395 protein-coding genes, 5 tRNA genes, 3 rRNA genes, 3 pseudogenes and 2 riboswitches (2 of these 408 running past the window's edge) are annotated in these 461,373 nt (G+C 59.5%); of the genes and pseudogenes, 234 read left to right on the forward strand and 172 right to left on the reverse strand.

The window, feature by feature from the left end; translation table 11 throughout:
- The 4 genes from ARCT_RS0104890 to ARCT_RS25470 form a co-directional block, all read left to right on the forward strand.
- Positions 1-677, forward strand: partial view of a gamma-glutamyltransferase family protein gene (locus ARCT_RS0104890; protein ID WP_027239052.1) — the 3' portion only. Its footprint begins 1,114 nt before the window's first position; the window shows 677 of its 1,791 coding nt (coding positions 1,115-1,791); its start codon lies off the left edge, out of view; its stop codon occupies positions 675-677.
- Positions 678-733: 56 nt separating this feature from the next.
- Complete coding sequence (locus ARCT_RS0104895; RefSeq protein WP_027239053.1) at positions 734-1,558, forward strand: sulfite exporter TauE/SafE family protein; 825 nt, start codon at positions 734-736, stop codon at positions 1,556-1,558.
- A 6-nt stretch (positions 1,559-1,564) separates the two neighbouring features.
- The gene (locus tag ARCT_RS0104900; protein ID WP_027239054.1) at positions 1,565-2,302 is read left to right on the forward strand and encodes a FadR/GntR family transcriptional regulator; all 738 of its coding nucleotides are present in this window, start codon (positions 1,565-1,567) and stop codon (positions 2,300-2,302) included.
- 379 nt (positions 2,303-2,681) lie between these two features.
- On the forward strand, positions 2,682-4,481 hold the full coding sequence (locus ARCT_RS25470; protein ID WP_240476250.1) for a methyl-accepting chemotaxis protein: 1,800 nt from the start codon (positions 2,682-2,684) through the stop codon (positions 4,479-4,481).
- A 142-nt stretch (positions 4,482-4,623) separates the two neighbouring features.
- Here ARCT_RS25470 and ARCT_RS0104910 read toward each other — a convergent pair whose 3' ends face one another.
- Complete coding sequence (locus ARCT_RS0104910) at positions 4,624-4,851, reverse strand: DUF1127 domain-containing protein (protein WP_027239055.1); 228 nt, start codon at positions 4,849-4,851, stop codon at positions 4,624-4,626.
- Between the two features lie 313 nt (positions 4,852-5,164).
- On the opposite strand from ARCT_RS0104910, the gene ARCT_RS0104915 reads away from it, so the two are divergent.
- The 5 genes from ARCT_RS0104915 to ARCT_RS0104935 all read left to right on the forward strand — a co-directional run bounded on the left by ARCT_RS0104915 (position 5,165) and on the right by ARCT_RS0104935 (position 9,091).
- The gene (locus tag ARCT_RS0104915; protein ID WP_027239056.1) at positions 5,165-5,776 is read left to right on the forward strand and encodes a DUF4178 domain-containing protein; all 612 of its coding nucleotides are present in this window, start codon (positions 5,165-5,167) and stop codon (positions 5,774-5,776) included.
- On the forward strand, positions 5,773-7,083 hold the full coding sequence (locus ARCT_RS0104920; RefSeq protein WP_027239057.1) for a DUF4178 domain-containing protein: 1,311 nt from the start codon (positions 5,773-5,775) through the stop codon (positions 7,081-7,083). The genes ARCT_RS0104915 and ARCT_RS0104920 overlap by 4 nt, the downstream gene beginning before the upstream one ends.
- A 1-nt stretch (position 7,084) precedes the next feature.
- Positions 7,085-7,243, forward strand: a complete 159-nt coding sequence (locus ARCT_RS28335) for a hypothetical protein (protein WP_027239058.1) — start codon at positions 7,085-7,087, stop codon at positions 7,241-7,243.
- An 11-nt stretch (positions 7,244-7,254) separates the two neighbouring features.
- Positions 7,255-7,479 carry a DUF350 domain-containing protein gene (locus ARCT_RS0104930; RefSeq protein ID WP_027239059.1) on the forward strand — a complete coding sequence of 75 codons (225 nt, stop codon included), beginning with the start codon at positions 7,255-7,257 and terminating at the stop codon, positions 7,477-7,479.
- Positions 7,480-7,543: 64 nt separating this feature from the next.
- The gene (locus ARCT_RS0104935) at positions 7,544-9,091 is read left to right on the forward strand and encodes a polyamine aminopropyltransferase (protein WP_051361010.1); all 1,548 of its coding nucleotides are present in this window, start codon (positions 7,544-7,546) and stop codon (positions 9,089-9,091) included.
- Between the two features lie 138 nt (positions 9,092-9,229).
- On the opposite strand, the gene ARCT_RS0104940 is transcribed toward ARCT_RS0104935, so the two are convergent.
- The 4 genes from ARCT_RS0104940 to ARCT_RS0104955 are packed head-to-tail and all read right to left on the reverse strand — an operon-like array spanning position 9,230 to position 13,180.
- On the reverse strand, positions 9,230-10,054 hold the full coding sequence (locus tag ARCT_RS0104940; RefSeq protein WP_051361011.1) for a heme ABC transporter ATP-binding protein: 825 nt from the start codon (positions 10,052-10,054) through the stop codon (positions 9,230-9,232).
- A gap of 2 nt (positions 10,055-10,056) precedes the next feature.
- Positions 10,057-11,151: a FecCD family ABC transporter permease gene (locus tag ARCT_RS0104945; protein ID WP_027239062.1), complete on the reverse strand. Its 1,095-nt coding sequence runs from the start codon at positions 11,149-11,151 to the stop codon at positions 10,057-10,059.
- Positions 11,148-12,095: a heme/hemin ABC transporter substrate-binding protein gene (locus tag ARCT_RS0104950; protein ID WP_027239063.1), complete on the reverse strand. Its 948-nt coding sequence runs from the start codon at positions 12,093-12,095 to the stop codon at positions 11,148-11,150. The genes ARCT_RS0104945 and ARCT_RS0104950 overlap by 4 nt, the downstream gene beginning before the upstream one ends.
- Complete coding sequence (locus tag ARCT_RS0104955; RefSeq protein WP_036784432.1) at positions 12,092-13,180, reverse strand: hemin-degrading factor; 1,089 nt, start codon at positions 13,178-13,180, stop codon at positions 12,092-12,094. The genes ARCT_RS0104950 and ARCT_RS0104955 overlap by 4 nt, the downstream gene beginning before the upstream one ends.
- Before the next feature lie 249 nt (positions 13,181-13,429).
- Between ARCT_RS0104955 and ARCT_RS0104960 the strand changes: the two genes are divergently transcribed.
- From ARCT_RS0104960 to ARCT_RS0104990, 7 genes are all read left to right on the forward strand, one after another.
- Positions 13,430-15,442: a TonB-dependent receptor domain-containing protein gene (locus ARCT_RS0104960; protein WP_027239065.1), complete on the forward strand. Its 2,013-nt coding sequence runs from the start codon at positions 13,430-13,432 to the stop codon at positions 15,440-15,442.
- A 26-nt stretch (positions 15,443-15,468) separates the two neighbouring features.
- On the forward strand, positions 15,469-15,924 hold the full coding sequence (locus tag ARCT_RS0104965; RefSeq protein WP_027239066.1) for a hypothetical protein: 456 nt from the start codon (positions 15,469-15,471) through the stop codon (positions 15,922-15,924).
- Positions 15,921-16,622 (forward strand): MotA/TolQ/ExbB proton channel family protein, encoded by a 702-nt coding sequence (locus ARCT_RS0104970; protein ID WP_027239067.1) that lies wholly within the window; start codon positions 15,921-15,923, stop codon positions 16,620-16,622. The genes ARCT_RS0104965 and ARCT_RS0104970 overlap by 4 nt, the downstream gene beginning before the upstream one ends.
- Positions 16,612-16,995 carry an ExbD/TolR family protein gene (locus ARCT_RS0104975; RefSeq protein WP_240476252.1) on the forward strand — a complete coding sequence of 128 codons (384 nt, stop codon included), beginning with the start codon at positions 16,612-16,614 and terminating at the stop codon, positions 16,993-16,995. Before ARCT_RS0104970 ends, ARCT_RS0104975 begins: the two co-directional genes overlap by 11 nt.
- Positions 16,995-17,381, forward strand: coding sequence for an ExbD/TolR family protein (locus tag ARCT_RS0104980; RefSeq protein WP_027239069.1), 387 nt, complete (start codon positions 16,995-16,997; stop codon positions 17,379-17,381). Before ARCT_RS0104975 ends, ARCT_RS0104980 begins: the two co-directional genes overlap by 1 nt.
- Before the next feature lie 119 nt (positions 17,382-17,500).
- On the forward strand, positions 17,501-18,538 hold the full coding sequence (locus ARCT_RS27890; protein WP_240476254.1) for an energy transducer TonB family protein: 1,038 nt from the start codon (positions 17,501-17,503) through the stop codon (positions 18,536-18,538).
- A 117-nt stretch (positions 18,539-18,655) separates the two neighbouring features.
- The gene (locus ARCT_RS0104990) at positions 18,656-19,768 is read left to right on the forward strand and encodes a CaiB/BaiF CoA transferase family protein (RefSeq protein WP_027239070.1); all 1,113 of its coding nucleotides are present in this window, start codon (positions 18,656-18,658) and stop codon (positions 19,766-19,768) included.
- A gap of 16 nt (positions 19,769-19,784) precedes the next feature.
- Here the strand turns inward: ARCT_RS0104990 and ARCT_RS0104995 are convergent, their stop codons facing one another.
- Positions 19,785-20,585 carry a helix-turn-helix domain-containing protein gene (locus ARCT_RS0104995; RefSeq protein WP_027239071.1) on the reverse strand — a complete coding sequence of 267 codons (801 nt, stop codon included), beginning with the start codon at positions 20,583-20,585 and terminating at the stop codon, positions 19,785-19,787.
- Positions 20,586-20,717: 132 nt separating this feature from the next.
- On the opposite strand from ARCT_RS0104995, the gene ARCT_RS0105000 reads away from it, so the two are divergent.
- Complete coding sequence (locus tag ARCT_RS0105000) at positions 20,718-22,703, forward strand: CocE/NonD family hydrolase (RefSeq protein ID WP_027239072.1); 1,986 nt, start codon at positions 20,718-20,720, stop codon at positions 22,701-22,703.
- A gap of 61 nt (positions 22,704-22,764) precedes the next feature.
- Here ARCT_RS0105000 and nadC read toward each other — a convergent pair whose 3' ends face one another.
- From nadC to nadA, 3 genes are read right to left on the reverse strand one after another with little or no spacing between them, the layout of a single operon-like run.
- The gene (gene nadC / locus ARCT_RS0105005; protein WP_027239073.1) at positions 22,765-23,616 is read right to left on the reverse strand and encodes a carboxylating nicotinate-nucleotide diphosphorylase; all 852 of its coding nucleotides are present in this window, start codon (positions 23,614-23,616) and stop codon (positions 22,765-22,767) included.
- Positions 23,617-23,627: 11 nt separating this feature from the next.
- Positions 23,628-25,211 (reverse strand): L-aspartate oxidase, encoded by a 1,584-nt coding sequence (locus ARCT_RS0105010; protein ID WP_027239074.1) that lies wholly within the window; start codon positions 25,209-25,211, stop codon positions 23,628-23,630.
- A 47-nt stretch (positions 25,212-25,258) separates the two neighbouring features.
- Positions 25,259-26,311 carry a quinolinate synthase NadA gene (nadA, locus tag ARCT_RS0105015; protein ID WP_027239075.1) on the reverse strand — a complete coding sequence of 351 codons (1,053 nt, stop codon included), beginning with the start codon at positions 26,309-26,311 and terminating at the stop codon, positions 25,259-25,261.
- Positions 26,312-26,750: 439 nt separating this feature from the next.
- Here nadA and ARCT_RS0105025 point away from each other — a divergent pair, with 439 nt between their 5' ends.
- The 3 genes from ARCT_RS0105025 to ARCT_RS0105035 are packed head-to-tail and all read left to right on the forward strand — an operon-like array spanning position 26,751 to position 28,971.
- Positions 26,751-27,455 carry an ABC transporter permease gene (locus ARCT_RS0105025; RefSeq protein ID WP_027239077.1) on the forward strand — a complete coding sequence of 235 codons (705 nt, stop codon included), beginning with the start codon at positions 26,751-26,753 and terminating at the stop codon, positions 27,453-27,455.
- Positions 27,455-28,171 carry an ATP-binding cassette domain-containing protein gene (locus tag ARCT_RS0105030; RefSeq protein ID WP_036784440.1) on the forward strand — a complete coding sequence of 239 codons (717 nt, stop codon included), beginning with the start codon at positions 27,455-27,457 and terminating at the stop codon, positions 28,169-28,171. Before ARCT_RS0105025 ends, ARCT_RS0105030 begins: the two co-directional genes overlap by 1 nt.
- The gene (locus ARCT_RS0105035) at positions 28,168-28,971 is read left to right on the forward strand and encodes a substrate-binding domain-containing protein (protein WP_027239079.1); all 804 of its coding nucleotides are present in this window, start codon (positions 28,168-28,170) and stop codon (positions 28,969-28,971) included. Before ARCT_RS0105030 ends, ARCT_RS0105035 begins: the two co-directional genes overlap by 4 nt.
- A gap of 85 nt (positions 28,972-29,056) precedes the next feature.
- On the opposite strand, the gene phnF is transcribed toward ARCT_RS0105035, so the two are convergent.
- Positions 29,057-29,806, reverse strand: coding sequence for a phosphonate metabolism transcriptional regulator PhnF (gene phnF, locus ARCT_RS0105040; RefSeq protein WP_036784445.1), 750 nt, complete (start codon positions 29,804-29,806; stop codon positions 29,057-29,059).
- Between the two features lie 107 nt (positions 29,807-29,913).
- Between phnF and phnG the strand changes: the two genes are divergently transcribed.
- The 7 genes from phnG to phnN all read left to right on the forward strand — a co-directional run bounded on the left by phnG (position 29,914) and on the right by phnN (position 35,125).
- A complete protein-coding gene (phnG, locus tag ARCT_RS0105045) occupies positions 29,914-30,366 on the forward strand; it encodes a phosphonate C-P lyase system protein PhnG (protein WP_027239081.1) in 453 nt (150 codons plus the stop codon).
- Positions 30,366-30,950, forward strand: a complete 585-nt coding sequence (gene phnH / locus ARCT_RS0105050) for a phosphonate C-P lyase system protein PhnH (protein ID WP_027239082.1) — start codon at positions 30,366-30,368, stop codon at positions 30,948-30,950. Before phnG ends, phnH begins: the two co-directional genes overlap by 1 nt.
- Positions 30,951-30,954: 4 nt before the next feature.
- Positions 30,955-32,055 carry a carbon-phosphorus lyase complex subunit PhnI gene (locus tag ARCT_RS0105055; RefSeq protein WP_027239083.1) on the forward strand — a complete coding sequence of 367 codons (1,101 nt, stop codon included), beginning with the start codon at positions 30,955-30,957 and terminating at the stop codon, positions 32,053-32,055.
- Positions 32,056-32,196: 141 nt separating this feature from the next.
- A complete protein-coding gene (locus tag ARCT_RS0105065) occupies positions 32,197-33,063 on the forward strand; it encodes an alpha-D-ribose 1-methylphosphonate 5-phosphate C-P-lyase PhnJ (RefSeq protein WP_027239084.1) in 867 nt (288 codons plus the stop codon).
- A 26-nt stretch (positions 33,064-33,089) separates the two neighbouring features.
- Positions 33,090-33,860 carry a phosphonate C-P lyase system protein PhnK gene (gene phnK, locus ARCT_RS0105070; RefSeq protein WP_027239085.1) on the forward strand — a complete coding sequence of 257 codons (771 nt, stop codon included), beginning with the start codon at positions 33,090-33,092 and terminating at the stop codon, positions 33,858-33,860.
- A gap of 12 nt (positions 33,861-33,872) precedes the next feature.
- Positions 33,873-34,556: a phosphonate C-P lyase system protein PhnL gene (gene phnL, locus ARCT_RS0105075; protein WP_027239086.1), complete on the forward strand. Its 684-nt coding sequence runs from the start codon at positions 33,873-33,875 to the stop codon at positions 34,554-34,556.
- Positions 34,553-35,125, forward strand: coding sequence for a phosphonate metabolism protein/1,5-bisphosphokinase (PRPP-forming) PhnN (gene phnN, locus ARCT_RS0105080; protein ID WP_027239087.1), 573 nt, complete (start codon positions 34,553-34,555; stop codon positions 35,123-35,125). The genes phnL and phnN overlap by 4 nt, the downstream gene beginning before the upstream one ends.
- Here phnN and ARCT_RS0105085 read toward each other — a convergent pair.
- Complete coding sequence (locus ARCT_RS0105085; RefSeq protein WP_027239088.1) at positions 35,095-35,790, reverse strand: DUF1045 domain-containing protein; 696 nt, start codon at positions 35,788-35,790, stop codon at positions 35,095-35,097. The two genes, phnN and ARCT_RS0105085, sit on opposite strands and share 31 nt — an antisense overlap.
- A 52-nt stretch (positions 35,791-35,842) precedes the next feature.
- Between ARCT_RS0105085 and ARCT_RS0105090 the strand changes: the two genes are divergently transcribed.
- Positions 35,843-36,985: an alpha-D-ribose 1-methylphosphonate 5-triphosphate diphosphatase gene (locus tag ARCT_RS0105090; RefSeq protein WP_027239089.1), complete on the forward strand. Its 1,143-nt coding sequence runs from the start codon at positions 35,843-35,845 to the stop codon at positions 36,983-36,985.
- 37 nt (positions 36,986-37,022) lie between these two features.
- Positions 37,023-37,817 carry a metallophosphoesterase gene (locus ARCT_RS25480; protein WP_036784452.1) on the forward strand — a complete coding sequence of 265 codons (795 nt, stop codon included), beginning with the start codon at positions 37,023-37,025 and terminating at the stop codon, positions 37,815-37,817.
- 20 nt (positions 37,818-37,837) lie between these two features.
- Here ARCT_RS25480 and ARCT_RS0105100 read toward each other — a convergent pair whose 3' ends face one another.
- The 7 genes from ARCT_RS0105100 to ARCT_RS0105130 are packed head-to-tail and all read right to left on the reverse strand — an operon-like array spanning position 37,838 to position 44,365.
- The gene (locus tag ARCT_RS0105100) at positions 37,838-38,314 is read right to left on the reverse strand and encodes a class I SAM-dependent methyltransferase (protein ID WP_027239090.1); all 477 of its coding nucleotides are present in this window, start codon (positions 38,312-38,314) and stop codon (positions 37,838-37,840) included.
- Positions 38,311-39,087 (reverse strand): polysaccharide deacetylase family protein, encoded by a 777-nt coding sequence (locus ARCT_RS0105105; protein ID WP_027239091.1) that lies wholly within the window; start codon positions 39,085-39,087, stop codon positions 38,311-38,313. Before ARCT_RS0105105 ends, ARCT_RS0105100 begins: the two co-directional genes overlap by 4 nt.
- A gap of 8 nt (positions 39,088-39,095) precedes the next feature.
- Positions 39,096-40,232 (reverse strand): glycosyltransferase family protein, encoded by a 1,137-nt coding sequence (locus ARCT_RS0105110; protein WP_027239092.1) that lies wholly within the window; start codon positions 40,230-40,232, stop codon positions 39,096-39,098.
- Entirely contained in the window at positions 40,229-40,816 is a 588-nt protein-coding gene (locus tag ARCT_RS0105115) for a histidine phosphatase family protein (protein WP_027239093.1), read from the reverse strand. Before ARCT_RS0105115 ends, ARCT_RS0105110 begins: the two co-directional genes overlap by 4 nt.
- Positions 40,813-41,901, reverse strand: coding sequence for a glycosyltransferase family 4 protein (locus ARCT_RS0105120; RefSeq protein ID WP_027239094.1), 1,089 nt, complete (start codon positions 41,899-41,901; stop codon positions 40,813-40,815). Before ARCT_RS0105120 ends, ARCT_RS0105115 begins: the two co-directional genes overlap by 4 nt.
- Positions 41,898-43,142, reverse strand: coding sequence for a glycosyltransferase (locus tag ARCT_RS0105125; RefSeq protein ID WP_027239095.1), 1,245 nt, complete (start codon positions 43,140-43,142; stop codon positions 41,898-41,900). The genes ARCT_RS0105120 and ARCT_RS0105125 overlap by 4 nt, the downstream gene beginning before the upstream one ends.
- Positions 43,139-44,365, reverse strand: a complete 1,227-nt coding sequence (locus ARCT_RS0105130; protein ID WP_322786406.1) for a glycosyltransferase family protein — start codon at positions 44,363-44,365, stop codon at positions 43,139-43,141. Before ARCT_RS0105130 ends, ARCT_RS0105125 begins: the two co-directional genes overlap by 4 nt.
- A 345-nt stretch (positions 44,366-44,710) precedes the next feature.
- On the opposite strand from ARCT_RS0105130, the gene ARCT_RS0105135 reads away from it, so the two are divergent.
- Positions 44,711-47,068: a mechanosensitive ion channel family protein gene (locus tag ARCT_RS0105135; RefSeq protein ID WP_027239097.1), complete on the forward strand. Its 2,358-nt coding sequence runs from the start codon at positions 44,711-44,713 to the stop codon at positions 47,066-47,068.
- Positions 47,069-47,287: 219 nt separating this feature from the next.
- Here ARCT_RS0105135 and ARCT_RS0105140 read toward each other — a convergent pair whose 3' ends face one another.
- Genes ARCT_RS0105140 through ARCT_RS0105160 form a run of 5 tightly spaced genes read right to left on the reverse strand, consistent with a single transcriptional unit; the run spans position 47,288 to position 54,533 of the window.
- Positions 47,288-48,649, reverse strand: coding sequence for a CoA transferase (locus ARCT_RS0105140; RefSeq protein ID WP_036784456.1), 1,362 nt, complete (start codon positions 48,647-48,649; stop codon positions 47,288-47,290).
- A gap of 5 nt (positions 48,650-48,654) precedes the next feature.
- Complete coding sequence (locus ARCT_RS0105145) at positions 48,655-49,809, reverse strand: ABC transporter permease (protein ID WP_027239099.1); 1,155 nt, start codon at positions 49,807-49,809, stop codon at positions 48,655-48,657.
- Complete coding sequence (locus tag ARCT_RS0105150) at positions 49,806-50,834, reverse strand: ABC transporter permease (protein ID WP_027239100.1); 1,029 nt, start codon at positions 50,832-50,834, stop codon at positions 49,806-49,808. Before ARCT_RS0105150 ends, ARCT_RS0105145 begins: the two co-directional genes overlap by 4 nt.
- Positions 50,834-52,768, reverse strand: coding sequence for an ABC transporter substrate-binding protein (locus ARCT_RS0105155; RefSeq protein ID WP_027239101.1), 1,935 nt, complete (start codon positions 52,766-52,768; stop codon positions 50,834-50,836). The genes ARCT_RS0105150 and ARCT_RS0105155 overlap by 1 nt, the downstream gene beginning before the upstream one ends.
- The gene (locus ARCT_RS0105160; RefSeq protein ID WP_027239102.1) at positions 52,761-54,533 is read right to left on the reverse strand and encodes an ABC transporter ATP-binding protein; all 1,773 of its coding nucleotides are present in this window, start codon (positions 54,531-54,533) and stop codon (positions 52,761-52,763) included. Before ARCT_RS0105160 ends, ARCT_RS0105155 begins: the two co-directional genes overlap by 8 nt.
- A gap of 301 nt (positions 54,534-54,834) precedes the next feature.
- Here ARCT_RS0105160 and ARCT_RS0105165 point away from each other — a divergent pair, with 301 nt between their 5' ends.
- The 3 genes from ARCT_RS0105165 (at position 54,835) to ARCT_RS0105175 (ending at position 56,850) form a co-directional block, all read left to right on the forward strand.
- Positions 54,835-55,329, forward strand: a complete 495-nt coding sequence (locus ARCT_RS0105165; protein WP_084300743.1) for a class I SAM-dependent methyltransferase — start codon at positions 54,835-54,837, stop codon at positions 55,327-55,329.
- 100 nt (positions 55,330-55,429) lie between these two features.
- Entirely contained in the window at positions 55,430-56,059 is a 630-nt protein-coding gene (locus ARCT_RS0105170; RefSeq protein ID WP_027239104.1) for a glutathione S-transferase family protein, read from the forward strand.
- A 125-nt stretch (positions 56,060-56,184) separates the two neighbouring features.
- On the forward strand, positions 56,185-56,850 hold the full coding sequence (locus tag ARCT_RS0105175) for a TetR/AcrR family transcriptional regulator (protein ID WP_027239105.1): 666 nt from the start codon (positions 56,185-56,187) through the stop codon (positions 56,848-56,850).
- Between the two features lie 159 nt (positions 56,851-57,009).
- Here the strand turns inward: ARCT_RS0105175 and ARCT_RS0105180 are convergent, their stop codons facing one another.
- Positions 57,010-60,432, reverse strand: a complete 3,423-nt coding sequence (locus ARCT_RS0105180) for an indolepyruvate ferredoxin oxidoreductase family protein (RefSeq protein WP_027239106.1) — start codon at positions 60,430-60,432, stop codon at positions 57,010-57,012.
- A gap of 164 nt (positions 60,433-60,596) precedes the next feature.
- On the opposite strand from ARCT_RS0105180, the gene ARCT_RS0105185 reads away from it, so the two are divergent.
- Positions 60,597-61,064 carry an Lrp/AsnC family transcriptional regulator gene (locus tag ARCT_RS0105185; RefSeq protein ID WP_027239107.1) on the forward strand — a complete coding sequence of 156 codons (468 nt, stop codon included), beginning with the start codon at positions 60,597-60,599 and terminating at the stop codon, positions 61,062-61,064.
- Between the two features lie 61 nt (positions 61,065-61,125).
- On the opposite strand, the gene ARCT_RS0105190 is transcribed toward ARCT_RS0105185, so the two are convergent.
- The gene (locus ARCT_RS0105190; protein ID WP_084300745.1) at positions 61,126-61,551 is read right to left on the reverse strand and encodes a DUF3307 domain-containing protein; all 426 of its coding nucleotides are present in this window, start codon (positions 61,549-61,551) and stop codon (positions 61,126-61,128) included.
- A gap of 226 nt (positions 61,552-61,777) precedes the next feature.
- Here ARCT_RS0105190 and ARCT_RS0105195 point away from each other — a divergent pair, with 226 nt between their 5' ends.
- Positions 61,778-64,723, forward strand: coding sequence for an ABC transporter transmembrane domain-containing protein (locus ARCT_RS0105195; protein ID WP_205855552.1), 2,946 nt, complete (start codon positions 61,778-61,780; stop codon positions 64,721-64,723).
- Positions 64,724-64,919: 196 nt separating this feature from the next.
- On the opposite strand, the gene ARCT_RS0105200 is transcribed toward ARCT_RS0105195, so the two are convergent.
- From ARCT_RS0105200 to ARCT_RS0105255, 12 genes are all read right to left on the reverse strand, one after another.
- On the reverse strand, positions 64,920-65,204 hold the full coding sequence (locus ARCT_RS0105200) for an ArsR/SmtB family transcription factor (protein WP_051360554.1): 285 nt from the start codon (positions 65,202-65,204) through the stop codon (positions 64,920-64,922).
- 178 nt (positions 65,205-65,382) lie between these two features.
- A complete protein-coding gene (locus ARCT_RS0105205; protein ID WP_027239111.1) occupies positions 65,383-66,615 on the reverse strand; it encodes a mandelate racemase/muconate lactonizing enzyme family protein in 1,233 nt (410 codons plus the stop codon).
- Between the two features lie 4 nt (positions 66,616-66,619).
- Positions 66,620-66,988 (reverse strand): hypothetical protein, encoded by a 369-nt coding sequence (locus ARCT_RS0105210; RefSeq protein WP_027239112.1) that lies wholly within the window; start codon positions 66,986-66,988, stop codon positions 66,620-66,622.
- Positions 66,989-67,003: 15 nt separating this feature from the next.
- Positions 67,004-68,104, reverse strand: a complete 1,101-nt coding sequence (locus tag ARCT_RS0105215; RefSeq protein ID WP_027239113.1) for a Zn-dependent alcohol dehydrogenase — start codon at positions 68,102-68,104, stop codon at positions 67,004-67,006.
- Positions 68,105-68,184: 80 nt separating this feature from the next.
- Positions 68,185-69,384 carry a TCR/Tet family MFS transporter gene (locus ARCT_RS0105220; RefSeq protein ID WP_027239114.1) on the reverse strand — a complete coding sequence of 400 codons (1,200 nt, stop codon included), beginning with the start codon at positions 69,382-69,384 and terminating at the stop codon, positions 68,185-68,187.
- 80 nt (positions 69,385-69,464) lie between these two features.
- Positions 69,465-70,832 carry a class-II fumarase/aspartase family protein gene (locus tag ARCT_RS0105225; protein WP_027239115.1) on the reverse strand — a complete coding sequence of 456 codons (1,368 nt, stop codon included), beginning with the start codon at positions 70,830-70,832 and terminating at the stop codon, positions 69,465-69,467.
- A 1-nt stretch (position 70,833) separates the two neighbouring features.
- Positions 70,834-71,544: an alpha/beta fold hydrolase gene (locus ARCT_RS0105230; protein WP_027239116.1), complete on the reverse strand. Its 711-nt coding sequence runs from the start codon at positions 71,542-71,544 to the stop codon at positions 70,834-70,836.
- Complete coding sequence (pcaD, locus tag ARCT_RS0105235) at positions 71,537-72,328, reverse strand: 3-oxoadipate enol-lactonase (RefSeq protein ID WP_027239117.1); 792 nt, start codon at positions 72,326-72,328, stop codon at positions 71,537-71,539. The genes ARCT_RS0105230 and pcaD overlap by 8 nt, the downstream gene beginning before the upstream one ends.
- A gap of 137 nt (positions 72,329-72,465) precedes the next feature.
- Entirely contained in the window at positions 72,466-73,695 is a 1,230-nt protein-coding gene (locus ARCT_RS0105240) for an endonuclease/exonuclease/phosphatase family protein (RefSeq protein WP_027239118.1), read from the reverse strand.
- 36 nt (positions 73,696-73,731) lie between these two features.
- Complete coding sequence (locus ARCT_RS0105245; protein WP_027239119.1) at positions 73,732-74,709, reverse strand: threonine ammonia-lyase; 978 nt, start codon at positions 74,707-74,709, stop codon at positions 73,732-73,734.
- Positions 74,709-75,542 carry an alpha/beta fold hydrolase gene (locus ARCT_RS0105250; protein ID WP_027239120.1) on the reverse strand — a complete coding sequence of 278 codons (834 nt, stop codon included), beginning with the start codon at positions 75,540-75,542 and terminating at the stop codon, positions 74,709-74,711. The genes ARCT_RS0105245 and ARCT_RS0105250 overlap by 1 nt, the downstream gene beginning before the upstream one ends.
- A 15-nt stretch (positions 75,543-75,557) precedes the next feature.
- Complete coding sequence (locus ARCT_RS0105255; RefSeq protein WP_027239121.1) at positions 75,558-76,244, reverse strand: haloacid dehalogenase type II; 687 nt, start codon at positions 76,242-76,244, stop codon at positions 75,558-75,560.
- A gap of 218 nt (positions 76,245-76,462) precedes the next feature.
- On the opposite strand from ARCT_RS0105255, the gene ARCT_RS0105260 reads away from it, so the two are divergent.
- Positions 76,463-76,891 (forward strand): FKBP-type peptidyl-prolyl cis-trans isomerase, encoded by a 429-nt coding sequence (locus ARCT_RS0105260; RefSeq protein WP_027239122.1) that lies wholly within the window; start codon positions 76,463-76,465, stop codon positions 76,889-76,891.
- 82 nt (positions 76,892-76,973) lie between these two features.
- Here the strand turns inward: ARCT_RS0105260 and ARCT_RS0105265 are convergent, their stop codons facing one another.
- From ARCT_RS0105265 to fabA, 4 genes are all read right to left on the reverse strand, one after another.
- Positions 76,974-77,765, reverse strand: a complete 792-nt coding sequence (locus tag ARCT_RS0105265) for an enoyl-ACP reductase FabI (protein WP_027239123.1) — start codon at positions 77,763-77,765, stop codon at positions 76,974-76,976.
- 8 nt (positions 77,766-77,773) lie between these two features.
- A complete protein-coding gene (fabB, locus tag ARCT_RS0105270) occupies positions 77,774-79,003 on the reverse strand; it encodes a beta-ketoacyl-ACP synthase I (protein WP_027239124.1) in 1,230 nt (409 codons plus the stop codon).
- A 121-nt stretch (positions 79,004-79,124) separates the two neighbouring features.
- On the reverse strand, positions 79,125-79,919 hold the full coding sequence (locus tag ARCT_RS0105275) for a hypothetical protein (RefSeq protein ID WP_027239125.1): 795 nt from the start codon (positions 79,917-79,919) through the stop codon (positions 79,125-79,127).
- 207 nt (positions 79,920-80,126) lie between these two features.
- A complete protein-coding gene (fabA, locus tag ARCT_RS0105280) occupies positions 80,127-80,636 on the reverse strand; it encodes a bifunctional 3-hydroxydecanoyl-ACP dehydratase/trans-2-decenoyl-ACP isomerase (protein ID WP_027239126.1) in 510 nt (169 codons plus the stop codon).
- 211 nt (positions 80,637-80,847) lie between these two features.
- On the opposite strand from fabA, the gene irr reads away from it, so the two are divergent.
- On the forward strand, positions 80,848-81,264 hold the full coding sequence (gene irr, locus ARCT_RS0105285) for a Fur family transcriptional regulator Irr (protein WP_027239127.1): 417 nt from the start codon (positions 80,848-80,850) through the stop codon (positions 81,262-81,264).
- Here irr and ARCT_RS25485 read toward each other — a convergent pair.
- Positions 81,242-82,174, reverse strand: coding sequence for a LysR family transcriptional regulator (locus ARCT_RS25485; RefSeq protein ID WP_051360555.1), 933 nt, complete (start codon positions 82,172-82,174; stop codon positions 81,242-81,244). The two genes, irr and ARCT_RS25485, sit on opposite strands and share 23 nt — an antisense overlap.
- Positions 82,175-82,420: 246 nt before the next feature.
- Between ARCT_RS25485 and ARCT_RS0105295 the strand changes: the two genes are divergently transcribed.
- Complete coding sequence (locus ARCT_RS0105295; RefSeq protein ID WP_027239128.1) at positions 82,421-83,215, forward strand: phytanoyl-CoA dioxygenase family protein; 795 nt, start codon at positions 82,421-82,423, stop codon at positions 83,213-83,215.
- 209 nt (positions 83,216-83,424) lie between these two features.
- Here ARCT_RS0105295 and ARCT_RS0105305 read toward each other — a convergent pair whose 3' ends face one another.
- A complete protein-coding gene (locus ARCT_RS0105305) occupies positions 83,425-84,294 on the reverse strand; it encodes a glycosyltransferase family 2 protein (RefSeq protein WP_027239130.1) in 870 nt (289 codons plus the stop codon).
- A gap of 138 nt (positions 84,295-84,432) precedes the next feature.
- Between ARCT_RS0105305 and miaB the strand changes: the two genes are divergently transcribed.
- From miaB to trpB, 19 genes are all read left to right on the forward strand, one after another.
- Complete coding sequence (gene miaB, locus ARCT_RS0105310; protein WP_027239131.1) at positions 84,433-85,755, forward strand: tRNA (N6-isopentenyl adenosine(37)-C2)-methylthiotransferase MiaB; 1,323 nt, start codon at positions 84,433-84,435, stop codon at positions 85,753-85,755.
- 364 nt (positions 85,756-86,119) lie between these two features.
- Positions 86,120-86,686, forward strand: a complete 567-nt coding sequence (locus tag ARCT_RS0105315) for an OmpA family protein (protein WP_027239132.1) — start codon at positions 86,120-86,122, stop codon at positions 86,684-86,686.
- A gap of 15 nt (positions 86,687-86,701) precedes the next feature.
- On the forward strand, positions 86,702-87,007 hold the full coding sequence (locus ARCT_RS0105320; protein ID WP_027239133.1) for a hypothetical protein: 306 nt from the start codon (positions 86,702-86,704) through the stop codon (positions 87,005-87,007).
- Between the two features lie 162 nt (positions 87,008-87,169).
- Positions 87,170-88,177 (forward strand): PhoH family protein, encoded by a 1,008-nt coding sequence (locus tag ARCT_RS0105325; protein WP_051360556.1) that lies wholly within the window; start codon positions 87,170-87,172, stop codon positions 88,175-88,177.
- 108 nt (positions 88,178-88,285) lie between these two features.
- Positions 88,286-88,810 carry an rRNA maturation RNase YbeY gene (ybeY, locus tag ARCT_RS0105330; protein WP_027239135.1) on the forward strand — a complete coding sequence of 175 codons (525 nt, stop codon included), beginning with the start codon at positions 88,286-88,288 and terminating at the stop codon, positions 88,808-88,810.
- Positions 88,811-88,832: 22 nt separating this feature from the next.
- The gene (locus ARCT_RS0105335; RefSeq protein ID WP_027239136.1) at positions 88,833-89,735 is read left to right on the forward strand and encodes a hemolysin family protein; all 903 of its coding nucleotides are present in this window, start codon (positions 88,833-88,835) and stop codon (positions 89,733-89,735) included.
- Entirely contained in the window at positions 89,732-91,357 is a 1,626-nt protein-coding gene (gene lnt / locus ARCT_RS0105340; protein WP_027239137.1) for an apolipoprotein N-acyltransferase, read from the forward strand. The genes ARCT_RS0105335 and lnt overlap by 4 nt, the downstream gene beginning before the upstream one ends.
- 61 nt (positions 91,358-91,418) lie before the next feature.
- A riboswitch (SAM-SAH riboswitch) is annotated at positions 91,419-91,467 on the forward strand.
- A gap of 5 nt (positions 91,468-91,472) precedes the next feature.
- A complete protein-coding gene (metK, locus tag ARCT_RS0105345; protein ID WP_027239138.1) occupies positions 91,473-92,654 on the forward strand; it encodes a methionine adenosyltransferase in 1,182 nt (393 codons plus the stop codon).
- Between the two features lie 228 nt (positions 92,655-92,882).
- Positions 92,883-93,596, forward strand: a complete 714-nt coding sequence (locus ARCT_RS25490; RefSeq protein ID WP_036785509.1) for a COG3904 family protein — start codon at positions 92,883-92,885, stop codon at positions 93,594-93,596.
- Between the two features lie 141 nt (positions 93,597-93,737).
- Positions 93,738-94,514 carry a tRNA (guanine(46)-N(7))-methyltransferase TrmB gene (trmB, locus tag ARCT_RS0105355; RefSeq protein ID WP_027239139.1) on the forward strand — a complete coding sequence of 259 codons (777 nt, stop codon included), beginning with the start codon at positions 93,738-93,740 and terminating at the stop codon, positions 94,512-94,514.
- Between the two features lie 116 nt (positions 94,515-94,630).
- Positions 94,631-95,977 (forward strand): 3-phosphoshikimate 1-carboxyvinyltransferase, encoded by a 1,347-nt coding sequence (gene aroA, locus ARCT_RS0105360; RefSeq protein WP_027239140.1) that lies wholly within the window; start codon positions 94,631-94,633, stop codon positions 95,975-95,977.
- The gene (locus ARCT_RS0105365) at positions 95,977-96,489 is read left to right on the forward strand and encodes a hypothetical protein (RefSeq protein WP_027239141.1); all 513 of its coding nucleotides are present in this window, start codon (positions 95,977-95,979) and stop codon (positions 96,487-96,489) included. Before aroA ends, ARCT_RS0105365 begins: the two co-directional genes overlap by 1 nt.
- On the forward strand, positions 96,486-97,097 hold the full coding sequence (cmk, locus tag ARCT_RS0105370) for a (d)CMP kinase (protein ID WP_027239142.1): 612 nt from the start codon (positions 96,486-96,488) through the stop codon (positions 97,095-97,097). The genes ARCT_RS0105365 and cmk overlap by 4 nt, the downstream gene beginning before the upstream one ends.
- Before the next feature lie 1,150 nt (positions 97,098-98,247).
- Positions 98,248-98,880, forward strand: a complete 633-nt coding sequence (locus ARCT_RS0105380) for an NAD(P)H-dependent oxidoreductase (protein ID WP_027239144.1) — start codon at positions 98,248-98,250, stop codon at positions 98,878-98,880.
- Positions 98,881-99,222: 342 nt separating this feature from the next.
- Positions 99,223-100,899, forward strand: coding sequence for a 30S ribosomal protein S1 (rpsA, locus tag ARCT_RS0105385; protein WP_027239145.1), 1,677 nt, complete (start codon positions 99,223-99,225; stop codon positions 100,897-100,899).
- Between the two features lie 411 nt (positions 100,900-101,310).
- A complete protein-coding gene (gene ihfB / locus ARCT_RS0105390; protein WP_009811081.1) occupies positions 101,311-101,595 on the forward strand; it encodes an integration host factor subunit beta in 285 nt (94 codons plus the stop codon).
- Positions 101,596-101,946: a lipopolysaccharide assembly protein LapA domain-containing protein gene (locus ARCT_RS0105395; RefSeq protein ID WP_027239146.1), complete on the forward strand. Its 351-nt coding sequence runs from the start codon at positions 101,596-101,598 to the stop codon at positions 101,944-101,946. It begins immediately after the preceding gene.
- Between the two features lie 9 nt (positions 101,947-101,955).
- Positions 101,956-102,624, forward strand: a complete 669-nt coding sequence (locus tag ARCT_RS0105400) for a phosphoribosylanthranilate isomerase (protein ID WP_027239147.1) — start codon at positions 101,956-101,958, stop codon at positions 102,622-102,624.
- Between the two features lie 157 nt (positions 102,625-102,781).
- Positions 102,782-104,041, forward strand: coding sequence for a tryptophan synthase subunit beta (gene trpB / locus ARCT_RS0105410; protein ID WP_027239148.1), 1,260 nt, complete (start codon positions 102,782-102,784; stop codon positions 104,039-104,041).
- 389 nt (positions 104,042-104,430) lie between these two features.
- Here the strand turns inward: trpB and ARCT_RS25495 are convergent, their stop codons facing one another.
- The 7 genes and pseudogenes from ARCT_RS25495 to ARCT_RS0105450 all read right to left on the reverse strand — a co-directional run bounded on the left by ARCT_RS25495 (position 104,431) and on the right by ARCT_RS0105450 (position 111,106).
- Positions 104,431-105,960, reverse strand: coding sequence for an ATP-binding protein (locus ARCT_RS25495; protein WP_161631295.1), 1,530 nt, complete (start codon positions 105,958-105,960; stop codon positions 104,431-104,433).
- Between the two features lie 6 nt (positions 105,961-105,966).
- Positions 105,967-106,623 (reverse strand): histidine kinase N-terminal 7TM domain-containing protein, encoded by a 657-nt coding sequence (locus tag ARCT_RS0105420; protein ID WP_161631296.1) that lies wholly within the window; start codon positions 106,621-106,623, stop codon positions 105,967-105,969.
- Between the two features lie 263 nt (positions 106,624-106,886).
- Positions 106,887-107,210 carry an antibiotic biosynthesis monooxygenase family protein gene (locus tag ARCT_RS0105425; RefSeq protein ID WP_027239150.1) on the reverse strand — a complete coding sequence of 108 codons (324 nt, stop codon included), beginning with the start codon at positions 107,208-107,210 and terminating at the stop codon, positions 106,887-106,889.
- A gap of 144 nt (positions 107,211-107,354) precedes the next feature.
- Positions 107,355-107,745, reverse strand: a pseudogene (locus ARCT_RS25500) (DUF2237 family protein).
- 10 nt (positions 107,746-107,755) lie between these two features.
- Complete coding sequence (locus ARCT_RS0105435) at positions 107,756-108,919, reverse strand: serine hydrolase domain-containing protein (protein ID WP_027239151.1); 1,164 nt, start codon at positions 108,917-108,919, stop codon at positions 107,756-107,758.
- Between the two features lie 77 nt (positions 108,920-108,996).
- Positions 108,997-109,755 (reverse strand): aminoacyl-tRNA hydrolase, encoded by a 759-nt coding sequence (pth, locus tag ARCT_RS0105440; RefSeq protein WP_027239152.1) that lies wholly within the window; start codon positions 109,753-109,755, stop codon positions 108,997-108,999.
- Positions 109,756-110,479: 724 nt separating this feature from the next.
- Positions 110,480-111,106: a 50S ribosomal protein L25/general stress protein Ctc gene (locus ARCT_RS0105450; RefSeq protein ID WP_027239154.1), complete on the reverse strand. Its 627-nt coding sequence runs from the start codon at positions 111,104-111,106 to the stop codon at positions 110,480-110,482.
- Positions 111,107-111,549: 443 nt separating this feature from the next.
- Between ARCT_RS0105450 and ARCT_RS0105455 the strand changes: the two genes are divergently transcribed.
- Both ARCT_RS0105455 and ARCT_RS0105460 read left to right on the forward strand, forming a co-directional pair.
- Positions 111,550-111,912 carry a hypothetical protein gene (locus ARCT_RS0105455; protein ID WP_205855518.1) on the forward strand — a complete coding sequence of 121 codons (363 nt, stop codon included), beginning with the start codon at positions 111,550-111,552 and terminating at the stop codon, positions 111,910-111,912.
- A complete protein-coding gene (locus tag ARCT_RS0105460) occupies positions 111,909-112,628 on the forward strand; it encodes an HTTM domain-containing protein (RefSeq protein ID WP_240476255.1) in 720 nt (239 codons plus the stop codon). Before ARCT_RS0105455 ends, ARCT_RS0105460 begins: the two co-directional genes overlap by 4 nt.
- A 60-nt stretch (positions 112,629-112,688) precedes the next feature.
- Here ARCT_RS0105460 and ARCT_RS0105465 read toward each other — a convergent pair whose 3' ends face one another.
- The 3 genes from ARCT_RS0105465 to ARCT_RS0105475 form a co-directional block, all read right to left on the reverse strand.
- Positions 112,689-113,855: an alpha-hydroxy acid oxidase gene (locus ARCT_RS0105465; protein ID WP_027239157.1), complete on the reverse strand. Its 1,167-nt coding sequence runs from the start codon at positions 113,853-113,855 to the stop codon at positions 112,689-112,691.
- 142 nt (positions 113,856-113,997) lie between these two features.
- Entirely contained in the window at positions 113,998-114,789 is a 792-nt protein-coding gene (gene trpA, locus ARCT_RS0105470) for a tryptophan synthase subunit alpha (protein ID WP_027239158.1), read from the reverse strand.
- Positions 114,790-114,879: 90 nt separating this feature from the next.
- On the reverse strand, positions 114,880-115,374 hold the full coding sequence (locus ARCT_RS0105475) for an acyloxyacyl hydrolase (RefSeq protein ID WP_036784476.1): 495 nt from the start codon (positions 115,372-115,374) through the stop codon (positions 114,880-114,882).
- Between the two features lie 222 nt (positions 115,375-115,596).
- Between ARCT_RS0105475 and ychF the strand changes: the two genes are divergently transcribed.
- From ychF to ARCT_RS25505, 4 genes are all read left to right on the forward strand, one after another.
- A complete protein-coding gene (gene ychF, locus ARCT_RS0105480) occupies positions 115,597-116,694 on the forward strand; it encodes a redox-regulated ATPase YchF (RefSeq protein WP_027239160.1) in 1,098 nt (365 codons plus the stop codon).
- Positions 116,695-116,878: 184 nt separating this feature from the next.
- Positions 116,879-117,799, forward strand: coding sequence for a nucleoside hydrolase (locus ARCT_RS0105485; RefSeq protein WP_027239161.1), 921 nt, complete (start codon positions 116,879-116,881; stop codon positions 117,797-117,799).
- 158 nt (positions 117,800-117,957) lie between these two features.
- Positions 117,958-118,593, forward strand: coding sequence for a class I SAM-dependent methyltransferase (locus ARCT_RS0105490; RefSeq protein ID WP_027239162.1), 636 nt, complete (start codon positions 117,958-117,960; stop codon positions 118,591-118,593).
- Between the two features lie 688 nt (positions 118,594-119,281).
- On the forward strand, positions 119,282-119,995 hold the full coding sequence (locus tag ARCT_RS25505) for a trypsin-like serine peptidase (protein WP_027239163.1): 714 nt from the start codon (positions 119,282-119,284) through the stop codon (positions 119,993-119,995).
- A 194-nt stretch (positions 119,996-120,189) separates the two neighbouring features.
- Here the strand turns inward: ARCT_RS25505 and ARCT_RS0105505 are convergent, their stop codons facing one another.
- From ARCT_RS0105505 to ARCT_RS0105520, 4 genes are all read right to left on the reverse strand, one after another.
- Positions 120,190-121,362 carry an HlyD family type I secretion periplasmic adaptor subunit gene (locus ARCT_RS0105505; protein WP_027239164.1) on the reverse strand — a complete coding sequence of 391 codons (1,173 nt, stop codon included), beginning with the start codon at positions 121,360-121,362 and terminating at the stop codon, positions 120,190-120,192.
- Entirely contained in the window at positions 121,359-123,563 is a 2,205-nt protein-coding gene (locus ARCT_RS0105510; protein ID WP_240476257.1) for an ATP-binding cassette domain-containing protein, read from the reverse strand. The genes ARCT_RS0105505 and ARCT_RS0105510 overlap by 4 nt, the downstream gene beginning before the upstream one ends.
- Positions 123,564-123,778: 215 nt before the next feature.
- Complete coding sequence (locus tag ARCT_RS0105515) at positions 123,779-125,083, reverse strand: TolC family protein (RefSeq protein WP_027239166.1); 1,305 nt, start codon at positions 125,081-125,083, stop codon at positions 123,779-123,781.
- A 71-nt stretch (positions 125,084-125,154) separates the two neighbouring features.
- Positions 125,155-127,707, reverse strand: a complete 2,553-nt coding sequence (locus ARCT_RS0105520) for an Ig-like domain-containing protein (RefSeq protein ID WP_027239167.1) — start codon at positions 127,705-127,707, stop codon at positions 125,155-125,157.
- A gap of 791 nt (positions 127,708-128,498) precedes the next feature.
- Here ARCT_RS0105520 and ARCT_RS0105530 point away from each other — a divergent pair.
- From ARCT_RS0105530 to ARCT_RS0105540, 3 genes are read left to right on the forward strand one after another with little or no spacing between them, the layout of a single operon-like run.
- Positions 128,499-130,433, forward strand: coding sequence for a PrkA family serine protein kinase (locus tag ARCT_RS0105530; protein WP_027239168.1), 1,935 nt, complete (start codon positions 128,499-128,501; stop codon positions 130,431-130,433).
- 15 nt (positions 130,434-130,448) lie between these two features.
- Complete coding sequence (locus tag ARCT_RS0105535) at positions 130,449-131,780, forward strand: YeaH/YhbH family protein (RefSeq protein WP_027239169.1); 1,332 nt, start codon at positions 130,449-130,451, stop codon at positions 131,778-131,780.
- Positions 131,773-133,287, forward strand: coding sequence for a SpoVR family protein (locus tag ARCT_RS0105540; protein WP_027239170.1), 1,515 nt, complete (start codon positions 131,773-131,775; stop codon positions 133,285-133,287). Before ARCT_RS0105535 ends, ARCT_RS0105540 begins: the two co-directional genes overlap by 8 nt.
- 69 nt (positions 133,288-133,356) lie before the next feature.
- Here ARCT_RS0105540 and ARCT_RS0105545 read toward each other — a convergent pair whose 3' ends face one another.
- Positions 133,357-134,703 carry an MFS transporter gene (locus ARCT_RS0105545; RefSeq protein ID WP_027239171.1) on the reverse strand — a complete coding sequence of 449 codons (1,347 nt, stop codon included), beginning with the start codon at positions 134,701-134,703 and terminating at the stop codon, positions 133,357-133,359.
- A gap of 458 nt (positions 134,704-135,161) precedes the next feature.
- Here ARCT_RS0105545 and ARCT_RS0105555 point away from each other — a divergent pair, with 458 nt between their 5' ends.
- Positions 135,162-136,259, forward strand: a complete 1,098-nt coding sequence (locus ARCT_RS0105555) for a M24 family metallopeptidase (protein WP_027239173.1) — start codon at positions 135,162-135,164, stop codon at positions 136,257-136,259.
- 122 nt (positions 136,260-136,381) lie between these two features.
- On the opposite strand, the gene ARCT_RS0105560 is transcribed toward ARCT_RS0105555, so the two are convergent.
- Entirely contained in the window at positions 136,382-137,494 is a 1,113-nt protein-coding gene (locus ARCT_RS0105560; RefSeq protein ID WP_027239174.1) for an S-(hydroxymethyl)glutathione dehydrogenase/class III alcohol dehydrogenase, read from the reverse strand.
- Positions 137,495-137,956: 462 nt separating this feature from the next.
- Between ARCT_RS0105560 and ARCT_RS0105565 the strand changes: the two genes are divergently transcribed.
- Both ARCT_RS0105565 and cueR read left to right on the forward strand, forming a co-directional pair.
- Positions 137,957-140,458 (forward strand): heavy metal translocating P-type ATPase, encoded by a 2,502-nt coding sequence (locus ARCT_RS0105565; RefSeq protein ID WP_027239175.1) that lies wholly within the window; start codon positions 137,957-137,959, stop codon positions 140,456-140,458.
- Positions 140,459-140,478: 20 nt separating this feature from the next.
- Positions 140,479-140,868, forward strand: coding sequence for a Cu(I)-responsive transcriptional regulator (cueR, locus tag ARCT_RS0105570; protein ID WP_027239176.1), 390 nt, complete (start codon positions 140,479-140,481; stop codon positions 140,866-140,868).
- Between the two features lie 119 nt (positions 140,869-140,987).
- Here cueR and ARCT_RS0105575 read toward each other — a convergent pair whose 3' ends face one another.
- Genes ARCT_RS0105575 through pcaC form a run of 4 tightly spaced genes read right to left on the reverse strand, consistent with a single transcriptional unit; the run spans position 140,988 to position 143,623 of the window.
- A complete protein-coding gene (locus ARCT_RS0105575; protein WP_027239177.1) occupies positions 140,988-141,833 on the reverse strand; it encodes a BKACE family enzyme in 846 nt (281 codons plus the stop codon).
- 10 nt (positions 141,834-141,843) lie between these two features.
- Positions 141,844-142,470, reverse strand: a complete 627-nt coding sequence (pcaG, locus tag ARCT_RS0105580) for a protocatechuate 3,4-dioxygenase subunit alpha (RefSeq protein ID WP_027239178.1) — start codon at positions 142,468-142,470, stop codon at positions 141,844-141,846.
- Positions 142,470-143,210 carry a protocatechuate 3,4-dioxygenase subunit beta gene (pcaH, locus tag ARCT_RS0105585; RefSeq protein ID WP_027239179.1) on the reverse strand — a complete coding sequence of 247 codons (741 nt, stop codon included), beginning with the start codon at positions 143,208-143,210 and terminating at the stop codon, positions 142,470-142,472. The genes pcaG and pcaH overlap by 1 nt, the downstream gene beginning before the upstream one ends.
- A 14-nt stretch (positions 143,211-143,224) precedes the next feature.
- Positions 143,225-143,623: a 4-carboxymuconolactone decarboxylase gene (gene pcaC, locus ARCT_RS0105590; RefSeq protein ID WP_027239180.1), complete on the reverse strand. Its 399-nt coding sequence runs from the start codon at positions 143,621-143,623 to the stop codon at positions 143,225-143,227.
- 98 nt (positions 143,624-143,721) lie between these two features.
- On the opposite strand from pcaC, the gene pcaQ reads away from it, so the two are divergent.
- Positions 143,722-144,642 carry a pca operon transcription factor PcaQ gene (gene pcaQ / locus ARCT_RS0105595; protein ID WP_027239181.1) on the forward strand — a complete coding sequence of 307 codons (921 nt, stop codon included), beginning with the start codon at positions 143,722-143,724 and terminating at the stop codon, positions 144,640-144,642.
- A 24-nt stretch (positions 144,643-144,666) separates the two neighbouring features.
- On the opposite strand, the gene ARCT_RS0105600 is transcribed toward pcaQ, so the two are convergent.
- Positions 144,667-145,281 carry a TetR/AcrR family transcriptional regulator gene (locus ARCT_RS0105600; RefSeq protein WP_027239182.1) on the reverse strand — a complete coding sequence of 205 codons (615 nt, stop codon included), beginning with the start codon at positions 145,279-145,281 and terminating at the stop codon, positions 144,667-144,669.
- A 559-nt stretch (positions 145,282-145,840) separates the two neighbouring features.
- Between ARCT_RS0105600 and ARCT_RS0105605 the strand changes: the two genes are divergently transcribed.
- From ARCT_RS0105605 to ARCT_RS0105650, 10 genes are all read left to right on the forward strand, one after another.
- Positions 145,841-146,716 carry a branched-chain amino acid ABC transporter permease gene (locus tag ARCT_RS0105605; RefSeq protein ID WP_027239183.1) on the forward strand — a complete coding sequence of 292 codons (876 nt, stop codon included), beginning with the start codon at positions 145,841-145,843 and terminating at the stop codon, positions 146,714-146,716.
- 4 nt (positions 146,717-146,720) lie between these two features.
- Positions 146,721-147,806, forward strand: a complete 1,086-nt coding sequence (locus ARCT_RS0105610; protein ID WP_027239184.1) for a branched-chain amino acid ABC transporter permease — start codon at positions 146,721-146,723, stop codon at positions 147,804-147,806.
- A complete protein-coding gene (locus tag ARCT_RS0105615) occupies positions 147,803-148,570 on the forward strand; it encodes an ABC transporter ATP-binding protein (RefSeq protein ID WP_027239185.1) in 768 nt (255 codons plus the stop codon). Before ARCT_RS0105610 ends, ARCT_RS0105615 begins: the two co-directional genes overlap by 4 nt.
- Entirely contained in the window at positions 148,570-149,343 is a 774-nt protein-coding gene (locus ARCT_RS0105620; RefSeq protein ID WP_027239186.1) for an ABC transporter ATP-binding protein, read from the forward strand. The genes ARCT_RS0105615 and ARCT_RS0105620 overlap by 1 nt, the downstream gene beginning before the upstream one ends.
- A gap of 11 nt (positions 149,344-149,354) precedes the next feature.
- Entirely contained in the window at positions 149,355-151,250 is a 1,896-nt protein-coding gene (locus ARCT_RS0105625; RefSeq protein WP_051360558.1) for an AMP-dependent synthetase/ligase, read from the forward strand.
- 47 nt (positions 151,251-151,297) lie between these two features.
- The gene (locus tag ARCT_RS0105630) at positions 151,298-152,473 is read left to right on the forward strand and encodes an ABC transporter substrate-binding protein (RefSeq protein ID WP_027239188.1); all 1,176 of its coding nucleotides are present in this window, start codon (positions 151,298-151,300) and stop codon (positions 152,471-152,473) included.
- Between the two features lie 236 nt (positions 152,474-152,709).
- Positions 152,710-153,648 carry an MBL fold metallo-hydrolase gene (locus tag ARCT_RS0105635; RefSeq protein WP_027239189.1) on the forward strand — a complete coding sequence of 313 codons (939 nt, stop codon included), beginning with the start codon at positions 152,710-152,712 and terminating at the stop codon, positions 153,646-153,648.
- Between the two features lie 386 nt (positions 153,649-154,034).
- Complete coding sequence (locus ARCT_RS0105640) at positions 154,035-155,690, forward strand: transcriptional regulator (RefSeq protein ID WP_027239190.1); 1,656 nt, start codon at positions 154,035-154,037, stop codon at positions 155,688-155,690.
- A 219-nt stretch (positions 155,691-155,909) separates the two neighbouring features.
- Positions 155,910-156,920 carry an NADPH:quinone reductase gene (locus tag ARCT_RS0105645; protein WP_027239191.1) on the forward strand — a complete coding sequence of 337 codons (1,011 nt, stop codon included), beginning with the start codon at positions 155,910-155,912 and terminating at the stop codon, positions 156,918-156,920.
- 98 nt (positions 156,921-157,018) lie between these two features.
- Positions 157,019-157,093, forward strand: a tRNA-Gln gene (locus tag ARCT_RS0105650).
- A 1,196-nt stretch (positions 157,094-158,289) separates the two neighbouring features.
- On the opposite strand, the gene ARCT_RS0105660 is transcribed toward ARCT_RS0105650, so the two are convergent.
- Positions 158,290-159,461, reverse strand: a protein-coding gene (locus ARCT_RS0105660; protein ID WP_154665302.1) for an IS3 family transposase whose coding sequence is annotated in 2 segments (ribosomal slippage) — positions 158,290-159,230 and positions 159,230-159,461 — 1,173 coding nt in all. Because the reading frame shifts where the segments join, the coding sequence is not laid out codon by codon here.
- A gap of 104 nt (positions 159,462-159,565) precedes the next feature.
- Between ARCT_RS0105660 and ARCT_RS0105670 the strand changes: the two genes are divergently transcribed.
- Both ARCT_RS0105670 and ARCT_RS0105680 read left to right on the forward strand, forming a co-directional pair.
- Entirely contained in the window at positions 159,566-160,006 is a 441-nt protein-coding gene (locus ARCT_RS0105670; RefSeq protein ID WP_027239193.1) for a hypothetical protein, read from the forward strand.
- A gap of 575 nt (positions 160,007-160,581) precedes the next feature.
- Complete coding sequence (locus ARCT_RS0105680; protein WP_051360559.1) at positions 160,582-161,529, forward strand: GNAT family N-acetyltransferase; 948 nt, start codon at positions 160,582-160,584, stop codon at positions 161,527-161,529.
- Between the two features lie 15 nt (positions 161,530-161,544).
- Here ARCT_RS0105680 and ARCT_RS0105685 read toward each other — a convergent pair whose 3' ends face one another.
- Both ARCT_RS0105685 and ARCT_RS0105690 read right to left on the reverse strand, forming a co-directional pair.
- Positions 161,545-162,834 (reverse strand): NAD(P)/FAD-dependent oxidoreductase, encoded by a 1,290-nt coding sequence (locus ARCT_RS0105685; RefSeq protein ID WP_027239196.1) that lies wholly within the window; start codon positions 162,832-162,834, stop codon positions 161,545-161,547.
- Positions 162,834-163,499 carry a haloacid dehalogenase type II gene (locus tag ARCT_RS0105690; protein WP_027239197.1) on the reverse strand — a complete coding sequence of 222 codons (666 nt, stop codon included), beginning with the start codon at positions 163,497-163,499 and terminating at the stop codon, positions 162,834-162,836. The genes ARCT_RS0105685 and ARCT_RS0105690 overlap by 1 nt, the downstream gene beginning before the upstream one ends.
- Before the next feature lie 207 nt (positions 163,500-163,706).
- Between ARCT_RS0105690 and argE (ARCT_RS0105700) the strand changes: the two genes are divergently transcribed.
- The 8 genes from argE (ARCT_RS0105700) (at position 163,707) to ARCT_RS0105735 (ending at position 173,532) form a co-directional block, all read left to right on the forward strand.
- Positions 163,707-164,822, forward strand: coding sequence for an acetylornithine deacetylase (argE, locus tag ARCT_RS0105700; RefSeq protein ID WP_036785514.1), 1,116 nt, complete (start codon positions 163,707-163,709; stop codon positions 164,820-164,822).
- A 127-nt stretch (positions 164,823-164,949) separates the two neighbouring features.
- Complete coding sequence (locus tag ARCT_RS0105705) at positions 164,950-165,768, forward strand: GNAT family N-acetyltransferase (RefSeq protein WP_027239199.1); 819 nt, start codon at positions 164,950-164,952, stop codon at positions 165,766-165,768.
- A gap of 3 nt (positions 165,769-165,771) precedes the next feature.
- Positions 165,772-167,160, forward strand: coding sequence for an aspartate aminotransferase family protein (locus ARCT_RS0105710; protein WP_240476258.1), 1,389 nt, complete (start codon positions 165,772-165,774; stop codon positions 167,158-167,160).
- Positions 167,157-168,068, forward strand: a complete 912-nt coding sequence (locus ARCT_RS0105715) for a 2-hydroxyacid dehydrogenase (RefSeq protein WP_027239201.1) — start codon at positions 167,157-167,159, stop codon at positions 168,066-168,068. The genes ARCT_RS0105710 and ARCT_RS0105715 overlap by 4 nt, the downstream gene beginning before the upstream one ends.
- Before the next feature lie 290 nt (positions 168,069-168,358).
- A complete protein-coding gene (locus ARCT_RS0105720; protein WP_027239202.1) occupies positions 168,359-169,969 on the forward strand; it encodes an ABC transporter substrate-binding protein in 1,611 nt (536 codons plus the stop codon).
- A 109-nt stretch (positions 169,970-170,078) separates the two neighbouring features.
- The gene (locus ARCT_RS0105725) at positions 170,079-171,014 is read left to right on the forward strand and encodes an ABC transporter permease (RefSeq protein WP_036784490.1); all 936 of its coding nucleotides are present in this window, start codon (positions 170,079-170,081) and stop codon (positions 171,012-171,014) included.
- Positions 171,011-171,871, forward strand: coding sequence for an ABC transporter permease (locus tag ARCT_RS0105730; RefSeq protein ID WP_027239204.1), 861 nt, complete (start codon positions 171,011-171,013; stop codon positions 171,869-171,871). Before ARCT_RS0105725 ends, ARCT_RS0105730 begins: the two co-directional genes overlap by 4 nt.
- The gene (locus ARCT_RS0105735; RefSeq protein ID WP_027239205.1) at positions 171,871-173,532 is read left to right on the forward strand and encodes an ABC transporter ATP-binding protein; all 1,662 of its coding nucleotides are present in this window, start codon (positions 171,871-171,873) and stop codon (positions 173,530-173,532) included. The genes ARCT_RS0105730 and ARCT_RS0105735 overlap by 1 nt, the downstream gene beginning before the upstream one ends.
- Here ARCT_RS0105735 and ARCT_RS0105740 read toward each other — a convergent pair.
- Complete coding sequence (locus ARCT_RS0105740; RefSeq protein WP_027239206.1) at positions 173,529-174,035, reverse strand: Lrp/AsnC family transcriptional regulator; 507 nt, start codon at positions 174,033-174,035, stop codon at positions 173,529-173,531. The two genes, ARCT_RS0105735 and ARCT_RS0105740, sit on opposite strands and share 4 nt — an antisense overlap.
- Positions 174,036-174,207: 172 nt before the next feature.
- Here ARCT_RS0105740 and ARCT_RS0105750 point away from each other — a divergent pair, with 172 nt between their 5' ends.
- Positions 174,208-175,533 (forward strand): NAD(P)/FAD-dependent oxidoreductase, encoded by a 1,326-nt coding sequence (locus ARCT_RS0105750; RefSeq protein WP_027239207.1) that lies wholly within the window; start codon positions 174,208-174,210, stop codon positions 175,531-175,533.
- Positions 175,534-175,535: 2 nt separating this feature from the next.
- Here ARCT_RS0105750 and ARCT_RS0105755 read toward each other — a convergent pair whose 3' ends face one another.
- Entirely contained in the window at positions 175,536-176,630 is a 1,095-nt protein-coding gene (locus tag ARCT_RS0105755; RefSeq protein ID WP_240476262.1) for an NAD(P)/FAD-dependent oxidoreductase, read from the reverse strand.
- A gap of 104 nt (positions 176,631-176,734) precedes the next feature.
- Between ARCT_RS0105755 and ARCT_RS0105760 the strand changes: the two genes are divergently transcribed.
- From ARCT_RS0105760 to ARCT_RS0105790, 8 genes are all read left to right on the forward strand, one after another.
- On the forward strand, positions 176,735-177,631 hold the full coding sequence (locus ARCT_RS0105760) for a LysR family transcriptional regulator (protein ID WP_027239209.1): 897 nt from the start codon (positions 176,735-176,737) through the stop codon (positions 177,629-177,631).
- Between the two features lie 92 nt (positions 177,632-177,723).
- Positions 177,724-179,790 (forward strand): hydantoinase/oxoprolinase family protein, encoded by a 2,067-nt coding sequence (locus ARCT_RS0105765; RefSeq protein WP_027239210.1) that lies wholly within the window; start codon positions 177,724-177,726, stop codon positions 179,788-179,790.
- On the forward strand, positions 179,783-181,774 hold the full coding sequence (locus tag ARCT_RS25510; protein ID WP_036784493.1) for a hydantoinase B/oxoprolinase family protein: 1,992 nt from the start codon (positions 179,783-179,785) through the stop codon (positions 181,772-181,774). The genes ARCT_RS0105765 and ARCT_RS25510 overlap by 8 nt, the downstream gene beginning before the upstream one ends.
- A gap of 50 nt (positions 181,775-181,824) precedes the next feature.
- Positions 181,825-182,070: a (2Fe-2S)-binding protein gene (locus ARCT_RS27455; protein WP_240476383.1), complete on the forward strand. Its 246-nt coding sequence runs from the start codon at positions 181,825-181,827 to the stop codon at positions 182,068-182,070.
- Positions 182,067-183,500, forward strand: coding sequence for an FAD/NAD(P)-dependent oxidoreductase (locus tag ARCT_RS0105775; protein WP_084300753.1), 1,434 nt, complete (start codon positions 182,067-182,069; stop codon positions 183,498-183,500). Before ARCT_RS27455 ends, ARCT_RS0105775 begins: the two co-directional genes overlap by 4 nt.
- Before the next feature lie 93 nt (positions 183,501-183,593).
- Positions 183,594-185,057 (forward strand): aldehyde dehydrogenase family protein, encoded by a 1,464-nt coding sequence (locus tag ARCT_RS0105780; protein ID WP_027239212.1) that lies wholly within the window; start codon positions 183,594-183,596, stop codon positions 185,055-185,057.
- 21 nt (positions 185,058-185,078) lie between these two features.
- On the forward strand, positions 185,079-186,125 hold the full coding sequence (locus ARCT_RS0105785) for a tartrate dehydrogenase (RefSeq protein WP_027239213.1): 1,047 nt from the start codon (positions 185,079-185,081) through the stop codon (positions 186,123-186,125).
- 2 nt (positions 186,126-186,127) lie between these two features.
- Positions 186,128-187,558 (forward strand): NAD-dependent succinate-semialdehyde dehydrogenase, encoded by a 1,431-nt coding sequence (locus ARCT_RS0105790; protein ID WP_027239214.1) that lies wholly within the window; start codon positions 186,128-186,130, stop codon positions 187,556-187,558.
- Between the two features lie 64 nt (positions 187,559-187,622).
- On the opposite strand, the gene ARCT_RS0105795 is transcribed toward ARCT_RS0105790, so the two are convergent.
- Entirely contained in the window at positions 187,623-188,171 is a 549-nt protein-coding gene (locus ARCT_RS0105795; protein WP_027239215.1) for a TetR/AcrR family transcriptional regulator, read from the reverse strand.
- A 135-nt stretch (positions 188,172-188,306) separates the two neighbouring features.
- Between ARCT_RS0105795 and ARCT_RS0105800 the strand changes: the two genes are divergently transcribed.
- Positions 188,307-188,738: a GNAT family N-acetyltransferase gene (locus tag ARCT_RS0105800; protein WP_276202238.1), complete on the forward strand. Its 432-nt coding sequence runs from the start codon at positions 188,307-188,309 to the stop codon at positions 188,736-188,738.
- A 196-nt stretch (positions 188,739-188,934) separates the two neighbouring features.
- Here the strand turns inward: ARCT_RS0105800 and ARCT_RS0105805 are convergent, their stop codons facing one another.
- From ARCT_RS0105805 to ARCT_RS0105815, 3 genes are read right to left on the reverse strand one after another with little or no spacing between them, the layout of a single operon-like run.
- Positions 188,935-190,152 (reverse strand): CaiB/BaiF CoA transferase family protein, encoded by a 1,218-nt coding sequence (locus tag ARCT_RS0105805; protein WP_027239217.1) that lies wholly within the window; start codon positions 190,150-190,152, stop codon positions 188,935-188,937.
- Positions 190,149-190,577 carry a PaaI family thioesterase gene (locus ARCT_RS0105810; RefSeq protein WP_027239218.1) on the reverse strand — a complete coding sequence of 143 codons (429 nt, stop codon included), beginning with the start codon at positions 190,575-190,577 and terminating at the stop codon, positions 190,149-190,151. The genes ARCT_RS0105805 and ARCT_RS0105810 overlap by 4 nt, the downstream gene beginning before the upstream one ends.
- Positions 190,578-190,580: 3 nt before the next feature.
- Complete coding sequence (locus tag ARCT_RS0105815; protein WP_027239219.1) at positions 190,581-191,366, reverse strand: IclR family transcriptional regulator; 786 nt, start codon at positions 191,364-191,366, stop codon at positions 190,581-190,583.
- 147 nt (positions 191,367-191,513) lie between these two features.
- Between ARCT_RS0105815 and ARCT_RS0105820 the strand changes: the two genes are divergently transcribed.
- The 13 genes from ARCT_RS0105820 (at position 191,514) to argE (ARCT_RS0105880) (ending at position 208,580) form a co-directional block, all read left to right on the forward strand.
- Entirely contained in the window at positions 191,514-193,073 is a 1,560-nt protein-coding gene (locus ARCT_RS0105820) for an acyl-CoA synthetase (protein ID WP_027239220.1), read from the forward strand.
- A gap of 35 nt (positions 193,074-193,108) precedes the next feature.
- Positions 193,109-194,245 carry an FAS1-like dehydratase domain-containing protein gene (locus ARCT_RS0105825; protein ID WP_027239221.1) on the forward strand — a complete coding sequence of 379 codons (1,137 nt, stop codon included), beginning with the start codon at positions 193,109-193,111 and terminating at the stop codon, positions 194,243-194,245.
- 40 nt (positions 194,246-194,285) lie between these two features.
- Complete coding sequence (locus ARCT_RS0105830) at positions 194,286-194,771, forward strand: TRAP transporter small permease (protein WP_027239222.1); 486 nt, start codon at positions 194,286-194,288, stop codon at positions 194,769-194,771.
- A 23-nt stretch (positions 194,772-194,794) separates the two neighbouring features.
- Entirely contained in the window at positions 194,795-195,796 is a 1,002-nt protein-coding gene (locus tag ARCT_RS0105835) for a TRAP transporter substrate-binding protein (RefSeq protein ID WP_027239223.1), read from the forward strand.
- 75 nt (positions 195,797-195,871) lie between these two features.
- On the forward strand, positions 195,872-197,161 hold the full coding sequence (locus tag ARCT_RS0105840) for a TRAP transporter large permease (RefSeq protein WP_027239224.1): 1,290 nt from the start codon (positions 195,872-195,874) through the stop codon (positions 197,159-197,161).
- A 67-nt stretch (positions 197,162-197,228) separates the two neighbouring features.
- Positions 197,229-198,836 (forward strand): carboxyl transferase domain-containing protein, encoded by a 1,608-nt coding sequence (locus ARCT_RS0105845; RefSeq protein WP_027239225.1) that lies wholly within the window; start codon positions 197,229-197,231, stop codon positions 198,834-198,836.
- Between the two features lie 2 nt (positions 198,837-198,838).
- Complete coding sequence (locus ARCT_RS0105850) at positions 198,839-200,833, forward strand: acetyl/propionyl/methylcrotonyl-CoA carboxylase subunit alpha (protein WP_036784499.1); 1,995 nt, start codon at positions 198,839-198,841, stop codon at positions 200,831-200,833.
- A gap of 575 nt (positions 200,834-201,408) precedes the next feature.
- The gene (locus ARCT_RS0105855; RefSeq protein WP_027239227.1) at positions 201,409-202,686 is read left to right on the forward strand and encodes a flavin-containing monooxygenase; all 1,278 of its coding nucleotides are present in this window, start codon (positions 201,409-201,411) and stop codon (positions 202,684-202,686) included.
- Positions 202,687-202,705: 19 nt separating this feature from the next.
- Positions 202,706-203,122, forward strand: a complete 417-nt coding sequence (locus ARCT_RS0105860) for a RidA family protein (RefSeq protein WP_027239228.1) — start codon at positions 202,706-202,708, stop codon at positions 203,120-203,122.
- A 4-nt stretch (positions 203,123-203,126) separates the two neighbouring features.
- The gene (locus ARCT_RS0105865; RefSeq protein ID WP_027239229.1) at positions 203,127-203,801 is read left to right on the forward strand and encodes a DUF1028 domain-containing protein; all 675 of its coding nucleotides are present in this window, start codon (positions 203,127-203,129) and stop codon (positions 203,799-203,801) included.
- Between the two features lie 17 nt (positions 203,802-203,818).
- The gene (locus tag ARCT_RS0105870; RefSeq protein ID WP_027239230.1) at positions 203,819-205,315 is read left to right on the forward strand and encodes an aldehyde dehydrogenase; all 1,497 of its coding nucleotides are present in this window, start codon (positions 203,819-203,821) and stop codon (positions 205,313-205,315) included.
- 62 nt (positions 205,316-205,377) lie between these two features.
- Complete coding sequence (locus tag ARCT_RS0105875; RefSeq protein ID WP_027239231.1) at positions 205,378-207,447, forward strand: oxidoreductase; 2,070 nt, start codon at positions 205,378-205,380, stop codon at positions 207,445-207,447.
- The gene (gene argE, locus ARCT_RS0105880; protein WP_027239232.1) at positions 207,444-208,580 is read left to right on the forward strand and encodes an acetylornithine deacetylase; all 1,137 of its coding nucleotides are present in this window, start codon (positions 207,444-207,446) and stop codon (positions 208,578-208,580) included. The genes ARCT_RS0105875 and argE (ARCT_RS0105880) overlap by 4 nt, the downstream gene beginning before the upstream one ends.
- 6 nt (positions 208,581-208,586) lie before the next feature.
- Here the strand turns inward: argE (ARCT_RS0105880) and ARCT_RS0105885 are convergent, their stop codons facing one another.
- Entirely contained in the window at positions 208,587-209,516 is a 930-nt protein-coding gene (locus tag ARCT_RS0105885) for a LysR family transcriptional regulator (protein WP_027239233.1), read from the reverse strand.
- 493 nt (positions 209,517-210,009) lie between these two features.
- Between ARCT_RS0105885 and ARCT_RS25515 the strand changes: the two genes are divergently transcribed.
- The 6 genes from ARCT_RS25515 to ARCT_RS0105915 are packed head-to-tail and all read left to right on the forward strand — an operon-like array spanning position 210,010 to position 217,151.
- Positions 210,010-211,083 (forward strand): ABC transporter ATP-binding protein, encoded by a 1,074-nt coding sequence (locus ARCT_RS25515; protein WP_036784505.1) that lies wholly within the window; start codon positions 210,010-210,012, stop codon positions 211,081-211,083.
- Positions 211,080-211,997, forward strand: a complete 918-nt coding sequence (locus ARCT_RS0105895; protein ID WP_027239234.1) for an ABC transporter permease — start codon at positions 211,080-211,082, stop codon at positions 211,995-211,997. The genes ARCT_RS25515 and ARCT_RS0105895 overlap by 4 nt, the downstream gene beginning before the upstream one ends.
- Positions 211,994-212,797, forward strand: a complete 804-nt coding sequence (locus ARCT_RS0105900) for an ABC transporter permease (protein WP_027239235.1) — start codon at positions 211,994-211,996, stop codon at positions 212,795-212,797. The genes ARCT_RS0105895 and ARCT_RS0105900 overlap by 4 nt, the downstream gene beginning before the upstream one ends.
- A 45-nt stretch (positions 212,798-212,842) precedes the next feature.
- Positions 212,843-213,859: an extracellular solute-binding protein gene (locus tag ARCT_RS0105905; RefSeq protein WP_027239236.1), complete on the forward strand. Its 1,017-nt coding sequence runs from the start codon at positions 212,843-212,845 to the stop codon at positions 213,857-213,859.
- A gap of 48 nt (positions 213,860-213,907) precedes the next feature.
- Positions 213,908-215,560, forward strand: a complete 1,653-nt coding sequence (locus ARCT_RS0105910) for an amidohydrolase (protein ID WP_027239237.1) — start codon at positions 213,908-213,910, stop codon at positions 215,558-215,560.
- Positions 215,541-217,151, forward strand: coding sequence for a GMC family oxidoreductase (locus ARCT_RS0105915; protein ID WP_027239238.1), 1,611 nt, complete (start codon positions 215,541-215,543; stop codon positions 217,149-217,151). Before ARCT_RS0105910 ends, ARCT_RS0105915 begins: the two co-directional genes overlap by 20 nt.
- 96 nt (positions 217,152-217,247) lie before the next feature.
- Here the strand turns inward: ARCT_RS0105915 and ARCT_RS25520 are convergent, their stop codons facing one another.
- Positions 217,248-217,916 (reverse strand): CGNR zinc finger domain-containing protein, encoded by a 669-nt coding sequence (locus ARCT_RS25520; RefSeq protein WP_051360562.1) that lies wholly within the window; start codon positions 217,914-217,916, stop codon positions 217,248-217,250.
- A gap of 340 nt (positions 217,917-218,256) precedes the next feature.
- Here ARCT_RS25520 and ARCT_RS0105925 point away from each other — a divergent pair, with 340 nt between their 5' ends.
- Positions 218,257-218,880: an FMN-dependent NADH-azoreductase gene (locus ARCT_RS0105925; protein WP_027239239.1), complete on the forward strand. Its 624-nt coding sequence runs from the start codon at positions 218,257-218,259 to the stop codon at positions 218,878-218,880.
- Positions 218,881-219,039: 159 nt separating this feature from the next.
- Here the strand turns inward: ARCT_RS0105925 and ARCT_RS0105930 are convergent, their stop codons facing one another.
- From ARCT_RS0105930 to ARCT_RS0105945, 3 genes are all read right to left on the reverse strand, one after another.
- Positions 219,040-219,864, reverse strand: a complete 825-nt coding sequence (locus tag ARCT_RS0105930) for an RNA polymerase sigma factor (RefSeq protein ID WP_027239240.1) — start codon at positions 219,862-219,864, stop codon at positions 219,040-219,042.
- Complete coding sequence (locus tag ARCT_RS0105935; protein WP_027239241.1) at positions 219,861-220,262, reverse strand: hypothetical protein; 402 nt, start codon at positions 220,260-220,262, stop codon at positions 219,861-219,863. Before ARCT_RS0105935 ends, ARCT_RS0105930 begins: the two co-directional genes overlap by 4 nt.
- A 201-nt stretch (positions 220,263-220,463) precedes the next feature.
- Complete coding sequence (locus ARCT_RS0105945; protein ID WP_027239242.1) at positions 220,464-221,501, reverse strand: AraC family transcriptional regulator; 1,038 nt, start codon at positions 221,499-221,501, stop codon at positions 220,464-220,466.
- Between the two features lie 175 nt (positions 221,502-221,676).
- Between ARCT_RS0105945 and ARCT_RS0105950 the strand changes: the two genes are divergently transcribed.
- The 3 genes from ARCT_RS0105950 to ARCT_RS0105960 all read left to right on the forward strand — a co-directional run bounded on the left by ARCT_RS0105950 (position 221,677) and on the right by ARCT_RS0105960 (position 224,745).
- Entirely contained in the window at positions 221,677-223,419 is a 1,743-nt protein-coding gene (locus ARCT_RS0105950) for an acyl-CoA dehydrogenase (RefSeq protein ID WP_154665437.1), read from the forward strand.
- An 81-nt stretch (positions 223,420-223,500) separates the two neighbouring features.
- The gene (gene dmdD / locus ARCT_RS0105955; protein ID WP_027239244.1) at positions 223,501-224,307 is read left to right on the forward strand and encodes a methylthioacryloyl-CoA hydratase; all 807 of its coding nucleotides are present in this window, start codon (positions 223,501-223,503) and stop codon (positions 224,305-224,307) included.
- Between the two features lie 255 nt (positions 224,308-224,562).
- Complete coding sequence (locus ARCT_RS0105960; protein ID WP_027239245.1) at positions 224,563-224,745, forward strand: hypothetical protein; 183 nt, start codon at positions 224,563-224,565, stop codon at positions 224,743-224,745.
- Between the two features lie 162 nt (positions 224,746-224,907).
- On the opposite strand, the gene ARCT_RS0105965 is transcribed toward ARCT_RS0105960, so the two are convergent.
- Both ARCT_RS0105965 and ARCT_RS0105970 read right to left on the reverse strand, forming a co-directional pair.
- Positions 224,908-225,942: an NADP-dependent oxidoreductase gene (locus ARCT_RS0105965; protein ID WP_027239246.1), complete on the reverse strand. Its 1,035-nt coding sequence runs from the start codon at positions 225,940-225,942 to the stop codon at positions 224,908-224,910.
- Between the two features lie 8 nt (positions 225,943-225,950).
- A complete protein-coding gene (locus ARCT_RS0105970) occupies positions 225,951-226,568 on the reverse strand; it encodes a TetR/AcrR family transcriptional regulator (protein WP_027239247.1) in 618 nt (205 codons plus the stop codon).
- A gap of 263 nt (positions 226,569-226,831) precedes the next feature.
- Here ARCT_RS0105970 and ARCT_RS0105975 point away from each other — a divergent pair, with 263 nt between their 5' ends.
- From ARCT_RS0105975 to ARCT_RS28340, 8 genes are all read left to right on the forward strand, one after another.
- Positions 226,832-228,925, forward strand: coding sequence for a molybdopterin-dependent oxidoreductase (locus ARCT_RS0105975; RefSeq protein WP_027239248.1), 2,094 nt, complete (start codon positions 226,832-226,834; stop codon positions 228,923-228,925).
- 745 nt (positions 228,926-229,670) lie between these two features.
- Positions 229,671-231,134 (forward strand): 16S ribosomal RNA (locus ARCT_RS0105985).
- 313 nt (positions 231,135-231,447) lie between these two features.
- Positions 231,448-231,524, forward strand: a tRNA-Ile gene (locus ARCT_RS0105990).
- Positions 231,525-231,545: 21 nt separating this feature from the next.
- A tRNA-Ala gene (locus tag ARCT_RS0105995) sits at positions 231,546-231,621 on the forward strand.
- A gap of 559 nt (positions 231,622-232,180) precedes the next feature.
- Positions 232,181-235,045, forward strand: a 23S ribosomal RNA gene (locus ARCT_RS0106005).
- Between the two features lie 275 nt (positions 235,046-235,320).
- Positions 235,321-235,435 (forward strand): 5S ribosomal RNA (rrf, locus tag ARCT_RS0106010).
- The 16S, 23S and 5S rRNA genes sit together here with 3 tRNA genes alongside, the layout of an rRNA operon.
- Positions 235,436-235,645: 210 nt before the next feature.
- A tRNA-Met gene (locus ARCT_RS0106015) sits at positions 235,646-235,722 on the forward strand.
- 307 nt (positions 235,723-236,029) lie between these two features.
- Positions 236,030-236,188 (forward strand): hypothetical protein, encoded by a 159-nt coding sequence (locus ARCT_RS28340; protein WP_169731207.1) that lies wholly within the window; start codon positions 236,030-236,032, stop codon positions 236,186-236,188.
- 299 nt (positions 236,189-236,487) lie between these two features.
- Here the strand turns inward: ARCT_RS28340 and ARCT_RS0106020 are convergent, their stop codons facing one another.
- From ARCT_RS0106020 to ARCT_RS0106030, 3 genes are all read right to left on the reverse strand, one after another.
- Positions 236,488-236,817: an arsenate reductase family protein gene (locus ARCT_RS0106020; protein WP_027239249.1), complete on the reverse strand. Its 330-nt coding sequence runs from the start codon at positions 236,815-236,817 to the stop codon at positions 236,488-236,490.
- A gap of 70 nt (positions 236,818-236,887) precedes the next feature.
- Positions 236,888-237,463: an SRPBCC domain-containing protein gene (locus ARCT_RS26990; protein ID WP_154665318.1), complete on the reverse strand. Its 576-nt coding sequence runs from the start codon at positions 237,461-237,463 to the stop codon at positions 236,888-236,890.
- A 158-nt stretch (positions 237,464-237,621) separates the two neighbouring features.
- Positions 237,622-238,335: an SDR family NAD(P)-dependent oxidoreductase gene (locus ARCT_RS0106030; RefSeq protein WP_027239250.1), complete on the reverse strand. Its 714-nt coding sequence runs from the start codon at positions 238,333-238,335 to the stop codon at positions 237,622-237,624.
- Positions 238,336-238,476: 141 nt separating this feature from the next.
- On the opposite strand from ARCT_RS0106030, the gene ARCT_RS26995 reads away from it, so the two are divergent.
- Positions 238,477-239,445, forward strand: coding sequence for a helix-turn-helix transcriptional regulator (locus ARCT_RS26995; RefSeq protein WP_051360569.1), 969 nt, complete (start codon positions 238,477-238,479; stop codon positions 239,443-239,445).
- A gap of 366 nt (positions 239,446-239,811) precedes the next feature.
- Here ARCT_RS26995 and adh read toward each other — a convergent pair whose 3' ends face one another.
- Both adh and ARCT_RS0106045 read right to left on the reverse strand, forming a co-directional pair.
- The gene (adh, locus tag ARCT_RS0106040) at positions 239,812-241,335 is read right to left on the reverse strand and encodes an aldehyde dehydrogenase (RefSeq protein WP_027239251.1); all 1,524 of its coding nucleotides are present in this window, start codon (positions 241,333-241,335) and stop codon (positions 239,812-239,814) included.
- A gap of 135 nt (positions 241,336-241,470) precedes the next feature.
- Positions 241,471-242,424, reverse strand: a complete 954-nt coding sequence (locus tag ARCT_RS0106045) for a helix-turn-helix domain-containing protein (protein WP_027239252.1) — start codon at positions 242,422-242,424, stop codon at positions 241,471-241,473.
- A gap of 347 nt (positions 242,425-242,771) precedes the next feature.
- On the opposite strand from ARCT_RS0106045, the gene ARCT_RS0106050 reads away from it, so the two are divergent.
- Entirely contained in the window at positions 242,772-242,978 is a 207-nt protein-coding gene (locus ARCT_RS0106050; protein WP_027239253.1) for a cold-shock protein, read from the forward strand.
- Positions 242,979-243,073: 95 nt separating this feature from the next.
- Here ARCT_RS0106050 and ARCT_RS0106055 read toward each other — a convergent pair whose 3' ends face one another.
- Complete coding sequence (locus tag ARCT_RS0106055; RefSeq protein WP_027239254.1) at positions 243,074-243,736, reverse strand: GntR family transcriptional regulator; 663 nt, start codon at positions 243,734-243,736, stop codon at positions 243,074-243,076.
- A 235-nt stretch (positions 243,737-243,971) separates the two neighbouring features.
- Between ARCT_RS0106055 and ARCT_RS0106065 the strand changes: the two genes are divergently transcribed.
- The 4 genes from ARCT_RS0106065 (at position 243,972) to ARCT_RS0106080 (ending at position 248,663) form a co-directional block, all read left to right on the forward strand.
- Entirely contained in the window at positions 243,972-244,922 is a 951-nt protein-coding gene (locus tag ARCT_RS0106065; RefSeq protein WP_027239256.1) for a dihydrodipicolinate synthase family protein, read from the forward strand.
- A 2-nt stretch (positions 244,923-244,924) separates the two neighbouring features.
- A complete protein-coding gene (locus ARCT_RS0106070; protein ID WP_027239257.1) occupies positions 244,925-245,857 on the forward strand; it encodes a 4-hydroxyproline epimerase in 933 nt (310 codons plus the stop codon).
- A 32-nt stretch (positions 245,858-245,889) separates the two neighbouring features.
- Positions 245,890-247,320 carry an aldehyde dehydrogenase family protein gene (locus ARCT_RS0106075; RefSeq protein WP_027239258.1) on the forward strand — a complete coding sequence of 477 codons (1,431 nt, stop codon included), beginning with the start codon at positions 245,890-245,892 and terminating at the stop codon, positions 247,318-247,320.
- A 71-nt stretch (positions 247,321-247,391) separates the two neighbouring features.
- On the forward strand, positions 247,392-248,663 hold the full coding sequence (locus tag ARCT_RS0106080) for an NAD(P)/FAD-dependent oxidoreductase (protein ID WP_084300757.1): 1,272 nt from the start codon (positions 247,392-247,394) through the stop codon (positions 248,661-248,663).
- Between the two features lie 58 nt (positions 248,664-248,721).
- On the opposite strand, the gene ARCT_RS0106085 is transcribed toward ARCT_RS0106080, so the two are convergent.
- Entirely contained in the window at positions 248,722-249,933 is a 1,212-nt protein-coding gene (locus ARCT_RS0106085; RefSeq protein ID WP_027239260.1) for a methionine gamma-lyase, read from the reverse strand.
- Positions 249,934-250,066: 133 nt separating this feature from the next.
- Between ARCT_RS0106085 and ARCT_RS0106090 the strand changes: the two genes are divergently transcribed.
- A complete protein-coding gene (locus ARCT_RS0106090) occupies positions 250,067-250,525 on the forward strand; it encodes an Lrp/AsnC family transcriptional regulator (protein WP_027239261.1) in 459 nt (152 codons plus the stop codon).
- A 50-nt stretch (positions 250,526-250,575) separates the two neighbouring features.
- Here ARCT_RS0106090 and ARCT_RS0106095 read toward each other — a convergent pair whose 3' ends face one another.
- The 8 genes from ARCT_RS0106095 to ARCT_RS0106135 all read right to left on the reverse strand — a co-directional run bounded on the left by ARCT_RS0106095 (position 250,576) and on the right by ARCT_RS0106135 (position 258,574).
- Positions 250,576-251,727, reverse strand: a complete 1,152-nt coding sequence (locus tag ARCT_RS0106095) for a M56 family metallopeptidase (protein WP_027239262.1) — start codon at positions 251,725-251,727, stop codon at positions 250,576-250,578.
- Positions 251,717-252,133 carry a BlaI/MecI/CopY family transcriptional regulator gene (locus ARCT_RS0106100; protein WP_240476263.1) on the reverse strand — a complete coding sequence of 139 codons (417 nt, stop codon included), beginning with the start codon at positions 252,131-252,133 and terminating at the stop codon, positions 251,717-251,719. Before ARCT_RS0106100 ends, ARCT_RS0106095 begins: the two co-directional genes overlap by 11 nt.
- A gap of 389 nt (positions 252,134-252,522) precedes the next feature.
- Positions 252,523-252,801: a DUF2160 domain-containing protein gene (locus ARCT_RS0106110; RefSeq protein ID WP_027239265.1), complete on the reverse strand. Its 279-nt coding sequence runs from the start codon at positions 252,799-252,801 to the stop codon at positions 252,523-252,525.
- Positions 252,801-253,598, reverse strand: a complete 798-nt coding sequence (locus ARCT_RS0106115) for a carbohydrate ABC transporter permease (RefSeq protein WP_027239266.1) — start codon at positions 253,596-253,598, stop codon at positions 252,801-252,803. Before ARCT_RS0106115 ends, ARCT_RS0106110 begins: the two co-directional genes overlap by 1 nt.
- Positions 253,599-253,612: 14 nt before the next feature.
- Positions 253,613-254,476, reverse strand: a complete 864-nt coding sequence (locus tag ARCT_RS0106120) for a carbohydrate ABC transporter permease (RefSeq protein WP_027239267.1) — start codon at positions 254,474-254,476, stop codon at positions 253,613-253,615.
- On the reverse strand, positions 254,473-255,576 hold the full coding sequence (locus tag ARCT_RS0106125; protein WP_027239268.1) for an ABC transporter ATP-binding protein: 1,104 nt from the start codon (positions 255,574-255,576) through the stop codon (positions 254,473-254,475). The genes ARCT_RS0106120 and ARCT_RS0106125 overlap by 4 nt, the downstream gene beginning before the upstream one ends.
- 11 nt (positions 255,577-255,587) lie before the next feature.
- A complete protein-coding gene (locus ARCT_RS0106130; protein WP_027239269.1) occupies positions 255,588-256,679 on the reverse strand; it encodes an ABC transporter ATP-binding protein in 1,092 nt (363 codons plus the stop codon).
- Between the two features lie 161 nt (positions 256,680-256,840).
- Complete coding sequence (locus ARCT_RS0106135; RefSeq protein WP_027239270.1) at positions 256,841-258,574, reverse strand: ABC transporter substrate-binding protein; 1,734 nt, start codon at positions 258,572-258,574, stop codon at positions 256,841-256,843.
- Between the two features lie 299 nt (positions 258,575-258,873).
- On the opposite strand from ARCT_RS0106135, the gene ARCT_RS0106140 reads away from it, so the two are divergent.
- Together ARCT_RS0106140 and ARCT_RS0106145 are read left to right on the forward strand one after the other, a co-directional pair.
- Positions 258,874-260,001: a THUMP domain-containing class I SAM-dependent RNA methyltransferase gene (locus ARCT_RS0106140; RefSeq protein ID WP_027239271.1), complete on the forward strand. Its 1,128-nt coding sequence runs from the start codon at positions 258,874-258,876 to the stop codon at positions 259,999-260,001.
- A 176-nt stretch (positions 260,002-260,177) separates the two neighbouring features.
- The gene (locus ARCT_RS0106145; protein WP_027239272.1) at positions 260,178-260,687 is read left to right on the forward strand and encodes a thioesterase family protein; all 510 of its coding nucleotides are present in this window, start codon (positions 260,178-260,180) and stop codon (positions 260,685-260,687) included.
- Positions 260,688-260,802: 115 nt separating this feature from the next.
- Here the strand turns inward: ARCT_RS0106145 and ARCT_RS28495 are convergent, their stop codons facing one another.
- Positions 260,803-262,134 (reverse strand): hypothetical protein, encoded by a 1,332-nt coding sequence (locus ARCT_RS28495; RefSeq protein ID WP_154665319.1) that lies wholly within the window; start codon positions 262,132-262,134, stop codon positions 260,803-260,805.
- A gap of 368 nt (positions 262,135-262,502) precedes the next feature.
- Between ARCT_RS28495 and ARCT_RS0106160 the strand changes: the two genes are divergently transcribed.
- A complete protein-coding gene (locus ARCT_RS0106160) occupies positions 262,503-263,516 on the forward strand; it encodes a phosphotransferase family protein (RefSeq protein ID WP_027239275.1) in 1,014 nt (337 codons plus the stop codon).
- Positions 263,517-263,554: 38 nt separating this feature from the next.
- On the opposite strand, the gene ARCT_RS0106165 is transcribed toward ARCT_RS0106160, so the two are convergent.
- Both ARCT_RS0106165 and ARCT_RS0106170 read right to left on the reverse strand, forming a co-directional pair.
- Positions 263,555-264,697, reverse strand: coding sequence for an acyl-CoA dehydrogenase family protein (locus tag ARCT_RS0106165; protein ID WP_027239276.1), 1,143 nt, complete (start codon positions 264,695-264,697; stop codon positions 263,555-263,557).
- Positions 264,681-265,379, reverse strand: coding sequence for a TetR/AcrR family transcriptional regulator (locus ARCT_RS0106170; protein WP_240476265.1), 699 nt, complete (start codon positions 265,377-265,379; stop codon positions 264,681-264,683). The genes ARCT_RS0106165 and ARCT_RS0106170 overlap by 17 nt, the downstream gene beginning before the upstream one ends.
- Positions 265,380-265,482: 103 nt before the next feature.
- On the opposite strand from ARCT_RS0106170, the gene ARCT_RS28855 reads away from it, so the two are divergent.
- Together ARCT_RS28855 and ARCT_RS28860 are read left to right on the forward strand one after the other, a co-directional pair.
- Positions 265,483-265,836 (forward strand): maleylpyruvate isomerase N-terminal domain-containing protein, encoded by a 354-nt coding sequence (locus ARCT_RS28855; RefSeq protein ID WP_322786409.1) that lies wholly within the window; start codon positions 265,483-265,485, stop codon positions 265,834-265,836.
- The gene (locus tag ARCT_RS28860; protein ID WP_322786445.1) at positions 265,761-266,276 is read left to right on the forward strand and encodes a TIGR03084 family metal-binding protein; all 516 of its coding nucleotides are present in this window, start codon (positions 265,761-265,763) and stop codon (positions 266,274-266,276) included. The genes ARCT_RS28855 and ARCT_RS28860 overlap by 76 nt, the downstream gene beginning before the upstream one ends.
- Positions 266,277-266,588: 312 nt before the next feature.
- Here ARCT_RS28860 and ARCT_RS25540 read toward each other — a convergent pair whose 3' ends face one another.
- A complete protein-coding gene (locus ARCT_RS25540; RefSeq protein WP_084300761.1) occupies positions 266,589-267,515 on the reverse strand; it encodes a 2-dehydro-3-deoxygalactonokinase in 927 nt (308 codons plus the stop codon).
- A 563-nt stretch (positions 267,516-268,078) separates the two neighbouring features.
- Here ARCT_RS25540 and ARCT_RS0106185 point away from each other — a divergent pair.
- From ARCT_RS0106185 to ARCT_RS0106195, 3 genes are all read left to right on the forward strand, one after another.
- Positions 268,079-268,855: a sugar transferase gene (locus ARCT_RS0106185; RefSeq protein ID WP_027239278.1), complete on the forward strand. Its 777-nt coding sequence runs from the start codon at positions 268,079-268,081 to the stop codon at positions 268,853-268,855.
- Positions 268,856-269,068: 213 nt separating this feature from the next.
- Positions 269,069-270,301 (forward strand): CpsD/CapB family tyrosine-protein kinase, encoded by a 1,233-nt coding sequence (locus tag ARCT_RS0106190; protein ID WP_027239279.1) that lies wholly within the window; start codon positions 269,069-269,071, stop codon positions 270,299-270,301.
- A 153-nt stretch (positions 270,302-270,454) separates the two neighbouring features.
- Positions 270,455-271,735: a GumC domain-containing protein gene (locus tag ARCT_RS0106195; RefSeq protein WP_027239280.1), complete on the forward strand. Its 1,281-nt coding sequence runs from the start codon at positions 270,455-270,457 to the stop codon at positions 271,733-271,735.
- 31 nt (positions 271,736-271,766) lie between these two features.
- On the opposite strand, the gene ARCT_RS0106200 is transcribed toward ARCT_RS0106195, so the two are convergent.
- On the reverse strand, positions 271,767-273,134 hold the full coding sequence (locus ARCT_RS0106200) for an oligosaccharide flippase family protein (RefSeq protein WP_027239281.1): 1,368 nt from the start codon (positions 273,132-273,134) through the stop codon (positions 271,767-271,769).
- Between the two features lie 282 nt (positions 273,135-273,416).
- Here ARCT_RS0106200 and ARCT_RS0106210 point away from each other — a divergent pair, with 282 nt between their 5' ends.
- Positions 273,417-274,631: a glycosyltransferase gene (locus tag ARCT_RS0106210; RefSeq protein WP_027239283.1), complete on the forward strand. Its 1,215-nt coding sequence runs from the start codon at positions 273,417-273,419 to the stop codon at positions 274,629-274,631.
- Between the two features lie 335 nt (positions 274,632-274,966).
- Here the strand turns inward: ARCT_RS0106210 and ARCT_RS0106215 are convergent, their stop codons facing one another.
- From ARCT_RS0106215 to ARCT_RS0106250, 8 genes are all read right to left on the reverse strand, one after another.
- A complete protein-coding gene (locus tag ARCT_RS0106215) occupies positions 274,967-275,926 on the reverse strand; it encodes a glycosyltransferase (protein ID WP_084300763.1) in 960 nt (319 codons plus the stop codon).
- Positions 275,923-278,457 (reverse strand): hypothetical protein, encoded by a 2,535-nt coding sequence (locus tag ARCT_RS0106220; RefSeq protein WP_027239285.1) that lies wholly within the window; start codon positions 278,455-278,457, stop codon positions 275,923-275,925. Before ARCT_RS0106220 ends, ARCT_RS0106215 begins: the two co-directional genes overlap by 4 nt.
- On the reverse strand, positions 278,454-279,467 hold the full coding sequence (locus ARCT_RS25545) for a hypothetical protein (protein WP_051360573.1): 1,014 nt from the start codon (positions 279,465-279,467) through the stop codon (positions 278,454-278,456). The genes ARCT_RS0106220 and ARCT_RS25545 overlap by 4 nt, the downstream gene beginning before the upstream one ends.
- A gap of 3 nt (positions 279,468-279,470) precedes the next feature.
- Positions 279,471-280,157, reverse strand: a complete 687-nt coding sequence (locus tag ARCT_RS0106230) for a 4'-phosphopantetheinyl transferase family protein (protein WP_027239286.1) — start codon at positions 280,155-280,157, stop codon at positions 279,471-279,473.
- Positions 280,154-284,842 carry a MupA/Atu3671 family FMN-dependent luciferase-like monooxygenase gene (locus ARCT_RS0106235; RefSeq protein ID WP_027239287.1) on the reverse strand — a complete coding sequence of 1,563 codons (4,689 nt, stop codon included), beginning with the start codon at positions 284,840-284,842 and terminating at the stop codon, positions 280,154-280,156. Before ARCT_RS0106235 ends, ARCT_RS0106230 begins: the two co-directional genes overlap by 4 nt.
- Entirely contained in the window at positions 284,839-285,858 is a 1,020-nt protein-coding gene (locus ARCT_RS0106240; protein WP_027239288.1) for a glycosyltransferase family 2 protein, read from the reverse strand. The genes ARCT_RS0106235 and ARCT_RS0106240 overlap by 4 nt, the downstream gene beginning before the upstream one ends.
- 5 nt (positions 285,859-285,863) lie before the next feature.
- Positions 285,864-292,409, reverse strand: a complete 6,546-nt coding sequence (locus tag ARCT_RS0106245; RefSeq protein ID WP_027239289.1) for a type I polyketide synthase — start codon at positions 292,407-292,409, stop codon at positions 285,864-285,866.
- A 265-nt stretch (positions 292,410-292,674) separates the two neighbouring features.
- Positions 292,675-294,138 (reverse strand): membrane protein, encoded by a 1,464-nt coding sequence (locus tag ARCT_RS0106250; protein ID WP_027239290.1) that lies wholly within the window; start codon positions 294,136-294,138, stop codon positions 292,675-292,677.
- Between the two features lie 319 nt (positions 294,139-294,457).
- On the opposite strand from ARCT_RS0106250, the gene ARCT_RS0106255 reads away from it, so the two are divergent.
- Positions 294,458-295,213 (forward strand): WecB/TagA/CpsF family glycosyltransferase, encoded by a 756-nt coding sequence (locus tag ARCT_RS0106255; RefSeq protein ID WP_027239291.1) that lies wholly within the window; start codon positions 294,458-294,460, stop codon positions 295,211-295,213.
- 309 nt (positions 295,214-295,522) lie between these two features.
- Here the strand turns inward: ARCT_RS0106255 and ARCT_RS0106260 are convergent, their stop codons facing one another.
- The 5 genes from ARCT_RS0106260 to ARCT_RS0106280 all read right to left on the reverse strand — a co-directional run bounded on the left by ARCT_RS0106260 (position 295,523) and on the right by ARCT_RS0106280 (position 304,592).
- A complete protein-coding gene (locus ARCT_RS0106260; protein ID WP_027239292.1) occupies positions 295,523-296,494 on the reverse strand; it encodes a glycosyltransferase family 2 protein in 972 nt (323 codons plus the stop codon).
- Positions 296,491-297,573, reverse strand: coding sequence for a glycosyltransferase family 2 protein (locus ARCT_RS25550; RefSeq protein ID WP_051360575.1), 1,083 nt, complete (start codon positions 297,571-297,573; stop codon positions 296,491-296,493). Before ARCT_RS25550 ends, ARCT_RS0106260 begins: the two co-directional genes overlap by 4 nt.
- Before the next feature lie 148 nt (positions 297,574-297,721).
- The gene (locus ARCT_RS0106270; RefSeq protein ID WP_027239293.1) at positions 297,722-301,216 is read right to left on the reverse strand and encodes a translocation/assembly module TamB domain-containing protein; all 3,495 of its coding nucleotides are present in this window, start codon (positions 301,214-301,216) and stop codon (positions 297,722-297,724) included.
- Positions 301,216-303,039 (reverse strand): autotransporter assembly complex protein TamA, encoded by a 1,824-nt coding sequence (locus tag ARCT_RS0106275; RefSeq protein ID WP_027239294.1) that lies wholly within the window; start codon positions 303,037-303,039, stop codon positions 301,216-301,218. Before ARCT_RS0106275 ends, ARCT_RS0106270 begins: the two co-directional genes overlap by 1 nt.
- Before the next feature lie 320 nt (positions 303,040-303,359).
- Positions 303,360-304,592: a urate hydroxylase PuuD gene (locus ARCT_RS0106280; RefSeq protein ID WP_027239295.1), complete on the reverse strand. Its 1,233-nt coding sequence runs from the start codon at positions 304,590-304,592 to the stop codon at positions 303,360-303,362.
- Between the two features lie 169 nt (positions 304,593-304,761).
- On the opposite strand from ARCT_RS0106280, the gene ARCT_RS0106285 reads away from it, so the two are divergent.
- Entirely contained in the window at positions 304,762-305,706 is a 945-nt protein-coding gene (locus ARCT_RS0106285) for a LysR family transcriptional regulator (RefSeq protein WP_027239296.1), read from the forward strand.
- Between the two features lie 449 nt (positions 305,707-306,155).
- Here the strand turns inward: ARCT_RS0106285 and uraH are convergent, their stop codons facing one another.
- The gene (gene uraH / locus ARCT_RS0106290; protein WP_027239297.1) at positions 306,156-306,512 is read right to left on the reverse strand and encodes a hydroxyisourate hydrolase; all 357 of its coding nucleotides are present in this window, start codon (positions 306,510-306,512) and stop codon (positions 306,156-306,158) included.
- A gap of 198 nt (positions 306,513-306,710) precedes the next feature.
- Here uraH and puuE point away from each other — a divergent pair, with 198 nt between their 5' ends.
- The 3 genes from puuE to ARCT_RS0106305 all read left to right on the forward strand — a co-directional run bounded on the left by puuE (position 306,711) and on the right by ARCT_RS0106305 (position 310,119).
- On the forward strand, positions 306,711-308,129 hold the full coding sequence (gene puuE / locus ARCT_RS0106295; protein ID WP_027239298.1) for an allantoinase PuuE: 1,419 nt from the start codon (positions 306,711-306,713) through the stop codon (positions 308,127-308,129).
- The gene (locus ARCT_RS0106300; RefSeq protein WP_027239299.1) at positions 308,126-308,623 is read left to right on the forward strand and encodes an ureidoglycolate lyase; all 498 of its coding nucleotides are present in this window, start codon (positions 308,126-308,128) and stop codon (positions 308,621-308,623) included. The genes puuE and ARCT_RS0106300 overlap by 4 nt, the downstream gene beginning before the upstream one ends.
- A gap of 68 nt (positions 308,624-308,691) precedes the next feature.
- Positions 308,692-310,119: a uracil-xanthine permease family protein gene (locus tag ARCT_RS0106305; RefSeq protein ID WP_027239300.1), complete on the forward strand. Its 1,428-nt coding sequence runs from the start codon at positions 308,692-308,694 to the stop codon at positions 310,117-310,119.
- A gap of 358 nt (positions 310,120-310,477) precedes the next feature.
- Here the strand turns inward: ARCT_RS0106305 and ARCT_RS0106310 are convergent, their stop codons facing one another.
- The 4 genes from ARCT_RS0106310 to ARCT_RS0106330 form a co-directional block, all read right to left on the reverse strand.
- On the reverse strand, positions 310,478-311,464 hold the full coding sequence (locus tag ARCT_RS0106310) for a type I glyceraldehyde-3-phosphate dehydrogenase (protein ID WP_027239301.1): 987 nt from the start codon (positions 311,462-311,464) through the stop codon (positions 310,478-310,480).
- A 121-nt stretch (positions 311,465-311,585) separates the two neighbouring features.
- Positions 311,586-311,972 carry a hypothetical protein gene (locus tag ARCT_RS0106315; protein WP_027239302.1) on the reverse strand — a complete coding sequence of 129 codons (387 nt, stop codon included), beginning with the start codon at positions 311,970-311,972 and terminating at the stop codon, positions 311,586-311,588.
- A 195-nt stretch (positions 311,973-312,167) separates the two neighbouring features.
- Positions 312,168-313,004 (reverse strand): bifunctional allantoicase/(S)-ureidoglycine aminohydrolase, encoded by an 837-nt coding sequence (locus ARCT_RS0106325; RefSeq protein WP_027239303.1) that lies wholly within the window; start codon positions 313,002-313,004, stop codon positions 312,168-312,170.
- Positions 313,005-313,288: 284 nt separating this feature from the next.
- The gene (locus ARCT_RS0106330) at positions 313,289-314,065 is read right to left on the reverse strand and encodes an IclR family transcriptional regulator (RefSeq protein ID WP_027239304.1); all 777 of its coding nucleotides are present in this window, start codon (positions 314,063-314,065) and stop codon (positions 313,289-313,291) included.
- A gap of 164 nt (positions 314,066-314,229) precedes the next feature.
- On the opposite strand from ARCT_RS0106330, the gene ARCT_RS25555 reads away from it, so the two are divergent.
- The 6 genes from ARCT_RS25555 (at position 314,230) to ARCT_RS0106360 (ending at position 323,350) form a co-directional block, all read left to right on the forward strand.
- Positions 314,230-315,579: an aromatic ring-hydroxylating dioxygenase subunit alpha gene (locus ARCT_RS25555; RefSeq protein ID WP_036784517.1), complete on the forward strand. Its 1,350-nt coding sequence runs from the start codon at positions 314,230-314,232 to the stop codon at positions 315,577-315,579.
- A gap of 197 nt (positions 315,580-315,776) precedes the next feature.
- Positions 315,777-317,234: a glutamine synthetase family protein gene (locus ARCT_RS0106340; protein WP_027239305.1), complete on the forward strand. Its 1,458-nt coding sequence runs from the start codon at positions 315,777-315,779 to the stop codon at positions 317,232-317,234.
- 211 nt (positions 317,235-317,445) lie between these two features.
- Positions 317,446-317,528, forward strand: a riboswitch (glycine riboswitch).
- 159 nt (positions 317,529-317,687) lie between these two features.
- Entirely contained in the window at positions 317,688-318,047 is a 360-nt protein-coding gene (gene gcvH / locus ARCT_RS0106345) for a glycine cleavage system protein GcvH (RefSeq protein ID WP_027239306.1), read from the forward strand.
- A gap of 190 nt (positions 318,048-318,237) precedes the next feature.
- Positions 318,238-321,105: an aminomethyl-transferring glycine dehydrogenase gene (gene gcvP, locus ARCT_RS0106350; RefSeq protein ID WP_027239307.1), complete on the forward strand. Its 2,868-nt coding sequence runs from the start codon at positions 318,238-318,240 to the stop codon at positions 321,103-321,105.
- 194 nt (positions 321,106-321,299) lie between these two features.
- Positions 321,300-321,473: a hypothetical protein gene (locus tag ARCT_RS27905; protein WP_154665320.1), complete on the forward strand. Its 174-nt coding sequence runs from the start codon at positions 321,300-321,302 to the stop codon at positions 321,471-321,473.
- Between the two features lie 140 nt (positions 321,474-321,613).
- Positions 321,614-323,350: an amidohydrolase gene (locus tag ARCT_RS0106360; protein WP_027239308.1), complete on the forward strand. Its 1,737-nt coding sequence runs from the start codon at positions 321,614-321,616 to the stop codon at positions 323,348-323,350.
- Positions 323,351-323,369: 19 nt separating this feature from the next.
- Here the strand turns inward: ARCT_RS0106360 and ARCT_RS0106365 are convergent, their stop codons facing one another.
- Positions 323,370-324,305 carry a 2-hydroxyacid dehydrogenase gene (locus ARCT_RS0106365; protein ID WP_027239309.1) on the reverse strand — a complete coding sequence of 312 codons (936 nt, stop codon included), beginning with the start codon at positions 324,303-324,305 and terminating at the stop codon, positions 323,370-323,372.
- 123 nt (positions 324,306-324,428) lie between these two features.
- On the opposite strand from ARCT_RS0106365, the gene ARCT_RS0106370 reads away from it, so the two are divergent.
- Positions 324,429-325,664, forward strand: coding sequence for an acyl-CoA dehydrogenase family protein (locus ARCT_RS0106370; RefSeq protein WP_027239310.1), 1,236 nt, complete (start codon positions 324,429-324,431; stop codon positions 325,662-325,664).
- A 3-nt stretch (positions 325,665-325,667) separates the two neighbouring features.
- Complete coding sequence (locus tag ARCT_RS0106375) at positions 325,668-326,474, forward strand: thioesterase family protein (RefSeq protein WP_027239311.1); 807 nt, start codon at positions 325,668-325,670, stop codon at positions 326,472-326,474.
- 121 nt (positions 326,475-326,595) lie between these two features.
- Here the strand turns inward: ARCT_RS0106375 and truA are convergent, their stop codons facing one another.
- On the reverse strand, positions 326,596-327,372 hold the full coding sequence (gene truA, locus ARCT_RS0106380) for a tRNA pseudouridine(38-40) synthase TruA (RefSeq protein WP_027239312.1): 777 nt from the start codon (positions 327,370-327,372) through the stop codon (positions 326,596-326,598).
- A gap of 109 nt (positions 327,373-327,481) precedes the next feature.
- Between truA and ARCT_RS0106385 the strand changes: the two genes are divergently transcribed.
- The 3 genes from ARCT_RS0106385 to ARCT_RS0106395 are packed head-to-tail and all read left to right on the forward strand — an operon-like array spanning position 327,482 to position 330,407.
- Positions 327,482-328,897: a YcjX family GTP-binding protein gene (locus tag ARCT_RS0106385; protein ID WP_027239313.1), complete on the forward strand. Its 1,416-nt coding sequence runs from the start codon at positions 327,482-327,484 to the stop codon at positions 328,895-328,897.
- Positions 328,894-329,391 carry a GNAT family N-acetyltransferase gene (locus ARCT_RS25560; RefSeq protein ID WP_036784521.1) on the forward strand — a complete coding sequence of 166 codons (498 nt, stop codon included), beginning with the start codon at positions 328,894-328,896 and terminating at the stop codon, positions 329,389-329,391. The genes ARCT_RS0106385 and ARCT_RS25560 overlap by 4 nt, the downstream gene beginning before the upstream one ends.
- Positions 329,388-330,407, forward strand: a complete 1,020-nt coding sequence (locus ARCT_RS0106395; protein ID WP_027239314.1) for a YcjF family protein — start codon at positions 329,388-329,390, stop codon at positions 330,405-330,407. The genes ARCT_RS25560 and ARCT_RS0106395 overlap by 4 nt, the downstream gene beginning before the upstream one ends.
- A gap of 713 nt (positions 330,408-331,120) precedes the next feature.
- Here ARCT_RS0106395 and ARCT_RS0106400 read toward each other — a convergent pair.
- Positions 331,121-331,522, reverse strand: coding sequence for a group III truncated hemoglobin (locus ARCT_RS0106400; protein ID WP_027239315.1), 402 nt, complete (start codon positions 331,520-331,522; stop codon positions 331,121-331,123).
- A gap of 235 nt (positions 331,523-331,757) precedes the next feature.
- On the opposite strand from ARCT_RS0106400, the gene ARCT_RS0106405 reads away from it, so the two are divergent.
- Positions 331,758-332,000 carry a VIT1/CCC1 transporter family protein gene (locus ARCT_RS0106405; RefSeq protein WP_027239316.1) on the forward strand — a complete coding sequence of 81 codons (243 nt, stop codon included), beginning with the start codon at positions 331,758-331,760 and terminating at the stop codon, positions 331,998-332,000.
- A gap of 515 nt (positions 332,001-332,515) precedes the next feature.
- Complete coding sequence (ileS, locus tag ARCT_RS0106410; RefSeq protein ID WP_027239317.1) at positions 332,516-335,431, forward strand: isoleucine--tRNA ligase; 2,916 nt, start codon at positions 332,516-332,518, stop codon at positions 335,429-335,431.
- Between the two features lie 306 nt (positions 335,432-335,737).
- Here ileS and ARCT_RS0106415 read toward each other — a convergent pair whose 3' ends face one another.
- The gene (locus ARCT_RS0106415) at positions 335,738-336,127 is read right to left on the reverse strand and encodes a hypothetical protein (RefSeq protein ID WP_027239318.1); all 390 of its coding nucleotides are present in this window, start codon (positions 336,125-336,127) and stop codon (positions 335,738-335,740) included.
- Between the two features lie 191 nt (positions 336,128-336,318).
- Here ARCT_RS0106415 and ARCT_RS0106420 point away from each other — a divergent pair, with 191 nt between their 5' ends.
- Positions 336,319-336,771 carry a methylated-DNA--[protein]-cysteine S-methyltransferase gene (locus ARCT_RS0106420; protein ID WP_027239319.1) on the forward strand — a complete coding sequence of 151 codons (453 nt, stop codon included), beginning with the start codon at positions 336,319-336,321 and terminating at the stop codon, positions 336,769-336,771.
- A gap of 98 nt (positions 336,772-336,869) precedes the next feature.
- Here the strand turns inward: ARCT_RS0106420 and ARCT_RS0106425 are convergent, their stop codons facing one another.
- Both ARCT_RS0106425 and ARCT_RS27910 read right to left on the reverse strand, forming a co-directional pair.
- Complete coding sequence (locus tag ARCT_RS0106425) at positions 336,870-337,562, reverse strand: CDP-alcohol phosphatidyltransferase family protein (protein WP_027239320.1); 693 nt, start codon at positions 337,560-337,562, stop codon at positions 336,870-336,872.
- 39 nt (positions 337,563-337,601) lie between these two features.
- On the reverse strand, positions 337,602-337,823 hold the full coding sequence (locus tag ARCT_RS27910; RefSeq protein ID WP_154665321.1) for a hypothetical protein: 222 nt from the start codon (positions 337,821-337,823) through the stop codon (positions 337,602-337,604).
- A gap of 211 nt (positions 337,824-338,034) precedes the next feature.
- Here ARCT_RS27910 and ARCT_RS0106430 point away from each other — a divergent pair, with 211 nt between their 5' ends.
- A complete protein-coding gene (locus ARCT_RS0106430; RefSeq protein WP_027239321.1) occupies positions 338,035-338,646 on the forward strand; it encodes a class I SAM-dependent methyltransferase in 612 nt (203 codons plus the stop codon).
- Positions 338,647-338,763: 117 nt separating this feature from the next.
- Here ARCT_RS0106430 and ARCT_RS0106435 read toward each other — a convergent pair whose 3' ends face one another.
- The 3 genes from ARCT_RS0106435 to fsa form a co-directional block, all read right to left on the reverse strand.
- Positions 338,764-339,702 (reverse strand): tyrosine recombinase XerC, encoded by a 939-nt coding sequence (locus ARCT_RS0106435; protein WP_027239322.1) that lies wholly within the window; start codon positions 339,700-339,702, stop codon positions 338,764-338,766.
- A gap of 144 nt (positions 339,703-339,846) precedes the next feature.
- Complete coding sequence (locus ARCT_RS0106440; protein WP_027239323.1) at positions 339,847-340,557, reverse strand: DUF484 family protein; 711 nt, start codon at positions 340,555-340,557, stop codon at positions 339,847-339,849.
- A 911-nt stretch (positions 340,558-341,468) separates the two neighbouring features.
- Positions 341,469-342,122, reverse strand: a complete 654-nt coding sequence (gene fsa / locus ARCT_RS0106445; protein WP_027239324.1) for a fructose-6-phosphate aldolase — start codon at positions 342,120-342,122, stop codon at positions 341,469-341,471.
- A gap of 97 nt (positions 342,123-342,219) precedes the next feature.
- Here fsa and ARCT_RS0106450 point away from each other — a divergent pair, with 97 nt between their 5' ends.
- Both ARCT_RS0106450 and ARCT_RS0106455 read left to right on the forward strand, forming a co-directional pair.
- A complete protein-coding gene (locus ARCT_RS0106450; protein WP_027239325.1) occupies positions 342,220-344,415 on the forward strand; it encodes a primosomal protein N' in 2,196 nt (731 codons plus the stop codon).
- Between the two features lie 97 nt (positions 344,416-344,512).
- Positions 344,513-345,088 carry a hypothetical protein gene (locus tag ARCT_RS0106455; RefSeq protein WP_027239326.1) on the forward strand — a complete coding sequence of 192 codons (576 nt, stop codon included), beginning with the start codon at positions 344,513-344,515 and terminating at the stop codon, positions 345,086-345,088.
- Between the two features lie 4 nt (positions 345,089-345,092).
- Here the strand turns inward: ARCT_RS0106455 and ARCT_RS0106460 are convergent, their stop codons facing one another.
- Positions 345,093-346,166, reverse strand: coding sequence for a YeeE/YedE family protein (locus tag ARCT_RS0106460; RefSeq protein ID WP_027239327.1), 1,074 nt, complete (start codon positions 346,164-346,166; stop codon positions 345,093-345,095).
- A 372-nt stretch (positions 346,167-346,538) separates the two neighbouring features.
- Between ARCT_RS0106460 and ARCT_RS0106470 the strand changes: the two genes are divergently transcribed.
- The 3 genes from ARCT_RS0106470 (at position 346,539) to ARCT_RS0106480 (ending at position 349,203) form a co-directional block, all read left to right on the forward strand.
- Positions 346,539-347,774, forward strand: coding sequence for an MFS transporter (locus ARCT_RS0106470; RefSeq protein ID WP_027239328.1), 1,236 nt, complete (start codon positions 346,539-346,541; stop codon positions 347,772-347,774).
- A 107-nt stretch (positions 347,775-347,881) separates the two neighbouring features.
- Entirely contained in the window at positions 347,882-348,754 is an 873-nt protein-coding gene (locus tag ARCT_RS0106475; RefSeq protein ID WP_027239329.1) for a 50S ribosomal protein L11 methyltransferase, read from the forward strand.
- A gap of 104 nt (positions 348,755-348,858) precedes the next feature.
- Positions 348,859-349,203 (forward strand): hypothetical protein, encoded by a 345-nt coding sequence (locus tag ARCT_RS0106480; protein ID WP_027239330.1) that lies wholly within the window; start codon positions 348,859-348,861, stop codon positions 349,201-349,203.
- Positions 349,204-349,578: 375 nt separating this feature from the next.
- On the opposite strand, the gene ARCT_RS0106485 is transcribed toward ARCT_RS0106480, so the two are convergent.
- Positions 349,579-349,797: a DUF1127 domain-containing protein gene (locus tag ARCT_RS0106485; protein WP_027239331.1), complete on the reverse strand. Its 219-nt coding sequence runs from the start codon at positions 349,795-349,797 to the stop codon at positions 349,579-349,581.
- Positions 349,798-350,167: 370 nt separating this feature from the next.
- Between ARCT_RS0106485 and ruvC the strand changes: the two genes are divergently transcribed.
- From ruvC to ARCT_RS0106510, 4 genes are all read left to right on the forward strand, one after another.
- Positions 350,168-350,665: a crossover junction endodeoxyribonuclease RuvC gene (gene ruvC / locus ARCT_RS0106495; RefSeq protein ID WP_027239332.1), complete on the forward strand. Its 498-nt coding sequence runs from the start codon at positions 350,168-350,170 to the stop codon at positions 350,663-350,665.
- Positions 350,662-351,354, forward strand: coding sequence for a Holliday junction branch migration protein RuvA (gene ruvA / locus ARCT_RS0106500; RefSeq protein WP_027239333.1), 693 nt, complete (start codon positions 350,662-350,664; stop codon positions 351,352-351,354). The genes ruvC and ruvA overlap by 4 nt, the downstream gene beginning before the upstream one ends.
- A gap of 136 nt (positions 351,355-351,490) precedes the next feature.
- Positions 351,491-352,522, forward strand: coding sequence for a Holliday junction branch migration DNA helicase RuvB (gene ruvB, locus ARCT_RS0106505; protein ID WP_027239334.1), 1,032 nt, complete (start codon positions 351,491-351,493; stop codon positions 352,520-352,522).
- A gap of 472 nt (positions 352,523-352,994) precedes the next feature.
- Positions 352,995-353,630, forward strand: a complete 636-nt coding sequence (locus ARCT_RS0106510; protein ID WP_027239335.1) for a hypothetical protein — start codon at positions 352,995-352,997, stop codon at positions 353,628-353,630.
- A gap of 92 nt (positions 353,631-353,722) precedes the next feature.
- Here ARCT_RS0106510 and ARCT_RS0106515 read toward each other — a convergent pair whose 3' ends face one another.
- Positions 353,723-354,514, reverse strand: a complete 792-nt coding sequence (locus ARCT_RS0106515; RefSeq protein ID WP_027239336.1) for a hypothetical protein — start codon at positions 354,512-354,514, stop codon at positions 353,723-353,725.
- 198 nt (positions 354,515-354,712) lie between these two features.
- On the opposite strand from ARCT_RS0106515, the gene ybgC reads away from it, so the two are divergent.
- The 12 genes from ybgC to folD all read left to right on the forward strand — a co-directional run bounded on the left by ybgC (position 354,713) and on the right by folD (position 367,687).
- Entirely contained in the window at positions 354,713-355,099 is a 387-nt protein-coding gene (gene ybgC / locus ARCT_RS0106520; RefSeq protein ID WP_027239337.1) for a tol-pal system-associated acyl-CoA thioesterase, read from the forward strand.
- A 189-nt stretch (positions 355,100-355,288) separates the two neighbouring features.
- Entirely contained in the window at positions 355,289-355,984 is a 696-nt protein-coding gene (gene tolQ / locus ARCT_RS0106525; protein ID WP_027239338.1) for a protein TolQ, read from the forward strand.
- Between the two features lie 3 nt (positions 355,985-355,987).
- Positions 355,988-356,494 carry a protein TolR gene (gene tolR / locus ARCT_RS0106530; RefSeq protein WP_027239339.1) on the forward strand — a complete coding sequence of 169 codons (507 nt, stop codon included), beginning with the start codon at positions 355,988-355,990 and terminating at the stop codon, positions 356,492-356,494.
- Between the two features lie 26 nt (positions 356,495-356,520).
- Positions 356,521-357,690: a hypothetical protein gene (locus ARCT_RS0106535; protein WP_027239340.1), complete on the forward strand. Its 1,170-nt coding sequence runs from the start codon at positions 356,521-356,523 to the stop codon at positions 357,688-357,690.
- A gap of 143 nt (positions 357,691-357,833) precedes the next feature.
- The gene (gene tolB, locus ARCT_RS0106540; protein ID WP_027239341.1) at positions 357,834-359,174 is read left to right on the forward strand and encodes a Tol-Pal system beta propeller repeat protein TolB; all 1,341 of its coding nucleotides are present in this window, start codon (positions 357,834-357,836) and stop codon (positions 359,172-359,174) included.
- 113 nt (positions 359,175-359,287) lie between these two features.
- Entirely contained in the window at positions 359,288-359,788 is a 501-nt protein-coding gene (gene pal, locus ARCT_RS0106545) for a peptidoglycan-associated lipoprotein Pal (protein ID WP_027239342.1), read from the forward strand.
- A 13-nt stretch (positions 359,789-359,801) separates the two neighbouring features.
- A complete protein-coding gene (locus tag ARCT_RS0106550) occupies positions 359,802-360,635 on the forward strand; it encodes a tol-pal system YbgF family protein (RefSeq protein ID WP_036785542.1) in 834 nt (277 codons plus the stop codon).
- Positions 360,626-361,906, forward strand: coding sequence for a tRNA lysidine(34) synthetase TilS (gene tilS, locus ARCT_RS0106555; RefSeq protein ID WP_027239344.1), 1,281 nt, complete (start codon positions 360,626-360,628; stop codon positions 361,904-361,906). Before ARCT_RS0106550 ends, tilS begins: the two co-directional genes overlap by 10 nt.
- Before the next feature lie 75 nt (positions 361,907-361,981).
- On the forward strand, positions 361,982-363,904 hold the full coding sequence (gene ftsH / locus ARCT_RS0106560; RefSeq protein ID WP_027239345.1) for an ATP-dependent zinc metalloprotease FtsH: 1,923 nt from the start codon (positions 361,982-361,984) through the stop codon (positions 363,902-363,904).
- Positions 363,905-364,172: 268 nt separating this feature from the next.
- Positions 364,173-364,748: an MOSC domain-containing protein gene (locus tag ARCT_RS0106565; protein WP_027239346.1), complete on the forward strand. Its 576-nt coding sequence runs from the start codon at positions 364,173-364,175 to the stop codon at positions 364,746-364,748.
- A gap of 188 nt (positions 364,749-364,936) precedes the next feature.
- Positions 364,937-366,613 carry a formate--tetrahydrofolate ligase gene (locus ARCT_RS0106570; RefSeq protein ID WP_027239347.1) on the forward strand — a complete coding sequence of 559 codons (1,677 nt, stop codon included), beginning with the start codon at positions 364,937-364,939 and terminating at the stop codon, positions 366,611-366,613.
- Between the two features lie 171 nt (positions 366,614-366,784).
- The gene (gene folD, locus ARCT_RS0106575; RefSeq protein WP_027239348.1) at positions 366,785-367,687 is read left to right on the forward strand and encodes a bifunctional methylenetetrahydrofolate dehydrogenase/methenyltetrahydrofolate cyclohydrolase FolD; all 903 of its coding nucleotides are present in this window, start codon (positions 366,785-366,787) and stop codon (positions 367,685-367,687) included.
- Between the two features lie 62 nt (positions 367,688-367,749).
- Here folD and ARCT_RS0106580 read toward each other — a convergent pair whose 3' ends face one another.
- Both ARCT_RS0106580 and ARCT_RS0106585 read right to left on the reverse strand, forming a co-directional pair.
- The gene (locus tag ARCT_RS0106580; RefSeq protein WP_036785549.1) at positions 367,750-368,274 is read right to left on the reverse strand and encodes a hypothetical protein; all 525 of its coding nucleotides are present in this window, start codon (positions 368,272-368,274) and stop codon (positions 367,750-367,752) included.
- Between the two features lie 15 nt (positions 368,275-368,289).
- A complete protein-coding gene (locus tag ARCT_RS0106585) occupies positions 368,290-368,688 on the reverse strand; it encodes a DUF2306 domain-containing protein (RefSeq protein ID WP_027239350.1) in 399 nt (132 codons plus the stop codon).
- Between the two features lie 126 nt (positions 368,689-368,814).
- On the opposite strand from ARCT_RS0106585, the gene ARCT_RS0106590 reads away from it, so the two are divergent.
- Positions 368,815-369,579: a LytTR family DNA-binding domain-containing protein gene (locus tag ARCT_RS0106590; protein ID WP_240476268.1), complete on the forward strand. Its 765-nt coding sequence runs from the start codon at positions 368,815-368,817 to the stop codon at positions 369,577-369,579.
- Between the two features lie 19 nt (positions 369,580-369,598).
- Here ARCT_RS0106590 and ARCT_RS0106595 read toward each other — a convergent pair whose 3' ends face one another.
- Positions 369,599-370,006 (reverse strand): PaaI family thioesterase, encoded by a 408-nt coding sequence (locus ARCT_RS0106595; protein ID WP_027239352.1) that lies wholly within the window; start codon positions 370,004-370,006, stop codon positions 369,599-369,601.
- Between the two features lie 254 nt (positions 370,007-370,260).
- Here ARCT_RS0106595 and ARCT_RS0106600 point away from each other — a divergent pair, with 254 nt between their 5' ends.
- Positions 370,261-370,740 carry a DUF4405 domain-containing protein gene (locus ARCT_RS0106600; RefSeq protein WP_027239353.1) on the forward strand — a complete coding sequence of 160 codons (480 nt, stop codon included), beginning with the start codon at positions 370,261-370,263 and terminating at the stop codon, positions 370,738-370,740.
- A gap of 111 nt (positions 370,741-370,851) precedes the next feature.
- Here the strand turns inward: ARCT_RS0106600 and ARCT_RS0106605 are convergent, their stop codons facing one another.
- A complete protein-coding gene (locus ARCT_RS0106605) occupies positions 370,852-372,159 on the reverse strand; it encodes an ATP-binding protein (RefSeq protein ID WP_027239354.1) in 1,308 nt (435 codons plus the stop codon).
- A gap of 577 nt (positions 372,160-372,736) precedes the next feature.
- On the opposite strand from ARCT_RS0106605, the gene ARCT_RS25565 reads away from it, so the two are divergent.
- Positions 372,737-374,053, forward strand: coding sequence for a methyl-accepting chemotaxis protein (locus ARCT_RS25565; protein ID WP_240476270.1), 1,317 nt, complete (start codon positions 372,737-372,739; stop codon positions 374,051-374,053).
- Between the two features lie 103 nt (positions 374,054-374,156).
- On the opposite strand, the gene ARCT_RS0106615 is transcribed toward ARCT_RS25565, so the two are convergent.
- From ARCT_RS0106615 to ARCT_RS0106670, 12 genes are all read right to left on the reverse strand, one after another.
- Positions 374,157-374,663 carry a prepilin peptidase gene (locus ARCT_RS0106615; RefSeq protein WP_027239355.1) on the reverse strand — a complete coding sequence of 169 codons (507 nt, stop codon included), beginning with the start codon at positions 374,661-374,663 and terminating at the stop codon, positions 374,157-374,159.
- A gap of 2 nt (positions 374,664-374,665) precedes the next feature.
- Positions 374,666-375,517, reverse strand: coding sequence for a tetratricopeptide repeat protein (locus tag ARCT_RS0106620; protein ID WP_027239356.1), 852 nt, complete (start codon positions 375,515-375,517; stop codon positions 374,666-374,668).
- Positions 375,518-375,545: 28 nt separating this feature from the next.
- A complete protein-coding gene (locus ARCT_RS0106625) occupies positions 375,546-376,154 on the reverse strand; it encodes a tetratricopeptide repeat protein (RefSeq protein WP_027239357.1) in 609 nt (202 codons plus the stop codon).
- A 2-nt stretch (positions 376,155-376,156) separates the two neighbouring features.
- Positions 376,157-377,137, reverse strand: coding sequence for a type II secretion system F family protein (locus ARCT_RS0106630; protein WP_027239358.1), 981 nt, complete (start codon positions 377,135-377,137; stop codon positions 376,157-376,159).
- Between the two features lie 10 nt (positions 377,138-377,147).
- On the reverse strand, positions 377,148-378,116 hold the full coding sequence (locus ARCT_RS0106635) for a type II secretion system F family protein (RefSeq protein ID WP_027239359.1): 969 nt from the start codon (positions 378,114-378,116) through the stop codon (positions 377,148-377,150).
- 2 nt (positions 378,117-378,118) lie between these two features.
- Positions 378,119-379,558 carry a CpaF family protein gene (locus tag ARCT_RS0106640; RefSeq protein WP_027239360.1) on the reverse strand — a complete coding sequence of 480 codons (1,440 nt, stop codon included), beginning with the start codon at positions 379,556-379,558 and terminating at the stop codon, positions 378,119-378,121.
- A gap of 41 nt (positions 379,559-379,599) precedes the next feature.
- Complete coding sequence (locus tag ARCT_RS0106645) at positions 379,600-380,838, reverse strand: AAA family ATPase (RefSeq protein WP_027239361.1); 1,239 nt, start codon at positions 380,836-380,838, stop codon at positions 379,600-379,602.
- Between the two features lie 172 nt (positions 380,839-381,010).
- The gene (locus tag ARCT_RS0106650; RefSeq protein WP_027239362.1) at positions 381,011-381,640 is read right to left on the reverse strand and encodes an OmpA family protein; all 630 of its coding nucleotides are present in this window, start codon (positions 381,638-381,640) and stop codon (positions 381,011-381,013) included.
- A 20-nt stretch (positions 381,641-381,660) separates the two neighbouring features.
- Positions 381,661-383,052 (reverse strand): type II and III secretion system protein family protein, encoded by a 1,392-nt coding sequence (locus ARCT_RS0106655; RefSeq protein ID WP_027239363.1) that lies wholly within the window; start codon positions 383,050-383,052, stop codon positions 381,661-381,663.
- Between the two features lie 267 nt (positions 383,053-383,319).
- Positions 383,320-384,180 (reverse strand): Flp pilus assembly protein CpaB, encoded by an 861-nt coding sequence (gene cpaB / locus ARCT_RS0106660; RefSeq protein WP_027239364.1) that lies wholly within the window; start codon positions 384,178-384,180, stop codon positions 383,320-383,322.
- 111 nt (positions 384,181-384,291) lie between these two features.
- Positions 384,292-384,468 (reverse strand): hypothetical protein, encoded by a 177-nt coding sequence (locus ARCT_RS28350; protein WP_169731210.1) that lies wholly within the window; start codon positions 384,466-384,468, stop codon positions 384,292-384,294.
- A 102-nt stretch (positions 384,469-384,570) separates the two neighbouring features.
- A complete protein-coding gene (locus ARCT_RS0106670) occupies positions 384,571-384,768 on the reverse strand; it encodes a hypothetical protein (protein WP_027239365.1) in 198 nt (65 codons plus the stop codon).
- 197 nt (positions 384,769-384,965) lie between these two features.
- Between ARCT_RS0106670 and ARCT_RS27915 the strand changes: the two genes are divergently transcribed.
- Positions 384,966-385,112, forward strand: coding sequence for a hypothetical protein (locus ARCT_RS27915; protein ID WP_154665322.1), 147 nt, complete (start codon positions 384,966-384,968; stop codon positions 385,110-385,112).
- Between the two features lie 15 nt (positions 385,113-385,127).
- The gene (locus ARCT_RS25570; RefSeq protein WP_036784532.1) at positions 385,128-385,985 is read left to right on the forward strand and encodes a lytic transglycosylase domain-containing protein; all 858 of its coding nucleotides are present in this window, start codon (positions 385,128-385,130) and stop codon (positions 385,983-385,985) included.
- Positions 385,986-386,188: 203 nt separating this feature from the next.
- On the opposite strand, the gene ARCT_RS0106685 is transcribed toward ARCT_RS25570, so the two are convergent.
- The 6 genes from ARCT_RS0106685 to tldD all read right to left on the reverse strand — a co-directional run bounded on the left by ARCT_RS0106685 (position 386,189) and on the right by tldD (position 395,388).
- Positions 386,189-387,223 (reverse strand): fatty acid desaturase, encoded by a 1,035-nt coding sequence (locus ARCT_RS0106685; protein ID WP_027239366.1) that lies wholly within the window; start codon positions 387,221-387,223, stop codon positions 386,189-386,191.
- A gap of 307 nt (positions 387,224-387,530) precedes the next feature.
- On the reverse strand, positions 387,531-388,160 hold the full coding sequence (locus ARCT_RS0106690) for a 3-oxoacid CoA-transferase subunit B (protein ID WP_027239367.1): 630 nt from the start codon (positions 388,158-388,160) through the stop codon (positions 387,531-387,533).
- A gap of 3 nt (positions 388,161-388,163) precedes the next feature.
- The gene (locus tag ARCT_RS0106695; RefSeq protein WP_027239368.1) at positions 388,164-388,883 is read right to left on the reverse strand and encodes a CoA transferase subunit A; all 720 of its coding nucleotides are present in this window, start codon (positions 388,881-388,883) and stop codon (positions 388,164-388,166) included.
- 392 nt (positions 388,884-389,275) lie between these two features.
- Complete coding sequence (topA, locus tag ARCT_RS0106705) at positions 389,276-391,990, reverse strand: type I DNA topoisomerase (RefSeq protein ID WP_027239369.1); 2,715 nt, start codon at positions 391,988-391,990, stop codon at positions 389,276-389,278.
- A 362-nt stretch (positions 391,991-392,352) separates the two neighbouring features.
- Positions 392,353-393,609: a DNA-processing protein DprA gene (gene dprA, locus ARCT_RS0106715; RefSeq protein WP_027239370.1), complete on the reverse strand. Its 1,257-nt coding sequence runs from the start codon at positions 393,607-393,609 to the stop codon at positions 392,353-392,355.
- 357 nt (positions 393,610-393,966) lie between these two features.
- Complete coding sequence (gene tldD / locus ARCT_RS0106720) at positions 393,967-395,388, reverse strand: metalloprotease TldD (RefSeq protein ID WP_027239371.1); 1,422 nt, start codon at positions 395,386-395,388, stop codon at positions 393,967-393,969.
- 197 nt (positions 395,389-395,585) lie between these two features.
- On the opposite strand from tldD, the gene coxB reads away from it, so the two are divergent.
- The 10 genes from coxB to ARCT_RS0106770 all read left to right on the forward strand — a co-directional run bounded on the left by coxB (position 395,586) and on the right by ARCT_RS0106770 (position 404,947).
- The gene (gene coxB / locus ARCT_RS0106725) at positions 395,586-396,500 is read left to right on the forward strand and encodes a cytochrome c oxidase subunit II (protein ID WP_027239372.1); all 915 of its coding nucleotides are present in this window, start codon (positions 395,586-395,588) and stop codon (positions 396,498-396,500) included.
- 113 nt (positions 396,501-396,613) lie between these two features.
- On the forward strand, positions 396,614-397,555 hold the full coding sequence (gene cyoE, locus ARCT_RS0106730; protein WP_027239373.1) for a heme o synthase: 942 nt from the start codon (positions 396,614-396,616) through the stop codon (positions 397,553-397,555).
- A gap of 1 nt (position 397,556) precedes the next feature.
- On the forward strand, positions 397,557-397,721 hold the full coding sequence (locus tag ARCT_RS0106735) for a hypothetical protein (protein WP_027239374.1): 165 nt from the start codon (positions 397,557-397,559) through the stop codon (positions 397,719-397,721).
- Positions 397,721-398,320, forward strand: a complete 600-nt coding sequence (locus ARCT_RS0106740) for a cytochrome c oxidase assembly protein (protein WP_027239375.1) — start codon at positions 397,721-397,723, stop codon at positions 398,318-398,320. Before ARCT_RS0106735 ends, ARCT_RS0106740 begins: the two co-directional genes overlap by 1 nt.
- 11 nt (positions 398,321-398,331) lie before the next feature.
- The gene (locus tag ARCT_RS0106745) at positions 398,332-399,141 is read left to right on the forward strand and encodes a cytochrome c oxidase subunit 3 (protein ID WP_027239376.1); all 810 of its coding nucleotides are present in this window, start codon (positions 398,332-398,334) and stop codon (positions 399,139-399,141) included.
- A gap of 128 nt (positions 399,142-399,269) precedes the next feature.
- Positions 399,270-399,947: an SURF1 family protein gene (locus tag ARCT_RS0106750; protein ID WP_027239377.1), complete on the forward strand. Its 678-nt coding sequence runs from the start codon at positions 399,270-399,272 to the stop codon at positions 399,945-399,947.
- 4 nt (positions 399,948-399,951) lie between these two features.
- Positions 399,952-401,337: a threonine synthase gene (gene thrC / locus ARCT_RS0106755; RefSeq protein WP_027239378.1), complete on the forward strand. Its 1,386-nt coding sequence runs from the start codon at positions 399,952-399,954 to the stop codon at positions 401,335-401,337.
- A 13-nt stretch (positions 401,338-401,350) separates the two neighbouring features.
- Positions 401,351-402,613: a M16 family metallopeptidase gene (locus ARCT_RS0106760; protein WP_027239379.1), complete on the forward strand. Its 1,263-nt coding sequence runs from the start codon at positions 401,351-401,353 to the stop codon at positions 402,611-402,613.
- Entirely contained in the window at positions 402,613-403,197 is a 585-nt protein-coding gene (locus ARCT_RS0106765; RefSeq protein WP_027239380.1) for a GNAT family N-acetyltransferase, read from the forward strand. Before ARCT_RS0106760 ends, ARCT_RS0106765 begins: the two co-directional genes overlap by 1 nt.
- A 319-nt stretch (positions 403,198-403,516) precedes the next feature.
- The gene (locus ARCT_RS0106770) at positions 403,517-404,947 is read left to right on the forward strand and encodes an FAD-binding oxidoreductase (RefSeq protein WP_027239381.1); all 1,431 of its coding nucleotides are present in this window, start codon (positions 403,517-403,519) and stop codon (positions 404,945-404,947) included.
- A gap of 298 nt (positions 404,948-405,245) precedes the next feature.
- On the opposite strand, the gene ARCT_RS0106775 is transcribed toward ARCT_RS0106770, so the two are convergent.
- The 5 genes from ARCT_RS0106775 to ARCT_RS0106790 all read right to left on the reverse strand — a co-directional run bounded on the left by ARCT_RS0106775 (position 405,246) and on the right by ARCT_RS0106790 (position 408,402).
- The gene (locus tag ARCT_RS0106775; protein WP_027239382.1) at positions 405,246-405,785 is read right to left on the reverse strand and encodes an adenine phosphoribosyltransferase; all 540 of its coding nucleotides are present in this window, start codon (positions 405,783-405,785) and stop codon (positions 405,246-405,248) included.
- A 166-nt stretch (positions 405,786-405,951) separates the two neighbouring features.
- Positions 405,952-406,584 carry a LysE family translocator gene (locus ARCT_RS0106780; protein ID WP_027239383.1) on the reverse strand — a complete coding sequence of 211 codons (633 nt, stop codon included), beginning with the start codon at positions 406,582-406,584 and terminating at the stop codon, positions 405,952-405,954.
- Between the two features lie 57 nt (positions 406,585-406,641).
- Entirely contained in the window at positions 406,642-407,067 is a 426-nt protein-coding gene (locus ARCT_RS28605) for a DUF418 domain-containing protein (RefSeq protein WP_051360579.1), read from the reverse strand.
- Positions 407,064-407,267 (reverse strand): hypothetical protein, encoded by a 204-nt coding sequence (locus ARCT_RS28610; protein WP_051360580.1) that lies wholly within the window; start codon positions 407,265-407,267, stop codon positions 407,064-407,066. The genes ARCT_RS28605 and ARCT_RS28610 overlap by 4 nt, the downstream gene beginning before the upstream one ends.
- Positions 407,268-407,538: 271 nt before the next feature.
- Complete coding sequence (locus ARCT_RS0106790; RefSeq protein WP_379574911.1) at positions 407,539-408,402, reverse strand: S-methyl-5'-thioadenosine phosphorylase; 864 nt, start codon at positions 408,400-408,402, stop codon at positions 407,539-407,541.
- Between the two features lie 446 nt (positions 408,403-408,848).
- Here ARCT_RS0106790 and ARCT_RS0106795 point away from each other — a divergent pair, with 446 nt between their 5' ends.
- A complete protein-coding gene (locus tag ARCT_RS0106795) occupies positions 408,849-410,492 on the forward strand; it encodes a SulP family inorganic anion transporter (protein WP_027239385.1) in 1,644 nt (547 codons plus the stop codon).
- Positions 410,493-410,688: 196 nt separating this feature from the next.
- On the opposite strand, the gene ARCT_RS0106800 is transcribed toward ARCT_RS0106795, so the two are convergent.
- Both ARCT_RS0106800 and ARCT_RS0106805 read right to left on the reverse strand, forming a co-directional pair.
- A complete protein-coding gene (locus ARCT_RS0106800) occupies positions 410,689-411,330 on the reverse strand; it encodes a CatB-related O-acetyltransferase (RefSeq protein ID WP_027239386.1) in 642 nt (213 codons plus the stop codon).
- A 9-nt stretch (positions 411,331-411,339) separates the two neighbouring features.
- Positions 411,340-411,945: a flavin reductase family protein gene (locus tag ARCT_RS0106805; RefSeq protein ID WP_027239387.1), complete on the reverse strand. Its 606-nt coding sequence runs from the start codon at positions 411,943-411,945 to the stop codon at positions 411,340-411,342.
- A gap of 93 nt (positions 411,946-412,038) precedes the next feature.
- Here ARCT_RS0106805 and ARCT_RS0106810 point away from each other — a divergent pair, with 93 nt between their 5' ends.
- From ARCT_RS0106810 to ARCT_RS0106825, 4 genes are all read left to right on the forward strand, one after another.
- Positions 412,039-412,665 (forward strand): GNAT family N-acetyltransferase, encoded by a 627-nt coding sequence (locus ARCT_RS0106810; protein WP_027239388.1) that lies wholly within the window; start codon positions 412,039-412,041, stop codon positions 412,663-412,665.
- Positions 412,666-412,713: 48 nt separating this feature from the next.
- Positions 412,714-413,481, forward strand: a complete 768-nt coding sequence (locus ARCT_RS0106815; protein WP_027239389.1) for an EcsC family protein — start codon at positions 412,714-412,716, stop codon at positions 413,479-413,481.
- 172 nt (positions 413,482-413,653) lie between these two features.
- Positions 413,654-414,202, forward strand: coding sequence for a DUF1178 family protein (locus tag ARCT_RS0106820; protein ID WP_027239390.1), 549 nt, complete (start codon positions 413,654-413,656; stop codon positions 414,200-414,202).
- 77 nt (positions 414,203-414,279) lie between these two features.
- Complete coding sequence (locus tag ARCT_RS0106825) at positions 414,280-414,921, forward strand: SDR family oxidoreductase (protein WP_027239391.1); 642 nt, start codon at positions 414,280-414,282, stop codon at positions 414,919-414,921.
- 222 nt (positions 414,922-415,143) lie between these two features.
- Here ARCT_RS0106825 and ARCT_RS0106830 read toward each other — a convergent pair whose 3' ends face one another.
- A complete protein-coding gene (locus ARCT_RS0106830) occupies positions 415,144-416,940 on the reverse strand; it encodes a trypsin-like peptidase domain-containing protein (protein ID WP_027239392.1) in 1,797 nt (598 codons plus the stop codon).
- A gap of 351 nt (positions 416,941-417,291) precedes the next feature.
- Here ARCT_RS0106830 and ARCT_RS0106835 point away from each other — a divergent pair, with 351 nt between their 5' ends.
- The 8 genes and pseudogenes from ARCT_RS0106835 (at position 417,292) to folP (ending at position 427,298) form a co-directional block, all read left to right on the forward strand.
- Positions 417,292-418,227 carry a glycine--tRNA ligase subunit alpha gene (locus ARCT_RS0106835; protein WP_027239393.1) on the forward strand — a complete coding sequence of 312 codons (936 nt, stop codon included), beginning with the start codon at positions 417,292-417,294 and terminating at the stop codon, positions 418,225-418,227.
- Between the two features lie 99 nt (positions 418,228-418,326).
- Positions 418,327-418,866 carry a DUF6446 family protein gene (locus ARCT_RS0106840; protein WP_027239394.1) on the forward strand — a complete coding sequence of 180 codons (540 nt, stop codon included), beginning with the start codon at positions 418,327-418,329 and terminating at the stop codon, positions 418,864-418,866.
- Between the two features lie 43 nt (positions 418,867-418,909).
- Positions 418,910-419,101 (forward strand): annotated as a pseudogene (locus ARCT_RS27475) (sodium/glutamate symporter); the annotation flags it as partial.
- A 9-nt stretch (positions 419,102-419,110) separates the two neighbouring features.
- The gene (glyS, locus tag ARCT_RS0106850) at positions 419,111-421,336 is read left to right on the forward strand and encodes a glycine--tRNA ligase subunit beta (RefSeq protein ID WP_027239395.1); all 2,226 of its coding nucleotides are present in this window, start codon (positions 419,111-419,113) and stop codon (positions 421,334-421,336) included.
- A 387-nt stretch (positions 421,337-421,723) separates the two neighbouring features.
- On the forward strand, positions 421,724-424,282 hold the full coding sequence (locus ARCT_RS0106855) for a putative PEP-binding protein (protein WP_027239396.1): 2,559 nt from the start codon (positions 421,724-421,726) through the stop codon (positions 424,280-424,282).
- Positions 424,283-424,460: 178 nt separating this feature from the next.
- Positions 424,461-425,108, forward strand: a complete 648-nt coding sequence (locus tag ARCT_RS0106860) for a cell wall hydrolase (protein ID WP_051360582.1) — start codon at positions 424,461-424,463, stop codon at positions 425,106-425,108.
- Between the two features lie 277 nt (positions 425,109-425,385).
- Entirely contained in the window at positions 425,386-426,306 is a 921-nt protein-coding gene (locus ARCT_RS0106865) for a dihydroneopterin aldolase (protein WP_027239398.1), read from the forward strand.
- Positions 426,303-427,298: a dihydropteroate synthase gene (folP, locus tag ARCT_RS0106870; protein WP_027239399.1), complete on the forward strand. Its 996-nt coding sequence runs from the start codon at positions 426,303-426,305 to the stop codon at positions 427,296-427,298. Before ARCT_RS0106865 ends, folP begins: the two co-directional genes overlap by 4 nt.
- A 73-nt stretch (positions 427,299-427,371) precedes the next feature.
- Here the strand turns inward: folP and ARCT_RS0106875 are convergent, their stop codons facing one another.
- The 3 genes from ARCT_RS0106875 to ilvC form a co-directional block, all read right to left on the reverse strand.
- Entirely contained in the window at positions 427,372-428,283 is a 912-nt protein-coding gene (locus ARCT_RS0106875; RefSeq protein WP_027239400.1) for a DMT family transporter, read from the reverse strand.
- 92 nt (positions 428,284-428,375) lie between these two features.
- Positions 428,376-429,290, reverse strand: coding sequence for a DMT family transporter (locus ARCT_RS0106880; RefSeq protein ID WP_027239401.1), 915 nt, complete (start codon positions 429,288-429,290; stop codon positions 428,376-428,378).
- A gap of 169 nt (positions 429,291-429,459) precedes the next feature.
- On the reverse strand, positions 429,460-430,482 hold the full coding sequence (gene ilvC, locus ARCT_RS0106885; protein WP_027239402.1) for a ketol-acid reductoisomerase: 1,023 nt from the start codon (positions 430,480-430,482) through the stop codon (positions 429,460-429,462).
- Positions 430,483-430,613: 131 nt separating this feature from the next.
- Between ilvC and ARCT_RS0106890 the strand changes: the two genes are divergently transcribed.
- The 3 genes from ARCT_RS0106890 to ARCT_RS0106900 all read left to right on the forward strand — a co-directional run bounded on the left by ARCT_RS0106890 (position 430,614) and on the right by ARCT_RS0106900 (position 432,803).
- The gene (locus tag ARCT_RS0106890; protein ID WP_027239403.1) at positions 430,614-431,069 is read left to right on the forward strand and encodes an Lrp/AsnC family transcriptional regulator; all 456 of its coding nucleotides are present in this window, start codon (positions 430,614-430,616) and stop codon (positions 431,067-431,069) included.
- Positions 431,066-431,524 carry an Lrp/AsnC family transcriptional regulator gene (locus ARCT_RS0106895; protein ID WP_027239404.1) on the forward strand — a complete coding sequence of 153 codons (459 nt, stop codon included), beginning with the start codon at positions 431,066-431,068 and terminating at the stop codon, positions 431,522-431,524. The genes ARCT_RS0106890 and ARCT_RS0106895 overlap by 4 nt, the downstream gene beginning before the upstream one ends.
- 154 nt (positions 431,525-431,678) lie before the next feature.
- Entirely contained in the window at positions 431,679-432,803 is a 1,125-nt protein-coding gene (locus ARCT_RS0106900; RefSeq protein ID WP_027239405.1) for an aminotransferase class V-fold PLP-dependent enzyme, read from the forward strand.
- Positions 432,804-432,919: 116 nt separating this feature from the next.
- Here the strand turns inward: ARCT_RS0106900 and ARCT_RS0106905 are convergent, their stop codons facing one another.
- The 3 genes from ARCT_RS0106905 to ARCT_RS0106915 form a co-directional block, all read right to left on the reverse strand.
- Positions 432,920-434,116, reverse strand: coding sequence for a UbiH/UbiF family hydroxylase (locus tag ARCT_RS0106905; RefSeq protein WP_027239406.1), 1,197 nt, complete (start codon positions 434,114-434,116; stop codon positions 432,920-432,922).
- Positions 434,117-434,231: 115 nt separating this feature from the next.
- Complete coding sequence (locus ARCT_RS0106910) at positions 434,232-434,483, reverse strand: hypothetical protein (protein WP_027239407.1); 252 nt, start codon at positions 434,481-434,483, stop codon at positions 434,232-434,234.
- A gap of 134 nt (positions 434,484-434,617) precedes the next feature.
- On the reverse strand, positions 434,618-435,274 hold the full coding sequence (locus ARCT_RS0106915; RefSeq protein WP_027239408.1) for a pyrimidine 5'-nucleotidase: 657 nt from the start codon (positions 435,272-435,274) through the stop codon (positions 434,618-434,620).
- 169 nt (positions 435,275-435,443) lie between these two features.
- Between ARCT_RS0106915 and ARCT_RS0106920 the strand changes: the two genes are divergently transcribed.
- On the forward strand, positions 435,444-436,097 hold the full coding sequence (locus ARCT_RS0106920) for a GntR family transcriptional regulator (RefSeq protein WP_027239409.1): 654 nt from the start codon (positions 435,444-435,446) through the stop codon (positions 436,095-436,097).
- 44 nt (positions 436,098-436,141) lie between these two features.
- Here the strand turns inward: ARCT_RS0106920 and ARCT_RS25580 are convergent, their stop codons facing one another.
- Positions 436,142-438,010: a glycosyltransferase gene (locus ARCT_RS25580; RefSeq protein ID WP_084300947.1), complete on the reverse strand. Its 1,869-nt coding sequence runs from the start codon at positions 438,008-438,010 to the stop codon at positions 436,142-436,144.
- Between the two features lie 381 nt (positions 438,011-438,391).
- Positions 438,392-439,555 carry a glutamine-hydrolyzing carbamoyl-phosphate synthase small subunit gene (carA, locus tag ARCT_RS0106930; protein WP_027239410.1) on the reverse strand — a complete coding sequence of 388 codons (1,164 nt, stop codon included), beginning with the start codon at positions 439,553-439,555 and terminating at the stop codon, positions 438,392-438,394.
- 220 nt (positions 439,556-439,775) lie between these two features.
- Here carA and ARCT_RS0106935 point away from each other — a divergent pair, with 220 nt between their 5' ends.
- Positions 439,776-440,249, forward strand: a complete 474-nt coding sequence (locus tag ARCT_RS0106935; protein WP_027239411.1) for a GatB/YqeY domain-containing protein — start codon at positions 439,776-439,778, stop codon at positions 440,247-440,249.
- Between the two features lie 205 nt (positions 440,250-440,454).
- On the opposite strand, the gene ARCT_RS0106940 is transcribed toward ARCT_RS0106935, so the two are convergent.
- The gene (locus ARCT_RS0106940) at positions 440,455-440,886 is read right to left on the reverse strand and encodes a helix-turn-helix domain-containing protein (RefSeq protein ID WP_027239412.1); all 432 of its coding nucleotides are present in this window, start codon (positions 440,884-440,886) and stop codon (positions 440,455-440,457) included.
- Between ARCT_RS0106940 and ARCT_RS0106945 the strand changes: the two genes are divergently transcribed.
- Together ARCT_RS0106945 and ARCT_RS0106950 are read left to right on the forward strand one after the other, a co-directional pair.
- The gene (locus tag ARCT_RS0106945; protein ID WP_240476272.1) at positions 440,885-441,457 is read left to right on the forward strand and encodes a DUF2938 domain-containing protein; all 573 of its coding nucleotides are present in this window, start codon (positions 440,885-440,887) and stop codon (positions 441,455-441,457) included. The genes ARCT_RS0106940 and ARCT_RS0106945 overlap by 2 nt on opposite strands.
- A gap of 315 nt (positions 441,458-441,772) precedes the next feature.
- Positions 441,773-442,180, forward strand: coding sequence for a GFA family protein (locus ARCT_RS0106950; RefSeq protein ID WP_027239414.1), 408 nt, complete (start codon positions 441,773-441,775; stop codon positions 442,178-442,180).
- Between the two features lie 156 nt (positions 442,181-442,336).
- Here ARCT_RS0106950 and ARCT_RS0106955 read toward each other — a convergent pair whose 3' ends face one another.
- Together ARCT_RS0106955 and ARCT_RS0106960 are read right to left on the reverse strand one after the other, a co-directional pair.
- The gene (locus ARCT_RS0106955; RefSeq protein WP_027239415.1) at positions 442,337-442,825 is read right to left on the reverse strand and encodes a DUF2244 domain-containing protein; all 489 of its coding nucleotides are present in this window, start codon (positions 442,823-442,825) and stop codon (positions 442,337-442,339) included.
- Positions 442,826-442,981: 156 nt separating this feature from the next.
- The gene (locus tag ARCT_RS0106960) at positions 442,982-444,655 is read right to left on the reverse strand and encodes a cytochrome c oxidase subunit I (protein ID WP_027239416.1); all 1,674 of its coding nucleotides are present in this window, start codon (positions 444,653-444,655) and stop codon (positions 442,982-442,984) included.
- A gap of 353 nt (positions 444,656-445,008) precedes the next feature.
- Here ARCT_RS0106960 and ARCT_RS0106965 point away from each other — a divergent pair, with 353 nt between their 5' ends.
- Together ARCT_RS0106965 and ARCT_RS0106970 are read left to right on the forward strand one after the other, a co-directional pair.
- Positions 445,009-445,434, forward strand: coding sequence for an HIT family protein (locus ARCT_RS0106965; protein WP_027239417.1), 426 nt, complete (start codon positions 445,009-445,011; stop codon positions 445,432-445,434).
- 734 nt (positions 445,435-446,168) lie between these two features.
- Positions 446,169-447,698 carry an alpha/beta fold hydrolase gene (locus tag ARCT_RS0106970; protein WP_161631297.1) on the forward strand — a complete coding sequence of 510 codons (1,530 nt, stop codon included), beginning with the start codon at positions 446,169-446,171 and terminating at the stop codon, positions 447,696-447,698.
- A 114-nt stretch (positions 447,699-447,812) separates the two neighbouring features.
- Here ARCT_RS0106970 and lipB read toward each other — a convergent pair whose 3' ends face one another.
- Complete coding sequence (lipB, locus tag ARCT_RS0106975; RefSeq protein ID WP_276202248.1) at positions 447,813-448,493, reverse strand: lipoyl(octanoyl) transferase LipB; 681 nt, start codon at positions 448,491-448,493, stop codon at positions 447,813-447,815.
- 186 nt (positions 448,494-448,679) lie between these two features.
- Between lipB and ARCT_RS0106980 the strand changes: the two genes are divergently transcribed.
- From ARCT_RS0106980 to ARCT_RS0107015, 9 genes and pseudogenes are all read left to right on the forward strand, one after another.
- On the forward strand, positions 448,680-450,386 hold the full coding sequence (locus ARCT_RS0106980) for a caspase family protein (RefSeq protein ID WP_240476273.1): 1,707 nt from the start codon (positions 448,680-448,682) through the stop codon (positions 450,384-450,386).
- Between the two features lie 187 nt (positions 450,387-450,573).
- A tRNA-Leu gene (locus ARCT_RS0106985) sits at positions 450,574-450,660 on the forward strand.
- A 254-nt stretch (positions 450,661-450,914) separates the two neighbouring features.
- Positions 450,915-451,118, forward strand: a pseudogene (locus ARCT_RS27480) (transposase); the annotation flags it as partial.
- 160 nt (positions 451,119-451,278) lie between these two features.
- The gene (locus ARCT_RS27010) at positions 451,279-453,531 is read left to right on the forward strand and encodes an ATP-binding protein (RefSeq protein ID WP_161631298.1); all 2,253 of its coding nucleotides are present in this window, start codon (positions 451,279-451,281) and stop codon (positions 453,529-453,531) included.
- Between the two features lie 442 nt (positions 453,532-453,973).
- Entirely contained in the window at positions 453,974-455,320 is a 1,347-nt protein-coding gene (locus ARCT_RS0106995; protein ID WP_084300769.1) for an NHLP bacteriocin system secretion protein, read from the forward strand.
- A 3-nt stretch (positions 455,321-455,323) separates the two neighbouring features.
- Complete coding sequence (locus ARCT_RS0107000) at positions 455,324-457,468, forward strand: NHLP family bacteriocin export ABC transporter peptidase/permease/ATPase subunit (protein ID WP_027239422.1); 2,145 nt, start codon at positions 455,324-455,326, stop codon at positions 457,466-457,468.
- Positions 457,465-460,263: an ATP-binding cassette domain-containing protein gene (locus ARCT_RS0107005; RefSeq protein ID WP_027239423.1), complete on the forward strand. Its 2,799-nt coding sequence runs from the start codon at positions 457,465-457,467 to the stop codon at positions 460,261-460,263. Before ARCT_RS0107000 ends, ARCT_RS0107005 begins: the two co-directional genes overlap by 4 nt.
- Positions 460,264-460,457: 194 nt before the next feature.
- The gene (locus tag ARCT_RS25590; RefSeq protein WP_036784545.1) at positions 460,458-460,742 is read left to right on the forward strand and encodes an NHLP leader peptide family RiPP precursor; all 285 of its coding nucleotides are present in this window, start codon (positions 460,458-460,460) and stop codon (positions 460,740-460,742) included.
- Between the two features lie 104 nt (positions 460,743-460,846).
- Positions 460,847-461,373: the 5' portion of a GNAT family N-acetyltransferase gene (locus ARCT_RS0107015; protein ID WP_161631300.1), read on the forward strand. 454 nt of this gene lie beyond the right edge of the window; 527 of the gene's 981 nt are visible here — the first part of the coding sequence; it begins with the start codon at positions 460,847-460,849; its stop codon lies beyond the right edge, outside the window.

Here is a 461,373-nt window from a genome sequence, read left to right on the forward strand (position 1 = left end):
ATCAGGCTGACGCCTATATCGACCGGGCCGCGCGGGACTTTGGCGTCGCAGAGGCGGCTCCACAAGAGCCGACCATGGCGCATCTCACGGAAAAGCGCGGCGATACCGTACATTTGGATGTGATTGATCGCTGGGGCAACATGGTCTCTGCAACGCCTTCGGGCGGCTGGCTGCAATCCAGTCCTGTTGTACCCGGGCTGGGGTTTGCGCTGAACAGCCGTGCCCAGATGTTCTGGCTGGAGGAGGGCCTGCCGACCTCCTTGGCGCCAGGGCGACGCCCGCGAACCACCCTGACGCCAAGCCTGGCAGAGAAGGACGGCGCTCGGCTGGTCTTTGGCACCCCAGGGGGGGATCAGCAGGATCAGTGGCAATTGATCTGGTTCCTGCGCTTTGTGCACCACGGGCTGGATCTGCAGGCGGGCATGGACGCGCCGCTGTTCCATTCGCTGCATTTTCAGGGCAGCTTTTATCCGCGCGCGGCGTTGCCGGGGGAGATGATGATCGAGGCGGCCTACGGAGCCCCCGTGATCGACGACCTGCGCCAAAGGGGCCATATCGTGACAATTGCCGAGGATTGGACCGTCGGGCGGCTGACCGCAGCCCTGCGCCACGCTGATGGCAGCCTGCAGGCCGCAGCCACACCACGGCTGATGCAGGCCTATGCGGTTGGGCGCTAATGGCGCGCGGCAAACCTCAGGCGCGCAAGACAAATACAGAAACGAGGAACTGAGCAATGTTTGAAACCGAGACTCTTTTGACTTTGGCGGCTGTTGCGGCCGGGTCGGGCATCCTGGGGGGGGTACTGGCCGGGCTATTGGGCGTCGGAGGCGGAATTGTCATCGTGCCGGCCCTCTATTTGGCGCTGTCCTTCACTGGGCTGGACAGTGCGCTTACCATGCAGGTGGCCGTTGGCACCTCGCTGGCGACAATTGTGTTCACCTCGCTGTCGTCGGGCTATGGCCACTACCGCAAAGGTGCCATCGATATGGGCTTGCTCAAGCTCTGGGCGCCATCAATCCTGATCGGGGTGGCGATTGGTGGCATTCTGGGAGGGGTGGTGTCTGGTAAGGTGCTGATCGCGGTCTTTGCCGTGGTGGCTGCTCTTGTGGCACTGGACATGATCCTGCGCACGGGCGCTGACAGCGCAACGCCGCGCAGCTTTGCCAAACCCGTCTGGGCCGCCCTGGGCGTTGTGGCCGGGGCGATCTCGGCAATGATGGGGATTGGCGGCGGTACCGTCTGTGTGCCGCTCTTGAATTTCCTGGGCTATGACATTCGCAAGGCCGTTGGCACCTCGGCGGCCATTGGGTTTGTGATCGGTGTCCCCGGAGCACTGATCTATATGGCCACCGGTTTGGGCGCCGAAGGGCTGCCGCCCTTTTCCCTGGGCTATGTGAACCTGTTCCTGGCAGCGGTGATCATTCCATTGAGCACCAGCTTTGCGCGGGTGGGGGTCAAACTGGCCCATAGCATTCCACGCCGGGCCCTGCGCCTGACCTTTGGCCTGTTCCTGATGTTCACCTCGGCCCGGATGTTCAAAGACCTTTTGGGTCTGTAACCGCCAATGACGGATCGCCCTCCTCAGCGCCCGAGCGGCACAACTGATGCGGCTCTGCCGCAGCAGCAGCTTGCGACGCGGCTGCAGCGAGAGATTGCAACCGGCGCCGTGCTGCGGGGGGATCGGCTGTTGCCCGAACGGGAGATGGCACAGCATCTGGGGGTTAGCCGCGCCCGGCTGCGGCAGGCGCTGGATCAGCTCAAGACCGAAGGCGCGCTGTTTCGTCGGCGTGGACAAGGGACCTTTGTGCAACCGCCCCCCATTCCGGACGCGGCACGGCTCAAGAGCCTGGCACAACGGGTCAGCCCGCAGGAGGTGATGGAAGTCCGCTTGCAGGTCGAGCCCGCTCTGGCCGGGCTGGCAGCCCTGCGCGCCGATGACAAGGCGCGCGCGGTCTTTGCCCTGGCGACCCAGGCCACGCTCGATGCGCGGGATCAGCAAAGCTATGATGCGGCGGATGATGTCTTTCACTACAAAATCGCTGAAATGGCGCAGAACCCGCTGTTTTTGACCGTCTATGAGGCGATCCGATCGGTGCGGGCGCAGGCCAGTTGGGCCAACACCCGGGCTGCGACCTATTCGCGTGAGGTGACTGCTGTTTTGGGACAGCAACACCAGACCCTTGCCGCAGCCATTCTGCGGGGGGACAGCGCCGCGGCCACCGAGGCGATGCGGGATCACCTGCGCTGCGTCGCTGAAACACTGTTGCAAGACCGGCCTCCGTCGTCGTCTCTACCGGAATAGTGCCGGGGAGCAGTGCAACAGTCTCGAGCCTGCATAGCTGACCTTTGCACGGTTGGAGTGTGCATGGCGGCGCAAAGGGGGGGGCAAAAAGGGTGGCAGAGCGAAGCTGGAACTCTGGCGGAAAGGATGTTGTGTCCAGACACTACAGGTCTGGCAGAAAATATCTTTATAATAACGGGAATTACGGAACTCCTTTGGGGGCGAGAATTTTTTCGTTGTTGAATTCTTCTGATGCGCTTTTCTGAATTAATATTTTTCTCCGATTTTTGAAATTTTAAGGAACAGATTTTAGAAGGGAGGTTGTACAACCAGGCGGAGTGTTGATGTGATCAGGAATATCTCAATAAATGTAAGGCTGCTCATTTCCGGCATTACAGCAGTGTCCTCCATCGTATGTCTCGCCAGTCTTGCGATTTATAGTCTTTGGCAGAGTGAGCTGGAATTGGAGCGGCAAATTTCAGTCACTGATGCGGTGCGTCAGGAATTAACTGCGGATCTAAAACACGAAGCGATAGAAGGACTTGTTGTCAACAGTCTGCTTGAGGGGGGGGCGCACTCCAATGCTGATCAGGCGGCGTTGAAAGCGGAGCTTGCAGAGGAGGCAGAGCTGCTTCTGGCCTCACTGGAAAACCTCAAGGCAACAGAACTCCACCCTGACATTATGGCCCTGATCGCGGCAGCTATGCCATTGACAGAGGCCTATATCGCTTCAGCGCAGGATCTTCAGGCCCAGGGTTTCCGTGATAGAGCTGCGGCTCTGGCGGTGCTGCCGTCCTTTTTACAGGAGTTCGCTGCATTGAAGCAGGCGCTCACTCCTCTTGGTCAAAATATCGAAGAGCTTTCCAGTAAAACGGCTGCGGCAGCGCGGGCCCATGATATGGCAATGCTTTATAGCTTGCTGGGGATCTCCGGCCTGACCATCCTGGTGGTCGTGTATAATGCACGGAAAACGACGCTGACCATCACCAGACCCATTGAACGTCTGCGCATGGCTCTCAAAGATGTGGCAAAAGGCGATTTTGAACTCAGAATCTCGGAACGAATGCGCCCGGATGATTTTGGGGAAATTGCCCATGATATTGATTTGATTTCTGAACGTGTCGTTCTAACGCTCGCTGAACAAGATGCCAGACGTGCCGAAGGCGAGCGTGTCATTGCGCGCCTTGGCAATGGGTTGCAAAACCTGTCGAAAGGGAATTTCAGTGATCGCATTGGCGAAGTTTTTGATGATGACTATGAACCCCTGCGCGTTGACTACAATGAAACGGTAGATAACCTGAACGAATTGATTTCCAGGGTGGTTCTGGCCAGTAAGGGAATTCAGGGGCGCTCCAGTGAAATCCAGGTTGCCTCCGAAGATCTGTCGACGCGCACGGCCAGCCAGGCCGCAACGCTGGAAGAGACCGCAGCCGCGCTGGAGCAGATGGCCATGAGCGTCAATACCGCAGCGCAAAACACCAAAGAAGTCGAGCAGGCTGTGGTCACGGCGCGCAGCGATGTCGAACACAGCGGCCGGGTTGTTGAGGGGGCCATTGCTGCCATGAATGAAATCGAGGCATCTTCCAGCCGTATTTCACAGATCATTGGCGTGATTGACGACATCGCCTTTCAGACCAATCTCTTGGCGCTCAATGCCGGGGTTGAAGCGGCACGTGCCGGGGAAGTGGGGCGGGGCTTTGCTGTTGTTGCCTCTGAGGTCCGCGGTCTGGCACAGCGCTCTTCTGAAGCGGCAAAGGAGATCAAAATTCTGATCGGGACCAGCTCGGGTCATGTTCAGGACGGGGTGCAGCAGGTTGACGGAGCCGGCAAGGCGCTGGAAGCGGTTGTACAGCAGGTCGCCCATATATCAGAGCTGGTATCGGGTATTTCTGCGGTCTCTGCCAATCAGGCTACGGGTATCAACGAAGTCAATATCGGCATGTCTCAGCTGGACCAGGTGACCCAGCAGAATGCAACCATGGTTGATGAGTCGAGCGCTGCTATCCAGTCTTTGAACGGCGAAGCCCGTGGTCTAAACGAGCTGGTCGGCCAGTTTGTGTTGCGCGAGGCGCAGGATCAGGCCGGAGAAAAAGGCCAATGGCAGGACAGCGCCTCTGAGGGGGTTTTTGCAGAGGCAACTGACGATTTTGAACTGGATGAGATGGGCTATGAGGAAGAGCTGCTGTCTCGGTCTGCCTGAGCCATCGACCAGTCAGGACCATCGAAGGCGATCACAGGTTGGGCGAGATGTCGGATAATAGCCGGGAGCGCCCAGTTTGAATTTCAGCCCACAGTTCACGGCTGTTTCAAACGGGGCGCTCCCGCTAAATTGTGAAACTGTCTTAAAGATAGTAGCTGTCGGAAAAGACGTGGTGCACCAGCTGATCACGTTTGAGGCCGCGTTTTGCGAGTTCTTCGTCGCTCAAAGCCATCAGTTTGTTCAGGGTCTGGTAGCGGGTGTTGTTTTCGGCAATTGCGACCAAACCTCTGCCCAGGGCTGTGAAGGGCTTCGCAAGAAGGTTCAGAATGCCCAGGGCGGTTGGGACGGTGTAAAGTGCGGTATGTGCCATTGCAGGTCACTCCTGTTAAAACGTCTCCCATGAGGGGAACATAGGCAGCGGATTTGCGCGCTGCTAGCTGCCGTGCCGTCATAGCCGTTATGCGCCAAACACGGGCAGCGGATCGGCCTAAATTTCAGGCAGGAAAATTGTCTTTCAGCTAGAATTCTTGCGCTTTGTGAAGCCTTTACCCCCTGGCGCGGGACGGACCCCTATATTCCGGGATCCGTCGGTCCTGACCCTGGGCTGTTGCAAATTGCAAGCATGAGGGGAAAATGGTGATTTTTCCCGTTGCGAGCATGACCCTAATCATAACAATTGCGCCATGAGCGAAATGAATTGTCCCAATTGTGGTCATCCGGTCAGCCCGGCGATCAAAAGCGTCAAGATGATCACCTGCGAGTCCTGTGCGACCACCCTGCTGCTAGAGGATGCAGGGCTGCGTCTGGCGGGCGATCAGGGGGTGCTGCATGAGGTGCCGATGATTTGCCAGTTGGGTGATGAGCTCAAGATCGGCAAGGGGCGGTATCAGATTTTGGGTCATGCCCGGTTTTCCTATGGGCGTGGCACCTGGGATGAATTCTGGGCGATCGACGGGGCCGGTAATCCGGTGTGGATTTCCGTCGATGAGGGCGATTTGATCCTGCAACGTGAGCTGCCTGAAAAAGACTGGCCAAAATTCCGGGGCAGGCTGCGCCTGGGCCGTACGCTGCGCTACAAGACCGAAGGGTTTCGCGTCGACGAGGAGGGAACCGGAACCTGTGTTGGCCTCAAGGGCAGCTTTGGGCACCCGCTGACCGTGGGAGAGAGCTATCGTTTTCTCAACCTGCAGGGGGAGGATGGCACTGTGCTCTCGGCAGAAAGTGTCGGCACAGATTATGAATGGTTCATTGGCAGCTGGATTGACCCCTTTGAGGTCGAGGTCAAAGCCGCATGAGCCTGAACCCAGAGCTGAAGTCGATCAATTGCACCGCCTGCGGGGCCGGGCTCGACATTCTGGGCGGCGGTCGGGTGACCACCCATATCTGTAGCTATTGCGGTACGGCGCTGGACGCGTTGGACAATTATAAGACTCTGGCAAAATTCAATATTCTGGAGCGCCCGGAGACGCCGATCAAGATTGGCGCGGCGGGGCAGATTTTTGGGGTGAATTATACCGTCATTGGCATTCTTGAACACGAAGAGGCCTGGCGCGGGCGCAGTTGGAAATGGGTGGACCATCAGGTATTCTCTCCCACCCATGGCTATGCCTGGATCACCCTTGAGGATGGCCATCTGACCTTTTCTCGGCGCTACCGCAAACCAGTGGGCTGGCTGTCAGCAGCTGAGGTCAATCGAGCAGACACCCGCCCGAGGGTGCGGGCAGGGGGGGAGGTGTTCCAATATTATGACACTTCAACCAGCGCTGTGATCTATGCCGAAGGTGAATTCACCTGGGCGCCGCGCAAGGGACAGAAGACCACCACAATTACGGCGATGTCCGAAAATGCGATGTTGGGCTTTTCGACCACCAACCGGGAGCGCGAGATCTACCACACGGTCTACCTGCAGCGGGGCGAGCTTTCCGGCTTTGATCTGCCTTCTGGGGGCAAGCCAAGCGGTGTACATGCGCTTCAGAAAATGAAGGCAGGGGCCAACGCTGGTTTTGTGACCAAGGCCGGACTGGGCTGCATGGTGCTGTGCCTGTTTTTGGCGATGATCTTGGCGCTGCAAAACGGGGAGCGGGCCGAGACGCGGCAGCAGTTCCCTGTGGCGGAGCTGCCGGTGACCATCCCGTTTGAGGTGACCAAACCAGGGCGGCTGACGCGCATTGATCTGCAGGGCAATGGGCGCAATAGTTGGCATTTCCTGTCGGTCGAGCTGGAAGATCCCGAGGGCGAGGTGCTGTTTGAATCCGGGCGCACCGTGGAATATTACAATGGCCACGACAATGAGGGCAGCTGGAGCGAGGGCAGCAATGCGGCGAGCCTGGCCTTTTTCCCGCCGACGGCTGGAATCTATTCGGTGACGCTGAATTTGGAAGAAAGCGGTTTTTGGGCGCCAAGTGTGAATCGCGCCTCTTCGCCGCAGCGCCAGATGACCGTGGTGAACCTGCAAATTCGCAATGGTGTTTCCAGCAGTTTCTGGCTGGTCTTGCTGGCTCTTGGCTTTGGTTGTATCGGCGGCCTGCCGATGCTGCGCCGCTATCTGCATAACAGGGCCCGCTGGCGCGACAGCGACTGGGTCGATGAGGACGACGATTGAGATGATTTTGTTTCGCCTGATCTTTGTCCTGCTTTCGGGCCTGGCCATCGCTGGAACCACCTATGTCGCCTATATGGGCCATGGCGGCGAAAGCCGTGATCTGGATCGCTCGATCCGCGCCGTGAGCGCAGGGCGGGGATTGAATGGAAGTATCAAATAGAGAGGGTTCTCATGGAGTATCTTGCTGCAATTCAGCTGACTGAAATGATCAGCACCATTGTCTATACCATCCTGGGGGTCGCGCTCATGGGGCTGGTCTGGAAGGTCATTGACTGGATAACGCCTTTTCCCATCATGAAAGAGATCGAGCAGGATCAGAACATGGCGCTGGCGGTGTTGATCGGACTGGTGTTCGTGTCGATCTCTATTATCATTGCGGCTGTCATTGTCTCCTGACCCGCATTGCGCAACGGCAGCGGAGGCAGGCGCATCAGCTGACCCGGTTGCGGCGGCCAAATCCCTGCGCCTGCGGGAAACCTGGCTCTTGGTGGCGACCTTTCTGGTGGCTGTGGCGGGCCTTATCTATGAGCTGATCGCGGCCACATTGTCGAGCTACCTGCTGGGCGATTCCGTGCGCCAGTTCTCGTATGTGATTGGGGTATTCCTGTCTTCCATGGGGTTGGGGGCCTGGCTGTCGCGCTATGTCGACCGCGCCATGGCGGGCTTTGTCTGGGCGCAGATCCTGCTGGGGGTCGCGGGTGGGTTCATGGCGCCGGCTGTGTTTCTCAGCTTTGCCTGGATGGAGAGCGTCAGCCTGCCGCTCTACGGATTGCTGGTCACGGTTGGGCTGTTGTCGGGGATGGAGATCCCGCTGATCGCGCGGGTGCTCAAAGACATTGGTGCACCGGAGTTTCGCTTTGAGAATGTTCTCAGCGTCGATTACATTGGCGCGCTGGTGGCCTCGCTTGCCTTTCCATTGCTGATCATTCCACATCTTGGGCTGATGGCCGGGAGCCTGGCCTTTGGGACCCTGAACCTAGGGGTTGCGGGGCTTTCCTTGTGGGTTTTTCGCCGCGATACCAGTCGGGCTCAGGTGGGGGTCTGGGCAATTGCCCTGCTGGTGACGCTGCTTGCGCTGTGGCAGGCAGAGCGTTTGGTGTCGGTGACGGAGAGCAATCTGTTTGAGGATGATATCATCCTCAGCGAAGCCACGCCCTATCAGCAGATCACCGTCACCCGGTATCGCGACCGCACCCGGCTGTTTCTGGATTACTCGATCCAGTTTGATAGCCTGGATGAGTACCGCTACCATGAAAGCCTGGTGCATCCGGCCATGGCTCTGGCACCACGGCGCAAATCCGTTCTGATCCTTGGCGGTGGCGATGGTATGGCGCTACGCGAGGTCTTGCGCTGGGCTGAGGTCGATAAGGTCACGCTGGTCGATCTGGATCCGCGTGTCACTGCGCTGTTTCGTGACCACCCGGATCTGTCACAGCTGAACAGCGGATCTCTGTCTGATCCACGCGTCGAGATCAAAAACGCCGATGCCTGGCGCTTTGTTGACGACAGCAGTGCGGTCTATGACGTCATCTTCGTAGATCTTCCCGACCCCAAGAACCTGGCCCTGTCCAAGCTCTATAGCCGCCAATTCTATGGTGCTCTGGTCGAGCGGCTGAGCGCGCAGGGGGTTATGGTGACGCAGGCGGGATCGCCGCTTTTTGCCCGCGAAGCCTTCTGGTCGATCAATGCGACCCTGCAGTCCAGCCGCAACCCCCAGGCCCCGGGCGCGGGGCTTGCGACACTGCCCTATCATGCCTACCTGCCCAGCTTTGGCGATTGGGGGTTTGTACTGGCCAGTCCACAAAAACTGGCCTCGACGCGGCTTGACTTGCCGACAGGCCTGCCGACAGATGTCGCCGCGCAGCTGAAATATATTACGCCGGAAGTCTGGCAGGCGGCGCAGGTGTTTGATCCGCAAAGCGGGCCAGTGCCGGTCGCGGTCAATACGGTGCAATCACATGCTTTGGTTGGCTACTACCTGGATGGTTGGGCGCGTTGGTTTGAGTAGAAGGCAGGCGCCATGGCTCCAAAGGGGGAAGGATGCGGGCCCGGTGTAAAACACGGGCCCGATCACCTGATGCTTGCCGCTACGCAGCCCGCCTACACATAGTCGGGCGAGACCGATGCTTGCCTCGCCGCCAGCCTGCTAACGGGCCTGCGCCGGCAACGCCGCGCGCGCCTGTGGCAGCAGAAAGGGTATCTCGATAGGGGGGGTGGTGTTGACCGGGATCGGGCAGCCATAGGTGCGTGCCAAGGTTGCATCCGTCAGCACCTCAGCCGGAGTGCCGGTTGCAGCCACCTGTCCTGCCTCCATCAGCACCATATGGTCGGCAAACATGGCGGTAAGGTTGAGGTCATGCATCACCGCAACAACTCCGCCCCCACGCGCGGCATAGCTGCGGGCCAGATCCATCACGGTGAACTGGTGCCCGATGTCGAGGCTGGCGACGGGCTCATCCAGGATCAGCCAGCGCGGAGCTCCATCCACAACCGGCTCCCATACCTGGGTTATAACCCGCGCCAGTTGCACGCGCTGTTGTTCCCCACCTGACAGATCCTGATACATGCGCCCGGCAAAACCGGATAGGCCAACGGTTCCTAGCGCCTGCAGGGGAACCGAACTATCGGCGGCCGACAGGCCAGCGCTGAGACCCAAACGCACAATTTCGAGCACGGTAAAGGGAAAGGCAATGCTGCTGTTTTGCGGCTGCACCGCACGAATGGCTGCCAACTCCCAGGGCTTCAGGTTGGCCACATCCACCCCGTTGAGGCGCACCTGGCCACCGTGGGGCACTTCGCCGGTCATGGCGCGCAGCAGGGTTGTTTTGCCAGACCCATTGGGGCCGACAATTGCGGTTACCTTGCCAGAGGTGGCCGTGAAATCAACCGCGTGCAAGACTTGGCTGCGCCCCAGTTTGACGCTGATGCCCTTGGCCTCCAATTGCGCTGTGGGCCCGATGTGCGTTGTCATGGTCATATTCCCAGATCTCCCCGTCGTTTGAGCAGGATCCACAAAAACACCGGCGCGCCCAGGATGGCGGTGATAATGCCGATGGGCAGCTCTGCCGGCGCAACGATGACCCGGGCTGATATATCCGCCGCCAGCAGCAGCGATGCGCCAAGCAGGGCGGCATTGGGCAGCAGGCTGTGGTGATCGGGACCCGTTGCAAGGCGCAGCAGATGCGGCACCACAATGCCGATAAAACCAATCCCGCCAGAGACCGCCACCGCGGCCCCGGTGGCCCCGGCCACGGCCAGGATCGCGGTGTTTTTCACCCGTTGCACGGCAATGCCCACATGGCCGGCAGCGGCTTCCCCCAAGGCCATGCCATTCAGGCCACGCGCCAAAAAGGGGGCTGTGGCCAGCGCAAGACAAATGATCGGTAAAGCCGACAGGACCTTGGCCCAAGTGGCTCCGGCAAGAGACCCCAATCCCCAAAAATTCAAGTCCCGCAATTGGGCATCATCGCTGATATAGGTCAGGACGCCAGACGCGGCTCCGGCAAGTGCCCCCATTGCGATCCCTGCCAGCAACATGGTTGCAACCGAGGTTCTGCCACCCCAGGTCGAGACCCGGTACAGCAGCAGGGTCGACACCCATCCGCCCAAAAAGGCGGCAACAGGGACGACCCAATAGCCAAGTATCTGCTGCAGGGGGACTGGAAGCAGGCCGCCCAATACGATCGCGGCAGCAGCGGCCAGCCCGGCGCCAGCATTGACCCCGACGATACCAGGGTCGGCCAGCGGGTTGCGAAACAGCCCCTGCATCACCGCGCCAGAAAGTGCCAGCGCGGCGCCAACCAATATGCCCATGCACAGGCGCGGCAGGCGAATATCCAACAGCACCACACGGTCCATTGTGGACAGTTCCCGCCCCGCAGCCAGATCTTTCAGCGCCGTCCAGAGCGATGCATCTGAGGCACCGGTGGTGAGGGACAGAACGGAGGTCACGATGAGAAGGAGGGTCAAAATAACGGTCAATTGCCGGGCTCTGACACGGCGATCGGCAAGAGGGGCGGAGCCGGGGGGCGGGTTTGCCCCCTTGATATCGGTTGACAGCGCGGTCACTCGGCAGCCCCGTAAATGGCCTGAGACAGATCTTTGACGGTGCGGGCCGCGCGGGGACCAAACTGCAGGAGCAGCGCACCGTCCATGCGAATGAGCTGACCATTCTGTGCCGCTGGGGTCAGCATCAGCGCAGGCAGGCTGGGCAGCGAGGCCTTGGTGAGCCCGTGGTCGCCGCCACGATCCATTGCCAGAATGACATCTGGCGCGGCGGCGGCAATGGCTTCGTCGGTCAACTGCTTGTACCCGGCAAAATCGCTGATCGCATTGACGGCGCCGGCCATGGTGATGATGCCATCCGCACCGGTTCCCGTGCCGCTGGCGGTGATGCGCCCGGCCTGGGTGGAGAGCACAAAGAGCACCCGCTTGGGCCTGTCGCCTGCGGCCTGGAGCGCCAGTTCCTGCGCCGCTGCAAGGTCAGCACTGACCTGCGCCACCAGGGCCGCGCCAGCCTCATGCTGATCCAAAGCCTCTGCCACGGTTTCGATTTTGGCAATAACGCCTGTGGCAGAGTAGATTTCCGGCACTTCGACATAGGCCAGCCCGGCCTGCTTTAACACCGCCAGGGCCTCTGGCGGGCCGGAACCCTCGGAGGCGAGGATCAGATCGGGGTTAACGGACAGAACCCCCTCGGGGGAGAGGGCGCGGGCATAGCCGACATTTGGCAGCTCTGCAGCCTTGGCAGGGAAGTTGGAGGTGGTGTCGCGGGCCACCAGACGGTTTTCCTGCCCCAGTGCATAGACGATTTCCGTCACCGCGCCACCAATTGAGACAATCCGGCTGGGTGCCTCTGCTGCTGGGATGTGGGCCGGTGGGATCTGAGCCTGTGCCTGTGTGACCTGCGCCTGTGTGACCTGCGCCTGTGTGACCTGGGCTGGAACCAGAGCAAGCAGAGCCAGGCTCAGCCCGGTTTTGACACCAGAAGATATGGACGAAAGCATGCTCATTGGACTGCCTCCGCAGCTGGGGTGGCGGCCTGATCCGCTAGTGGTGCGCAGAGTGAGGGCAGAGCCGCAACAATTTCACCCCACTCCGGGCGGTGGTCGCGGTTTTCAACACGGCGGCCAAAGACCTGTAGGAGTACGCGCCCCTGGCGATCAAAGCCTTCGACCGAGATCGCAGCACCATGCTGGGTTGGCTTGCTCACCGCCCAGACCTCGTGCAGATGGTCCAGACGCAGGTGCAGGTCAAAGCCCGGATCAAGGATGTTTTGCCAGGGGCCCATGCGGCGCAAGCTGTGCACCGGACCTGCGTGGATCTGGATGCAGCCGGGGTTGCCGACAAAGATCATCACTTCGGTGCCCTGATCGCGTAGGGCTTGCAGCATGGTATCCACGGCATCCGCAACAAGTTGCCGCGCCAATGGCTCCCCGGCGATCCGGTAAGCCCCCAGACGGTTCATCTTTAGCCTGGAGGTCAGTTGGCGAAACTGATGGGTGTCTGTCATCTTGGCCCATTCACGGCGCAGCTGCTCCGCCATTTTGGGATCTGCCTTGGCGGGTTCCGGTGGTTGGCGCGGGGTGACCTCTGGCAGGGTCTGCTGGTCAGGCAGCGCCAGATCCTGGACCAGGGCAGCCCAGGCATCAAGGTTGGAGGCCGGACGCAGGTGGACCTTGTGTACCGCGTCTCCGGCGGCATCAAAGAACTGCAGCGCGCGGCGCAGGCCTGCGTCCGAGCTGCGTTCAACCGCAAAAGCAAAGGCAAAGTGGCGGGGGAAAAGCCGCAGATCAATCTCGGGGGTGAGCACCATGGAGGCATGTTTGCCGGGACGGTAGTCGCTATAGGTTCCGACCTTTTCGATCACGCAGGAGTCGTTGCGCGTCAGGGCCATGACCTCTCCCAATGCGGCAAGCCGTGGAAAGATCTGGTCGAGCTCAGCATTTATTTGGGTCACGCCCTCACCCAGATAGGCGGCCACCAGCTGGGCTTCGCTGATGTTGAACTGCGCGGCAAAATCGCGATCGCGCATCTTGTGGTTTTCTTGACGCATCTGGCGAATGGCCTGCGAGTCCAGCGGCGGAGTAAGGCTCATGTCTGGCCCTTTCAAAGTTGCAAGTTGGTGCGGAAAGGGCTGGCGCCGGCGCGTTGACCCATCGATTTGGGGGGCAGCTTCGGGCTGGCAGCTGCGGTGACGCAGCGGTTTATTTATGTTGACTGTTTTTATCACCTTTACTATCAGCCTCAAGTGGAAATCAATGATTCCACCAGAAACTATAGAAACTACCGCGCCAGCCCCTTCTGCAAGCTTCGGTTCAAAGACCAAGACGCAAAGGGACATGTGATGGGGAAATTTCGGCTGACGCAGCATTTGCTGGGGACCGTTTCCATATTGGGTTTGACGCTCGGATCGGGGGCATTGGCGCAGGATCTGCTAGAAGAACTGCCACCCGAGGTTCAGGGTGAAGGGTTCCTGGGCACCATTGAGCTGGGTCAGGGGAAGCGCGAAGTTCAGGTCGGTACCGCCGAGGCGCTGACAGTGATCAACCAGGAAGAAATTGACGACCGGCAGGCAGGCACGATTGCTGAACTGATCGATTCCGTTCCAGGCGTTGCCCTGGTAAACGGGTCGCGTCCCGAAGGCTCGGGGATCAATATCCGAGGCTTTGGCGCCAATGGCACCTATGGCACCGACCAGAAAGTAGCCATTGTCATTGATGGCGCCACAACCGGATCAGAAGAGATCTACCGCGTCGGCACGCAGCTGTTTACCGATCCTTCCCTTTACAAAAGCGTCTCAGTAAATCGCGGTACGGTTGGCTCGTTTGAATTTGGATCGGGCATCATTGGCGGTGTGGTCTCTTTTGAAACCAAAGATGCCTCCGACTTCACCGGTGGTGAAATTGGTTTGCGCTTTCGGCAGACGCTTGGCTACTCCAGCAACGGCGCGGGATATCACAGCTCGTCGATCATCGCCTGGCAGCCGATGGAAAACCTTGAGGTTCTGCTGAACTACACCAAGCGGGATACGGATGCCTACAAGGATGGCGATGGCAATCTGATTCAATATACCGCGACCGAGCCCTATTCCGGGCTTGCAAAGATCAAATACACCTTTGGGGATGCGGGTGAACACGGGCTGACATTCAGCTATCAGAAGACATCAACCGAGGAATTCGACGCGCCCTATGATGCGTTTAACGTTGTCAACTTTGGCAATGTGAACCGCCAGACAGAGTCCGAGATTGCGACTCTGAAATACGAATACAATCCGGTTGGCAACGATCTGATTGATCTGACCGTGCAGTATTCTTATTCCGATATCTATATCGAAAGTGAGCCAACCAATCCGGGTGGTTTTGCCGATTATTTGTTGGACGGCGATCACGACTACACCATTGATAAGCTGACAGTCAAAAACGCCATGTTCTTCCAGACCGGTGCAGCCTCGCATGATTTGCGGTTCGGGGTTGAATGGATCAGCAAGGACCGCCTTGAAAGTCAGGTAGATCCGGTTTCTGGCAATGTTTCAGTCCCCGGCGGCAGGGATGAGCGGACCGCCCTGTTTCTTGTTGATGACATCGATCTAGGGGGCCATTGGACAATCAGTCCGGCTTTGCGTTGGGAAAGTCAAAAGATCACCGGGGCGGGGACCTATGCTGGGGATCGCTATGACAATTCGGCTTTGATGGGTGGCATTTCAGCGCGCTATGAATTTGACTCCGGGGTCTCTGTATTTGCCAGTGCGGCCTATACCGAAAGCTTGCCGATCCTCGACGATTTGAACAACCCAACCTATATGAACCAACCCGAAAAATCGACAACCTATGAGTTCGGCGCTGCCTATGCGTCGAGCGGCGTCTTTGCGGGCGATGACTCGCTCCAGGTCAAGGCAAATGTCTTCTTCACACGTCTGTGGGATGTCACTTCCTATTCGGGCATCGGCGCAGTCGAAAGCCATGGTTTGGAGGTTGAAATGACCTATGCCATGGAAAACGGAACCTATTTTGATCTGAACACAGCCTATGGCGACTACGATGCGCTGCAATCCTCGGGGCTTTGGGGGCAGTGGGACAATGCGCCAGCCAACTCCGCGCGCCTGACTGTGGGTAAGCGCCTTGGTGAGGCCTGGGATCTGAGCTGGGAACAGGTGGTGGCCGAGAATGGTTCGCGCAACTACGGTGGCTATGGAGTCAGCAATTTGCGGGCAACCTACCGTCCACAATCGGGAGCGCTGCAAGGCGCCGAGATCCGCCTTGGGATCGAGAATGCATTTGATCGCCAGTACAAGCCCAACCTCGCCACCGAATACAAAACAGGGCGTAACTTTAAGCTGACTTTGGCAAAATCCTTCTGATCCAACCACAACAAATGAGGTCACAGATGGCACAACTGGCTCACTTTACCGCGGCTCTGGCGCTTGGATATTGCGGTGTCTTTGGAGGCCATGCAACGGCGCAGGAGGCAATGCCGCCTGTGCCCGGAGCAAGGCCCGAGGCAATCTCGATCGAGCTAAGCGCGGCCGAGGACATCGGGGCGGCCTGCAAGCTGTCCTTTGTGGTGACCAATAGCCACGGGCAGGACATCGACAAGGCGGTCTACGAGATGGTTTTGTTCGACGCCGCTGGTCAGGTGTCTCGTCTGACCCTGTTGGATTTTCAAGATCTTCCTGCCGGGCGCCTGCGGGTGCGGCAGTTTCAATTTCCACAGCCCTGCGCTGACATCAGCCGGGTGCTGATAAACGGAGCCCAGACCTGCACCGCTGCGGGCCTGGACGTGGGGGGGTGTTCGCAGGGGCTGACCCTGACCAGCCGGACCAAGATGGAGTTGTTGGGATGACCCTGATCCAAGAGGCCATCACGCGTGTTCTGGATCTTGGGGGGCCCGTTGTTTTGCTGCTTTTGTGTGTTTCGGTGCTGACAGCGGCGCTGGTGATCTACAAATTGTGGCAATACCAGGCGGCGCGGGTGGGGCGCCACCGGCAGCTGGCAACGGCTGTCGCCGCCTGGGATAATGGCGACAGGGAGCGGGCGCTCAAGGCGCTGGGCGAAAGCCGATCCTACCTTGGTCCGGTGTTGCGCATGGCCTTGACGTCACCGCAGTCTGCGGAACTGTCAGAGCGGGTCGACGCCGAGGCAGAAGCCCGGTTTGCGCAGCTGGAGCGCGGGCTGGGGGCGCTGGATATGGTGGCGCAACTGGCGCCTTTGATGGGGCTTTTTGGCACTGTGATCGGCATGATCGAAGCCTTTCAGAAGCTGCAGTCTGCCGGTTCTTCGGTGGATCCCTCGCTGCTGGCGGGCGGGATCTGGGTGGCGCTGCTGACGACGGCTGCGGGGCTGGCGGTGGCGATGCCAACCTCGCTGGTGCTGAGCTGGCTTACGGCGCGGATGCAGCGCGAACGGGTCTTTGCCAATCAGGCTTTGCGGGTTGTCTTTGCGCCTCAGGTATCGGCGGGGTCTCAGCCCGCTGCGGCGGCTCAGATATCTCCCGAGGCTGGTGTCGCGCCGCCTGTGGGACCCGTGGCACATGCCGGTTAAACTCTCCCCTCCCCAGCGTGGACGCCTGTCGATGACCTCGCTTATTGATGTGATTTTCCTGTTGCTGCTGTTTTTTATGCTGACCTCAACCTTCTCGAAATATGGCGAGGTTGAGCTGATGGCGGCTGGCACTGGCAGTACAGCGCCGAGCCGTCAAAAGCTGTTTGTCAGTCTTGGGCCCGACGCTGTGATGCTGAACGGTCAGAGCGTTGATCTGGACCGGATCGCGGACCTGATCCGCAGCCAGCCGCAGGACAGCCGGGGCCATCTGGTTCTGATCAGCCCCAATGCGCAGGCGACTTCGCAGCGTCTGGTCGATCTGCTGGCGGTGCTGCGACAGGTAGAAAACCTGCAAACGGTGGTCCTGGGCTGATGCAGTTGAAAACCCGTTCTCAGACGCAGAAAGAACCAACAATCGCCCTGATCAACATCGTGTTTCTGATGCTGATCTTTTTTATGATTGCCGGCACTCTGGCGCCGCCCATCGACAAGGACCTGACGCTGGTCAAGACCTCGGATCTTGAGGGGCGGGAGCCCCCGGATACCCTGGTGGCGCATGCGGATGGGCGGTTGTCGCTGCGCGGTCAGCCTGTTGCCGGGGCCAAGAGCTATATGGCCGGGTTGTCACCTGAGGCGCGGCAGGTGGTGCGGATTGTGCCGGATCAGGCCCTGCCAGCCAGGGAGCTGGTGCGACTTGGCAATGCTCTGCGCGCAGCGGGGGCGCAGCGGGTGGTTCTGATCTCTGAAAGGGCACTGTAGCCATGGCCGGGCAATTAAATGTTGGGCAATTAAATGCTGTGCTCCGACAGGTGCCGCAATCGCAAATGGCGGCATTTCTTTCCCTGCTCCTGGCCTTGGGACTGCATGCTGTCCCTGTCTTGCAGAGTAAGACAAACCCGGTGCAGCAGGCGGGAGGCAGGACTGCTTTGGCGGCGCAGGGCAACAGTTTTACCAATCTGGCGGTTGGGGTCGAAACCCCAAAAGAGGCCGTGGCGCCGCAGCCTGTCCCTCAGGCCGCACCAGCACCACCGGTTCAGCCGCAGCCTGCTGCCCCTGCCAGCTCGCCCTTGATGAAACGGCTTGTGGCCGAGGGTCCGGCCCCCGTTGCGCAGATCAAAACCGTTCAAGGTGGCGTACCCTTGGTTCCTCTCAGGGGAGAACCGCCAGTGGAGCCACCTGTCGAACCACCTGTCGAACCAGCTGCGCTGAACCCGGGGCTTGAACTTGCCCAACCGCCACTTGCTGAGCCCGCCACAAATGCGGTGCTGGATGTGGCGGAACCGGTATCTCAGATCGAGCAGGCCAGCCCAGTGGTGCAAACCACAGCGCAAACTATGGTGCAAACCCCGGCTGAGGCAACAGCTGTACCACCTGTTGAGCCCAATGAGGCGCAACCGCCAGAGCCGCAAAGCCCGGTGGTTACCCATTCCCTGCGCCCCCCTGAGCGTCCAGTTGAACATCCGGCTGAACCGCCGGTCTCGCCAGAACCGGCCCCCGCTCCACGCAGGGCAGAAAATGCAGCTGTCACACCCGTGGCGACGGCAAAGCCGCGCGGCAATGCAGCGGCCAGCGCAACCCGCGGCACCCAGCATTCGACCCGCAGCACAGCGGGGGGGCTGGCCGCAAGCGCGGCGGGCACGGCACAGACGCAGGGCAATGCAGCGGCCAGCAATTACTCTGGTTTGGTGATGCGCCGCATTCAACGAGCCAAACGGCGGGCAGATGTCCGGGGGGTCGCGCTGGTGCGCTTTCGCATAACGGCTGGTGGCGGCCTGGCCGGGGTGAGCATTGCGCGCAGCTCGGGGTCGGGCAAACTGGATGGAATTGCGCTGGCACAGATCCGCCGCGCCGCGCCCTTTCCGCCGCCACCCAATGGCGCGCGCACCAGCTTTACCGTCCGGATCAAGGGGCAGTGAGCCGCAAGAGTGCAGAGCAACAGATTTTGATCAAATGATTGCAGGGGAATTACGGGATGGGGTAGACAGCGGTCAGGATTGATCACAAGGGGCAAGACCCCGAATAAGGATAAGCCCATGACCCCGCTTTCTGGCCTCAAAGTTGTTGAATTGGCGCGCATTCTGGCAGGCCCCTGGATCGGCCAGTCGCTGGCGGATTTGGGCGCCAAAGTGACCAAAGTTGAAAGCCCGGACGGGGATGATACCCGCAGCTGGGGGCCTCCGTTTATTGAGCGCGACGGCGATAAAACAGCAGCCTATTATTATGCCGCCAATCGTGGCAAAGACTGTGTTGTGGCGGATTTTCGCAGCGAAGCAGGGCGCGCAGAGGTGCTGGAGCTGATCCGGGATGCGGATATTCTGATCGAGAATTTTAAGGTCGGTGGGTTGGCGAAATATGGTCTCGATTATGAGAGCCTGGCCAAGGTGAACCCGCGACTGATCTATTGCTCGGTCACCGGGTTTGGTCAGGACGGACCCTACGCCAAACGCGCAGGTTATGACTTTTTGCTGCAGGGCATGTCGGGGCTGATGTCGATCACCGGCGAGCCCACTGGCCAGCCGCAAAAGGTTGGAGTGGCGATCACCGATGTGGTCACCGGGCTCTATGGGACCATTGGTATTCTGGCGGCGGTTGAACAGCGCCATACCACAGGCCGGGGTCAGCACATCGACATGTCCCTGCTGGACTGCGCTACGGCGGTTCTGGCCAATCAGGCGATGAACTACCTTGCAACCGGCGACAGCCCGACACGGCTGGGCAATGCGCATCCCAATATCGCGCCCTACCAGGTCATGGCGGTACAGGATGGGCATATCATTCTGGCCGTGGGCAATGATGGGCAGTTCCAGCGCTTGTGCGATGTGCTGGGGCTGGCCGGGATCAAGGCGGATGCGCGGTTCAGCTCGAACCAGCTGCGGGTGGCCAATCGCGATGCCTTGACCACTTTGCTGGAAACCGTGCTGGCAGGCTGGACCCGGGGAGAGCTGCTGGCGGCACTGGAGGCGGCGACGGTTCCGGCCGGTCCGATCAATACTGTGGGGCAGGCCTTTGACGATCCGCAGCTTCAGCATCGCGGAATGCAGATTTCCCCAGAAGGCATCCCTGGCGTCCGTGGTCCCTGGAAATTCTCTGATGCTGAGCTGGCGCTGGAGAAATCGGCACCAAAACTGCCCAAGCTGGCCAAATAGTCCGACCGCTTTTGGCTTACCCCGTCTGGGGAGTGATGCTGAGGGGGGGCTGATCCCCCAGCAGGCGCCGTACCTTTGGATCCAGCCTGACGCTGGTGCTGGGGTAGGCTCCGGTCAGTGCCAGCGCTTCGCGGGCGCTGGTGCGCTCAGTGATGCGCACCCATACGGTACGGGTGGCAAAGGGCTGCTGATCCGGGCGGGCAGAGACCCCAAGGGTCAGCCCCTGCAGGTAACTTGTCTGTTGCGGGTGTTCCGGCATCAGAACCGTCTCAGACAAAAAGCCGCCTTCACGTCGGGATGTCTCATACATGCAAAGCCGGTTTCCCTGAAAACTGGCCAGCCCGTGATACCGCCCGCGTTGGCGAATGCTGCCGTCCTGGGAACTGGCCCGCTCATAGGTATGGGTGACAACCAGACCGTCCTGGGCGCGCAGCTGGATCAGACTGCGCAGGATCTGCCCCGGCCAGGTCGGGGTGCAGTAATAGGCGTGATAGATCCCTAAAAACCGCCGCAGCGGGCGGGCCTGGTTTTGAAACAATCGATTGAACGGAAGCAGGGAAGGATTTGCGGCCAGCGCTGCCTTATCCAGCCGCGCGCCCTGTGTGGCGCAGAATTCCGCATGGGGCGCCAGCAGCTCTGCCTCTGTCAGGGCAAAATACTTACTGATGCGCCGCAGGTTATGCGCCGAGGGGGCGCCGCCGCCGCTGAGATAGCGGTTGAACTGCTGACGGTTGATGCCGATGCCACGGCAGGTCTGGGCAATCGGCCCCGCCTCGGCACAGAGCCAGCGCAGGTTTTGGGAAAAGGAGGACTGCATCTGGCTCTCGCTTTTTGAGGTCTCGATAAAATGCTTACATTAGCGTCACTTTGTGCACAATCGCGCAGTATGTGAATTCAATGACCTGGGCGAGATTGCAGCAAGATTTTTAGCCAGAAAAGAGAGCCTCGGATGCCCAACGCCTATGACCTGATCGAGTCCACCTGGATCACCCTGCCCGACGGGCGCCGCCTGGCCGCGCGGATGTGGTTGCCACGGGTGCAGACTCCGGTTCCAGCCATTCTGGAATATCTGCCCTATCGCCAGGGCGATGGCACCGCGCCGCGCGATGAAACCACCCATACGGTTTTTGCCAGCGAAGGCTATGCCTGTATCCGCGTTGACATCGCCGGAACGGGGGACAGCGAAGGCGTCTTTGATGACGAATATTCGGAGCAGGAGCTGAGCGATGGCGAAGCGGTTCTGGCCTGGATTGCGGCGCAGGACTGGTGCGACGGAAACATCGGTATGATCGGCATTTCCTGGGGTGGTTTCAATGGGTTGCAACTGGCCTTCCGCCGTCCCGAGGCGCTCAAGGCGGTGGTCTCGGTGGCCTCGACTGCGGATCGCTACGCCGATGATATCCACTATATGGGCGGCTGCCTGCTCAGCGATAATGCCAATTGGGGTAGCCAGATGTTTGCCTATCAATCGCGCCCGGCAAACCCCAAGAACCGCGCCGACTGGCGGGCGGACTGGATCAAACGGATTGCGGAGATGCCCTTTATGGCCGCTGACTGGCTGCGCCATCCAACCCGCGATGAGCAATGGAAACACGGCTCTGTCTGCGAGGATTGGTCGGCCATCACCGCCCCGGTGCTGGCGATCACCGGCTGGGCGGATGCCTATGTGAATACACCATCCGCCCTGGCGGCAAATCTCACCGCGCCCGCCAAGGCGCTGGTTGGCCCCTGGGAGCATCGCTACGCCCATATCGCCAAACTGGATCCGGCGGATTTCCATGGCGAAGTGCTGGCCTGGTTTGATCACTACCTGCGCGCTAAGGACAGCGGCGCACAGGATCTGCCAGACTACCGGACCTATATGCAGGAGCATTTCAACCCGACCATGCAGAACAAGCCCCGCCAGGGCCGCTGGGTGGCCGAGGCGCAGTGGCCATCGCCCAATGTGCGGGACCGGGTGATGTATCTGGGCGCAGAGGCACTGTCGGAAGAGGTCGCTACAGGACAGCGGGTTGTGCGCAACCCCGCCACGCTGGGGCAGGCAGCGGGCTATTTTTGCGCCGGCATGCGGTTTGAAAATGAACTCCCCGGGGATCAGGCAGCGGACGATGCCTTGTCCACCTACTTTGACACCACACCGCTGACGGAGCCGCTGGAGATTTTAGGGCGGCCGCGCCTGCGGGTCTCGTTCAGCGTTGACCGTCCGGTGGCGCAGCTGGTGGCACGGCTGTGTGATGTCTCTCCCGAAGGGATCTCGCAGCGGATCACCTATCGCACCCTGAACCTGACCCATCGCGACAGCCATGAAACCCCAGAGCTGCTGGTGCCGGGGCAGCGCTATGAGGCCGAGATCGCACTGAATGAATGTGCCCATCACCTGCGCGCCGGGCATCAGCTGCGGCTGGCGCTTTCGACCTCTTACTGGCCCATCGTCTGGCCCGCACCGCAGGCGGCCGAAGTGACGCTGCATCTGGAGAGCTCTAGACTCACCCTGCCGGAGCGGCGCGTTGCAACAGAGATCGCACCGCAAAACCCCGGTGCGCCGCGCGATTACCCAACCCTGCAATCGCAGGTGCTGCGGCCCGCCAGCGGCACCTCACAGACCACAACCCGCGAAGATGGCACAGTGGTGCTGGATACCTTTGATGATTACGGCAAGGCGGTGGATCCTTACCACGGGCTGACGGTGGGCAGTCATGTTTCGATGCACTATGCAATCCACCCTGACGACCCGGCAACCGCTGTGTTTGCCAGTGACTGGGAATTCACCTTTGAGCAAGAGGGCTGGCAGGTCTCGATTGATACTGAGAACAAGATGAGTTGCGACGTGGAGAATTTCTATCTCTGGCGCAAAGTGACGGCCCGTGAGGGGGCTGAGGGGGCTGAGGTTCTGGTCAAGGAATGGCAGGAGACCATCCCGCGCGGCTTTCAGTGACGGGCTTTAGGTCAAATCCAAGGTCAGGCGTCTTTCGCCTGACCATCGTTGCGGTTTTGTCTTAAAAATCCAGGCCCAGATCCAGGGTGCTTGCCGAATGGGTCAGTGCACCAGACGAGATGAAATCGACACCCGTCGCGGCGACTTCGGCAATGCGCTCCAGCTTCATGTTGCCAGAGGCCTCTGTCACCAGATGGCCACGGGTCATCTCGACGGCGCGGATGAGGTCCGGGGTGCTCATATTGTCCAGTAGCACCACATCGGCGCCACCGGTTTCCAGTACCTGGCTCAGCTGATCCAGGGTGTCGACCTCGATTTCGACCTTCATCATATGGCTCACACTGGCCTTGGCTGCGTTCAACACCTGCGGGATGCCGCCAGCGGCGGCGATATGGTTGTCCTTGATCAGGATCGCGTCTGACAGACCAAAGCGGTGGTTCGAGCCACCGCCGTGGATCACCGCTTGTTTCTCCACCATCCGCAGCCCCGGCGTGGTCTTGCGGGTGCAGGTGATGCGGGTCTGGGTGCCCTTGGTTTCAGCGACAAACCCGGCGGTCAGGCTGGCAATCCCGGACAGACGCCCGGCAAAGTTCAGCGCCACGCGTTCGCCGGACAAGATCGCGGCGGCTGAGCCCTTGATGGTCATCAAGGTATCGCCGGGGACACAGGGGGAGCCATCCGCGACCAGGGTTTCAACCTGCAGGGCGGGATCCACCAGATGAAAGGCAATGCGGGCGATCTGCATGCCAGAAATAACACCGGCCTCGCGGGCATTCAGCCGCGCTGTATAGCGGGTTTCAGCAGGGATCACCGTGCGGGTGGTGATATCGCCGTTCTGACCCAGATCTTCATGCAGGGCGGCGCGCACCAACGGTTCCAGCAGCAGATCGGGCAGGGCAGCTTGGCGGATCATGGGATGTCCTTTCAAAGGCTTTGGATTACCTTGTTGCGCAGGGCATGGGCCGCGCTGAGGGTGGTTTGGCTGCGCTTGGCGAGGGCAGGGTCTGCCTGCGGAAAATCGGTGCGGAAATGCCCGCCCCGGCTTTCGCGTCGCTCCAGGGCGCAGGCGGCGATCAGTGTGGCGGTGGCGCACATGTTGAGAAAGGCCTCGCCCTGAGACTGGGCTGCTTCCAGCGCCTGCAGGGTGGCAAGTGCTTGCCGCAGCCCTTCGGCGTTGCGGCGCATGCCAACATGGGCCGTCATGGTCTGGCGCAGCTGTTGCACCGCACCCGCATCCATGCTCGACGTTGCTGCCTGGAACACAGGGTGTAGCTCTGCCACCGGCGCTTTTGGCTTTGTGATGGTGTCTGCGATGTCCCGGGCGGCACGGCGGGCATAGACCAGGGCTTCGAGCAACCCGTTCGAGGCCAGCCGATTGGCGCCATGCAACCCGGTTGAGGCAGCCTCGCCGCTGACCCAGAGGCGCTCCAGCGAGGCACGCCCGTGCATATCTGTCTCGATCCCGCCCATGTGATAATGCGCGGCGACAGCCACCGGAATGGGATCTTTTACCGGGTCAATCCCGGCGCGGGCGCAGGTTTCGGCCAGGGCCGGAAAGCGGGTCAGCACCTCGGCGCCAAGGGCGGCACGGGTGTCCAGCATGGGGCGGCGCCCGGCCTGGGTTTCGGCAAAGATGCCCCGTGCAACCACATCACGCGGGGCGAGCTCTGCATCCGGGTGCTGATCCAGCATAAACCGATGGCCCTCTGAATTGATCAGGGTGGCCCCTTCACCGCGCAGGGCTTCTGTCGCCAGAGGGGCGGGGTCTTCGCCGCAGTCAACCGCAGTGGGGTGGAACTGGACAAATTCCGCATCTGCAATGCGGGCACCGGCCCGGGCGGCCAGCCCGATAACCTGGCCCCGAATGCGCGGAGGATTGGTGGTATGGGCAAACAGGCCGCCAGAGCCCCCCCCGGCGAGCAAGACACCGGGGCAGGAGATCAGTACCGGGGCGGAAGGCTGGTCAGAGCGCCGTATCCAGACGCCTGTCACGGTCTCCGCGCGGGTTTCCAGCCGCAGGGCCTCGGTGCCCTCGATAACCTGGATCGAGGGCGTGGCGCGGACCTCTGCGATCAGGGTTTCCATGATTTGCTGGCCGGCCTGATCGCCCTTGACCCGGACAACGCGGGCGGCGGAATGGGCGGCTTCGCGGCTCATCACGTAGTTGCCCTCAGCATCGCGATCAAACGGCGCGCCAAGTTCCGTGAGGTCAAGAATATGATCGCGGGCCATGCGGGTGACCATATCGGCAACCTCGGCATCGACAGTGCCGTCGCCTGCCTTGCGGGTGTCGCGGGCATGGGATTCAGCGCTGTCGCTTTTGGCCATGGCAGCTGCAACGCCTCCCTGGGCCCAGGCGGAACTGGCCCCCAGGCCCAGGGGCTCGGGCGAGATCATCAGCACTGGACGTGGTGCCAGCTCCAGCGCCGCATAAAGCGCCGCAAGACCGGCGCCAACAATGACGATACGGTCGGTTTTCAGCGGTGTGGTCCCAACTGGGGTGTTCATGCGCCTGGCTCCCAAAGCTGCACTGTTGCTGGAGGGGGCGGCACCTCTCAGAGGCCCAGCTTTTGCGACAGATCGATCATTTTCTGCACTGCCTTGCGGGCGCCTTCGGCCACTTTGGGATCAACCTCGATTGGCTCGGACATGGTGTGCAGGGACCAGAGGATTTTCTCCAGCGTGATCTTTTTCATGTAGGGGCACATGTTGCAGGGGCCGACAAAATCCACCTCTGGCAGGCTGTCTGCGATATTGGAGGCCATGGAACATTCGGTGATCAGCAGGGCCTTTTCCGGTTTTTCGTCGGTGACATATTTGATGATGCCGCTGGTGGAGCCAGAGAAATCGGCCTCTGCCACCACATCGGGAGGGCATTCGGGGTGGGCAATCAATCGGGTGCCGGGGTTCCATTCGCGGAATTCACGCAGATCCTTGGCGCTGTATTGCTCGTGCACAATGCAGGAGCCTTCCCACCAGACGACGTTTTTATGCGGCACATCCTGGGCCACATTCTGCGCCAGATACTGGTCGGGGGTCATGATGACCGTGTCGGACTCCATGGCGCCGACAATCTGCGCGGCATTGGAGGAGGTGCAGCAAATGTCCGAGGCGGCTTTGACCTCGGCGGTGGTGTTCACATAGGTGACTACGGGCGCGCCGGGGTAGCGTTTGCGCATCTCGGCGACACCTTCAGCGGTGATCGATTCCGCCAGCGAACAGCCTGCTTCCATGTCCGGCATCAGCACGATCTTGTCCGGGCTGAGGATCTTGGAGGTCTCGGCCATGAAGTGCACACCGCATTGCACGATGACGTCGGCCTCGACCCGCGTGGCCTCGATCGCCAGTTGCAGACTGTCGCCCACCACATCTGCAACCCCGTGGTAGATTTCGGGCGTCATGTAGTTATGCGCCAAGATGACCGCGTTGCGCTCTTTTTTCAGGGCGTTGATGGCAGCCACATAGGGGGCATGGAGAGCCCAGTCCATTGGCGTAACCACGCGCTTCATGCGGGCATATTCTTCGGACATCTCCTGCGCCAGGGCAGGGTTTGGCGCCAGATCGTAGTGAGCGGCGAGCTGATCGCGCATGGTTTGCAGATCAAACATGGCTAATCCTTAAGGTGGTGTTCAGGCAGAAACATTGGGTGAGGTTTCTTTCACGTTCAAATTCCGCACGCAAGGGAGGCACCGGGAATACCGGTGCCTGTGCGGTAATATAGCGCGAGGGAAGCCCGATGTTGAGGTCTATTGGCGCATTGCGGCGGCAAAAGGAAACTACAAATGCACCGGCAGCGTCGCATTTTCAGAGATTTCGGTCTGAATTGGCTGCGGAAACCGGCCAGGTTACGGTAGAAAAAGGAGGCGAATTTGACCCCAGAGCGGAGGCAGTAGAAGGCGGGAATGGACAAATTGTCCATTTTTTGGTTCTGGGCAAAATTCCCCTGTTTTTGAAGGAATAGCTGTGATTTTGACCCAGATGAAGTTCCGATGATGACAAGGCAGGAGGCGGCTATCCTCCCACCCAGCGAGGGGAAAAACAGGCGCAATGGCTGATTTGTTGGATGGTGTGCTACGGGCCTTCTGGCTTTTGGTGACCCTGGATTCTGACTTGGTAGAAATTACTTTGCGCTCGCTGCGGGTCACTTTGACCGCGCTGGTGGTTGCCTCGGTGATTGCCCTGCCGTTTGCAGCGCTGCTGGCAGTGCGCCGGTTTCGGATGCGGCGGACCACCATTGCCGTGCTGAACGCGCTGATGGGGCTGCCGCCTGTGGTGGTGGGATTGATTGTCTATGTATTCTTGTCACGCTCTGGGCCGCTGGGCGTGTTTGGGCTCTTGTTTACGCCAACTGCGATGATCATTGCGCAGGTCATTATCATCGTGCCGCTCATTGCCTCGATTGCGCACCAATCCCTGCGCGAACTGTGGAGCGATTACCACGATCTGCTGATTTCGATGAATGCTACTCAGCGGCAGCGGATCAAGGCCTTGCTCTGGGACGGGCGCCGGGCCCTGCTGACGGCGGCACTGGCGGGATTTGGCCGTGCCATCGGAGAGGTCGGCGCCATCATGGTTGTTGGCGGCAATATCGACCATGCGACGCGGGTGTTGACCACGGCGATTGCATTGGAGACCGGCAAAGGTGACTTTGCCTTGGCGCTGGGCCTCGGGTTTGTGCTGATCGCCATGGCGATCACTGTCAACCTGGTAATCCACTGGCTGGGTCATACGGAAAGTGAGGGGCGTTGGTGATGAAGACCTCCTTGTTTCCTCTGGCCGCCAAACAGGCCACGGTCCGCCGCCGTGGCAAGGTGTTGGTTGGCCCCATCGACCTGACCCTCCAAGGTCAGGGCACGACCATTGTGATCGGTCCAAATGGCGCCGGCAAGACAACCCTGCTGAAAATGCTGCACGGGATCGAGCGGATGAACGGTGGGACACTGGATTGGGCCTGTGCCAAGGAAGAGGCGCAGCAGCGACAGGCCTTTGTGTTTCAGACCCCGATTATGATGCGCCGCTCTGTGGTGGATAATATCGCCTATCCCTTGCAACTGACCGGTGTCGCCCGCACGGAGGCGCGCGCGCGTGCGGCGCTGTGGGCTGAGCAGATCAATCTGGGCGATGCGCTGGACCGTCAGGCCACGCTGCTGTCCGGAGGCGAGCGGCAAAAGCTGGCGCTGGCCCGCGCTTTGATCCGCGAGCCGGATCTGTTGTTTCTGGACGAACCCTGCGCCTCTCTGGATGGCCGCGCCACCCGCGAGATCGAAGAGATCTTGTTGCGGGCCGCAGCCTCGGGAACACGGCTCATCATGTCGACCCATAACATGGGGCAGGCTCAGCGCCTGGCGGATGAGATTTTGTTTGTTTTACAGGGGTGTATTCACGAGTTTTCTTTGGCCCGGGAGTTCTTTGAGGGGCCAAAAACCACGCAAGCGCATGCTTTTCTAAGAGGAGATATTGTAGAATGAAGCAGCTACTATTGGGCACTGTAACAGGCCTGCTACTGACTGGTGCGGCTTGGGCCGATGAGATGAAACTGGCGGTTACCACCTCCTTTCACAACTCAGGCCTGGCGGAAATTTTGCTTCCGGAAATCAAGGCGGACCTGGATCTGGATGTTCAGCTTTTGGTGGTTGGCACAGGTCAGGCCATTCGTCTGGGCGAAGCCGGGGATGTGGATGCCATTCTCGTGCATTCACAAAAGGCAGAGGAGAAATTCCTTGCTGGTGGCAACGGCACCCATCGCCGCGAGATCATGTATAATGATTTTGTCTTTATCGGTCCCAAAACCGATACCGCAGGGGTTGCCGCTGCCAAGGATGCAGCATCGGCATTGCAGTTGATTGCTGAGGCTGCGGCCCCCTTTGTCAGCCGTGGCGACGACAGCGGCACCCACAAAAAAGAGCTGAGCCTTTGGGCGGCGGCGGGTCTTGACGCTGCAGGGTTTGACAGCTGGTACCGCGCGGTTGGTGCCGGTATGGGAGCCGCGCTGAACACGGCCTCAGGTATGGAAGCCTATATCATGGCGGACCGTGCCAGCTGGCTGAACTTTGCCAACAAGGGCAATCTGGAGCTGCTGTTTGCAGGCGATCCGGTCTTGTTTAACCAATATGCCTATCTGCCGGTGAACCCAGAAAAGCACCCCCATGCCAAAAATGATCTGGCGATGAAGCTGGAAGCCTGGCTGACGTCGGACCGGGCCAAGGAGTTGATCAACACCTATAAGATCAACGGCGAAACCCTGTTTGTATTTAACGCCAAACAGTAACTGCGCTGGTCTTTTTTGATGAATGGGCCCCCGTCTGGTGACGGGGGCCTTTTTCGTTTAGGCCGTTCGTTTGGCGGCGTGGAGCCTATGGCTCTTGTCCGTCAATGGTGAGCGTCACCCGATCTCCGGCAAACCAGGTGCGGCCAAATTCAACCGGGCGACCATTTGGGTCGATGTTGACACCCGTGGTGCGCAGAATTGGAGCGCCTTCCGCAATTTGCAGGTGCAGGGCCTGGGTCGCGGTTGCCAGTTTGGCGGTAATGCGGGTTTCCAGCCGGGTGTAATCGGCAATGCCACAGGCCTTGAGCGCCGCCGTGACCGATTGCAGGTCTTCCAGGGAGGTCAGCAGGTCGGGCAGAATTTGCGCGGGAAAGACGCTTTGAAACAGGGCAATGGGTTGCTCATTTGCCAGCGAGAGCCCGTCATAGACATGCACCAGATCCCCGGCCTGCAAATCCAGAGCTGCGGCCTCTGTCTTGTCGGCGGCGCGGGTCTCAAGTGCCAGAATGCGTTTGGCGGGGATCTGGCCGCCGCGGGTGATATTCTGGTGAAACCGCACCCGCTTGCCGATGGGATAATCGGTGGGCGCAGCGGCAACAAAGACGCCAGAGCCGCGCCGGGCATGCACCAGCCCCTGCTCGGCCATTGCCGCCAAGGCGCGCCTGACCGTGTGGCGATTCACCCCAAAACGCGCCGCCAACTGGGCCTCTGAGGGCAGTTTGTCGCCGCTGCCATAACGTCCCTGTCCGATGTCATCCGTGAGCGAAATTGTGATGGATTTCCAAACGGCTGTGCGGTTTCCGGGGAGGGGCGTCTTGGGGCCGCTTTGGGGCATGTCACTAAACTTTCACAAGGTTTCGATTGCGCTTTGGGGCAGGGCTTCGCTATGATTTGTCTAGTTGTATAGAACATGTAGACAAGCTGGCCAAGAGGCTCTGACAGATGAAGACAGACATTTCCCTTCCTGCACGCAAGACCTGGATGAGCCTGCTGGCCCAGGCCGACGAGGGTGAGCTTAGCCAGTTGTGGCAGGCTTTTGGCAGCGAGCCCGAGTTTGATTGGCTCCGCACGCCCGAGGCTGGCGGTGTCATGGTGCGGGGCCGTATGGGCGGCAGCGGCGCGCCTTTTAACCTGGGCGAGATGACGGTGACGCGCTGTGCGCTGACGCTGGCGGATGGCACTGTGGGCCATGCCTATGTTCAGGGGCGCTCGAAACCCAAGGCCGAGATTGCCGCCAAGGTGGATGCCTTGATGCAGACCAAAGCGGCAGAGGATCTGCGCCAGGCCGTGTTGGAGCCGCTCCAGCAGGCGCAACGCTGCCGCAAGGAGGCGCGGGCGGCCAAGGCTGCGGCCACCAAGGTTGAATTTTTCACAATGGTTCGGGGAGAGGATTGATGTCCCTAGATATCAAAACCAACAGCTATGGCGGTGGCTTTGCGACGCCGCCCGTGGATGCTGCAAATGCCTTTCGCGCGGCGATGAACGCCATGGCGCGGCCAGGCACTGTTCAGGACATCACCGGGGCAGAGCCACCTGCCGGGATTTCCGCGGCTGCGGGCTGCCTGTTGCTGACGTTGTGTGACCCGGAAACCAGTGTCTATCTGGCGCCGGATGTCGACAGCCCGGCGCTGCGCTCCTGGCTGGCCTTTCACACCGGCGCGCCACTTGTTGCCGCTGACAGGGCGGATTTTGCCCTGGGCAGCTGGCAGGCCTTGATGCCGCTGTCCCAATACCGGATCGGCACGCCGGAATACCCGGACCGCTCCGCCACTCTGATTGTCGAGCTGGAGGATTTTGCCGTCCCGAATGCCAGCCTGTCCGGTCCGGGCATCAAGGAGCGCAGCCTCTTTGCGCTGCCGGATGTCGCGAGGTGTCAGGGCAATGCCCTGCAGTTTCCCTTGGGCGTGGATTTTTTCTTCACCTGCGCGGCGCAACTGGCCGCCTTGCCGCGTTCAACCACCATTCTGGCAAAGGACTGATTGCATGTATGTAGCCGTAAAGGGTGGCGAACGTGCCATCGACAATGCCCATGCCTGGCTCGCCGAAGAGCGTCGTGGTGATACCGGCGTTGCGGAGCTCAGCCTGGCGCAGATCCGCGAACAGATGAGCCTCGCTGTCAATCGTGTCATGTCTGAGGGCTCGCTTTATGATCCTGACCTGGCAGCCCTGGCGATCAAGCAGTCGCGTGGTGATCTGATCGAGGCGATCTTTCTGATCCGCGCCTATCGCACCACCCTGCCGCGCTTTGGGTATAGCGAAGCGGTAGATACTGGCGCCATGGCCTGTGATCGCCGGGTTTCCGCCACCTTCAAGGATGCCCCTGGTGGGCAGGTGCTGGGGCCAACCTTTGACTACACCCATCGCTTGCTGGATTTCAAACTGGCCGCAGATGGTGAGCAGCCTGAGGCCCCGACTGCGCCACCGCGTATGGAAACAACCCCGCATATCACCGAGTTTTTGCAGGGCGAGGACATCATTGAGCGCGAGCCAGGCTCAGAAGCCGTGCCCGGTGATCTGACCCGCGAACCGATGAGCTTCCCTGCCGGGCGCGCCGTGCGGCTGCAGTCGCTGGCGCGGGGGGATGAGGGGTTTATCCTTGGCATGGCCTATTCCACCCAGCGCGGCTATGCGCGCAACCATGCCTTTGTCGGCGAGCTGCGCATTGGCAAGGTGCCGGTTGAGATGGAGATCCCCGAACTGGGCTTTGCCATCGAGATTGGTGAGGTGGAGCTGACCGAATGTGAGACGGTGAACCAGTTCAAAGGCTCCAAAACCGTGCCGCCGCAGTTCACCCGTGGCTATGGTCTGGTCTTTGGCCAGTCAGAGCGCAAGAGCATCGCCATGGCGTTGGTCGACCGGGCGCTGCGCTGGGAAGATCTGGGCGAGGACAACCTAGGTGCCGCAGCACAGGACGAAGAATTTGTCCTCAGCCACTGCGACAATATCCAGGCGACGGGTTTCCTGGAGCACATCAAGCTGCCGCATTACGTGGATTTTCAATCCGAGCTGGAACTGGTGCGCAAACTGCGCCGCGAAGCGCAGGAGCTGGCGGATCAGATGGCCGCACAGGAGGCGGCGGAATGAAACACTTGGAACATAGGGCAGTGCCCGACCTCGGGTGGGTGCAAAGCACCCTCCCATTTTGCAGGACGCAAGTCTCCGATTTGACGGGGAGGGCGGGCGCGGCCCGGCGATGCCGGGCCAAAGGTAAGAAGGAAGCCCAACATGTCTGACTATAACTTTGCATACCTAGACGAACAAACCAAGCGGATGATCCGCCGGGCGATCCTGAAAGGTCTGGCGGTGCCTGGCTATCAGGTGCCCTTTGCCAGCCGTGAAATGCCGATGCCCTATGGCTGGGGCACGGGCGGCGTGCAGGTCTCAGCCGCAGTGCTGACGCCAGAGGATAGGCTCAAGGTGATTGACCAGGGCGCCGACGACACCACCAATGCGGTGTCGATCCGCAAGTTCTTTGAACGCACCGCCGGGGTTGCCACCACCGAGGAAACCACCAAGGCCAGCGTTATCCAGACCCGCCACCGGATCCCAGAGGCCGAGCTCACCGAGGATCAGATCCTGGTCTATCAGGTGCCAATCCCGGAACCGCTGCGCTTTCTGGAGCCGCGCGAGACGGAAACGCGCAAGATGCACAGTCTGGAAGAATACGGGTTGATGCATGTGAAACTATACGAGGATATCAGCCAGCACGGCGATATCGCCACCTCCTATGCCTATCCGGTCAAGGTGGAGGATCGCTATGTGATGGATCCCTCGCCTATTCCAAAGTTCGATAACCCAAAGCTGGAGATGGCAGCGATCCAGTTGTTTGGCGCGGGGCGCGAACAGCGCATCTATGCAGTGCCGCCCTACACAAAGGTGGTGAGCCTGGATTTTGAGGACTACCCCTTTGAAGCCACCAAAGCCGACCATGCTTGCGATCTCTGTGCGGCTGAGGACAGCTATCTGGACGAGGTCATTCTGGATGATGCGGGCAGTCGAATGTTTGTCTGCTCGGACACCGATTATTGCCGCACAAGACGTGCCGAAGGCCATGTGGGCCGTCTGGGTGAAAACGAAGGGGAGGCCGCGTGATGAGCTCTCAAATTGGAGACCAGGACATGACACCGCTGTTGCAGGTGAATTCCCTGACAAAGATGTACGGGCCCCGAATTGGCTGCAAGGACGTGAGCTTTGATCTCTACCCCGGAGAGGTCATGGGGATCGTTGGCGAAAGCGGGTCTGGCAAATCGACGCTTTTGAATGCCATGGCAGGTCATCATCCGCCGGATCGCGGCGCGGTGGTGTTTGACACCCGCGCCGATGGTCCAGTGGATACACTAAAGATGTCAGAGCCAGAACGCCGCATGCTGGGGCGCACTGACTGGGCCTTTGTGCATCAGCACGCCCGTGACGGGCTGCGCATGTCGGTTTCGGCTGGCGGCAATATCGGCGAGCGGCTGATGGCCGTGGGCGGGCGTCACTACGGCGAGATCCGCACCCAGGCTGCCGATTGGCTGGGACGGGTGGAAATCAGCGACAGCCGCATTGATGATCGCCCCTCGGCCTTTTCTGGCGGTATGCAGCAGCGGTTGCAGATTGCCCGCAATCTGGTCACAGGCCCGCGTCTGGTGTTTATGGATGAACCCACTGGCGGGCTGGATGTCTCGGTGCAGGCGCGGCTGCTGGATCTGCTGCGCAGCCTGGTGCGGGAAATGGGGCTGAGCGCCATTATCGTCACCCATGATCTGGCCGTTGTGCGGCTGTTGGCAGATCGGCTGATGGTGATGAAAGACGGCCATGTGGTCGAAAGTGGCCTCACCGATCAGGTGCTGGATGACCCGCAACATGCCTATACCCAGCTCCTGGTTTCCTCGGTGCTGCAGGTCTGAAGGATGAAGACGATGATTGAACTCGAAAATGTGAGCAAGAGCTTTACCCTGCACAACCAGGGCAGCGCGGTGATCCCGGTGATGGAGCGGGTCAACCTGCAGGTCGCTGCAGGGGAATGTGTCGGTCTGATTGGCGCTTCGGGGGCCGGGAAATCCACCCTGATGCGACTGATTTATGGCAACTACCTGGCGGCCTCGGGACGGGTCATGGTGGGAGATCTGGATGTGGCGCAGGCCGAGCCCCGCCAGATCATCGCCCTGCGCCGCGACACCCTGGGCTATGTCAGCCAGTTTCTGCGGGTGGTGCCACGGGTGGCGGCGCTGGACGTGGTGGCAGAGCCACTGCTGGCTGTTGGCACCCCGATTGAGGCCGCGCGGGACAGGGCCGCCAGTCTGTTGGCGGAGCTGAATATTCCAGAGCGGCTCTGGTCGTTGAGCCCGACAACATTTTCCGGTGGCGAGCAGCAGCGGGTGAATATCGCCCGTGGCTTTGCCTATGACTATCCGGCGCTTTTGCTGGATGAGCCCACCGCCAGTCTGGATGCCAAGAACCGCGCCACGGTGCTGCGCCTGATCGAAGGCGCCAAATCACGGGGGGCGGCCATTATCGGCATTTTCCATGATGAGGCCGCCCGCGATCAGGTCTGCGACAGCTTTGTCGATGTCTCGGTGTTTTCTCCGCAGGTGGCAGCATGACAGAGACCTCCGCAAAGGGACCGGTGATTGCTGTCGTTGGGCCTTCGGGCGTGGGCAAGGACAGTCTGATGGAGGCCCTGGCTGCTGGGGACCAAAACCTTTGCCTGATGCGCCGGGTGGTGACCCGCGCGCCAGAGGCCGGCGGCGAGGACTACGATGCGGTGAGCGAAGGTGCGTTCAGCAAGCTGGTGGAGGAGGGGCATTTTGCCCTGCACTGGTCTGCACATGGGTTGCACTATGGCATCCCACATCAGATCAACGCGCTGCGGGCTGAGGGCAGGGGCGTTCTGGTCAATCTCTCGCGCGCTGTGTTGCTTCAGGCGCAAGAGATCTTTGGCGATGTCATCGTGCTCTCTGTGACGGCCCGCCCGGAGGTTCTGGCCGAGCGGTTGACACAGCGCGGGCGCGAGGACAGCGCCGAGGTTCAACGTCGCCTTGCCCGCGCCCGCCAGCCGCTGCCTGCGGGGCTACGGCGGCTGCACCAGATCGACAACAGTGGAGATCTGCAACAGGCCGTGGCAGCAGCTCGTGCGGCGATCTACGCGACCGCTGCGCCAGAGAGGGGATAGCGGTGGATCAGATGAAACCGTCCCTCGGCGTCTTCGCCCATAAGGGCAATATCCCGGATCGTCAGTGGGCGGGGCAACAGGGGCATCAAATGCGCCTCAAGGGCCGCCTCGACGGCTGGGAGCTCCATCTTGGGCAGCTTCCCGGTGAGAGTGACGTGAAAACGGAACTGATCCAGCACATAGGGGTAGCCCCAGGCGATCAGATTGACCTCCTGCGCCGGGGTAAGGCCCGCCGCGCGGCGCTTCTCCAATTCGGCATCCGGGGCAGGCGCGCGAAACCCGTCCAGATCCCGGACGCAGGCCGCCGCGAGCCTGCCAAGGGCGGTTTCATCGCCAACGACGCGCAGGGCCAGAAAACGCCCCAGGCGGGCCAGATGCAGCCCCTCCAGCACGACCGGGGCCTGGCTGGCCGCCAGGGCAGCGCAGGCCTGTTGCAGGTCGGCCAGGGCATAGCCCTCGGCCAGTCGCATCGGCGGCTTCAGCGTTGCATGCAGCCCGTATTTACGGGGCACTGCGGTGATGCGCGCCAGATCGAGGCCGGAAATCTCCGGTTGGGCAATGACCCGCCCAGCCGCCATGTCCCAGCCCAGCCACTGGGTTGCAAAGACGCTCCAATCGGCCATGGCCGGAGGGGCATAATAGATCGCATATCGCGTGAATGTCACATTGGCCTCCTATACGTGGCCATTCCTATAGCTCGAAAGATGTGAAGCCCAGATGACAGATGAACTGATCCTTGCCAATGCCACCCTTGTTCTGCCCAGTGAGACGCTGCGCGGACAAGTTAAACTCCTGGGCGGAGAAATTGCGGATATCTCTGGGGGCACAGCTGTTCCCCAGGGCGCGCTGGACTGTGAGGGCGACTACCTATGCCCCGGTCTGGTTGAATTGCACACGGATAATCTGGAGCGTCATATCCAGCCGCGCCCTTCCGTCGACTGGCCCCATGCCGCCGCCATCATGGCCCATGATGCGGAACTGGCAGGCACCGGGATCACCACCGTTTTTGACGCCATGCGGGTTGGGTCGGTCAGCCGCAAAGAAAGCCGCTATGGCTCTTATGCGCGGGGGCTGGCGACGGAGCTTCTGGAGCTGCGGGCAGCAGATGCGCTGAAGATCTCACATTTCCTGCACCTGCGGGCAGAGGTCTGTTCGGATACATTGGTCGAAGAATTGGCAGAGTTTGGCGAAGCTGATCGTGTGGGTCTGGTCTCTTTGATGGATCACACGCCAGGGCAACGCCAGTTCCGTGATATTTCCAAACTGGAGGCCTATGTCAAAGGCAAGCACGGGTTTAACGACGCAGAGTTTGCGGCGCATGTCGCCCATCTGAAAACCCTGCGTGACACCCACGGGGATCTGCATGAGGTTGAGGCGGTCAAGGCAGCCCGCCGGTTTGGCGCAGTGCTGGCCAGTCATGACGACACCACGGCAGAGCAGGTGGCCACCTCCGCCAATCATGGTATCCATCTGGCCGAATTCCCAACCACGGTCGAGGCGGCGCGGGCCTGCCACGCCCATGGGATCAAGGTGATGATGGGGGCTCCGAACCTGATCCGCGGCGGCTCTCACTCGGGCAATGTGGCGGCACGGGAACTGGCTGAGCTGGAACTGCTGGATATCATCTCGTCAGACTACGTGCCGGCCGCGCTGCTGATGTCGGCGGTCAAGCTGGGCGAGATCTGGGGCGATATGGCGCGGGGCCTGTCGACCGTCACCCAGGCACCGGCGGATGCGGTTGAACTGGCTGACCGGGGCCGGATCGAGCTGGGCAAACGGGCGGATCTGATCCGGTTCCGGCTGATCGACAACACGCCCGCGCTGCGCGGCACCTGGGCACGCGGGCAGCGGGTGGCCTAGATTGGGACCGCTAGGTCAGTCTTTGGGAGCGGAAAACATGGAAAAGATCATCTGGTTGTCCGATCTTCACTATGTCGAAGACGGAGAGGTTCTGGGGCACGATCCACGAGCGCGGCTGGATGCCGCGATTGCCTATATCAATGCCCATCACAGGGATGCGGCCTACTGTGTTCTTTCAGGTGACCTGGTGGATCGGGGAACCCTGGATGACTATGCTGGGCTGCACAGCCGGTTGCAGCAGTTGGACATTCCCTATCTGCCCCTGGTCGGAAATCACGACGATCGTGGACTGCTGCGCCGCACCCTGCCGCTGCCTGATGGCTGCATGGAGACCTTTGTGCAATATGTAATGCCGACAGAGGCCGCAGTGATTGTTGCTCTGGACACTCAGAAAACCGGGAGTGACGCGGGTGAGTTCTGTTGCGAGCGTCGCAGCTGGCTAATGCAGGTTCTCAAAAACGCAGCGGACCTGCCGGTTCTTTTGTTCATGCATCATCCGCCGTTCGATTTGGGTTTGCCGATGCAGGACCAGAGTAACATGGAGGAGGGAGATGCTTTTCTGGACGTGCTAAACAATAGCGTCAGGAAAGTAAGCCAGCTTTGCATCGGGCATGTTCACCGCAGGGTTTGTGGTGCAGTGCAGGGACTGCCGTTCACGACGCTGGGGTCGGTACTTTACCAAGCCCCACCGCCAGCACCTGCCTGGGATTGGGATAGCTTTGCTCCGGCGCAAGAGGATCCGTGTCTGGGTGTTATCCTGATCGACGGCACCAAGGTCAGCATCCAGAACGAGATCTTCTGTGCCTATGAGGTCGGGACCGGAGCGTACTGATTTGCTGGTTTGGTGACGGATCAGGCGCGGTAGAACAGATAGCGGCCCTCGGGGATCCCTGCGGGGCCTTTGAGTTCTTCAAACCCCACCAGCGGCTGGCCGGATACCACGATGCCACCCCTGGCCATGACAGATGCGATCACCGGCGACATGGCGGCGGCCTCGGCCACATCCTGTTCCTTGACGCCAAAGCCAAAGTCATAGTGGGCCAGGACAATTTTGTGGCCCTCGGATTTGAGGTGCTCCAGCATCGGAACCGCCTCGCCCTGCAGAAAATCCTCTTTGGGGGGGACGCAGGAAGGATGGCACTGCAGGACCCGGTCGATAACCCAGACACGGCGGTCGGGCAGGGTCTCGCGCAGGTGGTCATAGGTGCGGCCATTGCCCAGCCCCATGTCCAGCACATCGCCCGCAACTCCGGCGATTTCTGCGGCGGCCCAGTTCAGCCCGTCGCGCTGGGCGGTAAAACGGCGCAGCATAGAATCCAGTCGGCTCATCTCAGATCGTCCTTGTTGTCAAATTTCCAGACCTGTCCCGGCCCCTGCATCAGGCGCGCTATCAGCGCCTCGGTGAACTCCCAGATGGCCGCATCATGCACCAGATGGTGGGTGAGGATACCATAGGGCTCGCGGTTGTCTGCCATGCCTTTGCGGCGCGCGCGCAGCTGGTCGCAGACCTGCGCGATCAATCGCTGCGGCGCAACCAGCGATCGGCTGCCTTTCCAGTCGATCGGGTCGAGATGGGTATTGATCTGCGCCAGCCCCGGCGCCGCCAGGGGGCTTTGGCGGGGGGTAAAGGTCGACAGGGCGGCAAAGCCCAGGTCCGCGAGGGCGGGCACCAGATCTGGCGCAATCCGGTTCCAGGGCGGCACAAATATCGGCAGCAGGGGGGCGTCAAAAAGCCCCTGCAAGCGGGCCAGCCCCTGCTGTATCTCGCCAAGTGCCACCTGCGCCGGGCGCTGGTTGGGGAATTCACATTTCTTTTGACCACTGGCTGCCTGGTTCTGGTGCGCCCAGCCATGCACAACGGGAATAAGCTGAGGATGCAGAGCCACATAAGCCGCCAGCTGCGGATTGGCCGCCGCGGGGATGACCGCCAGATGGACCGGCAGACCCAGTTTCTGCGACAAGGTGCTGAGCTGGTGTAGCTGCGCGGTTGGCTCTATGGCGTCGTCGTCCCGCCACCACAGGGGCAGCTGTTGCGCCTCGGCCTGCCATTTGGCGAGCTCTGCCTCAAGCGGCGCCCAATCGGGGGGGGTATCTGTGCTCATACCTGTACTCATACCTGTGTTTCGGCCAGATCACGGGCAATCTCTACCGCCCGTCGGGCGCCGTCAAACTGAAACTGATCGGCTGAGCGGCGCGGCGCGCAACGCACCTTTTTGACTGCCGCAATCAGGCGCTCGGGGGTGAGCTCGGCAGTGCGCAGGGCCTCGATACCTGCCAACGGTGTCAGGCTTTGGGCGCGCAGGCTTTGTTCTACTTCTTTTCCGGCATCAAAGGGAATGAGCACAGCGGGTGTTTCGGCCTGCAACAGATCCAGCGCGGTGTTGTAGCCGCACATGCTGACCGAGGCCGCCACATGGGTGAGCATCTGGCGAAAGTCCGGGCGAGCCGGTTCCATTATTGCCGGCGAAGGGATCTTGGACAGCTGTTCAATCCGGGCGTTTGCATCGCTGCCACCCACCAGCAGACGCCAAGGGGTGTCTGGCATCAACCGCGCCGCCTGCAGCGCTGTCTGGTAGATTTCATCCCCGACACTGCCACCGCCGGCGCTGACCAGGATCTCGCCGCTGCCTTCGGCCTCAGGATGTGGCCCGGCTGCGGCCGGGGCGACAAACCCTGTGTAATGCACCTTGGCGGCCAGCCTGTCAGAGACCGGCCAGCTCAGCTCCAGCCGGGTGGCCTGGGGGTCGGAATGCACCAGAACCGCGTCATAGAACTCTGCGATCACCGCATCCGCCTTGACGGCTTTTTCGGGTTTTGAGGGCGGTGCCAGAATATCGCGGATCGAGGCGAGGATCTTTGGTGGCTTGGGAAGCGCCTTGGAGGCCTGCAGCAGGGCACGAAACTCATGGCGCAGCGAACGTCGGCCAAAGGGATATAGCTCGGTGATCAGCACATCGGGCTGCAGTTCTTGCACCGCCTGACAAAGCGTCAGCTGGCGCTCCTGATAAAACCGGTCATCGGCCAGCGCCCCGCTGGGGGTCAAAAGCTGGGTGAAATTCACCCCGTCCGAGCGCAACGGCGGCAGTTGCAGCATGTCTATGTCGCCCATGTCGAGCTGCGGTGCGGGAAAGCCGCCCGAGACGATCTGCACCTCATCGCCGGCAGCTCGAAAGGCGCGCCCCAGGGTCAGCGCCCGCGACAGATGCCCGGTGCCAAGCAAATGGGTGACGACAATCATGACCTTCATGGTGCGGATCGTTTCAGCAGTCGTACAGGTTCGGCCCAGGGGGACAGGTCTTCACCGTTCAGTTCAATAACAAAAAGCCGGTTGCGTTTGATGCGAAAGGGCGCGGGTCCGTCGAAATTCCACTGATAGGCCCGCGCCAGGATCATCCGCATGATGCCGATATGGCAGACCGCAACTGTGTCGCGCTCCAGGCTGGCCAGCCAGGGTTTGATCCGCATCCAGACCTCGGCCGGGCTTTCTCCGCCGGGCGGGCGATAGTCCCAGCCCCAGTGTTCTATGTCGCGAAAGCCACTGTTTGGCTCCGCCTTCAGCTCCAGGCCCTTCTTGCCTTCCCAGTCTCCCCAAAACATCTCTGTCAGGTTGGGGGCGGTCCGTGGGGTTTTACCTGCGACCAACTGGGCTGTTTCCACCGCCCGCGCCAGCGGGCTGGACCAGAGCTCGGCCTGATCCCAGGGGCTGGGCAGGACAAATTCGCCCAGCTCTGCACGGGCCTGGGCGTCCAGTGGGATATCGCTGCGCCCCTGGATCTGACCAGCGCGGTTCCAGGCAGTATGGCCATGGCGCAAAAGAGCAAGGCGGATCATGGGCTCTCCTCAAGCAAGGGGGTGACGGCGCTCCAGAACCGGGCGCTGGCCGCTGGGGCCAGATGGTTGGCCGCGATCATCTCGCGGGCCTGTGCGCCTAGGTCTTGCCGCAGGCCAGGGTTGGACAACAGCTGTTGCAGCCTGGCGGTCAGCGCCGCGTCGCCAAGGGCCACCTCAGGATAGTCTCCCGGAGCCAGAATGTCCCGCATGCCTGGCCGGTCCTGCGCCACCACCGGAACTCCATGGCTTTGGGCTTCGAGATAGACCATGCCAATGGCCTCGTTGACACCGGGCCAAAAGAACAGGCTGGCCCGTTCATAGGCCTTGGCCAGTTCGGAGCGGGAGAGTTGGCCCAGAAAGGTGATGCGGCCAGCAAAGGGCGCCATCAGGGCCTCAACCTCGGGCCGGGCGGGGCCGTCCCCGGCGATCTGCAACTGCCAGTCGCCCTGTAGCGCCCGCAGGCTGTCTGCAATGATCTGGTAGGAGGCGAGCTTGTCTCCTTTGCGCATCATGCCAACGCTCAGCATTGGGCCGTCCAGAGTGCTGGCGGGCGGCAGGGTGGCAATGGGCAGAAACGGGGCCAGGCTTTGCAGGGATTGATCGGGGTGTTTGTCACGTTCCAGCGTGATCAGATCATTGGCGGTGAAGTAGAAAATCACTGCGGCGGCATCAGCGGCCTCATGGGCGGATTGGGCAAACCCGGCCCAGGGGCCGGTCAGCCTCCGGGAGGCACGGGTGCTTTCTATCTGCACATAGGGAATACCCCGCGCCTGTGCGACCTGGGGGCCAATAAGATCCGGCGCCTTGTAGTAGTTGTGATAGGTGACCCAAAGATCCACGGCGGGCATCTCGGCACAGAGACGGCGGACCTCCTGGGCGGCCTTGTCCCGCAGCAGTGCCTGAAGCGCTGCATCGCCGGTTTTGTCAAAAATCTTCAGCTCGGTCACCAGATCAACCTCGGCACCGCCTGCGGCAATGATGGCGCTCAGGTTGCGTGCCATTTCCCGATCACCCGAAGGCACCGGGTGGCGCGGCGATTTCATCGGCGCATAAAATGCGATCCGCCTGGTGGTTTTGGGTGTCATGAGCCCTGCAGCATGGTGTCCAGGCGGGTGACCAGCTGGGCAATGCCAGGCTCCATGCCAAAGTCACGCCGCAACCGCAGCAGCGCTGCCTCGGCCATGTCTTGCGCCATCTGTGGCTTGCGGGCCAGCAACAGGATGGCCTCGGCCAGGGCCTCTGGATCATCTTTGCTGAGCAGCCCATGGGTGCCACTGTCGATGAATTCGGGAATGGCAGAAACCGGCGTTGACAGGATTGGCAGCAATTGCGAGGCCGCCTCCATCAGCACATTGGGCAGCCCATCGCGATCCCCGTCCGCCGCGACCCGGCTGGGCAACACAAACAGATCGGAGGCCCGCATCGCCGCGATGACTTCGGGCTGATCACAGGCGCCCCGCCAGGTAATTCGCTGCGCGATACCGGCGTCCTGAGCCATGTCCTGCAACAGATCATTGAGGCCACCGCCACCAATATGGGTCCAGTGCCAGTCCAGATCCGGCGGCAGCAAGGCCAAAGCGGCAATCAGCCGATCAAAGCCCTTTTTCTCCACCAAGCGGCCTACCGACATCAGTTTCAGGGGCGCGTCAGCCCTGCGCCAGCTCCGGGTGGGGGGAGTGGGGAAACGTCCAAGATCCAACCCGTGATAGATCAGATCAATGCGGCTTGGGTCGTCTGACATCTGCTGCAGGTGGCGGGCGCCAAAGCCGGTGCAGGTGGCGCCAAAGGAGGCGCCGTGATGCTGGCTTGATAGTTTTTCGGTTATTTCCCAGTCCGGTGAAGTCCAGATGTCCTTGGCATGTGCCGAGAAGCTCCAGGGCAATCCCCGCATGATTGCGGCGTAGCGTGCCACAGAGGCGGGGGTATGCAGGAAATGCGCATAGAGCCCCAGCACCGCGGCGGGGGCTTCGGCGGCCAGAACACAGGCCTGGCCAAAACGGCGGATGCGGTTGCGGCTGGGATCGCGGGCCAGATCTGCACGCCATACGCGGTAAGCCTCAGTGTAGCCCGGCAAGGCCTGCACCTTTGCGCGGGCGGACCAGACGCGGTCAGGCTCCTGATACAGATACTCGGGCAGATAGCGCACCTTTGCCTTTAGTCGGTCATGTAGCGGGTGGCGCTTTACATCGGTTGGGTGGCGCAGGGACCAGATTTCAAAGGTCAGGCCAGCCTCTTCCAGCGCGACCAGTTCCTGGGCGATAAAGGTTTCCGACAGCCGTGGCCAGCCTTTGACCAGAACCGCCAGCGAGGGATGATATTGGCTCATTCGGCGGCCTTTCGCGGCAGGTCTCGCAAGAGGGAGGCCACCCGCCGGGTCACGCAGTCCAGCCCATCCAGGAACCCATCTGAAAAGGCGGCTGAGGGTGGGCTTTGCTCTGCCAAGGCGCGGATCGCCTTGTTCATGGCCTTCGGCGTCCAGCCATCTCGTTGCTCATCCAGCATGGAAACCAGGCCCAGCTCTTCGGCCCGGCTGGCGCGGATCCATTGTTCCAACCGTGGCGTGGTGCGGGGCACTATGACAGCAGGCTTGTCAAACGAGAGCACCTCGCAGAAGGTGTTGTAGCCCCCCATGCAGACAACGCCCTGGGCGCCGGAAAACAGGGTCTCGATACGCGATTCAAAACCAACAGAGGTGACGCGCCCCGCAAGAGCGGCAACGCGGGTCTCAAAGGCCTCGCGGGTTTCACCAGAGAGGAAAGGTCCGTAGACAAGCACGGCGCGTGGTGACAGCGCGGGGTCTTGTTCATAGGCTGACAGCACCAGATCCACCATCATGGCGCCATCGCCGCCGCCGCCGGGAGTGATCAGCACATAGGGTTGCGCAGGCGGGTCATCCCAGGCGCCGAGATCGCGCCGCAGGTAGCCGGTCCAGTGCATCCTTGCCCGTGTTGCGGCGCTGAGGCCCAGCCCCTGGGTTGGATCGTAGATGCTGGACAAACCATAAACCCAAATTTCGTCGTAGTAATTTTCGGTGGTCTCGACGGCTTCTTTGCGGGCCCATTCCGCCGCCAGAACCTCAGGCTCGTCCAGCACATCACGCAGACCCAGGACCAGTTTGGTGCGCTGTTGCTCTGCGAGCAGTTTCAGGGTTGGCATCAGCTCACCGCGAAAGCCAGTGGGCTCTTTGTCGACGATCAAGACATCAGGGTCATATTGCTCGGCCATGGAGCGGATCAAGCCGCTGCGCAGTTCCGTTGTTTCTTCGATACTCATACCCATGGTGCGCGAGGCATAGCTGCCGTCAGCGCGCTTGATCACCCCAGGCAGGCGCATATGGTCAACACGGTTTGGAAAGGCAAAGCGACCTGCCACCGGAGACCCGGTCAAAATCAAAGCTGAAGCAGTGGGATCGGCTGCGGTAATCGCCCCCGCCAGCGCGCGGGACCGGCGCAGATGACCCAGTCCGAATGTATCATGACTGTACAGCATTACCCGGGGGCCGCGTTGAAGGTGGTTTCGCTCGCGAGAAAATTCTTTGGTCGAAGTCATGGGCTAGCCTGCAGCTGTACTACAGTGTGGGTGGTGCAATAGGAAAGTGCCGAAATCAAGGGGGGTAACCTTTCAAACACCCGAAATTGAGGGAATTGGCAGGGAGAAGACAGCTCTTTGCCCTCAGTGGGCCTTTGTCTTGGCGAAAGAGGACACAGCGCAGGCCCGGGTCTATGGCGCTGTGTTTGACGAGGCGGGCAGCACCAGAACCGGTTTGCGGCACTGCGAGGGGGCCGTTTCTGCAATAGTTGCAAATACTCCTGCCATGAAACCGGATGCTTGCAATTGTGAATTGAGGGGCTTGCCGTTACCGTGAAAAAACCCTTTGAGCGGAGCCCGTCAGTTATGATCCACCGATTTTCCCAGTTTCTCTGTTTGAGCCTCTTGCTGCTTTTCATCGCGATAGCAGGTCCCGGCGCGGGCTTTGCACAAGATGCAGCGGATGTGACCCCTGATCCGGTCGCCCGGGCGGTGGAGCTGGCGGCGGAAAGTGGCCTTGGGGTGATTATTGTAGATGGCAGTGGGTCTGTCACCTCGGCCACTCCGGGGGCAGCCAAAGCCGAACCCTCGCCGATGGAAGGGCATTCATCGCTGATGAAGGCGCAGTCAGAGTTTCAGGCGTTTCGCCAGGAGCTGAACAGCCGCCTGGAGGCTCTGCCCTATTCTATCTTTGAGATGAAATACATCCTGCGCCAAACCAGCCCGGAGGGGCGTATCCGCACCTATGCCGAGGTCCTGGGGTGGAGCCTGTTGTTTCTGCTGATTGGGCGCTGGCTGTCGGTTGAGATCTACGGCAAGCGGTTTGCTAAAGGCTATGTGGTGGCTCGGATCAAGGCAGATCCGGAAGGCTATTACGAGAAAATGCCCTTTCTGGTCTATCGCTTCTTTATGGGGGTTTTGGGAACCATCGTTGCGATGGTTTTTGCCTTGTTGGCCTCGTTTATAATTTTTGGCGCATCGGGCGACAGTTCCATCGAATTCACGGTGACCGCGATTTATACCGCGTTTTTTATTGCCAGCGTTGTGTCTGACCTGTGGCGAATGGTGCTGTCGCCCTATCTCAGCCAATATCGGATGCCGGTGTTTTCCGATCGCGACGCCAAGCGGCTGTATATCTCGGCGTCTCTGCTGGCGACCTATGATGTCTTTTCGCTGATTTTTGCTACCTGGGTTCACGATTTTGGGCTGAACTACAATGTCTACGCCTTGGTCTATGGGTTCCTGGCTTTGCTGGGGGCATTGGGCGGCCTGGCCCTGATCGGCTTCAACGCCAGGGCCATTTCAAACGCAATCCGGGCCGGGCACAGCAAGGAAGACTGTTCCTGGCTGCTGCGCGTTCTGTCGATCGCCTGGGCCCCCGTCATGGTCGTCTATATCGTCTTTGGCTGGCTGAACCTGGCGTTTGATCTGGTGTTGGAGCGGGAGATGTCGGTGCCCTTGATGGCAGGGACCTATATGGTTTTGACCTCCATTCTGGTGGTCTACGGTGTCATCAACTACGGCATTGAGGCCTTTAGCTATCGTCGGCGCCCGCCGGAGGGGATTGACCCTGCATCTGGCGCAGCCTCCGAAGAAATGGGCGAGGACGGCAGGCTGTCTGAGATCTCTGAAGAGGAGATCAAGTCGATGTCCCATAGGCAGGGATACAGGCTCTCGACCTTTCAGGACCTGGCCCGCCGGGTTGCCGGGATCCTTGCCTTCTTGGTTGGTGCCTATTCGCTTGTCCTGGTTTGGGCCCCCGAAGCCAGCTGGATGAAAACCACAGCCGCCGAGCGGGCATTTGATGTCATTGTCATCCTGTTTCTGGGCTATATCGTCTATCATACCGCGCGGATCTGGATCGACAGCAAGATTGATGATGAGGTCGGCGATGTGCCGGAGGCAGAGCTGGGGGATGAAGGCGGCCATGGTGGCGCCAGTCGTCTGGCCACGCTTTTGCCGCTGTTTCGCGGTGTTATTCTGGCCGTGGTGGTCGTGTCGATCGTTCTGATTGTGCTGTTGGAGCTGGGGGTGAATGTCAGCCCGCTGTTTGCCGGCGCTGGGGTGGTGGGTCTGGCCGTTGGCTTTGGGTCGCAGACCCTGGTGCGGGATATCTTTTCGGGCGCATTTTTCCTGCTAGATGATGCCTTTCGTAAGGGCGAGTATATCGACATTGGCGAAGTCAAAGGCACGGTGGAGAAAATATCGGTGCGGTCTTTCCAGCTGCGACATCACCTTGGGGCGCTGCACACTATTCCTTTTGGTGAGATCAAGGTCCTGACCAATTACTCGCGTGATTGGGTCATGATGAAACTGCCGCTGCGGGTGACCTACGACACGGATGTGGAGAAGGTCCGCAAGCTGATCAAGAAACTGGGGCAGGAGTTGCTGACTGACCCGGTCATCGGTGACAGTTTCATGCAACCCCTGAAATCGCAGGGGGTCATTGAGATGCAGGACTCGGCGATGATCATCCGGGTCAAGTTTATGACCAAACCGGGCGACCAGTGGCTGGTGCGCAAACGGGTGTATCAGGACATCCGCGAGCTGTTTGCCCGCGAAGGCATCAAGTTTGCCCATCGTGAGGTCACCGTGCGGCTGGCCGAGGAGCAGGTAGAGGATATGCCGCAGCATAAGAAAGAGGCGGTGGCAGGGGCGGTACAGGCAGCAATCGATGAAGATCTGCTCGACGTCAATGAAGGCGATGGTGGTGATGACCGCTAGCTTGCCGGAATGTATTTTGTGGGCTCTGGGAAGAAAGGGGGGGAGCTCCCGCCCCCAATTCAATCCGCTGACGCGCCTTGTTTGGCGTTGGGCCGGGCGCCGGGCCTGCGGCCCGGCGGGGGCAGATTGCCAGAGGGTGGGTATAGCTGAGAGCGCCGGTTTGGCAGGCAGGCGCCTGGCTTAGGCATATGGTTTAGGCGCCTGGTTTAGGCGTCTGGTTTAGGCGTCTGGCCAGCGGGCGGGCGCGCTGCCGCAGGCCCGCGCTGGGCGCTCCCATTGCATCTGGGTGGCTCCGATCTGCACGGCCGGGCGCAGACGCAAAGCGGGACCCCAGCTGCTGTCTTCGATCTGGGGCGCGTAGTCTTCTGGCAGCGCGCGCTCAATCCTGGGACCGGTGAGCTGCTGTGGCATCTGTGCCAGCTGCTCCGCCATGCGGGCGAGGGACAGCCGGGCACTGGCGGCGGTTTGCACTGTCGCCGCTGTTGTCAGAGCGTTCAGCACGGCGGCCGCCATCATGTAACCGGTGGCGTGATCCAGCGCCTGCACAGGCAGCGGCCTTGGGGTATCGACCCCGGCCCATTTGGCACCTGTGTCCGCGATCCCTGCGCTCATCTGTACCAGACTGTCAAAGCCGCGCCGTTTGGACCAGGGACCGCTCCAGCCATAGGCATTAAGGCAGACCTCGATGCGGTTGGGGGCAATCTTGGTACGCGTCGGGCGACTTAATCCAAGCCCGTCGAGCGCGCCTGGGCGATAGCCATGCACCAGAACATCCGCCTGGGCCAGGAGGTCTTTGAACTGCTGTAACCCGGTGCTGTCCCGCAGATCGAGGCTGGCCATGGATTTTCCCAGCGATATGTCTTGGATCACGCCGGGCTCATCCCAGCCGGGGGGATCGATGCGCAAAACCTCGGCCCCAAAGCCCGCGAGGGTGCGTGTTGCAATTGGGCCGGCCAGAACCCGTGTCAGATCCAGCACCCGCAGCCCTGCGAGGGGGCGCGCCGCTGTTGCCTCGGAGCGGTCACGCAGCGATACAGGGCGGGGGGCAATCCAATCAATCAGCGGCTCTGCGGCCAGGGCCTGCCCCTGTGGATGCGCGCGCCACTGCGCCCGGCTGCGCATGAAGGCGGCAACGCCGCCCTGGGCAACAATCTTGGTCTCCAGCGGTTCACCCTCCCATGTGGCAACCGCCGCGCGCACCGCCTCGGGGTCTTTGGCGCAGCCCAACACGGAAAGAGCCGCGGCGCGATGGTGGGGCAGGTTGGTGTGCAGCCGGATCCAGCCATCCCTGCATCTGTAGTTGCCGGCAATCGGATCCCACAGGCTGGGCAGTTCCCAGCCCTGCGCCGCAAAGCTGTAGCCAAACCAGAGCGAGGCAAGGTGCTGATCTACTGTCACCGGCAAGGTTTGGGTGCTGAGACCTGTGGCCTGCATCAACAGGGCCATTTGCTGACCAACAGCGGCAAAGCTGGCATTGGCCAGCTCACTTACGGCAAAGGCGCTGTCATAGTGTCCGGTGCCGGTACTCTGGTAGCTTTCCGGGGCGGGAAACTCTCGCAAAAGGCTCTTTGATGAAAGCATGGAAGTCACTGCTGATAGGGGTCCAGGCTGTCGCGCAGCCCATCGCCAAAGAAATTGAAGGCCAGAACGATGATGATAATCGGCAGCATCGGAATGGCGGTCCAGGGGTAGATCTCGATTGAGGCGAGGTTTTGCGCATCATTGAGCATCACCCCCCAGCTGACCGCCGGTGCCCGCAGCCCGAGGCCAAGGAAAGACAGTGCCGTCTCGCCAAGGATCATCGCCGGGATCGACAGCGTGGCCGAGGCAATCAGATGCGACATGAAATTGGGGATCAGATGCTTGCGGATGACCCGGCCAGAGGAGGCCCCCATCATTTCCGCAGCGCGGACGTATTCCTCTTCGCGTAGCGACAGGAACTTGGCCCGCACAGATCGCGCAAGGCCCGGCCAATCCAGAATGCCAAGGATGACAGAAATGATAAAAAACACCGCCACCGGTGACCAGTTTGACGGCACTGCTGCCGACAGCGCCAGCCACAGCGGCAGCTCTGGCAGCGAGCGCAGAACTTCGATCACCCGGTTGATCACCCAGTCGATCTTACCGCCGAAATAGCCCGCAACCGAGCCAAAGAAGATGCCCAGCACAAAGGAAACCGAGATCCCGATGAGGCCAACCGTAAGCGACAATTGCGCCCCGTAAAGAATGCGGCTGAAAATATCACGCCCCAAGCGGTCAGAGCCCCAAAGAAACAGTGTCGCTCCTTCGGGGGCACAGAACAGATGGGTGTTTGACGGGATCAGCCCGGCAATATTGTAGCGCTGTGCCTGGCAAAAGAAGTCGAGTTTGAGCGGTTTGTCGAGGTCCGGTTTGAACACCCATTGGAAGGTCTCCAGATCGGCTTCGGAGGTCATGGGATAGATGAAGGGGCCGATAAACGCACCCTCGTGGAACAGATGGATCGACTGTGGCGGCGAATAGAGGTTTTCGCTCATCCGCTGGTTGGGGCCATAGGGGGCGATAAAGCCGATGACAGGCAGCAACAGATAGCAGATCAGCAGGAAGGCGCCGGAAATCAGCCCCAGCTTATGAGTCTTGAACTTACGCCAGATCAGCACCCAGTTGGGGGCATCCAGATCCTTGCGCTCCAGCTCCAGCAAGGAGGCCTGGGGATCATAAGGCGCATCGTCAACAAAGCGTCCGTCAGGGAGTTGGGTCATGCGTTACGCCCCTCGTAGCGAATGCGGGGATCCAGCAGGACCAGCAGCACGTCTGAAATCATCGTTCCAATCAGCGTGAGCAGGGCGACAAACATCAGCACAAAGCCGGAGAGGAACATGTCTTGGGTCTTGAGCGCGGTCAGCAGCGTTGGGCCGATGGTCTGTAACCCCAGCACAACGGAGACCAGAACCGAGCCGGAAATCATCGCCGGCAGCAGGTTGCCAATATCGGCAACAAAGGGATTGAAGGCCACCCGCAGAGGGTATTTCGCCAGCATCCGGGCTGGTCCCATGCCCTTGGCCACGGCGGTTTCCACATAGGGTTTGCCCAGTTCGTCCAGCATATTGGCGCGCAACCGCTGCATCATCGCCGAGGCCCCGGAGGTGCCGATGACAAAGGTCGGTACAATCAGGTGAATGAGAATGGACTTTACCTTTTCCCAGCCCATTGGATCGCCCTCAAAGGCGGGATCCATCAAGCCCCCAATGGGCAGGTTGAACCAGCGGTGCCCGTAATAGAACAGGATCAGTGCGAGCAGGAAATTTGGTGTGGCAAGGCCAAGATAGCCGATAAAAGCAGAGGTATAGTCTACCCAGCTGCGCGCCCGCGCCGCGGCCAGAACCCCCAGCGGCAGTGCAACGACATAGACAAAAACCACCGCTGCAAGGTTGACCAGAACGGTCAGCCAGAGACTGTCTCCGACGATTTCCGCCACGGGTTGGTCAAATTCAAAGGACCAGCCAAAATTTCCCTGCACCAGGCCGGAAAACCCATGTGGGCCGGGCATAAAGCCAACCCAGATAAAGTACTGCTGCCACAGGGGTTTATCCAAGGCGTATTCGCTGCGCAGGAATTCCGCCTTGGCAACCCCGGCGGACTGGCCGCTGGCGCGCAGCTCTGCGATCTGGTTGGAGAGATAATCGCCGGGGGGCAGGTTGATGATGACAAAGACCAGGATGGAGACCACCCAGAGCGTCAGCAACATGGTGCCAAACCGGTAAAAGGCGTAGCGTAGAATTTCCATCAGCCCTCACCGTCCTGAAAATAGAATTCATCTGGGCGATAGATGCCAAAATGGGCACCGGGATCCCAGGCCCAGATGGCATGTTCGGGGACATTGCGCAGTCGGTTTGAAACCACCACCGGCTGCGGAGCTGCCGCAACAATGCCGATGCCATAGACTTGATCCGCGTGTATCGAAAGCATTTCATGCCAGATTTCGGCACGTTCAGCGTCGTCTTGCGCCAGCTCCCATTCGTGCAGCAACTCCATCAGGCGCAGGGCGGGCTCCATGTCGGGGGCTTCCCCTGCGGAGCCTCCTGTCTGGTAATACTGACCCCATTTGGGCCAGGCCAGAAAGACCTGATCGGTTGGTGCGAGAAAAGCGGGAGAGGTATGCTTTTGCGGCAGGCCGTTGTCCCAGCCGTACCAGACCGAGGCCATGGTGGTGCCAGAAAATACCCGGTTGCGCAGAATATCGCGATCCAGCGGGCGCATGATCAGTTTGACGCCAATGTCATTCCAGTCGTCGGTGATGATCTGCAGCGCATTCTCCACCTCCTGGCGTTCGCCTGCGGTCTCAATCACCAGCTCCATCCGGCGCCCGTCGGGCAGATAGCGAATGCCATAGCCGTCCTTTTCGGCGAGCCCTGCCTGATCCAGCAGCTCATTAGCCTGAGCCGGGTCAAAAGAGGCCCAGGCCTCGCGGAATTCCGGCCTGAAGAAAGGGCTTTGTTCCAGCACCGACATTGCCCCCGGTTTGGCCAGTTTGAAATAGAGCGCCCGGTTGATGGCAGCCCGGTTGATCGCCAGCGACAGCGCCCGGCGCACCCGCACATCGCGCAGGGTGTTGCGCCAGACCGGGTCGGCGGTATTCAGGTTTGGATAGATGGCAATCTGCGAGGCGGCTCCGGTTCCCCAAAGATAGGTCTTGTAGGTGCCGCCGTCGTTTTCGCCTTTGCGCAGGATGGGGATGTCACGAAAGCCCAGGCCGCGTGCCTGCAAATCTGCCTGGCCGGCGTTGGACTTGGCCGCGACCAAACCGCCCGCCACAATCTCCATCTCGACGGTGTCGATATAGGGCAGCTGTACACCCCGGCTGTCGACGCGGTGATAAAAGGGGTTGCGGACAAACTGATGGCGGATGCGTTTGCCGGCAGTGGCATTCATCCAGGGTTGCAGGGTTGGCAGCTCGTGATTGTCGAACTTGTACATGTTGTCGTATTTGTTGTGCAGCGCGGCCCAGCTTTTGACCCGGGCATAGTCCACTTCTTCGGCCAGGGTTTCGGCATCGGCATAATCGACGTGGAATTGTTTGAGATAGGCCGAGGGGCGGTAGATAAAGGGTGGGCGCGCCTGTGCCAGGTTTTGCAGGAACTGCGGATGAGGCGTCTGCCACTCAAAGATAACGGTGGTCTCATCCGGAAAACTGACCTGTGGCAACTCTCCCTCTGAATACATAAAATCGGGTGGCCCGGCGGGGCTCAGCGATGGATTATTGGCGATGTCTTTCCACCAATATTCAAAATCGGCTGAGGTAAAGGGATCCCCATTGGACCAGCGATGGCCCGGGCGCAGCTTCAAGGTGTAACGCTTGTTCCCCTCGTTTTCATAGCCCAACAAAATATCGGGCTGCAATTGGTAGTCTTCGGTGTATCCGACCAGCCGGGCATAGCCATATACCACCATCTGCCGAATGTCTTTGGAGCGGGTCACCATGGTGTTGAGCGTGCCGCCTTGCACGCCAAACTGACGCCCCTTGGCTGCCAGATCCACAACCAGGGGAACAAGCGGCAAGCGCTCGGCGATGGGGGGGAGATTACCGGCTTCGACCTCTGGCTGCCAAAAGCCGCTTTCGACAAAACTGGGTCCGGCCCGCCCCGGCAGCGGCAGCAGCAAGAGGCTGGTGGCAAGCACCGCAGAGGTTCGGGTCAGGATGGTTTTTGTGGCTTTAAACATGGCAGCGTACCTTGTGTCCGGGCTCGAGCGGCACAAGCGGCGGCGCGTCAGAGCCAGAGAATCTATAGTGCTCGGGCCAGTCCTCGGGGCGACCGGCACCCTGCGCCACCAATTTCAGATTGATCGGGCGGTGAATGTCCGGCTCTGGTTGGGCAGCGATCAGGGCCTTGGTGTAGGGATGTTGGGGATTGTGAAACAGGGTTTCGGGGGTCGCTTGCTCAACCACCAATCCGCGCCGCATCACGGCGACCTCGTCGGCGATCCGCGCCACCACGGCCAGATCGTGACTTATGAACAGATAGGAGAGCTGCTTTTGATCCCTGATCTGCTCCAGCAGGCACAGAATTTGCTCCTGCACCGACACATCCAGCGCCGAGGTGGGCTCGTCGCAGACCAGCAGGGAAGGGTTCAACATGAGCGCACGGGCAATCGACAGGCGCTGGCGTTGCCCCCCCGAGAAGGCATGCGGATAGCGTTGCAGCATATCCTGGCTCAACCCGACCATTTGCAGCATGTCGCCGGCCTTTTCACGCCGTTCAGCCCGGGTGCCGATGCCGTGGATCTCCAGGGGTTCAACCATGGTGTCCAGAATGCGCATCCTCGGGCTCAGCGAAGAGTAGGGATCCTGAAACACCATCTGGGCTTCGCGCTGAAAGGCGGTGCGGGCGGTGCGATCCATTTTGTGCACTGCGATAGGATCGGCCCCGGCTTTGGCGCGAAACAGCACTTCGCCACCTTCGTCCGGGGGTTCGGCCCCCAGGGCAATCCGGGCGGCGGTGGTCTTCCCCGAGCCGCTTTCACCGACGATGGCCAGGGTTTTGCCGCGTGGCAGCTGCAGATCAATGCCGCGACAGGCATAGATCAGACTGGGGGCTTTCCAGCCCTTGCCGGCGCGCATGCTATAGGTTTTGGAGACCGCGTTCAGTTCGAGGATCAGGTCATCTTGCGCTGGCATCACCTTGGGGGCTGCGGCTGCGGGGATCTTTGGCGCGGCCTTGATCAGCGCCTGTGTATAGGGATGCGCCGGGCTGGACAGCAGCGGTTCGGCTGCCCCTGACTCCATCACCCGCCCCTTGTGCATGACCACGACCTGTTCGGCCATATTGGCCACCACGCCCAGATCATGGGTGACCAGGATCATCGCCATGCCAGTGTCGCGCTGCAGCTCTTTCATCAGCCCCAGCACCTGCGCCTGGGTGGTCACGTCCAATGCGGTTGTTGGTTCATCTGCGATCAACAGCTTGGGCTTGGCTACCATGGCCATGGCAATCATGGCGCGCTGCCGCATGCCGCCAGAGAGCTCAAACGGATAGGAGCTATAGGTGCGTTCGGGATCGGGGAAACCGACCCGTTCAAAACAGGCAAGCACCTCTTTTTTGGCTTCGGCCTCGCTTTTGCGCCCATGCAGCCAAAGCACTTCGGCCACCTGATTGCCGATGCGGTGCAGCGGTGACAGGGATCGCATGGGTTCCTGAAAGATCATGGCGATCTGGTTGCCGCGCAGATCTCGCATTGCGGCCTCGGGGAGATGGACCAGTTCTTTGGACGTTGCGCCATCCTGGAACTGGATGCTGCCAGTTCGGATTTGCGCCGCCTTTGGCAAAATGCGCAGAACCGCGCGACAGGTCACGGTCTTGCCGGATCCGCTTTCACCAACCAGGGCCAGGGTTTCTCCGGCGGCCACATCAAAACTGACATCGCGTACAACAGAGTCATCCTTGCCAAAGCCGATGCTGAGGTTTTTTACCGAGAGCAGAGGCGCCATTCAGCGCGGCCCTTGGTGAAGTCGTGGTCCGGTCATAATGTCCCGTCTTTCCCTGATCTTTTTTTGTCCTCACCATCGCGCGGGGGCCGTGGTCTAGTCAAACCCCATTTGTCCAGGCGGGGCTTTGCCGATAGAAAATTGGTCAAGCGGCACCTCTGCGCCACAATTTGGCTATCGAGGCTGGGGATGGGCAGGTAATCGGCGGCGGGTGCTACACATTTGTGTCAGGATCTGACACATCACAGTGAAGCAAACCTCCCGGCGATTGCTTCTTTCGCGGGCTGGCCATAGGAGACTTGGCATGATCACTCGACTGGACCTTTTTATTGATCGCATGGTGTCGCAGCGCGCCTGTCTGGATTTTGGCATCAGCCAGACCGCGCATCTGCCCGGCCCGGTGTTTGAGCTGGGGCTTGGCAATGGCCGCACCTATCATCACATGAAGCATAACATCAAAGATCGCGATCTTTATGTGTTTGAACGCGCCGTGGCCTCGCATCCCGACAGCACCCCACCAGAGGAGCTGACCATCCTGGGCGATGTGCGTGAAACCCTGCCGGCGGCCTTGACCCGCTTTGGCGCCACCGCAAGCCTGATTCATGCGGATCTTGGCGGCCATAACCGGGCCAAGAATGACAATTTTGCGCGCCTGATCTCGCCGCTGGTTGAACCATTGCTGGCCATTGGCGGGATGATGGTCTCCTCTGACCGGATGTATTTTGAGGGGCTTACCGAAATGCCGCTGCCGCCCGAGGCCGTTGACGGGCGCTGCTTTATCTATCGCCGCGACAGCTAGGGGCGGAAAATGTGGCGGGACGTTGGGTCACTCTGGCCCTCGCCCGCCAGTGACCCCTAGGTTGGCGCCTGACCAAACCGATGACCCAGGAGGCCAACCGATGATTTTCTATGATTGTTCCACCGCACCCAATCCGCGACGGGCGCGGATGTTTCTGGCGGAAAAGGGCCTCGCGCCGGAAAGCCATGATATCTCGATTGCCAAGGGAGAGCAGCTGAAACCGGAGTTTCTCGCCGTGAACCCACGGGCGACCATCCCGGTTCTGGTGACGGATGCAGGCAGCGTTTTGACGGAAAACCTGGGCATTGCGGCCTATCTCGAAGCCCACACGCCGGAACCCGCCCTGATGGGACGCACGGCGGATGAAAAGGGCCTGGTGCTGATGTGGAATGCCATTGTTGAACAACAAGGTGGCATGCCCATCGCCGAGGCCCTGCGCAATACCCATCCGGCCTTTAGTGATCGCGCCATTCCTGGCCCTGACAATTACGCCCAGCTGCCGGAACTGGCAGAGCGTGGCCTGGCGCGCACCCAGACCTTTTTTGCCTTGCTGGAAGAGCGTCTGAGCGAGAGCCCCTATCTGGCCGGAGATGAATTCACCCTGGCGGATATCTCTGCCTTTGTCTTTGTTGAGTTTGCCCGCGTCATCAAACAACATATTCCCGAAGAAAACGTCGCGAGCCTGACCTGGTACAAGGCAATCAAGGCACGCCCCAGCGCGCAACTCTGATCATTCCGGGCAGGGTGGCCTGATGACAGGTCTGGACAACATCCAGCGCGCACCGCAGGATGTTGCTGTCCAGACCTGTGCTTGACCAATGCCGGGGGACCCACTCCTGAATAAGATGAGATCTCATGCCGCCAAAGCCTCTTTTGCACCGTGACGACCCCAGCGCCGAACCTCTGGTCGGCAATGTCAAAGTCACCCGGGACGACTGGCTCAATGTGGCGATGGATGTGCTGATCAGCGATGGGGTCGAGCAGGTCAAGGTGCTGGCCTTGGCTGAGCGGATGCAGGTGTCACGCTCGTCCTTTTATTGGTATTTCAAATCGCGCCAGGATCTGTTGGATGCCCTGCTGAAAACCTGGGAGCAGACCAATACCGCTGCCATGCTGGCCCGGGCCGAGGCTCCGGCTGAGGCGATCACCGGGGCGGTTTTGAATGTGTTTCATTGCATTGCGAACCCTGCCTTGTTCAACACGGCGCTGGATTTTGCGGTACGGGACTGGGCCCGGCGATCCGGCAAGGTGCGCAGTCTGTTGGACCGCTCGGATGCGCGCCGGGTTGAGGCCTTGACGCAGATGTTTATCCGCTATGGCTACCCCGATCTGGAGGCGATGACCCGCGCCAAGGTATTGTATTATATGCAGCTTGGCTATGACATGGCAGAACCAAACGAGAGCTACGCCCATAGGTTGGAAATGACGCCGCAATATCTGAAAGTCTTTACCGGCCGCGAGCCCAGTGCGGCAGAACTGGAAGAGTTTGCTATCTTTACCCGCAAACACTGGGACCTATAGCTGCGATTTATCGAACGCGATTTGTAGGCCCCGGATTTACTGGGTCCCGGATCTACTAGGGTGAAATCTACTGGGCCGGGATCTACTGGGGCGCAGTCTTGCTGAATAGCAAAGGCAAATGGCCCCGCTTGGGGCCATCTGCGATCCAGCGGTAAGGGCTTACAGTGTTTCGAGCAGACGCTCGGCACTGGCGCGATGTTTGTGTGCGGCCTCCAGGCGGACAGGGCCATAGCCGCGAATTTCCATTGGCGCGGTCAGGATCGCAAGGCAGTCGCTGTGCTTTTCACGGCTGTAATTGGCGGCGACCGTGCTTAGGGCTGCCTCGTACCAGACCAGCAGGCTGCGATGCAGGCGGGCTTCTTCGTGATAGCCAAAGGGGTTGAATGAGGTGCCGCGCAGGCGTTTGGCCCGCGTCAGCAGGGACAGGACAGGGCGCAGCCAGGGGCCAAAGCTCTTTTTGACCGGGCGACCGCGGGCGTCCTTTTTGCGGCTCAGCAGCGGCGGCGCCAGGTGGTAGTTGACGCTGTAGTCGCCCTCAAACTCCTGGGCGATCTGATCATTGAAGACATCGCCGGTCATCAGGCGCGCGACTTCGAATTCATCCTTATAGGCCATAAGTTTGAACAAAGAGCGCGCGGCGGCCTCGGTGAACTCATCCTTGGCATCCTCGGGCAGCAGACTACGGAAGCTGTCCAAGGTGTTGACAAAACGCTGGGCATAGGCGGCATCCTGATAGCCGGTGAGGAAAACCGAGCGGCGCTCGATGATCTGGTCCAGCGTTTCCTCACCTTCTGGGATTTCGGCGTAGAACTGTGACACCAGTTCGGGATCGGTGGCCATGGCACGACCAATGGTAAAGGCGAGGCGGTTCTTTTCAATCGCCACGTCGTTCAGTTCAATTGCCTGATCCAGAGCCGCACCGCTGACCGGCACCAGCCCCTTTTGCCAGGCAAAGCCCAGCATCATCACATTGGCCAGAACCGCGTCGCCCAACAGGGCCTCAGCGGCCTCGTTGGCGTTAAAGCCGCTCAGGTTTTCGGGGCCTACCGCGGCGGCGATCTGTTGTTCACGCACACCGGCCATCAGATCGGCGTCACGGCGCAGCACCAGGTCACCCGTGGGCATCTCGGCGCGGTTCAGCACAATGCGGGTGCCGGCGCGATAATGGGCCGAGGCCTTGGGCGCCGAGCTGACCACGATGTCGCAGCCAATCACCGCATCCGCTGCAGCCTGATCAATGCGCACCTGGTTCAGGCTGTCTGGGCTGGACGAGAGGCGGATATAGCTGAGCACGGTGCCGAACTTTTGCGCAAACCCGGTAAAGTCCAGCACGCTGGAGCCTTTGCCCTCAAGATGGGCTGCCATGGTGATCAGCGCGCCGACAGTGACGACGCCGGTGCCACCCACCCCGGTGACCAACAGGTCAAAGGGTTTGTTCAGCGCGGGCAATTCGGGGGCGGGCAGTTTTGCGGCCAGGGCGTCGCGATCCAGACCTGCGGGCAGTTTTTTGCGCCGGCTGCCACCCTCAACAGTGACAAAGCTGGGGCAGAACCCGTTCAGGCAAGAGAAATCCTTATTGCAGCTGGACAGGTTGATTTTGCGCTTGCGACCAAAGGCGGTTTCTTTTGGCTCAACGCTTAAGCAGTTGCTTTCAATCGAGCAATCGCCGCAACCTTCGCAAACCAGATCGTTGATAAAGGCAAATTTCTTGGGATCTTCCAATGTGCCACGTTTGCGGCGGCGGCGTTTCTCGGTGGCGCAGGTCTGCTCGTAAATCAGGGTTGAGACACCTTTGATTTCGCGCAGCTCACGCTGGACCAAATCCATGTCGGCGCGGTCATGGAAGGTGGTGCCGCTGGGGAAATCGCTGCGGTTGAATTTGTCGATATCATCGGAGACCAGGGCGATGCGCTGCACCCCTTCGGCGCGGCAGGTCTGGGCGATGCCGAGGACAGAGACGGGCCCATCAACAGGCTGGCCACCAGTCATGGCAACGGCGTCATTGTAAAGGATCTTATAGGTGATATTGGTGCCTGCTGCGACCGCCTGGCGGATGGCGAGCGAGCCAGAGTGATACCAGGTGCCTTCGCCAAGGTTCTGGAAGATATGTTTGCCGCCATTGAACTGCGAGGCGGCGGTCCAGGTGACGCCTTCGCCACCCATCTGCGCATAGCCCGAGGTTTCGCGGTCCATCCAGCTGGCCATCACATGGCAGCCGATGCCGGATTTGGCCTCGCTGCCCTCGGGCAGTTTGGTTGAGGTGTTGTGGGGGCAGCCCGAGCAGAAATAGGGGGTGCGGTTGGCGCCGGGTACATTGATCAGCTTGGGTGGTTCGGCCAGCAGGGCTGCGGCCTTGGCAGGCAGAGCCTCGCCTGGGAAAAAGCGGTCCAGTCGTGCGGCCACGATGGGGGCCAGCATCAAGGGGCTCAGCTCGCCGGTCCAGGGGATCAGGGGCTCACCGGCGCTGTCGTATTTGCCAACCATCTTATTGGGTTTGTCACCGGGCCAGTCGTAGAAATATTCTTTGAATTGGCTCTCAATGATGCCGCGTTTTTCCTCCACCACCAGCACTTCGTCCTTGCCGCGCATGAACCGCAGGGCTTCGGGACGGGCCAGGGGCCAGACCATGCCGACTTTGTAGATGTCGATGCCGAGACGGCGACAGGCGGCCTCGTCCAGGCCAAGCAGGCGCAGGGCCTCCATCAGGTCCAGGTGACCCTTGCCGGTGGTGACAAAGCCAAATTTGGCTGTCTCGACATCATAGATGCGGCGGTCAATTGGGTTTGCTTCGGCAAAGGTGCGCACCGCTTTGATCTTGGCGCGGATGCGGGTCTCAATCTCGGGCGAGGGCAGGTCGGCGCGACGAATATGCAGCCCGCCGGGGTAGTCGGGCAGCTCGGGATAGGTGAAGCGCCGGTCCGCTTGCAGCTCAATCGAGCGGGCGCTTTCAACGGTTTCGGAAACCGCTTTGAAGCCCACCCAAGTGCCGGAGTAGCGCGACAGTGCAAAGCCATATTCGCCATAGGTCAGGAACTCGGACACATCTGCCGGGTTCAGCACCGGCATGAACCAGGACATAAAGGCGACGTCGGATTGATGCGGCATGGAGGAGCTAACGCAGCCATGATCGTCGCCGGCCACCACCAGCACGCCGCCCTTGGCAGAGGAGCCATAGGCGTTGCCGTGTTTCAGCGCATCACCCGAGCGGTCAACGCCGGGGCCCTTGCCGTACCACATGGAAAACACGCCCTCGACTTTGCAATGGGGATCCAAAATGGCCTGCTGCGCGCCGAGTACGGCTGTGGCGCCAAGGTCTTCGTTGACGGCAGGCATAAAGGTGACGCGGTTTTCTTCCATCCGCTGACGGGAGCGCCAGAATTCCAAATCCACAGCGCCCAGCGGCGAACCACGATAACCTGACACAAACCCGGCTGTGTTCATTCCGGCGGTGCGATCTCGCCGCGCCTGATCCAGCATCACCCGCGCCAGAGCCTGGGTGCCGGTGAGAAACACACGGCCCTCGGTCCGTTCGTAGCGGTCCTCTAGTTTGTAGCTGCGAAAATCGTGGCTCAGCTCGGTCATTTTGGTGGTCCTTGCGGGCAGTATAGCTGGGATCAGCGGGAATTGTGCTCTTTTTTGCAGGATACTGCGCCTGCGATGAAAAGATCTGTCTGAATTGCTGGTTTTTCAAAGTGTTTTGGTTATATTTACCAGAAATACGCATATCACAGGATAAATTCTTACAAATGCAGCTTTTAGACGACCGTGACCGACACATTTTACGGCTCTTGCAGGAAGATTCTCGTATTTCCAATGCGGAGCTCTCCGAAAAGGTGGGGATGTCGGCCTCAGCCCTGTGGCGAAGGGTGCGCGCGCTCGAGGACACAGGTGTGATAGAGCGATATGGCGCCGTGGTGAATGCGCCCGCCATGGGGTTGGAGTTTCATGCAATTGTGCATGTTCAGCTCACCCGGCACGATCCGGAAAAGCTGGCTGAGTTCATTCGCGCGGTTGAATTGAGCCCGCTGGTGCAGGAGTGTTATGCCACCACCGGGCAATCGGATTATCAAATGCGAATCCTGGCGCCGGATTTGGAGGCCTACAATCGGTTTCTTGAGGGGTTCTTGTTTCGCCTGCCTGCGGTTGCCAGCGCCCAGACCAATGTGGTGCTGCGGACCATCAAACGCGATCAGCCAGTGGTTTCACAGGTCTAGCCAAGTCAACAGATCACGCCGGGACAGCTGGAAGCCAGGAGTTTACAGTTGAAGGGAAGTCCTAGAAGGCGAAGCATTTCACCCAGGCTGCAGTCATGGCGATATAGGTCAGCTGATGCAGGCATTGATCCGTGCCCATGGCACGCCAAAAAGAGGCCTGCTGCGGGTTGAGATCTTTCTTTTCAGAGTAATGTGCCTTGCCGTAGTCGATGTGGAAATGGATCACCCATTCAATCAAGCAGATCAGCAGGATAAATCCGACCGATGCGCCCATGAGCACAAAGACAACAATCGACAGCAGCGCATGAACCCCGGCGTGTTGGGCGCGTCCTGCATGCAGGTATTCGTCCCGGCCGGATAGCATTTTGGGTGTTTGCAAAAAGAAGTCGGCAAACAGATGTTTGATCTGCAACAGGCAGAGCAAAATCAATACGGATCCGACAAGTCCTGGCAAGGCATTCCCCTGTGCAAAATACTCTGAAACCATACGGGTTTTTTGCCATCTGGCAAATACTGTGTAGCAGGGATGCCGTAACGGGACAGTGACCTTCATCACAGGAGCAACATTTGCTCTGCCCATTGCCTGTCAGGTGCAAACCGCGCTAGGCATGGGGAACTCTTTTTGCTGCAGCCAAAGTTGGAGCTCTCCCATAGAACCGTCTCTGTTTCGTTTTATCTGGAAATATTCCAAACGCGACCAAGTGATCCTGCTGATGGTCACCGCCTGTCTGTTCCCGCTGTTATATCTCACGCTGGAACTGCCTAAACGGATCATCAATGACGCCATCGGGGCGCAGAGTGACCGTATCGAGCTGCTTGGCTACTCGATTGAAAAACTCGATTACCTGTGGATACTCTGTGCCGGCTTCCTGATTGCCGTGCTGCTGCACGGGTTGCTGAAAATGCGCATCAATACCATGAAGGGCGTGTTGGCTGAGCGCATGTTGCGGCGTTTCCGCTACAAGCTGATCGCCCGGGTTCTGCGCTTTCCGCAGCCCTATTTTGAACGGGTAAGCCAGGGTGAGCTGGTGTCGATGATTACCTCTGAAAGCGAGCCAATGGGGGGCTTGATGGGGGATGCGGTCAGCCAGCCTGTGTTGCAGGCCGGGCAGATGATGACCATCCTGTTCTTCCTTTTCACCCAGAGCCCCTGGTTTGGGTTGGCTGCGGTGGCACTGATTCCTTTGCAGGGCTGGCTGATCCCGATGCTGCAACGCCAGATCAACCTGCTGAACAAGACCCGTATCCATCAGGTGCGGGCGCTTGCCTCTGAGATCGGCGAAAGTGCTGCGGGCGCTGCGACCCTGCGCCTCAATGGTGGCTGGCGCTACCGGATGGCGGCGATCACCGATCGGCTGGGGCGCCTGTATGACATTCGCTTTCTGATCTATCAGAAAAAATTCTTCATGAAGTTCCTCAACAACTTCATCACCAATTTGACGCCTTTCTTTTTTTATTCGGTGGGCGGGTATCTGGTGCTGCAGGGCGAGGTCTCTCTTGGGGCGCTGGTGGCCGCGCTGGCGGCCTACAAAGATCTTGCCTCACCCTGGAAAGAGCTGTTGGCCTATTACAACCAGACACAGGACATGGGCCTGCGCTGGGATGTGATCCTGGAACGGTTTGCACCTGCGGGTATGGTACGCGAAGAGCTGATGTCCGGCGAGCCGGAGGAGCTTGTACATCTCAATGGCGATGTCACGCTCAATGGGGTCAATGTGCGGGATGCGGATGGTAATCTGGTGCTGGAAGACCTGAACGCAACCCTGCCTGCAGGGCGGGTCATTGGTATTGCGGCCCCCTCGGAAGAGGACAGGCGGGCGATGGCCGAGGTGCTGACCCGCGAAGTTTTACCCGCTGCCGGGCAGGTGATGATCGCAGGTCGAGATCTGCGTGATCTGCATCAGGCGGTGCTGGCGTTGCGCATCGGTCATGTGACGTCGCGGCCGGTGCTGTTTCAGGGCTCATTTGGCGATAATGTGATGATGCCGATCCGCCAGCGCCCCAAGGGGAGCACACAGGATCCCGAACGGTTTCGCGCCGCACAGCTTGCGGGCAATAGTGCGGATCCCTTTGATGCTCCCTGGCTGGACCCGGAGTTGGTTGGCTTTGCAACCGAGCATGATCTGCGCGACTGGTGGGTTCAGCTTCTGGCGGGGATTGGCACGGACAGCGCGCTGTTTCGCCGGGGGATGGAGCAGCGTTTTGACTCCAAGCAACACCCGCGTCTGGCGCAAATGCTGGTTGATCTGCGTCCCAAGGTGCGTGCGGCTGTTGCCAAATCGGAGCTGGGCGGACAGGTGCATGGTTTGGCCCCGGATGCCTATAATCCGGCGCTGCCCGTGGTTGAAAACCTGCTCTACGCGACGCTGAGCGAGCCTATCTCCGAGGCAGTGCTGAGCCAGCACGTAGATTTCCTCCATCGGTTGCGGGAATTGAAACTGGTCGATGATCTGGTAGCCCTGACACAGGATGTCGTGGACATCCTGCGGCAGATTTTTGGCATGGATGGCACGGATCACCCATTGTTTCGCAAGTTGGGACTTGATCCCAAAGCCTATGAACGGGCCTCGGCCCTGGTTGACAAAACCCGCAGCAAAGGCCCCGAGGCACTGGAGCACGACGAGCTGGCGCAATTGATGATCGTGCCCTTCAGTATTTCGGCGGAACAGATCGGCCCGGCCTTCACGGATGAAATGAAGGCGCGGATTCTTGCCTTTCGCAAAAGCCACGCGGATGAGCTGTTGGGAACCCTGTCTGATGTCTTTGTGCGGCTGGACGAGACGAGCTTTGCCCCTGGGCTGACGGTGCTTGAAAACGCGCTATTTGGCAAGATTTCCGACAGCTCCGGGGCCCGTGGGGATGAGTTGCGGCGGCTGGTCTCGCAGGTTCTGGTCGAAAACGGCGCCCGTGATATGGTGGTCGAGCTGATCTTTGACCTGCCCATTGCACTGGGCGGGCAGGGGCTGCCGTCCAGCTATGCAGAGCCCCTGGCCTTTGCCAGGGCCACGATCAAGCGACCGGATATCCTGCTTCTGGATGGGGCTTTCTCAAGCTACGATCTGGACACCCGGATTGCGGTTCATAAGAACCTGCGCCGCCTCTTGCCCAATACCACGCTTGTTTATCTTGAGGCGGCGTTTGAACGGGCGGATGTGTTTGATGTCTTTTATGAACTGCGCCAGGGCAGATTGGTCAGTGATGACTCACAACAGCAAGTGGTCGAAGATAGCGCTGCCAGTCAGGATCTGGCGCGCAAGCTGCGGGCATTGGAAGAGACCGAACTGTTTTCGGGATTAAATCGGCGGCAGCTGCGGTTGCTGGCCTTTGGGGCGCGCTGGTATTCAGCCGAGGCCGGAGATGCGGTTTTCCTGAAGGATGATGTTGCCAGCGATGGTGTCTATATGATTACCGAGGGCAAGGCCGGACTGTTCCTGCCACAAGAGGGGCAGGCGGATCGCAAGATCACCACGGTTGGGCCAGGCAAGCTGGTGGGGGAGCTGGGTCTCATCCGCAAAGAACCCCGGGCGCTGAGCATGATTGCTGAGACCGAACTAACCTGTTTGCGGATTGGTGAAGAAGAATTCCTGGCCGTGGTCGAAAACGATGCCAATACCGCCTTTAAGCTGTTGCAGGTGGTCTCCGGCTACGTTGGAAATTGAGCAGCCGGGGCGCCTCACCGCGCCCCGATAGCGCCATAGAACTGGCGGCGCACACGAGACGTCAGGAAACCGCGATTAGCCAAGGGATCAGGGCGGTCTTCTGGGCGGTCTGTGGCAACAAAACGCCCACAGTCAATGGAGATCGGACAGTGGAGATTGGACAGTGGAGATCTGGCAGGGGTCCGCTGGGGCGGGGTTAGCTGGGGCTGCAGAACTGACGGTAGAGCAGGGCAATGATCTCTTCGGTATTTCGGTTCTTGAGCGAGTAGTAAATGGTTTTCCCCTCGCGGCGGGTTTGCACCAGCCCCTCGTCGCGTAGCCGCGCCAGCATCTGGCTGACAGCGGCCTGACGCATATCCAGCAGGGCCTCCAGCGCGCCGACGGATTTTTCTCCGGTACCGAGATGACAGAGAATCATCAGCCGCCCCTCATGGGCCAGCGTCTTGAGAAAACCTGCCGCTTCGGCGGCGCGCTCTGCCATATCAATGGGTGTTTCCGGATGTATCCCTGTCTCTACCGCCTCTGTTGAGGGGGCTATTTCAAGAGTAGGCTCTGGGGTCTGAAGGGTCACGTATCCAACATCCTGCGGTGATTGATGATCGTATATTGCCCTATTTTCCATGGGGAAGTCACCCCCTGCAATGACACCTGTCCTGCCCTCAGGTTTCAAGCGGGGGAGCACCGCCGGCAAAACTGTTGCCATGCTGATAATCGCAGGGCTCCTCGCGCATGTTGAGATGCAGATCAGAGCCCACAAAGGGGTGCGCACGGGCGAGGACCTCATCGACCTGAATGCCAAGCCCCGGTGTTTCCGGCACGGTGATGAACCCGTCCTCGACCCGGATAGAACCCCGGATCAGCGCGTCATGAAACGGCGTTTCAATGCATTCTGCCATCAGGATATTCGGGATTGAGGCGGCGAGTTGGATATTGGCGGCCCATTCTACCGGTCCAGCATAGAGATGTGGCGCCATCTGCGCGTTAAACACCTCGGCCAGGGCCGCAACCTTTTTCATCTCCCAGATACCGCCAGCCCGGCCCAGGGCTGGTTGCAGAATTTCGGCAGCCCCCGCGCGCAAGACGGCGGCAAATTCGGATTTGGTGGTCAATCGCTCCCCGGTGGCAACAGGAATTCGCACAGTGCGGGCAACGCGGGCCATGTCTTCGATATTATCGGGTGGGGTTGGCTCTTCGAACCAGAGCGGCGCATAGGGCTCTAGCGCCTGGCCCAGGCGGATTGCGCCGCCGGTGCTGAACTGCCCATGGGTGCCAAACAGCAAATCCGCCTTGTCGCCCACCGCGCCACGGATGGCCTTGCAGAAGGCCACGGACAGCGCAATATCCTGCATGGCAGGCATATGCCCGCCGCGCATGGTATAGGGGCCTGCCGGGTCGAACTTGATGGCGGTATAGCCCTGGCGCACCATCTCGGCAGCGGATTCGGCGGCCAGGTCGGGGGAGGTCCAGAATTCGGTGATGTCGTGATGCGCCAGAGGATAGAGATAGGTATAGGCGCGGATGCGATCATTCATCCGCCCACCGATGAGCGCATGCACGGGCCGGTCACGGTCTTTGCCCAGGATATCCCAACAGGCGATCTCCAGCCCCGAAAAGGCGCCCATCACCGTCAGATCGGGGCGCTGGGTAAAGCCCGAAGAATAGACCCGGCGGAACATCAGCTCAATGTTTTCCGGGTTTTCCCCTGCCATATGGCGCTGAAACACATCTTGGATCACCGGCTTCATGGCCTCGGGACCAATGGATGATGCGTAACATTCGCCCCATCCGGTGACGCCGGTATCGGTGGTCACCTTGACCAAAATCCAATACCGCCCGCCCCAGCCAGGAGCAGGCGGGGCGGTGACGATGATCTCAAGATCTTGCAGTTTCATGCCACTATTCCTCATCCCAGACGTCGAGCCGGTTCATTTCTTTTTCTATCTCCGCAATGACCTGTGAAGAGCTGAAAAAATCAATGTCAGGGGCGCTGATATCATCCATGAAGATCTCGATCTCAAGCTGCATGGGAGCGCCGTCAAAATCACCATCAATGCGCCAACGGCGGGTGTCACCCTCCATAATCTCAGGCAAGGCGCCTGTGATGGCCACGTCCAAATTCGCGGGCAGGGCAAAGCGCGGGTTTTCTGTCAGCCTGGTCAAAAAGGGGCCGACCTCAGAAGCGTCGAAATTCATCGAAGCCTCTGAGGTGATCGGCGGGGCCGCAGCGGGCTTTGGTTTGAACAAGTCGAGCAGGAAATTCAGCACCAGGCACGCTCCGTCTTAGGTATCCCGGTTAAACACAATCACATTGCGTCTGGCGCTGCCTGTCTTGGTGTCGGCGATGGCCTCGTTGATTTGATCCAGGCTCCAGCGCCCGGAAATCAGCTCGTCCAGTTTCAGCCGCCCCTGCTGGTACAGATCGACCATCCAGGGAATATCGCGCTGAATGACCACATCGCCCATTTTGGAGCCAATAAGGCCATGCCCGACCGCAGCCATGATGACGGGTTCGTATTCCGCCTTTGCACCGGAGTGCGGCATGCCGATGATCACGGCCTTGCCGCCATAGCCCAGATAGCGCAGCGCCTGTTCATAGGCGGGGATCGCCCCCACGGTGACCAGCACCACGTCGGCGCCTTTGCCGCCAAGCGCCTTGAAGGCGGCTTTCCAGGGGGATTTCAGGCTGCCAAGCACACCATCGGTGGCGCCGAATTCCTTGGCGATCTCCAGTTTTTCCTCGGTCATATCAACCGCCACGATGCGGCGTGCCCCGGCAATGCGAGCGCCCTGAATGGCGTTCAGGCCGACACCGCCGGCGCCGATCACAACCACATCTTGTCCGGCGCGCAGCCCGGCGGCATTGACCGCAGCCCCCACCCCGGTGATCACCCCGCAAGAAATCAGCGAGGCCGCCTCTTTGTTCAGGTCATCAGGGATTTTCACGATTTGGCGCTGATCCACCACCACTTTTTCGGCAAAGGCACCACAGGTCATCGCCTGCATCAAGGGACCGCCATCAGCGGTCTGCAGCGGGCCGTCCTTGATGGCATCATAGGGCGTTTGGCAGAGCGTTGGTTTGCCGCTGGCGCAGTTGGGGCAGCTGCCGCAAGAATGGATCAGGGTGACCACCACGCTGTCGCCTTCGCGAAAACCGCTGACTCCATCACCAAGGGCCGTGACTACGCCAGCGGCTTCGTGACCATAGACCGCAGGCAGAAACCCGCCCCAGGCGCCTTCGGCCCAGGAAATATCGCTGTGGCAGATCGCGACCGCATCCAAGGTGACTTCGACCTCGCCCATGCGTGGCGCTGCCAGTTGAATGTCTTCGATGACCAGGGGTTCCCCATGGCTATGGCAGACGGCGGCTTTGATGGTTTGCATGGTGTTCTCCTTGCTGGTTGGAGGCACGGTGACCCGGGCGCAGAGCCATCGCAAGACTAAACGGCCACGCCCATGTGGATTTACGTCACGGAAGACCGGCTGCGCAGGAAGACCAGGGCGCCAATGGCCATCAGAACAAGGGCGAGGAGAAAGGGGGCTCCGGGCAGGTAATAGGCGGTTTCTTTGTGAGAAAAGAAGGCAAAGGTCGATGCCATCATCATCGGTGAGACAATCATCGACAGCGCGTGTACAGCTGTCATCACACCCTGCAGTTCGCCTTGCTGAGTGTCATCCACCGCGCGTGACATCAGCCCCTGCAAGGCAGGTTGTACCACCGCGCCGATGGCCGAGATCGGAATCAGAGCCAGCGCCAGGGGGCCGCTGCTGATCACCGCAAGCACGCCAAAGGCGACAAAGTCAAAAAACTGCCCCCACAACACCGTGCGGCGCTCCCCAAACCAGCGCACCATGTAGCGCAGCAATCCGCCCTGCACCAAGGCCATGCAGATTCCATAGATCGCTAGCGATATCCCAATCATCCGTGGCTGCCAGCCAAATTGTTCTGCGGTGAAATAGGACCAGATTGCGGGGTAGACATAGATCGCCACCGAGTAGAGGAAATAGACCCAAAGCAGCCCGGTGATGCCGGGAATGCGGGCGATGGCGCGAAAGGCCCCCAGCGGGTTGGCTCGACGCCAGTCAAAGGCGCGGCGGGTCGTATCAGTGACGGTCTCGCGCATGACAAACCAGCCCAGGGCAAAGTTCAGCCCGGCCAGCCCGGCCGCAGCGTAGAACGGCGCGCGGGTTCCCAGCTCTCCCAGCAGCCCGCCGGTCAGCGGCCCCAGCACAAAGCCGGCGCCAAAGGCGGCGCCCAGCAAGCCAAAATTGGCGGCTTTCTCGGTGGGTTTGGAAATATCAGCGATATAGGCGCCGGCAGTGGCATGGGTGGCAGCGGTGATGCCGCCAATGATACGCCCCACCATCAACAGCCACAGCGATCCGGCCACCGCCATCACCAGATAGTCCAGCATCATCACAAAGAGCGAGACAAGCAGCACAGGTCGTCGTCCCAATGCATCCGACAGGGATCCAAGCACCGGGCTGAACAGGAATTGCATCACTGCAAAAACGGTACTCAGGACGCTGCCCCAAAGTGCCGCCTCGGCCAGGCTGCCGCCCTGTACCTCCAGCAGCAGATTGGGCATGATCGGCATGATCAGCCCGACGCCCATGGCGTCGATCATCACGGTGGTCATCACAAAGAGCAAAGGCAGGCGCATCAGGGGTGTCTTCACTGGCAGGGAGATCGGGAGAGGGCGCCCAGGTTGGGTCCATGTCAGATGCAGGTCAGCTGCAGAGCCTATGCATGAGCGCCATCTTGTGACTCGTTTTGGTTGCTGGCCAGTTCCGCGACTTTTTTGCTGAAACGCAAGGCTTCCGTCGGGGCGGCACCGAGCTGCGCGACCGGATCGAACAGCGCCTCCACGTCGAGCTGTGGAAAATCACGTCCCACCAGCGCGCGCAGGGGCGTGCCGCTGACACCGGCTTCGCGGCACAGGGTTTTGACCACGGCCTGCGCATCTGGTCGCGGCATTTCAGCGGCCAGAGCAAAGCTCAGCGTCTCGGCGTGGATCATGTCCAGACCAGAGGACAGGGCCGTGCTCATGGCATCTGCATTGGGCGTTATCCCGGTGCAGAGATCGCGGGCGGTCCGGGCGGCGCTGGCAGCGCCCAGAACGATCTGCGGCAGGCACAGCCATTCGCTGAACCAGGCGGCACCATCGCGCTGATGCTGATGCAGGGCGCTGCCGTGCAGGATCGACAGCAGCCCGGTGCCTTGGCGCGCCAGGGCAACCAGGGCAGAGGGCGCGACCGGGTTCTGTTTCTGCGGCATGGTCGAGGAGGCTCCGGCCCCGCCCAGCGTGATTTCCCCAATGCCGGTTTGCACCAGGGCGATACAGTCTTCGCCCAGTTTCCCCAGCGCCAGATTGACCCGCACCATCCAGTCCATCAGCCGCAAAACGGATGTCCGATCTGTGTGCCAACTGGCTTCGGGGTCATTCAGCCCCAGAGCCTTGGCCATCTCGGCGCGGATCTCACCAGCCTTTGGCCCCAATGCGCCCGAGGTGCCGGCCGCGCCGGAAAGCGAGACCAGCAGGCAGTTACGGCGCAGCTCTGCCAACTCATCGATCAGAGCCAGCAGCGGCATCCCCCAGGTGGCGACAACCGCGCCAAAGCTGGTTGGGGTGGCATGTTGACCATAGGTGCGCGCGGCCATCGGCAGGCTGGCATGGGTCTGGGCCAGCTTGGCCAGGGCTTCCAGCGCCAGTTTCAGATCATCCTCGATCAGCGCCAGCGCCTGGCGCAGCCGCAGCATCAGGGCGCTGTCCATGATGTCCTGCGAGGTGGCTCCCCAGTGCACATATTGCGCGTGTTCCGGCGCGTTCATCTCGGTGCGAAAGGCGGCCACCAGGCCCGGCACGGGCACGCCGTTTTGCCCTGTGGGCTTGCGCAGGGTGCCGGGATCCATGGCGACCTCCATGACGGCGCGGCCAATGGCTGCGGCGCTGTCTTGCGGGATCACCCCGGCTGCGCCCTGGGCCCGGGCCAGCGCGCCCTCGACCAGCAACATGGCGCGGGCCTCGGCCGTATCGGTAAACAGGCGCCCCACATCACCAGAGGTAAAGAGGTCGCCATAGATCTGGCTGTCAAAGACGGATCCCGCCATTTCAGATATCCTTTGCGATATGCCCGATGAGCTCTGCCAGGCCCTCTGGGTCGGCAAAAAAGGGCGAATGAGAGCACTGCATCTCGTGTACGGTGTTGCGCGGCCAATCCGCGACCATCTGCGCCTGATACTCGGGCGGGATGGTTTGGTCGTTGGTGCAGCGAATATAGGCCTTGGGCGTATTCTTCCAGGCATCCGTCAGCTCCAGCGGCGTCTCCTGGGGCAGGATCGGCTGGGCACAGAGCCGGGGCAGCGCATAGGCCACGGCCTCGGCGGGGCAGTCCTGGTAAAACAGGCGCGGGGCCTCCGCCAGATCAATCGTGTAGCTGGCGCCATCTGGGTGTTTGATCGCGGCTGTGCCAATGGTCTGACGTGGTCCTGCCTTGCGCATGTCGATCAGCGACTGGCCGCAGACGGGCACATAGGCGCAGAGGTAAATCAAACCGCGCATCGCCTTTGGCGCGATCTCAGCTGCAGCAGTGATTGGATACCCGGCCCAGGAATGACCCAGAACTATCGTCTCGGGAGTACTCGCCGCAACGATGGCCTCGGCTGTTTCCTTCAGGGTTACGGTTGCAGGGTCGCGCCCATCGTCATGACCGGGCAGGGTGATGGCACGGGCGCTATGGCCCCGGGCCTCAAGGGCGGGGATCACGTCGCGCCAGCACCAGGCGCCGTGGCAGGATCCGTGGATCAGAAGAAAATCAGCCAATGTGCCCGGTCTCCCGTAAGAATTGCGTCAGGCGGCTGGTATATTCATCTGGCTGTTCGACGCAGGGAATATGACCGGCGCGGCGGATCAGGTGAAACTGGCTGCCGGGAATAAGATCGACGGTTTCGCGCACCAGATCCGGCGGCGTGGCGCCATCCTCGGACCCGGCAAGGCCCAGACAGGGCAGACGCAACCCGCTGGTTGGAGTATAAAAATCGGTGCCGGCAATGGCGGCGCAGCAGCCGGCATAGCCAGCCTGCGATTGTTGCACCAGCATGTTGCGCCAAAGCTGTAATTCTGGCGTGGCGCGGAAGTCGCGGGCAAACCAGCGCTCCATCACATTGTCGGCCAAAGGCTCGATGCCCTGTTCGGTGACCGCATTGACCCGCTCCTGCCACATCTCGGCGGTGCCGATCTTGGCGGCGGTGTTTGACAAGACCAGCGCGCGCACCATGTCCAGACGTTTGACCGCCAACCCCTGGGCGATCATGCCGCCAATGGACAGCCCGACAAAGACGCAGTCGCGGACCTGCAGATGATCCAGCAGGCGCTCGGCATCGCGCACCAATGCCCCCATGGAGTAGGGGGCAGGGGGACAGGACGACAGCCCATGGCCGCGTTTGTCATAGCGGATCACTTTCAGCCCCGCAGGCAGACGTTCCACCACCGCGTCCCAGACACGCAGGTCGGTGCCAAGTGAATTGGCAAAAACGATGGGCGCGCCGTCGGGGGCGCCGTCAATGCGGTAATGAAGCTGAACATCACCGAGGTCTGCGATTTGCATGCGGTATTCTCCGGTAGGGGCTGACTGCTATTTACCGGAGAGGCGGGGCCGGGGTAAAGCCCAGCTTTGCCGCGTGCCGCCCCTGCTGCGGGCCAAGCCTGCCGCGTGCCAAGCCTGCGGCAGGGGGCGGGGCGCTGTTATTGACCTGTGGAAGGATCGTCGGTGTCGGGCCCCTCGCGCAGTTCCATATGCGCCATGATCTGACCATGGTCCGAGGCGAGCTTGTTATAGGGCGCCTCGGGGTGGCTGCCATCAGTCAGGTGGTCGTTGAACACACTGTAATAAAGCATCTGCCCCCTGGCGCCTGACCAGCTGGGATCAAAGTGGCGCGACATATAAATCTGATCGATGCTTTCATGTACGCCCCCAAAGGCAGTGGTATAGACCACATCCCTGAGCGAGCGTTTGAGAAAGACCTTTTCGGCGGAGCGCAGGCGCACCTTGTCCACCGCTTCTTGAATTTGGTCATTCTCAGATCGGCTGTAGCGGTCATTGCCGTGTTTGGCATCATGGCGCAGCATCCAGGCGTAATTGCGAAAGGGCACCTCGCCCGAGATGATCTCGCTGCTGACCGCATGTTCACCATCGTTGAAATCGCCAAGAACCATCACCGGGCGGTCCTGTTCCAGCTCATCCAGAATGGCCCGGCGCAAAACCCAGGCTTCGCCCATGCGACGCAGGGCCGAGCGCAGCGCGCCCAGGGCACGGCCTGCCGGGTCATAGGCGGTCAGCACGGTTTCCGGAGCCTGTGCCGCACCAGGCGGGGTGATGAATTCGCCCAGTTTGGATTTCAGGTGGCAGTTAAAGACGGTAACAACCTGCCCATTGATAGGAATTCGCGCCTTGAGGATCGGGCGTGACAGGCAGCGCAGGGTGTAATAGCCGGCCTCTTCCTCGCCGCCGAGGTGGGACATCGGGATATCCAGCGGCGGCTCCAGCTCCTGGATCACCTCGGGCGTGCCAACAAAGCCAAAGCGCGACAGGATCGCCAGACCGGGGCGACGCTGGCCCGGTTGGCCGGTGTCATTGACATTGGCCGCAAAGGCGAGGCCTGTATCGCCGTAGGGACCATAGGCCAATTTGCGAAAAATGGCCTTGCGATGATAGCGTTTCGAGCGGTCCGGGACCGTGGCGGCATTGGCCTGGATGCCACGGGCATCGGCCTCGGCAATCACCTCTCGCAGGGCCTCTTCTTCAAAAATCTCCTGGAAGCCAACAATATCGGCATCCAATGTCAGGATCTGATCGGCCATCCAGTCCGACTTCCAAGCGTATTCCTCGGGGGTGTAGCTTTGGAAGCGGTAGTATTCCTTGTCCTGCCCAATCAGATTTTTGACGTTGAAAGATGCGATGGTGAACCGGCTCATGGCAAACTCCGTCAGATGGATAGCGCCCTCATGTGGTCAAGCATAGCGGCTGAGCGCCTGGCAGAACAGCTCCGCATCCACATTACCGCCAGTAGCCACGGCAATCACCGCCTCGCCTGTGATCTCGTCCGGGTGAAACAAGGCGGCGGCCAGGGCAACGGCGCCACCGGGTTCGATCACGATCTTTAACCGCAAAAAGGCCATCGCCATGGCGCGCAGGGCTTCCTCTTCGGTGACCACAAGGCCAGGACCACAGAGCCGCTGCAGAATTGGAAAGGTCAAAGCGCCGGGGGCGGGGGTGAGGATAGCGTCGCAGATCGAACCGGATACCTCAGCGTTGCTTTGGATGTCTCCGCTTTGCAATGACCGCGCGACGTCATCAAACCCCTGGGGCTCAACCGGGCGCACCTGCAGCCCCGGCGCAGTTGCTTCCAGCGCCAGCGCCACGCCACTGGTGAGACCGCCACCACCGCAACAAACCAGCACATTCGCCGCTGTGACACCCTCGGCTTTGGCCTGACTGGCGATTTCCAAGCCAATAGTGCCCTGGCCGGCGATGACCTCTGGCTCGTCATAGGGTTTGATCAGGGTGAGGCCGCGCTCCTGGGCGAGTGTCTGGCCAATGGCGCTGCGGTCCTCTCCGGCGGCGCGGTCATACAGCACCACATCGGCCCCCAGCGCGCGGGTGTTTTTGATTTTCAGGCTGGGTGCATCGGCTGGCATCAGGATAACGGCGGCTACCCCGTGGGCCTTGGCTGCGGCGGCAACACCCTGCGCGTGGTTGCCGCTGGAATAGGCCAGAACACCCCGCGCACGATCAGCCTCCGTGAGGGCTGAGATTGCCGCCCAGCCGCCGCGAAACTTAAAGGATCCGGTATGTTGCAGGCATTCGGCTTTGACCAGAACCCGGCGTCCGGCGATTTCATCCAGAAACGGCGAGCTGAGCAGAGGTGTGACGCGGGCATGACCCTGCAGCCTTTTGGCGGCGGCTTGGATCCTGTCAAAGGATGACATCAAATGTGCTCCAGAACGGATTGAATAAGGGAAAGGGATAGTGGTTCATCCAGGAAAGGAACATGGCCGCGATTGGCAAGCTCCACAGCCTGGATCTGCGGCAGGCGGCGCTGCATTTCCAAGTAGGTTTCGTGACTCAAGACGTCTGAATTGGCGCCCCGAATGATGCCACAGGGCAGCCCGTCAAGCGCAATGAACAGCGGCCAGAGATCCGGCAGCGGGCCTGCCTCGGCCTGGGTCAGCAGCGCGTCGCGGATCCGGGGATCATACCGCAGCTGCAAGCCTCCATCGGTGGCATCGTAGAATGTCTCTACCTCTTCGCGCCAGCGCCGGGCGGGCACATCGCCAAAGGCAGGCGCCATCAAGGCGGCAAGGGTCTCGGCGGCCTGGGCATGGGTCTTGGCGGCGGGGCGACGGCCCACATACATCATGATCCGGGCAATTCCGTCTTCCGGGATGACCGGACCAACGTCGTTGAGGATCACAGCCATGAGCCGTGATTTGGCACTGGCAGCCAGCATCATGGCGACCATTCCCCCGCGTGAGGTGCCAAGCAGTGCTGCCTTTGGCAGCGACAGATGGTCCATCAGCTCCAGCACATCCCGGGCTTCGCGCGGGACGTTGTAGTTCTGGAAATCCGGATCAGGGTCCGACTGGCCGCGTCCCCGCGCATCCAGCGTGATCAGCCGATACTGTTGGGCGTGGGGTGCGAAATAGCGAAAATCCCGGCTGTCCCGTGTAAGGCCTGCCAGGCAGATCAGTGGCGTGCCGGTTGGGGTGCCGGTTTCCTCATAAAATAACGAAAGACCATCGCTTGTGGTGAAAAAACTCATACAGCGAAACCTCGGTTATTTGGCGGCCAGATCGGGGATGGAGGTCAGGTCGCTCAGCACATGTTGGGCAGACCAGGGCAGTCGGTCCATGGGCTCAGCTGCGCGATTGACCCAGGCGGTGGTAAAGCCGTAGCCCGCCGCGCTGGCAGCGTCCCAGCCATTGGAGGAGACAAAGAGCACCTCGTCCTTCTGGCAGCCAAACCGCTGCCCCACCAGGTCATAGACCCGCGCGTCCGGTTTGAAGATACCGACGCTTTCCACTGAGAGCACATCATCCAGAAGCGATTGGATGCCGGCGGATTGCACCGCCCCATCCAACATGTCGGGGGACCCGTTGGACAGGATCGCGGTGTTCATCCCTGCCTTTTTCAAAGCGGCCAGCATCGCCGGAACCTCGGGGTAGGCCTGAAGCTCCCAATAGAGATCCAGCAGGCGTTTGCGCAGTTTGGGATCCCCGGCAAGGCTGGTCGCCTCGAGCGCCCAGTCAAGCCCGTCCTGAGTGACCTGCCAAAATCCGCAATGGGCATCTGTTATGGCGCGCAGCCAGGAGTATTGCAGCTGCTTCAATCGCCAATGGTTGGCGAGCTCTGCCCAGCTGTCCTGCAAATGTGGAAACTCAGGCTCGGCGGCAGCCTGGCGGGCTGCGGCTGCGACGTCAAATAAGGTGCCATAGGCGTCAAAAACACAGGTGGTGATCGGCATTGCATTCTCCCTTTGGGCCATCCTGTCACGGCCTTGGGCTGGGTGCAAAGCGCGAAGTTGTGATGGATACAATTGGGGGTCTCAAAGACTGCCAGGCCCAAACAGCGCGCAGTTTTGGCGCAGGTCCTGTTCCTGAGCGGTAAAACCATCGGCTTTACATCGTACCTGAGGACTGTAGGGTGCCGGCCACTGAAACTTGTAGATAGACTGGAGGTCACATGACCGAGGTAAAGAACGGCGATACCGTGCGCATTCACTATACGGGCACTCTGGCGGATGGGTCCGTCTTTGACAGCTCCGAAGGGCGGGATCCGCTGGAGTTCACTGTGGGCTCTGGTCAGGTGATTGCAGGCATGGATGCCGGTCTGCCAGGCATGCGTGTCGGCGATAAAAAACGGCTCGAAATTCCTGCGGACGAGGCCTATGGCCCGCTGAACCCCGAGGCCCGCCAGGCGATCCCGCGCGAGGGCATCCCTGACGGCATCCCGCTGGAGCTGGGCACGCAGCTGCAGATGCAAAGCCCCGAAGGCCATGTATTGCCGGTGACCGTTGTCGAGGTCACCGAAGCCACCGTGACGCTGGATGCCAACCATCCGCTGGCGGGCAAGGATCTGACCTTTGATATCGAGCTGGTCTCGATCGGCTAAGGCCGCCTCCGAACGGTCCAAAGCAAAAGGGCGCCCTCCCAGGCGCCCTTTTTATGTCTCATCAGCAGCGGGGCTGCCGGATTTACAGATGCTCTTGCTGTGGCATGCCCAAAACATGGAAGCCGCCATCGACGTGGATGATTTCCCCTGTGGTGCAGGCGCCAGCATCCGAAGCCAGGTAAACAGCAGTACCGCCCACGGCCTCAAGCGTTGCGTTAGACCGCATGGGGGCGTTCTGTTCGGTGTGCTTGTAGGTCTTGCGGGCGCCACCAATGGCGGCCCCGGCCAGGGTCTTCATCGGGCCGGGTGAGATTGCATTGACACGGATGCCTTCGGGACCAAGGTCATTGGCCAGATAGCGCGTGGCGCTTTCCAGAGCGGCCTTGGCCACGCCCATGACATTGTAATTTGGCGTTACCCGGTTCGAGCCACCATAGGTCAGCGTCAGGACGGTGCCACCATTGTCTTTCATGAAGGGATGCGCCCGGCGCGCCACTTCGATCAGCGAATAGGCCGAGATATCCATCGAGTTTTTGAAATTCGCCCGGCTGGTATCCAGAATACGCCCTGTCAGTTCAGACTTGTCCGAATAGGCAATGGCGTGGACGATAAAATCAATACTGTCCCAGCGGCTGCCCAATTGTTCAAAGGCGGTGTCCAGCGAGGCGTCATCGGTCACGTCTACGTCGACCATAAAATCACTGCCGACGCTTTCAGCCAAAGGAGCCAGGCGTTTGCCAAAGGCCTCCCCCTGGTAGGTAAAGGCCAGCTCGGCCCCGGCTTCGGACATGGCCTTGGCAATACCCCAGGCGATGGAGCGCTCATTGGCAACACCCATGATCAAGCCGCGCTTGCCCGTCAAAATTCCAGACATTGTGAGTGTTATCCTTTGTACTTGCTCAAAATCATCGACCCATTGGTGCCGCCAAAGCCAAAGCTGTTGGTCATGACACAGTCGAGGCCCGCATTTTCGACAAGATCAGTGGCGATCTCGCCGGGCAGGATGCCCTCGGCCAGGGTGTCCACATTGATCGATGGGGTGATGAAATCGTCATCCAGCATCAACAGGCAGAAAATGGCCTCCAATGCGCCCGCCGCGCCCTGGGCGTGGCCGGTCAGGGATTTGGTCGAAGAGATCGGTGGGGTCTGGCCTTCGCCAAAGACCCGGCGCACGGCCTCGACTTCGCCAACGTCACCAACGGGGGTCGATGTGCCATGGGCGTTGATATAGCTGACCTTGCGGCCTTCGGGCAGGGTCGACAGCGCCAGACGCATGGCACGTTCGCCACCTTCGCCAGAGGGGGCAACCATATCGTGGCCATCGGAGGTGGCCGCATAGCCCACCACTTCGGCGTAGATCTTGGCGCCGCGCGCCAGCGCGTGGTCGAGATCTTCCAGCACCACAATGCCACCACCGCCTGAAATGACAAAACCGTCGCGGTCCTGATCAAAGGCGCGGCTGGCCGCGGTTGGGTCGTCGTTTTTCTTGGAGGACATCGCGCCCATGGCATCAAACAGACAGGACAGGGTCCAGTCCAGCTCTTCGCCGCCACCGGCAAACATCACGTCCTGCTTGCCCATCATGATCTGTTCTGCCGCATTGCCGATGCAGTGCAGCGAGGTCGAGCAGGCCGAGGTGATGGAATAGTTGATGCCCTTGATCTTGAAGGCTGTCGACAGGTTGGCCGAAATGGTCGAGGACATGCACTTAGGCACCGCAAAGGGCCCGATGCGCTTGGTGGCGCCGGTTTTGGCAACCACCTGATGCGCCGCCAACATGGCAGAGGTGGAGGGCCCACCGGAACCAGCCACCAGACCGGTGCGCTCATTGACGATCTGATCCTCGGTGAGGCCCGCATCGGCAATGGCCTGGCTCATGGCGATATGGGCATAGGCGGCACCTGGCCCCATGAAACGCAGGGCGCGCTTGTCGACATGTTCCTTGATGTCGATCTTCAGCGTACCGGCAACCTGACTGCGAAAGCCATGCTCGGTCATTTCCGGGCTGGCGACGATGCCAGATTTCCCCGACTTCAGTGAAGCGATGACTTCTTCGGTGTTGTTTCCGATGGAGGAGACGATCCCCAGACCGGTGACGACGACACGACGCATACGTGCACTCCCTTAATTGCTTATGTCTTAGTATGCATTGCAGGGCGGAGGTGCAAGATGGCATGGTGTGGGAGAAGGCTTGAGCGGGATGCTGATACTAGTACGATTTGAGGACAGACTTCTAATTGGAGCTAGAGCCGGTTCTGCCCACATAAACTCTGTCGATCATTTTTCTGGCACAATCGACCGATGAATCCATTAGGGCATTCCTGCAATACGCTGAAAGCTGCGTTAGGAAAAAGACTTCACTCGTGTCATAAAATGGCTCCGGGGCAAGGGATCGCCCGATGCCTGCTGAGCCATAAGGTGTAGACTCGGGAAAAACTCCCAACGCAGAAATGACTCCGAATTCAAGGCAGGCCCTGCGGGCCAGCTTTTCCGCTCCCAAGTCGACCACTAGTGCGACTGCTGATACAACGTTCTCTTTGTGTTCGAACCACTGACCGAAGCAACCTGGCCCCACTGGGAGCAACCCAGAATCGAGTATGCCAATAACTTCACTGCTCGCATCATTCGCGTCCACTGCCAGGTCCGTTGCTTTGAATCGGAAAGTTGGTTCAACTTGGCCCAATTGCAGTTCTTCGAAGGCGATGACAAAGTTCGACTGTCGGTCTATGGCGGATTTCGCGGCAAACCAGGTATCCGCTTCGCCAACCATCTCAACCTCTTCGTCAGCCAGCATGGATAGAACTTGGATTAGAGATACGCCATAGAGCGCCAGGTCGCTTGGGACTTCGCCAACCAGTTCCGGCCTGATTGCTCGTCCCCAATGTCGCAAACCTGATTTTTGCCCGTCATAGATCGTGTAGCGGTCGGCAAGGCTGGAGAAGTCGGTAGGATCATCCGACCGGGCTGATGTAGCTAGGGCTGCGATGGCAAGTGTAACAAACAAACGTTGTACAAGGGGCTGGATCATGCTCTGCAATCCTCTGCAAATAAAACAGGATATTTTAATGGACCATGGTAGATTAGCCGCGAAATTATGAAAGCATTTGGTTTACTTACAAGCAAACTCTAAGTGAGTTTCTCGTCGCCGATGTCCCCTTTGCTCTTTGCCTGAAGCTGCAACCAACAAAAAAAGAGGCCCGATGGCCTCTTTTCAAGTCTTGCGGGCCAAGACTTCTCAAGCTTCGGACAGAACGACCTTCATGTCCTTGACGTCATAGATCATCTCGCCATCGGCCTCGACGATGCCATCGGCGACACCCATGGTCAGGCGGCGGGTCTGGATCGCTTTTTTGAAGTCGATCTTATAGGTCAGCATCTTGCGCTCGGGGCGGACCATGCCGGTGAGTTTGACCTCACCAACGCCAACCGCCATGCCGCGGCCTTTCCAGCCGCGCCAGCCGAGGTTGAAGCCGGTGAGCTGCCACAACCCATCCAGACCCAGGCAGCCGGGCATGATCGGGTTGCCGGGGAAATGACATTCAAAGAACCACAGTTCCGGGTTGATATCGAATTCTGCAACGATATGGCCCTTGCCATGGGCGCCGCCATCGGCGCTGACCTCGGTAATGCGGTCCATCATCAACATTGGCGGTGCTGGCAGCTGGGCGTTGCCAGGGCCAAACAGCTCTCCGCGGGCACATTTCAACAGATCGTCTTTGTCAAAGCTGCTGGGGTAATCGGCCATGCTGGCGCGTCTCCTGCCTGAGGTGTTTCATGTGTTTTTCCTCCTGTAGCACCCGGCTTAAGGGTCCTGCAAGAGCAGTGAGCCATGCGGCGCGGGGCGCGGTGTCACAGGGGGCAAGCCACTGGCGTTGACCGGAAATGGGGATTCTGTTTGAAAAATGCAATTCATTCGCAGTATAAACACCAATAGCAACGCGATGCAGGATCCGCACATGACGCCAAACAGTGAAGACGTGGCAACAAATTGGTTGGTTGATGCCGGCCTGCGGCCAACCCGTCAACGGCTCGCCCTTGCGGAGCTTTTGGTGGGCGATGGCAACCATCGTCACGTCACCGCCGAGAGCCTGTTTGACGCTGCCAAATCCAAAGGCACCACCGTTTCACTGGCCACCGTCTACAACACGCTGCGGGCCTTTTGTGAAGCAGGGGTGCTGCAGGAAATCACTGTGGATGGGTCGAAAAGCTATTTTGACACCAATACCCACGATCACCCGCATTATTATTGGGAGGATGGCAATCGGGTCACCGATGCGCCCTCTGATCAATTGGTGATCCAGCGCCTGCCGGACGCGCCCGAAGGCATGGAGATTGCCTCGGTGGATGTGGTCATTCGTCTGCGGAAGGTCTGAGGCCTGCGCCTGGCGGGGCTGGGCGGAGGGTTTTTGACAGGATGTCCAGGGCGCGGGCCAGTACCGAATCAAGTTTTGGCGCGCCGTGGCTGGTGATTATCACCGGCTCCAGGGCGCAGCTGTCGCGGACTGGAATATTCACAATCGCCTTGCCATCGTAGCTTTGGGTGATGGGGGGCGCGCTATAGCTGATGCCGACGCCCTCGCCATTGGCGGCCAGGCTGCGCAGCACCTCCAATGAGGCGGCGCGGTGGGAAATTCGGGGTGTCAGGCCCAGGCTTTTGAACAGCGCCAGCATATGCTGCACGGACAATCCCTCTTGCGAGAGCACCAGCGGCTCGCGGGCCAATTGCGCCAGGGAGAGGCTGCTGTGGCGCGCCAGCTCATGGTCGGGTGTCAGCAGGGCCAGCGGTGCGCGATTGTCGATCACCCGCCGGGTAAATCCGGCATCCAACCCCAGATCATAGGTCACCGCGAGGTCAATCTCGCCTTGCAGCAGACCGCTAATGAGCTGTGCAAAGCCAAGAGTTTTGGTGGTCACGGTCAGGTCGGGAAAGGCCTGGCGCAACTCACGCAGAGCCGGGGCAAGGACAAAGGGGGCCAGATCAGAGAAACAGCCTATGACCAGGTTTTGCACCACAGGGCTGGCGCCGTCTGGGGTCTCCAGCCGGGAGGCCTGTTGCAGCAGTTTCTGTGCCGCCTTGGCAAAGTCGCGCCCCTGGGGGGTGAGCGACAAAGGTGTGCCTCGTCTTCGCACAAACAGCGCCTGACCCAGGTGGTCTTCGATCCGTGCCAGGGCGGTGGAGAGCGCTGGCTGGCTGACATTCAGGGCCTGTGCTGCAGCAGAGAGGCTGCCGTGCTGGGCAACGGCACAGGTGTATTCGTAGTGGCGCAGTGTTAAATATAGCATCAGATTATGGGTATCTTATAAATATATTATTTGAAACTAACTCGTGAAGGCGGCACAGTCGGTGCAGCAAAAATACATCTTTTCTAACCGCCGCCAGACCGAAGCCTGACAGGATTGCGAGAAACTGACTGCCTTGCTGCTTTGGTCTGCTGCCTGTTTGGCGGGCTGCCTGATTGGCGGGCTGCTGGCTGGCTGCTGGCTGGCGGATTGATACAACATTGAAAAACCTGGACGGAGACCCGCAGGATGCACCCACTTATCACTCAAGACCATATCGAACATTTCCAGCGTGATGGCGCGGTTCTGATCAAGGGGCTGTTCAAAGGACAGGTCGACCAGCTGCGCCAAGGCGTTGCGCAAAACATGGCGGAGCCCGGCCCCTATGCGTCAAACAATGAGAAGGCCGGTCAGACCGGGCGCTTTTTTGATGACTATTGCAACTGGGGGCGCATTGCGGATTTTGAGGATGCCATCAGATCTTCACCGGTAGCGGAGGTTGCTGCAGACCTGATGCAGTCAGACCGGGTGCAGATGTTTCATGACCATGTTTTGGTGAAAGAGCCGGGGACCTCGATGGCGACGCCCTGGCATCAGGACGGCCCCTATTATTTTGTGGAAGGTCGCCAAACCATCAGTTTTTGGTCGCCGCTGGATCCGGTGAAAGAGGCCGCCCTGCGATGTGTTGCGGGCTCTCACAGGTGGGAGAAGGAAGTGTTGCCAACGCGTTGGGTTTCGCAGGAAGATTTCTTTGCCGACGAGGGCCAGTATATGGCGGTGCCTGATCCCGATGCCGAGGGCATGACCATTCTGGAATGGGAGATGGAGCCTGGCGATGCCGTGGCCTTTGATTACAAAACTCTGCATGGGGCCCGCGCCAATACCAGCAAGACCCGTCGACGGGCCTTCTCATTGCGGCTGGTGGGGGAGGATGCGCGCTATGTTGAGCGCCCGGGGCCGACGTCGCCCCCCTATCCGGGACATGAAATGCAGCCGGGGCAAAGGTTGCGAGAGGATTGGTTTCCGGTGTTGCTGCAGCGCTAGGCCTTAAGACCGCGCGCCTGGGCCGTGAAGGGATCAGCCTGGAAAACTGGGCCCGGAGGACTGGGCCCGGAGGACTGGGCCTGCCAAGACTGGGCCTGCAAGGTTAGGGGAGGGGGCGCTGCCCCCTCTTGCGCCTGCTGGCGCAATTCACCCCTGGGATATTTGTGGCCAAATGAAATGGCGGCTGGTTCCATGGCGGGGTGTTTGGGTTAGAACCACTGTCCTGGTTCCATCAGGCCAAGGTCCAGCAATTGTCGCGAGTGCCAGTCAAAGGGGGTTGAGTTGTGCCATTTGAAACTGTCGATGGCAAAATCCGATCCGGGGTTGCGCTTGAGCGCTTTGGCGGTGCGGAAGGAACAGACGGCGGCGGTTAGATTGTGATGCCAGGGACAGGCATAGGTGTTGTATTCCTGATCGTTGAAGGTGTGATTGTCTTGCAGGGTTAGCCCGTCCTTGACCCGGAACAGGGAAATCCTGTCGATCTTGCGGCTGGTCCAGGGGATATGTTCTTCATGGCGCCAGCGCACGCCGCCAAAGAAGTCCAGCTGTCTTTCGCGTGGCGCATTGGCCGTATCGTCCCAACGTGCCTGGGCGTAGTAGCCTGACTTGTCGAGAAAGGCCGTTTCCAGGGAAACCGCGCTGGGATGTTTTTGCAAATCGTCGGCATAGAGATCGATCACATAGGTCAGCATTGCCGCGCGCCGCTCTTCGGTGTGGAACGTCAGCATCTCTGCCACCGTTCTGGTTTCGCAGAAGGGGAAAAACAGGAATTCAGCATTGTAGCAATAGTAGAGCCAGCATCCCGGTTGCGCCGCGCCAATGATTTGATTTACCGCCTTGAAGACGTTTTCCGGGGCGCTGCAATCAAAGGGGACGCGGTGGATTCTTGATTTGATGTCACGCGGCAGATCAAAGGCATCTGGCATCAGGGCAACAATGGTCCTGAAGCCAGATTGCAGATGATGGCGCAGGGTTGTGGCCACTTCGATATCGTCTTCGACAAAGATCAGCGCAACCGGGCCTTTGACCAGTAGGGTCTTTTGTTGTTTGAGAAAATCTTCCAGCGACGAATACATCATGCTCTTGTGTCTTTGCCCTTTTGCTGCCGTTCTGGCATTTGACCTTAAAATCGGGTAATCCCGCCTGCATTGCAAGCCACGAGATTTGCCGTTAAGGCAGGCCGTTGTTCCCGATCCCTGCTGGAAGGCACCACAGATATGTCCGCGCCCAAGAAACTGTTTATCAAGACCTATGGCTGTCAGATGAATGTCTATGACAGTGAACGCATGGCCGAAGCGCTGGGCGGGCAGGGCTATACCGAGACCAAATCAGCGGATGAGGCAGATATGATCCTGCTGAACACCTGCCATATTCGCGAAAAAGCTGCCGAAAAAGTCTACTCGGAACTGGGGCGGTTCAAAAAGCTGAAGGCTCAGAAGCCGGATCTCAAGATTGGGGTTGCGGGCTGTGTGGCCCAGGCTGAGGGGCAGGAGATCATGCGTCGCCAACCGCTGGTGGATCTGGTGGTTGGGCCGCAAAGCTACCACCGCTTGCCAGAGATGGAGGCAAAGACACGTGAAGGGGAGAAGGTGCTCGACACCGATTTCCCCGAAGAGGACAAGTTTGAGCAACTGAAGCACCGCCCCAAGTCCAAACGTGGTCCGACGGCGTTTTTGACCGTGCAGGAGGGCTGTGACAAATTTTGTGCCTTTTGCGTTGTGCCCTATACCCGTGGCGCCGAGGTCTCGCGTCCGGCGGATCGTATCCTCACCGAGGCCCGCGATCTGGTTGAACGCGGGGTGCGCGAGATCACCCTGCTGGGGCAGAACGTCAATGCCTATCACGGTGCCGGAGCCAATGGTGATCTGACCCTGGCCCAGCTGATCTGGGAGTTGGACAAGGTGGAGGGGCTGGAGCGGATCCGGTTTACCACCAGCCATCCCAACGACATGATGGATGACCTGATCGAGGCCCATGGTACCTGCAAGAAGCTGATGCCCTATCTGCATCTTCCGGTACAGGCAGGGTCTGACAAAATTCTCAAGCGGATGAACCGCAGCCATACCGCTGAGAGCTATCTGCGCTTGATTGAACGGATCCGCGCGGCGCGGCCGGATATTCTGATCTCGGGTGATTTTATCGTAGGCTTCCCTGAGGAGACCGAAGAGGATTTCCAAGCCACCCTGGATCTGGTCGAAGAGGTCAAATACGGCACCGCCTATTCCTTTAAGTACTCCACCCGTCCCGGAACCCCCGCCGCCGAGCGTCCGCAGGTCGATCCGGTTGAGGCCGATGACCGGTTGCAGCGGTTGCAGGCGTTGTTGACGCGTCAGCAGCGAGAGATCCAGGACAGCATGGTGGGGCGTGAGGTTGGCGTTTTGTTCGAGAAACCGGGGCGTCAGGCGGGTCAGATGCTGGGAAAATCAGACTATTTGCACGCGGTTCACGTTGCGGATTGCAACCGGCAGGCGGGGGAGCTGGCGCGGGTACGGATCGTTTCTTCCCGTACAAATTCGCTGGCGGGTGAGTTGATCGGCTAGCAGGGCATATGCCTTTTTGCGGTCTTCTGGCGTCGGGCACCTGTGATCTGGAGGGTTTTCCTGGCAGGGAGCGATTCTTTTTGCCGCTGACTGCTGGTTGATTTTACTGGGAAAACTATTTTTACGGGCGTTTGATTTTGGAGAGTGAGTCATAATTGCTGCGCTCTTGGCTACAATTGAAACAAAACGGTATGAGTGTTGCCCGAAAGCGCATAATCTTGCGAAAAGCCTATAAAGGCAGGGGCTGTTTTTATGAAAAAGCTGTGTAGATTGTTGCTAATAACCTGAGTGTTAGGAATTTTAAGCGGCAAGCTTCTCTGGGCGATACCCCCGGGGGGACTTAGGTGAAGGAAATCTGGTTGTGATGACATTTAATGTAAAAAACATGGTCGCCCTGTTGGCCGCTGCCGTGGCCACGGTGAGCTTGTCGATAGGGTCGGTACAGGCGCAGCAGCGCACAATTGTTGGTGAACGCTATGTTCCGACCATCTGGGTTGACCCTGACGGCTGTGAGCACTGGGTCATGGACGACGGCGCCGAAGGCTATATGACGCCGCATGTGACCTCTGATGGCAAACCCGTTTGCCGCCGTGGCAATCTGTGTGGTGTGATGGAGACGGATCAGTTCTTTGCGACTGACAAGCACTATATCAACGCCGCCGGTCAGACGCGCCTGAAAGAGTTCTTCAACTCCAACAAGGGCAGCGTGCGCTCCTTTGTGATTGCCGGTCATACCGACAGCCGGGCCTCTGACGAATATAACATCCGCCTGTCACAGCGCCGCGCAAATGCGGTTGCGGGGGTTGCCAAATCGGTTGGTGCGCGGATCGCTGATATTCGCGCCTATGGTGAGCGTGACCCACGTGTACCCAATACCAGTGCCTCCAACATGGCGCAGAACCGTCGCGTCGAAATTTATTGCTTGCGCTAAATTAAGGACATCAAGATGCACCTACTCAAAGCAACCGCGCTGTCCCTTGCGCTGACCGCCGTGGCAGCCTGTGAAGTCACCGAGGACAAAACCCGCGATCAACACGCCGGGGATGGGTCAAACACCCATCTGTCGAATATGACTGCAGGAATCTGGGTTGACCCGGAAGGCTGTGAACATTGGATCATTGATGACGGTCTCGAAGGCTATGCGGATCTGCGGCGCACCCCCGATGGCAAGCCTGTCTGCAACAGCCCGCTGCCGCGCAATGTGGCAACGGGGCCGTTCAAGGATGGCTCTAACTTCCCGGATTCTCTCTAAGGCTTTGATGCCGTCTGAAATCACTTGGTTCAAAGACATGGTCGCCCCTTTGGGGCGGCCTTTTTTGTCTCATCTTTGTGAATTTACGGGTCGCCTGCTTGCGCCTGAGCGGTGGCAGATGCAAACTGTTGAGAGAAACATCAAACTCAGGAGCTCCCCCCATTGGTCACAAGCGCTCGGATCCAGCCACCGACCCCCAGCAACACGCATGAGGTGCTGCTCGAATTCCCTGACAATCGCCTGCTGATTGATCTTTGCGGTGAATTTGATCGCAACCTGACGGAAATCGAGCAGAAAATCGGTGTCCAGATTGTGCGCCGGGGCAATCAGCTTTCGGTGCTGGGAGAAGAAGCGCTGCGGGATCAGGCCGCTGAGGTGCTCATTTCGCTCTATGATCGGCTGGAAACGGGCCGCAGCGTTGAACATGGCGATGTCGACCGCGAGCTGCGCATGGGGCATTCCGGCGATGAGGTCGGCGACGACCAGCTTGAGATGTTCAAAGGTGGCCAGGTTGAGATCAAGACCCGCAAAAAACTGGTAGAGCCGCGCACCGATGCGCAAAAGGCCTATGTGCGGTCACTGTTCGAGCATGAACTGGCCTTTGGCATTGGCCCTGCCGGTACGGGTAAGACCTATCTGGCGGTTGCTGTCGGGGTGAACCTGTTTATCACCGGCCAGGTGGATAAGATCATCCTGTCGCGCCCGGCAGTAGAGGCCGGGGAGAAGCTCGGCTATCTGCCAGGTGACATGAAGGACAAGGTCGATCCCTACATGCAGCCGCTATATGATGCGCTGAATGATTTCCTGCCCGGTAAGCAGTTGGCCAAGCTGCTGGAGGAAAAGCAGATCGAAATCGCACCTCTGGCCTTTATGCGGGGGCGTACGCTGTCCAATGCCTTTGTGGTGCTGGACGAGGCGCAGAATGCCACTTCGATGCAAATGAAGATGTTTCTGACCCGCCTTGGCGAAGGCTCGCGTATGGTCATAACGGGCGACCGGACGCAGGTGGATCTGCCGCGTGGGGTGACTTCGGGCCTGGCGGATGCGGAACGTTTGCTCGCGTCGATTTCCAAGATCAGCTTTAATTACTTTACCGCGCGCGATGTGGTGCGACATCCGCTTGTCGCCGCCATCATCGAGGCCTATGACGCTGAGGCACCACCGGCCTGATATGGGGCGCCTTGATACGGAGGGCCTTGCGGCGGGCCTGACGGTGGCAAAAGGCTGTCGCGCGGCACGGTGGCGCAGCGGCGCAGCGTATTGAAGGTGGCGGAATACATGGCTTTGGAGATCTCAATCGAGGACAGCCGCTGGCAACAGGCTGGGCTGGAAGACGGGCTGGAAGATCTGGCGCATCAGGCGGTTGCTGCGGTGCTTGGGCATTTTGATCTTGATCCAGAACATTGCGAGATTGCCTTGCTGGCCTGCGATGATGACCAGATCGCTGGTTTGAATGCCGAGTTTCGCGAAAAACCTGTTCCCACCAATGTGCTGAGCTGGCCAGCGGAAGATCTGGCCGCATCAGAACCGGGCGGGCAGCCTTTGAGGCCAGAGGCAGATTTTACCGGCGAGATCCCGCTCGGCGATATTGCCATTGCCTATGACACCTGTGCCCGCGAAGCCGCTGCCGCAAAAAAGCCGCTAGCGGATCATTTGCGCCACCTGATCGTTCACGGAGTGTTGCATCTTTTGGGCTATGACCACATTAGCGACCTTGACGCCACAGTGATGGAAGGCTTGGAGGTCGAGATACTTGGCAATTTGGGTCTGGATGACCCATATACTGTGGATGATAGCCTTTGACCGGGCATTTTGGATAGGACAGATGGGCGATATAGAAGGCAGTTCTAACGCGGCGCATGGCGCGCTACAGAACATTGGCAGCACTGCGGCAGAAGCCGGCGCTGCACACCGACCAGGTTTCTGGGAGCGTATTTTTGGCTCCTTTGCACCGACCTCACCTCAGCACCAGCCAAAGGCGGAACTGGAGGGGCCTAGTCCTGCAGCCCAGTCTCATGGGATGATAAACCTGCGCCGTATGCGGGTGGAAGATGTTGCCATTCCCTCGGCTGAAATCCTCTCGGTTCCGGTCTCCATTGACCGTGATGACCTGGTGCAGGTGTTCCGTGACAGTGGGTTTACCCGGATTCCTGTCTATGAGGGCACCCTGGATACGCCGCTTGGCTTTGCTCATCTCAAGGATTTTGCCCTGACCCATGGGTTCAATGGCGGCAGCAAGCCCTTTGAACTGCAGCAGATGCTGCGTCCTTTGCTGTTTGTGCCCCCCTCAATGCCAATTGGTGTGCTTTTGGCCAAGATGCAGGCGGAGCGTCGGCATATGGCTCTGGTGATCGACGAATATGGCGGTGTTGACGGCCTGGTGACGATTGAAGATCTGATCGAACAGGTGATCGGTGAGATCGAAGACGAACACGACCCCGGCGAGGATCAGACCTGGTATCAGGAAAAGGCCGGTTGCTATATCGCTTTGGCGCGGACACCGCTGGCGGAATTTGAGACCGAGATCGGCCAGTCGCTGACCCGGCATGAAGATGTCGATGGCGAAGAGATCGAAACGCTCGGCGGGCTGGTCTTTATGCTGTCTGGCCGGGTTCCGGCACGGGGAGAGGTCATTGTGCACCCGGATGGGCCGGAATTCGAAGTCATGGACGCCGACCCGCGCCGGATTAAACGGTTGCGGGTGATGATGCCGGACCCTGCCGCATGATGAGCGGCCTGCGGGGCAGATGCTTGCGCGCAGCGCGGCGGAGGTCAAGCTGGGTTGCGGGGCTTTCGGCCTTTGGTCTGGGGGCGCTGCTGTCGGTTTCGCTTGCCCCGCTGCACATCCTGCTGAGCCTGCCACTGGCGCTTGGCGGCTTGGGGGTGCTGGCGCTTTGGGCGCGCTCCCCTTTGCAGGCCTCGGCGATTGGCTGGTTGGCGGGGGCGGGCTATTTTGGCTTTGGTCTCTCCTGGATTGTTGAGCCCTTTCAGGTTGACGCGGCCCGGTATGCCTGGATGGCGCCCTTTGCGCTGGTGTTTCTCGCCGCTGGGTTGGCGCTGTTTTGGGCAGTGGGCTTTGGCCTGGCCGTCCGCTGGAGCCCAATGGGCGGGGAAAGACACACTCAGGAGGGCAGGCGGCTGGTGCTTTTGCTGGCGCTCTGGTCCTTGATGGAAATAGGGCGGGCCTATCTCTTTACCGGTTTCCCCTGGGCGGGGTTTGGACAGTTCTGGATTGATACCCCGGCGGCGCAGCTGCTGCCCTGGATCGGCGGGCAGGGGCTGGCAGTGCTGACGCTTGCGGTGACGCTGCCGCTGGCGTTGCTGCGCAGGCGGCCCTTGCTGGCAGTCTCGCCGTTGCTGGGGGTGGCCCTGGCTGGCTACGCCTTGCCACAGCCACCAGAGCCCGAGATGACCTCTCATCTGGTGCGATTGGTGCAACCCAACGCGCCGCAGGCGGAAAAGTGGCTCCCCGAGCGGCGCTGGGATTTTGTGCGCCGTGCCATCGAGATGAGCGCGGCAGGACTAGGCCAGGATCAGGCCAGTCTGGATGGGGCGAGCTTGGATCGGGCCAGTCTGGATCGGGCCAGTCTGGATCAGATCAGGCCGGATCCAGTTCGGCCGGATCTGATTGTCTGGCCAGAGACTTCGGTGCCGCAGTTGTTGAACAATGCCGACGATACTCTGTCTGCAATTTCAGAGCGGGTTGCAGGCGTGCCGGTACTTTTGGGCATCCAGCGACGCGCAGAAGGGCGCTACTACAATTCAGCCGTCCGGGTGAGTTCCGAAGGACGCGCGGATCAGATCTACGACAAGGCGCATCTGGTGCCCTTTGGGGAATATGTTCCCTTTGGGGATCTGATGGCCCGGTTTGGGATCCATGGTTTTGCGGCCCAAAACGGGTCGGGCTATAGCGCTGGTCCGGGGCCGACCTTGATGGATCTGGGCATTGGCCAAGCACTGCCGCTGATCTGCTATGAAGCTGTCTTTGCCCGGGATGTAAACGCCACCCCGGCGCGCCCGGATATGCTGATCCAGATCACCAATGATGCCTGGTTTGGCACCCGCTCCGGTCCATACCAGCATTTGGTGCAGGCGCGGATGCGCGCCGCCGAACAGGGGCTGCCGATGCTGCGGGCCGCCAACACCGGGATCACCGCGATGATCGACCCCTTCGGGCGGCTGCGTGAGTCCATCGCATTGGGAAAGGCCGGTGTCGTTGATGCTGTGCTGCCGCAGCCACTGGCCGCCACTGTTTACAGCCGCACCGGGGATCTCCCGGTGGTTTTCCTGTGCATCGCCATGGGGCTGGCAGCTGTGAAAAAACGACGCAGATCTGCGAAACTCTCATAGTGCGTTAACGTCTGGCGATTAGTATTTGACCTCTAGTTCATCCGAGCGTACTTGGTACGAAGTCCTCTCACAACGGCTTCCTGACGTGACGAGGTTAACCCAATGGAGCATTTTCATGTCTCGTAAGAATTATACTTTTACCTCGGAATCCGTTTCCGAAGGCCACCCGGATAAGGTCTGCGATCAGATTTCGGATGCCGTACTGGATGCATTTCTGGCCGAAGAGCCAGAAGCCCGCGTCGCTGCGGAAACCTTTGCAACCACCAACCGCGTTGTCATCGGCGGTGAGGTGGGCCTGTCCGACCAGGACAAGCTGCACGAATACATGGGGCGGATTGATGCGATCACCCGCGCCTGTATCAAAGATATCGGCTATGAGCAGGAAAAATTCCACCACGAGACCGTGGAAGTGACCAACTTGCTGCACGAACAGTCCGCACATATTGCCCAGGGCGTTGATGCTTCGGCTGACAAGGACGAAGGCGCCGGCGATCAGGGTATCATGTTCGGCTATGCCACCACTGAGACACCGCAGCTGATGCCAGCGCCGATCCAATACAGCCACGCAGTGCTGCGGCGTCTCGCCGAAGTGCGCAAAAATGGCACCGAGCCTGCCTTGGGGCCAGACGCTAAATCGCAGCTGTCTGTTGTCTATGAAAATGGCAAACCCGTGCGGATCAGCTCACTTGTTCTGTCTACCCAGCATCTGGACGAAACCCTGACCTCCAGTGATATTCGCGCAATCGTGGCGCCGTATTTCCACGAGGTCCTGCCTGATGGCTGGCTGACAGATGAGACCATCTGGCATGTGAACCCAACCGGCAAGTTTGTCATCGGTGGCCCCGATGGTGATGCAGGTCTGACCGGGCGCAAAATTATCGTTGATACCTATGGTGGCGCGGCGCCTCATGGCGGCGGTGCCTTCTCGGGTAAAGATCCGACCAAGGTTGACCGATCAGCGGCCTATGCCGCGCGCTATCTGGCCAAGAACGTTGTTGCCGCTGGCATTGCTGACAAATGCACCATTCAGCTGTCTTATGCGATTGGCGTGTCCAAGCCTCTGTCGATCTATGCCGATACCCATGGCACCGGCGAGGTTGCACCGGCTGCGATTGAACGCGCAATTGATCAGGCAATGGACCTGACCCCACGCGGCATTCGCCAGCATCTGGGCCTGAACAAGCCGATCTATCAGCGCACCGCTGCCTATGGTCACTTTGGCCGCGAGCCCGATGCCGATGGTGGCTTTAGCTGGGAACGCACCGACCTGGCCGAAGCGCTCAAAAAAGCGCTCTGATCCAGGCGATAGCCTGACCGCAGGGGCCAAAGCCTTCCGCCAAGGAGGGCTTTGGCCCTTTTGCTTTTCCGGCTGCAGGTTGTCCCGGTGGATGGTTTAGCCTCTTTGCCGCCAGTCTGCCAAAGACCGGGGCGCTGATGCCAATTTGCACTTGGGCAAAAGCACCTTCTCGAGTCATGCTGGGTGCAGAATAGCAACTGACTAGGTTTGGACATGATGATCCGCTTGATGACCCGATTTATTGCCGCTGCTTCTTTGGCACTGTGCCCTCTGCCGCTTTTGGCAAAGGAACTGATGTCGGACAAATTCGAGGTCAAGGGATCGGTGCTGATCTATGACACCGAAAAAACCAATGGAGAGATCCTTGATGATGATATTCGGGCTCTCAAATGGTCGTTGAGAAAACACACAGCCGTCACGGAATTACATCTCAACAGCAGCGGTGGCAGCGTCCATGCCGGGGCTGAGATGGCCGAGATTGTGATGAAATACAGGCTCGATACCTATGTCGAAGGAGAGTGCACCAGCGCCTGTGTTGATGTCTTTCTTGCCGGCAATCGGCGCCAAATAGCGCGCGGCGCCAAAATTGGCTTTCACCAGCGCAGCTGGGCTGCACAGGCTGTGCAGCGCTACTATCGCAATTACCGGGAGAGCAATGATTGGGATACGCCCTTTGAGTTTGGCTCCTGGATCTACGCCGATACCCAGGCAGAAGTGCATGCGCATCTGGTCTATATGATCTCACGCGGGGTGGAGCCCGGCTTTGTTGTTTCGACCCTGAAGGCAAAATCGAGTGAGATCTGGTACCCGTCTCAGGAAGAGCTGGCTGCGGCTGGGGTGCTGCGCGAGGCGGTGCCGGGTGTCGTCCCGCTGCCTCGGGTTGCAGTGGTGGACACAGAGGGGCAGCCGCTTTTGGAGCTGGAAGAGAAGAAGCAACGCTAGGGGTGTTGAACCGGCGCCTCTCTTGACCTGCGCCGCTGCTTGCGGCAGATGAGCGGCCAACCGCGCACGGGCCTTGTTTGCAAAGGCTGCTTTGATTGTGACCGATCAAAGAGGGCGCCTGAAAAAAGGAAGTGCCCCGCCATGGCCGATAAGAAAACGCCCCGTGATGTCGGCAACGACGCAGGCCCAGAAAGCGGCGCCCTGGAAAATGGCGCTCATGTGAGCGGCGCGCCCTGGCGCAACTTCTATGGCCGCTTTAGTGGCAAGACCCTGAAAGACAGCCAGCGGCGCTATCTGGCCGAAGATCTGGAGGCGCTCAGCCCCGGTGCTGTGGGCTGGGAGGAAAACCCGGATCGCAGCCCACTTGATCTCGACGCCCTGTTTGGTGGTCGCGACACCTGGCTTGAGGTCGGCTTTGGCGGCGGTGAACATCTGGTGCATCAGGCCAGCTGCAACCCGGATGTGGGCATTATCGGGGCTGAGCCTTTTATCAATGGTGTTGCCATGTTGCTGGGCAAGATCCGCAAGGCGGGCTGTGAAAATATTGCCGTGCATCCGGGGGACGCGCGCGATCTGATGGATGTGATCCCGCCACAGTCCATTGCCAGGGCGTTTTTGCTGTATCCCGACCCCTGGCCCAAGACCCGTCATCACCGCCGCCGCTTTGTCACGCAAGAACATCTGGAGCCGCTGGCGCGCTGTCTCAAACCTGGTGCCATCTTTCGCGTGGCCACCGATATTCCCGACTATGTGCGCCAGACCCTGGAGGAGGTGCCAAAGGCTGGGTTTGAATGGCTGGCCTCTGATGCTGCAGACTGGCGTGAGCCCTGGCAGGACTGGATTTCCACCCGCTACGAACAAAAGGCTCTGCGCGAGGGGCGCACCCCGACCTATCTGACCTTCCGACGTCTCGGATAGGGAGGCAGCGGGCAGGGGATCGGTGCTGGACGCTTGGATCGCAATTCGTTACCGATAGCGGAAACATAGCAGCCTGCCACGACGCAGGCTGACACGACATAGACAAAGGAAGCGCCATGTCCGGACACGGTACCCCCACCCCGATGACCTCCCACCGTGCTGAGCCTCTGAAAGGCGTGGCCGAGGTTCCGGGTGACAAATCAATCTCCCACCGCTCGCTGATCCTGGGAGCCATGGCCATTGGCGAGACCAGGATTTCCGGCTTGCTGGAAGGCGATGATGTGCTCGACACGGCCAAGGCCATGCAGGCTTTTGGCGCTGAGGTGGTCAACCACGGGGGGGGCAATTGGTCGGTCTTTGGCGTGGGTGTCGGTGGCTTTGCCGAGCCGGATCAGGTGATTGATTGTGGCAACTCTGGCACCGGGGTGCGGCTGATCATGGGCACCATGGCAACGTCGCCAATCACGGCGACCTTTACAGGCGACGCCAGCCTCAACGGGCGTCCCATGGCACGGATCACCGATCCGCTGGCTCTGTTTGGCACCAAGGCGGTCGGCCGCAAGGGTGGCCGTTTGCCGATGACCATCGTTGGCGCGGCAGAGCCAACACCGGTGCGCTATGTGGTCCCGGTGCCCTCGGCGCAGGTGAAATCTGCGGTGTTGCTGGCGGGGCTGAACGCGCCGGGCAAAACCGTGGTGATCGAAAAGGAAGCCACCCGCGATCATTCGGAACGGATGCTGGCAGGCTTTGGCGCTGAGATCACCGTGGAAGACACCGAGGAGGGCCGGGTGATTACCCTCACCGGCCGCCCCGAGCTGAAGCCGCAGGAGATTGCGGTGCCGCGCGATCCTTCTTCTGCAGCCTTTCCGGTCTGTGCAGCGCTGATAACACCGGGGTCGGATGTGCTGGTGCCGGGCATTGGCCTTAACCCCACCCGCGCCGGGCTGTTTTATACGCTGCAGGATATGGGCGCGGATCTCACATTCGAGAACCCGCGCGAAGAGGGCGGCGAGCCGGTTGCGGATCTGCGGGCAAAATACTCTCCCGATATGCAGGGCATCGAGGTGCCGCCAGCGCGGGCGGCGTCGATGATCGACGAATATCCGGTACTGTCCGTTGTGGCCGCCTTTGCCAGTGGCACAACCATGATGGCGGGCGTCAAGGAGCTGCGGGTAAAGGAAAGCGACCGGATCGACGCGATGGCGCGGGGCCTGCGGGCCAATGGCGTCACCGTGGACGAGGGCGAGGATTGGTGGTCGGTTGACGGCCTGGGCCCCGACGGGGTTCCCGGCGGCGGCACCTGCGAAAGCTTCCTGGATCACCGGATCGCCATGTCCTTTATGGTGCTGGGCATGGGGGCGCAGAACCCGGTCACGGTGGATGACGGCAGCCCGATCACAACCTCCTTTCCGATCTTTGAGCCGCTGATGACCGATCTGGGCGCTAAGTTTACGCGAGCCTGATGAGCTGGCGCGCGGCATATTGGCTCTGCGTTCTGGCCACCCTTGCCGTTTACGCGGCCATGGTGTTCTGGACCTTACCGGCCATCGCGCGGGCGACATGCGGGCTGCTGGCCTTTGATCTGCGGCCCTTTGGATATAGCGAAGCTGAGGCGCGCGCCTTTCTGGCGGCCCTTGGGGCCGAGGGGCGGGCGCTGTACACAGGCCCGCAGCGGGGGCTGGACCTGCTTTTCCCGGCGCTGCTGGGGCTGTCGCTGGCAGGCCCGGTTCTGTGGCTGGTTCGGTCCAAATTGTGGCGCGTGGTGTTTATCGGCGTGATTGTGGCCGCTACCGGGTTGGACTACCTGGAAAACTATCTTGTGGCCGGACTGCTCGCGGGGGAGATCGACGCCAAGGCAATTGCCGCAGCCTCCCGTGCGACGATGCTGAAATCGGCGCTGGACAGCTGCGCTATTTTGATCGTGCTGGCCGTCTCCATACGGGCGGCCCTAAGGAAGGGAAAGAACAGACCATGAGCCAGAGTTTTACCATTGCCATCGACGGACCAGCGGCAGCGGGAAAGGGCACGATTTCCAAGGCGGTTGCCGCCGAGCTGGGGTTGGCGCATCTGGACACCGGGCTGTTGTACCGGGCGGTTGGGGTGAAAACGCTGGAAGGCATCCCGGCCATCGCAGCCGCGCAAGGCCTGACGTCTGAGGATCTGCAACGGGATGATCTGCGCGGGCCAGAGGCGGCGCAGGCGGCCTCCAAAGTGGCGGTAATCGCCGAGGTGCGCGCGGCCCTGGTCGATTTTCAGCGCGCCTTTGCCCGCCGCGCCGGTGGCGCCGTGCTGGATGGCCGCGACATCGGCACGGTGATTTGCCCCGATGCCGAGGTAAAGCTTTTTGTCACCGCCAGCGCCGAAGTCCGCGCCCAGCGTCGGTTCCTGGAGCTTTCGGCAAAAGGCGAGGCCGAGACCCTGGAAGAGGTGTTGGCCGACGTGAAAGCCCGCGATGAGCGCGACATGAACCGGTCTGAGGCACCGCTGCGCCCCGCAGAGGACGCCGTGGTGATCGACACTAGCGCCTTGTCGATCAAAGAGGCCGTTGTGAAAGCCCTGCAAGAAGCCTCCGCCCGCCGTTAAGGCACTCCTGAGATCTGAGGGAACAGCCTCAAGCCTGCGTCTTCAGGTTTCCTGAAACGGCAACAATGCGGGACCGTATCACAAAGCTACCGCGTCCGAACCGAGGGGTGGGAAGCGAAGCGCCCGCCCTGTGGGGGCGGTTCGGGCGCTGCCAAAGCGGCGCTTTGACAATTCGTGCAACACCTGATTGCTACGATCATAGAAGGTTTGCTCTGCGGGACAAAACCGACCTTCACACTCTGCTCCGTTTAGGCTCCGCTTAACCTGCTAAAGTGCCGTCCCTTTCAAAAATGATGTCACAATAGCTCTCGGCTTAACCGCGACGTGGCCAAGGTCGGTGCCTATGGCGGGCATCGGTTTGCCTCGTGGAGACTTTCTTTCCACAAGCTGTCAGTGTCCACGTCTTTGACTAGCTCGACAAGCTCCTTGCGCGAAAGATACTGAGCTTCATCACCGACAAATCTGAATGCCTTCATTCCATGAGCTAACATGTACAGCGGAACATAGCTCGGAGGGCCAAGCCTTTGCGTAGCCCCGCAAACAGTCTTGAACAGAGGCCCCGAGATATCCTTAAGCTTCTCCGCAGCGCTCCGCATTCCTTCAGTTTGACGAACAGACAAAGCTTGAAACGTCCAAGTGTTCAAGACGCTTATAGCGCTTGTCGCGGTCCGGTCCGACATCCGCCCTTGATCGAAATGCCCATATACTGAGTAGATGAAGAACAACTGGATTGCTTCATCGAACTTCCCGCGTTTGGCGCATCTTTCGACGGCTCTAGAAAGGTCCACTGGTGTATAGAAATTTGTGACTTTCTCCAGTGGGATACAACCCAGCCGATGTGTCCGAATTAGGTTATCCGGGTGCACTAAGTTTGTAATTTGTGCAGAAGCACTCTTTTTAATGAGCAATGGGAGGCAGAGAAGCAGAAGCAACATCCAAACCGTGTTCGTGGGCCTCAGAGAAAACAACGTTCAAGCCCTTTCAGATAAGCTTCAAAATAAGCGTACCCAAAACATACGCGTCCCGAAAGCGCAATTTGGGCTCAAAGCAGCCCTCTGGACACGCCGGAAGAAATTTCTTTGCGAGATATTGAACTAAACAGTTCAGTTCCGATATGAGGGACGTAAACCTTCCAATGACGGGAAAGACTATGTTTCTAGAAAAGCTGAACTGGCGCTATGCCACCAAGAAAATGGACCCCTCCAAGCCGGTATCCGAAGAGGCCGTGGCGAAGATTGTCGAGGCGGTGCAGATGGCGCCGACCTCCAGCGGCTTGCAGCCCTATGAGCTCTTGGTGGTGCGCAACACAGAAAAGCGGGCGGCCATTCGTCCCGTGGCCTGGGACCAGGCGCAGATCACCGATGGCTCGCATCTGTTGGTCTTTGCCGCCTGGGACAACTACAGCGAAGCGCGTATCGACGCGGTGGTCGATCAGATGGCGACAGAGCGCGGCGGCATGACTGACCTGCTGCAGGGCTATTATGACCGCCTCAAGGCGATGTATCTGCCCCGTTCTGATGAGGAAAACTACGCCCATGCGGCGCGTCAGGCCTATATCGGTCTGGGCTTTGCCCTGGCTGCGGCGGCGGAACTGGGTGTGGACAGCACCCCGATGGAAGGGTTTGACCCGGAAAAGGTCGACGAGATCCTTGGCCTGAAGGAAAAAGGCCTGCGCTCGGTCCTGCTGTTGCCCCTGGGCACCCGTGACGAGAGCGGCGACTGGTTGGTGAACCTCAAGAAGGTGCGCAAACCGCTGAGCACATTTGTGACCAATATTGATTGATCGGCAAATTGGGGCATCCCATGCCGGGCTGCCCCAATTTACCTGTTTCAGCGCGTCCGGATTTGCTGGTCACTTTCTTTGCTGATCCAGAGAAACAAGGCCTTTCACTGGGGACTGCGCTGGTTTTACTTGCGCGGCGCCGGGAATCCGCTTAATAAGCGCGCTGTCAGTATAGGGGCGGCGAACGCTCGAATGGCAATCTGAGCAGGGTCGGAGCGAGTTCCGGCCCTTTGTGTTTGTTTGCTCCAGATGCCTTTGTGCCACGTCCCATGCGACCAAACCCCAAGACCGGCGGAGACAACCGCACGGCCAGAAAACTTTGTAAAGGAAACCTGAGACCTCATGGCTCAAAACGTATCTATGGAGGACTTCGAAGCCCTTCTTAACGAAAGCTTCGAAATGGATACCCCAAACGAGGGGTCCGTTGTTAAAGGCAAGGTTATCGCGATCGAAGCGGGCCAGGCCCTGATCGACGTAGGCTACAAGATGGAAGGCCGCGTTGACCTGAAAGAATTCGCAAATCCTGGCGAAGCTCCTGAAATTGCTGTTGGTGACGAGGTAGAAGTCTTCCTGCGTTCCGCAGAAAACGCCCGTGGCGAAGCTGTTATCTCTCGCGAGATGGCGCGCCGCGAAGAAGCCTGGGACCGTCTGGAAAAAGCCTACGCCGACGACGAGCGCGTCGAAGGTGCGATCTTTGGTCGTGTCAAAGGTGGCTTTACCGTCGATCTGGGTGGCGCAGTTGCCTTCCTGCCAGGTTCGCAAGTTGACGTGCGCCCCGTGCGCGACGCTGGCCCTCTGATGGGTCTGAAACAGCCCTTCCAGATCCTGAAAATGGACCGTCGTCGTGGCAATATCGTTGTATCGCGTCGTGCGATCCTCGAAGAATCCCGTGCCGAGCAGCGCGCCGAAGTCATCGGCAAACTCTCCGAAGGCGATTCTGTTGACGGCGTGGTCAAGAACATCACCGAATACGGTGCATTCGTTGACCTGGGTGGCGTAGACGGCCTGCTGCACGTCACCGACATGGCATGGCGTCGTGTGAACCATCCTTCCGAGATCCTGGCGATCGGCGAAACCGTCAAGGTTCAGGTCATCAAGATCAACAAAGACACCCACCGTATCTCCCTCGGCATGAAACAGCTGCAGGAAGATCCATGGGATCTGGTTGGCGCCAAATATCCGCTCTCTTCGGTCCACAAAGGCCGCGTGACCAACATTACCGATTACGGTGCATTTGTTGAGCTGGAGCCCGGTGTCGAAGGTCTGGTCCACGTCTCTGAGATGTCCTGGACCAAGAAGAACGTGCACCCCGGCAAGATCGTCTCCACTTCGCAGGAAGTTGACGTCATGGTTCTGGAAATCGACGGCTCCAAGCGCCGCGTTTCCCTGGGTCTCAAGCAGACACAGCGCAACCCATGGGAAGTCTTCTCGGAATCCAACCCCGAGGGCACCGAAGTCGAAGGCGAAGTCAAGAACATCACCGAATTTGGTCTGTTCATTGGTCTCGACGGCGACATCGACGGCATGGTTCACCTGTCCGACCTGTCCTGGGACGAGCGCGGCGAAGATGCGATCCAGAACTACCGCAAAGGCGACATGGTTTCGGCCGTTGTCTCTGAAGTGGACGTTGAAAAAGAGCGTATCTCCCTGTCGATCAAAGCCCTCGGCGGCGACAAGTTCGCTGAAGCCGTTGGCGGCGTGAAGCGTGGCTCGATTGTCACCGTGAACGTTACTGCCATCGAAGAAGGCGGCATCGAAGTTGAATACGAAGGCATGAAGAGCTTCATCCGTCGTTCCGACCTCAGCCGTGATCGCGCAGAGCAGCGCCCCGAGCGCTTCAATGTTGGCGACAAGGTCGACGTGCGCGTCACCAATGTCGACAGCAAGACCCGTCGTCTGGGTCTGTCGATCAAAGCCCGCGAGATTGCAGAAGAAAAAGAAGCTGTTGAGCAGTATGGTTCCTCGGATTCCGGCGCAAGCTTGGGCGATATCCTGGGCGCAGCTCTGAACAACGACTAATTTCAACCTGTACTTTAGGTTCTAAAACTTTTGAACGGCCCTGCCTTTTTGGCGGGGCCGTTTGCGTTTGGGCGGATTTCCACCACTCCGATGGGCGGTTGTGACGGGTCCGGGGTTGGTCAGCTAGGCGTTCTCCCCGTTTTGATTGAGCCCCGAAAAAGGGCCAGTAACGCTGGGGAACTGGTTGCGAATCAATCACTTCTCGCAGCGCTTGCGGCGCTCGACTAAGGCCTTCGCTGCGTCTGCTTTGCTTTCAGCAGCAGCCAAAATCGTGATTTTGTGGTCGTTTGACGAATTTTGCAGGGCAAATATCAGCCAACTGTCCCCTGTTTTGGTTCCTAGATGGGGCTTTTGGACCTATAGTTGTCGTTAGCCGACAAAGGCTTGCGTAGTTTTGGGAGGGCAGTAAGTATGATCCGCTCTGAATTGATTCAGAAGATTGCAGACGAAAACCCGCACCTGTATCAGCGGGATGTCGAAAGGATCGTGAATACGGTGTTTGAGGAAGTGACCGATGCGATGTCTCGGGGGGACCGGGTTGAATTGCGCGGCTTTGGGGCGTTCTCGGTCAAACAAAGGGACTCGCGGGTTGGCCGCAACCCACGCACCGGTGAAACAGTCCAAGTTGAAGAAAAACATGTTCCGTTCTTCAAGACCGGTAAGCTCTTGAGGGATCGCCTGAACGGAAAGGCCTAAATGCGTTATATTCGCTACGCTATCCTGGGAGCCCTGGGAATTCTGTTGGTTTCGGTTTGTATTGCAAACCGCTCAATCGTTGCGTTGAAGCTGCTGCCTGATGCGGTTGCTGAATTTGTCGGGGTGAACCCCTCAGTCTCTCTGCCATTGTTTATGGTGGTCTTGGGTGGTCTTGGGGCTGGTCTGGTCGTTGGGTTTATCTGGGAGTGGATCCGCGAGCATAAACACCGCCGCGCCGTCAGCACGCAGAATCGCGAAGTGAAGAAACTCTCGCGCGAAGTGAAAAAGCTGAAGCAGCAAAAACACGAGGGCAAGGACGAGGTTCTGGCCCTTCTGGAAGAGGCCAGCTGAGCAAAGCGGATGAGTGCTATTCGGGTAAAGATCTGTGGGCTCAAAAGCCCGCAGGATGTCGCTGCTGCCGCTGCCGCTGGCGCTGCCTATGTCGGTTTTGTGTTCTTTCCAAAATCGCCGCGCAATATTTCCATTGAACAGGCTGTCGGCCTGGCGCTGGAGGTTCCCGTTGGCCTGTGCAAAGTGGCGCTGACGGTGAATGCCGATGACGCCATGCTGGACGCCCTGACCGATGCGGTGCCTCTGGACATGTTGCAGCTGCATGGCAGCGAGAGCCCAGAGCGGGTTGCCGAGGTCAAAGCGCGCTATGGCTTGCCAGTAATGAAGGCAATTGGCGTTGCAGATGCCGCAGATCTGCCACAGATCGACCTGTACTCTCAGGTTGCTGACCAATTGCTGATTGATGCCAAACCACCAAAGGACGCTGATCTGCCGGGCGGCAACGGGCTGGCCTTTGATTGGCGCCTGCTGGCCGGGCGCAAATACTGGCAGCGCCCCTGGATGCTGGCGGGCGGGCTCACTCCCGACAATGTTGCCGAGGCCCTGCGCATGACCGGCGCCCGTCAGGTTGATGTTTCCTCTGGTGTCGAGACCGCGCCGGGGCAAAAAGATGCCGCGCTGATTGCCCGGTTTAGCGCGGCTGCCCAGTCTGTAGTTGCCCAGTCTGTAGGTGCCTAGCCCGCGGTCGGCTGGCCTGTGGACAGGCTACGCAGGAGCCGTTGGGTAAATCTGCGGCCCGTCAGACAGAATCCTGCCCTGCCTCTCTTTACCCGCCGCCGCCCGCGCGCTAGTCATATCCAGCGCTGCGACCAGTGCTGCGACAAGGGGAAGAACCATGGCAAACGATCTCTTCAACAGCTTTATGAACGGACCTGACGAAAAAGGTCGCTTTGGCATCTTTGGCGGGCGGTTTGTCTCGGAAACCTTGATGCCGCTGATCCTCAGCCTGGAAGAGGAATACAACCGGGCCAAGGACGATCCCAGCTTTTGGGCGGAAATGGATGACCTGTGGAAGCACTATGTTGGCCGCCCCAGCCCGCTGTACCACGCTGAGCGCCTGAGCAGTCATCTGGGCGGTGCCAAGATCTACATGAAGCGCGACGAGCTGAATCACACCGGCGCGCATAAGATCAACAATGTGTTGGGTCAGATCCTGCTGGCGCGGCGCATGGGCAAGTCCCGCATCATTGCGGAAACCGGTGCTGGCCAGCACGGGGTTGCCACGGCAACCGTCTGTGCCAAGTTTGGTTTGCAATGTGTGGTCTACATGGGCGCGCATGATGTGAAGCGTCAGGCCCCCAATGTGTTCCGTATGCGCCTCTTGGGCGCTGAAGTGATCCCGGTCACCTCGGGGCGTGGCACCCTGAAGGATGCGATGAACGACGCGCTGCGCGACTGGGTGACCAACGTCAACGATACCTTCTATTGCATCGGAACCGCGGCTGGTCCCCATCCCTATCCGGCGCTGGTTCGTGATTTCCAGTCGATCATCGGCAAAGAGGTGCGCTGGCAGCTGGCCGAACAAGAAGGCGAAGGCCGCCTGCCAGATACGCTGATTGCGGCGATCGGCGGTGGCTCCAATGCCATCGGCTTGTTCCACCCTTTCCTCGATGACAAATCGGTCAAGATCATCGGCGTTGAGGCCGGCGGCAAAGGGGTCGATGACCGGATGCAGCACTGTGCCTCGCTGACAGGTGGTCGCCCCGGTGTGCTGCACGGCAACCGTACCTATCTGTTGCAGGACGAGGATGGTCAGATCCAGGAAGGCTTCTCGATTTCTGCCGGTCTGGACTATCCCGGTATCGGGCCAGAGCACTCCTGGCTGCACGACACGGGCCGCGCCGAATATGTTTCGATCACCGACAAGGAAGCCCTGGAGGCCTTCCAGCTGTCCTGTGCAATGGAAGGTATCATTCCGGCGCTGGAGCCCAGCCATGCGCTGGCCCATGTGATGAAGATCGCCCCGGCGTTGCCATCGGACCATATCATCGTGATGAACATGTGCGGGCGCGGCGACAAGGACGTCTTTACCGTGGCCAAGCATCTGGGCTTTGACATGTCCGACACGGAAGAGGGCCGCAGCTTCGAGGACTGATCCTTGGATGCGGCCACCGGCCTAACCCGGACTGGCCAAACCGGGCAGGCCTAACAGGCCAGTTGGTTTTGGCAGATCAGCAAAGAACGGCGTCTCAAAAAGAGGCGCCGTTTTTGGATTGCGGTGCGATTTTTGCGGCTATTGCGGGGTTTGGTCGCGTAGATAGGACAGCCACATAGAGGAGGGCAGCAACAGCTCATGGAGCGAAGTTATCTAACTATGCGCCATTGGTTCGCTCGAACATATAGGACCAATGTCAGCCGCGCCGTGGCGCGCTGCTGTTTTTCACAAGGTGCGACCGCCCCCAGCCCAATTTTGCCGGTCCGGCCAGGCCGTGCAATCCTCTGCAATTGCTTTGGTCATACCGGTCTATGGCGAACAAAACAGGCCTAAGCAGCCTGGCTGCGGATCTCCTGGATAAGAGAGAGCAAAGGGGCTTTTGACACCGGCTTTGCCAGCACATCATCCATGTCCGCTGCCAGGTATTGGTTCAGCTGCTCCGGCATGGCGTTCGCGGTCACGGCCACAATGAAACTGGGTTCACGGCCGATCTTCTTTTCAATGGAGCGGATTTTCTGCGTGGTTTCCACACCGTCCATTTCCGGCATCTGAATATCCATCAAGATGACATCGAAAGCAAATGAGTGCGCCAAGTCGATTGCCTCAGGTCCGCTGGAGACGGATTGGACCCGGCATGTGGAAGACAGAAATTTCTGCAGGATGAGCCTGTTCGTCTTGTTGTCATCAACCACAAGAACATCTACCGCCGGGGGTTCCGGAACCGAAGCCGAACGCAGGACGGGCGGCGTTTTTGCCTCCGGTTCATCTGTGGCCGGCAACAGCGGCAGTCGTATTTCGAAGGTTTCCCCCTGCTCAACACCGGTTGCCAATTGCAGGCTGCCCCCCATCAGCTGGCAAAGCTGGCGGGAGATCGAAAGCCCAAGGCCGGTACCGCCGAATTTGCGGGTATCACCACCATCCGCCTGCTGGAATGGCTGAAAGATCGTGTCCCGGGCTTCGCGTGGCACGCCTGGTCCGGTGTCGCTGACGCGAACCAGCAGGAGCGCGCCGTTATCTGCTGGTTCTGCAGCGATCGTGACACTCCCGGTTTTGGTGAATTTGACCGCGTTGGATACGAGGTTGTGCAGCACCTGACGAAACCGGTGATCGTCGCCAATAATGGCCTTTGGCAAATCTTCGTCTATTTCTACGCTCAGGCTTAGACCCTTTTCTCTGGCCCTTGCGGAGAAGAGAGCACGCGCGCCCTCAAGCGCAATCCGCAGCGCGAATGGTCTGTTTTCCAGCGTCATCTTTCCGGCTTCGATCTTTGACAGATCAAGGACATCCCCAATCGTCGTGAGCAAGATCTGACCCGAATCTTCGATGACCTGCAGAAATTCGCGCTGCTCTTCATCTAGCGCCGTGTCGCTCAGGACTGACGCCATTCCAAGAACACCATTGAGTGGGGTGCGGATTTCATGGCTGACGTTGGCAAGGAAGTGCGTCTTCGCGCGGTTGGCGGCCTCGGCATGCGCCAGTGCTTCACGAAGGGCCTCAGCGGAGCGTTCTCTTTCCGTGATATCGACCAGTGAGATGGACCAGCCCAGCAGGGGAGCCTGGGCCTGGATCGGGCTGTCAATCGGAACCGCGCGCGGGTCGAAGACACGTCCACCAAGCCTGATCGGTGCAGCGCTGTTGATATCTCCGGTTGCTATGAGATCTTTCAGCAGCGGCCCGATTTCTTCCAAGTGTTCGAGAGTTGCGCCATGTTTCGGAAGCTGATGGTTGAAAAAATCTTTCGCGGCAGGATTAGCACTGACAAAATGGCCACCTGCATCCACCAGGATCACGGGATCCTGCGTGGCGTAGAACATAAGGATCCGCCCCTGGGCAGCCGTATCCATCATCGAATTGTTCACCAGCAGTCAGCTCAAAGCGATGAGTGACACTGCAAATGTGAACGGGGTCGGGTCGAACCCGAAAATCGTCACCCCCCATCCGATATAAGCCAGATTGGCCACCACCGGAGCTGCCGTGATGATGATCAAGGCGCCCATGAATGGCCGGATGACTTTTTTCGCCTTGAGAAAGGCAAAAGCGAGCAGGCCCAAGGCGGCAACCAGAAATATGTATAGGGTGGCAGCAACCGCATAGAAAAGCGGCCCGTGGTCAAATATGACGAAGCTATTGCCAGCCTCGGTCACAAGCCGGGTGTCTGGTCCATAAAGCAGGTGCGTCCAGCGGTTTGTGAGGGCGATAGCGCTTACCAGGCTTGGCAGGCCAATATAGGCTAGAAGCCGGAACGGCCGGCGGATCCGGCACGTGTTCATCGTGTAGTCGAAGACAAAGAATGTCCACGCGATAGGCACCAGGACTATTCCAGGCCAGGCCGCCAATGACCATCCGACCTTGCAGGTTTCGCTTTGCGAAGCCAGATCGAGTACCACTGTGAAAAGCCACCACAGCATCGCTGCCAGGGTCAGAACAAAGGAGAGTTGACCAGCAAAGGGAATATTTCGTGCAATCCGGATCAGAACAACGGAGCAAACCGCCCATAGGGCAGCAGCGGCGCCGGCGGCCAAGTTGATGTCTAAGTTCGCAAGACAATTCATAGCCTACCTCGGCAGCTTGGGTTTGCAGTCCGATAGGCAAAGCGCTGGAAATACATAGGATATTCTCAAAACCGAAGATGTGGGTTTATGATAACTTACATATGAATGCGAATTTGTTGCCGTAGTGTTAATAGTGCGGGCCTAGAATTGCGATATTACTTTAACTATGCACAAGGGCCAACCCGGGTTCCCGGGTCGGCCGTCGGTATTTGAGTCAAACGCGAGCTAACAGGTCAGGCTGTCTCATAAAGTACTGTGTCAAAACCTTCGAACTCGGGGTGGCCCAGGATCGGGCTCTCCCCTTCGCGCGCCCCGGCATTGCGGTGCGAGGCGCGAAATTGTTCCGATTTGGTCCAGGCATCAAAATCTTCGCGGCGGTCCCAAACAACATGGCTGGAATAGAGGCTGAATTTGTCGCTCTGGGCGCCTTTGAGCAGGCGGAACTCACGAAAGCCGGGCAGTTCATTCAGGTGGGATTCGCGGGTTTTCCAAATCTTCTCAAAATCTTCTTCGCGGCCGGGGCGAATTTTAAAACGGTTCATGGCGATATAGCTCATGCCGGTCTCCTTGTCTGAGTGGATAAAGAGGCTGGCGTCGGGTGGCCGAGGGACGGTCCTAGCTGGCTATCGCTGTGCCATAGCGGCAAAACGGGGCGCCGGTCAACGGCCTAGGTGCCGCGGTGGAAGACCTGGCGCATCCTTTTAGGCGTGCGGGTCTGGGGTCTTGATCGCGTGGCTTTGCAACAGCGGCAAAGGCACAATGGCCAGGGCCCGTGCATGGGTCGCCTCGAGGTGGACCAGCGGCGCGCAGCCCTCGTCAGCGGCCTGCAAGAACCGACTGGCGCACAGGCACCACTGATCCCCAGGCTTCAACCCGGCAAAGCCGTATTCGGGGCGAGGGGTGGAAAGATCATTGCCGACATATTTTGAATAGGCGAGGAATTCGGCGGTCATGACGGCGCAAACCGTATGGCTGCCCTGATCCTGGGTGCAGGTGTTGCAATGCCCGTCGCGAAAAAAGCCGGTGAGCGGCGCCAGTGAGCAGGGCGCAAGCCCCCCCACCCAGAACATTTATGCTTTGATCCTGTTTCATGATCCCTAGTCTACAACATTCTTGCCAGTTTTCGGAACATTTCGATATTGATCTTGTTGACGCCTTCCTCGCGAAACTTGCGATCGGCGGCGGTGCTGACAATGACCACGTCACGGGCCTGATCAATATAGATATATTGGCCATAAACGCCCCTGGCCAGAAATTCACCTTCCTCGGCGCCAACGGGGATCCACCACTGATAGCCATAGCCAATCTTACCTGGCTGGGTCGGGGCAGAGGCGGCGGTGGCGGTTGCGATCCAATCGGCGGGAACCACTTGCTGGCCGTTATATTGACCATCCTGTTCGATCATCAGACCAAAGCGGGCATAGTCGCGGGTGGTGATATTCAACCCGCCCAGGACAAAGGCAACGCCCTCGCCATCGGTGATGTAGTAGAGATCCTGTTCCAGCCCCAGCGGTGCGACAATACGGTCCTGCAGCAAGGTTGCGATGCTTTGCCCGGTGGCACCGCGGATCACCATGCCGATGACATGGGTATCCACCGAGACATATTGCCATTGTTCTCCGGGGGCGACAAAGGTTTCGCTCAGATCAGCGGCAAACTGGTCCAGCGTGCCCCCCAGTGCAATTTCGCGCCCCATGCGGTTGATGTCTGAATTATAGTCCAGATAGTCCTCGTCAAAAGTGACGCCGCTGGCCATGTTCAGCACATTGCGGATGGTTGCGCCGTCATATGCGCTGCCGGTCAATAGCGGGGCGTATTTGGTCACCGGATCGTCAAGCGAGGCGATGACCCCCTCTTTCATTAGCACCCCAAGCAATGTCGAAAGATAGCTCTTTGCCACCGACCAGGAGATCCGCAGGTCGGTTTCCGTGGTTCCCAGATGGTAGCTTTCATGGCGGATTTTGCCGGATTTCAGCACCAGGAGCGAGGTGACTGAGCGGCTTTTGATCCAATCCTCGGTTTCCGCGGGCAGGGGGAATTCGCGGCCCTTCGGCAATACACTGACGGGGCCATTGCCGCGCAGAACCGGGGTGGTCAGGAAGGCCGCATTCATATTGGAAAAGTTGCTGACGATCTTTTCCGCCGCAAAAAGTGAATTCACCGCCCAGAGGCGCTGGATCTCTTCCCGCTTCCAGATCCCAAAACCGGCCAGAAGGATGGCAAAAACCACCAATGCACGCAGCAGTCGCTTGAAGTGTTTCTTCATGTCCAGTTTCTCCCTTTCCTATAGGCATAGACCGGGCAGGGGCAGGCACCAAAGGACGACGCGACGGAACCCGGCAGCTATTTGAACTTCTGTACCAGCTTTTCCAGGGCAGATCGGCTGTCACTGTCACTGTCAGGTTCTTGCGGTGCCTTGGTCGAAGCAGGGGCGCGCGCAGGTTTTGAGGAGGGCTGTGAGGCAGGCTTTTCAGCGGCCGGTTGTGGTGCGGGTTTCTTGCCTGTGGCTGGTTTTGAGCCGCCAGAGCTGCGCGGCGGTGCAACGCGCAGGGAAACCGCGTTCATGAATTTGCCACCATCCCCGGCTGCCAGCGCTGCAGCCCCATCCGAAATCCCGCGCAGCAGATCATCCAGCCAGACCTCATCAGCCTTGGGAAAGTCGCGCAGCACATAGCCTGCGACCGCATCTTTGTGGCCAGGGTGTCCCACCCCCAGCCGGACCCGGCCATACTCGGCACCGATATGTGAATGCAGCGAGCGCAGCCCGTTGTGGCCGGCATGGCCTCCGCCCTGTTTGACCCGGCATTTGCCCGGCGCCAGATCCAATTCATCGTGTAACACGATGACATCTGCGCTGGTCAGCTTGTAAAACCGCATGGCTTCGCCAACGGACTGGCCAGAGAGGTTCATGAAGGTCTGCGGCTTAAGCAGTAATACCTTTATGCCGCCCAGGGTGCCCTCGCAGATCTGGCCCTGGAATTTGGCCTTCCAGGGCGAAAACCCATGGTCAGAAGCAATTTCATCCAGCGCCATAAAACCGATATTGTGACGGTTGCGGGCATATTTGGCACCGGGGTTTCCGAGCCCAACAAAGAGTTTCATAGCCAGTCTCATCCCAAGTTTCGGCCTGCGATCCCAGACTGTGCGCTCGACGGTCTGCCAAGCCAGTGGCCTGTTCGCCTGCTTGCAAGTCGGCGTGGCGCCAAGTCACGCAGTGTGATGCTATATGGCGCGGTTTTTGGCGGAAATCCAGAGCAGCGATCGGCAGGAGACAGAAAACAGCGGCGGCGGAGGGAGCCTAGCTGTGCAAAGGTCAACTGTGCCTGTGCCTGCTATGTGGTCTGAGAGGCCGTGAGCTTCAGAACCTTTGGGCGCCGCGCTGAGGCAAGGAATAGTCCGCATCCTTGCCCAGCAAATGGCGCGGAATGGGGTCTGATATGATCTCACCGCGAAATCTTGGGGCATCAAAATTGAACCCCCGTAATATCCTGAACAAAAGCCTTCTGCGCAGCTTGGCTTCTTCCTGTTCTAACCTGTCCAACATCTGACATCACCCCATACTCTTGATAGATGGGACTCTGGCTGCAAAAGGCAAACGAGAGGTTTGCAATAGAGCGGATTCTCTTTAGAGATTGTCCCTTTTTTTGGACAGTTTTTGCGGATTTATGGGTTGTTTTACTTTTGACGCGTGCCTCGCGTCGTCGTGGGGAGAGGATGTCAACATACAAGCGCCCTGAAACAAAACACCGGAACAGAACACGGGGGGCAGAGGCAAAAACGGGGCCCCGAAGGACCCCGTTTCATCACATCCCAAAGGGGGATGGTCTTATTCTTCAGCTGCGTTTTCGTCGCCGCCTTCTTCGTCGTCATCAGCGGCAGAGATGCCACCAGGTGCCGCGATATTGGCAATAACGAAGTCACGGTCGATTGTTGGACGCGCGCCTGTAGGCAGATCGATGGACGAAATGGTGATAACGTCGCCGATTTGGCTGTTCGCCAGGTCAACTGTAAGCTTCTCTGGAATATCGCCAGCGGTGACAACCAGCTCGACCTCAGGACGAACCACGGCCAGCATGCCGCCTTTTTTGACGCCGGGGCAGGTGTCTTCGTTGATGAATTCAACCGGGATGAACAGGTTGATTTCCGAAGTCCGGCGCAGGCGCATCAGGTCAATGTGCGTTGGCAGGTCTTTGACAACATCACGCTGAACGTCGCGGCAGATCACGCGCACGTCTTCCTGGCCTTCAACCTTCAGGTTCCACAGGGTGGACTTGAATTTGCCAGCTTTCAGCTTTTTCAACAGAACGTTGAAGGGGATCTGGATCGAAAGGGGATCCGCGTCACCACCGTATACAACACCAGGAACCATGCCAGCACGACGTGCTGCGCGAGCGGCGCCCTTGCCCGTCCCCGCACGTTCCTCGGCGACGAGATCAGGAATCTCTTTTGCCATTTGTAGTCTCCAATATATCTAGGTGGAGTGCCTCCAAGGCTGTCACTCCACGTGAAGGCCTGCGCTTACAGGGGATTTGGGATTCTCGCAAGGGGGCATTCGCGGCGACGGGGGGGAGGGCAGCCCCCTTGCCTGATGGGGGCGCTGCCCTGCGGCCTGATGGGGGCGCTGCCCTGCGGCCTGTTGGGGGCGCTGCCCCCCGGCCTGTGGCCTCCCCCCGGGATATTTGCGTCCAAGTGAAATGGAGGAAGCTGCAAAAATGCGAGCTGCAGCGCAGAGTTGCACAGATAGGAGCTGCGGTAAAACCGCATGGGCTAAGGGAAGTGTTAAAGGCCATGGGCTAGTCTGGAAACCCTGTTCAATCTCCGGAGCCCGCTGAGGTGCTGCATCTGCTCTCCCTTTTTTTGCCGACCGTGATTCCCTCCTGGCGGTTTTTCAAGACAGTGGCACCTTCGCCGCGGATTGAATATCGCTTGATAGAAGGCGAGTGCTTTGGGGACTGGCAGGAGGACCGGCCTCGGCCTGCGCATCTTGGGCTGGGGCAGATCCTGCGCCGTATGCTGTGGAACCCGGCTTGGAATGAGCAGCTCTATCTGGTCAGTTGTGCCGAGCGGTTGATTGAAGCCCCCAGCCAGCACAGTGTCGACGAGATAAATCTGCGCGTTGCCCGGCAGCTGCCGCCAGGACCACAGACCCTGCAATTTCGCCTTGTCTTCCTGTCGCGTGAGGGGATGCGGATGGTAAAGCTGGTGGAATATGAGAGTAGGCCTGTTTCCCTGTCTGCCCTGCAAGAGGCGGCGACATGAGCGGCATGGAGGTCTTGCGGCAGGGGCTGACAGCGGCGCAGGCGATGGGCTGGATGCAGCCTATGCTGGCCTTTGCCATTGCCCAGCAAAGCCTGGAGCATCTGGCACTGGGGCGATCGGGGCTGCAGGATCGGAGGATCTTTGTGCCGCGCCTGTTGCTTTGTGCCGTCATGGGGGGAGGCATTGGTGGTGCCTGGCCGGTCTGGGGGCTTTGGGGGATCAGCTTGGCCATGCTTTGGCGCTATCAGGGGCCCTATAATGGCGGCAGCGACAAGATGACCATGCTGATCCTCAGCTGTCTGAGTCTGGCACATCTGGCTCCAACACCGTTCTGGCAGGAGATGGCACTGTCCTATCTGGCGGTGCAGCTGGTGCTGTCCTATTTTGTCTCGGGCTGGGTCAAGCTGGTGAACCCGGAATGGCAACGTGGGGAGGCCCTGCGCGATGTCTTTCGCTTTTCCGCCTATCCGGTGAGCGAGGGGCTTCGGGGGCTGGCGGATCATCCGCGTTTTTTGTTTGTGATGGGCTGGGCGGTGATCCTGTTCGAGCTGGTCTTTCCGCTGGCGCTGCTGGATCCCGTGGCGCTGAAACTGGCGCTTCTTTGCGCCGCCGGCTTTCACTTTTCCAACGCCTGCTTTTTTGGTCTGAACCGGTTTTTCTGGATCTGGCTTTGTGCCTATCCGGCCCTGATCTGGTTTCAGGACCGGATTTTTTAATTGGATCGGGCCCAGGTCTGCCCCAGGTCTGCCTTGGCTCAGTCCCGGATCAGTCCCGGATCAGTCCTGCCAATTGCCTTCAAAATCCTTGGGGATGAGCAGGTTATGCCGCCCGAGGTTGGCAATGTCACGTTCGCCACAGAGCGCCATGGTGGTGTCCAGCTCTTTGTGGATCACCTCCAGTGCCGTGGTGACGCCCTTTTGCCCCATCGCGCCCAGCCCGTAGACAAAGGCGCGGCCAATCATGGTGCCAGAGGCGCCCATGGCCAGCGATTTCAGCACGTCCTGGCCAGAGCGGATGCCGCTGTCCAGGATGACCTCGACCTCGCCGCCGACCGCATCCATGATCTGGGGCAACATCCGGATCGAGCTCAGCGCGCCGTCCAGCTGGCGGCCGCCGTGGTTGGAGACAACAATTGCATCAGCGCCCACTTTGACGGCCATCTTGGCGTCTTCGGCATCCAGGATGCCTTTCAGGATCACCTTGCCGCCCCACATTTCCTTGAGCTTGGCGATTTTGCCCCAGTCCAGCGACAGGTCAAATTGTTCAGCCGTCCAGGCCCCCAGCGAAGAGGCATCCGATATGCCCTCGACATGGCCGACGATATTGCCAAAGTCACGCCGCTTGGCGCCGAGCATCTGCAGGCCCCAGGTCCATTTTGTCATCAGGTTGGCAATGGTTTTGGGTGTCAGCTTTGGCGGGGCGGACAGGCCGTTTTTCAGATCCTTGTGACGCTGACCGAGAATCTGCAAATCCAGGGTAATCACCAGAGCCGAACATTTGGCATCCTTGGCCCGTTGGATCAGTCGACGCACATAGTCTGCGTCATTCATGGTATAGAGCTGGAACCAGAAGGGTTTGGTGGTGGCCTCGGCCACATCCTCGATCGAGTTGATCGACATGGTGGAAAGTGTAAAGGGCACACCAAAAGCTTCGGCGGCCTTGGCGGCTTTGATCTCGCCATCGGCATGTTGCATGCCGGTCAGCCCAACCGGCGCCAGGGCCACTGGCATGGAGACGTCTTCGCCGATCATCTGCCCGGCGGTGCTGCGCCCTGACATATCCACCGCAACCCGCTGACGCAGGCGGATCTGCTCAAAATCAGAGGTGTTTTCGCGAAAGGTCTGTTCGGTCCAGCTGCCGCTTTCCGCATAGTCAAAAAACATCCGCGGCACCCGCCGCTCGTAGATGCGTTTCAGATCCTGAATGTTGGTGATTACCGGCACGGATAAGCCCTCGCTATGATGTGGTAAAGTTTCCTTACCAATTTTTAACATCCACTGCAACACTCAGCGTGACATTCGCGAAAATGCAAAAGGTCGCACCCGAAGGCGCGACCTTGTTCAGTTTTAGACCTGGGTTGGTTGGTCAGCCTCTGTGGGCGCCATCCGCGAGGGATTTTACAAAATCCAGCACTTGCGACACGGGTTTGCCGCTGGCCATCTGGCTGACGATGGCGCTGCCGACCACAGCCCCGTCAGAGATCGAGGCAATATTTTGCGCCTTTTCCGGTGTGTTGATACCAAAGCCAACAATGACCGGCAGATCGGTAGAGGCCTTGATGCGGGCCACTTCAGGGCCGACATCGCCCGCCTGTGCCTCGGCGGCGCCGGTGATGCCGGTGACGGAGACATAGTAAACAAACCCAGAGGTGTTCTGCAGCACGGTGGGCAGGCGTTTGTCATCGGTTGTTGGTGTCGCCAGACGGATGAAGTTCAAGCCCGCTTTTTGTGCCGGAATGCACAGCTCTTCGTCTTCTTCAGGGGGCAGATCCACCACAATCAACCCGTCGATGCCGGCGGCTTTGGCATCCACCAGGAACTTTTCGACACCTCGATTGTAGATCGGGTTGTAGTAGCCCATCAAAACGATGGGTGTGCTGTCGTCATCCTTGCGGAACTCAGCCGCCAGCTGCAGCGTCTTTTCCAGGGTCATGCCGCCATCAAGCGCACGCTGACCAGCCAGCTGAATGGTGGGGCCATCGGCCATCGGATCGGTGAAAGGCAGGCCAAGTTCGATGATATCGACACCAGCACCCGGCAGGCCCTTTACCAGCTCCAGCGAGCGTTCATAGTCTGGGTCACCAGCCATGACATAGGACACAAAGGCCTTTTTGCCGGCAGCTTTGAGATCGGCGAATTTGGCGTCAATACGGGTCATGGTAGGGCCTCTTGCAACTTACCGCTCCGGTGTGCCGAAAGTTGCAAGGGAAATCAATCCCGACGCAGTGCCCATTTGCGTTTTGACCCGCTAGTTCAGCGGAATATGCCAGCGCAGGGTCAAACTATTTACACCAGGATTGACGGAGGAGGTCGAGGCATTGGATTTATGGCTGAGTGCCAGGGAGATCGCCTTGCCGTTTTTGAACTGTTTGCCAACCGCAAGCTGGCTGCGGATTTCAAAGGTGGAGCCAAGATCATTCAAGGCGGTGCCTTCGATAAAGGCTCCGGGTAAAACGCTGGCCTCGACAAACCAATCCTGTTGCAGGTCCCATTTGCCACTTAGCCCGCCCCCCAAGAAGGCATCGCCTGTGTCAACCACTTCAACCGCGCCGGCCAGTCGGGCAGAAAAGACCTTGCCTTCGTAGAAAGGGCGGTGGTTGTACTCCATCGACAGGATCAAACCATCCTCTGCGCCCCGCAGTGAATAGTCGGAGTAACCTGCACCAAGAACAATTTCCTGGCCAATGGCGGAGCTCGCCAGCCCTGCGGTAAGAACAGCAGAGAGAAGAATTCTATTTTTCATGTCTTTCCCCAAAACGTCATGGAACTTGGGAGGAGGTAGGATCACAATTGGCGATTTAAACCTGCGCACACGTTTATGATATAATAAGTGAAGTTTTTCACATCTAACATTGTGATGCAGTGGGTCAAGAGACCCGCGCGCGCGTCGTCTGGGGCAATGCTGGCTTGCGCCGGGGCGCAATGCTGCCTAGAAGCCATTGCCAAATGGCATCAGGAGGCTGAGATGGGCTTTAAAATGGGAATTGTGGGCCTGCCGAACGTCGGCAAGTCGACCTTGTTCAACGCATTGACCAAAACCGCATCGGCGCAGGCCGCGAATTTTCCGTTCTGCACCATCGAGCCCAATGTGGGCGAAGTTGGCGTGCCGGACAGCCGCCTGGACAAGCTGGCCGCAGTTTCCGGCTCCAAGCAGATCATCCCAACCCGGATGACATTTGTTGATATTGCGGGTCTGGTCAAAGGTGCATCCAAAGGCGAAGGCCTGGGCAACCAGTTCCTGGCCAATATCCGTGAAACCGATGCAATTGCGCATGTTTTACGCTGTTTCGAGGATGGCGACGTGACCCATGTTGAGGGGCGTGTTGATCCGGTTGCGGATGCGGAAACCATCGAGACCGAGCTGATGCTGGCGGACCTAGAGAGCATCGAAAAGCGCCGTGCCAACCTGGTACGCAAGCTGAAAGGCAATGACAAAGAGGCCCAGCAACAAGAGCGTTTGCTGGCCGAAGCCCAGAAAATGCTGGAAGAGGGAAAGCCTGCCCGTCTGGTGGAGGTGGACGAAGACGACGCCAAAGCCTGGAGAATGTTGCAGCTGCTGACCACCAAACCGGTTCTCTACGTCTGCAACGTAGGTGAGTCGGAATCAGCCGTGGGCAATGAATATTCTGCCAAAGTCGCGGCAATGGCGGCGGCGCAGGGTAACTCACATGTGATTATTTCGGCGCAGATCGAAGAAGAAATCAGCCAGCTCGAAGCGGACGAAGCTCAGATGTTTCTTGAGGAAATGGGGCTTGAGGAAGCGGGGCTCGACCGGCTTATTCGGGCGGGCTATGAGTTGTTGCACCTGGAAACCTATTTCACCGTCGGCCCGAAAGAGGCGCGCGCCTGGACAATCCGTCAGGGCACCTCTGGGCCGCAGGCTGCCGGTGTCATCCACGGGGATTTTGAAAAAGGCTTTATCCGGGCCGAAACCATCGCCTATGAGGACTTTATTGCCTGCAATGGGGAACAGGGTGCCAAAGAGGCTGGCAAGATGCGGGCCGAGGGGAAATCCTACATCGTGAAAGATGGCGATGTGATGCACTTCCTGTTCAATACCTGATCTCCATCCGGTTTTGATCCCTGCCGCGCAGGGGCCGTGTACCTGATATGTCAACAACACCCATGCAGAGATACTGTATGGGTGTTTTCTTTTGCCCCGTCCGGGGATCATCTGGGCATTCCGTGCCTTGAACGGGCGCGGGCGTAAATGCTAGGCCGGCCCGGTGAGCGAAGTGGAGACAGCCATGATTAAACTGATTATCGACACGGACCCTGGCATTGATGATGCCATGGCGATCTTTTACGCGGCGGCGGCGCCGGAGATTTCGCTTCTGGGCCTCACCACGGTTTTTGGCAATGTTACCACGCGGATTGCCACCCGAAATGCCCTGCGTCTGCTCGAAGCCGCAGATCTGGAGGTGCCCGTAGCCCATGGGGCCGAGGCACCTTTGTCCTTGCCGCCCTTTTCTCCGTCAGCGCAGGTCCACGGGGACGAAGGCTTTGGCGATATTCCAGCGCAGGAGCCCAAAGGCGCGCCAGTGGCAGAGGAGGCCGCCGATTTCCTGATCCGAATGGCGCGCGAACATAGGGGCGAGCTGGTGCTCTGTTCCATCGGTCCTCTGACCAATATCGCGCTGGCCATTCAGCGCGACCCGGAGTTTGTCAAAAACCTCAAGCGGATTGTCATCATGGGGGGCTCTCTGGAGGAAGGGGGCAATATCACCCCGCATGCCGAAGCGAATATCTACCACGATCCCCATGCGGCGGATGTGGTCTTTGCGTCCGGGGCAGAGCTGGTGATGGTTGGGCTGGATGTCACCCATCAAATTCTGTGTACCAAGGCCGATTTCAGCTTGATCGCGGCGCGCTCGCCCGAATTGGGCGGCATGTTGCAGACCATGTCAGAGTTCTACCTGGATTTTTATGAAACGGTGGGCAAATTTGACGGCTGTTCCCTGCATGACCCAGCCGCGGTGATTGCCTGTAGCCACCCAAAACTGTTTGAGGTCAGGAAAATGCCGATCCGCGTGTCCTGTTCCGGAGAGACCGCAGGCGCGACACAGGAGGCTGACAAGGGCAGCCGGGCAGAGACTTCGGTTTGCCTCAATGTCGACGCCGAAGCGGTAAAGGCGCTGTTCCTTACGCGTCTGGCACTGCTGCCCTGACGGCGCGCAGCGCCGGGGGCTTGGCCTGCGCTTTTGGTGATTTACCTCACGGGCAATCTATGTCTACTTGGTTGGAGATATATGAGCCAAGCATCCCGCCATTTTGTGAGACTGGAAGCTCTAAGGCGCAAGGACATTGGGGCAGGGGCGTTTTTGGGATGAAGAGTATTGATGATGTGGATCCGAATATACTGATTGGATACAAATCCGGGCAGTATTGGCAAAACCGCATGGATCTCATGTATTACTCCTATCTGGACTATATCGTCCGGAGCCTTGGCAAGGATGCCAAATCCATGATCGACATTGGAACAGCGAGCTGTCCCTATCTTGAATGGTTCGATTGGATCCCGGAACGGGTCTCGTTTGACATGGCTGAGCCTTACCAGTCTTCGACAGTGAAGGGGGTTCAAGGCGATTTTCTAAAGCATGATTTTGGCGATAAAAAATATGACATCGCCACCTGCTTTCAGGTGCTTGAGCATGTGCCGGATGTCGTCCCCTTTGCCCGCAAGCTGCTTGAGATCAGCGATATGGTCATCGTGTCGGTGCCTTATGAATGGCCCGCAACGGCAGCGGATGACCACATTCACGACCCTATTGGCAATCGCAAGCTACTTCAGTGGATGGGACGCAAGCCCAACTACCGACAGGTTGTCAGAGAACCATTCCGTGGCGCCGTTGGCAGACGGCTTATCGCGGTCTATGAGGCCGACGCGACCGTCCGTTATGGGCGCAAGGATTTTAAAACCCGGGTGCGGCGATCGCGGTTCCCGATGGGAGAGCAGGGCTAGCGGCTCTGGTCCCTGCCGAGCCACAGCTCTTGAGGATGCCGCGCGACCTCCTGGGGTTTCTCACCCAGTAAGACATCCCAGTTTGCCAGCCGAGTTTGCCAGCCCAGTTGTTGGCCCAATTGCCAGTCCAGGCTATGGGGCCAAATTTTGCGGCCAGACTTTTGGTGCAAGGTTTTCGGCGCAGGATTTCGGGGGTTATTCCAAGCGCGCCGGGGCTGTGTCTTGGAATGGTCTGCTTAAACCCGTGGCAGCCCGGTGAAGCCGACCCTGCTTTGGCCACAGGGCAAGACCTTAACGAAGCGAGGCGCAATTATGGATTTGAAAAGAGAATCTAGGGCCGTTTGTGGTGTGACAGGTGACTGATTCTTGCCCCAATTGGGTGAATTTTGGCGGCAACCCATCGAATTCTTACCGAAGTCTTGCGCGCAAAGTGGTGTTTTGAGGCTGCCGAGGGATATGAAAATGCATGTTTTTACAGGTATTTGCCTAAAACCTTAGGGAGAGTCTTAACGCTGGGTGGTCTTTTACCCCGTTTTAGCGTCATTCTGGGGCATCAATAACCGGGGGGTTAGAGAATTGTTAACGCTGCCACATTCTATCCACTATTTCGTCCACCAGGCGCAAGATTGGGCCCCATTCCAGCCGCACGACTGAACAAAAATGTCGATGTGGGAATTTGGAGTGGAAAATGAAACGACTAATCGCTGTGGTCGCGGCCTGCTTGCTTGCAAGTATGCCCGACGGCGCGAGGGCGGGTGATCCGCAATTTGGAGCAAGATCGTTACCTGGGTGGGAAGCGGTTGGACGGCTGAATATTTCGGGACGCAATATGTGTACCGGATCCTTGATTGCGCCAAACTTAGTATTGACTGCGGCCCATTGCCTGTATGATCCGGTATCTGGACGCGCGGTTGATCCAACGACGATCAAATTTGAAGCGGGCCTTTTGGGTCGCAATGCCAAGGCATCGCGCAAGATTGCCAAGGCGGTGGTGCATCCTGGATATCGACACAGTCAAAGAGGCGACACTTTGATGGGAAGCGATATTGCGGTGCTGCGTCTGTCCCGACCGATCAGCTCGACTGAGATCCGACCGTTGGGTATGTCGTTGAATGCCGATCGCGGAGACGCCGTGGGCGTGCTGTCTTATAACTTTACCCATGCGACGCGCCCCAGTTTGGAACGCAGTTGCGAGGTTCTAGCAAGACAACGGACAACCTTGGTGATGTCCTGCCTTGTCGATTTTGGAGCTTCGGGTGCACCTGTTCTACAGGTGATACCGGGCCGATTGCCCACACTGGTCTCGGTGATTTCTGCCAAGGCCGCAATGGGGAGCAGGCGCGTGTCGATTGGAACGGCGCTTGATTCAACCCTGTGGCGCTTGATGCAACAGGCCGGCTGACAACAGATACGTCCCTCCTTAGCGACGTTCCCAAGCGACCTGCTGCTAGAATGGCAGCGGGAAGCAGGTTGCCACGGCGCACAGGATCTGTCCCGTTTGGGCGCTGTCCTGAACGATAGGGCAGAAGAGGGAAAGCGACAGGGATCAATTCGGAAAACTCCGATGTATTCCCTGCTGGGCCTGGATGTGCGCATCTATGGTTCACGAAAGGCCTCTTGTGATTTGTACAGAGGCTTCAACAGGTAGTTCAGCACGGTTTTTGATCCGGTCTGCAATTCTGCGGTGGCCCGCATGCCTGGACGAATTTCGATACCCTGTTGACGCTCTGTCAGATCAGAACGATCAACCCGGACAGTGACCCGATAAAAGGGTTCGGCGCGGGGATTGCGTTCGTCCTCAAAGGTATCCGCCGAGACAAAATCAACCTCGCCGTTCAGCGCGCCATAGATGGTATAATCATAAGCCGAGAGCTTGATGGTTGCCTTTTGACCGGTTTGAACGCTGGCAATATCCTTGGGTTTGACGCGGGCTTCGACAAACAGCTCTTCGCCCATGGGGATGATCTCAAAGATCTCTTCACCGGGGCGCACAACGCCGCCAATCGTGGTGACGCCCAGGCTGTTGACGATACCGGACATTGGCGAGGTGATAATGGTGCGGTTCAGTTGGTCTAGCGCCAGGCGCTGATCCTGCCGCAGCGAGGCCAGCTCGCGAAGGGCTTCTGAGTATTCTTCGGCCAGTTTCAACTCGTTCTGGGTGCCAATCTCATTGAACTTGGCCTGTGCATCGGTGGCCGATTTCTGCGAGCGGTTCACTTCGATCAGGGCGACAATGTTTTTCTCATAGAGGTTTTGCATATTGGCCAACTCATCATTGAGCTGATCGAGAATTTTGCGTGCACTGCTGCGGCGGCTGTCAAAATCGCCCTGCCGCGCGTTCAGCAAGGCCCGCTCGGAGGCCAGGATCTCAGCTGAGCGCTCGGCCAGGGCATCAGGCACGGTGAACTCATAGGCCCCGTCCATTTCTGCTTCCAGGCGGAACTGTTTGATTTCCAGCGTGTCGATCTGATCCTGCAACTCATCGGCAATGGTGCGGAACTTGGTGTCCTGCAGTTTGGCCAGAATTTGTCCGGCGCGCACCTCGTCGCCCTGGCGCACATGCAGCTCGGCCAAAATGCCGCCTTCGAGGTTCTGCACGATCTGCGCCCGCGAGGAGGAGACCACTTCGCCCTCACCGCGCACGATCTCATCCACCGATGCAAAGGCCGCCCAGCCGAGGAACAGCACCAAAGCCGCCCCGACCAGATAGACAATGCGGCTGGCGCCACGGGCGCTTTCGGCAAGATCGTAATGCGCGGATGAGGTCATTTACCCTCTCCTGCTGCGAGATGGGCCAGAACCTTGTCGCGGGGACCATCCACCACCATGCGCCCGTCCTGCAGGATCAGGGTGCGGTTGGTCAGCGACAGAATGGGCATTCGGTGCGTGGCAATAACGGTTGTGCGGCCCTGAAGCCAGGTTTCCAGACGGCTGACCAGGGTGCGCTCCAGCGTCTGATCCAGCGCCGCAGTTGGTTCATCCAGCAGCACGATGGACGGGTTCTGCAGCCAGAGCCGCGCCCAGCCGATCGACTGGCGTTGACCAATTGACAATCCGCCACCACCGTCGCCAATTTCCAGATCCAGCCCCTTGTGGTGACCGCGCACATAGGCGCCCAGTCCGGAGAAGTCCAAAGCAGCCATCAGGCGACCATCGTCGCGCTCCAGCTGGTTGAGGTTGAGGTTATCGCGCAGCGAGCCGGCAAACAGGCGCACGTCCTGGCTCAGGTAGCCGATATTGCGGCGCAGATCGCGGGGGTCGATCTGGCCCATATCGGTGCCATCAATCATGATCCGGCCAGCATCAGGGGAATACAGCCCCGACAACAGCTTGATCAACGTGGATTTGCCCGAGCCATTGACGCCCAGTATCGCAACCCGTTGGCCCGGGGTGATTGCAACACCGGGAACATCCAACGTAGGGGCGGCGTCTTCGTCGTAGCGGAACACAACTTCGCGCAGCTCAAAGCGGCCCTGAAGCTGCTCACGGCGCAGGTAGCTGCGTTCGGCCTCCATCTCTTGCGGAGCCTTGGCGATGGCCTCCAGCCCCTCCAAGGCGCCCTTGACGTTGCTCCAGCGCGCCATGGTAGCAGCAAACTGGGTCAGCGGCGCCAGGGTGCGGCTGGTCAGGATGCCGGTGGCAATGATTGTCCCAACGGTGAATTCGCCGGCAAAAACCAAAAGCGTGCCCAGAACGACGGCGGTGATATAGGTGGCCTGCTGGATGCCTTGGGACCAGAAGGTGAGGGCACTGGCCAGACGGCGCTGCTCGGTTGAGGAATGCGATGACAGCACGTTCAGCTCATCCCAGTTCCGCATCACGCGGTCTTCGCCACGCTGGGTTTTCACTGTGTCGAGTTCGGTGATTACCTCATGCAGCAACCGGCCTGCCTTGGCATTGGCGCCCTGGGTCTGACGGGTCAGCGCGATCATCTTGCGCTGCATGAAATAGGCAGGCAGCAGCATCAGCACGCCGCCGACCATGATCACCCAGACGATGGGGCCGGCGATTGAGGCCACCAGCAGCAGGAAGACGGCGATAAAGGGAATATCGGCCAGGGTCGAGATGGTTGAAGAGGTAAAGAATTCGCGTACCGCGCCAAAATCGCGCATCGCGGCAAACAGCCCCGACGGCGGCAGGGGTTTCTTGTCAGACCGCATACCAATCAGGCGGCGCATCAGATTGTGCTGCACCGACAGTTCGATCTGGCGTCCGGCGGCATCGGTCAACCGGGCACGGGCAACTTTGAGCAGCGCCTCCAGCATGATCGCAAGAAAGGCGCCAATGGCCAGCACCCAAAGCGTGGCATGGGATTGATGTGGGACCACCCGGTCATAGACCTGCAAAGAGAACAGGGCGACAGAGACCGCAAGGATATTGGCCACCAATGAGCCCAGCATGATTTCGCCCACCTGACGGCGGTATTTGGGGAATTCTCCCCAGAACCAATGGTCGCTTTCCAGCTGCGGCGTGTGGCGCGCTGCCATTTGTTTCAACGAGGGGCGGGCGACCAGCAGGGTGCCGGTGAAAAATGGCGTGAACTCGCCCAGCGGCACCTCGGTGCGATTGTCGGGGCAGGTGGTGTCAAAGATGGTGAGCCGCCCCTGATCCTGACCCAGAACCAGCACACATTGGCCGCCCTTCATCATCGCCAGGGCGGGCCAGTCGTCGGGGGTCAGCTCTGGTCGGCGTTGCAGTTTCACCTGCAGCCCGGTGGAGCCGAGAGCCTGGGCCAGGCTCTCGGCCGAAGAGTCGCCAGGGTTGTTGCTCCACATGAAGCTGGCAATGTCGCCTGCATGGGCCTCTGTGCCCTTCAACGAGGCAAGTGTTGCAATCAGGGTCGCGCGGTGTTGGATCCGGGCAGAGGCGCCTTCGATCAGGGTGCCAACTTCGCGGCGGTTTCCCGTTGCAATATCGCTCTGTGGTTCCGCTGCGGGGCGGGCAGGGGCGCTGGGGGCGGGGCTTGCCATATTGACCGCGGGGGGGATGGACGGCTGCCTGGACGGCTGCCTGGGCGCGGCAGTGGCGGTTGCAGCGCCCTCAATGATCTGGCCAACACCCGTTGACTGATCCGCGAGCGGCCCAGGGCTGGGGGGAACGGCCCGCAACCGGGGGCTTCCCGACTTGCGTGTCTGGCTGCTGACCTTGGGGGTGGAACCGGGCCGGATTGGGGTGGTTGCATCGGTCAAATCTTATCCCCATCCGCCAACAGGCCCATGTCGCGTGCCAGCATCAGCTGGATCAACACAACTTCGTATTTTGCTTCGATATGGTCCTGCTCGCGCTGAACCAGTTCTTCGTAGATGGAGACAACATCCATCACGGGTCGCTGGCCCGCTTCGAACTGTGCTTTGAAAAGCCTGTAGGTTTCGCGGCTGGCCTGCGCCAAAGAGGCGGTCTCGGCGGTCTGACGCTGGTAAGAGGCCAGGCGCTGGACCTGTCGGGAGTAACTGCGCCGTGCGTCTTCTTCGGCCTCGCCGATCTGGCGACGGGCGGCTTCCTTGGAGACTTCGATGGCTTTCAGGGCGGCGCCGGTGCCCAGTCCCAGGGGTTCGGCCAAATCCAGGGTCAGCCCTGCGCCGGACCCGTCGGAGGTGATATTGCCGGCCGCAGCAATCTGCGGCAAAAGCCCGGCACGGCCAATCACCGCCTCTGCCACGCCGCGATTGGCGACGGCCTGGGATTTCAGCACCGAGAGATACTGCGTTGTTTCGGGGGGCGTTCCGAGGTCGAGCTTGCCAGGTTTTTCCGCAAAGCTCTCCCCCGTCATCGCCGTGAGCTCGGCGCGGGCGGTGGTGGCCGCATCCTGCGCGGTGGTGCGGGCATTGCGCATGCCGTTGATCTTGCTGTCGACCACATTCAGGTCGGCGCGGTCGGACAGACCGCCGTCAACCCGGCCCGCGACGATGCGGCGGAATTCCTGCATCTGGGTAAGGGCGCGACTGGTATAGGCGGCTTTTTCATCGCCGCGCAGCCCGGCCAGATAAAGCCCCAGGGCATCTTCAACCCGCTCGTTCATATCAACCGAAAGATTGACCGCAGCGACTTCTACATCGGCAGCTGCAAAGGCGCGTTCGGCTTTGCGGCGCCCATTGTCAAAAAGAACCTGCTGAATAAGCATGCCGGCCACAAGATCGCCCAGGTCGGTCAAGCTGACCGAGGGACCGATTGAGGGCAGCCAGTTTTTCGATTCAGCCTCGGCGCGCAGTTTGGCGCTGATCAGCTCAGCCTCGGAGGCGCGCGCAGAGGCCGCCACGGCGGCTTCGGCGACAGCGTTGTACACGGAGTCTTCGGCCAGTAGCGAGCGGCGATCGAGCAGGGTCGAGATGACTTGTGACCTGGCCTCACCTTCGGGCTGCACAAAATTGCCGCCGCGCCGGGAGACTTCGGTCTCGTCAACAGTTTTGCCCGAAAGGAAGGGCATGCCATCGGCGCAGCCGGAAAGACTGCACATAAGTGCCAATGCGCCAATGGGTCGTGCCAGTTGCATACTGCCCCTCGCCCTTTTGTAGGGTTTTGGTTGGGACCGGCAACGGTCAGGAACGGTGCCGGTCCGATTGATCAGATGATGACGGTGACGTCTTGATCAATGACCAGGGTCGCGCCGTCGTCGCCGACGGTGTAGACGTTGTAGTTCTCGCCGCCGACATTGCGGGTTCCGGCCAGGGTTGCCCCTGCCACGGTGACGCTGTCGTCGCCCGGAGTCGAACCACTGTGGATGGTCAGGGTATCCGAGTTTTCAGAGAGCGCTTTGATATCCGCTTCGGTCAGAACCAGAGAAACATTGCTTGCGGCGCCAAGGTCCAACTCGTCGATATTGAACTGGCCAAGACCAGAATGTGCCAATGTGCTGGCCGTTGTGGCGTTGTCTTCGAGAACAAGCAGGGTGCTGGAGCCATTGCCAAGGGCGTCAACATTGGTAACCACCAGGTCGGTGCCATCAGGTATTGCATTGGTAAAGTCGAATTCGGTGAGGCCACGACCTTCGGTGACAGCCGCAGCGGGGTTGGAGACAGACCCATCGCCTTCGAGTGTGTTGACGGTAATGGATTCACCTGTGCCGGCGATGCCTTCGACGCTGATTTCGCTGACGTCCTGGCTGCCAATCTCGTAGGTGACTGAGTCCAGAACCGGGGCTTCAAAGACGGTGTCGACTTCGAAGCTTTCAGTCAGGGTGCTGGTGTTTCCCGCAGGATCTGTTGCAACAATCGTTGCCGTTGCAGAATATTCACCGGCCGGAAGATCACTGCCCGAGAATTCAGCACTCCAGTTGCCCGCAGCATCGACGGTGGCGGTTTTGGCCACACCCCGGATCGTCACGATAACCTCAGAGCCGGGCTCGACGGTGCCCTGGAGGGCAAAGCCGGCGTTCAGCTCATCCTGATTGATCACGTCATTGGCGGTCTGATTGGCCTCGACGCTAAAGGGATCCACCTCGGTGTCGATCGAAAGGGTGCGGGTGACAACATCCGTGTTGCCCACAGCGTCGGTGGCGTGCACTTCGATGTCGACATCCGTTGTGCCGGTTGGGATGGAGCTTTGTGGAATAAGGACCGTCCAGTTGCCTGCAGCATCTACCGTGGCGTTTTGGGCGCCGGCGGCGCCAAAGAACACCTGAACCGTCGAGCCTGGCTCGGCAGTGCCGGTCAACTGAACACCGCCCTGGGCTTCGGGGCCGGATAAAACATCGTCCGCACCGGCAAAGCCGCCGTTCAGTGTGGCGCTGGTTTCCGTATCAATATGAACCGTGTGGGTGCTGGTCGAGCTGTTTCCGGCTGCATCGCTGGAGGTCACTTCAACGGTGCTGGCATAATTATTGCCACCGACAATCTGCGCGCTGCTGTAGCCGACAGACCAGGTGCCATCGCCGGCCACGGTGGTTGTCTGGGTAACGCCCTGGAACAGAACCGAGATCGAGGCGCCGGCCTCACCGGTTCCCGACAGGGTGACACCGGATGACGCTTCGGAGAAATTGATGATGTCATCGCCCGCGACGGTGTTGATGCCGATGGGGGGCGCAATGGTGTCGACCACCAGTGTCTCGCTAAAGGTGGCGCTATTGCCAAAATCATCTGTTGTGGTGATGTCGACCGCTGTTGTGTAGTCGCCGGTGTTGATTTGGGTCGCGTTAAAGGTAACCGACCAACTGCCATCTGCAGCAACAGTTGTCGTCTGGGTGTGACCGTTGATGACAACACTGACGCTGGCGCCCGCTTCACCTGTGCCGGTGATCACGGTACCTGTGGAATGTTCGCTGCCATTGACAAGATCGCCAGTGGACTGCGTCCCGCTGGTGACGTCCAGTTCCGGAGGCGTGGTGTCGATGATGACTGTAGGGCCATCCAGATCATGTGTTGTTCCATCGGGATCGACAACTTTGACGGTGGTATCATAGTTGCCATCTATCGGCAGGGCCACGACCGGGAAGGTCACTTCCCAGGTACCATCCTCCTTGACGGTGCCTGTCTGTGTCTCGCCGCCAACGCTGACTTCGACCTCAGCGCCGGGAGTGCCGGTGCCGGTGATGACAACCGGATCCGTGGTTGAGCCTGCAACGGGATAGGTGGCATCGGGATTGTCCACGGTGGGAAGGATGCCGCCACCGCCGCCACCGCCTCCGCCACCACCGCCGCCAGCGACGACTGCGGCACCGGCGACACCGGCTGCTGCGCCAGCTGCGCCAAAACCGCCAAAGAGAGGCGCTGCCAGCGGGGCAATCACCGGCTCGATACGGTCAACATCCAGAAAGACCATATCGTCATAGGCGGACCACTTGCCGGAAACGTCCAAAGGCTCGTAGCTGGCAAACAGCGTACCTTCGGGCCTGTCTTCCAGAACAACTTCGACAAAATTCCCTTCCTCGCTGAGGAACAGGTTTTTGCCGCCGGGTGTGTCATTGCTATAGTAGTTCTGCAGCACAAGGATCTGACCATCGGCCAGCATGAGGTGGAGATCGGATCCCCGCCGTACATAACTGTCAATGTCCGAAGCGCTGAGGTTCAGCGAAATATCCTTGGAGTGCGTGACATTGAGAAGTGAGGGAGATCCCTCTGAAAAAGTGCTTTGACGTGTGGTCCCCGAGAGATCACGGGTAATAAATCCAACAGTGCTCATTTTTTTGTCGCTCGCTTCTAGACCACGCAACGCCCGAAATCGTGGGGTTGCGGAGGATCCGGTGCCTGTATGTTTCTGCCGAAGGCCGTTCTTTGCGGCCATATTGCGAACATATTGCGTCGAATTTAAATCAAATGTCTAGCCGGCGCAGACAGAAACTGTAGATGAATTGCGCTCTATAGTGTCTTGTTTGCCGCAGGTTTTCTGCCGCGACAGGGCTGTTTCCCCTGTTTTTGGGGCCCTTTCTTGCAAATGGTTAATAAATCTGACCGCAGTTGGTATCTCTATCGGAACAGCGGGTCGGGGCAGGATCTGGGCAAAACCGAGGCGAGACACTGCAGAACAGGGTCGGGCGCCCATCAGCGTGCCCTTGCCCAAACAGGGCCAAAACAGGGCCAAAGTGCCCGGCAAAGGCCAGTGGCAGCGCCGCTTGATCCAGGGTGTTTGTGGGCCTGGGCAGCATGAGATCACAGGTTTTGGTGAAATTGTGAAGATTTTTGAGCGAAACCTTCTGGCAATTAATTAAAAATACACCAGTTCCTAATAGTATGAAACTAGCAAATAGTGTACCCTTGCGGAAGACTGAACGGCGTCCGAGGCTCTCGATTGCCGGACCAAGCCCCCCTGATCAGAGCGGGCATCCGGTGCTTAAGACGCCGTCGAACAAGAGCAGAAATCAAAACCAAAAACGACCGCGGACATCCGTGGCCCAGGCCCTGGGCATTCTATGTCTGTGCGTTTTCACCACCGCCAGGAGGAAAGGCGAAGCATAACCCAGGAGGCTAGATCCGATGAAAGACATTGCCGAAATATTTGCCGAGCAATATGGCCAGACGCGTGAACAGGAGATGTCCCTTTATGGCTATCTGGATGCCTGTCGCAGCGATCCCAGCCTCTATGCCAATGTGGCCGAGCGGATGCTCAAGGCCATCGGCGAAGAGGAACTGGTTGATACATCCAAGGATGCGCGGCTTGGGCCGATCTTTCAGAACCGAACGATCAAGCAATATAGCTCCTTCAAAGATTTCTACGGCATGGAGGATACCATCGAGCGCATCGTCGGCTACTTCCGTCACGCCGCGCAGGGGTTAGAAGAACGTAAGCAGATCCTGTATCTGCTGGGACCGGTGGGGGGTGGTAAATCTTCGCTGGCCGAGCAGCTGAAACGTCTGGTCGAAGATCAGCCCATCTATGTGCTGAAAGCCGGCGACCAGCTGTCGCCAATTTTTGAAAGCCCGCTGGGGCTGTTTGATCCCGTTCGCATGGGCGGGGTGATGGAAGAGGAATACGGCATTGCCCGTCACCGCCTGCCGGGGCTGATGTCGCCCTGGGCGGTGCAGCGGTTGGATGAGTTTGGTGGGGACATCAGCAAATTCAACGTCGCGCGGATCTATCCTTCGGGGCTGCGGCGCATGGCAGTGGCCAAGGTCGAACCCGGTGATGAGAACAATCAGGATATCTCGACCCTTGTTGGCAAGGTGGACATCCGCCAGCTGGAACATTTCAGCCAGGACAATCCAGATGCCTATAGCTTTTCGGGCGGGCTGAACCGGGCCAATCAAGGCGTGCTGGAATTTGTCGAGATGTTCAAGGCTCCCATCAAGATGCTGCATCCGCTGCTGACGGCGACCCAGGAAGGCAACTACATGGGCACCGAAAGCTTTGGCGCCATTCCCTTTACCGGGCTGGTGCTGGCCCACTCCAACGAGAGCGAATGGCAGGCCTTTAAGAACAACAAAAACAACGAGGCCTTTATTGACCGGGTGTCGATTGTAAAGGTGCCCTATTGTCTGCGAGTCAGCGATGAGGCGCAGATCTACCGCAAACTGATCCAGCACAGCGAACTGGCCGAAGCGCCCTGTGCGCCGGAAACGCTCAAGATTCTCAGCCGCTTTTCTGTTCTCACCCGGCTAAAGCCGCATGAAAACTCCAACCTCTATTCCAAGATGCGGGTCTATGATGGCGAAAGCCTGAAAGACACCGACCCCAAGGCGAAAACGGTTCAGGAATATCAGGACCGGGCTGGCGTTGATGAGGGCATGAACGGCATCTCCACGCGGTTTGCCTTTAAGGTGCTGTCGTCGACCTTCAACTTTGACACCGATGAGATCGCGGCGGATCCGGTGCACCTGATGTATGTCCTGGAACAGATGATCAAACGGGAGCAGTTTCCAGCCGAGACCGAGGCCAAGTATCTCGACTTCATCAAGACGGATCTGGCCCAACGGTACGAGGAATTTATCGGCAATGAGATCCAGAAGGCCTATCTCGAGAGCTACACCGAATATGGTCAGAACGTCTTTGATCGCTACATATCCTATGCGGATGCCTGGATCGAAGAGCAGGACTACAAGGACCCCGACACGGGTCAGCTGTATGACCGGGACATTCTCGACAGCGAGCTGAGCAAGATAGAAAAGCCGGTGGGTATCGCCAATCCCAAGGATTTCCGCAACGAGGTGGTCAAGTTTGCGCTGCGCCATCGTGCCAATACCGGCGCAAACCCGGCGTGGAACTCTTATGAAAAGCTACGGGATGTGATTGAAAAGCACATGTTTAGCCAGGTCGAAGAGCTGTTGCCGGTGATCAGCTTTGGCAGCAAGAAAGACAGCAAGACCGAGAGCAAGCACCAGGAGTTTGTCGAACGCATGCGCAGCCATGGCTACACCGACCGCCAGGTCCGGCGGCTGGTCGAGTGGTACATGCGGGTCAACAAGGCCGGGTAACGGGGGCGCTGAAATATGCATCAATTCATCGACAGGCGCGCCAACCCCAAAGGCAAAAGCCACGGCAACCGGCAACGGTTCCTGCGCCGCGCCAGGGAGAATATCAAAGAGCGTGTTGACCGCTCGGTGCGGGACAAATCCATCCAGGACGGGGATGGTGTCTCGCCTGAGGGGGAAAAGGTGACAATCCCGGCAAAGGGGCTGCAGGAGCCTCGGTTCTTTCACAGCGCCCAGGGCGGTAACCGCAAATATGTACTGCCGGGCAACAAGGAGTTTGTGGTTGGCGATACCATCCCCAAACCAAGGAACGGCGCTGGGCAGGGGGGCCGCGAGGCCTCCGAAGACGGCGATGGCGAGGATGCGTTTTCCTTTACCCTGACCCGTGACGAATACCTGGAGATCCTGTTTGACGGGCTGGAGCTGCCGGATCTGGTGGAGAAATCCTCCGTTGAGACCGAAACCATCGGCAGCCGCCGCGCTGGGCTGACCACTGCGGGCACGCCCAATAACCTCAACCTGGTGCGGACCATGCGCAATTCCCTGGGGCGGCGTATTGCTTTGCGACGCCCTTCTGCCCAGGCGCAGGCGGATCTGGAAGCCGAGATTGAAATGCTGGCGGACCTTCCCTCCCTTTCAAAGGCCCAGGCGGATCTGCTGGAGGAGCTACGGTCCCGGCTGGAGGCGCTGCAACGCAAGCGTAAGGTTGTGGGCTATATCGACCCGATAGATCTGCGCTTTGACACCCATGTGCCCGAAAAGATCCGCAAGTCTCGCGCGGTTGTGTTCTGCCTGATGGATGTCTCCGGCTCGATGCAGGAGCGCGAAAAGGATCTTGGCAAGCGGTTTTTCCTGCTGCTGCATCTGTTCCTGTCGCGTTGCTATGAACAGACCGAACTGGTCTTTATCCGCCATACTCACTTGGCGGAGGAGGTGGATGAGGAAACCTTCTTTTATGCCCGCGAAACCGGCGGCACCATTGTCTCTACCGCGCTGGATAAAATGCGTGAGGTGATCGCGGACCGCTACCCGCCGCAGGAGTGGAACATCTACGGCGCCCAGGTTTCGGATGGGGAGAATTTTGGCAATGACTCGGCGCGCTGCAAAAAGCTGCTGCTCGAGGATCTGCTGCCAGTCTGCCAGTACTACGCCTATATGGAAATTGTTGAAGAAAGCGCCGAGGCCCTGCTGAATGACACCGAGGCCGGAGATGATCTGTGGCAGAACTACCGTGCGGTAAAATCACAGGCACCGCATTTTGCGATGCAGCGCGTGGCCCATGCTGCTCATATCTATCCGATCTTCAGAGAGTTCTTTCTGCCCCGTTTAAAGGGAGGCCAAAATGCTTGACGTAAAACCGGGATCCAACCTGCTGTTTGACGGGTCGGAGTGGAGCTTTGAACTGCTGGAAAAGGCCCGCGACGCGATTGAAGATATCGCGCTGAATGATCTGGGGCTGAACGTCTACCAGAACCAGATCGAGATCATCTCGGCGGAGCAGATGCTGGATGCCTATTCCTGCACCGGTTTGCCGCTGATGTATCAGCACTGGTCCTTTGGCAAACATTTTGCCCGCGACGAGGCGCTCTATCGCACCGGACGGCAAGGGCTGGCCTATGAAATCGTGATCAACTCCAACCCCTGCATCAGCTACAATATGGAAGAAAACACCATGGCGATGCAGACGCTGGTGATGGCGCATGCGGCCTTTGGGCATAATCATTTTTTCAAGAACAATTATCTGTTCCTGCAGTGGACGGATGCCGACGGCATTCATGATTATCTCGCCTTTGCCAAGAATTACATCGCCGCCTGTGAAGAACGCTATGGGCTGGATGCGGTGGAAGAACTGCTGGATGCGGCCCATGCGCTGCAAACTCAGGGGGTGTTTCGCTATGGGCGCCCGCCAAAGCCCACCGCGCAGGAGTTGGAAGCGATGCAGCGGCTGCGTGATGGCTATGAGGCCGGTCGCAGCCTGCTGGATATCTGGACCGATGCCACCCTGGGACGCAACAAGGAGGAGGAAGCGCGGGATGCGCCCTTTAGTGCGCGCCGCAAAAGCCTGAGCCTGCCGCAGGAGAATATTCTCTACTTTTTGGAAAAGCACAGCCCGATCTTGCATCCCTGGCAGCGCGAGCTGTTGCGCATCGTGCGGATGCTGGCACAATATTTCTATCCGCAGAAACAGACCAAGGTGATGAACGAAGGCTGCGCTACTTTTGTGCATTATTACATCATAAATGAGCTCTTCTCGCAGGGGCGCCTGACCGAGGGCGCCTATATGGAGATGATGCACAGCCATACCAATGTGGTTTTGCAACCCGAGTATGACGATCCGCGTTATTCAGGCATCAACCCCTATGCGCTGGGCTTTGCCATGATGATGGATATTAAACGCATCTGCCAAGAGCCAACCGAAGAAGACCGCGCGTGGTTTCCGGATATCGCAGGCCATGAGGACTGGCGGGGGGTATTGCGCGATGCCTGGGCCAATTACCGGGATGAGAGCTTTATTCAGCAGTTCCTGTCGCCGCATCTGATGCGCAAGTTCAAGCTTTTTGCCTTGGTCGATCTAGAAGACCAAAAGGACCTGGTCGTGAGCCAAATCCACAACCGGGCTGGCTATAAAGAGATCCGCCGGGCGTTGGCGCAGCAATATGATCTGGCCTATCTGGAGCCTGATATTCAGGTCTCCGATGCAGATCTGAGCGGCGACAGGCGTTTGATCCTCACGCATACGGTGCGCGATGGCGTTCACCTGGAAGAGGAGAACAAGCGCGAGGTGCTAAAGCACCTGGGCACACTCTGGGGCTATGATGTCTGTCTGAACGCGGTGGAGACACATGTCGAGAGCTGAGTGACCGGCCTGAGTAATTGGCCTGAGCAATTGACCTGAGTGTGCCTCCGGCCTGCGCTGATGAGTTCCTTATTGGTCCGCAGGTGGGTATGTTTTGTGCAAATCGTCGATGACATAGGGATGTGAATGCCGCTTTGGGTCACTTTGTGCGTGGTCTGTAGGTGCCTGCAGATGTGGGTGATCAGCGGCCAGTTCGGGGTGGCCATGGGGCAGACTCTCGGGGTCATGGGCGGGCCATTGGATCCGCGCATATAACACCCCCAGAATGGCCAGTGCATTCAGCACCAAAAGCGAGGGCACCATGCCAAAGCTGCTCATGCTCCAGCCGGCCAGGGGATAGGTGATCAGCCAACAGCCATGCGACAGGGTAAACTGCGCGGCAAAGACCGCAGGGCGATCTTCAGCCCGGGCCGAGCGCTTTAACAACCGCCCCGAGGGGGTGAGCACGGTGGAATAGCCAAATCCGGACAAGAACCAGCAGAGTATCACCGGCAACACTGTGGCATTGGCCAGGCTTGCATAGGCCGCCAGCCCGGTCTGAGCCAGGATCGCGATGAGCGCTCCCGCTATCATCAGGCTGCGATCCTGGCGCTGGGCCAGCAGCCTTGGCAGGGTAACGGCCGCCAGCATGGACCCGGCGCCAAAAGCGGCCAAGGTCAAAGCCACCATATGCTCGGACAGGCCCAGGTCAGCCCGGATGATCACCACGGTGTTGATGATCACCATGGCGCTCACCGAGGCGGCAACGACTGTCAGCCCCAGCAACCCACGCAGGCGTGGTGTCTTTAGGTAGATGCGGATCCCCAGCGTTGTGCGGTGATATAATCCGGTGGTGGCGCTGGGCCGGGGCGAGGGCAGGACAACAGAGGCCACCAGCAGCGCCGAGGCAATAAAGCCAGCAGCGGTGCCAAAGAACAGGGAATTGGCCGTCACCAGAGTCAGCAGCAGTGCGGCCAGCGTTGGGGACAACAGGCTTTCGATGTCATAGGCCAGTCGCGACAGGGACAGCGCATTGGTGTAGTCCTCCTCATCAGATAGGACATCTGGAATGGTGGCCTGAAAGGCAGGGGTAAACCCGGCAGATGAGGCCTGCATGACAAAGATCAGCACATAGATTTGCCAGATCTCGCTGACAAAAGGCAGCGCCAGCGCCACCAGGGCGCGCAGGATATCAAGCGTGACCAACCAGCTGCGCCGCGGGTACTGGCTGGCAACTGCGGCGGCAATTGGGGCAAGGGTCACATAGCTGACCATCTTGATGGTGAGCGCGATACTCAGCACGATGGAGGCATCGGCTCCGGCCAGGTCATAGGCGATCAACCCAAGAGCCACGGTCGCCAGACCGGTGCCGATGATGGCAATCACCTGTGCCGCAAACATGTGGCGAAAGGTGCGATTTCTCAGAACCGCTAACATGGTTTCAGGATACCTCGTGATACCTTTGCTGGTCGCGCGACGGTGTTCGCCAGAACGATCTGCGGTGCCGTTCTTAAGCCAAGGTCTAGATGATCCAAGCTCAGCTCCCGCTTGGGAATTTCACCACAGGGGCGCTGCTCTACCCCCCCCAAATTTACGCCGCTCAAATGGCCATGGGCGCGTGTGGTCTGAGCAGCGCGAATGGCAGGGCAGTGGTGGTTGGGAAGGGGCTTCATGGGCTCATTCTCTCTTTGCGGGCGATAAATGCAAGACGGCTTTCGCAGTCAGGGACCTTTGGCAAGACTATGCATTGACAAGGCCCCTGTTTCAATTGGATACAATATTCCAAATAGAGGTGCCTGCCGGGCGAAGTGACAGGCCTGTAGCATCTGTCTGTTGTTCTGAAATTGGCGCGCGCCAGTAGCGCGCCCCTGTCTGATCCTTTTGGGAGATCTCATATGACCACTTCTTTTACCGAGTATCGTGAATTGGCCAAATCCCTGGGCGTGGATGCCCTGGCTTTGGTGCCGGGGCCAAATTTCACCCGTGCTCTGGGGCAGGGGTTCATGAGCCACGAACGCCCCTTTGTCCTGGTGATACCTGCGCAGGGCGCTCCGGCGGCGATTGTGCCAAATCTCGAACTGGGGTCCTGGGATCTGGTTGGTTTTGAGGGTGCGGTTTTTGATTGGCGCGACCAGGATGGCTATCAGGCGGCCTTTGCGGCTCTTGCGGGCCATATGCCGATGACACGCCTCGCGGTGGAAGGCCAGGTAATGCGCGTCTTTGTGCATCACGCGCTCAAACAGGCCAGCCCGGAGCTGGAGATTATCGACGCCGAAAAGCAGATCTCGGGGTTGCGGATGATCAAGAGTGAGGCCGATATCGCAGCCATGCAAAAGGCAATCACCCTGTCAGAGCGCGCCCTGCACCGGGTGCTGGCGACAGTTGAAATTGGTCAAAGTGAGAAAGAGATCGAAAGCCGTCTCATCCAGGCGCTTTTTGCCGAGGGCGCGGATGATCTCGCCTTTACCCCCATTGTGGTGGCGGGCGACAATTCGGCCCGCGTTCATGGCCATGCCCGCGCAGACTACTTGATCCAGTCCGGCGACGCGCTGCTGTTTGACTTTGGCGCCCGCAAAGATGGGTTCTGCGCCGATATCACCCGCACGGTTTTTGTCGGCGAAGTGAGCGATGAGGGTCGCGCGGTTTATGAAACGGTCCTGGCGGCCAATATGGCAGGGCTTGCGGCGACAAAATCCGGGGTCAGCGCGCATCAGATTGATGATGTGGTGACAGGCGTGCTGGAGGCCTCTCCCTTTGCTGCGCATATCGAAACCAAGACCGGCCACGGTCTGGGACGGGACGTGCACGAAGCCCCCTACATCATGCGCGGCAACCCCCAGCTGCTGCCCGCAGGCACCGTTTATACCAACGAGCCGGGGCTGTATCTGTCGGGCAAATTTGGCGTGCGGATCGAAGATGACGTGCTGATCACCAATGAGGGCTGTCAGGTTCTGACGCAGTTTCCAAAGGAGCTGACGATTGTCGGGGCGTGAGGGCTGATCACCTTGGCCTGCTGAGGGCAGATACAGCCTGACCAAAGACAAAGGCGCAACCCCATCAGGAGTTGCGCCTTGTCAGATCATCGGCGTCTCTATTTCAGAGATGGCCTTTGGGTTTAGAACTCGACGACGGCGCGGATGGATTTGCCGGCATGCATCAGATCAAAGCCTTCGTTGATCTGGTCGAGCGTCAGCTTATGGGTGATCATCGGGTCGATTTCGATTTTGCCGTCCATGTACCAATCGACAATTTTGGGCACATCGGTACGCCCGGATGCGCCGCCAAAGGCGGTGCCGCGCCAGCTGCGGCCGGTGACCAGCTGGAACGGACGGGTGGAAATTTCGGCACCGGCGGGGGCAACGCCGATGATGATGCTTTCCCCCCAGCCTTTATGTGCGGCCTCCAATGCGGTGCGCATAACGTTGACGTTGCCGGTGGCATCAAAGGTATAATCCGCGCCGCCGCCGGTCACTTCAACCAGATGCGCAACCAGATCTCCCTCGACCTCGGCGGGATTGACAAAATGGGTCATGCCAAAATGCGTCGCCATCTCGATCTTGCCGGGGTTGAGGTCAACGCCAACGATCTGATCGGCGCCAGCCAGTTTCAGCCCCTGAATGACGTTCAGGCCAATGCCGCCCAGACCAAAGACGATGGCGGTAGAGCCGATCTCGACCTTGGCGGTGTTGATCACCGCGCCGATGCCGGTGGTGACGCCGCAGCCGATGTAGCAGATCTTGTCAAAGGGCGCGTCCTTGCGCACCTTGGCCAGGGCGATTTCCGGTACAACTGTGTGGTTGGCGAATGTCGAACAGCCCATGTAGTGATGGATCGGCGTGCCATCCAGCATCGAAAACCGGGTGGTGCCATCGGGCAGCAGCCCCGCGCCCTGGGTCGAACGGATCGACTGGCAGAGGTTGGTTTTGGGGTTCAGACAGTATTCGCATTCGCGGCACTCAGGCGTATAGAGCGGGATCACGTGATCGCCGACTTCCAGGCTGGTGACGCCTTCGCCCACTTCGATGACAACACCGGCGCCCTCGTGGCCCAGAATGGCGGGAAAAATACCCTCGGGGTCGTCGCCAGAACGGGTGAATTCATCCGTGTGACACAGGCCGGTGGCCTTGATTTCCACCAGAACCTCGCCGGCCTTTGGCCCTTCCAGGTTCACTTCCATAACTTCGAGCGGCTTGCCCGGAGCAACTGCAACGGCGGCACGTGTGCGCATCATAAATCTGATCCTTCGTCCTGTTTCGGTCGCTTGTTTGGTCCTGGCCAAAAAGCTCTACCTGTCAATAATTTGCCCAGGTTCGGCGCAGCGGTGGTAAACAGGCGATCCTGCCCGCCGCAATTGGGCTTACCCAGCGTTACAACCGCCCAAGCCTTCTCGCAAGGGATACCTGGATTTTAGCCCGTATGGCGGAGGGGCTATGGTCTCAAAAACGACCAATAGTGCTGCTCCAGGGTCATGGCTGCCCAAAAATCTGCTGGGTCCTTGCTGGCTTATCTCACGTCTCAAAAGCGAGAGAGCAACAGGTTGGATCTGTCGGGGCCGTGGCAGGATCCGGGGCAGTGGCTTTCCCGGACAATCGGGGCATTCATCTGCATTTTTCAGGGGAGGGGGCTTGACCTTCCCCTTGCTGGAAGCCCCAAATGAAGTCCCAAACGAGGAAAACGTCTGGATTTTGCTATGCAACATCGTCAAATCTCAGTGCAGATCACGGGGCTTAATTGCGCGGGCTGTGTTGGCCGGGCTGAAAAAGCTCTGGCCGCGATACCGGGGGTCAGTGAGGCTTCGGTTAATCTGGCCACAGCCAAGGGGCAGGTGCAGGCTGCACCGGATCTGGAACCGGCAGAGCTGGTCTCGGCACTCGAGCGGGCAGGCTATCCGGCTGCCTTGTCGCGGGTGAGCCTGGATATCGAAGGGCTGAGCTGCGCCTCTTGTGTGGGGCGGGCAGAGGCGGCTTTGCGTGCGGTTCCCGGCGTGGTTACCGCTGAGGTGAACCTGGCCACCGAGCGGGCGGATGTCAGTTACCTGACCGGGGCCACGCGCGCAGCAGATCTGTGCGCTGCCAGCACGAAGGCGGGTTATCCCGCCTCCCTGCGGGGCGGTGAAGCGGATGCGACAGAGCAGGCGCAACAGCGCCGAACGCAGGAAATCAGCGCGTTGGTGCGTCAGGTGAGCATTGCTACGGTCCTGACGCTGCCGGTTTTTGTGATCGAAATGGGCAGCCACATGCTGCCTGCCATGCATCATTGGGTGCTGGCCAATATCGGCCAGAGCAATAGCTACATGCTGCAATTTGTTCTTGCGACTTTGGTGCTGGTCGGACCAGGGCGTCAGTTTTATGGCATAGGCGTACCCGCCCTGTTGCGCGGCGCACCTGATATGAACGCGCTGGTGGCGCTGGGAACGGCGGCGGCCTATGGGTTTTCGGTGATCTCGACCTTTTTTCCACACCTGTTGCCACCTGGTTCGGCCAATGTTTATTTCGAGGCCGCCTGTGTCATCGTGGTCCTGATCCTGACGGGGCGCTTGCTGGAGGCCCGCGCCAAAGGGCGCACCGGGGCGGCAATTCGCAAACTGGTCTCTTTGCAGCCCAAAACAGCAGAGCTGGTACGGGGCGATACGGTGATTGAAACCCCGGTGGACGAGATTGCCCCCGGAGATCTGATCCGGCTGCGCCCCGGGGCGCGGGTCGCGGTGGATGGAGAGGTGACCTCTGGCACCTCCTTTGTGGATGAAAGCATGCTGAGCGGTGAGCCACTCCCGGTGGAAAAGGGCAAGGCCGCGCGGCTTTCGGCTGGGACTGTGAACGGATCCGGCGTGCTGGAGTTTCGCGCCACCCATGTGGGGCGGGATACCGCGCTGGCGCAGATCATCCAGATGGTTGAACAAGCGCAGGGCGCAAAACTGCCGGTACAGGGCCTGGTCGACCGTATCACCATGTGGTTTGTGCCAGCGGTCTTGCTGACGGCCTGTTTAACAATTCTGGTCTGGCTGTTGCTGGGGCCTGCGCCCGCCTTGCCGCTGGCCCTGGTGGCCGGTGTTTCCGTGCTGATCATTGCCTGCCCCTGTGCCATGGGGCTGGCGACGCCGACCTCGATCATGGTTGGCATTGGCCGGGCGGCGCAACTGGGGGTGCTGTTTCGCAAAGGTGACGCCCTGCAGAGGCTGCAATCGGTCCAGGTGGTGGCGTTGGACAAAACCGGCACCCTGACCGAAGGACACCCGGCCCTGACCAGTCTGCAGCCTGCGGAAGGCTTTGATCGGGATGCGGTGTTGCGGCTGGTTGGCGCCGCAGAGGCCCAGTCAGAACACCCCATCGCCAAGGCCCTGGTTGCGGCGGCTGGCAAGGACCTGCCCAAGGCCGAACAGGTTGAGGCCTTGCCGGGTTTTGGGCTGCGGGCCCATGTCGAGGGGCGCGAGGTGCTGATTGGAGCCGCGCGGCTGATGCAACGCGAGGCGATAGACTGTGCCGCGCTTGTCACCCTGGCGCAGAGCTGGGGGGCCGCAGGGGAGACGCCGTTTTATGTGGCGATCGACGGCCAGCTTGCGGCGGTGCTGGCGGTGGCAGATCCCATCAAGCAGGGCACAGCGGCCGCCATCAAGGCGCTGCAGGCGCAGGGCCTGAAAGTGGCAATGATCACCGGCGACGCAGAGGCAACGGCGCAGGCCATTGCGGCGCGGCTGGGTATTGATGCGCTGCGTGCCGAATGCCTGCCAGAGGACAAGGTCACGGTGCTCAAAGATCTGCAAGACAGCTATGGTGCGCTTGCCTTTGTAGGCGATGGGCTCAACGATGCCCCGGCGTTGGCGGCTGCGGATGTGGGGGTTGCCATTGGCACCGGCACCGATGTGGCGATTGAGGCTGCGGATGTGGTGCTGGTTTCTGGTGATTTGCGCGGGGTGCAGGATGCGCTTATGGTGAGCCGCGCCACCATGCGCAACATCCGGCAAAACCTTGGATGGGCCTTTGGCTATAACCTAGTTCTGGTGCCGGTTGCGGCGGGGGTACTTTATCCTTTTGGCGGGCCGTTGCTGTCTCCAGTGCTGGCGGCTGGCGCTATGGCGCTGTCCAGCGTCTTTGTCCTGAGCAACGCGCTGCGCTTGCATCGGCTGAAATCCAGCTTAGATGAAGGAACAGAGGTGTCGAAACCCGGCACTGCTTCGTTTCACCCCGCCATCTGACGGCACAGCATGAGGTCCGCATGAATATCGGTGATGTTTCAACCCGCTCGGGCCTGCCGGCCAAGACCATCCGCTATTACGAGGATATCGGCCTGATCAAACCGCAGCGTAGCGAAAACGGCTATCGCTGCTTTGTCGAGGCGGATCTGCACAAGCTCGCCTTTCTGGGCCGGGCGCGGGCCTTGGGGTTTACCATAGAAGACTGCCGGATGCTGATGGCGCTATATGAGGATGAGAGCCGCGCCAGTGGCGATGTCAAGCAACTGGCGCTGGAACATCTGAGCAAGATCGAGACCAAAATTGCAGACCTGCAGGCGATGCGCGATACCCTGACCGAGCTGGTGCATTGCTGTGCTGGTGACAACCGCCCAGACTGCCCGATCTTGAAAGATCTGTCCGGCAAGGTGTGAGGCAGGGGCTTAAGGGTCAGCAAACCAGCCGGTGTGCTGGTGGAATGTAAAACAGGCAGCCCACAGTGACTGGGCTGCCTGTTTTTTATGAGACAGTCGAAACTGGTCTTGCCGGTGCCTTAGGCTGGGCGCAGACCCAGAATTTCGCGGGCCTGTTGCCAGCTGGCGACGGGGCGTTCGTATTTCTCGCACAGATCGACCGCGCGCTGCACCAGGGCCGCGTTTGAGGGCGCCAGGGTTTCGCGGTTCAGACGCAAATTATCCTCAAGGCCAGTGCGGGTGTGGCCACCTGCGGCAATCGCCCATTCATTGATCTGGATCTGACCGGGGCCGATACCTGCACCGCACCATTCTGCCTCAGGCGCCAGGCGCTTTACGGTTTTGATGTAGAAATCAAAGGTCTCGCGATCCACCGGCATGGCATTTTTTACGCCCATGACAAATTGCACATAAAGCTTGCCAGCGATGCGCCCATCCTGGTTCATCTTCACCGCCTGATGGATATGCGACAGATCAAAGGCCTCGATCTCGGGCTTGACCTCATACTGGCGCATCTCACTGGCCAGCCAGTCAACCAGATCCGGCGGGTTTTCATAAACGCGGGTGGGGAAGTTGTTGGACCCCACCGAAAGCGAAGCCATGTCGGGACGCAGCGACAGCATGCCGCCGCGTTCCTGGCCCGCGCCCGACCGCCCACCAGTGGAGAGCTGCACAATCATGCCGGGGCAGTGCTTGTTCAGCCCTTCCAGCAAGCGGCCAAACTTCTCTGGATCGGATGAGGGCGTTTGATCGTCGTTGCGCACATGGCAATGGGCAATTGTGGCGCCAGCTTCAAACGCGGCCTGGGTGCTCTCAACCTGTTCCGCAATGGTGACGGGCACCACCGGGTTGTGCTCCTTGCGGGGCACGGATCCGGTGATGGCAACGCAGATGATACAGGGTTTGCCCTGGCTTGAGATGGTCATGGATGCTCCCTTAGATATCAAAAAAGACGGTTTCACCGTCGCCCTGCAGGCGGATGTCAAAACGATACACCGTCTGGCCGTCACGTTCACTGCGTTTTGCGATCAGGGTTTCGCGGCGCTTTTCCCACTCAACCACATTGATCACCGGGTCGGCGGCGTTGGCCTCTGCCTCATCATCAAAGTAAAGCCGGGTATTCAGCCCCACATTGATGCCGCGCGCCACGATCCACAGGTTGATATGCGGCGCCATCATCTGCCCATTGCGGCCCATCAGGCCACCGGGTTTGACAGTATCAAATGCCCATTCACCGGTTTCAAAATTGGTGATCACCCGGCCCCAGCCGCGAAAGCCCTCTTCGACGGTGTCATGCCCGGCATGTTCGGGGTGCGGATAGATGCCATCGGCATTGGCCTGCCAGACCTCCAGCAGCACGTCCTTGACTGGCGACCCGGTGCCGTCGATGACCAGGCCTTCGACACGGATCCGTTCCCCCTTGGCATTGGGGCCGGCAATATCCTGCCCCAGTTCCTGATCGTAGATCTGAAACCCAGCCGCGCCGGGGGCCAGACCGATATGCACATAGGGGCCTGCGGTTTGCGAAGGGGTTTCTTTCAGATATTCAAGTGTCTGTGGCATTAGTTCCCCTCCAGGCGGTTTTCAAACAGGGTTGAGCGACGGCCGCGCAGCACGATGTCGAATTTATAGGCGATGGTATCCAGCGGAATCGTCGCATTCATGTCGAGCTTGGCAATCAGCTGCTCAATGGCATCGGGATCCGGGATTGTCGCCACGATGGGGCAGGTTTTGACCAGCGGATCGCCCTCAAAATAGAGCTGCGTAATCAGCCGCTGGGCAAAGCCCGAGCCAAAGACCGAGACGTGAATATGCGCCGGGCGCCAGTCGTTGACCCAGTTGCGCCAGGGGTAGGCCCCCGGTTTCACCGTGCGGAAATAGTAATAGCCGTTCTCATCCGTCATGGTGCGGCCACAGCCGCCAAAGTTCGGGTCAATGGCGCCGAGATAGGTGTCTTTCTTGTGGCGGTAGCGGCCACTGGCATTGGCTTGCCAAATCTCGACCAGCGTATTGGGCACCGGGCGGGCGTTTTCGTCCAGCACCCGGCCATGCACGATGATGCGCTCACCAATGGGGCTTTGATCTGGCTGGGCATAGTTGGACAGCAGATCGTTGTCGATCGGCGTCAGGTCGCCGTGACCAAAGCGTGGCCCGGTGATCTCGCTGGGGGTGTTCTCCAGGCTGATCAGCGACAGCTTGGGCGAGCGCGCCACAGAGGTCTTGTAGTCCTTGTCATAGGCCGGGGGGTGCCAGCGCCGGTCGCGTTGGTAAAACTCACCCTGTTTTGCTGGTGTATTGGTCATAGTGGTCTTCCTCCTCAGGCCTTGGCTGCGTCGGCGTCGGCTTCCATTTCCGCATAGGTTTGTTTGGCTAGTTTTAGCGCATGATTGGCGCGCGGCACGCCGGCATAGATCGCCACATGCTGGAAGGCCTCCAACACATCGCTTTTGCTGGCGCCAGTGCGGGCCGTGGCGCGGATATGCATGGGGATCTCGTCAAAGTTGCCCAGTGCGGCCAGCAGGGCCAGGGTCAACATCGAGCGTTCACGCGGCGCAATTGCATCCGACGACCAGACCGTGCCCCAGGCCCCTTCGGTGATCAGGGTCTGAAAGGCCTCGTCCATATCGGTCTTGGCTTCCTCGGCGCGGTCCACATGGGCGTCTCCCAGAACTGCGCGACGGGTCACCATGCCCTGGTTGTATCTGTCGTTGCTCATCTGATGCAGTCCTCTGCTTGGTAGCTTGTGAGGAGTATCACATATCAAAATTGTGCTGTATAATGCGAATTTCCACATGTTTGCATTGCGAAAATGATATGCGTTTATCGGCCCATCTGAAACTGCGTCATCTCGAAGTCTTTGTCGAAGTGGCGCGCCAGACCAGTGTGACCCAGGCGGCAGAGGCGCTGGGCATGACCCAGCCTGCCGTCACCCGCGCCCTGCGCGAGCTGGAGGCGGTCTGCGGCAAACCTCTGGTGGAGCGTCATGGTCGGGGCATTCGTCTGTCGCCCTATGGGGAGATGTTTCGCCACCACGCGGGGCGCAGCCTGGCATTGGCGCGGGATGGGGTTGCGATGTTGCAGGGGCTGGAGGCCGGCGAGGGGCCGAGGTTGCGGATAGGCGCCTTGCCAACCGTCTCGGCCACCTTGGTTCCCGATGCATTGGCCGAGCTGGAGGCCGGTATCGGCCGCAGCCGGTTTTTGGTCACCACCGGGGACAACCAGTATTTGCTGGACCTGCTGCGCCGCGGCGATCTGGATCTGGTTGTCGGCCGGTTGCCTGCGCCCGAACGCATGGTGGGGATTGATTTTGAACCGCTGTTTCATGAGCGCGTTGCGGTGGTTGTGGCCACGGGGCATCCCCTGGCGGACAGCGGCCATCTGCCGGAGGGGGCGCTACAGTCCTATCCGGTGTTGATGCCCTCGCAGGGGTCGATCATTCGCCCCCTGGTCGAACATATGTTTCTGGAGCAAGGTCTGATGATGCCTCAGGCGCCGATCGAGACGGTTTCGGCCACCTTTGGGCGGCGGTTTGTGCTGGACCACGGCGCGATATGGTTCATCAGCCAGGGGGTGGTGCAGGCCGATCTTGCGGCGGGGGCAATGCAGCAGCTGCCCCTGGACACCACCAGCACCCTGGGGCCGGTGGGGCTGTGTATTCGCAGCGAACACCAGCTGTCGGCAACCGGGGCGCGGTTCTGTGCCTGCTTGCGGGGGCTGTGCAAGCTGACGGAATAGGGGCTGCGGAGCGCAGGTGCCGGGTCAGGCGCGCAGGCTGGCCAGCGCCATGCTGCTGATATCGCGGGCAATTGTGTCAATAAACTCCTGCGAGGCGCCGCGTTCAGGCCGGAACCAGAATACTGGTGAGTTGAGGATCAGCATCAGGCCAGCCACAGCGACGGTCAGGTTGCGGTCTTTAAAGCTGCCTTCTGAAATACCGCGCGCCACTTCGGTTCGAAACAGCATTTCATACTGGCGTTGTCCGGTGCGAAGCTGCTCCTGAAGACCCTGTTCGACACCCTTCACTTTTTTGGACTGGGTGCCGCCGGTGTAGGTTTGCAGGATGACCTTGTGGTAGGCCAGCGAGTTCAACACTTCGTAGATGTGACCGCGGGCCATCTTGTCGAGCGATTTGACCGCCGGCAGGCTGACATCAATAAGCCCCTCAACGGCTCTGTAGGTAAAACCGGCTGCCCGCAGTTGCACCGCTGCAAGCAGGGCGCCTTTGGATGGGAAGTGATGGTAGATCCGCCCCTTGGTAGACCCCAGCTGCGCCGCGATATCATCCACCGAGGCGCTTTCGACGCCCAATGTCATGAAGCAATGGGCGGCGGCATCCAGGATCTCGCTTTTTGAAGTGCTGATCTGTTCTAACATCTAGGGTCTGCCTGCCATTCAGGTTGGATCTTGGCCTATCAGACTGCCCGGATAAGAGGCAATCCCAAAGCCGTCGCTCTGAACAGCCCATCTGACAGTCCATCTGACGGGCCATCTGACGGGCCATCTGGTTGTCTCTTGCTGTTTCACCGCGCGGCGGCGCCGGAATAGAAGTGAAATGGCAAGCCCGAGCCGTCCTGTCTGTGTCTGTCGCAAGAATGGCGATGCCATTTTGGCCAAGACCTGAGGGGGCAACCGGGATGCGGCAGTGACTGCAAAAGAGGGCTAGAGACATCACACCTATGGGGACCGCGCAACAAGGTTGGCTGGTAGGATCCAAGAATCAGCCTAGGGGGACAGAGGCGCGAAAAATAGGCACTTTTTGCTAGTCTGACGCTGGGTCCCGCCGATTGACAGGTCAAAAACATACTCAGTAGTCTGTTTTTAGACGCTTGGGATTCCGCAGCTTGAGGAGGCAGCAGGAAAACCCGCAAAAAAGCGCTAGGGCCCGGACGCGATCGGGCAAGGAGCCGTTCTTTAGGAACGGGGGGAGGAAAATTTGGAAGTATTGCAGCTCTTGATCAGTGGGCTTGCGAATGGCTGTGTCTACGGCCTGATCGCACTTGGGTTCGTCTTGATCTACAAAGCCACTGAGGCGGTGAATTTCGCCCAGGGTGACTTTATGATGATAGGGGCTTTTGTGAGCCTTGGTCTGACCAATGCAGAATACATGCATTTGCCATTCTGGGTCGCCGCGCCACTGACGATTTCAATCATGGCGGTGTTTGGCTATCTGCTGGACCTTTTTGTTCTGCGCCATCTCTTTGGCCAGAACCAGACAGCAGTGGTGATCCTGACGATTGCCATGGGGTTTGTCCTGCGCTTTATCGCCGGGTTGATCTGGGGGCATGAACCTCAAACCCTGGAAAGCCCTCTGGCGCTTGGAGATCTACATATCGGCAGCGTTGTCCTTGGTATGGCGGATCTTGCCATCATCGTCGTGACCTTCCTGTTGACCTGGTTCCTGTACCAGTTCTTCCAGCGTACCAAGCTAGGGCTGGCGATGCAGGCGGCAAGTCAAAACCAGATGGCGGCCTACTTCATGGGTATTCCGGTCAAGCGCGTCCAGGGGCTGATCTGGGGGCTGTCCGGTGCCACGGCTGCGGTTGCGGGTATTCTGTTTGCTTCCAAAGGCGCCATTGACCCGAATGCTGGTTTGCTGGGGATCAAGGCCTTTGCAGCAGCGGTGATTGGCGGCTTTGGCTCGCTTCCCGGTGCCCTGGCTGGTGGTCTTATCGTTGGGGTGATCGAACCCTTTGCGGCGCGGTACTTGGCTGCCGGCTACTCACAAATTGCGCCCTATGCCCTGTTGCTGGCTGTGCTGATCTTCAGGCCTCACGGTTTGTTCAGCCAGGTCCGCGTGAAGAAGGTATAAGCTCATGCGTATTCATTTCAAAACATCCTACCAGCACGACATTCGACTATTCCCGGACCGCTGGACGTTCTGTGTCTATGGCGCTCTCTTGGCGCTGGCCTTTGGGCTGCCTTATCTGCTGGATGAGTTCTATTTGGGCGAGGTCACCAACGTGTTGATCTGGGCTATTGCCGGGCTCGGCCTGATGCTGCTGACTGGCCAGACCGGTCAGGCGAGCCTGGGCCACGCCGCGTTTCTGGCGATCGGCTGCTATGCCAATACCATCCTGATCGAACAGGGCGTGCCCTTTATCATCGCCTTCCCGCTGGCGGGGGTTATCACGGGTTTTGTCGGCGTGTTGATTGCGGTTCCGGTGCTGCGGTTGCACGGCATCTATCTGGCGATTGCCACCATTGCCCTGTCGGTTCTGGCTGATGACATCATTGTTCTGACCGAACACTGGAGCGGTGGTGTTTCTGGTAAGTTCCCGGAGATGATCAACATCTTTGGGTTTGAGATCGAACGCTGGTCGATGCCCTCGCGCTTTTACTACCTGGTCCTGGTGGTCACCATCATCTGCACGCTGTTTTATCGCAATTTGCTGCGCTCGCCGCTGGGGCGTGCCTTTGCTGCGGTGCGTGACAGCGAGGTTTCGGCCACTGCCATGGGCGTGCATATTGCCCGCACCAAGGGCAAGGCCTTTGGTCTCTCCTGCATGATCACCGGCTGGGCCGGCGCCTTGATGGGCTATTACGCGGGCACCTTCAACAACGAGACGTTCAGCCTGGTGATTTCCATCACCCTGTTGATGATGATCGTGATTGGCGGGCTCGGATCCATTCACGGGGCCTTCTTTGGCGCCGTGGTTGTCGCCTTTCTGCCGCAGGCGCTGTCGATCCTGAAGGACAATGTCGTGGGCAGTGGTGTCGCTATCCCGGGGCTTGAGACAGGCGTCTTTGGCCTGATCCTGATCCTGTTCATCCTGTTTGAGCCGATGGGGATTTACGGGCGATGGCTTAAGATCCGCACCTGGTTCGAGCTGTTCCCATTTGCGCGTAAGGACATGTTCCGCCGCCAGAAATCCTACCTGAAGACGGAGCGTCTGAGATGAGCCTTTTGGAAATCAAAAATGCCACGCTCAAGTTTGGTGGCGTGGTGGCGGTCAATAATCTCAGCTTCTCGGTTGAAGAGGGTGAAGTCTACGCCATCGTCGGGCCAAATGGCGCGGGTAAATCTACTGCCTTTAACCTGATTTCGCGCTTTTATGAGCCTTTTGCCGGCACATTCACCTTTGACGGCAACAACCTGCTGGAGCGGGACGCAGATCAGGTTGCCGATCTTGGCATTGCCCGGACCTTTCAGAATATCGAGCTGTTCGAGCATGCAACGGTGCTGCAAAACCTGCTGGTGGGGCGGCATCGCCATCGCAAGACCACGCTGCTGGAAGAGATGTTCTTTACGCCGCGTGTCCGCCGCGAAGAAGAGCGCCACCGCGAAGCGGTTGAGGAGGTGATCGATTTTCTCGATCTGCAGCCTTACCGGAACAAGATGATCGCCGGGCTGCCCTATGGGGTGCGCAAGGTGGTTGAGCTGGGGCGTGCGCTAGCCTCAAAACCGCGCCTGCTTTTGCTGGATGAGCCCGCTTCGGGCCTGTCAGTCGAGGAAACCCAGGATATGCGCTGGTGGATTGATGATATCCGCAAACAGATGGGGATCACCGTTTTGATGGTGGAACATGACATGGGGCTGGTCTCTGGGGTGTCTGACAGGGTGCTGGCCCTGGCGGATGGCGCCAAACTGGCCGAGGGCACACCGGCAGAGGTCCAGGCCAATCCGGCTGTGATTGAGGCCTATCTTGGGGCGGGGGCAGTCTAATGGGTGAACCTTTGCTGGAAATCAAAAACCTCGAAAGTTTTTATGGGCCGATCATGGCCATTCGGGGCGTGTCGCTAAAGGTCGACAAGGGGCAGATCGTCACTGTGTTGGGTGCAAATGGGGCCGGGAAATCGACCTTGTTGAAAACCATCTCGGGCATCATGGATCCTGAAAAGGGTGAGGTGCTGTTCAACGGCAAGCCCATTCAGGGCCAGGAACCGCATCGCATCGTTGAACATGGCATCGTGCATGTTCCCGAGGGGCGCGAGGTTTTCCCGCTTCTTACGGTCGACGAGAACCTCAGCCTTGGCGCCTATACCCGCTCAGACAAGGCCGAGATCGAGCGCGACCGCCAGATGGTCTTTGACTATTTCCCAATTCTGGCTGAACGTCGGAACCAGGAGGCAGGCACCTTGTCGGGGGGGCAACAGCAGATGCTGGCAATTGGGCGCGGGCTGATGCTGCGGCCGCAGATCATGCTGCTGGATGAGCCGAGCCTGGGTCTGTCGCCGCTGCTGGTGCAGGAAATCTTTGCCATTCTGCGGCGTCTCAACACCGAAGAGCATGTGACCATGATGCTGGTGGAGCAAAACGCCCGTATAGCGCTGGATCTGGCGGATGTGGGCTATGTGATGGAGATCGGCCGGATCGTGATGGATGGCTCCGCTGATCGCCTGATGGAAAGCGAGGATATCAAGTCTTTCTACCTGGGCCATCAGGAAGAGGGCCAGCGCGGCGAGAAGCGCTGGAAACGCAAGAAAACGTGGCGCTAGGAGGGGCAGAGATGAATATTCAAGTCGGAAAACAGACCGGGCTCGCCCAGATCGAAATCAATGGCGTCTCCTACAATTCAGAACCGGGCCAACGTCCGGTTCTGGTCGACGGCTGCGACACTATTCCAAAGCTGTTTCAGACCCGCTGCATGGCGCTGCGGGATCGCACGGCGCATCGCGAAAAAGACATGGGGATCTGGAAGTCCTTTTCCTGGACGACCTATTGGGAACAGTCCAAATGGATTGGTCTTGGGCTGGTCTCGCTGGGGCTGAGGCGCGGCGAAGTGGTTTCAATCCTAAGCGAAGATCGCCGGGAATGGCTTTATACGGATATGGGGGTGCAGGGCGTCGGAGGCATCGCCTCAGGTGTCTATACTACCGATTCTGCTTCGCAGTTGGCCTATCTGGTCAATGACAGCGGCAGCCGGTTCCTGTTTGTTGAAAATGATGAGCAGCTGGACAAATACCTGGAGATCGCCGACCAAGTGCCTGACCTCGCCAAGGTGATCATTTATGATCGCGATGGCTTGCATGATCTGCAGCAGGATAAATGTATGTTTATCGAAGATCTGATTGCGCTTGGGAAAGCCTATGAGGCCAAGATTCCAGGCGCATTTGAGGTGGAGATTGCAAAGTCCAGGCCAGAAGATACAGCCATGCTGATCTATACTTCAGGCACCACCGGCATGCCAAAAGGCGCCATGTTGGGGCATGAGAACATTATGGCGTCGATAGAGGCTGGCGCCCGGGCTCTGGCTGTTGATCCAGAGGATGAGCAGCTGTGCTTCCTGCCGCTCTGCCACATCCTGGAACGCAATGTGTCGGTCTATTTCCCGCTTGCGGCCTCGAGCACGGTGAATTTTGCCGAAAGCCCGGAAACGGTTTTTGACAATATGCAGGAGGTCTCGCCGGCGACGTTTTTTGCGGTGCCACGGGTTTGGGAAAAGATCTATTCGCGGGTGCTGGTCCTGGCACAGGAAGCCACGCCAATGGGGCGTTGGGCCTTTCAGCAGGCGATGAAGGCCGGTCAGGCGCGGGCAGAATATGTGATGGTTGGCAAAGAGCCGCCCGCAGGTGTCGCGGCGTCTTATGCCTTTTGGGACTTCATGGTTCTGCGCAATCTGCGCCGGATGCTGGGCATGGATAAAATGCGCCGGGGCGGCACCGGGGCGGCACCGATCTCACCCGAGTTGCTGAAATGGTACTGGTCCATTGGTGTGCCGCTGATCGAGGGCTACGGCATGACGGAAAACGCCGGCATTGCCACCATCAATACGCTGGAACACAATATGCCCGGCTCGGTTGGTCGGCCGGTGCCCGGCGTTGGTTTGCGGATTGCAGAGGATGGCGAAATTCAGACCCTCGGGCTGAACAACTTTCAGGGATACTGGCGCAACAATGAAAAAACCGCCGAGACCTTTACCGCTGACGGCTGGTTGCGCACCGGGGATGTCGGTCGGGTTGACGAGGCCGGTAATCTGACCATTACTGGCCGGATCAAGGACATCATCATCACGGCGGGTGGCAAGAACATCACCCCGGCCGAAATCGAAAGCCGGTTGAAGTTCAGCCATTATATCGCGGATGCGGTGGTGATTGGGGATGGCCGCAAATATCTCAGCTGTCTGATCATGATTGATCAGGAAAATGTTGAAAAATTGGCCCAGGACAGGAAGATACCATTTAGTGATTTTGCGTCGCTCTGCGCTGCCGAGGAGGTGCTGGCGCAGATTGGCAAGGAGGTCGAAGCGGTGAACAAGGACTTTGCCCGGGTGGAACAGATCAAAGATTTCCGTCTGATCAATGTCCTGTTGACCGCCGAAGACGACGAGCTGACGGCGACGATGAAGTTGAAACGCGGTTTTGTGGAGAAGAAGCATAAGGCACTGATCGACGACATGTATTGACGGCGTGATCTGAACACGCTGCGAACCAATCCAGGGAGGAAATGGAAATGAAGAAACTTACATCCAAGCTTATGGCGGGCACGCTGATGGCCGGCGCACTGGCTTTGACCGCAGGCTCTGCGGTACAGGCTGACAGCCAGGGCGTGACCGATAGCGAAGTGGTATTTGGCTCGGTCAATGACCTGAGCGGCATCTTTGCTGCCGTGGGCGTACCAGCCACCAATGGGGCGAACCTGCGCTTTGAAGAAGCCAATGCGGCGGGTGGTGTACATGGTCGCCAGATCCGTTTTGTTGTGGAGGATAACGGCTATCAGATCCCCCGTGCGATGCAGGGCTACAACAAGCTTCTGAACCGCGACAAGGTTTTTGGCATGTTGCTGTCTTTGGGCACCCCGATGAACATTGCCGGTTTCAAGCTGTTGGACCCCAAGGGCATTCCAAACATTGGGCCGCTGTCCTCGGCGCGTCAGATGCTGCAGGAACCTGTCGACAACAAGTTCATTGGTTTTTCCAGCTACTATGATCAGGTGGATGCCGGTGTGACCTATCTGGCAGCAGAATTTGACGCCAAAGAAGTCTGTAGCATGTATATTCCTTCGGATTTTGGCAAAGAAATCCAGGAAAGTGCAGTGGCCACGGCTGAAAAACTGGGCCTGACCTACGCGGCTGAGACCAGCCACAAACCAGACGAGCTGGATTTTGTCGGCTCTTTGACCAAGTTGAAAGCGGCTGGATGTGACGTTATTGCCATGGCCCTGGGCGTGCGCCAGGGGATCACTGTGGTTGGTACCGCCAAAAAGCTGGGCTGGACCGACGTCAAATTCCTCAATACCTCAGCAGGTTTCCTTGATGTTGTTGCCGCTGTTCCAGGTGGTGTCACCGAAGGGCTTTATGCCGCTGCTGGTTGGGTGGATCTCATTGCCCGCGCCGAGGACGAAGTTCCGGCCAAGTTTATCGCGGATTATGAGGCCAAGTTCGGTCAGCCCGCTGGTGGATTTGCCATGCTGGGGTATTCAGCTGCGGATACTGTTGTGCGCGCCCTCGAAGCCGCAGGCCAGGATCTGACACAGGAATCCTTTGTCAAAGGCATGGAGACTCTTGCGTATTTTGATGCCCTCACCGACACGCAGATCTCCTACAGTGCGGATGATCACCGGGGTGCCGATGATATCGTGATTTCGGTTGTCGAAGCAGGTAAGTGGAAAGAGCTGAGCCGCCAATAATCTGCGGACGTAGCTGCCTCTCTCCCTAGGGAGGGAGGACAGATCAAAAGAGGCCCGGCACGCGTTATGAGTGTCGGGCCTTTTTTTGTTTCCGGACCGGCAGCCTGTTTGCTGATTCAGCTCCTGACCCAAGTGCCAGCTGACGTCTCGTTCTTGCCAATTGGGGTAAATGATATAAATTCACATGTAAGAATGTGTGTGGGGCTCGGTGTTTTGCACAAATCCAATGGGGAGAGATGACAGTGAAACGTCGAGAATTTATCGCAGGCCTGTCTGCTGGCCTGTCTGCCGGGCTGATGGTGCCAGCAGCCAGTTGGGCAACGTCAGGGATGTCCGGGCAGCTTACGCTTGGAGAAATGCAAGTGACCACCCTGTCGGATGGCCATTTGACCCTGCCGCGCTCGATGCTCTTTGCCGGATTGGACCCCGATGCCGTGGACCAGATCCTCCAGGCGGGCGGGATAGCTGCGGGACCGATACATCCGCCACTCAACGTGACTTTGTTGCGCCATGCGGGGCGGGTGGTGCTGTTTGATGCAGGCTCTGGTCCGGGGTTCCAAAGCACCGCTGGGCAATTGACTGCGGCGCTGGACGCGGCAGGGGTCGCCCTGGAAGAGGTCAGCCACGTTGTCTTTACCCATTGTCACCCGGACCATCTGTGGGGCGTTCTGGATGATTTTGATGACCCCCTGTTTCCCAATGCGCAATATCTGATGGGAGAGGCCGAATGGGACTATTGGTTTGACCCCAACACAGCCTCGACGATTTCCGGGGATCGCGCCTCTATGGCGGTGGGTGCACGCCGCCGTCTGGAAGTCATGGAAGAGCGTCTCAGCAGATTTGACGATGGCCAGGAGATCCTGCCTGGCGTGGCAGCCCATGCGAGCTATGGGCATACGCCGGGGCATATGTCGTTTGAGCTGCGTGATGGGCAGCAAAGCGTCCTCATCGGAGGAGATGCAATTGGCAATCACCACGTGAGCTTTGCCCAGCCGGACTGGGCCATTGGCACGGATCAGGATGCCGATCTTGCGGCAAAAACGCGTCTCCGGCTGCTGGACATGCTGGCGCATGATCAGATGCAGCTGATTGGCTATCATTTACCAAAGGGTGGTATTGGCCGGGTTGAAAGCGCGCAGACCGGTTATCGCTTTATTCCCGCTTTAGGAGAGTAGGCGCGGGGGAGAGAACAAGAGGCGTATCAAGCCGTCTTTTCTCTCGCTGTGATGTCAAACTCCGTTGACTAAGATTCTCAAAATTTTAGCGATGTGGAAGCGTTGCGACTCAAAGTCTAGATATTTGGAAGAGATTTCTGGCAGGTGCAGCTTTGGAAGTTGCTCGGGAACGGAGCCAGACTTCGCAGAAGTGGGGCTCCGTTAATTTTCAAATAATTCATGCAAGTAATTGATGATGATTGATTATTTATCTTCGGTTGCAAAAGGTAGAATGTGCTATTTAAAGGTTTGATCAATCTATAAGAGATTTAATGATAATTTTTATTTACAATTCAGGGTCGTGTTGCTGTAGTTTAATCATGCTGTAATCTTTTTGGGTGTGTGCCATGAGTATTCTGCTTCGTATCGGTCAATTTGGAGCCTTTAATGTAGCCTTGGGCGATGGGACACCTATCTCGTTAGGAGCAAAGCATCAGGCGCTTTTGGCCCTGTTGTGCATGGCAGAATCGGGGGTCCGTACGCGCGCTTTTCTAGAGCAGACCCTGTGGAGTTTGGCCCAGCCCGAACAGGCCAAAGCCAGCCTCAGAACCGCCTTGTCAACGCTCAGGCGCCATTTGGGACCCATGATCGCCCCGGTTATCAGTGCCAATAGGGAAAGGGTGATGTTAGACCTGAGCAGGGTGTCCTTTGAGGAATGCGCGCGCGAGGCCGAATTCATGGAGGGGTTTGAACTGCCCTATGAGGCAAATTTTGCCAGGTGGCTGCAACACACCCGGATCGAGATCGGGCGAAGCTCTAACCGCAATGGCAAGCCTCGCCAGCAGGAACGACGCCCACGGCCCGAGAGCCTTTTGCCGCTGATTGCGGTGCTTCCCTTTGTGCAATGGGCGCCGGGTGAAGATGCCTCCCCGCTGGGGTCACTGATTGCAGAGGAGCTGTCGCGCAGTCTGTCGCGCAGTCAGGCCTTTACCGTCACCTCATATTTGGCATCCCGTCAGTTTGATTTGGCCCGGGTGCGCCCATCAGAGGTTTCGGCTGTCGCTGGGGTGAAATACTTGGTCTCCGGCTCTGTGCGGGCAAATGGGCAGGTCATGTCCACCGAGATCGAGCTCCACGATGCCGAGCGGGAACAGGTGATCTGGTCCCGGCACTTTGAGGGGCCATTGCCGGATTTGTTGGCCGGTCGCAGCGAAGCTCTTTGTGCCGCGACCCAGCAGATTGGCCAGACCCTGGTTGGAGAGGCGGTTCGGATCGCGGCTTTTAAACCGCTCCCCAGTCTCGAAGGACATATGCTCTTGATGGCTGCGATCTCGATGATGCAGGAGATGACGCCTGACCGCTTTGGACGCGCCCGTGAAATTCTGAAGGTTCTGCTCGACCGGGATCCCAAACACCCCCTGGTGCTGACCTGGATGGGTTTTTGGCATGTGCTGCGGGTTCAGAAAGGCTTTTCCACTGATCGTCAGATGGATGCGGGGCTGGCCAGCCAATATGCCGGTGCCGCGCTTGCGGCCGATCCCTGTTTTTCGTTGGCGCATACGCTTAAGGGGGCGATTTCCAGTCATCTGCTTTTTGATTTTGACATGGCGCAGGACTCCTATGATCTGGCGTTAAAGGATAACCCAAACGAAGCTTTGGCAGTTTTGCTGAAGGGGGCGACCTGGGCCTATCAGGGACGCCCGCTCGAGGCGGTTGAACTCACCGATGCGGCAAGGCGGCTTACGCCTCTGGGACCGCAAAAATATTATTTCGACTCGGTCTCCGCCTCCGCCAATCTGTCCGCCCATAACTATGACCGCGCCATTGAGCTGGCAGAGCGATCGCTGGAAGCCAATGCAGCCTATCCTGCCAGTCTCCGGACCAAGGCGATCGCTCTACAGCTCTCTGGTCGCTTGGGAGAGGCGCGCAAGGCGGTTCAGAACCTTATGGCCACCTCACCAAAGTTCAACCTGGCCCAGTACCACCGGGAACATCCGGGCGGCGCCTCTCTGGAAGGCAACGAATGGGCTGATGCCTTGAAACAAGCTGGTGTTCCGGCCTGAGCCCCGCTAGCGGGTACATGAATCCCTGCCGTGGTGTGGGCGGGTAAACGTGATCACAGGTTCAGAACGCCTGTGCTCCGCGCCCACTGTCCTTCCTGAAATTGTCCTTCCTGAAATTGCGCTGTATCCTGCCGTCAAACCCAAAGACGCTTGGCTGCATATCCCTTGCTGTACAGAAAAAGCGTGCGAGAGGACAGATTTCACGAGGAACAGGTCACAATGAAAGCCATTACATACCGCGCCTTTGGCGCTGCATCTGAGGTCTTGCAGGTGGAAGACCTGCCAGCCCCCCGCCCCGCCGCAGGAGAGGTCCTGGTAGATGTCGTCTTTACCGGAGTGAACCCATCGGATGTCAAAACCCGCACCCGAGGGCAGCCGGGGCTCCAGGGCTTTCCGTGGGACTATATCATTCCCCACAGTGACGGCTCCGGTGTGATCTCAGCCGTGGGGGAGGGAGTCTCTCGCAGCCGCGTTGGAGAGCGGGTATGGATCTGGAATGGCCAGTTTCGCCGCCCCTGCGGAACTGCGGCGCAACAAATCGCGCTGCCGTCTGAGCAGGCCGTCACCCTGCCTGATACGGTGAGCCTGGAGGTGGGGGCAATCCTGGGGATTCCTGGGCTTACGGCGTGTCATGCGGTTTTTGGCCAGGGAGAGGTGGCAGACAAGACCGTTTTGGTGCAGGGCGGGGCAGGGACTGTTGGGCTTTTGGCGGTGCAACTGGCCAAATGGGGCGGTGCGCGCGTCATTGCGACCTGCGGTGCCACGGGGCGGGATCGTGCCCTTGCAGCCGGCGCCGATGTGGTGTTGGACTACCGCGCCAAAGATCTGGCCGCGCAAATTCTGCAAGCCAACAGCGCAATGCCTGTGGATCTCATTGTGGAGGTCGAGTTTGGCCTCAACATTGAAACAGATGCGCAGGTGATTGCCGAAAATGGCTGTATCGCCGCCTATGGCTCTGCCCAGGAGATGTCACCACGCCTTCCCTTTGTGACGCTTCTTTTTAAGGCTGTTCGGCTGGAAATCATTCTTGTCTATTTGCTCACCGAAGCAGAAAGAGCCGCTGCGATCTTTCGTTTGCATGCTGCTTTGAGTGCAGGGGCGCTGCGCTTTGATATTCAAAAGGTCTATAATTTATCAGAGGCTTGTCGTGCCCACGAGGCCGTAGAGGCAGGGGCGCGGCAGGGGGCAGTCCTGATCCAGATGGGAGAAAACCTGTCGGAACAAGATTAGTTCCGCAGGGCGCAAGAGGACGGGTGGGAAAAGTTTCGGGTTTTTCCAAAATCCCTCTTGCGCCCCCCCGAAACTCGCACTAGAACGCGGCTCACTGATGGGGTGTGGCCAAGTGGTAAGGCAACAGTTTTTGGTACTGAAGATCGTAGGTTCGAATCCTACCACCCCAGCCAGTACTTTCCAGCCATAGACGTAAGAGCGACGGAGCCCCGACTGGCCCCAAATCGCCCCCGTTTCTGCCCCAGTGGTTTCGGGTCGTCTGGGTGGCGCTGGTGAGGCTCATGGTGATGTACTTGCCCCCTGCAGAGTTGACCCCTCCCGCTGTGGGAGAGGCCTTTGACGTTATGCCTGAGTATAGTGGGGCAGAGGGATAAGTAATGGAAGAGAAGGGAAGAAGAACCCCTGAGACGACCCGGTTCCCCCACCCCCAGATCCTAGATACGCTAACCTCTCGTTGAAGAGGCGCTGACGGACCTCCTCCCCTCTGTTACCTAGGGTCTAGGAGGGGGAAGGGAATAGGTATAAGTATTGAATAGAAGGCGTAGGGGAGAGACCCCAGGTTCTTCCTTCCTTACCTAGAAGAAAGGTGACCTATGGGAGACATAGAGAACCCCTGGCACTCCCGCCCCATAGACGTCCACCGCTGGTCAGACCATCCTGAGGTCGCGGGCCTATGCGATCGGATCTGACTAACTCTAATCAGATACCAGCCCCTGGCGCCAAGGTTTACTATTTCGTCTGGGCCTTTGGGGTCTCCAAAAGTTGATAACCTCGAACTCCTTTTTTGAGACCAGATACTTCCAAGTTTCACCTGTATAGGTGACGTGCTCATTGGAAAGAGGGGAGAACGTCGCCAGATAATTTCGCTTACACTCAAGAAGAACATAGGTGTTCATCTCCAGATGACGCTCCATTGTATACTTGAAACCATCGCTGGGTCTTTCAAACTCCTCATAGGGGCGAACAGCTTCGACGACTTGTCTCCTAATTTCAAGATCTTCGACCGGATTACAATTTGACTCAGACAAGTACAAACTCTGGCATGATGCACATACTAAGAGCGCAGCCATAGATAGATTTTTTATGCTAGTCCCCGTACCTACCATTCTAGTACCCCTTTGAAATTCAATCTTTTAAATTCACTTCAGCCTAAACGGCTCAACTGGCCTTCCAGTCCCTTGTTCATGTTGGGCTTTTCTGCGCAGATACCCCTCTGACCTAGCAACCTGCCTGAAGGCCACATAGTCTTGGACGTACTCCGCCTCAGGGTCGACCTCATCCAGCCCATAGAACTGGTTCGATGTTGGCAGCGCCACCCCGCACACCCGCTCTGGACCTGTCACGCTTTCGTGCCGCTCCACGTGCTCGCTTAAGCCACCTTTCGTTCGAAGGCGACAGGGCTTTTCCAGCCCAGTGCTGAATGGCGGCGGCGCGGATTGTAGAAGCCGTTGATGTATTCGAAGATCGCCATCTCGGCCTGCCGCCGTGTTTCCCATGAATGCCGCCAAATCAGTTCGGCCTTGATGGTTTTGAAGAACGTCTCGACTGCAGCGTTATCGTAGCAATTGCCTTTGCCACTCATGGACACTTTGAAGCCGTGCTGTCGCAAGATCTGTCGATAGTCGTGCGAACAATATTGCGATCCGCGATCCGTGTGATGGATGCAGCCCTTCGGCGGCCCCCGGAAGGCTATTGCCATGTTCAACGCACGGATCGCCAGGTCCCGCTTCATCCTGTTACTCACCGCCCAGCCGATCACGCGCCTTGAATGCAGATCCAGTATCACAGCGAGATACAACCAACCTTCACGCGTCCAGATATAGCTGATGTCCATTGCCCGGCAGGGTATTTCCGTAGGAAATGTCCCGAGAGGGGCCGCCCACTTCTGGTTTGGCCCATCAGCGTTGAAGTCCCGGTCCAACAGGTTCGGCGCGATGTTGAACTTATGATTGCTGTCTGTAGTCACCTTGTGTTTGCGCGTTCTGATGACCGATATGCCGTTCTGGCGCATCAAGCGACCCACGCGACGATGACCAATAACCAGTCCGATCTCTTTCAATTCCTCAGTCATGCGCGGCCTGCCATAACTGCCAAGGCTGAGACGGGATTGTTCTTTGATATGCGCCAGCGTGACCAGGTCGGACCGTTGTCTGCGGCTGGCAGGGCGACTGCGGAATGCCCGCAACCCACGTGAACTGACCCCCATGACACCGCACATCCGGCCGATAGAGAACGCAGATCGGTGTTCCTCAATGAACCTAAACCTCACGGCTTTTGGCTCGCGAAGAACACCGTGGCCTTTTTTAAGATTTCCCGCTCCTCCTTGAGAATGCGGTTCTCGCGCCGAAGCCGGTCATTCTCTTGGGCGAGGCCTAAATCCTCTTTCGTCACCACACCCGTGTCTCTGTATGCCGTGATCCATTTGTTCAGCGTCGACATGCCCACACCTAGGTCATCAGCTACCTGATTGCGCGTTAGCCCACTGGTCAGTGCTATCCGCACCGCATCCTGGCGAAATTCGTCCGTCCGTTTCAGTCCCATAGTTCATCTCCTTTGTTGCAGTAAATGCTATCAAAGGAGCGGCATCAAACCGCGACAGGTCCAGGCCGTATCTCGGCGTTATCAAACTTCGCGTAGGAGAAATCTTGGCCGAGGGCCATCCGGAAGACAGCAGTGAAAACCGTGCCGTTCCTAAAAATCTGGGCGCCAAGACGGTGATCGAATGGGAGCGCAAAGAGCGGCGTTTTGGTCTGGCAGGGCTCTACGATAAAAAGACTGAGCGCGGAAACCGTGACCGGCGCCTCACCGCAGATGAGCTGATGAATGTGGGGCGGATCGTCAGCAAATACCTCGATGACCAACAGCCATCTCAGACGATGATTTTCGGGGAGGTGAAAGACGCCTTCGACGATGAGAACAAAAAGCGCCGTGGCGAAGGGCAGCCGGAACCTGTTTGCCCCTCTCGCGAAAGGTATGAAGCATTCCCCCGGCGCACCCTATCGCCCTCACGCAGGGTCGCTTGCGTTGCTGTTATATGGGCAGCGCCACAGCAGTGCCATGACGCGCTGCAAACATCATCTATCTGAACTGGACCCGGAAAGAGGCCCGCTGCTCATCAGGTCCTGCCAATGGTATAGTGTCCAAAAATTGAAATCGCGTTGCGTTGCTTCGCATGGTGGGCACATACTGCGATGCAGCAACGCTGAAGTTATCATTTGCGAGTGCGTAGAGGGTACGCCGCGCCCCTGTCTTGGTGTCGGGCAGTTCCATGCCGGTGTCGGTAATGTCAGCCCATTTCAAAGTCTGGATCTCGCCCTGGCGGCAGACGATCATGACGCATCATTATGATCCACCATTCAGCAGCATGTTGCCGTCCGTGGTGTAGCCCAAGTAAGTGCAAAAGACCCTTGACCCTGGCCATTTAGGAGCAGTCAACTGGTCCAGGCAACGGCGGCGGCTCAATGTGGGCTGTGCGTTGTTGTCAGCGAGGCAGGGGGGGACGTTGAAAACACATCCCGTTTCGCAGTGACGATGTCCTTTGACCTCTCTGAAATAATCTGTCGTAAGAGCGGTGACTTTAAAAGATTCAACTGCGCAACCCGGGTAAAGTACATAGTGTATACACGCGTCGGCACGAGGCCTGATGTTGTAAGAGGTAAGTATGACGTCAAAAGATCTGGGTGAAAATAGTGGGACCTTTCAGGAACTTAAGGTGTCGTCGAGGCAACAGAAAAGGTCAGATTCACATCTGAAAGTTGATGTATTTCAAGCAGCGACGCATGAGATTTCTCTGAAAGATCTACCGTTGCTTCAGGAACTGACTGTCGGTGTCTTTTGGCCTCATCGCGACCGGGATCTCGAAATGCTGGTAAAGCTGGGGCAGGGATATCTTGTTTTGGACGAAATTGGACGCCCTTTGAGTTCTGCCATGAAGTTCGAGATGGGACCGGATTTGGCGATGTTGGGCATGATGATCACCGCACCGCGTTTGCAAACTCTGGGTACAGGCCGCTGGCTGTTGCAACAGATCATGCAGGACTGCGGGTCGCGTGATATGCGCCTGAGCGCTACGCGCGCGGGCTATCGTTTGTACAAAAATGCCGGCTTTGAGCCGGTGGCAACGATCCGGCAGCAACAGGGCATCGCGCGGCAGGTTTTGCCTCCGGCTCCACTGCCTCATACGGATGTGCGTGCTATTGACGATGCCGACTGGGTGGCGCTTCTGGAGCTGGACTTAGGGGCCTATGGCGGTGACCGTAAAAATATCCTTCAGGCGCTGCAGGCCAAGTCTGACTGTGTTGTCGCAGAACGCGCAGGGCAGATTGTCGGTTATGCGATGATCCGTAACTTTGGCCGCGGCCAGGTGATTGGGCCTGTGGTGGCAGACAGTGACAGGCTGGCGATACAACTGATCGCCCCGCTGATAGAAAAGCGGTCAGGGGCTTTCCTCCGCATGGATACCCCTGCGGAGGAGGGTGAATTGACTGATTTTCTATCAGAAGCTGGGCTGGGTTTGTATGATACCGTGACGGAAATGTGCTTGGGCAAACAGAGGCGCGCAACATCGGGTGCCGTAGTATATGGATTGGCCGCGCACTCCCTGGGGTAATGCCGACCCCCAGGGTTACGACAGACGGTCTTTGAGACCAAACCACAGACCCACGAGGGGAAGAAACCAGGGTTGGCCTGAATGCGCGGGAATTGTCGGCCAGTTTAACCCGTCCAGAGGTGTTTCTTCCTCTACGCCCATAACTTTATTCGCCAGCTTTTGCCCCAGCAATGTTGAAAACTGCGCCCCATGGCCCGAATACCCCATGCCATAAATCATGCCATCAGCTTCGCCTGCCCGGGGAAAGCGATCCTTGGACATGCCAACAAGACCGCCCCAGCAATAGTCTATTTTGATGTTTGCAGTCTGCGGGAAGATTTGGGTCATAGATTTGCGCAAAATAGCCCCAGATTTTGCATCTGATTGCTGGTTGGTATCCGCCGAGAACCGCGCCCGCCCGCCAAAGATAAGCCGATTATCCGGAGACATGCGAAAGTAGTTCCCGATGTTCAGCGAGGTCACGCAGGTGCGATTGCCCGGCATCAGGCCCGCGACTTCGGCGTTGTCCAGCGGACGGGTGGCGACAATAAAGGAGCCAACGGGGATGATGCGCCTGCGGAAGTACCCCAGGGGCGCATTTTTGACTTGGCCGGAATAGGCCCCGGTGGCGGCGATAACGCGATCTGCGGTCAGGCTGCCGCGCGGTGTTTCAAGCTGCCACCCCTTTGCAGTTTTGGACCGCGCAGTCACCGGAGCCTGTTCCCAAATCGAGGCCCCGTGCCGATGTGCCGCCTGAGCCAAGCCGGAGACATAGCGCCCCATGTGCATCATGGCAGATTTTTCATAAAGGATCGCCCCATGAAAACAGTCGCTGCCAATCTCACCTTTCAATTCAGAACGTTCGAGCCAGCGGGTCTCTGGGTCGACCTCTTTGTTCAGCAGCTCAAAATTCGCTTTCATGCCAGCGACATGAGACGGCTTAGACGCCAGTTTCAGCTTACCGGCGCGGCGAAAGTCGCATTCAATGCCTTCAGCCTTAATCAGATCCTCGATAACGTTGATAGAGTGATCGTAGGCCTGATACAGCGCATGGGCACGTGTCGCGCCCAGATGGGCTTTGGCAGAGGCAAAATCATGGGCTAGGCCATTGTTCAGGTGCCCGCCGTTTCGGCCAGAGGCTCCGGCCCCGACATGTTCTGCCTCCAGGATCGCTACAGACAGGCCTGCCTTGGCAAGGCTATGGGCGGCGCTCAGCCCGGTAAAGCCAGCCCCGATGATGGCCACGTCAAAGTGACCACTCACCGGGGTTGGGCTGTTCGCCTCGAACGGGGCAGCTGTTTCATGCCAATAGGAGGCAAACTGCATTACAGACCAACCACTTTTGCCAGACCGGAAACGTCGGTGATTTCGGTGTAGCCGTAAAATGGGTTTGCCGGCTCGTGACCGCGATTGACCCAGACCTTATTGGTGATCCCCAGATCATGGGCCGTCATCAGATCGTAGCGGAAAGATGACGACACATGCAGGATGTCTTCTGGTCCGCATCCAAGCTGATCAAACATGTACTCAAACGCCCGCATCTGGGGTTTATAGGCCTGCGCGTCTTCGGCTGTGAACACATGCGCGATCGGAGCGCCCAGTTTCTCGATGTTATGCGGGATCTGCACGTTCATCGAGTTGGTCAGCGCCACCAGCGGTATCTCATGTGCCACTTTGGCAAGCCCGGCAGGCACATCGGCATGCGGCCCCCAGGTTGGCACACGGTTGTAAATGTCTTCTGCAATTGCAGGATCAAAGGCCAGGTTGTTTCGTTTGCAGGCACGTTCCAGCGCGTTGTAGACGACCTCGGCGTAGGGCTTCCAGGCCCCCAGGACTTCATCAATGCGATAGGTTGCAAAATCCGTGATGAATTTTGCCAGCGCCTCCGCGGACAGAATTTGGCTGTAGTGATCTGTTGCCGCACCGGCCATGTCAAAATTGATCATGGTGCCGTGGCAGTCAAAGGTGATGAACTTTGGACGGAATGTCATTCGAGGTCTCCAGTGTTTGTCAGGACCATCTTGTCGCGTTCCCAGGCGGGCCGCATGCCGGGTTTGCCAAAACCAAGGCAGGAAATTCTGAAATACAAATGCACAACAGCAGAGCCTGCCATCTGACCGACGATCACAAACGATGAGCGGTGCCGATCCGCTGCAGAATGCCTGTAGATAAGATGACGCCGGAAAATGGAGCAGCAGATGACGAATTTAAACGCCGAAGAACTGCTAGACAGGCTGGTGGGGTATCCCACCGTCGTTGGGCGATCACACCTCGAACTGATACAGTTTATTGCCGATTATCTAAAGAGCTACGGAGCTCAGGTTCATGTTTTAACCGGGCCAGAGGGCGATCGCGCCAATCTGTTTGCCACCATCGGAGATGCCTCTGTTCCTGGGTATATCCTGTCTGGGCACGTAGATGTTGTGCCAGCAGGCGAGCCCGAGTGGAAAGGTGATCCATTCAAAATGCGCCGCGATGGGGACCGCCTGATTGGGCGCGGAACCTGTGACATGAAAGGCTTTGATGCCTCCGTTCTTTCTGCGGTGCCGGATCTGGCGGCGCTGTCGCTGGCTGCCCCGGTTCATATTGCACTGTCCTATGACGAAGAGGCCGGCTGCAAAGGTGTGCCTCATATGATCGCCGAGTTGCCAAGCCTTTGTGCCACACCATTGGGATGTATTGTCGGTGAGCCGACAGGATTGCAGCCCGTGTTGGCCCACAAGGGGAAGGCCGCGCTGAGACTGCGGGCCAAAGGTGTGTCCGGTCACAGCTCGCGCCCAGACCAGGGGCAAAATGCCATTCACGCTTTGCTTCCGGCCCTGAGTGCGGCAGCGGCGCAGGCCGAAGCCTTAAAGACCCAATTGCAGGATGCGCGTTTTGCGCCGCCCTATTCGACCCTTCAGATCGGCGTCGTGCAGGGCGGGCAAGCGGTGAACATCATACCGGATCACGCCGAAGCGCTGATCGAGACGCGGGGCATTGCTGGTGTCGACCCGCAGCAACTTATGGAGCCAATTATTGAGTGTGCAGGATCTTCGCTGGAGATCGACTGGATATCCTCATACCCGGCGCTGGCATTGTCGGCAGAGTCAGACCTGACCCGGCTCACAACCGCGCTATCTGGAAAACCGGCCCTTGGGGCTGTCAGTTTTGGCACCGAGGCGGGGTTGTTTCAGCAGGCTGGAATTCCCGCGATTATTTGCGGACCGGGGGATATCTCACGCGCGCATAAACCAGAAGAGTATCTGACCCGCTCAGAGCTGAACGCGACGCGGGACATGATTTGCAGGCTGGGTCACCACCTCGCAAACTAGCTGTGTAGCATAATCTGCTGCAAACAATCTCTTTGCAGTTTCTTTGCCGCATTCCTCAGCCAGAACGCAGCGCAACGCGCATGTCAAAGCCATTAGGCTGGGTCCAGGCAATCATGGAATTGAAATTATGACGACAACTTTGGACAGGATCCAATTGGTGGATTTCTGCGCAGATCACTTGCCTGCGGCGGTGCGGCTCAGCCAACAGGCTGGATGGCCACATCGCGCACAGGATTGGGCGCTTACGCTTTCGCAATCCGCTGGGGTTGCGGCGCTGCATGAGGGCGAGGTTGTGGGTACAGCGCTTGTCTCGGATTTTGGCGATGTTGCCGCCCTGAATATGATCATTGTCGATGAAGGCCTGCGCGGTCGCCGCCTTGGGCGTCGCCTGATGGATGCAGTCATCGCGCGCGCCGGGGCCCGCGAAATGCGTCTGATTGCGACCCAGGACGGGCTGCCCTTGTATGAAAAGCTGGGTTTCAAAGCGACCGGTGACGTCGCGCAGTTGCAAGGCATGGTTCAGGCGCCTCTCTCCGCCGATGGCGTAAAAACCGATGGATACGATCTGGACCGTATGATTGCGATGGACAGGGCTGCCTCAGGCCTGGAACGCAGCGATCTGTTGAAGCGGATCTCAGAGCAAGGGCAAGTGTTATTTACCGACCAGGGCTTTGCCATTCTGCGCGATTTTGGCCGTGGAAAGGTGCTTGGCCCAATTGTCGCGCAGAACCTGGAAACGGCCCGCAGCTTGTTGGCGGCAGCGGCGCAGTCGGAAAATGGGTCTTTCCTGCGCATTGATACGCCGGTTCCTGAGCTGGGCGCATTTGCGCAGGAGCTTGGTCTGGACCCAGTTGGTGGCGGCATCTGCATGGTGCTTCACCCGCATGACGCCACATTTGGCAAAACTTTTCAGACCTATGGTCTGGTTTCTCAGGCTTTGGGGTAAACAATGAACGATCAACTGCACTCAAACGCGTTACACGAATTGGACCGCCAGCATTTTGTGCATCCGGTCTCGTCCTGGCAGGGGCATGAAGCACGGGGTGTTCGCATCCTGAAAAGCGCAAAAGGGGCCACCGTCACCGATTCTGAGGGTCGCCAGCTGTTGGATGGTTTTGCCGGTCTATGGTGCGTGAACGCTGGCTATGGCCATGAAAGCGTCGTCGAAGCCGCCGCCGAGCAAATGCGCCGACTGCCCTATGCGACGGGGTATTTTGATCTCGGCTCTGAAGCCCCCATAAAATTGGCGGCTGAGCTGGCGGAACGCGCGCCAGGGGATTTGAACCATATTTTCTTTACGCTTGGCGGCTCTGACGCGGTGGATAGTACCATTCGTTTTGTGCGCTACTATTGGCATTCCAAAGGGCAGCCTCACAAAGATCAGTATATCTCGGTCGAACAAGGCTATCACGGCTCCACCTCTGCAGGCGCGGGGCTGACGGCCTTGCCGGCATTTCACGATGGCTTTGGTGTGCCGTTCAATTGGCAGCATAAAATTCCGTCGCATTACCTGTATCGCAACCCGGTCGGGAGCGATCCTGCGACCGTCATTGCCGCATCGGTTGCCGCATTGAAGGCAAAGGTCGCAGAGCTGGGCCAAGATCGTGTCGCCGCCTTTTATGTGGAGCCGATCCAGGGCTCGTCCGGTGTCTTGGTGCCACCCAAAGGCTGGATCAAGGCAATGCGCGACACCTGCGCCGAGCTGGCCATTCTGTTTATCGCGGATGAGGTCATTACCGGATTCGGGCGCACTGGCCCAATGTTTGCCTGCGAAGAAGAAGGCATCGTGCCGGACATGATGACAACGGCAAAGGGGCTGACCTCTGGCTATGCGCCGATGGGGGCCGTGTTCCTGTCGGATCACGTCTACCAAACAATTGCCGAAGGCGCCGGGCCAAAGGCGGTTGGCCACGGGTTTACCTATTCAGCGCATCCGGTCAGTGCAGTTGTGGCGCTGGAAGTTCTGAAGCTTTATGAAGGCGGGTTGTTTGAAAACGGCATCAAGATGGGGGACCGTTTGCAAAAGGGTCTGGCCGGATTGTCAGATCACCCCCTGGTTGGGGATGTGCGGGGCCGGGGGATGTTGGCCGCGATTGAACTGGTCACCGATAAGGAAAAGAAAACCCAAGTGCCCGCCGAGCTCCAGGCCGCGACACGCCTGTTTGACCGCGCCTGGGACAAAGGCCTGATCATTCGCGCCTTCCCTCAGGGGGTGTTTGGATTTGCGCCGCCACTGTGTTGTACCGCTGATGAAATCGACGCCATCGTTGATCGTACCAAACAGGTGCTTGATCTGACCCTGGAAGATCCAGAAATCAGAGCCGTGCTGCGCGGATGACCCTGCTGCTCCAAAGCTTTCCTGCGCGTGCCAAGGTCTGGAGTGAGGTCTTTGCCGCAGCAGGAGAGCCTCTGTTCACGCAGGCTCCTTCGGGGAGGAAGGCCAAAGATGTCACGGTATTGGCCTGCTGGCAGCCGCCACTTGATTTGACGATATACCCAAACCTGGAACTGGTTTTGTCCGTTGGGGCTGGGGTGGATCACATGCCTGCCCTGCCTCAGCATATCATGCTGTGCCGATCTTTGGCGCCGGGGATTGAAACACAGGTGCGCGACTGGGTGACTATGGCCTGTTTGATGATGCACCGTGACATGCCCGCATATGTGCAACAGGCCCGTGTCGGGGAGTGGAGCAGCCTGAATACCGTGGCCAACACCGCGCGCCGGGTTGGCGTGCTGGGCATGGGGCGGATAGGTAAGCTGGTGGCGCAGAGTTTGACCGCTTTGGGCTTCCCGGTTGTTGGCTGGTCGCGCTCGGGGCGGCCGGTTGACGGGGTTGAGGTCTATGGCGCCGAGGCCTTGCCGAGGGTGCTGGCACAGTCTGACATATTGGTTTGTCTTTTGCCTCTGACCCAGGAAACCAAGGGCATTTTGAACGCCAAAACCTTTGCCGCCCTGCCCAAAGGTGCCCATTTGGTTCATGCAGGGCGCGGCGCGCACCTGCATATGGATGATCTGCGGGATGCGTTGGGTAGGGGTGAACTGAAGTCTGCCATGTTGGATGTCACCAATCCCGAGCCACTTGCCAAGGACCATTGGGCCTGGGCTCATCCGCAGGTGATCATCACGCCGCATATCGCGGCGCAGACCGACGCATATGAAGGTGCGCGCCACGCGCTGAACGTGGTCCAAGCCCTGAAACGCGGTGAAACTCCGCCGGGTTTGGTCGATCAGACCAACGGCTATTGAATCAAGCGGGTGGGGAAGGCCTGCAATCAGATGTTCTGCGGGCCTCACCAACTTGGAAGATTCTGCCGCAGGAGGCCCGGATATCAAATAATATGCGCAGGGTTCCTGGCGGATGATGAGTTCAGGAAGTGCTGTGGCAGGGGGTTCTCACACTCTTCTGGTTCCGCCAGGGGAAATGTTCTCACCGTATCGCGATGCAAACCGTCGCTGACCATACGAAGGTTGTCACTCTCCAAGAATGCTTCTTGCCTGTGCGGTTGCGCGGGCCCCACAACAAACAGGGAATGAACATGACCAATAATAAACCAACAAATTGGACCGGTCGCGACGATACAATGGTCGAAAATGCGATCCGGCGTGGCGCCACGCGGCGCGACTTGCTGAAGATGCTGGCCGCTTCGGGGGTTGCCGTCGGCGCAGGATCGTCCTTGCTGATGGGCGCAACACGTGCTGCGGCAGAAACACCGGTCTTTGGAGGCCATTTGAAAGCGGCGGGCTGGTCGTCATCCACCGCCGATACGCTTGATCCGGCCAAGGCCTCTTTGTCCACGGATTACGTGCGGTGCTGCGCGATCTACAACCGGCTGACGTTCTTGGATGAATTTGGTCAGGTTCAAATGGAACTGGCCGACAGCATTGACTCGGCTGATGCAAAAACATGGACGGTTAAGCTGAAATCCGGCGTCACTTTCCATGATGGCAAACCATTTACCTCGGCGGATGTGGTGTTCTCTATGAACCGTCACCTGGATCCGGCGGTTGGGTCCAAGGTCAATTCCATCGCAAAGCAGATGACCGCGTTCAAAGCGATTGATGATCTGACCGTTGAGATCGTTCTTGAAGAATCCAACGCCGACCTGCCAACGATCTTGTCGCTGCACCACTTCATGATTGTGGCGGATGGCACCACTGACTTTTCAAAAGGCAACGGTACCGGTGCCTTTATGATGGAAACCTTTGAACCGGGTGTAAAATCCATTGCGGTGAAGAACCCAAATTACTTTAAAGACGGTCCCTATCTGGACAGTTTTGAGTATTTCGCCATCACCGACAACAACGCGCGTGTAAATGCGGTTCTGTCCGGGGACATTCACATGGGCGCCTCCATCAAGGGTCGGTCGCGCCGCATGTTGGAAGGCCAGGACCACGTGTGGTCATCGGTCACCAGTTCCGGCAATTATACCAACCTGAACATCCGTCTGGACATGGAGCCTGGTGCCAAAGCAGGTTTCATTGAAGGGATGAAGCATCTGATCAATCGCGAAGTGATCGAAAAGTCGGTGCTGCGCGGCATGGCAACTGTAGGGAACGACCAGCCGGTGTCTGCGGCCAACCGCTATCATAATACTGAGCTGGCCCCCAAAGCCTATGATCCGGAGAAGGCAAAGGCACTGTTTGCCAAATCCGGCCTACTGGGAGAAACGGTTCCAATCGTTGCCTCTGATGCGGCAACGGCCTCCGTTGATATGGCAACGGTGGTTCAACAGGCAGGTTCAGAAATCGGCATGAACTTTGACGTTCAGCGGGTGCCGTCTGATGGCTATTGGTCCAAATATTGGCTGAAAGCGCCAATTCATTTTGGCAACATCAACCCACGTCCAACACCTGATATCCTGTTCTCGCTGCTCTACACCTCTGATGCCAAATGGAACGAGAGCCATTTCAAATCAGAGAAATTTGATAGGATGCTGCTCGAAGCACGCGGCGCCCTGAACGAAGATCTCCGCAAGGAAATCTATTGGGACATGCAGGAAATGATTGCGAATGATGCGGGCACGGTTATTCCCGCCTACCTGGCAAACGTGGATGCATTGTCCACCTCTGTGAAAGGCCTGCGGTCAAATCCATTGGGCGGTCAAATGGGATATGCATTTGCCGAGTACGTCTGGCTCGACGCCTGACAGACCCAAGTTTGATTTTTCCCTGCGCTGGTTTCGCCTGCGCAGGGAACTCGCATTTTCAAGACCCAGATCCGGAGAGCCCGCGTTGCATAGATCGTTTCAAACCTGGATGCTTGTCGCACAGCGACTTGGAATCGCATTGATCACGTTAGTCATTGTGTCTTTTGCGGTTTTTTTCGCCACCGAACTTTTGCCCGGAGATGTCGCCGAGATCCTTTTGGGGCAGGCGGCAACACCCGAGGCCGTTGCCGGGTTGCGTGATGCTATGGGGTTGAACGAGCCAGCACTATCGAGGTTCCTGTCATGGCTGGGGGGGCTCGCCACCGGGGACATGGGGCGCTCGTATGTCAACGACATCAGCGTTTCCGATTTGATTGGACGCCGGCTATCCAACTCCTTGCGCCTGGCAGGGGTTGTCACCGTGATCTGCGTCCCCTTTGCCCTGACCTGCGGTATCGCTGCAGCCATGTGGCAGGATTCCCTGTTGGATCGGCTTGTTTCGATCCTGACGATTTCAGTGATTTCCGTTCCAGAGTTTATGGTCGCCACATTGGCGGTTCTGGTGTTCGCGGTTTGGCTGGATTGGCTGCCGGCCCTGAGCTACGGGGCGGATGCCAGCAATTTTGGCGCACTGCTCAAAGCCTATGCGATGCCCGTCATCACTTTGACCTGCGTTGTTTCGGCGCAGATGATCCGCATGACCCGCGCCGCAGTGATTGAGACAATCAAGACACCCTATGTCGAAATGGCGCTTCTAAAAGGGGCCAGCCGTCGGCGCATGGTTTTACATCATGCTTTGCCCAATGCGCTGGGCCCCATCGCAAACGCGGTGGCTTTGTCGCTGTCCTATCTCGTCGGTGGTGTGATCATCGTCGAAACCGTTTTTAACTATCCGGGGGTGGCCAAACTGATGGTGGATGCCGTTGCAACGCGTGACTTACCGCTCATCCAGTCCTGCGCGATGGTGTTCTGTGTGAGCTATCTTTCTTTGATCACCTTGGCTGATGTGATCGCCACTCTGTCCAACCCAAGGCTGCGGAAATGATGCAAGATCCTCAAACCTCCGAACGCAAGTTCTCGATCACAGGTTATGGCTATTCCTTTAATATGGCGGGAAGAATTGGCCTGGCCATCATCCTGTTCTGGGCTGTGATCGCGCTGATTGCACCCTGGATCACCCCCTATCCTGCGGGCAAGATTGTGGATTGGGACTACTTTGGCCCAATCAGCGAAAGCTATTGGATGGGTACGGACTACCTGGGGCGGGATATCTTGAGTCGGGTCTTGATGGGGGCCAGATATACCGTTGGTATTTCCCTGGCCGGGGTCACCTTGGCCTGTGCCGGTGGCATCGTTCTGGGCATGGTTGCGGCGGTGATTGGCGGGTGGTTTGATACGATCCTGTCGCGGCTGCTGGATGCGTTCAACGGCATCCCCTCTTTGTTGTTTGGCCTGGTGGTTGTTGCGGCAGTTGGGTCATCCATCCCTGTGCTGGTTCTGACGCTGGCGGCAATCTATTTGCCCGGTAGTTACCGTTTTGCGCGGGCTTTGGCCGTGAATGTGAACACGATGGATTTTGTCACAGTGGCACGTGCCCGCGGCGAGCAAACCGGGTATCTTATTCGCACCGAGATCTTCCCCAACATCCTGGGGCCTGTGCTGGCTGATCTTGGTCTGCGCTTTGTCTTTATCGTTTTGGTTTTGTCGGGACTGTCATTCCTTGGCATTGGTGTGCAACCCCCCCATGCTGACTGGGGCGGGTTGGTTCGTGAAAACATCGAAGGGCTTAGCCTTGGGGCGCCTGCGGTGATCTTCCCCTGTATCGCAATCGCCTCCCTGACCATTTCGGTGAATATGTTCATCGACAACCTCCCACAAAAAATCCGCGACAGGAGCAACTGATGACCCAACCCCTTGTGTCTGTTCGAGATCTTGTGATCGGCGCGGTGACGGATTCTGGCCGCGAGGTCGAGATCATTCGGCATGTCAATTTTGATATCCAACCGGGTGAGATTGTTGCGCTGATTGGCGAAAGCGGGTCGGGCAAAACAACAATCGCCCTATCGCTTATGGGCCATTGTCGCCCGGGCTGTTCCATCAATGGCGGCTCTATCCGGTTGGGCGCGCATGATGTGACCAAGATGACGGAGACCAAACGCGCCAAGCTGCGCGGGACAGAAGTCTCGTATATTCCTCAATCCGCCGCCGCGGCCTTTAACCCGTCGCAACGGATCATGGATCAGGTCATTGAAATTACCGAAATCCATAAATTGATGCCGCGTTCTGAAGCCGAAGCCAAGGCGGTTGAGCTGTTCCGCGCGCTGGCGCTTCCTGATCCAGACAACATTGGGCAACGCTACCCCCACCAGGTATCAGGGGGGCAGTTGCAGCGATTGTCGGCGGCCATGGCCCTGATCGGTGACCCCCAGCTTGTGATCTTTGACGAACCAACCACGGCGCTTGATGTCACGACGCAGATTGAGGTTCTCAGGGCGTTTCGCGCGGTGATGCAGGGCAGTGGCATGGCCGGCGTCTATGTCAGCCATGATTTGGCTGTGGTGGCACAGGTCGCGGATCGCATCATTGTTCTGAAGGCAGGACAAATTCAAGAAGTCGGGATGACGCGAGATATCTTGGACGCCCCCCAACATCCCTATACCCAAGAATTGTTGTCAGCCTTCAAACCGGTGCCTTTTGCCTCGGTCAAATCTGCCGTCGCCAAAGCTGAAGCTCCCATTCTTGAGGTGAACAATCTGTCTGCGGGGTATGGTCCTACGCGCTCGGGCGAAGCAGAGTTCAAGGTTCTGGATAACATCAACTTTCGAATGGAGCGGGGCACCAACCTGGGGGTCATCGGGGAAAGCGGGTCGGGCAAGTCCACGCTTGCGCGGGCCGTTGCCGGGATTTTGCCCCGCTACAAAGGTGATGTCTTTTCCCAAGGGGAGGCCCTTTCGCCAGATCTGAATGACCGCTCCAAGGATCAACTACGGCGGCTTCAAATTGTGTTCCAATTGGCGGACACGGCTTTGAATCCATCCCAACCGATTGAATCAATTTTGGCCCGGCCGCTGAAGTTCTATCACGGCATGAATGGGAAGGTGCGTGAACGGCGTGTGATTGAATTGTTGGATATGGTGCAGCTCCCAGCGGCTATGCGGCATCGGCTGCCTGGGGAGCTTTCGGGCGGACAAAAACAACGTGTGAATTTCGCACGAGCTCTTGCAGCGGAACCGGACCTGATCCTTTGCGATGAAATTACATCGGCTTTGGACACGGTTGTGGCAGCGGCCATGCTTGACTTGCTAAAGGATCTGCAGCGGGATCTGGGGCTCAGCTATATGTTTATCAGCCATGATCTGTCGACGGTCGAAGCGATCTGCGATGATGTTCTTGTCATGCTGAAGGGAAAACTTGTCGAATCCCTGCCTGCTGCCCACATGAGCGAAAGCGCGGAACATCCCTATTCACGGCTTTTGATTTCATCGGTACCAAAGCTGGACCCAGACTGGTTGGCCAACCTCGAAGACGACCCGGAGCTCTCCAAAGCAATGCAGGGGCGTTAACCCTGGTCGTGAACCCGATCACCAAACAGACGCCCTAGTGGAAGATGGTTTTTCACAAAGGGCGTCTTGATCACGACAAAACTAAAATATTTGTCGATGCCAATATTCCTGTCGATCAGGGCTTCTACAATGTTCTGATAGTCCGAGATGCCGGCGGTTACAAATTTCGCAAGATAGTCGTAACCACCAGACACCAAGTGACATTCAGTGCAGCTGTCGATCTTTTCCAGGGCTTCTTGAAAGCGGGCAAAGTCGATCTGGCGGTGGTTCTTTAGGGTGAATTCCGTAAAGACCGTCAGCGTCTCACCCAGTTTTGAGACATCAATCAAAGCGGTATACCCTGAGATATATCCAGCCTTCTGAAGTTTCTTCACCCGCATCAGGCAGGGGGACGGCGACAGGTTTACAATTTCAGACAGCTCAACATTGGTAATTCGCCCATTTTGTTGCAGAGCAGCCAGTATGTTCACATCGATGCGGTCGAGTTTGTAGGTATGTGTCATTCAAAGTTCCATGTGAATGGCTGCGCGTTCTTCATAAGATCATACTCTTTGTTGGCAATGTAGCCATTCGCTCGGTTGCTGTTTAACAGAATATGCTGAATTTCCATCCAATCCAGTAGCTCGCTGCCTTTGTTTCAAGTTACTTCCTAAGAAAAGATTTGGGAATTTTTTGATGACTGCTCCGCTCTTGCACATTTCTTCCGCAACCGATTGTCCGCAGCAAGCGGATACCGTTGTTATCGGCGGCGGTATCGTTGGGGTCAGCACCGCCTATTGGCTGGCGCGGGCTGGGCAAAAGGTTGTGCTGCTGGAAAAGGGACGTATCGGCGCCGAACAATCCAGCCGAAACTGGGGCTGGTGCCGACAGCAAAACCGGGATGCCCGTGAATTGCCATTGTCGCGTGTGAGCCTGTCTTTGTGGGAAGAGATGATGCAGGATTGCGGCGCTGAAATTGGCTTTCGCCGCTGTGGTTTGATCTATCTGTCCAACGATGAGGCCGAAATCGAAGGCTGGGCCCGGTGGGGACGTTTTGCCCGTGGCGAGGGTGTTGATACCCGGATGCTGACCGCCACAGAAGCAGCCGAACACGGGGCAGCCACTGGGCAGGCATGGAAGGGCGGTGTCTGGTCTCCGACCGATGGCATTGCGAACCCTGCCGCTGCTGCGCCGATGATTGCGCAGGGCATCGAGAAGCATGGTGGGATTGTCCTGCAGGGATGTGCGGCGCGCGGAGTTGAAACCAGCGGTGGGGCGGTCAGCGCCGTTGTGACCGAAAAGGGGGGGATCCAGACCAAGCAGGTTGTCCTTTCTGGCGGCGCCTGGGCCGGCAGTTTCCTGCATCAGCTGGGTGTTTTCTTCCCGCAGTCCTCGGTGCGCAGTTCGATCCTTTCGGTGGCCCCTGGGGCGCAGGGGATTCCGGATGCGGTGCATACCAAAGAGGTCTCTGTTACCCGGCGCGGCGATGGTGGCTATACGCTGGCCATTTCGGGCCTGGCAAAGGTGGACCCAACCCCGCGTATGCTGCGTGGGTCCAAACACTTCCTGCCGATGTTCCTGCGGCGCTGGCGCTCTTTGGCCCCTGGTGGGGCGCAGGCCTGGCGGTCCGGTTTTGACGGTTTGAAAAAGTGGAAGCTGGATCAACCTACGCCGATGGAGCAGATGCGTATATTGGACCCGCGCCCGGATGCGGGCACGATTGCAAAAACCCTGGCCTGTGGACGTCAGCTGTTTCCGGCTTTGCAAAAGGTGCCTCTGCAGGCCTCTTGGGCCAGCTATATCGACAGCACGCCAGACGGTGTACCTGTCATTGACAGTGACATCGGAGTACCGGGTCTGGCGCTGGCAGCTGGCTTGTCCGGGCATGGGTTTGGTATTGGCCCCGGTGTCGGCCACCTGATGGCGGATATGCTGTTGGGGCGGGCGCCAGTTACTGAAACCGCACAATACAAACTGTCCCGTTTTACACAGAGCCAATGGGGCAAAGTATCTGATTTCTGAAATCATGGGCTGAATCTTGCGATGTCAAAGGGCGCCAGCGGTGTGGCACATGCCCCCGTTGTGATAAGTTCCGCCATGGCGTCACCCACGCCAGGCCCAAGCTGGAAGCCATGTCCGCAAAAGCCAAAGGCATGAAAAAGGCCTTCGGTGGTGCCTGAAGGTCCCATCACCGGCAACATGTCTTGCACATAGCCCTCGACGCCAGACCATTGTCGAATAACTGTTGCCTGCCGAAGGGCGGGCGCCAGTTTAACAACCTCTTGTAACTGGTTTGACAGGTTGTGCGGATCAACCTTGGCAAATCCGTCTGCACCAACCTGAGTGCGCGCAACAGCGCCGCCAAAGACCACATTGCCGCGTTCGACTTGGCGCAAATAGGCCCCGTGTTGTTTTGACCAAACCCCAACGACAGGCAAAATGCGATGGGGCAGGGGCTCGGTGACACCCATTTGTGGCCCTGCCAAAGTGATTGGAACCTCTTCACCAAAGTGGCGCGCGATGTCAGGCCCCCATGCTCCGGCGCAATTCAAAAGCGTATCGGCGGAAAATGTTCCAACCGAGGTGACCACTTCAAAGCCGCTGGTCGTTTTGTTCATGTCAGAAACATGGGCCTGCTCGTGAATGGTCGCGCCACCGCGCAGAGCAGCCATTGCAAAGGCGGGGGCGATGAGGCGCGGGTTGGCAGATCCATCCTCCGGTGAGAAAGACGCCGCAATTGCACCTGGGCCCAAGCCCGGGAACCGTTTGCGAATGTCCCTTGGCTCCAGAACCTCTAGCTCAAGCCCCCAATCCAGCGCCTCTTTGCGAAATTGCTGCATCATACCCAGGCCATCGTGGTCAAAGATAAGCCGCAAATGCCCGGTTGCCCGGAACTCGACATCTGTACCAAGCCAGTTTTCCAGCCTTGGCCAAAGCCCCAGTGAGCGATTGGCCAAGGGCATTTGCGGCAGGTAACGCCCTGACCGTCTGATATTCCCAAAAGAGGCCACCGTCGCACCGGCGCCAACGCAGCCGCGTTCAATCAGTGTCACGCGGACCCCGCGCCTGGTTAGAAAATACGCCGTGGCGGTTCCCATAAGACCGCCACCCAAGATCATCACATGCACAGCACAATACCCCCTGTCACTATCAAAGAGCGAACTATCACTTGCGTCAAAGACGGCTTTCTGCGACATCCATAAGGATAGCCTATGGAGTTATGATGCGCGCGCGCCAACTGGAAGTGTTTACAGCTGTCATGCGGATTGGCACGGTGACTGGTGCCGCCCGTATGCTGAATATTTCGCAACCGGCCCTCAGCCAGGTCTTGCGTCACACCGAAGACGAGCTTGGCTTTCTGCTCTTTAGTCGCGAAAAGGGCCGTCTTCATCCCACACCCGAGGCGCTAGAGCTTTATCCCGATGCCGAACGCCTCTTTGCGGGTCTCGAAGGTCTGCGCCGCAAATCGACAGATCTGCGAAAGGGCCGGTCGGGACTCGTCCGTATCGCCGCTTCGGCACCGCCGTCGATGTCAGTTTTACCCAATGCGCTCAGCATGTTGAGGCAAAAACACCCAAATATTCAATTGCGGGTACATGTGGCCCCAATCAACACTTTGATAACTATGTTGCGGACAGGGGACGCGACCCTGGCCCTGGCGCTAGATGATCAAATGCCGCCAGACATATGTGCAGAAGTTATTGATATGACATCCTTTTGCTGCCTGATGTCGGCGCAGTCTGACCTGGTCAGCGCCTCCGAAGTCAGTTTTGATATGTTGGCGGATCGCACGGTCATTTCATACCGGACGCAAACCCGCCCCAGAGATGAATTGCAACAGGCGGCTCAGGTGCAGGGGCTAGGCTTTCAACCCGATTTGGAAATCGATTCCTCAATTACAGCGGTCGGGTTTGTTCAGGCGGGGTTAGGCGTGGCGCTGGTGGATGCGCTGCTGCCCTGGCATCAATTCCAGGGGGTAGAGGTGCGCCCTTTGGCAAACAGTCCAAAATTGCCCCTATCTCTATTGACGCTAAAGGACAGACCGCTTTCCCAGGCCGATCAGATCATGTCCGCTGAGCTACGGGCGATCTGTGAATTAGGCAATTCCGAACGAACATAAGTCTGGCTTATGGTTTTCCGCAGTAAGCGTCTTGGACGATCTCCGCTCAATCTGTTCCCTTTGCGGCAACAGATTGAAAAGGACGCAAACCTATGGATGGGACAATCCCACATCGTGAAGACTGGAAGATCGGCGTCGATATTGGCGGCACCTTCATGGATTTCTGTGCGCTGGAAGTGAATTCTGGCCGTTTGGCAACTTTGAAAGTTTTGACCACCCCCGATGATCCGGGCGCAGAGCTGACCACAGGATTGTCGCTGCTGGAAGAGCGGGATCAGCTTTTGCCTGAGACCGTGTCGCGGTTCGTGCATGGGACCACCGTTGGAATTAATACGGTGTTGCAGCGCAAAGGCGCCAAACTGGCGATGATTACCAACGCCGGCTTTGAAGATGTGCTCGAGTTGGCGCGCCTGCGCATGCCCGACATGTATTCGCTGTTTTGCCACCGCGCCGAGCCACTTATTTCGCGCGATCACATCTTTGGGGTCACCGCCCGGCTGAATGCCCAGGGCGAAGAGACCACCGCACTGGATGCGCGCTCTGTTGCACAAGCCATCCAAAAGGCGCTCTCGGCAGGGGCTGAGGGCATTATCGTCTCTTTTTTGCACAGCTGGCGAAACGATATGCATGAGCGGCAGGTGAAAGACATGATTTCGGAAATGGCTCCGAGCATTTTTGCCTTCACCTCATCCGAGGTCTGGCCGGTGATCCGCGAGTACGAACGCGGCTGTACTGCAATTTTGAATGGCTATGTGCACCCGCGTGTCGCCGGATATCTCGACGCGCTAGAGACGCGCTTGGCCAGCAAGAATATCCCGGCAAAGGCGTTGCTCACCAAATCAAACGGTGGCGTCATGAGCGCAGGCGACGGACGTGAGAACTGCGTATCCATGCTGTTGTCAGGGTCGGCATCTGGTGTGACGGGCGCCGCCTGGTTGGCGCGTCAGGCAGGAGAGGATCGTATCCTGACCCTGGATATTGGCGGCACATCAGCCGATATCGCCCTGATTATCGACGGTGCGGCCAATTTTGGCACCGGTGAAATGATCGGTGATTTCCCGCTGTATATTCCATCGGTCTCGGTCAGCTCGATTGCCATCGGTGGAGGCTCTATCGCGTCAGTTGATGCCCATGGCGTGTTGCGGGTGGGGCCGACCTCTGCTGGGTCCACTCCGGGGCCTGCCTGTTATGGGCGTGGTGGCACCGAGGCGACGGTGACAGATGCCATGGCTGTCTGCGGCTGGCTGGGGCACACGGACCTGGCATATGGGCAGCTCCGGATGGATCGAGATTTGGCCATTCAAGCCGTTGGAATGCTGGCTGCGCGGCTAGAGCGCAGTACCGAAGAAACGGCCCAGGCGATTTTGAATATCGCGCTGTCCGAAATGTTCGTCGAGGTCGAAAAGCTCGCGTCACGCGAAGGTGTCGACCTGAGGGAATTCACATTGCTGCCCTTTGGTGGTGGTGGCCCCATGCTGGGCGCCTTCCTGGCAAACGATCTTGGTATGACACGGGTTCTTGCGCCCCGTCGCCCTGGCGTTGTTTCCGCGCTCGGGGGATTGGTGGCTGACCTGAGGGGGGATTTCATCCGCACCGTATTTGCAGGGCTTGATGATAAACTTGCCGCCACGCTAAAGGGTCATTTCACAGAGCTAGCCCAAGAAGGCCGCGATTGGCTGACGAAGCAAGGCCATGATGGCCCCGCCGAGCTGCAGCTGACGGCTGATATGCGATATTCAGGTCAAAGCTTTGAGATCGAAGTTGCGCTCAAACCAGAGTGGCTGGAGACAGCACAAGACATCGCTGAAGCCTTCCACCAAACCCATGCCCGCATGTATGACTTTGCGGATCCAGAGGGCTTGATTGAGGTGGTGAACCTTCGTCTGGCAATTGTTGGCGCCGGACCAAACCCTGAAATTCCGGCCCAAACCGTCACGTCCAGCACTGCAGAGCCACAAAAAATCGTCTCGGTCTACGCAGGTGGTTACCGCGATGTCCCTCTGTATGCGCGCGAGACCTTGTCTCCCGGTACGCGGCTGCAGGGACCGGCGATCGTTTCACAAGAAGACACGACGCTGATCATTCCACAGGATTGCTCGGCAGAGGTTGATCCTGCTTCAAACATTGTTGTGCATTTCGAGGGCCCTGCTCATGACTGATAAAATGACACTGCGCGTTTTGGCGAACCATGCCCGCGCCGCAGCCGAAAACATGGCGCATACGCTGCACCGTACTGCGCATTCGGCCTTTGTAAAAGAAACACAGGATTTCACCGTCATGCTGATGGATCGGCGGGGTGATACCTTTGCGGTTCCAATGGAGCTTGGCGCGACCTGGTATCCCGGTCTGACCTATGGCCGCGCTATTGATATGGTCGGGGACTATCGGCCGGGTGATATCGCCTTTACCAATGATCCCTATTCGGGCCATGTCGCAACACATGCCCCCGATACCCACCTTTGGAAACCGGTGTTCAGTGAAGGCGAAATTGTTGCCTGGACGGGCGGCCATATTCACAACACCGATATGGGGGGGGCTGTGCCTGCCTCTCTCAGCCGGTCGCTGACAGAGGTCCACCAGGAGGGTCTTCGCTTTCCGCCCATGAAGCTGGTGCGTGAAGGTCAGTTTGATGAGACGCTGATGCGGATCATGGAAACCAATGTTCGTAAGCCCGCGCTGAATATCGGGGACATCAAGGCGCTTGTGGGGGCCTTGAATACCGGTGAACGCAAAGTGCAGGCGATGATCCAGAGGTTTGGCAAAACGGGCTTTGTCGATGGTGTGTCCCTGTTGATGGACCAGGCAGAAGCAGAAGCACGGGCAATCCTGCGGGCCATCCCGGACGGGGACTACATCTTTGCGGACTATGCCGACGAAGACAGCGATGCGGGCAACCCTTGTCGATTGCATCTGAAGCTCAGCATCCAGGGTGACGAAGCCATTCTTGATTTCTCAGGTTCTGATCCGCAACTGGGCTCGTCTTTGAATGTTCCTTCGGGGGGGGATCCGCGTCATACGATACTATTGGTGGGCGTCTACTATGTGCTTTACACCCTGAATCCGCAGATTTTGCTGAACACGGGCCTGACACGCGCCTTTACCTGCATCACCCCCGAAGGCTCGGTGCTGAACCCGGTTGCACCGGCGGCGGTGGGGATGCGGTCTTTGACCTGTGCCCGGCTGCGGTCGGTCATTTTTGGAGCCTTTGCCCAGGCCATTCCCGATAAAATGCCCGCAGCCCCTGCGGGAAACAACTGCATCTTGAATGTCATGACACGCGACGAGCGCCACCAGAGAACGGTGATTGCAGCAGTAAACCCGGTTGTGGGCGGCGGCGGCGGGATGCCTCACCGCGATGGGACCAACGGGTCCGGCGCAGATGCAGCCTATCTCAAAAACACGCCAATTGAGATAACCGAAACCGAGGTTCCCGTAGAGTTCCTGCGATATGGCCTTGCTCAGGATACCGGTGGGGCAGGGCAATGGCGCGGCGGCCTTGCGACGGAACTCTCCTTTCGCGTCTTTGCGCCCGACACACGGATTACCGCGCGAAACCGAGATCGTTCAAAGTTCCGGCCTTGGGGCATCCTGGGCGGGCAATCCGCTGGCCTGGCGCATATGATATTGAACCCTGACCAGCCCGCAGAAACGGATCTGGGCAACCGGGACACGGCCGTGTTGCAACCTGGTGACGTTCTGATGATACGCTCTGCCGGCGGTGGCGGGCGTGGTGACCCATACCTGCGGGATCCAAAACGCGTGGCGCGCGATGTTGCTTGTGGCTATGTCTCGCAGGCGGCCGCGGCACAGGACTACGGTGTCGTCATCGACAAAGGCGTTGTTGATGAAAAAGAAACACAGGCCCTGCGTCAAAGCCGTCCGTTGCGCGACACCATGTTCCATTTTGGAGCGGAGCGGACTGCCTATGAAACGCAATGGACCGATGCCGCCTATGAGGCTCTGAACAAGACCCTGGGCGCGCTGCCTATTCACTGGCGTTTCTTCACCAAAACCGAAGTCTTCGCGCGTATGACAGACCGCAAGGGTGCTGAGGGTGTAGAGGCGGCGCTGGCCGAGATCTGCACGCGTTTCCCAGAGCTTGCCGCGCTACTTGAGCAGCATAAACACCAGGGTGAGGCATGACGGGACGATTGCACCGCCTGACAGCGATCCAGCGGCCAAGTATCGAATTTATGTTCGATGGTCAGCCGGTGTCAGGCCTGCAGGGCGATACGATACTCACTGCAATATTGTCCCACCGGGGGGCGCTGCGCGAGGCTGAGTTTGGACCGGAACACCGTGCCGGGTTTTGCCTGATGGGGGCCTGCCAAGACTGCTGGGTTTGGCAAGAAGAGGGGCGCCGCTTGCGTGCCTGCTCTACGGAATTGCAAGCGGGTCTGCGACTAAGGTCGAAAGCCCCCGATGGATGGGTGTCATGACAGAGGGGTTAAGCACAGGAGGCCAGAGCACAGGAAGCCCGAGCACAGGAGGCCAGAGTACTGGGGTTCTAATCGTTGGCGCTGGGCCTGCTGGAATTCGCGCGGCGGAAACCTGCGTAAACGCAGGGCTGCATCCCATTATCGTGGACGAGGCCAGGCAGGCGGGGGGGCAAATCTACCGCCGCCCTGCAAGCACAGTGTCGCGCAGTGCCAAGGACCGCTATGGCTCGGAGGCGGGTAAGGCACTGGCACTGCACAAATGTTTCGATCTAATGGTGTCAAATGGCCAAGTGACCCATTTGCCCCAAAGCTCGATCACGGCCATCGCCCATCAGTCCGCGCAAGTCCTGACAAATGAGGGCATCAAGGTCATAAGCTTTGAGAAGCTCATTTTGTGCACCGGAGCAGGTGACCGATTGCTTCCGGTCCCAGGATGGCAATCGGCCGGCGTGTTTTCATTGGGCGCAATGCAAATTGCCTTGAAGACACAAGAGGTTGCGCTAGGGCGACGGCTGGTTCTTGCAGGCACTGGCCCATTGCTGACACTGGTGGCGGCGCAGTTGATCCGGGCCGGGGCAGAGGTGGCTGCCGTGTTAGACACGGCCCCAATGCGACAACAGGTCAAGGGGGCCTGGGCGATGGCCATGGCGCGCCCAATCGTGACGCTCCGGGGGATCTATCTGCGCGCAATATTGGGGCAACGCTACCACGCCGGCGTGCGCAACTTAAGGATCACAACGAATGAGAGCGGGCCGACCCAACTGTGCTGGCAAGATCACACAGGTCTGGACTGTAGAACGCAGTGTGACGGGGTGGGCCTGGGCTGGCACCTTATGGCCGACACTCAGCTTGCGGATCTGGCGGGGGCAAATTTCTATTGGTCAGCAGAATGGTCACAGTGGCTGCCGGAAGTCGATTCAGCCGGGCGCCTCGGCAATGGTGTCTACCTGGCCGGGGACGGGGTGCGCATTTTGGGTGCCGATGCCGCAGAATGTGCCGGGCAGATTGCCGCAGCGGCCTGCCTGGAAGACATGGGGCTCACCTGCCGCCCCGGCAAGCGCGCTCTTTGGCGCCATGAACGGATGCAACGATTTGCCTCAGGTTTGGCGACCGCCTTTCAAGTGCCGCAAGAGCTTTTTACACAGCTGCCGTCTGACACGGTGATTTGTCGGTGCGAAGGGGTGGCGCTTGGCGACATTCAGGCTGCGGCGCGACGCGTTGGCCCTGACATCAATCGGGTCAAATCCCAGTGTCGTATCGGCATGGGGCGCTGCCAGGGTCGCTATTGTCAGTTTGCTGCCGGTCGCATTCTTGCAGAATTGGGCCAGACGGCCCCTGCAAAGATCGGGCGTCTGCGCGCGCAACCTCCGCTTCGCCCCCTCCCGGTTTCAGCCGCTCTCCAGAGCGAAAGCGTGAAAGACCCGCAGTAAGGAAAATATTGTGCCGCAATTGGCTGGATTTCGGCCCTTCTTGCCGAAACCCACAGCCTAGATTGAGCACAAATCCAATCAAGATCGGCGCCCATGAAACGTTCATTTGATCCCAGCACATTGACCCTGCCCACAGGGCACTACATCGGAAAAGCCTATGTCCCGGCGGCGGCAGAGATTGCGGTGACAGCTCCCTCCGATGGCCGCAGCCTGGCAGGCATCGCCAGGGCGGATGCCACCATCGTCGATCAGGCGGTCGAGACGGCAAAACAAGCGCTGCGCACCTCTGGTTGGGCGACATCTGCCCCCCGCGACCGTCTTCGCGCGCTGCAGGCCTGGGCCGATCTCATCGAGGCCGAAGCCGAGACCCTCGCCAAGCTCGAAGCGGTCTGTTCCACCCGGCCTGTGGGGCAAGCAGCCGTGGGCGATGTCTTGATCACCGCAACACAAATTCGCTTCTTTGCCGAATTTGCCGATAAGGAAGGCGGCGATCTCGTCCCAACCTCCGCCGGGCAATTGGGCTATATCTCGCATGAACCCTATGGGGTTGTTGGAGCAATCACCCCCTGGAACTACCCGATTTCAATGGCGGGGTGGAAGCTGGCCCCGGCTTTGGCTGCCGGAAACGCGGTGGTTCTGAAACCCTCCGAGATGACGCCATTTTCAACCCTGTACATGGCTGAACTGGCTGTGCGTGCGGGTATTCCTGCCGGGTTGATCAATATCGTTCTGGGCGACGGGCAAACCACGGGCGCGGCCATCACAGGCCATCCTGATATTGCCAAGGTCAGTTTTACCGGCTCAACCCGCGCGGGCGGTGCGATCATGGAAAACATCGCCAAGACGGGTATCAAGCCGATGACACTCGAACTGGGCGGCAAGTCTCCGCAGATTGTTTTTGCGGACGCGGACCTGGAGCTGGTGGCCAACTGTATTGCCCGTGGCATTCTTCCCAATGCTGGGCAAACCTGCGTTGCAGGGACACGTTTGATTGTACATCGCGATGTTGCTGATGACCTGGCGCAAAAGCTCATCCAGGTCTTTGCTCAGGAAAAACCAGCCGCGACCTGGGAGGACCCTGCCGGGTTCTCGCCCATTATCTCGTCGCAGCAGCTGCAGCGGATCGACGCCATCGTCCAAGCCGCCAAATCCGAGGGCGCAGAGCTGCTGTGTGGCGGTAAAGCCTTTGATCGGGAGGGCAGTTTCTATCAGCCTACGATCCTGGCGGGCGTCACAGACAGCAATCCTGCTGTGACCGAAGAAATCTTTGGCCCCGTGGTCACCTTGCAGACCTTTGCAAATGATGAAGAGGCCCTGACCCTGGCCAATCACCCGACCTATGGGCTTTGTGCCGGTGTGTATACGCGTGATCTTTCACGGGCGCTCCGCGTCACCAAGGCGCTGGAAGCGGGCACCGTCTGGGTTAATCGCTATGGGCGTTCGCAAGATCACATCTTGCCCACAGGGGGCTGGAAGGCGAGCGGGCTGGGCAAGGATTTGGGGCGCGAAGCCTTTCTTGCCAACCAGCGTAGCAAATCCGTGCTGATTGATCTGTGACACCAAAAGAAAGGTCTTAACATGAAATCTTACGAGATCGCCTTGATCCCCGGTGATGGCATCGGCGTCGACGTGACGGATGCAACGGTTCAGGTCATGGCTGCTGCGGCCCAAAAATTTGGGTTTCACCTCAATAACACAGAATTTCCCTGGTCCTGTGAATGGTATCTGCAGCATGGAACCATGATGCCGGAGGACGGAATTGAAACCCTTCGCGCCTTTGATGCTATCTTTCTGGGAGCTGTCGGTTGGCCCGAAACCGTGGCGGATTCGGTGTCTCTGCATGGGCTACTGCTTCCCATCCGCAAAGCCTTTACCCAATACGCCAATATCCGGCCTCACCGGCTGTTGCCCGGCGTTCAAGGGCCATTGGTCGCCAACGCCTTTGATATCCTCTGCATTCGCGAAAACACCGAAGGGGAATACTCTGGGGCTGGTGGACGTGTACATCAAGGCACCAGTGATGAAGTGGCGGTGGAAACCTCAATTTTCACGCGCACGGGTGTTGAGCGCATTCTTCGGTTTGGGTTTGAGCAGGCCCGCGCCAGACGTGGACATCTGACTTCGGTCACCAAATCCAATGCGCAAAAATACTCGATGGTGTTCTGGGACGAGGTTACGCGCGAACTGGCGGCAGAATATCCAGATGTCGAGGTCAGCCAAATGCATATCGACGCAATGGCCGCAAAAATGGTGATGGCGCCGCAAGATCTGGATGTGATCGTGGCCTCAAACCTGTTTGGCGACATCCTGACGGACCTCGGCGCGGCCATTCAGGGCGGGCTTGGCTTTGCGGCCTCCGCCAATATTTGCCCAGATCGTAGTGGTCCATCTATGTTTGAACCCGTCCATGGCTCGGCCCCTGATATCGCGGGACAAGACATCGCAAATCCCATCGCGGCCATCTGGTCTGCCGCCATGATGTTGGAGCATCTGGGAGAAACCGAGGCCGCAACTGCCGTGTTGTCGGCCATCGAAGCGACAACCGCACAAGGCATTGGCACCCACCCTGGCAAACACGCGACAGCTGTCATCACCGCTGCAATCATCGCAGAACTGGAGCTCTGATCATGAATTTACAAGACCCCGAATTGTTGCGCCACGCCGCATTTGTGAACGGCGAATGGCTGGAACGCCCGGATATGGCTGTGACAAATCCTGCTACCGGATCTGTGATCGGGAAAGTCCCGGATTGCACCGGGGCAGAGACCCAGGCAGCCATCGCTGCTGCTGAAACCGCAATGGTTGCCTGGCGGGCACGTCCCAACGCAGAGCGGGCAGATCTCTTGATGGCCTGGCATGACCTGATGTTGACCCACAAACAGGATCTGGGCCGTATTCTCAGCGCTGAGCAGGGAAAACCCCTGGCTGAGGCCGAAGGTGAGATTGATTATGGGGCAAGTTTTGTCCGTTGGTTTGCCGAAGAAGCCCGCCGGATCAATGGAAAGGTCATCCCGGTTGCAGGCAAAAAGCTGCTTGCCTTGAAGGAACCGGTTGGTGTTGCGGCGATCATCACTCCCTGGAACTTTCCAAATGCCATGATCACCCGCAAAGTTGCACCAGCATTGGCGGCTGGCTGTACCGTTGTGATCAAACCCTCTGACTTTACGCCATATTCTGCCCTGGCCCTTGCTGTCCTGGCAGAGCGCGCCGGTATTCCAAACGGCGTCATCAATATCGTCACTGGTATGCCCTCAGAAATTGGCAAGGCCCTGACTTCTAGCTCAATTGTGCGCAAACTGTCGTTTACCGGCTCGACCCGCGTTGGTGCCCTGCTGGCAGAACAATGCGCGCCGACCTTGAAGAAACTGAGCCTCGAGCTGGGCGGCAACGCGCCTTTTGTTGTCTTTGATGACGCAAATATCGACGCGGCTGTCGAAGGCGCGATGCTGTCCAAATTCCGCAACGGTGGCCAGACCTGCGTCTGCGCCAACCGGATTTTGGTGCAATCCGGAATCTATGACGCCTTTGTGGAAAAACTGTCGGCGCGGGTAGATGCCTTGACCGTCGGACAGGGGGATCACGCGGGTGTCGATATTGGCCCTATGATCAATGCCGCAGCGCTTGAAAAGATCAATACGCATGTTCAGGACGCATTGGCAAAGGGCGCCACCCGTACAACGCGGCAACGTCAGCTCACCTCACAATTTGCCGACCCCCTGGTGTTGCGCGATGCCACGACCAAAATGCAGCTGGCGTCAGAGGAAACCTTTGGGCCGGTTGCTCCGATCTTTCGATTTGAAACCGAAGAAGAGGCGCTCGAGATCGCAAATGGTACGCCCTTTGGGTTGGCAGCCTATTTCTATACCCAGGACATCGCCCGCGCGTTTCGGTTTGGCGAAGCGCTCGAATTTGGGCTGGTCGGGCTGAATACTGGTGCCGTGAGCAATGCCGAAGCGCCGTTTGGTGGGGTGAAATCCTCTGGCCTGGGCCGCGAAGGCGCGCAGGAAGGGATCGAAGAGTATCTGGAAACAAAAGCGTTCCATATTGGCGGAGTTTAAGACAGATCCTTTGGCCTGTTGCTCTGCATATGTCGCCTGTTGGGGCGGCATATGCATGTCCGTTTTATGGCTTTGAAACAATCTTCAGCAGTGCCTTCAGCGCGGCGTCAATATCGGCAGTTCCCTTGGCTGCCAGATCGGTCAAACCAATAAATGCCCCATAGACCAAGTGAACAACTGCGGGGTCATGTTGCCCAATATCGCCTAGCAGCTCTGCCAGGAACGCCAGCCTGATGTGATCAACGTGATTTACCACCTCTAAGGCTGCTGGGTCAGTTAAAGCCCATGAACGCATGGCCGGTTCTACCCGACGCCCTCCAAACCTGTCTGGGGCAGACTCTGCCGCCTGCGCAATCAATAGTTTCAGACGCATTGACCTGTTGGGGTCTACTGCACTGATGGTTTCAATTTCCTGAGCAACCCGATCGCGCCAGTGTTCCAACATCCGGCGTTTGAAGGATGGGAGATCATCGAAGTTCCAGTAGAACGATCCTTTGGTTGCACCAAGATTTCGGGCAAGGGCCTCGACCCTGATTGCGGTCGGGCCATCGGATGTTAGGGCGCGAAAGCCTGCGGCCAACCAGGCCTCTTGCGGGAATCTAGTTTTGTTCATGACTCAAACATACGCCAGCGTATTTACAATTCCAACAGCCGTCATATACGGTGGCGTATGTGAACTTTCTGAGCGGGTGAGCGAGATTTGACACATCTACCTGAAATCAAGTTTGTGCGGCTAACGGGTATCGCATTGGAAGACATCGTTTCGCATATGAATGACCCTCGAGTCGCAGAACACATGCCGCTCTTGGTGTCAAAATGGACGCTGGATGATGCAGAACAGTTTGTTGCAGCGAAGGAAGAGTACTGGCAACGCGACACTCTGGGGCATTGGGCGATCCTGAGCGATGAAGCCTATGTTGGATGGGGCGGGTTTCAAAAAGAAGGTGAAGAATGGGATTTTGGCCTGGTTCTCAAGCCTGACAACTTTGGTCTGGGGATGCGAATCACAAGAAAAGCCATCGCATTTGCGAGGGCAGATCCGCGAATTGATTTTGTGACGTTTCTGCTGCCTCCCTCCCGCAAGAATTTGGGTGCGCTTGCCCGAGCTGGGGCGACGTTCATCAAAGAAATTGAATATAACGGGGAAGTTTTCAGGAAATATCTGCTTGAAACTTTGTGACGGTGCAGAGCTTTCAACCAACCTTCGGTGCAGTGCAACGGGTTGGTTCAGACGCTGACCGTCGCGGCCTCCGACATGCGTGGGGCCCATACGTGGGGTACCCGTTGCGAGTGGTCTTGGCTATCGCAACGGGTTGGTGTGTGGACATGTTCGAAACAGGGGGGGCTGCTGCCGGGAGCACAACGGCTCCTTGAGGTCACGCCTTTACAACACCTTTTGAGATCAAGGTTTCAAGCGTCGCGGCGTCAACTCCGAGGCGTTCGGAGAGAACCTCTTTGGTATCTTGCCCCAGAAGGGAGGGTGCGGTGGCTTTGGCCGGACCTTCGCCGTCGAACCGAATCGGGCCACGCACAAGTTTCATGTCGCCCAACTGTGGATGGGTGACGGTTTCTACAAGGTTCCGCGTTGATACATGCTCTTGTTCAAGCGCCTCACCAATCGAGAGAATTGGCGCACTTGGGACGTCAAAATCCTCTAGGCGTTTGAGCCAATAGGCGGTGCTATCCTGGCCCATACGCGCGTGAATAATGGGTTCAAGCGCATCGCGGTTGTCCAGCCGGGACGCATAGAGCGCAAAGCGAGGGTCATCAATAAGATCTTCGCGATCCAGACAACGGGCGAAATTGTGCCAGAATCGCTCTGTCAGGCAGGCCACAATGACATGGCCATCCGAAGTCGGAAACGAGCCGTAAGGCACAATGCTTGGGTGTTGGGTCCCAACGGGCTGTGGGCTTTGCCCGGTGACAAAGTAAATTTGCGATAAATATCCCTGTAATGCGATCAGGCTGTCGAGCATTGCAACCTCGATATGCCGACCTTGACCCGTGTTATTGCGCTCGTGCAATGCTGCCAACAGACCGAACAGGGAAAAAATGCTGCCAGCCATGTCCCCCAATGGGATGCCCAATTTATTCGGAGCCTGCCCGGGCTCGCAGTTGACGCTCATCACACCGGACAGGGCCTGTGCCACGATATCAAAGGCGGGTTTGTCGCCATGCGGACTATTGGTTCCAAAGCCGCTGATCGAGCAATAGAGCAGCCGTTCATTCGAGGCGCGCAGCGTGTCATATCCAAGACCAAGTCGGTCCATAACGCCTGGGCGAAAGTTCTCCAGGACGATGTCACTTTGCTGCGCAAGATCCTTGGCGATTTGGAGACCTTCCGGGGATTTGAGGTTGAGCGAGATGCTTTTCTTGCTTCGGTTCAAAGCGATGTAATAGTGGCTCAACCCTTCCTTAAATGGAGGGAAGTTTCGGGTTTCGTCGCCGTTTTCGATGGGTTCGACCTTGATCACCTCTGCACCAAGGTCGGCGAGAACCATGCTGGCATAGGGACCTGACAGAATACGTGAAAAATCGAGAACCTTGATGCCCGCCAACGGGCCAGAAGGGGAGGAAACTGTTGAGGTGTTCATTGGCTTTTTTCCGATGGCTTTGATATTTTCATTATGGCAGAGGCACTTGCGATTAACCTGGTTCCACATGTGACGTCGGCGTCGACGAAGATGAGTGAACGGGTTGCGTGGTGAATGGAGGGGCGAAACTCCAGAAAGTCGCCAGCCTTGGCGACCCCAAGGAAACGTGTGTCCATCTGCATCGTAACTGTGGGTTGGCGATCGGCGGCATTCCATGCCGTGACCGCAATCACCTGATCCAGAAAGCTGGTTAGGACGCCGCCATGAACAATCCCGAGATGGTTCTTGTGGGTGTCGTTGGTTTGCAGTCCGTAGGTGTTCTTTTCATCAACCCGAGTGGACCGCAAAAGCGGGCCAATAAGATCGACAAACCCGCCAATCTTCAATTCTCGCCAATCACCTAGCTCAGTAGTATTTTCAGTCACGCTTTAACTCCCAGTGTCGATTTGTATTTCTTCAATGTCTTCGCGAATGGCCTGCATTGCCTTCGCCAGTTTGGGGATCTGTTTGTCTTTGAGGCGCTCGGAAATCCCGATGGCAACGATGGAGCGGCTCAACTTTCTGTTGGCGTCGAAGACGGGAACCGCGACAACTGTCACGCCCGAGATATAGGAGCCCTGATCCACCGCGTAGCCACATTCCCGGGCTGTCGCGATCTGCTCTTTCCACTGCTCAAACGTGGGCGGGTGGTCCCAGACGAGTTTCTGGAACCCTTCGCGCAGCGCGGTTTCATCCGTCACGTTATAGGCTGCAAACAGTCGCCCCGTTGCGCTGATCAAGGCTGGAAAGCGGCTGCCCAGATCCACCTGAAGCCGAAATGGCATGTTGGATTGTGACAGCGCAACCACCACCATTTGACCCGGCTGCGCCAGCTGCGTTGCAATGCTGGTGACGCTAAACATCAGTGACAACCCCGACAACTTGGGCTGGATCAGGGTTGAGAATGTGTTTCGCGACAGCGCCGATTTTGCGAGCGGCAAAATCCCGATCCCAATCGAGTAACGCTTTGTGTTTGAATCAAAATCTACCAGCCCCTCTTCCTGAAGAACACGCAGAATATGCAGGCAGGTGCTCGGGATTAAGTCGAGTTCCCGTGCAATTGGATTGACGCCAACAGGGGCGGCGGAGCGGGCCAAAAACCTAAGGATCGCAAGCGCCCGTGTGACCGCGGGGACCTGGCGTTTTGTTGTCGGCTTAGTCTGGTTTTCCGTCATTTCTTGGCTCCAAATGGTTTGCGATTTCATTGCCTATATACAATGAAATATCCATATTGACAATACTTCGCCTCGATCCTTACCCTTGTCAACAAGCTGGGCCGCCTCATCGGAAGGTCTGTTGGAAATTCAGGGAGGAAGACGAGAATGACCCGCTTGACGGAATTCACGTCCTATGAGGACGCTCAAAAGCACTATTCAAAAGAGAAGCTTTGGGAGCTGTTCGACGGCGACAGGGAAAGCTTCAATATTGCGCATGAATGCATCGACCGGCACGTGGATGGCGACAACGTGGCGCTTCGAATTGCCCATTCTGCTGGCGAAGACGAGATCATCACTTTTGAGGAAATCTCACGCCGCTCTGCGCAAATCGCGCACTACCTTGATGCCCAGGGTATTAAAAAAGGTGACCGCGTCGCGGTCATGATTGAACCCTCCCTGGCATTCTACAGCGCCATGTTTGGGGTGATAAAAAGCGGCGCGGTTGCCGTGCCCATGTTCTCGCTGTTTGGTCCGGACGGGATTCAGTTGCGGGTTGGCGATTGCAAACCTTCGGTCTTTTTTACAAATGCGGAAAAGGCGCCCGATGCCATTGCCGGCGGGGCAAAAAACGTAACCGTCGTCGACCAGGACTTTCTGGAGGGGTTGAGCGATCTGCCTGCGCGCTATGAGCTAAAGACAGCAGGGCGGGACCTTGCAGTTTTGCAATATACCTCTGGGACCACGCGGGCCTTGCCGGCGGCAGTGGAACACAGCCATCAATCCATTGTGACGCTGATGGTCGCGGCGCTTTATGCAACGGGCATCCGACCCGGAGATCGCTTCTTTTGCCCGTCCTCCCCTGCATGGGGTCATGGCCTGTGGCATGGAACGTTTGCACCGTTGGCTTTGGGCGTTTCAACCGGGACATTCAGCGGCAGGTTTGACCCTGTGCGCCTGCTGAAGGGACTGCATGATTTCCGCATTACCAATCTGACGGCGGCAGCGACCCATTACAGAATGATGCGCAACTCTGGCAAAGCAGAGAGCTTTTCGTATTTCTTCGACAAGCTGAGCTTTACCGGTGAGCCGATTGACTCGGAAACCGCGACCTATGTCAAAAAGGTCTTTGGGACCAAAGTGCGCTCGATGTATGGCACCACCGAAATTGGCGTTATCATCTCGAACTATCCTGGCGCGAATGACCTTGAAGTGCGCGATGGCGCCATGGGCAAGGCTGTACCCGGCGTTGAAGTCGAAGTGCAGCGCGCGGATGGCTCTGCCGCAGATCCGGGTGAGACCGGCGAGCTGATGGTCAAAAAGCGCGGTGTGTGGTTCCCGACCAAGGACCTCGGCCGGGTAGATGAAGACGGCTACTTTTATCACGGCGGTCGCGCAGATGACGTGATCATCTCGGCTGGCTGGACCATTGGTGCTGTCGAAGTTGAAGACGCGGTTCTTAGCCACCCGGCGGTCGCCGAATGTGCTGTGATTGGTGCTCCCGATGAAATTCGCGGCCTCGTTGTGAAGGCCTACATCATCCTTAAAGGCGCAGAAACACCAGGTCTGACCGAAAGCATTCAAAACCATGTGCGCGCCAGGTTGGCGCGCCACGAATACCCCCGCCAAATCGAATTTGTCACCGATCTGCCAAAGACACCGGCAGGCAAAGTGAACCGGAAAATCCTGCGAGATCAGGAAGCGAAAAAGCTGGCTGCTGCGGAATAACCCACAGAGCCATTTGCCCATTCAAGGAGAATGAAATGAACGACATGACACGTAAATTCCCAAAGATTACCTCTGAAGGTCTGGATGACCTGCGCATGCGGATTGGGGTAAAGATCGAAAAGACAGTCGAGCCTTGGTGCTATGAGGCGACACGGGACAATATTCGCCACTATGCGCACGGTATCGGTGATGACAATCCACTGTGGTGCGATCCCGAGTATGCCAAAAACACCAAATACGGCGATGTGATTGCGCTGCCAAGTTTCCTGTTTGCCACCAACCGGATCATCTCAGGCTATGTCGGCGGGCTGCCGGGCGTGCATGCCATGTGGTCAGGCGCCAACTGGAGCTGGCACAAGCCTATTACCCGCAACATGGAATTCCGCACCGAAGCTGTGTTGAAAGACCTGATCGAGCACGAGACCCGCTTTGCCGGGAAAGCTGTACAGCAGATCTATCACGTTGATTTCTATGACGCGGCTACCGGTGATCTGGTGGCTGATGCAGAAAGCTGGTGCTTCCGTACCGACCGTGATCAGGCGCGTGAAAACGGCACCAAATACACCGAAGCCAAAGCCAAGGGCCGTAAGGTCTGGACCGAAGAAGAGCTCAACGAATACTACAAGTATTACGAGCAGGAAACGATCCGCGGCGCCGAGACCCGCTATTGGGATGATGTGAACGAGGGCGACGAACTGCCGACCATGGTCAAAGGCCCAATGACGGCTACCGGCTTTATTGCCTACGCGCAGGGCTGGGGTGGTTTGTATATCCGCGCCAACAAGTTGGCCTGGCAGTTGCAGCAGAAACACCCCAGTGCCGGCCCCAAGAACAAGTTCGGCATCCCCGATTGCCCAGAGCGGGTGCATTGGGAAGAAGAATTCGCGTTGGAAGTTGGCGCACCGGGTGCCTATGACTACGGTCCGGAGCGGACATCCTGGCTGACCCATCAGGTCACCAACTGGATGGGCGATGACGGGTTCCTGGCCAAGTCGAAATGCGAAGTCCGTCGGCACAACCCCGAGGGTGACATCATTTTGATCCGTGGTTCGGTTGTCCGCAAATTTGAAGAAAACGGGCGTTACCTATTGGAAATCAAGCAGCGCGCAGAACAACAAGATGGCGAATTGTCAGCTGCCGGATCCGCGATCGTGGAGCTGCCAAAGCGCTAACAAAGCAATCACGTCAACCGCTGGGGAGGTCAGGTTGAAAATGTTTGAAAAGGTTTTGACCAAAATTGAGGACTCCTTACATGTTATGGGGTGTCTCAGCCTCGTCGCTGTGGCGGGTCTCATCAATGCGGATATTCTGCTCCGGCTTTTCTTTAACAGGCCGGTGCAGATACAGTTTGAATTGACCGAACTGTACCTAATGCCAGTGCTTGCAACGTTGTCCCTGTCGCGGGTTTTCCGCGATGGGGGCCACCTGGCGCTGGAATTTGTACCAGAAAACTTACCCGGACTTTTTGGAATGCTGATCGCAAAACTGCGTCTGCTTTTGCCCGCGGCCTTCTTTGCCGCTGTCACAGTGATGTCCGGTAAATTTGCTCTCAAAGCCATCATCCACGGAGATGTCGAATACGGAGCGCTCGATTGGCCGCTTGGGTGGGCCTACGCTGTGATCCCCTTGGGGTGCAGCGTTTTGGTTCTGCGGCTGCTCCATGATGCTTTCACACCGAAAGTCGTGGTTGATACCTAAAAAACCTAAAGGGAGGAAACGACATGACACACACGAACAAATTGATGGCCGTTTTGGCCGGTGCATTTGCATTCACCGGACTGTCAGTTCAGGCGGAAACCTTGCGCCTGGGGGATTTCCAATCGACCAGCCACATCGTATCGGTCGAAGGCACCACCAAGTGGATGGCCGCCGTCGAAGAGGCGACCAATGGTGCAATCACGTTTGAACATTTCCCGTCGCAACAGGCCGCCAAGTCGAAGGCGCAGCTGGATGCGGTGAATAACGGTATTCTCGATGCGGCTTTGCTAGGTGCTGGCTATCATGCTGATGCTCTGCCGCTGAACTCTGTTATTGGCTTGCCCGGATTTTATGGGTCAGCCGAACAAGGCACCGAAGCTTTGCAAGCCATGCTCAAAGAAGGCCCGCTGCGGGACGAAGTTCTGGCCGCTGGCGTGACACCGATCTTTGGCTTTGTGTTGCCTCCTTATCAGGCCCTGGCCAAGGACCGCCTTGGGCTCCCTGCCGATTGGGCTGGGCTTGATGTGCGGACATCGGGGTCTACCCAGGCGATGACGGCACGTGCTCTGGGTGGGGTCGGCATCTCGATCCCTGGTCCGGAAGTCTATACCGCAGTTGAACGGGGGCGTCTGGATGCGGTCTTGTTCCCGCTGGCCTCTGTCCCGGGCTACAAATTGAACGAAGTTGTCAGCCACATTTCCACCAATGGCTCGTTTGGCGGCTACAGCTTTATCATGGTCCTGAAGACAGATGTGTTCGAAGGGCTGTCTGCCGAAGTTCAAACACAGCTGGTTGAGTTGGGCGCGGCAACGGCGTCGCATGTTGCGCAGGCGCAGGATGCTTCGGTTGCCGGCTTGATCGAAGAATGGGCCGCTGCGGGCATCGACACCTATCAGTTCACCGAAGACGAGCTTGCGACAATTTCAGAGTCCCTGGTTGCTGTCAGCACCGATTGGGCAGAGCGCCTGGACAATGACAAAGCGACTGTAGTGCTCGAGGCTTATCGTTCACTGATCAGCGATTAGCAGATCGTTCCGAAACACTAATCTGGGTGGTCGTCTTGGCGACCATCCACCTCTTACGGAGCGAAAGCCAAACTGATGTTAACATTTTTTGTCCTTCTCCTTGTGCTTGCCAGTCTTATGGCGGTGCGCGTCCCGATTGCCTTTGCAATGGGAATAACGGGCACGATTGGTCTAGCGGCACAACTTGGATTCAAACCAGCCTTGGCGGTGCTGGAGAGAACGTTTTTTGACACGTCATCATCCTTCATTCTGGTCGCCATTCCGCTTTTCATCCTGATGGCGGAACTGTTGACCGCGGGCGATGTGACGCGGCGGGCCATCATCGCCTGCCAGTCATGGATCGGTCACGTAAAAGGCGGGCTGGCGATGGCGACCGTTGCGGCCTCGGTGCTGCTTGCGGCCCTGGTTGGCAGTTCAACGGCATCAACTGCGGCGATGGCTGCCTCTGCTTTTCCGGAAATGCGCCGTCACAAATATTCTGACAGTTTGGCTGCCGCTGTTGTGAGTGTCGGGGGGACACTGGCCGTTGTCGTGCCGCCCTCCATCGTGTTGGTCGTCTATGGCGTGCTGACGGAAACATCGATTGGCAAACTCTTTATTGCTGGGATCATTCCAGGCTTGCTCACAGCAGGTGGTTTGGCCGTCGTGATTAAGATTATCGCCCATACAACCGACCAGGCGCCAAAGGGTGAACCCTTTGTATTGAAGAAAGCGGTGAAGGACAGCCGTCACGTCATCCCTATGGTCTTGCTCATGGTTGCAGTGATTGGGGCAATTTATGGCGGCATCGCATCCCCGTCCGAAGCGGCTGCACTGGGGGTGATGGGATCTCTCGTGATTGTCCTGGCGCAGCGCACCCTAAAGTTCGCCGCCTTCAATCGCTCCGTCAGTGGTGCGATCCGCGCGACGGTGATGATTGTGGCCATCGTTGCCTGTTCTGCGATTTTCTCGAACTACCTTGCGTTCACGCGCATCACCCACAGTTTGCTGGAATTCGTGGCGACAACGGATATGTCGCGCGAAGTCATAATGGGCATCATCATTCTGGCATTGCTGGTGATGGGAATGTTCATGGATCAGCTCGCCATTCTGTCCCTGGCCATGCCTTTGGCCTTTCCAACTGCGATGGCGCTTGGCTACGATCCCATCTGGTTTGGTATTGTGGTGACAAAAACGGTCGAGATCGGCCTTCTGACACCTCCGCTCGGGCTAAATGCCTATGTAGCAGCGGCCCAGACGAAGGTGCCGCTTGGCACGATTTTCAAGGGCATTCTGCCGTTCCTCGGGATGGAAGTCATCGTTCTGATTCTCTTGATGTCTTTCCCGGAAATCACCCTGTTCCTGCCGGAATTCATGGCGCGCTGATTGCCCGTTCCAAGCGACCAAGGCCTTGGCCTGGCTGCGAACGAATTACACAAGAGAAAGAAACTGAATGACGATATTGCAAAGCAACCAGCAGTCGGCGTCTGCGGAGTTCGCCCAGAACACGGAAGCGATGGAGGCACAATACAAAGCGGTTGCCGAGGAAGCCGCCCGGATCGTGAAAGGTGGCTCTGAAGCCTCTCGACAGCGTCATGTGGCGCGGGGCAAACTTTTGCCGCGTGATCGGATTGCGGGATTGCTGGATCCTGGATCGCCTTTCTTGGAAGTGGGGTTGTTTGCGGCATCCGGGCTGTACAACGATGAAGTGCCGTCTGCAGGGGCGATTGCCGGGATTGGCCAGGTTGAGGGACGCGATTGCATGATCTTGTGCAATGACGCGACCGTCAAAGGTGGAACCTACTTTCCGATGACGGTGAAGAAACACCTGCGCGCCCAGGAAATTGCCGAAGAGAACCATCTGCCATGCATCTATCTGGTGGATTCCGGCGGCGCCAATCTGAACAACCAAGATGAAGTGTTCCCGGACCGCGATCACTTTGGTCGCATCTTTTTTAATCAGGCACGGATGAGCGCCAAGGGCATCGCCCAGATCTCGGTGGTGATGGGGTCCTGCACCGCTGGCGGCGCCTATGTGCCGGCGATGAGTGACCAAACCATTATCGTGCGCGAACAGGGCACCATTTTTCTAGCCGGGCCGCCCTTGGTGAAAGTGGCGACAGGCGAGATTATTGACGCCGAAACCCTGGGTGGAGGCGATACCCATACCCGGCTTTCTGGTGTTGCGGACTATCTGGCGGATGACGACCAGCATGCCCTGGCTCTGGCGCGTGAAATTGTCAGCCATCTCGGCCCGGTTGCGCGACCTTCGGTTGATTTCAAAGAGCCTAAAGAACCGCTTTACCCCTCTGAAGAGGTCATGGGCGTGGTGCCTGCGAACGACAAAACCCCCTATGACGCGCGTGAGCTTATCGCCCGGTTGGTTGATGGGTCCGATTTTGCTGAGTTCAAGCCACGCTATGGCACCACTTTGGTCACAGGCTTTGCCCATATTGACGGTGTTCCGGTTGGGATTATCGCCAACAACGGCGTTTTGTTTTCAGAGAGTTCGACCAAAGGCGCCCATTTTATCGAGCTGTGTTGTCAGCGCAAAATACCACTCCTGTTTTTGCAAAACATCACGGGCTTTATGGTTGGCTCAAAATACGAAGCAGGCGGGATTGCCAAAGACGGGGCCAAGCTGGTGACAGCCGTTTCAACCGCATCCGTCCCCAAGATCACGGTGGTTGTTGGCGGGTCCTATGGCGCCGGCAACTATGGTATGTGCGGGCGCGCCTTTGGCCCCCGGTTTGTCTGGATGTGGCCCAACGCACGGATCTCGGTGATGGGGGGGGCTCAGGCCTCAGGAGTTTTGGCCGATGTTCGCCGGGCCGGTATCGAGGCAAAAGGCGGGATCTGGTCCGACGAAGACGAAGCCGAGTTCAAGCAGCCGACGATTGATATGTTCGAGCGCCAGTCGCAGCCGCTTTATGCCTCTGCGCGGCTTTGGGACGACGGGATCATTGATCCTCGCAAGACCCGCGAAGTTGTCTCGCTGTCTCTTCGGGCCGCGCTGAACGCGCCGATCGAAGACACGAAATTTGGCCTGTTCAGGATGTGATGATGAAAAAGACTTTCTCTAAAATACTGATTGCCAATCGCGGCGAAATCGCCTGCCGCGTGATCCGCACTGCGCGCCGCATGGGCGTGGCGACGGTAGCGGTGTATTCTGATGCAGATGCCGCGTCGATGCATGTGGCCATGGCAGATGAGGCCATCCATATCGGCGCGTCCCCGGTTTCCGAAAGCTATCTTGTGGGATCGCGGATCATTGAGGCCGCGCTCGCAACCGGGGCAGAGGCGATCCATCCCGGCTATGGTTTCCTGTCGGAAAACCCCGATTTTGTGGATGCCGTCAAAGCCGCAGGTTTGATCTTTATTGGGCCCTCGGCAGAGGCAATCCGCGCGATGGGGCTAAAAGATGCCGCCAAGGATCTTATGACCAAAGCGGGTGTGCCCGTTGTCCCGGGCTACCAAGGTGCAAACCAAGACGCCACATTCCTCGCCAATGAGGCCGAAAGAATTGGCTATCCCGTGCTTATCAAAGCGCGCGCAGGTGGCGGCGGCAAGGGGATGCGCAAGGTTGATAAGGCGTCGGAGTTTCTCGACGCACTGGCCGCCGCGCAACGCGAAGGTCAGGCCTCGTTTGGCGACGCGCATGTGCTGGTCGAAAAGTTCATCACATCGCCGCGACATATCGAAGTGCAGGTGTTTGGTGACAACCACGGCAGTGCGGTGCATCTGTTTGAACGCGACTGCTCGCTTCAGCGCCGCCACCAGAAGGTGATCGAGGAAGCACCGGCGCCGGGTATGACAGATGCGGTGCGTCACGCGATGACGGATGCCGCTGTAACCGCAGCCAAGGCGATCAGCTATAGTGGTGCGGGGACCATTGAATTTATTGTCGATGGGTCCGGACCTTTGCGCGAAGACGGCTTTTGGTTCATGGAAATGAACACCCGGCTTCAGGTCGAACATCCGGTGACAGAGGCCATTACCGGGGTTGATCTGGTGGAATGGCAGTTGCTGGTCGCCTCTGGTGCGCCTCTGCCCATGGCGCAAGACGCCTTGCAGATTGACGGGCATGCTTTTGAGGCCCGCCTCTATGCAGAAGACCCAACCAAAGGCTTCCTGCCCGCAACGGGGAAGCTTGAACATCTGTCGTTCTGTGCAAAGGCGCGCAATGATTCCGGGGTACAGAGCGGGGACAGCATCAGCCCCTTCTATGACCCGATGATTGCAAAGATCATCACCCACGCCGCCACGCGGGAGGATGCCCTTGACGGGTTGCTTGACGCATTGGGGGAGACCCAGGTTGCCGGCACCGCAACCAATGCCGAATTCCTGTCGGCTCTGGCGAAACATGATGGCTTTGCAAAGGGCCATTTTGACACCGGTGTTATTGAACGGGACTTGGCCGCTTTGACCGCCAGCGATCCGCTGAGCGAAGAACATATCGCCTTTGGTGCAATTGCTGCTTTGGATCTCGACCCAAGCCGCCGGGATTTTGGTTTTCGCCTTTGGGGTGAAGCGAAGCACCAGGTTCAATTCACCTACGAGGGTGAGCAGATCGAGCGCCAACTGATCCTGTGCAGCGATGGGTCTGTCATCATGTCGGGCGACAACACCAGGCCTCTGAAACTGTCCGCAGTGAAGGTTGAGAATGCGCATATCACGGCGCGAAGCGGTGCAACAGGCGCAATACGCAAAGCCCAGGTACGGGTGGCAACGCGCAATGCGGAACAACTGGTTTCGGTCTTGTTTGGTGGCGTGGTGCGGGATCTTCTGCTTCCCGACCCGCGTTCTGGCAGCCTTGTCACCTCGGACCTGAGCGATGTTGTCTTAGCGCCAATGACAGGGACCATTGTGGGATTGGATGTCGCGGTTGGAGACCGGATTGATGAAGGCGCTAAACTGGGTGTGATGGAAGCTATGAAGATGGAGACGGCCCTCGTGGCACCGCGCGCAGGCACGGTTCTGGAGGTGAGCTGTGCGGTTGGAGACGCGGTCGAAGGCGGATCGGTTCTGATCCGTCTCGAGGAACAACCTGATGCGTGAAGACAACCTGATATCAGGTCCTGTTCGGAGTGGCAGCACAGTGGTGCAGTGACAACACCGCCCGTTTTAACGTGACCAGTTTGGGCGTCAAAACGGGCGGCGTGAACACCAAGCTGCAGGCCATCTGTAACAGCCATGGCCGCCCCGTCAGCCCGTGCCCCCCCGATGTCTCTGGCGACTTTCCTCCTGTCTCCAGCAATGTCCCCCCCAGCCCTGGAGCGGGGTCGTCTCCCCCGCTGCAGTATTGCCCCCCCCTGGACCGAGCTGCGGTTGGTGGCGGCTTGGCGCTGTAAGCAGGGTTTGATCTGCCGGGCCGATCCACCCTTCCTCTGCAAGAAAGCTCTTCGGCCGCCGTGTTATGGAAAACCGTATCCCTACCGGGGCGGTAGGTGGCTCTGATCTGAGGCGCTGGCGCATGGGCTGCGTCATTTGCTGCGGGGGGTGACGCTGTTTAGGGACAACCTAAGCAGTGCTGCGAGAAATCGTAGTTTTAGCGCTTTGCCTTCTACTTTAGCCTGAAAGGTATCGCCCGACACTGGGCCAAAAGCACCTTTAAAACACAGGGGAAGGCGGACATGCCCGTGGAAAAGACTGATACGTTGATCGTCGGGGGCGGACAGGCCGGCATCGCCATGAGTGAACATCTTGGCCGGGCCGGGGTGCCGCATCTGGTGCTGGAGAAAAACCGCACTGCCGAAGCCTGGCGCAGCGGGCGCTGGGATGCGCTGGTGACCAACGGACCGGTCTGGCATGACCGGTTCCCCAATATGAAATTTGAGGGCGAGGCGCCTGATGCCTTTGTCTCCAAGGATCGTGTGGCGGACTATCTGGTAGATTACGCCGCAATGATCAAAGCGCCGATCCGCGAAGGGGTTGAGGTGCTCGACGCGGTGCGCAAGCCCGGCACTGGTCGGTTTCTGGTTACAACCAGCGCAGGCGAGATCGAGGCCAACCGCATCGTGGCGGCGACCGGAGCGTTTCAGCACCCGGTGGTCCCGCCTATCGTGCCCAAGACCGCGCCAGTAACGCAGCTTCATTCGTTTCACTACAAGCACCCCGGTCAACTGCCCGACGGCGCTGTGATGGTGGTTGGCGCTGGTTCGTCTGGCGCGCAGATCGCGGACGAGCTGAACCGTGTCGGCCGCAAAGTTTTTCTGTCGGTGGGGTCGCATGACCGCCCGCCACGCCGCTATCGGGGGCGTGACTTTGTCTGGTGGCTGGGCGTGCTGGGCCTGTGGGACATGGCCGCACCTGCGCCGGGCACAGAGCATGTGACCATTTCGGTCAGCGGTGCCTATGGCGGGCAGACCATGGATTTCCGCCGCCTCGCAGGGGAGGGCGTGGTGCTGACCGGCTTGACTGCGGGCTATGATGACGGGGTGTTGCGCTTTGCTGACGACCTAAAGGCCAATGTGGCAAAGGGCGATGCCAATTACGCCGAGTTGCTCGATATGGCCGATGCCTATGTCGCGCGCACAGGTCTCGACCTGCCCAAAGAGCCAGAGGCGCGGCGGGCCTTCCCTGATCCGGACTGTCTGAGCCAGCCGCTGAGCGCCATCGACCTTGAGCAAGAAAACGTGTGCACGATCATCTGGGCCACAGGCTTTCGGCAGGATTTCAACTGGCTCAAGGCCGATGCCTTTGATGAGCGTGGCGCGCCAATCCACCAGCGCGGACTGTCCCAGGAGCCGGGAGTGTATTTCCTCGGGCTGCCCTGGCAGTCGCGGCGTGGATCGTCGTTCCTGTGGGGCGTGTGGCATGACGCCAAACATATCGCCGATCAAATCGAAATCCAGCGAGCCTACATGGCTTATGATGGCGAGGCGGCCATCGTATCGGCCGCCGCAGAATAAACCTGACAGGAGCGCCCAAATGGCACATACCCGCATTCGCAAATTCAATACCGGTGATACCTACCCCGAGCAGAACCTCGACAATGATCTGTGCCAGGCCGTGGTCACCCAGGGCGGCAAGACCGTCTGGCTGCGCGGTCAGTGTCCGCAGAGCCTTGATGACGCAAAAAACATCGACAGCCACGATCCGGTGGAGCAGACCCATAAGGTAATGCAGAACATTCGCCAGCTGATCGAGGAAGCCGGCGGCGACATGAGCCACCTGGTCAAGGTGGTGGTCTATATCACCGACGTGCGCCACCGCGAGGCGGTATATCGCACCATGGGCGAATATATCAAAGGCGTGCACCCGGTCTCGACCGGGCTTGTGGTGCAGGCCCTGGCGCGGCCCGATTGGCTGGTTGAAATCGACGGCACCGCCGTGATCCCGGATTGAGCGCATGACCTTTTCTCTTGTAGCGCGCTGCGCTGAAACCGGCATGTTTGGCATGGCGATCTCTTCGTCCTCACCCGCGGTTGCCGCGCGCTGTGCCTTTGCCCGCGCGGGCGTGGGTGCGGTGGCCTCGCAGAACGTGACCGATCCCTCGCTGGGGCCGCTGACGCTTGACCTGATGCAAGGCGGCATGTCCGCCCCCGAGGCCATTGCCGAAGTGCAGGCCTGTAGCCAGTTCATGGAATACCGGCAGGTGCTGGCGGTGGACGGGCAGGGGCGCACGGCGATCCATTCCGGCCCCAAAAGCCTAGGTATCTGGACCCAGGCCGAGGCGGAAAATGTGGCCTCGGGGGGGAACCTTTTGGCCAATGACAGTGTGCCGCAGGCCATCGTGGCGGGGTTCACTGCCGCCAGGGGGCCTATCGGCGACCGTCTGATTGCCGCGATGCGCGCAGGCCTGGCCGCCGGAGGCGAAGCCGGGCCAGTGCATTCCGCCGGGATGCTGATCGTTGACAAGGTCGCCTGGCCCGTGGCCGAGCTGCGCTGTGACTGGACCGAGGGCTGCCCGATTGAAAACATCGCCACCGCCTGGGACATCTATAAGCCGCAGCTTGACGCCTACACCCAGCGCGCGCTCGACCCGCGCGAGGCGCCGTCCTACGGCGTGCCGGGCGACGAATAGAACAGGAAGGAACAGGGATGCTGGATTTCACCCTTCAAGATTGGCGGGCCAGGGCGGCTGCGCTGAACATTCGTCATCAGGTGTTTATCGACGGCAAATTCACCGATGCCATCTCAGGCAGGACCTTTGACAGCGTAAACCCGGCCAATGGCATGGTTCTGGCTTCGGTGGCTGAATGTGATGCGGCGGATGTGGATTTGGCTGTGGCGGCTGGGCGTCGGGCCTTTGACGATGGCCGCTGGTCGCGCATGGCTCCGGGGGAGCGCAAGGCGGTTCTGCTGAAACTGGCCGACCTGATCCGCGCCAATCTGGAAGAAATGGCTCTGCTCGACAGTCTGGATATGGGCAAACCTATCACCGATGCGATGACGGTGGATGCCCCAGGCTCGGCCCATTTCTTCCAATGGTACGCCGAGGCGATCGACAAGATTTATGACGAGGTTGCCCCAACGGGCCCCGGCGATCTGGCGCTGGTGCGCCGGGTGCCGCTGGGCGTGGTGGGCGCGGTTGTGCCGTGGAATTTCCCGCTGGATATGGCGACATGGAAATCGGCAGCCGCATTGGCGGCGGGCAACTCGGTGGTGTTGAAACCTGCTGAGCAATCGCCGCTGTCGGCCCTGCGGCTGGCGGAGCTGGCCTCTGAGGCCGGAGTGCCCGATGGGGTGTTCAACGTGGTGCCCGGATTTGGGGCCACGGCGGGCCGCGCGCTGGGCTTGCATATGGATGTGGATTGTCTGGCCTTCACCGGATCAACCGCCACCGGCAAGCGCTTCATGGAATATTCCGGGCAATCGAACCTGAAACAGGTCTGGCCCGAAACCGGCGGCAAAAGCCCCAACCTCGTGTTTGCCGATTGCGAAGATCTGGATGCGGCGGCCGACATGGCGGCCTTTGGCATCTTCTTCAACCAGGGTGAGATCTGCTCGGCCAACGCGCGGCTTTATGTGGAACGGTCAATCAAAGATGCGCTGGTGGAAAAACTGATCGCGCGGGCGCAAGGCTTGCAGCCGGGCGACCCGCTGGACCCGGCGACAAAAATGGGCGCTATCGTGGATGAAAAACAGACCCAAGGCATCATGCGTTTTGTCGAAGCGGGCAAGCAGACTGCCGATCTGGTGACTGGTGGCGAAAGGGTGCAGGTGAATGGCAAGGGCTGTTTTGTGCAGCCGACGATCTTTTCCGACGTGTCTCATGACGACCCGCTTGCCCGCGATGAAATCTTCGGACCTGTGCTGTCTGTGATCCCCTTTGACAGCGAAGATGAGGCCGTCACGATGGCCAATGATTCAATCTACGGCCTGGCGGCCTCGGTCTGGACCGACAACCTGTCCCGCGCCTGCCGGGTGTCTGATCGGCTGCATGTTGGCACTGTCTCGGTGAACACGGTTGATGCGCTGTCGGCGCAGACGCCCTTTGGCGGCATGAAGCAATCCGGTTTTGGGCGCGACCTGTCCCTGCATTCGCTGGACAAATACACCGCCCTCAAGACCACCTGGATCAAATACAAGCCCTGACCGCCCCGCGCAGCCCTGACGGGCGCGCGAGAGGTGACATATTTTCCGTTTAGGAGACGAGAATGCGCGATTCCCGCTACGATATTCTGTTTGAACCGATGCAGATCGGCCCTGTAACTGCCAAGAACCGCTTTTATCAGGTGCCCCATTGCAACGGTGGTGGCTATCGCGATCCCTCGGCGGCTGCTGAAATGCGCGGGATCAAGTCGCAGGGCGGCTGGGGGGTGATTTTTACCGAGCAGTGCGAGATGCACCATAGCTCGGAAATCACTCCTTTTATCGAACTGCGCCTGTGGGAAGACAAGGACATCCCGCAGCTGCGGCGCATGTCGGAAAAGATGAAGGAACACGGCGCGCTGGCGGGCATTCAGCTGGCCTATTCCGGGATCAACGGCCCAAACCTCTATTCCAAAGAGGTGCCGCTGGCTCCTTCGGCTCTGCCGATCCGCACCTTCACCAATGATCCGGTGCAGGCCCGCGCCCTGTCGAAAAGCGAGATCAAGGATTTGCGTCGCTGGTTTGTGAACGCAGCAAAGCGGTCAAAAGAGGCGGGCTTTGACCTGATCAATCTGTACGGCGCACATGGGTTTGGCATTTTCCAACACTTCCTGAGCCGCGCCACCAATCGCCGCACGGATGAATATGGCGGCAGTCTGGAAAACAGATCCCGCTTCGCCAACGAAGTGGTCGCGGATATCCGCGATGCGGTGGGCGACACGATGGCAATTGCACTGCGGGTCTCGTTGGATGAGACCATTGGCGACCTGGGCTTTTGCAACGCCGAGGTGCGCGATTTTGTCGAGATGAACAGAAACCTGCCGGACATCTGGGATCTGGCGCAGGGCACCTGGGAAGATTGCTCCGGTCCATCACGGTTCAAGGAGGAAGCGGCACAGGAAGCTCTGGTGCGCGGCATTCACGACCTGACCGACAAGCCGATTGTGGGGGTGGGCCGCTTTACCTCGCCCGATGTGATGGCAAAGATGATCAGGTCCGGCACACTGGATATGATCGGCTGCGCGCGTCCCTCGATTGCGGATCCGTTCCTGCCCAAAAAGATCGAAGAGGGCCGGATTGAAGACATCCGCGAATGTATCGGCTGCAACATCTGCATCACCGGCGATATGACGATGTCGATCAGCCGCTGCACGCAAAACCCCACGTTTATGGAAGAATGGCGCAAGGGCTGGCACCCGGAAATCATGAATGAAAAGGGCGACAGCGACAATGTCCTGGTCATCGGATCTGGTCCCGCTGGGCTGGAGGCGGCCTGGGCGCTGTGCCGTCGCGGCTATGATGTGGCGGTGGCCGAAGCCCGCGACGTGATCGGTGGTCGTGTCACCCGCGAACGCGCTTTGCCGGGTCTGTCGGCCTGGGGCCGTGTTGTCGATTACCGGGACTACCAACTGTCGCAACGCCCCAATGTCGAGATCTACCGCGAAAGCGAGCTGGATGTTGACAGCATCCTTGAGTTCGGCTTTCAGAACATCGCCATTGCCACCGGTGCCACCTGGCGGCGCGACGGGGTGTCCCGTCAACATGTGGTGCCCATGCCTGTCGCTGAGGGGGCAAAGATCTACACGCCCGACGATCTGATGGATGGCACCTTGCCCGGTGGCACCGTGGTGATTTATGACGATGATCACTACTATATGGGCGGCGTCCTGGCTGAGCTGTTGGTGAAACAGGGCGCCAAGGTAACATTGATCACCCCGTCGGCCTATGTCTCGGACTGGACCAATAATACGCTGGAGCAGGCGACGATCCATGCCCGGCTGGACGAGATGGGGGTCGATATCGTGCTGAACCGCGGCGTCACCCAAGTGGCAAGCGATCACGTCGTGTCGAACTGCGTCTATACCGGAAAAACCCGCACCTACCCCTGTGACGCGGTTGTCATGGTCGCGTCGCGCACTGGCAATGATCAGCTGTTCCACGGCCTGACAGCGCGGCAGGAGGACTGGGCCGATGCCGGTATTCGCTCGGTCAAGCTGTTTGGCGATGCCGAGGCCTCGGGCCCGATTGCCTGGGCGACCTATGCCGGGCATCGTTATGCGCGGGAATTGGATGGGGCTGACATCGGTGACGATCTGCCGTTCCGCCGTGAAATCACCGAGCTGGCGGCACAATGACGGCTGCGGCGCCCAAGGCCCGCACGCTCGACATCCTCGCGCAGCTCATTGGCTTTCCAACGGTTAGCGCCGAGAGCAATCTGGCGCTGATTGACTATGCGGAGGACCTGCTCAAGACGGCGGGGTTCGAGACCTGTCGTCTTGGAGATCCCGATCTTCCAAAGGCGGGGGTGATGGCGCGGATTGGTCCCAAAGGTCCGGGCGGCGTGATGCTGTCGGCCCATAGCGACGTTGTACCCGTCGAGGGGCAGGACTGGACTTGCCCGCCGTTTGAAATGACGCGCGCGCAAGGACGGGTCTATGGGCGCGGCAGCACCGACATGAAGGGGTTTCTGGCCTCCATCTTGTCCCTGGCGGAGCGCGCCGGCGAGGCGTCCCTCGCCCAGCCTTTGATGCTGGCGATCTCCTACGATGAGGAGGTCGGATGCCAGGGTATTCGCAGGATGATGCCGGGGATCGAGGCGCTTGGCTGGCACCCGGACCTGTGCATCGTTGGCGAGCCAACGTCCATGCATCCGGCCATCGGTCATAAGGGCAAGGCGGCGTTTCGTGCCACTTGCCACGGCGAGGCGGGCCATTCGGCGCTTGCCCCGCGTTTTGTGAACGCGCTGCATCTGGCCGGGGACGTGCTGACCGCGCTGCGCGCCCTGCAGGATGAATACGCCAGCTCAGGCACGCGGGATGGGTCCTATGACATTCCCTATTCCACCGTTCACGCGGGAAAAATGATGGGCGGTACGGCGCTCAACATCGTGCCAGACCACGCCGAGATCGAGTTCGAGTTGCGCCACCTGCCAATCGACCAGCCTGAGATATTCGAGACCCGGCTTGCCGGGCAGATCGGCGCGACTGCTGGTGTTGAGATCACGTGCACCAACACCTACCCCGGTCTGGAGGTGTCGCTGGATGCGCCAGAGGTCGTGCGGGTTGCAGCACTTTGCGGCACCAAGACGCCGATCAAGGTTGCCTTTGGCACCGAGGCTGGCTTTTTTGCGGCGCTTGGCATCCCGACGGTTGTGTGTGGCCCCGGCGACATGGCGGGGCAGGGGCATAAGGCCGACGAGTATCTGGAAGAGGCACAGCTGGCCGCCTGTGACGGGATGATGGACCGCCTGCTGGCCGAGCTAAGCTGATCCGCCTTAGCGTGTCTTGAGAAGTTTTGGCATATGTGCGGAGATCCAATCATTCGCATGAGTCAGAAAGGCGTCGTGCAGCTGGATCCGGGTGCTGCTGGCGATGGACAGCAAGCCCATCTTCATGGGGCGGTGGTCACCGGATAGTGGCAGGAACCGCATGGGCTTGCCATCTGGCGCCAGATCGTTCACCGGACGGATGTTCACGATTGAATAGCCAAAGCCGTTCGCGACCAGCCCCCGCATGACTGCCATGTCCTGTGTCCGCTCTGCGATGTTGACGCGCAGCCCTGCGCGGGTAAAAAATGACAGGAAATAATCCGCACTATATGGCAGATCCAGTAGGACCATCGGATAGTCTGCGAGCTCTTCTATCGCGATCGACTGTTGATCGGCCAGGGGATGGGTTTCGCTCAGCGCGACCAGGGGCGGTAGGCTCAACATCGGGTGAAAACTCAGGTCGCGAGGCAGATCCAGATCATAGGTCAGCGCCACATCGATCTTGGCCTGCCGCAGCAGAATGAAAAGCTCTGATTGGTTGGCTTCGATCTGGCTGATGCGGACCTCGCTGTACTGGTCGCTAAAGCTCCGCCGGAGACCCGGTAGCACAACCTGTGCAAAGGTGCTCAGGCAGCCGATCGACAGCGGCCCGCGGATCGACCCGGAAAGAGATGCGGCAAGGTCGGCAAGCCCCGCAGCCTGTTGCAGAACGCCCTTTGCGTGATCAAGCATTGCGTGACCTGCCGGCGTCGGCGTCAGGCCCTGTGCGTGATGCCGCACAAAAAGCATGACCCCCAGTTCCTCCTCAAGCTGCGATACGCTTGCCGAGATGGACGGGGAGGACACGTTTAGCAAATGCGACGCTGCCGTGATACTGCCAGTTTCGCCAACAGCCACAAAGTACTCGATCTGGCGCAAAGTGTATCTGATAGGCATGTTGTTACCCTAGTTCCATATTGGTCGGTCCAGCGGCCAAAACCGCACCGGGCGGGGCGGCAATCATCTCTGGGTGACGCGCCGGTACCGAAGTATCGAGTGGGAGCTGGCCGAAAGCAACGATCTATCCTGTCCGCCGCAGCTTAGCCAGCGGTGAGGTAAGGCATCGTTTCCCACCGTGCATTTCTGATTAAAAATTAGGCTCTGAACCATGTAAACGCGCAAGCGCTGTCTGACCGGCAAGGGCAGGCATGGAGATGCCGCGCACCGGGGGACCGCTATATCTAGCCTCAATTCCTGAAGAATTTTGAGTTTTGGGCCAAAACAACGGCAAATTTTAGTGCCGCGTTTAGCCCCTGCCTAATCAGCGATTTCGCAACTACTCATTTACCTGTCCCGCTGACGCGGCCTTTATCCGTTCATCAAAATGACCTGCCACGCGACCTTCTATCTCTTTTGAGGCTGGTGGCAGGGCTAGAACGGGATAAGCCATATGCAAGATTTGAACGCAGTTGAAGTGATCGAAGTTTCCAAGAGTATTGGATCCTTCGATGCACTAAGCTCGGTCAGCTTTGACATTCGCGAGAACGAATTTTTCACCATGCTGGGGCCATCGGGCTGCGGCAAGACCACGCTGTTGCGGATGATGGCAGGCTTTGAGACGCCCGATACTGGCAGCCTGCGCCTGCACGGTCGCGACATCGTCGATATCCCGCCGCATAAGCGCCGGGTGAATACCGTGTTCCAAAGCTATGCGTTGTTTCCACATATGACACTGGAGCAAAACGTGGCCTTCGGGCTGGAGAACCTGGGCTGGGACAGGGCTCGGATCAAATCCCGTGTCGGTGAGATTCTGGACCGCGTGCATATGGGGCAGTTTGCCAAGCGCAAGCCGGCACAGCTCTCGGGGGGGCAGCGGCAGCGTGTGGCGCTGGCCCGCGCATTGGCCCCCGAACCCGAAGTGCTGTTGCTGGACGAGCCGCTCTCGGCGCTGGACCTGAAACTGCGGCAGGCGATGCGCGACGAGCTGCGCAGCCTGCAACGCGATACGGGGATTACATTTGTGTTTGTGACCCACGACCAGGAAGAAGCGCTGGACATGTCCGACCGGATCGCCGTTCTTGGCGCTGGCCAGGTGCAACAGATCGGCACGCCGACAGAGATCTACGAAGAGCCGGTCAATCGCTTCGTGGCTGATTTTGTTGGTGAAACCAATTTTCTCGACGTTGAGGTTCTGGCGGCGGCGGATCACAGGGCCACTGTGCGGACGCCCTTTGGCCAAGTTATTGAAATCCCGGCACCTGTGGATGTGGGCAAGGGGCGTGCAACCCTGTCGATCCGCCCCGAAAAGCTGAGCCTGGGAGACCAGGTGGAGGGCATCGACTTCACTGCGGAGGTGCTCCAGAAACACTATCTGGGCGGATACACCCATTACGTCCTGGAAGCGCATGGCACGCAACTGCGGGCCTCGCGTCGCAATGCCTCGCGCGAGGGTGACACGATTGCGGTGGGCAGTACCGTGCATGTCGGATTTGTTGAACATTCAGCCCGAGTGCTGGGCTCATGAGCGATGCCGGTCATGCCAGCCCCGCTGTGCCCCGTCGTCGGCGCGCGCTGAACCTTGCCTATCTCGGGCTTGTGCCGTCCTGGCTGCTCATGGGCTTTGCCCTGCTAATGCCGATCATGATCGTCGCCGCCGTTTCCGTCTCGACGCGCGGAGCCTATGGCGGTTTTGATTGGGGCTTTGATCTCACGGGATACCGACAGATCCTGTTCAACGAGGGCTGGACCGGCGAGATGGAATTCACGCCGCAATACCTCATGATCATCCTGCGCACGCTTTTGCTGGCGGCGGTGACAACGATCATTTGCCTGAGCCTCGCGGTGCCGGTCGCCTATTACATCGCGCAGCAACCGGCGCGCCGCAAGTCACTGATGGTGTATCTTGTCACCCTGCCGTTCTGGATGTCGATGATTTTGCGGGTCTATGCCTGGATGATCATTCTGGGAAAAGACGGCCCGCTGCCGCGTTTCCTGGAGATCTTTGGTGCGCCGCAGGGGTTGAGCCTGATGTATAACGACGGCGCAACGCTGGCAGCCATGGTCTATACTTACATCCCGCTGATGGTGCTGCCGGTCTTTGCCTCGATCGAGAAGCTGGACGGCACGCTGATCGAAGCCGCGCATGATCTTTACGGCAACCGCTGGGTGACGCTGCGGCGGGTGATCCTGCCGCTGACGGCGCCGGGCATTGCCTCGGGGGCGATCCTCGTTTTTGTGCCGGCGCTGGGCGCGGTGCTTGAGCCGATCCTGATGGGGGGCGGCAAGCAGATGATGATGGGGTCTCTGATCCAGCTTCAATTTGGCGGTGGGCGCAATTGGCCCTTTGGGTCAGCCATCGCCGTGATGCTGCTTGTCTTTGTCATGATCGTGCTGATTGTTCTGGCCCGCCGGGCCGCTCTCAATGAGGCAACGACATGAGCCGCAGGCATGACGTCAAACGCTATCCCGGCCTCGGGATCCTGAGTGTGGCCTTCTTTACCTATCTCTATGCGCCGCTTCTGATTGTGGTGATCTATTCGTTCAACGCCAACCGGATCACCGGTGTCTGGACCGAGTTCTCGGTCAAATGGTACGGCTCTGCGCTCAACAACAGTGCGCTGATGGCCGCTGTGGAGACCTCTCTGATCGTGGCGGGCATCGCCACGGTGGTGGCCACAACCATCGCGCTGATGGCGGCCATGGCGATCATTCGCGGCAAAAACCTGCGCTTTCGCAGGCTGTCTGAAACGGTGGTCAACCTGCCGCTGCTGCTGCCAGAGATCGTTCTGGCGGTGGCCACGCTGATCCTGTTTTCGCTGATCGGGTTGCAAAATGGGCTGCTCAAGCTGGTGATTGCGCATTCGGCCTTTTGCACCCCCTTTGCCTTCCTGCCAATCCGTGCCCGTCTACAGGGGATGTCGCTGGATTTCGAAGAGGCAGCCACCGATCTTTATGCGCCGCGCTGGACGGTCTTTCGCCGCGTCACCCTGCCGTTGATTTTCCCGGGGCTGTTCTCGGGGGCAATGCTGGCCTTTCTGATTTCGATGGATGACTTCATCACCTCCAATATGCTGGCCTCGGGCGGGACCACGACGCTGCCGGTCTATATCTTCTCGCTGATCCGTGCGGGCACCTCGCCGGAACTCAATGCCATCGCGACGCTGTTGATTGCGGCCTCTCTGGTGCTGGCGACGGTTGCGCTGACACTCGCGTCGCGTAGCGCGCGAGAGCCAAACTGATTTCACCACACCACATAACAACAAGCCCCCAACAGGAGAGAGAACATGAAAAAACTGATGACGGGAACCGCGCTTTCACTTTGCCTAGCATCTCCGGCGTTGGCCGAAGGAAGCCTGAACATCTACGCATGGTCGGAATCCATCGCCCCTGAGCTGATTGAGAAATTTGCGAAAGAATACGACGTGGACGTCAGCCTCGACGGCTACTCTTCGAACGAAGATTTGCTGACCAAGCTGCAGGCGGGCGCGTCGGGCTACGACATCGCCGCGCCGTCACAGCACTTCCTGCGGATCATGATCGACGAAGGTCTGATCGAGAATTTTGCGGCCAACGAGTTGGAGGCCTATGCCAATATTGACGAACGCTGGCGCAACCAGTGGTGGGACGAAGGCCAGGAATATTCGATCCCGATGGCCTATGGCACGGCAGGCTTTGCCGTGAACACCGCCGAGTATGACGGACCAACTGACAGCCTGAAATATTTCTTTGAACCCGGCGAAGGTCTGACGGGCAAGATCGCTTTGCTGTCCTATCCTGATGAGGTCATCGGGGCGGCGCAAATGTATCTGGGCGTGCCTTTCTGCTCCGAGGATCCAGCCGAGATGAAGAAGGTTCTGGATCTGTTGATGGCGCAGAAGGATGCGGTTTCGGTCTATTCCTCGGACAATATCGCGACCCGCCTCAGCTCGGGCGAGGTGGCGACCCATTTCTGGTGGGACGGCGAAGTGGTCCGCGCCATCGCCGACGGTGCGCCGGTGGAATACGCCATGCCCAAGGAAGGTCTGGTTGGCTGGATCGACAGCCTTGTGATCCCCAAGGGCGCACCGAACCGCGAGAATGCGATCAAGTTCATCGAATTCATCTCGACCCCCGAGAACGCAACCATCGAGATGAACCACTACGCCCATTCTTCGCCGATGCAGGTGATCGAAGCCGACAAGATTTACACCGAAGAAGTCGCCCCGGCGCTCTATCCCACGGTGCCAGTGGAAATGTCGCGCACCTGTAGCCCCAAAGCGCAGGATCTTGTGACCCGCGTCTGGACGCAGCTGCTGCAGTAATACCACCAGCGGGGGCCGCTCTCAGGCCCCCGCATTCCGGAGGAAAATATGCCCGCCAATCTCGTCATTCTGAATGCAAAGATCCGCCCGCTCTTTGCTGCCAAAGGCACAACGGCGCTTGCCGTCCGCGACGGGCGCATCAAGGCCATGGGAGGTGACGCTGACATTCGGGGCGAAATCGGCCCGGACACGCAGGTAATCGACGCGGGCGGACGCGAGCTGCTTCCCGGTTTCATCGAGAGCCACCTGCATCTGTTCATGGGGGGCGCGTCGCTGTCGATGCTGAACCTCGGTGAGACTTTTGGGTTTGAGGCCACGCGCGAGGCCTTCCTGGCCTTTATTGAACAAAACCCGGCAGATGACCTGATCTCGGGGTTTGCCACCAACTACACCATTTTTGGGGAGGACCGCCGCCCCAATCGGCATGATCTGGACCGGATCTGTGCGGATCGTCCGATCTGTCTGAACTCAGTCGACCTGCATTGCGCCTGGGCCAATACCCGCGCGTTGGAACTGGCAGGCATCCTGCAGGGCGCCGACGTCGGAGCAGGGGCTGAGGTGGTGATGGGCGAGGACGGGCTGGCCACCGGAGAGTTGCGGGAATTTGCCGCCATGCAGCGGGTCAAGTCGCTGTCGCGGCTGCAGGGGCGCGACGGGATGGATCAACTGGGGCTGGATGAGGTGCCGCAAGAGCACCGCGCCTATGACCGTGCGCTGATTGCCGAGGCTGGCGCCTATTGCGCGCGTCACGGCATCACCCATGCGGTCAACATGGATGGCACACCGTATCAGGCCGGGCTGATGCGCGAGCTGGCACTGGCGGGCAACATGCCCGTACGGGTGAGCCTGCCGCTCAAGCTGGTGGAGGCTGACGGCCCCGAAGGTGTGGCCCGGATCGAACAGTTCGGTGCCGAGGTCCCCGGCTGGCTGAGCTTTGGTCGGATCAAACTGTTTATGGATGGCGTCTACGACACCTGGACGGCGCTCACCGTGAGCGATTACCCCGACAAGCCCGGCTTTCGCTCGGAGCCCTTGATCGCGCCGGAGGTTTTCAAGGCAATTTGCATCGAAGCCGACCGGCGCGGTCTTCAGGTTGCCACCCACGCGGTGGGAGACGGTGCCGTGCGTGCCAGCATTGACGGATACGAGGCGGTAGCGCAGGCCAACGGCCCGCGCGATGCCCGCCACCGGATTGAACATATCGACACGATTGATCCAGAAGATCTGGAACGGCTAAAGCCCCTGGGCATCGTTGCCTCCATGCAGCCGGTGCATCCGCCGGGATCGGCGGGGCTGCCGCTGGAACCCACCACATCCATCATGGGGCGGGACCGTTGGGCAAATGCGTTTCCCTGGCGCAAGATCCGTGACCGGGATGTGCCGCTTGCCTTTGGCACCGATTGGCCAGTGTCGCCGCTTTCACCGCTCTACGCCATCCATTGCGCCCTGACCCGTGCGCCCTGGGCCGAGGATATGCCGGATCAGCGGATCAGCCTTGACGCCTGTCTTGCGGCGTATTCGATGGGCGGCGCCTATGCGGATTTCTGCGAAACGCGGCGCGGCGCGCTGAAGCCTGGATATGACGCCGATCTGGTGCTGATCGACGGGGCCTTGGAAGACCTCGCAGAGAGCGCCGAGGCGGCTTCGGTCTTCATGACGCTGTGCAATGGAGAGATAACCTATGGGGCAGACCGTGCATAAAGCTGAGTTCGACTATATCGTTATCGGTGCAGGGTCTGCCGGCTGTGTTCTGGCCAACCGGCTGTCAGCCAACCCCACCCATCGGGTGCTGGTGGTCGAGGCGGGCGGATCGCAGAGCGACCCGCGGGTGAAAGTCCCGGCGGGCATCCTGGCGATGTATGGCCGCCCGCGCTTTGACTTTGGCTATGTCGGCACACCCCAGCCGGAACTGAACGGCCGCCGAATTCCGGTGAACCGGGGAAAGATGCTTGGCGGTTCCTCCTCGATGAACTCGATGCTTTATATTCGCGGTGCTGCCTCGGACTATGATGAGTGGCGCGATCTGGGCTGTACCGGATGGGGTTGGGACGACATCTTGCCCCTGTTCAAGGCGCTTGAGCGCAATGGCATCGGTCAGGATCCCGCCTATCACGGCACCGAGGGAGAGCTTTATGTCTCGCATCCCACCGACCCGAACACCGTCTGTCAGGATTTTATTGCTGCGGGCGAGACACTCCAACTGCCGCATAATACGGATTTCAACGGCGCCTCGCAGCTGGGTCTTGGGGTCTATGATGTGACCCAGAAAAACGGCATACGCTTTTCTGCCTACAATGCCTTTTTGGAACCGGTGCGACACCGGCCCAACCTGGAGATCTGGACTGGGACAGAGCTGCAACACCTGATCCTCGATCAGGGCCGTGTCAGCGGCGTGGCGCTGAAGCGCAACGGAGCTGTGCAGCAGGTCGGCTGCCGGGGCGAGGTGGTGCTGAGTGGCGGGGCGATTGGTACGCCGATGGCGCTGATGGCGTCGGGCATCGGTCCGGGTGAGGTGCTTCGGGCAGCGGGTATTGAGGTGGCGCATGATCTGGCTGGCGTGGGCCAGAACCTGCGGGACCATGTTGACGGAATGATTACCCTGCGCAGTGGCTCTGCGCGCACGCTTGGGCTTTCCCTGCGCAACTGGAGGCGGCTGGTAATGTCTCCCTTTGCTTTTGCCGCTCAGCGCAGGGGAGAGCTGTCAACGAACTATGTGGTTGCTGGTGGCTTTGCCAAGACACGCTACGCCGGCGATCTGCCCGATATCCAGTTCCATTTTGTGCCGGGCTACCGCAGTCACCGGGGGCGGTTGCTGGAATGGGGGCATGGTTTTGCCGTTCATACCTGCGTGTTGCGGCCCGGCTCGGTTGGTGAAATCCGATTGGGTCATGAGAACGGCGCGCCGGTGCCGCTGATTGATCATCGCTTTTTCTCTGACCGGCGCGATCTCGACACCTTGATCGAAGGGATCAAGACCGCGCGCCAGATCTTTGCGGCTTCGCCGATGGCGGGCCTCGGGGGCGAAGAGATTCTGCCTGGCCCGGAGGTGCAGAGCGACGGTGAGATCGAGGCCTACCTGCGCGCTGAGGCCTTAACCGTGTATCATCCGGTCGGCACCGCAAAAATGGGCACTGATCCCATGGCGGTGGTTGACCCGGTGTCGCTGCGGGTGCGCGGCTTGCAGAACCTGCGGGTTGCCGATGCTTCGGTGATGCCAACCCTGATCGGTGGCAACACCAACGCGCCTACGATGGTTATCGGTGAAAAATGCGCCAGCGCGATTCTCAGATGACAGCGGGGGTAAACTGGTCTTGGCGCGCTGGGGCTGCCCTGCGGGAGCGGTGTGGAGGTGGAGCAAAGCCCGCGAAGGAGATCAGTTGCGCAGCGGCTAATCCTTGGCTGCCTTTGACCGGGCCGCTGATTTGGTCTCTCGATGTGCAGCGGCTTTTGCACGGTTGCCGCAGACCTCCATCGAACACCAGCGGCGTTTGTGGTTCTTGCTGACGTCGTGGAAATACAGCGTACAGGTTGGCCCTTGGCAATTCCTGACATACCTGAAATCCGCCTCACAAATAAATTTTGCTGCGGCTGCGGCGATGCGGGCCAGCAGATCTTCAGGCGTTCGAAATTGGTGCAGAGTTGACAGGCAAAGCGCCTCGGTTGTCGCAGACCCATCGGTGGCTTGAGTTGGCGAGAGGCTGATCTGTAGATGTTGCCGCCCGGTGGCCAATACTTCATTTATTCTTTCAAGCATCGGGTGAGATATCGGCACTTCGTTGGCGTCAGCAGCCAGGCTGACAAAGTCGCGCAGGTCGTCACGAAAAGCATGGATGTCATCCAAAGTGCGCGCCAGATCAGCGGCATTAATGTCCCCCCGAAACTGCGCCACTTCTGATTCAGTGCATAGGCCAGCCAGCACCAGCCAATCCAACAGGTCAGCCCCGGTCTCCAGCCAATCAATGACCGATGCCTTGGGGGCTGCAACAGAATTCAGGAAATCCAGTGCTGTGTCTTCCCCAACAAAGCTTGGGGATGGGCGGGTGTTCTTGGCGTTCATTTGAGCCTCGCTGCAATGGTCTCACGCGCGACGGATATTGTGCGTAACCCTGAAAACAAGGTTTTGCAAGCTATCCTGGTCCTTGGGTCCTTCTCTGGATCACGAATAAGTAACTATCTATCTTGCATTTTTACGGTTAGTAATCGAAGTGGCCGTCAAAAAGTAATTTTGAAGGTTACTGACCAAGAGAGGACTCGCTGATGAAATTTGTGCACCAGAATGCTGCAGCCCTGGCTGCGCGGGTTTGCGTCATCACCGCATAGGGGATGCAAGCCCTTGATTTCATGTCGCGTTAAACGCGCTTGGTCCCAGTCCTCACCCCAATAAAGGAACTCCTAAGATGAAAAAGATCCTCCATATTCTCGCCTCCCCACGTGGGGCAGATTCACAATCATCCAAATTGGCGGCGGCTTACCTCGCCGCTGAGAAAGCCGCCAATCCAGATCTAACAGTAGATGTTCTGGACCTATGGCAGGCCGATCTGCCCGAGTTTGATGGCGACAAAGCAGCGGCGAAGATGACGTTCTTTGGTGTTGGCGAAATGGATGCATCGACCCAGTCAGCCTGGGATCAAATCGTGTCGATCACCGAGCGTTTCACTGCGGCTGACACCTATGTGTTGTCTGTGCCGATGTGGAACGGTGGCGTTCCTTACAAGCTGAAGCAATACATCGACATCATTACCCAGCCCGGTTTGCTGTTTGGTTTTGACCCCGAGGCTGGATACAGTGGTTTGTTGGAGAACAAGGCGGCGCGAGTGTTTTATACCTCTGGCGTGTACGGGCCTGGCGCGTCGGCAAAATACGGGGCAGATCATCATTCTACGTATCTGTCCTGGTGGTTGGATTTTATTGGTGTGTCAGACATCAAAACCGTTCGCTTTCAGCCCTCTTTGCTGACGGCTGACCCCATAGGCGCGCAAAAAGCTGCGGTTCAGCAGGCCGCAGATTTGGCAGCCTCATAGGGTTGAATTGCGAATGGCCAGGGGCAGCGCTAGATGTCCCCGGCCTCCCAGCCTTGACCCAGGCCTGCCGATCAAAAGCGATCTGAACCTTTTGTCAGCAGGCGTGGGCAAAACAGTTAGTTCCGCTCGGCGAAGACTATCCAGTCTATCGCGGATAGACTAAGGAAATTGGTGCAGTATCTGTTCGACAAGTGCCGTCATGGAGGGGACAAACCTGGGGTTAGAGCGCAGGATGGAGACCGAGCGTTGTGCGGTCTCTAAATTTGCAACATTCCTTTGGACGTCTTTAGGTGCGAGCGTCCCGATTTGATCTGCATTTAATCCTGTTATCCCCTTGGCAATACGCCCTGTTTGCAGGGCTGGTGTGATACGGCGAGCGCAGCTGCATGTGGCGGCTGCGGAGTGTATGCTGCAGGTTGATTGCATGAAGTCGGTTATGGAATTTCGGGCCCGCCGCAACCGCTGGCGATAGGTTCCGGCCGGGATCTCCAGAATGTCGCAGGCTTCGGTATCTGTCATCTCAAAGATGTCACCCAGAATATAGGCTATTCGCAACGGACGCGACAGGCACACAAGCATTGCCAATGTACAGCCGACCTTGACCTCTTTGAGCGCAAGTTGATGTTCCGCATCGGTCAAATCCAAATGCGCTGGATCCGCCTGCCCATGGTCCAGATCGGCTGCGTATTCCTTGAACCCCCAGCGCATTTTCTCCACCCGGCCCAGCCGTGCGGTTTTGGCAAGGTGTCGGCTTGCGATGCGGAAAGCCCATGCTCCCGCCAGCTCCATTTCGCGCAGATCCCCCAAGTGGGTAATGATCTTGATCAGGATTTCCTGCGTGGCGTCTTCGGCATCTTGCCGATGGGCAAGCATCCGCATGGCCAGATTGAACACTGGTCCGGACGCCGCGTTGATCAGCTCTTCTAGGGCCGCGCGACTTCCCTGTCGCGCGGCCTCCACCGTTACGGGATCAAAAATGATCATGCCGCAAGAATTCCTTTCAGTTTCTCCAACTCGGTTCCCAGAATTTCCTTCTGCGCCTCCAGGGCTCCTTCCAGTGCCTCTAGGGGAACGGGCGGGGCCATCAGGACAAAGGAATAAATGGAGTCCCCGTCGCCATTTGGTGTGATCCGCGAATAGGCTGCCCCTGTGGCACCATCCGGAAATGTCATTAGCCAGTCAACGGTACCCGCCTCACGCGAGATCACGGTGTCCAGTTTGATTGGAACCGCACCAGTTGGTGTGACCAAATCAGCCGAAGTCGCATCCGCGCGCGAAAAGGCATTGGTCCATTTTGGCAGGTTTGAGGGTTGGGAAACAAAGTCAAAAGCCGCATCCCGCGAGAGGGGTAAGCCGATGGACTGCACGTCGAAGTTTTTCATGTCGATCTCCAAATTCACCTGCCGCGCAACTGCCGCAGATATACATAAAGAGCGCGGCACTGATCGAAGTGTTACATGTCGTTTTGCATTTTCCTGAGCACCGCATCCTGGCGCGCTGTCGCCAGAGCTGCGCGTGGCGCCAGGTGCAGCCGCACAACAGTCACGTTAGGCAGATCGACCATTTGCAGATCCCATGGGGCTTTACAGAGACACGGTGCTGTTGGCCCCCCGTTGGCGATAGGTGCCTGGGGTGGCATTGGTCCAGCGCCGGAAGGCGCGATGGAAATTTGCAGCTGAGGCAAAACCAATATCCTGTGAAATTTCCTCGATGCTTTTGAGACCACGCGACAGGTCACGTATCGCAATATCACGACGCAGACCGTCTTTGATGGCCTGAAAGGAGGTTCCTTCGGCGTCCAGCCGCCGGATCAGGGTGCGGGGCGTAAGGTTTAGGTCTTTGGCTGCATCTTTGAGGTGGTAGTCCAGCCTGTCTGACAACAACAAAAGGTCACGCAACCGCAGGGGCAGGGCATGGGTGCGATAGTTGGTAAAGATCCAGTCTCGGGGGGCGCGCAGCAGGAACTCCTGCATTTCCAGCTCGCTGCGGGCGACCGGCAGGTCATCGGGCTGGGGGCCAAAGACGATCCTGGACCGCGCCTGACCAAACAGGATCGGCGCCGGAAACAACACTGGGTAGTCTTCGGCAAATTCGGGGCGGTCAAAAGCAAAGCCAACCTCGGTCAGCGGCAGTTCACGTCCCGTCAGCCAGGAGGAGACCCCATGGGCAAGTTTCAGCAGGAACATATGGCCAAACCGTTGGGGCCTGTCCTGCCCGCGTGGCGCCAGCAGGATGCAGATATGGTCGGCCTCTGTCTCTAGCACCAGCTGGAAATCATCCAGCAAGAGGTTCCAGAAGGAGGTAAAGCGAAACAGCGCCGCCGAGAGCGAAGAGGCCCCCCGCATCGAGGCACAGAGATGTTTCAGGGTGCCGGTGCGAATGGGGCGGCTCCACAGGCCCATCATTTCGTCGCCGGTTTCAACTGCGACGAGCTGATACAGGCGGACGATTTGGTCATGGGTCACGCGGCCTCCGGGCTGGGCGGATCCGACCAGACCGATCTGACCGAGAAATCCGGCCAGTTGGTGTGGCGGGCAGTGCTGACGCAAGACCTGCAGCCAATCTTCCAGAAAGGCGCGGGATACGGTGGGCAGAATGTCAGGACCGGGATCAAAAATCATAGGGGTCTTTTGCGCGGCTTTGTCACTTTTTGCAATGTTTTCGTCCGCTAGGGAGATTGTTCCTGCAATTTACCCTCATTATCTGGCATATTAAGCAAGCCCGGTTGGGTGACAGACCAGACAGATATCCCAGTGGAGGCGACAGCCCGTGAGTTTTGATGCACCCGTAAAAGACATGCTTTTCAACATTGAACACCTCTCTCGCTGGTCCGAGGTTGCCGGGCTGGACAAATACGACGGCCTGGAGCTGAGCGACGCGGGCGCCGTATTGGAAGAGTTTGGCCGCTTTTGTGGCGAGGAAATCGCGCCGCTAAATGCCTCTGGCGATGCCGATGCCTCCCATTTTCAGGACGGCAAGGTCCAGCTGGCCGACGGATTTGCGCAGGCCTATCAGAAATTTGTTGAAATGGGCTGGCAAAGCCTGCCCCATCCCAGCGCCTTTGGTGGTCAGGACCTGCCCCGCGCCGTGGCGGCCTCTGCCACCGAGATGCTGAACGCGGCCAATCTCAGCTTTGCGCTGTGTCCGCTGCTGACAGACGGTGCAATCGAGGCGCTGCTCACCGCCGGATCTGACGCCACCAAGGCGACCTATCTGGACAACCTGGTCAGCGGCAATTGGACCGGCACCATGAACCTGACCGAGCCCCAGGCCGGCAGCGATCTGGCGCTGGTGCGCAGCCGCGCCGAACCACAGGCGGACGGGACCTACAAGGTCAGCGGTACCAAGATCTTTATCACCTATGGTGAGCACGACATGTCGGAAAACATCGTGCATCTGGTTCTGGCGCGTACCCCGGATGCCCCGGCTGGGGTCAAGGGCATCAGCCTGTTTCTGGTGCCAAAATTCATGGTCGAGGAAAATGGCGCGCTGGGCGCGCGCAACGCCGTCCATTGCCAAAGCGTCGAACATAAACTGGGCATCAAGGCCAGCCCAACGGCCGTGCTGCAGTTCGAAGGCGCCACCGGGTTTTTGATCGGTGAAGAAAACGCCGGCCTCACCTATATGTTCGAGATGATGAACTCGGCCCGCTATGCAGTGGGTCTGCAGGGGATCGCCGTGGGCGAGCGCGCCTATCAACAGGCGCTTGCCTTTGCCAGGGAGCGGGTGCAAAGCGCGCCGGTTGATGGCTCCACCCGCGAGGCGGTGACCATTATCCATCACCCGGATGTGCGCCGCATGTTGATGCGGATGCGGGTGCTGACCGAAGGCGCGCGCGGCATGGCCGCCTTTGCCGCCGGCTGTCAGGATCTGGCCCGCAACGCGGGATCACCCGAGGCGCAGGCGGAGGCCAAGGCACTGTCAGAGTTCCTCACCCCGCTGGTCAAAGGCTTCAGCACCGAAAATGGTGTCGAGGTGGCGTCACTGGGCGTTCAGGTGCATGGTGGCATGGGCTTTATTGAGGAAACCGGCGCGGCGCAGCATTACCGTGATGCCCGCATTTTGCCGATCTATGAAGGCACCACCGCCATTCAGGCCAATGATCTGGTGGGGCGAAAGACCCTGCGCGATGGCGGCAAAACCGCCCGTGCCCTGGCGGCGCGGATTGCCGAGACAGAAGCAGAGTTGGCGGCAGGCTCAGCTGCGGCCCAGGCCGTGGCACCACGGCTGGCGGGTGCGCGGCAGGACTTTGAAGAGGTGGTCGCGCATTTGCTCAGCCTTGAGAAGGCGGAAATGCCCACCGCCTTTGGCGCTGGCGTGCCCTATCTGATGCTGGCCGGGAATTTGGTCTCTGGCTGGCAGATGGCACGTGGCCTACTGGCAGCAGAAGCGGCCCTGGCGCGGGGCGAAGACCCGGACTTTATGGCGGCCAAGGTGGCCTCGGCCCGGTTCTATGCCGATCACGTGCTATGCGAAACCGAGGTGCAGCGCAGCCGCTGCGTTTCCGGCGCCGAAAGCCTCGCGGCGGCGCTGCTGTAAGCGCGCCACATCAAACTCTCTTTAGGGCGGCGCCGCCTGCAGCGGCGCCCGCTTCTCCCCTGTGCTGACAAGGACTGTACCATGACCGTTGAAATCGACATTTCCCGCTTCAAGAACCTCGACCTTCAGGCCCATGACGACGGGGTCTGGGTGGTCACCCTGAACCGCCCGACCAAACGCAACGCGCTGGATATCGACACCATCGAGGAGCTGGTTGATTTCTTCTCCACCGCGCCGCGCGCCGGGGTCAAGGCGGTCGTGCTGGCGGGATCCGGCGATCATTTCTGCGCTGGGCTTGATCTGATCGAACACCATGACGCAGATCGCAGCCCGGCTGATTTCATGCATGTCTGCCTGCGCTGGCACGAGGCCTTTAACAAGATGGAATACGGCGGCGTTCCGGTCATCGCGGCGCTACAGGGCGCGGTTGTTGGCGGCGGTTTGGAGCTTGCCAGTTCGGCCCATATCCGAGTGATGGATCAGAGTACCTATTTTGCCCTGCCCGAGGGCCAGCGCGGGCTGTTCACCGGCGGTGGTGCCACCATCCGTGTGACCGATCTGGTGGGTAAATCCCGCATGATCGACATGATGCTGACGGGCCGCGTTTATCAGGGGCAAGAAGCCTGCGACCTGGGGCTGGCGCAGTATATCGTCGAGGGTTCCAGTTTTGACAAAGCGCTGGAACTGGCACGGCGCACAGCCGAAAACCTGCCGCTGTCGAATTTTGCCATCTGCTCTGCCGTCAGCCATATGCAGAATATGTCAGCGATGGATGCCGCCTATGCCGAGGCCGTGGTGGCGGGTGTGGTCAACACCCAGCCCGATGCCCGCGCGCGGCTTGCGGCCTTTGCCGACAAAAGCGCCGCCCGTGTGCGCCGCAACGACTAAGATCAGACTCTTGAGCTGATCATTGCCCCGCCCTTTGCAAAAAGGGCGGGGCTTTTCTTTGGTGGAACTGCTTGGCCGGGGGGCAAGGTCACTGCGCGGACCCCGGGCCCGGGATCACCGGTTCGCGAACGGTGAAAGCTGGTGCACCGCAGGGGAATCAGCTAGAAAAAAGCAGTGACCGATTGTCTATGCGTCACTGCCGGATCTGTATCGCTCTTGTTGCCCGCCTACGGGATGAAGGAAAGAATTGACCGCATGAAACAAGTTCCCAAAGAGACCACCGATGACGCCCTTATTCAGGAATTCCTGAACAAGGGGGGCAAAGTCAGCGTTGGCAAGACCAAACCTATGCCAAGCGAGCTGGGTCTGAGCAACAATGTCTGGAACAACAAAATGACCAAAGAAGAAAAAGCGGCCCGCGACAAGCCAAAGAAGTAGCGTCAACCGGTCTGGAGCCGGAGCGCGCCGGTTGGCGCGGAAATGCTGTCGTGAGAGCTGTTGAGATGTCTCGCCCTGTGGGCTGGGCGAGACTGTTTGTTTTGGCCCGCTTTATTTGGGCCCACGTCGTTTGGGCCCGCGCTATTTGGGACTGTGGTTTCTTTAGGCCGCGCCGGTTTTTACAACCATCTTGCCAAAATTCCGACCCTCAAGCAGATCGTTGAAGGCTGCAGGAGCATTCTCCAGACCCTCAACCACTTGCTCGCGGTATTTGATCTGGCCGCTTTTGATCCAGCCGATCATTTCCTTGGAAAACTCGGGGTAGTGGTGCGGGAAGTCGTCAAAGATGATAAAGCCCTGCATCTTGATCTTTTTCACCAGCAATGCCCCCATCAAGGCGCCCATGCGATCGGGGCCATCGGGCAGGCTGGTGGCATTATACTGCGAGATCAATCCGCACAGGGGCACCCGTGCATTGGGGTTCAGCAGCGGCAATACGGCGTCAAACACCGCGCCACCAACGTTTTCAAAATAGACATCAATGCCATCCGGGCAGGCGGCTTTGAGCTGCTGGGCAAAATCTGGTGCGTTGCGGTCGATACAGGCGTCAAAGCCCAGCTCGTTGACCGCATAGGCGCATTTATCTGCACCACCAGCGATGCCAACGGCGCGACAGCCTTTGATCTTGGCGATCTGGCCGACGGTTGCCCCCACTGGACCAGTGGCCCCCGCAGTGACGACGGTCTCGCCTGCCTTGGGCTCTCCGATATAAAGCAACCCACAATAGGCGGTGAACCCGGGCATGCCCATAATGCCAAGCGCCCAGGATGGCTGCGCCGGATTGGTCCCCATATTGGTGACGCCCACGCCGTCTGAAACGGCATAGTCCTGCCAGCCGCTAAAGCTGAGCACCCAGTCACCAACGGCAAACCCATCAACATCCGAGGTCACAACCTGCGCCACGGTACCGCCCACCATCGGATCACCAATTGCCACCGGGTCGGCATAGGATTTGGCGTCGTTCATCCGGCCGCGCATGTAGGGATCCAGCGACAGGTATTCGACCCGCAGCAGCATCTCTCCTTTGCCCGCGACGGGCGGCTTTGTGGTTTCCAGGGCCAGGGTGGTGTCATCGGGTTTGCCAAAGGGGCGGTTCTTCAGAATGATCTGGCGGTTTGTATCGGCGGTTTGAGACATTGGGTTTCCTATGTGTCAGGGGAGGTTTGTTCAGGGTGTGGTTCAGGCAGGAGCACCAGCGTGGCCTCCATCGCCTGCAACAGCGGATTGGGGCTGCGGGACAGTTTGGCCATCAGGCTGGCGCCCAGCCACATCTGATAGAGCGCCGGGCCAACCAGGGCGGGTTGCACTGAGGTGGCAATGGAGCCATCCTGTTGACCCTCAGCTATGGTACTTGCCAGTTGGGTCGTCATGGTGCGTGTTCCCGCTTCCAGCAGGCGGCGCATTTCCTCCGAAATGTCAGAGACCTCGGCGCCAAGTTTGACGATCAAGCATTGGCTGCTGGCCTCCTGGCTGCTTTGACTGCTGACCCAGCGTGACCAATATTCCAAGAGCCGCGCCCGCGCGGTTGGGGCGCTATCCTCAAGTATCTCAGTCAGTGTTTTGCCATATTGGCCAATATATTGTTCCAGCAGTTTGCAGCCAAAATCCTCTTTCGAGGCGAAGTAGTGATAAAAGGAGCCTTTTGGCACGGCAGCGGTTTTGAGCAGCTCAGCGAGCCCCATGCCGGTAAAGCCACGCTGAGCCACAAGGGCCCTGCCTGTGGTTAGAATATGGTCACGGGTGGAATCGGTTTGTGTTGTCATGCGAGGGGAATGCCGGAAACTAGACCGGTCGTCTAGAGATCATGACTTGCAACCCTGCGTCACTTGTCCTGCGTCCTGACCAAGCGGCGCAAAAGCGGGGGAATAGGGTGGGGCGGGTGCCAAAGATGGTGCTTTTACGCGCAAAACCCAATGTTACGTTTGGTCCAATAGGCGTGACGCAGGGAGAAATCTCTGCAAAATCTGCGAACCCTCGTCTAGGCTCGGAGCCTTGTGAAAACATGTGATCCCAGCCGGAGGCAGCCATGAGCGACCTGAAAACCCAGTTTCGAACCTGCAATATCTGCGAGGCCATGTGCGGGCTGATTGTCACCTATGACGAGACTGAGGTGCATTCGATCAAGCCAAACCCCGAGGATCCGCTGTCGCGCGGGCATATCTGCCCCAAGGCCATTGCGTTGCAGGATTTCCGCACCGACCCTGACCGGGTGACAACGCCTTTGAAAAAGGTCGACGGGGAATTTGTGCCGATCAGCTGGGACGAGGCCTATGATTTTGCCGCACAACGTCTGGCCGCAGTGCAAGAGCAACATGGCAAGGACGGGGTTGGCGTCTATCTGGGCAACCCCAATGCCCATAAATTTGGCAATCTTCTGACCCTGCCAAAACTGGTCAGGGCGCTGGGCACCAGCAACCGCTACTCTTCGGCCACAGCGGATCAGATCCCGCATCACGTCGCCTCGATCCATATGCTGGGCCATCCGATGTTGATGCCGGTGCCGGATGTGGCACGCACGGATCTCATGCTGATCCTGGGCGGCAATCCGGTGGTCTCCAATGGGTCGATGATGACGGCGCCGGGCTTTGGCAAGCGTATGGATGAGATCAAGGCGCGCGGTGGCCGCGTGGTGGTGATCGACCCGCGCCGCACCGAAACGGCGACCCGCGCTGGCGAGCACCTGTTTATCCAGCCCGAAACCGATGCCTTCTTGCTGCTGGCGCTGATCCACGAGGTCTTTGCCCAGGGGCTGCAAGATCTTGGCGCGCTGGCCGCCGTTACCGATGGGGTCGAGGTGCTGAAAGAGGCGGTGCAGCCCTTTACCGCCGACAGGGCTGCCGAGATGACCGGTATCGAGGCACAGACCATTCGCGATCTGGCACGCGATTTTGCGACGGCAAAATCGGCTGTGTGCTACGCGCGCATGGGGGCCTCAACCCAGAGCTTTGGCTCCCTGTGCCAATGGGCCAATAATGCGCTCAATATCATTACCGGCAATTTTGACAGCCCCGGCGGCGCCATGTTCACCACTCCGGCCCTGGACTATGTCGGCATGTCCAGCCGCAAGGGCAAGACGCGCAGCTATCCCGAGAAACGCTCGCGGGTGTCCCAGCAGCCGCTCTATAATGGCGAGTTCCCAGTCTCGGTCATGGCTGAGGAGATGGAGACACCGGGTGAGGGGCAGATCAAAGCCATGATCACCGTGGCCGGCAATCCAGTCCTGACCGCTCCAAACGGTCAGCGCATTGGCCGTGCATTTGAAACACTCGACTTTATGATGTCGATTGATCTCCACATCAATGATACCACCCGCCATGCGGACCTGATCCTGCCCGCCAGTGTGGCGCTGGAAGAAGAGGTCTATGACATGGTCTTCCACAGTTTTGCGGTGCACAATACAGCGGCCTTTGCCAAACCTGCTTTTGCTCCGCCCAATGGCAACCCGCAGGAGTGGGAGTTGATCTCACGCTTGGCGGCGAAGATCTCCGGATCCAACGACATTGGCCCATCTCCAACCCAAGTGCTTGAGATGTTGCTGCCGCAGGGGTTCCACGGTGAGACTGTCACGGTAGAGGCGATGCTGACCGCGCCAAATGGATCCATCGACCTGGGGCCGCTGGTGTCAAACCTGGCCGACCGGTTGGAAACCCCGGATGCACGGCTAAACCTGGCACCCAAAGTGTTCCTGGCGGACCTGCCGCGATTGCTGGCCTTCCAACCGCCCGTCAGTGACGATTTCCCGTTGCTGATGATTGGCCGCCGCCAGGTGCGCAGCCACAACAGCTGGACGCAGAACAGCCCGCGTCTGGTCAAGGGGCGCAATCGGTGTACGGTGCAGCTCAACCCGGTTGATGCTGCGCGGTTTGGCCTGGCCGAGGCCAAAGACGTAGAGATCGAAAGCGCAGTGGGGGTGGCGAGGCTTCCGGTTGAGATCACGGATGAGATTGCGCCTGGTGTTGTGTCGATCCCGCAGGGCTGGGGCCAGCGAAAGGGCAATCTCGCAGCGGCGACCAGGGTGCAGACTGAATCAATCAACGACCTGACCGATGATAGCCGCATTGACCCCATCAGTGGCAACGCCGCCTTTAACGGAGTACCGGTGCGCGCCCGTGCCTTGTAGCGCTGACCCTGAGTGTTTTGGCCTGAGTGTTTGGCCCTGTGTGTCTGGGTTTATGTTTTGGGATTTGAGGTGACTCGGGGGGCGGCTTGTGTGTGCGCTGAGCTGTGTTGTTTTTGGTATGAAGGCTGGGCGGTTTTTGGGGGGCTGTGGTGGTGAATTTTGGATTAACCATCTGAATTTGCCTTATTTTCTGGCTCTTCTGAAAAAAGGTACTGATTTTGTAATTTAGGTCTTGCGGGTTTGTTGAGTTAACACTAGAACCCCCTCTACCGGCAGCGGCGACGCGGTTTGGTGGGGTTGCTTCGGCGGCCGGACGGGCCGGAGAGACGGTTGTGACGCTCGGGAGAGACCGGGGCATCTGAGGGGTGTGATGAGGCGGTTGCGCTAAGGAATTGGCGCGGTGGTCTTGTTTTTGGCCTTTGGGTGTTGCTCTTTGACATTGATGATAACTGAAGAGATATGTGGGCGGTTTGGTTCGTTTCGATGGATCAACGTCTGTATATCAACGCTCTTAGTAATATTGCGGCGCTCAAGTAGCGCAGCGGTAGCGCGATGATAGAGTGTCAGCTTCACTGTTTGAACGGTTCACTGTTTTCTTATGAAAACTGTGTACATCAAACAGATGACTTCCAATGCGTGTTCAATCCTTAGCCGGGTGAACATATGGGCCTGCCCCCAANGGTGGCCCTGAGTATTGGAGATGTGCAGAGGTTCGAACGTCAAGGATAAGCAAGCGATTGCTTTTCAACTTGAGAGTTTGATCCTGGCTCAGAACGAACGCTGGCGGCAGGCTTAACACATGCAAGTCGAGCGCACTCTTCGGAGTGAGCGGCGGACGGGTTAGTAACGCGTGGGAACGTGCCCTTCTCTAAGGAATAGCCACTGGAAACGGTGAGTAATACCTTATACGCCCTTCGGGGGAAAGATTTATCGGAGAAGGATCGGCCCGCGTTAGATTAGATAGTTGGTGGGGTAATGGCCTACCAAGTCTACGATCTATAGCTGGTTTTAGAGGATGATCAGCAACACTGGGACTGAGACACGGCCCAGACTCCTACGGGAGGCAGCAGTGGGGAATCTTGGACAATGGGCGCAAGCCTGATCCAGCCATGCCGCGTGAGTGATGAAGGCCTTAGGGTCGTAAAGCTCTTTCGCCAGAGATGATAATGACAGTATCTGGTAAAGAAACCCCGGCTAACTCCGTGCCAGCAGCCGCGGTAATACGGAGGGGGTTAGCGTTGTTCGGAATTACTGGGCGTAAAGCGCACGTAGGCGGATCAGAAAGTATAGGGTGAAATCCCAGGGCTCAACCCTGGAACTGCCTTGTAAACTCCTGATCTTGAGTTCGAGAGAGGTAAGTGGAATTCCGAGTGTAGAGGTGAAATTCGTAGATATTCGGAGGAACACCAGTGGCGAAGGCGGCTTACTGGCTCGATACTGACGCTGAGGTGCGAAAGTGTGGGGAGCAAACAGGATTAGATACCCTGGTAGTCCACACCGTAAACGATGAATGCCAGACGTCAGCAAGCATGCTTGTTGGTGTCACACCTAACGGATTAAGCATTCCGCCTGGGGAGTACGGTCGCAAGATTAAAACTCAAAGGAATTGACGGGGGCCCGCACAAGCGGTGGAGCATGTGGTTTAATTCGAAGCAACGCGCAGAACCTTACCAACCCTTGACATCCTTGGCCCGCCAGAGAGATCTGGTTTTCTCGCAAGAGACCAAGTGACAGGTGCTGCATGGCTGTCGTCAGCTCGTGTCGTGAGATGTTCGGTTAAGTCCGGCAACGAGCGCAACCCACATCCTTAGTTGCCAGCAGTTCGGCTGGGCACTCTAGGGAAACTGCCCGTGATAAGCGGGAGGAAGGTGTGGATGACGTCAAGTCCTCATGGCCCTTACGGGTTGGGCTACACACGTGCTACAATGGCATCAACAATGGGTTAATCCCAAAAAGATGTCTCAGTTCGGATTGGGGTCTGCAACTCGACCCCATGAAGTCGGAATCGCTAGTAATCGCGTAACAGCATGACGCGGTGAATACGTTCCCGGGCCTTGTACACACCGCCCGTCACACCATGGGAGTTGGATCTACCCGAAGGCCGTGCGCCAACCTTTCGAGGGGGCAGCGGACCACGGTGGGTTCAGCGACTGGGGTGAAGTCGTAACAAGGTAGCCGTAGGGGAACCTGCGGCTGGATCACCTCCTTTCTAAGGATGTATCTAGATACTTGGTTGAGTTACCAACGCGCTCAAGTAGCGAAGCGGTAGCGCATAAAAGTCGTGATACACTTAGCAATGAACAGTAATCAAAACTGTTCAACATCAGTTAGGTCCTTACGTCGCCGCAAGGCGGTAGGACACTAACATGGACCGAGCCGTCCTCATATCTCTTCAGACAAGTCGCGGCAGCAGCCGTTATCTGGCGCTGCCTGGTGACATAACCACTGAGTGCTGCTCTCGGGCATTGCTTTGCAATACCCTGTCGCACACGGGTTTTGATTTGCTTTGCAAATCGAAAACCGGGTCGGTAGCTCAGGTGGTTAGAGCGCACGCCTGATAAGCGTGAGGTCGGAGGTTCAAGTCCTCCTCGACCCACCACTCATCCTTCGGGATTAAGATGGGGCCTTAGCTCAGCTGGGAGAGCGCCTGATTTGCATTCAGGAGGTCAGGAGTTCGATCCTCCTAGGCTCCACCATTACAGACAATTAGATCGTTAAGCACTGTGCGCAGTTCTTAACCGTCCAATTGGACGAATTGATATCGTAAAGAGAGAAACAATCAACAACACTGTTGATCGCCCCGAGTGTGGGGATGATCTCAGATTGGTGCTGGGTGAGATCTTCGGGTTTTACACAGCGAGCTTATGAACACGTCTGTTTCCTCGGACGTCCATGAGTATGCCGGTTTGAAACGACAGAGTTGTCCAAGTCAAGTACACTAACCCGGTTCCAATTCCGCATAGGTTTTGGAACCACATATGTTTGACGCCTGTTTTGATACCGGGTCTGACCGACATCAGGCCCTCAAGTAGCGAAGCGATAGGGCATCAAACATGGGAAAGTATGCTTTTTGGTTCAGAGATTGTGGTCCGGCTACTTACCAGCGGCTGGATCCTGATTGCCATTGATGTTTTGGCGCTCGGTGTTTGAGACTTAATCAAGTCCTCAAGTAGCGAAGCGGCAGGAGATCATATCTGCGCTCAAGTAGCCGAATAGGCGGTAGCGCAAATAACGTGGCTCTCTATTTCTGGATCAGATCAAGCGCGAGAAGGGCGTTTGGTGAATGCCTTGGCAGTAAGAGGCGATGAAAGACGTGATACTCTGCGATAAGTCATGGGGAGCTGAGAATAAGCTTTGATCCATGAATTTCTGAATGGGGCAACCCACCTGAAAGTTCATTATAATTGCTTCGGTAATTTATAATGTTCTTAACCAGGTACTTATGAACTGAATACATAGGTTTATAAGAGCAAACCCGGGGAACTGAAACATCTAAGTACCCGGAGGAAAGGAAATCAATTGATACTCCCCTAGTAGCGGCGAGCGAACGGGGACCAGCCGAGCCTTGAGTGTGAGAAGAACCTGTTGGGAAGCAGGACCATAGCGGGTGATAGTCCCGTATTCGAAGCATGAGAGGACGTATTAAGTAGGGCGGAACACGTGAAATTCTGTCTGAAGATCGGAGGACCACCTTCGAAGGCTAAGTACTCCTTACTGACCGATAGTGAACCAGTACNGTGAGGGAAAGGTGAAAAGCACCCCGACGAGGGGAGTGAAACAGTACCTGAAACCGAACGCCTACAATCAGTTGGAGGGCCCTTGCGGCCTGACAGCGTACCTTTTGTATAATGGGTCATCGACTTGGTCTCACGAGCAAGCTTAAACCGTTAGGTGTAGGCGCAGCGAAAGCGAGTCTTAATAGGGCGAATGAGTTCGTGGGATCAGACCCGAAACCGAGTGATCTAGGCATGGCCAGGTTGAAGGTGCAGTAACATGCACTGGAGGACCGAACCCACATCTGTTGAAAAAGATCGGGATGAGCTGTGCCTAGGGGTGAAAGGCCAATCAAACTCGGAGATAGCTGGTTCTCTGCGAAATCTATTTAGGTAGAGCGTCGTACGAATACCCCGGGGGGTAGAGCACTGGATGGGTAATGGGGACTCACCGTCTTACTGATCCTAACCAAACTCCGAATACCCGGGAGTACTATACGGCAGACACACTGCGGATGCTAACGTCCGTAGTGGAGAGGGAAACAACCCTGACCTCCAGCTAAGGCCCCTAATTCATGGCTAAGTGGGAAAGCAGGTGGGATGTCCAAAACAACCAGGAAGTTGGCTTAGAAGCAGCCATCTTTTAAAGATAGCGTAACAGCTCACTGGTCTAATTAAGACGTCCTGCGGCGAAGATGTAACGGGGCTCAAGCCATGAGCCGAAGCTGAGGATGCACATAGTGCATGGTAGCAGAGCGTAGTGTGACACAGGATTTTGTCTGCTTTATCGCTGAGATATGAGGGCGCGGTCAAACGTGCTCAAGTAGCGAAGCGGTAGCACAGACATAAATCCTTTCGATGAAGCGGGCGCGTGAGCGATCCCGTGGAGAGATCACTAGCGAGAATGATGACATGAGTAGCGACAAAGAGTGTGAGAGACACTCTCGCCGAAAGTCCAAGGGTTCCTGCTTAAAGCTAATCTGAGCAGGGTAAGCCGACCCCTAAGGCGAGGCCGAAAGGCGTAGTCGATGGGAACCAGGTTAATATTCCTGGGCCATGAGGTGGTGACGGATCGCGGGTGTTGTTCATCCTTATTGGATTGAATGAGCAGCTGAGCGGTTCCTGGAAATAGCCCCTCTATAAGATCGTACCCTAAACCGACACAGGTGGACTGGTAGAGAATACCAAGGCGCTTGAGAGAACGATGTTGAAGGAACTCGGCAAAATACCTCCGTAAGTTCGCGAGAAGGAGGCCCGGGTCCTACGCAAGTGGAATCCGGGGGCACAAACCAGGGGGTGGCGACTGTTTATTAAAAACACAGGGCTCTGCGAAGTCGCAAGACGACGTATAGGGTCTGACGCCTGCCCGGTGCCTGAAGGTTAAAAGGAGGGGTGAGAGCTCTGAATTGAAGCCCAGGTAAACGGCGGCCGTAACTATAACGGTCCTAAGGTAGCGAAATTCCTTGTCGGGTAAGTTCCGACCTGCACGAATGGCGTAACGACTTCCCCGCTGTCTCCAACATCGACTCAGCGAAATTGAATTGCCTGTCAAGATGCAGGCTTCCCGCGGTTAGACGGAAAGACCCCGTGCACCTTTACTACAGCTTCGCACTGGCATCAGGATTGTGACGTGCAGGATAGGTGGTAGGCATCGAAACCGAGACGCTAGTCTCGGTGGAGCCTCCCTTGAGATACCACCCTTCGCACTCTTGATGTCTAACCGCGGTCCGTTATCCGGATCCGGGACCCTGCGTGGCGGGTAGTTTGACTGGGGCGGTCGCCTCCTAAAGCGTAACGGAGGCGCGCGAAGGTTGGCTCAGAGCGGTCGGAAATCGCTCGTTGAGTGCAATGGCAAAAGCCAGCCTGACTGCGAGACTGACAAGTCGAGCAGAGACGAAAGTCGGCCATAGTGATCCGGTGGTCCCGAGTGGAAGGGCCATCGCTCAACGGATAAAAGGTACGCCGGGGATAACAGGCTGATACTGCCCAAGAGTCCATATCGACGGCAGTGTTTGGCACCTCGATGTCGGCTCATCTCATCCTGGGGCTGGAGCAGGTCCCAAGGGTACGGCTGTTCGCCGTTTAAAGAGGTACGTGAGCTGGGTTTAGAACGTCGTGAGACAGTTCGGTCCCTATCTGCCGTGGGTGTAGGATACTTGAGAGGAGTTGCCCCTAGTACGAGAGGACCGGGGTGAACGAACCACTGGTGGACCAGTTGTCGTGCCAACGGCAGTGCTGGGTAGCTATGTTCGGACAGGATAACCGCTGAAGGCATCTAAGCGGGAAGCCCCCCTCAAAACAAGGTATCCCTGAGGGCCGAGGTAGACCACCTCGTCAATAGGCCAGAGATGTAAGCGTGGTAACACGTTCAGTTGACTGGTACTAATCGCCCGATTGGCTTGATCTGATCTAGTAATAGACAGCCAAGAACCAAATAAGCACCAATTGACTTGTGACATAACAAAGGTGCAGCAACGTGCATTTGCAATGCAAATACTCTGCCTGCTGCCTGACAGACTTTACTTGCGTAACGTCGTCAGTGTTGATTGTTTCCCTGCGATCTTGGAAATGTCCTCGTGACATAACTGGGGCGCGGTCTCTCGGGCATTTGCTAAAGCAAATACCCTGCCGACCGCCAACCAAAAAAAATCCAAGAACCGCAGGTTCTTGGATTTTTCTTGGTTTGGTGGCGATAGCGAGAGCAAAACACCCGGTCCCATCCCGAACCCGGAAGTTAAGTGCCTTTGCGCCAATGGTACTGCGTCTTAAGGCGTGGGAGAGTAGGTCACTGCCAAACCTAGTAAAATCCAAAAACTCTAAACGATAAAATANCCTTCAGATACCAAATCACTGAAGGAACAATCGTCTCTAAACCTAACGGTAAAGACAACAAAGGGCTTAACTAGCGAAAGCGATAGCCCAAACATAAGGTCCTCAAGTAGCCGATAGGCGATAGGACAAACATATGTCCTCAAGTAGCCAATAGGCGATAGGACAAGAATACTGTCGCGGGATGGAGCAGCCCGGTAGCTCGTCAGGCTCATAACCTGAAGGTCGTAGGTTCAAATCCTACTCCCGCAACCAAAATTTATAACATGATTACAACAACTTAAACCTCGCTTCGGCGGGGTTGTTGGCGTTGTATGGAAGTCGCTGGAAGCACTGTGGAAGCAAGCGGGAGCGTTTGGTACTGTGGTGAGCAAGCAACACTGCCGTAACGCCTGGTAAGGCGCTCACCACGCCGAATCTCTAAGGACAGATAGGGCAGGGGACATGGCGATTGCTAATGGCCCATCAGCCCCGTTCGATTATTCTCATGACTGTATGGTGGACCTGTCGCGGTTTGATGCCGCTCCTTTGATAGCATTTACTGCAACAAAGGAGATGAACTATGGGACTGAAACGGACGGACGAATTCCGCGCTGATGCGGTGCGTATCGCGTTAACCAGCGGGCTGACGCGTAAGCAGGTGGCTGACGATCTGGGTGTCGGTCGGACAGATCCAAGGGCGGGTGGTTCAATTGGGCGCGAGCGTCGTTCCAGATGGTGAGCCAGCCCAGGGACACCTCGTTGTCCGCGAAGCGGTTTGGGACTTGGTCAGCGGAAACCATCAGGGCCAGCAGCCCTATGCGCTGCGCAAACAGGCCGGGCACACGGCTGCATCTGACAGGCGCTCATATCAGCTCAAAAAATGTCTTGCTATGCAGGAGCCATCCACACAGGACGTTCAAAACCAGCGAAAATCGCGAACAGGGCTAAGAATGAAGCTTCTATGGCTTCATTGTGAACAGTCGTTGAGAGCCACCTTGTGCCAGCATGTTGACCCAATTGGAAGATGGGCTGCTTGCGTCACTCTGGAAGCAAGGCAGCCTGCACTGCGGCATCCCAGCCGAGATAATAGGTATCACCGTCACGGATCACCGGGCGCACCATCAGCTTGGGATTGGCGGCGAGCTGGTCTTCCGCTTCCGAATGCTTCAGCCAGTCGCTGAGTCCACGCCAATCATTCGACTTTCGGTCAACCAGACGATCACCAAATTCAGTGATCAATTCAGAAAGCTCTGTCTCGCTCAGCGGCTCCGCCCTGACATCGCGAAAACTGATATCCTTGCCCGCCGCCTCTAGCGCCTTGAAGGCTTTCTTGCTTGTGGCACAAGTGTTCAGTCCGTAGATCATCATGGCGCAGTCTCCTTTGGCGCTGGTGATGCAACTTCACGCACCAGGCACTGCAGTGCAAGAGGGTTGTGGATCAGTCGTTCACGTGTGGCACCCAGTGTCCGCACCCGGTCCGAAGCCTCGCTACGGATGTGGAGTTTTGGAAACCAAGAGCCGCGACACGGTCCTTGAGTGCCCTGTTCATCAGCACGTAGCCAGGTTCGATTGCGTCAAGCTCTGCAAAGGAGATGAACAGGCCGGAAAAGACCTCGGTATGGTGCAGTCGTGTGCAGGTTGGCGACAGTTCTTCGAGGTCGAAACGATGAACACCACGGAAAATGCCGACCGGGCCACCACCCCATACGAGGCTTTTGCCGCGGTCATACTCCATCAGGTGCGGGCGCACGGTCACGGAGGCTCCGTTGGGTTTTTCGACATGAACGACAAGCTTCTCGCCGATCTTCATCTCGCCGTCGACACGAACGTGATAGGGGTTCCATTCGGGATAGGCGCCAGTGTCGGCAAGAATGTCCCAGATCGTATCGGCGGATGCTGGGATGTCGATCGCGGTGTTGATCTCGAGACGGGTTAGGGTCTTGGTCGTGCCAGCAGCGTGCAACGGGATGGCGACACCGGCGATTGACAGCGATGCAATGATCCATTTGAACATCTTGGTGTCCTTACTCTTGTTTGGTTGCGACAGGGCCAATTTGGCCAGTGGGCAAACAGGTTTATTGAAGAACTCCGCCAGGCGCCGCAAAACATGTCAGGGCTGCCCGGTTCATGGCCGCCCGGTTCCTGGCCGCCCGGTTCCTGGCCGCCCGGGGGTCACTCTCTGGCGAGAATGCCGGCGACAAGGCCGGGCAGGAGGCGGTTGAGCCGCAGGACGAGTTTTGATTTTCCCGGTGCCACCCGCGTCGCGCCCGCCGCGACACCAGCGACGATGGCCGCTGCCATATCCTCGGGCGTGAGCTTGCCGCGGCCACGTCCTGCGGTCATGTCGGTGGCGACGAGCGGCGGGATCGCTTCGACCACCGTTATGCCTTTGCCGCTCATCTGATGCCGCAAGGCGCGGGTGAATGAGGCCAGTCCTGCTTTTGTCGCTGAATAGACCGGGGCCGAGGGCTTGGGGTGCAGGGCAACCAGCGAGGTCACGTTGACAACGGTGCTTCCTGGTGTGTGCAGGAAGGGCATCAGCGCCAAGGTCAGCTTGATCGGGCTTGAAAGGTTCAGGGCGATCTCGGCGTCGATGGTCGCCGGATCGACGGGCTCTGTCAGCGTGATCTGGTTCTGGATACCCGCGTTGTTGATCAGCGTGTCGATGCCCTGGCTCCGTGCCGCGACCACCTCGGCCAGGCGCGCAATCCCTGCGTCAGTGGCAAGGTCGGCGGCGAGAGGCTGAACATTGGGCCAACTGGTCTTGGGACGCGACCGCGCCACTGCGATCACCTCGTCGCCCTGCGCGGCATAGGCATTCACGAGCGCGGCACCGATTCCACGGCTGGCACCGGTGATGACTATGGTTTTCCGTTTCTGGGTCATGCTGTGTCCTTTTGATGTGAATGGACAGCATTCTCGCTATTGGGTGCCGAAATTTATTGAAATATTGCGCCATTTCGCGCGACATCGCGCAGCCGCAGCTTTGGCGGAAATGTTCAATACCTTCGGCGCAGTGATGATAGAATGGCACTGGTATCTCCGGCAAAGGGCCAAATGGAAATGGAAGAATTCACCTATTCCGGGCTGGTCGCGCTGCTGGCTCAGGCCATCGCGGACCGCGCCCCCGATCTCCTCGAAGGCACCGCCATTGCCGACCCGATGAAGGGTGCCTTGGCGGATGCGCGCCACAAGGCATCGCTGGTGCAGCGCGTCATGGATCGCCATGGCGCAGGTTTGCTGCTCGAAGTCGGCCAATATCTGGATCGCGCAGCCGACACCCCAGCGCTCACGGTCATGAAACGTTCGGCAACCCCAAGGATCCTGGCCGAAAAGTTCATGCGTCTTGAACGCTACCACCATTCCTCTCACCGCACCTCTATCGAAACAGGTTCAGGCGTCTGGCACTGTGTGCGTTCCAGCAGGCAAAGCCCGCCAACACCGGGAGAGAATTGCCTGATCGCCGGGCTTCTTCTTGGTTTGGTCATGGCCATCGGCCAGGAAGACTGCCAGTTGGAGATCGGTGGGAAATCTTTTGCACCGCAGGACTTGCCTGCAGCGACCTTTGCGCCGGGCGCAGAGACGGCGCATTTTCGCATCACTTGGGCGCCGTCGATCAAACCGGGTGACCAGGAACCGCCGCTCTTGCCCAATGTGGAGGACGCGTGCCTGTCCGACCGCCTCGCTGCGTTATTCGAAACCGATTTGGGCCGATCCTGGAAGATCTCCGACGCGGCCAGGCTGCTTGCCTTGTCAGAACGTTCGATGCAGCGGCACCTTGGCGCCGAAGCACATAGCCATTCGAGTGTCCTGCGGCGCGTCCGGATGAAAGCGGCGACCCTGTATCTGGTTGAGACCGACACCAGCCTTGCCGAGATCGGCTATTGCTGTGGCTATGCGGACCAGGCCCATTTCCAGCGCGATTTCCTGCGCACGGCAAATGTCACGCCACGCCAGTTCCGTCTTGTGAACCAAGAGGCCGATAGCCTGATATAATCTACCCGTGTTCGCATATTTCAATCCGAAAATACTCAGAAACACCGTCGTCCTAGCTTCTCTTGGCGGCAGATGAAGACGTGTCAGAAGTGGCCCATCGGCGCCATGTCGCCGTGCAGCACTCACGCTGACGCAGGGCTGCGGTCACTTCATGCTTTCATTGTTTTACCTCCGCGATAGGGCGCTGATACCCTTCGCAGAGCCTTTTCAAAACTGGTGTGGTTCCAGAGGGGCTGCCCAGGGAGGGGGGCTGGTAAGTGCAAAATTTGGCCGTCACCAGCTCTGAAAATGGATCACACCCAACATCAGAGCTGATTGACTTCGGAGGGGCGGTGGCAGAAAGCCTGCCACCGCCCGCTGTGAGATCTAGAAAAACCCGAGCTTGTTTGGATTGTAGCTCATCAGGATGTTTTTGGTCTGCTGGTAGTGGTCCAGCATCATCTTGTGGTTTTCCCGCCCGATGCCGGACTGCTTGTAGCCCCCAAATGCGGCATGGGCAGGGTAGGCGTGGTAGTTGTTGACCCAGACGCGGCCGGCCTCGATTGCGCGGCCAAAGCGGTAGCAGGTGTTGGCATCGCGAGACCAGACGCCAGCGCCAAGCCCATACATGGTATCATTGGCAATCGCCAAGGCTTCGGCTTCGTCCTTGAAGGTGGTGACCGAGACCACGGGGCCAAAAATCTCTTCCTGGAACACCCGCATTTTGTTGTGACCCTTGAGAATGGTCGGCTGAATGTAGTTGCCCCCCGACAATTCACCATTGAAGTGTGCCGCCGCGCCGCCGGTCAGAACCTGCGCGCCCTCTTCGCGGCCAATGGTCAGGTAGGACAGGATCTTTTCCTGTTGCTCGGTGCTGGCCTGCGCCCCCACCATGGTTTCCGGGTTGCGCGGGTCGCCCTGTTTGATGGCTTTTACTCGCTCAATGCAGCGCTCGATAAAGGCCTCGTAGATGTCTTCCTGGATCAAGGCGCGCGATGGGCAGGTGCAGACTTCACCCTGATTGAAGGCAAACAGCACAAAGCCTTCGACGGCCTTGTCCAGAAAGGCGTCATCCTTGGCCATCACATCTGAGAAAAAGATGTTTGGGCTTTTGCCGCCCAGCTCCAGCGTCACCGGGATCAGGTTGGCGGTCGCGGCCTCCATGATCTTGCGGCCAGTGGCGGTTGAGCCGGTGAAGGCGATCTTGGCAATGCGCGGGGAGCTGGCCAAAGGCGCGCCAACCTCGGCGCCGTAGCCATTGACGATGTTCAAGACACCATCCGGCAGATAGTCCGCCATGATTTCGGCCAGGATCATGATCGCAGCCGGGGTCTGTTCCGCTGGCTTCAGCACGATGCAATTGCCAGCAGCCAGGGCGGGGGCCAGCTTCCAGGCCGCCATAAGAATGGAGAAGTTCCAGGGAATGATCTGACCAACAACGCCCAGGGGCTCGTGGAAGTGATAGGCAACCGTATCGGCGTCGATCTCGCTCATATTGCCTTCCTGGCCCCGCAGGACCCCGGCAAAATAGCGGAAATGGTCGGCCGAGAGGGGAATGTCGGCGGCCATGGTTTCGCGGATCGGTTTGCCGTTGTCCCAGGTCTCTGCCTGCGCCAGGCGCTCAAGATTGGCATCAATGGCGTCGGCAATTTTCAGCAACAGGTTAGAACGCTCGGCTGCTGAGGTCTTGCCCCAGCCGTCTTTTGCGGCATGGGCCGCATCCAGGGCCAGATCGACGTCGGCAGCGTCGGAACGGGCGCATTCGGTGATCTTTTCGCCAGTGATCGGGGTCACATTGTCAAAGTAGCGACCGTTCACAGGTGGGGTGAATTTGCCGCCGATGAAGTTGTCATAGCGCGGTTTGAAAGGCGAGACATAGGTGCCTTTCTCGGTATGGGTCATGTCGTTCATTTGGTATCCTCCACAAATACCGGGACCTCCTCCCGGATTGCTCAGGACACTGCGCCAGAATGAGGGCTGCTGTCTGCCAGCCGGAAAATCCGGATGACCAAAGGTGTCTCACTACTGAGACAGGTTCGCGCAACTTTACTCCAACCCCAGACGTTTCATCCGCCGATACAGCGTCGCGCGGCCCACCCCCAGCTGGCGAGCGGCCTGCGAGACATTGCCATCAGAGCGCGCCAGCGCCCGCACCACAGCGGCGTGTTCGGCCTTTTCAAAGCCGGTAGGCCCGTCCTCTCGTCCGAGAATATCAGCGGCGGGGCGGGGCGTCAGGGCACCGGTCATATCAAGACCAAAGACCCGGCGGGCCTCGCGGGTGGCGCCAATGATCAGGTCATGGGCATCCACAGCCAGCAGCGTGGCGGCCTCGGCATCGTCGCTTTCGGCAACAATTATTCGGGTCTTTTCGTAGGCGGCACGAAAATTGGCCTCCTCAATAGCCCGCGCAGTCTGGCAAACCTGAGCCGCAATCAGCCGATTAAAGGCCTCTGTTTGATCAGCCCGGGCAGAGGAGACATCCAGGGCCGCTACGATCTGGCCTTCGGCCCCGTAGATTGGCGCGTCGATGCAGCTCATGGCGGTGTTTCGGGCATAAAAATGGTCACCCCGATGGATAATGACGCGCCGCTGCTCGGTCAGACAGGTGCCGATGCCGTTGGTGCCTTCGCGCTCTTCGCTCCAATCGGCACCGATGCACAGCCCCCAGGATTCAAAGATCGAGGCATCGGCCTCGGAAACCCGCTGATCCAGAACCACCCCATCATCATCGGTCAAAAGCACAGCGCAGCCGGACTGCCCTACCAGCGAGAACAGGCTGTCCAGCCTTGGCGCCGATACGGTCATGAATGTCTCGAGCACTTCCAGCCGTTCGCGCAGATGGCTGCTGTCAATGCGTTCTGGTCCACGGTTTTCAGCGGGGTCGAGCCCGTGTTTGTCTGCCGAGCGGCGCCAGCTTGCCGCCAACCGCGAGCGTGCAGCCGCCGAGGCGGAATTTGTGACGCCCAAGACCTTTTCAACATGTGCCACCTTGCCAAGCATGAAGTCCCCCCCAGAGCGTTGATTTGCTTTTGCAGGCTACGCCAACTTGATCGCCGCGACAATCTTTGCGCGCTGGGGTGTCCCTTAAGGAGAGTTGGGCGTCGGGGGCTATCCTGAACAGGGTGCATCAAAAACCACACTTCCGGACTTGCAAAAAATTGCCTGAACCCATGGAAACCGGAAATGTACTCTTGAAACGAAACCGGAGCAGTCGCATATTTTGAGGGCTTGTGTTTCTCTATGTCGACCTGCTGCCTCCGGAATAACGGCGTTCAGTCTTCGATCCAGACTCAACAACGCCGGGCTGTCGCACTCCTGCGGACAGCAATTTTAAGGGAGTATACGGAATGGCTACTGGCACCGTAAAATGGTTCAACTCTACCAAAGGCTTTGGCTTTATCGCGCCCGATGGCGGCAGCAAGGATGTGTTTGTGCACATCTCCGCGGTTGAGCGCTCTGGCCTGACCGGTCTGGCCGACAATCAGAAAGTGTCCTTCGACATCGAGCCCGGCCGTGATGGCCGTGAGGCTGCGGTCAATCTGGCACTGCTCTAACCTGATCCCCCACCAAGGGGGGAAGACTGTGAAACGCGCTCTCTGGGAACAGGGGGCGCGTTTTGCTTTGAGCAGGCGATTCAGTGTCGGCAGGTTCAGCGCAGGCTGTTTATGTTCTGGATCAGCGATTCACGCGCGCCGGAGATATGGAGCCGCGTCAGTTCGGCAGCCTGGGTGGCATTGCCGGCAAGGCAGGCCTCCCAGATGGCGATATGTTCTTGGTTGGCGCGTTCCATCCCGTTCGACATCACCAGCTGCGCCCGCAGGTAGCGGTCAATCCGGTCCATGGCATTGTCGATGACATCCAGATGGTATTGCAGCCCGCTGGCCCGGTAGAGGGTTGAATGGAAATCCCGGTTGAGATCCCCCCAGCTCATCGGGTCCGCAGAGGCCGAAAACGCCGCCCAGGAGGCGCGGGCGGTTTCGAGTGTTTCTGCCGACATCAAGGGCACGGCGCGGCGGATCACTTCGGGTTCGATCAAGGCGCGAAAATCAAAAATTTCCTCAGCTTCAGTGGCAGAAAGTCCAGAGACAACAGCGCCCTTGTAACGTTGGGTTTTGACCAGACCCTGCTCCTCCAGCCGAGAGATCGCCTCGCGCACTGGGATTCGGCTGGTGTTGAACAGCCGGGCAATTTCATCCTGGCGCAGGGGCTCACCCTCTTTGACGTCACCCTCGATGATGGCTTTGCGCAGGGCCTCAAAAACGATCGAGGACGCCGAAGCGGTTTTTGAAATATCGACGGAATTCAGCTTCATAAGGCACTCCTCCTGCATCGTTCATAGCGCGATTTTCTTGCTGAGGAAAGTTGCGTAAGAAAATATATTGTAAATTGGATCCAATATGAAATAGAACGGCGCAGGTGGCACCGCAGCAGGTATCGCCACAATGGCGCGCCTTTCCCTGCACCCACCGGAGGCTCCGGAGCAGGGGAGGGGGCTTTGGTGCCAGTCAACCTCCAGCCGCAGTGGCTGGCTCTGAAAGGAAAAGACCATGAACCCTAATATCTTCTCCGGATGTATCCCGGCCCTGATGACCCCCTGCACTGCAGATCGCAGCCCTGATTTTGATGCGCTGGTGCGCAAGGGGCAGGAGCTGATTGCGGCGGGCATGTCGGCGGTGGTGTATTGCGGTTCCATGGGGGATTGGCCGCTGCTAACGGATGCAGACCGTATGCAGGGTGTGGCGCGTCTGGTCGCCGCCGGGGTGCCAACCATCGTCGGCACCGGGGCGGTGAACAGCAAACTGGCGGCGGCCCATGCCGCCCATGCGGCGGAGGTCGGCGCCCAGGGGCTGATGGTGATCCCGCGCGTCCTGTCACGCGGATCCTCCAGCACAGCTCAAAAGGCGCATTTCAAGGCGGTCCTGGCGGCGGCACCGGACTTGCCGGCAGTGATCTACAACAGTCCCTACTACGGCTTTGCCACGCGGGCGGAGCTGTTTTTTGATCTGCGGGCGGAACACGCAAATCTGGTGGGGTTCAAGGAATTTGGTGGCGCAAACGATCTGCGCTACGCCGCTGAACACATCACCGGGCAGGATGACACCGTCACCCTGATGATTGGGGTGGATACCACCGTCTTTCATGGCTTTGTGAACTGCGGTGCCGCCGGGGCCATTACCGGGATCGGCAATGCGCTGCCGCGCGAAGTGCTGCATCTGGTGGCGCTGTGTGAGCGCGCAGCCGCAGGCGATGTTGGCGCGCGGCTGCGGGCCAAAGAGCTGGAACAGGCGCTTGGCGTGTTGTCGTCTTTTGACGAAGGGCCGGATCTGGTGCTGTATTACAAACACCTGATGGTGCTGAACGGCGACAGCGAATATGGGCTGCACTTTAATGACAGCGACGCCCTCACAGAGAGCCAGCGCAGCTATGTCGAGATGCAATACCGCCTGTTCAAGACCTGGTATGCGGATTGGGCCCTGCAGCTCGAAACTGTCGCCTGATCATGCGGGTGATCGATAGCCACACCGGCGGAGAGCCAACGCGGCTGATCCTGAACGGTGGCCCGGATCTTGGATCTGGGTCCCTGGCGGATCGCGCCGCAAGGGTGCAGGCGGAACATGGCGATTTCTGCGCCTCCGTCCTGCTGGAGCCGCGCGGCCATGACGCCATGGTGGGGGCGCTGTTGTTGCCACCACAGGACCCGGCCTGTGTCGCTGCGGTGATCTACTTCAACCCGGCAGGCGCCTTGGGCATGTGTGGCCATGCGACCATTGGCACCTTGGTGACGCTGTACCATTTGGGACGGATTGATCTGGGCCTGCACCGTCTTGAAACCCCGGTCGGGGTGGTCGAGGTGGACTTGATTTCTCCCAATCGGGCGGTGGTGGAAAATGTCGCCAGCTATCGCCAGTCCAAATCCGTCACGCTGGATCTGCCAGGGCTGGGGGGGGTCATCGGGGATGTCGCCTGGGGCGGCAATTGGTTTTTCCTCACCCCTGATTGCCCGGTCGCCCTGGAGGCGGCAAACATAGCTGAGCTGACCACAGCGGCCCTGACTATTCGCGACGCCCTCTGGGCGGGTGGGATCACCGGGGCCAGGGGCGCCAGGATCGACCATGTGGAATTTATCTCTGCGCCACAATCCCCCCAAAGCCATGGGCGCAACTTTGTGCTGTGCCCAGGCGGGGCCTATGACCGCTCGCCCTGCGGGACCGGTTGTTCTGCCAAACTGGCCTGTCTTGCAGAGGATGGCCTGCTTGAACCAGGAACCGCCTGGATTCAAGAGAGCATCATCGGCAGCACCTACACCCTAAGCTATCGCCGCAATGGCGCGGGTCAGGTGATCCCACGGATCGAGGGCACGGCGTATGTCACCGCTGACACAACCCTGATTTTTACAGAAAACGACCCCTATCGCAGCGGCATTCAGCTCTGAAAACGGGTCAAAAACACAAAGGACATATGACGATGGACTACACAAATCTGATTGCCGGTAGCTGGGAAGACACCAGTGATGGCTGCGCCAATGTAAACCCGTCGGATATCAGCGATATTCTGGGCATGGCTGCGATGAGCAGCACAGCGGATATGGATCGCGCCATTGCCAGCGCCCGCGGTGCCGCCGCCGATTGGGCGCGGGCAACGCCGCAGATGCGCTTTGACGTGCTGGATTTCATTGGCAGCGAGATCCTGGCCCGCCAGGCTGAGCTGGGGCACCTGTTGTCCCGCGAAGAGGGCAAGACCCTGCCCGAAGGTATTGGCGAGGCCTCCCGCGCGGGCCAGATCTTTAAGTTCTTTGCCGGCGAATGCCTGCGCCAGACCGGCGATCACCTGGCCTCGGTCCGCCCCGGTGTCGAGGTCGATGTGACCCGCGCCCCGGTGGGGGTGGTCGGGCTGATCACGCCATGGAACTTTCCCATCGCCATCCCCGCCTGGAAGATCGCGCCAGCCCTTGCCTATGGCAACGCTGTGGTGCTGAAACCCGCCGAGCTCACTCCCGGCTGTGCCTGGGCGCTGGCCGAGATCATTTCGCGCTCGGGGCTGCCTGAGGGTGTTTTCAACATCGTCTTTGGCCAGGGCGCAATTGTCGGCCAGCATATGGTGGATCACCCCGAGGTCGATGCAATTTCCTTTACCGGCTCGGTGCCGACGGGACGCGGAATTGCGGTCTCCTGTGCCAAATCCATGACGAAGGTCCAGCTGGAGATGGGGGGCAAAAACCCGATGGTCGTGCTGGAGGACGCCGACCTGGATCTGGCGGTTGCGGCCTGTCTGAATGGCGCCTTCTTCTCCACTGGCCAGCGCTGCACCGCCTCGTCCCGTTTGATCGTCACCGAAGGCATCCATGATCGGTTTGTCGCCGCTTTGACCACTGCAATGCAGGGGCTGAAGGTTGGGAATGCGCTGGAGGCGGGCATTCAGATGGGGCCTGTGGTAGATGCGCGACAGCTGGAGCAGAACCTGTCCTATCTCAAGATCGCAGCTGACGAAGGTGGCACTGTCATCGGTGGGGAGCGCCTGACCCTGGCGCAGGAGGGCTTTTATATGGCGCCTGCCTTGGTGACCGGGACCCGCAACGACATGCGCATCAACCGCGAAGAGGTCTTTGGCCCGGTGGCCTCGGTCCTGCGGGCACGCGACTATGAGGAGGCGCTGGCGTTGGCCAATGACAGCGCCTTTGGCCTCAGCGCCGGGATCTGCACCTGCTCGCTGAAACAGGCGAGCCATTTCAAGGCCAATGTTGAGGCGGGAATGGTGATGGTCAACCTGCCCACCGCTGGTGTCGACTACCACGTGCCCTTTGGCGGCACCAAGGGATCCAGCTATGGCGCGCGCGAACAGGGGTCTTATGCTGCTGAATTCTACACCCGGGTAAAGACCGCCTATACACTGCCCTGACATCGCGAGATAACAGCACCAGAGGCAAAGCGATTTGCCTCTGGTGATTTGGCACAAGTGAAAGGCTCCCGATGGGCAAGGCGGCAACAAAGACCTCTTCTCAGGCAGGTATGACCATCGCGGTCATTGGAGCAGGGATTGTTGGGGTGAGCTGTGGTTTGCGTCTGCAAAGCCTCGGCCATCAGGTGACGATCTATGATCGCAAGGGCCTGGCGGCAGAGGCTTCGGCGGGCAATGCCGGGGCCTTTGCTTTTAGTGAGATCATTCCACTGGCGACGCCGGGGATGATGCGCAAGGCGCCAAAATGGCTGTTGGACCCGATGGGCCCGCTGTCGATCCCGCCACGCTATGCCCTGCAACTGGCCCCCTGGCTGCTGCGCTTCTGGCGGGCCAGTTGGCGTGATCGCCATGCCGCGTCCATGGCTGCTCAAGCGGCACTGATGGGGCTGGGGCGGGCGGCGCTGGAGCGCCAGATCAGCGCCACGGATGGCGAATTCCTGATCCAGCGCGATGGTCAGTTGCAGCTGTTCGAAGGCGCAAGGGAATACCAGGCCAGTTTGTCAGCCTGGCAGGCCCGTGGTCAGGCTGGCATTCGCTATGACCTGCTGCAAACCCCGGATGAGATCGCCGAGGTGCAGCCGGGATTGAGCCGTCAATTCACCCATGCCGGCTATACACCGGACTGGATGAACACGGTGGACCCAAAGACCTGGTGTGAATTCCTGGCGGGGCAGTTCCTGGCGCGCGGTGGCCGCGTGGAGGTGCAGGATGTCAAAGCGCTTTGCGCTGACCGGGTGTCGGTGGCGCTGGATCTGGGCAGTCACAGGGTCACTCCGGACCGGGTGGTCCTGGCCGCCGGCGCCTGGTCACACCAGCTGGCGCGGGGCCTTGGGGATGCGCTGCCGCTGGAAACCGAACGCGGCTATAACACCACCCTGCCTGCCGGGGCGTTTGACCTCAGAACCCATGTGACCTTTGGCAGCCATGGCTTTGTTGCCAGCCGGATCAATGGCGGCGTGCGCATTGGTGGCGCGGTTGAGCTGGGCGGGCTGAAGCTGCCGCCCAATTTCAAACGTGCTGAGGTGCTGCTGAAAAAGGCCTGCCGCTTTATGCCGGGGCTGGACAGCACGGGCGGCACCCAGTGGATGGGGTTCCGCCCCTCGCTGCCTGACAGCCTGCCGGTGATTGGCGCCTCCTCTGCGTCAGAGGCGGTGATCTATGCCTTTGGCCATGGCCACCTGGGCCTTACCCAATCGGCGGCAACAGCGGAATTGGTGGCGGATCTGGTGATGGCCCGCACACCTGAAATTCCGCTTGCGGCGCTGTCCCCGCAGCGGTTCTAACCGGTGCGGGAAACTGCGTTTGGACCGTACTCAGGCAGCCGTGCTCAGGCGGCCATGTTCAGGCGGCCTGTTCGTGCGCAAGCGCCAAGGACTGTTCCAGATCCCGCAGGATATCAGCGGCATCTTCCAGACCGGCCGACAGCCGCACCAGGCCTTCGGTGATGCCATGTTCCGCGCGCTCTTGCGGCGTATAGGTGGAATGGGTCATCGAAGCCGGGTGCTGGATCAGCGTTTCCGCATCCCCCAGCGACACCGCACGGGTGATCATCTTGAGCCGGTTCATCATCGCCCGCCCGGCTGCCAACCCACCCTTTAGCTCAAAGGCAATCATGCCGCCTGGCAGCGCCATCTGGCGGCAGGCCAGATCATAGTGATCAAAGCTGGGCAGGCCGGGGTAGTAAACTGTGGCCACCGCCGGATGTGCCTCTAGCCAATCCGCGATTTCGGCGGCGGTGCTGCTGTGGCGTTCCATCCGCAGCGCCAGGGTTTTCAGCCCGCGCATAACCAGCATCGCATTAAACGGCGCCATGACGGCTCCGGTCATGTCTTTCATACCAGTCAGACGGATCTCCTGGATCTGTTCGGCCCGCCCGGCCAACAACCCGGCGACAACATCCCCATGGCCGCCAAGGTATTTGGTGGCCGAATGCAGCACCAGATCGGCGCCCAGCTCAATCGGGCGGGTCAGATAGGGGGTGGCATAGGTGTTGTCCACCACAACGATTGCACCATGGGCATGGGCGATGCGGCTGGCGCCGGCGATATCAACCAGGCGCATATTGGGATTGGCCGGGGTTTCAAAATAGACCACACGGGTCTTTGCGCTGATCGCCGCCTGCAGCTGGGCCAGATCCGTCATGTCCACATGCGAGACGGTGATGCCAAATTTCTGCAACCCGTGCCGCATAAAGGCAAAGGTGCAGCCATAGAGCGTTTTATCCACGAGGATCTCATCGCCGGGGCTGAGCAGCGTCCACAGGGTTGAGGTGATTGCCCCCATGCCAGACGAGAGCGCCAATCCGGCCTCGGCGCCTTCGAGCGTGGCAATGCGTTGCTCCAAAAGATCCAGGGTGGGGTTGGAGATGCGGGAATAGATATGGCCGGGGCGGTCGCCTGCAAACATCTCTCCGCCGCTTTCGGCCGTTTCAAATGCAAAGGTCGAGGTGAGATGCAGCGGCGGCGTCAAGGCGCCTTCATTGGCCTGCGCGTCATAGGCGTGATGAATTGCGCGGGTGGCAAAGCCAGGCGTGGTATCTGTAGGGTGGGTCATTGCATGCTCCTGTCACGGTGATGGAGCTATGATGGCCTTGATATACGCCGGTGAAATTGCGACTTATGCCACATAAAGGACAAGTATTGGCAGAATCTGCCAATTTGCAAAACTGGAGCCCGATTTGGCGACATTGGATCAAAAAGATCGACAGATCATCCGGACCCTGCAACGGGATGGGCGGATGTCCAATCAGGATCTGGCCGAGGCGGTCAACCTGTCGCCCTCTCCCTGTTTGCGGCGGCTGCGCAACCTGGAAAAATCAGGCGTGATCGCCGGGTTTTCTGCCCGCGCAAATGCCAAACTATATGGTTTGGGCATGGAGATCTTTGTGCGGATCCGCCTGGAGCGACACCATCAGGAGGTGGTGCAGACCTTTGAGCGCCGGGTTTCGGCGATGCCGGAAGTGCTGGAATGCCACATGATGACTGGCCAGGTGGATTATCAACTGCGGGTACTGGTGGCCGGGCTGGACGCCTACGAGAGTTTTATCCGCAACAAGATCCACCCCATCGGCGGGGTTGGCTCGATTGAGACCAGCTTTGTCTATGGCACGGTCAAGCAGACAGCGGTTTTCCCCGATCTGGGATAGGCACCATTCGCTTGGCAAGAGGACGGAAGCGGGGCGCAGCTTGCCCGGGCTTAGCGCCCGGTCGGCATAAAGCTACCCTGCAGGATGTCGCGGGCGACCACCTGGCTGCTGGGAGCTGCGTTGCGGCTGGCCATCCGTTCGAGATTGACAATTGTCGAAAGCATCAGCCGGTCATGGCTCCAGTCGCCGGGGCGTTGCATCAGCATGGCGGTGGCCAGCACCGATGCGACCATCAGACCCGATACCAGGGCCCAGCCAAAGCCGGTTTCGCCATGTGGCTCCTGGGCGGTCACCGCAATGATACGCTGTTGCAGAGTTGAATCCCGACGGGTTTCGCGCCGGTCCACCAGGGCAACAGCCGGGCTGCGGCGGGTAAAGAATACGCGCTCCTGTGCGGCCTGGGCACAGGCGCGGATCAGGCATTCGCAATAGGCGCGGATATCCAGACCAGGGCGCGCCATCAAGGCCTGATCGCAGGCAAATTCGCGCAGAAGCCGGACCTCGCGGCGCCACAGATAAAAGGCGGGGTTCCAGAACAACAGCGGCCGCAACAGCTCCAGCAGGACCTCGCATTCGATGTCGCGCTGGCGAAAATGCTGCAGCTCATGGGCCAGGGTCAGTTTCAGATCCTGGGGCCGGGTCAGCAGGGGCGAGGGCAGCACCACATAACGGCTGAACAGCCCCCGGGTCGAATAGGCAACCGGGGTCTCGTCAGAGATCAGGATCTGCGTGCCGCCAATGTTCTTCCAGATAAAGCTGCGCTTGAGCGCCCGGCGCAGGCGGTAGACCGAGGAGGCCAGTTGGGCGGCACAGATCAGCCCTCCGATGGCCAGCGCCGTGGTCAGCAGCCGGGTCCAGAGCAGTTGCTGGGAGGAGAGTACCCGCACGGTGTCTTCGCGCAGGCCCAGAAGGGTTTCAAAACTGGTGGCGCTCATGCTGACATTGCCCTGCAGAAACTGCGAGACCAGAAGATCGGACAGATTGGGCGGATGGGCCATCACCAGATGGGTAAAGGCAAACATCATGAAGGGAGACAGCGCCAGCAGCAGGGTGAGCGCATTCATCAGTCGCAGCTGCGCGCCAAAGGCATGGGCCAGATGAGAATGAGACAGAAGTTTTCGCGCCGCCAGCCAAAGCAGGGTGCCTGTTAGCACCAGAAGATTGAGATCCAGATAGCTATTGATCAGCGCGTCAGTTTCCATTGTCCCCCAACCTTTCGTTCAGCAGCGCCCGCATCTCAACGAGCATGTCGTCGGTAACTTCTTCATCGTCAACAAGGCGGGCGACCAGGGCCGCGGGCGTATCGTTGAACAGCTTGCTCGAAAGGTTTTTCAGAGAGGTTTTTTGATACTCTGCTTTGGGAATGGCGGGGCGGTAGATCAGCGAGCGGTCTGCCCTTTCGCTGGTTAGAAAGCCCTTTTGTTCCATGATCTTGAGCACCGTTGCCACCGATGTATAGGCGCGCTCCTGTGCCTGGTTCAGCACCGCAAGGATTTCCCTGACGGTACCGCCCCCGGTAGCCCAGACGACGGTCATGAATTCAAGCTCAACCTCGGTCAGCAGTGAATTGTCCTGTTTCTTACGCATGTCGTCTGATGTCCGGTTCATTTTGGTCTTTCAGCGATGCTAGAGCATGATGGGATTTTTGAAAACTAGTTTTTTAGGAGACCTCGAGCGGCAGGATCTGAACCGGATCACGGTGCCGTCTTGGCGCTGTCAAATTGAGCGCTTCCGCGCGCCTATTTCTGCCTCGGGCGGGGGTGATATGCCGGCCCTGGACAGGGGGAAACTGGGCAGGGGAAAACTGACCCGGGGGAAAATGGGCGGGGGGAAACTGGACAGGCTGGGTAAAGCTGGTAAGGAATTGCTGAGAAGGTCTGAATGGGCAGGACTGCCCATTCAGACCCTTGGCAATTTTATTCAGGCAGGCGCGTCAAGGGCAAGCCGCTGGCGCGGGGCCTTTGGCCCCCTTGACCCGCCACTCCAAGGCGGCGGCGCTACACCTTCCAGAAAGTGAAGATGCCCCAGAGAATGGAAAGCCCCAGCGGGTACCAGAGCGGCATGCCGAACAATCCAAGCCAGGCGAGGAAGATGTAGCTGGTGCCCAGAAGGGTGATGAACAAACGGTCCCCGCGTGTGGTGGAGAGCCCCAACACACCTTTGCGCAGGTCGCCGCCGGGGCTGCGAATTTCCAGCAGGACAAGCACGCCAATGGCAGAGAAAATACCGATAAAGACCAGAGCGGTGGGCCAGGTCCAGGCCATCCATGACAACATTATACCCTCCCCATCGCAAAACCTTTTGCGATATAGTTGCGGACGAACCAGATCACGATGGCGCCCGGAATGATTGTCAATGTGCCCGCGGCCGCCAGGAGGCCCAGCTCGTAGCCGGCACTGGAGGCGGTTTTGGTCATGGTGGCGGCGATGGGTTTCGCGGCCACTGCCGTCAGGGTCTTGGCCAAGAGCAGCTCTACCCAGGAGAACATGAAGCAGAAGAAGGCGGCAACGCCAACGCCTGCCTTGATCGAGGGGATAAAGATGGTGGCAAAGAAACGCGGGAAGGAATAGCCGTCCACATAGGCGGTCTCGTCCAGCTCCTTGGGGATGCCGCCCATGAAGCCCTCCAAGATCCAGACAGCCAGCGGGATGTTGAACAGGCAATGGGCCAGGGCCACTGCGAGGTGGGTGTCAAAGATCCCCACCGCGGAGTAGAGCTGAAAGAAGGGCAGCGCAAAGACCGCAGCCGGCGCCATCCGGTTGGTCAGCAACCAGAAGAACAGCTGCTTGTCGCCAAGAAAGCGGTAGCGCGAAAACGCATAGGCGGCCGGCAGCGCCACGGCGACCGAGATCACCGTGTTGATGCTGACGTAGAGGATCGAGTTGATATAGCCCCAGTACCAGGTCGGATCGGTAAAGATGGTGACGTAGTTTTCCAGCGTGAAGGTCTGCGGGAACAGCGAGAAGCCCGAGAGGATTTCATTGGTGGTCTTAAAGCTCATCGCGACGAGCCAGTAGATTGGCAGCATCAGGAAGAGAATATAGACAATGGGGATGATGGATCGTTTTTGCATCTCTCAAACCCTCCTTAGTTCAGGTCGTCTTTGGTCATCAGCGTGTAAAACAGCCAGGAGACCAGAAGCGTGATTGCGAAATAGATGAGCGACATGGCAGCAGCCGGGCCAAGGTCAAACTGACCCAGGGCGATTTTCACCAGATCAATCGACAGAAGCGTGGTGGAGTTGCCGGGACCACCGCCGGTGAGCACAAATGGCTCGGTGTAGATGTTGAAACTGTCCATAAAGCGCAACAGGATGGCGATGGTGAGGACGGTTTTCATCTTGGGCAGCTGGATGAACCGGAACACGGCCCAGTTGGAGGCGCCGTCGATCTTGGCCGCCTGGTAATAGGCATCCGGGATCGACACCAGGCCAGCATAGGCCAAGAGCACCACCAATGATGTCCAGTGCCAGACATCCATGGTGACGATGGTCACCCAGGCCGCCAGCGGGTTCTGGGTCATGTCATAGGAGACGCCCAGCACATGGTTGAGGAAATAGCCCAAGAGGCCAATGTCGGGCAGGGTAAAGATGTTCCACATTGCGCCAACCACGTTCCAGGGGATCAGCATCGGCAGCGCCATGGTGACCAGACAGACCGGCACCCAGAAGCCTTTGCGCGGCATCGCCAGGGCGATGATAATGCCCAGCGGCACCTCGATGATCAGGATCAGGAAGGTAAACAGGAACTGTCGCCCCAGAGCGGCGTGAAAGCGATCAGAGCGTAGGATTTGTTCGAACCAATCCAGGCCCTGCCAGAAAAACACATTGTCGCCAAAGGTTTCCTGCACCGAGTAATTCACCACGGTCATCATCGGGATCAGCGCGTTAAAGGCCACCAGCACCAGCACGGGCAGCACAAAGAACCAGGCTTTTTGGTTTTCGGTTTTCATTGTGCCGCCTCCGCTGCGGTGTCGGGCGTGTCGGGGGAGCTGGCCAGCCAGCCATCCACATAAAGCCGGGTTTGGTCCCGGCGAAAATCAAGATGCACCGGGGTGCCTGTTGCAGGGCCCGCGCCCTCGATCACAGCGTTGATGCGTGTGCCACTGGCCTGGCATTCCACCACCGTGTGGCGTCCCACATCGGACACTTTGGTCACCGTTGCGGGCAGGCCGGTGTCAGCCAGCGAGACAAATTCCGGGCGGATGCCCACTTCGGTTTTGCCCTGGGGCTTGCCATGGATTGGCCCTTCCAGCGCAATGGTCTGGTCTGCAAAACGGGCCGCGCCGGCCTGTAGGGTGCAGGGCAGGATATTCATCCCCGGCGAGCCGATGAAATGGCCGACAAATGTATGGGCGGGGCGATCAAACAGCTCGACCGGGGTGCCGATCTGCACCACTTCACCATCCTGCATCACCACCACCTGATCGGCAAAGGTCAGCGCCTCAGTCTGGTCGTGGGTGACGTAGATCATCGTGGCCTTGACCCTCTGGTGCAGTTCTTTCAGTTTTGAGCGCAGCTTCCACTTCAGATGTGGGTCGATCACTGTCAGGGGTTCGTCAAACATCACCACATTGACGTCTTCGCGCACCAGCCCCCGCCCCATGGAGATCTTTTGCTTGTTGTCGGGGCTGAGGTTCGCCGCGCGGGTCTGGAGCATGTCGGTGACCTCCAGCATTTCGGCAATTGCCATCACGCGGGTTTTTACCGTCGCTTCATCGCGGCCGCGATTGCGCAGCGGGAAGGCAAGATTGTCGTAGACCGTCATGGTGTCGTAGATCACCGGGAACTGAAACACCTGGGCAATGTTGCGCTGATCCGGCGGCAGGGCGGTAACGTCCTGACCGTCAAACAGGATCTGGCCCTCCGAGGGCACCAGCAGCCCCGAAATGATGTTGAGCAGGGTGGATTTGCCACAGCCCGAGGGGCCAAGCAGCGCATAGGCGCCGCCGTCGCTCCAGTCCAGATCAATCTCTTTCAGCGCATAGTCTGACGGGGATTGGGGGGCGGGCATATAGCTGTGTCGCAGCTTTGAGAGTGTAATTTTTGCCATTTTCCTGAGCCTCAGGCTGCGCGGGAGCCATCGGGTGCAAAGAAGTAGCACGCCGAAGGGTCCATATAGAAATCATGCATTTCGCCAATCTTGTAGGGGTGAACTCCCGCCGAGAGGGATACCCAGTTGGCCTGGGCTTCGCCGCCTGCGGTGCCGCCAAGGCCAAGATCGAAATGCGCAGAACTTTCCGAGCCTGACAGCTCGGTCACCAGTACCCGGCCATCAAGGCGCACAGAGGCCTTTTTGCTGGCGCTGGGCAGGACGTGATAGGGACGGATGGCGATGGAATAGCTGCCATCGCGCAGACCTGCAGCAGGGCCGTCCAGTTGCCACTGCACATCGGCGCCCAAACGGGCGGTGGTGCCTTCTTTGGTCACCGTTGCGGTATTGATCGGCGGGTCCGAAAACACCCGCGCCGCATCCAGATTGCCGGGGTCGCGGTAGATTTCGGCCGTAGGGCCAAACTGGGTGACGCGCCCATCGCGCATCAGGGCGGTTTTACCGCCCAACAGCAGCGCCTCTTCGGGTTCCGATGTGGCATAGACCACCACGGCACCGCGCCCGGCAAACAGCTCGGGCAGCTGGTCGCGCAGCTCTTCGCGCAGTTTGTAGTCGAGGTTGGCCAGCGGCTCATCCAGGAACACCGCGCGGCTTTCCTTGGCGATGGCGCGGGCCAGGGCACAGCGCTGTTGCTGGCCACCGGACAATTCGTGCGGGCGGCGGTGCAGCATTGGTTCCAGCTGCAGGATTTTGGCCGCTTCGGCGACGCGATCTTCGATCTCGGATTTTGCCATTCCGACCACTTTCAGCGGCGAGGCGATGTTTTCGTAGACCGTCATATGGGGGTAGTTGATGAAAAACTGGTGCACCAGACTGATGTTGCGCTTCTGGGTGCTGAGCCGCGAGACATCCTCGCCCTCCATAAGCACCTGACCGCTGGCCATCGGGTCCAGCCCGGCCATCAGTTTGATCAGCGAGGTCTTGCCCGACCCGGTGGCGCCCAACAGGACGTTAAAGTGACCAGGTTCCAGCAGCAGGGAGGTGTCCTTGATATGCTCGATCGCGCCAACGCGCTTGGTCACGTTTCTTAGTTCAAGTGCCATCGTTATTTAACTTTCCGGCAACCGGCCATGCAGCAAAAGCTGACTGGGGCCGTGTCTGTATTTTGCGGGGGAAAAAGAGCCCCAAAGCATTGCAAAACAACGCTCCGGGGCAAAGTGTCGGGCCAGAGACCGAAGGGGTCAGGCCCGACGGGGAGGAGCGGTTACTGCGAGGCCCAGCGGGCAACCAGTTCGTCGTAGTTGACGGTCTGGCCTGCAGGTTTTTCGTTCTCCAGTGGTGGCTTGGCGCCGCCATTGGCATACCACCACTCAGCGTCTTTTTCCTCGTTCAGACGTGGGCCGCAGCCGCCGTAGATCTCAGCCTGCTCGTCTGCACGCTGCATCCGGGCCATGGTGATATCCATTTCTTCGGCCAGACGGTTCATCGCTTCCTGCGGGGTAAAGGCCCCCGAGTTCACGTCGCCAATCTGCTGCCACCAGATCTGGGCCAGCTTTGGATAGTCGGGCACGTTCACGCCGGTTGGCGACCAGGCCACACGATCCGGTGAGCGGTAGAATTCTACCAGACCGCCCAGGTTTTCAGCCCGCTCCGAGAAGCTCTCGTGGTTGACCGAGCTGTCACGAATGAAGGTCAGACCCACGTGGGACTTCTTCACGTCGACTGTTTTGGACACAACAAACTGAGCATAAAGCCAGGCTGCCTGCGACCGCTCCAGCGGCGTCGACTTGAGGAAGGTCCAGGAACCAACATCCTGATAGCCAACCTTCTGGCCGTCTTCCCAGTAGGGGCCATGTGGGCTTGGCGCCATCCGCCACAGCGGCTTGCCTGCTTCGTCCACGGTGTTGTTGCCTTCGGACTGCGGCTTTACCATGTCGGCGGTAAAGGCGGTGTACCAAAAGATCTGCTGGGCAACATTGCCCTGCGCAAGCGCGGGCAGCGACTGGTAGAAGTCATAAGACGCGGCACCGGGAGGCGCATATTTGCGCAGCCATTCGTCCCATTTGCGGATCGCATAGACCGCAGCTGGACCGTTTGCAGCCCCACCCCGGGTGACGCTTGCGCCCGCAGGGTTACAAGAGCCGGCTTCCATACGGATGCCCCACTCGTCGATTGGCACGCCGTTTGGCTCACCCTTGGAGCCGGCACCGGCCATCGACAGCCAGGCATCGGTCATCCGCCAGCCCAGGTCAGGCGCGCGTTTGCCGTAATCCATGTGGCCGTAGATCGCTGTGCCGTCGATTTCCTTTACGTCTTCGCTAAAGAATTCGGCGATGTCCTCATAGGCAGACCAGTTGACCGGAACACCCAGATCATAGCCGTATTTTGCCTTGAAGGCCTCTTGCAGATCGGCGCGGTCAAACCAGTCTTTGCGGAACCAGTAGAGGTTGGCAAACTGCTGGTCGGGCAGCTGATACAGATCCCCATCGGGACCGGTGGTGAACTGGGTGCCCATAAAGTCATCCAGATCCAGGCCGGGGTTGGTCACCGACTTGAAATCACCCGCCATCATATCCGTCAGGTTATGGGCCAGCTGCAGCCGCGAGTGGGTGCCGATCAGATCCGAGTCATTGACATAGGCATCATATAGATTGCGCTGTGTCTGCATCTGGGTCTGAACCGCCTGTACCACTTCGCCTTCGCCGAGGATCTGGTGATTAACCTTGATCCCGGTGATTTCTTCAAAGGCTTTGGTCAGAACTTCCGACTCGTAAGAATGCGTCGGGATGCCCTCGGAGAGCACGTTGATCTCCATACCTTTGAAGGGCTCCGCGGCGGTGATAAACCACTGCATCTCGCTCATCTGTTCATCTTTGGTCAGGACCGAGGGCTGAAACTCCTCATCGATCCATTTAAGTGCGGCTGCTTCATCGGCATAAACCGCCTGTCCCGCAGCCACGGCGCATACCGCTGCTGCGGACAAAAGATACCTGCGCATCTTTTTCCTCCCTAAAAGTCTGTAAGGCCAGCTACGCTCTCTCGCATCTGACTGGTAATTAGCTTTCATATAGGCGTCATAGTTGTCAAACTAAAAATTTAGTTTGTATGTAACCTTATGAAATACAATTACTTTTAAAGGTGATTTTTTGGGACCTCAGATCAGTGGGGATGGCTTTTTAGGGGGCGGAGCTTGCTGCGAGTCATTGCCGCAATGCGGCAATTCGACCTCAAGGCCTGACCGGGCATATTGGCAAAATAGCCATCGCCCAAAGGGGCAAACCGGGGTATGAGAGCCTGATGAGCGATATAGACACATTCGAGATCTTTTTGACCGCAGCCCCCGGGCTGGAAGCAGCCCTGCTGACCGAGGTCCGCGAGGCTGGCTTTGCCGCTGCCAAATCCGTGCCCGGTGGCGTCACCGTGCAGGGGGACTGGCGCGAGGTCTGGCGCGCCAACCTGTGCCTGCGGGGCGCCGCCCGCGTGCTGGCCCGCATTGGTGAGTTTCGCGCCTTTCATCTGGCGCAGCTGGACAAACGCGCGCGCAAATTCCCCTGGGGCGAAGTGCTGCGCAAGGACGTGCCGGTCAAGGTGGAGGTCACCACCAACAAGAAGTCCAAGATCTACCATGCCGGCGCCGCCGCGCAGCGGGTGGAAAAGGCGCTGGTCGAAAGCTTTGGCGCCACCCTGTCAAAGGAGGCGGCGCTGACGCTGAAGCTGCGGATCGACGACAATATGTGCCAGTTCAGTGTCGATACCTCAGGCGAGGGCCTGCACAAACGCGGCCATAAATCCGCCGTTGGCAAGGCGCCGATGCGGGAAAATCTGGCGGCGCTGTTTCTGCGGGACTGTGGCTTTGACGGGCATGAACCGGTGGTGGACCCCATGTGCGGCTCTGGCACCTTTGTCATTGAGGCGGCAGAGATCGCTCTGGGCCTGGTGCCGGGGCGCAGCCGCAGCTTTGCCTTTGAACAGATGGCCAGCTTTGACGCCGATGCCTATGCGGCGCTGAAAGCAGAGCTGACACCGCAGGAGGTGGATATCTCGGCGCTGCATTTCTATGGCTCTGACCGCAACGCCGGGGCGGTTGAGATGGCAACAGCCAATGCCGCGCGCGCCGGAGTGACCGCCATCACGCAGTTCAGCCATCACGCGGTCAGCGATCTGATGCCGCCCGAGGGCCCTGCGGGACTGGTGATTGTCAACCCGCCCTATGGCGCGCGGATCGGCAACAAGAAACTGCTCTTTGCCCTCTATGGCGCGCTGGGCAAAACCCTGATGGAGCGTTTTTCCGGCTGGCGGGTTGGCATTGTCACCAGCGAGACCGGGCTGGCCAAGGCCACGGGGTTGCCGTTGCTGCCCCTGGGGGCGCCGGTGGCCCATGGGGGGCTGAAAATCCGCCTGTTCAAAACCGATCCACTGCGCTGACCGGGCGCTTTTCCTGAAGGAACGCAACGGCTTTTGAAACTGTGACGTGGGGATTTTCTTTACCCTCGGCGCCGGGGCAGAGATGTTGGCGGCAGGCATGCCGACAGCTATGACGCCGGGCATCAGTCCAGAGAGCAGGCCAGAGAGCAGGCCGCGCAACAGGGGGCAGGACAGCAATGACAACACAACCCACGCAGGGGCATGATGGTCCTTATCCAACGCCAATCATGGTGACAGGACGATCCGTGCTGCCAGAGTGGATCGACTATAATGGCCATATGAACGTCGCCTATTATGGTCTGGCCTTTGATAATGCGATTGATCAGATGTTTGATGACCACATAGGCAATGGCGAGGCCTATGTGCGGGCTGCGGCTCAGGGCATGTTTGTGTTGCAGTCGAATATGCAATTCCTGCAGGAGCTGCGGCTGGGGCAGATCTTTGCGGTCAGTTTTCAGCTCATTGATCACGATAGCAAGCGGCTGCATTTTTGGTCAGAAATTCTGTTGGACGGACAGGTCTGCGCCACTCAGGAAGTGCTGGCGATGCATGTTGATCTGACGACGAAACGCGCGGCTGTATTTCCCGATTGGTTGCAGGCACGTTTGGCGCAGTTGCAGGCGGATCACGCGGCGCTTGCACGTCCCCAGCGGCTGGGGGCCAAGCTCGGCATTCGCCGGGGCTGAATCGCACGCGCCGGGCACGCTTTGGGCGTTGTCTTCAAGTCCGTTTGATACAGGACAATAGCAAAGGGGGCGCAGTGATGCGCCCCCTTTGGTTGTGATGTGATACTGTCAGGCGCTAGACCAGACAGTCACTTTCCAGCTCTTCGTCTTCCTGACAGTCTTCTGGCAGGTCTTCGACCGGCTGGTTCATCAGCGCCATAAACTCTTCGGAGCCAGGGGCGTCATCATCTTCGCCCGCCGCGTCATTGCCTGTTGGGGCAGTATTGGCTGCGTACCAGGCGTCCAACCCTTCATCGGACACACCGCCATTGGCATAGCTGCTGCTGTCAGAGGCCGCCGCTGCCGGGTCATAGCCGCCAGAGAGCACATTCTGGCTGCCATCCGGGTTGGAAACCACCAGCGATACTGAGCTGAGGTCGATATCATCCAGAGTCAGACCGTTGTCGGACCAGAGGGTGAAATTGGCCGAGTTGACCTCCCCGTCGGTACTGTCGTTTACGCGCCCGAATTGAACCATGCCGTCAAAGGTTTCGGGCACGGTTGTCCCCGTATCCAGCGCGTTTACGGCGTTGGCCTCTGCAGCCTGTCCGGTGACTGGCAAGCCATTGACCGAGGGATGGAAATTCAGATCGTTCACGGTTTCATCGTCGCTCATGTTGAAGAACATGCCGTCGATATCCGCCACTTCACCATCATAGGAGGTGGGGTGCAGGTTGATGAAAAGCTGGCCCTGTGGGGTCTGCGTTACTTCCACGGTGACGCTGGGGTCGCCATTGCCGCCGATTTCAAAACTGATGGTGGTTTTTCCATCGCTACCGCCGTCGCCACCGCCGGTATCTCCTGTGCCACCCGTACCTGTGCCACCCGTGCCTGTGCCACCCGTGCCTGTGCCGCCAGTCCCCGTGCCACCAGTCCCCGCGCAGCCAGTCCCCGAACCGCCGGTACCCGAACCACCCGTGCCGGAGCCGCCGGTTCCAGATCCACCAGTTCCAGATCCACCAGTGCCAGATCCACCAGTGCCGGAGCCGTCTTCGTCGTGGTCCCGATCTTGCCACCACTTCTTGCCCCAACGGCCATGGCCGCCATGGTCGCCACGTCCGCCGCCTCCTGAGCCACAGTCACCTGTGCCACCTGTACCGGATCCGCCGGTTCCGTTGTTCTCGTCGTCGCGGTTGTTCCACCAGTTCTTTTTGCCGCCGTGGTCCCGTCCGCCGTGGCTTCCTCCGGTACCAGACCCAGCAGTACCCGAGCCGTGGTCGTCCTCGTCCCGCTGCCAGTGTTTGTGACCGCCACGACCGCCAAAATGATTGGAAAGTTTGTCGCTATACCAGCGGTCAAAGCCGCCATCGCGCACGCCGCCGTCATGGTAACTCTTGCTTTGGCAGGCGCTGTGCCCGCCCCATGCCGAACGTCCACCGCCCCAACCAGAAAAATGTCCCCAGCTCATACTTAGCACCTCTTAACCCAATGTCTTGTGCTGCCGCAGTGACCCCCAGGCGGCAAACGCATTAAGAGAACTTAAAGTGATCCAGGGTTTGAGCCAAATTTTCACCATATTTTGGGCAAATTTGCCCTATTTCCCCTTTCTTCCGGAAACAAAACCGCAAGAGGGCGTAGAACTGTTCTTGTATTGGACGCAAAAGGGCCGCGCGACTCACCCTGGCAGCGGTGAGAGCCCATGTGTTTTTCCGATGTCGCCATGACGGCCCCCTGAAGGAGTCGTTTTGTTTCCTGAAATTTGCCATCTTCTGCACCTAAGGCCTTACCGATGAGGCCCCGGGCATAGCGCGCTTTGGGCAAAATGAGGGAAAGCTGATGGCGGACAGAAGCTTTGATGACCGCGCGGCCTATATCGTCGCACAAGCACAAAAGACCCTGGGTAAAACCCCGGATCGGATCACCACGCCGGGCGGCAAGTCCCGCTCTTCGATACGATTGCATTTTGGTGAGGAGACGGTCATCGCCACCCTGCGCGAAAATTTCCGCCGCACCCATCTGGAGGCCTATGTGCTGGAAAAGCTGGGGCCCCATTGTGACGACATCCCCCGGGTTCTGGGCGTCAATGAGGATGTCTTGTTCCAGTCCGACACCGGCGAGATCCGCCTGAGCCGCGAGGTCCTGGAGCATGACGAGGGCGACCAGGTGGAACTGGCAGCCGAGGCCTGTGCTGCGATCTTTCGCATTCACGCTGCCGCCCGCCAGACCGATCTGGCAGGGATGTTGCCGCATCTGGGCTCAAACCGGGACTGGATCATCAATCTGGTGGGATCGGTGGACGCCTTGCAGGCCTATTCCATGGGCATCCCCAAAGCGTTCGACTTTGTCGCCGTGGCCGAACGTATGGACCAGCCGGGGCGGCAATTCCTGAAATGGGATTGCCGGGCGGGCAATGCCGCCATTGGCGACGATGGCTTTGTGCGCTGGTTTGATTTTGAATATGCCGGCCTGCGGCACGGTGCCGAGGATTTTGCCTGGCTCATTGCGGATGAGACCTGGCCAGTTGCGCCGGACAAAATGGCCGATGTGATGATCGACACCTATGATCATGGCTCTGGCTATGACATCGCCGACTATCTGGATTATCTGTCTGTCTATGTCAGCCTGCATGCGGTGCAGCGGCTGAAACTGATCCAGAAGGAAGTCAGGAAACGCGGCTGGCTCAGCAAGACGCGGGTGATCAAATATGATGACGCCGGGGTTCACCCTGATTATGCGCGGCAGCTCTGTCGGGTCGGGGCCTACTATGCGGCGCAGTCAAAACTGACAGCGCCGCTGGCCCGCAATTTTGAGGCCGCCGGGCGCGCCTTCAAGGCGATCGCAGAAGGCTAGGGGCCTGACCCATTGATCGGCATGGGGCTTCCTGGGGCTTATAGCCCCATCTGGCGCACGGCGAGGTCGCGCATGATCTCTTCCGATCCGCCACCAATGGCCATGACCTTGACCTCGCGGTAGATGCGCTCCACCCGGTTGCCACGCAGATAGCCCGCCCCACCAAAGATCTGCATCGCCTCAGAGGCGCAGTATTCGCAGGCCTTGGTGGCAAAGAATTTGGCCTTGCTCAGCTCGGCTACTGGCATATCGCCCTGGTTGACCTGCCAGCAGATCATCCGCAGTGTCGCCTCAACCGCATCAATGCGGGCGGAGATCTCGGCGATCTTGTGGCGGATCACCTGATGGCGGATCAGCTTTTTGCCAAAGGTCTCGCGGTCTTGTGCCCAGGCGATACTGTCTTCCAGGCAGGTCTTCATCATCCCCAGAACCCCGGCGATCAGGTTGATCCGCTCCATGTTGAAATTGTTCATGATGGCCAAAAACCCGGTGCCTTCCTCCCCCATCATGTTGCTGGCGGGCACGCGGACATCATCCAGAAACAGCGTTGCCTGATCCGAACACCACCAGCCCATCTTGCGGGTCAGGGCTGAGCGGGAGAAGCCAGCGGTATCCGCCTCGACAAAAAACAGGGAAATGCCGTCCAACCCCGCGCCGCCGGTCCGGGCCGGGATCACAAAGTAGTCAGAGGTCATGCCGCCGGTGATGAAGGTCTTGGAGCCGTTGATCACCCAGTGATTGCCGTCACGCCGGGCTGTGGTCTTGAGGTTGGCCACATCCGAGCCGCCCCCCGGTTCGGTCACCCCCAATGAGGAGCCTTTGCGCCCGGACAGGATTTCGGGCAGCACCCGCTGGCGGATCTCGTCACCCGCCAGCCGCGCAATTGGTTCCACAGAAATGGTACGCCTGGCCAAGGCCGCGGTAACCCCGCCGGCGCCACAGCGGGCCATCTCTTCGCTATAGGCCACGCGCAGAAAACAGTCGTCAAACCCAAGACCGCCATATTTTTCGTCGATGCCAAAGCCCCAGACGCCAAATGCACCAATCTTCTGGTGCAGCTCCCAGGGCACCGCTCCGGCCTCGTCCCAGTCGTCGCAATAGGGCTGGATTTCCTTTTCGACAAAGGCGCGGATGCTGTCGCGAAAGGCGCGATGCTCTGGCGTTTCAAAGGGGTTCTTCATCTGCTTCTCCCTGACGGCTGCGCGCAGACATATGCGGCGCTATGATGCGGCCAAATAGCTCGACCATCTTGGTTATGATCTTGGGATCGCGCTCAAACGGCGCCTGTGTGTGCAACCCGCGCATGAAGCTCCGGCAGATCGACCAGAGCAGCGTCAGCTCATCCTCATGGCCCTCGGTGGCCTGGTAGAGATTGGCGATATTGCGGTTGAACTCGTCGTTGTAGCTCCAAAGCGATGGGGTGATGCGGCGGTTCAGCACCTGGTCGGTGCGTGCGGCCACCAGGATTTCCATCAGCGCGCGGCCTTCGCGGGTGTTGATCACCCGGCTCCACAGCGCATGTAGCTGGCCCGGCAGGCTGGTCCCGGCTTTGGAAGAGCGCAGCAGATTGGCCTCCTGGTCATCAGGCACCGAGGTGCCGCGCACCGGGGCCAGCAGATGTTCGAGGGTTTTTACCATCATCTCTTCCTTGGAGGGGAAGTGATGGGTGAGGGCGCCACGGGAGACCCCGGCCTGGGTTTGCACCCGGTTGATGGAACATTCCGAATAGCCCACCTCGTCGAGCGAGGTGATCACCGCATCAAAGATTTTGCCTCGGGTGCGCGCCACCCGTGCCGGGTTGCCCCGCATGGGCTGACTGTCGCCGGAGGTGACGTTCGGTTGGTCTTCGGTTCCTGGGCACATCAGCATATCCTTTTGACGAATCGTAAAACAGAACAGTTGGTCTGTTCAATCACATGATTATCGGTCAGACGCAGCGGCATTTGATCAAGAGAGGGAGCGAAACATGCAACAAGCCGAAGATTTCCGTGCCGAGAGCCAGGCTCTGGCGGCGGTGCTACAGGATCTGCCCGAAGCTGATCTGCACCGGGCGACACTGTTCAAGGAGTGGACCATTGATCATGTGCTGGGGCATCTGCATCTGTTCAATGTGGCGGCTGAGACCTCGTTGCAGGGGGCGGCAGCCTTTGCGGCCTTTATTGGCCCGATCGTGAAAGAGATGCAGGCAGGCAAGTCTATACTGGATGCCAGTTCCCCTGGCTTGATGGCCTGTCGGGCCGCGCCCTGTTTGAGGCCTGGCAGGCAGGTGCAGAGCGCTGCGCCGACGCTTTTGCGCAGGCCGACCCAAAAGAGCGGCTAAAATGGCTGGGGCCGGACATGAGCGCGCTCAGCTCGATCACCGCGCGGCAGATGGAGACCTGGGCCCATGGCCAGGAGGTCTTTGATCTGTTGGGGGTGGAGCGGCAGGAGCAGGACCGCATCCGCAACATCGCCCATCTGGGGGTGTCGACCTATGGCTGGACCTTTCTCAACCGCAAAGAACCGGTGCCCGAGCCTGCGCCTTTTGTCGAGCTGACCGGCCCTTCCGGTGCCGTCTGGACCTGGAATGATCCGCAAGCGGACAATCTGGTGCGCGGTTCGGCGGTGGAGTTTGCCCAGGTGGTGACGCAGGTGCGCAATATCGCCGACACCAGTCTCGAGACCCAGGGAGCCAGTGCCGCGCGCTGGATGGCAATCGCCCAGTGTTTTGCCGGTCCGGCTGAAACACCACCCGCAAAGGGCGCCCGCCATAAGGCATAAGAACAGAGCCAGATCGCACAGCAAGAGAGGTAGAAGGTTGCACCTGTAAAAGCGGTTATGACTGCACTTATGACTGCGCCTATGACTGTGCGTGTCATTGGGCCGTGGCGGGCCTGCCAGGGACAGGGGTCTTAAGCCAGGTGAAGGGGGGGCTCCCGCGCAGATTTATCTCCCCTTGGGAGATAACATCCCCTTGGGCCCAGCGCCGCCGCCCTGTCGGGCGACGGCGCTGCACCGTGAGATGGCCAGGATCCAGTTTATCGTTGCCGCAGGTGTTCGTGCCCTTTCAAGAGTCTTGGAAAAGGGAAAAGCCTAGGGAGCAGGGGCCGGTTTCCCTGCCTGCCGGTTGGCCTGCATCAGCCCTTCTATCGCCATCCGATCGGGCTGTGCCTGGGTGACAGGCAGGCCCTGGGCGGTCAGGGCGGCCAGATAGGGGGCGGCCAGGTGATCGGGGGCGATCAAAGCGAGATTCTGGCCCAGCCAATAGGCCCGCGCGGCGGCCAGTTCGGCTCCAAGAAGATAGCCCCACAACAGACCTGCGGTCTCAGTTGTATTGCGCCCTGTTGTATTGTGCTCGGTTGTATTGTGCTCTGCCGTGCTGCCGCCCGCGATAAGCTGACGGGCGCGCAGTTCGGCCAGCCGGGAGGCCAGGCGTTCGGGGCGCGATATGGTATCTGCGACGGCCTGTGCCAAAGCGCTTTCGGACCAGTGCGCAGGCAAGGCGAGACCTGCTGCCAGCGCGGAATAGAGGCCTGTAGTGAGGGTGCTGTGAAAGCTGACAACCTCAGCGGCGCTGATCTGAACCCAATGTGTCACCTCGCCAGGCAGGCAGATCACCCCGTCCCATTTGGGATTGAGAGCCAGAAAGCCGGCGATCTGCGCCGTGCTATGTTGCATCAGGCCTACCGGGTTTTTCTGGTGCAGTCCGGGAAGCACTTGAAGATCCCAGGCTTCTGGACTCCAGGCCTCGTGATCCAGGCGGGTGAATGCCAGATCTTCGGGTTTGGCGGGAACCTCGACCGAAGTGGCGGCCGGTGTCAGACCGCAGACCAGCACCGGATCCGATTTTGGCATCTGGGCCTGGCTCAGCGCATCCGACAGATCCTGCGCGGGGCAGGCCCCTGTGCGCGCGAAACTATGCTGTTGCACCATTTGCCCAGCCGATAGGCGCCACAGGGATATCTTGGCGTCACCAATCAGAGCGGCGGTGCAATGTGTCTGGCTATGTGATGTGCCCATTGTCTGACGACCTTTTTGTACGTATTGCGTGGAAAGTCGGCTGTTGGCCAAATCCGGTGCCGACCACCGGCATCTGCCCAGGGGTCATACCGGTGCAAGCGCCAGGTTTCAAACCAACAGCGGGAATCCATGACCGATCAGGGGAAGGCAAACGCAGCCTGCAGGCGAGGCCAGAGCACAGAATCAGGCATTTTGGCGTCGAGAACAAGAGCTGGGTTTTATGGTTTGGGCAGCATTTGGGGATAGTCTATAATCAAAAGGTTATATTGTTTCCGCTTTTGTGTGGACTATACCCTTTTTCGCCTTAATCACTAAGCTTTGGTTATAATTCTCATTAATTCGGTTAGATATATTCTAGTCACGGAATGCAGTAGCTTGAAAAAGCTTCAGGGGGGATCCAATCCCGGCATTCATCAGGGGCGAAACATGTGGGGGCATGGTTCGGAAAAACCCAAAACGTGATGACATTGCCCGCGTCGCTGTTGTTGCGGGTTTTGAAGAACGAAGGAGCTGATGGCCTCGGGTTTATCCCGGAGCTATCGCTGCGAGCGCATGGGGTGATGATGAAAGATTTCGTATCAAACACGACGGAGCGGACTGTGGCCGCACCCGGACTGACCTTGTCCGGCGTCACTGCCACAGGGCGCTCCTCTTTGATCTGTTCTACCGTGGCTGCTCCTGCTGCCGGGGGGGGGATCAGCCAGGCACTGGCGATTGCGCGCGGAACACACTCTGGCTACGCTCTGGCTGGGAAGCGGCTGCTGGATTTGGCTTTGGTATTGTTGGCGCTGCCTGTCGCCTTGCCGATTATTCTGCTGTCGGCGGTGATGCTCTGGCTGGAAAGCGGATTGCCCTTCTATAGCCAGGATCGTTTGGGGCAGCATGGCAAGAGCTTTCGTATTTTTAAACTGCGGACCATGGTGCGTGATGCGGATGCCCGGCTGCAGAGCTTTCTGGAGAGCGATCCAGAACTCCGCCATGAATGGGAAACAACCCAAAAGCTCAAACATGACCCGCGGATCACTCGGGTCGGGCGGTTTTTGCGCATGACCTCCCTGGATGAGCTGCCGCAGCTTTGGAATGTGGCGACTGGAACAATGAGCCTGGTTGGCCCGCGCCCGATGCTGCCCGAGCAACTGTCTCTTTATGGCGAGGCAACCGCCTATTTTGCCGTCAAGCCCGGGATCACCGGCGTCTGGCAGGTCTCCACCCGGAATGAGAGCAGCTTTGCCTCCCGGGCCAAGGCGGATGCGGATTACCTGCGTCAGATGGGTCTGCAGCAAGATTTGAGCCTTATTTGGCGCACCGTCGGCGTCGTCGCCAAGGGAACGGGGTATTAGCACCGGTTACCAGACTGGGGCGTGGACCGGCGGCCAGGTCGCTGCGGAACGATGGGCACTGGATATTAATCTCTTTGCCCTTGACTGCGAGGCGGCTGAGAAACCTCCCGATGCAGGGGCCGAGCCCTTTTGCGGTTGGGTCGCAGGACTGCCCCCGAGCGACCAGGGGCGTGACGTAGGGGGGGAGAAGTTGGAATTGTCAGGAGATGACGCTTGAAGCATTTTGCTGTATCACCCTCTGATGGCACTCCGGCCCGTCCAGAGGGCGGAGAAAACGAGCTGAAGAACACAGCGCCTGCCTTTGTTGGGGGTGGTGAGGATCGCATGACGCAAAAGGGTTACAAGAGGTTTCGCCGTCGCAATGCGCCAGCGCCGCAACAGGCTGGCCCAGAGATTGGTCCAGAGCCAGAGACTGGCCCAGAGACGGACCTGGAGACCGGCCCAGAGGTCGGCACAGCTGCAAGCCCGCTCAACAGCGCGCGATTTCCTGCGCCAGCGGTGCAGACACAACAGCCAATTCCAGCCCCAAAGGCAGCCCCGCCCGAGGGGACAAGACCAGCCCCGGCGCCGCAATCAGTCACACCGCAGCCTGCGGCTGTCGCCGCAAAGCCCCGCACTGAGATAGCGCGCCCTGTGGAGACCGCGCGACCTGTGCGGGTCAAACCGCGGTTGGAACTGGACCGGCAGGCGCGTGTCGATTTGCCTGGGAAACCACCGATGGATTTGCCAACCCGTTTTGACCCCTGGTTGCAGATCCCCCAGGTTCCCTTTGATTTTCTGGGGCAAAAACCGTCACGCCTGCCGCTGGTTAGCGCCTTTCGGGCCTCGCCTACGGCGCGGGCCTTTGATTTGCTGCGCACCCGGTTGCTGCACAGTCTAAAGGCGCATGGCTGGAAACGGGTGGCGGTCACCAGCCCCTCTGCAGGCGGCGGCACCACCTTTTGCGCGGTCAATCTGGCGCTGAGCCTCGCCAGGGTGCCACAAAGCCGCACCCTGTTGATGGATATGAATTTTCGCAGACCCGGCATCGCGGCGGCGCTGGGCATCCCGCCACATGGCGATATGTCGGCTTTCCTTGCCGGTGAGGTGCCGCTGAACCAGCATCTGCAAAGGCTGTCTGTGTCGCTGGCGGTGGGCAGCAATTGCCATCCCGATCACAATGCCTCGGATATTTTGCATGATCGGCGCGCCGCAGACGTGATTTCTGCCATGATCAACGAGACCCGGGCCGATACGGTTCTGTTCGACCTGCCGCCGGTGTTGGAACATGACGATGTCACCGCCTTTCTGCCGCAGGTGGACGGGGTGCTGTTGATTTCTGACGGTGACAGGACCACCGCTGCCGAACTTGCGGCCTGCGAAAAGATGCTGGCGGGGCACGCGCCCTTGCTTGGCGTGGTGCTGAACAAGGCGCACCAGTCCGACAAGACGCAAGTTACCCCCTAAAAACCCACATTCCAAAGCCCCAACATCCGGTCAGAGCCACAGTTTTGCCCGGATGCTGTGGTGTAAGGGATGGTGAATGTATCCGCTTGTGCTCTGGCTCGATGGGGCAAAGACAGGCAGGATGAGAGACGTGACGACAAGGTGAGCTGACCCATGGGCCCGATTTATTCGCTGGCAGATTTTTTGGACATGTTGCGTCGCCGCGCTGCGGTCATTTTGTATGTCGTGGTGGCGGGCAGCATTCTGTCGCTCTGGGTGGCGCTCAATCAGCAGCATCTGTACCACAGTGCCGAGGTGATACAGGTCACGCGGCCAACCATCGCTGACGATTTGGCCAAATCCACGGTCGAAGGCTCCTCGGCGCGGCGGATGCAATTGATCGAACAGCGTTTGATGGCCCGCGCAACCCTGCTGGATATCATCGACAAATTTGCGCTCTACGCCGATCAGCCCAGTCTGACATCAACCGAAAAAGTAGTGATGCTGCGTCAGGCCGTGAACATCACTGGCGTGGCAGCGGTGCGCGAAGGCTTTGCCGATGATGGCACCATTTCGGTGCTGACCATCACGGCGATGATGCCCACGGCGCTACAGGCGCAGCAGGTGGCCAGCGAATTTGGCCATCGCACCATCGAGCTGAGCGTCAGTAGCCGAATTGCCCAAGCGCGCGAAACCCTGAGCTTCTTTGCCGAAAAGGAAGCCGCCCTGGTCGGCCAGGTCGCGGCGCTGGAAGATGAGATCTCTGCCTTTCACGCCGCCCATGATGTGGCCCTGCCTGGAACAGCAGAGTTTCGGCGCAGCGAAGTGGCAACAATCAACGAAAGCCTGCTGGATATTGAACGCGAAAAAATCCTGATCCGGCGCGCTGCCGATCAGGCCAGCGCCTCCGAACGCCCGGCAACTGCGCGCCGGATGCTGGCCGAGGCGCAGGAGAAGCTGGCAACGCTGGATGCCCAGCACGATCTATTGAGCCAGCGCAAGAACGAGCTGGAAGTGGCGCTGCAAACCACCCCCGAGGTGCAGCGGCAGCTGGGGGTCTACGCCCGGCAGATGCAATCACTGCAAGGCGAATTGGAGGTTGTCTCCACCCGCCGCAACGAGGCCGAAGTGGGGTTTCGTCTGGAAACCTCGCGCCAGGGCGAACGCCTGACGGTGCTGGAACCCGCAGGGCTTGCGGATTACCCGTCCACGTCGGCACGCAAAAATAAGGCTTTGATGGGGGGAATTGCCAGTGTTCTGGCAGGGCTGGCCCTTGCCTTTGTGTTGGAGCTGCGTGCGCCCGTGCTGCGCTCTGCGGCGCAGATGGAGCGCGAAACCGGTTTGGCGCCGGTGGCCTCGATCCCGGTTCTGGATACCAAGCCCCGCGGCCGGGGGTTGCGGCGCATACTGGGGGCCTGGCGACGGCTGCTGCCGCAGAAACTGGCGCGCCGCTGATTTGGCAGGCCGGGCTGGACGGACAGTCCGGCTAGACGGACGCTGGCGCAATCAGGGCCATGATCCGGTCCAGATGCCAGTAGACCGCGCCGCTGCCAATGAGCGCCGCAACCAGGGCAAACCCCATATCATGCAGCGGATCCCAGGCATGGTGTTTTACCGCCAACCAGACCAGCACCGGATAGGCCGCCAGCATCGACAGCCCCATGGCGACGATACCGCCGGGCAGGCCAAACCACATGGTGGCCAATAAAAACATGCCTGTCTGCAAGAGCGCGCGCGTGGCGGTAAAGACAAAAAAGGCCCGGCTGTCACCGGCTGCCAAGGCAGCCTGGTCATAGGTCATGGTGATCACCGCAGGCACCAGCGCCAGCGAGATCATCACAATCATCGCTCCGGCCTGCACATAGCGCGCATCATAGAGGAAATCCACCAGCCAGGGGCCGATCCAGGCCATCAGCAGCAGCATCGACAGGATTGTCGCGGTCAGCCCGACCCGCAGCAACCGCTGCTTGCGCAGATTGGCAGGATCGGCGGTAACAGGCGTGTCGCGGTAGACCGGGATCATCAGCCGCTGATTGACCGCATGGCCCAGAAGCATTGGAAAACTGGCAAGGAAAAAGCCGATATTGTAGATGCCCAGCACCTCAAGCGAGACAAATTTCCCCAAAATCGCCCGGTCCCCTTGCGAGGTCAAAAACCAGAAGGCCGTCGACAGAAAGATCCATTTGCCAAAACGCACCAGCTCGGTCACCGACTTTGGCTCCCAGCAAAAGCGATTGTGCAGTCCGGGCAGGCCAAAATGGGTCAGCGCCAGCTTGGCGGCGGCCTGAATGACACCGCCCAGAACCAGGGCAATCACCGAGCCGCTGATCCAGGCCAAAACCACCATGGAGCCGACGCCAATCACCTGCGCGGCCAGATCCAACAGGGTCACCCGTCCAACCAGCAGATGGCGATGGGCAGTTTCGATCCGGGTTGGATTAAACCCGGCAATGGCCAGACCAATGCCGGCAATCGGCAGGTAGTACAGCAACTGAGGCGCGGCGTAGAACCAGGCCATCGGCCAGGCCAGCGCCAGGGTAAAAGCCCAAAGCCCAAAGCCGCGCAGCACCTGAATGCTCCAGGCGGTATTGAGAAAATCCGGGTCATCACCACGGCTGTTCTGCGCGATCGAGGGGCCAATGCCGACGTCTGAAAACAGCGATAACCCCACGGTGACCACAGTGACCAGCGCCATCAGACCAAAGGCCTCGGGGAAGAGCAGCCGGGCCAGCACCAGATTGGCCGCCAGCCGCAGGGCCTGGCTGCCGCCATAGCCGATCATCATCCAGGAGGCCGAGCGCAGCACCCGTGCCATCAGTCCCTGGCCGGCAAAATGGCGGGTCAGCTGTTTCATGTGGTCTCCGGATGTTTGCTTGGGTTTTGGTCTGCTCTGCGGTGTAATTCAGGACCAATTGGCACTAGGCTATGCAGGCGAGGAAGGCGCGTCAATTGCAACTGGCCCTGTGGGTGTCATTGCGGGGGAATGGCGGGAGTCTGGGGCGAAAAAGGCCAGACAATCAGCTTTGAAATCACGCATTGATTTGGTTTTGATGACGGCGCGCTTGCGCCCTCTAGGCAAGCCCGGACAGAGCCGCTACCTTGGCGGAAACCAACTGGCTGACTGGAGTATAGGCCTTTGAAAGTCGCTTATGTTCTGAACAGTTACCCGCAGCCCTCCCATAGTTTTATCCGCCGTGAAATCCAGGCGCTGGAGCGTCAGGGGATTGCCGTGCTGCGGCTGGCAATGCGGCCTGGGTCAGCGCCATTGGTGGATCCGGGCGACAGGGCGGAGGCGGCAAAGACCGAGTATGTTTTGCAACGGGGGGGACTGGCGTTGCTGCTGCCGCTTTTGCGCCAGGCAGTGGCTTCACCGGCCGTGTTTTTTCAGGCCATGGGGGTGGCCATTCGGTTGGGGCGGGTGTCACAGGCCGGGGTCTTGCGACACCTGATCTATCTGGCAGAGGCCTGTTATGTGGTGGTGCGCTGCCGGGCCGAAGGGGTTGACCATATGCATGCGCATTTTGGCACCAATGCCACGGCCGTGGCGCTCTTGGCGCAGGCGCTGGGCGGGCCGGGGTATAGTTTCACCACCCATGGCCCGGAAGAGTTTGATGCCCCTGTGGCGCTCTCTCTGGGAGAAAAAATCAACCGAGCGCGCTTTGCCGTCGCCATCAGCAGTTTTGGCAAGAGCCAGCTCAGCCGCTGGGCTGATTTTGGGGTCTGGGACCAGCTGAAGGTGGTGCATTGCGGCATTGAACCGGCGCGGTTTGAAAACCCGCTGCCGCTGCCGGAGGGCCCGTTGCGATTGGCAGCCATTGGGCGCTTTGTGGAGCAAAAGGGCCAGATGGTGCTGGTGCGCGCCATGGCTGAGGTGGTGCAGTCGCATCCACAGGTGCATCTGGCGCTGATTGGCGATGGCGAGATGCGCGCTGATCTGGAAGCCGCAATTAGTGCCGCTGGGCTGCAGAACAATGTGACCCTGACAGGATGGCTGTCAGAGGCGGGCGTGCGCGCAGAGCTTGCCGCGTCTCATGCCCTGGTGATGCCCTCTTTTGCCGAGGGCCTGCCCATGGTGGTGATGGAGGCCATGGCCGCGGCCCGTCCCGTTCTGGCCACCTATATCGCCGGCACGCCTGAGCTGGTTTTGCCCGGCAAGACCGGTTGGCTGGTTCCGGCGGGCGATGCGCAGATCCTGGCCGCGGCAATTGCCGAACTGGCAGAGGTGCCTGCGGCGCAGATGGCGAGCCTGGGCGCGGCGGCACGTGAGCGGGTTCTGGAGCGGCACGACAGCGATGTGGAGGCGGGTAAGCTGGCAGATCTGTTCCGTGAGGCCTGTCAGAGAATCGGTTGATGTAGCAAAAACAGCGCCTTACAGATTTGACGAATTTCGCTTCTGTCCGCGCTGCAGTGGCTTGTTCTAAGTAAAACCTGCCAAACCAGCAAGGTCGGTTGAATGGGTCCTGAGCCTAACAAAGTGGCCGCCTGACTAGAGGGGTTGGTTGGCTATAGGGCTGGCTATGGGCTGGCAAGTAGACGGGCAAGGGGGGGGCTCCCGCGCGCTTTGATTGTTTCTGACGAAACCATCAAAGCGCTTGGGCCCGGCGCCGCGCTGAAGCGCGGCGCGGCAGCGCACTGTTGCAGCGCAGCGTTTCAGAGCGGCAGGGGTCGTGGGATTGCAGCAGGGGATCAGCGTCCGCGGGTCCAGCGTTGGCGGCTGCGAAACAGCGGAGATTTCACCGTCAAAGACACCAGCGCATAGGCGGCAAAGCCGATGGGATCCTGTAGCAAGAGCCCGAACAGCTGCCCCATAGGGAGCGGGGCTTTGTCATCATTGGCCAACAGCTGCGGGTATTTCTCATGCAGCTCTGCGACGCCGGCATTCTGTCGCCGTCGCACCCGGGTCAGGTTGCGCAGCCCTTCGACCATTGGCCAGGCGTAGCGGGCTGGCAGTTTGATCCGCTCATGTGCTGCAAAGGAAAGCCGGGCAAAGGTATCATCGGCAATAATATCGGGCCAGTCCTGCCAGCGCGCCCGCCCGGCGCGGTTCATTGCAAACAGGCCAAAACCAGGGGTGCCGGTCTGGACAAAAGGCAGGCGCATCCAAAACCTGCCATAGGCGCGGGTCAAGGCGCTTTGGGCGGTGGTGAGTTGGGGGGTGCCGCTGGCGTAGCGGGCCAGGGTGTGAGCCTGAGCCTGTGTCTGAGCCCGGATCTGGGCCTGGATCTGGGCGGGGCCAAGCGCGGCGGTGATCTGGCCGATCAATGCGGGATCAACCGTGACATCGGCGTCCAGATAGACCAGCACCCCCCCCCGTGCTTCAGCATCGCCGGCGTTCAGCGCCTTGAGCTTGTTGCCCTCTGGCAGCTCGATGATGCGAAGCTGCCACTGGGGCGGCGCCGCCTGAGCCGCTGCAATTCTGGCGGTGGCATCGGTGCAGCCATTGGCCAGGATCAGAACTTCGCCCCGCATCCCCGCAGGCAGCACGGAGGCAAACAGCGCGCCAAGGCAGCCCGCGATGTAGCTGGCTTCGTTATGGGCCGGGATCAAGACGCTCACCTGCGGCTGGGGGGCGGCGGTTGGCGTGCCCGTTGGCGTAGTTGTTGGCGTAGCTGTTGGCAGGCCCGATGGCAGGGGGGAGGCGCTCATTTTACCGCTTCCAATGCGGACCAGCGGGGGTTGTCATCGCTGAGGCTTCGCAGTGCCCCCCAGCTGCCCCATTTGCCAGGAACCGCCACATCCGCATAGGCGCCAAACAGCGTGCCGCCCAGCTCTTGCCAGCCACTGAGCAACCTTGCATAGAGCGCGCCCATTTCGGGCGTATAGTTGAAATGGGTAAAGAAGCCGGTGAGCGCGGCATCCTCGGTAATCGGGCCGATGCCGACCACATGACTGCCGCCCTCATACATGATCAGATCCAGCCCATGTTGATCCGCCACAGCACGGTGGTAGGGCAAAACGCGGCCCAACAAATCGCTGAGCGTATCGGCGGCCTCCCCGCTGGCCAGGCCGTCACTCAGTTCGGCGGCGGCCTGGACGCTGGCAACATCATATTGGTGGTCGGCAATAAATTCTTCGGCCTCTGTGCCGCGCAGCCCCTGCGCAGCCGCCGCATTGCGGGCGTGCTGCTGGCTGTCTGCGATCCAGGCCCGCAGGATCGGTGCGCGGTCCTTTAGCCCCAGAATGCCGCCAAAATACCCGGTCACCGCATAGGCATCAAAATAGGCGGCAGGGGCCTCGCGGTCGGCGGCTTCAGCCACCCAAAGCGGCGCCGTCAGGATCTGCTCTTCCAGCCCCAGCCAGCCGGTCTGGGTGGACAACACCCGCACCAGGCGTGCGGTTGATGCCGCGCCGAAGACTTCGGTCCAAATCTGCGAAACCTCTGCGGCGCGGCCACCGTAGAACTGCATCCACAGATCCTGACCGCCCCAGCGCGCGCGCGCCTGGGTATCGGCCCAGCGGGCCTGTTCGAACTGCCAGTTCCAGACCTCGTTGGAATACTCGACATAGGCTTTGAGATCAAAATCCAAGCCTGCCTCAACCGCGCGGGCAAAGTTGCGGATATAGCTGTCATCGGCGCGGTGGGGCATGTTGAACCAGGCATCGGTGCCCAGCTCATTCACCAGTGCCAGCATGACCTCCAGCGGCACACCCTTGCGGCCCCAGCTATAATCGCTGACCAGCGGGCGGTCTTCCCAGCCGGTGAGGTGCGAGTCATTGGTGCCCATCCAGTCCATAAAGCGCAGCGCTGCAAACCCGTCCAGGATCTCCAGCCAGTCCGGGTTAAAAATCTCGCCAGCCGCATAGCGCTGCAGGTGCTCTTCCTTGACCACGGTGATATTGCGCGGGTAGTCACCGGCCGAGCCGATCCGCTGCAGCCGGATTTCGACCGGGCCGGGACCGGGGGTGAAATCAAACGAGACCTCGCCCTTGCCATAGCGCTGATTGCGCGCCCGCCCCGAGACCTCGACAATGCCCTGGCCCTCAAAGCGCAGCACATAGCGCCCGGCCAGGCTCAGCGCGGTTTCGGGCAGATCTGTCAGGATCACGGTCCCGATCGAGCCCAGCTCGGGCGGCAGAGCGGTGGGCCAGCCCGCCGCATCCAGATAGCCGGCCTCCTGCAGATCTGCCTCGTTGGCGCCGCCCCACTGGCCGGGCAGATGCCCGATCCAGGGGCGCGCGGTCTTGAAGTGATCCAGAAACGGTGCCTGTGGGCTCCAATCGGCCACCGGCATCAGGTTCATCGCAATGGGCTGGCGGGTTGGGATCGGGGGCACCTCAGCGTGCCGCTGCTGCGGCAGCTCTTCCGGGAGTGGGCTGTTCAACTGGGCCAGCTCAGGCTCCATGGGCAGCGGGGCGGGCTCATCGGGCAGGGCCGGAGAGGCCGTGTCACTGCCGCCGGCTGCGGCCCAGGCCAGTCTTTGAAGTTGCCGCGCCAAGGCTTCGGAAGGGGCTGTGTACCCCTGTCCCCAGCGGTCCTGCAGCTGATAGGGCAGCCCCTGTGGATCCTGTCCGGTCAGCACCGCATATTGCACCAGGCTGAGGTAGTAAAATCCCAGCGCATTGGGGTGGATATCGTCGGAAAACACCTGCGAGATAGACTGCAACCCGGGCAGGGTGCCGGCCGTGATGGCATCCTCCAGCCGGGCCATGGCCTGACCTGCAGGCAGCAGGCGCACAGTGCCATTGGTGGCCTCATTGACCTCATCGACCAGGGCCTGCCAGCGCGGCAAATCCTGCTCGAGCCGGTCACGCCAGGGGGTTGCGGCGCCTTCGTCAAAAGGCACCTCGGCGCCGGTGCCGCTGTTGAGACTGTGCCAGGTCTCTTGCAGGTAGAACTGCACATCCGGATTGGCGGCGCGGGCCAGTTCATAGAACTGGGTCACGGCCTCTGCGGAATTGCTCCATTTCAAGTGATTGGCCAGCGGGATCGCCTCGGTGACGATCACCGCATCCACGGGCGCGGTCAGCCGCTGGCGGGCATTGATGCCTTCGGCGCTTTTGGCGTGTTGCCAATTGTAGCTGAGCGGCGCGCCATTGATGATCTGGGCCTCGACCGTGACCGGTGCTGATGCGCCCGGCTGTTCCGCCAGCAGCTGTTGCAGCATTTGCGGATTGTCCGGGCCAAACAGCGAATGCCCCACCATCACCACCGAGGTGATCAGCGCTTCAAGGTTCATGACCCACCTCCCACCTGAGCGGATGTTGCCTGCGTAGATGAGGTCTGAGGAGATACAGCCTGCGCCGCCAGGGCAAGGCCGGTGCGGGGCTGGGCCAAGACCACCTGCCAGACGATCCTTTGCACCTGTTCGGCGGCTGTGGCCGACAGGCTCTGGGCGGCGCTGCCATCCGCGCGGCTGAGCTGATGTGGTCGCCCCAAGGGCGGGTGCTGATAGAGCACCGCATAATGGGTGAGCGCCACCACATAGGCACCCAGATCATTGATATGGATGGTATCCAGCGCGCCTGTTTTGGTGCGGGCAAACAGATCTTCGCGGGATGTCAGCCCGTCGATCTCTCCGGCCTCAGCGGCGTGGGCAACCGCGGCCATGACCTGTCCTGCCGGGATCAGATAGGCGGGGCGGTCGGGTGCGGCGCGGCTGTCTTTACCGCTGAGCTGTTCCAGCCAAAGTCGATCGAGGTCATTGGAGATGCGGGTTTCCCAGCCCTCGGGGTCATTCAGATGGTGCCAGGTCTCATAGAGATACACACGGGTTTGGGGGGCGCCTGCGCGGGCCAGATTGGCCCAGCGGTGAAAATACGCGGCGCCGTCAAAATAGCGGATGGCGTCGCGCAGCTCGACCATTTCGGTCAGCACAACCGCGTCGTAACCGCCCGAGCCGATGGCCTCGCGGGCCTCGCGAAAGGCAGGCGGCTGGTTGCTGGTTTCAAAGTCGAGGATCGCCAGTTCCGGTTCCCAATGCTGTTTCAGATTGGTGCCGGATCCCAGCTGGCTGTTCCAGCGATGCCCCTGTGGCGCAAGCTGCGCCAGCATATGCGGCATGTCCGCCCCCACCAGGGAATGGCCCAGATGATACACACGCAACGCCCCCTCCGGAGGCGTCAGCACCGGCACCTGTGGCAGGGGGCCTGGGCGCAGGGGGCCAGTGCGCAGCCAGTGGCTCAGTGGCCAGAGGCCAAGCAGAGCGGGCACAACAGGCACAGCCAAAAGGGCGCGGCGTGACATCATGGATCAGCTCCGCAGCTCAGCTGTGGTGACGATCAGGCCCGCCCCAATGGCAAAGCGCCCGGAGATGTGATCGCCACAGGTGAAGGGCGGCTGATCAGCGCAGAAACGGGCTGAAAAACGGCACTCCTGCAGATTGATTGTCAGTTCCATGCCATCAAACCCATAGTATCTTTCGCTGACTGTGAACTGGCACTTATAGGCGGCTTCCTTGGCGGAAAACATCAGTTTGGCCAGTTGGCCGGGATTGTCCTGTTGGCGCAGCCAGTCCTGTTCCTGCGCCGAGCAGATCGCGGGCCAAAGCTCATCCGCCAGGGGTTTGTCCTCTTCCACGTCGATCCCCAGCCCCTGAACCGCGCTTTTTGCGGCAACCACAGCCATGGCGCAGCTGCGGGTATGGGTGATCGAGCCCACCAGCGCATCAGGCCAGATCGGTGCCCGGTTTTCACCCACGGGAATGGCAACTGGCGCATGGCCCAGTTGCGCCATGGCCTGATGCGCGGCGGCGCGCCCGGCGGCAAACTCGCGGCGGCGTTTGTCCACCGCATTTGGGGACAAACAGGCGGCTTCTGCGGCAAAGGGCGCTGGCGGATCCGCCAGGGGGTTCACCAGCGCCAACCCGATGTCCCTGTCAAAGAGCGGTCGCACCAAGGCCAGCCGTGCCATTTCCTGTGTTGAACTCTCTGCCGTCATCCTACCCGTGCTTTACGGTTTGCCCGCATTGCCCGCCGTTTCGACATGGTGTCGGATTTGGCGGCCTGTGCGGCCTCGTCTTCCACCGGATCATCGGGCTTTGTGCTGCCGCCCGCAAGGGTCTCGATATGGGCGGCAAGCCCTGCGAGGGTTGGGAACCGGAAGATATCGGTGATCGACAATGTGCTGATATCCAGCGCGGCGCGGATATCGCGATGCGATTGCACCGCCAGCAGCGAATGACCGCCCAGGGCAAAGAAATTATCCTGCGCGCCAATACCTTGCACACCCAGAATACGCGACCAGACCTTGGCAATCTCGGCCTGCATCCCGGCGCTGAGCGGCACCATGGCAGCGGCGGCGGCCTGTGGGCTTTGTGACTGTGTAGTGGCCTGCGGTGCGGGCAGCGCCTTGCGGTCGATTTTCTTGTTGGGAGTCAGCGGGAAGACATCCAGCGCTACAAGATGAGAGGGCACCATGACGGCGGCAAGATGGCGCGACAGGTCCTGCTTGATCGCGTCCAGATCCGCTGGTTTCGCGTTGTTTTGCGTGACATAGCCGACCAGTTGCGCGCTGTCGCCCATTTGCCGCTCGACAACCACCGCGCCGGTGACATTGGGCTGGCTGGCCAGGGCGGCTTCGATCTCGCCCAGCTCGATGCGCTGGCCGCGGATCTTCACCTGATGATCGGTGCGCCCGAGGAAGGCCAGCTGACCCGCAGCCGTCCAGCGGACCAGATCGCCGGTGCGATAAAGGGGGCCTGTGGCAAAGGGCAGCTGCACATAGCGATCTGCAGTCAGCTCTGGGCGTTGCCAGTAGCCCGAGGTGACGCCAGCGCCGCCAATATACAGCTCACCCACCGCCCCCATCGGGACCGGGCGTTGGGCCGCGTCCAGCACATAGACCTGGGTATTGGCCAGCGGCCTGCCGATATCGGCGGTGCCACCAGACAGGTTAGAGGGGCCAGACAGGGTGGTCGAGGTTGACCAGATGGTGGTCTCAGTAGGGCCATACATGTTGTGCAGCTGCGCTGGCGTCGCCTCCCGCAGGGCGCCGACCAGATCCGCCGGCAGTGCTTCGCCGCCAACCAAAAGGTGTTTGAGCCGCCCCAGCACCATGCGGGCCTCATCATCCTGCACCAGCATCCGTGCCATCGAGGGGGTGCACTGCATGTGGCTGACATCGTGGCGCATCATCTGCGCCGAAAGGGAAAAGTCATCCGCTGCCAGCTCTTGCGGGGTATTGGCGCGGCGCAGCACTTCGGCCAGCGGCTTCAAGCCCTCCAGCACCACCTCTGGCGCAATGCCATAGTCGATCAGACAGGCGATCTCATCAACGCCGATACGCTTCAGCTGCTCGGTGCGCTGCAGGGCATCTTCAACGGTGCCAAACAGGCCGGAGTCTTCAAAATAGCGCTCAAAGGCAAACTCCAGGATGGCTTCCAGTTCCTCGGCGCTCAGCCCGTCCAGCTGCATGTCAAAGGCGTTATTGACCCCCTTGGGCCGCTTGAAGGCGGGGAAGGCCCAGGCGTATTGCTTGATCAGCCCGGCGGCCGAGCGCAGATAGTCCTTCATTGGGTCGCGGGCGATACGGCGGGACTCTTCGCGGGTTTCTGCCAGATAGCTGTGCAGCATCAGCGTCACCTTGAAATCCGCCGGATCATGGCCCGCGGCGCGCAGGGCGTCGTGATAGATGCGGATCTTGCCACCGACTTCCTCGATGCTTTGCCCCAAGAGATGCGTCAGGACATTGGCGCCAATCTCGCCGGCCTCGCGCCAGGTTTCAGGGTTGCCTGCGGTGGTGATCCAGACCGGCAGCTCGCGCGATACCGGGCGCGGCTGGGTGACAACACCATGCATCGAGCCGTCCTTGCGGGGAAACTCCACCTCCTCGCCGCGCCAGAGTTTGCGCAGGGTCTCGATGCAGTCATACATCGCGGGTTTGTTGGCTGGCGGGGTGTTTTCCGGGCGCAGCACAAAATCATCCGGCTGCCAGCCCGCAGCAATGCCCAGCCCGGCGCGGCCATTGGTCAGGTTGTCGATCACCGACCATTCCTCGGCCACACGGGCGGGATGGTGCAGCGGTGCCACGCAGGAGCCGGCGCGCACGCTGAGATTGCTGGTGACTGCCGCCACGGCAGCCCCGGTCACGGCTGGGTTTGGGTAGGGGCCACCAAAGGCGTGGAAATGGCGTTCTGGCGTCCAGACCGCGTTAAAGCCATTGGCATCGGCAAACTTGGCGCCTTCCAGCAGCAGGTGGTATTTGCGGGGGCCGGGGCCATCGTCATTGCCCCAGTAAAACAGGTTGAAATCCATCCGCCGGTCCGAGGTCGCAATGGGCCCATTGGACAGTTGCAGCCGGCTTTCATCGCTGGAGAGCACCAGTTTGAAGCCACGTGACAGGGTCCAGAAAAGCTCCAGCACCGAGATGTCAAAGGACAGCGAGGTCACCGCCAGCCAGGCATCCCCGGCCTGGTGCGGAATGCGCGCATCCATGGCGGCAAAGAAATTGGCCACATTGTCATGGCGCACCATGACGCCCTTGGGGGTGCCGGTCGAGCCGGAGGTATAGATCAGATAGGCCAGATCGGCGCCGGTCGCGGTGCTGCTGACGTTTGTCGTCAAAGCCTCTGATGTCGGCAGGTTATCTACAGTCAGGCAATCCACAGTGACGATCCTGGCCTGGGTTGTCGGCAGGTCGGCGCGCAGGGCCTCCTGGGTGACAACAACGCTGGCCTGACTGTCTGACAGGTAGTGGGCAATCCGGTCCCGCGGGTAGGCCGGGTCCAGCGGCACATAGGCGGCGCCGGTCTTGAGCACCGCCAGGGCCCCTACCATCAGATCGGTGGAGCGTTTGATATAGACGCCCACATGAGCACCGGGTTTGACGCCGATATCCTGCAACTGGCGGGCCAGGGCATTGGCCCGGGCGTTGAGTGCCGCGTAGCTATAGCTTTCGCCTTCAAACACCAGCGCGGTGGCCTCTGGGGTGCGGGCAACCTGGGCCTCAAATGCCGCTTGTATGGTCTCTTCGGCAGGCAGATCGCTGGCGGTCCGGTTCCAATCCTCCAGCAGCAGCCTGCGTTCTGTTTCGGGGAGAATCGACAGATCAGACAGCGGGCAATCGGTGCCAGAGGAGAGGTGAGATGCGATGACACCCAGCGCGTTTTCAAGCCGCGCGGCGAGCAGCTCCGCGGCCTGAGCATCGAGCCAGGTGTCATCTACATGCAGCGCCAAGGCGCTCTCAACCAGCGAAACGGTAGCGATGCAGCCTGGCAGGGCAGCATCCCGATCCGCTGTAAACCCGATTGCCGGCATGTTTTGCACGGAAAGCTCTGGGGCGCGGGCCACCAGATCCAGGGCAAAACCGCCGAACCTGCGGGCCTTTTCCAAGTCTAAGTCTATCTGAGTCGCTAAACTGTTAACAGATGAATCGCGCGCCACCCGCAGGGGAATCCAGTCGGAAACCACCTGCGCTGCCGCCCCCTTTGCGGGCAGCGGCGTGGCAAAGGCGATATCGGCCTGATCCGCGCCGGTGCCAAGCAAGGCCCAGGCCAGGGTTGCGGCAATGATCCGGGATTCGGTCAGATCAACAGCGGTCTCTTGCGGCAGGGTCAGCGCGTAGCGCGTGGTGCCAGCCGCTGCGCCAGTCTGCGTGGCCAGAGGCACAGTGACCGGCTGTATCAACGCCAGGGCGCGGCGCCAATGGGCCTCACCGCTTTGGCTCTGTGCCAGGGTGGTGGCGACCTCTTTGGCGGCCTGATCCTCCAGCGCCGGGAGCTGTTGGCCAACTGTAAAGAGGGCGGGCAGATCGAGGGTTTCGCCGCCAAGTGTGGTGATATCTTCCAGCGCAACCGCGCCATTGGCGGTGGCGACGGTGACAACCGCGCCGGTCACCGAGAGCACGGCCCCTGTTGCCGGTTCAGCCGCGCCCGCTGGGGCGTCAGAAGCCGCAACAGGGGTGGCTTGTCCCACTCGCAAAACCTGGTCGGGCAGCAGCAGTTTGGCGCAGCCAAGCGGGTTCCAATAGGTGCCATAATCCAGCCCGCGCACAAGGCGGTTCAGCTCTTGGCTGGTCTGGGAAAACGCCAGAATGGCCCCAGCAGCGGGACGATGATCCCTGGCAAAATAGCCACGTTGCGACAGATCCTGCGGCTGGCGGTGCAGCTGATCTGCGCTCAGCTGGTCCAGCACCTCGCCAAAGCTGTCCATGGCGGCGGCGTAGCACGTGGAGTTGAGGCTAAAGGCGGTCTCATCCTCGGCAATGTCAAACAGGCGCTGGGCAAGGATATCGCCCTCGTCGATGCCGCCCTCCATCACATGCCAGGTAATGCCATGCTGCGCTTCGCCTGCCATAATCGCCCAGTTGGGCGTGTTCAGACCGGCATAGCGCGGCAAGGGGCCATCGTGGAAATTCACCGCACCTTTGCGGGCCAAGGCCAACACCGGATCTGGGATGACACGAAGGTTGGCAATGGAGAGCAGCCAGTCAAATCCATCGGTGAGGTGACTGAGGATGTCACCGGGGGCCTCCAGCAGGGGCAGCTCTTTGGCTGTGGCCCAGGTGCGGATATCACTGTTGGTTGAAACCACGGCGGCGATCTTATGTCCACGCGCCAGCACCGCTTCGGCGCAGCCGATCAATAGGGATTCATTGCCGATGACGACAGCGGAAAATTGGCTCATTTTGGATCCTCCGAAACCGGGGTGGGACGGCGCGTTTCACATATGGGCGCGGGCGCGGGAGATGGGCGCGCGGGCGTAACGGCATGAAAGACGAGATCTTTCAGGAAATGATTGGGATCGGCCTGAGGTTTGCCCTGCAGCAGACGGCGCAACCCGTAAATACTGGCGCCTGCGATGCGGGCCAGCGTGGCCAATGCCGCATAGGCGCGGCCATGGGATTTGATGAAATAGTGGCTGCGCGACTGGAACCAATAGGCAGGGGTGCGGTCCCAGTCTTTCATACCAGTCGAGGCCGATCCCAGATGGGCAATCTGACTCTGGGGCACATAATGGGTGCGCCAGCCGGCCTGAGCGGCGCGACGACACAGGTCGGTCTCTTCGAAATAGAGGAAAAAGGTCTCGTCAAAACCGCCGATTTCCTCAATCACCGGGCGCCGGATCATCAGGCTGGCGCCAGCGGTCCAATCCACCTGGGTCTGGCTTTGTGGCATCTCCATTGCCACCACCCAGGGGTGCAGCAGCCGGGTAAAGATCCCGGTGCGCGCCGCCATTTCAAACTCGCCTGCGATCGAGGGAAAGCGAAAGGCGGTGCGATGCGGCGTGCCATCGGTGCCATGCACAAAAGACCCTGCCAGCCCGGCCCCGGGATGATCGGCCAGAAAATCGCGCAACCTGCGAATGGTTTTCCCCTGCACAAAGGCATCCGAATTCAGCAGGTAATAATAGTCGGGTGCGGTGCCATCCGACAGGCCAGCGGCAAAGCCGATGTTCATGCCCGCGCCAAAGCCACCATTGACCGGGGACTGCAGCAGTCTGATCTTGTCGCTGTGCTGCCAGCCGCGCTGCGCGGCCCCGGCCTGCAGCGCCTCCCAGGAGCCATCCCCCGAGCCATTGTCGATCACCAGAACCTCACCGCTGAGATCCACCATCTCCACCAGAGCCGCCTCGGCAGCCCTGAGGGTCATCTCCGGGGTGCGGTAGTTCAGGATAATGGTGAGAATGCTGCCTGTGCTCATCTGGGTCATTCCGCCGCTCGTGAAAAGGGAGCCTGCGGGCTGGCGTCCTTTTGGGCCGGTTGTGGCGAAGGTGGAACACCAGCCAGCCGGGGTTTCAGCGCCGCGGCCAGAGTGCTCACATTGGGCACCAGCACCATGCTGTCATGATCCCCCGGCACCTCAATCACCTCCAGACGAGGCGCCCAGCTGGTCCAGTCATTGTCGGCAAAGACATATTCCCGTTCACAACTGACCCAATTGCCACCTGAGACCTGCCAGTGGCGGTCCAGTGGCGGGCGCAGCAGCGTCAGCGGCCCTGTCCAAGGTTGCAGCGCATAGTTTTCGACCGATTGACGGAAGGCCAGCTCGATCTTGCGGTTGTTGAAGGCAGGCGCCTGACCGGTCTCGGCTGGGGTCTGGCGGCGTTTGCTCAGTTCCCACAGGATGCGGTTTTTCGCCCATTCCAGCAGATAACCCGCACCTTTGCGGCGCAGCTCTTGCAGTTTGATCAGCGCCTTGTCGACGGGTTTCAGGCTGGGGCGCACCGGCAGCGGCGTGTCGAGCAAGACCAGAGCCGCCGTCTCTTCGCCTGCGGCCTGCAACTGCCGGGCCATCTCATAGGCGGTAATGCCCCCGCCCGAGAAGCCGCCCAGCAGATAGGGGCCTTGGGGCTGGATCTGTCTGATCTCGGCCAGGTAGTCCGTAGCCGCCTCTGGAATGCTGGTATGCGGATCATCGCCGCCGATCAGGCCACGGGCCTGTAGCCCATAGACCGGGCGCGCGCCGCCCAGTTCCAGCGCCAGATGGCGCAGGTTCAGCACATTGCCAAACATACCCGCCACCACAAAGAAAGGTGCTACATCCCCACCGGATCCGGGGTGCAGCATCACCAAATGTGTATAGGTTGCCGCCCTTTGGCAGGCCTCCTGACCGGGCTGGGCTGCGGCATCTGCATTGGCATGTTGGCCACCCGCGCCGCGCTGGATCAGCAACTCGGCCAGGGTGGCAACACTGGGGGCTTCAAACAGGGTCGACAGGGGCAGATCCAGGTCATAGTGGCGTTTGATCTGTGCAAAGAGCCGCACCGCGATCAGCGAGTGGCCGCCCAGATCAAAGAAGCTGTCGGCTACCCCAACCTGGGTGACCCCCAGCAGGCTTTGGAACAGCTCTGCCAGTTGCTCTTCCACCGGGGTGGAGGGCGCCACGTAGTCGGTATCCAGTTGGGGGCGCTCAAAACTCTGGCCGGGATCCGCGCCCTGCGCGGTGGTGCCCTGCGCGGTCTGTTCGATCAGCGCGGGCAGATCCAGCGAGGAAATCACCATCTGCACCTGGTTGCTGGCAAGCGCCCGGGTCAGCGCCTCTGGGCCTTCGCTGGCGCGGATGCCATTGGCTAGGTTCAGCTGCAACCGGCGTTCGTCTTCTGACAGGGGCTGCTGCGCGGCGCCGGGGGCAAGCCCCAGCGCCTCGGCGCTGTGGTCGGCGCTGGTCTGAGCAGGCCTGGCTTCAAAGCCACCGGCAAGCCGGGTCATCTGAAAGCCTGTGATCTCAACCAGAACACGACCCTCGGTGTCGGTGAGGGTGACATCAAAACTCGCGCTGTCGCAGGTGGCACCAGAACGCAGCCGCATATGGCTGTAAATCTCTGCTGTCAAAGGCGCCAGAACCAGGATGCTGCGATAGCCCAGTGGTACCCAGAGATCCTTGCCCTCATAGCCGGGTGCCAGCGAGATGGCCCAGCCGGTTGCCAGATCCATCAGACCGGGAGGCAGCAGGCAGTTATCATCCTGCGCGGCCTGGGGCAGCTGCAGGCGGGCCAGACCTTCAGACGGGCCTTCAGACGGGCCAAAGGCGGTTTGTTGCAGGACCTGCCAGCGGGGACCAAAGTCCAGATGTGCCTCTTGCGGGGAGCGCAGGGGGCTCTCGGCTGTGGCGCTCTCTACCTGCGGGCAGCGGGCCCGGATGGCGGAAAGATCCAGCGATGGAGGGCTATTGGTGTCGGGCAGCAGGGTGATTTCAGCCTCGGCGTTGAGCGCATAGCCGCCCGCAGGCAGGGCGCTGTGGGTGGCAAAATCATAGCCCGCATCCTGCGCCTGCAGCCGCAAAACCACCTCGCGCGGGGTGGTCTCTGCGACCACCAGCGGGCGCAGAAAGGTAAGGTCCTTGATTTCAAACGGTGCTTGCAGCCCCTGGGCGGCCAGCGCCTCGGCGATCCATTCGATATAGCCGGTGCCGGGCACCAGCGCGGTGCCGCCTTTGGTGCGGTGTTCATCCAACAGCCAGGACCGGGCTGCGTCCAACTGGCTGGCAAAGATCGGATTGCCATAGGCGTCAAAGCCGGTTTGCTCCAGCAGGGGCTGGGCGCAGCTTTGGCGCTCGGTTGGGGCGGTGGCGCCCTGTCGCGCGGCCATGGCTTCGGCGGCCATGCCGGTGTCAGCCCAGACACCCCAGTCAATGGCGACAACGCGGGTTTGACCGCCCTGGCGATGGGCGGCATAGGCGTTGAGGTATTCATTGGCGGCGACATAGTCGATTTGCCCAGCGGGCCGGGTGACCGTCGAGGAGGAGGAAAACAGCACCATCAGGTCAAGACTGCCATCCGGGAACAGGTCGTCGAGCACCCGCAGGCCGGTGACCTTGGGGGCCAGAACCCGGGCGATCTGGGCTTCGGTTTTGGCCAGAATCGGCCCGTCGTCGATGATCCCGGCGCCATGGATCACCCCGTTGAGGCGGCCAAATTCGGCCTCGACTTTGCTCAGGGCGCTGCGCATCTCGGCGCTGTTGCAGATGTCTGCCGTCAGGGGCAGCACGGCACCTGAGCCGATTTCTTCCAGCTGTTGCACGGCGCGGATGCGCTGGGCGATACGATTGGCGGGGCTGTGACTGGCCAGATAGCGTGGCCAGTTGGCGCGCGGTGGCAGGCCCTGGCGCGAGACCAGCGCCACCTTGGCACCATAATGGCGCATGAGATGCGCCGCTGTGGCCAGGCCGATACCCCCGTAGCCGCCGGTGATCAGATAGCTGCCGCCAGGTTTGAAGCCGGGTTTGAAGCCGGGCTGATCCGGTGTTGGCTCAGCTGAGGCCTCTGGCAGGGCCTGGCTGCGCCAGCTTTTTTCAAACCGTTTGTCGCCGCGCCAGGCCACCACGGCATTGGCGGGCTCGGCCATCAGCTCTTCCAGCAGGCGCGGGGTCAGATCGGTCGGCGCGGCTCCGCGCAACGTGGCGATAAGCCCGGGCTGTGCCGGCAGTTCGATATCCACCGTGGCGCAGGTGATCCCGGGGAATTCCCGTGGGATCACCCCGGCGGGGCCGGCAATCATCGATTTTTCCGGGTAGGGCAGGGGCTCGGCGTTGAGCTGTGCCGCGCCAGTGGTAAAGATGCTCAGATGGAGGGGGTGATCCAGATCCAGGCCGCCCAGCTCTTGCGCCAGCGCAGTGAGGGAGGAAACCCCCATCTCGAGGTTGCGGTCAAAGAAGGATGAGCCGGGGCGGAAGTGTTCTTCCGGGCCGGTGACAAGCCAGAAATGGGCAATGCGATGGGGCAGCGCCTCTGCCTCGGCAAGATCTGCAAGCAGAGCGCCATAGCCGAGACGCCCCTGTTCGGGCGGCAGGATATAGTCGTCGGGCGCAAGCCGTGCGTAGGTGTCGCCGGGGCGCACCATGCTGACGCGATGACCCGCGGCACGCAGCCGGGTGGCGGTGGCGGCTGCCAGCCCACAGGTATCGGCAAAGATCAGCCAGTTCTGCGGTGTTTCTCCCAGGTCTGTCGCAATATCCAGGGGGCAATCGGCCAGGCGGGGGCGCCAGGCGGGGCGGTAGCCCCAGTCGCGGATCGCGTCATGGCGCCGGGGCAGCGCGGCGTCTTCCTGCTGCTGTTGTGTCCCCGGCGCGATGAAATAGCGGCTTCTTTGGAACTGGTAGCCGGGCAGCGGCAGGCGGTGGCGCTTGGCCTCGCCCCAGATCTGATCCCAGTCGGCCTCAACCCCGCAGGCCCAGAGCCGGCCGATGACGCCAAAGAAATAGGCGTCATCCATGATGTCCTGCTCCGGGTGGCGCAGGGCGCTGAGCACCTGTCCGGGCTGCACCGCGGGCGACATCTGGGTCAGCGCGCTCAGCGCCTTGCCGGGGCCGACCTCGAGGAACACCCGCCCCGGTGTGGCGGCAAGGCTGGTGATACAATCGGCAAAATGCACCGTATTGCGCAGCTGGCCAACCCAGTAGTCGGGATCCATGGCCTGTTCTGCCGTTAGCGGCTGACCGGTCCGGTTGGAGATCACCGGGATCTGTGGTGCGGCCAGGGTCAGCCCGGCGAGGAAGGCGCGATATTCTGCCAGAATACCGTCGAGCATCCGCGAATGTGCGGCGATATCAATCTGGATGCGCTGGTGGTCGATGTCGCGGCTCGTCAGCGCCTCTGCCAGCCTGTCCAGCGCGGCCTGCGGCCCAGAGACGGCGGTGAGGCTGGGCGCATTGACGCTGGCAATATCGAGATCATCGCCGATCAGCGCCTCTACCTCGGCCAGCGGCAGGGCAATTGACAACATGCCGCCCGCAGGCACCCGATCAAACAGGCGTCCGCGCAGCAGCACCAGATCAATGCAGTCCTCAAAGGAGATCACCCCGGCCAGACAGGCGGCGGTGTTTTCCCCCATGGAATGGCCCACCATGGCAGCCGGGCGAATGCCCCAGCTGATCCAGAGCTGTGCCAGCGCATATTCCACAATCATGATCAGCGGCAACTGCGCCGAGGGGCGTTGCAGTTGGGCATTGGCAGCCACTTCATCGCCTTCTTCCGGCAACCACAGCGCGCGAATGTCATAGTCAAGGCTGGGCTGCAGATGCTCCAGCCCCCGGTCCATCCAATCGGCAAAGACCGGCTCGGTCTCGTAGAGATCACGGGCCATGCCTGCATATTGCGCCCCACCGCCGGGGAAGGAAAAGACCACCTCTGGCGCGTCACCAAGGCGATCATGGTCAAAGACCTGGCGCGGATCGCCGGCCCGCAGCAGCGCGGCGGCCTGGGTTGCCGTTTCAGCCACCAGCACCCGGCGTTTGCCAAAACCGCGTCGTCCCTGTTTCAGGGTATAGGCCACATCGGCCAGATCGACCTCCGGGTTGGTCTCCAGATAGTCGGCCAGGGCCGTGGCATTGGCGTTGAGCGCCGCCTTGGACTGCCCCGACAGGCAGAGCACATGAAAGGGGAAGTCGCTGTCTTCGGAAGGCCCGCGTGCGGGGGCTTCTTCCAGAATGACATGGGCATTGGTGCCGCCGACGCCAAGCGCGTTGATCCCGGCCCGGCGCGGCCCGCTGTGCGAGCTCCAGGGCGTCAGGCGGTTATTGACCTTGAAGGGCGAGCCGTCAAAATCAATGGCCGGATTGGGCGCTTCATAGCTGAGAGAGGGGGGGATTTCCCGGTGCTTCAAGCCCAGCGAGGTTTTCACCAGCCCGGCAATGCCGGCGGCGGTATCAAGATGACCGATGTTGGTTTTGACCGAGCCAATGCGGCAATAGCCCTGGGCCTTGGTGCTGTCGCGAAAAGCCTCGGTCAGGGCCGAGACCTCGATTGGATCGCCCAGATAGGTGCCGGTGCCATGGCATTCCACATAGTCGATGGTTTCGGCTGAGATATCCGCCGCGTCCAGCGCCTGGCGGATGGCACTGGCCTGTCCGCCAACCGAGGGCGCCAGATAGCCGGCCTTGTCGGCGCCGTCATTGTTGATGGCGCTGGCCTTGATCACCGCCCAGATATGATCGCCGTCGGCCTGTGCATCCTCAAGCCGACGCAGGGCAACCGCGCCTGCGCCAGAGCCAAAGACGGTGCCCTGGGCGCGGTGGTCAAAGGCGTGGCAATGACCGTCGGGTGACAGGATTTCATTCTCTTTATAAAGATAGCCGCGCCCCTGCGGCATATCAATTGTGACTCCCCCGGCCAGCGCCATGCCACATTCGCCGCTCCGCAGCGCCTTGCAGGCGTAATGCACCGCCACCAGAGAGGTGGAGCAGGCGGTTTGGATATTGACCGAAGGTCCTTTGAGATCAAAGATATGGCTGACGCGAGTGGTGAGAAAATCCTTGTCGTTGCCGGTGTGGCGCAGCAGGAACATGCCCACCTCGTCCACGAGACCGGGATTGGAGCAGATGTTGAAATAGAAGTAGCTGCCCATGCCGCAACCGGCATAGACGCCGATGGGCTCTGACAGGCTTTCGGGCGGATGGCCGGCGTTTTCCATGGCGCTCCAGGCGACCTCAAGGAATTTGCGGTGTTGCGGGTCTAGAATCGCAGCCTCTTTGGGGCTGAAGCCAAAGAATTCGGCATCAAAATCGGCAAAGCCCTCCAGCAGAGCAGCGTGGGGCACATAGTTTGGATCGGCCAGGGTGGTGGCGGGTACACCTGCGTCCAGCAGGGCGTCGCGCTCCAGCGGTACGATGGATTCAATGCCGTTGCGCAGGTTGTTCCAATAGGTCTGCACGCCCTCGGCGCCGGGAACATTGACTGACATGCCAACAATGGCGATATCGCCGCTATACTGCGGCGCGCCCGGGTTCTGATCTGCTGTCTTTACCACGACAAACATTGACCTCTACATTTGGCAAATCTGGGGTGCTTCTCCTGCCTGCAATCCCCGCTCTGCCAATGAGCGAAGTTCGGTGCCCCAGGAGAGGCCATTGTCTGGCGGGTAGGTCAGGGGCGCATTCGGCAGGCAGATTGGCGGTTGTTGCCAGCTGTTCTGCGCTGCGGTTACGATTCCTTGTTACCCAAGGCGAAATTGGTTCATCACTGCGGCAAATCTGTGAAGGCTTGGTGTTGAAAGCGGGTATAAAAGCGAAAACAATAAGGCATTATATATGGCTACGTGACTTTGGGGAAAGAGTCTGCGGCATCAGGATCTGCTTGCCCTCAAACAGGGCGCGCGGTTTTTCAAACAGGTCCGGGTAGCGCAGCCGCTCGGCATAGCCCAGAAGGGATCCCGCACAGAGCCAGGTCATCGGTACCAGGGTATCATTGAGCATCATATCCACCATGGTGGCCGCAAGGATCAGCGCGATGGGCGTCGCATAGGGCGAGATATCCTGGCGCCTGCGGCGGTGGATCTCAATTCCGAGCAACACAATAGAAAGCGATAGCAATCCCATCTCGGCCAGATAGCCAAGCCACCCCAGGGTGCCAAAGACCAGGATCCAATGGCCGTCCGGGATCGAAATGATGGCACCGGTTTCCAGCTCGCGTACCAGATTGCGGCCCCAGCCGCCCCAGCCGAACCAGGGTTTTTCCGCGGCGCGCTGCAGCAGCATCGCCTCATTGTCAAAGCGATAGCCCAAAGACTGCGCCCGTTCGGAGCTGATGGCTTCGGCCTGGGCCAGGATGGCTTCGGTGGGAATGAAGCCGAGATTTCGCAGCATCGGATAGGTGATTGCCACTGCCGCCAAAGCGATGGCGACACGGATTTGCCAGCGCGGTGAGGCCAGCGCCACCAGCGGCACAAAGCTGAGCCCATAGGCCAGCGAGGCAAAGCTTTTGCACAGCACCAAAACAAAGAACAAATAGGCCGAGGCAACGAAAAACCGCAGGCGATCCCGCCCCTCGGCGGCACGGGCCAGTGACACGGTGGCCAGGACTGCGGAAAACATAAACAAGGCCAGCCACAGGGAATGCGGCATAAAGACGATGGGGCGAAACCCGCCCTGACGCATGGTTTGCGCAAAATCATGCTGGAAGAAGCCATAGACCATAATATTGATCTGCGGGCTGAGACGGATCTCGATCAGCGAGGGGATTGAATAGGCCAGCCCGGCGATGCAGAGCGCGAGCAACAGTTCCTTTTGTCCCTCAGGCGAGGACAGATAGCGCCGCGCCAGCAAGAAGGGCATCAAGATGATCACTTGGTTGATCATAACCGAGCCGAGATCCCGCCATCTGAGCCCCGGCAGCATATCGGTGACAAAGACAATTGGATCGGCATCTGCCAGCACTTCAAAAATCACCGGGTCGCCATTGGTCATCACCGTTGGAATCACCGCAAGGATAAAAAGCAGCATGAGAATTCGCGCCAGTGGGTGGCGCGGCAGCAGCGGTACCTTTTTGCGCATGAACCCGATGCAGAGGACAAAAGCCGTGACCGAGGGAATGGTGAATTTATCCATATCAGGCACCAGTGGCAGGTCGAACTCGGCCACCGGGGGCAGCAGCAGATAGCCCGCCAGAATGCACCACAGAATTGCCCGTTCCAGCGGTAAACGCCGGAACAGCACCAGGCTGACCACGGGCCAGAGCAGCAGCATCAAAGAGGCAAGTGCATTGGGCATGAGGTGAGTTTAGTCTCCAATTGCGGCAGCGCGATGGGCATTTGGTGGCCGGGTGGTGGCTGGGTGATGGCCGGGTGATGGCTTGGACCGGGAAATTTTGAGCCCAAATGACATCACCCCAGATTACATCACCCAAGGCGCACTGTCGCGAGAAAATCCGCGCCTGTGATACCTCGAGGGCTAAATGAGCGCGCGCGAAAGGCTATATTCAGCCGGTCATGATAGAGTGGCTTGAGCAGCGGTCTTTTGCGGAGTATTTGCGCAGCGCTGCTCGGAAATTGGCGGATTCCGGTTTTGGGGTCAGCGTAGGAGTGATCAGGTGTTTTTTGAGTTTCAAGGCCAGCGTATTACAGTCAACCTGCCTACACGGGCAGCCCTGGAGAGCGAGGTTCTGCGGCGGTTTTCGGCGGGTGAAGGTTTTGCCCTGGCCACCGTGAACCTGGATCATCTGGTGAAACTGGCCGAGTCGTCAGAATTCCTGAAGGCCTATGCCGGCCAGGATCTGGTGGTGGCGGATGGGCGGCCCATTGTCTGGCTCTCGCGGCTGGCCAAACGGCCGGTTGAACTGATGCCGGGGTCTGACATGGTTTTGCCGCTCTGTCGTCTTGCCGCTGCGGCGGGTGTGCCGGTGGCCTTGGTGGGCAGCACCGAGGTGGCGCTGCGGGATGCCAAGGCGCATCTGGAGGCGCAGGTGCCGGGGTTGGATCTGGCCTGGTGCCATGCGCCCTCGGGGGTTTTTGACCCCAAAGGCGCCGAGGCCGGTGAAATTCTCGCGGAATTGAACAGCAGGGGCATCCGGCTGTGTTTTCTGGCCCTGGGCGCCCCCAAGCAGGAAAGCCTGGCCCATCGCGGCCGCAGCGCGGCGCCGCTGGTGGGCTTTGCCTCGATTGGGGCGGGGTTGGATTTTCTGGGCGGCCACCAAAGGCGGGCGCCGCTCTGGGTACGCAAGATTGCCATGGAATGGCTGTGGCGCGCCTTGAGCAGCCCAGGCCGGATGGTGCCACGCTATGCCAAATGCTTTGCCATTCTGCCCGGTCAGATCTGGAAGGCCCTGCGCAACCGGCCCAAACTGTAGCTCCCGAACACCCGTATTCTACCTGGATTTGCCAGGACCGTGAGGGGTAGATCCGAGAGGGGGAAGGACGAGTAGGGGAGGGCTGGGTTAGGCAGCACCGGGTTCGGCAGGAGCGGGTTAGGGAACACCGGGTTAGGCAGAACAGGGGGCAAACCCGGCAAGGGGGGGCTCCCGCGCCTGCAGATGGGGGCTATGCCCCCCACTTGGCAGCCTTGGGCCCGGCGCTGTCTCTGGCGAGCCAGCGCTGCAGCGCATTCATCCAGGCCTTGTGGCCAAGGGAGCAGGCGCCAAAGGGCGGGCGGAAAGCGCCTATTTATACTCCAATATCTTGCGGTTTTTACCACGCAAGCGGTCCCAGAAATACTCTGCTACACCGGCGCATTCGGCAAATTTCCCCAGCAGCGAGAAGCAAGCAGGCCGCAGCCCCATGCGCGGCGTGAGACGCGCCAGCTGCAGTGGGTAAATCACTGCGGCCAGCAGCGCCCAGGGGGTGATCGCCACAGTGCTCAGCAGCAGAGCCAGCGGCAGAGCCCCGCCCCAGAGCAAGGCGCGGCGGGTCTCGGTGACCCAGTGCCGGTCTGGTGAGGCCCCATGCAGAGCAGCGCCCTGGGCAAAGGCATAGCCGGCCCGGCGGCTGCGCTTCCACCATTGGCCAAAGCGGGTCATCTGCGCATCATGCAGGGTCATTTCCGCATCAATCCGCCAGATTTTCCAGCCCTTGCGGCGCAGGCGCAGGCACATCTCGGGTTCTTCGCCAGCGATCAGATCGGCGCGGTATCCGGCCACGGCGCGCAGGGCCTCCAGCCGCATCAGCGCATCGCCGCCGCAGGCCCTGGCCTCGCCTATGGGCGTGTCCCACTCGCTGTCGCACAGCTGGTTATAGATCGAAGCCTCTGGAAAGCGCTCGCGGCGGCGGCCGCAGACCACGGCCACCTCTGGGTGGTGCTGCAAAAACGCCGCAGCCTGGGGGATCCAGCTGGCGTCCACCTCGCAATCGCCATCAACCAGCTGCACAAACCCCTGTTCGCCCTGCAACCGGTCCAGCCCTGCATTGCGGGCGCGGGCCGCGGTGAAGGGCCGCGCCATATCCAGCTCCACCACCTCGACCCCCAGCGCCAGCGCCGCTTTGGTCGAGCCATCGCTAGAGCCGCTGTCGACGTAGATCAGCCGGTGTATCTGCGGTTGCAGCGAGGCAAGGCAGGTGAGCAGACGAGTGCCTTCGTTGCGGCCTATCACCACGGCGCTGATGAGAGGGGGAGTGTACGCAGGGGATCCCGTCATTGTGAGGTCTCGCTGTTCTTCAGGGGCCTCATTGTGTGACTGGCCAGATAGGCACTATAGGCGGGATCGGCCTGCAGGAAGCCCTGCTGTTGCAGGGTCGCGAGAGCCGGGGCGCGCTGCGCCTGTGGCGACCAGAGGCTGATATCCGGGGAGTGCTGCAAAACCGCCAGCCGCTGGCGATCTTCGCCATGGGCAATCGAGGCCGCCGCCACCGAGGCCCGGTCCCGCGCCAGCGCATCATTGGCAAATTTGTAGTGCTTTATCAGCGCCGACATCGGCGCCAGCCGCAGCCCGGTCGAGGCATGGGGATGAACGGCGGGGGTGACACCGGCGCCCACATAGATCAGCGGGTGCTTGGTCAGGCAGCAGCTCTCGCCAAAGACCTTGCCACGGATGCCGCCAAACAGCAGCTGTGGCGCGGGCGGCGTGATTTTGTTTTGGTGCAGAAAATAGCCCAATCCTGTCGCAGGGCTTTGGTAGTCATAGGCGGTGACGCTGCTGATATCGCAGTGATCAAATTGCTGCAACACCTGCAGGTAGGGCAGCGCAGCGACCGTGGACAGAGGCGCCTTTGGGAACATTTCCAGCATCTGGGCCATAAGTCCGGTATAGCCCTGATCGGTCAGAAAACCGGTCAGCCCCCGCAGGCCAATCTCTGCCCGGCCCTCAAAATCAAAGATCTCATCCATATCGGCGATGAGACACCAGCGGTCGGTGGCATAGCGTTTGGCGGCATAGCTGCGAAAGTCGTTTTCATAGTCTCCCCAGGGCAGGGTCGATTGCAGGATGCTCACCCCGGGCTGTTGGCGCAGCCGGTCCAGTGTGCCCTCGCGCGAGCCGTTGTCGAAAAAGACAAAATGTGCGACCCCGAGGCGGCGATAATGGTCAAAAAAGCCGTCCAGATAGTAGGCGCCATCGCGCACCAGCGCGACCAGAACCACCTCATCTGCTGCGGCGATCCGCTGTTTTGGCCCATGCAGATGACGCAGAGAGGCGAAAAATCGGGCGCGGTGCAGCGCAGAGCCGAGGCGTTTTGTGATGCGGGCAGCAATGGCGGGCTGCGGCGGGTGGTCACTCATGCAATCTGTCCAGCTGTCGGGTCTGTCGGGGCAGGTTAAGCGGCTGCTCCGGTTTGGAAAAGCATTTGCAGGCCTAGTGAAGACATGTGTCGAAATTGCGCCGCCGGGACGGAGCGCTGATGGCATGGGGGCTGCGGGCGTCAGAAAATCAGTAATCCCGTTTGAAAAACAGGCCAAAACCGCTTTCGCCTTCACTGTCGACAGTGCCGGTCACGGTGACGGACTCGGTGAGGTCGATGTTGATGCTCAGCTCACTGTCGCCCTCGGTGTTGACGTTGAAATCGGTATAGGCCTTCTCGCCGATATAGCCCCCAAGCCCCAGCAGCCCCGAGCCGATATTGTCGAGACCCACCTCCACATTGTCAGCGCCGGTTGCCTCCCGCAGGCGGCTTTGGTTGCCCAGCCCGCGTCCGCTGAGATCCAGAGCGGATTTGGCCAGCCGGGCCAGTGCCAGGGGGGACAGATCATCCAGGTTGTCGCCAAACAGCAGCAGCGCCAGGGCCTCTTCGCTGGGGCGGGGCGGGTCCGAGGTGACCTTGATTTGCGGCGCGTCCAGCGGGCCTTCGATCTCCAGCGTGGCGGAGCCGCTGGCGGTACTGGCAGAGGAGCGAAACTCCAGATGGGGTTTCAGATCCCCCAACAGGGTGATGCGGCCTTCGTCCAGCTCCAGGCGCCGCCCGAGGATATCAAAGGTGCCACGCTTCAGGCTGATCTGCCCGGAAGGCGCCAGGGCGGCGGTGCTGCCGCGCAGCTGGATGCGGCCGCCCAGTTCGGCATTGAGCCCACGGCCCCGGGCAAAGATGCGGTTGGGCGCGTCAATCAGCAGATCCAGGTTGATGTTGCTGCTGGAACCCGTGCTGGCGGCGGTTTGGATCAGCCCGGCGCGGGCGCGGGTCAGCCGTACCGCGCGGGTTTCGCCGATGTGGCGGATTGGCGGGATTGGCGCCGCCGAGATCGCCCCCCCGGCGGTGTTGAGGTTGATATTGCTTTCGCCGATATCAATCCGACCGCTCAAATTGCTGTTGCCGGCCAGCGGCCCATTGAAGGTCAGCGCGCCGTTCAGCAGGGTTTCATAGCTCAGATGATCGCTCAGCGTGACATCCGAGATGCCAATCTTGAGCGAAGCATCAAAGGGGGGCGTCAGGGCCATTGGCCCGGTCAGTTGCAGCGCGCCGCCATCGCGCGGGCGGGCCGAGACCTGAAGCTGCGCCCGTGCATCCCGTAGCGTGACAGTTGCGTTGATATCATCAAGCCGCTGGGCCGCAGCGGGCAGCGCCATCGCGGCGCCGCGCGTGGTGATGCTGCCCGTCAGGGCCGCGAGCGCGGGCGCGCCTTTTAATGCCAGATCAAAGGCGGCAGTGCCGCTCAGCAGATTTGGGGTGATAAAGGGGTTGGCCCCCTCCAGCCGGGCCTGCCCCTTGGCGGTGATATCCGCCTGTCCGCTGCGCTCGTCAAAGCTGCCAGCGAGGTGCGCCGCGGCACCCGAAGGCGCCTTGGCATCACTGGTGATCTGCCAGCGCCCATCGCGGCGTTGCGCCTTTCCCGTCGCGCTGAGCCTGCCCGGCAGTTCGGGAACGAAGCGCTGCATTTCTTCCAGAGAGGCCTCAAAGGTGACATCTGCCGCGCCGTCCAGCTGGGCACTGCCCTGGAGCTGGGCAAAGGAGGCATGTGGCCCCTTGAGCTGTAGCTGCCCCGTCAGGCTGTCGCCGCTTCGGGCCAGGTCGCCCTCCAGGGTCAGCGCCCCAGAGACCTGCGGCACCAGTGGGTTGAGATCCTTGAGCCCCGCCCGCAGATGCAGGCTGCCGGCGCGACTGTCCAAGCTGCCGCTGGCCTCGGCTGAAATTTGCCCGCCCAGCAGTGTGAACCTGTCGATGTCCAGCCCATCGGCACCGCGCGCGCCCTTGAAGGTCAGCGCCAGATTGCCCTCGGTCAGCTGGTCAACAAGGGCAATCCCGGCAGAGACTCCCTGGCCTTGCAGCGCCAGATCAGCCGCGAAGGCACCGGACAGCGGCGTGAGCGAGCCCTTGATCTGGCTTTGCACCGCGCCCGACAGGGGCTGCCCTGCCAGGGCAGAAAACCGCTGCAAATTGCCGGCGCCGATGCGCAGGTCGCCAGTGACCTTCAAGCCGCTTTCCAGCCCCTCAAAGCCCAGATCTCCGCTGGCCTGGTAGTCCTGCCCCTGCAACAGCAGATTTTGCAGGGTGAATGCCGCCGCGCCGCCCTGCGTGGTCAGATGGCTGGACAGGGAAATTTCGCTCCCCGCTGCCTGGGCCAGGGCCGGATCGCGCAGTTTCAACCCCTGAAGGTCTGCAGCGATATCCCCGTCGAGCTGCTGCGCACCGGTCTCATCCAGCGACAGCTGTCCCTTGGCGGTAATCACCCCGGTTTTGATCAGCGCCTGAGGATGGCTGAGCTGGGTCAGTTCGGCACTCACGGACCAGGGGCCATCGCTGGTTTTCTGCGCCAGGATTTCTGTGCCTGCAAGGGTGGTGTCGGCGCCGGGCAGGGGCAGGATGACTGCGGCCTGCCCGGGGGGCGGCGTGATCGCGGCGCGGATATTGGCGGTGTCCAGCAGTCCTGCGGGTGTCAGGGCCAGCGCCCCGGTGAGCCGCAGGGCCTGGCTGCGCAGGGCAAAACTGTCCAGCGCCAGCCCCGCCGTGGAGGAGGTGCTGCCCCGCAGGGTCATTTGCAGGCCCGGCCCAAAGAAGGGGCGATAGTCCGGCAGCAGCAAGGCGTCGATATCGCCGCCAAGATCGGCAGCGAAGGCGATGCCAGCCGCTGCGGCGGTGTCCCTTGTGTCGTCTGTTCCGGCATCGGTTGCATCCGCCAGCGCTGCCAGTTCAACACGGCCCGACAGCCGGTTGCTGCCGTTGGAGGACAGGGCAATCTGGGCGGTGAAATCTTCAACCGGGCCGGTGCCCTTTATGTCGAGCTGCAGGCTGGGGGCCGCAGGCAGCGCCAAAGCGGTGGCGATCAGGCCTCCTGAGGCTTCTTGTAGCGCCAGATCAAGGGTGATCTGGCGGCTGTCCCTGGCATATCCGGCCTCTAGGCTCAGCCGGTCACCGGGTTTGTCGAGCCGGTTCACCTTGAGCTGGGTTGCCAGACTGCCCTCGGCCAGTTTCAAGCCCCCCTGCAGGTTGAGGCTGGCGGCAAAGCCAAACAGCGATTCATCCAGCAGGATATGGGCGATGCTGATCTCTCCCAGCTCGATCGCGACTGGCAGGTCCGGCAATTGAAAGGGCGTGGCCTCAGGCGCGGGCAGGCTGGGATCCGGCGGCAGCGGCTTTGGCTGCCGCAGCACGGTGATTTCCGCCGCCTTCAGGTGATTGATCGACAAATTTCCGCGCAGCAGCGCCAGCCGGTTCCAGTCCAGCTCGGCGCCGCGCAGCCGCAGCCAGACGCCCTCGGCATCGGCGACGGTGATCTCGTCGATCACCGCCTGCGAGGAAAAGGCACCGTTCAGACCGGTCACGGTGATGTATTGGTTTTCCGCAGACAGGGTCTCTTCAAGAAAACTCTCGAGATAGCTGGGCTCGGGCGCGGTTTCCTGCGCTGCCAGAGGCGAGATCAGAGGCGAGACCAGGGATAGCGAGAGCGCAGAGCTGGCCAGCAGAGCGGCGGGGAACAGACCGGGAGCGCGCATCAAAAAGCCTGCCCTATACCGATGTAGAACTGCAATCCATCCTCGGTGCCACCATCCACCGGATAGGCGAAATCCACCCGCAGCGGCCCGATCCCGGCCACATCATAGCGCAGGCCAAACCCGGCGCCTGAATGGCTTTGCGACGTGCTGGAGACAAAGGCATCGCTGTCGACATAGCCAATGTCAAAAAAGCCTACCAGCGAGAGTTTGTCAGTGATCTTGCCGCGCAATTCACCCGAAAGCGCCAGATAGCCACGCCCACCGGCGGAATTGGCGCCCACCGGCACGCCCAGGGACTGGTATTCATGGCCGCGTACGGATCCGGCGCCGCCAGAGAAAAACAGCAGCGTCGGGGAGGCATTGCTCAGCGAGGGGCCAATCACCGAGCCAAGCTGGGCGCGACCGGCAAGAACCAGACGATCACTGCCGCCCAGCCCGTGGTAAATTCTCCCGTCAAGCTTGACCTGCAGCCCATCGTCGGTGCCGTCGAGCCCGAGGAAAGGGGTGAGGCGGGCGTTGATGAAATAGCCGCTGGTGGCATCCACCCGGCTGTTGCGCCGGTCATATTCCGCCCGCAGAAATCCGGCGATATATTTAAAGCGGCGTTTGCCAAAGGCATCCTCGGCCAGGATTGTGTTAAAGCCAAAGCCGGCTTCGGCAAACAGCTGGTCGGAATAGACCCGGCGCAGACCAATGCCGCCCCGCGCTTGGGTGGCGGTGTAATGCTCCTCGTCCAGCCGTTCGGCCTCAACAAGGTAGAACAGATTGTCATCCGGCCCCAGCGAGGCCGGTTGGTCCAGACGCAGGGCGATGCGCCCGTCGATGTCATTGCTGCTGCCCAGCCCGCTGAGCCGGGTTTCAAAGCGCAGCTTTTCAGCGCCACCAAACAGATTGCGATGCATCCAGGTGGCGGTGACCTCTATCCCGTCAGAGGAGCTGAGCTCGGCGCCAAAGGTCAGCCGGCGCGGCGGCATGTCCTCGACGGTGGCGATATAGTCAAGCGTGCCATCCGGGTTGGGCTGTTCCTCGGCGCGCAGGGTGACAGAGGAAAAGGCGCCGGTGCGGCGCAGCCGGGTGGCGGATTTGGCCACAAGATCCGGGTGATAGACTTCGCCGGTTGGCAGGCTGGCGATGCGCTGGATCGCCTCGGCGCGCACGGCGCTGGGGGTCACCAGCCGCAGCGCGCCAAACCGCAACTGCGCGCCGGGGGCCATGGTCAGGCGGGCGTCCAGGGTATTGGCGCGATGATTGGCGGTGATCGCTTGCTGCGCCAGACGGGCCTTTGGGTGGCCGGCACGGCGCCAGGCCAAAAGCCCGGCCGCACTGGCATCGCGCAGAACCCCGGTGGTGGCGGGCTGGCCGGTGGCAAAACCGGCGGGGCGTTCAACAGTGCTATTGGTGGGCCAGGGGGTGATCTCGGCGCGGGAAAAGCGAAAGCTGGGGCCGGGGATCACGGTGATGCGCACCTGATTGATCTGGCGCGGCGCGTTCAGCGGCTCAATGCGGGCGGCCTCTTGCCCGTCGAGGCGGATATTGACCTGCGGCGCAAAATGCCCGGCGTCATAGAGCACCTGCACCAGGGTTCGATAGTCCGACAGGGCGGCAGCCAGCAGTTCCTGCGCGTCGACTTGCGGATCCGCCCCAAGGACGCTGGAGGCGCCTTGCAATCGCTGGGTCAGCGCATCCGAGGCACCGGGAGCAGAGAGTTGCGCTTCGGCGCTGCTGCCCGCAGTTGGCAGCAGGGCGGTTGTCACACACAGACCCAGAGCGGCTGCGCGCAGGGCCCTTTGGGGGGCAGAGCGCACGGGCAAATTGAAAAACATGGGCACTCCGGGCAGCGTGCAGAAATTGGGCGCAGAACAGACATCCCGGTCACGTGGCAGCAGGCAGAACGGCCACTCAGGATATCTTTGCGACCCTAGCACAGAGCGGCGGGAGGTAAAGCGGTCTCAAACGGGATTGGAGAAAAGTTCGGCGAGGCGGGCAGGAAGCCGCGCATCTGGGCTGGCCGCAGCCCTGAGCCCTTGGCATGTGAAGGCAGCCGACATGAAGGGGGCGGCGCAATATGAGCGCAGGCGAACTGTGAGTGCAGGCGAACCGTAGGGGGCTGGCGAACTGCGGGGGAGCCAATAGGCGAGGCAGGCTACATGCCGGCCTTGGTGAACCAGCGCCGGATTGCGGCGCGATCCTCTGGCTCCATAAAGGTGACATTGGCGGGGGGCATGGCATCGGTCAGGCCGGCATGCAGGAACACCGCCTTGGCCTGGCGGGCCAAATCGGCTTCGGTTTCCAGCAGAACCGCCTTGGGGGCGGTGCGGATGCCATCCCAGAAGGGCTCGCGGGAGTGGCACATGCTGCAGCGGCCCAGGACGATCTCATGCACCTCTTCAAAGCCATCGGCCTGTGCCATTTTCAGCGCCGTTCCGGTCAGCGCGGCGCTGTTGTCCGCCTCCTCGCCCTGGTGCTCCAGCCCCAGAGTGGAGAGAATGATCACCCCCAGGAACAACAAGACCGTGGCCAGCCAGGTCCAGGTTGGATTGCCGGTGCCGGCATGTTTGGTGTTGAAATAGTGCCGGATGGTAACCCCCATCAGGAACACCAGTGCCGCGATCAACCAGTTGTAATCAGAGGCAAAGGCCAGCGGGTAGTGGTTTGACAGCATCAGGAAGATCACCGGCAGGGTGAGGTAGTTGTTATGGGTCGAGCGCAGCTTGGCGATCTTGCCATATTTGGCATCCGGGGTGCGCCCCGCCTGCAGGTCCGCCACCACGATGCGCTGGTTTGGCATGATGATGAAAAACACATTGGCGGTCATGATGGTGGCGGTAAAGGCACCAAGATGCAGCATCATTGCGCGACCGGTAAAGACCTGGTTGAGCCCATAGCCCATCACCACCAGCAGTCCAAACAGCAGCACCATCAACAGGGTGGGGCGCGCGGCCAGGCCGGATTTGCACAGGCGATCATAAATCAGCCAGCCAACCGACAGGGAGGCGGCCGAGATGGCGATGCCCTGCCAGAGCGTCAGCTCCGCCTTGGCCTGATCAATCAGATAGAGCTCTCCGCCCACCCAATAAACCACCATCAGCAGCGCAAAGCCCGACAGCCAGTTGGTGTAGCTTTCCCATTTGAACCAGATCAGATGCTCTGGCATTTCAGCCGGGGCCACCAGATATTTGCGGATGTGGTAAAACCCACCGCCATGCACCTGCCATTCCTCACCATGGGCACCAACCGGCAGATTGGGCGCCTTGCGCAGGCCCAGATCCAGGGCAATGAAATAGAAAGAAGAGCCAATCCAGGCCATTGCAGTGATTACATGCAGCCAGCGAATGGCAAAGCCCAGCCAATCCCACATCATCAGAATTTCATACATGCCGTGCCCTCATACCCTCTGTGTGGTGTCGTCTTTGTTCTGCGCCGTGATTTGTTCAGGATTTCCCCCGGCGCCACCCTAGGCAAGCTCCTCTTTATTCGGTATTCCAGTAAACTTCCAAGCTGTATCAAAAAAACAAGAAGAATGCCGCGAGGCAACCGGGGGCGCCATGTCTTATCTCGACAATATCCGAACCTTTGTGCGTGTCTATGAGCTGGGCTCGATGTCGGCGGCGGGGCGGGATCTGCGGGTCTCTCCGGCGGTGACTTCGGCGCGGATTTCGCAGCTGGAGGATTACCTCGGGGTGCGCCTGTTCCAGCGCACCACCCGCAATCTAACCGCAACCGAACAGGGCCAGGCGTTTTATACCGGTGCGGTTTCGGTGCTGGAGGCGGTGGATCAGGCCGAGGCGCAGGTGATGCATCTGACCGATACGCCGCGTGGCACCCTGTTTGTGGCCGCGCCCCTGGGGGCAGGCCGGCGGCTGGTGGCGCCCGAGGTGCCAGCCTTTCTGGCGCAGTATCCAGAGATCAATATGCGCCTGCGGATGTCGGACCGAACGGTGGACCTGACCACCGAAGGGCTGGATCTGGCATTCTTTCTGGGCCAGCCGGAGGACAGCAACCTGCGCATTCGCAAGATCGCCGATTGCCAGCGGGTGCTTTGTGCGGCGCCGGACTATGTTGCGCGCCATGGCAATCCTGCGGGGGGGGCGGATCTGGTGGGCGGCAGTCACAATTGTCTGAACCTGCGCTATCCCGGCGCCAGCGAGTTTCAGTGGATGTTGCAAAGTGAAGACGGGCCGAAACGCTTTGCGGTGTCGGGGCGCTATGAATGTGATGATGGGGATGTGCTGACAGACTGGGCGCTGGCCGGGGAGGGAATTGCGCTGAAGCCGGTGTTTGAGGTGGCGGAGCATCTGATCTCGGGGGCGCTGGTTGCAGTGGCGGAGCAGACCCCGCCGGTGCCGGTGCAGATGGCCTGTCTTTATACGCATCGCCGCCACCAGGACCCAAAGACACGGTTGTTTATGGATTTTATGACCCAGCGCATGGGTGCCTCGGTGCGCGCCGCTGAGGCATCTGTTGCCATTTGCGCGCCAGGCGAAAACTAACGTCGCGATGCCAAAAAAAGGGCGAGGCTCCCGCCTGTTGAAGCAAAAGGGGGGCTCCCGCCAACTGTTTAATAAGGGCGGAGCTCCCGCTCAGATTGATTAATGGGGGGGCTCCCGCCCAGGTTTATAGGGGGGGGCTCCCGCCCCCGGGACATGCCCTGACGGGCCCGCCCCGGCCTTGGGCCCGGCGCCGCTGTCGCGGCGCGGTTGGTGACATCCGGTGGATGTTGCTGGATGCGGGAGGATGTTGTGGCGCAAAAAGATCAAGAAAGAAGATGTGCTGAGAAGCGCTTCAGGAGGCAGTCTGCCCCTGAAGACGCCCTGTCGAGTTTAATGCTGTTGTGCCCACCTCAAGGGTAAACCGGGCAGAGCCCGGCGGCTGCGCCGCCCTTGACCCGACCACAACAGGGACCCGACCACAACAGGGGCAGGGAGCCCAGGCGCCGGGGTCAGCTGCCACGGTAGGTGGAATAGCCAAAGGGTGAGAGCAGCAGGGGCACGTGATAATGGGCCTCTGCGTCACTGATACCAAAGCGAATGGGCACCTGATCGAGAAACAGCGGCTCGGCGCCGGCCTGGCCGCTGGCGCGCAGATAGGCGCCGGTGTCAAACACCAGCTCGTAGGTGCCGGGGGTGAACTGGTCCTGGGGCAGGATGGGGCTGTCGGTGCGCCCATCGGCATTGGTACTCATCTGGGCCAGCTTGTGGCGGCTGTCGCCGTCGATGCGGTAGAGGGTGATGGGCAGGTTGGCGGCAGGGCTGCCCTGGGCGGTGTCCAGAACATGGGTGGTCAGATATCCGGTCATTTCAGAGGCGCTCCGTGAGACATGTGCTGCATTTTCCTGCATGACTATGGATTTTGCTGCAAACACCGCTGCTTTGACAGTGTATTCGGGAATATTTGAAAAAGAAGCCGCGTCTTTTACAATAGCAAGAGAGAACAGGCCGTTTTGCCGTCTTGGACGCTGCAGCGGTGGACAGAGATCAGGGAAGAGACGCAGCGCATGAACAGATATCCGCGCAATATGATTGGCTACGGGGCACAGGCACCAGATGCGGCCTGGCCGGGGGCGGCCCGGGTGGCGGTGCAATTTGTGCTGAACTACGAGGAGGGGGGCGAGAATTGCACCCTGCATGGCGACGCCGCGTCCGAGGCCTTTTTGTCCGATATTGCCGGGGCCGCGCCCTGGCCGGGGCAACGGCACTGGAATATGGAATCGATCTATGAGTATGGCGCCCGGGCTGGGTTCTGGCGGCTGCATGACATGTTCACCGCTGCGGCTGTCCCGCTGACAATCTATGGCGTGGCGACGGCGCTGGCGCGCTCGCCGGATCAGGTGGCGGCGATGAAATCCGCAGGCTGGGAGATCGCCAGCCATGGTCTGAAGTGGGTCGAGCACAAAGATATGGCCCCGGAAGACGAGCGCGCCGCCATTGCCGAGGCGGTGCGGCTGCATACCGAAGTGGTCGGGGAGCGGCCGCGCGGCTGGTACACGGGCCGCTGCAGCGCCAATACGCTGCGGCTGGTGGCAGAGGAGGGCGGCTTTGACTATGTCTCGGACACCTATGATGACGATCTGCCCTATTGGCTGGAGGTCGGTGCCCGCGACCAGCTGGTGATCCCCTATACGCTGGAGGCAAACGATATGCGCTTTGCCACCGCACCGGGCTATATCACCGGCGAGCAGTTCTTTCAGTATCTGAAAGACGCCTTTGATCTGCTCTATGCTGAGGGGGCAAATGGTGCGCCCAAGATGATGAGCATCGGGTTGCACTGTCGGCTGATTGGCCGCCCCGGCAAGGCGGCGGGGTTGAAGAAGTTTCTTGAATATATTCAGGGCTTTGATCATGTCTGGTGCCCACGCCGCATCGAGATTGCCGACCATTGGGCCAAGACCCATCCGCATCAGCGCCGGGAGCGCGCCAGCCAGATGGACCTGGCGCGGTTTGTCGAGGTCTTTGGCGGTATCTTTGAGCACTCGCCCTGGATTGCCGCGCGCGCCCATGGGCTGGAGCTGGGGCCGGCGCATGACACCGCAGGGGGCGTGCATAATGCCCTGTGCCGGATGTTCCGCTCTGCCAGCGAGGAGGAGCGTCTGGGGGTGCTGACCGCGCACCCGGATCTGGCGGGGAAACTGGCGGCGGCGAAACGGCTGACAGCCGAGAGCAGCTCGGAGCAGGCCAGCGCCGGGCTGGATGCGCTGACCGATGCGGAGCGGCAGCGGTTTAGCGCGCTCAACAGCGCCTATGTGGACAAGCACGGCTTTCCCTTCATCATTGCGGTGCGGGACTACGACAAGGCCTCGATCCTGGCGGCCTTTGAACGGCGCATCGACAACAGCCGTGCGGAGGAGTTTGCCGAGGCCTGCAAACAGGTGGAGCGCATTGCCGAGTTCCGCCTGCGCGATCTGGTGCCATCATGAACGCGCCAGAGAACAGGGTCTTGATCCAGCCGATGAGTGCTGCGGGGTTTGCTCCCTTTGGCGATCTGCTGCAGGCCACTGGCCAGCCGGACAAGATCATCAATCAGGGGCTTTGTGGTCGCTACCATGACCTGGCGCAGATGGATTTTAGTGACGGGCGGGCGGGGCTGAGCCTGTTCAATGCCGAACCACGCGCCTTGCCGATGCCGCTGCAGATGATGGAGCGCCACCCTGAGGGCAGTCAGGCCTTTATTCCGATGAGTGAACACGGGTTTTTGGTGATCGTGGCGCCGGATGCGGGCGGCCGCCCCGGTAGGCCGCTGGCCTTTGAGACCCAGCCGGGACAGGCGGTGAATTTTCATCGCGGTACCTGGCACGGGGTTCTGACACCTTTGCAGGCGCCGGGGCTTTTTGCGGTTGTGGACCGCATCGGCGCAAGCGCCAACCTGCAGGAACACTGGTTCGAGACGCCCTTTGTGGTGGCGCGAAGCTGACAACGACGAGAGGGATCACCCAAAGAAGGTGGCGATCTTGAAAACCAACAGAACGAGGGAATATGAAAATGGCTGATGGCGCTTTAGGAACACCCGCGCAATTACGGGATCCGAATTACACTCCACCGCTGGCGCGTGCGGTGCCGCTGGGCATCCAGCATGTGCTGGCAATGTTTGTCTCCAACGTCACGCCGGCGATTATTGTGGCGGGGGCGGCAGGCTTTGGCTTTGGCTCCAATTCGCCGGACTTCCCGGAACTGCTCTATCTGATCCAGATGTCGATGCTGTTCGCCGGGGTGGCGACGCTGTTGCAGACCGTGACGCTGGGGCCTGTGGGGGCGGCATTGCCGATTGTGCAGGGGACGTCCTTTGCCTTTTTGCCGATCATGATCCCGCTGGTGGCGGGCAAGGGCGTAGATGGCCTGGCGGCGCTCTATGGCGGGGTGCTGATTGGCGGTATCTTCCATGGCATGCTGGGGCTGGTGATTGGCAAGATCCGCTTTGCGCTGCCGCCGCTGGTGACGGGGCTGGTGGTGACCATGATTGGTCTGGCGCTGGTCAAGGTTGGCATTCAATATGCGGCCGGCGGGGTGCCTGCAATTGGCACGCCTGAATATGGCTCTTTGTTGAATTGGTCGGCAGCCTTGGTGGTGATCTTTGTCACTCTGGGGCTCAAGTTTTTTGCCCGCGGCATGCTGTCGGTTTCGGCGGTGCTTTTGGGTCTGATTGTGGGCTATATCTACGCGCTGATGATGGGCATGGTGACGGTCGAGGCGATTGGTGGCAGCTGGTCGCGGGCGGCGGGTTTTGCCCTGCCGGTGCCGTTCAAATATGGGTTTGAATTCTCCTTTGCGGCGGTTCTGGGCTTTTGTCTGATGGCCTTTGTGTCGGCTGTGGAGACCGTTGGTGATGTCAGCGGGATTACCCGCGGTGGCGCCAAGCGGGAGGCCACGGAGGAGGAAATTTCCGGGGCCACCTTTGCCGATGGTATTGGCTCGGCCGTGGCCGGGATCTTTGGTGGTTTGCCAAATACCTCGTTTAGTCAGAACGTCGGGCTGATCGCCATGACCGGCGTGATGAGCCGCCATGTGGTCACCATCGGGGCGCTGTTCCTGATCCTCTGTGGTCTGGTGCCCAAGGTCGGCGCGATCATCCGCACCATTCCGATTGAGGTGCTGGGCGGCGGTGTCATTGTGATGTTTGGCATGGTTGTGGCCGCCGGGATTTCGATGCTGTCCGATGTGGACTGGAACCGGCGCAATATGGTGATCTTTGCCATTTCCCTGTCGGTTGGTCTGGGTCTGCAACTGGAGCCGGGGGCGGTGCAATACCTGCCGGGAACGCTGAAGGTGCTGATGACCAGCGGCCTGTTGCCTGCCGCGCTGATTGCAATTGTGCTCAACCTGATCCTGCCCGCAGAACTGGCGGATGAAGCCACCGAAGAAGTCTCTGGTGGCATGGCGGGTCACGGCGGTGGCAGCCTGCCCGGAGAGTAGGGGCTTTTAAATCCCAAAAAGGGGTGGGCTCCCGTCCAAACTGGCCCAATCAAAGATTGGACCAGTTTAGTTGGGTCTGGCGCCGCGCTGACGCGCGGCGCTTTTCTTTTGCTGAGAGGTTCTGAAGGGGCGGGTCTGCCCCTACAGAACCCTTTCAAGTCTGTGGCGCCGCATCCTGCCTCAAGGGTAAACCGCGCTGACGCGCGGCAGCCAGGGCTGCCCTTGACCCAGGATGCGGCAAGAAACTGTCTTTTCTCTGGGGCGTGGCCGCGCCGCGCATCAGCGCGGCGCCGGGCCCAACGGGAGCGCTGCAGCTTTGCTGCTGTGGCGACGGGCGGGAGAGCCTGGCTTTGGGTTCTTACTGCCTGGCCATCAGGCGGGCGACATCCAGCATACGTGCCGAAAAGCCCCACTCATTATCATACCAGCCAAAGATCCGGACTTGCTGGTCGCCAACCAGCCGGATCTCCGGTGCGGCAAGCACCAGGGATTCTGGTCGTGCCCGTAGATCTGACGACACCAGTGGCATGTCGGTCCAGCCCAGCACCTCGGATGCCGCGCAACCGGCCTTCAGGGCGGAGATAAAACGGCGCTCCTCAGTTGGGGTGTGCAGCTGTGCCACCAGATCCACCGCCGAGACGCTGGCGGTGGGCACCCGCACGGCAGCGCCGCTGATCCGGCCTTTGAGATGCGGCAGCACCTCGTCAATCAGATGGGTGGCAGAGGAGGTGGTTGGCACCATCGACAGGGCGCCCGCGCGCGAGCGGGCAAAATCGCCGCGGGGGGCATCCACCATAGGCTGCGAGTTGGTGTAGCAATGGATGGTGGTCATATGGGCGCTGACAATGCCGCCGATCTCATCCACCAGTTTGACCAGCGGCGCCAGCCCATTGGTGGTGCAGGAGGCGTTGGAGACAATCCGCGCCGCTCCCAGCTGGTGCTCATTGGCGCCATAGACCACCGTTTGCTCTGCGGCGGGCGAGGGACCTGAGATCAGCACCTTCGCGGCCCCCGCCGCCAGGCCACGCTGCGCAACATCCGAGCTGCGGGCGATACCGGTGCAGTCCAGCACCACATCGACCCCCGACAGATCAACCCGGGTGAGATCGGCCTCACGGCGAAACGGGATATCCTGCCCCTGAACGCGGAGGGTGCTGTCACCATGGCTGACCTCATGGGGGAAGGGGCCAAAGGTGCTGTCGTATTGAAACAGATAGGCGCAGATATCCAGCGGAGCGATGTCATTGATCAGGGCGATCTCTACCGCATCGCCGCGTGTCGTGGTGAGGATCTGGCGCAAAATGGCGCGACCGATACGGCCAAACCCATTGATGGCAATTTTCATGAGTGCAACTCTTTAGCGTTCCGGTTCCCCCATGGATGAGGGCAGTGCACCGGGATCTGTTCAGTGGATATACCTTGGCTGGTCAAGATCGGACCGGCGCCTGGCGGTGGTATTTGTGATGTTACTTGCGGGGACAGATCAGGGTGGCAAAATAGGCACCGGTGATGTCGCGATACAGCGCGTTGAGATTGGCTCTGCAGCCGGTGGCCCTGCGAAAGGCGCGTATCGCCTGTCGGGCGCTGAGCACCGCAGGCGGGCGTTTGGGCCGCAGCTCGGTGTTGAGCCGGACCGCGCGATACAGCCCTGGCGACTGTTCCACAGGGGCGACAACCCAGTTGCGCCCCAGAACGGTGACCTGTTTTGCCGCAGGGGCCTCGTTGGCCAAAGAACCCGTCGGCATCAGGCTGGTGGCAAGCGTCAGGCACAGGGCTGCGGCCAGGGCTGTGGTCAGGGTATGGGCTGCGGTCAAGGTGTGTGGCAGGGTATGGGGCAGGGGACTGGTAGTCATCAGGAACAACTCCGGCAGGCAAATGCATTTGCCTCCAGCCTAGCGTCGCAACGGCGCTTTGCAATGGCGATCTCGACCAGTTGGGGCAAAGACCGCAGCAAGGGGCGGGATCTGCGCCTGAAGTCTGTTCCCTCTGCCCTGCCCCTGAGACATCGGCTGCACAGGTTCCGGTGGCTGCTGACTGCTGGCTACTGATTACAGGCTCAGCGGCATGTGGCGGTTGACATCTTTATACAGCAGATAGCGGAAGGGGCCCGGTCCGGCGGCATAGCAGGCCTGGGGGCAGAAGGCGCGCAGCCACATGAAATCCCCCGATTCGACCTCGACCCAGTCCTTGTTCAGCAGGTAGACCGCCTTACCCTCAAGCACATAGAGCCCGTGCTCCATCACATGGGTTTCTTCAAAGGGGATGACGCCGCCGGGCTGGAAGGTGACAATTGTGACATGCATGTCGTGGGACATGTCATCGGGATCCATAAACCGGGTGGTGGCCCAGCGTCCCTCGGTGTCGGGCATTTCATTGGGGGCGATATCCTGCTCATTGCAGACAAAGGCCCGGGGTTTGTCGAGACCAGGGGCGGATTGCCAGCGCTTGCGGATCCAGTGGAAGCTGGCAGTGGTGCCAGTATTGGCCTCACTGTTGTTGTGCAGGCTCCAGCTGCTGCCGGCGGGCAGATAGGCAAAGCTGCCGGGGCTGAGGGTATGCGCCGTGCCGTCTATGGTCAGCAAAAGCGTGCCTTTGGTAACAAACAGACCGCTCTGGGCTGTGGCATCACTTTCGGGGCTGTCAGAACCGCCACCGGGCTGCAGCTCGACAATATACTGCGAGAAGGTCTCGGCAAAGCCGGTCATGGGCCGGGCGATGACCCACATGCGCATGCCGTGCCAGCCAGGCAGGAAAGAGGTGGTGATATCGCGCATGGTGCCACCTGGCAGCACCGCGTAGGCATCGGTGAAAACCGCACGCCCGGTGAGCAGCTGATCCTGGCCGGGAAGGCCGCCTTTGGGGGTGAAATAGCTGCTTTGGCTCATTTTGCGTCCTTATTCGATACCGCCTGCCAATGGGGCAGATCTCCAGCAATATGCGTGTCTCCCGGCGCCGCTCCAAGCGGTGCAAGGGGAATAACTTTCTTCGTGTTTTTTTGAAAACGGCGCATCGGGGCCTGACCCCAGAGGCAATCTCAAACGCCTCCCCGAAACACTAGTCCAGAGATGAGGCCCAGGGACCTGGCCCAGAGAACCTGCCCAAAGATAAGGCTCACACCCTCCCTGGTGCCCGGTCTGCTGTGCAGGGGAGGGGTGTGAGATTGATGAGATCAGAGATCGTCCACCGCATTGGTCTGGCGCAGCTCAGCGGCGCAGACCTGCAGCCCCTGTAACAGCTCTTCTCGGTGGTGGTTTGGTGTCAGACCACTGGGGGCAGAGCTGCCCAGGACCACCGGCGTCTTTCCGGGGCGTGACAGCGCCACCGCATAGCCGACAATGCCGGGTTCAAACTCGCTGTCGGTGATGCAGTAGCCGCAGCTGCGGGCCTCGGCGACCTGTTGCAAAATCGCCTCCCGGTCCAGAATTGATTGCTCTGTGTGTCGCGGCACCTCCGCGTGTTGCAGCATCTCGGCGGCTTCCTCCTGGGGCAGGCAGGCCAGCAACATCCTGCCAAGGCTGGTATGCACCAGCGGGATATGCGCCCCTGCGGTAAAGCCATAGGTGACCGGACCGCGCTCGGTGGTGGACTGGGCCAGCAACAGCACCCGACCCTGATCCAATATCGCCAGGCTGAGCTCGGCGTCCAGCCTGCGCCCGTGTTGGTTCAGCACGGGCTGCACCCGGCGGCCAAACTGATTGGCCTGCAAAAAGCCGCCAGCCAGGGCCAGAACCCTGGGGGTGAGCGACAACATGCGTCCCTGTTGGCGCAGATATCCCGCCTGCACCAGGGTCAGCGCGCCGCGCCGCGCTGTGGCGCGGTCCTGATTCGTGCGCCGGGCGATCTCGGCCAGGGTCATGCTGGGCGTGGCGGCATCAAATACGGCCAGCACGGCTAGACCCTTGGCAAAGCTGGAAGAAATATTTCGGTCTTGTACTGGTTTGGTCATATAACCCGTCGCTTGTCAAAATTGATTAAGGGCAGTGACCTTGACAATGGTCGGCACACACAACAAAACTTGATCGTATTTAACAACATAAGTACGTTTAACGAACGTAGTCAAGAGCGCGAAACCAGCATCTCCGGTTTGCATTGCCAAAGGAAGAGCCAGCCATGATCAGCCAGGAATTGAACGATAGCCTCACCCGTGTTGGCAAAGGCAGTGATGCAGGCGAGGTTTTGCGGCGCTACTGGCAACCGGCGGCCCTGGTGGATGAGCTGGAAGGCGCCCGCCCGGTGGTGCCGGTGCGGCTGCTGGGCGAGGATCTGGTGCTGTTTCGCGACAGCGAGGGCAAGCTGGGCCTGATCGGGCGCCATTGTCCGCATCGCGGCGCGGATATGTGTTTTGGCCGTCTCGAAGACAACGGGCTGCGCTGCCCGTTCCATGGCTGGCATTTCAATCGCGCCGGTCAATGTGTCGAACAACCCGGCGAACCGGCGGGCAGCCGGATGCATGAGCAGATCCAAAGCACCGCCTATCCGGTGGTGGAAAAGAACGGCATCATCTGGGCCTATATGGGACCGGGAGAGGCGCCGGACTTCCCCGCGCTGGACTGTTTCCGTGCCCCCACCAGCCATGTCTTTGCCTTCAAGGGGGTGTGGCAGTGCAACTGGCTACAGGCGATGGAGGTTGGCATCGACCCGGCGCATGCCTCCTTTCTGCACCGGTTCCTGCAGGACGAAGACCCGGCAGAGGCCTATGGCAAGCAGTTCCGCGACACCGCCGGCGATACCGAAATCCCGATGACCAAGCTGCTGCGCGATTTCCCCCGCCCCGAGATCACTGCGGAGGAGGCGGACCATGGTCTGAAAATCACCGCGCTGCGGCATCTCGGGGATGGGCGTACCCATGTGCGGATCACCAACCAGATCTTCCCCGAGGCGATCTGCATCCCGATGTCGCGCGAGATGACCATCACCCAGTGGCATGTGCCGATCGACGATGAGAGTTGCTATTGGTATTCGATGTTCACCAGCTTTGATCAGCCGGTGAACAAGACGCTGATGCGCGAACAGCGCCTCAAGGAACACCGCCTGCCAGACTATGCCCCCCTGAAGGGCCGCCACAATAATTACGGCTTTGACCCCAAGGAGCAGCAGCGCGAGACCTATACCGGCATGGGGCTGGACATCAATGTGCATGACCAATGGGCGGTCGAAAGCATGGGCGCCATTCAGGACCGCACGCAGGAACATCTTGGCAAGACGGATGTCGCCATTATCCGCTACCGCCGCCAGCTGCGCGCGGCAATTGCCGCGCTAAAAGACGGGCGGGACCAGGATTTGCCGATGTACAGGGGGCTGGATCTGTCGACGGTGGTTGGGCCAATTTCCAATGACTCCATTGCCCAGGATGGCGATTGGCAGCGCGCCGCGCAGCAGGCCGACCAGGAGCGGCGTGGCGGTTGCTCCTGGGAGGCGGGCATTGCGGCTGCGGATAGCCTGGCCAGAACCACGACCTGAAACTGATCTGACACTGATCTGGCACAGCCCGGGCCGCGACCAATCCCGGCATGGGCCGGAATTTCCCTACGGCAGGTCTGACGGGGGGCTGTAGGGGGGGGTGTTTTTGGGAGTGACGCGGGAGCCGCACAGCGGCAGGATGCCCCTGGACTGGCCCCTCAAGTGGACTGGCCCCGGCAAAGGAACTGAATGACGCAATGACATATGATCTGGCAACGGGACGACTGGCACGAGCAGGGCTGCTCGATCCAGAAGCGCAACAGCGGGCAGGCGAGGTTCTTGACGCGGCAAAATCGGCAGGGGTGGAAACGCTTCGGGTGCTGTTTGCCGACCAGCATGGCATTTTGCGGGGCAAGACCCTGGTGGCGGAGGCCTTTCGGGGGCTGTTTCGCGCCGGGCTCAATATGCCCTCGACGCTGCTGCTAAAGGACACCTCGCATCGCACTGCCTTTGCGGTCTGGGAGGCCGAGCAGGGCGGTGGCGGCGATTTTGTGCCCATGCGCGGCGCAGGAGATGTGCTGTTGGTGCCGCGCCCCGAAACCTTTCGGGTGCTGCCCTGGTCGCCGCATTCCGCCTGGATCCTGTGCGATCCGGTGCAGACCGATGGCAGCCCCATCAGTTTTTCCTCAGCCCAGGTGCTGCGCCAGGCCATTGCCGGTCTGGATGCCCAGGGGCTGGAGGCGATTTTTGGCCTGGAGGTGGAGTTTCAGATCTTTGAACGGGTGGATGCGGCGCTGGACCACAGCCAAAGCACCATGCCCGGCGCGCCGGTGACAACCCGCAATCTGACCCAGGGCCACCAGTTTCTGACCGAGAGCCGTTACAGCGACTGTGAGGCGGTGCTGGATGACATCCGACGCATGGCGCAGGGCCTGGGGCTGCAGGTCCGCTCGGTTGAGATCGAGATGGGGCCAAGCCAGTTTGAATTCACCTTTGCGCCGCTGCCGGCGCTGCAGCAGGCCAATGCCATGGTGATGTTCCGCACCATGGTCAAAGAGGTCTGCGCCCGCGCCGGGCTGCACGCCAGTTTCATGGCAAAACCACGCCTGGAAAACGCGATGGCCAATGGCTGGCACCTGCATCAGTCGCTGCTGGAGCGCAGCACCGGGCGCAATCTGTTTGAGCCGGGTGCCGATGGCAGTCTCACCCCGCAGGCCTCTGGCTGGATTGCCGGGTTGCTGACCCATGCTGCGGCCTCCTCTGTGATGATCGCGCCAACGGTGAACAGCTACAAACGCTATCTGCCCTTTCAACTGGCGCCGGATCGCATTCAGTGGGGGCTGGACAATCGCGGCGCCATGCTGCGCGCCCTGATGCAGCCGGGCGATGCCGCCTCAAGGATTGAAAACCGCGCCCCTGACAGCTCGGCCAATCCCTATTTTGCCATTGCGGCGCAGATCCTTGCAGGCTCTGCCGGGATGGCGGCGGGGCTGCAGGCGCCGGCGCCAACCACCTCGCCCTATGACAGCACCGCCGCGCGGCTGCCGCGCTCATTGGGACAGGCGCTGGAGAGCTTTGCCAGCTCGGATCTGTTTGCCGATACCCTGGGGGCAGAGTTTGTCAGCTATCTGTCGCAGTTGAAACGGTTTGAATGGGATCGCTACCTCAACACCGTCAGCGAGTGGGAGCAGGCGGAGTATTTCAACCTGTTCTGAATTTCTTTTTGCAGTGCTCAGGATGATTATGAGTAAAAGCGACAAGATGGGACGTATTTGCGTCTTGAACGCGCCCCGGCGCGCTGGTACCTATGGCCTTGTGTATATGGGAGAACCGTCGCTGCGCAGAGGGACCTTTGGGGTCTGTGCGCAAGCCCGGTGCCGAAGGAGCAACCGCCCCGGAAACTCTCAGGCAGCAGGGACCTTATACGCAAAAGACTCTGGAGAGAGCGCGGGGAGAGCCCGCGCCGCCGAAGGGATAACGATCTCAGGCAACCGGACAGAGGGGGCATCAAACTGTGCGGGCTTTTGCGCGCGCGGGGATGCCGGAGAGACTTGACCAGATCCCACTGATCAAGCCGGCCCAAGTTTCCAGATCCCCTTTGGGGGCTGGAAGGCCAGATCAAACCACCGGGCAAGGTGCTCCGGGGCAAGCATGACGGGATGACGACGATGAAATTTACCGAAGAACACGAATGGCTCGATGTGGACGGCGATATTGTGACTGTGGGCATCACCGCCCATGCTGCCGAGCAGCTGGGCGATGTGGTCTTTATTGAGCTGCCCGAGGTTGGCGACGAATTTACCAAAGACGATGAGATCGTGGTGATTGAATCGGTCAAGGCGGCCTCTGACATCCTGTCGCCGCTGGACGGCGAAGTGGTCGAGATCAACGAGGCCCTGACCGAAACTCCGGGCAAGGTGAATGACGACCCACAGGGGGATGCCTGGTTCTTCAAGCTCAAGGTCGAGGACCTGTCGCCGATGGACGACTACATGGAAGAAGCTGCCTACAAGAGCTTCATCGGATAAGATCCACAGCCCGTCGCGCCCCTGGTTCGGCGGGTTTTGCATACCAGCAGCAGAGGGCTTTGATCGCTTTGATCAGGCAGACGGGTTTGCCCGAATGCCCCCTTTTGCCCGCGATCTGCTGCCCCGCTCCGCAGGGTTTTCCCCTGCATTGACCCGCTCTGACCCGCCCTGAACAGACAGGACCCCTGTGATGCCTTTCACCCCGATTGACTATCTTCCCTATGATTTTGCCAACCGCCGCCACATTGGCCCCTCTCCCGAAGAGATGGAGGCCATGCTGGAGGTTATCGGTGTCGAGAGCCTTGAGGCGCTGATAGAGGACACGGTTCCGGCCTCGATCCGTCAGGCTGCGGCGCTGGAGTTTGGCCGCCCGCTGTCAGAGCGCGAGCTGCTGTTTCACATGCGCGAAGTGGCAAACAAGAATCAGGTGATGACCTCGCTTATCGGGCAGGGCTACCATGGCACGGTGACGCCGCCGGCGATCCAGCGCAATATTCTGGAAAACCCCGCCTGGTACACGGCTTATACGCCCTATCAGCCCGAGATTTCCCAGGGGCGGCTTGAGGCATTGTTGAACTTCCAGACGATGATCTCTGACCTCACCGGGCTGGAAGTGGCCAATGCCTCGTTGTTGGACGAGGGCACCGCCGCCGCCGAGGCGATGACCATGGCGCAGCGGCTGGCCAAATCCAAGGCAAAGGCGTTTTTTGTTGACCGGGACTGCCACCCGCAGACCATTGCCGTGGTGCAGACCCGGGCGCGGCCGCTGGATATCGAGGTGATTGTCGGCAACCCGGACAAGATGCAGGCGGATCAGGTCTTTGGCGCCCTGTTCCAATATCCTGGCACCTATGGCCATGTGCGCGACTTTACTCCGCAGATGGAGGCCCTGCACGCCGCCCGCGCCATTGGCGTGGTGGCCGCAGACCCGCTGGCCCTGACCCTGCTGAAAGAGCCGGGCGCCATGGGGGTCGATATTGCCGTTGGCTCAACCCAGCGCTTTGGCGTGCCCATGGGGGCAGGCGGCCCACACGCGGCCTATATGGCCACGCGCGACGCCTATAAACGGGCAATGCCGGGGCGGATTGTCGGGGTGTCGATTGATGCCCATGGCAACAAGGCCTACCGCCTGTCGCTGCAAACCCGCGAGCAGCATATCCGCCGCGAAAAAGCCACCTCCAATGTCTGCACCGCGCAGGCACTGCTGGCGGTGATGGCCTCGATGTATGCGGTGTTCCACGGCCCCAAAGGGCTGAAGGCCATTGCCCAGCGGATCCACCGCAAGACCGTGCGTCTGGCCCGCGGGCTGGAGGAGGCCGGGTTCAAGGTCGATCCCCAGAGCTTTTTTGACACCATCACCGTAGACGTCGGCCCCCTGCAGGCGGCGGTGATGAAATCGGCCCTGGATGAGGGCATCAACCTGCGCCGCGTTGGTGAAAGCCGCATTGGCATCACCCTGGATGAAACCACCCGGCGGGACACCACCGAGGCCGTCTGGCGCGCCTTTGGCATTACCCGCCTGGATGATGAGCTGGCGCCGGAATACCGGGTGCCGCAGGATATGCATCGCAAATCCGACTACCTCACCCATCCGATTTTCCACATGAACCGGGCCGAGACCGAGATGATGCGCTATATGCGCCGCCTGGCGGATCGTGATCTGGCCCTGGACCGGGCGATGATCCCGCTGGGCTCCTGCACCATGAAGCTGAACGCCGCCGCCGAGATGATGCCGCTCAGCTGGCCCGAGTTTGCCCATATCCACCCCTTTGCCCCCGCTGCACAGCTGGTGGGATATGGTGAGATCATTGCAGATCTGTCGGCCAAACTGTGCCAGATCACCGGCTATGATGCGATCTCGATGCAGCCCAATTCCGGTGCGCAGGGCGAATATGCCGGCCTGTTGACCATTGCCGCCTATCATCGGGCACAGGGCGAGGGGCACCGCAATATCTGCCTGATCCCGATGTCGGCCCATGGCACCAACCCGGCCTCGGCCCAGATGGTGGGCTGGACCGTCGTGGTGGTGAAAACGGCGGAGAATGGCGATATCGACCTGGATGACTTCCGCGCCAAGGCCGAGAAACATGGCGCCAATCTGGCCGCCTGTATGATCACCTATCCCTCCACCCACGGCGTGTTTGAGGAAACCGTGCATGAGATCTGCCAGATCACCCATGATCACGGCGGTCAGGTCTATATCGACGGCGCCAATATGAACGCCATGGTGGGTCTCAGCCGTCCCGGTGATCTGGGCGGCGATGTCAGCCACCTGAACCTGCACAAGACCTTTGCCATTCCCCATGGTGGCGGTGGCCCCGGCATGGGGCCAATTGGGGTGAAATCGCATCTGAGCGCGCATTTGCCAGGCCATCCTGAGCAGGGCCACCCGGAACAGGGCGGCGCGCAGCAGGGGCCGGTCTCGGCGGCGCCCTATGGTTCGGCGTCGATCCTGACGATCTCGTGGGCCTATTGCCTGATGATGGGGGGCGCCGGTCTGACCCAGGCCACCAAGGTGGCAATCCTCAACGCCAACTATATCGCCAAACGGCTGGAGGGGGCCTATGGCGTTTTGTACAAGGGGCCAACGGGGCGCGTTGCGCATGAATGCATCCTGGATACCCGACCCTTTGACGCCAGCGCGGGGGTTACCGTGGATGATGTGGCCAAACGGCTGATCGACAGCGGCTTTCACGCCCCGACCATGAGCTGGCCGGTGGCGGGCACCCTGATGGTGGAACCCACCGAGTCTGAGACCAAGGCGGAGCTTGACCGGTTTGTCGAGGCCATGTTGTCGATCCGCGCCGAGGTGCAGGCCATTGAAGACGGCAAAATTGACGCGCAGAACAACCCGCTGAAACATGCGCCGCACACCATGGAGGATCTGGTGAAGGACTGGGATCGCCCCTACAGCCGCGAACAGGGCTGTTTCCCGCACGGTGCCTTCCGGGTCGACAAATATTGGCCACCGGTCAACCGGGTTGACAATGCCTATGGCGACCGCAACCTGATCTGCACCTGCCCGCCGCTGGAAGACTACGCCGAGGCGGCTGATTAGAGCCGCTGCAGATTTGTTAAATTGGACGGGCCCTGAGGGGCCCGTTCTGGTTTGTAGAAATCTGCTTGGCCGGCGTTGAGACGGATCGCCCGGCCCGTTTACCAGCCCGTTAGCCAGCCCGTTAGCCAGCCCGTTAGCCAGCCCGTTAGCCAGCCCGTTAGCCAGCCCGTTAGCCAGCCGGTTAGACTGGGCCTATGAAGCTGCCCCAGTTCTCCAAAACCCAGTCCCCCAAAACCCAGTCCCTCAAAAACCAGGCCCCAAAAGTTCCGGCCCCAAAAGTTCTGGCCCCGGATGTCATCCCCGGGTCTGAAACCCTGGGCATTCGATCCAATGGCGCTGAGGCGCTGACCTATCAGAAACGGGAATAGGCCACCTGTGCGCAATGGGTGCCAAAGTTGTGCTGGCTGGTCGAAATTCACGCTTAAGCCCAAGCGTTATCGCGACGTCAGTCTTGTTTGGAATCATCTCGGCTCCAATCCTGTTGGCAAATGCCGGGGAGGGCTGCGCGATGAAATGGCTGGGTCGAATTCTGAAAGGGCTGCTGGTGCTGGGGCTGCTGGCGGCGGGGCTGGGCTGGTATCTCCTGCGCCCCGAGCGGGTTGCCTCCCGGCTGATTCTGACCGGTGGGGAAATCATCCCCATGGCCACAGCGGCCGAGACTCCCGGCCCCGAGGCGATTTTGGTCGAGGATGGCGTGATCACCGCAGTTGGCCCATTGGCACAGTTGCAGGCAAGCGGCGCGCCGGTGCATGACCTTGCGGGCCAGGTGCTGACGCCGGGGCTGATCGAGCCCCATACCCATCCCATTGCCACGGCCTTGCTTGGGGCTGTGGTGGATATCAGCGGCTTTCACCACGCCAGCCGCGCCGAGGTGATGCAGACCCTGGCGCAGGCGGCAGATGGCCGGGCGCTGACCCCCTGGCTGGTGGCCTATGGCTGGGATCCGGTGGCCATCGCCGATCTGTCCGCGCCAACCCTGGCAGAGCTGGACGCCATTGCGCCGGACCGCCCGCTGGTGGTGATCACCCAGATGCTGCATGAGGTCTTTGCCAATACCGCCGCGATGCAGGCGGCTGGAATCGCTTTGGTTTCACAGCAGGCAGAGGCAGGCCGCGCGGGTATCATCCGCGATGCCACCGGCCGCGCCACCGGCGCCTTTCGCGAGCTGGAGGCGGTGAACGCTATCCTTGGCGCCATGCCCTCGGCAGATCCTGCGGTGATCGAGCTCCTGGTGCGCAAGGAATATACCACCTATGCCAAGGCAGGCTATACCACCATCGGCATCACCGGGGCGGTGGGCAAACACCCGGACCCGGTGGGGCTGCTGCGCCGTATCGGCGCCACCGAGCCAGCGCTGCGGGCCTTTCTCTATCTGCTGCCGCATCAGGGCAAGGCGCTGGGCGGCACAGATGATTTCCGGGTGCTGGGCACCAAGTTCTGGATGGATGGCTCCCCCTTTACCGGTGGTGCGGCCTTTGCCGATGCCTATGAGCACAGCGACCTCACCTCGGAACGGATGCATATCCCGCATGGCCATCTGGGGCCGGTGAACCATGACCCCGGCGATTTTGCCGCCAAGGTCGCAGCCCTGCAGAGCGCCGGGCATCAGATTGCCGTCCACAGCCAGGGCGAACGCGCCATCGACGAGGTTCTGGATGCCTTTGAGGCTGCCGGGCCAAACCCTGGCCTGCCGCATCGGCTGGAACATAATGCCCTGATCACCGCCGCGCAGATTCAGCGGGCCAAGGCGCTGGGCATCAGTCTCGGCTTTTTTGTCGACCATATCTATTACTACGGCGATGCGCTGCCGGATATTGTGGGGGCACGCGCAGATCGCTATATGCCGGTGGGGACGGCGATGCGCGCCGGGGTGGTCACCACGCTGCATGGCGATCACCCCGCCTCGCCGATTGATGCGCTGCGCACCCTGCGCACGGCGGTGGATCGTGCTTCGGCATCAGGCCAGACGGTCACCGCGCCGGATCAGGCGATCTCTCGCTATCAGGCCCTGTCGGCGATGACACGCCAGGCTGCACGGCAGCTGGGGCAGGAGGCGCTGATTGGCTCCATTGAGGTTGGCAAACGCGCGGATTTCACCCTGTTCAACGGCAACCCGCTGACGGCGGACTGGCAGGCCTTATCCGTGGCGGCAACCTGGAAAGATGGCCAGCCCGTCCAGACCGGGCTGGGGGGCTGGCTGCGCTTTGGCCCGGCGCTTGCGGCGGTCAAATCAATGCTGTTTTAGCGGCGCCCCGGCGGTGGGGTCAGTAGCCCCGCTGCCGGTCGACTGCGTGCAACAGATCCTCGCCGAGGCTCAGGCGGCGGAAGTTTTCCACCACATCCTGCAGCGCCTCGCCCAGGTGCCAGCCCGAGACATGCGGTGTGATGGTGACCTGTGGATGCGACCACAGCGGATCCTGCGCAGGCAGGGGCTCGGTGCAGAACACATCCAGCACCGCATGGCCAAGATGGCCGCGATCCAGATCGGCAATCAGCGCCGCCTCATCCACCAAATCGCCACGCCCGGCGTTGATGAAGGTCGCGCCTTGCTTCATCGCTGCCAGTGTCTGCGCGTTGATCAGCCCGCAGGTTTCGCCAGTGGAGGGCAGGATGGCGCAGATATAGTCGCAGATGCCCAGCATTGGTTCCAGCGCCGCAGCCCCATGGTGGCAGGTGACGCCCTGCATCTCTTTGGCAGAGCGGCTCCAGCCGTGGACTTCAAAGCCGAGGTCGCGCATCAGGGCGGCGGTTTCGCCACCGATATGCCCCATGCCCAGCACCCCGACGCGGGTCTTGTGGTTTTGCTTTGGTTCCAGAGGCTCCCAGCTGGCGCGGGCCTGATTGGCCGCATGGGCCAGGATATTGCGCTGCCCCTGCAGCACATAGGCAAGGCAATACTGGGCAATCTCGCGGGCGGGCTCCAGCGGTTTTAACCGGGTGACCTGCACATGCGGCGCCAGGGCGGGGTGGGCGACGATGGTTTCCACCCCGGCACCCAGTTTTTGCACCAATGCAAGATTGGGCAATTGGGCGGGCAGATCAGAGGCAAGCCCGGACACAGCCAACATGGTGACATCTGCCAGATCGCCGGGGTCTGCCAGGGTGCGGATGTCTGCACCGGGGGCCAAATTGCGCAGCTCTGCGGCCAGTTCGCTATCGCTATACCATCCGTCATGTCCAATATTGACCAATAACGCCATGCTGTTCCCTTCCGTCTATTTTCCAGTGTGGGCCAATGACGTCCCGTCATTGCGCTGGACAGTTGTCGCGCGACTAAGCCATGGTTTTTACAAGAGCGAAAGTGGCAGTGGAGGAGAATTTCAATGGATATGAATTTTGGCATGCGGGCAGAGAACCGCCAGCTGTTGGAGCGGGTTGCCACCATGGTGCGCGACGAGATCATGCCGCTGGAAGCGGAATATCAGGCCGAGATCGGCAAAGGTGACCGCTGGCAATATACGCCGCGCCAGGCTGAAATCCTCGAAGGGCTGAAAGCCAAGGCCAAATCAGAGGGCCTGTGGAACTTCTGGCTCACCGACAGTGACAAGGGCTTTGGGCTCTCCACCGTGGAATACGCCTATTTTGCCGAGGAAATGGGCAAGACCCCGCTGGGCGCCGAGGTGTTCAACTGCGCCGCGCCGGATACCGGCAATATGGAAGTCTTTGAGCGCTATGGCACTGAGGCAATGAAACAGCAGTGGCTGGCCCCGCTTCTGGAGGGCAAGATCCGCTCTGCCTATCTGATGACCGAACCCGATGTGGCCTCCTCTGATGCCACCAATGTGTCGATGGCCTGTGTGCGTGACGGCGATGATTATGTGCTGAACGGCGAAAAATGGTGGGCCTCCGGGGCGGGCGATCCGCGCTGCAAGGTCTATATCGTTATGGTGAAAACCGGTGGTGAAGAGCAGCCCAAGCACCAGCGTCAGTCGATGATCGTGGTGCCCGCAGATACGCCGGGTATCGAAGTGCTGCGCCCGATGGAGGTCTACGGCCACGATGATGCGCCCCATGGCCATATGCATATCCGCTTCACCAATGTGCGGGTGCCTGCCAATAGTATCCTGCTGGGCGAAGGCCGCGGCTTTGAAATCGCCCAGGGGCGGCTTGGGCCTGGACGGATCCACCACTGTATGCGCGCCATCGGTCAGGCCGAAAGCGCGCTGGAGCAGATGTGTAAACGCTCGCTGCAACGCGAAGCCTTTGGCAAGAAGCTGGCCCATCTGGGCGCCAATTACGATATCGTTGCGGAATGCCGCATGGAGATCGAAATGGCGCGTCTGCTCTGCCTCAAGGCCGCCTGGTACATGGATCAGGGCGATGGCCGTGCCGCCGCGCCCTGGATCAGCCAGATCAAGGTGGTGGCACCACGGGTGGCGCTGAAAGTCATTGATGAGGCGGTGCAGATGTTTGGCGGCCAGGGCGTCAGCCAGGATACCCCGCTGGCAACAGCCTGGACCCATGTGCGCACCCTGCGTCTGGCCGATGGACCAGATGCGGTGCATCGTCGCCAGGTGGCACGGGTTGAGCTGAAGAAATACACCCAGGAAAAGGTCTGAGGCATGACCTCCAGGGCTCTCGCGGCGGCACCGTTCTTCTCGCAAAACTCCGATGGTGTTTTTGTGGGCAACGACCCGGCACGCGGGCCCTGGTCTGCCGATCACTGTCATGCCGGGCCGGTCACCGGCCTGGCGGTTCGCGCCGCCGAGATCGAGGTCGGCGCCGATAAGATGCTCTGTCGGTTGACGCTGGATATTCTGCGCCCGCTGCCGCTGGCGGGGCTGCGGGTTGCGGCTGAAACCACGCGGCACAGCCGCACATTGGCCACCACGCAGATCACCGTGCATGATCTCGACAACCGCCTGTGCGCGCTGGGCACCTCGATGCATCTGGTACGCAAGGATCTGGGCCCGGTGCCAACCGCGCCGGTGGTGCCGCTGAACCGCGCCGAGGCTGTAGCGGGGCAGTTTTCCATTGGGGCGGGTCTGCATGACAAACCCTATTTTGGCGAATTTCTGGATGTGGCCTATCCACCGGAGTTTGGCCTGCAGCCAGGGCCAAAGACGCTTTGGATGCGCACCACCACCCTGCTGGAAGGGGAGGAACAATCGCCAATTCAGTCCCTCTGCGCGCTGGCCGACTGCGGCAATGGCATTTCCTGGAATGCGGCCCCCAGCGCGATGGGTTTCATGAATACCGATCTCACCCTCAATGTGCACCGCGAGCCCATTGGCGACTGGCATGCCTCAGAATCGATTTCTCATTGGCACAGTACCGGCATTGGCATGTCCCAATCGGTTCTGCAGGACGAACAAGGCCCGGTGGCCACGGCCCTGCAAACACTGGTTCTGCATCCGCCCAAAGCCTGAATTCAGGGCCTGCCTTGCACATCGCGCAGTCAAACGCGACCGGATTGCGCTGTCAGGAATGGCCTGTCAGGAACGCCCTGTCAGGAATGGCCTGTCAGGAACGCCCTGTAAGGATTGCCTGTCAGGCTTGGCTGGCAAAGGGATCTTCGGGGTAGCCAACCCGCGCCAGATACAGCCCATGGCCCGGGCAGACCGGGCCACAGGCGGCGCGGTCACAGGCTTCCAGTGCGGATTTTACATCCTGCGGCTCCCAGGCCCCGGCGCCAACACGTTCCAATGTGCCGACAAAGCTGCGCACCTGATTGTGCAAAAAGCTGCGCGCCCGCACGTGGAAATGCACTTCGGGGCCAGACAGCCCCATGACCCGCTCGATGCGCAGCTCATCCAGGGTTTTCTGCGGGCTTTGCGCCTGACAGATCGACGAGCGGAAGGTGGTAAAATCATGATTGCCAAGCAGGTGGTTGGCGGCCTGCTGCATTGCGTCGACATCCAGGTCATTGTTGACCTGCCAGACCTGGCCCGCGTCATGGGTGGCGGGCGCCCGGCGGATCAGGATGCGAAACAGATACTGCCGCTCGATGGCGGAAAACCTTGCATGCCACTCCGGGTCGACCTCGGCGCAGTCCACAATGGCCACCGGCGCGGGCTTCAGGTGAAAATTCAGCGCCTCCGTCAGGCGAAAGGGCGTCCAGGATTTTTGCAGATCACAATGGGCCACCTGTCCCAGCCCGTGCACGCCGGTATCCGTGCGGCCTGCCGCGGCAATGGTATGGGGGCCGGGCTCCAGCCGGGCAAGCGCATCCTCGATCGCCCCCTGCACCGAGGGCTGATCTTTCTGCCGCTGCCATCCGGCAAAGGGCTTTCCGTGGTATTCAACTTTGAGAGCAAAACGAGCCATGAGCGGGCAAGTAACCCGGCAACAGGGCTGAGGCAAGTGTTCAGGCACACTGGAATCCCCACCACGGCCTGCCTATCTTGAGCCAAGCAAACAACAGCAGGTGAGCCGGGTGGTATTATCGACATTGACCGAGGGTGCGGTGCGCGGGCTGGACAGTCTTGGCAGCAATCTCTCCTCGCGGTTCTTTGAACCGACGCTCAGGCTTGGCGTCACGGGGCTGGCGCGGGCGGGCAAGACGGTCTTTATCACCTCGCTGGTGGCCAACATGCTGAACCGGGGCCGTATGCTGCAACTCAATGCGGCGCGCATGGGCCGCATCGACAGCGCCTATCTGCAGCCTCAGCCCGACGATACCGTGCCGCGTTTTGCCTACGAGGACCATCTGGCGGCGCTGACCGGCCCGCAGCCCTCCTGGCCTGCCAGCACCCGCGCCGTGTCTGAATTGCGCCTCAGCCTCACCCTGCGTCCCTCGGGGCTGTTGTCCGGCTTTCAGGGGCCGCGCCGGTTGCATCTGGATATCGTCGACTACCCCGGCGAATGGCTGCTCGACCTGGCGCTTTTGGATAAATCTTATGCCCAGTGGTCCGCCGAGGTGCTGGACCGGCTGCCCGCCCGCGAGATGGCGGCTGATTTCCTGCAAGCCCTGACCACGGTTGCGGCGGATGCCCCCCATGATGAACCTCAGGCGCAGCGGCTGGCGATGGAATTCACCCGCTACCTGCACGCGGCGCGCCAGGCCGGGTTTTACGATTGCTCGCCGGGGCGCTTTTTGCTGCCCGGCGATCTGGAGGGCTCCCCGGTGCTGACCTTTGGCCCTTTGCCGCCACAAGAGACCGCGCCGCGCCGTAGCCTGTGGCGCGAGATGGAGCGCCGCTACGAGGCTTATAAATCCAAGGTGGTACAGCCGTTTTTCCGCGATCATTTCACCCGTATTGACCGTCAGGTGGTTTTGGTGGATGTGCTCAGCGCCATTCACTCCGGGCCGCAGGCGGTCGAGGATCTGCGTCTGGCCATGGGCGATGTGCTGGCGGCCTTTCGCCCCGGCCGCAACGGGTTCCTGACCTCGCTGCTGCGCGGCAAGCGGGTTGAGAAAATCCTCTTTGCCGCCACCAAGGCCGACCATTTGCACCACCTGCAACACCCACAGATGACCGCCATCATCGAGGCTCTGACCCGCGATGCACGCGACCGGGCGCAGTTTGCCGGGGCCGAAACAGCGGCGCTGGCGCTGGCCTCGCTGCGGGCCACCACCGAAGAAATGCGCCCCCACAATGGGGCAGAGCTGGCCTGCGTGCGCGGGCGGCTGTTGGAGACCGGCAAACAGGCGGCCTTTTACCCCGGTGCCCTGCCGACGGATCCTGCACAGCTGCTGTCACCGGCGCGTCAGGGGGCGCGGCATTGGCTGGACGGCGACTATCAGGCGATGCAGTTTGCCCCGGCGGCGCTTAGCCTGAAGCCGGGGGACGGGCCGCCCCATATCCGGCTGGACCGGGCCGCCGAATTCCTGATCGGAGACGCTCTGTGAACAAGCCGCTCCCTGACAACGTCAGCCTGCGTCCGGCCTCGGCGCTGGATGCGGGCACCACGGGCTGGATCCTACACCGTTTTGCGCTCTATACGCCCTGGATGCCGGTGCTGTACTCAGAGGCGGAAACGATTGGCTTTTGTAAGGCGATGATTGACTACGGCTGGGTCACGGTGGCCGAAAGAAATGGCCGGGTGATTGGCTTTATGGCCCGCGACGGGGCCGAGATCTGCAGCCTGTATCTGGCACCGGACGCCCGTGGGCAGGGGGTGGGCAAGGTTTTGTTGCGGCAGGCCAAAGCGGCGCAACCAGAGCTATGGCTGCGCACCCTTGTGGCCAATACCGGCGCCCGGCGCTTTTACCAGCGCGAAGGGTTCTGTGAAACCGACCGCACCGACGGAAGCGGGAATGACGAAGGCCTGCCAGATGTCCGCATGGCCTGGCAGGCGCAGCCCCACCCGCACGCCCCCCAACAGCAGGAGCCACAGGGATGAGCCAGAAACCGGTATTGTTTGATCTGGACCAGGATGACACCACCCAGACCCCGGATGTGGCTGCGGCCCCGCCGGTGCCTGACCCTTTGCTGAACCTGGCACAGGCGGCAGCTCCTGCCGCGATGGAGCAGGCGGCGCGTCTGGCGGCCCGACCTGCGTCACGGCTGAGCCGTTGGTTCTGGGGGCTGGTGCTGGGTTTGCTGGGCACTGTGGTGTCTCTGGCAGCCTGGGATTTTGCTGTTGGGCTGGTGGCGCGGATGCCGCTGCTGGGCTGGGCGGTCAGCGCCGGGCTGGTGCTGGTACTGGTACTGGCGCTGGTGATGCTGCTGCGCGAGCTGGCAGGGCTGGCCCGGTTGAAACGGGTTGATGGGCTGCGTCAGGGGGCGACCCTGGCCCATAGCGATCTTGCCGCTGCCAAGACACATGTCGCCAAGCTGGAGCGCTTTTATGCCGGACGCCCGGATATGGCCTGGCAATTGGCCCGGCTTGCGGAGCGTCAGGCGGAGGTGCTGGACGCCGATGCCCTGCTGATGCTGGCGGAAGAAGAGCTGCTGCTGCCGCTGGATGCCCGCGCCCTGCAAGAGGTCGAGGCCGCCGCCCGTCAGGTTGCCACGGTGACGGCGCTGGTGCCCTTGGCGCTGGCTGATGTCACCGTGGCGCTGCTGGCATCGGTGCGGATGATCCGACAGGTGGCACAGATCTATGGCGGGCGCTCGGGGCTGTTCAGCTCCTGGCGGTTGACCCGCGCGGTGCTGGCCCATCTCGCCGCCACCGGAGCAGTGGCTGCGGGGGATGATATCCTGGAGTCGGTTCTGGGCGGCTCGGTCCTGTCCAAACTGTCGCGCCGTTTTGGCGAAGGGGTGGTCAATGGCGCCCTGTCGGCCCGCGTTGGCATCGCCGCGATGGAGGTCTGTCGCCCCTTACCCTTTTCTCCGGCGCACCGCCCGGCAACCCGTCGGGTGATCAAAGGCGCCCTGGCAGGGCTGTTTCGCCGCGAACAGGCCTCGAAAGCGTAAAAGCTTTGATAATCCCCCCCCCCGATCTTCGCAGTCAAAACAGGGGCAGAGGCCCGGCGGGATGAGTTTCACTGCGAGAGCTGTTGATTTTAAATGGTTTCTTTCGGGTGTGCTTCGGCAGATTTGGCTGTGGCGGCTGTGCTCCACAGAGGTGGGTTTGGCCGCAAATGATTTCCATTTTTTGCTGCGACATCCCGTCCTGAAGCGCGGGTCCTGCAATACCAGATGCGCTTGCTTGCCGACCGCGATCGGAAAACCTCCTGTGGACCAACCTGTGCACAGATTGTGGGTAGCGGTGCGGGTTGTATGAACAAAGTATTAATTTCAATGCCTTTTGCCCCAGGCCTCAACTGGCGTCTGGGCAAGGAGCTGCTGTGGGTATCAGCAACAGCCGGGGCCTGTTGCTTTGCCGCCCTTTGCACTGGCGGCTTGGGCTTCAATGGGGCGCGAGGTCTGCGGCCCGTGCTGCGAGCTGGGGCAGGCTGCGGGCGAGCGATTGGCCTGCACCCCTCCTGTTTTCCACAGGTTGAGAAGAGTTACCCCCAGGCAGGGCGTATTTATTCACAGGAGCTGCATCGGCGGGGAGGGTCTATCACGCCAGTTTTGCGCTTTTAAAGTTATCTTTGTTCAACTTTATTTGGCAGAATGGCATGAAAATTGATTGATAAATTGCTATTTACCCATCTTTTCCAGATTTGGCGTCAATCCTGGCCTTAGAATAGTTTTGGCGGCGCGTCCTTGGGTTGGCGCATGGCTACGATCCCGGTGCGAAAGCCCTCGCCGATGCGGTCCGCCAGGGTGCCCCATTGCAGCGCAATCGGCGCGGGCAGTTCAGCCCGCAGCACCTGGTGAAACAGCCCAAGCCACTGTGGGAAGTGATCCGCCTCAATCTCGGGGCGCGAGACATGCACCCGCATCGGGTTCCCGCTATAGCTCTTTTCGCGCAGGATCGCATTGCGCCAGAACCGGGCGATCTTGGCCTCGTGCGCGGGCCAGTCCGCGTCTGCCACATAGCGGGCAAAAATTGGTCCCAGCTCTGGATGCGCCCGGATGCGGATGTAGAACAGGGTCACAACCCGGTCGATCTCTGATCCGGTGATGTCAAAGCGTTTCATCGGGTGATCGCCAGTCTGAGGGCCATCTGTCTGGGGGCCATCTGTCTGGAACGCGTCGGTCTGCAACTCGTCGGTCATGGGGTGTCTCGCTTGGGTCTTTTGCGCAGCGATCTGTGCCGCTGCTGCCCCGACATATGGGTTTGAGCGGCTGATGGGTAGGGGCGGCGTTGATCTGTCGCAAGGCAAATGGGCTGGGATCCATTAGATGTAGAGGACCGAGCAGAAGGAGCCCGCCATGGTTGATCACGGTCACAGCCCGCAGGAAATCAGTGACCGCATCGGAGGACCTCCGGGGCGGGGGGGGTTACGGGATGTGGTCTACGGGGCCATTGATGGATCTGTCACCACCTTTGCTATTGGCGCCTTCAAAAGCCATTGGGTCCTGACGCCCTGGTGGCGCTCCGGGGCTGAGACCTTGGCAATTGGCGGCGCGGCAGCGGCGCTGGCCTATGGGGTGGGCCGCCTGTTTCAGGCCTGAGGCGTGCCGGGAAGGACACTGCCCAAAGGTTTCGCGTGCGAAACGAATTAGGGGTCTGGTAACCTTGCCTCGGGCGCTCTTAATTCGGCGCGCGGCGGTGGGGGCTGGCCTGTTCAGGCCTGTCTGCAGAGGCGGGGCAATTACAGGCCTCGGCCGCGGAGCTGGATCAGGTGCAGCATCTGGCGATTGCGGTTGTGGCGCGTGATGCTCTTGTCAAAGTTAGACAGTTTGGCTTGTTCGGACAGATGCCGTGGCGGCCTGTTGCGCCCATAGTCCGGCAAGATGACCCGTGACGGGATGGGGGCTTCGGCTGCGATACTCGGCGCGGGTACAACCCTGCTTTACCCCGGCTCATAGTCGTCCTATAACGCCTGCATGTCCGATATCCTGGCCATCATTATTCGAATTATATCCCCGGCGCTCTGATCATATGAGACGCCGGGCAAAGGCGCTTGAGCCATCGCGCCGAACCGAATATCCAGATTTCCGAACCGATTATCCAAAGGACGCCACCCATGTGCGCCGACACTGCTGATACCCCTGAATACAAACAGACCCTGAACCTGCCAAAGACGGATTTCCCCATGCGCGCGGGCCTGCCCAAGCGCGAGCCCCACTGGCTGGAGCGCTGGGCCAAGATCGGCGTCTATGACCGGCTGCGCGAAAAGACAGGGCGCACGCCTTTCACGCTGCATGACGGGCCGCCCTATGCCAACGGCCATCTGCACATCGGTCACGCCTTGAACAAGACCATCAAGGACATGATCGTGCGCTCGCACCAGATGATGGGCTTTGACGCGCGCTACGTGCCGGGCTGGGATTGCCATGGCCTGCCCATCGAGTGGAAGATCGAAGAACAGTACCGCAAGAAGGGCAAGAACAAAGACGCCGTTGACGTGGTCGAGTTCCGCCAGGAGTGCCGCGCCTTTGCCGACAAATGGGTGGATATCCAGCGCGAAGAGTTCAAGCGCCTTGGCATCACCGGCAACTGGGCTGATCCCTATCTGACGATGGATTTCCACGCCGAGGCGGTGATCGCGGCGGAATTCCAGAAGTTCCTGATGAACGGCACGCTGTATCAGGGCTCGAAACCGGTGATGTGGTCGCCGGTGGAAAAAACCGCCCTGGCCGAGGCCGAGGTGGAATATCACGACAAGGAAAGCTTTACCGTCTGGGTGAAATTTGCCGTCACCGGCGGATCTGATGATCTGGCGGGCGCTCATGTGGTAATCTGGACCACCACCCCCTGGACCATGCCGTCCAACAAGGCTGTCGTTTACGGCGACAGCTTTGACTACGGCCTGTACGAGGTCACCGACGCGCCGGAAGAATGCTGGGCCGCCAAAGGCGACCGTTTTATCCTGGCCGACAAACTGGCCGCTGACGTGATGAGCCGCGCCCGCCTGGAGGAGGGCCAGTATACCCGCGTGCGCGCCGTGCCTGCGGATGAGCTGGCAAACCTGCAACTGTCGCACCCGCTGGCTGGCGCAGAGGGCAGCAATGGCGAATGGGATGCGCCGCGTGATTTCCGCGCCGCACCTTTTGTCACCGACGAAGAAGGCACCGGCTTTGTGCACTGCGCGCCAAGCCACGGGATGGAAGAATTTGAGCTTTACCGCGATCTGGGTATGCTCGAGCAGGTCATCACCTATAACGTGATGGACGATGGCGGCTTCCGCGCTGATCTGCCGTTCTTTGGTGGCAAATATATCCTCAACCGCAAGGGCGGCGAGGGCGATGCAAACAAGGCGGTGATCGACAAGCTGGTCGAGGTCGGCGGCTTGCTGGCGCGTGGCAAGATCAAACACAGCTACCCGCATTCCTGGCGCTCCAAGGCGCCGATCATCTATCGCAACACGCCGCAGTGGTTTGCCAGCGTTGACCGCCCCGTTGGCGATGGTCAGGACGAGATGGGCACAACCATCCGCGAACGCGCCCTGCGCTCGATTGACGAGCTGGTGAAATGGACCCCGCAAAAGGGCCGCAACCGGCTCTATTCCATGATCGAAGCCCGCCCCGACTGGGTGCTGTCGCGTCAACGCGCCTGGGGCGTGCCGCTGACCTGCTTTGTGAAAAAGGGCCTGTTGCCAACGGATGAGGGCTTTTTGCTGCGCGATGATGCGGTGAATGCCCGGATCGTCGCAGCCTTTGAAACCGAAGGCGCCGATGCCTGGTATGCGCAGGGGGCCAAGGAGCGGTTCCTGGGATCGGAGTATAATGGGGAGGAGTGGGAACAGGTCTTTGACGTGCTCGACGTCTGGTTTGATTCCGGCTCAACCCATGCCTTTGTGCTGCGCGACCGCAAAGACGGCACCGAAGATGGCATTGCCGATGTCTATATGGAAGGCACCGACCAGCACCGGGGCTGGTTCCATTCCTCCCTGCTGCAGGCCTGCGGCACCAAGGGCCGTGCACCTTACAGAAACGTTGTCACCCATGGGTTTACCCTGGATGGCAAGGGCAACAAGATGTCCAAATCCCTGGGCAATACCATCGTCCCCGAGGAGATCGTCAATCAATACGGCGCCGATATCCTGCGGCTCTGGGTGGCGCAGACCGATTATACCTCGGATCAGCGCATCGGCCCCGAGATCCTGAAAGGCACCGCCGACAGCTATCGCCGCTTGCGCAACACCATGCGCTATATGCTGGGCTCGCTGCATGACTTTACCGATGATCAGCGCGTTGATGCTGGCGATATGCCCGAGCTGGAGCAATGGGTGCTGCATCGACTGGCCGAGCTGGATCACCAGGTCCGCAACGGCTATCAAGCCTTTGATTTCAACGGTGTCTGGCAGGCGATTTTTACCTTTGCCACCGTTGATCTTTCCGCCTTCTACTTTGATGTGCGCAAGGATGCGCTGTATTGTGATGGCGATACGCTGAATGCCCGCGCCGCCCGCACGGTGCTGGATATCCTGTTCCACCGGCTCACCACCTGGTTGGCGCCAATCCTGGTGTTCACCATGGAAGAGGTCTGGCTGGAGCGTTTCCCCGGCGAGGCCAGCTCGGTGCATCTGGTGGATATCCCCGACACCCCGGCGGATTGGCTGAACGAGCCGCTTTCGGCCAAATGGGCCAAGATCCGTCAGGCCCGCCGGGTGGTAACAGCGGCGCTGGAAGTGCAGCGCGTCGACAAGGTGATCGGCGCCTCGCTGGAGGCAAATCCGGTGGTACATGTGCGCGACCCAGAGGTGCTGGACCTGCTGAAATCGGTGAATTTTGCCGATATCTGCATCACCTCCGACATCTCGCTCACCAATGACCCGGCCCCGGCAGAGGCCTTCCGTATGCCCGAAGTTGACGGGATCTCGGTGGTTTTTGAAAAGGCTGAAGGCGATAAGTGCCAGCGGTGCTGGAAAATCCTGCCGGATGTTGGCACCCATTCCCACGCTGGTGTCTGCGGCCGCTGCGAGGCAGCCCTGAGCTGAGGCTGGCTGAGCTGAGGCGGCCGGACCACCGGACCGCCTGGCAGCCCATAATCGGCCATCCCAAGCTGCGATGCGAATCGCAGTTTGGGCGGGGCCAGCAAAAAAAACCTGCCGCGCCATGCGCGGCAGGTTTTTTGTCTCGAGGGGAGGGGCAGTCTCGAGAGGGGGGAGAGAGCCGTCTAAAACGGGAGAGAGCCGTCGGAAAACGGGAGGGTCTGTTGTGGAGGGGTCTGTGGCGCTTGGGTCTTTGCAGGGCAGATCCTTATTTGGCGGGTCTTTACAGGTTGGTCTTTGCAGGTCGGGTCTTTACATAGAAGAGCCATTCACCCCAGCCACAGCCTGGCTGCGGGCGGCGCGATAGCTGTCTTCAGCTATCAGGCTGCTGACAGATTTTGGCCCCGGGGCATGGCTCGAAGCCTGGGCTAGAAACTGCGCCATCAGGGAATCTGCGCTATAGCTGCCACGACCCAGGGCCTTGTCTCTTGCCGCTTTCAGCGCCGGGCCTGCAGACTGGGGGGCGCGAAGGTTAAAAATACTGGCTTCCCTGGCCGCCCTCAACGCTCTTTCACGTTGGATGGCACGATCCATTCCTTGGGTCTTTCCTTCATTGAGACTTGCGTCCATCTCAGGAACGCCGGCCTTGTAAGAGGCTTCCAGGTTGCTGATATTGAAGTTTGAACCAATTCCAGAGATCATCGTCTTCACCCATTTGTTCTGTCTTTCTAATCTCGTTTTAACAGAATTTTATCAAAATCCACGTCCCCCTTGGGTTACGTCCTGCTGGATTTAGGATGGTGTCCTATACGAAAGGGGTAGATTGCCCTGTATTCCCGCCGCGGTTCTGCTTTAGTTCAGGAAACTGCCCTCATCCTCATGGAGCGCCTGCCATGCCCTCAGCCCAGATTGATACATTTGTCGGAACGCTGAGCGTGACAGAAACCGAGGGGGCGATCACCGGCCTGAGCTGGGGCGCGCAGGGACAGGACAGGACCGCGCTGCTGGATCGCGCCATTGACCAGCTCAGGGCCTATTTTGCCCTGGAATTGCAGAGTTTCGATCTGCCGCTGCATATTGCCGGATCGGCGTTCCAACAGGCGGTCTGTGCGGCAATGCTGGCAATTCCCCTGGGGGAGACCCGGACCTACGGAGATATTTCCAAGGCGCTAAAAGTCCCGCCGCAGCCCGTTGGTAACGCCTGTGGCGCCAATCCAATCCCGGTGATCATTCCCTGTCACCGGGTCTTGGGCGCAACGGGCCTGGGTGGGTTTTCCGGCGGTACGGGGATCGAGACCAAAATTGCCCTGCTCAAACATGAAGGCGCTGCCAGCCTGCTGATCTGAGCCTCTGGCCCTGCCGCTGGTGGTGCCAAGGGGCTGGTTCCTAAGGGGGAGCCGTCGCAAACAGTGGCCTTGTGTTGGCTGGTCCCAACGCCGGTGGGTCAGCTGCGCTGTGGAAAGATCTGCTGCGCAATGCCGACAAACAGCAGATAGATCGAGGTGACAACCAGCCCCCAATGCGCCCAGCTTTGGGGATGGAAATCAACCCAGGCGGCCCAGCCGGCAAAAAAGGTCCAGGCCAGGGCCACCGGCAGGGAGACCCGGCGCCAGCGTTCCGTGCGCACGGGGTGAATGAACTTCAATGGCAGGAACATGGCAATGGACAGCAAAGTCACCAGCACCAGAATGGTCCAATGGCTGGGCTCAAGAGCAAAGATCACCAGCACCAGCATATTCCAGCAGCCTGGAAAGCCGGAGAAGGAATTGTCCTTGGTCTTCATCCTGGTGTCGGCAAAATACATCGCACTGGCAAAGGTGATGACGATAATGGCAAACCAGCCTGTCCAGCCTGACATCAGCCCTGATTGGAACAGGGCAAAGGCCGGGATAAAGACATAAGTCAGGTAGTCGATGATCAAATCCAGCAGCACGCCGTCAAACTGCGGTGCATAGCGGCCGACCTGATAATGCCGCGCCAATGGTCCATCAATGCCATCCACCGCAAAGGCCACAACCAGCCAAACGAACATCAAGCTCCATTTGGCATCCACTGCGGCGAGCATGGAAAGCATTGCAAAAACTGCACCGGTGGCGGTGAGCAGGTGAACGGCGAGGGCGCGAAACTGAGGTGTCATAATCCCGTGATGGCGAATTTCACCGGCGCCTGCAAGACTTCAGTGCAACCAAGTCGGGTATTCCTGACGCTGAAGGCCGTTCCATTTTGTGTTGCTGCCCTCATTTGGCGATCCCAGCAGGACCATTTTTGCCCTTGGCGCGCCCGGCTGGGGCAGGTCGGATCTGCGAATGCGATGTGGCAGGTGCGGGATGTGGATCTGCGAAGGCGCTGGCGCCGGAGTCGCCGGGGCGGAATAAAGCGCGAGAGTCTGGGGAGTCATCTGGGCATCCTTTCTGGAGCAATGGGAGGTCTCAGATAAGCGGTGAGGAGTTAACCACAGATGCAAGGGGCGGCAAAACTTGCCTCGAATTTTAGCAATTCCATCGTTTCAAATTTCACCAAGTCTCCTGCGGGCTTATACGTATTCCAAAAGTGGAATTTATGTGCTAAGATTTAAGGTGAAGAACGATCAGACAAGAGAGGAGCCTTGAATGGGGCAACGGGCGCATCATTGGAACCGGCTCTATGAGACCAGTGATACAGAACAGGTGAGCTGGTTTCAGAGTGATCCGGCCCCCTCTCTGCGCGCGATTGCGCTCTGTGGGTCCCGGTCTCTGTCCGTCATTGATATCGGGGGCGGTGCCTCCCGTCTGGCCGGCGCACTGCTGGACCAGCGCCGCCATGATGTGACGGTTCTGGATATTTCTAAACGCGCCCTGGCATTGGCGCGCGTCAGACTGGGCGAGGAGGGGCGCAGAGTGGCCTGGATTGCCAAGGATATCACCCGGTGGCAGCCCCACCGGCAGTGGGACATCTGGCACGACCGGGCGGTGTTTCACTTTCTGACGGAGGATCAGGATCGTCAGGCCTATATGCAGGCCCTGCACCAAGCGGTGCCAAAGGGAGGTCATGTCATTCTCGCCAGCTTTGCGCCCGAGGGTCCCGAGACCTGCAGCGGATTGCCAGTGCGGCGCTATACGCCGGAGGGGCTGCAGGCGGAGCTGGGGGAGGGCTATGATCTGATGCACAGCTGGGCTGAGACCCATGCTACCCCGGCGGGGAATATGCAGGCCTTTACCTGGTGTGTGTTCCAAAAACTTTGACAGGTCGTTTTGACAGACCAGTTTGACGGGCCAGTTTGGCAGGTCTTGACGGGCCAGTTTGGCAGGTCGTTTTGATGGGCCCATATGATAGGCCGGGATGTATCGCCAAGAGGCCGCTCAGGCCTTGGGGTGGCTGCGGTTGTAGATGGCCATCAGATGGGCTGTATCCACAGCGGTATAGGTCTGGGTTGTCGACAGCGAGGCATGGCCCAGCAGTTCCTGGATGGCCCGCAGATCGCCGCCCGCCTCCAGCAGGTGGGTGGCAAAGCTGTGGCGCAAGGCATGGGGGGTGGCACTGGCAGGCAGCCCCAGCTGCGCCCGCGCCTGGGCCATGGCACCCTGGATCTGGCGTGGGTTCAACGCGCCACCACGCAGGCCGCGAAACAGCGGTCCGTCGGATTCTTTGGGGTAGGGCGACAGGTCGAGGTACCGCTGCACGGCTTCGCGCGCGGCCTCTATCACCGGCACCAGCCGTTCTTTGCCGCCCTTGCCCAGAATGCGCAGACTGGCGGGCAGGGGCGCGGCTTTGCCTGTCAGGGACAGGGCCTCGGAAATCCGCAGGCCACAGCCGTATAGCAGCGTCACCACGGCGACATCTCGCGCCGCGATCCAATCGGTGCCGGATTGCAGCTCGACGGTCTCGATGACCGCGCGGGCGGCATCCTTGTCCAGCGGGCGGGGCAGCTTTTTTTGAAACTTTGGCGCCCGCGCTGCCAAAACAGCGGTGGGCTCAAACCCTTCACGCTCTGCCAGCCAGCGGTAAAAGCTTTTGACCGCAGAGAGCTTGCGCGCCAGCGAGCGGGCGCCAGCGCCGGAGTTGCGCTCCTGGGCCATCCAGGACCGCATGTCAGAGGTGGTGATCCGCGCCAGCGCGCCAAGCCCCTGCGGGGCGCCGTTATGACGGGTCATAAAGGCCAGAAAACTGCTGAGGTCGCCCTGATAGGCGCTGATGGTATTGGCTGCGGCCCCGTCCAGGGCGCGCAACCCCTGCAACCAGAGTTGCAGCGCATCGCGGCAGGCCGGAGAAATCAGCATCTGTGCCTCAGGGGGACTCATTGTGCCGAGGCCAAGCCAGGCGCAGTTGCGCCGCCAGCGCCCGGCGTTGGGGCTGCCGTGTTGCGTTGGGGCAGCAGGCAGGCAGAGCGGGCACATCCGGGGGCGCAAGGGCGCCAGGATAGGCCAGGGCGGCTCATGTCGGCCTCATGCCAACCAGCGACACATGGCGCGTTCAAAGACACCGGCAAAAAAGGTCAGCAGATCGGTGCCGTGTTGCGGGGTGAATTGATGCGGATCTTCCGAGCCCAGCACCAAAAGACCGGGGAGGCGGCCGGCGCCAAGATCCAGCCGCAGGCAGGCCTCGGAGCGGATCCATTCGGCCTTGTCGCCGTAGATCTTGCTGGTGCCGCCCTGCAGTTGGCGCAGAGTGACCTGACGCAGAGGGCCGCCGCGGTCAGATCCGGCATAGCTGTCGATGAATCCGGGGCTGGCGACCTTGAGAACTTCGCCCATGCGCGCGGCTGCGGCGCCGCCGTCGTCTTGCAGGGTTTCCAGCACCAGAGAAACCGAATCCACCCGCATGATTTCGGCCAGGTCGCCGTTCAGGGCCTGCAAAAACCCCTCAAAATCGGTGGGGGCCAGCAGCCGCAGGACGGCGCGGTGGATCTGATTCGTCCCGGCCAGGTTTTCATAGGCTGCCGCAATCACCGATCTGTGGGTGTCTTCCAGCCGGTCCAGCCGTGCCTCCATCCGTTCCATGGCGATGCCGCGCAGGTCGACGATATTGGAGCCCATGGCGCGTTCATTGGCTGAAACCAGGGCCTCCATCAGGCCCTGATCTTCGAGTACCGCGTCTGGCTTTGCCAGAATCGCATCGCGCAGGGGGCTGTCTAGTTTGGCTGTTGTGCTGCTCATTCTTGAACCTCTGTGGGGCTTTGAGACCAGGTTATAACACGGGTTTTCGAACAGAGTGGCTAAAAATGTGTTACGGGCAGGAAAAGGCCGACAATAAAGGGGGCGCTCCCGCCCGGGGCTGCTGGATCAAAGATCCCTTGCCCCGGTTGGGCCGGGCGCCGGGCTGCGCCCGGCGCAAAAGAAGAATCAAAAGAAGAATCAAAAGAAGAAAAAGGGGCTGAGAAGCGGTTTAAGGGCAGGGCTGCCCTGAAACGCGCCGTATCAATTCTGCACTGGGATTTGCGGCCTCAAGGGCGAGCCACGCTGGCGCGTGGGCGCCAAAGTGGCGCCCCTTGACCCCGAAAATCCCAAAGACCCCGTAAATCCCAAACCCTCCACCGTGACACAGCCCTGTCCCGCCGTCAGGGGCTGTGGTGTCATTCAGCTGTCAATCCCGGCCGTGGCTGGGGTCAGCGGAGGACAAAAGCTGTCTGGGGCGGGATCTGGCGGTTTGAAGTGCAGGAGAAAATCCGGAAGCGGTTGTTGGTGGCTGCGCCAGATCTTGTCCGGATTTCCGGGCTCACCTGCGTGGGGGCCTGCGTGGGGGAACGTCACAGGTTTGGTGTGTCCAGCCGCCTCGGCGCGCCAGTAGGGGGGGGCGATGAGGTCAAGCTGCCGTGCCGGTGACCTGTCGTGGACTTGGAGCTGGCGCGGTTCGTCCGGCTGAACCTCAAGACTGAACAGGGCATCGTCGTGCTGCGGGGGCGTTCTGAGTGCAGGGATCCCACCCGGGCATATAGGCCGGGTGGGGAGTGTAGGCCGAGTGAGGAGTCTAGCCGGGGTGTTTGAAAGTGGCCCCAAGGCGTTGGTGCCACCCGGTCCAGACCTGTTTATGCCCGAGCCTGCTTATGCCCGAGCTTGGCCAGGTATGATTACAGGATCTTGATGTCGGCTGCCTTGATGTCCTCAAGGAAGGTGGCCAGGCCCTTGTCGGTCAGCGGGTGGTTGACCAGCGATTTGATCACGGCGGGGGGCGCGGTGATCACATCGGCACCAATGAGGGCGCTGTCGAGGATATGGTTGGCCGAGCGGATCGAGGCGGCGAGGATCTCGGTTTCAAAACCGTAGTTGTCATAGATCTGGCGGATATCGTTGATCAGCTCCATACCGTCGAGGTTGATATCGTCGAGGCGGCCGATGAAGGGGGAAATAAAGGTGGCCCCGGCCTTGGCGGCGATCAGCGCCTGATTGGCGGAGAAGCAGAGCGTCACATTGACCATATGGCCGTCGTCGGACAGGACCTTGCAGGCCTTGAGCCCGTCCCATGTCAGCGGCACTTTGACGGCGATGTTTTCGGCGATTTCGACCAGCTTGCGGCCCTCGGCGATCATGGTCTCGGCGTCTGTCGCGGTGACCTCGGCAGAAACGGGGCCGGTGACCATGGCGCAGATCTCTTTGGTGACCTCGATAATGTCACGGCCGGATTTTTTGATCAGCGAGGGGTTGGTGGTCACACCATCCACCATGCCAAGGTCGTTGAGCTCGGCAATGGCGTCGATTTCGGCGGTATCTACAAAGAATTTCATCGGCGGGGATCCTTTTGGGAAAGTTTGGCCTGGATTGCGCTAGCCTTTAGCGCATGGCGCGGGCATTAAAAAGCCCCGAGGTTTGGAGGCGGTACAGGTGAGCGGGCAGGAATTTTTCCATCAGGGCGACAGGGTGGCGGTACTGACCGCGCAACCTCTTGATCGGCTTTTGGATTATCGCGCCCCCGAGGGCGGTTGCTTTCGCGGTGCTTTTGTCGAGGTGCCGCTGGGACCGCGCAAAGTTCTGGGAGTGATCTGGGGCGCCGGGGGCGGTGATTTTGATTCGGCCAAGCTGCGCAGCGTCATCCGGGTGCTGGATCTGGCGCCGATGCGCGATGAGATGCGCCAGTTTCTGAGCAAGGCCGCCGATTATACGCTGACGCCGATGTCGCTGATGCTGCGCCTGGCCACCCGTGCGCCCGGCCTGTCCGATCCCCCCTCCATGCGCAGGGTGCTGCGGCTGGGCGAGCAGGAGCCGGACCGGATGACCCCGGCGCGGGCCAAGGTGTTGGCGGTGATGGACGAGTTCGGCGGCATGAGTTTCACACCCAAAGAGCTGGCGGATATGGCCGGGGTGACGGCTTCGGTGGTCAAGGGGCTGGTGGGACAGGGGGCGCTGCGCGAAGAGGAAACGCCGCGCGATCTGCCCTATCCGAGCCTCGACCCGGAACGCCCCAGCAAGGATCTGACCGAAGACCAGAGCCGCGCCGCCGCTGCCCTGTCGCAGGGGGTGCAGAGCGGCAGCTATGGCACCACCCTGCTGAAAGGCGTCACCGGGTCGGGCAAGACCGAGGTCTATCTGGAGGCGGTGGCGGCCTGCCTGCGCAGGGGGCGGCAGGCGCTGGTGCTGTTGCCGGAAATTGCCCTGACGGCGGAGTTCCTGAAACGGGTGGAGCAGCGCTTTGGCGCCACGCCGGCAGAGTGGCACTCTGGTGCCACCATGACCGAGCGCCGCCGGGTCTGGCGTATGGTCGGACAGGGCAATGCGCAGCTGGTGATCGGGGCGCGCTCGGCGTTGTTTTTGCCGTTTCGCGATCTCGGGCTGATCATTGTCGATGAGGAACACGACACCGCCTACAAGCAGGAAGAAGGCGTGTTGTATAACGCCCGCGACATGGCAGTGCTGCGCGCGGCGATGTGTTCGGCGCAGGTGGTGCTGGCCTCGGCCACGCCCAGTCTGGAGACCTGGAGCAATGCGCAGGCGGGCAAGTACAAACGTGTTGATCTGACGGCGCGCTTTGGCACGGCGGTGCTGCCGACCATGAAGGCGGTGGATATGCGGGCTGAGGATCTGGCGCCGGCGACCTGGATTTCCCCGACCTTGAAACAGGCGATGACCCTGCGGATGCAGCGCGGCGAGCAGTCGCTGCTGTTTCTCAACCGGCGTGGCTTTGCGCCGGTGACGATCTGCCGGGCCTGCGGCGCCCAGGTGGCCTGCGACAATTGCGATGCCCGCATGGTGGAACACCGGTTTATGAAACGGCTGATGTGTCACCAGTGCGGCGAGACCAAGCCGGTGCCCGAGAGCTGTCCCTCCTGTCAGGTGGAGGGCAAGATGGCACCGGTTGGGCCGGGAATCGAACGTCTGGGCGAAGAGGCCGCAGCGCTGTTTCCTGAGGCGCGTATCGCGGTGCTGAGCTCGGATCTGTTTGCATCGGCGCGGGCGCTGAAGGCGCGGATTGAGGAGATCGCTGCGGGCGAGGCGGATATTATCCTGGGCACTCAGCTGGTGGCCAAGGGGCATAACTTTCCGCTGCTGACCCTTGTGGGGGTGATTGATGCGGATCTTGGCCTGCAGGGATCCGATCTGCGCGCCGGAGAGCGCACCTTTCAGCTGATGCGTCAGGTGGCGGGCCGGGCCGGGCGTGCCGAACGCCCCGGCGAGGCCCTGTTGCAGACCTTCCAGCCCGAACATCCGGTGATCCGCGCCATCCTGACCGGCGATGAAGAGGAATTCTGGCGCGCCGAAGCGGCGCAGCGCCGCGAGGCCGGGGTGCCGCCCTTTGGCCGCATGGCGGGGATTATCCTGTCGGGCTCGGATCTGGCGCAGGTTTTTGATCTGGGCAATGCGCTGGCGCGCAATGATGGCCCGTTGCGTCAGGTTGGCGCGCAGCTCTATGGCCCGGCGCCGGCGCCCATTGCCCGGGTGCGCGGGCGTCATCGGGTGCGGCTACTGGTCAAGGCGGCCAAGGGGGTGGCGCTGCAGGATGCCCTGAGCCGGTGGGTGCAGCCCTTTCGCATGAAGGGTGATCTGCGGCTGAGCATTGATATCGACCCTCAGAATTTCTTTTGAACTTCCCATTTTCGCGCGTTGACGACAGCGGTTGGCTCTTGTTTAACGCGTGGATGAAGTGTGAATTCCCGTCTAAGAAAGGTATTTAGGCCCTCTGATGAAACAAGATTTCCTCGATCCCAACATGAGCAGAGCTACCGTCTATGAGACACCGGAAGGCCTGCGCATTGTGGTGCCGGCCACGCGGAGAATCCTAATAGCGCTGTTTTTGTCATTCTGGCTTTGCGGCTGGGCCTTTGGCTGGATCGCGGCCTTTACCACCTTAGCGTCGGGCGCGGCTGGATCTGGAGGGCTGTTCTTGATTTTCTGGCTTTGCGCATGGACCGTGGGTGGCATGTTTGCGATAAGTTTCGTTGCTTGGATGTTGGCCGGAAAGGAGGTTGTGACAGTGACTTCTCAGGGTATCCAGATTGCGCGCAAGATTGGTGTCTTTCAGCGCAGCAGGAGCTGTAAAGCAGACTACATCACAGATCTGCGGGCGGTAGATGAGGCCCCATCGACGTCTTTTGGCAGATCACAGCCGCCTTGGATCCTCTCTGGTTTTAGGCACGGCAGCGTTAAGTTCGATTATGGCAATCTTACCTTGGGGTTTGGCCTGGAACTGGAACGTGGGGAGGCCAGGAAGATTTCTGGATTGCTGGCAGAGCGTTTCGCCTATCTGCAATCCAGATAGGTGATCAGGTGGCCAGTTGAGCCCCGCGCTGATCGACCAATAAATCCGTCGCCATGGCGCCGACCCACATGAAGAAAAGCGCCAGCCAGGCGGTGCCGGCAAAGATTGACCCGCCGGTCACCCCGGCACCGATGGCGCAGCCGCCCGCCAGCATACCACCAAAGCCCATCAATACCGCTCCGATCATGGCCTTGCGCATGGTGGCGGCATCGTCAAAGGCTTGCAGCTTCATCTCTCCGGCGGCCCAGGCGGCCAGCATGGCGCCGATAAAAACGCCGGGCACCAGGCCGATGTCGAATTCCAGAATGGCATTGCGATCAAGAAAGAACATCAGGGTATGGGCGGAGGGGCCGGTGAAGGTGGCGCTTTCGATCTGCACCGGATCAAAGGCCACCTGTGACAGCCCGTAGGTCAGCACCCAGCCCAGAGCCACGGCAAAGCCAACCCCGGAGGCAAAGACCAGTCGCGACGCGCTGATCTGGCTGCGGCGCGCCAGAACCAGAGCGACAACAGCAATTGCCAGCCCCAGCGCCAGCCCGCCCCAGTTGGGCAGACCTGCTTCGACCAACAGGTCCATATTGCGCCCGCCCGAGGTGACCCAGAGCGCCGCGATCTTGTCGCGCAGCGGCGACAGCATGCCAGAGAGGCTCATCTGTGCCACCACGGCAAAGATCAGGCCAGAGACAACAGAGCGCAGATTGCCGGTGGCCGCCAGCACCAGCAAGCGGCCGGAACAGCCGCGCGCCAGCACCATGCCGACGCCAAAGATCAAGCCGCCGATGATGGCACCGGACCAGCTGCCGGGCACCGCCATCATGCGGGCATCAGCGCTGCGCATCAGCCCCAGGAGCTCGGCGCCCTGGACCCAGACCACGGCAGTGGAGAAGGTCAGCAACCAGACCGCCATGCGATCCCCCATGCCGCCGCGGGCGAATTCCACCGTGGCGGCGCGCAGGCAAAAGCGGGAGCGCTGGGCGGCGATGCCAAAAGTGACGCCGGTCAACAGGCCAAACAGCGCCGCCAGCGGGGCTTCGCCCAGGCGCTCGGCCAGGGTTTCGATGAGCGTCAGTAGATCCATGAGCCAGGTCTCCGCGAGATGCATTGCGGGGATAATATACATACATTCGTATTTTTGATTTGATTTAGGTCATGAGCATTCTGACACCGGGAGTCTGATACGGGGTATCCTGATATGGGCATCCTGACAGTGGTTATCCTGATACGGGCTTGCTGTCCTCAGCCCTGGCCCAAGGCCTTTACCCTCAGCCACTGTTACCCTCAGCCACGTATTCTCCAAAGCAGAGGCTGTTTGCGCCCCCTCCCAGGAGCACCCAGGAGCATATGTAGCCCGCGCGCAGATGTGGCCTCCTATCTGTGCGCCGATGCGGGGCTGCATGTGCATGGACGGTTTGGTCTCGCCCCGGAGGAAAAAGAGGCGTAAAGGGAATGCATGTTTAAACCTCTCTCTCTGGATGCGGCCCGTGATCTGCCGCGGTGGCGCCGCCCGACAACATTGTTGTTTGTGATGGCGATCTGCATGCCCATTGCCTTTAATGCCTGGTTTGCCCTGCTGAACAACTTTGTCATCGAGGTGGCGCAGTTTGACGGTGCCGATATTGGCCTGTTGCATACGGTGCGCGAAATACCGGGGTTCCTGGCGGTGGGGGTGATTGCCATCATCCTGTTTGTGCGCGAGCAGGTGCTTGGGCTGATCTCATTGATGATGCTGGGCATTGCCACCATGCTGACCGCCTGGTTCCCCTCGCTGGGCGGGATCCTGATGATCACGCTGCTCAGCTCGATCGGGTTTCACTACTATGAGACGGTGAACCAGTCGCTGCAGCTGCAATGGCTGCCCAAGGACCGGGCGCCGCAGATGCTGGGCTGGCTGATTGCGACCGGATCGGCGGCAACCTTTGTGGTCTACGGAACGATTGTGCTGCTGTGGGAGAGCCTTGAGCTCAGCTATAATATGGTTTTTATGGCGGCCGGGGGCGTGACCACGCTGATCGCCATGCTGTGCCTGTTGATCTATCCGCAGTTTGACTCGCCGACGCCACAGAACAAAAAGCTGATCCTGCGGCAACGCTATTGGCTCTATTACCTGCTGCAGTTCATGGCTGGGGCGCGGCGTCAGATCTTTGTCGTGTTTGCCGGCTTCATGATGGTGGAGCGCTTTGGCTTTGAGGTGCATGAGGTCACCGGCTTGTTCCTGATCAATCTGGTGATCAATATTCTGGTGGCGCCATTGCTGGGGCGGTTTGTGGCCGCTTTTGGCGAGCGTCGGACCTTGATCATCGAATATACCGGCCTTGCAATGGTTTTTGCGCTATATGGCGGCATCTACTGGTTCAGCTGGGGGGTCTTGCTGGCCTCCTGCCTCTATGTGGTGGATCACGTGTTGTTTGCCCTGGCGCTGGCGCTGAAGACCTATTTCCAGAAGATCGCGGATCCGGCAGATATTGCGCCGACGGCGGCTGTTGCCTTTACCATCAACCATATCGCGGCGGTCTTTTTGCCGGTGTTGCTGGGGCTGCTCTGGGTGATCTCCCCCTCGCTGGTCTTTACCCTGGCGGCTGTCATGGCGCTGGTGTCGCTGGGGCTGTCCTGTCTGGTGCCGCGCCACCCGGCGCCGGGCAATGAGACGGTCTTTGCCAAATTCCGCAGCCGCGCTGCTGCGGAATAGCGGCGCGGACTGCTGAAAACAGAGGGCAGGGAGGTGGAAAGTGGCTCTGCTCTTGACCTCTGGCAGCCATGGGCCTAGGCGCAGGGCACCGCAGCTGGAGATCTGACATGCCAACCTTTACCGCCCTGACCACCCTGCCTGGCAAACCCCAAGCCGAAGCCCTGGGCGAGGCAATGGAAAGCCTGATGCCGGAACCTACCGGGGTTGGCGTTTTTGAAGTAGAGGATGGGTCGGGTCTGTGGGAGGTTGGCGGCTATTTCACCGAAGCGCCGGACCAGGCGGGGCTGGCCCTGCTGGCGACGCTGCATGGCGCCAAGGAATTTGCCGTATCCGAGCTGCCGGAAACCGATTGGGTGGCCCATGTGCGCCGCGAGCTGGCGCCGGTCGAAGCGGGGCGGTTCTATGTCTATGGCAGCCATGATGCCGATACGGTGCCCGAGGGGCGCATTCCGCTGCTCATTGAGGCGGCGATGGCCTTTGGCACCGGACACCACGGCACCACCCTGGGCTGCCTCAAGGCGCTGGACCATCTGATCTCGGAGGGGTTTGTCGGCACCAAAGTGGCTGACATCGGCTGCGGCACTGCGGTTCTGGCCATGGCTGCGGCGCGGGTCTGGCAGGGCGATTTTGTCGCCAGCGATATTGACGAAGTCGCAGTCGATGTTGCCGAGGCCAACCTCAAGGCCAATGGCATGGAGGGCGCTGTCACCTGCCTGGAGGCCGCAGGCTTTGATCATCCGGGCCTGGAGGAGATGGCACCTTACGATCTGATCTTTGCAAATATCCTCAAAGGTCCACTGGTGGCGCTTGCGCCGGATCTCTGCGCCAATCTGCGGGTGGGTGGCTATGCCATTCTATCCGGCATCCTCAACGAGCAGGCCGATAGCGTCATTTCTGTTTATGCCGAAAATGGAACCAATCTTGTGCGACGCGATGTGATTGGTGACTGGACCACGCTGCTGTTGCAGCGAAATGGCTGATTTTACGAAGGTTTATGCCGAATTTTAGGCAATTGCCTTGGAATCACATCATTAAGATTCTATAAAGTTTTATCCGCTGGTGGGGGCCTGTTCGGAGCAACTTTATGAGTGTTCAACATCAAGAGTTTCGGGGTCGTGTGGCCCGTTTGCAAAGCAAGCATGCCAGCTTTTCGCAGGGTGCTACTGCGCGGGTTCAGTCCGACGGGCTGATTGTTATCGAGCCGCGCAAGATCCGGTCAAGCATTTCTGGAAAAGTCTTTGTCCTGATCATTGTTTCGTTCCTGTTGTTCAAGGCTTTCCTGATGGCGGCGCTTGGCTTTGACAGCTATGATGAACGGGTGGCCAGGCTGGCCGAGGGCAGCGCCGTGGAGCAGTTGGGCGCGGTGATCATGCAGTCTGATCCGGTCTCTGTCTGGGCGGCGCAACAAATCGGGCCTATCCTGCGCTAGCGTGATCAAGATGTGCTGGGGGCGGTTGGCGACCAGACGCGTGGTCAGACGAAGGGCTCGACAAGCGACCAAACAAGCTCGGCCCGTCTGACAAAGCAACCAGTCTGACAAAGCGACCAGTCTGACAAAGCGGCGCTGATCGCCTGCAAACCTTCAAACTCACCTCAAAACCGTCGTGGCTTTGCCGGACGGTTTTTTGCTGTCTTGCCGGTCTGGGAGGCCTTGCCGCGTTGTTCCTGAGCATCGGCCCCTTGCGGGAAAATACCGTGACTCCCTGCGCAAACAAAACCGCCGCGGCCAAGAGGGCACGCGGCGGTCTGTCGGGTGATCCGCACGGGGAGTACGAAGGATCACCAATAAATAGCTTGTCAGCCCTTAGAAGACGGGCTTGCCAGTTGCGATGTCTTCGATATCGCTGCGGCTCAGACCGATATCGGCCAGTTCGCGATCCGTCAGAGCATTCAATGACTTCTTGGACATGCGGCTCTCATTCCACGACACCAGGGCGCTTGCCAGGGCGACAAACGTCATGCCGATACGGCCGAACAGGCCGGTGGAGCCATAGGTGGTGCGGGTCGTGTCGAATGCAGCCATATCCTCATCCTTCGTAACTGAGTGAACATGTTGTGCAGCAACGGTATGTTGATGCGGTTTTGCGCATTTAGGGAGGAAATTTTGCCCGCGCAAGTGTCGAAATTGCATGAGTCCTATGCGCAAATGACATAGCTTTGGCCTATAAAAATAAGGCGCAATTCCACCTTTTTACCTAGTGTTTGAAAATGTCGCGCGCAGCCTGGTAAAGGGTCGGTTTTGGAACAGGTATTGGGGGTTTCAGCGCGGATCTGGTTTGCGGGGGCCTGGACAGGTGCCGCGCGGCGGGATGGGAAAGCGTTTGGCGATGTTCGCCTTTTGTGCTAGTTGGTGGAAAAATACTTTGAACACATAGGCAAAGGCCGGGCAGAACATGCGCATTTTGGGAATTGATCCGGGGCTTCGCAACCTTGGGTGGGGGGTTATCGAATCGCAGGGCAGTCGGCTCAGCCATGTGGCCAATGGGGTCTGTACCTCTGATGGGGATGATCTGGGGGAGCGGCTGTTGTCGCTGCACAATCAGGTCACCGAGGTGATCGCGGCCTATGCGCCAGATCAGGCGGCGATTGAACAGACCTTTGTGAACAAGGATGGCGTTGCGACGCTGAAACTGGGGCAGGCGCGCGGCGTTGCGCTGCTGACCCTGGCCAAGGCCGGATTGCCAACCGGCGAATATGCGCCAAACCGGGTGAAAAAGACGGTGGTGGGCGTGGGCCATGCCAGCAAGGAGCAGATCATCCATATGGTAAAGCTGCAGCTGCCGGGCTGCGACCCCAAAGGCGCTGATGCGGCGGATGCTCTGGCGATTGCCATCTGTCACGCCTATTACGGAGGCACCCAGCAAAGACAGCTCAAGGAGGTGCGGGCATGATTGGCAAGCTGACAGGGCGCGTGGACTATCGCACCAGCGATCATCTGTTGATCGATGTGCGCGGGGTTGGCTATCTGGTCTATTGCTCCGAGCGCACCATGATGGCCCTGCCTGGGGTCGGAGAGCCTGTGGCGCTTTATACGGATATGGTGGTGCGCGAAGACCTGATGCAGCTCTATGGCTTTACCTCGCTGGTGGAAAAGGAATGGCATCGTCTGCTGACCTCGGTGCAGGGGGTTGGCGCCAAGGTGTCGCTGGCGATCCTGGGTACCCTGGGGCCGGATGGTGTCAGCCGGGCCATCGCCCTGGGCGACTGGGGCAGCGTCAAGGCGGCCAAGGGGGTTGGGCCAAAGACGGCGCAGCGTATTGTGCTGGATCTCAAGGATAAGGCGCCCGGCGTCATGGCCATGGGCGGTAGCCTGCCCGATGCGATGGAGGGGGCTGATCTTGACGCGGTGGTCGAATCTGCTGACGCCGCTGCGGCGCCAAAGCCCGGGCGTAAATCCGCCGCCAAGACACCCTCTGGCGCGGCGGCGGCCTCTGCCGGGGCGCTGTCGGCGCTTGGCAATCTGGGCTATAGCCCTGCGGATGCGGCCTCGGCGGTGGCTGAGGCGGCGGGCGACAACCCGGAGGCCGATGAGGCGGCGCTGATCCGCGCCGCGCTGCGCCTTTTGGCGCCAAAGGGATGAGTAGCATCGTGTTATGGGAGTATAGAGGTTCGTGCCCGCACCTGAGTGCGGTCTGGCCAGATTTGGCCCGATCCTGCCAGGTCCGCGGGCCCACAGGTCAGAGCAACGGCAGTGCGCCAATCCCAGAGAGGCCCAGATGATCGACGCTGACCCAACCCTGCGCCCGGAACCGATCCCCGAGGATAGCGCGGGTGATGGCGACCGCGCCCTGCGTCCGCAGGGGCTGTCGGAATTTATTGGCCAGGCCGAGGCCCGCGCCAATCTGCGGATCTTTATCGAAAGTGCCCGCCGCCGCGGCGAGGCGATGGACCACACCCTGTTTCACGGGCCGCCCGGTCTGGGGAAAACCACCCTGGCGCAGATCGTGGCGCGCGAGCTGGGGGTGAATTTCCGCATGACCTCGGGGCCGGTGCTGGCCAAGGCGGGCGATCTGGCGGCGATCCTGACCAATCTGGAAGCGCGGGATGTGTTGTTCATCGATGAGATCCACCGGTTGAACCCGGTGGTGGAGGAGATCCTGTATCCGGCGCTGGAGGATTTTGAGCTGGATCTGGTGATTGGCGAGGGGCCAGCGGCGCGCACGGTGCGCATCGAGCTGCAGCCCTTTACCCTGGTGGGGGCGACAACGCGGATGGGGCTGTTGACCACGCCGCTGCGTGATCGCTTTGGTATTCCCACCCGTCTGCAGTTCTACACGGTGGATGAGCTGTTTGAGATCGTCAGTCGCAACGCCCGCAAACTGGGCACCCCGGCGGATGCGGAGGGCGCCCGTGAGATCGCGCGGCGCGCGCGGGGCACCCCAAGGATCGCCGGGCGGCTCTTGCGCCGCGTGGTGGACTTTGCGGTGGTCGAGGGCGATGGGCGCATCACCCGAGACCTGGCGGATGGGGCGCTGACGCGGCTTGGGGTTGATCGGCTGGGGCTGGATGGGGCCGACCGGCGCTATTTGCGGCTGATTGCCGAAAACTACAGCGGTGGCCCGGTGGGGATCGAGACGCTGTCGGCGGCGCTGAGTGAAAGCCGGGATTCGCTGGAAGATGTGATCGAGCCCTATCTGTTGCAACAGGGGCTGATTCAGCGCACCCCGCGTGGGCGGATGCTGGCGCAGAAGGCCTGGACCCATCTGGGGATTGCCCCGCCGCAGCGCGCGACGGATCTGTTTGGCTAAGCAGCCGCGACAGCCCTAAGCGCGACACATCAATTTGCGTGACCCTGATATTTGCGCGTCCCTGATATTTGGGTGACACGGCGCTGAGAGACAGCAAGGTCACCAGCAGGCAGCGCGATTTGGCAGGGGACTGATGCGGCGGCGCCTTTTGGGCCAGAAAACACAATGCGCCGGGGAGGCCCGGACCTGAAGAAACGGGTTTGAATTGCTGAGATGGCCTCAAGGGGCGGGTCTGCCCCCTGAGGCCGCATTCAATTGTCTTGCAGCAGGCGCCTCAAGGACAAGCCGCTGCGCGAGGCCTTGCGGCCTCCTTGACCCGCAGGTCTGGGCTGATATCAGGCCTGTGACGGGCCTGTGTCTAGACGGGGTGCCTGCGCGGCGGAGCGGGCTTGCCGTTTTGCGCTGCGGCGGGCATAGAGCGGCAGCCCGCCTGTATCTCGTATGCCTGTATCTCAGATGATGGAGCACCGCCATGTCACTGGACCTGACCCCGGAAGAAATCCAAGCCCTGTTCACGCGCAGCGATGGCTCTTATGGGTTTGCCCGTTGGGGGCGCCCCATTGCGCCTGTTGTCTTTGGGGTGCAGGAGGAGACGCTGAAGGTTGTGAAGGGCGCGATTGAGGCGGTGGCCACATTGGCGGGCCATCCGATGGCGGAAACCGACCCGGAGCTTGGGTCCAACCTGATGTTCTTTTTCTTTCGCGACTGGGCCGAGCTGCTGGATGTGCCCGACCTTGGCCGCCTGATCCCGGATCTGGCGCCATTGGTGGCACGGCTGCAAGCGGTTGATGCCAGCCAGTATCGCGCCTTTCGCTTTGATGACACCGGCGCCATTCAGGCCAGTTTTGTGTTTTTGCGCATGCAGGGCGCCATGGCTGAGCTGCCGGCTGAAACCCTGGCGCTGAGCCAGGCGGCGCAGGTCATTCTGCTCTGGGCGGATCAGGCCTTTGCCAGCACCTCGCCGCTGGCCATTCTGCCCGAGACCGGCGCGACAATTCTGCGGCCCGAAATTGCGGCGATTATTGCTGCTGGCTATGACCGGATGATGCCGCCTTCGGCCAATGACGCCTCTCATGCGCTGCGGCTGTTTGCGCGGCTTCAGGGCTAGGCGGCTGCGCTCCTGCGCAGCGCCGTGTTTGCCCGTCCTGAAGGCCTGTCCCTGATCTGGCCCGTTCCTGATCTGGCCTGTCGCCCCGGCGGCTACTTTACCGTCAGCTTGAAAGCTCCGGTTGGCACCCGCACCTCCCAGGAGACGGATTTATTGCCCGCCGTCGTGGTCTGTCCTTCAACAAAGACCTCGCCGCCGACCTTCAGAATTTTGAAGTCGGCGCCTGCGGTTGCCTTGCTGCCGATCTTTTTGGCAACCTGAGCGGAACTGCCCGCTGAGATTTTTCTGATCTTGGAGTCTTCTTCAGACCTGACGGTCAGGGTCTTGGCTGTTCCCAGCTTGTAAGTGGTTACACCGCTGGAAATATGAGAGGCCTTGCCGGTTGACACCGTCATGATGCGCAGGGTGCCGACGGGCATGATTTCGATGCCCTTGAAGCTGACCACCCCGCCCTTGACCGGTTTTGACAGGGTGATGGTGTCACGCCCCGGTGCCTTGATTTCGATAAAGGCCTTCTGGCTGAGCATGGGGGAGCCGAGAAAATCCACAAAGACAAATTGCAGATCGACTTCGCGCGCGCCAAGCTTTTTCTCATTGGCTTCGTGTTTTATCTTGTCCCGCTTGGTGACTTTCAGCTCGGCTTCGATATCTTTCAGCAGATAGCCGAGGAATTCTGCCACCTCGGCGACGGCCTTGTATTTGGCGTCTTTGCTGAGCTTGGCAGCGCCTGTCTTCAATTTTTCCAGGGCAATCAACCGCCCCTCATAGGCTGGTGGTTTGCAATCCCAATAAGATGACATCGCAGGGGCCAGGGAGGTATCGCGCAGTTTATGCGTTTTGAGCAGCTTCTTCCAAGCTGATGAATCGATGAATTTTGTACCCATTGTGAAACCTATACTTAAAAAGAAAAACGCAGGCCTGAGGGCTGTGCCGCAAAACGAATTGGCAAAAGGCTGCAGGGGGTAGTCTACGCGACCAAGGCGCCGGGTCAATGCCCTCGCCTCAGGGGAGAGCTGCGTAATCGCCTTGCTGCCGCGCCGTGGCCTGTTTTAGGTTGCCGGCAACCACAGGAGCACTGGCCCATGATTCATCGCTTTCCCGTCCGGGTATATTACGAGGATACCGATATGGGGGGTATTGTATATCACGCCAATTATCTGCGTTTTATCGAACGGGCCCGCAGCGACTGGGTGCGGGGCCTTGGCAATGATCAAAACGCCATGCGTGATGCCGGGGTGATCTGGGTGGTGCAGCGGATTGAGGCGGATTACCTGGCTCCGGCGAAATATGACGATGAGCTGCTGATTGAGACCGAGGTGATCAAACTGACACCGGCCCGGCTAAACATGGGGCAACTGGTCAAACGCGGCGAGACCGAGCTGTTTCGTGCCAGGGTTTCGGCGGTTTGTATCTCTTCCGAAACCGGGCGGCCGACGCGGCTTCCGGCAGAGATTCGCGCATTGCTGTAACATTGCCGTCTTTGTGCACTGTTTGATTGGCTTTTGCCGCCGAACTCAGCTAGCCTGCCTGAAAATAAGGCCGCGACAGACGGCTGATCGTGAGCGATGGCAACAAGCAGAACGCCCTGGGGCTCCTGAACCGGGGCACGAGGCAAATACGTAAGACCGGAGCGATCCGGCAGAGGATTGAGCAGGCAAATGGAAGCAGAAACTCTGGCGCTGACGCAGGGGATTGATTTCTCCATGTGGGGTCTTTTCGCGCGGGCCACTTTTACCGTGAAACTGGTGATGCTGTTGCTGACCGCAGCCTCGATCTGGTCCTGGGCCATTATCGTGCAAAAGCTGATCAACTACCGCCAGGCCCGCCGTCAGGCGGCGCGGTTTGATCAGGCTTTTTGGTCCGGCGAACCGCTGGATGGGCTGTTTGATCAATTGGGGCCAGAGCCTGCGGGCCATTCGGAGCGTATTTTTGCCGCTGGCATGGCGGAATGGCGGCGCAGTCATCGCAGCGATGGCGGGCTTATTCCCGGTGCTCAGGCGCGGATTGACCGCTCGATGGATGTGGCTATCGCCAAAGAGACCGAAGACCTGCAACGGGGGCTATCGGTGCTGGCCACCGTTGGTTCCACCGCGCCCTTTGTCGGGCTGTTTGGCACGGTCTGGGGCATCATGACCGCCTTTATCGAGATCGCACAGCAGCAAAGCACCAATCTGGCGGTGGTTGCGCCCGGCATTGCCGAGGCACTGTTGGCGACGGGGCTTGGCCTGCTTGCGGCGATCCCTGCGGTGGTATTTTACAACAAGTTGAGCGCCGACAGCGATCGTATTCTGGGTGGCTACGAGGCCTTTGCCGACGAATTTGCCACCATCCTCAGCCGCCAGTTGGATTCCTGAGCCATGGGTGCAGCGGTTCAACAGGGTTCTTCGGGGACGCGGCGGCGCGGGCGGCGCCGTGGCCGGGCGCGGCCGATGTCCGAAATCAACGTGACGCCCTTTGTCGATGTGATGCTGGTGCTGTTGATCATCTTTATGGTGGCGGCACCGCTGACCACGGTTGGTGTGCCGGTGGATCTGCCCAAGACAGAAGCCGGCGCGCTGCCAAGCGAGCAGGAAGAGCCGCTGACTGTGACGATGATCCTGGGCGGCGAGATCCAGATCCAGACGACACCGGTGGCCCCCACCGAGCTGGTCTCCAAGCTGCGCGCCATTGCCGCAGAACGCACATCCGAGCGCATCTATCTGCGGGCGGATGGCGGGATTTCCTACCGCGAGGTGATGCAGGTCATGGGCGCGCTGAACGCGGGCGGCTTTGCCAATGTTGGTCTGGTGACTGATGTGGCCGGACCCGAGCCGGATGGCGGGGCTGCCACCACTGACGCGCCAGCCAGCAGCGCGGATCAATAAGCGGGGGCTTGAGGCATTTTATGGGCCTGCAAACCGGAACCAAAATCTCTCTTGCGGGGCACGGCCTGCTGGTGGGCTGGGTTGCCTTTGGCGCCTGGTTGCCGTCGGAACCTCTGCCGATTCCCGTGCAAGAGGTTGCGGTGATCTCGGCCGAAGAATTTGCCCGGCTGAGCCAGCAGATCCAGGCCCCTGAAGTCACCGAGACCCCAAGCAGCCTGACGCCGCCCGACCCGGCTCCGGCACCACCGCAGGTATCGGTGCGCCCGGAAACCCGCCCCGATACCTCTGCGCCAGAAGCCACTCCGGCGCCTGTGGTGGATGCGCCAGTTGCGGCGCTGCCGGAACCAGAGCCCGAGCCAGAGGTCACCGATACCCTGCCAGAGCCGCAAACCCCGCCAGACCTGCCGACTGAGACCCCGTCGATTGTCCCAAGTCCGCCGGTGCCAGAGCGCGTCCGCCCAGCGGAGCGGGTTGCCCCGGTGCCGGTGGAGGCGCCAGAGCAGGAAGTGGCAATTGACGAATTGGTGCAGCCAGAAGTGAGCCCGGATGAGGGTGCGTTGAGCGAACAAGAAGTGCAGGAGGCCACCGCGCCCGAAGCGGCCAGCGACCGGATTGTCACCGAAGCCAATGAAAGCGACGAGGCCGAGCCCGCGCCACCTGTTACGGCGCCACCTGTCACCGCGCCGGTAACTTCGGTACGGCCCAGAACACGGCCCCAAAGACCCGTGGCGCAAACCACCCCGGCGGAGGTTGCGCAAACCACACCGGCCACGCCACCTTCGCCGCAAGAGGACCAGTCCTCGGCGATCGAGGATGCTTTGGCGGCTGCCATCGCAGGCGGTGGCGAGGTGGCGGCCAGCGAGCCCTCGGGCCCGCCGCTGACGCCGGGGGAAAAAGACGCGCTGCGGGTTTCGGTCTCTCAATGCTGGAACGTCGGCTCGCTCTCGACCGAAGCACTGAAAACCACCGTCGAAGTCTCGGTCTCGCTAGAGCCAGACGGGCGGCCGAAAACGGGCTCTATCCGCATGGTTTCCAGCACCGGTGGCTCCACCGGAGCAGCCAAGCAGGCCTATGAGGCGGCGCGCCGGGCAATCATTCGCTGTGGCGCCAAGGGGTTTAAACTGCCCAGCGACAAATATGACCATTGGCGGGACATCGTCATGACCTTTAATCCAGAAAAGATGCGCATCAAATGAGACACCAAAATTTGATCTCGCCTCGGACGGGGCTGAACTATGACGGGGGGAGGGGGGATTTTCCCCCTGCATTGACCTCCCCAAGCCCCGATACTGCCCCTGAAAACCGCACTGATATTTACTCCGGAAAGGACGCGACGCTTATGAGGCGCACCCTGACAGGCCTTTTGGCAAGCCTTCTTCTTGCGGCGGCGCCCCTGCTGACCGCTGGCAGCGTAGCACAGGCCCAGGACGGGCCGCTACGGATCGAAATCACCGATGGGGTGATCGAACCCTTGCCCTATGCGGTGCCCGATTTTCTGGCCGAAACCCCGGCAGCGGCCGAGCTGGCCAATCAGATCACCCGGGTGATTGCGGCGGATCTCAGCGGCACCGGGCTGTTTCGCGAAATTCCCGCCACCGCGCATATCTCCACCGTGAGCGATTTTAACGCGCCTGTGCGATTCGCCGATTGGAAGGCGGTAAATGCCCAGGCGCTGATCACCGGTTCGGTTTCGGCCAATGGCAAGCAGCTGACGGTGCGGTTTCGTGGCTATGATATCTTTGCCGACAACGAGCTGGGGTCCGGTTTGCAGTTCAGCGGCACCACGGATGGCTGGCGGCGCATGGCACATAAGGTGGCGGATGCCATCTATAGCCGGATCACCGGCGAGAGCGGCTATTTTGACAGCCGGGTGGTCTTTGTCTCTGAGACCGGCCCCAAGAACGACCGCCGCAAGCGGTTGGCGATCATGGATTATGACGGCGCCGGGGTGCAGTATCTGACCAATAGCGCCGCCCTGGTGCTGGCGCCGCGGTTTTCGCCCACCGGCGACAGGGTGCTTTATACCAGCTATGAAAGCGGCTTTCCGCAGATCCATGTGCTGGACGTGGGCAAGGTGCAGCGGCGGGTCCTGTCGGCAGACAAGGGCATCATGAGCTTTGCGCCACGCTTTGCGCCGGATGGCAATACCGTGGTTTATTCGCAGGCCGAGGGCGGCAATACCGATCTCTACACCATGGATATCGCCACCGGAGCGCGTCAGCGGCTGACCAATGCGCCCTCGATCGAGACGGCGCCCTCTTATTCCCCCGATGGCAGCCAGATCGTCTTTGAAAGCGACCGCTCCGGCACGCCGCAGCTTTATGTGATGGCGGCGAGCGGTGGTGAGGCGCGCCGGGTCAGCTTTGGCACGGGGCGCTACGGCACGCCGGTCTGGTCTCCGCGTGGAGATCTGATTGCCTTTACCAAGCAGAGCAAAGGACGCTTTCATATTGGTGTCATGCGGCTGGATGGCAGCGAAGAGCGCCTGCTGACGGCCTCTTTCCTGGATGAAGGCCCCAGCTGGTCCCCCAATGGTCGGGTGATCATGTTCACCCGCGAAACCCAGGGGGCAAATGGTCGGGCGCTGCTTTACTCGGTGGATATTCTGGGGCGGAACCTGAAACCCGTGCGCACCCCGGATGGTGCCTCTGATCCGGCCTGGTCACCGTTGCAAAAATAACAGGCAGTTACCGGCTGAACCGGCATGAAAACGCAAGACTGGAAGACCTGCATAGAATCGGCCCAATCTCTGTGATAGGTTAGGCCTAAGAAACCAAAGGAAAAGACACTGTCATGAGCGGTTTTAAAAAGGCATTTGTGCTTGTTGCGGCCCTGGGGCTTTCAGCCTGTGGCAACACCCCCTGGAACGATACCGGCGCGGGCGCCGCCGGTGGTCCCGGCGGCATCGGCTCCAACCTGGACCCGGCCAGCCCCGCCTATTTTCAAGAGACTATCGGGGACCGTGTGCTGTTCCTGGTTGATCAGTCGAACTTGAACCCCGAAGCGGAAGCCATCCTGCAGGGTCAGGCGCGCTGGCTGACGGCCAATGCAGATTACACGGTGACGATCCAGGGGCATGCAGATGAGCAGGGCACCCGGGAGTATAACCTCGCACTGGGCGCGCGCCGGGCCAATTCGGCGCGGGAATATCTGATCTCGCAGGGGATTGCCGGATCACGGATCGATGTGGTGAGCTACGGCAAAGAACGCCCTCTAGAGATTTGTTCTGCCGAGAGCTGCTATGCCAAAAACCGCCGAGCCGTCACCGTGCTGGCGGGTGGATTGACGGGGTAATATGATGCGTCTGATGCGAGCCGCCCTTGTTGTCGGGACCCTGTTGGGGACTTCGGTTCTGGTCTCACCGGCCTTTGCGCAGGATCAGCAAACCCTGGCGGATATTCGCCAGGAGCTGACCGTTTTGCACGTGGATATCCAGCGTTTGAAGCGCGAGCTGTCGACGACAGGCGGGGCAAATTCCGCCGTTGCCGCCGGCAGTTCCGTTCTCGACCGGGTTGGGGCCATTGAGGCCGGATTACAACGGCTTACGGCGCAGACCGAGCAGCTAGAGTACCGCATCAATCGCATTGTTGCGGATGGCACCAACCGGATTGGTGATCTGGAATTCCGCCTGGTAGAGCTCGAAGGGGGCGATATCGGCGCTTTGGGTGAGACCAGCACCCTGGGCGGTGAAGAGGCATTGGCCGGGACCGGCACTTTGGGCGGCGGCCAGGACACCACGGACACCAACAGCGAACTCGCCGTTGGGGAACAGGCCGATTTTGACCGGGCAAAGCAGGATTTGGACGCGGGCGCCTTTCAGCTTGCTGCGGAAAAATTTGCCATTTTCTCCCAGTCTTACCCGGGCAGCCCGCTGGCGCCAGAGGCGGATTTCAACCGCGGCAAGGCGCTGGACGGGTTGGGGGACACGCGGGAAGCGGCGCGCGCCTATCTGGCCTCCTTCACTGGCGATGCAAATGGCGAGACGGCGCCCAAGGCGCTGTTTGAACTGGGGGCCGCCCTGGGCCGTCTTGGGCAGGTTGATCAGGCCTGCATTACGCTGTCAGAGGTGGGCGTGCGCTTTACCGGAGGGGATATGGTCGCTCCGGCCGAGGCTGAAATGGCCGAATTGGGATGTTCTTGACGCAGCCAGAGGCTGGCGGATTGGGCAGGGATGATTTGGTGGGCGCCCTGCGCCAGCACTTTGGCCGCTCCCTGCCTGCGCGCATTGGTATCGCCGTGTCCGGCGGTGGTGATTCTGTCGCGCTGATGCATCTTCTGAAAGATTGCTTTAGCGATGACCCGGTCGAACTGCTGGTGGCCACGGTCGATCATCGGCTGCGCCCCGAATCACGACAGGAGGCCGAAGAGGTTGCGCAGATGGCGCAAAAGCTTGGCCTGCGTCATGACATTCTGAGCTGGACCGAGGGGCCAGAGCCAACAGGCAACCTTCAGGATCAGGCGCGCCGCGCCCGCTACGGGTTGTTGACAGCCTGGGCGCGGCAAAACGGCATTCCGGTTTTGGCGCTGGGTCATACCGCAGATGATCAGGCCGAAACGGTGATTATGCGCCTGAAGCGGGCCTCAGGCGTAAACGGGCTTGCCGGCATTCCACTGCGGCGCATCCAGGATGGGGTCTCATTGCAGCGGCCACTGTTGGGCCTGCGTCGGGCCGACCTGCGGCGCTATCTGCGTGCTCTGGGGCAAAGCTGGATTGAAGACCCGTCCAACGAAGATGAGACCTATGACCGGATCAAAACCCGCAAGGCGCTGGCTGTTCTTGAGGATCTGGGACTGACAGTGCCTGCCCTGGTGACTGTGGCGCAGAATATGAGCAAGGCGCAGACCGCTTTGGGCTGGTATGCCTTCTTATCGGCGCGGGATCTGGTGCAGATCAAGGCCGGCGCCATTGTTTTTGAGCTGCGAAAGTTCCGAACACTGCCGGATGAAATCTCTCATCGGTTGATGCTTCAGGCACTTTTGTGGGTTTCTGGCGGCCAATACTCGCCGAGGCGGCTGCCGATGATTGAAGCTGTCACCATTGCGCAACGGGGCGGGTCATCAACCCTGGCAGGCTGTCGCATCCTGAGCCACCGGGGTAAAATCTGGATTTGCCGGGAAGCTGCCACAGTGCAGCAGACCGCCTGTGACCCTGGTGGGATATGGGATCAACGCTGGCGTGTTTTTGCAGGGAAATTAGATGCTTGCGAGGTGCGTCCTTTGGGGGGCGCAGGGTTGAAATCCTGCCCGGACTGGCGGGCAGAGGGATGTCCCGCGCCGGTTCTGGAAGTCACCCCATCGCTATGGCGGGATGGCAATCTGATGGCGGCTCCACTGGCCGGATTTGCCAATGGATGCAGCGCAGAAGTGGTAAATAGTGCAGAAGAGTTCTTCACATCGCTTTTATCGCATTGAACCTGCCTGAATGTTCCTTATTTTATGCGTAACGAGGGCGTCCTGAGAGGGCGTCCGGATATTAGGAGATATTCCTTGGGTAACGCACGTAACATCGCCTTCTGGGTTGTTCTGTTCGTCTTGATTCTGGCGCTGTTCAATCTGTTCAGTGGTTCAGGCGGTACGATGCAGAGCAATGAGCGCTCTTTCTCGGATTTTGTCACCTCGGTTGAAGCTGGTCAGGTCAGCACCGTGGTGCTGGATGGGGAGCAGGTACGCTTTTCCACGTCCGATGGCCAAAAATATGTGACCATCCGGCCGTCGGATGCAGAAGTCACAAAGTTGCTGATCGACAATAACATTCCGGTGCGCGCTGAAAAGCAGCAGCAGTCTGGGTTCCAGTCTTTCCTGATCACCCTGTTGCCTTTTGTGCTGCTGATCGGTGTCTGGATCTATTTCATGAACCGGATGCAGGGCGGTGGCAAAGGCGGGGCTATGGGGTTTGGCAAATCCAAGGCCAAGATGCTCACCGAAAAGCACGGCCGCGTCACCTTTGACGATGTTGCCGGCATTGATGAGGCCAAGGAAGAGCTGGAAGAGATTGTTGAATTCCTGCGTAACCCGCAGAAATTCTCGCGCCTCGGCGGCAAGATCCCCAAGGGCGCGCTGCTGGTGGGCCCTCCCGGTACTGGTAAAACCCTGCTGGCCCGCGCCATCGCAGGTGAGGCGGGCGTGCCCTTCTTCACCATTTCGGGCTCTGACTTTGTTGAAATGTTCGTCGGTGTGGGCGCCTCCCGCGTGCGCGACATGTTCGAGCAGGCCAAGAAGAACGCCCCCTGTATCGTGTTTATCGACGAGATCGACGCTGTTGGCCGCCATCGGGGTGCCGGCTATGGCGGCGGCAATGACGAACGTGAGCAGACATTGAACCAGCTGCTGGTTGAAATGGACGGGTTTGAGGCCAATGAGGGCGTCATCATCCTGGCCGCCACCAACCGCAAAGACGTGCTGGACCCTGCCTTGCTGCGTCCCGGTCGTTTTGACCGGAACGTCACCGTCGGCAACCCTGACATCAAGGGGCGCGAAAAGATCCTTGGCGTGCATGCCCGCAAAACCCCGTTGGGGCCTGACGTGGACCTGCGCATCATTGCCCGTGGTACACCTGGGTTCTCCGGGGCGGATCTGGCCAATCTGGTCAACGAAGCTGCCTTGATGGCTGCCCGTGTTGGCCGTCGCTTTGTGACCATGGAGGATTTTGAATCGGCCAAGGACAAGGTGATGATGGGGGCAGAGCGTCGCTCGATGGTGCTGACCCAGGACCAGAAGGAAAAGACCGCTTATCACGAGGCGGGCCATGCTGTTGTTGGCCTCAAGTTGCCGGAATGTGATCCTGTCTATAAGGCGACCATCATTCCCCGTGGCGGAGCCCTGGGCATGGTTGTGTCGTTGCCGGAAATGGACCGGCTGAACTGGCACAAGGATGAGTGCAACCAAAAGCTGGCCATGACCATGGCAGGCAAGGCAGCCGAGATTATCAAATACGGCGAAGACCATGTATCAAATGGTCCGGCGGGCGATATCCAGCAGGCCAGCCAATTGTCCCGCGCGATGATCATGCGCTGGGGGATGTCCGATAAGGTCGGCAATATCGACTATGCTGAGGCCCATGAGGGCTATAGCGGCAATACCACTGGATTCTCGGTCTCTGCGCATACCAAGGAGATGATCGAGGAGGAGGTCCGCAGCTTTATTCAGAACGGCTACGACCGCGCCTTTGAGATCCTGACAGAGCATAAGGACGAATGGGAGCGCCTGGCACAGGGGCTGTTGGAATATGAGACCCTGACCGGAGACGAGATCAAGCGGGTCATGAAGGGCGAGCTGCCGCATGAAAAGGGCGACGATTCGGATGAGGATCAGGGCAATGCCTCGGTCACAGCCATTCCCAAAGCCAAGCCTAAAAAACCCTCTTCTGATGGTGAAACTGATCCAGGTCTGGAACCGGAACCAACGTCCTGAGGCCTTTAGATCAACTTGTAACACGCAACGCCCCGGGAGCCTTGACAGGTTTCCGGGGTTTTCTTTTGGATGTGCTCTGGTTGGGGATGCGCGCTTTGGCTGGCTATGGGGGGTGGCGCGGCGGCGGCGGGCAGCAAAGCTGCCCGCCGCCGCCGCGCCCGGGTCGGATCGCTTTGCGATCCGACCCGAAAGAAGGCTTTCTATTGGAGGTGAGAGCTATAGTGTCGCCAATAACATTCAGGTTGAAATGGATTAAATAGGACAAGACATGCCGGTATTATTGGAAACTGAATTCAAGGGCAAAGTGGTCTGGGCTGGGGAAACCGCGCCAGATGGCGGTATTGCGGCCTCACAAGTGGAGGCCTTGACCCTCGGCTTTCACGGGCTGAGCGGGGAGCGTCATCAGGGCGAAAATCGCGCCTCTTGTGTGCGTATGCGCAATCTTTACCCAGAAGGCACCACCATTCGGAACGTCAGGCAGCTGAGCATCCTGTCGGAGGAGGAACTGACGCTGATCGCGGCGGATATGGGGCTGGAGCGCGTCGATCCTGCCGCCTTGGGGGCCAATCTGGTGTTGCGCGGGATTCCGGATTTCACCTTTGTGCCCCCCTCATCACGGCTGCAGGGGCCGGATGGTGTCACCCTGACGGTGGATATGGAAAACCGCCCCTGCATCTTTCCGGGGCGTGAAATCGACAAAGCCCACGCAGGCTTTGGCCCCAAGTTCAAACCAGCCGCGCGGGACCGTCGGGGAATCACCGCCTGGGTGGAGCGGCCGGGGCAGTTGAAAATCGGCGATCACCTGCAACTCTTTGTACCGGATCAGCGCGCCTGGGCTCCCTAGGGCAGACCTAATCCGCTACAGAACTTTCGTTTTGGCGACTTTTGGTGTCTCAATCTTTGCGCCGACGCCGCTTCATGGCCGGAAAATGTCGGAAACCACGCGCGTATATTGCCGCATTCTGGCTAAATCGGTGACAGATCCGGCGCAGAATTGCCGGTAGATGTTTTCTCTCATTCAGGAACCAGGCCATGAGCTACAAGAGTGATATCGAGATCGCCCGTGAGGCGAATAAGCTCCCAATCCAAGAGATTGGCGCCAAGATCGGCATTTCGAGCGATGATTTGCTGCCCTATGGCCACGATAAGGCCAAGGTCAGCCAGGACTTCATCAACTCGGTGCAGGACCGGACTGATGGCAAGTTGATCCTGGTGACCGCGATCAACCCAACGCCAGCAGGCGAAGGCAAGACAACCACCACTGTGGGTCTGGGCGACGGGCTGAACCGCATTGGCAAAAACGCCATGGTCTGCATCCGCGAAGCCTCGCTGGGGCCAAACTTTGGCATGAAGGGCGGCGCAGCGGGCGGCGGCTATGCACAGGTTGTGCCGATGGAGGATATGAACCTCCACTTCACCGGCGACTTCCACGCCATTACCTCGGCGCACTCGCTGCTGTCGGCGATGATCGACAACCACATCTACTGGGGCAACGAATGCGACATCGACATCCGTCGCGTGGCCTGGCGTCGTGTGGTCGATATGAACGACCGCGCCCTGCGTCAGATCACCGCCTCCCTGGGTGGCGTATCCAACGGCTTCCCACGTGAAACCGGCTTTGACATCACCGTGGCCTCCGAGGTTATGGCGATCCTCTGCCTGGCCAACGACCTGAAAGACCTGGAAAAGCGCCTCGGCGATATCATCGTGGCCTACCGTCGCGACAAGACCGCCGTTTACTGCCGCGACATCAAAGCAGAAGGCGCCATGACCGTTCTGCTGAAAGACGCGATGCAGCCAAACCTGGTGCAGACCCTGGAAAACAACCCAGCCTTTGTGCATGGCGGCCCCTTCGCCAATATCGCCCATGGCTGTAACTCGGTCATCGCCACCAAAACCGCGCTGAAAGTCTGCGATTACGTTGTGACCGAAGCGGGCTTTGGCGCCGATCTTGGCGCTGAAAAGTTCATGAACATCAAGTGCCGCAAGGCCGGTATCGCGCCTTCGGCCGTGGTTCTGGTTGCCACCGTGCGTGCGATGAAGATGAACGGCGGCGTTGCCAAGGCTGATCTGGGTGCCGAAAATGTCGAAGCCGTGAACAACGGTTGCGCCAACCTGGGCCGTCACATCGAGAACATCAAATCCTTTGGTGTGCCTGTTGTTGTCGCCATCAACCACTTTGTCACCGACACCGATGCCGAAGTTGACGCCGTCAAAGCCTATGCCGCCACACATGGGGTTGAGGCCATTCTGTCGCGTCACTGGGAATTGGGCTCGGAAGGCTCCGCGCCGCTGGCTGAGAAAATTGTGGAAATCGTCGATGCGGGTCAGGCGAACTTTGCCCCGATCTACCCCGACGACATGTCGTTGTTCGACAAGATCGACACCATCGCCAAGCGTATCTACCGCGCTGACGAAGTGCTGGCCGACAACAAGATCCGCAATCAGCTGAAAGAATGGGAAGCAGCAGGATACGGCAATCTGCCGGTCTGCATGGCAAAAACCCAGTATTCTTTCTCGACGGACCCAAGCCTGCGCGGCGCGCCTGTTGGCCATTCGGTTCCGGTCCGCGAAGTACGTCTTTCGGCTGGGGCAGGTTTCATCGTCGCAGTCTGCGGCGAGATCATGACCATGCCGGGTCTGCCCCGCACCCCTGCGGCAGAAAACATCCATCTGAATGACGACGGCCAAATCGAAGGCTTGTTCTAAGTTCAAAAACACGCAATCTGCGGCCCGAGACCTGTCTCGGGCCGTATGAGTTTCTACCCCGACCCGAGAGCGGGACCTTAGCCCCCGTAGCGATCCGGGCAGAGGTCTAGATCCCACGGGTCATATCGGTAAAAAGCGGGCCGTGAGGTGCGCGGGACAAGGAAGAATGCAATGGCAGCAAACATCATTGACGGCAAAGCCTTCGCCGCCACGGTACGTGAAAAAGTGGCAGGCCATGTTGCACGCCTGAAAGAAGAAAACGACATCACCCCCGGCCTGGCGGTGGTTCTGGTGGGCGAAGATCCTGCCTCTCAGGTCTATGTGCGCTCCAAGGGCAAACAGACTGTCGAAGTCGGCATGAACTCTTATGAGCACAAGATGGACGCCGATACCTCGGAAGAGGATCTGCTGGCGGTAATCAACAAGCTGAACAACGATCCGTCTGTGCATGGCATCCTGGTGCAGCTGCCGCTGCCTGGTCACCTCAATGAGGACCTGATCATCAATTCAATCGCGCCGGAAAAGGATGTGGACGGTTTTCATATCTCCAACGTCGGCCTGTTGGGGACTGGTCAGAAATCCATGGTGCCCTGCACGCCGCTGGGCTGCCTGATGATGCTACGTGATTACCACGGCAGCCTCTCTGGCATGGATGCGGTGGTGATTGGCCGCTCCAACATCGTTGGCAAGCCAATGGCGCAATTGCTGCTGGGCGATAGCTGCACCGTCACCATCGCCCATAGCCGCACCAAAGACCTGCCAGAGGTGGTGCGTCGTGCTGATATCGTGGTGGCCGCTGTAGGCCGACCCGAAATGGTGCCTGGCGACTGGATCAAGGAAGGCGCCACCGTCATTGATGTTGGCATCAACCGCATCCCGGCGCCGGAAAAGGGCGAAGGCAAGATGAAGCTGGTGGGCGACGTTGATTTTGCCAGCTGTTCGGAACGTGCCGGTGCCATCACCCCGGTTCCCGGTGGCGTTGGCCCGATGACCATTGCCTGCCTTTTGGCCAATACCGTCACCGCCTGCTGTCGTGCCAATGGTCTGGCAGAGCCCGAAGGCCTGACCGCCTGATCCTGTCAACCTTTCGGATTTAACACCAGCAGGGCGCCCTAAACAGGGCGCCCTGTGTCGTTTCAGGCCAAAGCTGCGCCTCTGGTGCTGGGCCAGGTCAGGATGCGCAGGGGCCGCCCCAGAAAACTGCCAGAGGCCAGCCCCAGCAGGGCCGGGAACAGGGTCTGATAGACCAGCCCTGCGGACAGGTCCGGTGCTACAGCGGCAAAGACGCCATTGGCAAAATTGGCCCAGAACAACAACATCATGACACAGAGGCTCAGCCATTCTCCGGTGACCTCGGCCCGCAGCCCGCTGCGCGCGACGATCCAGCGCCCCTGCAGCCGATAACCGCCAAGAATGCCGCAGAGATAGGCCAGACCCCAGGCGGTCAGGGCCAGCTCGGGGCGTTGTTGCGCCATCAGGGTGGGCACAGTGGTCAGCGCAATCAGCGGCATCAGGAAATAGGGCAGGATCGAAATCTTGCGGTCCCGGCTACAGAAAATTCCCAGTCCAATCAGCAAAAACAGCAGCGGCCAGATCCAGATCGGGGCGCCCGTTACAATGCCGGTCACGATACCAGGCAGAAATTCAGCTAGAAAGTCCATCATCATATTCCTTGTTCAAAGAGCAAAAACAACGGCATGCATCAGCCGCCCAGGCAGCAGGGTAAAAACGCCGGCCGTCATCAAAGAGCCAAAGGTGAGCCAGATCATCACCCGGCGGTGCCGACCCCTGCGCTTGCCGCGCGCGGCAGAGACAGCCACCACCAGCGACACCAGGGTCACCAGAGACAACAGGTGGATGGGGCTGAAACCGCCAATCAATTGGATCTCCTGGATCCAGAAACTCGACAGGGCGACGCATGCCATTAGCAAAACCCAAGCCCAGCCAAGGATCCTGTGCAGGCGGGTGCCTCGCACCAGTGTGAACATGGCGAGGGTCAGCGGGATGAGGGCCAGGGCGGCATAGGCATGGAGCTGAACGGCCCAGGGTGCGGTGAAAAGCGGTGAAAGTGTCATCGGGGTCCATGGTTGATATCTGCCCTCAAGCCATGGCAATTTCAGAGCAATATCGGCAAAGTGATTTACGTCAGAGGCCAGATGGCTTCGTGAAATGCAGGGAATTTTGTGGGGATGTCATTCACGATGCGTGAACAACCGATGACTGTTCGGCTGCTCTTGCTCTGGGCGCTGGTGACGGTTTTTGCCGCCGCCACCGGACCTTTTGGCACCTTCGAAGGCCTGGGGCTTGGCGGGCGCCTTGGCTATTGGGCTGTCATTGTTGGTCTGTCGATCTGTCTGACCAGGCTGCAATTGTACCTGTTGCGGCGGGCACCACAGATCCTGCGCTTTGCCAGCCAGCTGCCCTATGGGCTGGCACTGGCGGCGATTGCCCATGGCATGAACCTGTTGATCTTTCCAAACTGGGGAGGCTGGTCCGATTTTGGCTTTTTGGCCCTGGTGACGCTGAGTGTGGTTTTGATGATTGAAGCGGCGGTGTTTCTGGCCCGCAGCTATGCCCATCCGGTTGCCACGGAGACGGCAGAGCCCGACAGCGCGGAACCGCTGGCGGACCCAGGCCTTGACCCTGACACGGACCCTGCAGTTCTGTTCCAGCGCCGCTTACCGCCGGAGAAACGCGGCGCTCTGATCCGGTTGGAGGCGCAGGATCACTACTTGCTGGTGGTCACCGACCGCGGCAGCGAGACCCTGTTGCTGCGCCTGGGCGATGCCGCTGCCGAACTGGCGGAGGTTGGCGTGCGGGTACATCGCTCGCACTGGGTCAGCCGGGGGCAGGTGCAGGGCCACAGCCGACTCAATGGCCGGGATTTTCTCAGGATGACGGACGGGCAGCAGGTGCCGGTCAGCCGCAGCTACAAATCGGCCGCACAGGCGGCGGGGCTGTTGTAGGGGCCGCTCCGGCCACCGCCTAGGGGGTGACCGGTATCATGGTGCCCTGCAGCACCGCGATCAGTTTTTCGTCCTCTCCGGTGATGGCATGTACCTCGGCACTGACCACGACAAGGCGGCGACCGGGTTTGATCACGCGGCCAGTGGCACGCAGATAGTCGCCAGCGCCGGGGGCCAGCAGGTTCACCTTGATCTCGGCTGTCATCACCTCCTGATCCGCCGCAAGCAGGGTCAGGGCAGAATATCCCGCAGCGCTATCGCCAATGGCAAAGGTCAGCGCCGCATGGGCAAAGCCCTGCTGCTGGCGACTGCTGGGCAGAATGGGGGCGGTGATCACCACCTCTCCGGGGGTGATGCTGCTGATACTGGCCCCGAGGGTCTCCATCATGCTTTGACGGGCAAAGCTGTCGCGAATGCGCTGTTCCAAAGGCGGGTCCTTTTTGTGGTTCTGAACATGTTCTGGGGCCCAGCCTAAAGCAGCACGCAGGACCTGCGCAGGTGACGCTGCGCCACATATCGGTGCGGGCCATGCCGAGCTATGCCTTTACGCCGCAGTGGCATGGCCAGCGCTTATGGGAAAAAGTGAAGTAGTAAATAGGCAGAGGTGTTTCCCTAAAAGCGACGGAACTCTGGCGCTGTTGCGTTCAGTCATAAAGCAAAACGCATACAGGAGTATTGGTGATGTCTGCTTTGCGCAAATGGGCCACGCCTTTGACCGTTGCCACCTTTCTTGCCATGGGGGTGACGGGGGTTTTGATGTTCTTTCATTTGGATAGCCCCCTGAACAAGCTGCTGCACGAATGGGGCGGCTGGCTGATGGTACTCGGCGTGCTGGCGCATCTGGTGTTGAACTGGCGCCCCTTTACCACCTACTTAAAACGCCCCCTTGGTCAGGGCATCATAGGGCTGGGCTGTGTGGTTCTGGCGCTGTCCTTTTGGCCGGTGTCCAGCGGTGGCAGCCCGGTGCACCATATCATGCAGGCGGTGGCGCGGTCGGATGTTGCCACGGTCATCGCGCTGAGCGGTCAGGACCTGGATACGGGGTTGGCGGCGCTGACAGCGGCAGGGCTGGAGGCCGATAGCAGCACCACTATGGCAGAGCTCACCGGTGGCGCGCGCGGGGTGCAAATGCAGGTGATTGATCTGTTGTTTGCTCAGTAGCTCCCAGCCCCGGTGAAATCCCCACCCCGGTCAAAATGAAGGGGCCATGGCCACTGCCAGGCCCCCAATTCGCGGCCCCCCCGCAAAGGACTCGTCTGGGCGGCGGCGGTGCTATTTGACGATATGCTCGTCTTTGACAAACATATTGGCCCAGGCGCGGTCGATCAGCGCGGGTGACATCTGATAGGGGAGGCCCTCAAATTCGCAGATCGCAATCATCTGGTCGATGAGAAAGATCGGCTGGTAGTTGGCGTAGATATTGTCGATGGTCGGGTATTTTGTTTTCAGCAAATGCACCAGAGCGCTTTCGTCCAGCGGCATGCCGCGTTTGCGCGCCACCATGGCAAAGATCTTGAGGAAGTTTTCCTGGCTTGGCCCGTCGATTTTGATCTTGAAGAAAATCCGCCGCAGCGCCGCCTGGTCAAAGATCTCATTGGGGTGAAAGTTGGTGGAAAAGATCACCAGGGTGTCAAAGGGCACCTCAAATTTCTCCCCCGATTGCAGGGCGAGGATATCCTTGTTTTCTTCCAGCGGCACAATCCAGCGGTTGACCAAGGTCTGCGGTGGCTCGGCCTGACGGCCAAGGTCATCAACGATGAAGATGCCGCCAGCCGATTTCAGTTGCAGCGGCGCCTGATAGGTGCGGGCCGTTGGGTTGTAGACCAGATCCAGCATATCCAGTGTCAGCTCGCCACCGGTGATCACCGTGGGGCGTTCACATTTCACATAGCGGCTGTCAAACCGTTTGGGGCGCCGCAGCGCATTTGGATCCTCCGGGGCCTCTTCGATCAGGGTATGCACGATGGGGTCATAAACGGTGATCACCTGACCGGCATATTCAATGGCGCGCGGCACATAGACGTGATCGCCCAGGGCGTCGCGGATCCCGTTGGAGATCGAGGACTTGCCGTTGCCGGGCGGGCCATACATCAGGATCGAGCGGCCAGCGCTGACCGCCGGTCCCAGATGGTCCAGCAGGCTGTTGGGCAGCACCAGATGGCCCATGGCGCTGACCAGCTGGTCCCGCGTCACCATGATATTGCGGATCGACTGGCGTTTGATCTGTTCGCGGTAGACATCCAGCGGCACCGGCATGGCGCCAAAATACTCTGATTGGCTCAGCGCGTCCTGGGCGCGCGCCTTGCCCGCATCGGTCAGCTGATAGCCCATTTCATTGCCGCTATTGGCGTTGAGCGTGCCGGTGGCCTCCAGCAGTTTCTGCTCGCGGGCCATATCGATCAGCTCTTGCGTCACCGGCACCGGCAGGCAAATTGCCTCGGCCACTTCGCTGACCACATTGACGTTCTTGCGAAATATCGTCTTGAGCAGGACGTCCCGCATCATCACGATCGGAAGCTGCATCTGCTCTAGCCCCTTGGGGGCCGGAGGTGCAGTGACGGGGCTGTTTTGCATGTTCATCTGGTGGCCTGCTCATCTGATCGCAAAGGTGTCGGGGCCTGCCAAGGGGGCAGGGGGCTTGCGCAACAGTCTATTCACCACTGCGGCAAGACTGAGGCAAAGCCAAAGCATTTTGGCGGTGCAGTGCTGTGGATTTGAAATGGATTGGATGCAATGCCAGCAGCCTGCGCCAGACGGTCAACGTCAGAGCGGCAGGGTGGCGAAAGCTGAACCTTCAGCGGCTCTGTTGATGACCTGGTGGTTTCAGGGGCGGGAGGGCTTGACCCCTACAGGAAAACCTCGACTGGCAGCGGTTTGCAAAGGCGGATTTTGTCCAAGTGATTCGTAATGCGTGCTGCTGTGGGCATGGCCTGGCTGCACTTCATAGGGGAAATAGGTCTCAACTCTATACTAAAGAGGGGCCAAATACGCCTAAATTTCTACCCTGGGGAGAAGCGATGAGTGTTAAGACTTACTCAGCGCAGGGGTCACATACTGCTGCTTGGTAAAGCGTTGTTATTTTGGGGTAAGGTAGATGAAATTGTTCGGGTCAAAAAGGCGTGCAGAAGTCAGGGAACTGGCAGAGAAAAGAGCCTTCATGGAGGTCATCGACCGAACTCAGGCAGTTATTGAGTTCAAAACCGATGGCACCATCATGAACGCCAACAGCAATTTCCTTACGGCTCTGGGCTATGAACTGGATGAGGTCGTTGGGCGGCATCATTCCATTTTTATTGACCCCGAATACGTCAAGACCAAGAGCTACAGGGATTTCTGGAAAGCTCTTGCTGCGGGTGAGTTTTTCACGGACCAGTTCCCAAGGATAACCAAGACCGGAGATGAAATCTGGATCCAGGCTACCTATGCCCCCGTTCTGGCGGCGGATGGAACTGTTGATTATGTCATCAAGCTTGCCACGGATGTAACTCAACGCAGAAAAGATACCGAGGACATCGCCAATGGTTTGGCAGAAATGGCCAATGGCAACCTGGCACATCATGTTGAGATCTCGAAAGTAGAAGACCTGAGTGTTCTGGGCCGTTCGCTCAACCAGGCAATGACGCAGCTTTCAGAGGCCATGGAGACTGTCAAATCCGTGTCGGTGGCTGTTTCGTCTACGGCTCAGGAAATCAACGGATCAACCTCGGAGTTGTCAAACCGGACCGAAACCCAGGCGGCGACCCTGGAACAAACCGCAGCAGCGCTTGAAGAACTGACAGCCACTGTGCGGTCCGCAGCTGAGGGTGCAAAGCAGGTCGAAGACATTGTTGCTACTGCGACGGCAGCCGCCAAAGGCAGCAATCAAGTTGTGCAAGACGCCATTGTCGCCATGGATAATATCCGCGGATCCTCGGACAAGATCTCTCATATCATTTCTGTCATCGACGACATCTCCTTCCAGACCAACCTTCTGGCCCTGAACGCCGGGGTCGAAGCGGCCCGCGCAGGTGAAGCTGGACGTGGTTTTGCCGTGGTCGCCTCGGAGGTCCGGGCTTTGGCACAACGATCCACAGAGGCTGCTGGAGAAATCAAACAGCTGATCTCAGAAAGTTCCGGTCATGTGAACAAAGGGGTGGAGCTGGTTGGCAAAGCCGGAGTTGAGCTGAATTCCATTATCAGCAATGTCGGCAATATTTCAGGGCATGTGTCTGATATCGCCCGTGGCGCACAGGAACAATCGATAACGCTGGAAGAAATCAACACCGGTGTAAGCCAGTTGGATGCGGTGACGCAGCAAAACGCAGCCATGGTGGAAGAGACCACGGCAGCAAGCCAAATCCTGGCAAATGATGCCGTAAATCTGGCGCAGCAGGTGGAGCGATTCAACACCCAGCCGGGAAATATCGTAACACTGCCTCCGGCGGCTGCTGCAAATGGTGATCGCTACGATAACCGTGCTGCATTCGGAACCTGATGCGCCGTGCCTGGACCGGTGCTTTTAGGTTCCGGTCGCGCGCTCTTGGCGACTATACGGAGGCAAATTTTGCGAAACCCTGGCTGCGTTAACCCTGGCTGCGTTATTGCCCGAAACAGGCCACCAGGATCAGGTAGAGCGCCAGGGTGCCGCCGAGGCTGAAACCCATGGGGAACTTTTTGCCGACACTCCAGCTTTGCCATCCTGGTGCCAGACGGCTGAGCGGGGTGTGTTTGGCCAATCTATGGGTGGCAAAGGCCGCCAACAGGTTGGCAGCGTAGATCATGATCAGGGCAGGGAGATCGGCCAGCGCCACCAGCGGAGCGGCAGCGCCGATGAATTTGGCGTCCCCCGCGCCCATTACGCCTGCCGAAAAGAACAAAAACCCGATGGCAATGCCAATGGGCAGATGCAGCAATTGCCAGCCATAGTCGGCCCAGGTTGGCATGATCAACAGACCCAGGATCACATAGACCGCGCCAAGGCTGTCTGTGATCCAGTTGGGAATGCGCATACGGGACAGATCGGTATAGGCCGCTGCAAAACAGAGCGGCAGCACAAAGGGCAAAAACCAACGCGCCACCTCTGCCGACCCGGCCAATACCTGCATGATCAGCTGTTCTCCAATGCGCTCAGCGCCTTGGCTGCGGCCTCAAAATGCTGTGGATGGGTGGCAACAGCCTGGCGCAGCAGGCCTTCGCCAATTTTCACATCCCCCTGTTTGACCGCCGAAAGTGCCAGTGTATGCAGCAGTTTGGCCTGTTCAGTCTGGGTCATGGAGATCACTGGCAGATCGTAGTTGCGCTGGGCGCCACGGGCCAGAACCAGGTTGTTCTTGGCGGTGAACAGGCTTTGGTCCTGGTGGATTGCCTCTCCAAACAAGCGCTCTGCTTCGCTGTAGTCGCCACGGGTCAGTTTGGAATAGCCCCAGTTGTTCATGATCTTGGCAGGTTGGGTGGTGAGCCCAACAGCGGTTTCATAAAAACTGTCGGCACGTTTCCATTCCTGATTGGCATCGGCCACCATGGCTTCCAGACGATAGCGCTGGTAGGTCTCGTGGGTGGGAGGGATGGCATTCAGGGCGGTTTTTGCCTCATCCCAATTGCCGATACGGATCAGAGATTCCGCAAGTCCGAGACGATCTTCACTGGTGACCTCTGCCATGGCAACAACCTTTTTCCAGGCTGCGACGGCCTCGGTGTTGCGCTTGGCCCGGATCAAAGAGATTGCCAGACCACGCTGCATGTCGATCCGTTCGGGGTTGTTTTTTACACTGTCCCGGAAATAGTTCACCGCCTGATTGGGGTCTGCCACGGTCAACATCACATCATTGAGATTGGTTTCATCAATGACATTCACGTCCTGAAAGGCGCGTTCGACAGTTTCTTCACCGTCCTGTTTGCCACAGGCTGACAGCGCCACGGCGCCTGCCAGACATGCAGATACTAGAAATACGTGGCGCATGTTTCTGCGTCCTTTTTCTGCTCAGCCTCTAGAGGTCCGGGGTTTTGTGAAGCGCATAGCTTCCCCCGCCCTGTTGCACCAACTTGTATGTGTTGTCTTCTGTGCTTTGCCCGTCACTATGAGGGGAGTTTTCATATTTTTCGAGAGCCAAGCGCAAATTATCCCGGATTGCGTCACTTTCGCCATTGTTTAGCGCAAAGGCCCGCTTGAGGATCTGCACCGCCTCGGCCGTTTTGCCCCGCTCCATCAGCACAATGCCCAGATTGTTATGAGGCTCTGCCCAATCGGGGGCCTGTTTGACCGCGCGCCGGAGCAGGTCCTCGGCCTGTCCCAAGCGACCAAGACCGAGATTGGCAGAGCCCAGGCTGGACAGGATTTCCGGGGTCAAACCATGGTCCAATGTGGCGCGGGTAAAGGCATCCAGGGCAAGTTCGTATTGCTCGGCGGCCATCAATCGGTGGCCGACCAGCAGCGGATCTTCACCCGCTTGGCGACTGTCGATCCCCGGCGCCCAGCTGTTGGGGTTTTTCTGTGAAAGGCCCGCCGGAGAACAGCCAACCGCCACCAATGCAAAAGCAAAGGCGGCGGTGCGCGGTGCATATTGGCGAACAGGGATACCCCGTTCGAATTTTGTCATTATCAGTTGCCTGCATTGCCCATATTCATGATGTTCTTCACCGAGGGGCCAACCAGAATGATCAGCAGTGGCGGAACCGTCAACATCATTGTGGCAAGGGTCATCTTCACTGGCAACTTATTTGCGGCCTCTTCGGCCCGCATCACGCGTTTGTCCCGCATTTCAGAGGCATAAACCCGCAGTGCCTCGGCGATCGAGGTGCCAAAGGCGGCAGATTGGATCATCACGGTGGTAAAGGACGAGATATCCTGCACGCCGCAGCGGGTGCCCATGTCGCGCAGCACTTTTTCCTTGTCTTTGCCGGCCTTCATCTCATGGGCGACAATGTCAAATTCATAGGCAAGCTGTGGGTAGGAGGCCTTCAGCTCGGCGGCGACGCGGACAATGGATTGATCCAGCGACTGACCTGCCTCGACGCAGACGAGCATCATGTCCAGAGAATCCGGGAAACCGGATTCGATTTCTTCTTTGCGTTCGGCAATGCGGCGGGTGACCCAGTATCTGGGCAGCATGTAGCCCGCACCACCAGGGCCAATGATCCGAATGACCAGTGCCTGGGTTTCGAATTCAAAACCGGCGTTCATCACATAGACATAGAACAGACCAGCAGCCAGACCGATGAGACCAAAGGCCATCTGGGCAAAGTGAAAGATCCGCACCGCATCCTTTGAGTGATACCCCGCTTGGCGCAGTTTCAGCTCCATCGCCGACAGTTCCTCGGCGTTCTGAGGCTCAAGGAAGCTGGCGAATTTCTGCAACTGTTCGTTACGGTTCTTTTGACGTAGGCGCTCTTTTTGCGGCGTTTTTCGGGTGTCCGTGGATAGATCCCGTTGCAGTTTTTTCAGTGGATCTTCTGGCTGGTTGAGCAGCAACAGCGCAGCAATCACCACCATAAGGAGGCCCAGCAGGCCCAGCACCAACAGCGGACCAAAGGCCCCAAACTGATCGGTGAGATAGGTTTCGATATTGGCAAAGATGCTCATTGTCTCCTCCTCACACCTTGATGTTGGTCAGATAGCGCATCACGAACAGGTTCACCGTCAGCATGATGCCGACAAAGAAACAGGCTGGGATGAAGTAGGGATGATCCAGCACGTCGTCATAATAGTTCGGATCTTTGAGCAGGGTGACAATCAGCGCCAACAGGGGAAATGCCGACAGAAACTTGCCCGACCACTGTGCCTCAGCGGTGATGGCCTTGACCCGGCGGAACAGCCGGAACCGGGCCCGGATTACCTTGGCCAGACCAGCCAGCACCTCGGCGAGGTTACCACCTGATTGCTGCTGGATGGTCACCGCGACCGACAGAAAGCGCAGATCCTGAATATCAAGCCGTTCGGCCATTTCTTTCAGGGCCTCACCAATATCCCTGCCATAGGCGCTTTCATCGGCGATGATGCCAAATTCGGTGGCCAGGGGATCGTCAATTTCATTGGCGACGATCTGAACGGTCGAGTTGAACGGATGGCCCACGCGCAGGCTGCGCACCATCAGCTCTACGGCGTCTGGCAGTTGTTCTTCGATCAAGGACATGCGTTTGTTGGCCTTCCGGTTGACCCAGAAAAACACACCGCCCACACCCATGACAATCGCGGCGAGAACCCGCGCGGGCAGGGGGGTGTTGGTGCCAATGCTCAAGCCAAAAAAGGCAAGGGTGGCGACCCCTGCCATGATCATCATCAACTGTTTGGGACTAAAGGCGATGGCCGCCTTTTGCGCCTTTTCGGCAAGAATAGAATAAAGCGGGATGGTCTTGGACTTGCCATGTTGGCCCAGTTCCTTGCGCAGCTGCTCCAGCACTTGTTCGCGGCTGCTGCCTTTCTCCATCATTTCCAGACGGCGATTGACCTGATTGTTCAACCGAATGGATTTGCCAAAGGCAACCAGATAGATGCCTTCGACCAGGACCACCACTCCGACAAAGATCAGGATATAGATGACCGGTTCTGCGCTCAGTTGCATCTTCAGACCTCCACTTGGTTGGGTTCATAAATTGATGGCGGCAGGTCATAGCCCCAAAGACGGAAGCGCTCGGAATAGTGGCTGCGCACGCCAGTGGCGGTGAAATGGCCGATGATCTTGTTGTCGGGGGTCAGCCCAACGCGCTGGAAGCGGAACAGTTCCTGCATCGAGATCACGTCGCCCTCCATGCCGGTGATTTCGGTGATCGAGGTCATCCGGCGCGAGCCGTCCTGCAAACGCGAGGCCTGCACGATGACGTTCACCGCCGAAGCGATCTGACTGCGCACAGCCTTGATAGGCATTTCCATGCCGGCCATGGCGATCATGTTCTCCAGTCGAGAAATGCCATCGCGCGCCGAGTTGGCGTGGATTGTGGTCATTGATCCATCGTGGCCGGTGTTCATTGCCTGCAACATGTCGATGACTTCTTCGCCGCGGGTTTCCCCCACGATGATCCGGTCCGGACGCATCCGCAGGGCGTTTTTCAGACAGTCGCGCGGCGAGACTTCGCCCTTGCCTTCAACATTGGGCGGGCGGCTTTCCATGCGGCCCACATGGGTCTGTTGCAGCTGAAGTTCCGCAGTATCTTCGATGGTCAGAATACGTTCGGCGTTATCAATGAAGGACGAAAGAGCGTTGAGCGTGGTGGTTTTACCAGACCCGGTCCCGCCCGACACAATCACGTTGAGCCGGGTCGAGACGGCAGCCTGGAGGTAGGCGGCCATTTCTTCTGTGAAGGCGCCAAATTCAACCAGATCATCAATGCCGAGTTTGTCCTTTTTGAACTTCCGGATCGACACCAGCGAACCATCCACCGCAACCGGAGGCACCATGGCGTTGAACCGCGAACCATCAGCCAGACGGGCATCCACATAGGGGTTGCTTTCATCCACCCGGCGGCCAACGGCCGAGACAATCTTGTCGATGATCCGCATCAGGTGCTTTTCATCTTTGAAGGCGATGTTGCTCAGCTGCAGTTTACCATTGCGTTCAATAAAGATCTGGTGGGGGCCATTGACCAGAATGTCGCTGACGGTTTCATCCTGCAAAAGCGTCTCAAGCGGGCCCAGGCCGGTGACCTCATCATAGAGCTCTTTGTTGAGTGTCATGCGGTCTTCGCGGTTGAGCACGATGCCCTTTTCTTCGAGAATCTCAGCGGCAATGGCAGAAATTTCGCCGCGCAGCTCGGCTTCTGGGGCGGTTTCCAATGCGGCCAGGTTGAGGTTTTCCAGCAGATCGCGGTGCAGCTGTACCTTGATCTCGCTCAGGCGCTCCTGGCGCTTGCGGTCCTTGTCATGAGCTGCGGCTTCGGCTGCCTGGCGCGTGATCGGGCGTCGCAGGCTGGGTTTTGCGGCCGGGCTGGGCGCCGCCACGACGGCGGCCTCGGCGACCGGTGCTGCGGCTTTGGGCTTGGATGCTTGTTTCTTGTACTTGGAAAACATGAGAGACCCCCCGGGTACTCAGTAAAATGGGACGGTAGAGACTAGGCGGCTGCCTCGGCCTCGCTGGCCCCCAAGTCGTGCAGGGAGCGTGCCAGTTTGGCGATTTCCTTGCGCAGGGGGTTCTTGGCGTTTGATGTCGCCAGTGGCAGCCCGTGATCACAGCTCTGGGTGATCGGTTTACCGCCATCGGGCAGTTGCAGATCAATGGAGATCCCAAGGCTTTCTGCCATGCGCTTGACCCGGCTTTTGCCGCTGAGGTCGGTGAATTTTGGCGCCCGGTTCAGGGCAAAGCGCAGCTTGTCAAAAGGCAGGCCTTCGGATTGCAGCGCCCGTTTCAGGCGCAGGGCGTTTTGGGCCGAACGCATGTCCAGCTCGATCAGAGCAAAATAGACATGGGCCATCTGCAAAATGGTTTCCGACCATTGCACCAGGGTATGGGGCATGTCGATGATGACAAAATCAAAATGACTGCGGGCCATTTCCACCACGCGCTCGATGTCTTCCACCGAGATGAATTCCAGCGGAATCATGTCGCTGGGCGCGGTCAGAACCTGCAGTTTTTCCTCAAAGGGCAGCAGAGCCTGGCCAAAGATGTCGGCATCCATCTCTTCGGTTTCGCTCCACATCTCCATCACGATCTCGCGGCGCGGCAGATCAAGGTAGGTCGAAACCGACCCCTGCTGCATATCAAAGTCGAGCAGGCAAACCGAAGGTGCCTTGCGTGTGCTCATCTCGGCCAGCTCCCAGGCGAGATTCACCGCCAGTGTGGTCGATCCGGTGCCGCCGGCCAGACCATGACAGACGATAACTGCACCTTCGCGGCGGGCGTCCGGCTGCAGGGCGTGCAGATTGCTGGGTGCCACCGGCTCGGGTTCGGGGGTGCTGAGCCGATCAATGGCGGCCTGCAACTCACGCTCTGGCAGCGGGTAGGGGATGAACTCGTCGGCGCCCTGGCGCAGCAAGGTGTGCAGCGCGGCGGGGCTGACTTCCTCGGCGATCAGAATCACCTTGATGTCGCGGAGCTTGGCCTGCGTGATGATTTCGCCCATCTGGGCAAGATTGGCTTCGTCGTCAGCGTCCATTGCCAGGGCGATAAATTCCAGGGTCTCGGCTTCGGGCTGGGCAAAAAAGGCCAGGGTTTCGTTAAACCCAAGATCTCCCCAGGTTTCCCCCAGAGCGGCTTCCATATCTTCAATCAAGAGGTCGAAATTCTGCACGTCACGGCTGACTGTGCAGGCAACAATGGCAGCTGTTTCAGTTTGTGGCATTTCACCGCTCATCGACATTATCCTCTTGGTTTCAAAGCGGCCTGACAAAAGACGGATTGCCTGGCTGCCTCTGAGGCTCAATGTCAACGAAGATCTGGGCGAGATTGGGGCCAAAAAGCCCCAATTATTGGGAATTGTTAAGAGTTCCTAAAAGTCTAAGAACTTGGCGGACCCACAGGCCTGATTATTCCCCTGCGGTGGGCAGGGATTCCTCAACGGTCAGTGTTGTGGCTGCAACCGCGCTTTCGACGTAGTCGCGATAGACGATCTGCGCATATTTCCCATCCAGTACCGAAGGGTGGCGTTTCAGGAAGCCGCTTACTTCGGTGACGGTGCGGCGATTGCGGCGCTCGGGTTCCTGGGTCAGGATCAGCGGCTGGCTTTCCCCCTGCGAGACCATGGCCTCCAGGCGGCGGCGATCAATGCCACGGCTCACCAGGTGGTTGACGGCGGCACGGGCGCGGCGCAGGCCCAGCCGCTTGTTGTAGCTGTTGCCACCAACAGCGTCAGTGTGGCCATAGACCCGGAAGCGGACTTCGGGGAATTGCTTGATCCATGCTGCCTGCCGGTCCAGCACCGCACGGGCTTCGCCATCCAGGCGGGCCTCATTAAAGGCAAAGTTGATAGTGGTTGGCACTTCTTCGGCAAACCGGGCGGCCAGTTGAATGGCATATTCGCCTTCGCCGCGCATCACCGCCGCGTTATTGGCGGTGGCAGCACCCATCAGGCTGCTGTCCAGCGGTTCCCCGGCCTGATGGTGGCTACAGGCCGTGGCGCCAAGGGTCAGCCCCAGGATCGCTATGCTTTTGATCATTTTCCCGGTCATCCTTTGCATTAGTCCATCACATAGCCGTAAGAGCCGTTGAAGTCTTGCTTGGCAACTTCGCTGGCGGGGCCCTTTTGGGAATGAACCGTGCGGCCAAAGAGAAAGAGCTCAGACTCGCTGGGGGGCTTGATACGATCGGTTGGCAGGCTCAGGGCCTCGCCACGGGTGGGGGTCACCAGATGGGCACTGACGATAATCACCAGCTCCGTCTGGTCGCGCTGATAATCGGCACTGCGGAACAGGGCGCCAAGCACAGGCACATCCCCAAGCCATGGCACCTGTGAAGTCTGATCGAGAAAGTCATCCTGCACCAGCCCGGCAACGGCAAAGCTCTCGCCGTCGCGCAGCTCGACAGTGGTTGAGGTTTCGCGGCGTGAAAACGCGGCCACGTTGAGGCCATTTGCAGTGATCGAATTGGTGGAATCTACCGCAGAAACGGCGGCCTTGAGCTCGAGATTGATCAGATCGCCATCCACAACTCGTGGAATGAAGTTCAACTCGATACCAAAGGGTTTGAACTCGATGGAGACAGTGCCGCCATCCTGGGCGACCGGAATAGGGTACTCACCACCGGCAAGAAATTTGGCCTCTTGCCCGGAGAGGGCAGAGAGGTTGGGTTCGGCCAGGGTGCGCACGACGCCTTTGCGTTCCAGGGCTTCCAGCAACAGGCCAACCTGAAGCGATCCAACACCGAACTGAAAGGCAACTGCCCCGGCAATGCCGTCTTTGACTTCGATGGGATTGCCGAGCCCATTGGTCCCTTGCAGCCATTGGCCGGTTTCTCCAGAGGTGCCGCTGCTGCCCCCCAGAGCAACCGAGGAATGCAGCGCTTTGGAGACGGAGCGCTGCATTTCGGCAAAACGCACCTTCAGCATGACCTGCTGCACACCGCCGACGCTCATCAGGTTGCTCACCCGCTCGGGGGCATAGCGCTCGGCCAGATCCAGGGCGCGTTGCAGGCGCGCAGCACTGGAGACATTGCCGGACAGAACGATACCGTCGTTTGCGGTGCGCACTTCGATTTGTTCACCCGGCAGGATCTGGCGCAGCCGCTCTTTGAATTCCGTGACATCGGCAGCCACCCGCACATTCACATTGGTGATCAGCTTGCCCGAGGCATCCAGCAGGGTCAGCGTGGTCAGGCCGGGGGATTTGCCCAGCACATAGATGGTGCGGTCGGACAGCGAAGAGATGTCGGCGATGTTGGGGTTGGCAATGCTCAGCTCGGCAAAGGGGTCATCGCTTTCGACCACCACCGCGCGGTTCATCGGCACGTCCAACGTGACAGAGGTGCCGCGTTTGACCTCACGCAACCCATTGGCCAGAGAAGCCTCTGGCGCAGCCATACAGAGCAGCGATAGCCCAGTGAGAGCCGCCGCCATAAATCCACGAATTCTCATGTGACCTGCCTTTCCGATCACGCCTCATTTTCGGGTCTTTTTGCCCGTCGTTTTGCAGCACTCTGCGGCAATTTGCGAATTATTGCAAGAATCAAAGGCTTCTGGCAGGGAGTTGCAGTCATTTCCCTGTGGGACAGCAGCAACAGAAATCGCCGGGCCATCCCAAAGGACAGCCCAGCGGCGGAGGGTAATTTGTTGACAATACAGCCCTTCCTGACCAATTGGCCTAACCAATCAGCTCAGAGGCTCTGGGTTGGGCGCTGCGCCTTAGTTGGTGCAGGGGATCGGGATTTCGACCACTTCGGCGCCACGACGGGTGCGGATGGTGCAGACCCGTTTTTGCTCGACCGGCGCGGGGGCCAGTTGTTCACCAAGTCCCAGAAGACTGCGCTGGTTCACCTCGACAACCGAGGCCACAGTGTCATCACCGGCGCCCACAAGCGAGAGCGACAGCCGACCCGTTGTTTGCGCCTGAGCCAATGCGGCCACCTGTTCTGGCTGCACCGCAACGGTGACGGTGCGGGCAATTGTGGCGCCGTTGACTTCGCTGCTGGCGCTTTGGTCCACCGCGATCAATTCGATGCTGGGTTCAATAAGCCGGGTGATCTCTTGCCCGCCGCGATTTGCTCCATGCTGCACGCTGCCGGTCCAGTAGACATCCACATGATCGCCGGGGCGCAGGAAGCCAGACACACCTGAGGACACATCAACGCTGATGGCAAAAGCCCGCATGCCGCGTCGCAGCTGCGAGGTAATGCCGGCATCCTGACCTGGATTGGTCAGCTTGGCCTCCAGCAGGGCCTCATCCTTTTCCATGGTGCGCAACACCACCCGCAGATCGCCGGGATTGGCCGGGGGAAACAGGGCCTCCAGCGAGGTAAAGGCACCTTCGGGGATGGATTCACTGGGCCAACGCACCTTGCGCACCGAGTCTTTGGTGAGCCGTTCGCCGTATTTCAACTGGCTGTTTGCCACAAAAACGTCTGTGGTTGGGATCACTTCGCCACGATTGGCGCGCTCCCGGGCAAGTTCGTTCTGGTAGGCGGAAATGTAGTTCTTTGCCATCATCACAGCGCCGCCAGCGAGGGCGACCCCGACAATAAGGACGAGTCCAAATACTGCGCGCATTGTGTATGACCTTTCACGGTGGGGACCGACCCCACCTCGGGGGCGGAGCCAGCATATTGATTAGTCTTGCAGTGACAAAGTGCGCCTTTCTGGCGCGAGGATCCGATCGGATCAGGAGAAGTCCCAGTTTGACATGAATGCCACCAGCGCATTCACCAAACCCATTGTGCCGTTTAGCATCTGATCTGAGATCAAAACCGTGAGACCGACGATTGCAGCGGTCAATACCACCCAATCCACGGTCACAGCACCATCGTCGCTGGCGATAAATGACCAAAACTTTTTCATTTTGCCCCTCGCTCGAAACTGGCTTCGGGAAAAGGGCCGCGTCCTTCTTGTAAAGGCGCGGCCCCAACATTGCAGACGCTACAGATAGCGACTTTTGGTCAATTACTGACCTGCGGTACCAACTGTGGTGCCTTTTAGTGTCAGGAAGGCAGCGGTGTCGCCGGTCAGCTGGGTGGAACCAGACTCAATGGCAGTGTAGGCAGCACCGGCCAGAGCAGCAACAGCAGCGGTCAGAACAACCCAGTCAACAGTCACGGCGCCGGAGTCGTCTTTGCGGAAGTTTTTGATGAATTTGATCATTGTATAGTCCCTCCAGGGATATCTAAGGTTTTACGTTACCCGGCGACGTCGTTTCAGGGTCTGTCTCTCTCTCTCACCGACCCTGTGTCGCTTGGATGAGTACATATAGCCGGGAGAGCATGGCAGGAATTGGGCCGGATTCTGAAAATCGCTGCCCAATTTTAACTTTTTGGCAAGTTCGCAGGTAAGTACCTGTAATGGAACAATTTAAGAATTTACTTTTTGTCAATCCTCGGGGCTTTGCTGGGGCGAAAGGCGCCAAATATGGCGAAACTGCCAGATTTGAGTCTGTAAAACTGGCTTTTCCCGCCAGGATCGGCGAGTCTGCCGGAAAAAAGACCTAAGTTTTGAGCGGTAAAATGACCAAAAGATCTCTATTGGGGCTGAAATTAATAATTGCCCCGCTTGTTTTGGCACTTGGGGCGGCGGAGTCCGCAGCCCAACAGGTTGAGGTCGGCGAGACACGGTCCACACCGCGGGCTTTTCCAACATTTGAGGCCAGACGGGTGGCTGCACCCAAGCCTGGCGCGCCGCCAAAGATCACCATACAGATCCAGGAACCGCAGACAGCACCTCTGTCCGGGGGCGGCAGTGCCGCAGACAGCGCGGCTGCTGTGCCGGGGGATATTGGCCGCTATGGTTGGTTCTGGCAGCGGGTTCCAACCGGGATCGCGGGGGAGGCGGGGCACAATCGGCTCGAGCTGGCGCTGACGGCGCTTAAGACAGCGCCAACACCGGTTTCGGCACCTGGCCTGCAGCTGATGCAGCAGATTATCCAAGAACAGGCGGTGCCGATCTTGATCGCCTCAGCGGATAGCCAGGTGTCACCAGCACTGGTGTTGGCAGTGATCGCGGTGGAATCTGCCGGCAAGGCAGAGGCGGTGAGCAGCGCCGGGGCTGAGGGGCTGATGCAGTTGATGCCGGATACTGCGGCGCGTTTTGGCGTCACTGATGCTTTGGCGGCAGAGCAGAACATCAGCGGTGGCATCAAATATCTGGATTGGCTGCTTGACGAGTTTGCCGGGGATGCTGTTTTGGCGCTGGCAGGCTATAACGCAGGCGAAGGGGCGGTACGGGCGCACCAAGGCGTGCCGCCCTTTGCCGAAACCCGTGACTATGTGCCAAAGGTGCTGGCAGCCTATCAGGTGGCGCGGGCGCTGTGCCTGACACCACCTGAGCTGATCAGCGATGGCTGTGTGTTTCGCCGTACCAAATAAAGCCGGTTTCGACTGGCCAATCAGCAGATAACCGGGGCTCTGACGCAGCCGGGAACACATGCCACCAGTGAACTATGACAGCCGTTTGCGCATGGATATGACGCGGGCGCTCTCACCGCCAGTTGTCGTGTGAAAACTGACGGGTCCACAAAAAACGGGGCCACATGGGCCCCGCATGATGGTTGTGCTGTCTGGCTGCGTGCTTACCCGTAAAGGGCTCGCGCCTGCGAGAAAGACAGCAGGCGTTTGCTGTCTTCGTCCCAGAGATGCAGTTTGGCACAGCTCAGGCTCTCGCGGATGGTGAGCCGGTTCTTCATCGCCAGTTCGGAATGATCTTTGATCACCTCGGTCAGCCGGTAAAAGGGGATACGGCTATAGAGGTGATGCACCTGGTGAATGCCGATATTGGCGGTAAACCACTGCAAGACCGATGGCAGCACGTAATAGGAACTGCCGTTGAGCGCCGCATCATGCAGTTGCCAGTCGGAAGCGTTTTCCCAGTGGGTGGTTTCAAACTGATGCTGCACATAGAACAACCAGACCCCGGCGGTGGCCGCCAGAATGGTCGAGGGCAGGAAGATCAGCAACAGCGGCAGCAGGCCACCAAAATACCAGATCGCGCCCAGGGCTGCCAGAATGGCAATATTTGTACCCATGGCGCTGGTCCAGTAGCGCAGGCTTTTCATCAGCCCCAAAGGAATGCGGTTTTGCAGCAAAAACAGATAGCTAGGCCCCAGACCAAACAGTGTGACGGGGCTGCGGTAGACCCGGTAGTGCAGCTTGCCAAAGGGCGACAGCGCCCGATACTCGGCCACGGTCAGCGTATGCACATCCCCCATGCCGCGCTTGTCAAGATTGCCTGCAGCGCTGTGATGCTCTGAATGGGTCCGCCGCCAGACATCATAGGGGGTGAGGGTCAACACACCCAGGAGCCGACCAACCCAGTCGCTCAGCTGCCGGTTTTTGAAAAAGGCGCCATGGCCGCAGTCGTGCTGAATGGTGAACAGGCGGAGCAAAAAGGCGGCATTCACCAGCGAGATCGCAAAAGCCAGCCAGTAGCTATAGGACAAGGCCCACCAAGCCAGCGCCCAGAGCAGAAAGAACGGAATAGCGCTGACCCCCAGTTCAAAGCCGCTGCGCAGCTCGTTGGGCTCGCGGTATTTCGCCAAAATCTTCACCCAATCGCGCGAAGACCGCTCAGTAGGCTGCGGTTTGGGAAGGTCATTGGAGTTTGTCATGCGCCTGCCGTATTTTTTGAATATGTGCCTTCGGATAAACTACCTGTGTCGCTTGGCAAGTTAATTTTGCCCACAATGTGGTCACAGCGACTTTATGCCCCCGAAAAAGGCGCATTAAAAATGACATTCGCGGCATTTCTTCCGCCCCGGTGAGGACGCTTGTTACCTTACGTTAAGGTCAGGGTCCCCGATGCCGCACAAGCGTTATGACAACGGGGAGACACAAAAACGGCTCATCTCAAACTGAGATGAGCCGTTTGCAATAGCCGACCTGTCACCAAAGCGCCGGATGACAGGTCATTTCGACTTAGTTGACGATGGTTGCCTGGGTGGCTGCACGCAGCTCTTCTTCGGAGACACCATCGGCGCATTCGACGATCTTCAGGCCACCTTCGACCACATCCAGCACACCAAGATTGGTGATGATGCGATCCACAACTTTCTGACCGGTCAGAGGCAGGGTGCAGTCTTTCAGCACCTTGCTGTCGCCATGTTTGTTGGTGTGATCCATGACCACCACAACGCGGCCAACACCAGCCACCAGATCCATGGCGCCGCCCATACCCTTGACCAGCTTGCCTGGGATCATCCAGTTTGCCAGGTCGCCGTTTTCGGCCACTTCCATCGCGCCCAGGATGGCCATGGCGATCTTGCCGCCCCGGATCATCGCAAAGCTTTGTGCGGAATCAAAATAGGCGGTCTGCGGCAGCTCGGTGATGGTCTGCTTGCCAGCATTGATCAGATCGGCGTCCTCTTCTCCCTCAAAGGGGAAGGGGCCCATGCCCAACATGCCGTTTTCCGACTGAAGTGTCACTTCGACACCTTCGGGGATGTAGTTGGAGACCAGGGTCGGGATACCGATGCCGAGGTTCACATACCAGCCGTCCTGCAGTTCCTGCGCTGCGCGGGCGGCCATTTGATTGCGGTCCCATGCCATGGATCAGGCCTCCTTCTGGCGCACTGTGCGCTGTTCGATGCGTTTCTCGTGATCACCTTTGATGATGCGGTGCACATAGATGCCGGGCAGGTGAATACTGTCGGGGTCCAGGCTGCCCGTGGGCACGATCTCTTCGACCTCAACAATGCAGACCTTGCCGCAGGTGGCAGCAGGCGCGTTGAAGTTGCGCGCGGTCTTGCGGAACACCAGATTGCCGGTCTCGTCGGCTTTCCAGGCTTTTACGATGGCAAGATCGGCAAAAATGCCCTCTTCCATGATATAGGTCTCGGGCTGGCCCTCGGGGCCGGTGGGGAAATCCTTGTGCTCTTTGCCCTCAGCAATAACAGTGCCGACGCCGGTTTTGGTATAAAAACCGGGGATGCCGGCGCCGCCTGCACGCATGCGCTCAGCCAGGGTGCCCTGCGGGTTGAACTCCAGCTCCAGCTCATTGCTGAGATACTGACGCATGAATTCCGCGTTTTCCCCCACATAAGAAGAGATCATCTTCTTGACCTGCTTGGTCTGCAACAGGATGCCAATGCCAAAATCGTCAACACCTGCATTGTTGGAGGCAAAGGTCAGATCCTTGGTGCCGGCCTCCTTGATTGCATCGAGCAACAGCTCTGGAATGCCACAGAGGCCAAAGCCGCCCGCCGCAATGAACATGCCATCATGAAGCAACCCATCGAGTGCTTCAGCGGCGCTGGAATAGATCTTCTTCATTGAGTTCTCCCATCAACAGCCAGTTGCCCCGGTTCTGGCCCCGAGACGACGCGGAGTCAATAATACTGAGCTGCGCGCGTATTACTACGGAGCAGTAAGGCGCGCGCGGGCAAGGGCAGAGGGGGGGGGGGCTCCCGCGCGTTTGTGGTGTTTTGCTGCGCGAAAACACCACAAAACCCTTGGGCCCGGCGCCGGGCTGCGCCCGGCGCGCCCTCGCGATCCAGAGCGCCGGTTATGAGTGGCAAGCCTTTCGCAAAAGAGGGGTTTGCTTGGGGCACCCCCAAGCAAACGCGCCGCGCCAAAGGCGCGGCGCTGGGCCCAACGGGAGAGGGGGATCCAATGGATCACCTGATCCGGGCGGGAGCCCCGCCTGGGATGATCGGGAGGCTGTCCTAGACCGTGTCATCAGCCTTTTGGGCTGGCGCTTTCTTGGGTGCGGCGCTTTTTGCCGCTGGTTTTTTTGCCGTCGGCTTTTTGGGGGCAGCCTTTTTTGCCGGGGCCTTCTTCTTGGCCGGGGCTTTTTTCTTGGCACCTGACTTGCCGGCCTTTTCGGTGATCAGCTGAACCGCCATCTCCATGGTCACATCTTTGGCTTCCACGTCTTTGGGCAGAGTCGCATTGACCTTCTCCCATTTGACATAAGGCCCATAACGGCCATCCATGATGCTGACAGCGCCACCGCCATCGGGGTGTTCGCCCAACTCAACCAGCGCCTTGGCTGCTGCACGACGGCCGCGGCCCGGATTGTTGCGCTTTTCGGTAATCATCTCCATCGCCCGGTTCATGCCAATTTCAAAGACATCCAGTGTCTCTTTCAGATTGGCGTAAACGGGTTTTTCCTCATCCGGCAGCTGGTGCATGATATAGGGGCCAAACCGCCCGAGATTTGATGAAATGACACCGCCTTCGGGGTGGGGGCCAATTTCACGCGGCAGGGTCAGCAGGGTCACAGCCTGTTCCAGCGTCACCTCGTTTGGACCCCAGCCAGGCAGGAAATCCTTGCCTTGTTTGGGCAGGGATGACCGCGGAGGTTTCTTGTTCTCAGGCGTGGCCTCGCCGCGTTGCACATAGGGGCCAAAGCGGCCGGACTTCAGATGAATTTCATCACCGTCATCCTCGCCTAGAATACGCTCATAGCCCTCGGCTCCCTCGCCCGAGATGGGCCGGGTATAGTTGCACTCGGGGTAGTTGCCGCAGCCGACAAAACCACCGGTGCGCGAGGTCTTCAGGTGCAGCTGACCGGCGCCGCATTTTGGGCAGACGCGTGGGTCGGTGCCGTCTTCGCGCGGCGGGTACAGCTGTGGCGCCAGGGTTTCGTCCAGCACATCCAGCACTTCGGAGATCCGCAGATCCGAGGTTTCTGAGATCGCCGCCGAAAAATCGCGCCAGAATTTGCTCAGGATGTCTTTGTAATCGCGCCCGCCGGCGCTGACGTCATCCAACTCGCCTTCCAGATTGGCGGTGAACTCATAGCCCACATAGGTGCGGAAAAAGTTCAGCAGGAAGATGGTGACGATGCGCCCCTTGTCTTCGGGGAACAGACGGTTCTTGTCCTTGCGGACATATTCGCGGTCCTGAATTGTGGTGATGACGCTGGCATAGGTGGAGGGTCGGCCAATGCCCAGCTCTTCCATGCGCTTGACCAAAGTCGCCTCGGTAAAGCGGGGCGGCGGTTGCGTGTGGTGCTGCAGCCCCAGAACCGCCTTGTTGTCCGACAGGATCGAGGCGTCTTTGCCGGCCTTGTCGGCCTGTGGCCCCAGGGTGGCGGAAAACTTCATTGCCTCGCCCTGCATGATCTGCGGCAGGCGCTTGTCGTCCTCGTCGACGACATCGACATCGTCGCGGCCTTCCTCGTAGACCCGAAGGAAGCCGTCAAACAGCATCACCTGACCAGTGGCGCGCAGCACCACCTGGCCATCGTCCGAGCCCAGATCAACCGTGGTCCGTTCCAGACGTGCGCCTTCCATCTGGCAGGCCAGGGTGCGTTTCCAGATCAGATCATACAGCTTGCGCTGGTCGTCTTCTGAAACCTTCAGGTTTTTGGCGTCGCGGCCCATCTCGGTGGGGCGGATACATTCGTGGGCTTCCTGGGCGTTCTTGGCCTTGTTCTTGTAGATGCGCGGCGAGCTGGGCACATATTCAGCGCCATAGCGGCTGTTGATTTCTGCGCGGGCGGCCTGCACGGCCTCTGGCGCCATGTCGATACCATCGGTCCGCATATAGGTGATAAGGCCAGCCTCATAGAGCCGCTGGGCAGCATTCATGCACTGTTTGGCACCCATGCCAAATTTGCGGCTGGCTTCTTGTTGCAGGGTCGAGGTCATGAAGGGCGCCGAAGGGTTCCGGGAGGCGGGTTTGGCCTCAACCGATTTGGCCACCATGGTGCGGCTGGAAACCGCCTGCACGGCCAGTTCAGCGGCAGTGGAATTGGCCAGGCTGTATTTGTCGAGCTTATCCCCGGCCAAAACCGTCAGGCGCGCTTCAAACTCCTGACCGCGCGGGGTGGTCATATTGGCTTTGACTGACCAATATTCCTGCGGATTAAACGCCTCGATCTCCATCTCGCGTTCAACGATCAAGCGCAGGCAGACCGATTGCACCCGCCCTGCTGAGCGCGCACCCGGCAGTTTGCGCCACAGAACCGGCGACAGGTTAAAGCCCACCAGATAGTCAAGTGCGCGGCGGGCCAGATAGGCTTCGACCAGAGGCATATCCACCTGACGCGGATTGCGCATGGCCTCGGCAACGGCCTCTTTGGTGATGGCATTAAAAGTCACCCGGCTGACGGGGGTATCCTTTTTGATCGACCGCCGTTTGGTCAGCGCCTCTTGTAGATGCCAGCTGATGGCCTCGCCTTCGCGGTCAGGGTCAGTTGCGAGAATCAGTTCGTTGTCTTCTTTGAGTGCATCGGCGATGGCTTTGACATGTTTGCGGCTGTCATTGCCGATCTCCCATGTCATCTCAAAGTCGTTGTCCGTATCGACCGATCCGTTTTTGGCGGGCAGGTCGCGTACATGGCCATAAGATGCCAGAACGGTATAGTTCGACCCCAGGTACTTATTGATTGTTTTGGCCTTGGCCGGGGATTCGACAACAACAACTGGCATGTAATTCTTTGGCCTCTTAAGTGCACTAACGGGCGTTCTATGGCCGCGCAAGTTCAGCGGCGCAAGGGGAGAATGTCAATGAGCGAGCATTGGACGCAGCAGCTGCGCCAGTTGTCAGGCGCATTTTCTGACCTGATCCATGTGGCCTTTGGGATGTTTTTTGATCTTCCTCAGGGGGCGCAAATGAGGGGGCAAAGAGGGGGCAGGGGGCTGTGACAGGACATTGATATCTCCAGATATGACGGGGGCTTCAGGCCAACGGGAAAGGCCAACTTGAAATTGGCGGGCTGAAACGCGGCTGAGCGCCTATGGCGATGGGAATGCAAGGTCTTTGGCGCAGGTGGTTGTTGTTGCGGGTGCTACTATCCGCTCTTGTCCTCGCTGCTGCGCCTGGTGAGCAGGCCGCCGGGAATGCGGCTGATCTTGCCCTCTAACTCCAGTTCGGTCAGCGCCGGGGTAAAAGCCTGCGGCGTCAGCTCCAGATCGCGCATCAATTGATCCGAGGCCGTCGGGCTGGGGCCAAGACCGGCCAGAATCATCTGGTGCAACGCCGAGGTCTCTTTCAGGCTGCGCTTTTCCGGAGGCGGCGTCGGCACCCCCGCCAGCGCCTGTGTCAGGGCCGAAAGCTGCGATAGTTTTTCTGTAACAATGTCCTTGCGACCAGACATAGCAGGTCTGGGGACATCCGGTGCAGCGGGCGCGGTCTTGCCAGATGCCACAGATGTAACCGGGGCAAGTGCTGCAATGACATCTTCGGCATTGCGCACCAGAACCGCGCCGTCGCGGATCAGGGCATTGCAGCCATATGCACGGGCATCAAAGGGGTGACCGGGGACGGCCATGACCTCGCGTCCCAGATCCAGCGCGTCGCGGGCGGTGATCAGGCTGCCGGACCGGCCTGCGGCCTCAACCACGATGACGGCCTGGGCGAGACCGGCAATGATGCGGTTGCGTTTGGGAAAATCACGCGCCTGCGGTGTCCGCCGCATGGGCTGTTCTGACAGGATCAGGCCCTTGCTGGCGATATGTTGGGCCAGTTCGGTATTTTGCGAGGGGTAAATCACATCGCAGCCCCCGGCCAGAACCGCAATGGTGCCGGTCTCCAGACTGGCGAGATGGGCTGCGGTATCCACGCCGCGCGCCAGACCCGACACCACGGTAAATCCTGCCGCGCCCAGATCGCGGGCCAGACTGCGCGCCATGCGGGTGCCCAAGGAGGAGGCATTGCGGGCGCCGACCAGGGCAATCATTGGTCGCGTAAGAAGTTGTATATCACCAATCGCCCAGAGCAACGGTGGCGCTGAGCTGAGCTGTGCGAGGGCGGGGGGATAGAGCGGGGCATCAAAGCACAAAAGCCGCGCTTTGGCGGCTTTTGCGGCTTTTACTTCTGCGGTGACCGCGCTTGCAGGACATATTTCATACCCGGACATTCCGGCGGCACGTGCCATTTTTGGCAACGCATCCAGCGCGTTCTGCGCTGAACCATGCTCTGCGAGGAGGCGGTGAAAACTCACTGGGCCTACGCGTCGAGAGCGCAAAAGACGAAGCCTGGAAAACCAGCTATCTTCCGTGGTGGGTGGGAGTGGGGGGTGAGTGGAAGAATGTGCTTCTTCGGTCATCCGTGGCTCCGCCTGTTTGCAATTAAAGGAATACCCCTGAAACAGTTAACAGGCGGTGAATGTTTGAAAATTATCCAAAGTTTTTCGACAACATGGTCATGATTTGTTGAGATCCTGTAAAACCCGCGTCAGGGTGTTGAAAACTAACAGTAAAGATTTCTGTCCCCGGCGTCAGTTTGCCTGTTTTCAGCCGAAAAAGCCCGCAAAAAGCCCAAAAAAACGCGACCAAATCGGCCGCGTTCCTGATAAAGCCCCATCTTACCGTCACGATTTACGATAAGTTTTTGCCCCTTTGTTAATGGCTTGGCTCCGGGTCTTTTTGTGTTGGATGCCTGGCCGGGGGCTCTGTGCGTGGTGTCAGGTCGCCGAGCCGCCAACCGTCAGCCCATCCATCAGGACGCTGGGCTGGCCAACGCCAACCGGCACCCATTGCCCGGCTTTGCCGCAGTTGCCCATGCCTGGGTCCAGCTCCATGTCATTGCCAAGTGCGCGGATTTGTTTCAGCGCGGTGGCGCCATCGCCAATAAGGGTGGCGCCTTTGACCGGGGCGCCCACCTTGCCGTTTTCCACCCGGTAGGCTTCGGTGCAGGAGAAGACAAATTTACCATTGGTAATATCAACCTGGCCGCCACCAAACCCGACGGCCCAGATGCCGTCTTTGACACCGGCAACCAGATCGGCGGGGTCTGTTTCGCCGCCCAGCATATAGGTGTTGGTCATTCGGGGCATTGGCGCATGGGCGTAGCTTTGGCGCCGCCCGTTGCCGGTTGGCTCAACCCCCATAAGGCGGGCGTTCTGCCGGTCCTGCATAAAGCCCACAAGAATGCCATCCTCGATCAGGGTGGTCTTTTGCGACGGGGTACCTTCGTCATCCACGGTGATCGAGCCGCGCCGGTCAGCGATGGTGCCATCATCCAGCACGGTGACGCCGGGGGCCGCAATGCGCTGGCCCATCAGGCCCGCAAAGGCAGAGCTGCCCTTGCGATTGAAATCGCCTTCCAGCCCATGACCAATGGCCTCGTGCAGCAAAATGCCGGGCCAGCCCGGCCCAAGCACCACCTCCATGGCGCCCGCCGGGGCGGGGACGGCCTCCAGGTTGACCAGAGCAATTCGCAGCGCCTCTTTGGCTTTGGCGGCCCAGGCGGCGGGATCTATCAACCCGTCCAGCCCGACACGGCCACCACCGCCGGCCGAGCCGCTTTCGCGCCGCCCGTCCTGCTCGACAATCACCGAGACATTGAGCCGCGTCATCGGCCGGGTGTCGCGCACCCGCACCCCGTCGGCGCGCAGAATTTCGATCTCTTGCAAAGAGGCGGCGATCGAGGCCGAGACCTGCACCACTCTTTGATCTAGATCACGCGCAAAGGCGTCAATCTCGCGCAGGGTCTCGACTTTGACGGGGAAGGGCAGATCGCCAATCGGATCCGCATCGGTATAAAGCCTTTTGTTGGTCGCCTGAGGCGCATCCGCATAGGTGCCGCCGCCCGCGCCGATGGCCAGCCGCGCGGTCTGCGCGGCCCGCTTCAGGGCGGCTATGGAGACATCGGTGGAATGGGCGTATCCAGCCACCTCGCCGTTGACCGCCCTTAGTCCAAACCCTTCGGAGGCATCATAACTGGCACTGCGCAGCCGACCATCGTCAAACATCAGCGCTTCTGACTTGTGACGTTCGGCAAAAATCTCGCCATCTTCGGCACCAGCAAGGGTTTCGCGCAGGATTGGCAGGGCCTCATCCTCGGGGAGCAGGGTTTCAAAGGGTCGAAAGGCTGGGTTTTCCATGTCACGGACCTCAGGTTTTTTTGATCTAAATCAAGAAAGCGACGCTTTGACGCTCGCCTGCCTCTTTATCTGTACGCCTGAATATGATTTTAAGCAGCACCAAAGACAACGGGTACGAGCGCGATTTGTGGAATCAACTCTCCATGGGGCGCAATCGGCTGTAAGAATAAATCGATCACTAACGATCAGGACATGATATGAAGAATGCTTTGATGCTTTCGGGCCTTTTTGCTGGCCTTTCCAGTCTTCCAGCCATGGCGCAAGAAGCTCTGGAAACCATTGGTAAGCCAACAAATGGCGGCCTGAACTTCCAGCCAGCGGGGACCGAACTGGCTGAGGGTATCCACAAACTAGACGGGATGGTTCTTGTCATCATCACTGCGGTCTGTGTTTTTGTCGCAGCGCTGCTGCTTTATGCGATTGTGCGCTTCAACCGTCGCGCCAATCCAACACCTGCCGCTTTTACCCACCACACGCCCATCGAAATCGCCTGGACGCTGATCCCAATCCTGGTGCTGGTCTTCATCGGCTCCTTCTCGCTGCCCGAACTGTTCCGCCAGCAGGAAATCCCCAAAGGGGACGTTACCATCAAGGTGACAGGCTATCAGTGGTACTGGGGCTATGAATATGTCGACCACGGCTTTGGCTTTGAAAGCTACATGCTGGGCAACCCCTCGACATTGGATGCAACAGTCCGCGCTGCGGATGCAGATGTGACCCCATTTGTTTTGGACGATGCGATGCGCGCCAAACTGGTGGATGCAGGGTTCAACGAAGATGAATTCCTGCTGGCCACAGATACTTCGGTTGTTGTGCCGGTTGGCAAAACCATCGTGATGCAGGTGACGGGTGCCGACGTGATCCACTCCTGGGCCATTCCCGCCTTTGGCGTGAAGCAGGATGCGGTTCCTGGTCGTCTGGCCGAACTGTGGTTCAAGGCGGAAAAAGAAGGTATCTACTTTGGTCAGTGTTCCGAACTTTGCGGCAAGGACCACGCCTATATGCCGATCACTGTGAAAGTGGTCAGCCAAGAGGCCTATGACGCATGGCTGAAAGGCGCAATCGACCAATACGCCGGTCTGCCCCAGTCCTATCAGGTTGCTTCCAACTGAGGCACGCCTCACCAATCGCCTCTTTGGGTGCGCAGAGTGGCGCGCCGGGAAAGGCATGAAACGAGAGAAATGCGCAGGGTTCTGCGCATTTCTGGTCGACAAAAGGGTCTACGATGAGCGACGCAAGCATCAACGCCAGCACTCCCCGTGAAGACGAGGCCAGCTTTGGCGATTATTTCGCCCTGCTGAAGCCGCGGGTGATGTCATTGGTGGTCTTTACGGCCTTTGTTGGCCTGTTGGCGGCCCCTGTAGGCGTGCATCCTGTGATTGGGTTCTGTGCGGTTCTGTTCATCGCCATCGGCGGGGGTGCGTCTGGTGCGCTGAACATGTGGTGGGACGCCGACATTGATCAGGTGATGAAGCGCACCAAATCGCGCCCCATTCCCGCCGGTAAAGTCGAGGCCGGCGAGGCGCTGAGCCTGGGGCTGGCGCTGTCGGGCATGTCGGTGATCATGCTGGCGCTGGCGACCAATGTTTTTGCCGGAGCCTTCCTGGCCTTCACCATCTTCTTTTATGTGGTGATCTACACCATGTGGCTAAAGCGGGCGACACCGCAGAACATCGTGATCGGTGGCGCAGCCGGTGCGTTCCCGCCAGTGATTGGCTGGATTGCAGCCACTGGCACCATGTCGGTGGAACCCTGGCTGATGTTTGCCCTGACCTTCATGTGGACGCCGCCGCATTTCTGGGCGCTGGCCCTGTTCATGCGCTCGGATTACGATGATGCGGGCGTGCCGATGCTGACCGTAACCCATGGGCGCCGCGCAACCCGGGTCCATATCCTGGTCTATACAATCCTGCTGGCCATTCTGGCCGTTGGAACATCCTTTTCAGGCATCGGCGGGCCGATCTATCTGGCCGTTGCCGTTGTGATGAATGCCCTGTTCCTGCTGGCCGCCTGGAAGATTTTCCGCCGGGATGAAGCCAACTCGGAAGAGGATGACTTTAAGGCAGAGCGCAGGTTCTTCAAGCTGTCGCTGCTTTATCTTTTCCTGCATTTTGGTGCCATTCTGGTAGAAGCATCGCTGAAACCCTACGGATTGGGAGGCTGGTAAGATGGCTTTGAACAAAGAACACGACCTGCACAAACGCCGCTTTGGCCGCAACATGGGCGTGGGCCTGTTGTTGGGCAGCTTTGTGGTGCTGGTGCTGGCTCTGACCATCGTCAAGGTGACGTCAAATGGGTTCCAGTTTCCGCAAACTCAGAGTGAGCAGGACTGATGGCGCTGCAGGGACCTCAGAAAACGGTTCTCCAGCTGGTGGCAGTTGTTGTCACCATGGGCGCGCTGTCCTGGGCCTCGGTACCGTTTTATGACTGGTTCTGCCGGGTCACGGGCTTTGGCGGCGTCACCGGCGTGGCCCAGCGTGGCTCTGATACCGTGCTGGACCAGACGGTCACCATACGTTTTGACGGCTCCAAAGAGCGCGACTTTGCCTGGGAATTCAAACCCGTGCAGCGCGAAATGGAGATCAAGATCGGTGATACCGGTCTGGCCTTTTACGAGGCATATAATCCAACGGACCGGGTCATTGCGGGCCAGGCCTCTTACAATGTGACGCCCTATTCGGCGGGTGCATTTTTTGAAAAAATCGACTGCTTCTGCTTTACCGAGCAGGTGCTGCAACCGGGGGAGCGGGTGGAAATGCCCGTGACCTTCTTTGTCGACCCGGAAATCGTTACCGACCGGGACGGGAAATTCGTGCATACGATAACGCTTTCGTACACGTTTTATGAAATCGATCTGCCCGAGGGCTATGTCGCTCTCGATACCGGGGACAACACCGGGGCAGATCTTACTACGAACCAGGCCGACGGGTGAGGGACACTTAAATGGCGCACGCTAAAAATCACGATTTTCACATTCTGCCTCCATCGATTCTGCCGCTCATGGCAGCTCTTGGCGGTTTCATCATGCTCTTCGGCGCAGTTCTGTGGATGCATGGGATTACTGCCTGGATGTTCTGGGGCGGTCTAGCCCTGGTGCTCTATATCAGCTTTGACTGGTGGTCCCAGATGGTCGTAGAGGCCCGCCAGGGCGATCACGCACCTGTTGTACGCATCGGGCTGCGCTACGGTTTCATCCTCTTTGTGATGTCCGAAGTGATGTTCTTCTTTGCCTGGTTCTGGTCGTTCTTCAAACACGCGATCTACCCGATGGAAGGATATTTCGGCACCGAATATGTGAAGCCCGAAATCTACGGGGTTGACCCGTTCCACCTGCCGCTGATCAACACGCTTGTGCTGCTGCTGTCGGGCTGTGCCGTCACCTGGGCGCACCATGCTCTGGTGCATAGCAATGACCGCAAGGCGCTGATCCAGGGCCTGTCCATTGGTATCGTACTTGGCCTGTTCTTCACCTTCCTTCAGGGCTACGAATACGCCCATCTGCTGCACGAAGGCTGGCAGTTTGGTGGCGACGAGTTCTACTCGAACTTCTTTATGGCAACAGGCTTCCATGGCTTCCATGTTGTTCTGGGTACCATCTTTCTGACGGTTTGCCTGATCCGCGCGATCAAGGGTGATTTCACCCCCGAGCAGCACGTCGGTTTTGAGGCTGCGGCCTGGTACTGGCACTTCGTGGATGTTGTCTGGCTATTCCTGTTCTTCGCAGTCTACGTCTGGGGCACTTCCGGCCTGTAATCGGCAAACAGATGTCCGGTGGAATGTACCGGGTACATGTTTGAGGTTTCAAAACCAGGCAACAGACCGTATCAAGCACAGCGCATGGGGAAACTCATGCGCTGTTTTTTGTTGCAATCGGGACTGACATGCAGCGACTGATTTTCCTCTCCGTCATTGGCGGGCTTGGACTTGCGACCTTGCTGGGGCTGGGCACCTGGCAGGTGCAGCGTCTGGCCTGGAAACAGGGTGTTCTGGAGACCATCGAGACCCGCATTGCGGCTGATCCGGTGGCGCTGCCCGCAAGCCCCAGCCCAGAGCGGGATAAATACCTTGCCGTCCAGCTGGAGGGCGAAATCCTGGAGGGGGAGCTACATGTCTTTACCAGCGTCAAGGATCTGGGCGCCGGCTATCGCATTATCGCCCCGTTTGTGACCACCCAGGGCCAACGCCTGATGCTGGACCGGGGCTACGTGCGCGCCAGTGCCAAGGCTGACCAACGGGTGATTGGCCCTGCCAGTCTGGTTGGCAACCTGCTCTGGCCGGATGATACCGATGATTTCACCCCAGCGCCCGAGATCGAGGCCAATATCTGGTACGGGCGCGATGTGGCGCTGATGGCGCAGGCGCTGAGCACCGATCCGGTGCTGGTAGTGCTGCGCGAAGCCCCCTCTGAACACAGTGCGATCAAGCTGATGCCCGTTGGCACTGCCTTGATTGCCAATGACCACTTGCAATATGCGATCACCTGGTTTTCGCTGGCCTTCATCTGGGCCGCGATGACCGCCTCTTTCCTATGGCGTTCGCGCGCCAAATCCGAAGGTTGAAGCGATGAAATATATCTCCACCCGGGGCCAGGCGCCCGAGCTGACATTCGAAGAGGCCATGCTCACCGGTCTGGCCCGTGATGGCGGGCTTTATGTGCCTGCCGAGATCCCAACCCTCAGCCACGATGAGATCGCCGCCCTGTCGGGCCTGTCTTATGAGGAAACCGCCTTTCGGGTGATGAGGCCCTTTCTGGGCGATTGTTTCTCGGACGAGGAATTTCGCGGCATCATCTCTCGCGCCTATGCCGGTTTTGGCCATGCCGCCCGCGCACCGCTGAAACAACTGGCGCCCAATCACTTCCTGCTGGAGCTGTTCCACGGCCCAACCCTTGCCTTTAAAGACTTTGCCATGCAGCTGATTGGTCAGCTGTTTCAGGTGGCCCTGGAACGCCGAGGTGACCGGGTCACCATCGCCGGCGCCACCTCGGGTGATACCGGCTCCGCCGCGATGGAGGCCTTTCGCGGCCTGAGCAATGTAGATGTCTTTATTCTGTATCCGCATGGCCGGGTGTCCGAGGTGCAGCGCCGCCAGATGACCACCCCTGCCGACAAGAACGTACATGCGCTGGCGCTGGATGGTGACTTTGATGATTGCCAGGCCCGCGTCAAAGACATGTTCAACGATTTTGACTTCCGCGATGGCGTCAAACTCGCCGGGGTGAATTCGATCAATATCGCGCGGGTGCTGGCGCAGGTGGTCTATTATTTCTCCTCTGCGGTCAGCCTTGGGGCGCCACAGCGCGAGGTGAGCTTTACCGTGCCCACCGGTAACTTTGGCGATATCTTTGCCGGCTACATTGCCAAGCAGATGGGGCTGCCGATCAAGGATCTGGTGGTGGCCACCAACCAGAACGACATTCTGCACCGCTGCCTGGAGGGGAAGGGCTATCACAAGGGCGAAACTGTCCCGTCTATTTCGCCCTCAATGGACATCCAGGTCTCGTCCAACTTTGAACGCGCGCTTTATTTTGCCTATGACAAAGACGCCAGCGCCGTGGCGCAGTTGATGGACGAACTGCAGTCCGGCGGTTTTGAGGTGAGCCAGGGGGCGATGCAGGCGCTGTCGGAAACCTATAAGTCGGGCCGTGCCTCGGAAGAGGAAACTCTGGCGACAATCAAATCCGAGCTTGCCGCCTCCGGCGAGCTTCTGTGTCCCCATGGCGCGGTTGCGGTAAAGGTCGCCGCAGAGCAGCGTGAGGCTCATGTGCCGATGATTACCCTGGCGACCGCGCATCCGGCAAAATTCCCGGCAGCGGTGGAAAAGGCCTCTGGTCAATATCCGGACTTGCCGGACCGTATGGCGGATCTGTATGAGCGGGAGGAACGCCTGAGCCGGATCGCCAATGATCTGGTGGCAATCGAAGACCACATCAGAAAGAATATCGCATAATGAGATCTATTCAGTGAGCGTCCAACAGCACCAACTGGCCAATGGCTTTCGCATCGTCACCGAGGCCATGCCGGGTCTGCAATCCGCCTCGATCGGGATTTGGGTGACCGCAGGTGGCCGCAATGAACGGCTGGAGCAGAACGGCATTGCGCATTTTCTGGAGCATATGGCGTTCAAGGGCACCAAGCGGCGCAGCTCTCTGCAGATTGCCGAGGCGGTCGAGGATGTGGGCGGCTATATCAACGCCTATACCTCGCGCGAGGTGACCGCCTATTACGCGCGGGTGCTGCAGGATGATGTGCCGCTGGCGCTGGACGTATTGGCGGATATTCTGCGCAACCCGGTGTTTGATCCGCGCGAGATCGAGGTCGAGCGCGGCGTGATCCTGCAAGAGATCGGCCAGGCGCTGGACACGCCGGACGACGTGATCTTTGATTGGCTGCAAGAGCAAAGCTATCACAACCAGCCGCTGGGCCGCACCATTCTGGGCCCGGCTGAGCGCGTTAGTGCCTTTACGCGCGAGGATCTGACGCAGTTTGTGTCAGAACACTATGGCCCGGGCCAGATGATCCTGTCGGCTGCCGGCGCGGTGGATCACGCCGAGCTGGTCAAACTGGCCGAAGACCTGTTTGGCGACATGAAGCCACAGCCTGCGCTGGCGATGAAGCCTGCGCAGTTTACCGGTGGTGAAGCCCGTCACACCAAGGATCTGGAACAGGCGCATTTTGCCCTCTCCTTTGAAAGTCCCGGTTACCGGGATGACGCCATTTATACGGCGCAGATCTATTCGGGGGTGATGGGTGGCGGCATGTCCAGCCGTCTGTTCCAGGAAGTGCGGGAAAAACGCGGGCTTTGCTATACCATCTTTGCCCAGGCTGGTGCCCATGCTGATACTGGCAGCACCACGATCTATGCCGGCACCTCTGCGGATCAGGTTGAGGAACTCGCCCATATCACCGTGGACGAGATGAAGCGCGCCGCAACAGATATGTCGGATGCCGAGGTGGAGCGCGCCCGGGCGCAGATGAAGGCAGGTATGCTGATGGGGCTGGAAAGCCCCACCAACCGCGCCGAACGTCTGGCGCGTCTGGTGCAGATCTGGGACCGGGTGCCTGCCCTGGAGGAGACGGTGAAACTGATTGATGCCGTCAGCACTGCGGATGTGCGCGCCATGGCGGAACAGCTTGCGGTGCACGCCCCGGCGGCAATGGCGCTTTATGGGCCTGTTGAGGGCGCGCCAAGCCTCGCCGCGCTGCAGGCGCGCCGTGTTGCCTGATGCTGCTGAGCCGTCGCAAACTTCGACTTGAGACCGAGCGGCTGACGCTGCGCCCGCCGGTGCATTCTGATTTTCAGGCCTGGGCGGCGTTGCGACTGCAAAGTCGGGACTATCTCACCCCCTGGGAGCCCGCCTGGGCGCCGGACCATCTGGGGCGCAAGAGCTTTACCAACCGGGTCTATTGGGCGCAGCGCTCAGTCTCGGCTGGCACGGCGGTGCCGCTGTTTTTGATCCGGCGCGCGGATCAGGTGATTGTCGGGGCCATTACTCTGGACAATATTCGGCGCGGTCCGGCCATGGCCGGGACGCTGGGCTATTGGACCGGGCAAACCTTTGGTCGCAAGGGCTATATGCGCGAGGCCATTGGCGCGGTGGTGCACTATGCCTATGGCAAACTGGATCTCAGCCGGATCGAAGCAGCCTGCCTGCCGGAAAATGCCGCGTCTCGTGGGTTGTTGGAGAAATCGGGGTTCAAATACGAGGGTGTTGCCCAGTCTTATCTGCAAATTGCCGGACGCTGGCGCACCCATGTTCTTTATGCTGCTCTGCGCCATGACCGTCGGGGCCGTACACAGGCGGGGTAGAGCCTGGCGCTGTTGTCAGGTCCAGTATCTGGGCCTGTTGTCTGGGGCGTATTATCGGACATGCTGGACGATGAAAGCGGGCTCTCCCGCCCCTTATGCGATAGATCTGTGCCTGACGGCCCGGATCTATCACCCAGGGTTGGGCCCGGCGCCGCGCTATCGCGCGGCGCGGTTGCATCTATCGGCCGCCGCGCTACCGCGTGTTGCAGGTGCGTCTATCACCGCGTTTGGGAATATTTCTAACCGGTGGTCTCTTTTTTGCCGGGGAAGGCGAGCGAGAAAAGCTTGCCATGGGGGCTTGGATTAGAGATGCAGGGGTATGAGATATACACCCGCCGATGCCGCCTTCGCCGCCAGCCTGTCCGCTTCCTTGCCCGAGGGGGTGTTGTGCCCCTGCGCGCCGAGATACCTGGAGGAGCCGCGCGGGCGCTACCAGGGGCAGGCGGGGCTTTTGGCCAAGCCCAGCAGCGCTGCCGAGGTGGCAGTTCTTCTGCGCGCCGCCAATGCCGCCCGTGTGCCGGTGGTGCCCTACGGTGGTGGCACCGGGTTGGTTGGCGGCCAGGTGAAGCCGGAGGGGGCAGCGCCTTTGGTGATGTCACTGGAACGTATGGCCCGGATCCGCGCTGTCTATCCGCAGGAAAACGTCATCCTGGCCGAAGCCGGGGCCATTCTGGCCGATGTGCAGCAGGCGGCCCTGGCGCAGCAACGGCTGTTTCCGCTGTCTCTGGCGGCGGAGGGGACAGCGCGCATCGGCGGCAACCTGGCGACCAATGCAGGCGGGGTGAATGTGCTGCGCTATGGCAATGCCCGCGAACTCTGCCTGGGGCTGGAGGCTGTTTTGCCAAGCGGCGAAATCTGGCACGGGCTGACGCGGCTGCGCAAGGACAATACCGGCTATGATCTGCGCAACCTCCTGATCGGCTCGGAGGGCACATTGGGGGTGATCACTGCCGCCGCCCTGAAGCTGTCCCCGATCCCGGCGCACCAGGGAGTGGCGCTTTTTGTGGTGCCGTCGCCCCAGGCCGCAATTGCGCTGCTGGCACTGGCGCGGGATCAGCTGGGGGAGGCGGTGAGTGCGTTTGAGCTGATGCATCGCCAGGGGCTGGAGTTTCTCGCCCAGCATCTGCCGCAGCTGCGCCAACCCTTTGCACAGGCGCCGGAATGGTCGGTGCTGATTGATCTGGGGCTGGCCCGTGGGCAGGATCCGGTTGTCGCCTTGTCCGATCTGTTTGAAGCCTCTGTTGAGGCTGGATTGGCTGAGGACGGGGTGATCGCGCAGTCCAAGGCGCAGGCCCAGGCGCTGTGGGCGGTCCGAGAGCAAATCCCCGAGGCCAACCGTCTGGTCGGGTCAATTTCAAGCCACGACATTTCGGTGCCGATCTCGGATATTCCGGATTTTATTCGACGCGGAGGTGAGGCAATTGCTGCTTTGGGGCAGGGCGATATGCGGGTCAATTGTTTTGGCCATTTGGGCGATGGCAACCTGCATTACAATGTCTTTCCCGCGACGGGGAGGGCGCGCAGCGACTATGACGACCTGCGCGGTGCGGTGAAAACCGTGGTGCATGATCTGGTGCAGGACATGGGTGGGTCTTTTAGCGCGGAACATGGCGTGGGTCGGATGAAGGTTGCGGATCTGCAGTCCTATGGCGACCCGGTGAAACTCGCGGCGATGCGGTCCATCAAACAGGCTCTGGACCCCCGGGGGATCATGAACCCTGGCGCAGTTCTTCCGTCACAGGAGCCTTGAGGCTGAGGCCAGTCCAGAACAAGAGGCCAGAACAAGAGGCCAGAACTTGGGAGAAGAACAAGGCGGGGCTCCCGCCCGGCCTACTCCCTCCTAAAGGGAGGAAGGGCCGCTTGGGCCGGGCGCCGCGCTGACGCGCGGCGCGCCTTTTTGGCTCAATGAGCCAAAAAGGCCATGCCCAACGGGAAGGTTTCCCCTTTAGGGGAGACCTGACGGGCGGGAGCCCCCCGCTTTTGCACACTGGCTTGCCTGTTGGCAGTCCCGCGTCAGGGGCGCTCCATCCTGCTCCAGGATGTCTCGTTTATTCGCCTTCAAATTCACACAGAACATGCACATCCATGCCGAGGTCTTCCAAAACCTTGCGACCGCCAAGATCCGGCAGGTCAACGATAAAGGCGCAGGAGATGATCTCTCCGCCCAGGCGTTCGATCAGTTTGATGCCGGCAGAGGCGGTGCCGCCGGTGGCCAGGAGGTCATCTACCACCAGAATTTTTTCGCCGGGCTGGATTGCGTCTTCATGGATCTCCACAATGGCTTCGCCGTATTCCAGTTTGTATTCCTGGCTCAGGGTGCGGCCCGGCAATTTGCCTTTTTTGCGGATGGGAACAAAACCAACGCTCAGCTGATGGGCAATGGCCCCGCCGATGATAAAACCACGGGCCTCCAGACCCACCACTTTGTCGATCCGCTCCCCGGCGTAGGGGTGCAGCATCTGATCAATGGCCATACGAAATCCGCGGGGATCGGCAAAGAGCGTGGTGACATCGCGAAACATGATGCCCTCATGTGGGAAATCGACGATGGTACGGATATAGTCTTTCACGGCGGATCTTCTGGGCATGGCTAGGCTTTCTCCTGCTTGGCTGGTCTTGGCTGATTGGCGACAAGACAGCGCTTTGCCTCTTGCGTCTCAGCCAACTGGGACGGTCTCTGGGGTTTGGCCCGCAGGGTTTGGCCCAAGCTGCCCCCGCGTGCAAGAGGCAAGCAGGCTGATCCCGCAGGGAACGTCAGGTCGGGCGGCGCAGCAGCGCGGTGGCCAGTCCCATTGCAATGAGCGCGCCCCCACCGACCCGGGTCAGATTGGCAATTGCCTTGGGGCGCGAGATCCAGAGCCGCAGACGATCCGCCAGCAGCGCATAGGCCATGGCATTGACTGCAGCCAGCGCCACGAAGGTGGCAATCAGGATCATAAACTGGGGGGCCAGCGCCTCGCCTGGGCGGAGGAACTGCGGCACAAAGGCGATGAAAAAGGCGATGGATTTGGGATTCAGCGCGGTGACCACAGCCGTATGGCCAAAGATCCCCCGCGCGGTCACCGCATCCGGGCTGGCCAGTTGCTCCAATCCGCTGCTGCCAGAGGCACTGCGCCACAGCTTGACACCCAGCCACAGAAGATAGGCCGCGCCAACCCATTTCAGCGCGGTGAACAGTGTTGCCGAGGCCATGACCAAGGCGCCAAGCCCGGCCAGGGATGCGGTCATGGCGATGAGATCACCAAAGGCCACGCCCAGGGCAGAGGCCACTGCCACCTGGCGCCCCTTGGACAGGGCATAGCTCAGCACCAGCAGGACAGTGGGGCCGGGGATCAGCAGCAGGGCTGCAGAGGCGGAGGCAAAGGCCAGCCAAAGTGTGAAGTCCATAGTTTCTCTCTTTCCTCTCCTGGGTCAGCAAAGCAAAGACAGCCGTTTGGTGGAAGGTCAACGGAAAATCTCAGCGACCCGCCGCATCAGCGCTTCGAGGGGGCCGCGCGGGGTGAGAAGGGTCCAAACCCAGGTCAGCACCATCGACAGGGCACAGAAACCGAGGCTGAAGCCAAAGATGGTCTCTGGCGACAGCGAGCCATCCAACAGCCCCATGGCCTCAAGCGTGCCCATGCCCAGCAGGATATGGGCAACATAGAGGCTGAGCGCCATACGCCCCGGTGTTGCCATCCATTCGGCCAGGCCGATCCGGTCCAGCAGGGTGCCCAGGCGCAGCATCGCTCCGATCATCACCCAGGCGCTGCCACTGGCGGCAATCAGGTAGCAGGGCCCCGGCGGCAGTGAGGCGGTGCCCAGGAGCTCAGCCAGTTGTGGATCCTTGAGGATCAGCCCTGGCAGTGCTGCGAGCCCCCACAGGATCAAACGGTTCTGCGTCCCCTTTTGCGCCAGATCCACATGCCCAAAAACACAAAGCTGACCCAGGAAAACACCGAATGCCAGCCGTTAAAAAACGAGTGCCGCAGAAAACCTTCCAGGGTGCAGAAATCCGAATAGGCGAGGGTCTGCCAATTGCAACGGGCCTCATAGTCGAGCAAGACCAGGCCGACAAAGCCAAGTGCCATTGTGCCAAAAGCGGCCCGCAAAAGCCGCCGCGGCGGCGCGCTTAAAAACGGCAGGGCACCCAGGAAATACAGCGCATAAAAATGTAAGATATCCGCCTCAAAAATCGTGAGATATCCAATCCGTGAAGGCGCATGTTGCTATGATCTCGTCAATAAAAACTGGGGAAACATGCTGTCTATCAAGGGGCGAAGCGGTGGAAAATAAAGCGGGCAGTCGTAAGAAACCGCCCCCCTGTTGTGTTGTTGCCCGATTGGCGGTTGGAGGCTCATCTTAGCCCAGAACGCGACCTGCCACCGCGTCCAGTTTGGCCAACAGGGCAGGATCGCGTTTTTCCGGCGCGGTCATCACGGCAAACTCCAGGGCGCGATCACAGCCATGCGGGCAGAGGTCGCGCTGTTTGCCCAGCAGAGCGGGCAGGCGGCGCACCAGTTCACGGGCATTGCTGGAATTGCCCTGAAGCGTCGCCAGGATATCGCTGATATCAACCGCCCCATGGTCCGGGTGCCAGCTGTCGTAATCGGTGACCATGGCAATGGAGGCATAGCAGAGCTCTGCTTCGCGCGCCAGTTTTGCCTCTGGCATATTGGTCATGCCGATGACATCGCAGCCCCAGCTTTCGCGGTACATTTTGCTTTCGGCGATGGAGGAAAATTGCGGCCCCTCCATGCAAAGATAGGTGCCGCCGCGATGCACGGTAACCCCGGCAGATTTGGCGGCCTGCTCGGCCGCATCAGAGAGCCGCGCACAGGTCGGATGGGCGACGCTGACATGGGCGACGCAGCCGGTGCCAAAGAAGCTTTTTTCGCGGGCAAAGGTGCGGTCGATGAACTGATCAATGATGACAAAATCGCCCGGTGCCATGGCGTCACGGAAGGAGCCGCAGGCAGAGACGGAAAAGACATCTGTCACGCCCAGTCGTTTGAGCGCGTCAATATTGGCGCGGTAGGGCACTTCGGTTGGCGAATGCACATGGCCGCGACCATGCCGGGGCAGAAAGGCCATTTTGACCCCATCCAGATGTCCGGTGAGGATCTGATCCGAAGGAGCGCCCCAGGGGGTGTCGACAGAGACCCATTCCGCAGCTTCCAGCCCGTCGATCTCGTATATGCCTGAGCCGCCAATGACGGCGATCATGGTGTCCTGGGTCACGTGCTACACTCCTGCTTTTTTGCCACTAGACTGGCGCTATACTGGGTTGTGCCTGCCCTGAGGTGGTTTGACAACTGCCGGGGCTGTGGCTGGAGCATTTTTCGCCTCCGGCGGAGGTATTTTGGGTAAGATGAAAGGCCGGCTGCAGGGCGCAGGGGGCGGCGTTTTTGTTGGCGGGGGCAGAGGTCGCGTGACCCACCTTGGGTTTCACAAAAGCTGGGGATGGTGTCGGATATGGTGTCGGATATGGTGTCAGGTTTGGGGTCTGGTATGGAGTCTGGTATGGAGTCTGGGGCGGCGGCTGGGAGCGCAGCTGGCGATTGCTGCCTTTGGTTGCCGATGGCGGGAAGGGCTCTGCCCTTGTGCCATCGGCGAATTTCCGCTAGGGGCGGGCAGCGAACACCAAGCTCCTCCAATCACAGGTATCCCCCATGAGACGCGCCGCCATGGCCCTGCTGGCCAATCGTATTTCCCCGCCGAACCTTTCGATCATGCAGGACGAGGGCTGGTCTGTTGCCCGCGTGCGCACCGAGATCCTGTCGGGTTTCACTGTTTCACTGGCTCTGGTTCCCGAGGCGGTGGCCTTTGCCTTCGTCGCCGGGGTGCATCCCCTGGTGGGGCTATATGCGGCTTTTCTGGTGGGTCTGGTCACGGCGCTGATTGGCGGCCGTCCCGGGATGATTTCCGGCGCCACCGGGGCGCTGGCGGTTGTCATGGTCGCGCTGGTGGCGCAGCACGGGGTTGAGTATCTTTTTGCCACCGTGGTTTTGATGGGCATCCTGCAGGTGATTGCCGGGGTGATGCATTGGGGGAAATTTATCCGCCTGGTGCCACATCCGGTGATGCTGGGCTTTGTCAACGGCTTGGCGATTGTGATTTTTCTCGCCCAGATGACCCAGTTCAAAGTACCGGGTACGGGCGGCGCTGAGTGGCTGTCGGGCATGCCGATGATGCTGATGCTGGGCCTTGTGGGGCTGACCATGGTGATCATCTGGGCGACGCCGCGGATCACCTCGATCATTCCGGCGCCACTGGCTGGCATTGGCATTGTGGCCGGGATTGTCATTGTCTTTGGTCTGGATGTGCCCCGCGTGGGCGATATGGCCTCGATCAAGGGGGCTTTGCCGTCCATTCACAATCCCTTTGGGCAGGGGATCGGCATCTACGGGGATGCTTTGGCGCCGCTGAACCTGGAAACGCTGCGGATCATTTTCCCCTATGCGGTCATTCTGGCGGCCATTGGTTTGATTGAGAGCCTGCTGACCCTGAACCTGGTGGGTGAAATCACCGGCAAGCGTGGCGGCGCCAGCCAGGAATGCATCGCGCAGGGGACTGCCAATGTGATAACTGGCTTCTTTGGTGGAATGGGGGGCTGCGCCATGATTGGCCAGTCGATGATCAATGTGAAATCCGGGGGGCGCACCCGGATTGCCGGTATCGTGGCGGCGCTGTGTCTTTTGACCTTTATTGTGGTGGCCTCGCCCTTGATTGAGCAGATCCCGCTGGCGGCGCTGGTTGGGGTGATGTTCATGGTGGTGATCGGAACCTTCGCCTGGAACAGCCTGAAGATCATGACCAAAGTTCCACCAATGGATGCCTTTGTCATCGTGCTGGTGACGGTGGTGACGGTGATGAGCGATTTGGCCATTGCGGTTGTGGTTGGGGTGATTGTCTCGGCTCTGGCCTATGCCTGGAGCAATGCGCGCCGTATTCACGCGATCACCCGTCAGTCAGAAAGCGAGCAGGGCGCCAAGGTCTATGAGATCGAGGGGCCGCTGTTCTTTGGCTCTACCGACGGGTTTATCGAGCTGTTTGATGTGGAAAATGACCCCGACAAGGTGATTGTTGAGTTTGGCCGCAGTCGCGTGGTTGATCAGTCGGCGCTGCAAGCCATTGAGGCGATTGCGGGCAAATATGAGGCGGCGGGCAAGGTGCTGATGCTGCGGCATCTCAGCCGTGACTGCCATGAGCTGTTGACCAAAGCGGGTCATTTGATGATCGATAGTGATGACGATCCTGAATATCAGGTGGCGGCGGACTATTCTGTCAAGACCGGGATCCTGGGGGGGCACTAGCCCCAGGATCAATCTTTCTGAAGACCAATCTTGCTGTTGTTGAGCGGTCGCGCCCCTGCCGGGGCGCGGCTGTTTTTTTAGAAGCGCGCCTCGGCAGTGTTGGCCCAAGCAGAGGCTGCACAGGTCGGTTGCACAGGTCGGCTGCGGTGGCTGGCTGTAGTGGCTGGCTGCACGGGGAGCTGTGGCCTGGGCGATATCAGTCAGGTGCCAGGCTTTCCAGCATCTCCAGGTCTCCTGCCAGAAGCGCGGGTTCGGCGCGGGCCAGCAGCTCTTGCGGCCAGTTCCACCATTTCAGCGACAACAGGCGGGCGATCTGTGGTTTGGAAAAGCGAAACCGCTGCAGGCTGGCGGGATTGCCGGTGACAATGCCATAGGGGGGGACGGTGCCCCGCACCACAGCCCCGGCACCGATGATGGCGCCATCGCCGATACGGGCGCCGGGCAGGATCAGCGCACCATAGCCGATCCAAACATCATTGCCGATCACCGTATCGCGGGTGTCTGGCTGAAAACCGGCCATCTGCGCGGGATCAAACACCGGGAAAGGATAACAGCTGAGGCCATCCTGCGCATGATTGGCGGAGGCGGTGATAAAGCGCGCACCATGGGCAATTTGGCAGAAGCGCCCGATCACCAGGCGCTCGCGGGCGCCAGCAAAGAGATAGGGCGCAAGATGGCTGGCCCAGTCCTGTGGAGGTGAGAAATCCGAGGCATAGCTGAAGGCGCCAACCTGAAAGTTGGGATGGGTGATGGCCTGAGACAGCATCACGGTCCCGGCATGGGCCTGGCCATCGGGGAGGATAATGGGATTGCGCAGGGCGGGATCTGGGAGGGGCATCAGTGGGGCTCAATCATCAGGGCGGGCCAGCGAGAACACATCCCGCACGACGGTGTAATCACGGTAGCCCATACGGGCCAGGGGTTGAAAACGCGTGACGTCAAAAATGCCATCGCGCAGGCAGTCATCGCGCAGGTGAATGCCGGTGACCTCGCCAAAGGCGACGCGGTTTGCCACGCCGGGCAGGGTGACGATCTGGGTCAGTTTGCATTCCAGCGCTGCGGGGGCGCCGTCAATGCGGGCGCAGTTGATGGTGTCGCAATCCACGGCTGTGAGCCCCGCATGGGAGAACTCATCCACCTCTTTGGGCAGGGTCTCGGAACTGGCATTCATCGCATCGCGCATCTCGAAAGCCACGATATTGACGCAGAACACGCCGGTTTCTTCGATATTTGCAAGGCTGTCCTTGGTGCCTGGCTGGTCGTCCTTGCTGCCGGTGGAGGCAAACATCACCTGCGGTGGCGTATAGGCGACGCCATTGAAGAAGGAGTAGGGGGCCAGATTGTTGCTGCCATCCGCCGCGCGGGAGGAAATCCAGCCGATCGGGCGGGGAGTAATCAGGGCGTTAAAGGGGTTGTGCGGCAACCCGTGGCCGTCTTCGGGGCGGTAGAACATGGCGCGTCTCCAATTGTTTGCCCCAGGCTTACGCCCGTGCTAGGGCGATTTCCAGCCCCTTGAGGTGAGGGCAGGGACGGGAGGCCAAACGGCGTGATCGAACTCATGGCAGAACAGCCCGGTGACCGCTGGGAGGTGGAGGCGCTGTATGACCTGTGCTTTGCGCCCGGGCGCGAGGCCCTGTCGTCGTACCGTCTGCGCGATGATGTGCCACCTGTTCCGGGGTTGAGCCAGGTTGCCCGCGACGAGTTGGGCATTCTGGCCGGGGCAATCCGGTTCTGGCCGGTCCATATCGAGATCCCGGCGCGCAGATCACCGCTGGACGAGAGCCTGGAGTCAACCGGTGCCGAACCAATCGCCACAGAGCCACAAGCCACAGAGCCACAACAGGAATCCAAGAAAGAGCCGCACAGGGTGACGGCGCTTTTGCTGGGGCCGGTGGCGGTGCACCCCACCCACCAGGGCGAGGGGCTGGGCGGCTCGCTTATTCGCGACAGCCTGGCCAAGGCCGCCGAACAGGGCTGGCACCGTGTCATGCTGGTGGGGGACGCGCCCTACTACCGCCGTTTTGGCTTTGAGCGGCTGTGGGATGTGGAAATGCCGCCCCCCACCAACCCCGAGCGCGTGCTGGGTCTGGACGCGCAATCCGAGGTTTGGGAGGGGGTCCGGGGCCGGGTCACGCGCTGGCAGGGGGCAGAGCTCACGCGGGGAGGACCTTGAAACCGGGGCGCAGGGGGCCAATCTCTTTGACAGAGAGGGCCAAAGCACATGAGCGAAATTCTGCAGCAGCACGGCGACCTGTCACCGGTTGAGATCGAGGCCGAGCTGGATGCCCTAGCGCGGCGCTACCGCGCGGCCAGCGGTCTGGGGGTGAACCTTCTGAATATGATCGGCGGGCAAGTCGAGAGCCTTTTGGCGCAGATGCCCGCCGGGCCGCGTGCCCAGCTGGGGCAGGCCACCGAACGGGCATTACATCTGGCGATGCAGGCGGCGCGACAGTCACGGCGGGTGGTGCCGGGCCAATCGCGCCGGGTGAACCGTTTGATCAGCACCGCGATGGGTGCCGCAGGTGGGGCTGCCGGATTGCCGGGGGCCCTGGTCGAGCTGCCCGCCACAACCGCCTTTTTGCTACGAACGATCCAGGATGCCGCAGCAACCGAAGGCTTCGACCCCAATGCCGAGAGCGTCATGTTTGATTGTTTGCGGGTCTTTGCCTCGGCGGGGCCACTGGCGCGGGACGATGGCAGCGACACCGCCTTTGTCTCCCTGCGGTTCAGCCTGTCAGGTCAGGCGCTCAATCAAGTCATCGCCACTGTGGCGCCGCGACTGGCCACTGCGATGGGGCACAAACTGGCGGCGCAATCGGTGCCCATCCTTGGGGCCGCTGCTGGGGCGACGGTGAATTATGTTTACTCCGGCTATTACCATGAGGTTGCCCTGGTGCATTTTGGCCTGCGCCGTCTGGCGATCGAGGCGGATCAGTCAGAGGCGGAGCTGCTGGCGGATTTTATCAGTCGTCTGCCATTGAAACACTAGCCTTGCGGTAGGCCGCAGAATATCGTTGACCTGCCGGGGGGGGTAAACCGCTGCCTCTGGCGGGGCACCAGGACAACATCAGGACAAGATCAGGCGGGGCTGCGGTATATTTCCCCTCTTGATATTACATTTGTTGGCCCGCTATTCAGCAAAGCCTGCTACGAGTACGAGAATGATAAACTACAGCCTTAAATGCGCCCAAGGGCATAGCTTTGACAGCTGGTTTCAATCCGCTTCCGCTTTTGACAAATTGGCGGCGGCCGGTCTGGTGGCCTGTGCCTTTTGCGGCAGCACCGAGGTTGAGAAAGCCATCATGGCGCCGCGGGTGCGCACCGGACGCAAGGCTGTCTCGGGTATTGGTGAGCCTGAGCGGAACAGGCCTGAGGTGCCAGAGCTGCAGACCACATCCACGGCGGCTCCTTCCGCCGACAACTCTGCTGCGGTTGCTGTTCCTAATAGTGGTCGCGGCGCGCTGAGCACCCCGATGAGCGGGCAGGCGGCAGAGATGGAAAAAGCCCTGAGCGAGCTGCGCCGCAAGGTGGAAGAGAACTCTGACTACGTGGGTAAGGATTTTGCCAGCGAGGCCCGTGCCATGCATCTGGGCGATGCCCCGGAACGTGCGATCTACGGGGAGGCCAAACCAGAAGAGGCCAAGGCCTTGATCGAAGAGGGAATCCCGGTTTTGCCGCTGCCCTTTGGGCGGAGTCGTAAAACCAACTAGAGGTCTTCACAAATGAGCCCGGCACAGATGCGCCACCCACAGATTAACCCCTATGACCAAGCAAGAGGCAGATTCTTATGCATGTAGTGATTACCGGTGCCAATCGCGGAATTGGCCGCGAAATGGCGTCCCAGTTGAATGCGGCAGGCCATGTGGTCACAGGAACCGCGCGCGATGGCTCGTCTGATGTGGCGCTGGATGTGACCGACCCGGATCAACAGGCTCGGTTTGCGGCGCATCTTGGGGATCGTCCGATTGATCTGTTGGTCTGCAACGCCGGGGTTTATCTCGACAAGGGGCTTGCACTGGAGGACTACACTGCCGAAATCTGGAGCCAGAGTCTGGCAGCGAATGTGACCGGTGTTTTTCTGACCATACAGGCGCTACTGCCAAATCTGCGATTGGGCACGACGCCAAAGATCGCAATCATCTCGTCGCAGATGGCCAGCCATGCCCGCGCCCCTGGTGGCAGCTATGCCTATCGGGCCTCCAAGGCGGCGGTGCTGAACCTGGGGCGCAACCTCTCCACCGATCTGCGGCCAGAAGGGATTGCTGTTGGGATCTACCATCCCGGTTGGGTGCGGACCGAAATGGGCGGTGAGGAAGGCGACATCAGCGTTGCGGAGTCCGCCAGCGGTTTGATCCGGGAATTTGACATACTGTCGTTGGAGATCACCGGCTGTTTTCATACTTGGGATGGGCGCATCCACGCCTACTGACAGGCGTTTTAATGGGCACGTTAAGGGGCACGGTTTGACGGGTAGCCTGACAGGTAGCCTGACGGGCGGGCAGACAGACAGATGGGCAGAGGGGCGGTCTGGCCCAAGAACAAATTCAAAGAAAAAGACGCTGGCGGGATGTCCACCAGCGTCTTTTTTGTATCATTCCTGAGCCAGCGCAGTGCTGCCTCAGGAAAGGGTATGAGGTAAGGCTGAGCGTGTTTATTCCCAGCAGCTGACAAGAACAGTCATGCCGGTGGCCCGCTTCACCAGGGCCTGGTTTGGCAAGGCCGCGCCGCTGAGCTGGGTCTGAACATTCAGACCAGCCGCTTCCATGGCGCCACGAATCGCCTCGGCATTTACCGCAAAGCTCACCCCGGCGGGCAATTGACGCCCCTGCGCCGTCTGCGGCAGCAACATACCAAGCACCGCACCGGAGGCATCCACCACCGGACCCCCTGCGTCACCGGGCTGGGCGGCAAGCGCCAGGCGGGCGACACTGTTGTCGCCTTCCAGGCTTTTGACATCCGCCAGCTTGCCCCAGGTGAGGCTGGGCGCTCCTAGCACGCCTTCGTAGGAGAAGCCGGATACGGCGATTTCGGATTGCAGTCGTGGGCTTTGCGGGCTGAGTTCAGCAACGGCAATCGGCGCCAGGGCCTGGGTTGAACGCAGGATCGCCATGCCCGATTGGGGGTCAGCGGTTAGGATTTCAGCGAGATAGCCGTAATCCAGGGTGACCCGGGTGCAGCCCTGCACCACATCGGCGGTGGTCACAACCACACCGTCGCTGCTGACAAAAAAGCCAGAGCGCGACATTTTGGGTTTGCGAATTTCCAGGCCAGACAGCAGGTCAATGTCCTGCTGAATATCGGCGCCTGCGGCATCATTGAGCACGCCTTCGCTGCGCTCAAAGCTCGCCTGCATGGCAGACAGAACGCGGCTGCGGCGGGCCTCGTCTCCGGCGGGCCAGATGAGGGTGAAGCCCTTGATCTCACCGTTTTTGAGGCTGGCCTGGGTAACGGAGACAAAGCGGTTGTTGCGTCCTTCCAGGGTGAAGCTGTCGTTTGTGCGCTCACGTGGGCCTTCCAGCGGCACAATTTCCAAAGTCTGCATGATGTCATAAAGACCATAGAGCGTGCTTTTGTCGCCGCGCTGGCTGATCAGCAGAACCCGAACACCCAGATCGCCTGTGCTGTCAAAATGGGCAAAGGGAGGCTCATATCGGTTAAAGGCAACCTCGCCCGCAGGGATTTCCAGCGAGATACCGGCCTGCGAGTCCGTGATGCGACGCATCCCAACCGAGATCAGCGGAGCGTTGTAGTCGTCCAGCAAAACCTGGCGCTGTGCCGTGGTCAGCACGCCTGTGATCTCAAACCCCTTGGCGGCCTGCCAGTCCGACATCGACCCGCGGGTGCCACGGCCAAAGGCGCCATCAATGGCCGAGTTGTAGAACCCGGCGGCCTGGAGCGCGGTTTGCAGTTCTTTACGCTCATCGCGGCTCAGGGCTTGCTCGCTGCGCCGGGCCTCGGCGGGGCTTTCGTCGGGCAGGGCAGAGGTGGCGGGTTCCGCGATCACCACGGGCTCTGCAGTTTGTGCCTCTTGGGTCGGTGCCACCTCAGTGGAGGCAATGGCTGCGGGAGCCTGGGCAGGCTGGGTGGCCTGCGCAGAGCCTTCACCCAAGGGGTAGAACTGATTTCGCAGGTTGCTGGGCAGGGCGATAAAGCTGTCGCGCGGGATCTGACCCTCGGACCGGTAGACCTGCAACACTCGATCCGCATCTTCGCGGGTATAGGGGCCGATCAGGATGCCGTACCAGCCACCGCCAAGGGAGAAGCCGGCCACATCCGGGATCTTGGCGGCAAAGGCCTGTGCTTCCTGGTTGGCCGTGGCCAAGGTGGGGCGCGCCGACACCTGGATCCAGACTGTGTCCTGGGGGTTTTGCTGCGCTTGCGCTGGTGCAGCTAAAAGAATGGCAAGCGCATTGAGCGCCAGAACCAATGCGGCAATCAATTTTCTCATTATCAGGACCCTATCCCGGTAGACCAAATTATTGCCGCGCAGATAAGCATTTTGCGGCGGCAAAGGAAACGCCCCTTGCAGGGGGGAATTCCTCACTTGATGCAGCAATCTAGTGATTATGGCCTTAATGCCACGGCAAAATGTCATGCTGAGACGCTCTGTTGTCACCTTGGCACATATCTGCACCGCATTGGGTGCTTCTAGCCGTTGACCCTGCCGGGGGGCTTGCATAGGAAGAAAGCCGCATTTGCTGCTTATACGAGGGATTTGGATATGACCCAGACCGCAACCCCGACCGCCACCCAGGCGACCGGCCAGACTGTGGGCCAAACTGCGGGCCAGAGCGCCACGATGACCGCTGGCGAGACCAGATCCACTCCGCGCTCTTTCCAAGAGATCATTTTGCGGCTGCAAGGCTATTGGGCCGCCCAGGGCTGCGCCATCATGCAGCCCTATGACATGGAAGTGGGCGCTGGCACCTTTCACCCGGCGACAACCCTGCGCTCGCTGGGCAGCAAGCCCTGGGCCGCTGCCTATGTGCAGCCCTCGCGCCGTCCCACCGATGGGCGCTATGGGGAAAACCCCAACCGGTTGCAGCACTACTACCAGTTTCAGGCCCTGATCAAACCCAGCCCGCCCAATCTGCAAGAGCTTTACCTGGGCAGTCTTGAGGCAATTGGTGTTGACATGGCGCTGCATGATATCCGCTTTGTCGAGGATGACTGGGAAAGCCCGACGCTGGGCGCCTGGGGCTTGGGCTGGGAAGTCTGGTGCGACGGCATGGAAGTCAGCCAGTTCACCTATTTCCAGCAGGTCGGCGGCCACGACTGCCACCCGGTTTCGGGTGAGCTGACCTATGGTCTGGAGCGTCTGGCGATGTATGTGCTGGGCGTTGACCACGTGATGGACATGCCGTTCAACGACCCGCAAGCGCCAATCCCGCTGACCTATGGCGATGTGTTCAAACAAACCGAAGAAGAATACGCCCGCTGGAACTTTGACGTTGCCAATACGGATGTCTTGCTGCGCCACTTTGAAGAGGCAGAGGCCGAATGCGCTGCCATTCTGGCGCAGGAGTACGACGACCCCAAGACCGGCAAGCGCATCATCATGGCGCATCCCGCCTATGATCAATGTATCAAGGCCAGCCATATCTTTAACCTGCTGGACGCGCGCGGCGTGATTTCGGTGACAGAGCGTCAGGCCTATATCGGCCGGGTGCGCAATCTGTCCAAACAATGTGCTGACGCCTTTGTGCAGACCAGTGCTGGCGGTTTTGTCGGCTGACCCACATGTGTGGGTGTCAATTGGGCGAAGCCCCACCTGTGCACTGCTGGGCGGCGTGCAGGGGGGAAGGCTGGTCAGAAAAAATGAGGGCGATTGCCAATGTTGGGTAAGTTTCTTGCGATTGTACTTGTGGTCTCCGGCCTCGCGGCTGGCGGGGCGATGTATTACCTGCAGGTCTATGGTTATTATGACGAGGTGGTACTGAAGCCGGGGCAGGATGTTGTCTTGCTGCCGTTGGGCGAAGAAACCCCCAGGCCGATTGCCTATCGGGACTTTCAGGCGATTGATGCCAGTAGTTCCCCTATTCGCTATCGCGCCTGTTTCACCACCTCCCTGGCTCCGCAGGAATTGGCCCAGATGTTTCAGGTCTCAGAGCAAAAGTTTCCGCGCACTGCGCCGGGCTGGTTTGACTGTTTTGATGCCGAGGCCCTTGGGGAGGCTTTGGAGGCAGGCACTGCCACGGCCTTTGTCTCGGTCAAGAATATCTCATACGGGGTGGATCGCATCGTCGCTGTGACCGATCAGGGGCAGGGCTATGCCTGGCACGAGCTGAACGCCTGTGGCGCAAAGGCCTATGATGGCACCGTTGTTGGGGAAACCTGTCCGCCCCGCCCGCAGACCACCGCGCCCGCAGAGTAACTGAGTGGAGCGATCTGGCGTCAGATCGACCCAGGCGACCTGACGCCTTGGTGTTCCGGCGGCGGGTTTTGGCGGATCCGCCCGCGCGGCGCCCTTTGCCGCCCTTGCAAATATGACCGCAGTGAGCAAAGGCTATGGACCCTCTCCTGTTGCTTTTGTAGTACTGCCCCTGGTGTCCGCCTTCTGTGTGGATATCGCCAATGCCATCGTCATCCAGGCGATTGTGAATTTCTGAGGACCCCAGATGCCCGACCTTCTGATTGAACTGTTTTCCGAAGAAATCCCGGCCCGCATGCAGGCGCGTGCGGCTGAGGATCTGAAAAAGCGCATGACCGATGGTTTGGTCGAGGCTGGTCTCACCTATGCAGGCGCCGCTGCGTTTTCGACGCCACGCCGTCTGACCCTGGCGGTGGAAGGCCTGCTGGCCGAAAGCCCCACCCTGCGCGAAGAGCGCAAGGGGCCAAAGGTTGGCGCACCGGAAAAAGCGATCGAAGGCTTCCTGCGCGGCGCTGGGCTGACCCGCGATCAGCTGGAAGAGCGCGATACGCCAAAAGGCGCGGTCTACTTTGCGACTCTTGAAAAAGCAGGTCGTCCGGCGGCTGAGATCATCGCCGAAGTGCTGGACGCAACTGTGCGCAACTTTCCCTGGCCCAAGTCCATGCGCTGGGGCACTGGATCTCTGCGCTGGGTGCGGCCATTGCATTCGATCCTCTGTCAGCTCAGCGATGAAAACGGATCCGCGGTGGTGCCGCTTGATATCGACGGAATTGTTGCGGGAAATGTGACCCAGGGGCATCGCTTTATGGCGCCGGGAGAGATCACGGTGCACGGGTTTGAGGATTACGCGGCCAAGCTGAAGCGCGCCAAAGTGGTGCTGGACCCGGCAGAGCGGAGCCAGGCGATCTGGCAGGAGGCCGGCAACCAGGCCTTTGCCCGTGGGCTGGAACTGGTTGAGGACAAGGGGCTTTTGGCCGAAGTGGCCAGCCTGGTGGAATGGCCCGTGGTGCTGCTGGGCGATATCGACGCCGAATTCCTGGAGCTGCCTGCGGAGGTGCTGCAGACCAGTATGCGCGAGCACCAGAAGTTTTTTTCGGTGAAGAACCCAAAGACAGGCCGGATCGAGGGCTTTGTCACCGTTGCCAACCGCGAGACCGCAGACCATGGCGCGACCATTCTGGCGGGCAATCAAAAGGTTCTGTCGGCGCGTCTGGCCGATGCCAAGTTCTTTTGGGAAAACGACCTGCGCATTGCCAAGTCGGCAACCGGCATGGAGGCCTGGACCGCGCAGCTCAGCAATGTGACCTTCCACAACAAGCTGGGGATGCAGTCTGAACGTATCGACCGCATTGCGGCCCTGGCGCGGGAGATTGCCCCGGTTGTGGGCGCTGATGCGGATCTGGCAGAACAGGCAGCCCGGGTGGCCAAGGCGGATTTGTCCTCTGAAATGGTCTATGAATTCCCCGAACTGCAGGGGCTGATGGGGCGTTACTACGCGCAGGCAGCTGGCCTGCCGCAAGAGGTCGCCAATGCCTGCGAGGCGCATTATTCGCCGCTGGGCCCCTCTGATGATGTGCCGTCAGAGCCGGTTTCGGTGGCAGTGGCGCTGGCAGACAAGCTGGATACGCTGACCGGTTTTTGGGCCATAGATGAAAAGCCCACCGGGTCGAAAGACCCCTTTGCCCTGCGCCGCGCTGCACTGGGGGTGATCCGGCTGGTACTGGAAAATGATGCGCGCATGCCTTTGGACCGGTTTTTTGATGGTCATCTGCTGCGGATCGAAAGCGCGCTGGACAGTTCCTTGCCCGCTGCAGATATCGCATCGCTGCTGAAAGAAATTGCCGAACACGGTGTCTTTGGGGCGGCCTTCAAGGTGGTCAAGGAAAACCTTGGCGATCTGGCCGACGGGCCCTTCCTGGATCTGGAAGCAAAAGTGCCGGATCTGTCGGATGATTTGTTGTCCTTTTTCCATGACCGCCTGAAGGTTTTCCTGCGGGATCAGGGCATTCGCCATGATGTGATCGACGCCTGCATTGCCATGGCGGGCAATGATGATCTGACGCTGCTGGTGAAACGCGCCCGGGCGCTGGAAGACTTTTTGAAGACTGAGGATGGCACCAACCTGTTGCAGGGCTTCAAGCGGGCCAACAACATTCTGATCCAGGCTGAGGAAAAGGACGGGGTGGAATACTCCTATGGCGCTGATGTGAAATTTGCCGAGGACGAAAGTGAAAAGGCTCTTTTCACCGCGCTTGCTGCGAGCGAGGGAGCGATCTCCACGGCCATCGAGGCCGAGGATTTCGCGGCCGCCATGGGCGGCATGGCGGCCCTGAGGGCGCCAGTGGATGCGTTTTTTGAAGCGGTGCAGGTGAATTCGGACAAGGACGTTGTCCGTCGCAACCGGTTGAACCTGCTGAGCCAGATCCGCAGGGTTTGCGGTCAGGTGGCGGATCTGACCCGTATCGAAGCCTGACATCAGATTTGGTGCCAGAGTTTCAGGGGTGTGTATTCAGGGGCTGCGCTTTGGCGCGGCCCCTGTTTTATGCGCAGACATGCGATAAGGACGGCTCTGCCCATAAAGATAAGGACGGCTCTGCCCATAAAAAGGCCAGCGCGCGTCACCTAATCTTTGGCCAAAAGAGCGCTTTCAGGCTGAACCTGCTGTGCCAGGCAGGACCGCTGCTGTGCGGACCTCGACCTGGATTGGGGGCCAGACGCCGGGTTCCGGCGTGAGAGCTGCGCTGTGGCATGGAAGAGAGCCTTAGGGAAATTTAACGGCGGCTCCGGGCTTGGCACTTGCGAAGGGGGCTGGCGTGATTATGCTGCAGGTAAATAAAAGGTGCCGCAGTGCAGAAAAGCCATGTCTGAGATCCCGCTTGCCACGTTGATCACCGCCACCGCCCCCATTGAGGCGGCAAATCATGGTGGGCGTGCCAAATGCCTGCAGCGTCTGGTGCGGCTGGATCTTCCGGTTCCCCGCACTGTGGCCCTGTCTTTTGCTGCGGTGCAGAAGGCAGCTGCGGGCGAGCTGCCGGATATTGGCGCCATTCTGGCGGAGTTTTCGGAGGATGCGCTGCTCTGCGTGCGGCCCTCGTCTGAGGTGCCCGATTGGGGGGGACCGGGGGCGATCCTGAATATCGGCATGAACGATGCCCGCTATCTGTCCTTGAGCGAGGTCTTGGGGCAGGCGGCGGCCGCTTCGTTGTACCTGCGGTTTGTGCAGTCCTATGCGGTGCATGTGGCGCGGCTGGATCCGGATGTTTTTGATGATGTCGAAGACGGCGGGCCGGATGCGCTGCGCGAAATCCTGCAGGCCTATGAGGCAGAGACGGACGAGGTTTTCCCACAGGATCCTGGCGAACAGCTGGCGGCGGTGCTGCGCTCGATGGCACGGGCCTGGGAGGGCACTTCGGCGCGGCTGTTGCGCCAGGCCAAGGGGGCACCGGCTGATGCCGGTCTGGGGCTGGTGGTGCAAGAGATGATCCCTGGTCTGGGGCAGGGGGAATGTGGATCTGGGGTATTGCAGCTGGTGGATTCCGATACTGGCCTGCCGCAGTTGACGGGGCGCTATCTGAGCCAAAGCCAGGGGCGCGAAGCCCTGGGGGCGGGCACTGAGGCATTGTTCCTGGAAAAAGATGCACGGGGGCCCTCGTTGGAGGAGCTGGCGCCGGAGGCCTTTGCCTCGATCAAGGCGGATGCGGCATTGATGCGGGAGCGTCTGCGCGAAGAAATGCAGGTGGAATTTGTCATCCAGAACGGCGAGCTGCATATCCTTGATGGGGTGCGGGTGCTGCGCTCATCACGGGCGGCGGTGCGGATCGCGGTGGCGCTGGCGCAGGATGGGATCATCCCCCCACATGAGGCTGTCATGCGGGTGGATGCCCATGTGCTGAGCGAGCTGTTGCACCGACAGGTTGCCCCCAGCGCGGTGCGGGATGTGATCGGGTCGGGCATTGCTGCCAGCCCGGGTGCCGCTACCGGACAGCTGGTGTTTACGGCGGCTGATGCGCAGTCCAGCGCCGCACGCGGTGAGCCCTGCGTTTTGGTCCGCCGGGAAACCTCGCCCGATGATGTGCGCGGCATGCATGCGGCGGTGGCGGTTCTGACCGGCAAGGGCGGTATGACCAGCCATGCGGCGGTGATCGGACGTGGCCTTGGCCTGCCCAGCATTGTCGGGGCGTCGAACATGACCTTTGATGCCAGCAAGAAACAACTGATTTCCGCCAGTGGCCAAGTCTTTCACGCCGGCGATATCGTGACCATTGATGGCAGCCGCGGAGAGGTTCTGTCGGGCAAGCCCGAGATGCTGGAGGCGGCGGAGGATGATGCCTTTCAGGCCTTGCTGGCCTGGGCGGATGAGGCCCGTGACATTGGTATTCGCGCCAATGCCGATACGCCGGCAGATGCCCTAACGGCGCGTAAATTCAATGCCCAGGGCATTGGGCTGTGCCGGACCGAGCACATGTTCTTTGATCCCGGTCGCCTGACGGTGATGCGCGAGATGATCTTTGCCGATACCTCCAGCGGTCGGGCCGCAGTTCTGGCGCGGCTGTTGCCGATGCAGCGTGAGGATTTTCTGGAGCTGTTCCGCATCATGGAAGGGTTACCGGTCTGCATCCGCCTGTTTGACCCGCCGCTGCATGAATTCCTGCCGACCAGTAAAACGGGCCAGCGCGAGCTGTCTGAGGCCTTGGATATTCCGGTGAGCGATGTCACCCGACGGGTCGAGGAAATGGCGGAGTATAACCCAATGCTGGGTCTGCGCGGGGTGCGTCTGGGCGTCACCGTGCCGGAGATCTATGACATGCAGGCGCGGGCGATTTTTGAAGCCACGCTTTTGGCCTCAAAAGATGGGGCTGCGGTGGTGCCGGAGGTGATGATCCCACTGGTCTCAGCCAAGCGCGAAGTCGAGCTGGTCAAGGCGCGCATTGATGCGGTTGCCGCCGCGGTTGCCGCCGAACAGGGCGAAAGCTTTGACTACCGTCTTGGGGTTATGGTGGAAACACCGCGGGCAGCATTGCGCGCGGATGAAATCGCTCCGCATACCTCATTCCTCAGCTTCGGGACCAACGATCTTACGCAGATGACCTATGGATTGTCGCGCGATGATGCGGGCCGGTTTATGTCCAATTACGTGCAGCAGGGCGTCTTTCCCGAAGATCCCTTCCATGTGCTGGACGTTGACGGGGTAGGGGAGCTGTTGAAGCTTGGGGTGCAGCGTGGGCGCAGTACCAATCCCGAGGTCACCCTGTCGATCTGTGGCGAGCATGGCGGCAACCCCGAATCGATTGCTTTTTGCCGTGAGGCTGGCTTTGATTACGTGTCCTGTTCGCCCTTTCGGGTTCCGGTGGTGCGATTGGCTGCGGCGCAGCTGGCGATTGGCGAGAAAACAGGCGCAGTTTCTCCAACATACACATAAAATTAGGAAAAATTGGCTTTTTCCAACCCCGGCACAGGCAGATCTGTGACCGGGCCTTTGGGCGTTTGGGGGGGCTGAAAGCCCCAGAACTGGACGTTTTGCCGGAATGTGGTTAAAGGGGGCGACCGCATTGGACTGGGGAGGCCATGCGCAAGTGGACAAATTGAGGATCCCTGACATGAAATTCCTGACCTTGGCTGCCCTAGTGGTCGCAACAACAATGATGGGACAAATGGCTAAGGCCGATACCGGCTTGGGCGCCTTGTTCAAGCGCGAGCAATCAACCCTGAATTCGGTACCCGGCTCCCGTCTGTCGGGGTTTCTTGGGTTCAAAATTCGCCCCAAGACAACTTCGCCTGCGGATATTTCCTTTACCAAGGATTGGCTGGATGAGCAGCCCGTTGCCACTGGCGATGAGAATTTCGCCTGCCTGGCAGAGGCGCTTTATTTCGAAGCGCGCGGTGAAACCGTCAAGGGTCAGTTTGCAGTGGCTGAGGTGATCATGAACCGGGTGAAAAGCGCTCAGTTTCCCAACTCCCTGTGCGGGGTGATCAATCAGGGAACCGGGCGGCGCTATCAGTGCCAGTTCACCTATACCTGTGATGGCCACGAAGAGGTGATCCGGGAGAAAAATGCCTATGTGCGTGGCGCCAAGGTTGCGCGCTTGGTGGTCGACGGGGCAGCGCCTGACCTCACCCAGGGGGCAACCTACTATCATACCAATGCAGTGCGTCCCCGTTGGAGCCGCAGCTTCACCAAAACCACCCGCATTGGTGTGCATCTGTTCTACCGCGATGACCGGTATCGCACCGCCTCTAGCGAGTGATCCCTCCCAGAGAGGCCTAATGACCCGGTACTTTGATGACCCAATACTCTGATCCTTGGGCTGCCGATTTTGCTTTGAGCCCAGCCATCTCCTGGCGGGTGGAGCCTGAAATCACCGGGAGCTAGAAGTCCGATTTTGGCCCAAGCGAAGCCCCGCCGCGCCGCATTCGGGGCCTAGTCGGACGTAAGCGGGCCTGTTAAGGCTCGGGCCAAGGCGTAAACTACGGTCTACGCGTTGAATGACGTTCTACTTCTTGCCAGCCAAAGGCCCGTTTCACATGTCTTCAGAAGTTCGCCTCGCCTTTGAACATCCTTCCGAACGCGCCGCTGCGACGGCCAGACCTGGTCCTTTGGATCGGATCTCCCTGCGCGATCATATGGTTGAGGTCGAAATTGGCGCCTTTCAGGCCGAACGGGGCAATACCCAGCGGATCAGCTTTAATGTCGTGGTTGAGGTGACGCCGCTGCCTGCGGATCTGGACGACGATGTGGACCGCATCCTGTCCTATGACAAGGTGACCGAAGCCATCGCCTATGAACTGGCGGCAGAACGGCTTAATCTTTTGGAAACACTGGCGGAGCGGGTTGCGGAGCGGATCTTGCATGAACCCCAGGCGGTGCGGGTTTTTGTACGTATCGAAAAACTGGATCGCGGACCCGGCGCCCTGGGGGTGGAAATTGCCCGCTCAAAAGATCAGGTCAGCCACAGCGTCGAGGAGGATGAACCACCGCATCCTCGATTGATGTATCTGTCAAACGCCGCGATCGACAGCGCAAACTTCAAAACCTGGATCGACCAGATGGAAAGCCGACAGCGACCGCTGATTCTCTGTGTTGGAGCGCATCCGCTGGAGGTGCCCAAAACCGGCCATAAAATGACTCAGCGTCGAATTGATTTGCTTTCTATCGAACAAAATGCCTGGCGCCTGGCCGCCAAAGATGACCGCTGCGTGGTGGTTGCCACCAGGACCGAGCTTGATTGGGCCATGAAAAATGGCCAAATCTGCGTCTGGGCGCCGTCAAAGATTGTGTTGGACGCGGTGGATGGCCCGTCGGAGGCACCTTCTGAATCGGTTGCATTGGCAGCCTGGTTTGCGGCAACCTTTGAAGCGGGCGAGATGATTGTTATTGGCGCTGAGTCTCCTGAAAGCCCGCAGGTACCGCTGCGCGTCGTCAATGTGGAGCAAACCCAGTTGTGATGTATTACCGGCCTCTGGTACGGCATGGAGAGACACGACCCGAAGGCGCGCTGACGCTTGCAGGCGGCTCGCTTTGGTTTTCAGAAGTAGAATTGCTGAGCCGCGAGGCGCCGCCCCGGATCGTACCCGTTGGTCTGATCCCGACTGAGGTGCGCCATCGGCTGACCTTCCGCCGTGCGGCCATTGCGGGCCTTGATATGACCCGCCCCAAAATCATGGGTATCCTGAACGTCACCCCGGACAGTTTTTCCGATGGGGGGCGCCATATTGGTGTTGAGGCCGGTGTGGAGGCGGCGCAGCATATGGTGGCTGCCGGTGCTCATATGCTTGATATCGGCGGTGAATCCACCCGCCCAGGCGCGTCTTTTGTGCCCGAAGAGGAAGAAATCGCCCGCACCGTTCCGGTGATTGCCGGTATTCGCGCGACATCTGAAGTGCCGATCTCGATTGATACCCGGAAAGCGGCGGTCGCGATGGAGGCTTTGGAGGCCGGGGCGCAGCTGGTCAATGATGTTTCGGGCTTTACCTATGATGCGGCCTTGGCGCCGCTGGCGGCCCAGGCAGGCGCCCCGGTCTGCGTGATGCATTCCCAGGGGGATCCTGAAACCATGCAGAACGATCCGAGATATGATCACGTCCTGCTGGATGTCTATGACTACCTGGAAAAACAGGTGGACCGGCTCGAGGCGACGGGGATATTGCGCGATCAGATCGTGGTTGATCCCGGCATTGGATTTGGCAAAACTCAGGCGCATAATATTTCCCTTATCAAGGGGTTGAGCCTGTTTCACGGGTTGGGATGCCCGATCTTGCTGGGCGTCTCCCGCAAGCGCTTTATCGGCGATATCGGGCAGGAGCCGCAGGCAGACAAGCGCGCACCGGGTTCGATTGCCATTGCCTTGGCCGGTGTGGCCAAAGGGGTGCAGATGCTTCGGGTACATGACGTGGCAGAAACCGCTCAGGCCCTGCGGCTGTGGCAGGCAACCCGCTAGAAGGGGCCTGGCGACTTGGGATCTGGTGACTGGGGGTCTGGTGACTGGGGGCCTGGAGGCTATGGGCCTGGCCCTAGGCCTGCCGGGATCTGTTGAACAGCCGGGTCAGGGCGCCCCATTGGCTGATGCACAGGCCAGTCAGGATCAGCGCCATGGCCAGCAGCATTGAAGCAGGCAGCGCTTCATTCAGGAAGATTGCGCCCAGCAGCACCGCCCAGACCGGCACCTGATAGTTGGTGAGGGTCATAAAGGTCGGCCCGGCCTCGCGCACCACGATCACCCGGAGCAGATTTGCCGCTGCCGTTGGGATCAGTCCGAGCAGAGCGATGAGTGCAAGCGTCTGATGGTCGGGCATTGCCGGTGCACCTTCGACGACCCAGGCCACGGGCAGGATGATGACACTGCCAATGAGCAACAGAACTGCCGCCAGACCAACCGGATCCACCGGCGGCAGGCGGCGGGTCAGGATAGAGCTGACAGCATAGCAGCCAGCGGCTGATACGCAGGCAAGGCGCCCCCAAAGCTCCAGGTCTGAATGGTTGCTGGCAAAGGCCTTGCCGCCGATCAAAATCGCGACGCCGATAAAGCCAATGACAAATCCGACCAGGCGGCGCAGCACCATTTGCTCTCCGGGAATGAAGAGATGCGCCAGGGGCAGGACAAGCAGCGGGATTGCCGCCATGCTCAGGCCGGTAAACCCGGCAGAGACATGTTGTTGCCCCCAGTTGATCAGCATAAAGGGCAGGGCTGTGCTGAAGGCGCCAATAATCAACACCGCTGACCAGTTGGTCGCTCCCCTGAACAGGAGAAAGCCACGCCAGGCCCAGACCACACCAAGCAAACCAGCGGCAAATCCGATCCGCCCGGCAGCAAGCCAGAATGGGGTAATCCCGTCCAGTGCAAGTTTGATCAGCGGAAAGGTCCCGCCCCAGACAAACCCAAGCGTGGCAATCATCAGCCAGTATTTCCCCATTTGATCCGGCATAGATGTCGCGCTCCTGTCTGATCCGCAAAAGATGGCTTTTTGCATCTGGGGTCAATTGCAATTGCTTCGGGCTGGGCCGATGTTTTATCGGGTCAGGGGCGCTGACGATGGACCGGAGTACGACTGATCAAAAGCCCCACCAGTATCAGGACCAGCGCTGCAAAGAGCTGCGGCGGCAGGGTCTCATTGAGCAAAAGCGCGCCAAAAAACACCGACCAGACCGGAACTTGGTAGTTTACGGTGGACAGGACGCTGGGGCCGGCACTGCGCGCCACCTGAACCAGAAGCACCTGTGCCAGTGCGGTCGGCACCAGCCCGAGGTACAGCACCGCCAAAAGCGAGCGCCCCGCTGGCAGGCTGGGCGGCAGACCTTCTTGCCACAGCGCTGTTGGGACAATCATCACCGCGCCGCAGCTAAGCGCCGCAGCGGAGAGAGCGAGCATATTCACGCTGGGACAAAGCCGGGTGATGATCGAGCCGATGGCATAGCAGAGCGCTGCCGCGAGACAGGCCAGTCGTGCCAGGGATTCAAAATCACTACCGGCGGACGCAAAAGCCTTGAACCCGATAAGGGTCAAAACGCCGCTAAAGCCGATGGCAAAGCCCAGCACACGGCGCAGGGTCATGCGCTCGCCGGGCACCAGCAAATGCGCCAGCGGCAGCACAAAGAGCGGCACCACGGCCATACAGACCCCGGCAAAGCCACTGGCCACGTAGGTCTGCCCCCAGCTGAGCAGGGAAAAGGGCAGCGCATTGCTAAAGAACCCCATCCCCAGCGCGGCAAGCCAAACAGTCCGGCCGTGACGGGTGTTCAGCGAGGGCAGCTCAATGCGCATCATGGCAGTGATGAGCAACAGTGCGCTGGCGCCTAACGTGATCCGCGTCGCGGCAATTGTCATCGGCCCGAAACCTTCCAGTGCGATGGACACCGCCATGAAAGAAGACCCCCAGATCAGGCCGAGGCAGATCAGCTTGATCAGGGTAATGGCGCCGGGGGTGTTGCTCATCTGATGTCTCCTGTTGCGCTGGGGTTACCACCCAAGAACAGGCGGGACCATACATTCGGATCCGGTTGCATAGGTTGTTAATGACCCAAAAGACACCGAAACAATAGGGGCGTCCCAATTGCTTGGAACGCCCCAATGAGAATAGGCTGCGGCCTTCGCCGCGGGCGCCTTAGTTCTTTGCTTTGTCGACCATTTTGCCAGCCGAGATCCAAGGCATCATGTCGCGCAGTTTCTGACCAACCACTTCGATCTGGTGCTCGTCGTTTGCACGGCGCGAAGCTTTGATGGTGGGCTGACCAACAGCGTTTTCCAACATGAAGTCACGCACAAACTTGCCGGACTGGATGTCCTGCAGCGATTCTTTCATGGCTTTCTTGGTGGCCTCATAGGGCAGGATGCGGGGACCGGTGACGTATTGGCCGTATTCCGCAGTGTTGGAGATCGAGTAGTCCATGTTGGCGATGCCGCCTTCATAGATCAGGTCCACGATCAGCTTGGTTTCGTGCAGACACTCGAAATAGGCCATCTCAGGTGCGTAGCCTGCTTCGACCAGGGTTTCAAAGCCGCAGCGGATCAGTTCAACGATACCGCCACACAGAACAGCCTGTTCACCAAACAGATCGGTTTCGCATTCTTCGCGGAAGTTGGTCTCGATGATGCCCGAGCGACCGCCACCGATGGCGGAGCAATAGGACAGGCCGATTTCCAGCGCTTTGCCGGTGGCATCGGTGTTCACAGCAACCAGGCAGGGCACGCCGCCGCCTTTGGTGTATTCGCCGCGCACGGTGTGACCTGGGCCTTTGGGCGCCATCATGATGACGTCGATGCCTTCTTTGGGCTCGATCAGGCCAAAGTGGACGTTCAAACCGTGGGCGAATGCAATGGCCGCGCCGGGCTTGATGTTGTCGTGGACGTATTTTTTGTAGGTTTCGGCCTGCAGCTCGTCGGGCATGGTGAACATGATCACGTCACACCAGGCAGCAGCTTCGGCGATCCCCATAACTTTCAGGCCTTCGCCTTCGGCTTTCTTGGCCGAGGCAGAGCCTTCACGCAGGGCAACAACCAGGTTTTTGGCGCCGGAGTCGCGCAGGTTCAGCGCGTGGGCGTGGCCCTGGCTGCCGTAGCCCAGGATAGCCACTTTTTTGTCTTTGATCAGGTTAACGTCGCAATCGCGGTCGTAGTATACGCGCATATCAGAGATCCTCTTGGTTGTCGTTTGCAGGCATCATAGGGCGCGCGCTGGGATATGCACCGCTACTTTTGGCAATAGTTTTGGTATTTTTGCAGTAGTCATTCGTCCATATGGTCATTATTGATGAAATCATGCTTGATGATCTGGATCGGCGCATATTGCGCCATATGCAAAGCGACCCGGGGCAATCGATTCCGGATCTGGCCGAACGCCTGGGGCTGACACCGTCACGCTTGTCGCGGCGGCTGGAAAAACTCCGCGAGGGGGGTATTCTGCTGGGCAGCCGGGCGATGATCGACTGGCGCGCCCTTGGATATTCGGTGGAGGTCTCGCTGCGGGTCACCCTGGACAAGACCAACCCGCGCGCCTTTGACGAATTCATTGCTCAGGCACGTGAAATCCCCGAGGTACTGGAGATCCAGACCTTTCTGGGCCAGGTTGATGTGCGGCTTTCGGTGATTGCGCGCGACATGGGGCATTATCAACAGATCTACCGCAGTGCCATTCTGACCCTGCCGCATATCGCAGATATCGAAGCCCTGATGCATGTGGCCCGGATCAAGAGCAACGAAAGCCTGCCGCTGTGACAGATCTGGATGAAATCGACCTTGGCCTGTTGCGGGCGCTTAGCCAGGATGCCAGTCAATCTGCCGGGGCGCTGGGGCGGGCGCTTGGGCTCAGCCAGCCGGCCACCTGGCGACGGATCAAACGGCTGCAAGAGCTTGGCATTCTGTTGGGGCGGAGGCTGGAGCTGGACCGGGAAAAGCTGGGCTTTGGCGTCACCGTGTTCCTGGGCGTCAAACTGGGCACCAAAGGCCGCGTCAGTCTTGAAGATTTTGAACGCGCCGTCTGCGCCATCCCTGAAGTCCAGACCGTGGAACATGTGCTGGGGCTTTATGACTACCGGCTGCGGGTCACCGCCCGTGATATTGCCGATTTTGAACGGGTGCTGCGCCGCCGGGTCATGCTTTTGCCGGGGGTCGGCTCTGTGGATGCCAATGTTTTGCTGAGCGAAGAACGCCGCCCCGGCCCATTGGGTTAGCTCGCTTTGGAGCTCCGCCCGCTTTGTCTGGGGAATTTGAAACAGCTTTTGCAGAGCGCCGGGTTTCCGCCCGGGGCGAAATTCAGTATGTCGTCAAATAGACTGCCCAGTGCATCGTTTGCCGGGCACCCCCGCAAACAGATCGGAGACAGCAATGGCGCTTTTGGAAACCGTGGACCCACAGGGGCTCGATGAATTCTCGGTGGTCTTCACCGATCGGTCGCTCAACCATATGTCAAAGGCGTTTCAGCAGGTGATGCTCGACATCAATGCCCTGCTGAAAGAGGTCTATCAGGCAGATGCCGTGGCATTGGTGCCCGGCGGCGGCACCTATGCAATGGAGGCCGTGGCGCGTCAGTTTGCCAGGGGACAAGAGGTTCTGGTGGTGCGCAATGGCTGGTTCTCCTATCGCTGGAGCCAGATCTTTGAAACCAGCGGACTGACCGCTTCTGCAACCGTGATGAAGGCGCGCCGCTCCGGTAATGAGGCGCAGTCGCCCTTTGCCCCCGCGCCGATTGCAGAGGTCACCGCGGCGATCCACGAGCGCAAGCCAGCAATTGTCTTTGCCCCGCATGTCGAGACCGCCGCTGGAGTGATCCTGCCTGACGATTACATCACCGCGATGGCAGCCGCGGCGCATGAGGTTGGCGCGCTGATGGTGCTCGACTGTATCGCATCCGGCTGTGCCTGGGTTGATATGGCTGCCACCGGCGTGGATGTCCTGATCTCGGCGCCGCAAAAAGGCTGGAGCGCCTCTCCCTCTGCCGGTCTGGTGATGTTTTCACAACAAGCGCTTGCGCGGCTGGAGGAGACCACATCCGACAGCTTTGCTCTGAACCTGAAACAATGGCGTGCCATCATGCAGGCCTACGAGGACGGTGGTCACGCCTATCATGCCACCATGCCCACGGATGCGCTGCGCGCCTTTCGCGATACCATGTTGGAAACCAAAGACTACGGCTTTGAAACACTGCGCCAGGCCCAGTGGCAACTTGGCAATGGGGTGCGGGCGATGCTGGCTGCAAAGGGGGTCACCTCGGTGGCCGCCGAAGGCTTTGGCGCGCCGGGGGTTGTGGTCAGCTACACCGCGGATCCTGAGGTGCAAAACGGCAAAAAATTTGCCGCCCTTGGCATGCAGATCGCCGCAGGCGTGCCGCTGCAATGTGATGAACCCGCCGAGTTTTGCACCTTCCGCCTGGGACTGTTTGGTCTCGACAAGCTCTACGATGTAGAGGCGACGCTTGCCCGTCTGCAAAAGGCGGTAGATCAGGTGCTCTGAGCCGGGGCGACTTTGAGGGACGGGCTGGCCAGTTGCTTTCTCGGGCCGCCCATTTCATCTTGCCTTAAATACCTTCGCCGAAGGCACCGGTTTTCCCAATTTGGGAAAACCGGCTTCTATTTCACCCCCAGCCCCATTTGCATCAGGGTCCGGCGCACAGGCGCCATGGAATAGAGCGCGTTGAGGCCAAAGGCGCGCAGGTCCCGCAGGGGGCGGGCCTCGATCATCGAGCTGCGGTTGAGCAGGTCAATGCCCTTCACCCGCAGCATGATCTCATTGTGACGCGCCTTGTGATAGGCGCTCAGCATCTGTGCGTCTCCCAGCCCCTCGGGGCGGGTCTCGGCCAGCTCCAGCAGCACCCGCAGATCCCCCAGCGACATATTCAAGCCCTGAGCGCCAATTGGCGGCACCACATGGGCGGCTTCGGCCATCAGCGCCAGGCGCTGACCATCCAGCCGCGCGGCGGATTGGCTGATGATCGGCCAGATACTGCGGCGCGAGGCCAGCGTCAGGTCACCAAACAGCCCACAGCTGCGCCGGGTCATCTCGGCCTCAAACAGCTCCGGCGCCTGCGCCAGCAGCTCTTCGGCGCGGGGCCCCCGTTCCATCCAGACCACCGCAGAGGAGGGTTTGCCCTGATAATCCGGCAGCGGGACCAGGGTGAAAGGGCCGCCAGAGCGGTGGATCTCGGTGGAGACATTGTCGTGGGGCACCGGATGGGTGACGGCAAAGGCCAGCGCCTTTTGCCCATAGCGGGTGGTTTTTACCGGAATGCCAGCCGCCGCGCGCATTGGCGAAGAGCGCCCATCGCAGGCGACCACCAGCTTGGCGCGCAGCTGATCGCCATCGCTCAGCGTGACGCGGGCCTCATGTGTCCGGGTAAACAGCGATTTGGTGCCAGTGCCAGCGCGAAACTCCACATTGGGAAGTTCTGCAATCCGGGTCAGGATTTCGCGCCGCAGCAACCAGTTGGGCAGGTTCCAGCCAAAGGGCTTTTCCGAGATATCGGCAGCGTTGAAATCTTTGATCACCCGCGGTTCCGGCTCGGCGCCGCCCGCATCGACAATGCGCATGATCTGCAAGGGCGCGGCATGATCCGCCAGGCGTTCCCAAAGGCCAAAGCGCTGCAACAGCTCCTGCGCCGGTTGCAAAAAGGCAGTGGTGCGCAGATCAGAGCCCGCAGCATCGCGTGTTGTCACCGGCGGGGTTGGATCAACACAGACCACCTTGAACCCGGCGGCCCCAAATGTTGCCGCTGCCGTCAGTCCGGCGACACCGCCACCAGAAACCAGAATGTCACATGTTTCAGCCATTGCCCTGCCTTTCGTCTCTCTTCCTCAGATAGGCCCGAGGCCAGGGCAATGACAAGCGGCATGTGGTCCCAGTGTCGACCTTGGGCCAAGACCTGCTGCCAGCCGTGCCTGGCTGCTACCCGCGCGAAATGGCGATGATCAGGGTAAACATCACCGGCACAAGCGCCACTGCAGGCAGGTAGAGACCGGGAATGCCAAACAACAGGATTGAGCTGCCCCAAAGGCAGATCAGAATGGCCAGGGCATAGTAGAAATTCTCTTCCTCACCATAGGCCACCTCTTTTGAAATCCGCCCCAGCAGGGGAACAGCAAAGAGAAAACGTTGCCACAGAGACAGGCGGTCAGGGAGGGTATAGGCAAGTGCCATGCGCGCGATCCTTTTAGGGTTGGTATCGCGGCAGATGTAGGGCTTTTGCGGGCAGGTTTTGAGACCAGTTTGCCGGTCGTTTGCGGGTTTTCCTGCGACAGAGTGTCCGTCCTGATGGCGCAGGCCGGGCCCGCCTAAAGGATCTTGGCGAGAAACCCGGTCAGATCATCGGTGTGATGGTGAATATGGCTGCGATCCTCCGCCTGACCCAGCGCCTCTGGGGCCACATGGACAGTGCGCATCCCCATGGCATGGGGCGCAGAAAGATTGCGGGGGTCGTCCTCAAACATGGCAGCGGTTTCAGAGTGAATGCCGGCCTTGTCAAACACCATGTCAAAGGCGGCGCGTTCGGGTTTGGGGCGGTAGTCAGCATGTTCAACCCCAAAGATCCCGTCAAACAGCCCCGATAGCCCGCGTGCGGCCAACACCCGTTTGGCATAGGGGGCGCTGCCATTGGTGTAGACGATACGCTTGCCTGGCAGGGCCTTGATGCAGGCCGCCAGTTCCGGGTCTTTTGGCAGATGATCCATCGAAATGTCATGGACTGCCTCAAGATAGGGGACAGGGTCCATGTTATGTTCGCGCATCAGACCTGCCAGGGTGGTGCCGTGCTCGCGCCAATAGCTGCTGCGCAGATGGTCTGCTTCCGCTTTGTCGACCCCCAGCTCTGTCATGACATAGTTGGTCATCTTGACCTCAATCTGATCAAACAGCCGGGCTGAGGGGTGATACAGTGTGTTGTCCAGGTCAAAGACCCAGTGGCGCACATGAGAGAAAGATTTTTTGACCATGGGGAGGACCTAGGCAGACTGGATTTGTTTTGCAATGAGGATTTGACGTTGAAAGGATCAATTTGCCTTGGCTTCTTTTGTCGCATTCTTAGCCTAAGTTATGGCAAAGGCTTGATTGCCCGGGCGTGAGCTGTAGGAATACACCCCTACCATTTGAATGGGACAGCAGATGAACCAGAGCCGCAACACCCAGAAAGACGCCTATTCCCTCATTCTGGAAGCCATTGATGTAGGGGTCTACAAACCGGGTGATCGCCTGGTGGAAAGCGATCTTGCGGAACGGCTTGGGGTGTCGCGCACACCGATCCGCGAGGCGCTGCAGCGGTTGGAGACCCAGTCGCTGCTGGAGCGGGACGGGCGATCACTGATCGTGGCCTCGCTGGATCACAATCAGATGGCTGAGCTTTATATGGTGCGCCGCGAGTTGGAGGGCCTGGCGGCCGGTCTGGCCGCGCGTCATGCCACCGAAGAAGAGGTGCGGGTGCTGAAAGACATGGTGCGCGAGGATGACGCGCTGGTGGATAAACCCGCAGATCTGGCCAAGGCCAACCGCCGCTTTCACGAACAGATCCATCTCGCCTCTCATAACCGCTATCTGGTGCAGCAGCTTAATCTGGTACATCGCTCCATGGCGCTTATGGCCACCACCTCTCTGGCGGCAGAGGGGCGGGGGGAGATCGCCCAGGCGGAACACAAAAAGATTGTTGCCGCGATCGAAGCCCGCGATGAAAAGGCCGCGGGTCAGGCGCTGAAGGATCATATCTCGGTGGCCTTTATGACGCGGCTGAAACAGGATGCCGGAGACCGCGGGCAGGGGCGCTAGCAGCCCCCTCTTAAGCTCTGAGCCAGAAGGGCTGATGCGGCAGGCTACAGCTCTGCCTGCTGCTGTATTTGGTTCTGAGGCGGCAGGTGTTCTTGCGCATTGCTGTCCGGGGGATGCATGCCGTGGCTGGTTTTGTCCCAGAAGAATGGATTGTAAAGCAGCTCATAGAGTGCCTTGTAGACCGCTACCGGTCCCATCAAATAGTACAGCGGTAAGAGGGGCACCCAGAGCGCCAGCTGGGGGCGGCCGGAGGTAAAGGCGCCAAATACGGCAATGCCCATGCCCAGAGCCTCAAAGAATATCAGGGACGACACGCCAAGCAACAGCAGCTGATCCGGTAGCACCGCTGCGCTGGGATGCGGCAGGCCCAGGATCACCAACCAGTAGGTCCACAGGAACGGAGCCAGCAGAAACTGGCCGATGGTGCCAAGGAAAAAGGCCTGAAAACCCAGAAAACCACGCCAGCCAAGCGCCTGGGCCAGATGCAGGGGCCGCCGCATATGGACCAGATAGGTGGCCATGAACCCTTTGAGCCAGCGAGAGCGTTGACGCACCCAGGCTGGAATATGGCAACTGGCTTCCTCATAGGTGGCGGTGGTGAGCATCTGGGTGCGATAGCCGGCGCGATAGAGGCGGACGCCAAGATCGGCGTCTTCGGTGACATTATGCGCATCCCACCCGCCCAGTTCGTCCAGCACCGTGCGGCGCACAAACATGGTGGTTCCCCCCAAGGGCACCACCAGACCAAGCCGGGCAATGCCTGGCAAAACGATGCGAAACCAACTGGCATACTCTAGGGTGAAGCAGCGTGAGATCAAATTGGCGCGCGGATTATAATAATCCAGAACGCCTTGAAAACAGGCCACGTCTGGTGAAGCGGCGGCAAAGGCCGCAGCGACTTTCTGCAATTGATCCGGCTGCGGTGCGTCTTCGGCATCCCAGACCCCGACGATATCACCTTGGCAAAAATTCAGAGCATAGTTCATCGCCCGCGGCTTGGTGCGCAGCTCTCCCCAGGCGGGGACCTCTAGGGCTGAAATCCACGGTGGCAGGGTCGCCTTTGAGATGGTTTTCTGGGTCAGCGTGTCGCCTTCTTCCAAAACCAGCAGAACCTCCATCCGGTCCTGCGGATAGGTGAGGCGCGACAGGCGTTTGAGCAGGGCCGAGCTGATGGCCGCCTCTTTGTAAAGTGGCACCAGGACCGAGATCTTCGGCAGGGGCTCCAGATCCGGTTTCTCAGGCCTGAGCAGCGATGGTACGCTGCTGTGCCGCTTTGGCAGAAGATGCGCGACAAGACCGCAGAGCTTTAGCCCGGTGAACAGCAGTAGAAACAACAGCGCAGCGCCGCAGCAGAGCGAAAAGATCTCGAGCGGGAAAACCGCCGCAAGGCAGAAAAAAGAGCTGACTGGCAGCAGTTGTTTCAATCGTTTGGACTGCTGGAACAGGGTTCTGCTGCTGAGTTCGGGGGGGATGCTGCTGCTGGCGCGTCGGGCCATGGCGGTTTTGAAATGTGCCTGCAACAGAGGCAAGATCTGTGCCGCTGGGGCCAGAACGGGGATAAAGGGGCCAAACAACACGGTCAGGGTCTGTTTTTGGCTTTCCGCCTCTTCGGCGGAGGCAAAGGCAATGGCGATGGCATCCCCGAGTTGTACCCATGGGATTGCACAGTGACGCAGCCAGAAACTGGCAGGCATCCGGTTCAACAAGGGTGCGCTGGGCTGGTGCTTGCTGAGGTCAATAGACCGCAGGGCAAGGGCCTCGGCACGGAAGACCCCATTCACCGCAGCAGAGTAGGCGGTGGCGCTGTGGTTTGCCGCCTGTTCCCCTGGGGCGCGGTGGTGTTCCTGGCCCTTGCGCAGAGCCTGCCCTGGATATCCCGGACGCCCTGGCTGCTCTAGCGTCCTGGATCCCATAGGGAGCAGGGGGCTGGGCTGCGGCCCCGGTGGTGGTACCTGCCGCTTTACAGAGCCTGCCCCAAGCGATCCGGTGACGGGGTTTGGGAAGGTGGGCAACAGGTCCCGGCGGCTGCGATGTTGGGCCTGCTGATAGATCTGCCGCGCGCTGACAGGCTCAGTCTCCCTTTTGGGATCAAGAGCAGAGGAGCCTGCCCCTGACTGTGGCCCCCAGACAGGACGGCGAAGGCGCCTAAAACCGCGAGACTGCAAACCGCGCATATGATCACTCAAAACAAAAAACCCCAGATGCATTATGCACCTGAGGCTGCAGAGGGTCGCTTAATAGCGTGTTAACCACAATGTCCGCGTGACGGTTTTAACCGACAATTGATCGCTGCTTTACGAAGCTTTTCGCGTGGCCATGGCCTCGGCAAAACGTTCGAACAGATAGAAGCTATCCTGCGGGCCGGGGCTTGCTTCGGGGTGATGCTGCACGGAATAGACCGGGCGGCCCACCATGCGGATGCCGCAGTTGGATCCGTCAAACAGCGAGATATGGGTCTCTTCGACACCCTCGGGCAGGCTTTGGGCATCAACAGCAAACCCGTGGTTCATCGAGGTGATCTCAACCTTGCCGGTGGATTTCTCTTTCACCGGGTGGTTGGCACCGTGGTGACCGTGGTTCATCTTGACGGTTTTGCCGCCAAGCGCCAGCGCCAGCATCTGGTGGCCAAGGCAGATGCCAAAGACCGGCAGGTCTGTATCCGCCAGAATGCTTTTGATCATCGGCACGGCATATTCACCAGTGGCGGCAGGGTCACCGGGTCCATTGGACAAAAACACACCGTCGGGACTATGGGCCAGAACCTCTTCGGCGGTTGCGGTTGCTGGCAGAACGGTAACATCGCAGCCAGCCGAGGCCAGGCAGCGCAGAATGTTGCGTTTGGCACCATAGTCGATGGCGACCACCTTATGCACCGGGTTTTCCTGACGGGAAAAACCCTCGGGCCAGGCCCAACGCATCTCGTCCCAGCGGTAGCTTTGAGCGCAGGTGACCTCTTTGGCCAGGTCCATACCTTCGAGCCCGGCCCAGGCGCGGGCTTCGGCAACCAGCGCCTCGATGTCAAAATTGCCCTCGGGATCATGCGCCAGCGCCACATGGGGCGCCCCCAGCTGCCGGATGGCGCGGGTCAGGCGGCGGGTATCAATGCCGCCAATGGCGATACGGCCGGTCCGGGTGAGCCAGCTTGTCAACTCTTCGGTGGAGCGCCAGTTGGAGGCCAGCGTCGGATCCCACTTTACCACCATGCCGGCAGCAACCGGATCTGCGGTTTCGTCATCCTCGGGAGTGACGCCGGTATTGCCGATATGGGGGAAGGTGAAGGTCACGATTTGCCCGGCATAGGACGGGTCTGTCATGATCTCCTGGTAGCCGGTCATCGCGGTGTTGAAACACAGCTCGGCGACGCAGCGACCGGTGGCGCCAAACCCGGCTCCATAAAAGACGGTGCCATCGGCTAGCGCCAGACATGCGGTTGGCTTGGACGGTGCAGTATCGGCCATGACAGAGACTCTCCTGAGGGTGAAATTCATCGGCTTTTAGGGCCGGGCGGGCATGGGGTCAAGCCTAGCAGACAGAGCGGGGGTACAAGAAACACGCGGCAATTGCCCATGGGGGAGCCGTTCGCTGCCCTCGCGTCGCCTGAAACGGCCAGACGCTTGAACTGAGCGGGCCGATTGGATAGAGGTGCCAATTCCGGTTTCCTCTGGATGGATAAAAACGATGGATACGCAAACCCTGGTCAATCAGGCTCTGAAACAGGCGATGAAAGACAAGGAGGCCCAGCGGATAAGCACGCTGCGCCTGATCAACGCTGCAATCAAAGACAAGGAAATCGCAGCCCGCGGTGGGGATGCAGAGACCAGCATCGGCGACGACGAAGTCTTGGCGATCCTTGGAAAAATGACCAAGCAGCGCAACGAGAGTGCCCGCGCCTATGAAGAGGCCAGCCGTCTGGATCTGGCCGAACGGGAACTGGAAGAAATTGCCATAATCCAGGAATTCCTGCCCAAACAGCTCGACGACGACGAGGTCCGCGCCGCAGTCAAGGCGGCAGTGACCGAAAGTGGTGCCACATCGATTCGCGACATGGGCAAGGTGATGGGGGCGTTGAAAGCCAAATTCACCGGCCAGATGGATTTTGGCAAGGTCGGCCCCATGGTCAAGGACGAGCTGTGCAAGGACGGCGGCTGCTGAGGCTGCGATGACTATTAAGGTGACGTGTCAAAAGGGATCCGCAGCGCGGGTCCTTCTTTGTTTTGGCGGCGCTCCGCTTTCAGCCCATTCCACCTGATACTGCAAGTTCCAAGAATGTCTGCAATAGGACGCTCTCTGGCGAAGCGGCGCAATCATCGGCTGCATTTGCAAATGCCACTGTTAGGTAAACCACCCGGCAATCAATTTAATCATTGCTGGGCCTGTTTCGATGCGCTTTGGCAGCAGTCTTTTTCTTGGTCAGTGCAACGCGCATGATCCGCTTGAACCGAGGGCAATCCATATGATTTTCTGCAGTGCATTTTACGATATGGCGAAGTCCATCTCTTAAACTGGTCAGCTCTTTGATCGTCGCATCAAGTGCGTCTGCCTTTGCAACCAGGACATTGCGTTCCAGGTTGGGGGTGCCGTCTGTTCCAATCATCTCCTTAATCTCCAGCAGCGAAAATCCCGCAGTTCGTGCCAGAGCAATAAGGGAAATACGCGCCTTTACTTCATTCTCGTAAAGACGCTTCAAACCCCGTCGTCCCACTGAACGGATCAGGCCAACGTCTTCATAATAGCGAAGTTTTGAAGCTGAAAACCCGCTTAAACGGGAGAGTTCTGAAATATCTAGCATGACCTTGACCTCAAGTTGGCTTGAAGTTGTATGTTGTATCCCTCGTACAAAACATCAACAAAAACTGAGGCCTTTAACTATGGCGACACATATTTTTCTGAACGCGGCTCTCATTGGGGTTGGCGCAACTGCTTTCATGGATTTGATCGCACTTGCTCAGAAACACGTTCTGTCTCAACAGCCGCTCAACTATGCGATGGTCGGACGCTGGTTCGGCCATATGATCCGGGGGAAATTCGTACATCGTCCCATTTCGGCGAGCCGGCCAATTCCATTCGAACGGGTCACCGGTTGGAGTTCACATTATCTGATTGGCATTTTGTTCGCTCTCGCATTTCTTGCCCTTGTTGGTGACGGCTGGCTAAAAGCCCCCAGTTTGTTGCCAGCATTAGCGTTTGGTGCATTGACGGTTCTGGCGCCCTTTCTCGTAGTTCAACCGGGTATGGGGGCTGGGTTGTTTGCGCGGAACCTGCCCAACCCGAACGTCGCGCGCCTCAAAAGCGGATTTGCACATCTCAGTTTCGGGATAGGTCTGTGGGCTGCGGCTTGTTGCGCATCCGCATTTTCCTGACATCAAACGGAGAAAACAGCGCAGCTGGCCCCAGGACATGGAGAAAGCTGACGGCGCCTAAGTCCAAAAACCGCCACCCGTATTCCGATTTTGCGTGTAACTGCAGCAGATGGCGGCAATGAGCCCAAAATGCCGAATGCTGCGCGCGCCACGCGTTGGAGCAATGGTACGCAAAGCCGACATTTCCGTCAGAACGGTTGCTCAGAACCGTGTTCTTTCACCTGCCGACGCGGAGGGCTACAAGCTATGGGTTGGAAGGCAGATATTCGCTCGCATTCCGAGGGAAGCCAAATACCCTGTGGGAGGCCCAAAGAGGTGAAACAAAAAACAAAGGGCGCGTGCCTTTGCGGCGGCATCACATTCGAGATCGACGGCGTGTTCGAATATTTTTTCCTGTGCCATTGCTCGCGTTGCCGCAAGGATACCGGCTCGGCCCATGCGTCCAATATCTTTGCGCCCGGCGGCAAGGTCTCCTGGCTTTCGGGCCAGGCTCTGGTCCGCTCATTCCGGCTGCCGGGCACCCGGCACGGCAAGAGCTTCTGCGCGACCTGCGGCTCGGCGCTGCCGGACCTGCAGATGGATGGAACCCTGCTCGTTGTACCTGCAGGCTGTTTGGACACGCCGCCTGATATCCGGCCCCAAGCCCGTATCTCGTGGGAGAGTCGGGCCTGTTGGGATGACGGCCTTAGCGACCTTCCCAAGGTGGAGGGCCTTCCGGGATAGATGCAATTGGACCTTAACAGCCGTCGTCGGGTAGCCATATTGCAGTCGGCAGGACGCGGCGATAGCCAAGGACCGGTCATTGGCGCAAACGCTGTGAATTCACATTTTGCCCGCAGAGCTATCGCAGAACTATCTTTGGCTGCTACGCCCCAGCACTCAAAGAACCTGTAACAGTTCATCATAAAGCGCCTGTCTTTCGTCCTCGGACAGGAAGGCGCCGATCTCTACCTCGCGGCCGCCTCCGCGCAGGGTGACGTAGTTGGGCACCGGACCACCCAAAGGGTGGAGCTCTACCGTTACCCAGAAGCGGTTGCACTGCCAGCTTTGCTGGGTGCCATTGGCATTGCGTCGCTCTAGCCGGGCCTCATGGGTATCAAGCGTCAGGACCTCGATCACCTGCGCATCGCGCCGGTTGCGGTCCAGTGCATATTTCAGGCCAAACAGCGCCAGCAGCAAAAACGGCAGCAGCCCCCAGAACACAACGGATCCGGCAAAGGCCAGCAGTGGCAGGGCGATCAGCAGGGCTGTCACCCCAATGAAACGCGCGTAGCCCTGCGGCGGCAGCGATTGATGCGGCCACAGATGCATTTCGCAGGGAGACATGGGGTCTGATGCGGAGGGTGGGGTGATCCAGGAATAGGGCATGGGTGGTCTTTGGCACTGGGCGGCGGTGGGGGAGTTTTGCGTATTTAGATATGTTGGAGACAGCTTTTCAAGCGGTCAAATCGGCAGGCGTTTCCGGAAATGAAAAAGGCCCCGAAGCTGCTGCTGCGGGGCCTTTTGTTTAGCGAACACCAAACCTTAGTGAGAGTGGGATTTGTCCCAGTCTTCCTGCTTTGGCAGGATCTCGAAGGTATGCTCTGGTGGGGGGCAGGGCAGGGTCCATTCGAGAGTGTCGGCGTATTCATTCCAATAGTTGTTCTGGGTGATGCGTGCGCCGCGCAGCAGCGAATAGATCACCACACCAAAGAACAGAATGAAGGATGCAAAGGACAGGAAGGCGCCATAGGACGAGATCTTGTTCCAGTAGGCAAAGCCTTCAGGATAGTCGATGTAACGACGGGGCATGCCCTGACGACCCAGGAAGTGCTGGGGGAAGAAGGTCAGGTTGGCACCGATGAAGAACATCCAGAAGTGAATCTGCGCGCCCAGCTCGTTGTACTGACGCCCGGTTATCTTACCAAAGTAGAAGTAGACACCCGAGAAGATCGCAAAAACGGCGCCCAGGCTCATCACGTAGTGGAAGTGAGCAACCACATAATAGGTGTCGTGATAGGCGCGGTCGATGGAGGCCTGCGACAGAACCACCCCTGTGACACCACCAACGGTGAACAGGAAGAGAAAGCCAAAGGCAAACATCATTGGCGCTTTGAACTCGATGGAGCCGCCCCACATGGTGGCGATCCAGGAGAACACCTTAACGCCCGTGGGCACCGCGATAACCATGGTGGCCAGCATGAAATAGGCCTGTTGGTTCAGCGACATGCCAACGGTGTACATGTGGTGCGCCCAAACAACGAAGCCCAGAACACCAATGGCGATGATCGCCCAGACCATGGGCAGATAGCCAAAGACCGGCTTGCGCGAGAAGGTGGCAATCACATGGGAGATGATACCAAAGCCCGGCAGGATCACGATGTAGACTTCGGGATGCCCAAAGAACCACAGGATGTGCTGATACAGGATTGGATCGCCGCCACCGGCAGGATCAAAGAAGGTGAAGCCAAAGTTGCGGTCCATCAAGAGCATGGTGATGGCGCCGGCAAGAACCGGCAGCGACAGCAGGATCAGCCAGGAGGTGACAAAGATCGACCAGCTGAACAGCGGCACCTTGAACAGGGTCATGCCGGGGGCACGCATGTTCAGGAAGGTGGTGATCATGTTGATCGCGCCCAGGATCGAAGAGGCCCCAGAGACGTGCACAGCAAAGATCGCCAGATCCATCGAATAGCCGCCTTCATTGACCGACAGTGGCGGGTACAGAACCCAGCCCACACCGGAGCCCAGCTGACCATTGCCGCCGGGCGACAGAACCGAAGCAACCGCCAGCGAAGTACCGGCGACATAAAGCCAGAAGCTGAGGTTGTTCATCCGCGGGAAGGCCATATCCGGCGCGCCGATCTGCAGTGGCATGAAGTAGTTGCCAAAACCGCCGAACAGCGCCGGAATCACCACAAAGAACATCATCAAGATGCCGTGGGCAGTGATCAACACATTCCAGAGATGACCGTTCGGAGTACATTCGCTGGAGGCATCCGCAAAGAAGCGGGCACCTTCTGCACACATGTACTGAACGCCGGGATCCATCAGTTCCAGCCGCATATAAACGGTGAACCCGACAGAGATGAAACCTACAAGCGCCGAAACGATGAGGTAGAGAATGCCGATATCCTTATGGTTCGTGCTCATGAACCAGCGGGTAAAAAATCCGCGCTCGTCTTCGTGGCCGTGACCATGAATGGCTGCGTCCGCCATTAGGTGCCTCCTGTTGCATAACTTCTTGGCCCCAGGAAACACTCCGGGTGGCCGTAGACTCATATGCGGTTTTAGTGCGCCGTGTGGTGGCCTTCAATGGCGGAGTTTGATCTGGATCAAGATTAATTGTCGCGGGCACTTGTTTTTTCCGCAGTTTTTCCCAGCTTCAACAGGTTTTGCGCGGATCCGGCGGGTCTTTTCTTGGGGTTTTGCTGCCTCAGGTGGGCGAGGGGTCGTTTGGCCTGCCAAAGTTCAATGGCTTGACCGTGGGGGGCATGCACCGCAAAACCCCAGTGAAGACCTGTGCAGAACAGTGCGAAACAGAACAGTGCAACCCGAAGGAGGCCAGCTCAATGACTGCCTATGATCCCGAAAACATCTTTGCCAAAATCCTGCGCGGAGAAATCCCGTCGGCGCGCGTTTACGAGGATGAGCACACCCTGGCATTTATGGATATTATGCCCCGCGCTGATGGCCATCTGTTGGTGATCCCCAAAACCCCCTGCCGCAATGTCCTGGACGCCAGCCCGGAACAACTGGCTGCGGTAATGCAAACGGTGCAGAAACTGGGCAAAGCCGTGCTCAAGGCCTTTTCGGCGGATGGGGTCACCCTGCAGCAGTTTAATGAGGCGGCCGGCGGGCAAGAGGTCTTTCATCTGCATTTTCACATTCTGCCGCGCCACGAGGGAGACAAACTGCGCCCCCCTGGAATTATGGCCGAGCGTGACGTCATCGAAGCCCATGCTGCCCAAATCCGGGAAGCGGTCGCGACCCTGTAGGCTTGGACCAATTGGCCTGGTGGGCTGGGTCTCCCGATCTGCGCCCCCTCCAACCTGCCCCAACGCCCCGGCACTGTTGGCGCGGTTCTGAAAGCCTGACCCTGAAGGCAAGGGCCAGAACGACAGGGTGTTGGCGGTGGGGATCGGGTGGGTTTTCGGTGGTATCACCGAATTTTTTTAAGGTCTCTGCTTTGCAATTATATCGAGATTTCTTGCAGCGCAGAGTTGATTATATATTTTTGCTGCGTAGTATTTCTCAAATTGAAACTACAGTTTCTTGAAATTTGGGCCAGTGAGGGCTGGCATCGAATTACAGGTGGGTGTGGTGCTTTTGAGGCCGCTGACCGGATGCGGTGCGGATCTGTGGTTCGGATAGATTTACCTCGTTTCAGGGCGGCGCGCCGCGTGCGAACGTCAATGGGGTGAAGCGCATGGCAGTATTTTGCAGCTGCTGAAGATCTCGGGGTAGCACCTGATTGGTGTGTTTGTATTGGGTGAGGTGTGTGACCGATTTTCAGCCAAATTTTCTACCCTCCAGAGAACAAATTGTTGCGGCTATTTATGAAACTGTCTTGCGGTCTCAGCTTTTCGACAGGTTCAGTGCCGCGCAACAATCTGACTCCTTTGCGGTTGAAAAACCTATGTCAGGTGGGCCCAATCCGGTTTTTGAAGCGCCGGAACTGCAGGCTCATTTTGCCCGCGCTTTGGAAATTCTTGAACAGCAATGGGTTCAGATGAGTCGACCAAACCCGGTGAAGGTCTGGAAGAACCCTGCGGTCCCCGGCTGGGAGGATAATACAGTCAGAGAAGATGATATCTGGATCCTGGTGACCCTCGAGGGAGAGCTGTTGCAAACGCCGGAGCCGCAGGCCAGAGAACCGGATCTGCGCGAGAGCGCAAAACAGGAGTTACTGTGCTGGGTGACGCGCGCCCAGCATGTCGACGGAACCTGGCAGGGGTTTGTAGACCGGATTGGATCGCAGGATTTTTCCTGGCAGGACATTTTGGTTCTTGAAACACCGGTGAGAAACAAGACGCTCCTGTGTCGCCCGGTTTGGGTTGGCGCAGAAGGCGCAGAAGGTGGGGCAGGCGGGGGGCCTGTGGCGATATCGGTTGAGCTGGTGGATGTGTGTTGGCCCGGCAGTGCCAATAGCTTTATCGCCGAGACTTTTGGGCTCAACGCGCGCGAGGTCCATAACCTGCGGAGCTTGGCGCTTGGCCAGGAACAGGATCTGGCGCAGGTGGAGGATCGGGCAAGGATTGCTGCCAAGGCAGGCGCGCCTGGTCCTGCGGACCTTGTGCGTCTTGTTGGATTTTTATTGCAAGAACATGCGAGCGATATGGCAATTGCGCGTGGCGAACGCCTGCCGGAAAGTCTGGAATTCCGCGACAGCCTTGGGCGTGTAACCCAGTGTTTCAGGCTGGGGGCCGAGACCGGCCAGCCGGTGATATTTGTGCATGGCATGCTGGATGGGATCGCCGGGGTGCAGCAAATGCAGCCGCTGCTGCGAACCGGGGGCTTTCGGGTCTATGCCCCTCTGCGCGGGGGCTATGGGGGCTCACACCCGCCACCAGAGAAGCACCAGCAGCTAGACGCCTTTGTGGCGCAGATTGAGGCGCTTATTGATCAGGAAAACCTGCGTCGCCCGCTACTTTTGGGGCATCGCAGTGGCGTCATCTTTGCCCGGGCTGCGGCGCTGCGGTTGCGGGGCCGGGTGGGTGGTCTTTTGGGGGTTGCTCCGGCCCCCCCGCTCCCCCAGGCCCGCGACTACCGCCGCAATCACCGCGCCTTGGCGCTCTGTGCCCGGTTTGTGCCGCCCCTTGTGCCGCTGGTTCTCAAGGGGTGGAGCAGATCTGTTCAGCAACAGGGAGCTTCAGTTCTGGTGCGCAACCAGGCGCGAGCGGGCAGCAAGGGCTGGGAACAGATCCGGGGGAAGAAGCTTGAATCGCTGCTCTCGTTGAGCCTGTCTATGATCATGGAGCAGGGCGGGGCGGGGCTTCTGGCCGACCTGAAGCTGGTGCCAGATGACTGGCGTGATCAAATGATCGGTCATGCCGAGCAGACGGTTTATCTGTGTGGTGCAGAGGAGGCCCTGGTGCGGCAAAATGGCCTATACCCGCAGGTGCTGGGTGCCGAGAAGATCCAGCTCCGCGTCTGTTCCGGTGCGGGGGATGTCCTGCTTTATGTCTGCCCAGAGCTGGTACTTGCGGCGCTTGAAGATTTGTCTTCGGTTCCAAACCCAGAGTTCAGCCAGGTTGGTTGACGGCCTCCGTGCCGAATTTGCTACAGGCTAAGTGCCTAACCCTGCCGGATAGCGGAGCGCGGGGGGGGGCGTCTGCTTGTGCTTGCATTGGCAGGGCGACAATGGGCCTGCGGGTCACTCGATCTCTGCGGCGAAGATCTCGTAAAAGCTGCGTTTAAGGGCGACATCTACGTCAGAGAGGGTGACGGGAAGGCCGAGATCTACCAGGCTGGTCACCCCATGTTCCAGAATGCCACAGGGCACAATACCGCCAAAATGGTCCAGGTCGGGTTCAACATTGACCGAAATGCCATGGAAGCTCACCCATTTTCGCAGTCTGATGCCGATGGCGGCGATTTTGTCTTCGCTGAGGCCACCATCCGCGCGCCGCGGTTTGTCTGGCCGTTCCACCCAAACGCCAACACGTCCCGGCCGGATATGGCCGGTGAGGTTGAATTCGGCCAGGGCCAAAATCACCCAGGCCTCCAGCTCTTGCACAAAGCGGCGCACGTCATGGCCGCGTTTGGCCACGTTCAGCATGACATAAACTACACGCTGGCCAGGACCATGATAGGTATATTGGCCACCCCGCTTTGACGGGTAGACCGGAAAGCGATCCGGGTCGGTCAGATCTTCGATCTTGGCAGAGGTGCCCGCCGTATAAAGCGGTGGATGTTCCAACAGCCAGATACATTCCTCCGCTTCGCCTGCGGCAATAGCGGCGGCGCGGTTTTCCATAAAGGAAACAGCGCTGTCATAGTCGACCAGATTGTCAGACGTGACCCATTCTACCATCAAAGATCTCGCCGATTGGATAAGGCAATGAGCCTTAGAAGTGTTTTTTTGTCGAAATGACTCGTGCCTAGGGCACTAGCTGGGATATGACTATCTCATACTGCTTGTTTTATAAAGGGGAGTGACATGTTTTCAAGGTCACTAAAGTCTGCTTTGATTGCAGCGATGTTCACAACGTCATCTGTTGGGCCAGTATTTGCAGACAATTTGGGTGCGGCACTTCTTGGCGGCCTGATTGGGGGCGCAATTGTCAGCGGTGCCAATCGTAACAATCGCACCAACCGCACGACCACAACGCGCCGTACAGGCAATTCTGCCGCCCGGACGCAGAACCGCGAAACCCAGACTTCGCTGAATTATTTCGGTTTTCCCGCTGGTTCCCCTGATGGCGTGATGGGGCGCAAATCGCGCGCAGCGATCAGCCAGTATCAGGCCTATCTGGGCTATCCGTCGACAGGCCAATTGACAGAATATGAGCGCGGCTTTTTGAACTCGGCGCGTCAGCGGGCCCTGGCCAGCGGGTTTCAGGCGACGCAGCAGGCGAGCGCACATCCCGATGGTTCCAAGATCCTGCTGAAGATCTACCTGAATGAACAGTTGCAACAACAGCAGGTGCCGCAGCAGGCGGTTCCCGTCCAGCAGCTGAACGGCATGCCGGCCACCACGATGGTTGGGGTTCCGCAGCAATATGGCCAGCAGATCCCACCGCAGGGAACCTACGCCGGTCAGGCTCCGGTGACGATGCAAACATATGGCGTGCAGCCACAGGTGAATGGACAGCAGATATTCAGGCAGGGTCAGCCGGTGCAGGGTCAGCCTGTGCAGGGTCAGGCGATGCAGGGCTATGGCGGTCAGGTCAATCAGGGGCAGGTCTACCAGGGCCAGGTTCTACAGGGCCAAACCTATCAGGGGCAGCAGGTCTTCCAAGGGCAGGTTTATCAGGGGCAGCCAATTCCGGGCCAAACCGTGCAGGGTCAGCCAATTCCGGGCCAAACCGTGCAGGGCCAGCCTGTGCAGGGCCAAAACGTGCAGGGGCAGCCGTTCCAGGGGCAGGTTTACCAAGGGCAGCAGCCACAGCAACCCGCAGGCGTGGCTGTTGCCGCCCTCAGCTCGCCAGCGGCGGCGGTGACTGCAGCTGTGGCCCAGTCAGAGCCACACCAACAGGTCTATGCCGCCCCCCAAACGCAGCGCCGTGCTCTGGTGATCGGTGTGGACGGATATGAGAACCTGGAATCTTTGCAAAAAGCCCGGAACGACGCTTCGGCGGTCAGCAGCGCGCTGGTCGACCTCGGGTTTGATGTGCTGACGCTCTATGATGCCAGCCGTCGTGAGATCAACAGCGCCGTGTCAACCCTGGCTGGCCAGATTGAACCGGGCGATGAGGTTTTGTTCTATTTTGCCGGACATGGCATCGAGGTGGACGGGCGAAACTATCTGCTGCCGTCAGACGTGCCGGTGGTGAACTACGGCGATGAGAGCTTCCTCACCGGAGAGAGCATCCCTGCAGGCCGCATTCTGGAGACCTTCCAGCGCAGGGGCGCGCGAACAACCGTGATGGTTCTTGATGCCTGCCGCAATAACCCGTTCTCGCAGGATGGCAAAAGATCAGTCGGCGGTGCCCGTGGATTGGTACGTATGGAGCCACCAGAAGGCGCTTTCATCCTCTATTCCGCCGGGGCTGGTCAAACAGCTTTGGATCGGTTGTCAGATGACGACAATAACCCAAATTCGGTCTTCACCCGCGCCCTGCTGCCGCGTCTGCAGGAAAAGGGAATGTCGCTGCATGATCTCGCAAAGCAGGTTCGCCGTGATGTCCAGCACTTGGCAGCCACAGTGAACCATGAACAATTCCCAGCCTATTACGACCAGATGTCTGGCGAAATGTTCTTGTCGTCACAGGTGGCCGATCAATAGCGATATTCTCCTGACTGGGGATCCTGTCAGCGGGGGAGTGGAGCAGATCCACTCCCCCGAACTGTGTTTGAAATTGGGGAATCCGGACGGATTTTGCAGCCCTGGTGTGAAATCCTAATTTCTTTGATTTTGCCTCTTCACTTCTCGTCATGGCTCGTCTAATACCCCCACACCAAGCCTAGACAGTGCGGTCGTGGCGGAATTGGTAGACGCGCAGCGTTGAGGTCGCTGTGGGGTAACACCCGTGGAAGTTCGAGTCTTCTCGACCGCACCATTATCCAAAGTTAAGAATTGCTTTCCCTTAGTTTTTTCGACTCGGGAGAAAGTAACTTGGGACATATCAAGCACACATTCGAACGCAAAGGCAGGTTTTACTACAATCGTAGAACGCCAAAGATCGCATCTCGCCGTCAGATGCCCTCCAGGGGGCAAGTCCAAAGTCTGAAGTACGTCATACACATACGCCCAAACCCCATGAGGCGCCTTAAGGCAGCCGGTAGTGAACGTTCCCTGCCTTTGGTAGGTTTTGGAATACGCACCTGCATCCCAGGCTGCAAACAGCGCAAGGCAACTGTTCGATACGACAAGCGCTGCTACAAACACCGGAACCGCATCGAGATCATGTTCGGGAGGCTGAAAGATTGGCGGCGCGTGGCGACCCGCTATGATCGCTGTCCCAAGGTCTTCCTCTCAGCCATCGCACTCGCAGCTACGGTCATCTTCTGGGTATGAACCCTCCCCCTAAAGCACCGCTGCCCCTCCAAAATTGCTCAGAGTTTAGATAAAAATTTCTTCAAGGTATTTTTTGCTGTGGGTCTCCCGCTTGCTTGGGAATCAACGGATTCAGATTTGAATTATCTAAAATTTTACGTTATGCGCTCTATTGGTGTGTTTGATTTGGGAAAAATCTATCCCCGTTTATAACGGGTTGGTCAGACAAAAACTTGACAAAAAACTGAACAACCTGTCTCGTGAATGTGAAACGTTTCGCGAGTTTTCCACCATGACCTTGGTCAAAAGCCGATTGCTGATTGCTGGTTCTGTTGCAGTGATCTTTGCATTGTCAGCAATTTTCCTGGCGAGCAGAGTGATTGAGCTGGATAGAGCTCTCTATGTATTGCCGAGGCAGGTTATACAACTTGAGCGGGCTCTTGGGTATGATGGGTTTATTCACAATTTCAAAAATGGGGTTCTCCGTCAGGATGAGAACTACTTTGATAAAGCTGAAGACGACTATGAAGAAATAGTCTCCGCTCTCAAAAGGACAGGCGCCACCGCGCGATCGGTAGGGCTGCAGGCCGATCTTGCCTCTCTGGAAGCGACATTGTCAGACTACAGAGCGATGATAGACAAGGCCAGGCAACTTCAGCTGACTGGAAAGTCTGCCGTTGAAGTCGATACTCAGATACGTCTGTCGGACATTGATGCGGCGAAGAACATACGAGCCTTCGAGCTCCAACTGATCAATGCAATGCAGGGACGCAGATGGCTCTTTGTTGCTGTAGGAGTTGCGTGCTTCAGCGCCTTCGTGCTCACATTGCTGGCATTAACACTGACGCAGGTTCGACTTCGGCACATCGCTGAAAAGTCACGCGTAAAGGTTCGTGAGAGTGAGGCGGCCCTGCTGCAAGCTGAGCGGATTGCAAGATTAGGTCACTGGAAGGTGCTAAAAAATGGCGCCCTGCAAACCTCAAAATCAATGCAAGAAATTCTAGCTCTCTCAAGTTCCGATGCTCCAGATACGCTGGAGAAATTCTTTGCTCTATTGCCTGACGCGGACAAGGTAATGCTGGAAAGCAAGATATCTAAATCCGTTCACCTGCGGAAACCATATACCTGTTTTCACAAAATAAAGATTGCAGAGGGACCGGATCTTTTTGTTGCAAATACCGGAGAGCCCGTGATCGACGATCAGGGCAATATATATGGTTTTGTTGGCGTTCTTCAGGATATCTCAAGAACGATTGATCTGGAGAGCGAGCTTCGGCAATCTCAGAAAATGGAGGCTGTTGGGAATTTGGCCGGTGGAATGGCGCATGATTTTAATAATATTCTCGCAGTCATTCTCGGCAATCTTGAGCTGATGGAAATAGAGGAAAAGGCAGAGAGCCATTCAGGCTATCGAGCAAACGCGATCCAGGCTGCAAAACGGGGTGCTGAGATCACGAAGAACGTGCTGAGCTTTGCGAGAAAATCACACCTGGATCCCAAGATTTTGGACGGGAACTCCGTTGTCAGAGAAGTGCTGACTTGGGCAGAACGCCTGCTTCCCGCCAACATAGAAATTCAAACATCTCTCCTTGGGTCGATTTGGCCATTTTTGGCGGATGATGCTCTCACCAAGAGCGCACTTCTCAACCTTCTACTGAACGCAAGAGACGCGATGCCTGATGGTGGTCGCCTGACGATTGAAACAGCAAACGTTCGACTGGATAATGAATATTTGGATGACAGGAATGAACACATCAAGCCAGGCAGATATGTCATGTTGGCCATCTCAGATACTGGGACCGGTATAGACCCCCAACATCTCAACGAGATCTTCGAACCGTTCTTTTCAACCAAGCAGGTTGGAAAAGGCTCCGGCCTCGGGCTCTCCATGGTGCATGGGTTCATGAAACAATCTGGTGGCGCTGTACGCGTTTATTCCGAACTCGGCTCTGGCACGACATTCAAATTGTATTTCAAGGCGACCCGTCAAGACAGCTCCTTTGACGCTCTGCCAGTGAGGAAAGCCCGTTCTGTCCGTTCAGATGACGCCAAGGTCCTGCTCGTGGAAGACAACGCTGCGCTGTTACAGCCACTCGAAGAAATATTGACGGAAGCCGGATACACTGTGACCACGGCGAGAAGTGGAGATGAGGCATTTGCCACTTGGACCGCCCTGCGAGACTTTGACGTTGTGATCACTGACATCGTAATGCCCGGACAGCTCCAGGGAACACATCTTGCCAGGGAGATCCGGGAGGCTGATCCAATTGTCCCATTTGTCTTTATGTCCGGTTACGCCAGTGAGGCAATGATCCACGGCAATGGTCTGCAGCCAGAGGACTGTCGATTGATGAAGCCAGTTGGCAGGTCTGACCTGCTGGCAGCCATCGACTCGATCCTGGAGGGCAGGCGGGAAAAAGTAACACCAGGTTGAACAACTGAACCATGACAAACTCAGGTATGTTTGCCCCTCGACAATGAGGGCGGCAAGATCTGGCTTTTTGGTAAGGCAAATGCATTCCAGCGCAACCCTCGCAGACCATCTGCACCGACGGCCAGGCACCCTCTGCGCCAAGGCCCGTCAAATAGCAAAACACAGCACAATAGCCTGTGCGCCAGTTTGCTGGATATAGGTTTGCCCAAAGGGTGGCACGAGGCCGGGGTATTCGGCCACCCGGTGGACGGAACGTGTGGTCCTCGCTGCAACCGCCCTCGCTGCAACTGCCCTGTGTTGGCTATATGTGGCCTGTACCCGGCAGGCTGTCCAGTTTTGCAGGACCGGCATCCATCACTGATTAAACTTATCGCAAGGTAACGAGGCCTAGGGTGAGCTGAAACCTCATGAATTTAAAAGCCAACAGCTTTGAAGGCCAGACATGCTATCGGACAAGATTAGAAGGTCCGCCCTCAAAAAGGCGCGGTCACCTGAGCAATTGGACGCAATGTTGACCGTGGTTCCCCCCCTTGGGTGGTTGGCCTCTCTGCTTCTTGTCGCAAGCGTTTTTGCATTTTTGATTTGGGCTTTGGTTGCGACTGCTCCAGTCAAGGTTGACGGCAGCGGCATTCTTTTGACGGAGGGGGAAATTGTCGCGGCGCGGGCACAGGGGACCGGCATCGTGGTCGTGCAACCGGTCAAGGTTGGTGACCGGGTGCAAGCGGGCGATTTGCTTGCACGCCTGGAAAATTTCAAGATGCAAGAAGGCATTTCGCAGGCCAAGGCCGCTTTGGCCCGGGGCGAAACCATGCTTGCGCAAATCCGCGAGGTGCACCAAAAATTTGTGGCTTCGCTAGAGGCGGAACTCGCGGATGCCGAGACCTTCCACCAGGACCGGACCAGCAATTTTCGCGACCGCATTGTGAGATTGGCCAAACTCAGACAAGAGCGTCAGGTGCTTTTTGACAAGGGCTTGATCGTCGAGCAAAAATTGCTGGAGACCCTTCAGGCTCTGGAAGACGCCCGTCAGAACCTCAGCGCGGCGCAGTTCGACTTTTCTTCAACCCGCACCACGGCGTTGGCAGATATCCATGAATCCCAATCCAATCTTGCCGCCCATGAAAACCAAATACTCACGGATCGTGAAAGGCTGAAAGAGCTGCAAGCAGACTATCAGCGCATTGTCGAGATCCGGGCCGCGGCCGCAGGCATTGTGACGGAAAGCACCAAAAGCATCGGTGATCAGGTCAGCGCCAATGACATCCTCTTTGAAATCCTGCCAGAGGCGGTTGCCGCACCCGCAGGTCAGCCAGCGACCCCTGCATTGCTGGCGGTTCTCTATGTGGACGCCAGCAATGCAGCCAGGCTGGAGCCGGGTGGCGCAGTTCAGGTGGTGCCTGCATCCGTTGAACTGGAACGCGATGGATTTATTCATGGTCAGATCATTGAGGCCTCGGTTCTGCCAGCGACGCAGGCGCAGCTGTTAAAGCGTTTGCAGAACCCGGATTTGGTTGCGGCACTGTCGGCAAATGGGCCGGTTCGGGAGGTTTTGGTAACCCTTGCAGGCGATGCGCGCACGGCCAGCGGGCTTGCCTGGTCCACCCAGGACGGGCCTGCGTTTCGGATCCATCCGGGCACTTTGACGACGGCCAGTTTTGTGGTCGACCGCAAGCGTATTGCAAGCTTTGTGTTTCCCAAACTGGATGCGCTTCTGCCCGCTCTGGCAGGACGTGGCCCGCCCCCAGAAACAGTCTCGGTTGCGCAGCCCAAAGCCCGGATTGGGGGCTGAGCCATGAAGGGTGCCAAAACTCCCACGATCCTGCAGATCGAAGCCGAAGAATGTGGCGCGGCCTCGCTCGCCATGGTCTTGGCCTTTCATGGCCGCCATATTCCGCTTGAGGACCTGCGGATTGAATGCGGCGTCTCCCGTGATGGGGCCACCGCAGCCAATGTGTTGAAGGGCGCGCGCCGACATGGGCTAACGGCCAGCGCCAAACGGCTTGAGCTGCCGCGCCTTGCCGAAATTCCCCTGCCTGCGATCATCTTTGTGAATATGAACCATTTTGTGGTGCTGGAAGCCGTTTCGGCGCAGCGGTATCGCATTAATGATCCCGCAGCCGGGCGGCGCATTGTTGAGCATGAGGCGTTCGACGAGATGTTCACGGGCATCACCCTGTTGCTGGAACCGGGAGAGGCGTTTGAACGCAGACCAGGCCCACCCGGGAAGCTGTCTTCGCTGCTTGGGTATCTGGAATGGGACCGCACTGCGACCCAGCTTATCCTGCTCTGTGGGATCACCCTGATCGTGCCTGGGCTGGCTATTCCCGCTTTCAGCAAGGCCTTTGTCGACGATATTTTGATGGATGGGCAGGACGACTGGCTATTCTGGTTTGCAGTCATGATGCTGGCGGTGATTGTCCTTCAGACGGGGCTGATGGCCCTGCGCAGTTTGCTGAGCGCCAAACTGGAAGCAAAACTGGCCCTGTCGCTGAATGCCAGGCTTGCCTGGCGCTTACTGCGGTTGCCCCTTCCTTTCTTTCAGCAAAGGTTTTCAGGGGCGCTGGCCGGGCGGGGGCAGATGGCCGCACGGGTGGCGCAACTGGCCGGGAAAAGCCTGGTTGCGGCGACGTTGGAGGGGATCACCCTGATCTTCTTTCTCGCGGTCATGGCGCTTTACAGCCTCAAAATGGCGGCGGCAGTGGGCGTTTTGGTTCTGGGCAGCGGCGTGCTGATCCTGGTGGTGCAGCAGCGCATGGATCAGCTTTCGATCAAGACAATGATCGAATTCATGAAGCTGACCGGCAAGACCATGGTGGGGGTGCAGACGATTGAAAGCATCAAGTCCTCGGGCACCGAAGGCAAATATTTTGAAGGCTGGGCCGGTACCCATGCCAATGTGGTGAACGGACAGGCCGAGCTGACCCTTCGGCAATCGGTGTTGCAGGTCACGCCGGGGTTTGTGTCCTTCTTTGGCAAGGCCCTGACCCTGGTGATCGGTGGGCTTGAGGTCATGGCCGGGGAGCTGACGGTGGGATCCCTGGTGGCCTTCCAGGCCTTGCTCGCGGCGATGGACAGGCCGTTTCAGGGGCTGATGGCCAATGTACAAGAGCTGCAACAAGTGCAGGGACCACTGAACCAGCTCAGGGATATTACCGGCAGCGCGGAGGCGGGTGAGTTTTCGCAGCGGCGCAACCAGGTGGGGCCAGGGGAGGCATCGCGGTTAAACGGAGCTATCTCATTGTCAGATGTGAGTTTTGGCTACAGCCGCTTGTCACCGCCTTTGATTGCCAACCTTGATCTTGAGGTCGCCCCGGGACAACGTATTGCCCTTGTCGGCGGCTCGGGGAGCGGCAAATCAACCCTGGCCAAGCTGATTACAGGCGCCTATTCGACCTGGTCCGGCCACATCGCCTTTGAGGGGACTTCGATCGAAGATCTGCCACGCGCGGTCTTGCGGAACTCCCTTGCCGTTGTTGACCAGAATATCGTCCTTTTTGAAGGCAGCTTTGGCGACAACATCCGCCTGTGGGATGAAACCATTTCCGACGAGCAGGTGATCGCTGCGGCGCAGGCGGCTGAAATCCATGCGTTCATTGCCGGTACTGAAAACGGTTACGACACGCAGGTCGAAGAAGGCGGGCGCAATATGAGCGGTGGCCAGCGCCAGCGGCTCGAGATCGCCCGGGCGCTGGCGCGCGATGGCTCCATCCTGGTTCTGGATGAGGCCACAAGTGCCCTAGACCCCATCGTCGAGGCAAAGGTGATGCAAAATATTGCCCGGCTGGGGATCACCTGTGTGATCGTGGCCCACAGGTTGTCGACCATTCGTGATTGCGATCAGATTCTGGTGTTGGATCATGGCAGTGTTGTGCAACGGGGAACGCACCAAGGCCTGCGCGATGTGGAGGGTCCCTATCAGAGGATGATCGCCGCATGAGCGCACAGCCCCAAGCCGCTGCACAGCGCCCGCTGCACAGGGCCGATCAGGACATGGTGGCGTACGACGACGGCGCGCATGTCTCTTTGCAGGGGGCAAACCGGTGTTTCCTGATCAAAAACGGGCGTCTGGATCTCGCCATAGTCTGCGGTGACCAGTCACAGGTCATAGCAGAGATGGTTGAGGGCGAGATCATTCTCGGTCTGGAGGGCAGGATTGGGCTGTCTGGTCGGGCGCGCGGCGATCTGCGGCTGTGCCCGATAGAGCTGTCTGTCTATTGCAGCCCGGATGCAGATCCCGAGCAAAGACTGCACCGCGCGCTGAGCCTTGATATCTGGCTGGCGCGTCTCAACAATATTGCGCAGGAATATCAGCAGGGGAGGGCGCCGACAGATCAGGCTGTGGTGGCGCAGGGCATTACTTGGGTCAAAGGCCCAGATGGCGCAGAGGCGCTCCCGAGACCACATTTTCCACAAGATGGCAGTCCAAACTCTGTGTTTGCCCGCGATACCGAGGCTCTTTTGGCAAGGCCCAGGGCCGCCGCTGCCATTGCGGCGGCCAATGGGCACCTGGCGCAGGCCATTGCCGCCGGGGGCCAAAGCAAAAGTGAGGCCTTGATCCGGCGGCGCGCGCAGCAGGTAACACAGGACGCAGCCCGCCTGGACCGTGCTTTTGGACAGCTGAGCGCGTCCCTGTCGGCGACAGGGGCAGCAGCACAGCAGGGAGATAGCGGTGCTCAGGCGGCAGCTGGGTTCAGCCAGATTGCGCATCTCGCCAAGCGGGTAGGCCTGGGCCTGTCTGCGGTTGACAATTCCAAGGGTCTGACCGGACGGGACTATATTTGCGCCCTGTGCGAGGCCAACAACATTCGCTACCGCTCAATCACGCTGACGGAAAAATGGTGGCGCAAGGACTGCGGTGACTTTGTCGCATTTGATGGCGACGGGCAGGTTCTCACGGTTATGCGAGAGACCAGATCCTATGTAGTGCAGGATGCCAATGGGGAGAAACGGCGTTTTTGTCCCGAGATGGCAGCGACTTGGGAGGGGCAGGGGCTGTTTCTCTATTGGCCGCTTCCAGATCAGCCCGTCACTGGCTGGGATTTGATCGGGCGGGTGTTTCGCATCTGCGCCTCGGATCTTTGGACCGTCTTTGCGGTCAGCCTGGCCATGAGCCTCTTGGCACTGGTGCTGCCAATTGGTGCGGGCATTCTGGTTGGCAAAATCATTCCGCAGGAAAGTCAGGCGCTTTTGGTGCAGCTTGGCGTGATCCTTGCCCTGGTTGCGATGGTGCAATTTGCCATCGGCATTATTTCCCAGATTGCGGCAGCCAGGATTGAAACCCGCGCGACGCTTTGGATCCAGGGATCCGTCATGGACCGGATATTACGCCTGCCCACCGGGTTCTTTCGCAGCTACTCATCGGGGGAGCTGACCCAGCGCGCCCTGGCGATCAGCCGATTGGAGCGGCTGGTGACCAATGGCATGATTACCGGCGTCCTGTCGGGACTGTTTTCGTTCCTGAGCTTTGGCTTGATGTTTCATTTTGCCCCCGGACTTGTGCTGCCCGCGCTCGGGGCAGCAGCCGTTTTTATCACCATTGCCGCCTTTCTGGGCCGGGCAGAAACAGCTGCCGCCCGCAGTCAGATTCTGACCAGCGGGCCCGTTATTGCCCGTATGATGGATATTGCGCAGGGCATTGAAAAACTGCGCTTTGCCGCCGCCGAGGCGCCTGCATTTGAACGCTGGACACAGGCCTTTCAGCTGCAACAATCGGCGGCCTACCGGGAAAAGCGTATGGCGGCATTGATGGAGACCTTTAGTGGCTCCTTCCTTGCGACGGCCACATTGATGGTCTTTGTGGTGATTGGACTGCGCGGCAGTGAAAATGAATTCTCCACGGCCAGTCTGGTCAGTTTTCTGACATGTTTTGCCAGCTTCATGACTGGGCTGGGCCATTTGACCCGCACGGCGACGCAGCTGGCAAGCTTTAAGCCGATCTATGACTTTGCAGCCCCCATTCTGCAAGCTGTCCCCGAAAACAGTCAGGGCGGTACCGATCCCGGCGCGCTCCTGGGGGAGTTCTCGCTCACCAATCTGCGCTTTGCCTACAAAGACCAGGGGCCGATGATCCTGGATGGGCTAAGCCTGACAATCGGAGCTGGCGAATATGTGGCGCTGGTCGGGGACTCGGGCTGCGGGAAATCGACCCTGCTGCGGCTGCTTATGGGGTTTGAGACTCCAAAGTCAGGGTCTGTCAGCCTGGACAAAATCGACCTGCGAAATATCGACAAACGCTTGATGCGGCGACAGTTTGGTGTGGTCATGCAGGATGCCAAACTGCTGCCTGGCTCAATCTATGACAATATCGTCGGCACCAATTTTGGCATGCCGATGGAGCAGGTGAGCAGGGCCATTCGTCAGGTGGGACTAGCAGACGACATTCAGCAGATGCCCATGGGGTTACAAACCGGGGTTGTTGAATCATCTGGTGGTCTGTCTGGTGGCCAGGTTCAGCGCATCATGCTGGCCCGCGCCATTGCTGCCAGCCCCAGGGTTCTGTTGCTGGATGAAGCGACAAGTGCTTTGGACAACCGGACACAGTCCATTGTGACCGAAACGCTGGACGGGATGACGGCGACGCGGATTGTCGTGGCGCATCGGCTGTCCACGGTGGTGAAAGCTGACAAGATCATCGTGCTGGATCATGGCCAGGTGGTAGAGGTCGGAGACTATGACAGCCTGATGGCGCTGGAGGGCAAATTTGCGTCCCTGGCACAGCGCCAGCTTGTCTGATTTTGGCATTCTGCACGAAATAATTGCGCAGGATCCCTCAAAAAGCACGCATTCCAACAGGCCCTTTGAAACTAATTAACCCTTTTCATTTTATCGTCTCCTCACAATACCATCGCGCCTTTTGCTCCGGTGGGCCTATTTGTCATGCCACCTTTGGGCAGGGACCTTTTAAAACTTCACGTAAGGAACTTATTATGTCGAATTGGACCGAAGAAGATCAACATACTGCCATCTCCGCTTTGATGGAGCGCTGCGCAAGTGATGCGAATTTCTATCAGAGCGCCCTTGCTGATCCTGCCGCAGCAATCAAAACTGTGTCCGGCAAGGCTCTGCCCGAAGGTTTCAATCTGCGGCTGGTGGCCAATGAGGGCGCAGATCTGACTCTGGTCCTGCCCGACCCGGTGAGCGAAGACCTGTCCGATGCGGATCTGGAAGCTGTCGCTGGTGGTGGTCGCAGCTGCACCGTCACCATTATGTAATCCGCGACGGATCAAGCGCTCCGGCTGGCCGCGTCAGCGCCCGGCCGGATCACGCGCCGCGCCTCTGGCTGAGGCCGGCCCAGATTTTTCCTGAGGGTCGTTCTGTGACAGTCCCGTTTTCCACGCCTGCAGTGTCGCCCTGTCCGCCCTATAGTATTCAACCCATTGATCCTTGGCTGGCCCAATCGGCGGCGGCTGTGGTTTTTCCGCATTTTGCAAAACACCTGAACGGTACAGATCCGGCAATCATCCGATTGGCGGCTGTCGCAGGCGCGGATAGCGCAACAAAAACGCGGGTTTTGGGAGCCGTTCTGGTTGAAATCGGCCAGGTTGAAATCGGCCAGGTTGATATCGCCAAGACCAGCGCCACGGTTCTGTCGCTGGCTGTGACCCCAGAGTTTCGTCGCAATGGCATCGCCAGGGCGTTGCTGGAACGGGCTTTGGAGCAGGCCAGAATACAGGGGGCCAAACGGGCCTGCCTGTCGTTTGTGTCCCGGATGCCCCAGGTCACCGCATTGAAAGCTTTGCTGCACAGTGCAGGCTGGTCGGAACCGGCCCCACGGATACTGTTTGCAGAAACGGCGCCGCTGCAGGTGTTGCAACAGGCCTGGGCGCAGCGGGTGCTGCACCG

The sequence above is a fragment of the Pseudophaeobacter arcticus DSM 23566 genome, from assembly GCF_000473205.1.
Classification (GTDB): domain Bacteria; phylum Pseudomonadota; class Alphaproteobacteria; order Rhodobacterales; family Rhodobacteraceae; genus Pseudophaeobacter; species Pseudophaeobacter arcticus.

Coding starts and splice junctions, on each gene's coding strand:
- ARCT_RS0104895 (WP_027239053.1), top strand. CDS start 734: ATGTTTGAAACCGAGACTCTTTTGACTTTGGCGGCTGTTGCGGCCGGG.
- ARCT_RS0104900 (WP_027239054.1), top strand. CDS start 1,565: ATGACGGATCGCCCTCCTCAGCGCCCGAGCGGCACAACTGATGCGGCT.
- ARCT_RS0104910 (WP_027239055.1), bottom strand. CDS start 4,851: ATGGCACATACCGCACTTTACACCGTCCCAACCGCCCTGGGCATTCTG.
- ARCT_RS0104915 (WP_027239056.1), top strand. CDS start 5,165: ATGAGCGAAATGAATTGTCCCAATTGTGGTCATCCGGTCAGCCCGGCG.
- ARCT_RS0104920 (WP_027239057.1), top strand. CDS start 5,773: ATGAGCCTGAACCCAGAGCTGAAGTCGATCAATTGCACCGCCTGCGGG.
- ARCT_RS28335 (WP_027239058.1), top strand. CDS start 7,085: ATGATTTTGTTTCGCCTGATCTTTGTCCTGCTTTCGGGCCTGGCCATC.
- ARCT_RS0104930 (WP_027239059.1), top strand. CDS start 7,255: ATGGAGTATCTTGCTGCAATTCAGCTGACTGAAATGATCAGCACCATT.
- ARCT_RS0104940 (WP_051361011.1), bottom strand. CDS start 10,054: ATGACAACGCACATCGGGCCCACAGCGCAATTGGAGGCCAAGGGCATC.
- ARCT_RS0104950 (WP_027239063.1), bottom strand. CDS start 12,095: ATGAGCATGCTTTCGTCCATATCTTCTGGTGTCAAAACCGGGCTGAGC.
- ARCT_RS0104955 (WP_036784432.1), bottom strand. CDS start 13,180: ATGAGCCTTACTCCGCCGCTGGACTCGCAGGCCATTCGCCAGATGCGT.
- ARCT_RS0104960 (WP_027239065.1), top strand. CDS start 13,430: ATGGGGAAATTTCGGCTGACGCAGCATTTGCTGGGGACCGTTTCCATA.
- ARCT_RS0104965 (WP_027239066.1), top strand. CDS start 15,469: ATGGCACAACTGGCTCACTTTACCGCGGCTCTGGCGCTTGGATATTGC.
- ARCT_RS0104970 (WP_027239067.1), top strand. CDS start 15,921: ATGACCCTGATCCAAGAGGCCATCACGCGTGTTCTGGATCTTGGGGGG.
- ARCT_RS0104975 (WP_240476252.1), top strand. CDS start 16,612: ATGCCGGTTAAACTCTCCCCTCCCCAGCGTGGACGCCTGTCGATGACC.
- ARCT_RS0104980 (WP_027239069.1), top strand. CDS start 16,995: ATGCAGTTGAAAACCCGTTCTCAGACGCAGAAAGAACCAACAATCGCC.
- ARCT_RS0104990 (WP_027239070.1), top strand. CDS start 18,656: ATGACCCCGCTTTCTGGCCTCAAAGTTGTTGAATTGGCGCGCATTCTG.
- ARCT_RS0104995 (WP_027239071.1), bottom strand. CDS start 20,585: ATGCAGTCCTCCTTTTCCCAAAACCTGCGCTGGCTCTGTGCCGAGGCG.
- ARCT_RS0105000 (WP_027239072.1), top strand. CDS start 20,718: ATGCCCAACGCCTATGACCTGATCGAGTCCACCTGGATCACCCTGCCC.
- nadC (WP_027239073.1), bottom strand. CDS start 23,616: ATGATCCGCCAAGCTGCCCTGCCCGATCTGCTGCTGGAACCGTTGGTG.
- ARCT_RS0105010 (WP_027239074.1), bottom strand. CDS start 25,211: ATGAACACCCCAGTTGGGACCACACCGCTGAAAACCGACCGTATCGTC.
- nadA (WP_027239075.1), bottom strand. CDS start 26,311: ATGTTTGATCTGCAAACCATGCGCGATCAGCTCGCCGCTCACTACGAT.
- ARCT_RS0105025 (WP_027239077.1), top strand. CDS start 26,751: ATGGCTGATTTGTTGGATGGTGTGCTACGGGCCTTCTGGCTTTTGGTG.
- ARCT_RS0105030 (WP_036784440.1), top strand. CDS start 27,455: ATGAAGACCTCCTTGTTTCCTCTGGCCGCCAAACAGGCCACGGTCCGC.
- ARCT_RS0105035 (WP_027239079.1), top strand. CDS start 28,168: ATGAAGCAGCTACTATTGGGCACTGTAACAGGCCTGCTACTGACTGGT.
- phnF (WP_036784445.1), bottom strand. CDS start 29,806: ATGCCCCAAAGCGGCCCCAAGACGCCCCTCCCCGGAAACCGCACAGCC.
- phnG (WP_027239081.1), top strand. CDS start 29,914: ATGAAGACAGACATTTCCCTTCCTGCACGCAAGACCTGGATGAGCCTG.
- phnH (WP_027239082.1), top strand. CDS start 30,366: ATGTCCCTAGATATCAAAACCAACAGCTATGGCGGTGGCTTTGCGACG.
- ARCT_RS0105055 (WP_027239083.1), top strand. CDS start 30,955: ATGTATGTAGCCGTAAAGGGTGGCGAACGTGCCATCGACAATGCCCAT.
- ARCT_RS0105065 (WP_027239084.1), top strand. CDS start 32,197: ATGTCTGACTATAACTTTGCATACCTAGACGAACAAACCAAGCGGATG.
- phnK (WP_027239085.1), top strand. CDS start 33,090: ATGACACCGCTGTTGCAGGTGAATTCCCTGACAAAGATGTACGGGCCC.
- phnL (WP_027239086.1), top strand. CDS start 33,873: ATGATTGAACTCGAAAATGTGAGCAAGAGCTTTACCCTGCACAACCAG.
- phnN (WP_027239087.1), top strand. CDS start 34,553: ATGACAGAGACCTCCGCAAAGGGACCGGTGATTGCTGTCGTTGGGCCT.
- ARCT_RS0105090 (WP_027239089.1), top strand. CDS start 35,843: ATGACAGATGAACTGATCCTTGCCAATGCCACCCTTGTTCTGCCCAGT.
- ARCT_RS25480 (WP_036784452.1), top strand. CDS start 37,023: ATGGAAAAGATCATCTGGTTGTCCGATCTTCACTATGTCGAAGACGGA.
- ARCT_RS0105100 (WP_027239090.1), bottom strand. CDS start 38,314: ATGAGCCGACTGGATTCTATGCTGCGCCGTTTTACCGCCCAGCGCGAC.
- ARCT_RS0105105 (WP_027239091.1), bottom strand. CDS start 39,087: ATGAGCACAGATACCCCCCCCGATTGGGCGCCGCTTGAGGCAGAGCTC.
- ARCT_RS0105110 (WP_027239092.1), bottom strand. CDS start 40,232: ATGAAGGTCATGATTGTCGTCACCCATTTGCTTGGCACCGGGCATCTG.
- ARCT_RS0105115 (WP_027239093.1), bottom strand. CDS start 40,816: ATGATCCGCCTTGCTCTTTTGCGCCATGGCCATACTGCCTGGAACCGC.
- ARCT_RS0105120 (WP_027239094.1), bottom strand. CDS start 41,901: ATGACACCCAAAACCACCAGGCGGATCGCATTTTATGCGCCGATGAAA.
- ARCT_RS0105125 (WP_027239095.1), bottom strand. CDS start 43,142: ATGAGCCAATATCATCCCTCGCTGGCGGTTCTGGTCAAAGGCTGGCCA.
- ARCT_RS0105130 (WP_322786406.1), bottom strand. CDS start 44,365: ATGACTTCGACCAAAGAATTTTCTCGCGAGCGAAACCACCTTCAACGC.
- ARCT_RS0105135 (WP_027239097.1), top strand. CDS start 44,711: ATGATCCACCGATTTTCCCAGTTTCTCTGTTTGAGCCTCTTGCTGCTT.
- ARCT_RS0105140 (WP_036784456.1), bottom strand. CDS start 48,649: ATGCTTTCATCAAAGAGCCTTTTGCGAGAGTTTCCCGCCCCGGAAAGC.
- ARCT_RS0105145 (WP_027239099.1), bottom strand. CDS start 49,809: ATGACCCAACTCCCTGACGGACGCTTTGTTGACGATGCGCCTTATGAT.
- ARCT_RS0105150 (WP_027239100.1), bottom strand. CDS start 50,834: ATGGAAATTCTACGCTACGCCTTTTACCGGTTTGGCACCATGTTGCTG.
- ARCT_RS0105155 (WP_027239101.1), bottom strand. CDS start 52,768: ATGTTTAAAGCCACAAAAACCATCCTGACCCGAACCTCTGCGGTGCTT.
- ARCT_RS0105160 (WP_027239102.1), bottom strand. CDS start 54,533: ATGGCGCCTCTGCTCTCGGTAAAAAACCTCAGCATCGGCTTTGGCAAG.
- ARCT_RS0105165 (WP_084300743.1), top strand. CDS start 54,835: ATGATCACTCGACTGGACCTTTTTATTGATCGCATGGTGTCGCAGCGC.
- ARCT_RS0105170 (WP_027239104.1), top strand. CDS start 55,430: ATGATTTTCTATGATTGTTCCACCGCACCCAATCCGCGACGGGCGCGG.
- ARCT_RS0105175 (WP_027239105.1), top strand. CDS start 56,185: ATGCCGCCAAAGCCTCTTTTGCACCGTGACGACCCCAGCGCCGAACCT.
- ARCT_RS0105180 (WP_027239106.1), bottom strand. CDS start 60,432: ATGACCGAGCTGAGCCACGATTTTCGCAGCTACAAACTAGAGGACCGC.
- ARCT_RS0105185 (WP_027239107.1), top strand. CDS start 60,597: ATGCAGCTTTTAGACGACCGTGACCGACACATTTTACGGCTCTTGCAG.
- ARCT_RS0105190 (WP_084300745.1), bottom strand. CDS start 61,551: ATGGTTTCAGAGTATTTTGCACAGGGGAATGCCTTGCCAGGACTTGTC.
- ARCT_RS0105195 (WP_205855552.1), top strand. CDS start 61,778: ATGGTCACCGCCTGTCTGTTCCCGCTGTTATATCTCACGCTGGAACTG.
- ARCT_RS0105200 (WP_051360554.1), bottom strand. CDS start 65,204: ATGGCAGAGCGCGCCGCCGAAGCGGCAGGTTTTCTCAAGACGCTGGCC.
- ARCT_RS0105205 (WP_027239111.1), bottom strand. CDS start 66,615: ATGAAACTGCAAGATCTTGAGATCATCGTCACCGCCCCGCCTGCTCCT.
- ARCT_RS0105215 (WP_027239113.1), bottom strand. CDS start 68,104: ATGCAAACCATCAAAGCCGCCGTCTGCCATAGCCATGGGGAACCCCTG.
- ARCT_RS0105220 (WP_027239114.1), bottom strand. CDS start 69,384: ATGCGCCTGCCTTTGCTCTTTGTGATGACCACCGTGATGATCGACGCC.
- ARCT_RS0105225 (WP_027239115.1), bottom strand. CDS start 70,832: ATGGCGGGATCCGTCTTTGACAGCCAGATCTATGGCGACCTCTTTACC.
- pcaD (WP_027239117.1), bottom strand. CDS start 72,328: ATGCAAATCGCAGACCTCGGTGATGTTCAGCTTCATTACCGCATTGAC.
- ARCT_RS0105240 (WP_027239118.1), bottom strand. CDS start 73,695: ATGAGCCGGTTCACCATCGCATCTTTCAACGTCAAAAATCTGATTGGG.
- ARCT_RS0105245 (WP_027239119.1), bottom strand. CDS start 74,709: ATGTCATCCTTTGACAGGATCCAAGCCGCCGCCAAAAGGCTGCAGGGT.
- ARCT_RS0105250 (WP_027239120.1), bottom strand. CDS start 75,542: ATGAGTTTTTTCACCACAAGCGATGGTCTTTCGTTATTTTATGAGGAA.
- ARCT_RS0105255 (WP_027239121.1), bottom strand. CDS start 76,244: ATGCCGATCACCACCTGTGTTTTTGACGCCTATGGCACCTTATTTGAC.
- ARCT_RS0105260 (WP_027239122.1), top strand. CDS start 76,463: ATGACCGAGGTAAAGAACGGCGATACCGTGCGCATTCACTATACGGGC.
- ARCT_RS0105265 (WP_027239123.1), bottom strand. CDS start 77,765: ATGTCTGGAATTTTGACGGGCAAGCGCGGCTTGATCATGGGTGTTGCC.
- fabB (WP_027239124.1), bottom strand. CDS start 79,003: ATGCGTCGTGTCGTCGTCACCGGTCTGGGGATCGTCTCCTCCATCGGA.
- ARCT_RS0105275 (WP_027239125.1), bottom strand. CDS start 79,919: ATGATCCAGCCCCTTGTACAACGTTTGTTTGTTACACTTGCCATCGCA.
- fabA (WP_027239126.1), bottom strand. CDS start 80,636: ATGGCCGATTACCCCAGCAGCTTTGACAAAGACGATCTGTTGAAATGT.
- irr (WP_027239127.1), top strand. CDS start 80,848: ATGACGCCAAACAGTGAAGACGTGGCAACAAATTGGTTGGTTGATGCC.
- ARCT_RS25485 (WP_051360555.1), bottom strand. CDS start 82,174: ATGCTATATTTAACACTGCGCCACTACGAATACACCTGTGCCGTTGCC.
- ARCT_RS0105295 (WP_027239128.1), top strand. CDS start 82,421: ATGCACCCACTTATCACTCAAGACCATATCGAACATTTCCAGCGTGAT.
- ARCT_RS0105305 (WP_027239130.1), bottom strand. CDS start 84,294: ATGATGTATTCGTCGCTGGAAGATTTTCTCAAACAACAAAAGACCCTA.
- miaB (WP_027239131.1), top strand. CDS start 84,433: ATGTCCGCGCCCAAGAAACTGTTTATCAAGACCTATGGCTGTCAGATG.
- ARCT_RS0105315 (WP_027239132.1), top strand. CDS start 86,120: ATGACATTTAATGTAAAAAACATGGTCGCCCTGTTGGCCGCTGCCGTG.
- ARCT_RS0105320 (WP_027239133.1), top strand. CDS start 86,702: ATGCACCTACTCAAAGCAACCGCGCTGTCCCTTGCGCTGACCGCCGTG.
- ybeY (WP_027239135.1), top strand. CDS start 88,286: ATGGCTTTGGAGATCTCAATCGAGGACAGCCGCTGGCAACAGGCTGGG.
- ARCT_RS0105335 (WP_027239136.1), top strand. CDS start 88,833: ATGGGCGATATAGAAGGCAGTTCTAACGCGGCGCATGGCGCGCTACAG.
- lnt (WP_027239137.1), top strand. CDS start 89,732: ATGATGAGCGGCCTGCGGGGCAGATGCTTGCGCGCAGCGCGGCGGAGG.
- metK (WP_027239138.1), top strand. CDS start 91,473: ATGTCTCGTAAGAATTATACTTTTACCTCGGAATCCGTTTCCGAAGGC.
- ARCT_RS25490 (WP_036785509.1), top strand. CDS start 92,883: ATGACCCGATTTATTGCCGCTGCTTCTTTGGCACTGTGCCCTCTGCCG.
- trmB (WP_027239139.1), top strand. CDS start 93,738: ATGGCCGATAAGAAAACGCCCCGTGATGTCGGCAACGACGCAGGCCCA.
- aroA (WP_027239140.1), top strand. CDS start 94,631: ATGTCCGGACACGGTACCCCCACCCCGATGACCTCCCACCGTGCTGAG.
- ARCT_RS0105365 (WP_027239141.1), top strand. CDS start 95,977: ATGAGCTGGCGCGCGGCATATTGGCTCTGCGTTCTGGCCACCCTTGCC.
- cmk (WP_027239142.1), top strand. CDS start 96,486: ATGAGCCAGAGTTTTACCATTGCCATCGACGGACCAGCGGCAGCGGGA.
- ARCT_RS0105380 (WP_027239144.1), top strand. CDS start 98,248: ATGTTTCTAGAAAAGCTGAACTGGCGCTATGCCACCAAGAAAATGGAC.
- rpsA (WP_027239145.1), top strand. CDS start 99,223: ATGGCTCAAAACGTATCTATGGAGGACTTCGAAGCCCTTCTTAACGAA.
- ihfB (WP_009811081.1), top strand. CDS start 101,311: ATGATCCGCTCTGAATTGATTCAGAAGATTGCAGACGAAAACCCGCAC.
- ARCT_RS0105395 (WP_027239146.1), top strand. CDS start 101,596: ATGCGTTATATTCGCTACGCTATCCTGGGAGCCCTGGGAATTCTGTTG.
- ARCT_RS0105400 (WP_027239147.1), top strand. CDS start 101,956: ATGAGTGCTATTCGGGTAAAGATCTGTGGGCTCAAAAGCCCGCAGGAT.
- trpB (WP_027239148.1), top strand. CDS start 102,782: ATGGCAAACGATCTCTTCAACAGCTTTATGAACGGACCTGACGAAAAA.
- ARCT_RS0105425 (WP_027239150.1), bottom strand. CDS start 107,210: ATGAGCTATATCGCCATGAACCGTTTTAAAATTCGCCCCGGCCGCGAA.
- ARCT_RS0105435 (WP_027239151.1), bottom strand. CDS start 108,919: ATGAAGAAACACTTCAAGCGACTGCTGCGTGCATTGGTGGTTTTTGCC.
- pth (WP_027239152.1), bottom strand. CDS start 109,755: ATGAAACTCTTTGTTGGGCTCGGAAACCCCGGTGCCAAATATGCCCGC.
- ARCT_RS0105450 (WP_027239154.1), bottom strand. CDS start 111,106: ATGGCAAAAGAGATTCCTGATCTCGTCGCCGAGGAACGTGCGGGGACG.
- ARCT_RS0105460 (WP_240476255.1), top strand. CDS start 111,909: ATGAGCGGCATGGAGGTCTTGCGGCAGGGGCTGACAGCGGCGCAGGCG.
- trpA (WP_027239158.1), bottom strand. CDS start 114,789: ATGACCCGTATTGACGCCAAATTCGCCGATCTCAAAGCTGCCGGCAAA.
- ARCT_RS0105475 (WP_036784476.1), bottom strand. CDS start 115,374: ATGAAAAATAGAATTCTTCTCTCTGCTGTTCTTACCGCAGGGCTGGCG.
- ychF (WP_027239160.1), top strand. CDS start 115,597: ATGGGCTTTAAAATGGGAATTGTGGGCCTGCCGAACGTCGGCAAGTCG.
- ARCT_RS0105485 (WP_027239161.1), top strand. CDS start 116,879: ATGATTAAACTGATTATCGACACGGACCCTGGCATTGATGATGCCATG.
- ARCT_RS0105490 (WP_027239162.1), top strand. CDS start 117,958: ATGAAGAGTATTGATGATGTGGATCCGAATATACTGATTGGATACAAA.
- ARCT_RS25505 (WP_027239163.1), top strand. CDS start 119,282: ATGAAACGACTAATCGCTGTGGTCGCGGCCTGCTTGCTTGCAAGTATG.
- ARCT_RS0105505 (WP_027239164.1), bottom strand. CDS start 121,362: ATGACCTCATCCGCGCATTACGATCTTGCCGAAAGCGCCCGTGGCGCC.
- ARCT_RS0105510 (WP_240476257.1), bottom strand. CDS start 123,563: ATGGCAAGCCCCGCCCCCAGCGCCCCTGCCCGCCCCGCAGCGGAACCA.
- ARCT_RS0105515 (WP_027239166.1), bottom strand. CDS start 125,083: ATGCAACTGGCACGACCCATTGGCGCATTGGCACTTATGTGCAGTCTT.
- ARCT_RS0105520 (WP_027239167.1), bottom strand. CDS start 127,707: ATGAGCACTGTTGGATTTATTACCCGTGATCTCTCGGGGACCACACGT.
- ARCT_RS0105530 (WP_027239168.1), top strand. CDS start 128,499: ATGAAAGACATTGCCGAAATATTTGCCGAGCAATATGGCCAGACGCGT.
- ARCT_RS0105535 (WP_027239169.1), top strand. CDS start 130,449: ATGCATCAATTCATCGACAGGCGCGCCAACCCCAAAGGCAAAAGCCAC.
- ARCT_RS0105540 (WP_027239170.1), top strand. CDS start 131,773: ATGCTTGACGTAAAACCGGGATCCAACCTGCTGTTTGACGGGTCGGAG.
- ARCT_RS0105545 (WP_027239171.1), bottom strand. CDS start 134,703: ATGTTAGCGGTTCTGAGAAATCGCACCTTTCGCCACATGTTTGCGGCA.
- ARCT_RS0105555 (WP_027239173.1), top strand. CDS start 135,162: ATGACCACTTCTTTTACCGAGTATCGTGAATTGGCCAAATCCCTGGGC.
- ARCT_RS0105560 (WP_027239174.1), bottom strand. CDS start 137,494: ATGCGCACACGTGCCGCCGTTGCAGTTGCTCCGGGCAAGCCGCTCGAA.
- ARCT_RS0105565 (WP_027239175.1), top strand. CDS start 137,957: ATGCAACATCGTCAAATCTCAGTGCAGATCACGGGGCTTAATTGCGCG.
- cueR (WP_027239176.1), top strand. CDS start 140,479: ATGAATATCGGTGATGTTTCAACCCGCTCGGGCCTGCCGGCCAAGACC.
- ARCT_RS0105575 (WP_027239177.1), bottom strand. CDS start 141,833: ATGACCATCTCAAGCCAGGGCAAACCCTGTATCATCTGCGTTGCCATC.
- pcaG (WP_027239178.1), bottom strand. CDS start 142,470: ATGCCACAGACACTTGAATATCTGAAAGAAACCCCTTCGCAAACCGCA.
- pcaH (WP_027239179.1), bottom strand. CDS start 143,210: ATGACCAATACACCAGCAAAACAGGGTGAGTTTTACCAACGCGACCGG.
- pcaC (WP_027239180.1), bottom strand. CDS start 143,623: ATGAGCAACGACAGATACAACCAGGGCATGGTGACCCGTCGCGCAGTT.
- pcaQ (WP_027239181.1), top strand. CDS start 143,722: ATGCGTTTATCGGCCCATCTGAAACTGCGTCATCTCGAAGTCTTTGTC.
- ARCT_RS0105600 (WP_027239182.1), bottom strand. CDS start 145,281: ATGTTAGAACAGATCAGCACTTCAAAAAGCGAGATCCTGGATGCCGCC.
- ARCT_RS0105610 (WP_027239184.1), top strand. CDS start 146,721: ATGCGTATTCATTTCAAAACATCCTACCAGCACGACATTCGACTATTC.
- ARCT_RS0105615 (WP_027239185.1), top strand. CDS start 147,803: ATGAGCCTTTTGGAAATCAAAAATGCCACGCTCAAGTTTGGTGGCGTG.
- ARCT_RS0105620 (WP_027239186.1), top strand. CDS start 148,570: ATGGGTGAACCTTTGCTGGAAATCAAAAACCTCGAAAGTTTTTATGGG.
- ARCT_RS0105625 (WP_051360558.1), top strand. CDS start 149,355: ATGAATATTCAAGTCGGAAAACAGACCGGGCTCGCCCAGATCGAAATC.
- ARCT_RS0105630 (WP_027239188.1), top strand. CDS start 151,298: ATGAAGAAACTTACATCCAAGCTTATGGCGGGCACGCTGATGGCCGGC.
- ARCT_RS0105635 (WP_027239189.1), top strand. CDS start 152,710: ATGACAGTGAAACGTCGAGAATTTATCGCAGGCCTGTCTGCTGGCCTG.
- ARCT_RS0105640 (WP_027239190.1), top strand. CDS start 154,035: ATGAGTATTCTGCTTCGTATCGGTCAATTTGGAGCCTTTAATGTAGCC.
- ARCT_RS0105645 (WP_027239191.1), top strand. CDS start 155,910: ATGAAAGCCATTACATACCGCGCCTTTGGCGCTGCATCTGAGGTCTTG.
- ARCT_RS0105680 (WP_051360559.1), top strand. CDS start 160,582: ATGACGTCAAAAGATCTGGGTGAAAATAGTGGGACCTTTCAGGAACTT.
- ARCT_RS0105685 (WP_027239196.1), bottom strand. CDS start 162,834: ATGCAGTTTGCCTCCTATTGGCATGAAACAGCTGCCCCGTTCGAGGCG.
- ARCT_RS0105690 (WP_027239197.1), bottom strand. CDS start 163,499: ATGACATTCCGTCCAAAGTTCATCACCTTTGACTGCCACGGCACCATG.
- argE (WP_036785514.1), top strand. CDS start 163,707: ATGACGAATTTAAACGCCGAAGAACTGCTAGACAGGCTGGTGGGGTAT.
- ARCT_RS0105705 (WP_027239199.1), top strand. CDS start 164,950: ATGACGACAACTTTGGACAGGATCCAATTGGTGGATTTCTGCGCAGAT.
- ARCT_RS0105710 (WP_240476258.1), top strand. CDS start 165,772: ATGAACGATCAACTGCACTCAAACGCGTTACACGAATTGGACCGCCAG.
- ARCT_RS0105715 (WP_027239201.1), top strand. CDS start 167,157: ATGACCCTGCTGCTCCAAAGCTTTCCTGCGCGTGCCAAGGTCTGGAGT.
- ARCT_RS0105720 (WP_027239202.1), top strand. CDS start 168,359: ATGACCAATAATAAACCAACAAATTGGACCGGTCGCGACGATACAATG.
- ARCT_RS0105725 (WP_036784490.1), top strand. CDS start 170,079: ATGCTTGTCGCACAGCGACTTGGAATCGCATTGATCACGTTAGTCATT.
- ARCT_RS0105730 (WP_027239204.1), top strand. CDS start 171,011: ATGATGCAAGATCCTCAAACCTCCGAACGCAAGTTCTCGATCACAGGT.
- ARCT_RS0105735 (WP_027239205.1), top strand. CDS start 171,871: ATGACCCAACCCCTTGTGTCTGTTCGAGATCTTGTGATCGGCGCGGTG.
- ARCT_RS0105740 (WP_027239206.1), bottom strand. CDS start 174,035: ATGACACATACCTACAAACTCGACCGCATCGATGTGAACATACTGGCT.
- ARCT_RS0105750 (WP_027239207.1), top strand. CDS start 174,208: ATGACTGCTCCGCTCTTGCACATTTCTTCCGCAACCGATTGTCCGCAG.
- ARCT_RS0105755 (WP_240476262.1), bottom strand. CDS start 176,630: ATGATCTTGGGTGGCGGTCTTATGGGAACCGCCACGGCGTATTTTCTA.
- ARCT_RS0105760 (WP_027239209.1), top strand. CDS start 176,735: ATGCGCGCGCGCCAACTGGAAGTGTTTACAGCTGTCATGCGGATTGGC.
- ARCT_RS0105765 (WP_027239210.1), top strand. CDS start 177,724: ATGGATGGGACAATCCCACATCGTGAAGACTGGAAGATCGGCGTCGAT.
- ARCT_RS25510 (WP_036784493.1), top strand. CDS start 179,783: ATGACTGATAAAATGACACTGCGCGTTTTGGCGAACCATGCCCGCGCC.
- ARCT_RS27455 (WP_240476383.1), top strand. CDS start 181,825: ATGTTCGATGGTCAGCCGGTGTCAGGCCTGCAGGGCGATACGATACTC.
- ARCT_RS0105775 (WP_084300753.1), top strand. CDS start 182,067: ATGACAGAGGGGTTAAGCACAGGAGGCCAGAGCACAGGAAGCCCGAGC.
- ARCT_RS0105780 (WP_027239212.1), top strand. CDS start 183,594: ATGAAACGTTCATTTGATCCCAGCACATTGACCCTGCCCACAGGGCAC.
- ARCT_RS0105785 (WP_027239213.1), top strand. CDS start 185,079: ATGAAATCTTACGAGATCGCCTTGATCCCCGGTGATGGCATCGGCGTC.
- ARCT_RS0105790 (WP_027239214.1), top strand. CDS start 186,128: ATGAATTTACAAGACCCCGAATTGTTGCGCCACGCCGCATTTGTGAAC.
- ARCT_RS0105795 (WP_027239215.1), bottom strand. CDS start 188,171: ATGAACAAAACTAGATTCCCGCAAGAGGCCTGGTTGGCCGCAGGCTTT.
- ARCT_RS0105805 (WP_027239217.1), bottom strand. CDS start 190,152: ATGAACACCTCAACAGTTTCCTCCCCTTCTGGCCCGTTGGCGGGCATC.
- ARCT_RS0105815 (WP_027239219.1), bottom strand. CDS start 191,366: ATGACGGAAAACCAGACTAAGCCGACAACAAAACGCCAGGTCCCCGCG.
- ARCT_RS0105820 (WP_027239220.1), top strand. CDS start 191,514: ATGACCCGCTTGACGGAATTCACGTCCTATGAGGACGCTCAAAAGCAC.
- ARCT_RS0105825 (WP_027239221.1), top strand. CDS start 193,109: ATGAACGACATGACACGTAAATTCCCAAAGATTACCTCTGAAGGTCTG.
- ARCT_RS0105830 (WP_027239222.1), top strand. CDS start 194,286: ATGTTTGAAAAGGTTTTGACCAAAATTGAGGACTCCTTACATGTTATG.
- ARCT_RS0105835 (WP_027239223.1), top strand. CDS start 194,795: ATGACACACACGAACAAATTGATGGCCGTTTTGGCCGGTGCATTTGCA.
- ARCT_RS0105840 (WP_027239224.1), top strand. CDS start 195,872: ATGTTAACATTTTTTGTCCTTCTCCTTGTGCTTGCCAGTCTTATGGCG.
- ARCT_RS0105845 (WP_027239225.1), top strand. CDS start 197,229: ATGACGATATTGCAAAGCAACCAGCAGTCGGCGTCTGCGGAGTTCGCC.
- ARCT_RS0105850 (WP_036784499.1), top strand. CDS start 198,839: ATGAAAAAGACTTTCTCTAAAATACTGATTGCCAATCGCGGCGAAATC.
- ARCT_RS0105855 (WP_027239227.1), top strand. CDS start 201,409: ATGCCCGTGGAAAAGACTGATACGTTGATCGTCGGGGGCGGACAGGCC.
- ARCT_RS0105860 (WP_027239228.1), top strand. CDS start 202,706: ATGGCACATACCCGCATTCGCAAATTCAATACCGGTGATACCTACCCC.
- ARCT_RS0105865 (WP_027239229.1), top strand. CDS start 203,127: ATGACCTTTTCTCTTGTAGCGCGCTGCGCTGAAACCGGCATGTTTGGC.
- ARCT_RS0105870 (WP_027239230.1), top strand. CDS start 203,819: ATGCTGGATTTCACCCTTCAAGATTGGCGGGCCAGGGCGGCTGCGCTG.
- ARCT_RS0105875 (WP_027239231.1), top strand. CDS start 205,378: ATGCGCGATTCCCGCTACGATATTCTGTTTGAACCGATGCAGATCGGC.
- argE (WP_027239232.1), top strand. CDS start 207,444: ATGACGGCTGCGGCGCCCAAGGCCCGCACGCTCGACATCCTCGCGCAG.
- ARCT_RS0105885 (WP_027239233.1), bottom strand. CDS start 209,516: ATGCCTATCAGATACACTTTGCGCCAGATCGAGTACTTTGTGGCTGTT.
- ARCT_RS25515 (WP_036784505.1), top strand. CDS start 210,010: ATGCAAGATTTGAACGCAGTTGAAGTGATCGAAGTTTCCAAGAGTATT.
- ARCT_RS0105895 (WP_027239234.1), top strand. CDS start 211,080: ATGAGCGATGCCGGTCATGCCAGCCCCGCTGTGCCCCGTCGTCGGCGC.
- ARCT_RS0105900 (WP_027239235.1), top strand. CDS start 211,994: ATGAGCCGCAGGCATGACGTCAAACGCTATCCCGGCCTCGGGATCCTG.
- ARCT_RS0105905 (WP_027239236.1), top strand. CDS start 212,843: ATGAAAAAACTGATGACGGGAACCGCGCTTTCACTTTGCCTAGCATCT.
- ARCT_RS0105910 (WP_027239237.1), top strand. CDS start 213,908: ATGCCCGCCAATCTCGTCATTCTGAATGCAAAGATCCGCCCGCTCTTT.
- ARCT_RS0105915 (WP_027239238.1), top strand. CDS start 215,541: ATGGGGCAGACCGTGCATAAAGCTGAGTTCGACTATATCGTTATCGGT.
- ARCT_RS25520 (WP_051360562.1), bottom strand. CDS start 217,916: ATGAACGCCAAGAACACCCGCCCATCCCCAAGCTTTGTTGGGGAAGAC.
- ARCT_RS0105925 (WP_027239239.1), top strand. CDS start 218,257: ATGAAAAAGATCCTCCATATTCTCGCCTCCCCACGTGGGGCAGATTCA.
- ARCT_RS0105930 (WP_027239240.1), bottom strand. CDS start 219,864: ATGATCATTTTTGATCCCGTAACGGTGGAGGCCGCGCGACAGGGAAGT.
- ARCT_RS0105935 (WP_027239241.1), bottom strand. CDS start 220,262: ATGAAAAACTTCGACGTGCAGTCCATCGGCTTACCCCTCTCGCGGGAT.
- ARCT_RS0105945 (WP_027239242.1), bottom strand. CDS start 221,501: ATGATTTTTGATCCCGGTCCTGACATTCTGCCCACCGTATCCCGCGCC.
- ARCT_RS0105950 (WP_154665437.1), top strand. CDS start 221,677: ATGCTTTTCAACATTGAACACCTCTCTCGCTGGTCCGAGGTTGCCGGG.
- dmdD (WP_027239244.1), top strand. CDS start 223,501: ATGACCGTTGAAATCGACATTTCCCGCTTCAAGAACCTCGACCTTCAG.
- ARCT_RS0105960 (WP_027239245.1), top strand. CDS start 224,563: ATGAAACAAGTTCCCAAAGAGACCACCGATGACGCCCTTATTCAGGAA.
- ARCT_RS0105965 (WP_027239246.1), bottom strand. CDS start 225,942: ATGTCTCAAACCGCCGATACAAACCGCCAGATCATTCTGAAGAACCGC.
- ARCT_RS0105970 (WP_027239247.1), bottom strand. CDS start 226,568: ATGACAACACAAACCGATTCCACCCGTGACCATATTCTAACCACAGGC.
- ARCT_RS0105975 (WP_027239248.1), top strand. CDS start 226,832: ATGAGCGACCTGAAAACCCAGTTTCGAACCTGCAATATCTGCGAGGCC.
- ARCT_RS28340 (WP_169731207.1), top strand. CDS start 236,030: ATGGGACTGAAACGGACGGACGAATTCCGCGCTGATGCGGTGCGTATC.
- ARCT_RS0106020 (WP_027239249.1), bottom strand. CDS start 236,817: ATGATGATCTACGGACTGAACACTTGTGCCACAAGCAAGAAAGCCTTC.
- ARCT_RS26990 (WP_154665318.1), bottom strand. CDS start 237,463: ATGTTCAAATGGATCATTGCATCGCTGTCAATCGCCGGTGTCGCCATC.
- ARCT_RS0106030 (WP_027239250.1), bottom strand. CDS start 238,335: ATGACCCAGAAACGGAAAACCATAGTCATCACCGGTGCCAGCCGTGGA.
- ARCT_RS26995 (WP_051360569.1), top strand. CDS start 238,477: ATGGCACTGGTATCTCCGGCAAAGGGCCAAATGGAAATGGAAGAATTC.
- adh (WP_027239251.1), bottom strand. CDS start 241,335: ATGAACGACATGACCCATACCGAGAAAGGCACCTATGTCTCGCCTTTC.
- ARCT_RS0106045 (WP_027239252.1), bottom strand. CDS start 242,424: ATGCTTGGCAAGGTGGCACATGTTGAAAAGGTCTTGGGCGTCACAAAT.
- ARCT_RS0106050 (WP_027239253.1), top strand. CDS start 242,772: ATGGCTACTGGCACCGTAAAATGGTTCAACTCTACCAAAGGCTTTGGC.
- ARCT_RS0106055 (WP_027239254.1), bottom strand. CDS start 243,736: ATGAAGCTGAATTCCGTCGATATTTCAAAAACCGCTTCGGCGTCCTCG.
- ARCT_RS0106065 (WP_027239256.1), top strand. CDS start 243,972: ATGAACCCTAATATCTTCTCCGGATGTATCCCGGCCCTGATGACCCCC.
- ARCT_RS0106070 (WP_027239257.1), top strand. CDS start 244,925: ATGCGGGTGATCGATAGCCACACCGGCGGAGAGCCAACGCGGCTGATC.
- ARCT_RS0106075 (WP_027239258.1), top strand. CDS start 245,890: ATGGACTACACAAATCTGATTGCCGGTAGCTGGGAAGACACCAGTGAT.
- ARCT_RS0106080 (WP_084300757.1), top strand. CDS start 247,392: ATGGGCAAGGCGGCAACAAAGACCTCTTCTCAGGCAGGTATGACCATC.
- ARCT_RS0106085 (WP_027239260.1), bottom strand. CDS start 249,933: ATGACCCACCCTACAGATACCACGCCTGGCTTTGCCACCCGCGCAATT.
- ARCT_RS0106095 (WP_027239262.1), bottom strand. CDS start 251,727: ATGGAAACTGACGCGCTGATCAATAGCTATCTGGATCTCAATCTTCTG.
- ARCT_RS0106100 (WP_240476263.1), bottom strand. CDS start 252,133: ATGAACCGGACATCAGACGACATGCGTAAGAAACAGGACAATTCACTG.
- ARCT_RS0106110 (WP_027239265.1), bottom strand. CDS start 252,801: ATGTTGTCATGGATGGCCTGGACCTGGCCCACCGCTCTGGTCTTTATC.
- ARCT_RS0106115 (WP_027239266.1), bottom strand. CDS start 253,598: ATGCAAAAACGATCCATCATCCCCATTGTCTATATTCTCTTCCTGATG.
- ARCT_RS0106120 (WP_027239267.1), bottom strand. CDS start 254,476: ATGAAAACCGAAAACCAAAAAGCCTGGTTCTTTGTGCTGCCCGTGCTG.
- ARCT_RS0106125 (WP_027239268.1), bottom strand. CDS start 255,576: ATGGCAAAAATTACACTCTCAAAGCTGCGACACAGCTATATGCCCGCC.
- ARCT_RS0106130 (WP_027239269.1), bottom strand. CDS start 256,679: ATGGCACTTGAACTAAGAAACGTGACCAAGCGCGTTGGCGCGATCGAG.
- ARCT_RS0106135 (WP_027239270.1), bottom strand. CDS start 258,574: ATGCGCAGGTATCTTTTGTCCGCAGCAGCGGTATGCGCCGTGGCTGCG.
- ARCT_RS0106140 (WP_027239271.1), top strand. CDS start 258,874: ATGAGCGATATAGACACATTCGAGATCTTTTTGACCGCAGCCCCCGGG.
- ARCT_RS0106145 (WP_027239272.1), top strand. CDS start 260,178: ATGACAACACAACCCACGCAGGGGCATGATGGTCCTTATCCAACGCCA.
- ARCT_RS28495 (WP_154665319.1), bottom strand. CDS start 262,134: ATGAGCTGGGGACATTTTTCTGGTTGGGGCGGTGGACGTTCGGCATGG.
- ARCT_RS0106160 (WP_027239275.1), top strand. CDS start 262,503: ATGGCGGACAGAAGCTTTGATGACCGCGCGGCCTATATCGTCGCACAA.
- ARCT_RS0106165 (WP_027239276.1), bottom strand. CDS start 264,697: ATGAAGAACCCCTTTGAAACGCCAGAGCATCGCGCCTTTCGCGACAGC.
- ARCT_RS0106170 (WP_240476265.1), bottom strand. CDS start 265,379: ATGTGCCCAGGAACCGAAGACCAACCGAACGTCACCTCCGGCGACAGT.
- ARCT_RS28855 (WP_322786409.1), top strand. CDS start 265,483: ATGCAACAAGCCGAAGATTTCCGTGCCGAGAGCCAGGCTCTGGCGGCG.
- ARCT_RS25540 (WP_084300761.1), bottom strand. CDS start 267,515: ATGGGCACATCACATAGCCAGACACATTGCACCGCCGCTCTGATTGGT.
- ARCT_RS0106185 (WP_027239278.1), top strand. CDS start 268,079: ATGAAAGATTTCGTATCAAACACGACGGAGCGGACTGTGGCCGCACCC.
- ARCT_RS0106195 (WP_027239280.1), top strand. CDS start 270,455: ATGGGCCCGATTTATTCGCTGGCAGATTTTTTGGACATGTTGCGTCGC.
- ARCT_RS0106200 (WP_027239281.1), bottom strand. CDS start 273,134: ATGAAACAGCTGACCCGCCATTTTGCCGGCCAGGGACTGATGGCACGG.
- ARCT_RS0106215 (WP_084300763.1), bottom strand. CDS start 275,926: ATGAGCGCCTCCCCCCTGCCATCGGGCCTGCCAACAGCTACGCCAACA.
- ARCT_RS0106220 (WP_027239285.1), bottom strand. CDS start 278,457: ATGAACCTTGAAGCGCTGATCACCTCGGTGGTGATGGTGGGGCATTCG.
- ARCT_RS25545 (WP_051360573.1), bottom strand. CDS start 279,467: ATGATGTCACGCCGCGCCCTTTTGGCTGTGCCTGTTGTGCCCGCTCTG.
- ARCT_RS0106230 (WP_027239286.1), bottom strand. CDS start 280,157: ATGACGGCAGAGAGTTCAACACAGGAAATGGCACGGCTGGCCTTGGTG.
- ARCT_RS0106235 (WP_027239287.1), bottom strand. CDS start 284,842: ATGAGCCAATTTTCCGCTGTCGTCATCGGCAATGAATCCCTATTGATC.
- ARCT_RS0106240 (WP_027239288.1), bottom strand. CDS start 285,858: ATGAGCACAGGCAGCATTCTCACCATTATCCTGAACTACCGCACCCCG.
- ARCT_RS0106245 (WP_027239289.1), bottom strand. CDS start 292,409: ATGTTTGTCGTGGTAAAGACAGCAGATCAGAACCCGGGCGCGCCGCAG.
- ARCT_RS0106250 (WP_027239290.1), bottom strand. CDS start 294,138: ATGCCCAATGCACTTGCCTCTTTGATGCTGCTGCTCTGGCCCGTGGTC.
- ARCT_RS0106260 (WP_027239292.1), bottom strand. CDS start 296,494: ATGACGGGATCCCCTGCGTACACTCCCCCTCTCATCAGCGCCGTGGTG.
- ARCT_RS25550 (WP_051360575.1), bottom strand. CDS start 297,573: ATGAGTGACCACCCGCCGCAGCCCGCCATTGCTGCCCGCATCACAAAA.
- ARCT_RS0106270 (WP_027239293.1), bottom strand. CDS start 301,216: ATGCGCGCTCCCGGTCTGTTCCCCGCCGCTCTGCTGGCCAGCTCTGCG.
- ARCT_RS0106275 (WP_027239294.1), bottom strand. CDS start 303,039: ATGTTTTTCAATTTGCCCGTGCGCTCTGCCCCCCAAAGGGCCCTGCGC.
- ARCT_RS0106280 (WP_027239295.1), bottom strand. CDS start 304,592: ATGTATGAAATTCTGATGATGTGGGATTGGCTGGGCTTTGCCATTCGC.
- ARCT_RS0106285 (WP_027239296.1), top strand. CDS start 304,762: ATGTCTTATCTCGACAATATCCGAACCTTTGTGCGTGTCTATGAGCTG.
- uraH (WP_027239297.1), bottom strand. CDS start 306,512: ATGACCGGATATCTGACCACCCATGTTCTGGACACCGCCCAGGGCAGC.
- puuE (WP_027239298.1), top strand. CDS start 306,711: ATGAACAGATATCCGCGCAATATGATTGGCTACGGGGCACAGGCACCA.
- ARCT_RS0106300 (WP_027239299.1), top strand. CDS start 308,126: ATGAACGCGCCAGAGAACAGGGTCTTGATCCAGCCGATGAGTGCTGCG.
- ARCT_RS0106305 (WP_027239300.1), top strand. CDS start 308,692: ATGGCTGATGGCGCTTTAGGAACACCCGCGCAATTACGGGATCCGAAT.
- ARCT_RS0106310 (WP_027239301.1), bottom strand. CDS start 311,464: ATGAAAATTGCCATCAATGGGTTTGGCCGTATCGGTCGCGCCATTTTG.
- ARCT_RS0106315 (WP_027239302.1), bottom strand. CDS start 311,972: ATGACTACCAGTCCCCTGCCCCATACCCTGCCACACACCTTGACCGCA.
- ARCT_RS0106325 (WP_027239303.1), bottom strand. CDS start 313,004: ATGAGCCAAAGCAGCTATTTCACCCCCAAAGGCGGCCTTCCCGGCCAG.
- ARCT_RS0106330 (WP_027239304.1), bottom strand. CDS start 314,065: ATGACCAAACCAGTACAAGACCGAAATATTTCTTCCAGCTTTGCCAAG.
- ARCT_RS25555 (WP_036784517.1), top strand. CDS start 314,230: ATGATCAGCCAGGAATTGAACGATAGCCTCACCCGTGTTGGCAAAGGC.
- ARCT_RS0106340 (WP_027239305.1), top strand. CDS start 315,777: ATGACATATGATCTGGCAACGGGACGACTGGCACGAGCAGGGCTGCTC.
- gcvH (WP_027239306.1), top strand. CDS start 317,688: ATGAAATTTACCGAAGAACACGAATGGCTCGATGTGGACGGCGATATT.
- gcvP (WP_027239307.1), top strand. CDS start 318,238: ATGCCTTTCACCCCGATTGACTATCTTCCCTATGATTTTGCCAACCGC.
- ARCT_RS27905 (WP_154665320.1), top strand. CDS start 321,300: ATGAAGCTGCCCCAGTTCTCCAAAACCCAGTCCCCCAAAACCCAGTCC.
- ARCT_RS0106360 (WP_027239308.1), top strand. CDS start 321,614: ATGAAATGGCTGGGTCGAATTCTGAAAGGGCTGCTGGTGCTGGGGCTG.
- ARCT_RS0106365 (WP_027239309.1), bottom strand. CDS start 324,305: ATGGCGTTATTGGTCAATATTGGACATGACGGATGGTATAGCGATAGC.
- ARCT_RS0106370 (WP_027239310.1), top strand. CDS start 324,429: ATGGATATGAATTTTGGCATGCGGGCAGAGAACCGCCAGCTGTTGGAG.
- ARCT_RS0106375 (WP_027239311.1), top strand. CDS start 325,668: ATGACCTCCAGGGCTCTCGCGGCGGCACCGTTCTTCTCGCAAAACTCC.
- truA (WP_027239312.1), bottom strand. CDS start 327,372: ATGGCTCGTTTTGCTCTCAAAGTTGAATACCACGGAAAGCCCTTTGCC.
- ARCT_RS0106395 (WP_027239314.1), top strand. CDS start 329,388: ATGAGCCAGAAACCGGTATTGTTTGATCTGGACCAGGATGACACCACC.
- ARCT_RS0106400 (WP_027239315.1), bottom strand. CDS start 331,522: ATGAAACGCTTTGACATCACCGGATCAGAGATCGACCGGGTTGTGACC.
- ARCT_RS0106405 (WP_027239316.1), top strand. CDS start 331,758: ATGGTTGATCACGGTCACAGCCCGCAGGAAATCAGTGACCGCATCGGA.
- ileS (WP_027239317.1), top strand. CDS start 332,516: ATGTGCGCCGACACTGCTGATACCCCTGAATACAAACAGACCCTGAAC.
- ARCT_RS0106415 (WP_027239318.1), bottom strand. CDS start 336,127: ATGATCTCTGGAATTGGTTCAAACTTCAATATCAGCAACCTGGAAGCC.
- ARCT_RS0106420 (WP_027239319.1), top strand. CDS start 336,319: ATGCCCTCAGCCCAGATTGATACATTTGTCGGAACGCTGAGCGTGACA.
- ARCT_RS0106425 (WP_027239320.1), bottom strand. CDS start 337,562: ATGACACCTCAGTTTCGCGCCCTCGCCGTTCACCTGCTCACCGCCACC.
- ARCT_RS27910 (WP_154665321.1), bottom strand. CDS start 337,823: ATGACTCCCCAGACTCTCGCGCTTTATTCCGCCCCGGCGACTCCGGCG.
- ARCT_RS0106430 (WP_027239321.1), top strand. CDS start 338,035: ATGGGGCAACGGGCGCATCATTGGAACCGGCTCTATGAGACCAGTGAT.
- ARCT_RS0106435 (WP_027239322.1), bottom strand. CDS start 339,702: ATGAGTCCCCCTGAGGCACAGATGCTGATTTCTCCGGCCTGCCGCGAT.
- ARCT_RS0106440 (WP_027239323.1), bottom strand. CDS start 340,557: ATGAGCAGCACAACAGCCAAACTAGACAGCCCCCTGCGCGATGCGATT.
- fsa (WP_027239324.1), bottom strand. CDS start 342,122: ATGAAATTCTTTGTAGATACCGCCGAAATCGACGCCATTGCCGAGCTC.
- ARCT_RS0106455 (WP_027239326.1), top strand. CDS start 344,513: ATGAAACAAGATTTCCTCGATCCCAACATGAGCAGAGCTACCGTCTAT.
- ARCT_RS0106460 (WP_027239327.1), bottom strand. CDS start 346,166: ATGGATCTACTGACGCTCATCGAAACCCTGGCCGAGCGCCTGGGCGAA.
- ARCT_RS0106470 (WP_027239328.1), top strand. CDS start 346,539: ATGTTTAAACCTCTCTCTCTGGATGCGGCCCGTGATCTGCCGCGGTGG.
- ARCT_RS0106475 (WP_027239329.1), top strand. CDS start 347,882: ATGCCAACCTTTACCGCCCTGACCACCCTGCCTGGCAAACCCCAAGCC.
- ARCT_RS0106480 (WP_027239330.1), top strand. CDS start 348,859: ATGAGTGTTCAACATCAAGAGTTTCGGGGTCGTGTGGCCCGTTTGCAA.
- ARCT_RS0106485 (WP_027239331.1), bottom strand. CDS start 349,797: ATGGCTGCATTCGACACGACCCGCACCACCTATGGCTCCACCGGCCTG.
- ruvC (WP_027239332.1), top strand. CDS start 350,168: ATGCGCATTTTGGGAATTGATCCGGGGCTTCGCAACCTTGGGTGGGGG.
- ruvA (WP_027239333.1), top strand. CDS start 350,662: ATGATTGGCAAGCTGACAGGGCGCGTGGACTATCGCACCAGCGATCAT.
- ruvB (WP_027239334.1), top strand. CDS start 351,491: ATGATCGACGCTGACCCAACCCTGCGCCCGGAACCGATCCCCGAGGAT.
- ARCT_RS0106510 (WP_027239335.1), top strand. CDS start 352,995: ATGTCACTGGACCTGACCCCGGAAGAAATCCAAGCCCTGTTCACGCGC.
- ARCT_RS0106515 (WP_027239336.1), bottom strand. CDS start 354,514: ATGGGTACAAAATTCATCGATTCATCAGCTTGGAAGAAGCTGCTCAAA.
- ybgC (WP_027239337.1), top strand. CDS start 354,713: ATGATTCATCGCTTTCCCGTCCGGGTATATTACGAGGATACCGATATG.
- tolQ (WP_027239338.1), top strand. CDS start 355,289: ATGGAAGCAGAAACTCTGGCGCTGACGCAGGGGATTGATTTCTCCATG.
- tolR (WP_027239339.1), top strand. CDS start 355,988: ATGGGTGCAGCGGTTCAACAGGGTTCTTCGGGGACGCGGCGGCGCGGG.
- tolB (WP_027239341.1), top strand. CDS start 357,834: ATGAGGCGCACCCTGACAGGCCTTTTGGCAAGCCTTCTTCTTGCGGCG.
- pal (WP_027239342.1), top strand. CDS start 359,288: ATGAGCGGTTTTAAAAAGGCATTTGTGCTTGTTGCGGCCCTGGGGCTT.
- ARCT_RS0106550 (WP_036785542.1), top strand. CDS start 359,802: ATGCGAGCCGCCCTTGTTGTCGGGACCCTGTTGGGGACTTCGGTTCTG.
- tilS (WP_027239344.1), top strand. CDS start 360,626: ATGTTCTTGACGCAGCCAGAGGCTGGCGGATTGGGCAGGGATGATTTG.
- ARCT_RS0106565 (WP_027239346.1), top strand. CDS start 364,173: ATGCCGGTATTATTGGAAACTGAATTCAAGGGCAAAGTGGTCTGGGCT.
- ARCT_RS0106570 (WP_027239347.1), top strand. CDS start 364,937: ATGAGCTACAAGAGTGATATCGAGATCGCCCGTGAGGCGAATAAGCTC.
- folD (WP_027239348.1), top strand. CDS start 366,785: ATGGCAGCAAACATCATTGACGGCAAAGCCTTCGCCGCCACGGTACGT.
- ARCT_RS0106580 (WP_036785549.1), bottom strand. CDS start 368,274: ATGGACTTTCTAGCTGAATTTCTGCCTGGTATCGTGACCGGCATTGTA.
- ARCT_RS0106585 (WP_027239350.1), bottom strand. CDS start 368,688: ATGACACTTTCACCGCTTTTCACCGCACCCTGGGCCGTTCAGCTCCAT.
- ARCT_RS0106590 (WP_240476268.1), top strand. CDS start 368,815: ATGCGTGAACAACCGATGACTGTTCGGCTGCTCTTGCTCTGGGCGCTG.
- ARCT_RS0106600 (WP_027239353.1), top strand. CDS start 370,261: ATGTCTGCTTTGCGCAAATGGGCCACGCCTTTGACCGTTGCCACCTTT.
- ARCT_RS0106605 (WP_027239354.1), bottom strand. CDS start 372,159: ATGAACATGCAAAACAGCCCCGTCACTGCACCTCCGGCCCCCAAGGGG.
- ARCT_RS25565 (WP_240476270.1), top strand. CDS start 372,737: ATGGAGGTCATCGACCGAACTCAGGCAGTTATTGAGTTCAAAACCGAT.
- ARCT_RS0106615 (WP_027239355.1), bottom strand. CDS start 374,663: ATGCAGGTATTGGCCGGGTCGGCAGAGGTGGCGCGTTGGTTTTTGCCC.
- ARCT_RS0106620 (WP_027239356.1), bottom strand. CDS start 375,517: ATGCGCCACGTATTTCTAGTATCTGCATGTCTGGCAGGCGCCGTGGCG.
- ARCT_RS0106625 (WP_027239357.1), bottom strand. CDS start 376,154: ATGACAAAATTCGAACGGGGTATCCCTGTTCGCCAATATGCACCGCGC.
- ARCT_RS0106630 (WP_027239358.1), bottom strand. CDS start 377,137: ATGAGCATCTTTGCCAATATCGAAACCTATCTCACCGATCAGTTTGGG.
- ARCT_RS0106635 (WP_027239359.1), bottom strand. CDS start 378,116: ATGCAACTGAGCGCAGAACCGGTCATCTATATCCTGATCTTTGTCGGA.
- ARCT_RS0106640 (WP_027239360.1), bottom strand. CDS start 379,558: ATGTTTTCCAAGTACAAGAAACAAGCATCCAAGCCCAAAGCCGCAGCA.
- ARCT_RS0106645 (WP_027239361.1), bottom strand. CDS start 380,838: ATGAGCGGTGAAATGCCACAAACTGAAACAGCTGCCATTGTTGCCTGC.
- ARCT_RS0106650 (WP_027239362.1), bottom strand. CDS start 381,640: ATGATCAAAAGCATAGCGATCCTGGGGCTGACCCTTGGCGCCACGGCC.
- ARCT_RS0106655 (WP_027239363.1), bottom strand. CDS start 383,052: ATGAGAATTCGTGGATTTATGGCGGCGGCTCTCACTGGGCTATCGCTG.
- cpaB (WP_027239364.1), bottom strand. CDS start 384,180: ATGCGCGCAGTATTTGGACTCGTCCTTATTGTCGGGGTCGCCCTCGCT.
- ARCT_RS28350 (WP_169731210.1), bottom strand. CDS start 384,468: ATGAAAAAGTTTTGGTCATTTATCGCCAGCGACGATGGTGCTGTGACC.
- ARCT_RS0106670 (WP_027239365.1), bottom strand. CDS start 384,768: ATGATCAAATTCATCAAAAACTTCCGCAAAGACGACTCCGGCGCCGTG.
- ARCT_RS27915 (WP_154665322.1), top strand. CDS start 384,966: ATGGAACAATTTAAGAATTTACTTTTTGTCAATCCTCGGGGCTTTGCT.
- ARCT_RS25570 (WP_036784532.1), top strand. CDS start 385,128: ATGACCAAAAGATCTCTATTGGGGCTGAAATTAATAATTGCCCCGCTT.
- ARCT_RS0106685 (WP_027239366.1), bottom strand. CDS start 387,223: ATGACAAACTCCAATGACCTTCCCAAACCGCAGCCTACTGAGCGGTCT.
- ARCT_RS0106690 (WP_027239367.1), bottom strand. CDS start 388,160: ATGGCATGGGACCGCAATCAAATGGCCGCCCGCGCAGCGCAGGAACTG.
- ARCT_RS0106695 (WP_027239368.1), bottom strand. CDS start 388,883: ATGAAGAAGATCTATTCCAGCGCCGCTGAAGCACTCGATGGGTTGCTT.
- topA (WP_027239369.1), bottom strand. CDS start 391,990: ATGCCAGTTGTTGTTGTCGAATCCCCGGCCAAGGCCAAAACAATCAAT.
- dprA (WP_027239370.1), bottom strand. CDS start 393,609: ATGACCGAAGAAGCACATTCTTCCACTCACCCCCCACTCCCACCCACC.
- tldD (WP_027239371.1), bottom strand. CDS start 395,388: ATGGAAAACCCAGCCTTTCGACCCTTTGAAACCCTGCTCCCCGAGGAT.
- coxB (WP_027239372.1), top strand. CDS start 395,586: ATGAAGAATGCTTTGATGCTTTCGGGCCTTTTTGCTGGCCTTTCCAGT.
- cyoE (WP_027239373.1), top strand. CDS start 396,614: ATGAGCGACGCAAGCATCAACGCCAGCACTCCCCGTGAAGACGAGGCC.
- ARCT_RS0106735 (WP_027239374.1), top strand. CDS start 397,557: ATGGCTTTGAACAAAGAACACGACCTGCACAAACGCCGCTTTGGCCGC.
- ARCT_RS0106740 (WP_027239375.1), top strand. CDS start 397,721: ATGGCGCTGCAGGGACCTCAGAAAACGGTTCTCCAGCTGGTGGCAGTT.
- ARCT_RS0106745 (WP_027239376.1), top strand. CDS start 398,332: ATGGCGCACGCTAAAAATCACGATTTTCACATTCTGCCTCCATCGATT.
- ARCT_RS0106750 (WP_027239377.1), top strand. CDS start 399,270: ATGCAGCGACTGATTTTCCTCTCCGTCATTGGCGGGCTTGGACTTGCG.
- thrC (WP_027239378.1), top strand. CDS start 399,952: ATGAAATATATCTCCACCCGGGGCCAGGCGCCCGAGCTGACATTCGAA.
- ARCT_RS0106765 (WP_027239380.1), top strand. CDS start 402,613: ATGCTGCTGAGCCGTCGCAAACTTCGACTTGAGACCGAGCGGCTGACG.
- ARCT_RS0106770 (WP_027239381.1), top strand. CDS start 403,517: ATGAGATATACACCCGCCGATGCCGCCTTCGCCGCCAGCCTGTCCGCT.
- ARCT_RS0106775 (WP_027239382.1), bottom strand. CDS start 405,785: ATGCCCAGAAGATCCGCCGTGAAAGACTATATCCGTACCATCGTCGAT.
- ARCT_RS0106780 (WP_027239383.1), bottom strand. CDS start 406,584: ATGGACTTCACACTTTGGCTGGCCTTTGCCTCCGCCTCTGCAGCCCTG.
- ARCT_RS28610 (WP_051360580.1), bottom strand. CDS start 407,267: ATGGCACTTGGCTTTGTCGGCCTGGTCTTGCTCGACTATGAGGCCCGT.
- ARCT_RS0106790 (WP_379574911.1), bottom strand. CDS start 408,402: ATGATCGCCGTCATTGGCGGCTCAGGCATATACGAGATCGACGGGCTG.
- ARCT_RS0106795 (WP_027239385.1), top strand. CDS start 408,849: ATGAGACGCGCCGCCATGGCCCTGCTGGCCAATCGTATTTCCCCGCCG.
- ARCT_RS0106800 (WP_027239386.1), bottom strand. CDS start 411,330: ATGCCCCTCCCAGATCCCGCCCTGCGCAATCCCATTATCCTCCCCGAT.
- ARCT_RS0106805 (WP_027239387.1), bottom strand. CDS start 411,945: ATGTTCTACCGCCCCGAAGACGGCCACGGGTTGCCGCACAACCCCTTT.
- ARCT_RS0106815 (WP_027239389.1), top strand. CDS start 412,714: ATGAGCGAAATTCTGCAGCAGCACGGCGACCTGTCACCGGTTGAGATC.
- ARCT_RS0106820 (WP_027239390.1), top strand. CDS start 413,654: ATGATAAACTACAGCCTTAAATGCGCCCAAGGGCATAGCTTTGACAGC.
- ARCT_RS0106825 (WP_027239391.1), top strand. CDS start 414,280: ATGCATGTAGTGATTACCGGTGCCAATCGCGGAATTGGCCGCGAAATG.
- ARCT_RS0106830 (WP_027239392.1), bottom strand. CDS start 416,940: ATGAGAAAATTGATTGCCGCATTGGTTCTGGCGCTCAATGCGCTTGCC.
- ARCT_RS0106835 (WP_027239393.1), top strand. CDS start 417,292: ATGACCGCTGGCGAGACCAGATCCACTCCGCGCTCTTTCCAAGAGATC.
- ARCT_RS0106840 (WP_027239394.1), top strand. CDS start 418,327: ATGTTGGGTAAGTTTCTTGCGATTGTACTTGTGGTCTCCGGCCTCGCG.
- glyS (WP_027239395.1), top strand. CDS start 419,111: ATGCCCGACCTTCTGATTGAACTGTTTTCCGAAGAAATCCCGGCCCGC.
- ARCT_RS0106855 (WP_027239396.1), top strand. CDS start 421,724: ATGTCTGAGATCCCGCTTGCCACGTTGATCACCGCCACCGCCCCCATT.
- ARCT_RS0106860 (WP_051360582.1), top strand. CDS start 424,461: ATGAAATTCCTGACCTTGGCTGCCCTAGTGGTCGCAACAACAATGATG.
- ARCT_RS0106865 (WP_027239398.1), top strand. CDS start 425,386: ATGTCTTCAGAAGTTCGCCTCGCCTTTGAACATCCTTCCGAACGCGCC.
- ARCT_RS0106875 (WP_027239400.1), bottom strand. CDS start 428,283: ATGCCGGATCAAATGGGGAAATACTGGCTGATGATTGCCACGCTTGGG.
- ARCT_RS0106880 (WP_027239401.1), bottom strand. CDS start 429,290: ATGAGCAACACCCCCGGCGCCATTACCCTGATCAAGCTGATCTGCCTC.
- ilvC (WP_027239402.1), bottom strand. CDS start 430,482: ATGCGCGTATACTACGACCGCGATTGCGACGTTAACCTGATCAAAGAC.
- ARCT_RS0106890 (WP_027239403.1), top strand. CDS start 430,614: ATGCTTGATGATCTGGATCGGCGCATATTGCGCCATATGCAAAGCGAC.
- ARCT_RS0106900 (WP_027239405.1), top strand. CDS start 431,679: ATGGCGCTTTTGGAAACCGTGGACCCACAGGGGCTCGATGAATTCTCG.
- ARCT_RS0106905 (WP_027239406.1), bottom strand. CDS start 434,116: ATGGCTGAAACATGTGACATTCTGGTTTCTGGTGGCGGTGTCGCCGGA.
- ARCT_RS0106910 (WP_027239407.1), bottom strand. CDS start 434,483: ATGGCACTTGCCTATACCCTCCCTGACCGCCTGTCTCTGTGGCAACGT.
- ARCT_RS0106915 (WP_027239408.1), bottom strand. CDS start 435,274: ATGGTCAAAAAATCTTTCTCTCATGTGCGCCACTGGGTCTTTGACCTG.
- ARCT_RS0106920 (WP_027239409.1), top strand. CDS start 435,444: ATGAACCAGAGCCGCAACACCCAGAAAGACGCCTATTCCCTCATTCTG.
- ARCT_RS25580 (WP_084300947.1), bottom strand. CDS start 438,010: ATGGGATCCAGGACGCTAGAGCAGCCAGGGCGTCCGGGATATCCAGGG.
- carA (WP_027239410.1), bottom strand. CDS start 439,555: ATGGCCGATACTGCACCGTCCAAGCCAACCGCATGTCTGGCGCTAGCC.
- ARCT_RS0106935 (WP_027239411.1), top strand. CDS start 439,776: ATGGATACGCAAACCCTGGTCAATCAGGCTCTGAAACAGGCGATGAAA.
- ARCT_RS0106945 (WP_240476272.1), top strand. CDS start 440,885: ATGACCTTGACCTCAAGTTGGCTTGAAGTTGTATGTTGTATCCCTCGT.
- ARCT_RS0106940 (WP_027239412.1), bottom strand. CDS start 440,886: ATGCTAGATATTTCAGAACTCTCCCGTTTAAGCGGGTTTTCAGCTTCA.
- ARCT_RS0106955 (WP_027239415.1), bottom strand. CDS start 442,825: ATGCCCTATTCCTGGATCACCCCACCCTCCGCATCAGACCCCATGTCT.
- ARCT_RS0106960 (WP_027239416.1), bottom strand. CDS start 444,655: ATGGCGGACGCAGCCATTCATGGTCACGGCCACGAAGACGAGCGCGGA.
- ARCT_RS0106965 (WP_027239417.1), top strand. CDS start 445,009: ATGACTGCCTATGATCCCGAAAACATCTTTGCCAAAATCCTGCGCGGA.
- ARCT_RS0106970 (WP_161631297.1), top strand. CDS start 446,169: ATGAGTCGACCAAACCCGGTGAAGGTCTGGAAGAACCCTGCGGTCCCC.
- ARCT_RS0106995 (WP_084300769.1), top strand. CDS start 453,974: ATGCTATCGGACAAGATTAGAAGGTCCGCCCTCAAAAAGGCGCGGTCA.
- ARCT_RS0107000 (WP_027239422.1), top strand. CDS start 455,324: ATGAAGGGTGCCAAAACTCCCACGATCCTGCAGATCGAAGCCGAAGAA.
- ARCT_RS0107005 (WP_027239423.1), top strand. CDS start 457,465: ATGAGCGCACAGCCCCAAGCCGCTGCACAGCGCCCGCTGCACAGGGCC.
- ARCT_RS25590 (WP_036784545.1), top strand. CDS start 460,458: ATGTCGAATTGGACCGAAGAAGATCAACATACTGCCATCTCCGCTTTG.